404 protein-coding genes, 10 tRNA genes and 1 pseudogene (1 of these 415 cut by a window edge) are annotated in these 461373 nt (G+C 42.0%); 158 read left to right on the top strand and 257 right to left on the bottom strand.

Annotation, left to right across the window (positions count from 1 at the left end; all coding sequences use genetic code 11):
- The 3 genes from HH214_RS14375 to miaA all read left to right on the top strand — a co-directional run.
- Positions 1-1189: the 3' portion of a CCA tRNA nucleotidyltransferase gene (locus tag HH214_RS14375; RefSeq protein ID WP_169608750.1), read on the top strand. 224 nt of this gene lie to the left of the window's left edge; 1189 of the gene's 1413 nt are visible here — the last part of the coding sequence; its start codon lies off the left edge, out of view; it ends in the stop codon at positions 1187-1189.
- Positions 1190-1228: 39 nt separating this feature from the next.
- Entirely contained in the window at positions 1229-1876 is a 648-nt protein-coding gene (locus HH214_RS14370; protein WP_169608748.1) for an IS1096 element passenger TnpR family protein, read from the top strand.
- Positions 1877-1948: 72 nt separating this feature from the next.
- Positions 1949-2866, top strand: coding sequence for a tRNA (adenosine(37)-N6)-dimethylallyltransferase MiaA (gene miaA / locus HH214_RS14365; protein ID WP_169608746.1), 918 nt, complete (start codon positions 1949-1951; stop codon positions 2864-2866).
- Here miaA and rfbD read toward each other — a convergent pair.
- Both rfbD and HH214_RS14355 read right to left on the bottom strand, forming a co-directional pair.
- The gene (gene rfbD / locus HH214_RS14360; RefSeq protein ID WP_169608744.1) at positions 2844-3707 is read right to left on the bottom strand and encodes a dTDP-4-dehydrorhamnose reductase; all 864 of its coding nucleotides are present in this window, start codon (positions 3705-3707) and stop codon (positions 2844-2846) included. The two genes, miaA and rfbD, sit on opposite strands and share 23 nt — an antisense overlap.
- A gap of 27 nt (positions 3708-3734) precedes the next feature.
- Positions 3735-4328 carry a D-sedoheptulose-7-phosphate isomerase gene (locus HH214_RS14355; protein ID WP_169608742.1) on the bottom strand — a complete coding sequence of 198 codons (594 nt, stop codon included), beginning with the start codon at positions 4326-4328 and terminating at the stop codon, positions 3735-3737.
- 596 nt (positions 4329-4924) lie between these two features.
- Here HH214_RS14355 and porK point away from each other — a divergent pair.
- The 3 genes from porK (at position 4925) to HH214_RS14340 (ending at position 8708) form a co-directional block, all read left to right on the top strand.
- Complete coding sequence (porK, locus tag HH214_RS14350; RefSeq protein WP_169608740.1) at positions 4925-6319, top strand: T9SS ring complex lipoprotein PorK/GldK; 1395 nt, start codon at positions 4925-4927, stop codon at positions 6317-6319.
- Between the two features lie 68 nt (positions 6320-6387).
- Entirely contained in the window at positions 6388-7557 is a 1170-nt protein-coding gene (gene porN / locus HH214_RS14345; protein WP_169608738.1) for a type IX secretion system ring subunit PorN/GldN, read from the top strand.
- Between the two features lie 272 nt (positions 7558-7829).
- Positions 7830-8708: a class I SAM-dependent methyltransferase gene (locus HH214_RS14340; RefSeq protein ID WP_169608736.1), complete on the top strand. Its 879-nt coding sequence runs from the start codon at positions 7830-7832 to the stop codon at positions 8706-8708.
- Between the two features lie 83 nt (positions 8709-8791).
- Here the strand turns inward: HH214_RS14340 and HH214_RS14335 are convergent, their stop codons facing one another.
- From HH214_RS14335 to HH214_RS14140, 40 genes are all read right to left on the bottom strand, one after another.
- Positions 8792-9772 (bottom strand): UDP-glucuronic acid decarboxylase family protein, encoded by a 981-nt coding sequence (locus HH214_RS14335; RefSeq protein WP_169611029.1) that lies wholly within the window; start codon positions 9770-9772, stop codon positions 8792-8794.
- Between the two features lie 212 nt (positions 9773-9984).
- The gene (locus tag HH214_RS14330) at positions 9985-11331 is read right to left on the bottom strand and encodes a UDP-glucose dehydrogenase family protein (protein ID WP_169606032.1); all 1347 of its coding nucleotides are present in this window, start codon (positions 11329-11331) and stop codon (positions 9985-9987) included.
- A gap of 34 nt (positions 11332-11365) precedes the next feature.
- A complete protein-coding gene (gene fcl, locus HH214_RS14325) occupies positions 11366-12322 on the bottom strand; it encodes a GDP-L-fucose synthase (RefSeq protein ID WP_169608734.1) in 957 nt (318 codons plus the stop codon).
- A gap of 55 nt (positions 12323-12377) precedes the next feature.
- Positions 12378-13490, bottom strand: a complete 1113-nt coding sequence (gene gmd / locus HH214_RS14320) for a GDP-mannose 4,6-dehydratase (RefSeq protein ID WP_169605436.1) — start codon at positions 13488-13490, stop codon at positions 12378-12380.
- A 61-nt stretch (positions 13491-13551) separates the two neighbouring features.
- The gene (locus tag HH214_RS14315; RefSeq protein WP_169608732.1) at positions 13552-14829 is read right to left on the bottom strand and encodes a WcaI family glycosyltransferase; all 1278 of its coding nucleotides are present in this window, start codon (positions 14827-14829) and stop codon (positions 13552-13554) included.
- Between the two features lie 182 nt (positions 14830-15011).
- Positions 15012-15584: a WcaF family extracellular polysaccharide biosynthesis acetyltransferase gene (locus tag HH214_RS14310; protein ID WP_169608730.1), complete on the bottom strand. Its 573-nt coding sequence runs from the start codon at positions 15582-15584 to the stop codon at positions 15012-15014.
- Positions 15585-15593: 9 nt separating this feature from the next.
- Positions 15594-16382 (bottom strand): glycosyltransferase family 2 protein, encoded by a 789-nt coding sequence (locus tag HH214_RS14305; RefSeq protein ID WP_169608728.1) that lies wholly within the window; start codon positions 16380-16382, stop codon positions 15594-15596.
- A gap of 63 nt (positions 16383-16445) precedes the next feature.
- Positions 16446-17573, bottom strand: a complete 1128-nt coding sequence (locus HH214_RS14300) for an XrtY-associated glycosyltransferase XYAG1 (RefSeq protein WP_169608726.1) — start codon at positions 17571-17573, stop codon at positions 16446-16448.
- Positions 17574-17603: 30 nt separating this feature from the next.
- Positions 17604-18773 (bottom strand): glycosyltransferase, encoded by a 1170-nt coding sequence (locus tag HH214_RS14295; protein ID WP_169608724.1) that lies wholly within the window; start codon positions 18771-18773, stop codon positions 17604-17606.
- A gap of 28 nt (positions 18774-18801) precedes the next feature.
- Positions 18802-20187, bottom strand: a complete 1386-nt coding sequence (locus HH214_RS14290) for a hypothetical protein (RefSeq protein WP_169608722.1) — start codon at positions 20185-20187, stop codon at positions 18802-18804.
- 41 nt (positions 20188-20228) lie between these two features.
- On the bottom strand, positions 20229-21494 hold the full coding sequence (locus tag HH214_RS14285; protein ID WP_169608721.1) for a glycosyltransferase family 4 protein: 1266 nt from the start codon (positions 21492-21494) through the stop codon (positions 20229-20231).
- A gap of 4 nt (positions 21495-21498) precedes the next feature.
- Complete coding sequence (locus HH214_RS14280) at positions 21499-22524, bottom strand: glycosyltransferase family 4 protein (protein ID WP_211166231.1); 1026 nt, start codon at positions 22522-22524, stop codon at positions 21499-21501.
- Positions 22521-23366, bottom strand: coding sequence for a hypothetical protein (locus tag HH214_RS14275; protein ID WP_169608719.1), 846 nt, complete (start codon positions 23364-23366; stop codon positions 22521-22523). Before HH214_RS14275 ends, HH214_RS14280 begins: the two co-directional genes overlap by 4 nt.
- Positions 23367-23372: 6 nt before the next feature.
- The gene (locus tag HH214_RS14270; RefSeq protein WP_169608718.1) at positions 23373-24485 is read right to left on the bottom strand and encodes a glycosyltransferase; all 1113 of its coding nucleotides are present in this window, start codon (positions 24483-24485) and stop codon (positions 23373-23375) included.
- Positions 24486-24535: 50 nt separating this feature from the next.
- Positions 24536-25504 (bottom strand): hypothetical protein, encoded by a 969-nt coding sequence (locus HH214_RS14265; RefSeq protein WP_169608716.1) that lies wholly within the window; start codon positions 25502-25504, stop codon positions 24536-24538.
- Positions 25504-26676 carry a glycosyltransferase family 4 protein gene (locus tag HH214_RS14260; RefSeq protein WP_169608714.1) on the bottom strand — a complete coding sequence of 391 codons (1173 nt, stop codon included), beginning with the start codon at positions 26674-26676 and terminating at the stop codon, positions 25504-25506. Before HH214_RS14260 ends, HH214_RS14265 begins: the two co-directional genes overlap by 1 nt.
- Positions 26677-26693: 17 nt before the next feature.
- Positions 26694-27614 carry a glycosyltransferase gene (locus tag HH214_RS14255; protein ID WP_169608712.1) on the bottom strand — a complete coding sequence of 307 codons (921 nt, stop codon included), beginning with the start codon at positions 27612-27614 and terminating at the stop codon, positions 26694-26696.
- Positions 27615-27808: 194 nt separating this feature from the next.
- A complete protein-coding gene (locus HH214_RS14250; RefSeq protein WP_169608710.1) occupies positions 27809-30130 on the bottom strand; it encodes a GumC family protein in 2322 nt (773 codons plus the stop codon).
- A gap of 27 nt (positions 30131-30157) precedes the next feature.
- Positions 30158-30958: a polysaccharide biosynthesis/export family protein gene (locus HH214_RS14245; RefSeq protein WP_169608708.1), complete on the bottom strand. Its 801-nt coding sequence runs from the start codon at positions 30956-30958 to the stop codon at positions 30158-30160.
- Positions 30959-31162: 204 nt separating this feature from the next.
- A complete protein-coding gene (locus HH214_RS14240; RefSeq protein ID WP_169608706.1) occupies positions 31163-31474 on the bottom strand; it encodes a DUF3467 domain-containing protein in 312 nt (103 codons plus the stop codon).
- A 360-nt stretch (positions 31475-31834) separates the two neighbouring features.
- Positions 31835-36124 carry a DNA-directed RNA polymerase subunit beta' gene (rpoC, locus tag HH214_RS14235; RefSeq protein ID WP_169608705.1) on the bottom strand — a complete coding sequence of 1430 codons (4290 nt, stop codon included), beginning with the start codon at positions 36122-36124 and terminating at the stop codon, positions 31835-31837.
- Between the two features lie 117 nt (positions 36125-36241).
- A complete protein-coding gene (rpoB, locus tag HH214_RS14230) occupies positions 36242-40045 on the bottom strand; it encodes a DNA-directed RNA polymerase subunit beta (protein ID WP_169608703.1) in 3804 nt (1267 codons plus the stop codon).
- A 150-nt stretch (positions 40046-40195) separates the two neighbouring features.
- Entirely contained in the window at positions 40196-40579 is a 384-nt protein-coding gene (gene rplL, locus HH214_RS14225) for a 50S ribosomal protein L7/L12 (RefSeq protein ID WP_169608701.1), read from the bottom strand.
- 55 nt (positions 40580-40634) lie between these two features.
- Positions 40635-41156, bottom strand: coding sequence for a 50S ribosomal protein L10 (gene rplJ, locus HH214_RS14220; protein WP_169608699.1), 522 nt, complete (start codon positions 41154-41156; stop codon positions 40635-40637).
- Between the two features lie 3 nt (positions 41157-41159).
- The gene (gene rplA / locus HH214_RS14215) at positions 41160-41858 is read right to left on the bottom strand and encodes a 50S ribosomal protein L1 (RefSeq protein WP_169608697.1); all 699 of its coding nucleotides are present in this window, start codon (positions 41856-41858) and stop codon (positions 41160-41162) included.
- Between the two features lie 25 nt (positions 41859-41883).
- Positions 41884-42327, bottom strand: coding sequence for a 50S ribosomal protein L11 (rplK, locus tag HH214_RS14210; protein ID WP_169608695.1), 444 nt, complete (start codon positions 42325-42327; stop codon positions 41884-41886).
- 127 nt (positions 42328-42454) lie between these two features.
- Positions 42455-42997 (bottom strand): transcription termination/antitermination protein NusG, encoded by a 543-nt coding sequence (nusG, locus tag HH214_RS14205; RefSeq protein WP_169608693.1) that lies wholly within the window; start codon positions 42995-42997, stop codon positions 42455-42457.
- Positions 42998-43014: 17 nt separating this feature from the next.
- Positions 43015-43209, bottom strand: coding sequence for a preprotein translocase subunit SecE (gene secE / locus HH214_RS14200; protein WP_169608691.1), 195 nt, complete (start codon positions 43207-43209; stop codon positions 43015-43017).
- Positions 43210-43232: 23 nt separating this feature from the next.
- Positions 43233-43303 (bottom strand) — tRNA-Trp (locus HH214_RS14195).
- A 98-nt stretch (positions 43304-43401) separates the two neighbouring features.
- A complete protein-coding gene (tuf, locus tag HH214_RS14190; RefSeq protein WP_158824927.1) occupies positions 43402-44589 on the bottom strand; it encodes an elongation factor Tu in 1188 nt (395 codons plus the stop codon).
- 60 nt (positions 44590-44649) lie between these two features.
- Positions 44650-44721, bottom strand: a tRNA-Thr gene (locus HH214_RS14185).
- Positions 44722-44829: 108 nt separating this feature from the next.
- Positions 44830-44902, bottom strand: a tRNA-Gly gene (locus HH214_RS14180).
- Positions 44903-44977: 75 nt separating this feature from the next.
- Positions 44978-45058, bottom strand: a tRNA-Tyr gene (locus HH214_RS14175).
- A gap of 74 nt (positions 45059-45132) precedes the next feature.
- Positions 45133-45205, bottom strand: a tRNA-Thr gene (locus HH214_RS14170).
- A 159-nt stretch (positions 45206-45364) separates the two neighbouring features.
- Positions 45365-45715, bottom strand: a complete 351-nt coding sequence (hpf, locus tag HH214_RS14165) for a ribosome hibernation-promoting factor, HPF/YfiA family (RefSeq protein ID WP_169608689.1) — start codon at positions 45713-45715, stop codon at positions 45365-45367.
- 12 nt (positions 45716-45727) lie between these two features.
- The gene (locus tag HH214_RS14160; protein ID WP_169608687.1) at positions 45728-46615 is read right to left on the bottom strand and encodes a tyrosine-type recombinase/integrase; all 888 of its coding nucleotides are present in this window, start codon (positions 46613-46615) and stop codon (positions 45728-45730) included.
- Between the two features lie 72 nt (positions 46616-46687).
- Positions 46688-46882, bottom strand: coding sequence for a 30S ribosomal protein S21 (rpsU, locus tag HH214_RS14155; protein WP_169608685.1), 195 nt, complete (start codon positions 46880-46882; stop codon positions 46688-46690).
- A 122-nt stretch (positions 46883-47004) separates the two neighbouring features.
- Positions 47005-48171, bottom strand: a complete 1167-nt coding sequence (locus HH214_RS14150; protein WP_169608683.1) for a hypothetical protein — start codon at positions 48169-48171, stop codon at positions 47005-47007.
- A gap of 35 nt (positions 48172-48206) precedes the next feature.
- Positions 48207-51776 (bottom strand): ABC transporter permease/M1 family aminopeptidase, encoded by a 3570-nt coding sequence (locus HH214_RS14145; RefSeq protein ID WP_169608681.1) that lies wholly within the window; start codon positions 51774-51776, stop codon positions 48207-48209.
- 12 nt (positions 51777-51788) lie between these two features.
- Positions 51789-52679 carry an ABC transporter ATP-binding protein gene (locus HH214_RS14140; RefSeq protein ID WP_169608679.1) on the bottom strand — a complete coding sequence of 297 codons (891 nt, stop codon included), beginning with the start codon at positions 52677-52679 and terminating at the stop codon, positions 51789-51791.
- A 370-nt stretch (positions 52680-53049) separates the two neighbouring features.
- On the opposite strand from HH214_RS14140, the gene HH214_RS14135 reads away from it, so the two are divergent.
- Complete coding sequence (locus tag HH214_RS14135; RefSeq protein WP_169608677.1) at positions 53050-53607, top strand: hypothetical protein; 558 nt, start codon at positions 53050-53052, stop codon at positions 53605-53607.
- Between the two features lie 32 nt (positions 53608-53639).
- On the opposite strand, the gene HH214_RS14130 is transcribed toward HH214_RS14135, so the two are convergent.
- From HH214_RS14130 to gap, 5 genes are all read right to left on the bottom strand, one after another.
- Complete coding sequence (locus HH214_RS14130) at positions 53640-54638, bottom strand: glycoside hydrolase family 43 protein (protein WP_211166230.1); 999 nt, start codon at positions 54636-54638, stop codon at positions 53640-53642.
- Between the two features lie 177 nt (positions 54639-54815).
- A complete protein-coding gene (locus tag HH214_RS14125; RefSeq protein WP_169608675.1) occupies positions 54816-56681 on the bottom strand; it encodes a CocE/NonD family hydrolase in 1866 nt (621 codons plus the stop codon).
- Between the two features lie 191 nt (positions 56682-56872).
- Positions 56873-58063, bottom strand: coding sequence for a phosphoglycerate kinase (locus HH214_RS14120; protein WP_169608673.1), 1191 nt, complete (start codon positions 58061-58063; stop codon positions 56873-56875).
- Positions 58064-58188: 125 nt separating this feature from the next.
- Entirely contained in the window at positions 58189-58623 is a 435-nt protein-coding gene (locus HH214_RS14115; RefSeq protein ID WP_169608671.1) for a GNAT family N-acetyltransferase, read from the bottom strand.
- 114 nt (positions 58624-58737) lie between these two features.
- A complete protein-coding gene (gap, locus tag HH214_RS14110; RefSeq protein WP_169608670.1) occupies positions 58738-59733 on the bottom strand; it encodes a type I glyceraldehyde-3-phosphate dehydrogenase in 996 nt (331 codons plus the stop codon).
- A 139-nt stretch (positions 59734-59872) separates the two neighbouring features.
- On the opposite strand from gap, the gene HH214_RS14105 reads away from it, so the two are divergent.
- Positions 59873-61447 (top strand): hypothetical protein, encoded by a 1575-nt coding sequence (locus HH214_RS14105; protein ID WP_169608668.1) that lies wholly within the window; start codon positions 59873-59875, stop codon positions 61445-61447.
- A 565-nt stretch (positions 61448-62012) separates the two neighbouring features.
- Here the strand turns inward: HH214_RS14105 and HH214_RS14100 are convergent.
- From HH214_RS14100 to HH214_RS14075, 6 genes are all read right to left on the bottom strand, one after another.
- Positions 62013-62948 (bottom strand): carbon-nitrogen hydrolase family protein, encoded by a 936-nt coding sequence (locus tag HH214_RS14100; RefSeq protein ID WP_169608667.1) that lies wholly within the window; start codon positions 62946-62948, stop codon positions 62013-62015.
- 65 nt (positions 62949-63013) lie between these two features.
- Complete coding sequence (gene obgE, locus HH214_RS14095) at positions 63014-64012, bottom strand: GTPase ObgE (RefSeq protein WP_169608665.1); 999 nt, start codon at positions 64010-64012, stop codon at positions 63014-63016.
- Between the two features lie 92 nt (positions 64013-64104).
- Positions 64105-64458 carry a four helix bundle protein gene (locus tag HH214_RS14090; RefSeq protein ID WP_169608663.1) on the bottom strand — a complete coding sequence of 118 codons (354 nt, stop codon included), beginning with the start codon at positions 64456-64458 and terminating at the stop codon, positions 64105-64107.
- A gap of 60 nt (positions 64459-64518) precedes the next feature.
- Positions 64519-65091, bottom strand: a complete 573-nt coding sequence (locus HH214_RS14085) for an adenylate kinase (RefSeq protein WP_169608661.1) — start codon at positions 65089-65091, stop codon at positions 64519-64521.
- Between the two features lie 66 nt (positions 65092-65157).
- Positions 65158-65231 (bottom strand) — tRNA-Arg (locus tag HH214_RS14080).
- Positions 65232-65337: 106 nt separating this feature from the next.
- On the bottom strand, positions 65338-65799 hold the full coding sequence (locus tag HH214_RS14075) for a redoxin domain-containing protein (protein ID WP_169608659.1): 462 nt from the start codon (positions 65797-65799) through the stop codon (positions 65338-65340).
- Positions 65800-65884: 85 nt separating this feature from the next.
- On the opposite strand from HH214_RS14075, the gene HH214_RS14070 reads away from it, so the two are divergent.
- The gene (locus tag HH214_RS14070) at positions 65885-67069 is read left to right on the top strand and encodes a carboxypeptidase-like regulatory domain-containing protein (RefSeq protein ID WP_169608657.1); all 1185 of its coding nucleotides are present in this window, start codon (positions 65885-65887) and stop codon (positions 67067-67069) included.
- Between the two features lie 39 nt (positions 67070-67108).
- On the top strand, positions 67109-68089 hold the full coding sequence (locus HH214_RS14065) for an NAD(P)H-quinone oxidoreductase (RefSeq protein WP_169608655.1): 981 nt from the start codon (positions 67109-67111) through the stop codon (positions 68087-68089).
- Between the two features lie 106 nt (positions 68090-68195).
- Here HH214_RS14065 and HH214_RS14060 read toward each other — a convergent pair whose 3' ends face one another.
- Both HH214_RS14060 and HH214_RS14055 read right to left on the bottom strand, forming a co-directional pair.
- The gene (locus tag HH214_RS14060) at positions 68196-69545 is read right to left on the bottom strand and encodes an SGNH/GDSL hydrolase family protein (protein WP_169608652.1); all 1350 of its coding nucleotides are present in this window, start codon (positions 69543-69545) and stop codon (positions 68196-68198) included.
- A gap of 21 nt (positions 69546-69566) precedes the next feature.
- Positions 69567-70799 carry an OmpP1/FadL family transporter gene (locus HH214_RS14055; RefSeq protein ID WP_169608650.1) on the bottom strand — a complete coding sequence of 411 codons (1233 nt, stop codon included), beginning with the start codon at positions 70797-70799 and terminating at the stop codon, positions 69567-69569.
- Between the two features lie 211 nt (positions 70800-71010).
- Here HH214_RS14055 and atpD point away from each other — a divergent pair, with 211 nt between their 5' ends.
- The 13 genes from atpD to ilvA all read left to right on the top strand — a co-directional run bounded on the left by atpD (position 71011) and on the right by ilvA (position 85829).
- The gene (atpD, locus tag HH214_RS14050) at positions 71011-72516 is read left to right on the top strand and encodes a F0F1 ATP synthase subunit beta (protein ID WP_169608649.1); all 1506 of its coding nucleotides are present in this window, start codon (positions 71011-71013) and stop codon (positions 72514-72516) included.
- 86 nt (positions 72517-72602) lie between these two features.
- Positions 72603-72851: an ATP synthase F1 subunit epsilon gene (gene atpC / locus HH214_RS14045; RefSeq protein ID WP_169608647.1), complete on the top strand. Its 249-nt coding sequence runs from the start codon at positions 72603-72605 to the stop codon at positions 72849-72851.
- Positions 72852-73286: 435 nt separating this feature from the next.
- The gene (gene ilvD, locus HH214_RS14040) at positions 73287-74996 is read left to right on the top strand and encodes a dihydroxy-acid dehydratase (protein ID WP_169608646.1); all 1710 of its coding nucleotides are present in this window, start codon (positions 73287-73289) and stop codon (positions 74994-74996) included.
- 94 nt (positions 74997-75090) lie between these two features.
- A complete protein-coding gene (gene ilvB, locus HH214_RS14035) occupies positions 75091-76830 on the top strand; it encodes a biosynthetic-type acetolactate synthase large subunit (protein WP_169608645.1) in 1740 nt (579 codons plus the stop codon).
- Between the two features lie 41 nt (positions 76831-76871).
- Positions 76872-77486: an acetolactate synthase small subunit gene (gene ilvN, locus HH214_RS14030; protein WP_169608644.1), complete on the top strand. Its 615-nt coding sequence runs from the start codon at positions 76872-76874 to the stop codon at positions 77484-77486.
- A gap of 104 nt (positions 77487-77590) precedes the next feature.
- Complete coding sequence (ilvC, locus tag HH214_RS14025; protein WP_169608643.1) at positions 77591-78655, top strand: ketol-acid reductoisomerase; 1065 nt, start codon at positions 77591-77593, stop codon at positions 78653-78655.
- Positions 78656-78767: 112 nt separating this feature from the next.
- Positions 78768-80198, top strand: a complete 1431-nt coding sequence (leuC, locus tag HH214_RS14020) for a 3-isopropylmalate dehydratase large subunit (protein ID WP_169608642.1) — start codon at positions 78768-78770, stop codon at positions 80196-80198.
- A 71-nt stretch (positions 80199-80269) separates the two neighbouring features.
- Positions 80270-80641: a GxxExxY protein gene (locus tag HH214_RS14015; RefSeq protein WP_315853208.1), complete on the top strand. Its 372-nt coding sequence runs from the start codon at positions 80270-80272 to the stop codon at positions 80639-80641.
- Positions 80642-80653: 12 nt separating this feature from the next.
- Positions 80654-81244, top strand: coding sequence for a 3-isopropylmalate dehydratase small subunit (gene leuD / locus HH214_RS14010; RefSeq protein WP_169608641.1), 591 nt, complete (start codon positions 80654-80656; stop codon positions 81242-81244).
- Positions 81245-81360: 116 nt separating this feature from the next.
- Positions 81361-82449: a 3-isopropylmalate dehydrogenase gene (leuB, locus tag HH214_RS14005; RefSeq protein WP_169611158.1), complete on the top strand. Its 1089-nt coding sequence runs from the start codon at positions 81361-81363 to the stop codon at positions 82447-82449.
- A 100-nt stretch (positions 82450-82549) separates the two neighbouring features.
- The gene (locus HH214_RS14000; protein ID WP_169608639.1) at positions 82550-83308 is read left to right on the top strand and encodes a class I SAM-dependent methyltransferase; all 759 of its coding nucleotides are present in this window, start codon (positions 82550-82552) and stop codon (positions 83306-83308) included.
- Between the two features lie 97 nt (positions 83309-83405).
- Positions 83406-84572: a 2-isopropylmalate synthase gene (locus tag HH214_RS13995; protein WP_169608638.1), complete on the top strand. Its 1167-nt coding sequence runs from the start codon at positions 83406-83408 to the stop codon at positions 84570-84572.
- 6 nt (positions 84573-84578) lie between these two features.
- Entirely contained in the window at positions 84579-85829 is a 1251-nt protein-coding gene (gene ilvA / locus HH214_RS13990; RefSeq protein WP_169608636.1) for a threonine ammonia-lyase IlvA, read from the top strand.
- A gap of 77 nt (positions 85830-85906) precedes the next feature.
- On the opposite strand, the gene HH214_RS13985 is transcribed toward ilvA, so the two are convergent.
- From HH214_RS13985 to HH214_RS13970, 4 genes are all read right to left on the bottom strand, one after another.
- A complete protein-coding gene (locus HH214_RS13985) occupies positions 85907-86911 on the bottom strand; it encodes an ABC transporter ATP-binding protein (RefSeq protein WP_169608635.1) in 1005 nt (334 codons plus the stop codon).
- A gap of 61 nt (positions 86912-86972) precedes the next feature.
- Positions 86973-87836, bottom strand: coding sequence for an outer membrane beta-barrel protein (locus HH214_RS13980; RefSeq protein ID WP_169608633.1), 864 nt, complete (start codon positions 87834-87836; stop codon positions 86973-86975).
- A 27-nt stretch (positions 87837-87863) separates the two neighbouring features.
- Positions 87864-88640: a hypothetical protein gene (locus HH214_RS13975; protein WP_169608631.1), complete on the bottom strand. Its 777-nt coding sequence runs from the start codon at positions 88638-88640 to the stop codon at positions 87864-87866.
- Positions 88624-89196 (bottom strand): RNA polymerase sigma factor, encoded by a 573-nt coding sequence (locus HH214_RS13970; RefSeq protein ID WP_315853169.1) that lies wholly within the window; start codon positions 89194-89196, stop codon positions 88624-88626. Before HH214_RS13970 ends, HH214_RS13975 begins: the two co-directional genes overlap by 17 nt.
- A gap of 113 nt (positions 89197-89309) precedes the next feature.
- On the opposite strand from HH214_RS13970, the gene HH214_RS13965 reads away from it, so the two are divergent.
- Positions 89310-90584 (top strand): metal-dependent hydrolase family protein, encoded by a 1275-nt coding sequence (locus tag HH214_RS13965; RefSeq protein WP_169608629.1) that lies wholly within the window; start codon positions 89310-89312, stop codon positions 90582-90584.
- 63 nt (positions 90585-90647) lie between these two features.
- Here HH214_RS13965 and hemJ read toward each other — a convergent pair whose 3' ends face one another.
- The 9 genes from hemJ to hemA all read right to left on the bottom strand — a co-directional run bounded on the left by hemJ (position 90648) and on the right by hemA (position 100065).
- The gene (gene hemJ, locus HH214_RS13960) at positions 90648-91187 is read right to left on the bottom strand and encodes a protoporphyrinogen oxidase HemJ (RefSeq protein ID WP_169608627.1); all 540 of its coding nucleotides are present in this window, start codon (positions 91185-91187) and stop codon (positions 90648-90650) included.
- Between the two features lie 42 nt (positions 91188-91229).
- Positions 91230-92255 carry a uroporphyrinogen decarboxylase gene (gene hemE, locus HH214_RS13955; RefSeq protein ID WP_169608625.1) on the bottom strand — a complete coding sequence of 342 codons (1026 nt, stop codon included), beginning with the start codon at positions 92253-92255 and terminating at the stop codon, positions 91230-91232.
- A 34-nt stretch (positions 92256-92289) separates the two neighbouring features.
- Entirely contained in the window at positions 92290-92817 is a 528-nt protein-coding gene (locus HH214_RS13950) for a tetratricopeptide repeat protein (RefSeq protein WP_169608623.1), read from the bottom strand.
- Positions 92817-93521, bottom strand: a complete 705-nt coding sequence (locus tag HH214_RS13945; RefSeq protein ID WP_169608622.1) for a response regulator transcription factor — start codon at positions 93519-93521, stop codon at positions 92817-92819. The genes HH214_RS13950 and HH214_RS13945 overlap by 1 nt, the downstream gene beginning before the upstream one ends.
- A gap of 19 nt (positions 93522-93540) precedes the next feature.
- The gene (locus HH214_RS13940; RefSeq protein WP_169608620.1) at positions 93541-94410 is read right to left on the bottom strand and encodes a sensor histidine kinase; all 870 of its coding nucleotides are present in this window, start codon (positions 94408-94410) and stop codon (positions 93541-93543) included.
- Between the two features lie 33 nt (positions 94411-94443).
- A complete protein-coding gene (gene hemL / locus HH214_RS13935; protein ID WP_169608618.1) occupies positions 94444-95823 on the bottom strand; it encodes a glutamate-1-semialdehyde 2,1-aminomutase in 1380 nt (459 codons plus the stop codon).
- Between the two features lie 160 nt (positions 95824-95983).
- On the bottom strand, positions 95984-96955 hold the full coding sequence (hemB, locus tag HH214_RS13930; RefSeq protein WP_169608616.1) for a porphobilinogen synthase: 972 nt from the start codon (positions 96953-96955) through the stop codon (positions 95984-95986).
- A 106-nt stretch (positions 96956-97061) separates the two neighbouring features.
- The gene (gene hemC / locus HH214_RS13925; protein WP_169608614.1) at positions 97062-98636 is read right to left on the bottom strand and encodes a hydroxymethylbilane synthase; all 1575 of its coding nucleotides are present in this window, start codon (positions 98634-98636) and stop codon (positions 97062-97064) included.
- A 202-nt stretch (positions 98637-98838) separates the two neighbouring features.
- Positions 98839-100065, bottom strand: coding sequence for a glutamyl-tRNA reductase (hemA, locus tag HH214_RS13920; protein WP_169608613.1), 1227 nt, complete (start codon positions 100063-100065; stop codon positions 98839-98841).
- Between the two features lie 228 nt (positions 100066-100293).
- On the opposite strand from hemA, the gene HH214_RS13915 reads away from it, so the two are divergent.
- The 3 genes from HH214_RS13915 to HH214_RS13905 all read left to right on the top strand — a co-directional run bounded on the left by HH214_RS13915 (position 100294) and on the right by HH214_RS13905 (position 103112).
- Complete coding sequence (locus HH214_RS13915) at positions 100294-100707, top strand: GNAT family N-acetyltransferase (protein WP_248282100.1); 414 nt, start codon at positions 100294-100296, stop codon at positions 100705-100707.
- 307 nt (positions 100708-101014) lie between these two features.
- Complete coding sequence (locus HH214_RS13910) at positions 101015-102130, top strand: M42 family metallopeptidase (protein ID WP_169608611.1); 1116 nt, start codon at positions 101015-101017, stop codon at positions 102128-102130.
- Between the two features lie 82 nt (positions 102131-102212).
- A complete protein-coding gene (locus HH214_RS13905) occupies positions 102213-103112 on the top strand; it encodes a nucleotidyltransferase family protein (protein WP_169608609.1) in 900 nt (299 codons plus the stop codon).
- A 102-nt stretch (positions 103113-103214) separates the two neighbouring features.
- Here the strand turns inward: HH214_RS13905 and HH214_RS13900 are convergent, their stop codons facing one another.
- Positions 103215-105095, bottom strand: coding sequence for a gamma-glutamyltransferase family protein (locus HH214_RS13900; protein ID WP_169608608.1), 1881 nt, complete (start codon positions 105093-105095; stop codon positions 103215-103217).
- A 191-nt stretch (positions 105096-105286) separates the two neighbouring features.
- On the opposite strand from HH214_RS13900, the gene HH214_RS13895 reads away from it, so the two are divergent.
- Complete coding sequence (locus tag HH214_RS13895) at positions 105287-107548, top strand: glycoside hydrolase family 31 protein (RefSeq protein ID WP_169608606.1); 2262 nt, start codon at positions 105287-105289, stop codon at positions 107546-107548.
- Positions 107549-107629: 81 nt separating this feature from the next.
- Here HH214_RS13895 and dnaK read toward each other — a convergent pair whose 3' ends face one another.
- Together dnaK and HH214_RS13885 are read right to left on the bottom strand one after the other, a co-directional pair.
- Positions 107630-109564 (bottom strand): molecular chaperone DnaK, encoded by a 1935-nt coding sequence (gene dnaK / locus HH214_RS13890; protein WP_256367702.1) that lies wholly within the window; start codon positions 109562-109564, stop codon positions 107630-107632.
- Between the two features lie 211 nt (positions 109565-109775).
- Complete coding sequence (locus tag HH214_RS13885) at positions 109776-110861, bottom strand: GAF domain-containing protein (protein WP_169608603.1); 1086 nt, start codon at positions 110859-110861, stop codon at positions 109776-109778.
- A 167-nt stretch (positions 110862-111028) separates the two neighbouring features.
- Here HH214_RS13885 and HH214_RS13880 point away from each other — a divergent pair, with 167 nt between their 5' ends.
- Positions 111029-111586 carry a GNAT family N-acetyltransferase gene (locus tag HH214_RS13880; protein ID WP_169608601.1) on the top strand — a complete coding sequence of 186 codons (558 nt, stop codon included), beginning with the start codon at positions 111029-111031 and terminating at the stop codon, positions 111584-111586.
- Positions 111587-111617: 31 nt separating this feature from the next.
- On the opposite strand, the gene rplQ is transcribed toward HH214_RS13880, so the two are convergent.
- The 30 genes from rplQ to HH214_RS13730 form a co-directional block, all read right to left on the bottom strand.
- A complete protein-coding gene (rplQ, locus tag HH214_RS13875; protein ID WP_169608599.1) occupies positions 111618-112181 on the bottom strand; it encodes a 50S ribosomal protein L17 in 564 nt (187 codons plus the stop codon).
- Between the two features lie 80 nt (positions 112182-112261).
- Complete coding sequence (locus HH214_RS13870; RefSeq protein ID WP_169608598.1) at positions 112262-113254, bottom strand: DNA-directed RNA polymerase subunit alpha; 993 nt, start codon at positions 113252-113254, stop codon at positions 112262-112264.
- A 121-nt stretch (positions 113255-113375) separates the two neighbouring features.
- Complete coding sequence (rpsD, locus tag HH214_RS13865; RefSeq protein ID WP_169608596.1) at positions 113376-113984, bottom strand: 30S ribosomal protein S4; 609 nt, start codon at positions 113982-113984, stop codon at positions 113376-113378.
- 65 nt (positions 113985-114049) lie between these two features.
- On the bottom strand, positions 114050-114439 hold the full coding sequence (gene rpsK / locus HH214_RS13860; protein WP_169608594.1) for a 30S ribosomal protein S11: 390 nt from the start codon (positions 114437-114439) through the stop codon (positions 114050-114052).
- A 123-nt stretch (positions 114440-114562) separates the two neighbouring features.
- A complete protein-coding gene (gene rpsM / locus HH214_RS13855) occupies positions 114563-114940 on the bottom strand; it encodes a 30S ribosomal protein S13 (protein WP_169608593.1) in 378 nt (125 codons plus the stop codon).
- A 71-nt stretch (positions 114941-115011) separates the two neighbouring features.
- The gene (rpmJ, locus tag HH214_RS13850; protein WP_008506259.1) at positions 115012-115128 is read right to left on the bottom strand and encodes a 50S ribosomal protein L36; all 117 of its coding nucleotides are present in this window, start codon (positions 115126-115128) and stop codon (positions 115012-115014) included.
- Positions 115129-115135: 7 nt separating this feature from the next.
- Positions 115136-115354, bottom strand: a complete 219-nt coding sequence (gene infA / locus HH214_RS13845; protein WP_022833270.1) for a translation initiation factor IF-1 — start codon at positions 115352-115354, stop codon at positions 115136-115138.
- Positions 115355-115417: 63 nt separating this feature from the next.
- A complete protein-coding gene (gene map / locus HH214_RS13840) occupies positions 115418-116209 on the bottom strand; it encodes a type I methionyl aminopeptidase (RefSeq protein ID WP_169608592.1) in 792 nt (263 codons plus the stop codon).
- A gap of 8 nt (positions 116210-116217) precedes the next feature.
- Entirely contained in the window at positions 116218-117576 is a 1359-nt protein-coding gene (gene secY, locus HH214_RS13835) for a preprotein translocase subunit SecY (protein WP_169608591.1), read from the bottom strand.
- A 6-nt stretch (positions 117577-117582) separates the two neighbouring features.
- On the bottom strand, positions 117583-118029 hold the full coding sequence (rplO, locus tag HH214_RS13830; RefSeq protein ID WP_169608590.1) for a 50S ribosomal protein L15: 447 nt from the start codon (positions 118027-118029) through the stop codon (positions 117583-117585).
- Positions 118030-118033: 4 nt separating this feature from the next.
- The gene (gene rpmD / locus HH214_RS13825) at positions 118034-118213 is read right to left on the bottom strand and encodes a 50S ribosomal protein L30 (protein WP_169608589.1); all 180 of its coding nucleotides are present in this window, start codon (positions 118211-118213) and stop codon (positions 118034-118036) included.
- Positions 118214-118219: 6 nt separating this feature from the next.
- Positions 118220-118738, bottom strand: coding sequence for a 30S ribosomal protein S5 (gene rpsE, locus HH214_RS13820; RefSeq protein ID WP_169608588.1), 519 nt, complete (start codon positions 118736-118738; stop codon positions 118220-118222).
- Positions 118739-118750: 12 nt separating this feature from the next.
- Positions 118751-119101 (bottom strand): 50S ribosomal protein L18, encoded by a 351-nt coding sequence (rplR, locus tag HH214_RS13815; protein ID WP_169608586.1) that lies wholly within the window; start codon positions 119099-119101, stop codon positions 118751-118753.
- Positions 119102-119106: 5 nt separating this feature from the next.
- Complete coding sequence (rplF, locus tag HH214_RS13810) at positions 119107-119664, bottom strand: 50S ribosomal protein L6 (protein ID WP_169608584.1); 558 nt, start codon at positions 119662-119664, stop codon at positions 119107-119109.
- Positions 119665-119686: 22 nt separating this feature from the next.
- The gene (rpsH, locus tag HH214_RS13805; RefSeq protein WP_169608582.1) at positions 119687-120085 is read right to left on the bottom strand and encodes a 30S ribosomal protein S8; all 399 of its coding nucleotides are present in this window, start codon (positions 120083-120085) and stop codon (positions 119687-119689) included.
- A gap of 167 nt (positions 120086-120252) precedes the next feature.
- Positions 120253-120522, bottom strand: a complete 270-nt coding sequence (gene rpsN / locus HH214_RS13800) for a 30S ribosomal protein S14 (RefSeq protein ID WP_169608580.1) — start codon at positions 120520-120522, stop codon at positions 120253-120255.
- Positions 120522-121082, bottom strand: a complete 561-nt coding sequence (gene rplE / locus HH214_RS13795) for a 50S ribosomal protein L5 (protein WP_169608578.1) — start codon at positions 121080-121082, stop codon at positions 120522-120524. Before rplE ends, rpsN begins: the two co-directional genes overlap by 1 nt.
- Positions 121082-121414, bottom strand: a complete 333-nt coding sequence (gene rplX / locus HH214_RS13790; protein ID WP_169608576.1) for a 50S ribosomal protein L24 — start codon at positions 121412-121414, stop codon at positions 121082-121084. Before rplX ends, rplE begins: the two co-directional genes overlap by 1 nt.
- A gap of 1 nt (position 121415) precedes the next feature.
- Positions 121416-121784, bottom strand: a complete 369-nt coding sequence (gene rplN, locus HH214_RS13785; protein WP_169608574.1) for a 50S ribosomal protein L14 — start codon at positions 121782-121784, stop codon at positions 121416-121418.
- Position 121785: 1 nt separating this feature from the next.
- Complete coding sequence (rpsQ, locus tag HH214_RS13780; RefSeq protein WP_169608572.1) at positions 121786-122040, bottom strand: 30S ribosomal protein S17; 255 nt, start codon at positions 122038-122040, stop codon at positions 121786-121788.
- 17 nt (positions 122041-122057) lie between these two features.
- On the bottom strand, positions 122058-122267 hold the full coding sequence (gene rpmC, locus HH214_RS13775; RefSeq protein WP_169608570.1) for a 50S ribosomal protein L29: 210 nt from the start codon (positions 122265-122267) through the stop codon (positions 122058-122060).
- A 133-nt stretch (positions 122268-122400) separates the two neighbouring features.
- Positions 122401-122823 carry a 50S ribosomal protein L16 gene (gene rplP, locus HH214_RS13770; RefSeq protein WP_169608568.1) on the bottom strand — a complete coding sequence of 141 codons (423 nt, stop codon included), beginning with the start codon at positions 122821-122823 and terminating at the stop codon, positions 122401-122403.
- Positions 122824-122871: 48 nt separating this feature from the next.
- Positions 122872-123738, bottom strand: coding sequence for a 30S ribosomal protein S3 (gene rpsC, locus HH214_RS13765; protein ID WP_169608566.1), 867 nt, complete (start codon positions 123736-123738; stop codon positions 122872-122874).
- Positions 123739-123743: 5 nt separating this feature from the next.
- Positions 123744-124172, bottom strand: a complete 429-nt coding sequence (rplV, locus tag HH214_RS13760; protein WP_169608564.1) for a 50S ribosomal protein L22 — start codon at positions 124170-124172, stop codon at positions 123744-123746.
- 6 nt (positions 124173-124178) lie between these two features.
- On the bottom strand, positions 124179-124445 hold the full coding sequence (rpsS, locus tag HH214_RS13755; protein ID WP_169608555.1) for a 30S ribosomal protein S19: 267 nt from the start codon (positions 124443-124445) through the stop codon (positions 124179-124181).
- Entirely contained in the window at positions 124445-125269 is an 825-nt protein-coding gene (gene rplB / locus HH214_RS13750) for a 50S ribosomal protein L2 (protein ID WP_169608554.1), read from the bottom strand. Before rplB ends, rpsS begins: the two co-directional genes overlap by 1 nt.
- Before the next feature lie 8 nt (positions 125270-125277).
- The gene (rplW, locus tag HH214_RS13745; protein ID WP_169608552.1) at positions 125278-125568 is read right to left on the bottom strand and encodes a 50S ribosomal protein L23; all 291 of its coding nucleotides are present in this window, start codon (positions 125566-125568) and stop codon (positions 125278-125280) included.
- 2 nt (positions 125569-125570) lie between these two features.
- Positions 125571-126200 carry a 50S ribosomal protein L4 gene (gene rplD, locus HH214_RS13740; protein ID WP_169608550.1) on the bottom strand — a complete coding sequence of 210 codons (630 nt, stop codon included), beginning with the start codon at positions 126198-126200 and terminating at the stop codon, positions 125571-125573.
- Position 126201: 1 nt separating this feature from the next.
- Positions 126202-126819, bottom strand: coding sequence for a 50S ribosomal protein L3 (gene rplC, locus HH214_RS13735; RefSeq protein WP_169608548.1), 618 nt, complete (start codon positions 126817-126819; stop codon positions 126202-126204).
- 347 nt (positions 126820-127166) lie between these two features.
- Entirely contained in the window at positions 127167-127604 is a 438-nt protein-coding gene (locus HH214_RS13730) for a hypothetical protein (protein ID WP_169608546.1), read from the bottom strand.
- A 309-nt stretch (positions 127605-127913) separates the two neighbouring features.
- Here HH214_RS13730 and HH214_RS13725 point away from each other — a divergent pair, with 309 nt between their 5' ends.
- The 3 genes from HH214_RS13725 (at position 127914) to HH214_RS13715 (ending at position 129898) form a co-directional block, all read left to right on the top strand.
- Positions 127914-128621: a DUF421 domain-containing protein gene (locus HH214_RS13725; RefSeq protein WP_169608544.1), complete on the top strand. Its 708-nt coding sequence runs from the start codon at positions 127914-127916 to the stop codon at positions 128619-128621.
- A 6-nt stretch (positions 128622-128627) separates the two neighbouring features.
- Positions 128628-129317, top strand: coding sequence for a YetF domain-containing protein (locus HH214_RS13720; protein WP_169608542.1), 690 nt, complete (start codon positions 128628-128630; stop codon positions 129315-129317).
- A 110-nt stretch (positions 129318-129427) separates the two neighbouring features.
- Positions 129428-129898: an inorganic diphosphatase gene (locus tag HH214_RS13715; protein ID WP_169608540.1), complete on the top strand. Its 471-nt coding sequence runs from the start codon at positions 129428-129430 to the stop codon at positions 129896-129898.
- Positions 129899-129960: 62 nt separating this feature from the next.
- On the opposite strand, the gene HH214_RS13710 is transcribed toward HH214_RS13715, so the two are convergent.
- The 21 genes from HH214_RS13710 to HH214_RS13610 all read right to left on the bottom strand — a co-directional run bounded on the left by HH214_RS13710 (position 129961) and on the right by HH214_RS13610 (position 161436).
- Positions 129961-130815 (bottom strand): glycoside hydrolase family 16 protein, encoded by an 855-nt coding sequence (locus HH214_RS13710; RefSeq protein ID WP_169608537.1) that lies wholly within the window; start codon positions 130813-130815, stop codon positions 129961-129963.
- Positions 130816-130882: 67 nt separating this feature from the next.
- Positions 130883-132715 carry a glycoside hydrolase family 35 protein gene (locus HH214_RS13705; RefSeq protein ID WP_248282098.1) on the bottom strand — a complete coding sequence of 611 codons (1833 nt, stop codon included), beginning with the start codon at positions 132713-132715 and terminating at the stop codon, positions 130883-130885.
- Positions 132716-132726: 11 nt separating this feature from the next.
- Positions 132727-134574: a glycoside hydrolase family 2 protein gene (locus HH214_RS13700; protein WP_169608535.1), complete on the bottom strand. Its 1848-nt coding sequence runs from the start codon at positions 134572-134574 to the stop codon at positions 132727-132729.
- A 1-nt stretch (position 134575) separates the two neighbouring features.
- Entirely contained in the window at positions 134576-135721 is a 1146-nt protein-coding gene (locus HH214_RS13695; protein ID WP_169608533.1) for a glycoside hydrolase family 43 protein, read from the bottom strand.
- A gap of 18 nt (positions 135722-135739) precedes the next feature.
- Positions 135740-136972, bottom strand: a complete 1233-nt coding sequence (locus HH214_RS13690) for a DUF2264 domain-containing protein (RefSeq protein ID WP_169608531.1) — start codon at positions 136970-136972, stop codon at positions 135740-135742.
- A 23-nt stretch (positions 136973-136995) separates the two neighbouring features.
- The gene (locus tag HH214_RS13685) at positions 136996-138207 is read right to left on the bottom strand and encodes a glycoside hydrolase family 88 protein (RefSeq protein WP_169608530.1); all 1212 of its coding nucleotides are present in this window, start codon (positions 138205-138207) and stop codon (positions 136996-136998) included.
- A 6-nt stretch (positions 138208-138213) separates the two neighbouring features.
- A complete protein-coding gene (locus HH214_RS13680; protein ID WP_248282097.1) occupies positions 138214-139545 on the bottom strand; it encodes a BNR repeat-containing protein in 1332 nt (443 codons plus the stop codon).
- Between the two features lie 51 nt (positions 139546-139596).
- Positions 139597-141222: a RagB/SusD family nutrient uptake outer membrane protein gene (locus HH214_RS13675; protein ID WP_169608528.1), complete on the bottom strand. Its 1626-nt coding sequence runs from the start codon at positions 141220-141222 to the stop codon at positions 139597-139599.
- Between the two features lie 16 nt (positions 141223-141238).
- Positions 141239-144229 carry a SusC/RagA family TonB-linked outer membrane protein gene (locus HH214_RS13670; protein ID WP_169608526.1) on the bottom strand — a complete coding sequence of 997 codons (2991 nt, stop codon included), beginning with the start codon at positions 144227-144229 and terminating at the stop codon, positions 141239-141241.
- Between the two features lie 309 nt (positions 144230-144538).
- Positions 144539-148609, bottom strand: a complete 4071-nt coding sequence (locus HH214_RS13665; RefSeq protein ID WP_169608524.1) for a hybrid sensor histidine kinase/response regulator transcription factor — start codon at positions 148607-148609, stop codon at positions 144539-144541.
- 286 nt (positions 148610-148895) lie between these two features.
- The gene (locus HH214_RS13660; protein ID WP_169608522.1) at positions 148896-151016 is read right to left on the bottom strand and encodes a glycoside hydrolase domain-containing protein; all 2121 of its coding nucleotides are present in this window, start codon (positions 151014-151016) and stop codon (positions 148896-148898) included.
- Between the two features lie 55 nt (positions 151017-151071).
- The gene (locus tag HH214_RS13655; RefSeq protein ID WP_169608520.1) at positions 151072-151800 is read right to left on the bottom strand and encodes an esterase family protein; all 729 of its coding nucleotides are present in this window, start codon (positions 151798-151800) and stop codon (positions 151072-151074) included.
- 60 nt (positions 151801-151860) lie between these two features.
- The gene (locus tag HH214_RS13650) at positions 151861-152451 is read right to left on the bottom strand and encodes a GDSL-type esterase/lipase family protein (RefSeq protein ID WP_169608518.1); all 591 of its coding nucleotides are present in this window, start codon (positions 152449-152451) and stop codon (positions 151861-151863) included.
- Between the two features lie 109 nt (positions 152452-152560).
- The gene (locus HH214_RS13645; protein WP_169608516.1) at positions 152561-153652 is read right to left on the bottom strand and encodes a CgeB family protein; all 1092 of its coding nucleotides are present in this window, start codon (positions 153650-153652) and stop codon (positions 152561-152563) included.
- Positions 153649-154752, bottom strand: coding sequence for a CgeB family protein (locus HH214_RS13640; RefSeq protein WP_169608515.1), 1104 nt, complete (start codon positions 154750-154752; stop codon positions 153649-153651). Before HH214_RS13640 ends, HH214_RS13645 begins: the two co-directional genes overlap by 4 nt.
- Positions 154753-154774: 22 nt before the next feature.
- Positions 154775-155896, bottom strand: a complete 1122-nt coding sequence (locus HH214_RS13635; RefSeq protein ID WP_169608513.1) for a CgeB family protein — start codon at positions 155894-155896, stop codon at positions 154775-154777.
- Between the two features lie 103 nt (positions 155897-155999).
- Positions 156000-157121 (bottom strand): glycosyltransferase family 4 protein, encoded by a 1122-nt coding sequence (locus HH214_RS13630; RefSeq protein ID WP_169608511.1) that lies wholly within the window; start codon positions 157119-157121, stop codon positions 156000-156002.
- Positions 157122-157130: 9 nt separating this feature from the next.
- Complete coding sequence (locus HH214_RS13625) at positions 157131-158129, bottom strand: Gfo/Idh/MocA family protein (RefSeq protein WP_211166229.1); 999 nt, start codon at positions 158127-158129, stop codon at positions 157131-157133.
- A gap of 18 nt (positions 158130-158147) precedes the next feature.
- A complete protein-coding gene (locus HH214_RS13620) occupies positions 158148-159158 on the bottom strand; it encodes an MDR/zinc-dependent alcohol dehydrogenase-like family protein (protein ID WP_169608489.1) in 1011 nt (336 codons plus the stop codon).
- The gene (locus tag HH214_RS13615) at positions 159159-160235 is read right to left on the bottom strand and encodes a GDP-mannose 4,6-dehydratase (RefSeq protein WP_169608487.1); all 1077 of its coding nucleotides are present in this window, start codon (positions 160233-160235) and stop codon (positions 159159-159161) included.
- 85 nt (positions 160236-160320) lie between these two features.
- Complete coding sequence (locus HH214_RS13610) at positions 160321-161436, bottom strand: NAD-dependent epimerase/dehydratase family protein (protein ID WP_169608486.1); 1116 nt, start codon at positions 161434-161436, stop codon at positions 160321-160323.
- 831 nt (positions 161437-162267) lie between these two features.
- On the opposite strand from HH214_RS13610, the gene HH214_RS13605 reads away from it, so the two are divergent.
- From HH214_RS13605 to HH214_RS13595, 3 genes are all read left to right on the top strand, one after another.
- Complete coding sequence (locus HH214_RS13605; RefSeq protein ID WP_169608484.1) at positions 162268-163044, top strand: TIGR04290 family methyltransferase; 777 nt, start codon at positions 162268-162270, stop codon at positions 163042-163044.
- A 19-nt stretch (positions 163045-163063) separates the two neighbouring features.
- Positions 163064-163948, top strand: a complete 885-nt coding sequence (locus tag HH214_RS13600) for a glycosyl hydrolase (protein ID WP_169608482.1) — start codon at positions 163064-163066, stop codon at positions 163946-163948.
- A 192-nt stretch (positions 163949-164140) separates the two neighbouring features.
- On the top strand, positions 164141-165067 hold the full coding sequence (locus tag HH214_RS13595; RefSeq protein WP_169608480.1) for a glycosyltransferase family 9 protein: 927 nt from the start codon (positions 164141-164143) through the stop codon (positions 165065-165067).
- A 179-nt stretch (positions 165068-165246) separates the two neighbouring features.
- Here HH214_RS13595 and HH214_RS13590 read toward each other — a convergent pair whose 3' ends face one another.
- Both HH214_RS13590 and HH214_RS13585 read right to left on the bottom strand, forming a co-directional pair.
- Positions 165247-166638: a Coenzyme F420 hydrogenase/dehydrogenase, beta subunit C-terminal domain gene (locus tag HH214_RS13590; RefSeq protein WP_169608478.1), complete on the bottom strand. Its 1392-nt coding sequence runs from the start codon at positions 166636-166638 to the stop codon at positions 165247-165249.
- Complete coding sequence (locus HH214_RS13585; protein ID WP_169608476.1) at positions 166635-167741, bottom strand: polysaccharide pyruvyl transferase family protein; 1107 nt, start codon at positions 167739-167741, stop codon at positions 166635-166637. Before HH214_RS13585 ends, HH214_RS13590 begins: the two co-directional genes overlap by 4 nt.
- Positions 167742-167836: 95 nt before the next feature.
- Between HH214_RS13585 and HH214_RS13580 the strand changes: the two genes are divergently transcribed.
- Entirely contained in the window at positions 167837-168439 is a 603-nt protein-coding gene (locus HH214_RS13580) for a histidine phosphatase family protein (protein ID WP_169608474.1), read from the top strand.
- A 66-nt stretch (positions 168440-168505) separates the two neighbouring features.
- On the opposite strand, the gene HH214_RS13575 is transcribed toward HH214_RS13580, so the two are convergent.
- A complete protein-coding gene (locus HH214_RS13575; protein ID WP_169605381.1) occupies positions 168506-168727 on the bottom strand; it encodes a hypothetical protein in 222 nt (73 codons plus the stop codon).
- Positions 168728-169242: 515 nt separating this feature from the next.
- On the opposite strand from HH214_RS13575, the gene HH214_RS13570 reads away from it, so the two are divergent.
- The 4 genes from HH214_RS13570 (at position 169243) to HH214_RS13555 (ending at position 175936) form a co-directional block, all read left to right on the top strand.
- On the top strand, positions 169243-172959 hold the full coding sequence (locus HH214_RS13570) for an ATP-binding protein (RefSeq protein WP_169608473.1): 3717 nt from the start codon (positions 169243-169245) through the stop codon (positions 172957-172959).
- Positions 172960-173100: 141 nt separating this feature from the next.
- Positions 173101-173682, top strand: coding sequence for an HD domain-containing protein (locus HH214_RS13565; RefSeq protein ID WP_169608471.1), 582 nt, complete (start codon positions 173101-173103; stop codon positions 173680-173682).
- 44 nt (positions 173683-173726) lie between these two features.
- Complete coding sequence (locus HH214_RS13560; RefSeq protein ID WP_169608469.1) at positions 173727-174290, top strand: cysteine hydrolase family protein; 564 nt, start codon at positions 173727-173729, stop codon at positions 174288-174290.
- A gap of 80 nt (positions 174291-174370) precedes the next feature.
- Positions 174371-175936: a carboxylesterase/lipase family protein gene (locus tag HH214_RS13555; RefSeq protein WP_169608468.1), complete on the top strand. Its 1566-nt coding sequence runs from the start codon at positions 174371-174373 to the stop codon at positions 175934-175936.
- Positions 175937-175948: 12 nt separating this feature from the next.
- On the opposite strand, the gene HH214_RS13550 is transcribed toward HH214_RS13555, so the two are convergent.
- The 3 genes from HH214_RS13550 to HH214_RS13540 all read right to left on the bottom strand — a co-directional run bounded on the left by HH214_RS13550 (position 175949) and on the right by HH214_RS13540 (position 179519).
- Positions 175949-177799, bottom strand: coding sequence for a mechanosensitive ion channel family protein (locus tag HH214_RS13550; RefSeq protein WP_169608466.1), 1851 nt, complete (start codon positions 177797-177799; stop codon positions 175949-175951).
- Positions 177800-178032: 233 nt separating this feature from the next.
- Positions 178033-178557 carry a hypothetical protein gene (locus HH214_RS13545; protein WP_169608464.1) on the bottom strand — a complete coding sequence of 175 codons (525 nt, stop codon included), beginning with the start codon at positions 178555-178557 and terminating at the stop codon, positions 178033-178035.
- A complete protein-coding gene (locus HH214_RS13540; protein WP_169608462.1) occupies positions 178554-179519 on the bottom strand; it encodes a hypothetical protein in 966 nt (321 codons plus the stop codon). The genes HH214_RS13545 and HH214_RS13540 overlap by 4 nt, the downstream gene beginning before the upstream one ends.
- A gap of 530 nt (positions 179520-180049) precedes the next feature.
- On the opposite strand from HH214_RS13540, the gene HH214_RS13535 reads away from it, so the two are divergent.
- From HH214_RS13535 to HH214_RS13515, 5 genes are all read left to right on the top strand, one after another.
- Entirely contained in the window at positions 180050-180559 is a 510-nt protein-coding gene (locus HH214_RS13535; RefSeq protein WP_169608460.1) for a DUF892 family protein, read from the top strand.
- Between the two features lie 244 nt (positions 180560-180803).
- The gene (locus HH214_RS13530) at positions 180804-181163 is read left to right on the top strand and encodes a response regulator (RefSeq protein WP_169608458.1); all 360 of its coding nucleotides are present in this window, start codon (positions 180804-180806) and stop codon (positions 181161-181163) included.
- A gap of 42 nt (positions 181164-181205) precedes the next feature.
- Positions 181206-181703: a DUF892 family protein gene (locus tag HH214_RS13525; RefSeq protein WP_169608456.1), complete on the top strand. Its 498-nt coding sequence runs from the start codon at positions 181206-181208 to the stop codon at positions 181701-181703.
- 225 nt (positions 181704-181928) lie between these two features.
- Entirely contained in the window at positions 181929-184025 is a 2097-nt protein-coding gene (gene pta, locus HH214_RS13520) for a phosphate acetyltransferase (protein WP_169608454.1), read from the top strand.
- 135 nt (positions 184026-184160) lie between these two features.
- Complete coding sequence (locus tag HH214_RS13515) at positions 184161-185363, top strand: acetate/propionate family kinase (RefSeq protein WP_169608452.1); 1203 nt, start codon at positions 184161-184163, stop codon at positions 185361-185363.
- Between the two features lie 124 nt (positions 185364-185487).
- On the opposite strand, the gene serS is transcribed toward HH214_RS13515, so the two are convergent.
- Entirely contained in the window at positions 185488-186759 is a 1272-nt protein-coding gene (gene serS / locus HH214_RS13510) for a serine--tRNA ligase (protein ID WP_169608450.1), read from the bottom strand.
- A gap of 152 nt (positions 186760-186911) precedes the next feature.
- Between serS and rsmI the strand changes: the two genes are divergently transcribed.
- Entirely contained in the window at positions 186912-187586 is a 675-nt protein-coding gene (rsmI, locus tag HH214_RS13505; RefSeq protein ID WP_169608448.1) for a 16S rRNA (cytidine(1402)-2'-O)-methyltransferase, read from the top strand.
- 139 nt (positions 187587-187725) lie between these two features.
- Positions 187726-189324, top strand: coding sequence for an apolipoprotein N-acyltransferase (gene lnt / locus HH214_RS13500; RefSeq protein WP_169608446.1), 1599 nt, complete (start codon positions 187726-187728; stop codon positions 189322-189324).
- Positions 189325-189382: 58 nt separating this feature from the next.
- Here the strand turns inward: lnt and HH214_RS13495 are convergent, their stop codons facing one another.
- A complete protein-coding gene (locus tag HH214_RS13495) occupies positions 189383-190243 on the bottom strand; it encodes a menaquinone biosynthesis family protein (protein ID WP_169608444.1) in 861 nt (286 codons plus the stop codon).
- 90 nt (positions 190244-190333) lie between these two features.
- A complete protein-coding gene (gene mqnB, locus HH214_RS13490) occupies positions 190334-191029 on the bottom strand; it encodes a futalosine hydrolase (protein WP_169608442.1) in 696 nt (231 codons plus the stop codon).
- Between the two features lie 63 nt (positions 191030-191092).
- On the opposite strand from mqnB, the gene HH214_RS13485 reads away from it, so the two are divergent.
- From HH214_RS13485 to HH214_RS13460, 6 genes are all read left to right on the top strand, one after another.
- The gene (locus HH214_RS13485; RefSeq protein WP_169611153.1) at positions 191093-191509 is read left to right on the top strand and encodes a 6-pyruvoyl trahydropterin synthase family protein; all 417 of its coding nucleotides are present in this window, start codon (positions 191093-191095) and stop codon (positions 191507-191509) included.
- Between the two features lie 8 nt (positions 191510-191517).
- Positions 191518-192156, top strand: a complete 639-nt coding sequence (gene folE / locus HH214_RS13480; protein ID WP_169608440.1) for a GTP cyclohydrolase I FolE — start codon at positions 191518-191520, stop codon at positions 192154-192156.
- Between the two features lie 113 nt (positions 192157-192269).
- Positions 192270-193157 (top strand): ACP S-malonyltransferase, encoded by an 888-nt coding sequence (gene fabD, locus HH214_RS13475; protein ID WP_169608438.1) that lies wholly within the window; start codon positions 192270-192272, stop codon positions 193155-193157.
- Positions 193158-193232: 75 nt separating this feature from the next.
- Positions 193233-196970: a sensor histidine kinase gene (locus tag HH214_RS13470; RefSeq protein WP_169608436.1), complete on the top strand. Its 3738-nt coding sequence runs from the start codon at positions 193233-193235 to the stop codon at positions 196968-196970.
- 163 nt (positions 196971-197133) lie between these two features.
- On the top strand, positions 197134-198639 hold the full coding sequence (locus HH214_RS13465; protein WP_169608434.1) for an NAD(P)H-hydrate dehydratase: 1506 nt from the start codon (positions 197134-197136) through the stop codon (positions 198637-198639).
- A gap of 168 nt (positions 198640-198807) precedes the next feature.
- Positions 198808-199398 (top strand): PNPOx family protein, encoded by a 591-nt coding sequence (locus HH214_RS13460; protein WP_169608432.1) that lies wholly within the window; start codon positions 198808-198810, stop codon positions 199396-199398.
- Between the two features lie 3 nt (positions 199399-199401).
- On the opposite strand, the gene HH214_RS13455 is transcribed toward HH214_RS13460, so the two are convergent.
- The 6 genes from HH214_RS13455 to HH214_RS13430 form a co-directional block, all read right to left on the bottom strand.
- Positions 199402-200166, bottom strand: a complete 765-nt coding sequence (locus tag HH214_RS13455) for an anti-sigma factor (protein ID WP_211166228.1) — start codon at positions 200164-200166, stop codon at positions 199402-199404.
- Between the two features lie 62 nt (positions 200167-200228).
- The gene (locus HH214_RS13450; protein ID WP_169608428.1) at positions 200229-200780 is read right to left on the bottom strand and encodes an RNA polymerase sigma factor; all 552 of its coding nucleotides are present in this window, start codon (positions 200778-200780) and stop codon (positions 200229-200231) included.
- A gap of 33 nt (positions 200781-200813) precedes the next feature.
- Positions 200814-201692, bottom strand: a complete 879-nt coding sequence (gene lipA / locus HH214_RS13445; protein ID WP_169608426.1) for a lipoyl synthase — start codon at positions 201690-201692, stop codon at positions 200814-200816.
- 306 nt (positions 201693-201998) lie between these two features.
- Positions 201999-202325: a bacillithiol system redox-active protein YtxJ gene (gene ytxJ, locus HH214_RS13440; RefSeq protein WP_169608424.1), complete on the bottom strand. Its 327-nt coding sequence runs from the start codon at positions 202323-202325 to the stop codon at positions 201999-202001.
- A gap of 211 nt (positions 202326-202536) precedes the next feature.
- Positions 202537-203037, bottom strand: coding sequence for a 6,7-dimethyl-8-ribityllumazine synthase (ribH, locus tag HH214_RS13435; RefSeq protein WP_169608422.1), 501 nt, complete (start codon positions 203035-203037; stop codon positions 202537-202539).
- A gap of 203 nt (positions 203038-203240) precedes the next feature.
- Positions 203241-203924 (bottom strand): tetratricopeptide repeat protein, encoded by a 684-nt coding sequence (locus tag HH214_RS13430; protein WP_315853168.1) that lies wholly within the window; start codon positions 203922-203924, stop codon positions 203241-203243.
- Positions 203925-204186: 262 nt separating this feature from the next.
- Here HH214_RS13430 and recF point away from each other — a divergent pair, with 262 nt between their 5' ends.
- Both recF and HH214_RS13420 read left to right on the top strand, forming a co-directional pair.
- Positions 204187-205296 carry a DNA replication/repair protein RecF gene (recF, locus tag HH214_RS13425; RefSeq protein ID WP_169608421.1) on the top strand — a complete coding sequence of 370 codons (1110 nt, stop codon included), beginning with the start codon at positions 204187-204189 and terminating at the stop codon, positions 205294-205296.
- A 7-nt stretch (positions 205297-205303) separates the two neighbouring features.
- Positions 205304-205570 (top strand): DUF721 domain-containing protein, encoded by a 267-nt coding sequence (locus tag HH214_RS13420; protein WP_315853167.1) that lies wholly within the window; start codon positions 205304-205306, stop codon positions 205568-205570.
- Between the two features lie 5 nt (positions 205571-205575).
- On the opposite strand, the gene HH214_RS13415 is transcribed toward HH214_RS13420, so the two are convergent.
- Both HH214_RS13415 and HH214_RS13410 read right to left on the bottom strand, forming a co-directional pair.
- The gene (locus HH214_RS13415) at positions 205576-205800 is read right to left on the bottom strand and encodes a hypothetical protein (RefSeq protein WP_169608417.1); all 225 of its coding nucleotides are present in this window, start codon (positions 205798-205800) and stop codon (positions 205576-205578) included.
- Positions 205801-205975: 175 nt separating this feature from the next.
- Entirely contained in the window at positions 205976-206395 is a 420-nt protein-coding gene (locus tag HH214_RS13410; protein WP_169608415.1) for a nucleoside-diphosphate kinase, read from the bottom strand.
- Positions 206396-206511: 116 nt separating this feature from the next.
- Here HH214_RS13410 and HH214_RS13405 point away from each other — a divergent pair, with 116 nt between their 5' ends.
- The 5 genes from HH214_RS13405 to HH214_RS13385 are packed head-to-tail and all read left to right on the top strand — an operon-like array spanning position 206512 to position 211469.
- Positions 206512-207522 carry a DHH family phosphoesterase gene (locus HH214_RS13405; protein WP_169608413.1) on the top strand — a complete coding sequence of 337 codons (1011 nt, stop codon included), beginning with the start codon at positions 206512-206514 and terminating at the stop codon, positions 207520-207522.
- 2 nt (positions 207523-207524) lie between these two features.
- Entirely contained in the window at positions 207525-208502 is a 978-nt protein-coding gene (locus HH214_RS13400) for an FKBP-type peptidyl-prolyl cis-trans isomerase (protein WP_169608411.1), read from the top strand.
- A 60-nt stretch (positions 208503-208562) separates the two neighbouring features.
- Positions 208563-209579: an FKBP-type peptidyl-prolyl cis-trans isomerase gene (locus tag HH214_RS13395; RefSeq protein WP_169608409.1), complete on the top strand. Its 1017-nt coding sequence runs from the start codon at positions 208563-208565 to the stop codon at positions 209577-209579.
- A gap of 52 nt (positions 209580-209631) precedes the next feature.
- A complete protein-coding gene (locus HH214_RS13390) occupies positions 209632-210399 on the top strand; it encodes a TatD family hydrolase (RefSeq protein ID WP_169608407.1) in 768 nt (255 codons plus the stop codon).
- Positions 210400-210449: 50 nt separating this feature from the next.
- Complete coding sequence (locus HH214_RS13385) at positions 210450-211469, top strand: asparaginase (RefSeq protein ID WP_169608405.1); 1020 nt, start codon at positions 210450-210452, stop codon at positions 211467-211469.
- A 78-nt stretch (positions 211470-211547) separates the two neighbouring features.
- Here HH214_RS13385 and uxuA read toward each other — a convergent pair whose 3' ends face one another.
- Positions 211548-212744, bottom strand: a complete 1197-nt coding sequence (gene uxuA, locus HH214_RS13380; RefSeq protein WP_169608403.1) for a mannonate dehydratase — start codon at positions 212742-212744, stop codon at positions 211548-211550.
- 598 nt (positions 212745-213342) lie between these two features.
- On the opposite strand from uxuA, the gene HH214_RS13375 reads away from it, so the two are divergent.
- The 3 genes from HH214_RS13375 to HH214_RS13365 all read left to right on the top strand — a co-directional run bounded on the left by HH214_RS13375 (position 213343) and on the right by HH214_RS13365 (position 217777).
- A complete protein-coding gene (locus HH214_RS13375) occupies positions 213343-214374 on the top strand; it encodes a LacI family DNA-binding transcriptional regulator (RefSeq protein ID WP_169608401.1) in 1032 nt (343 codons plus the stop codon).
- Positions 214375-214398: 24 nt separating this feature from the next.
- The gene (locus HH214_RS13370) at positions 214399-216564 is read left to right on the top strand and encodes an alpha-glucuronidase family glycosyl hydrolase (protein ID WP_169608399.1); all 2166 of its coding nucleotides are present in this window, start codon (positions 214399-214401) and stop codon (positions 216562-216564) included.
- A 64-nt stretch (positions 216565-216628) separates the two neighbouring features.
- The gene (locus HH214_RS13365; RefSeq protein ID WP_169608397.1) at positions 216629-217777 is read left to right on the top strand and encodes an MFS transporter; all 1149 of its coding nucleotides are present in this window, start codon (positions 216629-216631) and stop codon (positions 217775-217777) included.
- Positions 217778-217949: 172 nt separating this feature from the next.
- Here HH214_RS13365 and HH214_RS13360 read toward each other — a convergent pair whose 3' ends face one another.
- From HH214_RS13360 to HH214_RS13340, 5 genes are all read right to left on the bottom strand, one after another.
- Positions 217950-219623: a sodium:solute symporter family transporter gene (locus HH214_RS13360; protein WP_169608395.1), complete on the bottom strand. Its 1674-nt coding sequence runs from the start codon at positions 219621-219623 to the stop codon at positions 217950-217952.
- Between the two features lie 50 nt (positions 219624-219673).
- Complete coding sequence (gene xylA / locus HH214_RS13355) at positions 219674-221005, bottom strand: xylose isomerase (RefSeq protein ID WP_169608393.1); 1332 nt, start codon at positions 221003-221005, stop codon at positions 219674-219676.
- A 33-nt stretch (positions 221006-221038) separates the two neighbouring features.
- A complete protein-coding gene (locus HH214_RS13350) occupies positions 221039-222544 on the bottom strand; it encodes a xylulokinase (protein WP_169608391.1) in 1506 nt (501 codons plus the stop codon).
- Positions 222545-223321: 777 nt separating this feature from the next.
- Positions 223322-224530: a threonine synthase gene (locus HH214_RS13345; protein ID WP_169608389.1), complete on the bottom strand. Its 1209-nt coding sequence runs from the start codon at positions 224528-224530 to the stop codon at positions 223322-223324.
- Between the two features lie 34 nt (positions 224531-224564).
- Complete coding sequence (locus tag HH214_RS13340; protein WP_169608387.1) at positions 224565-225461, bottom strand: cyanophycinase; 897 nt, start codon at positions 225459-225461, stop codon at positions 224565-224567.
- Positions 225462-225780: 319 nt separating this feature from the next.
- Here HH214_RS13340 and HH214_RS13335 point away from each other — a divergent pair, with 319 nt between their 5' ends.
- The 6 genes from HH214_RS13335 to HH214_RS13310 are packed head-to-tail and all read left to right on the top strand — an operon-like array spanning position 225781 to position 233017.
- Positions 225781-227892, top strand: coding sequence for a HEPN domain-containing protein (locus HH214_RS13335; protein WP_169608385.1), 2112 nt, complete (start codon positions 225781-225783; stop codon positions 227890-227892).
- Positions 227867-228649, top strand: a complete 783-nt coding sequence (gene cobA, locus HH214_RS13330; RefSeq protein WP_169608383.1) for a uroporphyrinogen-III C-methyltransferase — start codon at positions 227867-227869, stop codon at positions 228647-228649. Before HH214_RS13335 ends, cobA begins: the two co-directional genes overlap by 26 nt.
- Positions 228630-230138, top strand: a complete 1509-nt coding sequence (locus HH214_RS13325; protein ID WP_169608381.1) for a TSUP family transporter — start codon at positions 228630-228632, stop codon at positions 230136-230138. Before cobA ends, HH214_RS13325 begins: the two co-directional genes overlap by 20 nt.
- Positions 230139-230140: 2 nt before the next feature.
- Positions 230141-230866: a phosphoadenylyl-sulfate reductase gene (locus tag HH214_RS13320; RefSeq protein ID WP_169608379.1), complete on the top strand. Its 726-nt coding sequence runs from the start codon at positions 230141-230143 to the stop codon at positions 230864-230866.
- On the top strand, positions 230863-231765 hold the full coding sequence (gene cysD, locus HH214_RS13315) for a sulfate adenylyltransferase subunit CysD (RefSeq protein ID WP_211166227.1): 903 nt from the start codon (positions 230863-230865) through the stop codon (positions 231763-231765). The genes HH214_RS13320 and cysD overlap by 4 nt, the downstream gene beginning before the upstream one ends.
- Before the next feature lies 1 nt (position 231766).
- A complete protein-coding gene (locus HH214_RS13310) occupies positions 231767-233017 on the top strand; it encodes a sulfate adenylyltransferase subunit 1 (protein WP_169608377.1) in 1251 nt (416 codons plus the stop codon).
- An 87-nt stretch (positions 233018-233104) separates the two neighbouring features.
- On the opposite strand, the gene HH214_RS13305 is transcribed toward HH214_RS13310, so the two are convergent.
- The gene (locus HH214_RS13305) at positions 233105-234013 is read right to left on the bottom strand and encodes an SDR family NAD(P)-dependent oxidoreductase (RefSeq protein ID WP_169608375.1); all 909 of its coding nucleotides are present in this window, start codon (positions 234011-234013) and stop codon (positions 233105-233107) included.
- Between the two features lie 212 nt (positions 234014-234225).
- Between HH214_RS13305 and HH214_RS13300 the strand changes: the two genes are divergently transcribed.
- The 3 genes from HH214_RS13300 to HH214_RS13290 all read left to right on the top strand — a co-directional run bounded on the left by HH214_RS13300 (position 234226) and on the right by HH214_RS13290 (position 237781).
- Positions 234226-236508 carry an ATP-dependent helicase gene (locus HH214_RS13300; RefSeq protein WP_169608373.1) on the top strand — a complete coding sequence of 761 codons (2283 nt, stop codon included), beginning with the start codon at positions 234226-234228 and terminating at the stop codon, positions 236506-236508.
- Between the two features lie 371 nt (positions 236509-236879).
- Positions 236880-237248 (top strand): helix-turn-helix domain-containing protein, encoded by a 369-nt coding sequence (locus HH214_RS13295; protein ID WP_169608371.1) that lies wholly within the window; start codon positions 236880-236882, stop codon positions 237246-237248.
- Positions 237249-237511: 263 nt separating this feature from the next.
- The gene (locus HH214_RS13290; protein WP_169608369.1) at positions 237512-237781 is read left to right on the top strand and encodes a hypothetical protein; all 270 of its coding nucleotides are present in this window, start codon (positions 237512-237514) and stop codon (positions 237779-237781) included.
- Between the two features lie 19 nt (positions 237782-237800).
- Here the strand turns inward: HH214_RS13290 and HH214_RS13285 are convergent, their stop codons facing one another.
- Positions 237801-239222, bottom strand: coding sequence for a tetratricopeptide repeat protein (locus HH214_RS13285; RefSeq protein ID WP_169608367.1), 1422 nt, complete (start codon positions 239220-239222; stop codon positions 237801-237803).
- Between the two features lie 386 nt (positions 239223-239608).
- Here HH214_RS13285 and HH214_RS13280 point away from each other — a divergent pair, with 386 nt between their 5' ends.
- Together HH214_RS13280 and HH214_RS13275 are read left to right on the top strand one after the other, a co-directional pair.
- Complete coding sequence (locus tag HH214_RS13280) at positions 239609-239767, top strand: hypothetical protein (RefSeq protein ID WP_169605380.1); 159 nt, start codon at positions 239609-239611, stop codon at positions 239765-239767.
- Between the two features lie 259 nt (positions 239768-240026).
- Positions 240027-240185: a hypothetical protein gene (locus HH214_RS13275; protein WP_169605380.1), complete on the top strand. Its 159-nt coding sequence runs from the start codon at positions 240027-240029 to the stop codon at positions 240183-240185.
- A gap of 380 nt (positions 240186-240565) precedes the next feature.
- On the opposite strand, the gene HH214_RS13270 is transcribed toward HH214_RS13275, so the two are convergent.
- Complete coding sequence (locus tag HH214_RS13270) at positions 240566-241396, bottom strand: GDSL-type esterase/lipase family protein (protein WP_169608365.1); 831 nt, start codon at positions 241394-241396, stop codon at positions 240566-240568.
- A 308-nt stretch (positions 241397-241704) separates the two neighbouring features.
- Here HH214_RS13270 and HH214_RS13265 point away from each other — a divergent pair, with 308 nt between their 5' ends.
- Together HH214_RS13265 and HH214_RS13260 are read left to right on the top strand one after the other, a co-directional pair.
- Positions 241705-243072 (top strand): dipeptidase, encoded by a 1368-nt coding sequence (locus tag HH214_RS13265; RefSeq protein ID WP_169608363.1) that lies wholly within the window; start codon positions 241705-241707, stop codon positions 243070-243072.
- 129 nt (positions 243073-243201) lie between these two features.
- Positions 243202-244548 carry a deoxyguanosinetriphosphate triphosphohydrolase gene (locus tag HH214_RS13260; protein ID WP_211166391.1) on the top strand — a complete coding sequence of 449 codons (1347 nt, stop codon included), beginning with the start codon at positions 243202-243204 and terminating at the stop codon, positions 244546-244548.
- Between the two features lie 256 nt (positions 244549-244804).
- Here HH214_RS13260 and HH214_RS13255 read toward each other — a convergent pair whose 3' ends face one another.
- Together HH214_RS13255 and HH214_RS13250 are read right to left on the bottom strand one after the other, a co-directional pair.
- The gene (locus tag HH214_RS13255) at positions 244805-245362 is read right to left on the bottom strand and encodes a hypothetical protein (protein WP_169608360.1); all 558 of its coding nucleotides are present in this window, start codon (positions 245360-245362) and stop codon (positions 244805-244807) included.
- An 87-nt stretch (positions 245363-245449) separates the two neighbouring features.
- Positions 245450-245608 (bottom strand): hypothetical protein, encoded by a 159-nt coding sequence (locus HH214_RS13250; RefSeq protein WP_169608358.1) that lies wholly within the window; start codon positions 245606-245608, stop codon positions 245450-245452.
- On the opposite strand from HH214_RS13250, the gene HH214_RS13245 reads away from it, so the two are divergent.
- The gene (locus HH214_RS13245; protein WP_169608356.1) at positions 245607-245801 is read left to right on the top strand and encodes a hypothetical protein; all 195 of its coding nucleotides are present in this window, start codon (positions 245607-245609) and stop codon (positions 245799-245801) included. The two genes, HH214_RS13250 and HH214_RS13245, sit on opposite strands and share 2 nt — an antisense overlap.
- 153 nt (positions 245802-245954) lie before the next feature.
- Here HH214_RS13245 and HH214_RS13240 read toward each other — a convergent pair whose 3' ends face one another.
- Positions 245955-247010, bottom strand: a complete 1056-nt coding sequence (locus tag HH214_RS13240; RefSeq protein ID WP_169611150.1) for a mandelate racemase/muconate lactonizing enzyme family protein — start codon at positions 247008-247010, stop codon at positions 245955-245957.
- Between the two features lie 283 nt (positions 247011-247293).
- Between HH214_RS13240 and HH214_RS13235 the strand changes: the two genes are divergently transcribed.
- Complete coding sequence (locus tag HH214_RS13235) at positions 247294-248043, top strand: DUF4290 domain-containing protein (protein WP_248282096.1); 750 nt, start codon at positions 247294-247296, stop codon at positions 248041-248043.
- A 407-nt stretch (positions 248044-248450) separates the two neighbouring features.
- Entirely contained in the window at positions 248451-249212 is a 762-nt protein-coding gene (map, locus tag HH214_RS13230) for a type I methionyl aminopeptidase (protein WP_169608355.1), read from the top strand.
- A 3-nt stretch (positions 249213-249215) separates the two neighbouring features.
- Here the strand turns inward: map (HH214_RS13230) and HH214_RS13225 are convergent, their stop codons facing one another.
- Complete coding sequence (locus HH214_RS13225) at positions 249216-249932, bottom strand: hypothetical protein (protein ID WP_169608353.1); 717 nt, start codon at positions 249930-249932, stop codon at positions 249216-249218.
- A gap of 55 nt (positions 249933-249987) precedes the next feature.
- Here HH214_RS13225 and HH214_RS13220 point away from each other — a divergent pair, with 55 nt between their 5' ends.
- Positions 249988-250698: an SAM-dependent methyltransferase gene (locus HH214_RS13220; protein WP_169608352.1), complete on the top strand. Its 711-nt coding sequence runs from the start codon at positions 249988-249990 to the stop codon at positions 250696-250698.
- Positions 250699-250825: 127 nt separating this feature from the next.
- A complete protein-coding gene (locus HH214_RS13215; protein ID WP_169608350.1) occupies positions 250826-252430 on the top strand; it encodes an FAD-dependent monooxygenase in 1605 nt (534 codons plus the stop codon).
- Positions 252431-252523: 93 nt separating this feature from the next.
- Here HH214_RS13215 and HH214_RS13210 read toward each other — a convergent pair whose 3' ends face one another.
- Positions 252524-255715, bottom strand: coding sequence for a S41 family peptidase (locus HH214_RS13210; RefSeq protein ID WP_169608348.1), 3192 nt, complete (start codon positions 255713-255715; stop codon positions 252524-252526).
- 48 nt (positions 255716-255763) lie between these two features.
- Between HH214_RS13210 and HH214_RS13205 the strand changes: the two genes are divergently transcribed.
- From HH214_RS13205 to HH214_RS13185, 5 genes are all read left to right on the top strand, one after another.
- Positions 255764-257065 (top strand): glycosyltransferase, encoded by a 1302-nt coding sequence (locus HH214_RS13205; RefSeq protein ID WP_248282095.1) that lies wholly within the window; start codon positions 255764-255766, stop codon positions 257063-257065.
- Positions 257058-257810 carry a glycosyltransferase family 2 protein gene (locus HH214_RS13200; RefSeq protein ID WP_169608346.1) on the top strand — a complete coding sequence of 251 codons (753 nt, stop codon included), beginning with the start codon at positions 257058-257060 and terminating at the stop codon, positions 257808-257810. Before HH214_RS13205 ends, HH214_RS13200 begins: the two co-directional genes overlap by 8 nt.
- Before the next feature lie 220 nt (positions 257811-258030).
- Positions 258031-258726 carry a YjjG family noncanonical pyrimidine nucleotidase gene (locus HH214_RS13195; protein WP_169608344.1) on the top strand — a complete coding sequence of 232 codons (696 nt, stop codon included), beginning with the start codon at positions 258031-258033 and terminating at the stop codon, positions 258724-258726.
- The gene (locus HH214_RS13190; RefSeq protein WP_169608342.1) at positions 258723-259247 is read left to right on the top strand and encodes a DinB family protein; all 525 of its coding nucleotides are present in this window, start codon (positions 258723-258725) and stop codon (positions 259245-259247) included. Before HH214_RS13195 ends, HH214_RS13190 begins: the two co-directional genes overlap by 4 nt.
- A gap of 265 nt (positions 259248-259512) precedes the next feature.
- Positions 259513-260364: a UDP-2,3-diacylglucosamine diphosphatase gene (locus HH214_RS13185; protein ID WP_169608340.1), complete on the top strand. Its 852-nt coding sequence runs from the start codon at positions 259513-259515 to the stop codon at positions 260362-260364.
- A gap of 64 nt (positions 260365-260428) precedes the next feature.
- On the opposite strand, the gene HH214_RS21970 is transcribed toward HH214_RS13185, so the two are convergent.
- Positions 260429-261313: a hypothetical protein gene (locus tag HH214_RS21970; RefSeq protein ID WP_211166226.1), complete on the bottom strand. Its 885-nt coding sequence runs from the start codon at positions 261311-261313 to the stop codon at positions 260429-260431.
- Positions 261314-261443: 130 nt separating this feature from the next.
- Here HH214_RS21970 and HH214_RS13175 point away from each other — a divergent pair, with 130 nt between their 5' ends.
- Positions 261444-261725: an ATP-dependent Clp protease adaptor ClpS gene (locus HH214_RS13175; RefSeq protein WP_169608338.1), complete on the top strand. Its 282-nt coding sequence runs from the start codon at positions 261444-261446 to the stop codon at positions 261723-261725.
- A 128-nt stretch (positions 261726-261853) separates the two neighbouring features.
- On the opposite strand, the gene HH214_RS13170 is transcribed toward HH214_RS13175, so the two are convergent.
- Entirely contained in the window at positions 261854-263284 is a 1431-nt protein-coding gene (locus HH214_RS13170; protein ID WP_169608336.1) for an L-serine ammonia-lyase, read from the bottom strand.
- A gap of 98 nt (positions 263285-263382) precedes the next feature.
- Between HH214_RS13170 and HH214_RS13165 the strand changes: the two genes are divergently transcribed.
- Both HH214_RS13165 and HH214_RS13160 read left to right on the top strand, forming a co-directional pair.
- Positions 263383-263697, top strand: coding sequence for a CD225/dispanin family protein (locus tag HH214_RS13165; protein WP_211166225.1), 315 nt, complete (start codon positions 263383-263385; stop codon positions 263695-263697).
- Complete coding sequence (locus HH214_RS13160) at positions 263697-264086, top strand: DUF2752 domain-containing protein (protein WP_169608335.1); 390 nt, start codon at positions 263697-263699, stop codon at positions 264084-264086. Before HH214_RS13165 ends, HH214_RS13160 begins: the two co-directional genes overlap by 1 nt.
- On the opposite strand, the gene HH214_RS13155 is transcribed toward HH214_RS13160, so the two are convergent.
- Positions 264076-264831, bottom strand: a complete 756-nt coding sequence (locus HH214_RS13155) for an RDD family protein (RefSeq protein ID WP_169608333.1) — start codon at positions 264829-264831, stop codon at positions 264076-264078. The two genes, HH214_RS13160 and HH214_RS13155, sit on opposite strands and share 11 nt — an antisense overlap.
- 90 nt (positions 264832-264921) lie before the next feature.
- Between HH214_RS13155 and HH214_RS13150 the strand changes: the two genes are divergently transcribed.
- The 9 genes from HH214_RS13150 (at position 264922) to HH214_RS13110 (ending at position 274196) form a co-directional block, all read left to right on the top strand.
- On the top strand, positions 264922-265884 hold the full coding sequence (locus HH214_RS13150) for a stage II sporulation protein M (RefSeq protein ID WP_169608331.1): 963 nt from the start codon (positions 264922-264924) through the stop codon (positions 265882-265884).
- Positions 265868-266785: a hypothetical protein gene (locus HH214_RS13145; protein ID WP_169608329.1), complete on the top strand. Its 918-nt coding sequence runs from the start codon at positions 265868-265870 to the stop codon at positions 266783-266785. The genes HH214_RS13150 and HH214_RS13145 overlap by 17 nt, the downstream gene beginning before the upstream one ends.
- Before the next feature lie 37 nt (positions 266786-266822).
- Complete coding sequence (locus tag HH214_RS13140) at positions 266823-267533, top strand: DUF4129 domain-containing protein (RefSeq protein ID WP_169608327.1); 711 nt, start codon at positions 266823-266825, stop codon at positions 267531-267533.
- The gene (locus HH214_RS13135; RefSeq protein ID WP_169608326.1) at positions 267530-268720 is read left to right on the top strand and encodes a DUF4350 domain-containing protein; all 1191 of its coding nucleotides are present in this window, start codon (positions 267530-267532) and stop codon (positions 268718-268720) included. The genes HH214_RS13140 and HH214_RS13135 overlap by 4 nt, the downstream gene beginning before the upstream one ends.
- Positions 268701-269678, top strand: a complete 978-nt coding sequence (locus HH214_RS13130) for an AAA family ATPase (protein WP_169608324.1) — start codon at positions 268701-268703, stop codon at positions 269676-269678. The genes HH214_RS13135 and HH214_RS13130 overlap by 20 nt, the downstream gene beginning before the upstream one ends.
- Positions 269679-269688: 10 nt before the next feature.
- Positions 269689-271035, top strand: coding sequence for a DUF58 domain-containing protein (locus HH214_RS13125; protein WP_169608322.1), 1347 nt, complete (start codon positions 269689-269691; stop codon positions 271033-271035).
- Positions 271036-271155: 120 nt separating this feature from the next.
- A complete protein-coding gene (locus tag HH214_RS13120) occupies positions 271156-271935 on the top strand; it encodes an ABC transporter ATP-binding protein (protein ID WP_169608320.1) in 780 nt (259 codons plus the stop codon).
- 73 nt (positions 271936-272008) lie between these two features.
- A complete protein-coding gene (locus tag HH214_RS13115; protein WP_169608318.1) occupies positions 272009-272755 on the top strand; it encodes an ABC transporter permease in 747 nt (248 codons plus the stop codon).
- Positions 272756-272828: 73 nt separating this feature from the next.
- Complete coding sequence (locus HH214_RS13110) at positions 272829-274196, top strand: glycoside hydrolase family 27 protein (protein WP_169608316.1); 1368 nt, start codon at positions 272829-272831, stop codon at positions 274194-274196.
- Between the two features lie 49 nt (positions 274197-274245).
- On the opposite strand, the gene HH214_RS13105 is transcribed toward HH214_RS13110, so the two are convergent.
- From HH214_RS13105 to miaB, 9 genes are all read right to left on the bottom strand, one after another.
- Positions 274246-275031 (bottom strand): mechanosensitive ion channel family protein, encoded by a 786-nt coding sequence (locus tag HH214_RS13105; RefSeq protein WP_169608315.1) that lies wholly within the window; start codon positions 275029-275031, stop codon positions 274246-274248.
- Positions 275032-275575: 544 nt separating this feature from the next.
- A complete protein-coding gene (groL, locus tag HH214_RS13100; protein ID WP_169608313.1) occupies positions 275576-277210 on the bottom strand; it encodes a chaperonin GroEL in 1635 nt (544 codons plus the stop codon).
- A gap of 99 nt (positions 277211-277309) precedes the next feature.
- Positions 277310-277585, bottom strand: a complete 276-nt coding sequence (locus tag HH214_RS13095; protein ID WP_169608311.1) for a co-chaperone GroES — start codon at positions 277583-277585, stop codon at positions 277310-277312.
- Between the two features lie 239 nt (positions 277586-277824).
- Positions 277825-278181 (bottom strand): preprotein translocase subunit SecG, encoded by a 357-nt coding sequence (secG, locus tag HH214_RS13090; protein WP_169608309.1) that lies wholly within the window; start codon positions 278179-278181, stop codon positions 277825-277827.
- 6 nt (positions 278182-278187) lie between these two features.
- On the bottom strand, positions 278188-279342 hold the full coding sequence (locus HH214_RS13085; RefSeq protein WP_169608308.1) for a hypothetical protein: 1155 nt from the start codon (positions 279340-279342) through the stop codon (positions 278188-278190).
- Positions 279343-279375: 33 nt separating this feature from the next.
- Positions 279376-279891 (bottom strand): LptE family protein, encoded by a 516-nt coding sequence (locus tag HH214_RS13080; protein ID WP_169608307.1) that lies wholly within the window; start codon positions 279889-279891, stop codon positions 279376-279378.
- A 3-nt stretch (positions 279892-279894) separates the two neighbouring features.
- Positions 279895-281142: a sigma-54 interaction domain-containing protein gene (locus tag HH214_RS13075; protein WP_169608306.1), complete on the bottom strand. Its 1248-nt coding sequence runs from the start codon at positions 281140-281142 to the stop codon at positions 279895-279897.
- Between the two features lie 25 nt (positions 281143-281167).
- A complete protein-coding gene (locus HH214_RS22330) occupies positions 281168-281548 on the bottom strand; it encodes a four helix bundle protein (RefSeq protein ID WP_390622364.1) in 381 nt (126 codons plus the stop codon).
- Between the two features lie 46 nt (positions 281549-281594).
- Positions 281595-283037, bottom strand: a complete 1443-nt coding sequence (miaB, locus tag HH214_RS13065; protein ID WP_169608304.1) for a tRNA (N6-isopentenyl adenosine(37)-C2)-methylthiotransferase MiaB — start codon at positions 283035-283037, stop codon at positions 281595-281597.
- Positions 283038-283311: 274 nt separating this feature from the next.
- On the opposite strand from miaB, the gene HH214_RS13060 reads away from it, so the two are divergent.
- On the top strand, positions 283312-285108 hold the full coding sequence (locus HH214_RS13060) for a hypothetical protein (protein WP_169608303.1): 1797 nt from the start codon (positions 283312-283314) through the stop codon (positions 285106-285108).
- Positions 285109-285135: 27 nt separating this feature from the next.
- On the opposite strand, the gene bioA is transcribed toward HH214_RS13060, so the two are convergent.
- From bioA to HH214_RS12985, 15 genes are all read right to left on the bottom strand, one after another.
- Entirely contained in the window at positions 285136-286380 is a 1245-nt protein-coding gene (gene bioA, locus HH214_RS13055; protein ID WP_169608302.1) for an adenosylmethionine--8-amino-7-oxononanoate transaminase, read from the bottom strand.
- A gap of 134 nt (positions 286381-286514) precedes the next feature.
- A complete protein-coding gene (gene sov, locus HH214_RS13050; RefSeq protein ID WP_248282094.1) occupies positions 286515-293549 on the bottom strand; it encodes a T9SS outer membrane translocon Sov/SprA in 7035 nt (2344 codons plus the stop codon).
- A 26-nt stretch (positions 293550-293575) separates the two neighbouring features.
- Positions 293576-294160 (bottom strand): Holliday junction branch migration protein RuvA, encoded by a 585-nt coding sequence (gene ruvA, locus HH214_RS13045; protein WP_169611145.1) that lies wholly within the window; start codon positions 294158-294160, stop codon positions 293576-293578.
- A gap of 275 nt (positions 294161-294435) precedes the next feature.
- A complete protein-coding gene (locus HH214_RS13040) occupies positions 294436-296730 on the bottom strand; it encodes an NADP-dependent malic enzyme (RefSeq protein ID WP_169608301.1) in 2295 nt (764 codons plus the stop codon).
- A 170-nt stretch (positions 296731-296900) separates the two neighbouring features.
- On the bottom strand, positions 296901-298220 hold the full coding sequence (locus tag HH214_RS13035; RefSeq protein WP_169608299.1) for a lytic transglycosylase domain-containing protein: 1320 nt from the start codon (positions 298218-298220) through the stop codon (positions 296901-296903).
- A gap of 61 nt (positions 298221-298281) precedes the next feature.
- Entirely contained in the window at positions 298282-299721 is a 1440-nt protein-coding gene (gatA, locus tag HH214_RS13030) for an Asp-tRNA(Asn)/Glu-tRNA(Gln) amidotransferase subunit GatA (RefSeq protein WP_169608297.1), read from the bottom strand.
- Between the two features lie 94 nt (positions 299722-299815).
- Complete coding sequence (locus HH214_RS13025; RefSeq protein ID WP_169608296.1) at positions 299816-300013, bottom strand: Sec-independent protein translocase subunit TatA/TatB; 198 nt, start codon at positions 300011-300013, stop codon at positions 299816-299818.
- 22 nt (positions 300014-300035) lie between these two features.
- Positions 300036-300347: a Sec-independent protein translocase subunit TatA/TatB gene (locus tag HH214_RS13020; RefSeq protein ID WP_169608294.1), complete on the bottom strand. Its 312-nt coding sequence runs from the start codon at positions 300345-300347 to the stop codon at positions 300036-300038.
- Between the two features lie 54 nt (positions 300348-300401).
- The gene (locus HH214_RS13015; RefSeq protein ID WP_169608292.1) at positions 300402-301715 is read right to left on the bottom strand and encodes a murein hydrolase activator EnvC family protein; all 1314 of its coding nucleotides are present in this window, start codon (positions 301713-301715) and stop codon (positions 300402-300404) included.
- Between the two features lie 21 nt (positions 301716-301736).
- The gene (locus tag HH214_RS13010) at positions 301737-302528 is read right to left on the bottom strand and encodes a DUF4292 domain-containing protein (protein ID WP_169608290.1); all 792 of its coding nucleotides are present in this window, start codon (positions 302526-302528) and stop codon (positions 301737-301739) included.
- On the bottom strand, positions 302506-304233 hold the full coding sequence (locus HH214_RS13005) for a tetratricopeptide repeat protein (protein ID WP_169608288.1): 1728 nt from the start codon (positions 304231-304233) through the stop codon (positions 302506-302508). The genes HH214_RS13010 and HH214_RS13005 overlap by 23 nt, the downstream gene beginning before the upstream one ends.
- A 3-nt stretch (positions 304234-304236) precedes the next feature.
- On the bottom strand, positions 304237-304671 hold the full coding sequence (gene dut, locus HH214_RS13000; RefSeq protein ID WP_169608286.1) for a dUTP diphosphatase: 435 nt from the start codon (positions 304669-304671) through the stop codon (positions 304237-304239).
- Positions 304672-306210 (bottom strand): oligosaccharide flippase family protein, encoded by a 1539-nt coding sequence (locus HH214_RS12995; protein WP_169608284.1) that lies wholly within the window; start codon positions 306208-306210, stop codon positions 304672-304674.
- Between the two features lie 27 nt (positions 306211-306237).
- Positions 306238-306522: an acylphosphatase gene (locus HH214_RS12990; RefSeq protein WP_315853166.1), complete on the bottom strand. Its 285-nt coding sequence runs from the start codon at positions 306520-306522 to the stop codon at positions 306238-306240.
- A gap of 46 nt (positions 306523-306568) precedes the next feature.
- On the bottom strand, positions 306569-307732 hold the full coding sequence (locus tag HH214_RS12985) for an amidohydrolase family protein (RefSeq protein ID WP_169608282.1): 1164 nt from the start codon (positions 307730-307732) through the stop codon (positions 306569-306571).
- 169 nt (positions 307733-307901) lie between these two features.
- Between HH214_RS12985 and rlmN the strand changes: the two genes are divergently transcribed.
- Both rlmN and HH214_RS12975 read left to right on the top strand, forming a co-directional pair.
- Positions 307902-308957, top strand: a complete 1056-nt coding sequence (rlmN, locus tag HH214_RS12980; protein ID WP_169611143.1) for a 23S rRNA (adenine(2503)-C(2))-methyltransferase RlmN — start codon at positions 307902-307904, stop codon at positions 308955-308957.
- Positions 308958-309064: 107 nt separating this feature from the next.
- Positions 309065-309763: a ComF family protein gene (locus HH214_RS12975; protein ID WP_169608280.1), complete on the top strand. Its 699-nt coding sequence runs from the start codon at positions 309065-309067 to the stop codon at positions 309761-309763.
- A gap of 6 nt (positions 309764-309769) precedes the next feature.
- On the opposite strand, the gene HH214_RS12970 is transcribed toward HH214_RS12975, so the two are convergent.
- On the bottom strand, positions 309770-310345 hold the full coding sequence (locus tag HH214_RS12970; protein ID WP_169608278.1) for a hypothetical protein: 576 nt from the start codon (positions 310343-310345) through the stop codon (positions 309770-309772).
- A gap of 53 nt (positions 310346-310398) precedes the next feature.
- Between HH214_RS12970 and HH214_RS12965 the strand changes: the two genes are divergently transcribed.
- Both HH214_RS12965 and HH214_RS12960 read left to right on the top strand, forming a co-directional pair.
- Positions 310399-311256 (top strand): transglutaminase family protein, encoded by an 858-nt coding sequence (locus HH214_RS12965; RefSeq protein ID WP_211166223.1) that lies wholly within the window; start codon positions 310399-310401, stop codon positions 311254-311256.
- A 273-nt stretch (positions 311257-311529) separates the two neighbouring features.
- The gene (locus HH214_RS12960) at positions 311530-312474 is read left to right on the top strand and encodes a hypothetical protein (RefSeq protein WP_169608276.1); all 945 of its coding nucleotides are present in this window, start codon (positions 311530-311532) and stop codon (positions 312472-312474) included.
- 309 nt (positions 312475-312783) lie between these two features.
- Here the strand turns inward: HH214_RS12960 and HH214_RS12955 are convergent, their stop codons facing one another.
- From HH214_RS12955 to HH214_RS12940, 4 genes are all read right to left on the bottom strand, one after another.
- A complete protein-coding gene (locus HH214_RS12955; protein ID WP_169608274.1) occupies positions 312784-313695 on the bottom strand; it encodes an alpha/beta hydrolase in 912 nt (303 codons plus the stop codon).
- Between the two features lie 90 nt (positions 313696-313785).
- Positions 313786-314875, bottom strand: a protein-coding gene (prfB, locus tag HH214_RS12950; RefSeq protein ID WP_169608272.1) for a peptide chain release factor 2 whose coding sequence is annotated in 2 segments (ribosomal slippage) — positions 313786-314814 and positions 314816-314875 — 1089 coding nt in all. Because the reading frame shifts where the segments join, the coding sequence is not laid out codon by codon here.
- Positions 314876-314945: 70 nt separating this feature from the next.
- Positions 314946-316397, bottom strand: coding sequence for a porin (locus HH214_RS12945; protein WP_169608270.1), 1452 nt, complete (start codon positions 316395-316397; stop codon positions 314946-314948).
- Positions 316398-316438: 41 nt separating this feature from the next.
- Entirely contained in the window at positions 316439-317701 is a 1263-nt protein-coding gene (locus HH214_RS12940; RefSeq protein ID WP_169608268.1) for an MFS transporter, read from the bottom strand.
- 313 nt (positions 317702-318014) lie between these two features.
- On the opposite strand from HH214_RS12940, the gene HH214_RS12935 reads away from it, so the two are divergent.
- The 8 genes from HH214_RS12935 (at position 318015) to HH214_RS12900 (ending at position 326951) form a co-directional block, all read left to right on the top strand.
- Positions 318015-319754: a thiamine pyrophosphate-dependent enzyme gene (locus HH214_RS12935; protein ID WP_169608266.1), complete on the top strand. Its 1740-nt coding sequence runs from the start codon at positions 318015-318017 to the stop codon at positions 319752-319754.
- A gap of 62 nt (positions 319755-319816) precedes the next feature.
- Complete coding sequence (locus HH214_RS12930) at positions 319817-320692, top strand: SDR family oxidoreductase (RefSeq protein ID WP_169608265.1); 876 nt, start codon at positions 319817-319819, stop codon at positions 320690-320692.
- Positions 320693-321730: 1038 nt separating this feature from the next.
- On the top strand, positions 321731-322966 hold the full coding sequence (locus HH214_RS12925) for a peroxiredoxin family protein (RefSeq protein ID WP_169608263.1): 1236 nt from the start codon (positions 321731-321733) through the stop codon (positions 322964-322966).
- Between the two features lie 18 nt (positions 322967-322984).
- A complete protein-coding gene (locus HH214_RS12920; protein WP_169608261.1) occupies positions 322985-323518 on the top strand; it encodes an AAA family ATPase in 534 nt (177 codons plus the stop codon).
- A gap of 70 nt (positions 323519-323588) precedes the next feature.
- Positions 323589-324146, top strand: a complete 558-nt coding sequence (locus HH214_RS12915) for an RNA polymerase sigma factor (RefSeq protein ID WP_169608260.1) — start codon at positions 323589-323591, stop codon at positions 324144-324146.
- Complete coding sequence (locus HH214_RS12910; protein WP_169608258.1) at positions 324146-324706, top strand: anti-sigma factor; 561 nt, start codon at positions 324146-324148, stop codon at positions 324704-324706. The genes HH214_RS12915 and HH214_RS12910 overlap by 1 nt, the downstream gene beginning before the upstream one ends.
- Positions 324687-326102: a hypothetical protein gene (locus HH214_RS12905; RefSeq protein WP_169608256.1), complete on the top strand. Its 1416-nt coding sequence runs from the start codon at positions 324687-324689 to the stop codon at positions 326100-326102. The genes HH214_RS12910 and HH214_RS12905 overlap by 20 nt, the downstream gene beginning before the upstream one ends.
- An 81-nt stretch (positions 326103-326183) precedes the next feature.
- Complete coding sequence (locus HH214_RS12900; RefSeq protein WP_169608254.1) at positions 326184-326951, top strand: TerC family protein; 768 nt, start codon at positions 326184-326186, stop codon at positions 326949-326951.
- Positions 326952-326980: 29 nt separating this feature from the next.
- Here the strand turns inward: HH214_RS12900 and HH214_RS12895 are convergent, their stop codons facing one another.
- Positions 326981-327550 (bottom strand): thiamine pyrophosphokinase, encoded by a 570-nt coding sequence (locus HH214_RS12895; protein WP_169608252.1) that lies wholly within the window; start codon positions 327548-327550, stop codon positions 326981-326983.
- Positions 327551-327622: 72 nt separating this feature from the next.
- Here HH214_RS12895 and HH214_RS12890 point away from each other — a divergent pair, with 72 nt between their 5' ends.
- The 4 genes and pseudogenes from HH214_RS12890 to HH214_RS12875 form a co-directional block, all read left to right on the top strand.
- The gene (locus HH214_RS12890; RefSeq protein WP_248282093.1) at positions 327623-328507 is read left to right on the top strand and encodes a hypothetical protein; all 885 of its coding nucleotides are present in this window, start codon (positions 327623-327625) and stop codon (positions 328505-328507) included.
- 140 nt (positions 328508-328647) lie between these two features.
- Positions 328648-328824 (top strand): hypothetical protein, encoded by a 177-nt coding sequence (locus HH214_RS12885; protein WP_169608250.1) that lies wholly within the window; start codon positions 328648-328650, stop codon positions 328822-328824.
- A gap of 25 nt (positions 328825-328849) precedes the next feature.
- On the top strand, positions 328850-329053 hold the full coding sequence (locus tag HH214_RS12880; protein WP_169608248.1) for a hypothetical protein: 204 nt from the start codon (positions 328850-328852) through the stop codon (positions 329051-329053).
- A 38-nt stretch (positions 329054-329091) separates the two neighbouring features.
- A pseudogene (locus tag HH214_RS12875) lies at positions 329092-329871 on the top strand (IS3 family transposase); the annotation flags it as partial.
- Between the two features lie 56 nt (positions 329872-329927).
- Here the strand turns inward: HH214_RS12875 and pafA are convergent.
- Positions 329928-331577 (bottom strand): alkaline phosphatase PafA, encoded by a 1650-nt coding sequence (gene pafA, locus HH214_RS12870; RefSeq protein ID WP_169608246.1) that lies wholly within the window; start codon positions 331575-331577, stop codon positions 329928-329930.
- A 313-nt stretch (positions 331578-331890) separates the two neighbouring features.
- Between pafA and HH214_RS12865 the strand changes: the two genes are divergently transcribed.
- Positions 331891-333291: an NHL repeat-containing protein gene (locus HH214_RS12865; RefSeq protein WP_169608244.1), complete on the top strand. Its 1401-nt coding sequence runs from the start codon at positions 331891-331893 to the stop codon at positions 333289-333291.
- 90 nt (positions 333292-333381) lie between these two features.
- Here HH214_RS12865 and radA read toward each other — a convergent pair whose 3' ends face one another.
- From radA to HH214_RS12845, 4 genes are all read right to left on the bottom strand, one after another.
- Positions 333382-334875, bottom strand: coding sequence for a DNA repair protein RadA (gene radA, locus HH214_RS12860; RefSeq protein WP_169608242.1), 1494 nt, complete (start codon positions 334873-334875; stop codon positions 333382-333384).
- Positions 334876-335038: 163 nt separating this feature from the next.
- On the bottom strand, positions 335039-336589 hold the full coding sequence (locus HH214_RS12855; RefSeq protein ID WP_169608240.1) for an Rne/Rng family ribonuclease: 1551 nt from the start codon (positions 336587-336589) through the stop codon (positions 335039-335041).
- A 242-nt stretch (positions 336590-336831) separates the two neighbouring features.
- Complete coding sequence (locus tag HH214_RS12850; RefSeq protein WP_169608238.1) at positions 336832-337710, bottom strand: tetratricopeptide repeat protein; 879 nt, start codon at positions 337708-337710, stop codon at positions 336832-336834.
- A 5-nt stretch (positions 337711-337715) separates the two neighbouring features.
- Positions 337716-338015, bottom strand: coding sequence for an HU family DNA-binding protein (locus tag HH214_RS12845; RefSeq protein ID WP_169608236.1), 300 nt, complete (start codon positions 338013-338015; stop codon positions 337716-337718).
- A gap of 177 nt (positions 338016-338192) precedes the next feature.
- Here HH214_RS12845 and mutY point away from each other — a divergent pair, with 177 nt between their 5' ends.
- Positions 338193-339263 carry an A/G-specific adenine glycosylase gene (gene mutY / locus HH214_RS12840; protein ID WP_169608234.1) on the top strand — a complete coding sequence of 357 codons (1071 nt, stop codon included), beginning with the start codon at positions 338193-338195 and terminating at the stop codon, positions 339261-339263.
- A gap of 3 nt (positions 339264-339266) precedes the next feature.
- Positions 339267-339698 carry a single-stranded DNA-binding protein gene (locus HH214_RS12835; protein WP_248282092.1) on the top strand — a complete coding sequence of 144 codons (432 nt, stop codon included), beginning with the start codon at positions 339267-339269 and terminating at the stop codon, positions 339696-339698.
- A 216-nt stretch (positions 339699-339914) separates the two neighbouring features.
- Here the strand turns inward: HH214_RS12835 and HH214_RS12830 are convergent, their stop codons facing one another.
- On the bottom strand, positions 339915-340064 hold the full coding sequence (locus tag HH214_RS12830; RefSeq protein ID WP_169608232.1) for a hypothetical protein: 150 nt from the start codon (positions 340062-340064) through the stop codon (positions 339915-339917).
- A 533-nt stretch (positions 340065-340597) separates the two neighbouring features.
- Between HH214_RS12830 and HH214_RS12825 the strand changes: the two genes are divergently transcribed.
- From HH214_RS12825 to HH214_RS12810, 4 genes are all read left to right on the top strand, one after another.
- Positions 340598-342112 carry a serine hydrolase gene (locus tag HH214_RS12825; RefSeq protein ID WP_169608230.1) on the top strand — a complete coding sequence of 505 codons (1515 nt, stop codon included), beginning with the start codon at positions 340598-340600 and terminating at the stop codon, positions 342110-342112.
- Between the two features lie 170 nt (positions 342113-342282).
- Positions 342283-343596 (top strand): sensor histidine kinase, encoded by a 1314-nt coding sequence (locus HH214_RS12820; protein ID WP_169608228.1) that lies wholly within the window; start codon positions 342283-342285, stop codon positions 343594-343596.
- Between the two features lie 35 nt (positions 343597-343631).
- Positions 343632-344012, top strand: coding sequence for a response regulator (locus HH214_RS12815; protein ID WP_169608226.1), 381 nt, complete (start codon positions 343632-343634; stop codon positions 344010-344012).
- Positions 344012-345058 (top strand): adenylate/guanylate cyclase domain-containing protein, encoded by a 1047-nt coding sequence (locus tag HH214_RS12810; protein WP_211166222.1) that lies wholly within the window; start codon positions 344012-344014, stop codon positions 345056-345058. Before HH214_RS12815 ends, HH214_RS12810 begins: the two co-directional genes overlap by 1 nt.
- Positions 345059-345133: 75 nt before the next feature.
- Here HH214_RS12810 and ssb read toward each other — a convergent pair whose 3' ends face one another.
- From ssb to HH214_RS12775, 7 genes are all read right to left on the bottom strand, one after another.
- On the bottom strand, positions 345134-345490 hold the full coding sequence (gene ssb, locus HH214_RS12805) for a single-stranded DNA-binding protein (protein ID WP_169608224.1): 357 nt from the start codon (positions 345488-345490) through the stop codon (positions 345134-345136).
- Positions 345491-345500: 10 nt separating this feature from the next.
- Positions 345501-345881, bottom strand: coding sequence for a response regulator (locus HH214_RS12800; RefSeq protein ID WP_169608222.1), 381 nt, complete (start codon positions 345879-345881; stop codon positions 345501-345503).
- Positions 345882-345885: 4 nt separating this feature from the next.
- Complete coding sequence (locus tag HH214_RS12795) at positions 345886-346182, bottom strand: hypothetical protein (protein WP_169608221.1); 297 nt, start codon at positions 346180-346182, stop codon at positions 345886-345888.
- A 127-nt stretch (positions 346183-346309) separates the two neighbouring features.
- On the bottom strand, positions 346310-346960 hold the full coding sequence (locus HH214_RS12790) for a response regulator transcription factor (RefSeq protein ID WP_169608220.1): 651 nt from the start codon (positions 346958-346960) through the stop codon (positions 346310-346312).
- A 78-nt stretch (positions 346961-347038) separates the two neighbouring features.
- On the bottom strand, positions 347039-348055 hold the full coding sequence (locus HH214_RS12785) for a chemotaxis protein CheB (RefSeq protein ID WP_169608219.1): 1017 nt from the start codon (positions 348053-348055) through the stop codon (positions 347039-347041).
- Positions 348056-348086: 31 nt separating this feature from the next.
- Positions 348087-349679, bottom strand: a complete 1593-nt coding sequence (locus HH214_RS12780) for a PAS domain-containing sensor histidine kinase (protein ID WP_169608218.1) — start codon at positions 349677-349679, stop codon at positions 348087-348089.
- A gap of 11 nt (positions 349680-349690) precedes the next feature.
- Positions 349691-352675: a CheR family methyltransferase gene (locus HH214_RS12775; protein WP_169608217.1), complete on the bottom strand. Its 2985-nt coding sequence runs from the start codon at positions 352673-352675 to the stop codon at positions 349691-349693.
- A gap of 561 nt (positions 352676-353236) precedes the next feature.
- Here HH214_RS12775 and HH214_RS12770 point away from each other — a divergent pair.
- The 3 genes from HH214_RS12770 to HH214_RS12760 all read left to right on the top strand — a co-directional run bounded on the left by HH214_RS12770 (position 353237) and on the right by HH214_RS12760 (position 359354).
- Positions 353237-356191, top strand: a complete 2955-nt coding sequence (locus HH214_RS12770) for a SusC/RagA family TonB-linked outer membrane protein (protein ID WP_169608216.1) — start codon at positions 353237-353239, stop codon at positions 356189-356191.
- 19 nt (positions 356192-356210) lie between these two features.
- On the top strand, positions 356211-357716 hold the full coding sequence (locus HH214_RS12765) for a RagB/SusD family nutrient uptake outer membrane protein (RefSeq protein WP_169608215.1): 1506 nt from the start codon (positions 356211-356213) through the stop codon (positions 357714-357716).
- A gap of 249 nt (positions 357717-357965) precedes the next feature.
- Positions 357966-359354 (top strand): MFS transporter, encoded by a 1389-nt coding sequence (locus HH214_RS12760; protein ID WP_211166221.1) that lies wholly within the window; start codon positions 357966-357968, stop codon positions 359352-359354.
- Positions 359355-359733: 379 nt separating this feature from the next.
- Here HH214_RS12760 and HH214_RS12755 read toward each other — a convergent pair.
- The 3 genes from HH214_RS12755 to HH214_RS12745 all read right to left on the bottom strand — a co-directional run bounded on the left by HH214_RS12755 (position 359734) and on the right by HH214_RS12745 (position 359971).
- Positions 359734-359804: transfer RNA gene (locus tag HH214_RS12755), tRNA-Gln, on the bottom strand.
- A 6-nt stretch (positions 359805-359810) separates the two neighbouring features.
- Positions 359811-359883, bottom strand: a tRNA-Ile gene (locus tag HH214_RS12750).
- A gap of 14 nt (positions 359884-359897) precedes the next feature.
- A tRNA-Pro gene (locus HH214_RS12745) sits at positions 359898-359971 on the bottom strand.
- A gap of 240 nt (positions 359972-360211) precedes the next feature.
- Here HH214_RS12745 and HH214_RS12740 point away from each other — a divergent pair.
- The gene (locus tag HH214_RS12740; protein ID WP_169608213.1) at positions 360212-360553 is read left to right on the top strand and encodes a HopJ type III effector protein; all 342 of its coding nucleotides are present in this window, start codon (positions 360212-360214) and stop codon (positions 360551-360553) included.
- 372 nt (positions 360554-360925) lie between these two features.
- The gene (locus tag HH214_RS12735; protein WP_169608211.1) at positions 360926-362344 is read left to right on the top strand and encodes a redoxin domain-containing protein; all 1419 of its coding nucleotides are present in this window, start codon (positions 360926-360928) and stop codon (positions 362342-362344) included.
- 81 nt (positions 362345-362425) lie between these two features.
- On the opposite strand, the gene HH214_RS12730 is transcribed toward HH214_RS12735, so the two are convergent.
- On the bottom strand, positions 362426-363991 hold the full coding sequence (locus HH214_RS12730) for an ATP-binding protein (protein ID WP_169608209.1): 1566 nt from the start codon (positions 363989-363991) through the stop codon (positions 362426-362428).
- 186 nt (positions 363992-364177) lie between these two features.
- Between HH214_RS12730 and HH214_RS12725 the strand changes: the two genes are divergently transcribed.
- The 6 genes from HH214_RS12725 (at position 364178) to HH214_RS12700 (ending at position 369771) form a co-directional block, all read left to right on the top strand.
- Complete coding sequence (locus HH214_RS12725; RefSeq protein ID WP_169608208.1) at positions 364178-365668, top strand: serine hydrolase domain-containing protein; 1491 nt, start codon at positions 364178-364180, stop codon at positions 365666-365668.
- Positions 365669-365820: 152 nt separating this feature from the next.
- Positions 365821-366174, top strand: a complete 354-nt coding sequence (locus HH214_RS12720) for a nuclear transport factor 2 family protein (RefSeq protein ID WP_169608206.1) — start codon at positions 365821-365823, stop codon at positions 366172-366174.
- 87 nt (positions 366175-366261) lie between these two features.
- On the top strand, positions 366262-366840 hold the full coding sequence (locus HH214_RS12715) for a TetR/AcrR family transcriptional regulator (RefSeq protein WP_169608204.1): 579 nt from the start codon (positions 366262-366264) through the stop codon (positions 366838-366840).
- Positions 366841-366947: 107 nt separating this feature from the next.
- Positions 366948-367742: an SDR family oxidoreductase gene (locus HH214_RS12710; protein WP_169608202.1), complete on the top strand. Its 795-nt coding sequence runs from the start codon at positions 366948-366950 to the stop codon at positions 367740-367742.
- Between the two features lie 132 nt (positions 367743-367874).
- A complete protein-coding gene (locus tag HH214_RS12705) occupies positions 367875-368849 on the top strand; it encodes an NADP-dependent oxidoreductase (RefSeq protein ID WP_169608201.1) in 975 nt (324 codons plus the stop codon).
- 4 nt (positions 368850-368853) lie between these two features.
- On the top strand, positions 368854-369771 hold the full coding sequence (locus tag HH214_RS12700) for a helix-turn-helix domain-containing protein (RefSeq protein ID WP_248282091.1): 918 nt from the start codon (positions 368854-368856) through the stop codon (positions 369769-369771).
- Between the two features lie 267 nt (positions 369772-370038).
- Here the strand turns inward: HH214_RS12700 and HH214_RS12695 are convergent, their stop codons facing one another.
- The 13 genes from HH214_RS12695 to HH214_RS12635 all read right to left on the bottom strand — a co-directional run bounded on the left by HH214_RS12695 (position 370039) and on the right by HH214_RS12635 (position 394083).
- The gene (locus tag HH214_RS12695; RefSeq protein ID WP_169608199.1) at positions 370039-372039 is read right to left on the bottom strand and encodes an alpha-L-arabinofuranosidase C-terminal domain-containing protein; all 2001 of its coding nucleotides are present in this window, start codon (positions 372037-372039) and stop codon (positions 370039-370041) included.
- Between the two features lie 91 nt (positions 372040-372130).
- The gene (locus HH214_RS12690; protein WP_211166220.1) at positions 372131-375334 is read right to left on the bottom strand and encodes a glycoside hydrolase family 2 TIM barrel-domain containing protein; all 3204 of its coding nucleotides are present in this window, start codon (positions 375332-375334) and stop codon (positions 372131-372133) included.
- A 12-nt stretch (positions 375335-375346) separates the two neighbouring features.
- Positions 375347-377638, bottom strand: coding sequence for a GH92 family glycosyl hydrolase (locus HH214_RS12685; protein WP_169608197.1), 2292 nt, complete (start codon positions 377636-377638; stop codon positions 375347-375349).
- A 66-nt stretch (positions 377639-377704) separates the two neighbouring features.
- A complete protein-coding gene (locus HH214_RS12680; RefSeq protein ID WP_169608195.1) occupies positions 377705-378679 on the bottom strand; it encodes a purple acid phosphatase family protein in 975 nt (324 codons plus the stop codon).
- Positions 378680-378681: 2 nt separating this feature from the next.
- The gene (locus HH214_RS12675; protein WP_169608193.1) at positions 378682-379248 is read right to left on the bottom strand and encodes a hypothetical protein; all 567 of its coding nucleotides are present in this window, start codon (positions 379246-379248) and stop codon (positions 378682-378684) included.
- A 3-nt stretch (positions 379249-379251) separates the two neighbouring features.
- Entirely contained in the window at positions 379252-381504 is a 2253-nt protein-coding gene (locus HH214_RS12670) for a GH92 family glycosyl hydrolase (protein ID WP_390622361.1), read from the bottom strand.
- Between the two features lie 96 nt (positions 381505-381600).
- The gene (locus HH214_RS12665; protein WP_169608189.1) at positions 381601-382755 is read right to left on the bottom strand and encodes an acyltransferase family protein; all 1155 of its coding nucleotides are present in this window, start codon (positions 382753-382755) and stop codon (positions 381601-381603) included.
- Positions 382752-384950, bottom strand: a complete 2199-nt coding sequence (locus tag HH214_RS12660) for an alpha-N-acetylglucosaminidase (RefSeq protein ID WP_169608188.1) — start codon at positions 384948-384950, stop codon at positions 382752-382754. The genes HH214_RS12665 and HH214_RS12660 overlap by 4 nt, the downstream gene beginning before the upstream one ends.
- A gap of 47 nt (positions 384951-384997) precedes the next feature.
- Complete coding sequence (locus HH214_RS12655) at positions 384998-386551, bottom strand: glycoside hydrolase family 28 protein (RefSeq protein WP_169608186.1); 1554 nt, start codon at positions 386549-386551, stop codon at positions 384998-385000.
- A 77-nt stretch (positions 386552-386628) separates the two neighbouring features.
- The gene (locus tag HH214_RS12650; protein ID WP_169608184.1) at positions 386629-388260 is read right to left on the bottom strand and encodes a sodium:solute symporter family transporter; all 1632 of its coding nucleotides are present in this window, start codon (positions 388258-388260) and stop codon (positions 386629-386631) included.
- 165 nt (positions 388261-388425) lie between these two features.
- Entirely contained in the window at positions 388426-390099 is a 1674-nt protein-coding gene (locus HH214_RS12645) for a RagB/SusD family nutrient uptake outer membrane protein (RefSeq protein ID WP_169608182.1), read from the bottom strand.
- Positions 390100-390117: 18 nt separating this feature from the next.
- Positions 390118-393159: a SusC/RagA family TonB-linked outer membrane protein gene (locus tag HH214_RS12640; protein WP_169608180.1), complete on the bottom strand. Its 3042-nt coding sequence runs from the start codon at positions 393157-393159 to the stop codon at positions 390118-390120.
- A 45-nt stretch (positions 393160-393204) separates the two neighbouring features.
- Positions 393205-394083 carry an inositol oxygenase family protein gene (locus HH214_RS12635; protein WP_169608179.1) on the bottom strand — a complete coding sequence of 293 codons (879 nt, stop codon included), beginning with the start codon at positions 394081-394083 and terminating at the stop codon, positions 393205-393207.
- Between the two features lie 175 nt (positions 394084-394258).
- Here HH214_RS12635 and HH214_RS12630 point away from each other — a divergent pair, with 175 nt between their 5' ends.
- Both HH214_RS12630 and HH214_RS12625 read left to right on the top strand, forming a co-directional pair.
- A complete protein-coding gene (locus HH214_RS12630) occupies positions 394259-395263 on the top strand; it encodes a LacI family DNA-binding transcriptional regulator (protein WP_169608177.1) in 1005 nt (334 codons plus the stop codon).
- A gap of 269 nt (positions 395264-395532) precedes the next feature.
- On the top strand, positions 395533-395943 hold the full coding sequence (locus HH214_RS12625; protein WP_169608175.1) for a VOC family protein: 411 nt from the start codon (positions 395533-395535) through the stop codon (positions 395941-395943).
- A gap of 145 nt (positions 395944-396088) precedes the next feature.
- On the opposite strand, the gene HH214_RS12620 is transcribed toward HH214_RS12625, so the two are convergent.
- On the bottom strand, positions 396089-396895 hold the full coding sequence (locus HH214_RS12620) for a hypothetical protein (RefSeq protein ID WP_169608173.1): 807 nt from the start codon (positions 396893-396895) through the stop codon (positions 396089-396091).
- A 230-nt stretch (positions 396896-397125) separates the two neighbouring features.
- Between HH214_RS12620 and HH214_RS12615 the strand changes: the two genes are divergently transcribed.
- From HH214_RS12615 to HH214_RS12605, 3 genes are read left to right on the top strand one after another with little or no spacing between them, the layout of a single operon-like run.
- On the top strand, positions 397126-397968 hold the full coding sequence (locus tag HH214_RS12615) for an SDR family oxidoreductase (RefSeq protein ID WP_169608172.1): 843 nt from the start codon (positions 397126-397128) through the stop codon (positions 397966-397968).
- Positions 397968-398228 (top strand): Atu4866 domain-containing protein, encoded by a 261-nt coding sequence (locus HH214_RS12610; RefSeq protein WP_169608170.1) that lies wholly within the window; start codon positions 397968-397970, stop codon positions 398226-398228. The genes HH214_RS12615 and HH214_RS12610 overlap by 1 nt, the downstream gene beginning before the upstream one ends.
- 9 nt (positions 398229-398237) lie before the next feature.
- The gene (locus tag HH214_RS12605; RefSeq protein ID WP_169608168.1) at positions 398238-399152 is read left to right on the top strand and encodes a helix-turn-helix domain-containing protein; all 915 of its coding nucleotides are present in this window, start codon (positions 398238-398240) and stop codon (positions 399150-399152) included.
- 199 nt (positions 399153-399351) lie between these two features.
- Here HH214_RS12605 and HH214_RS12600 read toward each other — a convergent pair whose 3' ends face one another.
- Both HH214_RS12600 and HH214_RS12595 read right to left on the bottom strand, forming a co-directional pair.
- On the bottom strand, positions 399352-399930 hold the full coding sequence (locus tag HH214_RS12600; RefSeq protein ID WP_169608166.1) for a TetR/AcrR family transcriptional regulator: 579 nt from the start codon (positions 399928-399930) through the stop codon (positions 399352-399354).
- Positions 399931-400023: 93 nt separating this feature from the next.
- Positions 400024-400788, bottom strand: a complete 765-nt coding sequence (locus HH214_RS12595; RefSeq protein ID WP_248282089.1) for an SDR family NAD(P)-dependent oxidoreductase — start codon at positions 400786-400788, stop codon at positions 400024-400026.
- A 156-nt stretch (positions 400789-400944) separates the two neighbouring features.
- On the opposite strand from HH214_RS12595, the gene HH214_RS21965 reads away from it, so the two are divergent.
- Together HH214_RS21965 and HH214_RS21960 are read left to right on the top strand one after the other, a co-directional pair.
- Positions 400945-401178, top strand: a complete 234-nt coding sequence (locus tag HH214_RS21965) for an SDR family NAD(P)-dependent oxidoreductase (protein WP_211166219.1) — start codon at positions 400945-400947, stop codon at positions 401176-401178.
- On the top strand, positions 401171-401443 hold the full coding sequence (locus tag HH214_RS21960; protein ID WP_211166218.1) for an SDR family NAD(P)-dependent oxidoreductase: 273 nt from the start codon (positions 401171-401173) through the stop codon (positions 401441-401443). The genes HH214_RS21965 and HH214_RS21960 overlap by 8 nt, the downstream gene beginning before the upstream one ends.
- 92 nt (positions 401444-401535) lie before the next feature.
- Here HH214_RS21960 and HH214_RS12585 read toward each other — a convergent pair whose 3' ends face one another.
- Both HH214_RS12585 and HH214_RS12580 read right to left on the bottom strand, forming a co-directional pair.
- On the bottom strand, positions 401536-402069 hold the full coding sequence (locus HH214_RS12585) for a hypothetical protein (protein ID WP_169608164.1): 534 nt from the start codon (positions 402067-402069) through the stop codon (positions 401536-401538).
- A gap of 728 nt (positions 402070-402797) precedes the next feature.
- Positions 402798-403151, bottom strand: a complete 354-nt coding sequence (locus HH214_RS12580) for a winged helix-turn-helix transcriptional regulator (RefSeq protein ID WP_169608162.1) — start codon at positions 403149-403151, stop codon at positions 402798-402800.
- Between the two features lie 96 nt (positions 403152-403247).
- Between HH214_RS12580 and HH214_RS12575 the strand changes: the two genes are divergently transcribed.
- On the top strand, positions 403248-404279 hold the full coding sequence (locus HH214_RS12575; protein ID WP_211166217.1) for a zinc-dependent alcohol dehydrogenase family protein: 1032 nt from the start codon (positions 403248-403250) through the stop codon (positions 404277-404279).
- Between the two features lie 323 nt (positions 404280-404602).
- Positions 404603-404932 carry a ribonuclease inhibitor gene (locus HH214_RS12570; RefSeq protein WP_248282088.1) on the top strand — a complete coding sequence of 110 codons (330 nt, stop codon included), beginning with the start codon at positions 404603-404605 and terminating at the stop codon, positions 404930-404932.
- A gap of 168 nt (positions 404933-405100) precedes the next feature.
- On the opposite strand, the gene HH214_RS12565 is transcribed toward HH214_RS12570, so the two are convergent.
- Positions 405101-405472, bottom strand: coding sequence for a winged helix-turn-helix transcriptional regulator (locus tag HH214_RS12565; RefSeq protein WP_169608161.1), 372 nt, complete (start codon positions 405470-405472; stop codon positions 405101-405103).
- Between the two features lie 84 nt (positions 405473-405556).
- On the opposite strand from HH214_RS12565, the gene HH214_RS12560 reads away from it, so the two are divergent.
- Positions 405557-406132, top strand: a complete 576-nt coding sequence (locus HH214_RS12560) for an NAD(P)H-dependent oxidoreductase (RefSeq protein WP_169608160.1) — start codon at positions 405557-405559, stop codon at positions 406130-406132.
- Positions 406133-406625: 493 nt separating this feature from the next.
- Here the strand turns inward: HH214_RS12560 and HH214_RS12555 are convergent, their stop codons facing one another.
- The 13 genes from HH214_RS12555 to HH214_RS12495 all read right to left on the bottom strand — a co-directional run bounded on the left by HH214_RS12555 (position 406626) and on the right by HH214_RS12495 (position 422111).
- Positions 406626-409316, bottom strand: coding sequence for a M14 family zinc carboxypeptidase (locus HH214_RS12555; RefSeq protein WP_169608159.1), 2691 nt, complete (start codon positions 409314-409316; stop codon positions 406626-406628).
- Positions 409317-409337: 21 nt separating this feature from the next.
- Positions 409338-410675: a RagB/SusD family nutrient uptake outer membrane protein gene (locus tag HH214_RS12550; protein ID WP_169608158.1), complete on the bottom strand. Its 1338-nt coding sequence runs from the start codon at positions 410673-410675 to the stop codon at positions 409338-409340.
- 12 nt (positions 410676-410687) lie between these two features.
- Positions 410688-411743, bottom strand: coding sequence for a SusC/RagA family TonB-linked outer membrane protein (locus tag HH214_RS22235; protein WP_390622359.1), 1056 nt, complete (start codon positions 411741-411743; stop codon positions 410688-410690).
- A gap of 56 nt (positions 411744-411799) precedes the next feature.
- Positions 411800-413773 carry a SusC/RagA family TonB-linked outer membrane protein gene (locus tag HH214_RS22230; RefSeq protein WP_169608157.1) on the bottom strand — a complete coding sequence of 658 codons (1974 nt, stop codon included), beginning with the start codon at positions 413771-413773 and terminating at the stop codon, positions 411800-411802.
- Positions 413774-414302: 529 nt separating this feature from the next.
- The gene (locus HH214_RS12535) at positions 414303-415052 is read right to left on the bottom strand and encodes an IS3 family transposase (protein ID WP_169608155.1); all 750 of its coding nucleotides are present in this window, start codon (positions 415050-415052) and stop codon (positions 414303-414305) included.
- A gap of 121 nt (positions 415053-415173) precedes the next feature.
- Positions 415174-415398 carry a transposase gene (locus HH214_RS12530; protein ID WP_169611132.1) on the bottom strand — a complete coding sequence of 75 codons (225 nt, stop codon included), beginning with the start codon at positions 415396-415398 and terminating at the stop codon, positions 415174-415176.
- A gap of 340 nt (positions 415399-415738) precedes the next feature.
- The gene (locus HH214_RS12525; protein ID WP_169608153.1) at positions 415739-416056 is read right to left on the bottom strand and encodes a hypothetical protein; all 318 of its coding nucleotides are present in this window, start codon (positions 416054-416056) and stop codon (positions 415739-415741) included.
- 207 nt (positions 416057-416263) lie between these two features.
- Positions 416264-418957, bottom strand: a complete 2694-nt coding sequence (locus HH214_RS12520; RefSeq protein WP_169608151.1) for a TonB-dependent receptor — start codon at positions 418955-418957, stop codon at positions 416264-416266.
- Between the two features lie 3 nt (positions 418958-418960).
- The gene (locus HH214_RS12515) at positions 418961-419722 is read right to left on the bottom strand and encodes a GLPGLI family protein (protein ID WP_169608150.1); all 762 of its coding nucleotides are present in this window, start codon (positions 419720-419722) and stop codon (positions 418961-418963) included.
- Positions 419723-420736: 1014 nt separating this feature from the next.
- Positions 420737-420961, bottom strand: coding sequence for a hypothetical protein (locus tag HH214_RS12510; protein ID WP_169608148.1), 225 nt, complete (start codon positions 420959-420961; stop codon positions 420737-420739).
- Positions 420962-420964: 3 nt separating this feature from the next.
- Positions 420965-421240 (bottom strand): helix-turn-helix domain-containing protein, encoded by a 276-nt coding sequence (locus HH214_RS12505; RefSeq protein WP_169608146.1) that lies wholly within the window; start codon positions 421238-421240, stop codon positions 420965-420967.
- Positions 421241-421345: 105 nt separating this feature from the next.
- On the bottom strand, positions 421346-421699 hold the full coding sequence (locus tag HH214_RS12500) for a beta/gamma crystallin domain-containing protein (protein WP_169608145.1): 354 nt from the start codon (positions 421697-421699) through the stop codon (positions 421346-421348).
- A gap of 339 nt (positions 421700-422038) precedes the next feature.
- A tRNA-Met gene (locus HH214_RS12495) sits at positions 422039-422111 on the bottom strand.
- A gap of 77 nt (positions 422112-422188) precedes the next feature.
- Here HH214_RS12495 and era point away from each other — a divergent pair.
- The 4 genes from era to HH214_RS12475 all read left to right on the top strand — a co-directional run bounded on the left by era (position 422189) and on the right by HH214_RS12475 (position 428204).
- Positions 422189-423067, top strand: a complete 879-nt coding sequence (gene era / locus HH214_RS12490; protein ID WP_169608143.1) for a GTPase Era — start codon at positions 422189-422191, stop codon at positions 423065-423067.
- A 122-nt stretch (positions 423068-423189) separates the two neighbouring features.
- Positions 423190-424491, top strand: a complete 1302-nt coding sequence (gene der / locus HH214_RS12485) for a ribosome biogenesis GTPase Der (RefSeq protein ID WP_169608141.1) — start codon at positions 423190-423192, stop codon at positions 424489-424491.
- Positions 424492-424668: 177 nt separating this feature from the next.
- Entirely contained in the window at positions 424669-426810 is a 2142-nt protein-coding gene (locus HH214_RS12480) for a S9 family peptidase (protein WP_169608139.1), read from the top strand.
- Between the two features lie 47 nt (positions 426811-426857).
- On the top strand, positions 426858-428204 hold the full coding sequence (locus tag HH214_RS12475; protein WP_169608138.1) for a MutS-related protein: 1347 nt from the start codon (positions 426858-426860) through the stop codon (positions 428202-428204).
- Between the two features lie 103 nt (positions 428205-428307).
- On the opposite strand, the gene HH214_RS12470 is transcribed toward HH214_RS12475, so the two are convergent.
- The 13 genes from HH214_RS12470 to HH214_RS12410 form a co-directional block, all read right to left on the bottom strand.
- Entirely contained in the window at positions 428308-429339 is a 1032-nt protein-coding gene (locus HH214_RS12470) for a PorP/SprF family type IX secretion system membrane protein (protein ID WP_248282086.1), read from the bottom strand.
- A gap of 11 nt (positions 429340-429350) precedes the next feature.
- Complete coding sequence (locus HH214_RS12465) at positions 429351-430241, bottom strand: T9SS type B sorting domain-containing protein (protein ID WP_211166216.1); 891 nt, start codon at positions 430239-430241, stop codon at positions 429351-429353.
- 113 nt (positions 430242-430354) lie between these two features.
- On the bottom strand, positions 430355-431065 hold the full coding sequence (locus tag HH214_RS12460; protein ID WP_169608134.1) for an Ig-like domain-containing protein: 711 nt from the start codon (positions 431063-431065) through the stop codon (positions 430355-430357).
- A 24-nt stretch (positions 431066-431089) separates the two neighbouring features.
- The gene (locus HH214_RS12455) at positions 431090-431896 is read right to left on the bottom strand and encodes a hypothetical protein (RefSeq protein WP_169608132.1); all 807 of its coding nucleotides are present in this window, start codon (positions 431894-431896) and stop codon (positions 431090-431092) included.
- A gap of 493 nt (positions 431897-432389) precedes the next feature.
- Complete coding sequence (locus HH214_RS12450) at positions 432390-433487, bottom strand: catalase family protein (RefSeq protein WP_169608130.1); 1098 nt, start codon at positions 433485-433487, stop codon at positions 432390-432392.
- Between the two features lie 301 nt (positions 433488-433788).
- Complete coding sequence (locus tag HH214_RS12445; RefSeq protein ID WP_169608128.1) at positions 433789-434142, bottom strand: hypothetical protein; 354 nt, start codon at positions 434140-434142, stop codon at positions 433789-433791.
- 1028 nt (positions 434143-435170) lie between these two features.
- Positions 435171-436838 carry a glutamine--tRNA ligase/YqeY domain fusion protein gene (locus HH214_RS12440; protein WP_211166215.1) on the bottom strand — a complete coding sequence of 556 codons (1668 nt, stop codon included), beginning with the start codon at positions 436836-436838 and terminating at the stop codon, positions 435171-435173.
- Positions 436839-436959: 121 nt separating this feature from the next.
- Positions 436960-437409, bottom strand: a complete 450-nt coding sequence (locus HH214_RS12435) for a hypothetical protein (RefSeq protein WP_169608126.1) — start codon at positions 437407-437409, stop codon at positions 436960-436962.
- 2 nt (positions 437410-437411) lie between these two features.
- Positions 437412-437798 carry a phage holin family protein gene (locus HH214_RS12430; protein ID WP_169608124.1) on the bottom strand — a complete coding sequence of 129 codons (387 nt, stop codon included), beginning with the start codon at positions 437796-437798 and terminating at the stop codon, positions 437412-437414.
- Between the two features lie 25 nt (positions 437799-437823).
- Positions 437824-438153 (bottom strand): YtxH domain-containing protein, encoded by a 330-nt coding sequence (locus tag HH214_RS12425; protein WP_169608122.1) that lies wholly within the window; start codon positions 438151-438153, stop codon positions 437824-437826.
- Between the two features lie 82 nt (positions 438154-438235).
- On the bottom strand, positions 438236-439282 hold the full coding sequence (locus HH214_RS12420) for an AI-2E family transporter (protein WP_169608120.1): 1047 nt from the start codon (positions 439280-439282) through the stop codon (positions 438236-438238).
- Between the two features lie 86 nt (positions 439283-439368).
- Entirely contained in the window at positions 439369-439578 is a 210-nt protein-coding gene (locus tag HH214_RS12415) for a hypothetical protein (RefSeq protein ID WP_169608118.1), read from the bottom strand.
- Position 439579: 1 nt separating this feature from the next.
- Positions 439580-441010, bottom strand: a complete 1431-nt coding sequence (locus HH214_RS12410) for a sigma-54-dependent transcriptional regulator (RefSeq protein ID WP_169608116.1) — start codon at positions 441008-441010, stop codon at positions 439580-439582.
- Between the two features lie 243 nt (positions 441011-441253).
- Here HH214_RS12410 and trmB point away from each other — a divergent pair, with 243 nt between their 5' ends.
- The 7 genes from trmB (at position 441254) to polA (ending at position 448145) form a co-directional block, all read left to right on the top strand.
- Positions 441254-441904 carry a tRNA (guanosine(46)-N7)-methyltransferase TrmB gene (gene trmB, locus HH214_RS12405; RefSeq protein WP_169608115.1) on the top strand — a complete coding sequence of 217 codons (651 nt, stop codon included), beginning with the start codon at positions 441254-441256 and terminating at the stop codon, positions 441902-441904.
- Positions 441905-441909: 5 nt separating this feature from the next.
- Complete coding sequence (locus HH214_RS12400; protein ID WP_169608113.1) at positions 441910-442251, top strand: MGMT family protein; 342 nt, start codon at positions 441910-441912, stop codon at positions 442249-442251.
- A 135-nt stretch (positions 442252-442386) separates the two neighbouring features.
- Positions 442387-442737 carry a carboxymuconolactone decarboxylase family protein gene (locus HH214_RS12395; protein ID WP_169608112.1) on the top strand — a complete coding sequence of 117 codons (351 nt, stop codon included), beginning with the start codon at positions 442387-442389 and terminating at the stop codon, positions 442735-442737.
- A 54-nt stretch (positions 442738-442791) separates the two neighbouring features.
- Positions 442792-443700 carry an AraC family transcriptional regulator gene (locus HH214_RS12390; protein WP_169608110.1) on the top strand — a complete coding sequence of 303 codons (909 nt, stop codon included), beginning with the start codon at positions 442792-442794 and terminating at the stop codon, positions 443698-443700.
- A 66-nt stretch (positions 443701-443766) separates the two neighbouring features.
- Positions 443767-444504: an SDR family oxidoreductase gene (locus tag HH214_RS12385; RefSeq protein ID WP_169608109.1), complete on the top strand. Its 738-nt coding sequence runs from the start codon at positions 443767-443769 to the stop codon at positions 444502-444504.
- Between the two features lie 116 nt (positions 444505-444620).
- Positions 444621-445193: a DNA-3-methyladenine glycosylase I gene (locus HH214_RS12380; RefSeq protein WP_169608107.1), complete on the top strand. Its 573-nt coding sequence runs from the start codon at positions 444621-444623 to the stop codon at positions 445191-445193.
- 144 nt (positions 445194-445337) lie between these two features.
- Entirely contained in the window at positions 445338-448145 is a 2808-nt protein-coding gene (polA, locus tag HH214_RS12375; protein ID WP_169608105.1) for a DNA polymerase I, read from the top strand.
- Positions 448146-448169: 24 nt separating this feature from the next.
- Here polA and bla read toward each other — a convergent pair whose 3' ends face one another.
- Positions 448170-449048, bottom strand: a complete 879-nt coding sequence (bla, locus tag HH214_RS12370) for a subclass B3 metallo-beta-lactamase (protein WP_169608104.1) — start codon at positions 449046-449048, stop codon at positions 448170-448172.
- Between the two features lie 229 nt (positions 449049-449277).
- On the opposite strand from bla, the gene HH214_RS12365 reads away from it, so the two are divergent.
- From HH214_RS12365 to HH214_RS12355, 3 genes are all read left to right on the top strand, one after another.
- Entirely contained in the window at positions 449278-450705 is a 1428-nt protein-coding gene (locus HH214_RS12365) for a glycogen synthase (RefSeq protein ID WP_169608102.1), read from the top strand.
- Positions 450702-451964 carry a glucose-1-phosphate adenylyltransferase gene (locus HH214_RS12360; protein ID WP_169608100.1) on the top strand — a complete coding sequence of 421 codons (1263 nt, stop codon included), beginning with the start codon at positions 450702-450704 and terminating at the stop codon, positions 451962-451964. Before HH214_RS12365 ends, HH214_RS12360 begins: the two co-directional genes overlap by 4 nt.
- 84 nt (positions 451965-452048) lie before the next feature.
- Positions 452049-452231, top strand: a complete 183-nt coding sequence (locus HH214_RS12355; RefSeq protein WP_169608098.1) for a hypothetical protein — start codon at positions 452049-452051, stop codon at positions 452229-452231.
- 84 nt (positions 452232-452315) lie between these two features.
- On the opposite strand, the gene HH214_RS12350 is transcribed toward HH214_RS12355, so the two are convergent.
- From HH214_RS12350 to HH214_RS12325, 6 genes are all read right to left on the bottom strand, one after another.
- Complete coding sequence (locus tag HH214_RS12350) at positions 452316-452993, bottom strand: metal-dependent hydrolase (RefSeq protein ID WP_169608096.1); 678 nt, start codon at positions 452991-452993, stop codon at positions 452316-452318.
- Positions 452994-453149: 156 nt separating this feature from the next.
- Positions 453150-453464, bottom strand: coding sequence for a YbaB/EbfC family nucleoid-associated protein (locus HH214_RS12345; protein ID WP_169608094.1), 315 nt, complete (start codon positions 453462-453464; stop codon positions 453150-453152).
- Between the two features lie 121 nt (positions 453465-453585).
- Positions 453586-454794, bottom strand: a complete 1209-nt coding sequence (locus HH214_RS12340) for a serine hydrolase domain-containing protein (protein ID WP_169608092.1) — start codon at positions 454792-454794, stop codon at positions 453586-453588.
- Positions 454795-455005: 211 nt separating this feature from the next.
- Entirely contained in the window at positions 455006-455803 is a 798-nt protein-coding gene (locus HH214_RS12335; protein WP_248282085.1) for a succinate dehydrogenase/fumarate reductase iron-sulfur subunit, read from the bottom strand.
- A gap of 84 nt (positions 455804-455887) precedes the next feature.
- A complete protein-coding gene (locus HH214_RS12330) occupies positions 455888-457822 on the bottom strand; it encodes a fumarate reductase/succinate dehydrogenase flavoprotein subunit (protein ID WP_169608090.1) in 1935 nt (644 codons plus the stop codon).
- A gap of 102 nt (positions 457823-457924) precedes the next feature.
- A complete protein-coding gene (locus HH214_RS12325) occupies positions 457925-458710 on the bottom strand; it encodes a succinate dehydrogenase cytochrome b subunit (RefSeq protein WP_169608088.1) in 786 nt (261 codons plus the stop codon).
- A gap of 171 nt (positions 458711-458881) precedes the next feature.
- On the opposite strand from HH214_RS12325, the gene HH214_RS12320 reads away from it, so the two are divergent.
- On the top strand, positions 458882-460021 hold the full coding sequence (locus tag HH214_RS12320) for a hypothetical protein (RefSeq protein WP_169608086.1): 1140 nt from the start codon (positions 458882-458884) through the stop codon (positions 460019-460021).
- Here the strand turns inward: HH214_RS12320 and pdeM are convergent, their stop codons facing one another.
- Together pdeM and HH214_RS12310 are read right to left on the bottom strand one after the other, a co-directional pair.
- Positions 460022-460678 (bottom strand): ligase-associated DNA damage response endonuclease PdeM, encoded by a 657-nt coding sequence (pdeM, locus tag HH214_RS12315; protein WP_169608084.1) that lies wholly within the window; start codon positions 460676-460678, stop codon positions 460022-460024. It lies immediately after the preceding gene.
- Between the two features lie 142 nt (positions 460679-460820).
- Entirely contained in the window at positions 460821-461369 is a 549-nt protein-coding gene (locus tag HH214_RS12310; protein ID WP_169608082.1) for a YciE/YciF ferroxidase family protein, read from the bottom strand.
- Between the last annotated feature and the right edge of the window lie 4 nt (positions 461370-461373).

Genomic DNA, 461373 nt, shown 5'->3' with positions numbered 1-461373 from the left:
CATGCTACGCTATCATGATGCCGAAATTGAGTTTGTAGGTGCCCGTCGTGAATCATACCGGTCACAATCGCGTAAGCCCATTGTAGAAAACGGAACCTTGGAGGATGATCAGAAACGTCGGGATTTTACCATTAATGCACTAGCCATTGCCCTGCACCCCGATCAGTATGGCGAATTGATTGATCCGTTTAACGGCATGACTGATTTGCATAACAAACTAATCCGTACGCCACTGAACCCGGAAGAAACTTTTTCTGACGATCCATTGCGCATGATGCGGGCCATACGGTTTGCCGCACAACTAGGCTTTATCATTGATGAAAAAGCAGTTGAGGCCATACAGCTTAATAAAGAACGTATCCGTATTGTATCGCAAGAGCGGATTACTGATGAACTCAATAAAATTATCTTGTCACCCCTGCCTTCAGTTGGCTTCAAGTATTTATTTGATACCGGCTTGTTGAAAGTTATCTTCCCGCAAATGGCAGCTTTGCACGGGGTAGAATATGTGAATGGCCGCGGGCATAAAGACAATTTTTATCACACTTTGCAGGTGCTAGATAATATTTCGAGCACAACTACCGACCTCTGGTTGCGCTGGGCTGCTATACTACATGACATTGCCAAACCGGCCACCAAACGCTTTGAAGCCGGACACGGCTGGACCTTTCATGGACACGAGGATCGCGGTGCCCGCATGGTACCTAAAATTTTTGGTCAATTAAAGCTACCACTAAATGAACGGATGAAGTTTGTACAGAAGCTGGTTTTATTGCACATGCGCCCTATTGTACTTACTCAAGAAATTGTAACTGATTCAGCCGTACGCCGTTTGCTGTTTGAAGCTGGCGATGATATTGAAAGCTTAATGCTGTTATGCAAAGCTGATATTACTACTAAAAACGAGTATAAGATTAAGAAATACCGACAAAATTTTGAACTGGTACAGCAAAAGTTAAAAGACGTTGAAGAACGCGACCGCGTCCGCAATTGGCAACCGCCAATAACCGGCCATGATATTATGCAGCTTTTCGGTTTGCAAGAAGGTCGGGAAGTAGGCATTATCAAAAATCAGATACGAGAAGCCATCTTAGAAGGCGAAATATCAAACACATATGAAGCAGCATTGACTTTCACGCTTAAAAAAGGGGAAGAAATTGGCTTAAAAGTTGCTGCAACCACAAATTAAATTGAAATATAATATTAACAACACAACCAACCTATAAAAATGGCACTATACCGTTTTAGAGTTACTTTTGAGGATTACGATGATGTAAGCCGGGAAATAGACATTAAATCCACCCAAACCTTTGCTGATTTACATCAAGCTATTCATCAAGCTGTGGGCTATAATCCTGACTACTCTTCTTCTTTCTACATTAGCAACGACCAATGGACTAAAGGAGAAGAAATAGCTTATAAACCTAGCGAACGTAAAGTTAACCGGGGCGTAGTGCTAATGGAAAACGCTAAGCTGAGCAACTATATTGATGACCCACACCAAAAATTTTATTATACCTCCAATTTTGATCGTCCTTTCGACTTTCATGTAGAGTTGGTAAAAATACTGGATGAAACACCAGGCACTGCTTATCCAGCCACTGCGAAAAGCGTAGGTGAGGCTCCTAAACAGTTTGGAAATGTATATAATCCAACGGTTATTCCACCAACCAACGAAGATTTTGATTTTCTAAACGAGATGGAATACAACCCTGAAGAAACTGAAGACTTTGAAGAAGTACCAGGTTCAGGTGATGCCGGGCACGATGAAGAGGAAAGCCATGATGAAGAGGATGAATTTGGCAATGAGTTTTCAGACAATGAAAGTTTTGACGAAGACGAACCTCGCAGCAAAGGCGGCCATGATGATTATTAATCTATAATACTTTTATTTATAGGGCTTTCTGTTCAGGATGTATTAACTAACAGAAAGCCCTTTTTATTTTTTATGAGCCGTAAATACTTAATAGTTATAGCCGGACCAACTGCTATAGGTAAAACTGCCGCCGCAATCACCTTAGCACAGCATTACCATACGGCTATCTTATCAGCTGATTCCAGGCAGTTTTATCGCGAAATGACTATCGGCACTGCCAAGCCTTCACCAGATGAATTGGCAGCAGCCCAGCACTATTTTATCAATTCGCATTCGGTAACCGACACCTTTACCGTTGCTGATTTTGAACAACAGGCTCTTCAGGTACTTAAGCAGGTATTTACACAATATAACTTAGCTATTATAGCTGGAGGTTCGGGCTTGTATGTAAAAGCTGTAGAAGAAGGCTTTGATGAACTACCCAATGTAAAAGCCGGCGTTCGCGACAATTTGAATGAAGCTTTTGCGCAATGCGGCATCAGCTATCTGCAGGATAGATTGAAAATTGCCGATCCGGGATACTACCAGCAGGTTGATTTAAACAATCCACAGCGCCTTATACGTGCTTTAGAAGTATTTGAGAGTACCGGCACTCCCTACTCTGCGTTTCGTACAGGCAATAAACAACAACGGCCCTTTCAGATTATTAAAGTAGGCTTAGATATGCCGCGTGAAGCTTTATACCAGCGCATCAATCAACGCGTTGATATGATGCTTGCACAAGGCTTAGTGGCCGAAGTGGAACAACTTTTACATTTTCGCCACCTTAATGCGTTAAATACGGTAGGCTATATAGAAATTTTTGATTACTTGGACGGCAAAACCAGTTTACCCCAGGCTGTTGAACTTATTAAGCAAAATACCCGACGTTTTGCCAAGCGCCAGCTTACCTGGTTCAGGAAAGACCAACAGATCACCTGGTTTGCACCTGATGATCTAACTGGCATTATCCGGTATATTGATAGTATTATTGCTGCTTCTGCAGCTTAGTTATACAAATATTCAAGCTTTCGCGCCAATACGGAACTTCTATCCCCAGCATGGTTTTAATTTTAGTTTTATCCATCACTGAATAAGCTGGCCGTATGGCTTTGGTTATGTATTCGCTGGTACGTACAGGTAATACTCGTATTTGCACGCCGCTTATATCAAAAACAGCTTTGGCAAAATCATACCAAGAAGTTACCCCCTCATTACTATAATGGTAAACACCATACTGGTGCTTATCGTTTAAAATAAGGTGCACAATACAACGAGCTAAATCAATAGCGTAAGTTGGTGTGCCTATTTGGTCAGCAATAATTTTGAGTTCATCTTTCTCCTTGCCTAATCGCAACATGGTTTTCACAAAATTATTGGCATGTTCTGAATACAACCAGCTGGTTCTGATAATATAATGCTGCGGTAAAGTAGCAGCAATAGCCTGCTCACCTTCCAGTTTGGTTAAACCGTAAACATTAATCGGGTTAGTGGCGTCAGTTTCTACCTGCGGGTATGGCGCAGTTCCTTCAAACACAAAATCGGTAGAAACATGAATAAGTGTAGATTGATAGGTTTTACAAAGTTGGGCCAGGTTAGCGGCACCATCTTTGTTAACCTTGCGGGCTATTTCAATTTCGTCTTCAGCCTTGTCAACTGCTGTATAAGCAGCACAGTTAATACAGTAAGCGGGGTGTTCATTTTTAAAAATTTCATCCAGTACATCCATGTTCAAGACGTTACCTTCAGTTCCAGAAAAAAAGTGTACATCAGTTATCTGCTGCTCTGCTACTACTTGCTTAAGGCATTGACCTAACTGCCCTGATGCCCCAAAAACAATAATTTTACTCATGTATATAAATAGATAGATGTAATATAATCACTTTACGTTACGATACTGTCCAAACAACTCATCCTCTACCAAATGGCACATAATATGGCCGATGAGAATATGTGACTCCTGAATACGAGGGGTTTGCACCGATGGTACTTTGATACAATAATCACACAATGCGGCCATGTTACCTCCGCTTTCACCAGTTAAACCTATGGATATTACTCCCTTTGTTTGGCAGGTTTCAAGCGCCTTAATAATGTTTGGGGAGTTACCGGAAGTTGATATAGCGATAAAAACATCACCCACATTGCCATGTGCTTCAATTTGCCGGGCAAACAAACGCTCATAACCATAATCATTACCTATACCGGTTAATATAGAAGTATCGGTTGATAAAGCAATAGATGGAATAGCAGGACGGTCAAAGTTAAAACGACTCACAAACTCGCCTGAAATATGTTGTGCATCAGCCGCACTGCCTCCGTTACCAGCCAATAAAGTTTTTTTGCCATTTCGGTACGCATCCGCAATAACACGTGCCGACTTTTCAATTAAGTTCAGGATGGCTTTATCGGCCAAGATAGCCTGTTTTACCTGTATAGAAGATTGAATATGCGATTGAATTGTAGAAAGCATCTTGCTTATTGTAGGCTGTAAAATTAGAATTTTAAATAGCAATATACTGATTAAACATTCAATCAAACATGAAGTATATGAAATAGCGGGCAATAATACTCACAAAACTTCCGTCATATATAGATTAAATTTTATAACAAGATTTTTAATTGGTCGTTTAAGCTACTTAATAAACATCTATCATAATTAAAACCATGTTAGTGCAATGAAGCAAATTAGCTTAATAGTTTATTATTGTTATAGCATTGATAGTTATTTAATCGGCAATTAACAAGCATTAAACTTAAGGTACATTTAAAAAAATAGCATGTTACTTTATAAACATTTATTATTAGTATTGTAATGAAATAATTGAAATATTAAAGAATTATATATTATTGAGCAAATATTGTATATAATTTCACACTAGTGGGTATGCTTACTATATTGGGTTAATCTTAACTATTTTAAACATAATTCATTGGCATAGCAATCAACTATCGTAACATATCAAATTACTATCAAATCAATATTCAGCTAAACAAAAGGTTTTTAACTTCTTTTAATAGCAAGTATTTAAAGTTGATTTATCACCAGAAACGTAACTTCATCTCGCAATGAAAATAACTTTTTCCCGTATTGCAATTTCCCTTTCCGCCATTCTAGCCCTATCAGCCTGTAACCATAATAAACGTTTAGCAGACCTGTACACTATCCCGAACGTCAGAACTAGCGTACCAACATTAAACGCCATGGCGCCTCCGGGTATGATTTACGTTCCGGCCGGAACCATTATTGATAAACCTTCAATAACAGATACAGCCATTGCTGGCGATACATCTCAGAAAAGAGTAACAGTAAGCGCCTTTTTTATGGACAAAACAGAAGTTACCAACAAGCAATACCGCACGTTTGTAGATTGGGTAGCTGATTCGGTAGCAATAACCGATTATTTAAAAGATCCGAAATACTTTGTAAAAGTTGATAAGCCTAAAGCAGTAAAATCAGGTGGCAAAAAAGGCAGTCCTGCTATTCCGGAAGCGCCTATTGATACCAACAAAAGAATTAACTGGAATCAGATTGATGGCCGGGAGCCTTTGTGGAAAAGCACCAGCCCCGAAATACGTAACCGCCTGATTAATCAAATGGTATACATGGAAAATGGGGAACTGAAGCTTAACGAGGAGAAAGTAAAATATTCATTCACCCATTTGGTTACTAATCGTCAGGGTGTAAGTAAATATGCTACAGAATACATTCCAGTTTTGCCTGATACCAAAGTTTGGACTGAAGATTTTCCAAATGCACAGATGGAAATGATGGATAATAACTACTATACCAATTTAGGTTATAATGATTATCCGGTAGTTGGTGTAACCTGGAAACAGGCCCGGTGCTACATTAACTGGAGAAGTAAAATATTTTTAAGACAAGTAGGTCCCAACTCTATTGTCAGAACATTTAATCTGGTGTTCAATCTGCCTACCGAAGCACAATGGGAGTACGCTGCTTCTTATGGTATGCGCGATACAGATATGAACAAGCTAGCTGCTATTCATACCACCGTTCGTGACCAGCAAAATAGAAAAAAGAAAAAAGATGTAGATGAACTGATTGTTAACTTCAAACAGCGTGAAGGTGATTATGCACAAGATGGGGCTACCACAACAATGCCCGTAAAATCTTATGCTCCTAACAAGTTAGGATTATACAATATGTTGGGTAACGTTTCCGAATGGACACTGGATGCCTTCAGCCCATCATATAAAGAATTTATTCATGATTTGAACCCGGTACTACTATACGATGCCAATGACAACGATAGTGAAATTTTAAGACGCAAAGTAGTAAGAGGCGGATCATGGAAAGATAACGGCAGTATGCTGAGCCCGATCAACCGGAGCTATGAACTGCAAAATGTATCTCACTCTTATATTGGTTTCAGATGTGTAATGCCTGCACCGGATATTACTCCAGATCAGGTTAAAACCCGCAAAATCGCTAAACTTTAATCGAGAATATCAAATTAGATACAAAGCTGTATCAAGTAACCACTTAATACAGCTTAAACAATTCAAGAATGAAAAATATAACGCATAAAATTTACGTTTCTGCTGTGTGCCTGCTCAGTTTGATATTGGTGTGCAACGTAGCAGAAGCGCAAAAAAGTAAATCACGTAGAAGCACCGCCCGTACTACCAAGTCACGAAGTGCCAGAACAACTAAACGCACTACAACCAGAACTACCGCACCTACTACTGAGCCTGCTTTTACTAGAACACCCGAACACGCATCAGTAGCGCCAGTAACTGCCCAAGCCGTACCCGACACTGCCGATATGCCGATTGATACTATTGTGCCTATGGATGGTTACTATAAAAACACCTTATATACGCGCGCAAAATCATTTGCTTACCCTGCAGTTAACAGCAATGATGTTAGATTTTACAAACGTGTTTGGCGAGACATTGACCTGAAAGACCCCAAAAATATGTTACTGAACACTCCTGGTTCAACCTTGGCTTCTGTTGTATTGGAAGGGGTAAAATTACGCCGTATAACGGCATATCAGCCCAGCATTACTAATAGCGACAGTACATTTGCCAAACCTTTAAGAGTAAGCCATGCTATGGGTTTGTTACAGGATAGTGCCATGGTTGATCAATTTGATGCTAACGGCAACAAAGTAGGATCTAAAATGGTATTAAATGATTTTAACCCGGAGCGCATTACCAAATTCAGGATTAAGGAAGATATTTACTTTGATAAAAAACGCTCGCTGGTAGTAAGTCGTATTATAGGCATAGCTCCTTTAAAAAGTATTCAGGCTGGTGGTCAGGAAATTGGCGAAGCGCCTGTATTCTGGTTATATTTCCCACAATGCCGTGATTATTTTGCCACCAAAGATCTTTCAGATCCTGAACGAAAATTATATGATACCAGTCTGGACGATATTTTTCTTCAGAAAAAATACAGCAGCGTAATTGTAAGATCTACCGGAACAACCAACAATGGGCAAGCCGGCGCCTCTGATCCTGCTTTGCAATTAACCGCAGCACAATTAAGTGCAACCAACGCTAACCAAAATACACAAGCCAGCTCTGAAGCTGTTGAAGCTAAAATACAAAACTTTAAAAACGAAACTTGGGATTATAAAGTACAGCAAAAACCAGTTTCTGCTAAAAGTGCTAAAAAAGAAAAACCAGCTAAAGCAGTAAAACCAGTTAAAACTGATAAAGCCAGTAAATAAGCACGCATCAAACCATATCTAAAAGCGGATAGCCTCAAGCTATCCGCTTTTTTTATGATTAACTTATTATTAAATCTTCTATGCTTTAACTTTAAACTATTTAATATTAATCCACTTTCATCGTTAAGTTATTACCCGTTATCAAACCTGATATTATCTACTGATAATAAGCTATTTACCTATATAGTAAGTAACAAGTTTTTGTTAACAGCCGTAAAAGTTAAACAGATGCCTAGATACTTCTTATTCTTAACTAATAGGTAGCGAACATTATGAAAGCAGAGATACAGCAGTTTTTAAAAGAAGAGGCAAAATTTACAGATCAGGGTAATTACTTTGAGTTTCCCATCCACAGACGTTCCCAATCTTTAGATGCCAATGTGTATTACTTCAATCATCCTGAATGGGCTGAAGAATATCTTACTTATTGTCATCGCAGCGATACTTTCAAGAGCCGATGGCAAGCTGCTACAGGCGATTGGACTAACAAGGTAGTGATTGATATAGGTTGTGGGCCGGGTAATATATTTGCAACATTGCAAGGTAAGCCCAAGCATTTAATTGGGGTGGATGTTGCGCCAAAATCATTAGAGTTAGCTGGTAATCTGGGCTACACTCCGGTATTAGCTGATGCTAATAATCTTCCCTTTAAATCAGAAATTGCAGATATTGTTGTACTGAATGCTGCCTTACACCATTCTGAAAACATGGATTCTGTTTTAAAAGAGGCTGCTCGTTTAGTAAAACCTGGTGGCGTACTGGTTACCGATCATGATCCGCAACATTCGGCCTGGAATTATAAAGGCGTAGGTATGTTGTTATGGCAAGCCCGTTTGTTGTATTATAGGCTTACTGGTTACAGCTTTCATAAATCGGCTGAACAGCAAAAATGGGCTTTAGCGTGTGAAACACATCATAAACCTGGGCATGGCGTAAAACGCGAATTATTTGAAAGTGTACTGGAACCCCATGGCTTTGATGTAAAAGTATATCCGCACAACCATGATTTAGGCGAAGAAGTATTACAGGGTAACATTGGCAATCCTGAAATGAAATACAAAATTGGCAATATTCTATCAGGTAGGAATCCTTCTCTACCTAGCAGCGCATTGTCGCTAATGTGTGTAGCTAAAAGAAAGTTGGCCTATTGAACACCAACACAGTCAGATAAACAACAAAGCCCTTAAGTATATACCTAAGGGCTTTGTTGTTTATTATAGATTCTATAAAAGAATTACTTAATGAACTGTGTAAATTCTTTATGTTGAATTTCGTGTTCAGGCAGCGAGCGGAAGTACTCGTAGGTAATCTTGAGCCCTTCTTGCCGGCTTACCTTGGGCTGCCAGCCCAGCAGCGCCTTGGCTTTGGTGATGTCCGGCCTTCTTTGCTTAGGGTCATCGGTGGGCAGCGGCTTACTGATGAGCTGCTGATCGGTGCCGGTGAGCCTGATGATCTCCTCGCCAAACTCCCGGATGGTAATCTCATCGGGGTTGCCCACGTTCATAGGCTGCACGTAATCGCTCAGCAGCAGCCGGTAAATGCCCTCCACCAGATCATCCACGTAGCAAAACGAGCGCGTCTGACTACCGTCTCCAAACATGGTAAGCGGCTCACCGCGCAGCGCCTGACCAATGAAAGCTGGCAGCACCCGTCCGTCATTCAGCCGCATTCTAGGGCCATACGTGTTAAAGATGCGCACGATGCGCGTTTCGAGCCCGTGAAAGGTGTGGTAAGCCATAGTGATGGCTTCCTGAAAGCGCTTAGCCTCATCATACACGCCTCTGGGGCCTACCGGGTTCACGTTGCCCCAGTACTCCTCAGGCTGCGGGTTTACCGAAGGGTCGCCATACACCTCCGAGGTGGAAGCCACCAGGATGCGCGCGCCTTTGGCCCGGGCCAGTCCCAACAGGTTATGCGTGCCTAAGGAACCTACCTTGAGTGTTTGGATCGGGATCTTTAAGTAGTCGATGGGAGATGCCGGTGAGGCAAAATGCAGAATGTAGTCCAGCTCGCCCGGTACGTGCACGAACTTGGATACGTCATGGTTATAAAACTCGAACTGCTCGAGCTTAAACAAATGCTCGATGTTGCGCAGATCGCCGGTAATGAGGTTATCCATACCCACCACCCGGCAGCCTTCCTTAATAAAGCGGTCCGAGAGGTGCGAGCCCAGAAAACCGGCTGCACCCGTGATGAGTACTCTTTTACCTTGCAGGTTAGTCATAATGGTAATGCTATTGAATAGTTGAATGCGTTATGAAATCGGATCAGTGCGCTAAAGCTATCTACTAAAAGGGTAAACCCAGCAAGCCTAAAGAACTTTTCTCCGCTGGCTTACCCTTTCTTTTTTTATGAGGGTCTTTCGTTTAAGAGTATACGGTAGAAGGGTTACTGGTTACTGGTTACTTTCTATTTTTTACTCAATACTTAAGCCTTACTACTTTCTACAACTTGTTCCCGGCCCACCACCTTGCGGCCGATGGAGTTGTAGTAAAAGCCGCAGTCAATCATCTTTTGAATGTCGTACAAATTACGCCCATCAAAGATGACCTTGGCTTTCAGCAGCGAGCCTACGCGCTCAAAGTCCGGCGTACGGAACAGCTGCCACTCGGTAACAATCAGCAGTGCATCGGCGCCTTCCAGCGCTGCATACGGGTTCTCGGCAAAGGTAATCTTCTCGCCCAGCAGCGCTTTGACATTGTTCATGCCTTCCGGGTCAAAGGCCGACACCGTAGCGCCTGCCGAAAGCAGCGCATCAATAATCTCCAGTGCCGGGGCTTCACGGATGTCATCCGTTTCCGGCTTAAAGGCCAGTCCCCACAAGGCAAAGTGCTTGCCGCTCAGATCGCCCTGGTAGTAGTTGCTTACTTTTTCTACCAGCATGCGCTTTTGGGTTTGGTTGACGTCCATCACCGCATCCAGGATCTTGAAGTCGTAGTGGTTTTCCTCGGCTGATTTGGCCAGCGCCTGTACGTCTTTCGGAAAGCAGCTGCCGCCATAACCAATGCCGGCAAACAAGAACCTTCTGCCGATGCGCTCATCTGCGCCGATGCCCTTGCGCACCATGTCCACGTCGGCGCCTACGCGCTCGCACAGGTTGGCAATCTCGTTCATAAAGGAGATCTTGGTAGCTAAAAAGGAGTTGGCCGCATACTTGGTCAGTTCCGAAGAGCGCTCATCCATAAAGATGATGGGGTTACCCTGGCGTACATAAGGGCCGTACAGCTCGGCCATCAGCTTGCGGGCCCGCTCATCGGAGGTACCCACCACTACGCGGTCCGGCTTCATGAAGTCTTCTACGGCTACGCCCTCGCGCAAAAACTCGGGGTTAGACACTACGGCATAGCTCACCCCTTCACGAATGTGCTGCTGCATGATAGCAGTCACCTTATCGGCTGTGCCTACCGGAACGGTAGACTTGGTCACAATCACTTTATAGCTGGTCAAAAGCCCGGCAATATCAGCTGCGGCACCCAGTACGTAACTCAGGTCTGCGGCGCCATTGCCGCCCGGCGGGGTAGGCAGGGCTAAAAAGATGATCTTGGCCTCTTCGATGCCCTCCGAGAGCGAGGTGGTAAAACGTAGGCGGCCCTGGGCAATGTTGCGGTGAAAGAGCTGCTCCAGCCCCGGCTCATAGATGGGCAGCTGCCCTTGTTGCATCATCTCTACTTTCTTCTGGTTGATGTCTACACACACCACCTCGTTGCCCGTCTCCGCTAAACACGTGCCGGTAACCAGACCCACATACCCCGTCCCCACGACTGCTATTCTCATATCTTCTTTCCTTTTACTTGTTGAATTGTATACTTTAAACTAAAACTGTTGTATTTGATCCTTCCCTTTGTTTAAGGAGGAAGTCCTGGTAAGCGAGTTGGATGCCTTGCGGCAGTTCAATGGTGTGGTGCCAGCCCCATTCATGCAGCTTAGACACGTCCATGAGCTTACGCGGGGCACCATCAGGCTTGCTGGTATCCAAACTGATCGAGCCCTCATAGCCCACCACCTGACTCACTAACTCGGCCAGCTCCCGAATGCTGATATCCTCGCCCGTGCCGATGTTTACCAGTCCCGGCTCATTGTAGTGCTCCATCAGGTAATAACAAGCAGCTGCCAGATCATCGGCAAACAAAAACTCTCTGCGCGGTGTACCCGTACCCCAAATTACCACTTCTTGCAGCCCCTGCTCTTTGGCTTCATGAAACCTTCTGATCATCGCCGGCAGTACATGCGAGTTCTGCGGATGGTAGTTGTCATTATAGCCATACAAGTTGGTGGGCATCACTGAGATGTAGTTACACCCGTACTGTGCCCGGTAAGCATCGCACAGCTTAATGCCGGCAATCTTGGCAATGGCATACGGCTCGTTGGTTTCCTCCAACAGGCCCGTCAGCAGATACGCTTCTTTGAGCGGCTGCGGGGCTAACTTGGGGTAAATGCAGCTCGAACCTAAAAACATCAGCTTTTTGACGCCTTGCAGATACGAGGCATGAATGATGTTGTTTTGAATCTGCAAGTTGTCATACAAGAACTCGCCCCGGTAGGTGTTGTTGGCCACAATGCCGCCCACCTTGGCCGCAGCCAAAAACACGTACTCGGGCTGCTCGCGGGCAAAAAAGTCCTGCACCTGCTGCTGGTTTCTTAAGTCCAGCTCTGAGGAGGTGCGTGTAATAAGGTGTTGGTAGCCCTCGGCCTGCAGCTTGCGCACAATAGCCGAGCCGACCATGCCGCGATGTCCGGCAATGTATATCTTTGCTCCTTTTTCCATAGCTTGGTATCTAACGCTTTAACGTGAGTGGAATAGTGACTAAAAAAAGGATAGCTTATTCGTACTGGTTTTTGATCTTGTAGCCGGAATCCTTCAGCAGCTTTTCTTTCTGGAACAGCTCCACATCGGCATCTACCATCTCGCTTACCAACGCTTGCAGGTCATACTTTGGCTTCCAGCCCAGCTGGGTTTGGGATTTGGTCGGATCACCAATCAGCAAATCCACTTCGGTTGGGCGGAAGTACTTAGGATCTACCGCAACCACTTCGGTGCCTTCTTCTATCTGGTAGTCCGGGTTAGTGCAGCTTACTACATAGCCTTTCTCGCTCGCACCTTCGCCGCGGAAGGTCACCTCGATGCCAACGCGCTCAAAAGCTAGGCGGACAAACTCCCGTACACGGGTGGTCACACCGGTGGCAATCACGAAGTCTTCGGGTTTCTCTTGTTGCAGGATCAGATACATGGCCTCTACATAGTCTTTGGCATGTCCCCAGTCGCGCTGTGCATCCAAGTTGCCCAAGTATAGCTTATCTTGTAAGCCCATAGCAATCTTCGCTACCGCACGGGTGATCTTACGGGTCACGAAGGTTTCGCCACGCAGCGGGCTTTCGTGGTTAAACAAAATACCATTGCAAGCATACATGTTGTAAGCTTCCCGATAATTCACAGTAATCCAGTAGCCGTACAGCTTAGCTACGGCATAAGGCGAACGCGGGTAGAACGGCGTAGTTTCGGATTGTGGCACGGCCTGCACCAGTCCGTATAGCTCCGAGGTAGAAGCCTGATAGATGCGGGTCTTTTCCGTTAAGCCCAATAGGCGTACCGCTTCCAGGATGCGCAGCGTACCGATACCATCGGCATTGGCGGTGTACTCCGGCGTATCAAAGCTTACCTTCACGTGCGACATGGCACCCAGGTTATAGATCTCATCGGGTTGTACCTGCTGAATAATGCGGATCAGATTGGTCGAGTCGGACAGATCCCCAAAGTGCAGCACCATGCGCGGGTTACCCTCATGCGGATCCTGGTACAAGTGGTCAATGCGGTCGGTGTTGAACAAAGAAGACCTACGCTTGATGCCATGCACCTCATAGCCCTTTTCCAATAACAACTCCGTTAAGTAGGCCCCATCCTGACCCGTGATCCCGGTAACTATCGCTTTTTTCATCGTCTAATATCGTGCGTGTAATTTGAAGTGAACCTTTTAAAAATGTTCTTATTTGATTTAGTTAATGTAATTGAAAAGCAGCAGATTCTACTTTTTTGAAAACATCTCCTGCAAAAGTATTCATTATATTATCTATATTCAGGTAGTTTATAGCGTACTTTCTGGCATTTTCACGCTTTGCTTCAATCGTAGCCTGATCCGCTATAATTTCTAAAATACTATCAGCCAGTAACTGATAATTTTCCGGTTCAACAATATAACCTAAATCATACTTATTTACTACGTTGTAAAGTGTAGTATCGGGCGAACTAGTAACAATACTTGCTCCTCCTACTGCCAAAATTGTAGTAAGCTTAGAAGGCATAACTAAATCACCCGCATTTGCTTTTTGCAAAATCAAATGAAAATCGGCCATGTTTAAGAAAGCATTAAATTTACCTTTATCCTGAACAGGCAAGAAAGCTACGTTAGTCAACTGCTTTTCATCAGCTTGTTCTATTAGTTTTTGCTTGAATGGTCCTGAACCACAAATGATAAATTTAATATCACGATGTTGCTTTAAAAGTTCAGCGGCATGCAGTATACCTTCCAAGCCTTGCTTTTCGCCAATTGCTCCCGAATATAAAAATACGATGTCGTTTGGAGCATACTTCCATTGAGATTTCAGCTGGTGGCGTTCAGCTAACGGGCAAAAGAATGAAGTATCAACCCAATTGGGAAAGAACAGTACATCACGGTCAACTTTGGCTTTGATTTTTGCAATCATGCCATCTGATATACTACTAACAAAATCGGCACTTTCTAGTATTTTCTTTTCTATTTTATACAAACGTTCAAACAGCTTTTCATTAGAAAGCATATTCAAATCTTGTGCAGCCTCAATCTGTAAATCCTGAATGTGATATAGTACCTTTCCCCCATTCCGCTTTTTTAACATTAACCCTAAAAAGCCTAAATGAAAAGAGGGTGCTACGGTTAATATTAAATCAAAAACTTTAGAGGAAAGCATCAGCTTTAATACCACCCAGAATTTAAATATCCAAAAAGACAAATCCTGAAGCATACGCTTTTTACCTGTAGGGTTTGCAGGGATGTACGCAGGACAACGGTATATTACAATTTCACCTCCTTCAGGATACGATATTACTTCCTTTTTATATCCTCTGTTTTTGTATGGAGCTTGTACCTTCCAGTAAGGATAATAAGGATAAGTGGTGATTACCGTACATTTATGCCCATGAGCAGCCAACCAATCTATCATTTCACCATTATATTTGCCTATGCCAGTGGGCTCAGGCGCAAAGTTCTGGCTTATCAAAAGAATGTTTTTATTACTCATCAACTAAATATTCAGGGTAGCTTACTAAAAATAGGGAACACGAGAAAACAACGCTGACTAAGAGAATGCTAATTCTACAATCAGCAAGAGAACTGTTTAGATATTTTAAATAAATTAAAATATATGACTTTTATACGTAGAAATACTTAGTAGAGTTATCAAATATATTAAAATACTTAAATTCAGTTTACCCATCTGGGTTTGATAAAGACTGCTGGGTTCCCTCGGTAAATACTGTTGGCTTGTACATTTTGTGTTACTACGCTGCCAGCTGTAATTACACTATCAATATCTATAGTTATATTAGGTGCTATAAAGCAACCAGCACCAATCCATACACCTTGACATAATGTAATGGGCCCATTGCGGTAAGGCATAGCCGGATCACGAAAATCATGATTGCCACCACAAAGAAATGCACGTTGAGATAGGCAGGCATGGTCGCCAATAGTTACTTTCTCAAAGTTTAAAATAAATGCTTCTTCCCCTATCCATACATGGTTACCGATTTCCAGTTTCCAAGGAAAATGAATATTTACACGGGGTTTGATGATAACTCCAGCACCCACTTTTGCGCCAAACCACTTTAAAATACTTATTTTGAAACCGTTTGGGAAAGGCATAGCTGTCAGAAAAAACAGCATTTTACAAAAGTACCAAGTAACCTCTTTAAATTTACTTGCTCCACGGTTAAAACCTGCTGGGTTGAATTCGTCAAGCCGGACCCGTGAGCTTCGTGATAAGGTATTGTTCATGTTGATTAACTACTTACCTTTTAAGTTTTCTTCTTCAATAAGCCGTAAGGCAAATAAAATTTCAACCATGGTGCGCTGCAAAGTATAGTACCAGCCTGCCCAGCCGCTTAAAAATAAGCCACGCACAAACAAGCAATAGAAAAACACAAAGAAAGGTGCCAGTACTTTAGTACATCGGATACGGTTTAATATAGAGTTAGCATCAGGGTTACTGCTATCTAGTAACTTGTTACACTCCCGAATAGAATAACCATCTTGGTTGCTGATCCAGCGGCTAAGCGATTTTTGATCGTCATGTAAAATCTTCGAGTGGTAAAAGCCTTCTGCCCCATCAATCTTAAGGCGATGAGCATGCCCATCATCAAAATAAGAACCTGCATTACGTTTAAATAATACTGGCCGCGGAGTCGTATTATTATTAATTAGTTGTTTACCGAAAATCAGAAATTCAAACTTGGTAAGATAGGCTACCTTATCGTTTTTTGTTGCGATAAACGAGCGAGTTTCTTCAATAAAGCCATCTGTTAAAACATAGTCGGCATCTAGGCTCAGCACCCATTCGCTGTTTAGTAAAGTAAGGCCATAATTACATTGTTGAGCAAACGTATCAAACTTGCGATAAACCACCTCCACATTGGAATAGGCTTGCATAATCGTGAGCGTGTTATCCGTACTGCCACTATCTACAACTACCACTTTCTGCAACCAGGTAAGCTTATCCAGTACGCGCTTAATGTTTGGCTCTTCGTTTTTAGTTAAAATAAGGGCTTGTAACAGTTCCGGCTTAACAATCTCCATAAATCAATATCAAATATCTATTGTCTATCTCGTGACTTCTTTTAAAATGTAGCTTATACTTGTTCAGTTCAAATTTTTATAGGCTGATACATACTGGCTAATCAACTGCTTTTCCGAAAAGTGTTTTTCAATTATTGCACGGCCATGCTGCCGTATATACTCCCGTTTGGGAACGTTATTTATAGCAGCAGTTAACTGCTTCCTGATGGATTCAACATCCAATTGGCTTACCCAGCCAGTTTCAGTTTTGGCTACAAACTCCGATAAGGCTACATCTTTAGATAATAACACAGCTGTTCCCATGTGCAAAGCTTCAACAACCACATTAGCAAAGTTTTCATTCAAGGATACCAACGCGAATAGATCAGCATCCATCAACTCAGTAAACTTTTCATCGCGGTTCTTCCAGCCTAACCATTCTATTTGGTTGCTGATATTTAATTGCTTTGATAACTGCTTCAATTGTTGAATGTAATCTTCATCACCCGTGCCGGCAATTCTTAACACAACTGGTTGATGCAATCCGCTAATGGCTTCAAACAAGAGTTCTAATCCTTTTTTAGGATGAACCCGCGATAAAAACACAATAGTAAATACACGATTAGGTTGATGCTGAACAGGTGTGGCTGGCAGGGCAATAATGTTGGGTAGTTCAAACCCTTTCCAGCCGGGTATCAGTTGTTCGCATTCCCGGTATTCGGCCCCGGAAGTAGCATGAAAATAACATTGCGCTAAAATACTTTTGCCAAAAGCTTTATGCATCAACTTTTTGGCTTTACTGTTACCTGAGTTAAAAATGTATTGGCTAAGCATACCACGCGGAGCAACTACTACTTTAGTATTTTTGGATAAGCTTATTTTAGCAGCTACCATAACTAGTATATTCCACCAGGAATGAATGTGAATTACATCATATGCTGCTACGGTTTGATACAGCTGCTTCCATAAAGCCGGAGAAACATGGGTAGGATCTTTAGTAATGCGCGGAAAATAAGTTACCTGTACGCCATCCACATTAACCGGCTTACCAGCGGGCACCTCCAGTTCGGTTTTACCGTTGGCTGTAGTGGTGTACACCTGTACCTCATGGCCATCGGCTACCAGTCCTTCACATAGCCGGGCCACCGACTCGATAGGTCCGCCATAAATGTAAGCTGGTTTGTAAGAGGGTACGATATGGAGTATCTTCATGCTTTAACAATACACTTGTTTGGTACAGCGTTACAAAGCTGCTTGTAAAATATCCTGGTAAATGTGCTCTAGTCGATTCAACGTTCCATCAGCATTAAATCTGGCTGCATTAATTAAACCTTTAGCAACCTGCTGCTCCCGATCGGCAGCAGGAAAAGCCAGAATGCGGCTTACCTGAGTTGCGGCATCTTGTGCCCATGCTTGTACTTCTGCTCCTGTTTGCGGGCGCCGGGGTATGTAGAAGGCCACCTCACCGCCTACTTCGGTCATGGGCGCTTCGCCTGTGGTAATTACCGGGCATCCTGAAGCCATTGCTTCTGCTATTGGCCATCCAAAACCTTCGGCCAGTGATGGAAAAAGAAATACAGCAGCTCCTTGATAGGCGAGTTTAACTACATCGTCACTTTTACCACTTACCAGGTGGATATCTTCTTTATACGGAGAACTTTCGTATTGTGTTGTTAATTTAGCATCGGGTACGGCTCCTATCATGAGCAGCGGTAAAGACTGGGCTGCTGTTTTGCGCCATTCATTATAAATTTCAATTACCCCAGTACGGTTTTTGTACCATTGGTTCCCACCAACATGTAGCAAGTAACCATTATTTAAATCAAGGCTTAATTGGGCACTCAAGTTTTTTCTAGCTGATAAGGTGTTGCCTGCTATAAATTTTTGATTTAAGCCATTATAAACCATTAATGATTTAGGCGGTATCTGACCTAAAAATTGGTGTAAATCCTGCTGTGTTTTATGAGATACGGAGATAAAGTTTTTACCTTGCTGGTAACCGGAACGAATGTAAGCCTGGTACTGTTGCCCACTACGGCTGGTTGGATTTTCAGAAATTTGTCCCAAAGCGGATTGCTGTGCTAAAAAATCATGGCAATGAATTACATGTGGTCGTTTAGCTACCAGGGGTACCCAGGGGCCTAAAGCCTGATCGGTAAAAACGAACAAGGTATTGTTGCCATACTGCGCCATTCGTTTGCGTACCTGTGCCGGAAAAACCAAATATTGATCGATATAGCCCATCCATTTTTTAAACATTTGCGGAACGGGTAAAAGATAAAACTTAGCTTCAGGCGTCCATACCTCAGTTTCATGTCCACGATTTTGCATACCTTCTGCCAACATCCGGGCAAACCTGGGCATGCTTTGCGAACCCAGAAAAGGAGGATGAGTAAAAAAGATAATGCGCATATGTGTAAGTGAAATCTTAAGGTTGTTATTAAGCGATAGTTACGGGCTTTCTTTTATATCGTTTTTTACAAGCTGCCAGCGCTAGCCCGACACCAAACACACTAAAACCTAATGAGGTAGGTTGTGCCCAATTACACTGAGGCCCCTGTAATACAGCAAAACTGAGTAATGCCCAAGGTAGTAGGTCGCCGGCTTTTAGCTTCTGGTACGACTTTTTGATTATATCGATCAAAATACCGGTTCTGGCAATAATGATAATTATCCCCATTACTAACCCTAACTCAGACATCAATCTGGCAAACTCCCCTTCTGATATTCCGGATACAACTTTACCCGATAATAGCTTAGACCCTACCGATGTTAACATACCTGAGCCATACCCTAAAAAGGGCATATCGCCTATATGCCTGAAAGGCACAGTAATACCTCCCAGATACCGGTCAACTATAGAGCTTTGTAAATCGCCACCCTCTGATTGTTCGTTTGCGGTTTCAATACGTGCGGTAAGTGCCCGCATAGCTGTATTAAAGAATTCAGTTTGACTGAGCGCCATAATAACAATGACTAACCCCACACTGGCACCCATCATTTTACCAATATATTTGGGCTTTCGGGCAATAGCTAATACAATAAATACTACAGTAACCCCTACTGAAAACATTAAGGTACGACTGATAGAAAGTGGTATAGAAGCCAGCAATGCTCCTGTAGAAGCCAGCAACAACCATCTGTTTACGCTATCAGGATTGAGCCAGAAATAAAGCACATAGCCACTTAAAAAGCTATAAAAAAGCGTAGTTCCATTGGTGAATGAAAAAGTACCTGGTGGGCGTTGGTAGCCTAAAGCACCACTAAACCCGGCACCCGCTTCATCTCCACCTACTCCACGATTCACCCATGCACTTTGCGGACTGTAAAATTGCAAAGCAATTAATACCGTCATCATAATGGATAACCATAGAGTTACTTTGCCTATCTTGATTATATCTTCCCGTACTAAAATCCGCTCCATAATAAACATGAATGGCACATAGAATAAGAAGGGTCTGGCTCCATAGAAAGCTACCAGTATATTTCCATGACCTGTAGCAACTGCTGTAAAAATGCTGATTACACCCACTGTAACTATTACAGGTATGTAATTATTGCGCGGGAATATCTTCAGACTTGATGCCTTATACATAGCCCACATAGCAATTGGGTCTCTAACTAATAAAAGTGGTGTTGCCAATGCTGGTAAAAACCACTTACGCAAAGCTCCTTCAAAAATCAGCAATAAAAAATATATCCATATCGCGTTTTTAAGTGATTGATGCGGATCTTTCTTCTTAACAATTTTACGCGCGGGCTTTTTTTTATTGCGTATAGGGCTTAGTTCATAGCCTGTGGAGTTGTCAATACTGGCTGCGGTCATATTTACAGGTGAACTGTTTGCAATTTAACGTATAGTTTCACTTATAAGTTACCCGTTATGGTACCTTTTGATATAGCTTCGATGCGGGCAGCTAACTCCTGGCCGTAAACAGACCAAGGTCTTTGCCGGGCTCTTTCCATAGCAGCCCTACCTGCATCGGCAATCAAGTTTCGGTTTAGCAGCAGCTGTTCTATAGCTTGCTGTAACGCTTCAGTTGAGCCGGCTTCTACCAGCCAGCCATCTTCGGCATGAGTAATTACATCAGGCCCGGCAGTACGATCGGTAGTAATAACGGGCGTACCTTGAGACATGGCTTCGGTTATCACCAGCCCGAAACCTTCAAATAAGGATGGAAAAACAAATACATCCTGCGTTTGCATCAGCTTTAATATTTCGGCATGGGGCAAACTGGGTATCCACCGGTGCTGGGCTAATGCTTCATCTAAGGCTGCACAGTTGTTACTGGCTTTACGGCCCACTACGGTTAGTTCCACATGTGTACCAAATGCTTTTACCGCCTCAAATAAGTTAGCTATGCCTTTGCGTTGCGATAACCCACCAACAAACAATAGGCGCAAAGGCCCATGCTGACTGGCGTATTCTCGTTTTTCACATACCGGCGGAAAGCCGTAAGGCACTACAGTTATCGGAGCTAATTTGCCAGGAAAATCTTGCAGGGTTTTTGCGGTAAAGCTACTGGCTACAAAAATGTGATCGGCCAGATGTAGTTCTTCATCTTTATAGCCCAGCTTAGTTGCTGAATCTTTAAAGCCGGTTAAGGTAGATGTCCAATCGGGCCATTTTTCTATTTCGGCTTGCAACAAGCGTCTGGCTGCACGCCAGTAGCCAATGGGCAAATCATAATAACAAGGTATATTCAATTGCTTTGCTTTCTGAAAAGAAAAACGGGCACCATCTTCATAAGCATATACTGCCGTATTTTCGGCTTTGCCAGTAAAGCTCTTTAACTTGGAAGCCACCCATTGATCATGATGCTGGTAAACACTATCTACAGAAAATACGCCGGTTTCATGCTGAACCAAGCTTTTCATTTTCAACTTCAAAGCTAAAAGTCGGCTTAGTTCATACCATGGTGAATATCGCGTAAGCGATTTTATCTCTGGACTGTACTGACGACGTTTAACTTCACCCAACCCAGGTAAGCCACTTAATTTATCCAGCCAATCGCCCGGGAATGAAGCTATAGCAGTAAAAAACTGTTCAAGCAGATGGGCATTGTGCAAGCCGTAAGCCGTAGCACGAACGTTGGCGTTCCCGGTAGGATGTAATAAAACTACTTTCGTCATCAATTTATGATTTAGTACTGGCTTGCTCAATTACCTTTAAATACTGCGCTGCTACATTTTGTGGATGATGCATGACCAAATGAGGATCAGATGCTTGGCGAAACTGTTGTTCCAGTTCTGGATGATCCAATATATTTTGTATGCCGGCCGCCAATGCGACTACATTATTGCGGGATATCACTAGCCCAGCTTTACCTACTGCATCGGGCAAGCCCCCGCCATCAGACACGATAGGCAGACAGCCGCATGCCATGCCTTCCAGAGCTACGTTACCGAAAGGCTCCTCCCAAGTAGAGGGTACCAGCAGAAACCGATGGCGGTTTAAACACGCTACTAAATCCTCACCGCTCAAAGCGCCGGTAAAGGTAACCTGGTTACTAAGCCCCAGCTTATCAACCAGGTTTTCCAGCTTAGATAAATCAGGTCCGCTGCCTACAATAGTCAGCGTTAGTAGCCGGTTTGGCTCAGTTGTTTTTAATTTGTGCAAGGCTTTAATGGCTATATCGGCTCCTTTATCAGATACCAAACGCCCCATAAACACAAAATCTTTATCTCGAATAGCACTTGGCAATTTCCGGAACAGTTGGTTACGGTAAGGATTACCAATAACAGTTGCATTTGCCCAGCAACGTTTACGTACCGCTTCACTTACGGCAATAATGGCTGTAGCTCTTTTCAACCAAAATAGCTTGAGCTTATCTTGCCAGCCCATGCGGCCATCCATACGGTTAATCCAGGTACGTAAGGCAATAACATGAGGTTTGTTGAAGAATAGTGCTGGCCACGAGAGCTGTAAAGCTGGATTATTTTCATAAACTAAATCTGCCCGGCGGTGCTCCTGCCACAATACCGTTTTGCTGGGCTGCCTAATTACGGTAAACGGAAAGGTTTTAGTACCTGTACTGCTAGTCCAGGTCAGCATCCTGACTTCATGTCCAGCTTGGTGAAAAGCTAAAGCCAGAATTTCTGAGTTAACTTCAATACCACCAATATCCGGATAAAACTTATGGGTAATGAAAAGTATCTTCATTTGATGGGTAAAAATCTTCGGGCAGATTTTTGTGCCCAATCTATCACATTAACATTTCTTGACAGGTTGAATCGTGGCTGAGCCGAATTGCCACTAACTTCATAATGCTCTGCCGACCAATCATGCAGTTTGCCTTTTAGCTTACCGATTAAGTGTATAGCCCGTGTTTCCGGCTGCGGACTGATTAAGTTTTCGCGACAGACAAACTGTGTTTCATCAGGGCTGTAAGACGGACCTGATTTGCCAAACATTAGTGCCCAGCAGGTTTGCTCATGCACCCACTTATTGTTCCGCACATCGGGCCGAGTTACAAAGTATTCTATAACATCCAGATCGTACTTTTGGGTATCATAACTAAAATATCCTGAGTTAAACTTATAAGGTATAGGCCACCGATATTTGAAAAACACGTTTGATAACTTAACTGATAATTTTATAGCATCCGTTCGCAGGTAAGTATTTTGTTGTTGCCCGAAGTAGGCTTCACAATTTTTAATGTAAATAATGTCTGAATCAGTATAGGTAAACCTCGGGCTGGCTGTACGAGCCAGCAAAGGAATATCAATCAGCTTTAACGCCGGGCCGTACTCATCACGATACTTGCGGCAACCCGGATACTGGCTAATCATATCCAACACCTGTTCCTCCCTTTCTTTACGCTTGATTACCTGTATAGCCGGCGATAACTGCAACAACATTTCTGTGCCTTTATCGGTTATTGATCCATCATCAATAATCACCAGCGGCTGATTGGGTTGCAAGAAGCGCAAAATTTTAGGCAGCGTTACCGTTGCCATAGGTACATCGCGCTCGCAAAGCAAAGTGTAAACAGTTTGCGGCATATACAATTATCTATTATTTAGTTGAGTTATAAACTTTTCGGCAATTTCAGGTAACAAAGGCTGATATTCGGACTGTGCCGGATAGGCATTTGCTTCTTGTAACTCCGAGAATATTAAATGAGAACGAAAGTGATAATCAGCAGGTGCTTTGCCATCCCACTTAGGCAGCCATAGTGGAGTTCCGTGTTCCAGCATAGCAATAGCAGCACCACTTTTACCTATTAAGTAAGGTTCGGAACGTACCACACCTACTGTACAGTTGCTTAATACGGTACTCAACTCATTAGGTTCTAAAAAACCGCAATCAATTACCGCTGCGCCATATAATCCTAATCTTTTATTCAGCGTTTCGATAAACTGTTGCTTCTCGGCCGAGCCTTCCCGCACAATTACGATACTTACTTTACCCAAATGGCTTTTACAAAATTGTTCTAAGCCATCAAGCACCTGCCGCAAAAAAGTGCCTCGAGGTGGTCCACCGAAGTAAAGTACTTTTTCGGAATACGCAGCTGCTTTACTAAAGCAAGCCGGCAATTGTTCAGTAGAACTTTTATCAATGTTACCAAACAAGCCTGATATTTCAGCCTGAATGCCTATAGCCTGTAAACGTGCCTGATTGTAGGGTAGCGTTACTGTTACTAGTTTTGGTTTTAACTGCGCTAAACCCATATAAATAATCAGCTTCTGCGCATGCATCACCAACTGCTGTGCCGCACGTTCCGGCTTATCCAACCAAATTTCGTGAAACATAACATGCCACTTTGCCTGAGTAGCCACTGCTTTCAACTTTCGAAAAAAGCCAAATGGCAGACCTTTAGGATGAAAAGAATATGGCACAAACTGGAGACTCACCCACTCTGGATTAAATGCCTGCAACCAAGCTTTTACCAAATTTAAAGCTTTGGGTAATGGTGTATGCCCAGGCACACGCCGAACTTGCAGCATTGTACCATCAGCATCCTGAACTCCATTGAATTCAGCAGCAATATATTTATCGTTGAGGGAAATGAGAATAAGTTCATGACCGTTTCTGGCGAGTTCGCCAGCCAGCCTGCGGGTATAATCTCCTACCCCATCACGCCCTGGCTCTAAAGCTCCACAAAGAAAAGCGATTCTCATCGTTACCTTCTTTCTCCTGTTTTGTTAAGCAATTATTTTATTTAATCGCTTTAAGCTCTTTTATAAAAACGCCCAATCAGTGCAGCTATGCTGATGCTAAACTTTTTGTAGACTATGGTTCGGTTAGAATACAAGTTAATTGGGCCTTGGGCAGATTCCCAGTATTTACGTTCCATAATTCTTGGCGGCCTGCCGCTGAACGCTCTGGAAAGAGGCTTCCAATCCCAAGGTTTGGGGCTCCCCAAAGCATGTGGCATTATAGCCCCACCTGGTATAAATGCCATCGCTTCTTTACCAATTAAACTTACAGATCCATCCCAGGCTTCCATAGCAGCGTTTAGAGCATCTTGGTCGGTTCGGCCAAAAGGCGCAAACGGTCCTTGTGCATCGGGCGCCAATGCCGCATAAGATTTGAATATAGATCGGTTTAACCCACCAATATGCTCGCCCATTGCTTCCTGTACCGCTTTCCAAACGTTCAAGAAAGCAAAGTCCCGTTTGCATAAACCTAGATAGCCACCGTTAGCATAAAAAGCCTCTTTAAAATTTAAATAAATGCCAGCATCCTTAAAAGTTTTACGCCAAGCTACCCGGTGTGGATGATGCTGCGGCAATGGAGAATTAACATCTTCACATACAGCTACACCACCTTCCGCCCAGCGTTCAATAAATTTCCAGGGCGCAATAACGGTTATATCAGGATCAAAATAGTATAAGCAATTTGCCTGTTTTGCTGGCCCATCAAGCAAACTCAACATAAAATCAGGTTTATAATTAGTTAAATGATAATCGGTAGTTAAAGGTAAAAAGTGCAACTGTAAACTTTCGGTCACCTTTAAAGTACGGCTACCGATCCAGCTACTGTTTACTTCCTGCGCAGCTTTTGCCCAGGCTGGTAAATCACCTTTGTAACCAGCATATATATCACCCCGAAAGCCTTGCTTGTATAAAGAATTAATTAAAGCAGCAACTCCATAGTGATACCGGTTTTCAAACAGAGTACAAATTACAGAACTCATTACTTAAATGATGTAGTTGATACTAAAGATTGAACACTATTAATTACGGTTTCCAATTGGTCGCAAAAAACATCGTAATTCAAACGATTGTCGAATTCTGCACGTGCAGAAAGAGATATATTTTGATAAGCTTCTTTACTGCGCCATATAGCTACCCATCTGGAGGCTAGGCTTTGTGGTGTTTCGCCAACCTGCATTAATAAGCCATTCACACCATCTTTGATGATTTCCGGTATGCCTCCGGTATCACGGCCTATAGCGGGCGTACCATAAGCATTGGCCTCGCAGTATACGCAACCATAACATTCGGCAACTGAGGGCAGCAGCAAAGCGTGAGATTGTTGGAATAAATTGTTCAGCTTTTCGGCTTCGGCAGGTACATCCTTTCGCAGAAAACCGGCTTGAATTACATACTGCTGGTATTCTGCCGGCACATCAGCCTTGCATCCTACTACGGTTAAATTGCTCTTTATGCCTAATCGATTTAATTCGGCAACAAACTTTACGGCATCTGGTCCGCCTTTACGTTCCCAAACTACACCCAGAAATAAAAAACGGCATATTTCATCATCTGCCCGGCGGTTAATCCACGCTTGTACATCCTGCATAGCAGGTGCATGGTCCAGATTGGCACCTAATGGAATGGTATGTATTTTTGAAGCCCGAACCTGGTAATCGTTCAAAGCACTATTGGACGCCCAGGTAGCCGAAAAGACAGCAGCATCTACTTTATTTAATGCTTTTTGGTACATATCATTCCCAGCCTTAATACTACGCCTGGTGAGGCTGCTAAAATCTTTATAATATCCTAAAAGCGATGCAAAGGTAGTGTCGTGTATAGAAACAGATGGCTGTTTAAAGGTCGTGTAAGCCAAAAAATCAGCATGGATAGCTAGTACAACGTCAGGGTTGGCTTGGTTTACCTCTTGGTCGAATTGCTGACCGATGGCCTGCAAAACTTTTTTTTCAACAAATGCCATGAACCACTTTTTTTGCGTGTTGTAATAATAACGCCTTAACCAATTATAGTACCAGGGTTCAGCAGGTTTACGCAGAGAGATAGCAACGATTTGATGACCTCGATTTTCAAGGGCTTTAATAATATGAGCCGGGATTCCAGACCAGGTTTTCACCGAGCGCGGATCCCCTAAGCTAGCAACAGCAATTTTCATCTTTTAAAATTTGTTGTTTAATTGACAGCTTTACTCCAAGCCAAGCGTGCATCTTCTACTGCTTTATATTCTGCTATGTATATCTTTTTAGCAAGACCCTGCATTCTTTTCAGTTTGCTTAAGTAGCGTAATCTTTTTAGAATAGCATTTTGCTTGTAATCTTTATTATATCCCCACATTTTGCCCAACAGATAATGAGAGTAAGCGTGACCTGCTGCTATTCTTAACAGGTAATCGGTTTCAAGCCGAGACTGGGGTATGATATGAATTAACTCCAGTTCAGGTAAAACAGCCGATAAGTAGCCACTCTGACAAACCTGCAAGGCCATATCCACATCCTCTCCCGATAATAAAGCATTGCCGGTACGCCCTAAAGCAGCAGCCATAGGATGGTTACGGCAAGCTTCTACATATTTTAATGCCAGGTTGCGCCGAATGGCCGTGCCGGCACCATAAGGTATAGCGCTACTAAACTTAAGTTCATTAGAGTAATAAGCTCTAGATTCATTACGAAGCGCCAGCATATTGGTATGCACCATTACTTCTGCCGATGGTTGCACTTCAAACTCTGGTATAATTTTACCAGCGCCCAAAATGCCGATTAGTTTATTTTCCTGAAACTGTTTAGCTATAACTTCCAGGTAATTACTTTTTAGCAAATTATCATCATCAACAAAAATGAGCAGCTCCGCTTTAGCTTCTTCAATACCTCTAATTCGTGCTGGGGTTAACCCTAACTTATCTTCGCGAACAATCCGGCTAGATGGATGCCAGCTTAAATCAAAAACTTCTGTTAACTGTTGCTTGCTGCCATTATCAACCAGTAACAATTCCCACTGCTGTAAAGCCAATGTTTGTTTTCTAAGCGCTTCAAACACCCGGTTCAGGTATTCTAAACGAGGGTTGTGTGTACATATAATTACGGATAGCTGCAACATAAACGAATGAAAGAATCAATTAACGCAGGTTATGATTTAAGTGCTTTACTAATTATTGAACAGGCTAATCAGCCATGTTTTCAGATTACAGATTAACTTCTATTGTCATCATTTCTGGGTACTATTCACCCATTTATAAGGTGTTTTAAAACATATAATTGAAGCATTTATACCCGTTGTCAATAAGTTTCTAACTATTTATTGAAAATACTGGATAGGAATCCTTTTTTTGCAGCTTCTTCTCCGTAATACGAATAATCATAATTGTAATAACCCAAGCTCGAATTGTCTATAGAATTGAATATAATGTTCAACCTTTTAAATATCTTTTTCCTGTATAGCTCGTTAATTAGCTTGATGTGAGTTTTAGCAGTATAGTTAAAACGAACTAAAAAGAAAGTAGCATCTACATACCGGCTCATGATTTGAGCATCAGTAACCAAACCAATTGGTGGCGCATCAATTACTATATAATCGTATTCTTTTTTCAGGCTATTGATTAATTCACCCAAACGCCTATTCATTAATAATTCAGCAGGATTAGGCGGCGTAGTTCCACTCTCTATCAAGTAAAAGTTTTCCTGCTGGGTTACAGGCCTGATAATATCATGATAATCAATCTTCCCTATTAGATAATCGGATAGACCTTCTTTTCTTTCCAAGCCAAGCGTACTCAACAGCTTAGGTTTCCTTAAATCAAGTTCAAGAATAATTACCTTTTTATTGGTGCTGGCTAAGCTTGCCCCCAGGTTTAATGAAATGAATGATTTACCCTCACCACTGATACTTGAGGTAAACAAAATTACTTTGCTGTCTTCGTCAGGTAACAGGAATTGCAAGTTGGTACGTAAACCTCTAACCTGTTCGGCCACCATGGAGCGGGGTTTAGCTGACACGATTAAAGGTTCTGATTCCTGCGCATGAGCAATTTGCGCCAACACAGGTACTCTGGTGATCTCATCAATATCTGACTTGCGCCTAACGGTATTGTTAAAGAAATCTTTGGCAAAAATTATCCCCAACGGCAAAGCCAAACCTAAGGCAAAGAAGATAGCATACAAGGTTGACTTTACCGGACGTATAGGTGCGCCGGTACCAAAAGCTTTATTAATAATCCGGCTATCGGCTGTAGTAGCAGCCAAAGCCAGTCCTGTTTCTTCATGTTTTTGCAGCAGAAAGCTGAATAAAGTGCTTTTAATATCCTGCTGCCGCATCACATCTAATAAGCCACGTTCTTTAACCGGCACCTTTTTGATGTCAGCTTCATTTGATCTGTTTTGCGATTGCAGCTGGCGCTTACTTTGCAACAACACCTGCCTAACTGTAGGTATAGTTTTGTTTATGCTTTGCTTTAAAGCAATAATCTGATCATTAATCTGACCTACTAATGGGTTACTTTCAGGTATAGTTCTGAGTAAACCTTCTCTTTGTAAAAGTAATTGCCCCAGTTGTGGTACCAAAGTATTCAGCGTAGGATCATCCAACCCTAGCATAGATGGTATAGTCACTTCGGTACTCTTCGGATTACTGATAAAGCTTTCTACACTTTTCAGCACCTCTAATTGTAAATCTATTTTCTGGATGCCATCATCAACGGTGCTAAGCTTATTCAAAACCAAAGAAGCCTGGGTGCTTACATCAATAATACCGTTGCTTGACTTGAACTGCTGAACGTTATTTTCGCTTTTACCTAGTTCATCTGCTAAAAGCCCTAAACGTTCATTAATAAATCTGAGAGTATTGGAGATAGTCTGGTTTTTATCATCAATAGAAGCGTTATTGAATTCATCAATAAGCTTATTCAAATAATCCTGACCTTTTTGAGGCACTTCATTAACGGAAGTTAAGATCAGCATATTACTGGTTTTATTAGCTGGAGTTACACCTAAGCCTTTTAAGTACTGATTGGCGGCAGCATCTAGTGTACTGAAAACCGCATAAAAAGCTTGCTTGTTAAAAAAGCTCAGATTAGGTGTTACTTTAATGATACCCGCTTCAGTTTTTACAGGCTGATTTACCGGTATTCTTTTACCTGCAAACAATACTTCATTGGCATTTACAAATTGAACTCGCCATTCGCCAGTATAAGTTTCAACCGAGGGTTGAAGTACATCAACATTGGCTGGGGTATTTTTATATAAATAACGTTTGCTTAAATGCCCTTTAACATAGTAAGATGTTTGTAGCCCTAAATCTTTTACTACCTTTTTGGTAAGACTGCTTGATTTTAAAATTAACAGTTCGTTATCCAGGTTAATAGCTGGCTGGGCCAGATTCAGCTGCTGCAAAACGCTTTGATTAGGAATCTGGTTATTATCTTTAATCAGAATATCGGCTTCAATCTGGTATTGAGGAACCTGTGATTTTACATAAAAGTATCCGATGGTCATGAAAACCACCAGTGATAATACAAACCAAGGCCAATGCTTTAAATACCGGAATAAGATATCCCCAAAGCCGGACTCACTTCCACTGTTTTCCTGAAACTCATCGTATAATTCGTTTTCTGAATCCATATTTAAACAATATTCCTCCAGCCGAAACTACAGCCGAGATTTAAGTACGATAATTAAACTGACTAAACTTGCTACGAATGTTTCTATACGAAATGTTGGATCCATTTGCAAAGCACGAGCCTTTACCGCTCTGGCATATACCACATCGTTAGAATGCAGGTAGTAATAAGGTGAGCTATACACCTCTCTGCTGTTCAAATTAACGTGACCAAATTCTTTTTTGCCATTATTGTCTCGTACAATGAGGATATCGCTCCTGTTAGCAAAGTTGGTTAAATCGCCAGCCATACTTAATGCTTCAGGTAAGGTTACCTGTTCGTTAGGTATAACATATACTGATGGCTTAGCCACTTCGCCCAGCATCGATATTTTATAATTCAGTACCCGTACGGTTACGGTAGGCTCCATTAAATACTTTTTAAGCCGTTGTTTGATAGTATCCCGGGCCTCAGTAGTAGTTAGGCTACTCACTTTTATAGTACCGGCAAGAGGTATCTCGATTTCTCCGGATGGATCAACCAAATAGCCTGGTGTTGTAGATGCATTAACACCACCTGAAGCTGAACTACCATTAGCACTTTGAGCAGACCCAACAGTAGTATAAGGATTGAAAAAGCTACTGGCTTGTGGGCTTAAAGAGCTTACAAAAACAGAAATAATATCGCCTGGCTGTATTTTAGATATAAAAGGTTTAGCTACCGCTATCGTATCTGATTGTGCAGAATTAGTCTTTTGAAAATAGGTAAGCCTTTTTACACTAAAACACGACGAAAATAAACAAGCACATAAAAGAATGATTATTAATTTCAGGTAAGTATCTATTTTCATTGAAGAGTATATGATATTAAACAATATCTCTATATGGATTAAATGCTCTACTAAAGTAATTCTGTTAATTTTTGAATGCAGAAGTTCTTACAACTGTCTGCATTCAACCAGGCAAATTCTTTTATTTAATCAGTACATTAAATAAGAATTGACTGTTAAGTTATTTGTGACCATGTGCATACTGTTTAAAGTATGCATCGATTATTAGGCCTCACCTATTGCTCCGCCAAAGTTTATTGGGAAACTTGGATTCTCTTGCTGAACCTTAATACGCCCGTTTACGGATTCAAACTTGTTAATGTTATCTTCTAAAGCAATTAGTAATCGCTTGGCATGTTCGGGCGATAATATTATGCGCGATTTTACCTTAGCTTTAGGTGTACCTGGCATAACTCGTATAAAATCAATTACAAACTCAGCACTGGAGTGTGTAATTACAGCCAAATTAGAGTATATGCCTTCGGCAACATCTTCTGTTAATTCAATATTTAATTGGTTTTCGGTATTATTTTCCATTTTAATAAAAGTTTAAAAACGCTGTTTTTGTTACTGATTAGTTCCAGAATGATTATATAAAAGTGTCAACAATATGATTGTAGAACTAAGTGAAACACTAAAATCATCTGCAAGAAACTAGTATGAACACGCGTAAACTATTTTAAACCTGTTTACGCTGTTTGCAACAAAAGTAGCCATCTCACATTAATACACAACCTACTTGCATAAACTATACATTATTTCACACCAACATACATTATCTTACAATATGGGGGCTTAATTAACTACTTTATAGAAAGTGGGTATAATAAAAAAATCCTTGCCAGTTTTACCTGACAAGGATTTTATGTTATGCTTTAAATAACTGTGAAGTTATAATTACGCGTTTACATCTTCGGTTTTAGAAGCCATCAAGCGATCAAATTCTTCTTGTGAACCTACGCGAATATTGTCATAATCGCGCAAACCGGTTCCTGACGGAATTAAGTGACCAACAATTACGTTTTCTTTCAAACCTAACATCATATCACGCTTACCAGCGATAGCAGCTTCGTTCAGAACCTTGGTAGTTTCCTGGAAGGATGCTGCCGAGATAAACGATTTGGTGCCTAATGATGCACGGGTAATACCTTGCAATACTGGGCTTGAAGTAGCCGCGATAGCGTCACGAACTTCTACTAGTTTCATATCCTTACGTTTTAACACAGAGTTTTCATCGCGCAAGCGGCGTAAAGACACAATCTGACCAGCTTTCAAAGTGTTAGAATCTCCCGGATCAACAACTACCTTCTTATCAAAGATTTCGTCATTCTCCATCGAGAAATCCCAGCTATCTACTGCTTCTCTTTCCAAGAAGCGGGTATCACCTGGATCTTCGATAGATACTTTTTGCATCATCTGGTGTACAATTACCTCAAAGTGCTTATCGTTGATTTTCACACCTTGCAAACGGTAAACTTCCTGAATACCGTTAACCAAGTATTCTTGTACAGCAGCTGGGCCTTTAATAGCCAAAATATCAGCTGGAGATATAGAACCGTCAGACAGTGGCATACCAGCTTTCACAAAGTCATTATCCTGTACCAGGATGTGTTTTGACAATGGAACCAGGTACTTTTTAATCTGACCATCTCTCGACTCGATAGTGATTTCGCGGTTACCACGTTTAACACCACCTAAGCTTACCACACCATCAATCTCGGTTACAACAGCCGGGTTAGATGGGTTACGAGCCTCAAACAACTCAGTTACACGTGGCAGACCACCGGTGATATCTCGGGTTTTACCAGTTGAACGTGGAATTTTAGCAATTACCTGACCAGTTTGTACTCTTTCACCTTCATCAACAGCAATGTGAGCACCTACCGGAATGTTGTAACCTTTAATAACACCTTCACCTCTTTCAGTAATTTGGATTACCGGGTTCTTGGTTTTATCGCGGGTATCGATAATTACTTTTTCACGGTGACCGGTTTGCTCGTCAGACTCCTCACGGAAAGTGATACCTTCTAATACGGCGTCAAACTGAACAACCCCTGCAAACTCTGATATAATTACAGCATTGTAAGGATCCCATGAACAGATACGCTCACCTTTGGTAATTTTGCTGCCATCTTTGATGTACAGGTATGAACCATAAGGGATGTTATTGGTCATGATTACTTTATTGCTGCTTGGCTCAATAATGCGGAACTCGCCTGAACGACCCAGAACCACATCAACAGTGCCGTCTTCAGGAGTTTCAAACTCAACGGTACGAACGTTTTCAAACTCAATGATACCATCATAACGAGCATTGATTTGTGATTCTGCCGCGATGTTTGATGCAGTACCACCCACGTGGAAGGTACGCAGGGTTAACTGAGTACCCGGCTCACCAATGGATTGTGCAGCAATTACACCTACAGCCTCACCTTTCTGTACTCGTTTACCACTAGCCAGGTTACGGCCATAGCATAAAGCACATACGCCTCGCTTGCTTTCGCAGGTTAATACCGAGCGAATTTCGATGCCTTCCAACGGAGAGTTTTCGATTTTTTTAGCAATATCTTCATCAATGTCCTGACCTGCAGCTACCAGTTGTTCATTGGTAAGTGGGTCAAACACATCATGTAATGAAGTACGGCCTAAAATACGGTCATATAATGGCTCTACAATATCTTCATTGTCTTTCAATGCTGTAGTGAAGATACCACGTAATGTACCGCAATCAGTTTCACCTACAATCATATCTTGAGCAACGTCATGCAAACGACGGGTCAAGTAACCAGCATCGGCTGTTTTCAAAGCTGTATCCGCCAAACCTTTACGAGCACCGTGAGTTGAAATGAAGTACTCCAATACTGACAAACCTTCTTTAAAGTTTGACAAGATTGGGTTTTCAATAATTTCACCACCTGAACCTGATTTTTGAGGTTTAGCCATCAAACCACGCATACCTGCCAGCTGACGAATTTGCTCTTTAGAACCACGAGCACCTGAATCCAGCATCATGTAAACAGAGTTGAAGCCCTGATTATCGGTTGACAGGATTTCCATTACGTTTGCTGTCAAACGGTTGTTGATACGGGTCCAGATATCGATAATTTGGTTGTAACGCTCGTTGTTGGTAATGAAACCCATATTATAGTTACTCATTACCTCTTCCACTTCTTTCGAAGCTTGCTCAATCAAATCAACTTTTTGTGCCGGAATGTTTACGTCCTGCAAGTTGAATGATAAGCCACCACGGAAGGCCATCTGGAATCCTAATTCCTTGATATCATCCAGGAACTGGGCAGCACGGGCCATACCGGTATTTTTAACTACATCACCGATGATATCACGTAGTGATTTTTTAGTCAGCAATTCATTGATATAACCTACTTCTTCAGGTACATGCTGGTTGAACAGCACGCGACCTACAGTAGTTTCAATCAGCTTGTTTACTATGCTACCATCACGTTCTTTAACATTAGCTTTTACTTTAATGAAAGCATGCAGGTCAACTTTCTTCTCGTTGTAAGCAATTATTACTTCTTCAGCCGAGTAGAAAGATAAGCCTTGGCCTTTAACTACACGTTTTTCATCAGTTTTGCGGCCTTTAGTAATATAATACAGACCCAAAACCATGTCCTGAGAAGGTACAGTAATTGGTGTACCGTTAGCAGGGTTCAGAATGTTGTGTGAAGCCAACATCAAAATTTGGGCTTCCAGAATAGCAGCATTACCTAGTGGTACGTGCACAGCCATTTGGTCACCGTCAAAGTCGGCGTTGAACGCGGTACAGGTTAGTGGGTGCAGCTGGATCGCTTTACCTTCAACCAGTTTTGGCTGGAAAGCCTGGATACCTAAACGGTGCAGCGTAGGTGCACGGTTCAGTAACACTGGGTGACCTTTTAATACGTTTTCCAGAATATCCCAAACTAATGGGTCTTTACGGTCAACAATCTTTTTAGCTGATTTTACTGTTTTAACCACACCACGCTCAATCATTTTGCGGATGATAAACGGTTTAAACAACTCGGCAGCCATATCTTTTGGTAAACCGCATTCGTGTAATTTCAGGTTAGGACCTACAACAATTACTGAACGGGCAGAGTAATCCACACGTTTACCTAATAAGTTTTGACGGAAACGGCCTTGTTTACCTTTCAAAATATCTGAAAGTGATTTTAGGGCACGATTACCTTCGGTTTTAACCGCATTAACTTTACGTGAGTTATCGAACAACGAATCTACCGCTTCTTGCAGCATACGTTTTTCGTTACGTAAAATTACTTCCGGTGCTTTAATCTCGATCAAACGTTTTAAACGGTTGTTACGGATGATAACACGACGGTATAAATCGTTCAAATCGGAAGTAGCGAAACGACCACCTTCCAATGGTACTAACGGGCGCAACTCTGGTGGAATAACCGGAACAATTTTAACAATCATCCATTCCGGATTATTGTCAATACGGTTTTTAGCATCACGGAAAGCCTCAACTACTTGTAAGCGTTTTAAAGCTTCATTTTTACGTTGTTGAGAAGTTTCGTTAGCAGCCTGGTGGCGTAAATCGTATGATAACTGATCCAGGTCAATACGGCGCAGTAATTCTTCCAGTGCCTCAGCACCCATTTTAGCTACGAATTTCTGCGGATCTTTATCGTCCAAGTATTGGTTTTCTTTTGGTAAAGTATCCAATACGTCCAGATATTCTTCTTCAGTTAAGAAATCCATTTTAGAAATTCCGTCACCTTCTTTAATACCTGGCTGAATTACTACATAACGTTCGTAGTAAATAATTAAGTCAAGTTTTTTGGTTGGCAAGCCCAGCAGGTAACCAATTTTGTTTGGTAACGAGCGGAAATACCAAATGTGCGCAACTGGAACCACCAAGTTAATGTGGCCCATACGCTCACGACGAACTTTCTTTTCCGTTACTTCTACACCACAACGATCACACACGATGCCTTTGTAACGGATACGTTTGTATTTACCGCAATGGCATTCGTAATCTTTAACCGGACCAAAAATCCGTTCGCAGAATAAACCATCACGCTCGGGTTTGTAAGTCCGATAGTTGATGGTTTCTGGTTTTAAAACTTCACCGCTTGAACGCTCCAGTATAGACTCTGGTGAGGCCAAACTGATGGTGATGGTGGTGAAGTTGCTTTTTATTTTATTATCCTTTTTGTAAGACATATATCTTTTTAATGATTTAGTGAATAAGTAACTGATGTTTTATCAATCACTTTCCTTGCACATAAAAGTTAACAAAGGATTGAATGAACAATCATTCAATCCTTCACTAATCAATTTTTATTCTAACGTGATGTCCAGACCCAAACCTCTTAACTCGTGAACCAATACGTTGAATGATTCCGGTACAGATGGTGTTGGCAGGTTTTCACCCTTAACAATGGCTTCATAAGTTTTAGCACGGCCAATTACATCATCCGACTTCACAGTCAGGATTTCTTGCAAAATGTTGGCTGCACCGAATGCTTCCAGGGCCCAAACCTCCATCTCACCAAAACGCTGACCACCAAACTGAGCTTTACCACCCAATGGTTGTTGTGTAATTAATGAGTATGGTCCGATTGAACGGGCGTGCATCTTATCGTCAACCATGTGACCCAGTTTCAGCATGTAAATAATACCTACTGTAGTTGGCTGGTCAAAACGCTCGCCAGTTAAACCATTGTGCAGGTAAGTACGGCCTGTAGCTGGTAAGCCGGCTTTAGCAATCCACTCTTCTACCTCTGCATAGCTTGCACCATCAAAAATAGGAGTAGCAAATTTTACGCCCAGCTCTTTACCTGCCCAACCTAACACGGTCTCATAAATCTGACCCAAGTTCATACGCGAAGGTACACCCAACGGGTTCAGTACAATATCAACTGGTGTTCCGTCTTCCAGGAATGGCATATCCTCATCGCGAACGATGCGGGCAACAATACCTTTGTTACCGTGACGACCGGCCATTTTATCACCTACTTTAAGCTTACGCTTTTTAGCGATGTAAACTTTGGCCATTTGCACAATACCTGAAGGTAGCTCGTCACCTACACTGATCGCAAATTTATCACGACGGTAAGCACCCAGCTCTTCATTTACCTTAATACCGTAGTTGTGCAGTAACAACTTAATCTGATCGTTTTTATCATCATCAGTTGTCCACTTAGTTGGGTTGATATTTTCATAGTTCAACTCAACCAGTGTTTTTTGGGTGAACTTAACACCTTTTGGCACTAACAGTTCTTTGTAAACATTGTAAATACCTTGTGAAGTTTTACCATTCACAATTTCAAATAATTTGTCAACCAAACGATTTTTCAAATCTTTGATGGCTTTATCATGTTTAACATCCAGTTTTTCTAACTGTGCTTTTTCTTCAGATTTTGAAGTTTTCTTAGCACGTGAGAACAGCTTAGTATCAATTACCACACCACTGATAGACGGTGGAGTTTTTAATGAAGCATCTTTAACATCACCTGCTTTATCACCGAAGATAGCACGTAACAGTTTCTCTTCCGGAGATGGATCAGATTCACCTTTAGGAGTGATTTTACCTATCAGGATGTCGCCTTCTTTTACTTCGGCACCCACACGGATAATACCATCTTCATCCAGATCTTTTGTAGCTTCTTCTGATACGTTAGGGATATCTGGTGTTAACTCTTCCTCACCACGTTTAGTATCACGAACTTCCAGCTCGAACTCTTCTACGTGAATAGAGGTAAAGATATCTTGAGATACTACACGCTCAGAAATTACAATCGCATCCTCAAAGTTGTAACCTTGCCAAGGCATGAAAGCCACTTTCATATTACGACCTAAAGCCAGCTCGCCATCTTGAGTAGCATAACCTTCACAAAGTACCTGACCTTTTTCAACTCGTTGCCCTTTGGTTACAATAGGCTTCAAGTTCATGGTGGTGCTCTGGTTGGTTTTCTGGAATTTGATTAAGCGATATGATTTGATATCGTCATCAAATGAAACCAAACGATCATCTTCGTTACGGTCGTATTTAATGCGGATTTCATTAGCATCCACATAATCTACTTCACCATTACCTTCAGCGTTAATCAGGGTACGTGAATCTTTCGCTACACGACCTTCCAAACCTGTACCTACAATTGGCGCTTCTGGGCGCAACAGTGGCACAGCTTGGCGTTGCATGTTCGAACCCATCAATGCACGGTTAGCGTCATCATGCTCCAAGAATGGAATTAGTGATGCTGCTATTGAGGTAATCTGGTTAGGCGCAATATCCATGTAATCCAAACGCTCAGGCTCAATTACCGGGAAGTCACCCTCGAAACGTGCTTTTACACGTGGGGTAGCAAAATTACCTTGGTCATCATATACCGCATTAGCTTGACCGATAGTTTTACCATCTTCATCCTCTGCTGACAAATAAATTACAGGCTCTTGAACTGCTACTTTACCGTTATCCACACGTTTGTATGGTGTTTCGATAAAGCCTAAGTTGTTGATTTTAGCGTGAACGCACAATGAAGAAATCAAACCAATGTTTGGTCCTTCTGGTGTTTCAATGGTACACAAACGGCCATAGTGCGTATAGTGAACGTCACGCACCTCGAAACCGGCACGCTCACGTGACAAACCACCTGGACCAAGCGCCGATAAACGGCGTTTGTGTGTGATCTCGGCCAATGGATTGGTTTGATCCATAAACTGAGATAACTGGTTGGTACCAAAGAACGAATTAATTACTGATGATAAAGTACGTGCGTTGATCAAATCGGTTGGTGTGAACACCTCGTTGTCACGAATGTTCATACGCTCACGAATGGTACGAGCCATACGGGCTAAACCTACACCGAATTGTGCGTACAACTGCTCACCTACCGTACGTACACGACGGTTTGATAAGTGGTCAATATCATCCACCTCAGCTTTAGAGTTAATCAGCTTAATCAGGTACTTAACGATAGCAATAATATCTTGCTTGGTTAATACTTTGATTTCATCTGAAGTATCCAGCTTCAGTTTACGGTTGATGCGGTAGCGGCCCACATCACCCAAGTCATATCTTTTATCAGAAAAGAACAAACGATCGATGATACCACGTGCAGTTTCTTCATCTGGTGGTTCAGCGTTACGTAATTGACGGTAGATGTGCTCAACCGCTTCTTTTTCTGAGTTGGAAGTATCTTTTTGTAGTGTATTATAGATAATGGTATAATCACCGCTGGTAGCTGCATCCTCTTTGTTCAGGATAACAGATTTCACACCAGCATCAATGATCATATCAATGTTGTCGTCATCCAATACGGTTTCACGCTCCAGGATAATTTCATTACGGTCGATAGATACAACTTCACCTGTATCTTCGTCCACGAAGTCTTCTACCCATTTTTTAAGCACCCTTGCAGCCAGTTTACGACCTACATATTTTTTAAGGCCTGATTTGCTAACTTTTACTTCATCAGCTAACTCAAATAATTCCAGAATGTCTTTATCTGAATCATAACCGATAGCACGCAGCAGGGTTGTAACCGGGAATTTCTTTTTACGGTCGATGTAAGCATACATTACGTTGTTTACGTCGGTAGCAAACTCAATCCATGAACCTTTGAAAGGAATTACACGGGCAGAGTAAAGCTTAGTACCGTTGGTGTGGCGGCTTTGGCCGAAGAACACACCTGGTGAGCGGTGCAGCTGTGATACAATTACACGCTCAGCGCCATTAATAACAAATGTACCTTTTGGAGTCATGTAAGGGATAGTACCCAAGTACACGTCCTGTACAATGGTTTCAAAATCCTCGTGCTCCTCATCATTACATGAAAGGCGCAGTTTGGCTTTTAATGGCACACTGTAAGTTAAACCACGGTCGATACACTCTTGAATATCGTAGCGTGGCGGATCAATAAAATAGTCTAAAAATTCCAGCACAAAAATGTTTCTGGAATCAGAGATAGGAAAGTTTTCGGCAAACACTTTAAACAAACCTTCTTTATGACGGTTGTCGGAAGTGGTTTCCAATTGAAAAAATTCCTGGAAAGATTTCAACTGCACATCCAGAAAGTCAGGGTAGTCAATAACATGCCTGCTGGTTGCAAAGTTCACTCTTTGGTTATTTTTGTTTGCCAAGGGATTATATATTTAATATGAATTAAACTCTTAGTGGTTTATTTAAAGTTGTTCCTGAACTTCAAACAAAAATGAAAACGTTATAAACGGCAATAGACCCCGACCAAATACAGGTCGGAGTCTGTTGCATAAGGGCTTTATTGAGTTAGATTACTTAATCTCAACTACAGCTCCGGCTTCTTCCAAAGATTTTTTCAAAGATTCAGCTTCGTCTTTAGTAACACCAGTTTTTAATTCTTTAGGTGCACCGTCAACTAAATCTTTAGCTTCTTTCAAACCTAAGCCAGTTAAGTCTTTTACTAATTTTACAACTTGCAATTTAGCACCGCCAGCTTCTTTCAAGATTACGTCGAATGAAGTTTTTTCTTCAGCAGCAGGGGCAGCATCACCACCACCAGCAGCAGGAGCAGCAACAGCAACAGCTGCAGCAGCAGGCTCAATACCATACTCGTCTTTCAAGATTTGAGCTAACTCGTTAACTTCTTTTACTGTTAAGTTTACTAACTGTTCAGCAAACGCTTTTAAATCTGCCATTTTATTTTAATTTTCTTTTAATACTTGTGTGTAAATTTCGAACTTAAGGTGTTCGTTAACCTTCTCTTTCTTGTAATGTTTTAACTAAGCCTGCAATAGTAGTTCCGCCTGATTGTAAAGCAGAAAGTACATTTTTAGCAGGTGATTGCAATAAGCCGATGATTTCGCCAACCAATTCTTCTTTTGATTTTAAGGTTAGCAGAGCATCAAGCTGATTGTCACCTACAAATGAGGCTGAATATACGTATGCACCTTTTAAAACAGGTTTATCACCTTGCTTTCTTAAGTCTTTAATCAGCTTGGCAGGAGCTTTAACTGATTTAGAGAATAAGATAGTTGATGTACCTTTCAGTGCATCAAACAAAGGAGCAAAATCGCCGCCTGCAGCTTCCATAGCTTTTTTAATCAAGCTATTTTTAGCTACCTGCATGGTAATGTCGTTTTCAAAACATTTGCGGCGGATGTCGTTAATCTTAGCTACGGTTAAGTCAGCAGTATCAGTAATATAGAAATTACCATACTCTTTGATTTGCTCGGTAAGAGCATTAACCAGTTCGTATTTTTCTTCTTTATTCATGATTTAGATCCCCGCTACTGTTTTGGTTTCAACTTCAATTCCTGGCGACATAGTTGAAGAGAGGTGAATACTCTTGAAATAGGTGCCTTTGGCTGCTGATGGTTTTAGTTTAGAAATGGTTTGAATTACTTCCAACGCATTTTCATAAATCTTTTCAGCAGGGAAAGATACTTTTCCGATGGAGGCGTGAATGATACCGGTTTTGTCAACCTTAAAGTCAATCTTACCAGCTTTCACCTCAGTTACAGCTTTACCTACTTCGGTAGTTACTGTACCTGATTTAGGGTTAGGCATCAGGTTACGTGGACCCAAAATACGGCCCAAACGACCAACCTTAGCCATAACGCTTGGCATAGTGATGATAATGTCAACATCAGTCCATCCGCCTTCTATTTTAGCAATATAGTCATCCAAACCTACGTAATCTGCACCTGCGTCTTTAGCTTCTTGCTCCTTATCAGGAGTACAAAGCACCAGTACACGTACAGTTTTACCGGTTCCATGAGGTAAGGTAGCTATACCACGTACCATTTGATTGGCTTTACGTGGGTCAACACCTAAACGTACATCAATATCAACAGATGCATCAAACTTTGTAGTGGTGATTTCTTTCACCAGGCTTGTTGCATCCTGTAAAGTGTAAGCTTTGTTAGCCTCAATTTTGGATAGTACTGCTTTTTGATTTTTTGTTAATCTAGCCACTGTCTTAAACTGATTTGTGTGTTAATTATTGATTCCAGGGCGCTGTACCAGATACAGTGATACCCATGCTGCGAGCAGTACCAGCCACCATTTTCATGGCTGATTCAACGGTAAACGCGTTCAAGTCAGGCATTTTATCTTTAGCAATAGACTCAACCTGTTCCCAATTTACATTGGCAACCTTTTTACGGTTAGGCTCAGCAGAACCACCTTTTAAGCCTGAAGCTTCCAATAATTGGATTGCCACAGGAGGAGTTTTGATGATAAAATCGAATGACTTGTCAGTGTACACCGTAATAACTACCGGAAGCACTTTACCAGCTTTATCCTGAGTACGTGCATTAAATTGCTTGCAAAACTCCATGATGTTCACACCCTTAGCACCTAAAGCAGGACCAATGGGAGGTGATGGGTTTGCAGCGCCACCTTTAACTTGTAGTTTTACTAACGCACCGACTTCTTTTGCCATCTTGTAATTAATTAATTGTACTTAATGTTAGTAAATGTTGGAAGCAATGTAACATTTAAGCGCTGAACATAAAAAATTCAGCCCGCAAAGATAAGAACTTTACGGGCTGAATCAAAGTATTATTTTATTATTCTTTTTCTACTTGCATGTAGTTTAATTCAAGCGGCGTTCGGCGCCCGAATATCTTTACCATTACCTTTAACTTCTTCTTTTCTTCGTTCACTTCTTCAATCACGCCGCTAAAGCCGTTAAAAGGACCATCCATTACTTTTACGTTTTCGCCTACGTAATAAGGCACATTCATGGTTTCGGTTTGTGCCGCCATCTCATCAACCGTACCTAAAATGCGGTTTACTTCTGACTGGCGCAAAGGGATAGCATTACCGGCTTTATCACCTAAAAAACCTATAACGCTATTGATATTTTTAATTACGTGCTCCAGCTCACCATCTAGTGCAGCTTCCATTAACACATAACCTGGAAAGAAGTTACGCTCTTTGGCAATTTTCTTGCCATCGCGCATCTGATAATATTTTTCGGTTGGAATTAAAACTTGTGGTACTAAATGCGAAATACCTAAGCGGTTAATTTCGGCATCTATATATTGTTTAACTTTTTTTTCTTTGCCGCTAACGGCTCTTACCACATACCACTTTAACTGATCGCTCATTTGCTGTTACTTGATTATTAGGTAAGTGAACCATAAAATAGCCTGAGCAGATAACCAATAATCTGGTCCATACCAAATATAACCAGCGCAATAATGATAGCTGCTACCAGCACCAGTACAGCACTGCTTTGCAGCTCGCGCCAAGTAGGCCAGGTTACCTTTTCGGTTAACTCGATATATGACTCCTTGATGTATTCGGCTACTGAAGACATTTATTTAAACTTATTAAGAGGAGCACGGGAACAAGGATTCGAACCCTGATCAAAGGTTTTGGAGACCTCTATTCTACCGTTGAACTATTCCCGTGTATTTTAAAACAAAGTACTTAGTATGAACCAAGTACTTTGTTTTTATAAATTAACCTAACCTTGTCATCTCCTTTTGTGGAGCTGGGGGCTGGGTTATTATTTTAAGATTTCAGTTACCTGACCAGCACCTACTGTACGGCCACCTTCGCGGATAGCGAAACGTAAACCTTTTTCCATTGCGATAGCGTTGATTAACGATACAGTGATAGTAACGTTATCACCAGGCATAACCATTTCTACACCTTCTGCTAATGCAATTTCGCCAGTTACGTCAGTGGTACGGAAGTAGAACTGAGGACGGTATTTGTTGAAGAATGGAGTATGACGACCACCTTCAGCTTTTGATAATACGTAAACTTCGGCTTTGAAATCGGTGTGAGGAGTTACTGAACCTGGTTTACAGATAACCATACCACGACGAATATCAGTTTTCTCAATACCACGTAACAATAAACCTACGTTGTCACCAGCTTCACCCCTGTCCAGGATTTTGCGGAACATTTCCACACCTGTAACAGTTGATTTTAAGTTTTCAGCACCCATACCCAGGATATCAACTGGATCACCAGAGTTGATAACACCACGCTCGATACGGCCAGTAGCTACAGTACCACGACCAGTGATTGAGAATACGTCCTCAACCGGCATCAGGAATGGAAGGTCAGTCAGACGTGGAGGAATTGGAATGTAAGCATCAACTGCATCCATTAATTCCATAATTTTGTCAACCCATTTAGGTTCTGCGTTCAGACCACCTAAAGCTGAACCCTGGATAACTGGAATATCATCACCTGGGAAATCATAGAATGATAATAATTCACGGATTTCCATTTCAACTAATTCTAATAGTTCCGGATCATCAACCATGTCAACTTTGTTCATGAAAACAGTCAAAGCAGGTACACCTACCTGACGAGCTAACAGGATGTGCTCACGAGTTTGTGGCATTGGACCATCGGTAGCAGCAACTACCAGGATAGCACCGTCCATTTGAGCAGCACCAGTAACCATGTTTTTTACATAGTCAGCGTGACCTGGACAGTCAACGTGTGCGTAGTGACGGTTTGCAGTTGAGTATTCAACGTGCGCAGTATTGATGGTAATACCACGTTCTTTTTCTTCAGGAGCAGAGTCGATTGAATCGAAAGAACGAGCCTCAGATAAACCTTTATCAGCTAAAACTTTAGTGATAGCTGCGGTTAAGGTTGTTTTACCGTGGTCAACGTGACCGATAGTACCGATGTTTAAGTGCGGCTTACTGCGGTCAAACTTTTCTTTTGCCATGATTTATAAAATATTTGTAGGTTAATTTTACTAATTTAATTTAACGCATTACATGCATCGAGCCAACGAAGGGATTTGAACCCTTGGCCTCTTCCTTACCAAGGAAGTGCTCTACCCCTGAGCTACGTCGGCTTATTACTCTTTACTTTCCGGTTATTGAGTTATCTTGTTTTAAGTTATTCAGTTAACCTTTACAGCAACCCAACAACTCAGCAATCCGATCACTTAATAACCATCCTGAGCGGAAGACGAGGTTCGAACTCGCGACCTATAGCTTGGAAGGCTATCGCTCTACCAACTGAGCTACTTCCGCATACAAGTTGGCAGTTTCCAATAAACAGCTAGCAACTAATGCAAACTGAGAATTGACAACTGCCGACCTGTAAAGTGGGGAGAGAAGGATTCGAACCTTCGTAGCCGAAGCAACGGATTTACAGTCCGTCCCATTTGACCGCTCTGGTATCTCCCCAGTTCCTTGATTTCAAAATTTTAACATTTGACTTTAAAAATCAAATACTCCAATATCTGAAATTTCAAAACCTGAGCCTCCTATCGGGATCGAACCAATGACCTACTGATTACAAGTCAGTTGCTCTACCAGCTGAGCTAAGGAGGCTTATTTTTTATTAGTTTAAAGAACCGTTCCCCTTATAGTGAGTACCTCTCTGAAAGGGAATGCAAATCTACACATATTTTCGCCTGTGCAAAATATTTTTCAAAAAAAAATCAGCAGGTTTTTTGCCTGCTGATTTTTTGTTTTCTATGTATCTGATTTTCAGTATTCATCTTCATCAACCGATAGCAAACTATTTTTTATAGTACCATCAGCTACAGCTGATTGCTTCTGTTTTTGCTTTTGTATTTGCTTGCGCAGGCTCTCAACAGCCAAGTCAATACACTCCTCAAAGGTTTTACATTGATGACGGGCAAACAATTGATGGCCGGGCATCTGGATTTTGATCTCTCCTACTTTGTTCGCTTCGTTTTCCGTATTTTCCAGTTTCAAATACACTTCGCCACTAACAATATTATCACTATATAAATCTAGCTTATCGGCTTTTTTTTGAATAAAATCCAGTAGTTTTTTGTCAGCGCTAAAATGAATAGCTTGAACGGTAATTTTCATGTTTCCTCCTTGTTATGCCTTTGGATGGGCTTGTTTATAAATAGATTTTAATCGCTCTACAGAGTTATGAGTATATACTTGAGTGGCACTTAAACTTGCATGGCCCAGCAAATCTTTTATTGCATTCAGGTCAGCACCCTTGTTTAATAAGGTAGTGGCAAAACTATGCCGCAGTACGTGCGGGCTTTTTTTATTCTGAGTAGATATGTAGTTTAAATATTTATGCACAGTCAAATAAATCATCTTGGCGTAAGCATCAGCTCCTGTATTGGTAACGATTAATTTTAACGAATTGTTAGCAAATATTTCACTTTTTTTTAACACCAAATAGGTTTGCAATAGTTGTTGCAACTCTTTATTCAAAGGCACAATACGTTGCTTATTGCGCTTACCCAATACTTTAATGGTAGCTTCATAGGTATTGATATCGCCTTCGGTAAGGCCTGTTAATTCAGAGAGTCGAATACCTGTTCCGAACAGCAATTCAATGATCAACTTATCACGTACACCTTTAAAATCATCTGTAAACAAGGTATCGCTATCCAGCAATTGCATCATCTTCTGGTCTTCAACCACTACCGGCAGTTGCTTGGCAGTTTTTAGCGCCTGCACTTTAGCAGTAGGTACAGTAGTAATATGTGCCTCGCTCAGCAAAAACTTAAAGTATTTGCGTAGGGTAGCAATTTTACGATTAATGGTACGGGCTGATTGATCATTCATCAGCGTTACCATCCAGTTACGGATATGATGATGGGTTATATCGGAAGGATGCTGAACCACTGGATCAGACTGGTTCAAAAAAGCCATAAATTGAGTCAGATCCGACTCATAGGCCGTTACGGTATGCGGCGAGTACCGCTTTTCGTAAGTAATATATTGGATAAACTGGCTTAAAAACATAAAAACTATTTGTACTATAGCCTGGCAGGCAAAGTACAAATAGTTTCAATATATCAAAACAGGAAGTTTAACTTATACAGTAGTTTCCTGATTCATGCCTTGTTTATAGATGGCGTGTTTAACCACATTTCTGCGGGCAACTGATTTCTTTTCAAAAGCTTGGCGGCTGCGCAGTTCGCGTAAAACACCAGTTTTTTCAAATTTCTTTTTGAAACGTTTCAGCGCTTTATCTAATGATTCGCCGTCTTTTACATTGATAATAATCATACCTTCTTATACCTCCTTTCGGGATGGCAAAAGTAGCTATAAAGTTTTAAATATTAACAGCGTTCTAGTAATAAAAATCAGCAAACCTTGAAATGATCTATACTTTTATAAAAATCAGCAAATCAAGCCTCTCCCCTGTACTTCATTTTGAAGAGCTGATTAGGTTTAAGATAGATCTGATCGTGTTTAAAGTCTAATATGATATTGAATCTTTTCAAAAGATCATTACCTAAGTAATTCACCTCAGACGTAGATCGGTTTAACCCCTCCACCATCAATGTTGGAATATTTATCAATGGATAACCAGCCAGCTTTAGTAAAGGCGATTGTACTATTTTGGTTTCGTACTTTTTACCCTGCGGATCATGAAGCACTGTTGATTTTATGAGCTTTAAATTTTTAGGATATTTTTGCTTTTCAATCCAGTCATTATTTAAAATAACTGCTTGTTCTGACCCGGTATCCATAGCAAAATAGCTATTATACTTTTTATGATTCACCTCGAAAGTTCCTTTAATACAAGCTTGTGAGTGTACAAAATCTATAGGTGCTTGATGATAGCCTTTTAAATGTTTTGGCATTTTAGAATGAACTATTAAAAGATGTCGATTATAATTGATCTCAACTATTTTCCCTTCAAATACATCCCATCCTATTCTGCCATCCATTTCGTGTGCTGTTATGTTAGTAGGTAGTATTTCTGGATTGTACCAAACCAGATTACCCATTTGAAACTTAGACACCCTGCTTAGCTTATTAAAGTTTGGTTTAGCTTTACCCGCCAGTGCATCGGGCTGATTAGCTAACAGCTTTGTTTTTTTAAGTATAGCCTCTTGCGTGATGTGAAAACCAAAAGAGCTAACATCAAAATGAAAATTCAAGGTATCTGTGCTGTTGACAACCACTTTCACCCCAATAGCATTATAAGTTGTTAATGTGAATGGAATAGTATCATGTGTAGCTGTAAGCTGCTTAGTCTCTGCTTCGGGTGGTATGGCACTGGCTATCTGTGTATAGCAGGAGTCTTTACCATTGAGTAGTATTACAAAATTAAACCGTGTTCCGGGTTTTACTTTTACACGAACAGAGTCTATATTGGTATAAAAGGTAACCCACTTTGTTTTTCGCGTTCGGTCGGCGGTGTAGGTATCAGGCCTAATTTTAGGTGAGAGCGTCCAACCATTTTTATTTAAGTAGCCTCCATCATTAATGGTAACTTTAGAAGATGTGGCTTTAATAACCGGCAATGTAGTTTGTGCAACAGCATACTGCATGCAAAAAGATGCCATCAGAAAGGTTGTTAGTTTTCTCACCATCCTATTCACTATTTAATTTCTACTAGCGCAGTATTATCATCCGTATTACGGTCAATCATTTTATAAACCGGATCGATGCCAGCACGCACAGGCTTATCTTTTACTTTAATAGTTAAGGTTGTTTTTTCCTGCGTGAACTTTTGCCGTTGCAAGTAAGTTAATTTTTCTTTACCGTTTTGTTTAGTAAACACACCAATATCGATGTAGTCTTTGATAGGCGCACGCTTTTCGTTACCAGAACGATCAGCATAATATTTTACTGTTTGTAGCGGTAAGGTCACTTCATAACCATCTTTAACTTTCTTGGCTATTGGGTTTACCACGCGGTTTTCAAATAAGGTAATCCGGCTAAACAAATCATCTACTACATACTTCAAACTATCGGGTGTTACTTCTTTCAGATAACCGGTTAGTACATTTGATGTAGGATAGTTATCCTGATTACCATAGTTGGCAATTAGTTTGCGCAAGGCTTGATTTACTTTATCTTCCCCTATATAATCCTGCAAGGCAAAGTAAGCCAGTGATGCTTTTTGATAATGAATGTAAGCTTGTTGATCGGTTTGATCGAGCGGATTTTCATTCTTTCGTTCGGATGACCGGCCTTGCAGATAACCATCTAATTCGTATTTCAGGTATCGGCGTAATTCATCCACATTCAACGAATGTTTCAGTAGCATCAGGGCACTGTACTGCGCCAAACCTTCCGAATACATTTGCCCGCCTACGGTATTTGCCTCACAAACCTGGTGCCCCCACCATTGATGACCAAGTTCATGTGCCGTAACATAATAAGTCATATCCAGCTTTTCAGGCCGCTTATGAAACAAGAAGCCTATTCCCTCTGAGAACGGAATGGTATTAGGGAAAGATTGAGCAAAACCCCGGTATTTGGGGAATTCAATAATACGTGCTTGCTGAAATAAAAACGGACTGAAGTTCTGACTATCATAACTCAAGCCACGTTTTAAAGTATTCAGCATACCCTCCACATTATAGCCGTGCGGCTGATGATAGTACACTTCCAGGTTTACATTATTCCATTTTGCCCGCTTCACCGTGTACCGGCCCGATATAATATTAAAGAAGTTGAATACGGGTTTATCCATCTGGTATTCAAAATAAGCACGCCCATTCTGTTTCCATTGTTTTTTCAGATAGCCAGGGGTAATAGCAATCTGGTCAGGTGCAGTGCTCACTACCAAATCCAACCCAGTACGCCCACGCTGACCAAAAAGATTTAATTGCCTGTTAAGTGTATCGGTACGTGGCGGTAATCCTTTTTGCTCTTTAAGTCCGCGTTTCTTACGATCATCTGTATCCGAAAGCTCGTAACCACTATTATATCCTAATGATGGGAATATATCCGTATTGTTAATGAAAGTTCCGTTTTCTACATAATTGTATTCTGGTCTATCATTAGTAAAGCCCTTTTTAGTGCGCTTACCTATTAGTTCCATTTGCAACGAGTCTCCGGGTTTAAGCGGAGTTGACAGTTGGTACACAGTAAACCGAAATAATGGATAAGCTTTCTTCTTGACAGTCGGTATACTAAAGCGTAGTGTACTATAATGTAAATCTTGGTCGGCAGGTTCTTGCACCAGCAACTCAGAAATGGGTGCACGCATTAGGTTTTTATAAGTAACCGTACCTTGTAACTCCAGATTACCATTTTCAGGATGCAGGTTTATGGTTCCTTTTACATTAACTACACTAGGTTGCAGGGTGCGCTCATACGTTTTCTTTAACTGCTTTTCATAATTAGCCTGCAAATCCATTTCCTGCTCAGGATTGTGATACTTATTCCAAACATTTGCATTAATGTAGTAATAAACACCTGCCGCTAAAGCTATAATCATGACCAATATAGCAAATACAGCTTGGGGCTTGCCAAAACGCTGGCGCAGATTATGCAAACGAGCTTTAAAGCTGTTATCAGTTCCGCGTTGATATAGTAATACGGCCAGTAAGAGTACCAATCCACCGATAGCAGCCCAATAGGTTTTTAGCACCAAAAATTTATTGATGTCTGCCGCAAAGCCGTTCATGTCCGAATATGTACCTACACCACCACTATTAGGAATCAGCAGATTATAGAATATCTTCAGTTGCGATGTCATGATTACATACAGGTAGAACAAGATTGACACCGCATAACCGATAAACTTATTATTGAATAAGCTTTGAATAAAGAAAGTAAAAGCTACATAAATTAGGATAGGGATATACACATTAAATAACAGTATTTTGATATACACACCCAGCTCAATATGCGTAAAGCCTTTAGCCAATTGCGTGAATACGCCAACTGGTATCATGAACAATAGATACACCAGCAGCATACCGGCCAAAGCCAAATACTTAGCCACAATAGGCACAGCATAACTCACAGGCAAGGCATCAAATATCTGGTTGAAACGTACTTCTTTTTCTCGCCAGATGATTTCGCCGGCGTAGAATAGTACCATGATATTGATAATTAGAAATATCTGACTGGCTATAAACCCGGCTACTGATGAAGATACGGGGTACAACTCCTGCCCGTGAAACGAAGTAGCGTATTCGGCATTGATGCCAATTAGTACAATCCCTACAATACCAATACCCCAAAAAGGCACAGAACGAATAATCTCTTTAAAGTATAATCGCGAAAGCACATTCACCTGGCTCAACCAAGTACCAGCCGAATAAGTAGGCTGCACAAAAGGTACCGGTAAGGTATCAGCCGCTGCCACTTTGTTTGATTGAAAAACTTTCTTTTTAAACAACCCAGTATAAACAGCTCTGAACTTAAATACGGAAAAGGTGATAGCAAAAAAAACCAGCCCTAAACCCGACCACAGCAAACGGTTAACTAACAACAAGCCACTAAAAGGCACTTGTAATGCGTTTTGTTCGGCTACCGTCCAGTAGCGGGTTAAAGCTTGCAGAGTGTAATAGCCAAATGGATCCCACAGGGCAGCGCGATGCATGTTTTCTACATCGCCTATCAGTTCGCTCACCATGGCATAAAAGCCCAGCAACACAATAGCCTGCAGGTAAACGAACAGCATTTTACGGCTTAGAGCTCCGCTGGCAAAAAATATGCACGAGTAAACGAACATATTAAACACAATCATGATAAACCACGGCCTGATAAACTGCGCGAGGCTGATGGGTAGAAACTTACTATGATCGTTCCAAGGCATATGAGCACCCAACCAACCTCCCCAGATAAAACCGGAACTAATCAGCAATAAAATCAGGAACGAACCTAAAAAGCGACCTACCAGATAGCTAGTTTTGTTGATATTAGTGGTAAAAATAAGCGACTCCATCTTGTGCTCAAAATCGCGCAGAATGGGTACGCCCATAACGGCTGATGACACAAACAAGCCAACAGCCAGGCTTAACGTACCCGCAATGTTGAACAGTACAATAGAGGCGTTTTGCTTCACCTTCCCAATGTCTCCCCCTACATGAATGCCGTTCCAGCACATTACAGCATATGCCAGTAAAAACCAGATGAGAAAATAAATGTAAGTAGCCGGCCGGTTAAGGCGATATTTCACCTCAAACTTGATAACTTCCCAAAGCATGTGATCGGTTGATTAAAGGGTGGATAACTGCGGTTGACGACCAAAGATGTAAGAGAAGTAAACATCTTCCAGATCAGGTTGCACTTGTTCGAAACCGGGTTCAGGTTGTGCAGGCGCATAAACGTGTAAGGTAGGCTTACCAGCTACCAGCTTATCAGAAATAACGTTAAAGCGGCTTTTATAACTTTCAGTTTCTCCCTTATCTACCCGCTTGCTCCAAATTTTCCCTTGCAGTTCCTGTAAGGCTTTTAGCGGACTACCTTGCATCAACACCTCCCCTTTGTTGATAATGGCCATATCGGTACATAACTCTTTTACATCTTCCACAATGTGAGTAGAAAGAATAACGATAGTTTCTTCCCCCAATTCTCCTAACAGGTTCAAGAAACGGTTACGCTCAGCTGGGTCAAGGCCCGCTGTTGGTTCATCTACAATAATAAGCTTTGGATTGGATAATAAAGCTTGGGCAATGCCAAAGCGCTGCTTCATCCCACCTGAGTAGCCTGATAAATGCTTTTTACGATCGTTATACAAGTTGGTTTTATGTAGCAGCGAGGTAACCAAATCCTTACGTTCGCGACTGTTGCTGATACCTTTAAGTACAGCCAGGTGGCTTAACAAATCTTCGGCAGATATTTTAGGATATACACCAAACTCTTGCGGCAGGTAACCCAGCGTTTTGCGTACAGCTTCTTTTTGACTTAGTACATCAATGGTGCCCAAAGTAATACTGCCCGCATCCGGCTCTTGTAGAGTAGCAATGGTACGCATCAAACTGGATTTGCCAGCACCATTGGGCCCCAGCAAACCGAACATGCCCGAATTGATAGTCAGGTTGATATTTTTTAGCGCTTGTACACCATTACTATAGGTTTTGGAGAGCGATTGAATGATTAATTGCATAATGTCAGGTGGTTTGTTGCGTAATTTACTGAATGAAACTTAAATCAACAGCACTTTGACGCATAAAACACTGAGTAGTTACATCAATTTCGTAACGCTCATCTCATTAATACACATTATTCGGAAATCACAGATTTATCTCCTTCATTAACATTTTCTGTAAATTCGTAACGCTCATCTCATTAATACACATTATTCGGAAATCACAGATTTATCTCCTTCATTAACATTTTCTGTAAAAAAGCCCGCAGTTCAACAAAGTTTAAATTCTTAGCAACTACTTTCTCTTCACTATTATAGCTTTGTGATTTGAACAGGATAAACATTGGCAGCTTAATGCAGCTAAATACGTGGCAGAGGATACACCGTGATGAATGATTTAAATTTACTTTATGCCTCTATAAACCCGAAGTTTATTAAAAGAACCAGCAAGCTGTTCAAACAACTTGTAACTTTTAATCCGGCAGAGGTATATGCCAGAATTAATATTGAGAAGTTTAAGCGCCGGCAAAAGTTAGACATTAAAGAGCTTTTTCCGAATACTACTACTGGCTATTGTGCCTGCGGTTGCGGTATGAAATTATTAGGCCGACAATCGCGATGGGCTTCTAGGAAATGCTCAGATTTCCCCAGACATGTGCAACTGATTTTGTGTGGAGATAGTCAGCTTATCAAAAAAATCATGATGTGCTATCTGCCTTATGAATGTTGTAAATGCCACTGCAAAAATTATATAATTTCCACGGCAAAATCTAAGGTAGATGGCATTCAGGTAGATCATGTGATTGCCGTAAAAAATGGCGGTGGTGGCTGCTGGTTAGGTAACTATCAGTTTATTTGCCACACTTGCCACGCCAAAAAGACGGTTATAGATAACCAAATAAGGAGTATGCAATCTGCTATGCCTGTTTCTATAGCTTTCGATTGAACTTTTTGCTAAAGCAAGTTTATTAAAGCTCATCAAGGCATATAAGGTTGCCCCACTATCAACTTATCGCCCGATAAATCCACTTCGAACAAATGAGGAACGCGCAGGTAATGGCCGTTGATGCTTTTATGGCTATGTACAGCCATCAACCATTTGCCTTGCAGAGTTTGAAACAGCATACCATGACCATAATCGGGTGGGGTAATCGGATTGGATTCCTGCATCCAAGGGCCGTCCAGTTTGCCGCTTTTAGAGTAAGCTACACCTTGCGTGTAAACGCTATACACCCAACTGGTCCAGATCATGCCCAATCGGCCGGTTTTGGTGCGGAATACGTAAGGCCCGTCAGTTACTTTGTTGGGCACAATTTTACCATCCTGCTTTTCCTTACTCCATGGCGATTCACTAGCTCGAAACAGCACTTTACCTTCACCGATTGTACCACTTAAATCAGGTTTTAGCTGTATCTTCTCAACAGTACCGTTCCAGTTCAGCAGCCATTCGCCACAATAGATCATGTAAGGCTTTTTATCTTCTATCCAGAAAGTGGCATCCAACGTAGGTTTGTTGGCAGGCAGATAGATCGGGTCAGCCATAGGTACAAAAGGGCCATCGGGTTTATCACTCACCAAAATGTGGCAGGCCCGGCGTTCCAGTACATTCCCCCTAACCGTATCTATTTTTACATCCCGGTTGGTAAAAGTGGCAAAATAGTAGTATTTACCTTGGTACTCGTGCAATTCAGCTGCCCAAATCATAGGGTTCTTTCCCATCCAAGAGTTTGGGTCAGGCTTAGCTACCCGGTAAGGGCCTGTCCACAATTTCAGGTCTTTGCTTTTCCACAACAAGCCACCTGTTCCCGTCATGTAATACATGTTGGTGGCTTTATCAGCAATAATGAAAGGATCGCTTAAGCGGATGGAATCTAAAGGTATGTTTTCTTTGACTACAAGTTCACGGTTTTGAGAGAAAACGGTAGTTACACCTAGTGTAATTAAGGTTAGTAGATAAAGCAGTTTTTTTGCCATCATGATAGCATTTTGTTGGTTACTATGGGGTTTACAGTATCAGCAGAGTCTCTCGATAGAAGGCATTACAGTATTAGTTGAGCCAGTACTGGTCCTCTGTCGAGAGGCCCTGCGGAAACAAAAGCATTGATGCTTGTTTATTAAATTAACCTTATGAACTGCATCTGCACGTTCCACACCTTACATCACCCGCACCTTCAAAAAGCTTGGATGTGCCTTAGAAATGTACACCCGGTGGGTAGCCTTCTTGAAATCTGTGTCTTTGGCTTTCATAATATCTTGGAACTGCTGGGTGTTGCGGTCGATAAGCGGGAACCAGGTGCTTTGCACCTGCACCATAATACGGTGACCTTTTTTGAAGGTGTGCAGTATATCCTGCAACTCAAAATTAACCGGGCTTACCTGACCGGGTACAAAAGCGGTTGGTTTGTCAAAGCCGGTACGATACTTCCCGCGCACGGCTTCGCTTCGTACCATTTGCTCGTAACCAGCCATTTGCACGCCTTCACCAGTAAACTTGTTATTTTTGGCTGTATCCGGGTACACATCCAATACCTTAACTACGAAGTCGGCATCAGTACCAGTGGTAGATACCTTAAGGTTCGCCCAGATGTTGCCGGCCAGGGTCACATCATGATCCAGCACGTCGGTTTGGTAAGTTAACACACCCGGATTTTTTTGAGCGAAACGCTGATCGGCGGTCATGTACTCGCGATCCATATCCATACTTTTATGGTTCAGAAAAGGTACTGGGTTATTTGGGTCAGATACAAACTCGTTGTAGGTGTCTTTACCAGCAGCAGGTGCTGTGAACGACAATTTGCCACCGGGTAAAAAGTACAGGTTCCTTTCTTGAGCAGGAGAAGGCGGCCAAGTGTTGTATGTTTTCCACTGATTAGCGCCGGTTTCAAAGGTTGAAACCTTAGGTAAATCCAACGGTGTACCTTTCAGATAATGGCTAAAAAAGGCAAACTCAATTTTCTCCCGGTAAAACGGACCAGTTGCACCGCCAAAATCCACATCGCCCAGATGGTCGCCGGTACCACGTGCCCAGCCGCCATGTACCCAAGGGCCCATGGCAAAGTAAACCGGGGTGTTTGGATTCAGTTTTACCAAGGTTTTGTAGGTGTTGATAGCGCCATATAAATCCTCGGCATCGTACCAGCCGCCGGTTACCAGGGTGGCTGTTTTAATATCGTGCAGGTGTGGCAGTACATTACGGTCTTTCCAATGCTGATCGTAATCAGGATGGTTCATCATTTCGTTCCACAAGCGGATGGTATCTTTAAAATATTTATCGTTGGTGTTCTTCATAGAACCCATCTTCATAAAAAAGTCGTAACCATCTTCCGTACCTGCATTAAATTCTTTGCCCCGGCGCTGGGTAGGTTTATCATCCTGCCGATTGGTGAAACCAGGGTAAAAGCCAAAGTTAGCTACCAGCATAAACGCGCCATTGTGCCAGCCATCATCACGCCATAAATCGGCAATGGGTGCTTGTGGCGAAGCTGCCACCAAAGCTGGGTGACGGCTCAGCAGCGAGGTAGTGGTATAAAAGCCGGGGTACGATATGCCCCACACCCCTACTTTGCCATTGTTGTTTGGTATGTTCTTAATCAGCCAATCAATGGTATCATATGTATCGGTGCCTTCATCTATATCATTAGTGGTTTTATGGTTTTCCAGCTCAGGAGTCATTTCCTCATAAATACCCTCGCTCATCCAACGACCACGTACATCCTGATACACGAAAATAAAACCATCATGCAAAAACTGTGGTGAAGGGCCTAAACTTGGTTTATACTGATCGGTACCATAAGGTGCTACGCTGTAGCAGGTACGGTCCATCATGATGGGGTACTTTTTCGATTGGTCTTTGGGCACGTACACTGAGGTGAACAGCTTTTTGCCATCACGCATAGGTATCTGGTACTCGTACTTGGTATAGTTTTCTTTAACGTAAGCCGCATCCGGGCCACCACCGCCCCGCTGTGCCAAAGCAGATAGCGTGAACAAGGAAAGGAGAAGGAAGGTTATTTTTTTCATGAGAGTTACGATAAATCGTCATTGCGAGCGATAGCGTGGCAATCGCTGAACTTTGCAAGAGTAATTACTTTTCCATGCAGAGATTGCTTCGTTCCTCGCAATGACGAAAATTTTTTTTTGCGTATAAATATAATTGTTTGTAAATAAAAAAGGCAAGCTACTGCTTGCCTTTACGTTATCCTTTTATTCAATTACTCATTAATAGCCTTTACACCGGGCAACTCTTTGCCTTCCATGTATTCGAGCAAAGCGCCGCCGCCGGTAGATACGTAGCTTACACCATCTACCAGATTAAATTTGGCTACTGCTGCGGCCGAATCACCACCGCCAATTAATGAGAAAGCACCATTTTGAGTTGCTTTTACTACAGCCTCAGCTACGGCTTTAGTTCCTTTTTCAAATTTTTCCATTTCGAAAACACCCATTGGGCCGTTCCACAAAATGGTTTTAGAACCTTCTACCACTTCGGTAAAAGCTTTAATAGAGTCCGGGCCAATATCTAAGCCCATCCACCCTTCTTTAATATCACTGTTGGATGCGGTATCGGTTTGGGCATCGTTCGAGAAAGCGTCGGCAATGATAGAATCAGTTGGCAATAGCAAATTCACACCTTTATCTTTGGCTTTCTGAATCAGGCTTAATGCTAAGTCCAGCTTATCATCCTCTACTAATGATTTACCGATGTTACCACCTTGCGCTTTGGCAAAGGTATAAGCCATACCACCGCCAATAATCAAGTTATCTACTTTTTCTAACATGTTTTCAATCAGCAGCAACTTGTCAGATACTTTTGCGCCACCCATAATGGCGGTGAAAGGTTTAGCAGCGCCGTTCAGTACCTTTTCAGCATTGGCTAGCTCGGCACCCATCAGGTAGCCAAAGTATTTATCGTTGGGGAAGAATTGGGCAATTACTGCTGTAGAGGCATGTGCACGGTGCGCAGTACCAAAGGCATCGTTCACATATACATCGCCCAATTTAGATAATTTTTCGGCAAAATCTTTATCACCTTTTTCTTCTTCTTTATATAAACGCAGGTTTTCCAGCAACAATACCTGACCAGGCTGCAAAGCTTCGGCTTTTTCAGTAGCCTGGTCGCCAATGCAATCATCAGCAAATTGTACTTCTACACCTAATAGTTCAGACAGATGTGGGATGATATGCTTTAATGAATATTTCTCGGTTGGTCCTTCTTTCGGTCGGCCCAAGTGCGACATCAGGATTACCGAGCCACCGTCTGCCAGAATTTTTTTGATGGTTGGCAATGCAGCCGTAATACGGTTATCATCTGTAATGTTATATTCTTTATCCAGTGGCACGTTAAAGTCAACCCGGATAAGTGCTTTTTTGCCGGCAAAGCTAACCTGATCTATAGTTTTCATATGGCTTGTGTCAATTAATGATCAATGCGGTGCCAAATTCAGAAATAAATTACTAAAGCGCAATGTAAATACAAAAAAGTGTGTTTAAAATACACGAACTCCCTATTGGCTTTATAACGAACACCTTACTGTATTTTCAGATACACTACATAATGCGGACCGATATTAAGGATTTCAAACTCATCAGAAATAATTTCAAAACCTAAATTCTGGTAAAAACGTGCAGCCACTTTACGGGCATTACACCACAGGTAATTTACTTTTTGCCCCCGCAGGTAAACTGCTGCAAAGTTAACCAGTTGCGTACCCAAACCTTTGCCCTGATAAACGGCTAAAGTAGCCATGCCCCGTAACTGATAAGCCACACCAGCATACTCTTGATAAGACTGCGGATGGAAAGAGGCTATACATACCAACTGCTCATCAGCATAGTAGCCTAAATGAAAGCTGCCTGGTAACTCATCACCCGGAAAGCGGCACTGTTCAGGTGTGAGCTTGCCATTCCGCAATATTTCGTTTCGGATAGGCAGCACATCTGTAGTTGAAATAAATTTTACCATGAGTTAATTATTTACGTTTTTTCCCAACGCGTGTAGGGATATACAATTTATTTTACTCTGAATTAACTGTAGTTAAAGCTAATGTGACTTATGTAGCAACACCCTAATTTTATATCAAGACAGCTGCTGTATGCGTTGCACTAAATCGGCCAAGCGGCTACTATACCCCATTTCATTATCATACCAACCTACTACTTTAACCAGGTTACCTACAATAGAAGTTAGCTGGGCATCAAAAATGCAGCTGTGCGGATTATCCAGAATATCGGTAGATACAATCGGATCTTCAGTATATTCCAGAACGTTCTTCATTGCACCTTCAGCTTGCTGCCGAAAAGCGGCATTAATTTCAGCCACTGTGGTATTTTTTTGCAGCTGACAGGTGAAATCGGTTAATGAGCCATTTAATACGGGTACACGAATACCCGCGCCCCCTAGTTTACCTTCCAGATGCGGGAAAATAGAAGTAATTGCTTTAGCTGCCCCCGTAGTAGTCGGAATAATAGAGGCTGAAGCTGCACGGGCCCGGCGTAAATCTTTATGCGGAGCATCATGTAAATTTTGGTCGCCGGTCATGGAGTGGACTGTTGTAATATATCCCTCAGTAATGCCCCAGTTATCCTCCAGTACCTTTACCATAGCCGCCACGTTGTTGGTAGTACAGGATGCGTTAGATAAAATAGGCGAACGCAAATCAATCTTCTCGTCATTCACACCTAACACTACAGTAGGTACTCCTTTACTGCTGGACGGTGCTGATAAAATAACCTGCTTGGCTCCGGCAGCCAAATGTTGCTGCCCACCCTCTAATGATGCAAACTTACCGGTACTCTCAATTACCAGATCAATACCTAAAGCAGCCCAAGGCAATTTAGCCGGTTCGCGCTCGGATAGTACCTGTATAGTATGGCCGTTTACCACCAAATGATTATCGTCAAAACTGGCGGTTCCCTTAAAGCCCCGATGCACTGAATCGTACTTAAACAAGTGGGCCAGGGTTGTAGTATCGGTAATATCATTGATAGCCACTACCTCAATGCCGGGTGTGGCTATTATATTTCGTAGAAAGATGCGGCCAATACGACCGAATCCATTGATAGCAATTTTCATGTAGCAATGTACTTTTGGTATTGCAAAGCTATAAATATTCAGCTTTGCTAATGCCCTTAAGTTCTGTACCATCATCCGTGTAGAGGTACAATGGTATAATTGCGTATTTTAGTGCCCTATTCGCAGCCTATAACTCTACATGAAAAGTAAATTAAACGCCTACTTTATTCTATCTATTGCTTTCGTAATTACCTTGCTAATGGGCATACTCTGCTACATAGCGCCACCTGCTGTGTTTCCCGACCCAGGATGGGGTTTTCAGGCGCTACGTTCTATGGAACATGGCGGCGGCTTTAATTCAATCATTAATCCCAGTCAAGATGATGTAGCTAAAAATACTTCCTTGTTTCTAACCTGGTGGTCGCCGGGGCAATACTTGGTTCCATACTTTTTTAAAAATCTGCTGCACATTAATACGGCACGCGCTTCTGTTATTACCACTGTGTTTTGCTATTTACTGGCTTTGTCTGGCTTATTCGCCTTTTTCAGAAAAGTGGGTTTTACCTCGCTTATTGCTGCCCTAAGTATTGTTTTTATTGCCAGCCAACAGTTTTATTATACGCCCTTTATATTTTACAATGGTGGCGAGGTCACCCAAATGGCTTTTATGGGTTGGTTCCTATATGGCTGCTTTTATTTTCGTAAACTAGATGTAAAGCTTTGGCTGTTTATTTTACTATCGGGCTGGGTAGGTTTTTTCTGCAAGTCCGCTATGATGTGGATATATGCTGCCGGTTTGCTTTGTGTGTGGATTAATTTATCACAATCCCAAAAGTTCGGTTTAACCTGGGTAAAAAAAGGCTTCTGGCTAGCTGTACCTGCCATCATCTCCATAGCAGGCATCTACATTTTCTTTTTACGCAAAGGTGCCAATCCAGCAGCATCTCATAATCCTGGTTGGCGTGTAGCTTCAGAAACTTTTAGCTGGCCTTTAGCTTCCCCTATGCTGGCGGGCTTTTCGGTTGATGATTTAACTAATGGGCTCCTTTTTCACCCGGATGGGCCAATGTTTAGTTTAACCTGGTCGCTTATTATGGTGTGGCTGATGGCGATAATCAGCGTTATTATGGTCATTGCTATTCTGCGCCGTGTGCCTTACACTGATTATAAACTGGTCTTGACTGTATTTTACATCGTATCTATCTTGTTTTTCAGCTATGCGTATGTAAGGCAGGCTGCAATTTCATACGAAGGCCGGCATTACCGGATCGTAGGTTTGCTGATAGCACCAGGAATTATTTACTTGTTTAGCCGTTTACAATGGCAGTATCGCACCTTGTTTGGCTTGGTGTGGATTTTTATCGCTTACATTAGTTACGAACGTACTGCGCGAGAACATCACTATGAAACGCATAAAGGCGAAGTGCGTGGTCATACCGGGTTTATCCAGCAGTTTGCCGACCAGCCCTCGCTTAATTACCTGATGCAGTTGGATGAGCAGCACAAAGATGCTATTTTCGTTTTTACTAGTAATGACTTAGGTTTAGAAATAGAGCATAATCGCATTATTAACATTGAACCTGTTGAAGAAGGTACTCACCCCAATTCTGAGGATTACGAATACGATGGTCATGCTGGCCCATTATATCTTTTTTTGCCAATTACCTACGCCCACGATGGTCGAGATAGGTTTTTGATGAAATGCTTTCCAGGTTATCCAAACTTTACCATAAAAAAACTAAGTAAGAATTATGTATTGTATTCGGCTGAGTAACTTTGGTTGGACTTGTGCTATATTAATGTTAGTCTGCTCATAGCCGCAGAGGCCTAGTTACTTTTATCTTAGTCACAAAAGTAACTCAAAAGACAAGGCAGAAAAAAGCTTCTGCGCTCATGGCTCACGCCAACCCTACGCTCTTGATTTTTATATTATGCGAGGGTGGTTTGATAGCTTTAATTTGTCTATTAATTCTGCTACTTAAAAATCTTAATTCCTGATTATATACTCTTAACTCTTAAAAACGTCTTCTTCCAGCTTCGGGTGAAAGGAAGGCAGCACAAGCGGGATGGTGCGGTTGGAAAAGGCCTCTTATTCTTTGCATGAAGCGGTGGTACGTGCGCGGCGTAAGCTGAGCAAAGGATAAACAGCCTGCGGTGCTGCCAGCCTTTGCAGGATTGGGCCTTGTGCGGCGAAGAAGCTTAGAAAGAGACTTGATTTTTGGTTCTTTGTATCAAGACAAAGAACATAATAGATCTACTAAGACAAAGGTAACTAAGCCCCTTCTGCTATAGCAGACTAACTTTCATTAAAGCACAAATCTCGTATAAAAAGCGTATAGCTATAACTTCACTTTAATACTTTCCGGCTGTTTATTAACACTATATTCAAATACATCCGGACGTGCATAATGACCTACGCAATCAAAGTCCAATTTACTTTTAGCTAAGATAGAGAAATCCAGCTCTGCGGTAAGTAGCCCCTCTTCGTTCCATAAAGGACCAGCCAATACTTCACCCATCGGCGAAATAATTACACTACCACCCGGACTCATGATATCGGGTTCATTAACCAATTCTTCCTGGTACCGTTCGGGGTAATCAGATTTTTGTACAAATTGGTTACTAGCCAGCACAAAGCAACGACCTTCCAGCGCGATATGTTGCATAGTAGCTTGCCAACTAGGGCGCGAATCGGCTGTTGGAGCTAAGTAAATTTCTACTCCTTTGCTGTACATGGCCATACGAGCTAGCGGCATATAGTTTTCCCAGCAAATTAGTCCGCCTATTTTGCCTAGGTTGGTATCTAACGTCGTTAAGGTTGCACCATCACTTTCCCCCCAAATGTAGCGTTCCAAACCTGTAGGTTTCAGCTTACGATGCCTGCCTAACAAAGTACCATCAGGCCCAAAGTACAGCAAACTGCAATGCAACGAGCCGCCTATACTTTCTTTTTCGGTTACACCTAAAGCCACGATTATACCCGCTTTACGAACAGCCTCACTAATCATGTTCAAATAATTGGAAGATACTTCCAGGCTGTTGACCCAGTAATCAAGCCACACTTCGCGGCTGCGATCGGTACGCCGCCCTACAATGGCTTCAAAACTTAAGCCACGCGGATAACAGGGAATAAACGATTCAGGAAACAACAACAATTCACAACCTTGTTGTGCGCCTTTTTCAATCCAAGCACAAACTAAATCAACCGTCTTGGCGATATCAAACAAAATCGGCGTAGCTTGCACCACGCCGACTTTAACTTTTTTAAAGTTCATTAAATAAAGATATATTTTATCAGTGATAACCCGAACAAGTCGGAGACACAACCTAATAAACCATATTAGCGATTAATCTCTTTCCACAATAAATCTTTCAAAGCATCTATACCTTGCTGGGCTACTGCTGAGATGAACACAGCGGGTATGCCTGCTGGTAGTTCCGCCTTCATTTCTTGTTTCAGTTCCTCATCCAGCAAATCTGACTTGGTAATAGCCAATATACGAGGTTTATGTACCAGTTCAGGATTATATTCTTCCAGTTCGTGCAGTAAAATCCTATATTCCTCTGTAATACTGCGGTTCGTATCAGCCGGAACCATAAACAGCAATACGGAGTTACGCTCAATGTGCCTTAAAAAGCGAAAGCCCAAACCTTTACCCTGTGAAGCCCCTTCAATAATACCCGGAATGTCAGCCATCACGAAAGATTTACTGTCACGATATGCTACAATACCCAAGTTAGGCACGATGGTAGTAAATGCATAATCCGCAATTTCGGGCTTAGCTGCCGATACTACTGATAATAAGGTGGATTTACCCGCATTCGGGAAGCCTACCAGACCTACATCGGCCAATAATTTGAGTTCCAGTATATTCCATTCTTCCTGGCCAGGTTCCCCGGGCTGAGCAAAACGTGGCGTTTGCTGGGTAGATGATTTAAAGTGCCAGTTACCTAAGCCACCACGACCACCATCGGTCAAGATTTTGGTTTCACCATCCTGTGTGATTTCAAACAACACTTCACCGGTATCTGCATTTTTGGCAATAGTACCCAACGGAACTTCCAAAATTTCATCCCGACCGGTTTTACCGGTACACAAAGCGCTACCGCCACGGTCACCATCGCCGGCTATAACGTGCTTGCGGTACTTCAAATGTAGTAAAGTCCACAATTGTGCGTTACCTTTTACGATTACGTGGCCGCCACGTCCGCCATCTCCACCATCAGGACCGCCTTTTGCCGTATGCTTATCACGATGCAAATGCGCCGATCCTGCTCCGCCTTTACCCGAACGGCAGCAGATTTTTACATAATCAACAAAATTAGAGCCTTGAGACATGAGATTGTAATGAGTTAGGAAGTCCGTGAGTCGGGTGAGTCCGCGAGTCAGGAAGTTCGTGAGTTACTAAATTAAGTAAATATTCTTTATAGTTATTTTAATGAATGTCTTAAAGAGTTAATCATGAGCAAAATCTCTTTACATTGATTGTATATCTTGTCAAAATCCTGTTGAACGATTAACTTTCTCTTTTGAGCTAAATATATACAACTTACCACTTCTATATTAGAGCGTAATGCATAGCTCAAAAATTTATTGAACTCCGCATTAGTTTGCCCTGTTGAGCCTTCTGCTATGTTTAAAGCAACAGAATCTGCCGCTCTTTTTATCTGACTTGTTAAAACGTAAAGCTCATCTTTCGGAAAGGATTTAGTTAAGTTGTGGATATCGGCAGATAAGTCTATGGCCTTCTGCCATACCAAAAGCTGCTCAAACTTAAAACTCATCTCTGTGATAAACTTAGTACTTTCGGTCTTTCGGTCTTATGGACTAACGGACTTTCTAAACTACAGCTGATCAATCACTATACATAAGTTCCCGAAGATTTCCTCGATAGAGCCGATGCCATAAATGCTTTTAAATTTACTTTGCTGTTTGTAGTATTCGGCTACCGGAGCGGTTTTTTCATTATACTCGCGAATACGCTTTTGAATTACTTCCGGGTTAGCATCATCCGGTCGACCTGAATCTTTACCGCGCAATAACAAGCGCTGTTCTAACTCGGCATCTTCTACTTCTAAAGCAATCATACCTGATATACTGGTTTGCTTGCCTTGCAGTAAGGTATCTAACGCTGTAGCTTGTGCTACTGTACGCGGAAAGCCATCAAAAATAAAACCTTTAGCATTAGGGTTACTATCCAGTTTATTGCTAATCATGCCAATTACCACTTCATCAGGTACTAATATCCCCTGGTCCATCAACTGTTTGGCTTGTATACCTAAAACAGTACCTTGGGCAATTTCGTAACGCAGCAAATCACCGGTAGATAGGTGGATGAGGTTGTATTTATCAATTAGTTTTTGTGATTGTGTACCCTTACCGGCCCCGGGCGGGCCAAATAATACTAAGTTGAGCATCCCTAATGGTGTTAAATTTAAAAAGCCTTTCTGCAATAATACGGAAAGGCTTTATAATTAAAAAAGTGGACTTGAAGGGAGTCGAACCCCTAACCTTCTGATCCGTAGTCAGATGCTCTATCCAATTAAGCTACAAGTCCGGTAAGACACCTCGGAAAAACTTTCAACTTATTTCGTTTACTTTTCCTCCGAAATGGAATGCAAAAGTATCATTATTCTGCATTCCATTCAAATATTTTTTCAAATTTATTTTACTTTTTCCTGAATAGCCTCAAAATCAGGCAAATCACCTGCCGAGTCCAAAACCTCAGCGTAAATTATCTGCTGGTCTTCATCAATTACAAAGGCCGCACGTTTAGATACACCTTTCAAACCAAACTTAAACTCATCGTATAGTGCACCAAAGCTGGCTGAAACCGTTTTATTAAAATCAGACAGTAATGGAAATTGATACTGATTTTCTTCTTTAAACTTTGCCAACACGAACGGAGAATCTACTGATATACCCAATATTTGTGCGTTTAAGCCTTCATAAAAGCCAAAGCTATCGCGCATGGTGCAAAGCTGGGTAGTGCATACGCCGGTAAAAGCCAGCGGAAAAAAATGAATAATTACTTTTTTACCTTTAAAATCAGCTAATGATACTTCTTTCAGATCGGAAGCTACTAAAGTAAACTGAGGAGCCGGCTGGCCTACTTGTACAGACATTGTATTTTTTTTGGTGGCAAAAATAATGCATAGCCCTAGATACTTTGTTTGTCTATTGTCTTATTTTTACTGCAAACCCCTAATTATGAAAAACCTTATTACCTGCTTAATACTGCTTTTAAGTTTTACCTTAAGCCATGCACAACACGTTATACAAGGCACTGTAAAAGATGCCAGCACCGGCCAACCTGTAGCGTTTGTATCGGTAGGCGTTAAAGGAACGGCACAAGGCACTGTCACAAACGAACAAGGGAGCTTTTCGATCAATGCAGCAACTTTGCCTGCTACAGTAACCGTCAGCCATATCAGCTACAAAGGCGCTGAAGCTACCATAAATAGTGAAGAACCTGTAAGTATAACCTTACAACCCCTCAGCGTACAGTTACAGGAAGTAACCGTAGGCAACCCGGCACTCACTATCATGAAAGCAGTAGCAGCACGCGCCAAAAAAGATGCGACACATAGCTATTACCTAAAAACTTTTTTCAGGCAACTGATTAATGAAGGTGGTGATCCTGTATTCTTTTCAGAAAGCTTCATGGATGCACAATGGCAAAATTGGTCGTTAACGCAGTATAATATCACCAACTCCCGTTATCTAGAAGGTGATTACTCGGTCACCTTTAACAACATGGCCCCATTAAGCTTAGCCTGTAACGGCTATGTAAGTAATAGCCTGATTACCTATCCGGTAAATCGTAAGCCAGACTCCTTATATAAATTCAAACTAAAAGGCACCCTTAAAGCCAACAACCGCGAGATAGCTATTATTAGTTGCGAATTAAAAGACAACGGCTATCAGCACACCGCATTTGTAGGTGATTACTATGTAGATACTGAAAGCTATGCTGTATTAAAAACAGATGGTTCATTAGTAAACTTTAAAATGACGACATCAGGCCCTTTCAATATCAAGGTAAAAGACGTAAAAATAACCTCACAATATAAGTTGGATGCCGATAGCAACAGCGTGCTCGATTATGAGACATTCAACTTGAAATCTAGCTTGAAAGCTGGCTTTATAGGCTTAAGACAACTTAACTATACTTCCAAACTGTTTGCAATAGCTCAAGATGCCACTATCAACAGGCAAACGTTACAACCGGTAACCATTAATCACCTGCAAACCGACCGCGACCGTTTTATGAAGGCGAACTACGATGCTGCATTCTGGAAAAAGAATGCCGTAATACAACGAACCAATGAAGAAACTAATGCCGTTAGCCACTTGGAACAGTTTAAATCTGCGAAAGGTAATCTGAACCAATAAATAGCAAACACAAGTAACAGCCAAGGGTTATTGTTAGTCATGAAAGCCATTGTAATAACCCAGCCCGGCGGTCCCGAAGTTTTGCAGCTTCAGGAACATCCCCAACCTGTACCCCGTCCTCATGAGGTACTTATTAAAGTGGAAGCTGCCGGTGTTAACCGACCCGATGTAGCTCAGCGTAAAGGAGTGTATCCGCCTCCACCGGGTGCACCTCAAGACATACCCGGATTGGAGGTAGCCGGCGTGGTTGAAGCTATTGGTAGCAGTGTGACCTTGTGGAAGCCGGGCGACCGGGTTTGCGCATTAATTAGTGGTGGCGGCTATGCTGAGTACTGCACGGCACCCGAAGGACAATGCCTGCCCATACCTGGTAATTTGACCATGGCTGAAGCAGCATCGCTCCCAGAAACCTTTTTTACAGTTTGGAGCAACGTATTTCAACGCGGCCACTTACAACCCGGTGAAAGCTTGCTGGTACATGGTGGCAGTAGCGGCATTGGAGTAACTGCTATACAACTGGCAAAAGCGTTAGGCAGCCCGGTGTACGTAACCGCCGGCAGCGATAAAAAATGTCGTTTTTGCGAACAGCTAGGTGCCGATAAGGCGATCAACTATAAACAAGAAAACTTTGCAGAAGTTATTGAACAGCTTACTCAAGGTAAAGGTGTCAATGTTATATTGGATATGATTGGCGGCGATTACATGTCGGGTAACATCAACTCATTAGCCGAAGATGGCCGCTTAGTAATGATTAACACCATGAAAGGTAAAGATGTGCAGCTTGATTTATCGGTAGTAATGCGCAAGCGTTTGGTAATTACCGGCTCTACCTTACGTGCACGCCATGTAGCTTTTAAAGCAGATATAGCAACTGCTTTACGAAAACAGGTGTGGCCCTTATTGCAAAATGGGCGGATAAAACCGGTTATTCACCAGGTTTTTCCCGCCCATCAGGCTGCCCAGGCTCATCAGCTTATGGAAAGCAGCGAGCACATGGGAAAAATTGTATTGGAGTTTTAGTCCGGTAGTTTGAATACAGGTTAAACAGTTTTGTTTTAAACTATTCTCGTAAACCTAATAACTTACGGACCTATCAACTTCCTAACTAACGGACTTTACTTATTCATCATGGAAATTTAACCGCGCGGTATTGCGACACACTCACCTTAGGTATAGTAGAACCATACTGCGTATTGATCGCTTTAATGAATTCGTTAGCTACCACTGCATAGCCACGTGGCGTTAAGTGAACACCATCCAACGAAAACAAACCACCGGTAATATAACCGGCATTCAAGAAAATACCATCTTCAGTTAAACCATTCTTCTTGATACTATTAAAGAAGCTATAAATATCACACACTGCTAAGCTTTTAGATGCCGCCACAGTTTTAATAGTAGTATTATAGGCGTTAACATAATCCTGTGTCATAGCTACTTCATTCTGGTCAAGCACATATTGGTTATCAATAGGTGTGTACTTCGTTAAACCGTAAGGTAAATTACCATAAGGTGTTGATACCAGCGTACCTAACTTTGCGGTCGGGAATGTCAGTACCATATAATCGCTATTGGTTAATTCTCTAACCGCATAAGTAGTACTGGTTGCATCGGCACTGCTTTTTGCATTTACAAAAAGCGAGGTAACCGTAGGTGCCGATTTTTGTACACCTGCCAGCAAAGCCGCTGGCGTCACCGCATTAAAGTAAGGAATAGCAGTTACATCGGGTATAGTAGCTACTACACCTTTGGCACCAGTAGCTGTAAGCTTTGCTATAGCCTGATTATACAATGTAGCAAAAGTATTCTTGTCGGTTAACACATCGCCCACACCACCATTGGTAGCATAGCTTAAAGCGTCATTGTTACCCAAGAAGTTAGAAAAGAAGGTAAATGGCTTAGCGGTAACAAAATCAATATACGCTGTACTGTTGCTAGCACTAGGTGCCTCACCAGGCAACATGCGTTCATAATACCCATTCAAGTTACCATAGCCTGCCAAAAACGCTGTAGTTAATTTAATACCGGGTACACCATAGTTGTTAATATCACCCGTGTACTTGGTGTAAGTAGTGACCTTAATGGCGGTTGTAGCATTGGTAGGTACAGAAACTATACCCCTAATGGCTAGTTTATCTTTTACGGTGTCTAATATGGGCAAGCCACTGCTATTAAAGCCAGTAAGCTTCAGATAACCCGAACCATTAGATTGCCCTTCGGTAAACAAAGGCTGCACAAAAGCGCCGCCACCTACCTGTTGCATTTGCTGGGCAATAATGGAAGGAAATGAGTTTAACTGCCCTTCCAGGTATAAGCCACCATCAGCATAGCCTGAGGTTAAAGAGTTACCTACAGCAATGTACCGGGTAAAATCGGCCGAGCCCCTGCTAACTGCCGGAGTTTTAATTTCAGGCTTACAGGCTGCCAGCCCGGCTATACCGGCTGTTAGTATTAGTATATGTTTAAGCTTGTTCATACGCGTAAGTTTTTTGAAATACTACCAGTGATAGGCTAAGGATATACCGGGTATATAAACGTTTGATTTAAAAGTACCCGAAAGATTGGATTCCATGTTGGTTTGGGTGCGCGAGAATAAATGCTCGTATTCAAAAGAAAAATCAATATCCAGGTGGCTGGCCGCTTTATATCCTAAGCCGGCGGTTAAATAGTAGCGTTTGGCATCAGGCACTTCTGGGGTTACATAGCCAGCTTGTGCTGCTGCCGAAGTGTAGCCACCGCCTGCACGAATAGCCCATTTACTTAAGTTATTAATTCCTTTATATTCGGCACCACCCCGCAGGCTTACTGCATTTTTATAATCGCGTGGTGAATGGGTATCAGCCAGTACAGAGGTATTGTTAGCGTAATCAAAATCCAATGATTTATATACACTCCAGTTCACAAAGCTAGCATCTGCCGCAATAGTCCACTGCTTGTTCGGATAATAACCTAAACCCACAGAGGTAGTTGCCGGTAGCGGAATGCTGGCATAAAAAGTATTTGGTTGCGGAAACATAGCTTGCAAAGAAGATGGTATTGTAAATATAGCATCACCTTTGCTGATGGTAGTAGTTACCTTTGAACGGTAAGATACCCCTATGCTCAGCTTTTCCAAAGGTTTTAAAAAGATACCGGCATTCCAGCCATAGCCATGGCCACTACCGCTCAGTTTAGCCTGCCCGTCTTGTCCATTAGCGTCAGCCAGCGGGATAGCACGTTTTAGGTCAACAATACCGCGGTCGTAAACAAAGCCGGCTCCGATACTCAAATAATTAGTTATTTTATAGCTGAGCGTAGGCTGAAAGTAAATAGATTTCAGGTTCAGGCTCTCCAATACATACTTACCCTGCCAGTTGCTACCCCAATCCGTTAACCCACCGAAGGGTGTATAAACGCCCAAACCTACCTTCCAAGGAGCTGATTTAGGCCCGTACACGGCATAACCTTCAAACGGCGTAGCTATCTTGTTGGCTGTACGATACTCATTCGTAGTACCTGTACCGTTAAATACAGATTTAAATAACAGCGGACTAGTGCCAGCCTGCACATAATTTTGCGGCAGCATAGCTACAGCACCAGGGTTGAAAAAAACAGCAGCTCCGTCTTGCACCAGCCCGGTTCCGGTATGGCCCATACCAATTTGCTTTTGCCCGGCCAGGTTAACCTGAAACCCCTGAGCAGAAACCATAAATGGCGAAGCCATGAATAATAGCAGTAAAAGTTTTCTCATAAAATACAGCTTTAATACGATGTTAGGTTATAAAAAAGTTTGCGAAGATAGTAAATTCATCAGGCGCACAGATATTTGGCTTAGTTAAATTTCTTGTAATTAAGCAATTAAATATTCGTAATAAAACGTAAATTTGCAGTCCGAAATCTTATCATAAGCCAATTTGATCTGATTTTTAATCGAAACATATTAAATATTACGTAAGGTATATATGCCAAACATTGGAAAAATCTCACAAATCATTGGTCCGGTAGTTGACGTAAACTTTAGTGATGATGCACATCTACCCAGAATTTATGATGCGCTGGAAATTACAAAAAGTAACGGACAGAAAGTTGTTTTAGAAGTTCAACAGCACTTAGGTGAAGATCGCGTACGTGCTATCGCTATGGACTCAACTGACGGATTACTGCGCGGCATGCCAGTTATCGATCTGCAATCTCCTATCCGTATGCCTATCGGCGATGACATCAAAGGTCGGGTATTTAACGTGGTAGGTCAGGCTATTGACGGTATTGCGCCTTTAGATACCACTACTGGTCGTCCGATTCACGCCAACCCTCCAAGATTTGAAGATTTATCTACTGAAACCGAAGTATTATTTACCGGTATTAAAGTAATTGACCTGTTAGAGCCTTATGCTAAAGGTGGTAAAATCGGTTTGTTTGGTGGTGCCGGTGTAGGCAAAACCGTATTAATTCAAGAACTGATTAACAACATCGCTAAAGCATATTCTGGTTTATCAGTATTTGCCGGTGTTGGTGAACGTACCCGTGAAGGTAATGACCTATTGCGCGAGATGCTGGAATCAGGCATTATCAAATATGGCGATAAATTCATGCACTCTATGGAAGAAGGTGGCTGGGATTTATCTGCTGTAGATAAAGAAGAACTGAGAGATTCTAAAGCAACCTTTGTGTTCGGTCAGATGAACGAGCCGCCAGGTGCCCGTGCCCGTGTAGCCCTGTCAGGTCTAACTATTGCTGAATATTTCCGTGATGGTGATGCTGAAGGCAAAGGCCGCGATATCCTGTTCTTTATTGATAACATTTTCCGCTTTACTCAAGCTGGTTCTGAAGTATCAGCGCTGTTAGGCCGTATGCCATCAGCCGTGGGTTACCAGCCAACTTTAGCTACCGAGATGGGTGTGATGCAAGAGCGTATTACTTCAACCAAACGCGGTTCCATTACTTCTGTACAAGCAGTATATGTACCTGCCGATGACTTGACTGACCCTGCGCCAGCAACTACCTTCGCTCACTTAGATGCTACTACCGTATTATCCCGTAAAATTGCGGAGTTAGGTATCTACCCTGCGGTTGACCCTCTGGATTCTACTTCACGTATTTTGAGCCCAACTATTTTGGGTGATGAGCACTATAACACTGCACAACGTGTAAAAGAAATTTTGCAACGTTATAAAGAGTTACAGGATATCATTGCTATTTTAGGTATGGATGAGTTATCTGAAGAAGATAAATTAACGGTATCTCGTGCACGTCGTGTACAACGTTTCTTATCGCAACCATTCCACGTAGCCGAACAATTTACCGGATTAAAAGGTGTACTGGTTGACATCAAAGCTACTATCAAAGGTTTTAACATGATTATGGATGGCGAAGTGGATGAATATCCTGAAGCTGCCTTTAACCTGGTAGGTAACATTGAAGACGCTATTGAAAAAGGCAAGAAAATTTTAGCCGAAGCAAACGCATAAAAACATTGCGGGTTATGTGTTGCGAGTTACCAGTTATTTAAAAGGCTGATAGCCCGCAACACGCTACTCAAAACTCCTAACCCACTATGACTTTAGAAATTCTTACTCCCGACAAAAAAGTGTACGAAGGTGAAGTAAACTCTATTACCTTGCCCGGCACCATGGGATCATTCGAGATTTTGAACAACCACGCCGCCATTATTTCAACTTTGGAAGATGGTAAACTTACCGTTCGTGGTAATGGTAAAGATGAGGTGTTCTTGATTAAAGGTGGCGTAGTAGAAGCCAACAACAATAAGGTTATTGTATTAGCCGAAGGCATCACTCACCGTTAATCATCATTACTTAATTTTATATAAACGCTCGGCAGCTTGCCGGGCGTTTTTTGTTGTTACTTATTGCTCGTAACCTGTTTTCAGGCAGAAAAGCAGCAACAATGCTATGCATGCATAGCTTACATACTGAATACCAATTTAAACTTTGGTATAAGCATGTTAAAATTTTATGCTTTATATTTTATTTATTTTAGAATATAATTTTAAAATTATAATGATTTTAAAATTATATTCTTTTTACAACTATTAGCTTTTTCTTATTGTGTTTTCACGGGTATCTCTCTACCTTACAAATATCGAATTGCAAGCCTAAGCCTTTCCGCTATATCAATAGTTTTCTGCTCCAGTTTTTATACTATCAGGCATATGCCAGCAGCAAAATTTATTGACACTGATACAAATTAGAATTTTAACAAACAGGCTGATACTTAAACAATGAGTTATACACCCGACACCACTGAAGCTGTAGAATTAAACCGGTATAGTAAAACCCTGACTGCCGACCCTACCCAACCGGCAGCACAAGCTATGTTGTACGGCATAGGCTTTACCGACGAGGACATGAAAAAAGCACAGGTAGGTATTGCCAGTATGGGTTATGATGGCAACCCTTGCAACATGCACCTGAATGATTTAGCTAAGGTAGTAAAACAAGGCGTGTGGGATGAAGGCTTGGTAGGCTTGATATTTAATACTATTGGCGTAAGCGATGGCATGAGCAATGGTACTGATGGTATGCGTTACTCATTAGTAAGTCGTGATGTAATTGCCGACTCGATAGAAGCGGTATGTGGTGCACAATATTATGATGGCCTGATTACCTTGCCTGGTTGCGATAAAAATATGCCTGGTTCGCTTATTGCGATGGGCCGTTTAAATCGCCCGGCTATTATGGTGTATGGTGGTACTATTAAACCCGGCCATTATAAAGGCGAAGACCTGAACATTGTATCAGCATTTGAAGCTCTGGGTAAAAAGATTGCTGGGCAGATAGACGAAATTGACTTTAAAGAGATTGTTAAAAATGCGTGCCCGGGTGCAGGCGCTTGTGGGGGTACTTATACAGCCAACACTATGGCAGCCGCTATTGAGGCTATGGGCATGAGTTTGCCTTACTCCTCTTCTAACCCGGCCCTGAGCGAAGACAAACAGGCAGAATGCAGAGCTGCCGGCAAAGCTATATTGAAGTTGCTGGAAAAAGATATCAAACCTTCCGACATTATGACCCGTGAGGCTTTTGAAAATGCCATTGTAACCATTATGGTTCTGGGTGGTTCAACCAATGCGGTACTGCACTTAATTGCTATTGCTAAAAGCATAAACGTGCCTTTAACCGTAGATGATTTTCAGGCAGTAAGTAATCGCATTCCGCTATTGGCCAATATGAAACCAAGCGGCAAGTACATGATGGAGGATTTACATAAAGTTGGTGGCGTTCCAGCTGTAATGAAATACCTGCTGAAACAAGGTTGGCTGCATGGCGACTGTTTAACGGTAACCGGTAAAACATTAGCTGAGAACCTGGCCGATGTTCCTGATCTGAATTTTGATGCGCAAAAGGTTATCCTTCCAGTTGAGAAAGCCATTAAAGCAACCGGACACTTACAAATATTATATGGCAACTTGGCCGAACGTGGCAGTGTAGCCAAAATTACCGGCAAAGAAGGAGAGCGATTTGAAGGCCCAGCCCGCGTGTTTGAAGGCGAGCATAGTTTAATAGCTGGCATCCAAAGTGGTCGCGTGCGTCCTGGTGATGTCGTTGTAATTACCCATGTAGGTCCTAAAGGTGCTCCTGGTATGCCTGAAATGCTAAAACCTACTTCGGCCATATTTGGCGCTGGTTTGGGCAGTTCGGTAGCATTAATTACCGACGGTCGCTTTTCGGGTGGTACCCACGGCTTTGTGGTAGGCCATATCACGCCCGAAGCTTGGGAAGGCGGCAATTTAGCACTGGTAAAAGATGATGACCTGATTGTTATTGACGCGGTTAATAACACTATGGATTTAAAAATCAGCGATGAAGAACTTGCCCAGCGTCGTAGCGAATGGCAACAGCCTCAGCCGCCGGTAACTAAAGGTCTTTTATATAAATATTTCAAAAGCGTAAAAGATGCCAGCGAAGGCTGCGTTACTGATGAAGATTAACATAGTGAATAAACAATGGTGATTGGTGAATGAATTCACATTACCAAACATTTAGATTATCCATTCCAACTAACTACTGACAACTCTAAATAATATGGAAGCCACCCAACAAGAAGTACTAACTGCCCCTGAAGAACAACAGGCTATTGAGCTTTCAGGTTCGGCCGCTTTATTAGAAGCACTGATTATTGAAGGTGTGAGCACTATATTCGGTTATCCGGGCGGTGCCATTATGCCTATTTATGATGCTTTGTATGATTATAAAGAAAAGCTGAACCACATACTGGTACGTCATGAGCAAGGCGGTATTCACGCTGGTCAGGGTTATGCCCGTTCATCAGGCAAAGTAGGTGTTGTGTTTGCTACCAGTGGTCCTGGTGCTACCAACTTGGTAACTGGCCTAGCCGATGCACAAATTGACAGTACACCACTAGTATGTATTACCGGCCAAGTGTTTGCGCACTTGTTGGGTACGGATGCTTTCCAGGAAACCGATGTAATTAACATTACCACACCAGTAACTAAGTGGAACTATCAAATAACTGATGCTACCGAAATACCTGAGGTAATTGCCAAAGCTTTTTATATTGCCCGTAGCGGTCGCCCAGGTCCTGTGCTGATCGATATTACTAAAAATGCTCAGATACAAAAATTTGCCTTCAAAGGTTATACACCTTGCCATCATATTCGCAGCTATCGGCCTAAACCTATTATACGGCCCAAGTTTATTGAACAAGCGGCTCAGGTAATTAACGAAGCTAAAAAACCGTTCATTTTATGGGGTCAGGGCGTAATTTTAGGTAAAGCCGAAAAAGAGTTTACGGCTTTTCTGAAAAAGAGTGGCATTCCGGCTGCCTGGACTATTATGGGTGTAGGCGCCATTCCTACCGATCATCCACAAAACGTAGGTATGCTGGGCATGCACGGTAACTACGGCCCTAACGTTTTAACCAACGAGTGTGATGTGCTGATTGCCATCGGTATGCGTTTTGACGACCGCGTAACTGGCCGCTTAGATAAATACGCCAAGCAGGCTAAAGTGATTCACCTGGATATTGACCCGGCCGAGATTGACAAAAACGTACAAACCCATGTAGCAGTTTGGGGTGATTGTAAAGAAACCCTGCCGCTGCTTACCCAACTGATTGAAGAAAAACAGCATACCGAATGGCTGGAAAAATTCAATGATTATGCCCGCCAGGAGAATGAAGCCTTGATTGATGCTGAATTGCACCCGCAAACCGGCGAGATGACTATGGGCGAAGTAATTGACCAGCTAAATCAGTTAACCGATGGCGATGCTATTGTAGTAACCGATGTGGGCCAACACCAAATGGTGGGTTGCCGTTATGCTAAATTCAACCATACCCGCAGCAATATTACCAGTGGTGGTTTAGGTACTATGGGTTTTGCCCTGCCGGCTGCCATAGGCGCCAAATTTGGCGCACAGCAACGCACCGTAGTAGCCGTAATTGGCGATGGTGGTTTCCAGATGACCATACAAGAACTAGGCACCATTATGCAAAGCGGCGTTGATGTGAAAATACTTATCCTGAACAACCGCTTTTTAGGCATGGTTCGGCAATGGCAAGAGTTATTTAACGAACGCCGGTACTCGTTTGTAGATATTCAAAGTCCTGATTTTGTACAGGTAGCTAAAGGTTATGGTATTGCAGGTAAAACTGTTACCGAGCGTGAAGATTTGCAAAGCTCCTTAAAAGAAATGTTGAGCAATCCCGGCTCCTTCCTGCTGGAAGTAATGGTAACCAAAGAGAACAACGTTTTCCCAATGGTACCACAAGGATGCAGTGTTAGCGAAATTAGATTAAAATAAGCTTCATTTTTTTATAAAGAAGATTTAACCAACAGAACACCATGAGCAGTCAGGATATATTACCGGAAGGTAAGCAGGAATTCACGATTACAGTTTATACCGAAAACCAAATTGGTTTACTGAATAGAATTGCTATTATCTTTACCCGGCGTAAAATTAATATTGATAGCCTTAACACCTCGCCTTCCGAAATTGATAGCATACATAGGTTTACCATCGTTATCAACGAAACAGAAGATGTAGTGCGCAAGCTGGCCCGCCAAATTGAAAAGCAGGTGGAGGTCTTGAAAGTGTATTTCCATACCAATACTGACATTATCTGGCAGGAAATGGCTTTGTACAAAGTACCTGCAGATATGATTGCTGAAAAAGCCCCGGTTGAACGCTTACTGCGTGAAAATGGCGCCCGTGCCGTAGTAATTCGTAAAGATTACATCGTGTTTGAAACCACTGGTCACCGTGAAGAAACCGAAAATCTGATTAAGGTTTTACAGCCTTATGGCCTGATTGAATTTGTACGCAGTGCTCGCATAGCGATTATCAAAGACAGCGAAGGCTTCAATGCCAAACTACGCGAGTTTGAACAACGCGAACCCGGCGAAGAGGTAAGTGAAAACGAATACCTCAACCAGCGTGACAAGGTATTTACCATGTAAATTAAGTAAAAGAGCAAGCTGATATACCAACTGCCTACCTAACGGGGCTGGGGTTTATCAGACTAAATGAAACAACTAATAACTAAATAATCAACCATAAAGAAATGGCACAACTAAATTTTGGCGGCACAGAAGAGAATGTAGTAACCCGCGACGAGTTTCCGTTATCTAAAGCACAAGAAGTATTAAAGGACGAAGTAGTAGCAGTAATTGGCTACGGTGTACAAGGCCCAGGTCAGGCGCTAAACCAGAAAGACAATGGTATTAATGTAATTGTAGGTCAGCGTAAAAACTCTAAAACTTGGGATAAAGCCATAAGTGATGGTTTTGTACCCGGTGAAACTTTATTCGAGATTGAAGAAGCGTTAGAAAAAGGAACTATTATTTGCTACCTGCTTAGTGATGCCGCTCAAATTGAATTGTGGCCAACTGTACAAAAACATTTAACTCCGGGCAAAGCCCTGTACTTTTCACACGGTTTCGGTATCACCTTTAATGAGCAAACCGGCATTGTTCCGCCTCAAGATGTGGACGTGTTTTTAGTTGCACCAAAAGGTTCAGGTACTTCACTGCGTCGTATGTTTTTACAAGGCCGTGGCTTAAACTCCAGCTTTGCTATCTTCCAGGATGCAACTGGCAAAGCATGGGATCGGGTAATTGCTTTAGGCATTGCAGTAGGTAGCGGTTACCTGTTTGAAACTGATTTCAAAAAAGAAGTATATAGCGACTTAACCGGCGAACGCGGTACCCTGATGGGCTGTATTCAAGGTATTTTTGCCGCACAGTACGATGTATTGCGCAGCAAAGGTCATACCCCATCTGAGGCGTTTAATGAAACGGTAGAAGAGTTAACGCAATCATTAATGCCACTGGTTGCCGAAAACGGTATGGATTGGATGTACGCCAATTGTTCAACCACAGCACAACGCGGTGCATTGGATTGGTGGAAAAAATTCCGTGATGCGACCAAACCTGTATTTGAAGAATTATACGAAAGTGTAGCTAACGGTAAAGAATCACAACGTTCTATTGATAGCAACAGCCAGCCTGATTACCGCGAAAAATTGAATGCCGAACTGAAAGAACTTCGTGAAAGCGAACTATGGCAAGCCGGTAAAACTGTACGTAGCCTACGTCCGGAAAACCAGGAAGTAGAAACATTTAGCTAAAGTTAGCACTGAGGTTTGAGTTGCGGGAAGCGAGTGCTTAGCACTTGATAAATCATTAAAGATTTTACAATATTTCCCGCAACTCAACACCCGAAACACGCAACTAAAAATCATGGGAAAAACACTGTTTGATAAGATTTGGGATGCTCACGTAGTGAGCAGCAAGGAAGGCTTTCCTGACATTTTATATATTGATACACACTTTATTCACGAGGTAACCAGTCCGCAGGCTTTTGATGGTTTGCGTGAACGCGGGTTGCCTGTTTTTCGTCCGCAGCAAACCGTAGCTACGGCCGATCATAATGTACCTACCTGGGATCAGCACTTACCCATCCGCGAAGAGCTTTCACGCTATCAGGTAGATATGTTAACCAAAAACTGTGCAGAGTTTGGTATTGAACTATTTGGCTTAGGCCATCAATACCAAGGCATTGTACACGTTATTGGCCCCGAGCTGGGTATTACCCGTCCGGGTTGTACTTATGTTTGTGGCGATAGCCATACTTCTACACACGGGGCTTTTGGCGCTATTGCATTTGGTATAGGTACTTCGCAGGTAGAACAAGTACTGGCTACCCAATGCTTACTACAGCAACGCCCTAAACGCATGAAAATTGAGGTAAACGGTAAGTTGCAAAAAGGCGTAGGTGCTAAGGATATCATCTTATACATCATTTCACAAATCTCTGCAGCTGGTGGTACCGGCTACTTTGTGGAATATGCCGGCGATACCATTCGTTCTCTGAGCATGGAAGGCCGCATGACTATCTGTAACATGAGCATTGAAATGGGTGCTCGTGGTGGTTTAATTGCTCCTGATGAAACTACGTTCAACTACGTAAAAGACCGCCGATTTGCCCCTAAAGGCGAAGAGTGGAACAAAGCCTTGGCTTACTGGAAAACACTGTACTCTGATGAAGATGCTGAGTTTGACCAAGTACTAAACTTTAAGGCCGAAGATATTGAACCGATGATTACCTATGGTACCAACCCAGGTATGGGCATCGGCATTACACAACATGTACCCGAAACCAGCAGCTTTGATTTTAAAGAGCAAGCATCTTACAGCAAAGCCTTAAACTACATGGGACTGCATGATGATGAAAGCTTATTAGGTAAACCTATTGACTATGTATTCATCGGCAGTTGCACCAACTCACGTATTGAAGATTTACGCCAGGTGGCTGATTTTATCAAAGGCAAACACAAGGCCGATAATGTAACCGTATGGGTAGTTCCTGGTTCTAAACAAGTACAGTTGCAGGCTATAGCCGAAGGTTTAGACAAAGTATTTGAAGCCGCCGGCTTTCCACTGCGTGAACCGGGTTGCAGCGCCTGTTTAGGTATGAATGAAGATAAAATACCAGCCGGTAAATACTGTGTATCTACCTCCAACCGAAATTTTGAAGGACGTCAAGGCCCTAACTCACGCACATTCCTAACTAGTCCACTTACTGCCGCTGCGGCAGCCATTACGGGGAGAGTTACGGATGTGAGAGAACTATTAATTTCTGAATCTGAATTTGCTGAATTAGGTAATTAACAGAATATCAAATTCATTTACAAAGGAAAACCTGATTTGGAAAGGGATGAGCTAACATATAGTATAATAGGCTGCGCCATGAAAGTACATACACTTTAGGAAATGGCTTTCAGGAAGTAATCTATCAAAGATGTTTAGCTATTGAATTAACTAAGGCAGGTATAACATATTTAAGAGAGCAAGAACAAACTATATTTTATGCTGGCATAGCAGTAGGAACGCGAAGAGCCGATTTTGTGATTGACAACAGATTGATTATAGAATTGAAAGCATTGATTAACTTGGAAGATGTACACTTGGCACAAGCTAAAAACTATACCGTAGCTTATGATTATCCAGCTGGCTTATTAATCAATTTTGGCGGTCAAAGCTTACAATACAAACTTGTATTTAATCCTAAATATTATTTTAATATAAATTCAGCTCATTCTAAAATTCAGTAAATTCTGATCACCATGGCAACCAAAATATTTAAACACTTACAAACTTCGGTAGTACCCCTGCCGATTGAAAATATTGATACCGACCAGATTATTCCGGCGCGGTTTTTAAAAGCCACTACCCGCGAGGGTTTTGGCAACAACTTGTTTCGCGATTGGCGTTTTGACGAAAACGATAATCCGAAACCTGATTTTGTACTGAATCATCCTACCTATTCCGGTAAATTACTGGTAGCTGGTAAAAACTTTGGCTGTGGTAGCAGTCGCGAGCACGCTGCTTGGGCTATTTCCGATTACGGCTTTGATGCTGTAGTCAGTAGTTTTTTTGCTGATATTTTTAAAGGCAACGCTTTAAACAACGGTTTGCTGCCCATACAGGTAAGCGACGAGTTTTTAAAGAAAATATTTGATACCGTTTACCAGGATACGCACGCTCAAGTAGAGGTGGACTTGGAAAACCAATTTATCAAAATTGTAAGTACTGGCGAACAGGAAAGCTTTGAAATTAATCCTTACAAAAAAGCTTGCCTCATTAACGGGTATGATGATATTGATTATATCCTGAGCAACCGTGAGCAGGTAGAAGAGTTTGAACACAGTAGATAACCAAACGCGTCATTGCGAGGAACGAAGCAATCTCTGCGGTAATAGGCTAACGTTTATGCTTCCGCAGAGATTGCCACACTATCGCTCGCAATGATGGGATTTATTTTAAAATGGCTATAAAAAAACACATATTAGTAATTCCGGGAGATGGCATTGGCCCCGAGGTAACCACCTGGGGCAAAGCTGTGCTGGAACAAATAGGTACCGAGTACGGACATAAGTTCACCTTTGATGAAGCTTTAATGGGCCACGTGGCTATTGAAGCTACCGGCAATCCACTACCTGATGAAACGCTGACCAAAGCCAAAGCTTGCGATGCTATCTTGTTTGGTGCGGTAGGACATGCAAAGTATGACAATGATCCATCAGCTAAAGTACGACCGGAACAGGGTTTGCTAAAAATCCGTAAAGAACTAGGCTTATATGCCAATTTGCGGCCTATCATGCTGTTTGATGAACTGCTGGATGCTTCGAGCTTGAAACCTGAAGTATTGCGTGGCACCGACATTCTGTTTTTCCGCGAGCTGACCGGTGATGTATATTTCGGTGAAAAGAAACGCAGCGATGATCGTAATACCGCATCCGACCTGATGATTTATCATCGTTATGAGGTAGAACGTATCGCGACCAAAGCTTTTGAAGCTGCCCGCTCCCGTAACAAACGCCTTTGCTCGGTAGATAAAGCCAACGTGCTGGAAGCTTCCCGCTTATGGCGCGAAGTGGTACAGGAACTAGCCCAACAATACCCTGATGTAGAAACCGAACATATGTTCATCGACAATGCCGCTATGCAGCTGGTTAAAAACCCGAAAAAGTTTGATGTGGTATTAACTGCCAACTTATTTGGTGATATTTTAACTGACGAAGCTTCACAAATTGCAGGTTCTATGGGGATGCTGGCTTCTGCTTCTATAGGTGATGGTACCGGCTTTTTTGAGCCTATTCATGGCTCGGCACATGATATTGCCGGACAGAATAAGGCAAACCCATTGGCTTCTATCTTATCTGTGGCATTAATGCTGGAAATCAGCTTTGGCTTGAAAGAAGAGGCGCAACGCATTACTTCAGCTATCGACCAAACGTTGAAAGATGGTTACCGTACCGGCGACATTGCAGATATCCATACGGAGAAAAGCAAAATACTAGGCACTGATGCTATGGGGCAGAAAGTACTGGAGTATTTGTCTAAATCAGCAAAGAATTAAACGCATAATTGTCTGTGAATAAGCAGGCAATGGCGATGAAATTAAATTAGCACAGTAAGTAATCAGCACAATCAACCCCAAACATATAAAACCATAATAAATGAAATGGAACGCAGAACTTTATGATGATAAGCATGCCTTCGTTTTCCAATTTGGAGAAAATGTGCTGGAACTGCTGAATGCCAAACCTGGTGAACGCATACTGGATATTGGTTGCGGTACAGGTTATTTAACACAGCAAATTCAAAGCCAGGGTGCTGAAGTTCAGGGTACTGATTACTCGCCCGAAATGATTGCACAAGCTAAAGCTAATTACCCCAATGTAGATTTTGCGGTAACAGATGCCAGCAACTTTAAGGTAGACGAACCTTTTAATGCCATTTTTTCGAACGCGGCCCTGCATTGGATTCATAACCAAGATGGTTTAATGCAATCTGTTTACCAAGCCTTGAAGCCAGGAGGTCGCTTTGTGGCCGAAATGGGTGGTAAGGGCAACGTACAACAACTTATTACAGCCACACAACAGGTACTGCAACAACATGGCTATGCAGAACAGGTTAAAACACAAATTTGGTACTTTCCTTCTTTGGGTGAATATACCAGCCGCCTGGAGCAACACGGTTTCCGTGTAACCTTTGCTGCACACTTTGACCGCAAAACGCCTTTACAAGACGGCAACCAGGGTGTAGCTAAATGGATTAAGATGTTCGGTTCGCAATATTTTAGCGGCATTCCAGAACAAGAGCAGCAGCAAATGCTGCAAGAAATTACCAGCCTACTAGAACCCGCTTACAACGAAAACGGACAATGGTACGCTGATTATAAAAGATTAAGATTTATAGCAATAAAGGAGTTGTAAGTTATTGGTTGCGGGTTGCGAGTAAAATAACACAATTTACTATCAATTACTCTTCTCCCGCAACCCGCAACACACACCCGTAACTCATATAAGAACTATGTTACACGATCCAAACCGGGTTTATGTATTTGACACTACACTGCGCGATGGTGAGCAGGTACCGGGCTGCCAACTAACCACGCCTGAAAAAATAGAAATTGCACGCGAGCTGGAAGGGCTGGGTGTTGATATTATTGAAGCCGGATTTCCGGTTTCCAGTCCCGGTGATTTTCAAAGTGTGGTAGAAATAGCGAAGGCTGTAAATAACCCAACGGTTTGTGCACTTACCCGCGCCAATAAAGGGGATATTGATGCCGCTGCCGAAGCTTTAAAGTATGCTAAGCGCCCGCGCATTCATACCGGCATTGGTGCATCAGATATGCACATCAAGCATAAATTTAACAGCACACGCGAAGAAATACTGGAACGTGCTACTGAGGCCGTAAAGTATGCTAAACGGTTTGTTGAAGATGTTGAGTTTTATGCAGAAGATGCTGGCCGTGCAGATATTGAATATCTGGCTAAAATGGTGGAGGCAGTTATTGCCGCCGGGGCAACTGTAGTAAACATACCCGACACCAACGGCTACTGCCTGCCCGACCAATACGGCAGCAAAATACGTTTCTTGAAAGAAAATGTTAAAAACATTGACCAAGCCATTATATCGGTACACTGCCATAATGACCTGGGCTTGGCAACAGCCAATTCTATTGCAGGCTTACAAAACGGTGCCCGCCAAATTGAAGGCACCATTAATGGCATTGGCGAACGTGCAGGCAATACTTCAATTGAAGAAGTAGTGATGATTCTGAAAACGCATCAGAGCATGGGTTTATACACCAACATTAATACGAAAAGCTTTTATGAACTAAGCCGTACCATCAGTACCCAGATGCGTATGCCGGTGCAGCCTAATAAAGCTATTGTCGGTAGCAATGCTTTTGCTCATAGTTCAGGCATCCACCAGGATGGCTTTTTGAAGAACCGTGAGAACTATGAGATTATTCGTCCGGAAGATGTAGGCTTCCCAAGCGCCAGCATTGTGCTTACCGCACGTAGCGGTCGCCACGCTTTGAAATACCATTTAGATCGTTTAGGCCATCAGTTAGGTAAAGACGAACTGGCTACTGTGTATCAGCAGTTCCTGATTCTGGCCGATAGCAAATTAAATATTAATGACGATGACCTGCTGGGTTTAGTAGCTTACCGCTTGGTTAAAGAATAATTACTGATGGATAGCTCAACCAAAACCCAGCTCGATTTTGCATCAGCCTATGAACGCCTGAAACCCATAGTGCGCCGTACACCACTGGAATTTAACCAGGGTCTTTCAGATAAATACAACTGCGAGGTTTACCTGAAGCGTGAAGATTTGCAGGTAGTACGCTCCTACAAGCTGCGCGGTGCCTACAACATGATTAGCCAGCTTAGTAGTGAACAACTGGCCAAAGGTGTGGTATGTGCCAGTGCAGGCAACCATGCCCAAGGCGTTGCCTTTTCGTGCAGGCGGCTGAATATTAAAGGTGTAATTTTTATGCCTGAAATTACGCCTAAGCAAAAGGTAAAGCAGACTGAAATGTTCGGTAATGGTAATGTAGAAATTGTTTTAACCGGCGATACCTTTGATGATTGTTTGCAGGAAGCTTTGGCTTATACCGAAGCTAACGAAATGACCTTCATCCCGCCGTTTGATGATTACCGCATTATGGAAGGTCAGGGTACCGTAGGTATTGAAATACTGGAAGACCTGCCGGATGCCGAAGTGGTAATTATGCCCGTAGGCGGCGGTGGTTTGGCAGCCGGTACAGGCAGCTATTTTAAGCAGCAAAACCCACAAGTGAAGCTTATTGGCGTAGAGCCTGAAGGTGCCCCATCTATGATTGAAGCCATACGCCGAGGGCAGCCTTACACTCTTTCGCAAATTAATCGGTTTGTAGATGGAGCTGCCGTAAAACGGGTTGGCCATCTTACTTATCAGATTTGTTGCGAGGTGCTAGACAATATGCTTTTAGTGCCCGAAGGCAAAGTATGCTCCACCATTTTAAAACTTTACAACGAAGATGCTATTGTAGTTGAACCTGCAGGTGCGCTATCAGTAGCGGCTTTAGATTTATGTAAAGGGCAAATTCGGGGTAAAAAAGTAGTTTGTGTAATTAGCGGCGGCAATAATGATATCGACCGCATGGGCGAAATCAAGGAGCAATCGCTATTGTACGAAGGATTGAAGCATTACTTCATCGTTCGTTTCCCGCAACGCCCAGGTGCGCTGAAATTATTTGTGAATAACGTTTTAGGCCCGCATGATGATATTACCCGTTTCGAGTTCATCAAAAAAACCGAACGTGAACGCGGACCTGCTTTGGTAGGTATCGAACTCAAATCGGCCGATGATTACCCGGCTTTGCGCCAGCGCATGGAAGCTCACCGCTTCGATGTGATTGAAGTAAACCGCGATCAAACCTTGTTTGAGTACCTGGTATAAGAATATATAGAATCAAGAGTATAGACTTTATTAAAACCTGTTTTACAAAGTCTATACTCTTGATTCTAAGTTCTACTTTAATCAAACTCTAAATACTGGCGTACATTCACATGTACATGGCTGTAATGGTCGTATTTCCCTGGATCGTAATTATATACATGCAACTCGACAGGGCCATATTCTAAATGAACATCTTCATAAGCGCCTTTGAACAAAATTTCTTTAACAGCCCAGTCAATATTTTGGCCGCTGCTTGATGGTTCTGCCCATTCAGGATAAATCACAATCTGCTCTTTCTGTGCTTTAATCCCTAACACACGTGCTTCTTCGCGATGTAGTACATTGCAGCTAGTGAGCAGACGGGCCGTGTACAAGTTTTGTGGTTTCTGGTACAATACTTTAGGCATACCAGCCTCTAAAATTTCGCCATCCTTTAACACCACCAATTCATCGGCCATTGATAATACCTCGGCTGGGTCATGTGATACAATAATAACGGTTAAGCCTGTTTGCTTTACAATATGCCTAATGTCCTGCTGTAAACCATCTCGAAAGGTAGTATCAACTTGGTTGAAGGGTTCATCCAGCAATAATACTTCTGGTTGAGTAACCAAGGCACGTGCAATAGCTACACGTTGCTTCTCACCGCCACTTAAATCAGCCACACGCTTGTTGGCCAAGTGAAACATATTCAATTGACGCAATACCTGCTCTGTTTTTTCCTGCTTTCCTTTTATGTTGGTGTTGGGCAGCAACACGGCTACGTTATCCCAAACTTTAGCATATGGGTTCAGGTCGTCGGTATGCTGAGTTACCATTTTCATGGCATCATGGCCGGGTATCAGCTTTTCTTCAGGCCCCCAAATGCGTTCGCCTTTAAATAACACTTGCCCTTCATCAGGGCTTAGTAAACCATACAGCAGGCGTAACAAGGTACTTTTGCCACTGCCGCTTTGACCTATAATAGCTGTAATTTTACCAGCTTGTACGTTTAAATAAGCTTTTTTAACACCGGATTGCTGTGCACCCGGGTAGATTTTACTTACCGCTTTAACTTGCAAAAATGAATTAGAACTTGGCATTGCTGCAAAGATACATAAAAGCACAAAGGCTGCCTTTGTGGTATAACACTAGGTAAACAGTTTAAAAGCCAAAGGTTAAGCCAAACGAAAGGTTTTTTAAACCTTTTTGCGCCGGGCTATCCTGAAACACATCATTAAAATAGTATTTGGCAAACAGACCGGTAAAACCATAGCCTACCCGGGCAAATACGCCATAACGTAGTTTGGTAAAATGGTAATCATCATTAAACTTCTCTTTGCCGTTTTCATCACTAACCTGCTTAACCCGGCCATTGTACAGAATGCCAATATCAGCTCCACCATCAATGTGATAGCGCCTGCCGCTGTTATCATCATGGCTGCGCCAGTCGAAGGTTAATGGAATACGGATATAGCTTGAGGTAAACCGGTTTTTGCTGTAGTTGATATTGTCTTGCCGGTAAGTCAGCACAGGCTGATCTTCCAGTATGGTAATGTTTTCACGCAAACGGATGTGTGTCCAATCTAAACCACCTGATAAATAAATGCGGAAGGCGCTGTTGAAACGGTAGCCTACCTGTATCAAATCAAACCCTACATTGCTGGATTTCCAAGAACGGTAACGCAGAAAGTTATTTTGTGGCGATAAATTAAAGCTGCCATTGTCAATCAAGGTAGTCAACCCCAAATCAAACCGGGCAAAGGTTAACCCCCAGGAAAAGCCGGGCGCTTTTGATACTTCTTTAATCTTTGTAGTATCATGGCGGTTTGCTGCTATTTTACGGGCTTCATCACCTGTGGCAAAGGTAAACTTAAACCCTTTTCTTTTAGTTTTAACAATTACCGTATCCGTGCTCGATTTCACCACCGTATCTGTTCTGGTCTTCAATGTATCAGTACGTGTATTTTGTGCAAACACGCCGGTAGCCGTTGCCCATACCAGGGCAGTAAGTAAGTATCTTTTCATATCAGGATTGTATTTAGAGAAGTATATTTATTTTTCTTTTTTTACTTTAATAATGCCGAGATTGATTCCGGTAATATCGGCATGGTCATCGTCCGTATCGGTAAACTCGATGATCTTGTCTTCACGTTTATCAACTTGTGATACCAGCACGTTAATAACATCACCCAGGCTGCGGATGCTATGCTTATGCACTTTCTTTTCAGACTGGTGTACCATTGCTGGTCCGGTAACTGTTACATCAACCGGCTTAAATACCGGTGCCTCTTCGGTTATAGTTTTAGCAACCAGCGGCGCTTCGGGTAAAACAGGAGTAATAATAACTACTGGTTTTTCAGCTGCTATATAGTTAGCTGCTAATAACTCTGCTGGTTGACTTTCCTTTACTGCTGTTAATGGCTTAACTACGGTAATCACCTTTTTACCCATTAATTGCTTTAAATACTTTTTATGGTTTACAGCTAATTTATTAGCGGCTATAATTAGTGGTTGTTTAACGCCTTTGGCCACCGAATGCAACGGTGATAAAACCGAACTACCTGTGTTTGTTGCAGCTTTAGGTTGTGCCGCATAATGCCTGTTTACCTGATTTTGTTGTGAGTTGGGCTGTTTTACCACAAACCATATACCAGCGGTAAGCACCACCAATATACTGGCGGCTATATTTAACCAAGGCATCCCTTGCTTTTTGTGCTGACCATCAAGTTTGGTACTAATATTTTGCCAAACCTTGGCTGAGGGCTCTACCTGCATTCCCGTTAGTCCCGAACGGAACAGCTCATCTAATTCATCATCCTGCATATTCATAAGGCTTGCCCTCCTGTTGTTCAATTTTTTGTTTTAACATAGTCCGTGCTCTGGATAATTGTGATTTTGATGCACCTTCAGTAATCCCTGCTATTTCGGCAATCTCCCGATGCGAATAGCCTTCAATAGCATACAGGTTAAATACCATACGGTAACCATCAGGTAATTGCTGTATTAACAGCAATAAATCTTTAGCTTCCAGATTAGCCGCCGCTATAGGGTTAACAGATTGTTCATATCCACTTTCTTCTATATCCACTATCTGCATATTTTTATGATACTTACGATAGTGTTCAATAGACGTATGTACCATAATGCGGCGCATCCAGCCTTCAAAACTGCCTTCTCCTCTATAATGTTCCAGCTTTTGAAAAACTTTAATAAAACCTACCTGCAACATATCTTCCGCTTCTGCCCTGTGAGCGGTGTAACGCATGCAAACTGCCAGCATTTTAGCCGCAAATTGCTTGTACAACAGTTCCTGCGCCTTACGGTCGGCTGCTTTACAACGCTCAATCAGGGTTTCGGTTGAATATGTATGCTTAAAAAACATCATTTAACAGGTAGATGATACATCTTCGTAAATGGTTGCACGGGTTTATAAAAAAATTTTGTGACAGATAAAGATAATGGTTTAGTATGCGTACTGATGCTTTATATTTAGGCACGATGAAAAAACCTGTACTCCTTTTTGCCTTAACCTTATTTACCCTAACTACCCTTTTCGCTCAACAGCAATCAACTGATACTTATATTTTATTAAAACCCGACCGTGTTTTTGATGGCCATGAAATGCACAATGGCTGGTGGGTGCTGGTACATGGCAACCGTATTCAGGCAGTTGGGCCAAGTATTGAGATACAAGCCCCATCTACCGCCAAAGTTATGGAACTGAAAGGCACCACTTTGATGCCAGGGATGATTGAAGGGCACTCGCACCTGTTTCTACACCCTTACAATGAAACCAGCTGGAACGACCAAGTATTAACCGAAAGCCGTGCCGAACGTACTGCCCGAGCTGTGGTACACGCCCGCAAAACCCTGATTGCAGGCTTTACCACCGTACGTGATTTAGGTACTGAAGGCGCTGCTTATGATGATGTGGGTTTGAAAATAGCTATTAATAAAGGAATTGTACCCGGCCCGCGTATTATGGCAGCTACCCGCGCTATTGTGGCTACAGGCAGCTATGGCCCCAAAAGTACAGTAGCCGAAATGGTACTGCCACAAGGAGCCGAAGAAGCCGACGGGATAGATGGATTAACACATGCTATCCGCTCGCAAATTGGCCATGGGGCTGATGTAGTAAAATTATATGCCGATTACCGTTGGGGAGCTAACGGTACTGCCGCTCCTACTTTTACTTTAGATGAATTAAAACTAGCCGTACAAGTAGCAAGCAGTAGTGGCCGTATTGTAGCGGTACACTCCAGCACAGCCGAAGGTATGCGTCGGGCAACCTTAGCTGGTGTAACCACTATTGAACATGGTGACAGCGGTACGCCCGAAGTATTTAAGCTGATGAAAGAACACCATGTAGCCTTATGCCCTACCCTAGCTGCTGGCGAAGCTACCAGCATGTATGCCGGTTATAAAAAAGGCATCGACCCTGAGCCCGAACGCTTAAAAAACAAACGTATCAGTTTTGCTAATGCGCTTAAAGCCGGCGTAACTATTTGTATGGGTGGTGATGTGGGCGTATTCCCGCATGGTGATAACGCGCGCGAAATGCTGTTGATGGTAGATTATGGGATGAAACCAATAGATGTACTGCAATCAGCTACAGCTATTAATGCTGAAGTATTTGGTTTAAAGAACTTGGGTAGCATCAAAGCGAATTACCTGGCCGACTTAATAGCAGTAGAAGGAAACCCCGCAGAAGATATTAAAGCTGTAAAAGCTGTGAAAGTAGTAATGAAAGATGGCGTTGTAGTAAAAGAGTAAAACTATTGAATATATAGGGTATAAATCAGCACCTAAGCACGGAATTGATTTATACCCTATATATTAAGCTTCGTTACGCACTCTGTATCGCTTATAAATTTTTACTATCATCATGATGATAACAGAGAAAGCGACTAATCCTACTAGCCCATAAATCCAGTCGATAGCGTTTTTTAGTACTGCTAAAAAAACGATAGCGAACAGAAATATAGTAGCTACTTCGTTCCACAAACGCAGTTGGGTAGAGCTCCAGGTATAAACACCTTTACGCATTTGCTCCATTTTACTCTGGCAAATGGAATGGTAAGCCACCAAGCCCACTACAAAGCAAAGCTTTACCATCAACCAGCTTTGCTGTAACCAATAAGGAGCTATCCACACCATACCTATACCAGCCAGCAAGGTAAGCACCATAGCCGGCGTAGTAATGATATTCATGAGCTTACGCTCCATGATCTCAAATTGAGCCGAAAGTATTTTACGTTCCGCTTCAGGTTTTTCCTGCGCTTCAGTGTGGTAAATAAATAAGCGTACTAAATAAAACAGCCCCGCCATCCAGCTGACTACAAAAATGATGTGTATGGCTTTTATATAGTTATACATCCTATTTGAATCCTGTTGTTGCGAGGCGAGTCTTTGTTCTTATTAGTATTTAAATTCTTTAATTACGTCTATCGCGTACTTCACGTTATCAAATGGAATATCAGGCATAATACCGTGACCTAGGTTAAAGATAAAACCGGCCTCATCCTTCATACGATCAAACAGGCGATAAATGCGATCTTTAATCACCCGCTTATCAGTGTACAATATATGCGGATCTAAGTTACCTTGTACGGCTATACCTTGCGGCAAGCGTTTTTTCATATCCAGTAAATCCACGTTCCAGTCGATCGAGATGACGTCAGGTTCGGCTTCGGCCATCATCGGTGCAAATACCGAACTGCCTTTACAAAATGAAATTACCGGAATATCTTTACGATTCAGGTTACTAATAATTTCGGCAATGTAGCGGTGTGAGAACTCCCGGTAATCATCCCATGATAAAGCTTGTGCCCAGCTATCAAAAATCTGAACAGCGTTTACACCAGCCGCTATTTGCAGGTTGAGGTAATCGGCTGTTACTTTAGCAATTTTAGCCAGCAGCTGATGTGCCATTTCAGGCTCATTGTGCAGCATGAGCTTAGTTAACTTAAAATCGCGCGAAGAGCCACCTTCAACCAAATAACTCATTACAGTAAATGGTGCACCGGCAAAACCAATTAGCGGAATTTTACCATTCAGGCGTTGCTGGATTACTTTAATAGCATCAGCTACATATTGTAACCGGTCAGCGACATCCGTTTCCAGAGCGTCAATGTCAGCTTGGCTACGTACCGGGTTGGCAAACTTAGGGCCTACACCCTGGGTAAAGCTTAAATCGCCTCCCATAGCTTCACCAGTTACCAAAATATCTGAAAATAAAATGGCAGCATCAATGTCCAGCAAATCAACCGGCAACATAGTTACATCGGCAGCTATCTCCGGTGTTTTGCACATTTCCAAAAAAGAGTACTTGTTTTTAATTTCCCAGTACTGCGGCATAAAGCGGCCTGCCTGACGCATCATCCATACAGGTGGGCGTTCAGTCTTCTGTGAAAATGCGGCTTTTAAAAATAAATCGTTGTTCATTATGTAAGGGGCATAGCTTCGCAGCCTGCCTTGTTTATGATTTGTGTGTATTCAGTTCATCCTGCAAACGGCTAATAATAGTTTTCATTTTAGCGGTTGCTTTTGCTTCATTTTGTAAGGCCCGTTGCAAATACTGCTCAGCCTTGGTATGGTTACCTAAACGAATATTCAAGTTCACGATATGTACCAAAGCCGCTACATGATCATTACCTGAACGCAATGGGTATTCGGCAGCCAGTTCATAATGATGTTCGGCTTGCTCAAACTCCTGCTTTTGCAGATAGATGCCGCCCAGCATAAACTCATAAAAGCCACGGCGGCTTTTACTTAGCCATTCTGGCTTTTTTATTTGCCGTAATAACTCTTCAGCCTTTATGTAGTTTTTAATATGAAACTGCTTTGCAGCCAAAATAATGGGACCTTCTTTGAAATAACCCCAAAGCAATACGCCGGCAAATAAAGCGGTTACGGCAGCTAGTTCATACGTTTGCTGGTACACGAAAAACAGCAACAGTAACACAAACAGACCTACAACAATTAACCGGACTTTATTGGTAAACATTAATGCTGATTATCAGTAAACTTATAACCTACCCCACGAATGGAATGAAAGTACACTGGGTTTTTAGGATCAGGCTCAAAGTATTTGCGGAAAGTCAGAATAAAATTATCAATAGTACGGGTTGAGGGATAAACGTCATAATTCCAAACGGTTTCTAAAATCTGCTCGCGCGATACAGCCTCGTTACGGCGTTCAATTAACAGCTTCAGCAGCATAGTTTCTTTTTTGGTAAGCGGCGTAACGGTACCATCATCCTGTATCACTTCAAACGAGTTAAAGTGAATAGTTTTATCGCCTATTTTATAGCTGTTAAACTCTTTCAGGTCGTCGCCTTTCAAACCGCGTTTTACCAGATTGTTAACACGCAATATCAGCTCTTCCAAGTTGAAAGGTTTAGTCAAATAATCATCAGCACCTTTTTTCAAGCCCTGAATTTTATCCTCGTTAGTGTTTTTAGCGGTCAGGAACATGATTGGCACGTCCGAATTTTCCAGACGAATAGTTTCGGCCACCACAAAGCCATCTACCTCAGGCATCATTACGTCCAGTATAATGAGGTTAAAGCGCTCTTCTTTAAAAATCTGTAACGCTTTTTTACCATTGTTGGCCGTGGTTACTTTGTAACCTTCCAGCTCCAGGTTAAGTTTGATGGCTTCGAGTAGATGTTCTTCATCTTCAGCCAATAAAATCCGTTTTTTTGACATATAGGTTTGTTGAAACAGGTTAACCAAAAATCACTTCGAATACACTACCTGTTGGCCTGTTATCACGTACATTGATAATAGCCTGGTGTGCATCCAAAACTTGTTTTACAATGTATAAACCTAAACCGGTGCCTTTTGTGTTACGGGTTTCTTCACTTCCTACACGGTAAAACCGCTCAAAAATACGGCTTTTTTCATCATCCGCTATACCAATGCCATGATCGGCCACCTGCAAGTACACTTTATCGCCTTTGGCAAATAGCTTTACATCTACCGTTTCGCAGGGTTTGGAATACTTAACGGCATTCTCAATCAGGTTAGTTACTACCGAAGTTAAAGCGAACTTATCGCCGGTTACCTCAATCTTGGGTTCAATTTCGGCGTTAATGAGTTGCTGGTTTAAATCGCACTTGTTGATCTGTAAACGATTCACTACACTATCCACCAGCACTGATAAGCAAAATTCTTGTTTGGGGAAAGTATAGGACTGGTTTTCAATTTTAGAAGCCAGCAACATGTTTTCTACCATATCGTTCAGCCGGTCAACATCCAGTAACATTTTGCCTACAAAATTCATGGTCTGTGCCCGGTTCAGCTCCCTTTTCTGAATAGTTTCCAGGTAAAGCTTGATAGAAGCCAATGGCGATTTCAATTCATGAGTAACCGAAAGCAAAAAGTTTTTCTTTTGGTTTTGCAACCGCCTTTCTTTATTCAGGGCACGATGAAACAGGTAAGCGCCACCTAATAATACGAATATGAAAATGGAGCCTTCGCCCATAATCATCCCGGTACGGTCGGGCTGTAGCCTTACCAGCATATACCCCCACCAAACTAGTTCGGTGAGTGCATACGTGATTAGCGCATAGAAAATAACAAATGGTTTTTTCATAACCGCTGCTGTATCTTAAAAAGAGTGTTTCCTTTATTCTCTAAAATCGTTTTCAGGCACTACGCTGTTTTGCGGAGTAGCCTTGAATGATGCAAATACGACATCTAAACTATCCAATATAGCTTGCTTAGCTTTATCTAACACAGCTGGCGTATGCGTAGCTGATACAAAGCCCACCTCATAGCCCGATGGCCCAACGTACACACCACGGTTCAGTAGTTCTTGGTGCATCAGTTTAAACTTGTCCATACTTTGCGGATCAATTTCATCAGCCCGGCGAATGGCTTGCTGCTCGGTAAAGGCAAACCAAAAGATGGAACCAATTTGAAATACCTGAACTGGGTAGCTTCGGTCAGCTATAAACTGTTTAATATCGTTTACAAACGTTGCTGTTTTTTGATTGAGCTCGGTATAAAAATCAGGCTTTAATAATTCTGATAGTTGAGCTATACCAGCTGCCATAGCCACCGGATTGCCCGAAAGCGTACCTGCTTGGTAAACGGGCCCTTCGGGCGAAATGTTACCCATAATTTCGGCTGAAGCACCATAAGCACCTACTGGCAAGCCACCACCAATAATTTTACCATAGGTAATAATGTCGGGCTTAATTTGGTAGTGCCCGGCTGCTCCGGTAAAGCTTACCCGGAAGCCGGATATTACTTCATCAAAAATAAGCAGGGTACCGTTTTCTGTACAAATATCACGCAGATATTGTAAAAACTCAGGCTGTTGAAGCAGCAAGCCATTGTTGGCAGGTACCGGTTCAATAATAATAGCGGCAATCTGATCTTTAAATTCTTCAAAAGCTTTAGCTACCGCTTCTTTATCGTTCAATGATACGACTATAGTCTCGTCAGCAAAAGCTTTGGGTACACCGGCTGATGATGTTTCGCCAAAGGTAACCAAACCGGAACCGGCTTTTACCAACAAAGCATCCACATGGCCATGATAGCAACCTTCAAACTTCAATATTTTATCGCGTTTGGTATAACCACGAGCCAACCGTATAGCCGACATTACCGCTTCGGTACCCGAGCTAACAAAACGTATTTTCTCGATAAACGGATTGTTTGATAAAATCAGTTCTGCCAGTTCATTTTCTAGAGCAGTTGGCGCACCGAACGACATGCCATTTTGCATGACTTCAGTTACCTTTTCCCGAATATGCGGATGGTTGTGACCTAAAATAAGTGGCCCCCACGAGCAGCAAAAATCAATAAACTGGTTATTATCAGCATCCCACAAGTATGGGCCATCACCTTTTTGAATAAATAGTGGTGTACCGTAAACCGATTTAAATGCCCTTACCGGCGAGTTTACCCCACCCGGAAAAAAGGTTTTAGCTTTCGCATACAATTCGGCTGATTTTGCCCTGCTGATATCTGGTTTAGTATCTTGATTTTTTTCTGACATTTTTGTTTGAGTTTCACTTACTTCAATGTATCATCAATATAAATTTCTATCTAAATAGAAACATTCGATATTTGAATGTGCAAAGATTGCTTCGTTCCTCGCAATGACGTGTTATATTGCTTATATTATCTTTATTCTATACTCTTGATTCCTGACTCTGCTATAGCCATTTGTTTAACAATACCTCTTTGGCATGGTAAGTTAAAATAGCGGTAGCACCAGCCCTACGAATACTGGTAAGCACTTCAGTAATGGCGCGCTGCTCATTTAACCAGCCTTTTTGTATAGCCGCTTTAATCATAGCATATTCGCCGCTTACGTTATAGGCGGCAATAGGTAGCTCCGTATTATCTTTGAGTAGTTTGATCACATCCAGGTAAGGTAACGCTGGCTTCACCATCAAGAAATCTGCGCCTTCCTGCTCATCCAAATCAGCTTCTATTAAAGCTTCACGTTGGTTGGCCGGGTTCATCTGGTATGTTTTTTTATCACCAAACTTAGGTGCTGAGTTCAGTGCATCACGGAACGGGCCGTAAAAGGCACTGGCATATTTGGCAGAATATGACATGATAGATACCCCACTATAACCATGATCGTCCAGTACCTGCCGGATGTAGCCTACCCGACCATCCATCATATCTGATGGGGCAATAATATCGGCACCAGCACGAGCGTGAGCTAATGCCATTTTGCCTAATACATCTAAGGTAGCATCATTCAGGATTTCGCCGTTTTCTACAATCCCGTCATGGCCTTCACTGCTGTAAGGGTCCATTGCTACGTCGGTAATCACGCAAGCTTCCGGAAACTCTTTTTTCACCTCACGTATAGCCCGTAAATACAAGCTTTCTTCTCGGTAACTTTCGGTAGCGTATTTATCTTTTAATGATTCGTCAATATTCGGGAACAAATCGAACGATTTTAACCCTAAATTCATACAGCTTTCCACCTCACGCAGCAAGTTATCAACAGAGTAACGATAAATGCCGGGCATAGAAGAAACTTCACTTTTCTGATTTTCACCATCTACTATAAATAATGGAAAAATCAGGTTGGCTGCACTCACATAGGTTTCCTGCACCATTTGCCGGATTACCTCACTCTTTCTGTTTCTTCTGGGTCGTTGTAACATTTTTATAAACGGTAGTCCCATAGTCGGTAGTCGAAAGGCTATGGGGAGCTATACAATAAAAAAGCCTATGGCCTATCGACTACAGACCACAGGCTTCCAAAAGTTATTACAGGCCAAACACGGCCTCTGCCAGCCCTACTTCGTCGGGCGAGAAAGGCAGTGTATATTCTATATTTAATTCATCCAGCTTTTTACCGGTTGATTTACCTATAGCAATTACTTTTTGATGATTATCCTGCAAGTTATCATTGAAATAAGCCTCGGCATTTGACGGACTGGTAAACACCAGCACATCAGCCGCTGTGCCTGAAGCACACTCTTCGCGCATAGTTGAGTAAACCGGCAGGTCTATAATTTTAGTATCAGCCGATAAAGCTTTGTGAATGCTTCGCATCGGGCTTTCAGCTCCAGGAAATAAAATGGTTGAACCATTGGCAATACCAGCAAACTCGCGGGCTACATCGGCAGTATCCACGCTTTCGCCCACAAACTGTGGAAAATGGCCATGTCGGCGCAACATATCTTCCGAACCAGAACCCATTACACCAAACTTGACTGGTTTGATAAATTGCGGCTTCAACTCAAAAAAGTACTCTACAGCGTTTTTACTGGTAAAAAATACCCAATCCACATCCTGCAAAATGTAAGGGTTCAGGATGGTCATAATAGGAACGGTACGAATCAGCGAACGGGCTTCAACTTCAATACTATGTTTTTGTACCGCACGTCTGAAATAGCTATTAGCTGGTAAATCACGGGAGATAAATACTTTAGCAGGATATTTACGCTCGGGGCTAAAACGAGCCACTATGGCCTCAGCCAAGCCTTCGGTGGTAGCGGCGCTAGTAAACAAGCGGTCAGGCATATCTTCATCAGTGTCGGCCTTTGAGGTAAACACTTGATAAACGCCTTCGTATTTACGGCAATAACAGCCCAATGGCATGTGGCAACCACCACCAAACATTTTCAATACATTACGCTCCACCTTTAAGGCTTCCGCTACTTCAGGGTGATGTAGTTGCTGTAATATATTAAAAAGCTGCGTATCTTTTTCGCGTATTTGTATAGCCAGTACACCTTGAGCCGGTGCCGGAACAAACTCGGTAGGCTTTAATTCTTCTACATGAAAATCATCCAGGTTTAAGCCTAAGCGAGATACACCGGCTTTAGCCAGCATAATAGCATCATAATTTTCACTACGCAGCTTACCTACACGGGTGGGTACGTTGCCGCGCAAATCATGCAACTCTAAATCTGGGCGTAAAGATAATAGCTGAGCCTTACGGCGATTTGAGGAAGTACCTACAATACCTCCAAATTTCACAGATAATTTTTGACGAACATCCACACAGTCCTTCAAAATCAACAACAGTTCAGACGGATCTTCCCGCTCTGAAACTGCTGCGATAATGAGTCCCGGCGGATGCTCGGTAGGCAAGTCTTTATGAGAGTGAACGGCTAAATCTATGGTACCTGCCAATAATTCTTCTTCCAGCTCCTTGGTAAAAAAACCTTTGCCTTCCAATTTGTCCAGGCTCAGGTTCAGAATACGGTCGCCCTGAGTTTTAATAATTTTTAATTCAGCAGTTACGCCAATATCAGCTAAGCTGTCTTTTACGAAATTAGCCTGCCATAAGGCCAATTCACTGCCACGGGTTCCGATAATAACTTTTCTGTCCAAGGGTGCTTATTATTTGCACCACAAATTTAGCTTTTAAGCTGTGGTTTACAGAATTTTTATGTGAATGTGATGATTACTTGACGTTTCCGGCCTCAGCATTATAAAACCTTGTTTTTTAATGCTGTTTGCCTGCTTTGTAAATAAAAAGAGACACCTTATACAGATGTCTCTTTTATAAATATTATCAATCAACTTCAGCTTTTTAATTACTATTAATTAAAATCTCTTTAGCCATTATCATAGGTACGCTAATGTATTTTTTCTCCATATAGTTGATTACTTTTTCCAGAATCAAGCGTGATTGCTCATCCATACTGTTTACCTCATCGGCAAAAACAGAATTAAGCGCTGTATTTTTGATTTCCTTAATTTTTTCAGGAACCTGGCGCATAGCTACTTCAATTCGGCGCTGTTTCAACATTGGCAAAAACTCGTCGGTATTTTGAGCTATAATTTTTTCAGCGTGCGACAACTCATGGTAACGTTCTTGCAAATTCTTTTTAGCTACTTCGTTTAATGAATTTACTTCAATGTAATTTACCGGAAACTGCTCTAGTATCTCGGCAGCCGTATCATTTGGAACTGCTAAATCCACAATGGTTTTGCGGCTGGTTTCGCCATTCAATAAAGTTTTATAAATCTCAGTTGTAATAATGGGCTGTGTAGCTGATGTACAAGTAATAATTACATCAAAACCTTTGTTGTAAGTTTTCAAAGCTTCCAAATCATACGCTTCGCCGTTCAGATCGGCAGCCAGTGTTTCGGCATTAGCGAGTGTACGGTTAAACACGGCAAAGTTTGAATACTTATGTTTTTGCAGGTATTTAGAAATATTGCGGTTGGTTTCGCCAGCACCAATAATTAATACCCGTGAGTTAGAGCATTGCTTTAAATCTTTCAGCTTGCGGTAAGCTAAAGATACTACCGATATTGGGTGACGGGAAATATTGGTATGTGTATAAACTTCTTTAGCTGTTTTCACTACGCAACTCATTACCATACGCAGATAATCGCCGGTAAGGCCAGCTTCACGGCAGCCTTCGTAGGCTTTACGTACCTGGGCCAAAATCTCCTTTTCTCCCACTACTAAACTTTCCAACGAGCAGGAAATACGTAGTAAGTGGTTTAAAGCATCCTGGTTTTCGTATATAGAAGCGGCATCGATAAAGGTATTCATGTAGTAAGGGCACAAGCCAATACCTAATGCATTTAAAAACTCCTGCGCAAAAGCTTTATCAACCTTTTCTGAAGTAGCCATTACAAATTCTACCCGGTTACAAGTAGCCAGATAAAACATTTCAGGTATTTGAAATCTTTTCTTGACATGCTCAAGTATAGGCGTAATATGCTCCTGGCAGATAACCAACTTCCCTAAATCTTTCAGTTCAACCTGTTTGTGCGTAAAAGCAATGACCTTTAGATACTTCAAAGCGAATTTATTTTTAACAAAACTTTATCTCACAAAATTAACGGCAATGGGAAATTGCACTGTCAAGGCTTTGTCAAACACAGCAATTTAGAATGGTTATAAATTACCTGTTTGCAGATTATATATGTTTCATTTACAGGTATAAACCAAATTTTATATTAAGGCAGTGATTAGCATAGTGCCTATAAATCTGTTTACTTTGGTAAAGTATTTTACTATTTAAAGCCCTTGGAAAACTTAATAATTGAACAAATACGTCCCGAACTTACCTGGCGTTTGCGCCGCGAAGTACTTTACCCCAACGAGCCACTATATGCTATGGAGATGGAAGAAGATAACTATGGTTTACATTTTGGAGCCTTTTACCAGGATGATTTGGTTGGGGTAATTTCTTTATTTCAGCAGGGTACTGATTACCAGTTTCGCAAGTTTGCGGTTTCACCTTCTATGCAAAACCAGGGTGTTGGTACAGCTATATTACAACACATTAGCGATTTTGCCAAAAGCCAGGGTGGTACCCGCCTGTGGTGCAATGCACGCAGCACGGCCACTAATTTTTATTACAAGCATGGCTTTCAGGAAAATGGTGAAACGTTTACCCGTAAAGGAATTAATTACCTGATTTTAGAGAAAGATTTATAAAGCTTTCTATTTGACATCTTCAGCAACAATCCTAAAAAGTGTTACAGGTGTTACATGTTTCAGTGTGTAACACCCTGTAACACTGACAAACCATTGTCAGTGGTGGCACTATTTTGTCAGTACTTGTTTTTCAATAACTCACCTGCATCAATATTTACCAGCTAAACAAACAATTTTACATTTGTAAAGCTTATATTATCCTAGTAATAAATTTTCACACAAATACAGGCTAACCTTGGCTTTATAAGCCGCTTTATTATATTTGCTCAGGCTTCCGGCCTGCATTTGTCTATTTTTAACATTCTTTATGGCTGAACAAGAAACCAACCAGCCACAGCATACGCCTGTGGTAACGGATACTTCCCTTGCTTTTTTTGAAAAATATATCAATAATCCATCTCCCACTGGTTTTGAGTGGGAAGGCCAGAAATTATGGCTGGAATATATTAAACCTTATATCGACAACTTTTATGTAGATAACTACGGTACAGCAGTAGGCGTTATCAACCCTGAGGCAGAGTACAAAGTAGTTATTGAGGCCCATGCCGATGAAATATCCTGGTTTGTAAATTATATCACCAGCGATGGTTTGATTTACGTTATCCGCAACGGCGGTTCCGACCACCAGATTGCGCCATCTAAACGGGTAAACATTCATACCGATAATGGCATAGTTAAAGCAGTATTTGGCTGGCCGGCTATACATACCCGTACCGGCGGTGAAAAAGAAGAAGCCCCTACCCTGAAAAATATTTTTCTGGATTGCGGCTGCACCTCAAAAGAAGAAGTAGAAAAAATGGGCATTCATGTAGGTTGCGTTATTACCTATGAGGATGAATTTATCACCTTAAACAACCGCTACTACGTAGGCCGCGCGTTAGATAACCGCGCTGGCGGCTTCATGATTGCTGAAGTAGCCCGTTTATTGAAAGAAAACAACAAAACCCTGCCTTTCGGTTTGTACATCGTGAACGCCGTACAGGAAGAAATTGGTTTACGTGGTGCTGAAATGATTGCGCATCGCATTAAGCCTAACGTGGCTATTGTTACTGACGTAACGCATGATACCCAAACCCCGATGATTAATAAGATTGTACAGGGAGATTTGGCTTGTGGTCGCGGACCAGTAATCTCTTATGCTCCGGCAGTACAAAACAACTTGAACAAACTGTTAATTGAATCGGCACAAAAAGCAAATATTCCGTTTCAGCGCCAGGCGTCTTCACGCTCTACCGGTACAGATACCGATGCTTTTGCTTATTCTAACGATGGTGTGCCATCTGCTTTGATTTCATTACCGTTGCGCTATATGCACACTACGGTAGAAATGATTCATAAAGAAGATGTGGACAACGTGATTAGGCTGATTTATGAAACTTTATTAAATATTGAAGCCGGACAAGATTTCCGGTATATAAAATAAGCTGACTGTGTAAATTACACATTCATTGTCACAGCGAAACTTTATAGGTTATTAACCGTATATGTAAAATTATTAGAAATTTATGAAACCTACCCTACTCATATTGGCTGCCGGTATGGCCAGCCGCTATGGCAGCATGAAACAAGTTGATGGCTTTGGTCCCAACGGTGAAACGATTATTGATTACTCAATATATGATGCCATTAAAGCAGGCTTTGGCAAAATAAGCTTTATCATTCGTGAAGAATTTGCTGAAGCTTTCAAAGCTAAATTTGAACCTAAATTGCAAGGCCGTGTTGAAACTGATTATGTGTTTCAAAGCTACGACCTGAAACCTTTTGGTATAGATAAAGAAGTTGAGCGTTCAAAACCATGGGGTACTGCCCATGCCGTATTGGCTGCCCGTAACCAAATTAATGAGCCTTTCTGCGTAATTAACGCCGACGACTTTTATGGTTATGATGCCTTCAAAAAAATGGCCGATTTTTTAACCAGCGAAGTATCTGATGAACAATATTCATTGATTGGTTACCAAATCGACAAAACCTTGTCTGATTACGGTTCTGTATCTCGCGGTGTATGTAAAGTAGACGAAAAAGGTAACATGGTTGAAATCAACGAGCGTACCGAAGTTTACTTTAAAGATGGGGATGTATTTTACAAAGATGCTACTGGCGAAAACCAATTAGCGCCTGATACCCGCGTATCCATGAACTTCTGGGGCTTTACACCTGCTGTGTTTAAACAAAGCGAACCCATGTTCAAAAAATTTGTGGAGGCTAATGAAACCAATCCGAAAGCAGAGTTCTTCATCCCGTTGGTAGCTGATGAGCTGATTAAAAATGGTACTGCCAGCTTCAAAGTTATCCCAACTGCTAATAAATGGTTTGGTGTAACTTACAAAGAAGATAAACCAATTGTACAAGCCAGCATTTCTGAACTGGTACAAAATGGTACTTACCCAGAAAATCTTTGGGCATAAATATAAAAGGGTTTACCAACCTGATTATAAATAAAAAACGAAAGTCCTGCCACATGGCAGGACTTTCGTTTTTTATCAACTTTTATTAGTAGCATGTACGTACTACCATCCTATACCATAATCTTCACCATGATTACTGGAACCGCCCCATAAGCTGCCATGCTTCCAATCGAAATATACGGCATTAATGGGGCCGCTGGTACGTTCGGTAAAGCTTAGGGTGTAACCCATTTTCTTGAGTTCATCACGTATAACAGCAGGGGTATTGCTGTTTAGTAATATCTGACCTGGCTTAGGTTCACGGTCGGTAGTTTTAGTACCACCTAATGATAGCCAAAGCTGATTGGTATTGAAGTTAGGTGCTTCGGTGGCGCGCTGCACCGTCATGCCAAATTCGGCTACATCTAAAAAGAATTGCAGCAGGTTCTGGTCTTGCGTATCACCACCTTGTACCGCTGCGGATAAAAAAGGCTTACCATCTTTCAGGAAAAGCGAAGGGGAAAGCGTTACCCTTGGGCGTTTACCGGGTGTTACCACATTGAATGGATTCAGGGTTGAATCCAGCACAAAGCTTTGCATACGCTGACTCATGCCTACGCCTGTATTACCAGCAATGCAAGCCGGTAGCCAACCACCGCTAGGCGTTACTGATACTACCCATCCTTCTTTATCGGCCGCTTCAATAGAGGTAGTGCCACGCCATAACCGATCCTGATATAAATCCTTAGGTGTATTGTTTCCTAAATCGTGCTTAGGGGCAAAATTGCGTCTGGTCGTGTCCATTTCAAAGCCACGAGATTTCAGCAGGTTGATGTAAGGGTTCGCCTTTCCTTCAAACGGGTATGGGTCACCAGGGCCAATCCTGGCATCATTCTTATCAAAGTTAATGAGCGCAGCCCGTTGCTTCGCATAAGCCTTGCTTAATAAGCCCTTCATGGGTTGATCTTTACTATACTGAGGATCGCCGTAATAAAAATCACGGTCGGCAAATGATAGGTTCATGGCTTGGTAAACCGTATGGATATACTTGGGGCTGTTATAACCCATGCTCTTCAAATCAAAGTTTTCCAGAATATTCAAGGCTTGCAGCAGCATGGGGCCTTGTGTCCATTGCTGTAGCTTGTAAACATCAATACCTTTGTAGTTTACCATTAAAGGTTCTTCTTGCACCGGCTTCCAGTTGGCTAAATCTTGTAAAGTAATTAAGCCTCCTTGCTCCTGGCAGCCTCGTACAAACTCGCGGGCAATGTCTCCTTTGTAAAAACGATCGTAGGCGGCCATCAAAGCTTCCTTACGGCTTTTGCCTTTTTTCAACGCATCAGTTTCGGCAGCTATCATTTTAGTTAAAGTTTGCAGCAAATCCTGCTGAATAAATATTTCGCCGGGTTCAGGTGCTTCACGTTTTTCGCCGGCATGAGTTAAGAATACTTTTTTACTGTATGGCCATTGTTTCAGCATATCTTTATCACGCTCAATCGTATTAGCCGCTTGTGCTTCTATGGCGTAACCAGCAGCCATGTGCATGGCTGGTGCCAGTACCTGTTTCAGGCTCATGGTACCATAATTCATCAGCATAAAAATTAAACCACCGGGTGTACCGGGCGTTGTGGCAGCCAATGGTCCATACTCGGGCGGGAAATTGTAGCCTTTGCTTTTAAAGTAGTTGACTGTTGCGCCGGTAGGTGCTACCCCCATTGCATTAATGGCAATTACTTTATGCGTTTTTGGGTCATAAATCAGGGCCTGAGTTTCACCACCCCAGCTCAGGGTATCCCACATGGTGCAGGTAGCTGCCAGCATGGCACAGGCAGCATCAACGGCATTGCCTCCCTGTTGGAAAATCATAGAGCCTGCCGTTGCCGCCATGGGTTTGCCGGTAACCGCCATCCAACTGCTGCCATACAGCATTGGCTTTTGCGTTTGTTGTGCTGATAAAGAAATACTGAATAAAACAAGCAGCAATAAAGCGGAAAGGTGTTTCATAACACCTAATGTAAATATAAATCAGGTATAATTTTACTTAAGGCATGCTTTGGTTAAACAACCTTTATCAATTTGTTACATTATCCTCTAATTCCACATAATTTTCATCCTGGCAAACTATCATCTGTCAGTTACTGTTCATTAATCGTTCTGAAACTTAGTTTACCATCATAAACTCCCCCTTTATCCTTATGGATTATAAAGTATTAGGAAATACCCAGCAGGTTATCAGCCATTCTCACCAGCTTATTATTCAGACACCCGAAGCCGAAGCTCAGGTTAGCATCTATAGCCCCACTATTATTCGTGTCAATATCACCCGCAAGCCCGAACAGCAGGATGCATCGTTTGCTGTGATTCAGGACCCTTTGCAGGAGATTGCGTATCAGGAGACCGAACAGGAGATTACCGTACATACCTCAGCTTTACAGCTACGTATTAGTAAGTCGCCTTTACGCTTTGCCTTCTACACTACAGATGGTAAACTACTAAGCCAGGATGATGAACGCTTTGGTACCAGCTGGCAAAACAGCAGGGTGACTAACTACCGGAAAGTACATGCTGATGAAAATTTTTTAGGCTTGGGCGAAAAAGTAGGTAACCTGAACCGGCGGGGCAGTTCTTACATTAACTGGAACACTGATGCACCCGATCATAATTCATTAACCGACCCGTTGTATGAGAGTTTTCCATTTTACATCGGTGTACATAGCGGCCTTACTTATGGTTTATTTTTAGATAATCCGCAAAAAAGCTACTTTGATTTTGCTGCCTCAAGCGATAACCAGTTCATGTGGCTGGGCGCTGATGATGGTGATTTAAACTATTACTTTTTTGGTGCACAAACCGTTGCCGGCATTATTGAAGATTATACCTGGCTAACCGGCCGTATGGAAATGCCGCCTTTGTGGACTTTAGGTTATCAGCAATGCCGCTGGAGCTATATGAGTGCCCAGGAAGTGCTGGAGATTGCCGAAGGTTTCCGTCAGCGGCAAATACCGGCCGATGTGATGTACTGCGATATTGATTACATGGAGGGCTTCAAAATATTCACTTGGAATAAGGAAACGTTTGCCAAGCCTAAAGAATTAATTGACCGGCTGAAAGCCATGAACTTTAAACTGGTTACGATTGTAGATCCGGGAATCAAGATTGAAGAAGGTTATCAGCAATATGAAGAAGGTTTGGAACGCGACTACTTTGCTACCTACCCTAATGGAGAAAACTATATAGGCGAGGTATGGCCGGGCCGATGCCACTTTCCAGACTTCTTTCGGGAAGATGTGCGCGAGTGGTGGGGAGCTGCTTTTACAGCTTTGACGGAGCCTGGTGTTTCCGGTTTCTGGAACGATATGAATGAGCCAGCCGTTTGGAACCAGAACATCCCTCCGAATGTGATGTTTGGTGACAAATTTATGCCCGAAGTACGCAACGTTTATGGCATGCAAATGGCGCGTGCTACTTATGATGGTACCCGTAAGCTATTGGGTAACCAACGCCCTTTTGTATTGACTCGGGCGGCGTATTGCGGCACCCAACGCTATTCGGCGGTGTGGACAGGCGATAATACCGCCAGTGATGAGCATTTGCTGTTAGGCCAGCGCTTGGTAAATAGCTTGGGGCTTACCGGTATGGCAATGGTGGGTGTTGATATAGGCGGCTTTAGCGGTAACCCTACGCCCGAGCTAATGGTGCGCTGGAACTCATTAGGTACTTATACGCCTATATTCCGTAACCATGCTATTCAAGGTGCCGATATGCGCGAGCCCTGGCGTTATGGCAGCGAGAACGAAACTATTATTAAACAAGCTATTGAACAGCGGTACCGCTTGCTGCCCTACTTATACGCTAGTTTTTACCAAGCTACCCAAACTGGTATGCCAGTAAGCCGTACACTGGCTATCGACTACACCCATGATGAATACGTGTACTGGACCGAATACCAGAATCAGTTCTTATTTGGTGATGCTTTAATGATAGCGCCTGTTGTCAGTACACATCATACTGCTCAGGTTTACCTGCCTGCTGGCGAGTGGTACCGTTTAAGCTCCGGTGAAAAGTTTGCAGGCGGCCAGCAATATGTAGTAGATGCTCCCTTAACTGATTTGCCGGTATTTGTTAAAGCCGGAGGCATTATACCTATGCAAAACGTAATACAAAGCACCAGCGAACCGGGTGATGGTATTTTGCAATTGCATATTTGGAATGGCCCAGAGTCGACCAGCTTTGTTTACTACGAGGATGATGGCAATACGTACAATTACGAGCGAGGAGAATACTACAAACGCACCATCAGCTTCAACCCACATAACCGTGAAATTAAGTTGTCGGTAGTTGAGGGTTCATTTACTTCTAAATACCAGCAGTTGCAAGTAATGCTGCATGGGTTTGATAGAACAGAACATTTAACGAATGTTGCACTATCTTCCGAAGAGATGTATATCAACTATTAACAGTATAACCACTATCTGCATAAAAAAGAAAGCCCCGGTTAGTAACTAACCGGGGCTTCTTTATTTATACAAAACTATTACTTATTTTACTTCTTCAAAGTCAACATCTGTTACAGCGTCGCCATTGTTTTGAGGACCTTCACCAGCACCAGCGTTATCCGCACCTGGCTGACCGCCTTGCTGAGCATCAGCAGCGGCTTTGTACATTTCTTCTGAAGCTGCATTCCAAGCATTGTTCAACTCAGTTTGAGCAGATTCAATCTCGGTCAGGTCTTTAGAAGAGTAAGCAGTTTTCAGTTTAGTTAAAGCAGACTCAATAGGTGCTTTTTTGTCAGCAGATATTTTGTCGCCATACTCTTTCAATTGCTTTTCAGTTGAGAAGATCAGGGCATCAGCGCTGTTCAGTTTTTCAACTTCTTCTTTTGCTCTTTTGTCAGCATCTGCATTAGCTTCAGCTTCCTGTTTCATTTTCTGAATTTCAGCATCAGTTAAGCCAGATGAAGCTTCAATACGGATTTTTTGCTCTTTACCGGTAGCTTTATCTTTAGCTGATACGTTCAGGATACCGTTAGCATCAATATCGAAAGTTACTTCAATTTGAGGCACACCACGTGGCGCAGCCGGAATGCTGTCTAAGTGGAAACGGCCTAAAGTACGGTTTTGTGCTGCCATTGGACGCTCACCTTGCAAAATGTGAATTTCTACTGAAGGCTGGTTATCAGAAGCAGTAGAGAAAGTTTCTGACTTCTTGCTTGGAATAGTTGTGTTAGATTCGATCAGGCGAGTCATTACACCACCCATAGTTTCAATACCTAAAGAAAGTGGGGTAACATCTAATAGTAACACATCTTTCACTTCACCGGTTAATACACCACCTTGAATTGCAGCACCAATAGCGACTACCTCATCAGGGTTAACACCTTTAGATGGTGATTTACCGAAGAATTTTTGTACCGCTTCCTGAATAGCAGGGATACGGGTTGAACCACCTACCAGAATAATCTCATCTATATCTGATGTGCTGTAACCTGCATTTTTCAAAGCAGTACGGCATGGCTCAATAGTACGTTGAATTAAGCTATCAGCCAGTTGCTCAAATTTAGCACGGGTTAATGATTTAACCAAGTGCTTAGGCATACCATCAGCAGCAGTGATGTATGGTAAGTTGATTTCAGTTTGGTTAGAGCTTGATAACTCAATTTTAGCTTTTTCAGCAGCTTCTTTCAAGCGTTGCAAAGCCATTGGGTCACGACGTAAATCAACGCCTTCTTCGCTCTTGAACTCCTCAGCTAACCAGTCGATAATTACTTGGTCAAAGTCATCACCACCTAAGTGAGTATCACCATCAGTAGCTTTTACTTCAAACACACCATCACCTAATTCCAGTACAGATACGTCATGAGTACCACCACCACAGTCAAACACCACAATTTTCATGTCTTTGTGGGCTTTATCTAAGCCATAAGCCAAGGCAGCAGCAGTAGGTTCGTTGATAATACGGCGTACTTTTAAACCAGCAATTTCACCAGCTTCTTTAGTAGCCTGACGTTGCGCATCGTTAAAGTAAGCAGGTACCGTAATTACGGCTTCAGTTACTTCAGTTCCTAAGAAATCTTCAGCAGTTTTCTTCATTTTTTGAAGAATCATGGCAGAAATTTCTTGTGGAGTATATTTACGGTCGTCTATTTCTACACGTGGGGTGTTGTTATCACCTTTAACCACGGTATAAGGTACACGGTCAGCTTCTTTGGTTACCTCGTTAAATTGGTTACCCATAAAGCGTTTGATAGAATATATTGTTTTTTTAGGGTTGGTAATAGATTGACGTTTGGCCGGATCACCCACTTTACGCTCACCATTATCCACAAAAGCTACTACAGAAGGTGTAGTGCGTTTACCTTCACTGTTGGCAATAACAACAGGCTCGTTACCTTCCATTACAGCCACGCAGGAGTTTGTTGTTCCTAAGTCAATTCCAATGATTTTAGACATATGATTGTTTTTCCTTTGATTAATACTTTGATTAACGATCTATATTTAACAAGGCTTATGCCAACGTACAAATGGCAGAAAATATTATTTCAAATCAGACACAAACTATAGTTTCGTCAGTACAATAATACATTCCAATGACAGCTTGGCAGAATTAAGTTGGCTACTCTGTAGATGAGATACCATATCCACTTCGTAGTGGTTAATTATGGCTGAAATAGTTACCAGTAATTACTTAATCAGTATAGTTAACAATAGTTTTGATTTTACTATCCAGCTCTTCGGCAGCTTTTTCCAGCACCTGTAGTTCTTCCTGGCTGGCTTGATAATTTTCCGCTTTAAACAAGTTCACTAGCCCTAATATAGAAGCTACTGGTTTACGCATTTCGTGCGATTGTATATAAGCAATTTGCTTGAGCGATTCATTTTGCTGCATTACTTTACTTTCATGCACCATCCGTTGAGTAATATCAATAGCATTGTAAGAAACGCCAATAATTTCACCATCTGGATTGCGGGCAGGCTCATAAGTGATAGCCCACCATATAACTTCTTTGGCATAGGCAAAGCATTTCTCTATTTTAACTGCTTCGCCGCTTAAAGCTTGCTGGCAGTTGTCAATAAAATCCGGTATATGTTCTGAATACATATAATCCTTTACATTCATGCCGGTACTCAGCTTAACATGATAAGTGAGCCATACAAAACTGCTGGTTGCTTTATTAAAGGCCAGAACATCCAACTCTTTATTCAGCAATAAATGGCAGGCGCTGGTACTCTCAAAGTATGATCTTAATTTGATTTCCGCATCCTTTGCCTTGATGAACTGCGCTTTCATAATGCCTAGGCTGGCATCAAACTCTAGTAATTGAATTACCTGCTTGGCCAAGAACTGTAGGGTTTGCTGCTGTGCCAGAGTTAAATTTCTGGGTTGTTGGTCAATAACACACAACCCACCTAAACTGTAACCATCTGTAGTAATAATTGGAGTACCTGCATAAAACCTTATGTTTGAACTGCCCGTAACCAACTTATTGCCCCAAAAGCGTTCGTCCTGATGGGTATCGGGCACTATCATAACTTCTTTTTGATATAGTAAATGTTTACAAAAAGCTTCTTCCCGTGTAGTAGTGGTATGCTCAAAACCAACTTCAAATTTTATGTATTGGCTATCTTGGTCAATTAAAGTAATTAGCGCTGTTGGCGTACCACATACTAAGGCAGCCAATCTGACAATTTCTTGAAGCTCTTTATCTTTGCTAATTTCCAGCTTTAAAAATCTGTTTACGGCTTGTAGCCGCTCGAGTTCTCTTTGAGGCATATGAACAACATAAGGTAGATAGATCCGGTTGATTGTATAATAAGGGAGGCCGCAAAATATCTTATACTGGGTATGCAAATAAAAAGTTAGACTTTTACAGCAACATCCTATTCTTAATTAGAGTAAATTGATAACACCATTGCCAAAAGCTACCCATCCAATACTTCATGTTGTTCATTGAATCCAGCCGATTAAAACTAATCCCATTGAACCATCAACAGTTGCTTCAATGCCATCACAACCGTTCAGCGTTTGAAAAATCATTGGGCTTGCAGGTATCCGACATGATTATTCACCCAGATTTCAGACAGGAAATGAGCGAGGCCATGCAAAACTGCTGGTTGCCAAATACACTAGCTTACCCTGAACTATACCAGTGGTACACTAACTGGGAAATTGTATTGAAAGATAATTATACGGCAATTGGAGGTATAGCCTTTGGCGGTTACCCAGATGATTATGGTGAAACCAGCATAGGCTATGTGGTAGACCAACAGCATTGGGGCAAAAGTTATGCTACCGAAGCTGTACTGACCTTGTGTACATGGGGATTTAGCTTTAGTACACTAAAAGCTATTGGTGCCGATACAGCAGTTGGCAACTATGCATCGCAAAAGGTGTTACTGAAAGCGGGCTTTCGAAAAATGCAAACAGTAAATAGCCGAACTTATTTTAAGCTAAGCAAGCGCCAACATACTACAACAAAAAAAGCCCTGTTTGAATAAACAGGGCTTTTTTTATTATCTGATAAAATGATTATTCGCCCTTTTCAGCGTTTTCTTCATTTTGAGCTGGTGCCTCAGGAACTTCAGTAGCAGCTTCTGGTTCAGCAGTTACAGTTTCATCAACCGGAGTAACTTCGGCAGTAGCAGCAGATGCAGCCTGACCTTTGCCTGAACCACCACGACGACGTGAACGACGAGTTGCTGTAGTTGCAGCAGCAGCTTCTTTACCGTAAACAGTATTGTAATCCACTAATTCAATCATGGCCATTTCAGCGTTGTCACCCAAACGGTTTTCTAATTTAATGATACGAGTATAACCACCTGGGCGGTTAGCTACTTTTTCAGCTATTTCACGGAACAGGATAGTTACCGCTTCTTTGTTTTGCAGATAGCTGAATACGGTACGGCGAGAATGCGTAGTATCGTTTTTTGATTTAGTTACCAAAGGCTCAACATACACACGCAATGCTTTTGCTTTTGCCAATGTTGTAGTAATACGCTTGTGCAGGATAAGCGATGAAGCCATGTTACCCATCATCGCTTTACGATGACTGTCGGTACGGCCTAAGTGATTGTGTTTTTTACCGTGTCTCATTTTTGTTTTTGTTGTGCGGCACGTGCATACCGTTGGGCGGCGTTACCGTCAAGCCCTCGGAATTATGCGCTCGCTTATGATTATTCTTCGTCTAATTTGTATTTAGCCAGGTTCATACCGAATGATAAACCTTTTGATTTTACCAGATCCTGGATTTCAGTTAATGATTTCTTACCGAAGTTTCTGAATTTCAACATATCGGCAACATCATAAGAAACCAGATCAGCCAGGCTACGTATGTCAGCTGCTTTTAAGCAATTCAATGCACGTACAGACAGATCAAGATCAACCAGTTCAGTTTTCAGAATTTTACGCATGTGTAAAATTTCTTCATCAACTTCTTTTGTTTCTTCTTTAGCCTGTGCTTCCAGCATCATGTTTTCATCAGAGAACAACATGAAGTGCTGAATTAAGATTTTAGCAGCTTCTTTTAACGCTTCTTCCGGGTGGATTGAACCATCGGTAGCAATATCCAGTACTAATTTTTCATAGTCGGTTTTTTGCTCTACACGGTAGTTTTCAATCGTGTACTTAACATTTTTAATCGGGGTGTAAATAGAGTCAATTGCAATTACACCTAAAGTAGCATCAGGGTTTTTGTTTTCTTCGCTTGGAATATAACCACGACCTTTGCCCACGGTAAGTTCTACCTCCAAGTTCACTGAAGGATCCATGTTACAAAGCAGCAACTCCGGATTTAATACGGTAAAGTTGTTAGAGAACTTAGTGATATCGCCAGCTTTGAATGTGCTTTGATTACTGATTACTACAAAGATTTTTTCTGTGTCACCAGTTTCACCTGTTTTTTTCAACCTGATTTGTTTCAGGTTCAGGATGATTTCAGTAACATCTTCCACAACGCCTTTAACAGTTGAAAACTCATGAGTTACACCTGAAATACGAACAGAAGTAACAGCATAGCCTTCTAGCGATGAAAGTAAAATACGACGTAAAGCATTACCAATGGTTACACCGAAGCCTGGTTCTAACGGACGGAATTCAAACGTACCTTCAAAGTCAGTTGACTTCTGCATGATAACCTTATCAGGTTTTTGAAATGCTAAAATTGCCATTTATATGCTTTGTTTTAATGTGTTTACAAAATGAAATATGAGATGTAAGATATACAACATGAGACAGGAATGGTTGCCCACTCTGTCTCACATCGCTAATCTCATATCTCAAATCTAAATATTATTTAGAGTATAACTCGACGATTAAGTTTTCCTTGATGTTTTCAGGAATTTCATCGCGGTTAGGATAGTTTAGCAGTTTGCCACTCAGGTTGGCAGCATCCCACTCAAACCAGCTATATTTGTTCACTTTGCGGCCAGCTACTGAGTTAGTGATGGCTTCTAGTGTTTTTGATTTTTCGCGTACGGCAATAACATCACCAGCTTTCAAAGCGTATGAAGCAATGTTTACTACTTCACCATTTACAGTGATGTGTTTGTGGCCTACTAACTGACGGGCACCTGAACGGGTAGGTGCAATACCTAAACGGTAAACGGCATTGTCTAAACGAGCTTCTAATAATTGCAGCAAGTTAGTACCGGTAATACCTTCACGTGATGAAGCACGGTGAAATAAGTTTTCAAACTGACGTTCTAATACACCGTAAGTATATTTAACTTTTTGTTTTTCCTGCAGCTGTACGGCATACTCTGATTGTTTACCGCGACGTTTAGAAACGCCATGCATGCCTGGAGGATAATTTTTTCTTTCCAGAACTTTATCTGGACCAAAAATAGGTTCGCGGAATTTACGCGCAATTTTGGATTTAGGACCTGTATATCTAGCCATTGTATTGTTTTTAAAGTATCATGCAACCTGAAGTTGCAGAATCTTAGCTTTAAAAAATCGATTAATTAAACTCTTCTTCTTTTAGCAGGACGGCAACCGTTGTGTGGAAGCGGGGTAATATCCTTAATAGTAGTTACCTCAATACCTGAAGTTTGTAAAGTACGGATAGCTGACTCACGACCAGCACCTGGGCCTTTTACAAATACTTCAACTTTGCGTAAGCCTAAATCATAAGCTACTTTACCGCAATCAGCAGCTGCTTGTGAAGCTGCATATGGAGTATTCTTTTTTGAACCTTTGAAACCCATTTTACCAGCTGATGACCATGAGATAGCCTGACCGGTAGTGTTTGTTAAGGTAACAATGATATTGTTGAAAGTAGCGTTAATGTGGGCTTGGCCAACTGGCTCAACCACTACAAGGCGCTTTTTGGTTACTTTTTTAGCTTTAGCCATTTTGTTTAATTATAAAGTTAATGGATTACTGGATTAGCGAATAAACCGGACCCATTAACAATTTGATAATTTTAATATTCCTAACGCTATTGAAAGATGTTCAATAGCATTAATCAAGATTTATTACTTAGTTACTTTTTTCTTGTTAGCAACTGTTTTACGTTTACCTTTACGGGTACGAGAGTTGTTTTTAGTACGCTGACCACGTAATGGTAAACCTTTACGGTGACGGGTACCACGGTAGCAACCAATATCCATTAAACGTTTGATGTTCAATTGAACTTCAGAACGCAATGCACCTTCAACTTTAATTTGATCGTTGATGATACCGCGTATAGCAGCTAATTGCTCATCGGTCCATTCTTGTACTTTGGTATCATAAGAAATACCAGCCTGATCTAAAATGCTTTGTGCAGTAGAACGACCGATACCATAAATGTAGGTAAGGCCAATCTCGCCTCTTTTGTTTCTTGGTAAATCAATACCTGAAATACGTGCCATATTTGTAAGTTGTGTTTTAAGTGAATGACCGAACGGCGGCTACCGTTGTACAATCATTCCAATATCTGTAATTAACCCTGACGTTGTTTGTATTTAGGGTTCTTTTTGTTGATTACGTAAAGTTTACCCTTACGGCGGATGATTTTGCAATCAGCACTACGTTTTTTGATGGATGCTCTAACTTTCATCTCTGTGTTATTTATATCTGTAGGTTATTCTGCCTTTGGTTAAATCGTATGGGCTCATTTCTAATTTCACCCGGTCGCCAGGCAAAATTTTGATATAGTGCATACGCATTTTGCCGGATATATGTGCAATAATCTCATGACCATTTTCCAGTTCTACCCTGAACATAGCATTTGATAATGCCTCTCTGATAGTACCGTCTTGTTCAATCGAGGATTGTTTCGCCATATTTTACTGATTATTACTTGTTTATACCGACCGAAATCGGGTTGCAAAAATATAAAAAATATTTTAACTATTGTTATTTTTTTCTAAAACTTCTTCTATATACGAAAACGTAGAAAGAATATCAGGTTGCCCCTTGCTAACTGCCACTGTGTGCTCGTAATGAGCAGATGGTTGGCCATCAACGGTAGATACGGTCCAGCCATCTTTCCAGAACTTAACACCAGCTTTACCTGCGTTAATCATAGGTTCAATAGCGATCACCATACCCTCTTCCAGTTTCACGCCTGAGCCACGTTTACCATAGTTAGGTACATCTGGCTTTTCGTGCAGCTTTAAGCCTACACCGTGGCCAATCAGTTCCTTTACTACACCAAACCCATTTTTCTCAGCATGTTCCTGAACAGCATAGCCTACATCACCCACACGCATACCGGTTATGGCTTTAGCTACACCCAGCTTTAAACATTCTTGCGTTACCCGCATTAAGGTTTTAGCAGTTTCACTCATTTCACCTACACCAAAGGTGTATGCTGAATCGCCATAATATTTGTTCAGTATTACGCCGCAATCTACCGATAATAAATCACCTTCCTTTAGCTCATGTGAGCCTGGAAAGCCATGCACTACCTGATCGTTCATGGAAATGCAAAGTGAGAATGGGAAACCGTGATAATTTAAAAAAGCAGGCTCGCCACCATGATCACGAATGAAGGTTTCGGCGAGCCTATTTAGTTCGATGGTTTTAACACCGGGCTTGATAACCTTAGCTACCTCGCCCAGTGTTTTAGAAACCAGTAAAGAACTTTGTCGGATGAGTTCTATATCTTCGGCAGTCTTATAATGTATTTTTGCCATTACTGATCTTAAATAGCCGGAGGAACGGTACCAGCAGCTGTTGGAACTGTAGTACGGCCTTTTACCCTGCCTGTTTTCATTAAGCCATCATAATGGCGCATTAACAGGTGGCTTTCAATTTGCTGCAAAGTATCTAACACTACACCTACCAGAATGATTAGGGAAGTACCACCAAAAAAGCGGGCGAAAGTGCTATTGATATGAACCATATTGGCAATAGCCGGTATAATAGCGATGATAGCCAAGAATATTGCACCTGGCAAAGTAATTTTCGAAATTACATCATCAATAAAATTGCTGGTAGCATCGCCAGGCGTTACCCCAGGGATAAAACCGCCATTACGTTTCATATCATCTGACATCTGTTTTGGGTTAACGGTGATAGCCGTATAGAAGTAAGTAAACAGAATAATCAAGATTGCAAACAATAAGTTATGCTGCCAAGAAGTATAGGTTGATAAGGCAATCATCACGCTATTCGAAGCAACGCTCGGGAAGAACGATGATATGGTAGTTGGGATGAACATTAATGCCTGAGCAAAAATGATAGGCATTACACCTGCAGCATTTACCTTTAACGGTATATACTGACGAACGCCACCATATTGTTTATTACCGACAATACGTTTAGCATATTGTACAGCAACTTTACGTGTACCCTGTACTACTAGTATAGTAAACATTACTACAGCAATCAGTGCAACCATTTCTACAATGAACAATAATGGGCCACCACCATTCGGGCTTATTACTTTAGAGTTAAACTCATCAACAATAGCAGCAGGTAGTTGGGCAATAATACCCACCATAATAATCAGAGAGATACCGTTACCAATACCTTTATCAGTAATTTTTTCACCTAGCCACATCACAAACAATGTACCGGCAGTTAATACGAATACCGAAGTAATAGTAAACAGGCCCTGACCCATAACCGGGCTAATGGCTGATTGTACAATTTGAGAACGTACATAACCGATAGCCTGCAAAGCAGTAATAGCAATGGTCAGGTAGCGGGTCCATTGGTTTAATTTGTTCCGGCCGCTTTCTCCTTCTTTTTGCAGCTTAGCAAAATAAGGCACTGCAATACCCAGTAACTGCACCACGATGGAAGCAGAAATGTATGGCATTACACCTAAGGCAAATATGGAAGCTCTGGCGAATGAACCACCGGCAAACATATTTAATAAGCCTAGCAAACCTTCTTTAGCAGTTTGTGAATGCTGCAAAGAAGCAGGATCAACACCCGGTAAAATTACGTATGAACCTACACGGTATATTAAAAGAAATAAGAGTGTGTTAATAATACGCACTCTTAAATCTTCAATTTTCCAAATATTGGATAATGTGGTGAAAAAATTTTTCATCGAAAATTACAACTTTACAATTGAACCGCCGGCTGCTTCGATTGCTTTTTGTGCAGTAGCAGAAAACGCATGTGCCTGAACATCCAGCTTAGTGCTTACTGTACCACGACCTAAAATTTTCACTAAGTCGTTTTTAGAAGCTAAGCCATGCTCTCTTAATGTTTCAAAGTTAATAGTTGAAACTGAATATTTATCAGCTAATTGCTGTAAAGCATCTAAATTGATACTTACATATTCAACACGGTTAGGGTTTTTGAAGCCAACTTTAGGCAAACGACGTTGCAATGGCATCTGACCTCCCTCGAAACCAACTTTTGTAGTTGTACCTGAACGTGAACCAGCGCCTTTATGACCACGGGTTGAAGTTCCGCCACGGCCTGAACCAGTACCACGGCCTATTCTTTTTCTATTTTTAGTAGAACCTTCTGCAGGTTTAAGATTACTTAAATTCATAACATTAAATGTTTTCTACTGCTACCAAATGATTAACTTTTCTAATCATGCCGATGATAGCATCATTAGCTTCCACTTCTACGCTATGGTTAATTTTCTTTAAACCTAAAGCTTCAATGGTTTTTTTCTGGCGCTCACTTCTATCGATCACGCTTTTAATCTGAGTTATTTTGATTTTCGCCATGACTGATTATCCGTTAAATACTTTACCTAAATTAACGCCACGGTGCTGAGCTACGGTATAAGCATCACGCAATTGCGCTAATGCTGCTACAGTGGCTTTAACCACGTTGTGCGGGTTTGATGAACCTTTTGATTTAGCTAATACGTTATGTACACCAGCTGACTCCAGAACGGCACGCATCGCACCACCAGCAATTACACCAGTACCGTTTGCGGCTGGCTTAATGAATACGAAGCCACCTGAAAATTTACCAATTTGCTCATGAGGTACAGTACCATTGATGATAGGCACTTTTACCAGGTTCTTTTTAGCATCATCGATACCTTTAGCAATTGCTTCAGTAACCTCTTTTGCTTTGCCTAAGCCATAACCTACTACACCGTTTTCATCACCAACCACAACAATGGCTGAAAAGCTGAAAGTACGGCCACCTTTGGTTACCTTGGCAACACGTTGTATGCTTACCAAGCGATCTTTTAATTCAATCTCGCTGGTTTTAACTCTCTTTATATTTAATGTTGACATTACTTGTTTCGGTTAAAAGTTTAATCCACCTTCACGTGCACCTTCGGCCAGTTGTTTAACACGGCCATGATACAAGTATCCATTTCTGTCAAAAACTACGGAAGTGATACCGGCAGCTTTTGCTTTTTCAGCAATCAGTTTACCAACGGCTACTGATTGTTCGCCTTTAGTACCTTCAGCTTGAAAATCTTTTGAAGCTGAAGATGCTGAAACGATAGTTTTACCAGCAACATCGTCAATAATTTGTGCATAGATGCCTTTGTTGCTTCTGTACACTGACAAGCGCGGACGTTCTGCAGAACCTGAAATACGTTTTCTGATTCCTTTTTTAATTCTGTCTCTTCTTGATAATTTACCTGTCATGACGATTATTTTTTAGATGCTGATTTACCTGCTTTTCTTCTTAATACCTCGCCAACAAACTTGATACCTTTACCTTTGTAAGGCTCTGGAGCACGCAGTGAACGGATTTTGGCAGCAACCTGGCCGATCAGTTGTTTGTCGATTGACTCTAGAATGATGGTTGGGTTTTTACCTTTTTCAGCAGTAGTGGATACTTTAATTTCATTTGGCAACTCGAATACATAGTGGTGAGAATAACCCAACACTAAATCTAGCGTATTACCGGTATTGGTAGCACGGTAACCTACACCAACCAACTCTTGTTCCAGTTTGTAACCAGTAGTTACACCAGTAACCATGTTGTTGATTAATGCACGGTACAAACCATGTAATGCTTTATGACGTTTTTGATCTGTTGGACGGCTCAGCGTCAATACGCCGTCTTCTTGTGATACAGTGATATCACCGTCTACCACCTGCTCTAATTGACCTTTAGGGCCTTTTACGGTTACTACATTGCCATCATTTACAGCAATAGTAACGCCGGCAGGGATAGTAATGGGGGCTTTTCCTACTCTTGACATTTCTTTAATTTCCTCCTTGCAATTAATAAACGAAGCATAATACTTCGCCACCGATGTTTTGCTGACGGGCTTCTTTATCAGTCATTACTCCTTTTGAAGTTGACACGATAGCGATACCCAAACCATTTAATACTCTTGGCATAGTGTCCATGCCTGCATACTTTCTCAAACCTGGTTTGCTCACACGGGTTAATGTGCGGATGGCGGATACTTTGGTTACGGGGTGATACTTTAACGCTACTTTGATGTTTCCTTGAGGACCGTTGTCTTCAAACTTGTAGTTAGCGATGTAACCTTTGTCGAAAAGCACTTTAGTGATTTCCTTTTTCAGATTTGATGCAGGAATTTCAACAACCCTTTGGTTGGCCTTAATAGCATTCCTTACTCTGGTAAGATAATCTGCGATTGGATCTGTATTCATTATTGTTAAAATTTGATGGTGGTTTCCTTCGCCTCCCGACGACGACCTTCCATCGGTTAAAAATTCTTTTCTGCAATTACAGGTATATATATGCTGCAAATTGCCGGCCGCAAAGGTAAGAAATTAATTCTCAACCTGCAACCGGCAATTTGATACCTGTATTTGAGTTACCAGCTAGCTTTTTTAACCCCTGGTATTTTACCTGCTAAGGCCATTTCACGGAATGTAACACGTGAAATACCAAACTGGCGCATATAACCACGAGGACGACCGGTAAGCTTGCAACGATTGTGCAATTTTACTGGTGATGATGCTTTTGGTAATTTATCTAAAGCTTCATAATCACCGGCGGCTTTCAGTGCTGCTCTTTTCTCAGCATATCTGGCCACTAATTGAGCACGTTTGCGTTCACGTGCTTTGATACCTTCTTTAGCCATTATTGATTATTTTGATTTTTAAATGGTAAACCAAATTGTTTCAGCAATTCCAGAGCTTCAACATCGTTAGTTGCTGAAGTTACAAAGGTAATATCCATACCTTGAATTTTATTGATTTTGTCAATATTAATCTCAGGGAAGATAATTTGCTCTGTAATACCTAAAGTGTAATTGCCTTTACCGTCGAAACCTTTATCGTTGATACCTTTGAAGTCACGAATACGTGGCAATGCTACGGCAATCAAACGATCTAAAAACTCGTACATGTTGTTATCACGTAAAGTTACCCGTACACCTACTGGCATGTTTTTACGTAATTTGAAGTTCGAGATATCTTTTTTAGATTTTGATGCTACTGCTTTCTGACCAGTTATGGTGCTTAGCTCAGCAATAGTAGTATCAATCAGTTTTTTATCAGTGGTTGCAGCACCAACACCTTGGTTGATAGCAATTTTCTCCAGCTTCGGAACCTGCATTACGCTTTTGTACTGAAATTTATCTTTCAGTGCGGTGCGGATCTCGTCTTTGTATTTAGATTTTAATCTTGGAACGTAAGCCATTATTTAATTTCCTCCCCTGATTTTTTTGATATTCTAACTAATTTGCCAGCATCACTTTTCTTACGGCCAACGCGGGTAGTTTCTCCTGTTTTAGGATCAACCAACGCTAGGTTTGAAATGTGAATAGGAGCTTCTTTTTTTACAATACCACCGTTAGGGTTAGCTGCATTAGGCTTAGTATGTTTTGAAATCATGTTGATGCCTTCAACCACTGCGCGGTTGTTAGCTACAATAATTTCAGTTACTTTACCTTGCTGACCTTTAGAGTCGCCGGCAATAACTTTAACTGTGTCGCCTTTTTTTATTTTGATCTTGAACTTTTTGTTTTCCATTTTACAATACCTCCGGTGCTAATGATACAATTTTCATGAATTGTTTTTCACGAAGCTCTCTTGCCACCGGACCGAAGATACGTGTACCTCTGGGCTCATCCTGGTTGTTTAACAAAACAGCTGCGTTATCGTCGAAACGAATGTAAGAACCGTCTTTACGACGAATTTCTTTTTTGGTTCTTACCACTACGGCTTTAGATACAGTACCTTTTTTCACGTTGCCTGAAGGCAGGGCGCTTTTTACAGTAACTACAATCTTATCGCCAACAGAAGCATAGCGTTTGGCAGTACCACCTAATACGCGGATTACCAACACTTCTTTAGCGCCGCTGTTATCGGCTACGGTTAATCTTGATTCCTGTTGTACCATCTTATTTAGCCCTTTCTAAAATTTGAACTAATCTCCAGTTTTTATTTTTGCTCAGCGGACGGGTTTCCATAATCAATACGGTATCGCCAATGCCACAAGTGTTAGTTTCGTCATGAGCCATGAACTTGGCAGTTTTGTTTACGAACTTGCCATAGATCGGGTGTTTCACCTTCCGCTGTACTGCAACAACAATAGATTTATCCATTTTATTGCTAACTACCAGACCGGTACGTGTTTTTCTTAAATTTCTTTCCATTGTTTCGACGCTTAAAATTATTGCTGTTCAGAAGCTGACGCCGCTTTGCGCTTGGTTAATTCAGTAGTTAAACGAGCTACTTCACGACGCTGCGTTTTGATGCGCTGAGGGTTTTCAATAGCCGAAACTGCATGAGCAAATTTCAGTTTAGTTAAACTGTTTTTTTCCTCGCTAATTTTAGCAACCAACTCTTCAGTTGACAGCGCTGATATTTCTGAGCTTTTCATTATTTTGTGAGTTGTGGGTTTCGAGAGGTAAGTTGGATGCTTACGTCGAACACCTCTATATTATACTTAATTATTTATCAGGTTACAGGTTGTAAGCTTACAGGCAACTCACAACTTACAACCTGTAACGTCTTTATGCTTCGGCGTAATCTCTACGCATTACAAATTTAGTTTGTACAGGCAGTTTCTGAGCGGCCAGGCGAAGCGCTTCTTTAGCAACTTCTAATGGCACACCTTCTGCTTCGAAGATTATCCGGCCGGGGCGTACTACCGCTACCCAGTATTCAGGAGCACCTTTACCTTTACCCATACGTACCTCTGCTGGCTTTTTAGTTACTGGTTTGTCAGGGAAAATTCTGATCCAAACCTGACCTTCACGTTTCATAAAACGTGTTACAGCAATACGGGCAGCCTCGATCTGGCGGCTGGTAATCCAGGCCGGCTCGAGTGATTTTATACCGAAAGATCCGAATGAAAGCTCAGCTCCGCGAGAAGCTACTCCTTTCATTCTGCCTTTTTGCATCTTTCTGAACTTCGTTCTTTTTGGCTGTAGCATTTTATTAGCTTTTTATATCTAAACGATGTCTGTCTCGACTTTGATTAATTATCTGTTTCCGCCTGGACGGTTACCACCACCCTGACGATTGCCGCCTGGACGGTTTTGGCCACCTGGACGATTGTTGCCGCCACCACGTTGGTTGTTGTTACCGCCTCTGCGATCACCACCACGGTCGTTACGACGATCACCGCCACGCTCATTGTTACCGAATGATGCTGCGCCTTCTGGACGACCACCTCTACCGCTTGAGCTGCTAGTTGAACCAATGTTCGGGCTCAAATCACGTTTACCGTAAACTTCGCCTTTGCAGATCCATACTTTAACACCTATTTTACCATAAGTAGTTAAAGCTTCGCCTAAAGCGTAATCAATATCGGCACGGAAAGTATGCAGAGGAATTCTGCCTTCTTTGTATTGTTCGGTACGGGCCATTTCAGCACCGCCTAAACGACCTGAACACATAATCTTGATACCTTCAGCTCCCATACGCATGGTTGATGCAATAGAAGTTTTCATGGCACGACGGAAAGAGATACGAGCTTCTAATTGCTTAGCAATACCTTCAGCTACTAATTGAGCATCCAGTTCCGGACGTTTAATTTCAAAAATGTTGATTTGAACGTCTTTCTTAGTCAGCTTCTTTAACTCTTCTTTGATTTTATCAACTTCCTGACCACCTTTACCAATAACGATACCCGGACGGGCAGTGTGGATGGTAACAGTGATACGTTTTAAAGTACGCTCAATAACTACTTTAGATACGCCGCCTTTTGCAATACGTACAGAAAGATATTTGCGGATTTTTTCATCCTCAACTAATTTATCGGAGTAGTTGTTGCCACCGAACCAATTAGAATCCCAACCTCTGATGATTCCTAAACGGTTACCTATTGGATGTGCTTTTTGTCCCATCTTAATTAGTTGATTGATGTTTTACTGTCCACAATTAAAGTAACGTGGTTAGAGCGTTTACGGATACGGTATCCGCGGCCCTGAGGAGCCGGACGCAGTCTTTTCAACTGACGACCACCACCCACTGAAACTTCTTTCACATATAAGTTGCTCTCTTCAACACGTTGACCTTCGTTTTTAGCTTCCCAGTTTTTGATAGCGGAAAGCAACAGTTTTTCAACGCGGATAGCTGCTTCTTTATTTGTATATTTTAAAATGTACAAAGCTTTTTCTACATTCTCGCCGCGGATCAAATCCACAACCAAACGCATTTTGCGTGGTGAGGTAGGGCAGTTTTGTAACTTGGCAGCAGAAGCTCCTCCTTGCTGAGCTTTCTCCTGCTCTTTGCGTTGTCTGATAGCTACAGACTTCTTAATTTTTGTTCTTGCTTCCATTGCCTGTTATTTTTTCTTTTCTGCGTGACCACGGAATGTACGGGTTGGGGCAAACTCTCCCAGCTTGTGACCCACCATGTTTTCAGTTACATACACTGGTATAAACTTGTTACCGTTGTGTACTGCAAAGGTATGACCAACGAAATCAGGAGAAATCATGGAACGACGAGACCATGTTTTTACCACTGACTTTTTATTAGATTGATTCAATACGCCAACTTTACGGTCAAGGTTATGATCAATGTATGGTCCTTTTTTAATTGAACGTGCCATTATTTCTTCCTCCTTTCTATGATATAACGATCAGATGTTTTCTTGGTATCGCGAGTTTTGTAGCCTTTAGCCAGTAAACCTTTGCGTGAACGTGGGTGACCACCTGATGCACGGCCTTCGCCACCACCCATAGGGTGATCTACCGGGTTCATAGCTACACCACGAACGCGTGGACGACGACCTAACCAGCGCTTGCGGCCAGCTTTACCTAACACTTCATTCGCTTTCTCAGCGTTTGATACAGTACCGATGGTTGCCAAGCAAGTTGACAGGATCATGCGGGTTTCGCCTGAAGGCAACTTAATGATAGCGTATTTGCCATCACGAGCTGACAGTTGTGCGTAAGTACCTGCTGAGCGGGCGATAGTACCGCCTTGACCTGGGTTTAATTCAATGTTGTGAATGATTGAACCCAGTGGAATGCTCTTTAATGGTAATGTATTGCCAACCTCTGGCGGTACAGCTGCACCTGATAATACAGTTTGACCTACTGTCAAACCTTCTGGTGCAATCATGTAACGTTTTTCGCCATCTACATAATGTAACAGGGCGATACGGGCTGAACGGTTTGGATCGTACTCAATAGTCGCAACCTTTGCGGGGATGTCAAACTTGTCACGTTTAAAGTCGATCAATCGGTATGATTTCTTATGTCCCCCACCGATATAACGCATGGTCATTTTACCGGAATTGTTACGTCCGCCTGATTTTTTGTGTGATACTACTAATGTTTTTTCAGGAACATTGGTTGTCACATCAGAGTAATCGGCGCCCACTCTGAAGCGGGTACCCGGAGTAACCGGTTTAAATCTTTTAACTGCCATTTCTCTTTTTATAATGTGCTATAAAAATCTATTGTTTCACCATCTTTCAAAGTGATGATCGCTTTTTTATAAGCAGCCGGGCGTCCGGTTACAGTACCTGCTTTAGTGTAGCGGCTCTTCAATTTTCCAGAGTATTTCATGGTGTTTACGGCTTCAACGTTTACACCATACATTGCTTCGATAGCTGCCTTAATTTGAATTTTATTCGCTTTAGGGTCAACTTTAAAAGCATAACGATTCAGTTTCTCTGTCAGCAGAGATACTTTCTCAGTAAGTAAAGGCTTTTTTAATACTTCCATAATTACTTAGCGAATGCCTCCTCCAGCGTTTTAACAGAACCTGTAGTTAATAAAAGCTTACCAGCATTTAACACATCATAAGTGTTTAACTGATCGGCAGTAATTACCTTAACTTTTTTCAGGTTTCTGCTTGATAAATAAATATTGTTATTAGCTGCAGGCAACACCAATAATGTTTTTTCATTACTGAAGTTTAAGTCAGCTACCAGCTTAGCATAGTTTTTAGTTTTGATAGAATCAAAATTGAAGTCTTCTAAAACTACAATGCTGTTATCCTGAGCTTTGTAAGTCAGGGCTGATTTACGAGCCAATGCTTTCAGCTTTTTGTTCAGCTTGAAGCTATAATCGCGCGGTTGCGGACCGAACACACGGCCACCACCATTAAACAATGGCGATTTGATGCTACCGGCACGGGCACCACCTGTACCTTTTTGTTTATGTAATTTGCGGGTTGAACCAGCAATTTCGTTACGTTGTTTTGCTTTGTGAGTACCTTGACGCTGGTTAGCTAAATATAGCTTAACATCAAGATAAACTGCATGCTCGCTAGGCTCAATACCGAAAACCGAATCAGGAAGTTGCACCTTGGCACCTGTTTGTTGACCTGATACATTTAATACGTTAACTTCCATCTTACTTATCCACGATTACGAATGAACCTTTAGCTCCAGGGATGGAACCTTTAACTACCAGCAAGTTTTGCTCAGCAAATACTTTAACCACTTCAAGGTTTTGCACCTTTACACGAGCATTACCAGTTTGGCCGGCCATACGCATACCTTTAAATACGCGAGAAGGCCATGATGAAGCACCCAGTGAACCTGGAGCGCGTAAACGGTTGTGCTGACCGTGAGTTTGCATACCCACACCGCCAAAACCATGACGCTTTACTACACCCTGAAAACCTTTACCTTTTGAGGTACCAACCACATCCACAAAATCTCCAGCAGCAAAAATCTCCACGGTAACAGTGTCACCTAGAGTTTTTTGACCCTCGAAAGTTGTGAATTCAACCAGCTTACGTTTTGGCGTAGTGCCGGCTTTCTGGAAATGGCCTTTTAAAGGAGCAGGGGTGTTTTTTTCTTTTTGCTCATCATATGCCAGCTGAATAGCTGCATATCCGTCCGTGTCAACAGACTTAACGTGAGTTACCACGCAAGGGCCAGCTTCGATTACTGTACAAGGAATATTTTTCCCTGCCTCGTCGAAAATGCTGGTCATTCCTACTTTTTTACCAATAATTCCTGACATTTTTTTGTTTCTTTTGTTTTGCCCATCGAAGCAGTAGGGCTTCGTTCAAGGCATTTTCCCGGTTTAAGGGAGGGCAAAGATAGAAAGTTTTAATTAGTTTTCAAACAGTTACGGAATTATTTTAAAAAGTTTTTGGAACTGAATTACAGGTAGTTTTAATTTGCGAATTTGCCTAATCTAATCAACAACGCTTTTTGGTTTTATACTGCTTCTTGTTTTTGCAGTTCTACTCACATTTTTTCAATTGTTGTTGTTGTTGTTGTGCCATTACGTACTATGAGGAGGCACTATTAAAATGCTTTGCTCCTATCGAGCTAACGTTTTTACTTGCACAACATCATACATTCTTAAACATCAGCCTTAAAAACTAAAGCAACCGAGCTGCCAAAAACAACATGGGCTAACACCAACTGCTTATAAAAATTTTTCAGATCGACACCGGGTGGATTAGGGTGCATTTTAAAAACCATTTTCCATACCCATGCCCCTCCTAAGCCGCTTAATGCACCAAAAACAGCACCATTAGTTATGGTAGGGTGCTTGCCAGCTTTTTTTAGATACTGTGCATATAATGTTGCAAAAATAACACCTACCAGGTAATGAGAAGACCAACCCAACCATCTGGCTTGCTGTTTGGTTAAAGGAGTTAAGCGGTTTAATAATTCACTCAGAATTTCGGCCTCATTAAACTGCTTGCCACTTTTTTCAGATACCAAATGACTAAACAAGGTCATAAATGAAGTGCCTACAATGCTACCAGCTACGATTTTAGATACGCTCGTCATACTTAATTTTTCTTATAAATGTGCAATAGCTGTGGCTGGCGTTTAAGAAAGTATAGTAGAAGCACAGCAACGGTAAATAATAAGCCACGCCGTTAAAACTTGTTATTAGTTATAGTTAGCAACCTTCAATTATTATGAAATGTTTGTATGTGCTGATGAATGGCCCCTACACCTCCCCTATGCAATAATTTATTAACTATTAAGAAACACCAGGTAAGTTCTCGTGTTTACCCATTGAGTATTTCATTTCTGCACCTGATATAAATTTGCTAAACACCTCATACTCCTTAACTCATTTACGTTAAAATAATGAAAAAAGAAGAAATTCATTTAGAGGATTTCAAGCGCATCTTGTTTGGCCAGGCACCACCTGAATTTTTATTAGAAACTTTCATCCGTACGCTGATTATCTATATCGTTCTACTGTTTATTGTACGCTGGCTGGGTAAGCGTATGATCGGTCAGTTAACTATTATGGAATTAGCAGTGATGCTAACACTGGGTGCCATAGTTTCTGTACCCATGCAGGTGCCCGACAGGGGCTTACTGCAAGGTGCCTTATTGCTGGTTTGTGCAGTGTTTTTTCAGCGGGGTATCAGCTTGATTGGCTTTCGCAGAGGTAAGTTTGAAGACATAGCTCAGGGCAAAACCAGTTTATTGGTTAAAGATGGTGTATTGCAACTGGAACAAATGGAAAAAGACCGCATATCGCGCCAGCAAATTTATGCGGAGTTAAGACAACAGAAAATTTTCAATTTAGGAATGGTTGACCGACTGTATGCAGAAGCTGAAGGTGTTTTCAGTGTTTTTAAATCTAATCAGCCCAAATCCGGATTACCTATTTTACCGCCCGATGATCAGGAAATCATGCAAATACAGCATCAGGCATCAACCCAACCGCCACAGTCTATCCAATTGATGGTCTGTGTAAGCTGTGGATTGATAAAACCGCAGAGCCAGCAAGACACAGCATGCAACCACTGCGGACATGATGAGTGGGTAAACGCTATTAACTAAAAACTTATGCAAACAGAAGATGTTAAGTTAACCGACTGGGCCAGAATACTGGTTGGTGATGTACCATATAGCTTTTATATAGAACTAATTATCCGGGCGGCATTTGTTTACCTGTTGCTCATAGTATCTATGCGCTTAATTGGTAAGCGTATGTCATCGCAAATAGGCCGTACTGAAATGGCGGCTTTAGTATCGTTAGCTGCAGCCATTGGTGTGCCTTTGCAAGCGCCAGACCGTGGTTTACTGCCTGCTGTAGCTATTGCTATTGTAGTAGTATTTACCGAACGGTGGATTGCTGCCAGAGCTTACAAAAGCCAGAACTTTGAAAAATTTATACAAGGCAACATTGATGTGCTGGTGAAAGATTCGGTTATGGACTTGAAAAATATGAAAAAAGTGCGTTTAACCCGCGAAAGACTGGTATCACAGCTCCGCTCAAACGGTATAAAACAGTTGGGAGAAGTAAAGCGCTTTTATATGGAAGCTAATGGTTCATTCACCCTAATACAAGAAGAAACGCCAAAGCCTGGCTTGTCAATCATACCACACTGGGATGAGGATTTTAATAATCGCTTTAAAAAAACCGGTGAAAAAATGGTATGCCAGACCTGTGGTCTCACCCAGAAAAAATCTGATGACGATAAACAGCAATGCCCTCAATGTGGTGATTGTAAATGGACGGACGCGGTTGAGTAAACTTATCACTCACCATAATGTTATGACACCAACACCTAACCCAACAGCAGAATTATGAACTGTGATATGCTATCGGGCATATCCATTATTCAACCTAAAAAATATTTAGCATGAAAATAGTAAACGTAATAGTAGAAAGCCCTAAGGGTAGTGGCCACAAGTATGATTATGAACCGGAAACCAAATGTTTCAAATTGATGAAAGTACTACCGGCCGGCTTAGTATTTCCGTTCGATTTTGGCTTTATTCCGGGCACCAAAGGCGAAGATGGCGATCCGTTAGACATGATTATTATTTCTGAAATCAACAGCTTTCCGGGTTGCTGTATGGATTGCCGTATCATTGGCTCCATTAAGGCGCAGCAAACCGAACGCAATGGTAAAACTATGCGTAACGACCGCTTTTTAGGCGTACCTGAAGTATCGCAGTTGTTTAAGGATGTAAAAGATCTTGAACATCTGCCTGAAGGTATCATCAGCCAGATAGAATACTTCTTTCAAAATTATAATGAGCAGGCGGGCAAAAAATTTGAGGTTTTAGAAAGGCTTGATGCTGAAGCAGCCTCTAAAGAAATTCAATAAGGACTATCTTCGAATAAAACGGGCTCTTTATTGTATTATCAATACAGCAAAGAGCCCGTTTTTTATTGTTGTTGATATACCCGTACGTAATCTACCTCAAATCGTTTCGGAAGGTGGGTAGCTGATACATCACCGCCATTATCACCGCCCAACGTCAGGTTAAGCAAGATGTAATGCGGCTGGTTGAACGGGTTAAAACCGGTACTATCTTGATTTACCAAATTTTTTAATTCTACCCTGTTTAGCAGCAAATCATCTACATAAAGACTGATGGCGGTTTTATCCCAATCCATACGCCATACATGAAACTTTTTGCTCCACTTAGGGTCGTTAAATTCTGGCAGTGGTTTGGCCGTGCTGTACCACTTGGCTTTTGAAGGCGTAGCCGTACCACAGGCAATATTAGCCAGCAGTTTGCCACGGTAATACTCCATAATATCAATTTCACCATTTGAGGGCCAGGGTTGTGTAACACCTAAAGTCCAGAAGGCAGGCCACAAACCGGCATCCGTATCAATACGACCTCGCATTACCATTCGGCCATATTGCCATTGGTGCAGGTTGCGCGTATTCATGCTGGATGAAGTGTATTCAATAAACTGACGGTTGGTTTTCCAGTTGGTACTTTGCGCCACATAATTAGGGTTAGGCTGATGAACCTTTTGCGCTTCAATAACCAGCATACCCTTATGGCATCTGGCATTTTCTGGCTGATACCATTGCAGTTCATGGTTACGTACAAAGCCTTGCTCATACTGCCAGTTGCTGACATCAGGCACGCCTTCGGTGTTAAACTCATCAGCCCATACTAATTTATAGCCTCCTGCTGTATCAGCAGTTAGTGTTTGCCCTTTTGCAGCCTGATAAAAGCCTATACTTAGGCAAAATAAACCGATGCTATACTTTATGAACTTCATAGTATTATTGGTATTTATTTATCCTGACAGGTACTACAATTAAAAGGATTATTTATGGCAAACGTTGTTACTGCACCTGATCCAATATAGGATGGTCTAAAGCTTTCAATTGTGTTTGCTGAGGCTTGAGCTGTTCGAACACCACCACTTCGTTACGGCCAGATTTAAGCCACTCACCTGGTACATATAATGTTTGTTGTGGACCAACACGCCAATACCGGCCCAGGTTATGACCGTTAATCCATACCACCCCCTTGCCCCAGGCACTCATATCCAAATACGTATCGGCTACCTTGGTAAGGTTGAAGCTGCCTTTGCGAATAACAGGAACCTGCGCGTTTGCAGCAGTAGTGCCACCGTAACGGACAGTACTCACATCGGCCAGTGGCAAGCTGTACATTTGCCAGTGCTGCACCTCATTATCGCCAAACAGCACTTTTTCGGTAATTCCTTTTTTGTTTTGCAGCAGGTATTTGCCAAAGTTGATGCGGCCCAGGTTCTCCACCAGTATATCTAACGTTACTTTACCCTGAGGTAACTCCAATTGCAAGCTATCTTGCTTAAGCCTACGGTCCAGCGTACCTATAGTTTTGCCATTTACCATTACTAAGGCATAATCCCGCAGTTCTTTCAGCTTTAGTAACCCGCTTTTACCGCCTTGCAGGGTAGTACGGTAAAGTACAAAACCATAATCCTGGTGCAGGTCTTCAAATGTAAGCGGGGTTAGATTAGACTTGGGTGCCGGCAGGTTGCTCAACAGGCTGGCAGATTGGCTCAATGTAATTTGCGGAATGCTGATTACCGGCTTAGATGCAGGTACCGCCGGCAATGTTTGCCCTTTCGGTAGATGCTTTTCAATTACGCTGCGAAAAGCCATAAACTTGGGCGTAGCATTTCCTGCCTCATCCAAAGGTGCATCATAATCGTAGCTGCTTACCTGTGGCTCAAAAGGCGTATTGTCTTTATAATTGGCACCGTTCATGAAACCACGAGTAGTACCGCCATGAAACATGTACATATTGATGGATATACCTGCGGCCAACACACCATCCAGTTTGCTGGTATATTCTTTGGCAGCTACAGTATGGTGTTTAGTACCCCACCAATCAAACCAGGCCGGGTACCATTCGGCAATGTAGTACGGGCCTTTACCACCATGATTCTCGTTAACTAAAGCCCTTACTTTAACCGGATCATCAATTCCATTAATGCCAGGCAGCAAGCCAGGCAAATGTCCTTTAGCCACATCAGCTCCGGGATCACAGGTATATAACAGACCATCGAACCCTGCCTCTTTAAACATTCTCTGGTTGATGGCTAAGTATTCTTTATCGCTGCCGTATGAGCCATATTCATTCTCAATCTGCACCATCAGAATATTACCGCCATGATTGATTTGCAGCGGAGCCAAACGCTTACCTACTTCTTTAATGTAAGTTTCGTATTCTTTCAAATATTGCGGGTCTTTACTGCGTACTACCAAACCTTTTTCGTTTTGCAACCAATAAGGGTAGCCGCCAAATTCCCACTCGGCACATACATAAGGACTAGGGCGCAATATCACCCACAAGCCTTCCTGCTGGGCAATTTTAACAAATTCCACAATATCGTTATTACCAGTAAAATCGAACTTGCCTTTTTGCGGCTCATGCACATTCCAGAACACGTAAGTACCTATCGTATTCAACCCCATAGCTTTGGCCATTTTCATACGTGCACGCCAAGCTTCGCGCGGCACACGCGGATAATGCATTTCGCCGCTTATCATCTGAAATGGTTTGCTATCCAGCAAAAAGGATTCATCTCCAAAGCCAAACGTATGCTTAGCCTGGGCATAAATTCCTGGAGAAGAAGTAAGCATAACGCTGCCTGCAAGTAGCGCCAATAATGTATTTTTCAAACCCATAAAAGTTATTTAATCGTTTTCTTTTTCATTTCATTATAATAGGCCTGCATAATGTAAAAGGCTTTCTTTTTGTTGCCTTTATCATCATACAACCCTTTGCGGTTCCAACCTTCCTGATAAATAGGGTTGTTACGTTTAGGCGACCTGAAATCATTCAACACCCAAGGCGACAGGCCCACAAAGTTAACCGGCATACGTTTCAGCATGGCTATTTGCTCTTTGTAATACCACTCCTGAAATTCTTCGCTAAAGCGCGTTAATGAATCGGCATGAAAGCCACCTTTAGCACCGGCTCCGGTTTCGCTGATAAATAATGGTTTATTATATGGCGTACTCCAGTTGGTAGTACGGCATTTATCGGGCAAGCCACCATACCAGCCCAGGTATTCATTAAAAGCAACCAAATCCACAAACTGCCCCAATGGATCATTTACCTCATTGATATCTTTAAGCGCACTATAATTCACTTCTAATGCAGCTGATATCATGCGGGTAGAATCTAATCGCTTAGCTTCAGTAATCAGGCTATGCATAAAATCAGTTCGGGTTTGACTAACCGGCGTTTCATTACCTACCGACCAGATAATGATACTAGCCCGATTATGATCGCGGGTAATCATTTCCTTTAACTGTGCCTTGGCTTTGTTCAAAACTTCCTGGCTACCAAAGTTGATAGTCCAGTACACGGGTATTTCCGACCATACCAATATACCTAATGAATCGGCCAAACGGGTCATGGCTTCATCGTGTGGGTAATGGGCCAGCCTTACCATATTGCAGCCTAACTCACGTGCCTGCCCCAGCAGTTGCTTAGCATCTTCCGGCCCCACAGCCCTACGTACTTCCTGAGGAATTTCGCCATGAATGCTGATACCTCGCATAAAAATAGGCTTGCCATTCAGCAGCACCTGCTTGCCATAAGCTTCCACAGTACGAAAGCCTATTTTATCCTCTACCCTATCATTGGAGGTAGCTACGATTACCTGATATAGTTTCGGGTGTTCGGGCGACCATAACTGAAGCTTAGGTAACTTGAAGCTAACCGGCGTGATTGCACCAATAACGGCTACTTGCTTCTTAAGCTTCAACTCAGGTATAGTAATGGTGATGTTTCCGCCGGATTGAGCCTGATTCAGCCTGATCCAACCAGTAACTTCGGGCATTGCAGCAGGTGCTTTTCCCGGCAATGGCTTTTTCAATTGAATTACATAATCTTGAATAAAGCTTTGCGGTACTTCTACCAGCTTTACATCACGGGTGATGCCGCCATAGTTCCACCAATCGGTATTCAGGGTAGGTACTTCATCGGCATAACGCTTATTATCTACCTTAACTACCAAAAAATTGCCCGTAGCTTTCAGTAAAGATACAGGCACCTCAAAGTTAAAAGGTGTAAACCCACCTTTGTGCATACCCATTTTTTTACCATTCAGGTAAACATCGGCCCGGTAATTTACCGCACCGAAATACAAGAAGTAACGAGTTGCGGATTCAGCAGGATGAAAATCAAAAGATTTTTTATACCAGACTGTTCCTTCATAATAAACAAACTCAGGTTTTTGATGATTCCAATCGCCGGGTACCTGTAAAGTATATTTAGCTATATAGCCATGTTCCTTTTTATCAGTTTTATTCGCGGGCACATCGGTGTTCCAGTAAGCATCACCGTTTTTTTCATTTAGTTCATGGTAGCGGTAATCATAAAACCCGGTTTCGTAAGGGTCAACAATGTATTGCCAGCTACCATTTAAGGAAAGTGCTTTACGTGAACCAATATTCGTAATCAGGCTATCCTGGGCGTAAACCCTGGTTAAAGAAGTTACGATGAATAAAAGGAGTATGAGTTTCTTCATCTTACTTTTTAAAAGCGCTTAAATCCCACTTGTCTAACCAATCAATTTCTATATCATTGCCTTTGAAAACAATAGGCAACCATAAATAACGGCCATCAATGGCATCTTTAGGCGTCCACTTATCAGCCATAAAAATGAAAGCATCCTTTTTACCGACTACCGGGAGTACATAAGTACTTTGACCGCCAAATGTAATTTCAGAACCAGTGCCTACACATGGGTTACCATGATACGTCCACGGTCCCCAAATAGAAGGTGCCGAGAACCAGCGTGCCGGATTAGGAGCCCAACCCGTGGTACCCGAACCGATTAAGTAGTAAGTACCATTATGCTTAAAAATAGCAGGTGCTTCGGTTTGATGACCGGCATATACCCGGGTAAACTTGCCGGTATGGCCAGTATAATCATCATTCAGCTCGGCAATATCCAGCGTAAAGTTTTCTTCGGCCGAAAAGATGTGGTAGGCTTTACCGTCATCATCTACAAACACATTCATATCACGGGCCATCTGGCCGCCGGGTACATCGCGGCAAAAAAAGCCTTCACTCTTATTTTTAGGATTAGCACAATCTACCTTCTCATTATCGGGTGTGCCTGGCGGATAAATCGGCATGAAACCGGCATTAGGGCGATAACTTTTTACAAAGGTGTAAGGCCCTGTTGCTTTATCACTAATGGCTAAACCAGCACGTGCAGCTTTATACCCCTGCCCCAGCAGTTCCAGGTGGAACCACATGACGTACTTTTTAGTCTTCTTATTGTACACTACCTTAGGGCGCTCCAGTATGCAACCTTTGGCAATATCACTGGTAGTATCGGGCGAGACAGCCAAAGCAATACCCTCGTCCTTCCAGTTGTACAAGTCTTTCGAGGAATAGCAATGCACGCCCACCATAGCCCGGTTACCGGCACCGCCTGCAATTTTATGCTCGCCAAACCAGTAATAAGTACCTTTTTGATACAGCATTCCACCGCCATGCGCATTGATATGTACGCCTTTATTATCCGGCCAGATAGTGCCCGGCGTAAATTGAGTTAGTTTAGCCGCTTTGCTAGTAACCGTTTCTTGCGCATGAGCAGCAAACGAAATAGCGAGTAAGCCAGCTACCAAGAGCTTAGTGCCGAAAAATATTTTATTGAAATTCATAGTTAGGTTCGTATTAACTTATCTTCTGATATCCAGAGCATGATCGGCTTGTACATCTTGGCCATTCCAAATTTTTACGGAAGTCCAGGGTTGCGGCGGTGCGCTCCAGAACTCATCGGTTTCAGGCAGGCCCAAAGGCAGAAATACATTGCTGCAGATATATAAGCTACCCGTAGTGGTATAAAAATCAGCCAGGCCGGGTTGCTTACCATATAAGCCAATGTTAAGCCAACCTTCTTTAGTAAAAGTTTCGGGTGCACCCAACGTTTTTTTGATAACGGCAGTTAACGCTTCACGTACCTGAGCCGGCTTTAAGGATTCTGGTAATTGTTTTTTGTAAGCCACGTTGGCCAGATGATGAAATACACCGCTTCGATACACGATAGAACGCCCGGTTGCAGGATAGCTACCATCGGTATTAACCAGCCGTTCTAATATCTGAGCGTAACGCTGACCAATCTGTTTCACAAACTCCCGTTCTCGCGGATAACTTTTGTACTTATCATTTGTCACATCCAGCATGGTGCTTAGGTTGGGGTAGATCACGATACTGCTGTAATAATCGTAATGAAACTGCATCCCATCAGAAAACATTCCATCACCCACATACCAGTGCTGGGTAAACTCACGTACACCATATTCTACCCGAACCGGGTCATAACCTAAATCATACTTGCAGAAAAATGCTTCAATAACACCGCTAAACAGTATCCAATTGGTATAAACGGGTACGGTATTACGGGTAATTTTCAAGGCATCCACCACTTGCTTTTGCACATTTTGATCCAGATGTTCCCAAAGCCAAGGCGAACGGATTAAAGCTAAAGCTACATACGAGGCATCTACCAGCGGTTGCCCACCGTTCCATTGCAAATAATCTTTTGCCTGAGGGTTCACGGCATTAGCTATACCTTGCAGTGCCCAAGTACGATATTGATTTCGCAATTGTACTTCGGTAGCATTGCCGCCTTCCAATTGCAGCCAGGGTGCAATACCACTTAGGGTACGGGCAAAGGCTTCCAAGTAGGCAACTTTGCTACGGCTTTCCCGGTTATCAATCCGGTCTGATAGCTGTACCGGCATGTTGGCTTTCAGCTTATTTTGTGCTATGTTTTCTATTACAGGCCGGGCTACTTTATCCATATAGGTCAGCCATACTTGCCGAGTATTTTCCGCTTTAGCAGCCTTTTTCTGTGCAATGCCAGTTAGGCAGTAAGGTATGATGAAGAAAGTAAGAAGTAGTTTTTTCATAGGATGATTTATGAGGCGGATGTTTATCTGCCCATGTTTTTGTATCTGATTAGCGCTTCAACAAAGTAATAATCGGCATAAGTGAGCGGTACATCCACTTCGGTATGGTTAGGCATGTGCCCTACGCTATGTTGCAAGATGAAGCCGCCGTTGGTTCCGGCAGTTGCCAGGTAAGGTGGTTTAGATAAATTTCTTAAAAGTGTTTGTGCTACCGTAAAGTATTTCTCGCCACTAGGCTTATCGGTATAATGGCACAATTCTAATAAGGCAGATGCCATTACTGCACCGGCTGATGCATCGCGTAACGCATTAGGAATGTTAGGCGCATTGAAGTCCCAATAAGGCACTTTATCAGCCGGCAGGTTATCATTGTTCAGGATGAACGCCGCAATATGGTTAGCCTGATCCAAATATTTCTTATCATGCGTTTCACGGTACATCACGGTGTAACCATACAAGCCCCAGGCCTGTCCGCGAGCCCAAGCTGATTCATCGGCATACCCTTGCGCCGTACGGCGTTGCTGTACTGCGCCGGTTTCAGGATTATAGTTTACAACATGGTAAGAACTGTAATCGGGCCGGAAATGATTTTTCATGGTAGTATTGGCATGTGTAACAGCTATTTTGTAAAAGCTGGAATCGCCAGTAGCCCGGGTAGCCCAGAACAGCAGTTCCAGATTCATCATATTATCAATGATTACCAGGTACTCGTTCTTTTTTGAATCCCATGATTTGATACAGCCCACCTTCGGGTCGAAACGGCTGGCTAATGACTTGGCACTGTTAATCAGAATTTCTTTATACGCTGGCTTAGGTGCTATTTTTAGTGCATTACCAAAGCTGCAATACATCATAAAACCTAAATCGTGTGTGGTTCTATTGTATTGTTCGGGAGCCAGCAGGGTTAAGGCCCTGTTAGCTTCTGTCAGCAATGCGGCATCTTTAGTTTGCTGATATAGATACAGCAGTGTACCGGGGTAAAAACCGCTGCACCACCAGCCTGATCCGCTGGTTTCTAAACTATTTTTAGCAGCATAATAAGTTTTAGGAAATCGGCCTGCCGGCAGTTCTTTCATTAATACTTTATATTGCTGATCGGCATCTTTAAAGTCGGTTAATAAGGTTTGCAATAGTGCCTTATCGGTTTTGAATGCACGGCTTTGCTGAGCCTTAGCAAGGCCAGTAGCTAACAAGCAAACCGCTCCGGTAATCAGTATATTTTTTTTGAATGACATAGCTATTTATTTCTTCTTGCTACCGGGCTTCCACTCCAGTACTTGTATCGGTTGCAGTTGTGCTTTGGCGTTACCTTCTCCATCTACCTGGGTTACTTTTTGTATAAAGAGGTTCAGGATGCCTTTATCTTTCCACAGTTCGGTATCTAACGTAGGTTCCCATGAGCCTACCGGCTGGTTGTATAAGGTTTGCACCTCCCACTTGCTATTGCTGATATTACTGGCAATTGCCATAGATACGTTATCACCCAACTCCTCATCTCTGAAAATTAAACCAGCTGCTATCGAAGCACCATTTTTCCAGGCTATGAGTTGTGGCCTTGATACCGGAACACGCTTTGTACCTGTACCACTTAAACTAAAAGGTGTTTTCCGGAAGCCCAAGTTACTTACCTGCCACTTATTGCCGGTATGGTAAATAATATGGTATTGCGGAACGGTTTGATCTGCCTCTCGGTAGTAAGTGGCAATAAAGGGTTGCCCTTGTGCATCGGCAAACATAGAAGTTTGATTAATCAATTCACTGTTTTGCGGTATTTTGCAGGCGTACTCGGCATTAGCTGCCCTAATAGGCAAATTGTACTTTTCTCCGGTTGATTTTTGCCAGGTTTTGCCGCCATCTTTTGAGCAAGCATAAGCCATATCATGATTGCTGGCTACATCAGGCGTTTCGCGCCATACCCATGATAGGTGAATAGTTCCGGTTACATCAGTAGCTACCTGCCAGTAAGCGCTGCGCTGACCTTCGCCATCTACCAAGTTATCTTGCAGGCGTGTCCATTGCTGTGTTTTATAATTATAGTAGTTCATAATTAAACTACCATTTCCTGAGCCGCCATCACGATAAAAAAACAACAGGTTTCCGTCAGCTAGTTTATAAAATTCAGGATAGCTTAACTTATTTTCTTTCTGTCCGGTCATGCCCAGCTTTGCGGTTAAGGTTAACGAACCCGGATTTACGCTTCTGGCATAATTAAGCGGATTATTATGCTGACCCCAAGCCACATGCAAATAACCGGCACCATCAACCATAACACTGATCGACTTATGTGCATCGGTAGCATCACCCTGATAAGGAGTTCGGCTAACTTTCCAGGTTATACTGCCACTTGTACGCTGTGCCAGTACTACATACCGGGCACTATCATAATAAGCGGCGTACTGCATGTTTTTATAGGTAGCTAACGAGTTTTTACGGAAAATCACCGTGTTCACCGAATTGCTGGCCCAGCCATTAGTTGCTATGGTACTTAGCTTGATGGTTTGCGCATTTGCTGCCAGTAAGCTGACCAGCAACAAGCACATCCATAAGTTATATTTTATATAGGTAGAAATCATGTCATTAAAGTAAGTGGCAATATTAAATTGCCACTTACAGTTTTTATATTATCAATAACCAGGGTTTTGCTCCAACACAGCATCTTTATTCAGCTGAATTTCAGTTAGCGGAATAGGCAGTAATAGGTTTTTAGACGTTAAACCTGTAGTAGGATGCACGGCATCATTACTGTTCAGGCGTGTAGCACGGTCTACCAAAGTACCGGTACGCATTAGGGTTTCTCTGCGGTTTTCTTCAGCTACCAGTTCGCGGGCACGCTCATCCAGTACAAAATCTAATGTCATTTGTGCAGCGGTTACTTGCGGTGCTTTAGCCCGGGTTCGTAATGCGTTGATTGAAGCAGCAGCATCGGCCGTTTTACCCTGTTTTACTTGTGCTTCAGCCTGTAGTAAATAAGTTTCGCCCAAGCGCATCATGATAAAATCCTTGATCATGGCGTAACCAAAAGTATCATTAGGGTCAAACGCACCCCATTTTAAAGTACTTGGGCAAGTTCTGAACAAAGTATCTGCTCCGGTAAATGGTACCGCTTTACCATATAAAGCTGGATAAGCCGGGTCATTATAATAATAACGACGTTTAATGCTGTATTGCGAGTTACGCATATCTCCGGCAGGATATAATCCATAAAGAACCCAATTACTCAACCGTAATCTTGCAATACCACGACCACCCAATGAATCACAAGGTAACATACCAGGTATAGCATAATAGGCTGCACCAAAAACACGGCGTTGCTGTGCATTATCAACATTTCCTCCTACAACTGCCGTTGGGTTTTCTTGTTCCAGCACCCATATAGCTTCACTGTTTCCTTGCCAGCGGCGTTGATTGCCGTATACAAACATATCTGAGTAGTAATCGCCAGAGCCGCTAGCTCTTACTCCATAGCGGGCAGAAACCAAATTGAATTTGCCGCTATTGATGATGGCTTTGGTTTGCGCTTCAGCCAAATCGTTTTTACCCATACGCAGGTAAGCTTCAGCCAATAACTGCATAGCCATGTATTTGTTAGCCCGGCTAACAGGCTTATTCTGCGTATTGGTTCTGCCACTGCCCGCATTTAGATCGGCCAGGTAGGTGATGGCATAAGTTAAATCACTTACGATTAAATTATTTACATCATCTAATGAAGAACGTGTATAATCAGTTTTGGGTGTGGTAATAGAATGAATAGTAATTGGAACACGGCCGAAAAGAGTAGCCAAATGATGATATGCATAAGCCCTGAAAAACTTAGCTTCTGCCTCTACCTGTCTTTTACCTACTGTACCCAGTTTAGTATTGGAACCATCTTCTGCATTATCAATCAAAGTATTAGCATTATTGATAACCGCATAATATCTTCCCCAAATGTATGATGCGGCTCCATCAGTTGAGGTAAGCTGTGCATAGTTGTAGTAAGGTACTTCAATACCTTGTTGCTGGGCCGTAGCATTGGCCACATCAGTACCTACCTGCCATACACTTGGCCAGCCTTGTGCACTTGAATAAGTTAAAATACTAGTAGTTAAATTGTATAACCCTATAGCTGAAGCTTCAAAGCCTAAAGAGTCGGTAACAGTTAACGGCGTGTAGGATGAGTACGGTTTTTCGTTCAGATAACCTTTTTTACAAGAGGTAAATGAAGCTATCAGTACCGCTGCCGAAATAAATATAATTGAATATTTTTTCATGTCTTTACGTCTGTATTTATTTTAAAGAAATATTGGCGCCCAAAACAATGGTACGTGTTTGCGGATAGTTGTTGGTCCAGTCGCCTGAGCCACGAGTCGAATAATTATTCTCAGGATCCCATCCTATCCAAGGCGTCCAGGTTTTCAAGTTGCGTCCGCTAGCATAAATAGTTAAGGCAGCTATATGAGCTTTATCTAAAAAGCGTTGTGGTACTACATAACTCAAAGTAATATCTTTTAAGCGAGTGTAATTAGCTTTATGCGGATAACCATAGCCACGTGTATTGGTGTAAGATAATGATTGGAATTCCTGATTACCATTAGATGGAGTCCAGTAACCTATATCAGCAGGAGTGTTTCTTCTGCCTGCTTCATCGGCATAGTTATAATCCGGATTGTTTTTCAACATGCCCTGCGCGGTTTGAATAAAAACATTCAGGTTGAAATTTTTGTAGTGAAAGGTATTGGTAAAGCCACCTGTCCATTTAGGTGCGGTTTGGCCAAGAATAACACGGTCATCAGCAGTAATCTTTCCGTCACCGTTAGTATCTGCAAACTTTAAGTCGCCAGGTTTAGCACCAGGGTCTTGTTTAGATGCGTCTTCACCAGTTTGCCATACACCAGTCATTTTGTAATCGTAAATTACACTAATCGGTTTGCCTATAAACCAACGGTTGCCCAAGTCACTTTGCCCATTACCATACAGGTCTATAATTCTGTTCTTATTAGCAGCAAATACAATGGTGCTTTCCCATCTAAAGCTTTTTGTATCAATGTTACGTGTATTTAGTGTTACTTCAACTCCCCGGTTACCTACCTTACCTATGTTGTCAATGATTGACCCATAACCAGTAATAGCCGGCAAGCTTCGGCTTAACAACAAACCGTGGGTACGAGAATCATAATATTCAACTGTACCGCTGATACGGCTATTTAGTAAAGTAAAGTCAGTAGCAAAATTTGCCTGTTGTGTAGTTTCCCAATGCAGGTTACCGTTACCCAGGTTACTAGCTAAAAAGCCTACGTAACTTGAACCGTTAAATGGAGACCTTACCGTTCCATCTGTTGTAATAGTTCGGTATACAGAAATAGCTTCATTACCAATCCGGCCGTAAGACGCCCTAAGCTTTAAGCTATTAATAGCTTTTACATTTTTTAAGAATTCCTCATTACTAATGTTCCAGCCAATAGCAGCTGAAGGGAACCAGCCATGCTTATCCGTATTAGCACCAAAAACAGATGAACCATCACGGCGAACAGTAAGTGTTAACAAATAACGGCTATCGTAAGAATAGTTCAGACGAGCCATTTGTGAGTTTAATGCATACCGGTCAGAGTATGATGAAACTGTTGGCGTGGAACCAGCACCTAGATTATTGAATGTTAGTTCATCATTCACAAAGTTGGTAGCTCCTGCAGTTGAAGTAAAATATCGGCGTTGTTGAGAACTATACAAACCAGTAAAATCAACATGATGCTTACCAAAATCACGAACGTAGTACAACAGATTATCAAGAGTATAACTGTTTGTTTCAGAGCTTGCCGCTGAACCTGAACCCAACAACGTATTAGCCGCCCTGCCACTGTAACTATCCACACGGGTTGGAATATAGTTATAACCAGCATTTAAGCGGTATTTTAAACCTTTCAATACACCACCGAACTTAATTTCGGCATAACCATTACCACTAATGTTGACACTGCGATTGATCTGGCTGGTTGTTAACCCTAACAGTGGGTTAACATACAACTGTTCTGGTGATTGTGGGTAAATAGTGTAGGTACCATCAGCATTGTATTCGTTACCATACGGGCTCATGGCTGTAGCTAAAAGCAGGTTGGCCCGTCCGCCATCATAATTATTGTTGGCAAAATATATGTTCGTTCCCACACTCAGGAAGCTGGTTATATTCATGTCCAAATTGGAACGGAAACTAATGCGCTTATATTGATAGCCTTTAATTACCCCTTTCTGATCCAGGTAATCACCCGATACAAAGTATTTAACATCTGGTGTACCACCGCTCACGCTCAAGTTATGATCTTGCATGAATCCTTGTTGTGTAACTTCTTTAACCCAATCAATGGTACGGCCTGCCGCATAATTAGCACGTTCGGCATTGTTATACACAGGTTCAGTAAATTGTTGTTTTAGGTTGTTCTGTGATAAATAATCCAGATACTTTTGCGTAAATGATGCTGGATCTCTGGGTGTTAAAATATGCCCCAGGTTTTCCCAGCCTGCATAACCATTATAGCGTATAACTGGTTTACCTGTTGTACCGCGTTTGGTAGTTACCAACAATACGCCTTGTGAACCATTAGCACCATAGATAGCCGCAGCTGATGCATCTTTTAACACTTCTATAGAAGCAATATCATTCGGGTTGATATCGTTTAATGAACCACCACTTTTAGTTAATGGAATACCATCAACTACAACAAAAGGCCCTGAACTAGCTGTGATGGAATTTTGTCCTCTAACACCTACTGATGGCTGAGAGCCTGGTATAGATGAACCAGTAGTTACGTTAACGCCAGCTACTGCACCTTCAATAGCTTGTAAAACGTTAGTAACTGGTAGCTGCTCTAGCCTTGATTTAGGAACTGAAGCTACTGAACCTGTAACGTCCGAACGCTTTTGGGTACCGTAACCTACCACCACTACGTCGCTCAATTGGCGCCCATTTTCACTTAATGTAACATCAATGGTTTTGTTGGCACTAGTTACATTAACTGTTTTGGTAACATAGCTAACAAATGATACGGTTATAGTAGCCGGCCCGGTTAAGCTTAACGTGAATGCACCGCTTACATCAGCAGTGATACCTTGGCTGGTACCATTTACCTTTACTGAAGCGCCAGGCAGTGGGTTGCCTTTTTCATCAAGCACCCGGCCTTTTAAGGTATATGATGCCGTTTGCGCATAAGCAGCCGGATTAGTACCGAATATTATACTACAGCATAAAAAGGTTAAGTAAATTAATTGGGTAAGTTTTTTTGTCATAATTGTTTATGGTTTTTTAATTGGCAATTGGTTTGTACTAGCTGACACAGTTTGCTACCCCGACCACAAGGGCAATGCAAAGCCAACCTTAGCACAATAGCTAAGCACACTTTTCATTAATAATTATTTTTCAGTTTAATTGGTTAGATAGCCATATTGGATTTGCTATCTGCATTTGTTCAAAACGAAGTAAGGGTAAAATTGAACAAAGCGGAGGGGGTAAAACTATAAATTATAGGGGGTGAAATCATTTTTTTATCATTTTACCCCCTCTTAATGGTCCAAATCCTATAAAAGGAGGCAGATAGACTAATCCTTTACAGTTTGATGCATGTGGTAAGATATTTGAAAATTGGCTCTATGCTTTTTAATAAACTCAGATGGGTTTACACCAAACTGCTTATTAAAGTGTTCGCGAAAATATTTCAAGTCATTAAAACCTACCTGAAAAGCGGCTTCGTTCACGTTGCAATTGGTATGTATTAAAAGCTCAGCAGCTTTGCGTAGACGTACAAAGCGTACAAAGTTATTTACAGATTGCCCTGTAATGGCTTTTACTCTTTTAAACAACGTTGGATAGCTCATGCCCATTTTGCGCGCTAAGGTATCAACCTCAAAATGAACATTGGTCAGGTTACTTTCAACAATGTTTATGCAGTTGTATAAGAAATCCTTATGCTCTTCAGATATATTGCGGGTACTATTTTTTAAGGTAATCTCTTTATAGAAGTAATTTTGCAGTTCAGTTTTACTTCTCAACACACTTTTTACCCGCGCAATCAACAATTCTTTTTCAAAAGGTTTACGTAAGAAATCTACAGCTCCTTCTTCTATGCTTTTCAGCATCATATCAGGCGTAGCATCTCCTGTAAGTAGTATGATGGGAATATGATTGATGGCTGAATCCTGCTTAATTATTCTGCATAGTTCCAGCCCACTGATTTCGTCCATGACTACATCACTGATAATCAGATCAGGTAAATGCTTTTTGGTTAATTCAATCCCGGTTTTACCGTTATCTGCTTCTAAAACGGTATAATCATGAATGAACAGCTTTTTGATATAACTTCTGATCTGGTCATTATCGTCAATAACCAGTATAGATTGCCGGTTAGAAATTAGTAGTTCCAGATTGTTGGTTTCTTCTTCTTTTACTACAGCTTCCTTGTTATTATAATCTACCAGTTCATGAACATGGTTTAAATCAAACTCCAGGTTTTCAAATAACTGGTCGGCAGTAAAATGCTGCTTGCCTTTAGGCAGACTCAGCACAAAGGTAGTTCCGCCTTTAGGATTATTATGGTAACTAATTTTGCCTCTATGATTTTCAATAAAAACCTTTACCAGGTATAAACCGATACCGAAGCCGGTTTTAAAGTAATTTTTATCTTTTGCCTGATAAAATTTATCAAACAGCTTATCACCTACATCTGTGCTGATACCTATACCATTATCCGTGATTTTAAAATATACGCTTCCCTGATCCTCCTCAACCAGTATATTGATATTGCCACCATCGGGGGTAAACTTAATTGCATTAGATATTAGGTTGAATAGTGCAATCTCGATTTTTTCACAATCGGCATAAACCTCCATGTTCTCACTGCTGCACTCCAGGTTGTAGCTTAACTTTTTAATTTTAACCTGCTGCGAAAAGCACATAAACACTTCTTTACACAGATTAACAAAGTTGATTTTGCTCACCTTCATCTGGGTATTTTCACTTTCCGCTTTTCTAAATAACAGTAAGTGATCAACTAACCCAAGCAAGCGTCGGGCATTGCGGTAAATTACATTAAGCTCTTCTGCATTGCCTTTATTTTGGTTAAGCAGATCTTTAATAGGATTGATAATTAAGGTTAAAGGTGTTCTGAATTCATGTGATACGTTAGTGAAAAAGGAGAGTTTTTTCTCGTTAAGCTCTTTTTCCCGTTCTACCCGTAAATTGGCAATTTCAATCTCGAACTTTAGTTTCTCTTGTCGGGTACGATACAGCCATATCCAGTAAACTATGCCAGAGGCCACACTCAAATACAATAAATAAGCCCACCAGGTACGATACCAGGGCGGCAGTATCGTAATGGCAACTACCAGTTGTGCATTGCTCCAGTTACCTTTGGTATCAGTTGCCTTAATTCTGAGCAGGTATTTGCCCTCATTGAGCCGGGTATAATAGGCAGTTTTTAGTTTCCCTACATAATTCCAGCCATGATCCCAGCCTTCCAAGTAATAGGCATAATTAATCTTATCAGGAAAAGAGTATTCAAGCGCTGTATAATCAACAGCTAAAGTTGCCTGATTATAGGGTAAAGTAATTTCTTTTAAACTTACTAACGGTTGCTGGTGCGTATAAGAACTGCTTTGTTCGGCAACAACATTATTTATTTTTAAACTGCTTATTCTTAATTGTGGCTGATGAGCAATTAACTTGATGCTGTCCGGATTAAAAAGATTAAAGCCATTAATACCGCCAAAAAGCATTTTACCAGATTGCAGCTTTAATGCTGCATTATAATTGAACTGGTTGCTCTGCAAACCATCAGATGCATTATAGTTGATAAACTTACCGGTTTGCTTGACTAGTTCGGTTAAACCATTATAGGTACTGCACCATAAATTATTATGGTTATCTACCAGCACATTCAATATTGTATTGCTGGGTAAGCCATTGGCTTGCGTGTATCTTTTATAGGTGCGGTTACCAACATTGTATAACAGCAATCCGCCACCTTCTGTACCCAGCCACAGGCTATTCGCTTTACTCTGTGCAATGGTACGGATAGCATAGCCTATGTTTAAATACAGATGTTTTTTGTTCCGGGTATCAATCCGAACCAGCTGCGTGTAATTTGCCCCCCAAAGGGTTCCGGCTTTATCTTCATACAAAGCATGGATATTGGTTAAGTTGGCATCAAACAGCTCAAACCTATCCTGCTGCCTATTGTACCGGTACAATGCTCCGCCTCTGGTGGTACCGGCCCAGAGGTTATGCTGTGAGTCTTCATACAGCTTCCATAAGTTCCTATCATCCGTTTTAGTAACGGAGTTGTAGCAGGTATAATGTTTAAACCGTTGTGTGGCCTGATCGAAAGCATCAATACCTCCGCTAAAAGTAGCTACCCAAATTTGGTGGTTAAAGTCTTTCAATACGCTCACCACAAAATTACTGCTTAGAGAGCCAAGATCGGCCGAATGCGTGTAATGTGTATATTGATTGACTTTTGTATTCCAGTAGCTTAACCCTCCCCCATCGGTACCTATCCAGATATTATGTTGTTCATCCTCACAGAACGACAAAATAAAGTTGTTGACCACACTGTTAGGATTGAAAGGATCATGCGCGAAAAAGCTAAAAGCTTGACTTTTATCATCAATAATATTTACCCCCCCACGCAGAGTAGCAATCCATTTTCTTGATTCGTTATCTTCATATATACCGCTTATAGCACCACTATGCAGCGTTCCTTGCTCACGGCCGGGTACAATGTAGTTGAGCTGATGCGTTTTAGCGTCTAAAATATTGATGCCGCCACCGTTAGTCGCAATCCATAGTTTGCCTGCCTGGTCAAACTTCAAATCAACAATATTATTGCTGGTTAGCTTACCATAGCTTTCATCAAATCTGGTAACGAGGTTACTAGTTGGATTATAAATGTATAAACCACTTTCTGTACCTACCCAAATATTGTGCGCGGCATCTTCCAGCAAGCAACTGGCTAATTGCAGCTGGTGGTTTACTACATTTGATTGGTTCTTTTGAGCATCAAACCAGCAAAGACCAACATTTTTTATAAATAGCCATAGGCGATTATCATGATCGAGCGTTAACGCTTGTACGTTATAGGCTGTACTACTTTTATTTAAGGCTACCTGGTGGCAGCTTTTATCACGATTGTTATAAACCAGTAGCCCCAGATAATCGGCTGCGATGTAAACTTTACCTGCTTTGTCAGTAACTAGCGCATTGATGTTAGCACTTATTTTTTGCCGCTGCTGTTTATGCCCTGGCTGATAAGATAAAGCATAGAAGCTGGCACTGGAATAATCGTAATATTCTAAACCTTTCTGTGTGCCAATAAATATTTTATCTGCTGTTCCGGCAAGCGTATTAACGTGGTTGTTAATTAACGATTTCGCATCTCCCCATACATTTCTGAAAATTTTGAATTTTTCGCCGTCATAACGGTTTAAGCCGTCATAAGTACCAATCCACATAAAACCATAGGCATCTTTAAACAGGCAGGTAACGGCGTTGTTAGATAAGCCCTGCTCTATACCCAAATACTTAACTGGTTGCAAGCCGTAACTTTCTTTGCTGCATAGCAGAACGCTACCCAATATAAATACAAAGGCATATTTGAGTAGTAAAACTCTTTTCATGAAGCAGGTTTTATAGGTACAATTGGTGTGTTTAACAAAGCTAATCATTTGCACCTATTATCAAAATAATACCTAAAGTACATGCAAACAAGAAGGGTTCTGGTATGCACCAGAACCCTTCTTGTTTTATTCTTCATTAAATATATTAAAGTGGTAACACGTTCATTATTTTAAAAAACAGCTCACTACTGAAGTAACAGCTTAATGCAGCATGAAGCAACTTCTTTAAGCAATGATTGCGCATCACAACAAAACAGATATTGAATGTATTTACTCTTCCCCTAAATTAACGCTTATTAATATCGGTGATCCACTGGTTAACGGTTCCCCAGGTTTTATCAGGCTGATCACTTGCTGTAATGGTTAGTGTTCCGCCTTGCATAATTTCCTGATGTGTAATCCAGTTACGGTTTAATGGTTTACCATTTAAAGTGGCTGATTGTATATACCGGCCATGATCGGTATAGTTATTAACCCGAACAATGAAATGTTTATTTGCCGGTAAATTAATGCTTACCTCTTTAAAAAGAGGCGCATTTAAATAGTAAACCGGCCAGCCTACACAAGCAGGCGAAAACCCGCAAGCTGCAAACACATACCAGGCCGACATAGCTCCGGCATCATCGTCCATCGTGCGAATATAAGTATCAGGCTGGTTTTTATAGATGACATCCACAAAAGGGTCAATGCCCCGGCTGTTATCGTTAAAGTAATACTGCACTACGGTATCTACCGCATACTTATGCATTAATGCTTGCGATTGCCATGGGTGTGAGGTAAAGTTGTACATCAATGGAGCTTGTATATCAGGCTCATTGGCGTGGTTGTAATAATCATTATCAAAAAACTGGTTTAGTTGCTGCAAGTAGGCCTGTTCGCCTCCTATCAATGCTATCAATCCCTTAGCATCAAAAGGCACAAACCATCGGTACTGCCATATAGTTCCCTGGTACAAGCCCCGGGCTGAAACCTGATCTACATCCCGCTTGGTTAAATCTTTAAAATCCTTGTTCCAATAATCTTTGTAAGCCGATGCCTTTTGCAAGTACTGTTTACTTAAAGCTGACTTGCCTGTTATTCTTAATATTTGCGACAATGCCCAAGTATCATAACTTGACTCTAAAGCTTTATCGGGGTGCGAGAAATCTAACCGGTTTACATCGGCTACTAACGAGTCTGTTATTTTATTCCAATCAACCGGGTAGCCTTTGCGGTAAGCATCCAGTAATACCACAATGGCATGTTCGGTACGCACGGTATTGGAGGGTTCGTGCTGAGTGGCATAATCTTTTTTACCGAAATGGTACAAATCTGCTATCGAGTTGGTCATAGCTTTGTACCTTTCAGGATATAGTATGGAAAGTAACGGTAACTGCGTTCGATAATTATCCCAAATGGCCCAGCCGTTGTACGCAGCAGCTGTGGTATGCTGCAAACTACCATCGGTAGCCCGGTAACTGCCATCAGGCTCAGATATTACGTAAGGCGATTGTACCGTGCGATAAAGCAAAGAATAAAACAGCTTTTCACGTTCTGAATTGCCTTTTACCTGTACTCGGTTTAACACCTGATTCCACCCTTGCTGGCTTTGAGCTTTCAACTGCTCATAACTACGGGTAGATAAAGCGGCTTCGGCATGGGCTACATCAACCGATGATAAAGCGATACGAATTTGTGCTTGCTGCACCTGCTGAGGGAACGTAACAGTTAAAATATGTTCGGCCGATGGGGTAAACTGCACCGGCTGATCAAACTTCAAACTATAGTATATACGGTAAGTACCTACATTGCAAGTAGTGCGCGAATCAATCCAGCCACATAGTTCATTACCTTTAAGCTGATGTTCTTCAGCCACAAAGCGGTTAGCTAAGGTATGGCTTAGGTTGATTAGGAAACCTGGTTTATGCCCTGCCGGGAAACTATACTGCTCAATACCCGCATTCTGACAAACAGCGATGTTTACTTTAATACCATTGCTAAAGCCTACCTGATAATACCCCGGTGCTGCGCTTTCTGTACTTTTAGTAAGTGCCGAAGCAAGGGAATCATCAACCAGGAATGGTTTAATTAAAATATTACCGCCACTACCCTGGCAACCTACGCCTTCAAAACGGTTGTGGGTAAAACCCAAGAAAGTTTTGGCTTTGTGCTCATACCCCATGTGCAGGTTGGGATAAGTTTGCGGCCCAATGCTCAGCATACTAAAAGGGTATGAAGCCGCCGGCGACATCTGCCCATGATCGCCCGATGAACCCAGAAACACATTGACCTCATCCGCCAGTTCATTACCACTGGATCGAACCAGTTGTTGCGCCCATGAAAAGCTACAAATTGAAACTAAAAACAGGAAGATAGCCGTACAGCAGTAATAAGAACGGGTAAGAGTAGAGTTGTAATAATGTTTCATCAATATAAATTCACCGCCTTGCTTAACAAAAAGAAGCAACGCAGTAGTTACTGTATTATAAATATAACCTCACCATTTGCCGCCAGTAACGTGGCTTATGAGCTTCACCTTCCCAAATGTATAATTGGTTAGGTACGGCTTTGTGCCAGAGTTCCTCGCTTAGCTTTTGATTATGGTTCAAAAAAGTATCTTGACTACCTATAGCCATTATGATTTCCATGTGCCGCATGGTATTCAAAAAGTATTCATCCCTTAAATTAGGCACGTACTCTAGTGGCATATTGAAATAAATATCTGGGCTGTGGTAACCATCGAATATATCTTTAAAATGCCAAAAAGCATGGGTTAGGTCATATCGGCCGCTCATGCCTACAGCTTTCTTAAACAACCACGGATATTTGAATGCCAGATTGATCGCGTGATAAGCTCCCATACTACAGCCGGCTACTTCCAGATAGCCACTGCTGTTTTTAGCATAAATTAAAGGCAATACTTCATGAAGAATGTACTGCTCGTACTGCAAATGCCGATGTATACGCGTTGCCGGATGTACACCAGCATTATAAAAGCTTTCGGTATCGATGCTATCTACACAAAAAACCTGTAATTCGCCGTTGTTAATGCGATCATACAGTGCATGGATAATACCCCAGTTTTCATAATCATAAAACCGCCCCATGCGAGGAGGAAAGAACAGCACAGCTTTGCCACTATGCCCGAATATTAATAATTCCATATGGCGCTGTAACCGATGGCTGTACCAATTATGATATTCTCTGTGCATGTGGCATTTGGTTGTAAATATCCGGAACGATTGTTAACTAAATATTACCCCTAACATCTTTTATAAAATAGCTTTACCAATAACGCTTTTCCATATCTCATATCCCTGTGCGCTCAGGTGCAATCCATCATCGGCATACAAAGCTTTATCGGGTTGGCTAGCTCCATTCAGCATTGGTTTAAATATATCAATAAACTGCCAGTGGTTTTGGTTTCGGGCAATTTCATCCTGAATAAGCTGATTCGTGTACACAAACTGATCAGCCAGATTCCAGCGGCTTATACTAGGCTTAAGTGAAATAAAATAGCAAGGCAAATGAATACCAAAGCGTTCACGTATTTGTACCACCAGCTGCTTAAAAAAAATAAACACCTCTTCAGGGTGCCGGTCATCACCTAAGTCGTTATCGCCTGCATAAACTACTAACCGTTGTGGCTGGTAAGGTTTCATAATTCGATCAAAAAACCATACGCAAGCAGCCAGCGTAGAGCCGCCAAAACCCAGATTAACCGGCTTTAACGTGGCAAAATCTTGATAAAGGTTTTCCCATAAACGCAGGGTCGAACTGCCATAAAAAAGAGTTTCGGGTTCGTAGTTTAACTTAAGCCTGTTTTGTTCCAGTTGTTTTACATCATCTTCATACCAGTTCATGGTGTGTTGCTTTAATTATAGAATCGGAATTGCTTATAAAAAATAAACCCTGATGAATAATGTTTGATCACCAGGGTTTACCTATTCAGTTTATTTATTAACAATTTATTCAGATGTTAATAGAACTGCCTTTTACTTCGTGCATATACTGCACCAGTTCCTGCGCCCGATGCTTGGCCGTATGTGCCTCCAGTATTTTGGTACGGGCCCGTTCACCAATACGAATACGTTCTTCTTCATCTATGTCTTTCAGAAAGGCTAAGGTTTCAGCACCTGAGTAGGATACCAATATTTCTTTGCCGAATTCAAAAACAGTATCTAAACCTTCCCAGTAATCGCTGATGATAGGCACGCCACAGGCGGCCGCTTCAAATAGCCTTACACTGGGCGAATAACCGGCTTTAATCATGTCGGCACGGGTAATATTCAAGGTGAAACGCTGCGCGTTGTAAAACTCCCGGTGCTCGGCTGGCGGCAGGTGATGAATGTGATGAACATTGGCAGGCCATTGTATGGTATCCGGGTACTGCGGGCCCGCTACAGTAAACCGGCCTTCCGGCCATTGCTGGGCAGCATCAAACAACAAACGCTCTAAAGGTGGCTGACGATCATCACTGTAAGTACCTAAATAACCCAAGTCATATTTTTTTTCTATAGCCTCCGGATAGTACAAGGCCGGGTCAACCGAACAGTACAGCGCACGGGCACAAGGTGAACCATATTTTTCTTCCAGTAACTGAAGTGTTGGTCCGCCGGTGAATGATAAATACAAATCGTAAGCCGGTATTAACTCAGGCGCTAAATACTCGTAATCTTTACGCTCCAACTTAGCCAGGGTTACTGGGGTATCTATATCATAAAAGGCTTTAATGCCCTGAGCTTCTTTACAAACCCATTTGCCTACTTCAACACCTTCGGGTACGTAAGATCCGACAATCACCATATCTGCCGATTGAACCGGTTCGGCATATTGCTGCTTTAATTCATTTAAATCCTTATACAAAATCAGCTTGCAAAAATTGGGATTAGGCAAATCACGGTTGGAAGAATACCAGGGCACATCCCTTTCCAGAAAAGTTACCTGATGGCCGGCTTTGTTCAATTCATTAACAATAGCCCTGAAGGTAGTGGCATGCCCATTACCCCATGACGAAGTGATGGACAAGCCCAGTATGGTAATGTTTAAAGATTCTTTACTCATACTGCACTGGTGTTGGTGAATTGAAAATGCGCTTGAAATAATTGATCGGCTTCTTGGGCTCTGTGTGCATAAGTATGATGTTCCAGCACTCGTTTCTGAGCAGCCTCACCTATGGCTTTGGCTTCTTCTACTGAAAGCTGACTCAATATTTGGGCTACTTCATCACCACTACCCGCTACCAAAATTTCTTTCCCTGGTTCAAAAAAGAAATCGATACCTAGCCAGTAATCGGTAATGATGCAGGCACCTGCACCCGCTGCTTCAAACACGCGGGTAGCCGGCGAAAAGCCCATTTTAGCCATACTATCACGACTAATATTTAAAACTGCTTTTGGCGTACAGTTAAAAGCGTTATGATCTTTCGTGTACACGTGGCCAATATATTCTACATTAGTCGGCATTTGCTTATCACCCCAGCCGCTACCCCCAATTTTAAAAGTTTGTTCCGGAAGCTGTGCAGCCGCTTTCAGAAAGAACTCTTCCACACGAGCTTCGCGGTCGGGCAGGCGGTTACCCAAAAAGGCTAAGTCGCACTTAAACTTTTCTTCTTCCGGCACTGAAAAGTGGGTTTCCGGGTCGAGCGCATTATAGATAGGGATACAACGTTTGGCGCCGAATGTTGCATAAGCATCAATTACCGGCTGACCGCCACCATACGTTAAAATCATATCGTATTGTGGTACCAGGTTCCGGAACGGATCTTCCGGGTTCAGCGTCATGCGTTCCAGTGTAGCCGGGGCATCTACATCCCAAAAAATTATTAATTGATTTTCTTTTCTCAGCTTTAAAACTTGCTCTTCCAGCAACTCGTCAAAAACACCTACGCCACTGGCTTTGACTACCACATCAGCTTTAGCAGCTTCGGCCAGTACTTTGAAAGCACTTTCTTCATTATTATCGTAAACAACTACTGTTGCCCACTCCGGGTCGGGAATATCACGGTGCTGCTGGCGCTCGTAAGCATCAGGTTCGTAAAAAGTAATATCGTGGCCTAAACGGCTTAATTCTTTAATAATGCCCCGATAGTAAGTAGCAGCGCCGTTCCAGTAAGCTGAAACCAGGCTTGAACCATAAAAGGCAATTTTTAATTTATTTTTCATAAAGTATCAGGTATGTACTTGATTATTCAGCCGTGTTTACAGCCGAAGAAGGTTCTAATTCCAGTGAATCTACAATCTGTAGCAGTTCATTTACCCGGTGTGTGCAGGTATGTTTAGCTAAAATGGTTTTCAACCCGTTTTCAGCCAGTGTTTTTGCAGTAGTAGCATCATTCAATATTTTTGAAAGCTGTGCTTTCATGCTTTCTTTACTATCAGCTACTAAAAAGTCGGTACCGGGGGTAAACAGGTGTTCCGCATCATTCCAGGGCGAGCATACCAGCGGAATACCGCAAGCCATAGCCTCAAACGGGCGAATGGTAGGGATACCGGGTAATGATTCTACATAAGGACGGCGAGGCACATGAACAGTCACTCTATATTTGGCAAATACCTCAGGCGCTTTGTAATTAGGCAACCAGTTGGCATACTCAATGCCCGCATCAGCCAAAGCTTTTAGTGCCGTATCTGGGTAACGTACACCATATATTTTAGCTTTCAGGCCCAGTTCTTTAACCGGATCAATTAAATAGGTTTGCAGTTCCTGCGTACGTTCGTTATCACCCCAGTTACCTACCCAAACCAAATCCCCTTCTTTTTCAGCGCTTTCAATTGGATGAAATATGCGGGTATCGGCCGCTTCATGCCAGGTCCAGGCATTTTTTGTCCAGCCTTCTTTTAAATAGATATCGCGGATTACATTACCAAATGCCAACACGCCATCATAATGGCGTAAGTCATACTGTTCCATGCTGGCCTTTTCGGTTACAGCCCGATGGTGCGTATCATGAAACAGTAGTTTAAACCCACCCACTTGTGCCCGGTATTCACCGATGGCTTTTACCAGTTGATGTTCGTTCCACTCATGCACAATTACCAAATCCTGATCTTTCAAAAGCTCAGATAGATTGATCTGATCAGCTTCGTAAAAGATAGATTTCAGTTGCGGGTAAGTTTGCTGAAACTCTTGTATAAAAGATTCACCATGACCTTGAATCAGGTTGGTTAAGCTCCAGTTATCTTTAGGTTCATACACTTTTACATCATGGCCCCGGCTTAACAGATCGGCCACTACACCGCGCAAAAAATGAGCGTTGCCGTGGTTCCAGTCAGACAGCAGCGAATGGTAAAACATGCTTATTTTCATATTCCTGAGTTTTTATGTGATAAAGCCCTTGTAATTGGGCTGATGTGTTCGGCTACAAAGCTTCATGATGGTGCTAAGCCGCCAAACAACTTATATATTGTATTTAATTAATAACTTTTGTAAGTGCAGCCTTTTGCACCATGTTTTGATACAGGGTCAGATAATTGTTCACCATTGTATCTAACGAGAACATCTGTGCCCTTACTTTAGCACATTGCGTTAAATGTTGATATTGCTGCCAGTTTTGTGTTACCTCATTCAACAACGCATCTAATTCATCGGGCTGATCTGGGTTGAAGTACAAAGCGGTATCCTGCCATAATTCTTTCAGGGTAGGAATGTCAGCCAGTAGTAATAAGCAATCCGATAAAGCAGCTTCCAATACCGATAAACCAAAAGGCTCATATTTGGCCGGAAGAATATAAATAGCTGATGCAGCTAACTGCTCCCGTACCTCGGCCGGACTTAAAGTACCCAACATGTGTACGTTGGGGATAGATACCAGCTCACCATTATCCGGATGGCGATTGTTGCCGGCTACCAAGATGGGAAGCTGCGCTTGGTTGTTTAGTTTGCCTAGCAGAGAAAGATTTTTGGCCTCATCCCATATGCGCCCCATAGCAAAGGCCTGAAGCTTTTTATCAGCAGTATAAAACAGGCTAGTATCACGGCCATTATAGATAACCTTGATATCATTACCGCAACTATATAACTGCTCTAATTGTTGAGCATAAGTATGAGATATGGCTACAACTACATCAGCAGCTTTTAGGCCTTGGGTTATACAATGCTTATAATTATCCCACTCTGCCGGAACTCGGCCACCAATTACGCCCTGCCACCAGGATAGCACACATGAATGGGCTACTACCACTACAGGTGCATGCCAGCTTAAAGCCGCATGTGCATAACCGTTTAAATGGATGATATCCGGTTCTATCTCTTTTTCCAGACTTAGCAGCCATTCGCCGGCGTGTTTCACATCCTCCCAAGGGTTATCCATCCACTCCAGCTTGTAGTGGCTTTCGCGGACATCCAAATTTGGTATTTGATTGGCTTCTGCTTGTTGACTAACGGCTAAGGGTGCACCCATCGTAGCTAAACATACTTGGATGCCCCGGTTATGATAAGCACGGCATAAATCAAGCGCATAAGTCCACACACCGCCAACGGTATCGGCAGTCATGAGTACTTTTTTTATGGCTTGCTGCTCATCCAGAATCATAAGTGCCTATTACTTTCTATTATAGATTTTATCTAAAATTTCGGCAGCTTTAACATATTGATGGGCTTCCGGGTTAAACTGGTTACCTTTAGCGGCCAGTTCTTCGGCCCAATTGATGGCAGCTTTGCCGCCCCAGGCATCACCCGGTGTGCTGATGGCTTGGCGCGAAGTACCGTAAAAACGCTCGGTAACGAAATCGTAAAAAGAACCGTTGATGTTTTTGAAAGAAACGCCGCCGTTGGTACCATAAAAGCTGGCTTCAATTACCGCATCAACCCCAGCCGGCAAATTCCATGAACAGGCGAATTGCACAGCAATACTGCTATTAATCAGCATTTGCGCTACGGCATAATCCTCTACCTGTTCCTCAACATTGGTAATTGGTTTGCCTTTTGAAAAAAGCTGACTGTTTACCTCGTTTACCTCGGGGTTGTTAAACAACCATACCAATAGATCAACCAAATGCACGCCTAAATCCATCACGCAACCGCCACCAGCCAGTTTAGGGTCGAAGTACCAAGGTTTGTCGGGCCCGTAGGCATTATGAAAAACTAAGTTAACACCGTAAATAGTCCCGAGTTCGCCTGAATCCAGCACCTGTTTCAGGGCTTGAATACCTTGGGTAAAGCGGTAAGAAAAATCTACACCCAGCAGCACATTTTTATCCTGAGCAGCCTGCACTACGTTTCTCACCTCTTCCGCATTGCGGCCTAAAGGTTTTTGGCAAAAAACTGCCTTACCCTCATGAATAGCTTCGATAGATTGTGAGGCGTGCAAGGCACTTGGCGTGGCGATAATCACGCCATCCAGATCAGACGTAATCATTTCCTGCAAGGAAGGCATCACCTCAGCTTGCGGAGCCAACAGCAACGCTTCTTCTGCAAATTGCTGGTTCGGGTCAGAGATGACCTTGATGTTGGCTATATTTTCATTTGCAATGGCTTGTAAGCGGTTTCTTCCAATCCAGCCCACACCAATAAACCCTAACTTGGGTTTATTTTCTACCATAGTGCCGTTCATTAAATATTAGTCGTTAAAAGTTATTAATGCTTTCATAAACCCTTCCGGGTTCTGATCATGTATTTCAAATGCTTTTTGCAGGTCTTTAGCCGGAAAAATATGAGTAAACAATCTTTCAGGACTTAACCGTCCTTCTTGCACGGCTTCAACTGCGTTACGCATGCCCTTTAAGTATTCTTTCGGGTCGCGTTCGTGAGCGTTGATCACGTCCAACCCGCGCCAATTCCAAAGCTGCATGTTCACCTGGCGCAAGCCATCCTGATGGTAGCCAGCAATAATGAGTTTACCACGAATGGCGGTTAACTCGGCGGCTAAATCAAGCGGCCATTGCTTGCCGGTAGCTTCAATAACCCGCTCGCAAAAATTGCCGTTGGTTAGTTGTTTTACTTTTTCAATAATCTGCCAATGGTCATCCAGTGGGATAATTTCATCTGCACCCAACTGTTGAGCTAGTTCTATCGCCGAATGTTTACGGGTTAAAGCAATTACTTTAGCACCGGCCTGATGGGCCAGTTGTACCAGCATAGCGCCTAAAAAGCCAATGCCAATAATAGCTACCGTTTGCCCGGCCTGAATATCACTACGATTAAAGATATTCATGGCGCAGCCCAAAGGCTCGCCAGGAAATGGAATACCATCTAATTCAGATGGCAGCTTAATCAGGTTACTGGCTTGGGTAATATCGTACTCAGCAAAAGCATTGAAGGTGATAGCAGCTACGCGATCACCTTTGGCGAAGCCGGTTACATCTTTTCCTACCGCATCAATACGGCCCCAGCCTTCATGACCGGGCTTGCCGGCTTCAACCGGGTAGGTAAACCATTCACGGCCTTCCCACATGGGCAGATTAGAAGCACACAGGCCACAACCTTCCATTTTTATCCGCACCTCATCGGGTGCGGGTTCAGGTAAGGGAACCTGCTTTACCGTAACTGTTTTGGGAGCGGTAATTTCCATAGCATCCATTACGGATGCTGGAGATGGTGTAGGTATTTTTTCGTCGATTGCAGATTCCATTTAGATTGATTGGCCGGAATAAACTTTTTTAGCTACCGGAATATTTCTAAACTCTGCCAGCCAATGGTACAATTTTTCAACGCCTTGGTATGCAGATACCTCAGGTGCCCAATGGCCTTCCTGCATAAACTTTTTGATGTCTGATACATAGTAACGCTGATCGCCAGGGCGCCAGTCGCCAAAATCAACATCAATCGGCTCGCCGTGCAGGTCTTCAATAATTTTAATCAGCTCTAACAAGCTCACTGTATTTTCAACACCGCCACCAATATTGAAAGCCTGACCGGTTAAAGAATCCATATTTTCCTGAGCAGTTTTCATGGCCCGGATCAAATCTTTAACATACAGCACATCACGTACCTGCTTGCCATCACCATAAATAGTCAGTGGCTTACCTTCTAAAGCACTAATCAGGAAGTGAGCTACCCAGCCTTGGTCTTCAGTACCAAATTGGTGAGGACCATAAATGCAGCTCATTCTAAACACTACAGCTTTCAAGCCGAAGGTTCTGGCGTAATCTAATATATAAGCATCAGCGGCTCCTTTTGAGCAACCATATGGGCTATGAAAATCAATACCTCGTTCTTCCGAGATACCATTATCAGCAATTTTGGAGTTTTCAGGCTCGTAGCGATCGCCTTTCAAAATCACCTTCAAGTCTTCTAAACCACCATATACTTTGTTGGTAGAAGTAAACACCAAAGGTGGCTGCTTTTCTGACAATCGAATAGCTTCCAGCAGGTTTAAAGTACCACGGGCGTTTACCTCAAAATCCATAATCGGGTTAACACAGCTAGTGGTTACCGCAACCTGTGCAGCGAAATGATAAACGGCATCAGCTGCATTTACAGCTTCTTTCAATGCCTGCTCATCCCGGATATCAGCAATTTCTATTCTTAAATTTTCTGGATATTTCTCTTGCAACCAGCGCAAGTTTTTCTCTACCCCATCGCGGGAGAGATTATCATAAATGATAACAGATTTACCTTCTGATAAAAGAGCATCGGCCAAATTGGTGCCAACAAAACCGGCTCCCCCTGTAATAAGCGTAGTATGCGGTTGACTGTTATTTGTCATAGTATGTTGTGGGTCAGTTAAGGCAGAAGTATCTGTATGGTTAAGTAGTGTGCTATCCATAATAGCGTTAATATATTTTTCCTTATTAAACAGTTAATCCTCTGGCAGCTAATTCTTCTTTAGCCTGCTCCACATTATCTACAGCAACCTGTTCTTCCAGCCATACAGCCAGTTCTTGTAACCCATCTTCCATTTGTACTTCAGGTTCAAAGCCCAGTATGCGTTTAGCTTTGCTGATATCACCAAAGCAATGGCGAATGTCGCCCACGCGGTACTCGCCTGTTGCAACAGGTTGTATGTGCTGCACACCCATGGTACTGCTCAACTTACGGGCAATTTCGCTTACCGTGTAGCTGTTACCACTACCAATATTAAATACTTCGTAAGCCGCTTCTTCTACTTCTAAAGCTAAACGACAAGCTTTAGCTACATCTTTTACATGTACAAAATCACGTTTTTGTTCGCCATCTTCAAAAATAATAGGCGCTTTATTGTTTAAGTAGCGTGAAGCAAAAATAGCTAGCACACCAGTATACGGGTTTGATAAAGCCTGACGGGTACCATACACGTTAAAGAAACGCAAAGCAACGGTTGGAATGTTGTAAGCTTTACCGCAAATCAGGCTCATTACTTCCTGATCGTATTTTGATAAGGCATATACAGAAGCCAGAGAAGGCTTTTTAGTTTCAGGAGTTGGAATAGGGTTTAACGCTACACCATCGGCAGTTTGCAACTCCCAGTGTGCGCTTTTTAACTGCTCTAAGGGGCGTGTAGCATCTTCTACAACATCACCAGCCTCAGTAGTATATACACCTTCACCATAAATGCTCATGCTGGAAGCTACCACTAATCTTTTTACCGGTTTTTGTATCAGCGCTTCTAATAAAACAGCTGTACCACGGTTATTTACATCGGTGTACTCGTTTACTTCGTACATGCTTTGGCCTACGCCTACACGTGCTGCAAAATGGTAAACGGCATCAATTCCCTCTAAGGCCTGTAAAACAATGTTTTTATCTCTAACATCACCCACTACCAATTCCGCTTCCGGATTTAAGTATTCGGGACGTGTAGCATCAGCGCCATGTACTTGCGCCAGCAAATTATCTAGAACTCTAACAGAATAACCCTGACTAATTAATTCGTCGCATAAGTGGGAGCCAATAAAGCCGGCTCCGCCAGTAATTAAGATATTTTTCATAGTTAAAAATATTACGTTGGCTAGGTTGTACATAGCAGGATGCTTCTTCTACAATGCAGCAAACTTTCACCCGTATAAAATACATACATGGTTATTATCCTTAGGGCCGATAGCTTCCTGCCGGATAACTTTACAGATTCCACATCTGTAAACTAAAATAGGCTTTATCCAATCCCACTTAACCTGGTCAAACAATGGCTTTTTTTCCATTCTTCCACCCCAGCTTCAAACCTCAACACTTAAGCCATGACAGGCACAATTACTATATAAGTGTACATATCACAGCACCAAGATATGGTTTTCTGTATATACAGAAGAAATAAAGGCGATAATATTAACAGAAAACCCTATTTGTAGGGTTAAAACCGACCTTTTACGTCCGCTCATGTGCTGTTTAATCTGTATTTTCTCCTTTTCAGAGCTATGCACCTTATAAAAAGGAACACTCACTTACTCAGTTGCTATAACAACCTTTTCTACCCCAATTCCTGCTTCAAAAAACTTACTTGTTATGCTCCTTCAATTACTAAACTTCTGCGGCTTATTAACAATTTTATTTGTTTAGACCGATAGTTTAATGATGGTTATGGATCATCTATGTTCGTTAACTCTTGTTGATAGGAAAAGTTTTTTAGCCCGTTAACATTTTGTTAAACAAAGTCCACCTTGTACCGCAAGAAATAGAAAGCGTAAAACAATAAAGCACCAAAATCTGTTCGGAAACAGATGGTAATTTAGCAGCACATTCAGAATTACATCAAGAGCAGGCAATTTGCCACACGGCTCACCGATTAACTAAAGCTTCAATAACCAACTTAAATTTCGGTTAACATGAACAACCAAACTACCTCACCAAACGAGTTTACAACAGAACAAATACAACAAGACCTGCAAAAGCTGGGCAAATGGTTTCATAACATTGATTTAAAAGGTGTAAAAACCGCGCCCGACCACTTTTTGGGAGATTACCCTAACGTGAAGTTTCAAAGCTTTGCCAGCGCCATTCCGCAAGATTTAACCGGCAAATCGGTACTGGATATTGGCTGCAACGGCGGCTTTTACTCTATTGAAATGAAACGCCGTGGTGCAGCACGCGTGCTGGGTATTGACTCAGACGACCGCTATTTGGAACAAGCTCGTTATGCCGCTAAAGTGTCAGGTTTTGATATTGAATTCAGAAACTTGTCGGTTTATGATGTAGGTTCGCTAGGCGAAAAGTTTGATGTGGTAATTTTTATGGGCGTATTGTACCACCTGCGCCATCCGCTGTTAGCGCTTGATTTACTATATGACAACGTAGTTAATGATCTGTTCATATTCCAATCCATGCAACGCGGCAGCGACCAGGTTGAGCCTGTGAAAGAAGATTATGATTTTTGGGATATGGATATTTTTAAAAGCCCGGATTTTCCGCAGATGTACTTTATAGAGCACCGCTACTCACAAGACCCTACCAATTGGTGGATTCCGAACCGGTCTGGTATGGAGGCTATGCTACGAAGCTCGGGTTTTGAAATTATTGAACATCCTGAATTAGAAGTTTATATTTGCCGCCGTGCTGGGCTTATAGACGATCAGCCACGTGCCGTTTACCCAGCTAAGAAATAAGAAAAATACTTAAATATTTATGATTGAAGCAGTCAAGTTCTGGAACGAACCCAACAACAAGTCTCATTGGGATTTTGAAGTCGATCCAGGATGGCACAAATTTGCCGAAATGGTGAAAATAGCAGCACAAGCTGCCAAAGCCGAAAACCCCGGAATTTTACGCGTACTGGGAGGTATGTCTCCTATCGACCCATCTTTTCTTCAGGGCTTACAAAAAGCAGGAGCTTTAGATGATTTAAACGCTGTTGCCGTACATGGTTTCCCGCTAGATTGGAACCTTTGGGAAATTAACGAATGGCCGAATAAAATAGCCGAGATTGAAGCGGTAACTAACTTACCGGTTTGGGTAACCGAAGTAGGCGTATCTACCTTTGGTGCTGAAGAAGTGCAGGAATTTGGCTTTCGCCGCACGGCCGAATTACTATCCGGCCGTGTAGACCGGGTGCATTGGTACAGCCTTTTTGATTTGCCACAATCATGGGGAGCTACTACCCGCCACCGCGAGGCTGAAGGCTCATCTTACTATCGCCACTTCTATATGGGTTTGCTGCGCGAAGATGGCACACCTAAACTGGCCTTAAAACATTTTTCTGATTATACGCCTGAATTTGGCCTTTGCCAGTGGTTTCACTTTGAAGACCCTCGGCTGGAGTCGGCTGTTGAATGGCTGCGTCGCTTAGGCGTAAAACGCCTGCGTACCGGCTTAAGCTGGGCCGATTACCTGCGCCCTAACGCCGAACAATGGTTTGACCGGATGATGAAAGCATTAGAAGAGTTTGATTTAACCATCACCTTCTGCTTTACGCCAGAAGAAAAAGGGATTCAGCCACATCATACCAGCGCACCTAAAAACCTGGAAGAATATGCAGAGTTTTGCGTAAAAATGATGCGCCGGTACGCTTAAATTAGGTTAACAGTCGTTAAAAAAAGCATCATTGCTAGGAACGAAGCAATCTTTGCAAGAGTTAATCAGACGATTACTCATCAATGTAGAGATTGCTTCGTTCCTAGCAATAATGCTATAGTATCTTTTGCAATTAGTATTGTAGCAGTCTGTAAAATCTAAAAAAACTGATAGCAAGTTTGGTAAATAGCAATGAGCGAAACAGACTCCCCTCAAGCCTTTGGCACCTGGATGGAATGCATGCGCAATGGCGCATTTGAAGAAGCCTGGAAATTTAGTGATGTAGCATTAGCTACCGGTACCAACCGCAACTACACCTTGCCACGCCACCAGCAAGGTATTTGGGATGGCCGATCCTTACAAGACAAACGAGTACTGGTACGCTGCTATCATGGTTTAGGTGATACTATTCAATTTATCCGCTTTGCGCCGCTGCTTAAACAAATAGCTCGTCAGGTGATAGTTTGGGCACAACCCGCACTTATTGACCTGTTAAAAACTGTAAATGGCATTGACGAGCTTTTATCCTTACACGATGGCACGCCTGACGTAGCTTACGATGTGGATGTAGAAGTCATGGAGCTACCTTATATTTTCAGGACTACGCTTGCGACCCTACCCAAGCAGATGCCTTACCTGCATGCAGAGCCACTGCCATTGCCGCAACAAAACGCTGAAAAACTTTCGGTAGGTTTAGTTTGGCAGGCTGGTGATTGGGACAAATCCCGCTGCATTCCGTTTTCATTACTAGAGCCACTAGCTCAAATGGAAGGCATTAACCTTTACATTCTTCAGGCTAATGTAACTTCAGCAAGCTGGCAGGAAGGTTTTGGCATTCACCCAGGCGAGTTTAGTTTGTATGATTATGGACGTGTTATTGCCGGGCTTGATCTACTAATTACGGTCGACTCGATGCCTGCCCATTTGGCTGGGGCCCTTAATATACCCGTTTGGACTTTACTGCACGCCCAGGCCGATTGGCGCTGGATGGATAACCGGCTGGATAGCCCGTGGTACCCGTCAATGAAATTATACAGGCAGGAACATCAAGGCAATTGGCAACCCGTAATTGAACAGGTGGCTACCGGTTTAAGAAGCTTAGTCAATTCTGTACTATAAGCTTTATACACATTGATGCACAAGAAACAATTTGTATCTCATTGCAGTACAGATTACTGCAAACACAACACAGCCGGTAAACTACTGACAGAACAGTGCCACCACTGCCAATGGCTTGTCAGTGTTACAGGGTGTTACACACTGAAACATGTAACACCTGTAACACTATACCTATAAGTTTACGCCTTTAAATCAACGTATCGCTTTTTCATCTCTTTCCAGTCGCCCTGATGGTAGGCTAACCCGTGGTATACGGCAATAGCAAAACGCGCCCAGGATAAATATACCCGCGGACTGTTCAGCTTGCGGGCCAGCCAAAACATACGACCACACCATTTAGAGATCCAATAACGCATCCGGTAAATACGTTTACGCTCTTTAGAAGGTCTGTTTGCATCCGGTGCTACCCGCTTTATGGGCTGTACGCCATCGGTTGCCCAGGTAAGCCGGTAAGCTAAACCCTCACGACGCTGGCGAAAGCCAGCAGCCTGCGTTTGCTCAATAAAAGCACCATCTACTTCTTTCAGTTGCAAACGCCCGTCTTGTATAGCGGCACTTACCATGTTCTCGACAACTGGCGAACGCACTACGATCACGTTGGTACCTTTTCCATCCGACGAATAAGGTTCTACCCAGGCATCACCAAAGGATATGTCGGCCGTTTCGGCTACTACATCGTCACAAAAGTTGCAAGCCGAATTCATGAAAAAGCCTGCGCCCCAATCGCCATCTACCAAATGCCACCAATCGCGGTTTACCACACGCCCATCATTCAGGGTCAGCATGGCATTATACCAGTTGGCAGGTCGGTTCGGGTCTTTATAACGAAACTCCACTTTATTTACCTCCTGAATAGGAACTTTCAATTGCCAGGCAAAGCTTTCTACAAAACGGGCGCTCTTCATGTGCCCGCAAAAAAGCCCTAAGGTAAACGCAATACGTTCCTGATAAATAGGGTCTTGCTGCCGCAGTAATTGCACCGCTTTAATCATGCACGGAATAGCAATTATGGCATAGCGGCCAGGCACCTCCCGAATAATTTTTAACACCGCCGATAACTCTACCGGATAATATCTTGACTTAGCGCCCTCCCGAACTTCCTGCTCGGTACGTGATATACGATATTTGAAATACCTACCCTCTGTTTGCGGATCTTGTGTGGCAATTACATGCGCTACACCATCAATCAGTCCCTGGCGCATCAATTCGGTAGCTACCCAGGTTACTAAGCCACCCGAACTGCCTTGCATACGAAAATCTTCTTCAGCCACATGCCCTACATAACCACTTTGAAAACGACCAACCCCAGCATTGTGCTGTGCAGCATCCGGAAAAAGCCGAACTGATAAATCATCTTCGTTTTTGGCCTTAGGCGAGAACGGGCACGTTTGCGTAAAGCTTTCCGATTCTTTTCTGAACCAGGTAGTGGGGCCTTGTGGTTTAAGCTGCCCTTGTGCATCAAAATCCACCAAAGCATCTACGCCATGCGTATCCGCCTGCGCAACACAACTGCCACAGCCAATGCACAAACCGGAACTCACAATATCTTTCGGGCTGTACTGCTGCTTCATGATAGTTGCATTGGTTTAGGTGCCAGCGCCGCATCCAGATAAGCATTGGAACTTTGCCGTAATTCAGCAATTTTCTGTTGAATCTTTTCATCTACCGGCTCTGATAAACGGGCATGGTATATTTCGGCAGGCGTACCTTCTGTAATTAAATGTTTTTCGCCACCTACCTTCGTCATCAAGCCAATGAGTTTATTACTACGGTAAGGCGTAGTTTCGCAAACAAATGGCTTAGAATTAATCAAGGCAAAAACACATCCATGAAAAAAGTTGGTAACTACAGCTTCCGATTTGGCCATGAAATTTGCAAAATCGTGTGGGTCAGCAGTTAACCAATTCTCATCTGCCCAATCATTCCGGTAACCAATACTTACCAGTGGCAGGTTCCTCTGGTTAGCCCATGCTCTAATCTCGCGAATAAAAAATTCTGTGAAATTATGCCCGTACAAAGCGACGTAAGGCTTTGGCAAGTGGCTTAAATCCCGCTCGTCAGGGTGAATAGCGAATTGCAAACAAGGGTCAAGCACCATTTCGGGTTCAAACCCCAATGCATTTTTTATAATTGTGCGTGAGTTTTCGTCACGTACCGAAATACTTTCAAAGTTCAGCAGCTTTTTAGCCCAATCAGGGTTCAGTCCCCAGGTGGCATCATAATTACCAAAGCTGGCTGCGTATGAAATTAAGTGTTTCGCTTTAATACCATCGCCATAAAACAGTGGGCAGTACCCGTACCAGGGGTGAGATAAATTCCATACTTCATCACTACCTACTACTACTACATCATATTCTTCCATCTGTGATGGATCATCCAGTTCAAAAGCTGGAGATAGTGGCAACGTTTCAAATAAGCTAAAGAATTTTTCCATCTTCTTCCGGTAAATCGCATGATCGGATTTCGGAACGTGGGTAGGCAGCACCGGTTGCAGGGCACATTTCCATTCAGCAAAGTTTACTCTTCGGGAGTAATGATCAAGCAATACGACTTCATGACCACGGCTTTGCAGCCCTTCAACTAAACCACGCGCCTGCCAGTAACTACCATAATTAATACAACGATGAAATGTTAAAACGCCTATTTTCAGGCCGCGAGTATCTGTATCTTTCAATTCAATAAGTTTAATTTTTTCTAAACAAAGCGATTATGCTTTATTCGGCAAATTGATTGCTTGAAACAAACATACACTTATTAAGTTTAGAACGCATGACTAAATTTGTACTCATCCGCCATGCCACTACCAATTCGGTAGGTTACCGTTTGTCGGGCAGAACCCCGGGTATATCACTGAATGAAGAAGGTAAAGCGCAGGCCCAAACGCTGGCCGAACGGCTAACTCACCTACCCCTATCGGCTATTTACAGCAGCCCACTGGAACGTGCTGTAGAAACGGCGGAGCCTATTGCTGCCTCACATCAGCTCACGAGTACAATCTGTGAAGATTTTCTGGAGATTGATTTTGGCCAATGGACTAACAAAACTTTTAAGGAGCTGGAAAGCGAGTTAACCTTTAAGCTTTTCAACTCTTTCAGAAGCTATACGCGCATTCCGGGAGGAGAAACCATGACGGAAGCCCAACTGCGAATTATTAATGGATTTGAAAAGTTACGCAGCCAGCATGAGCAGGAAACAATAGCAATTGTAAGCCATGTCGACCTGATTAAAGCTGCTATTACCTATTATGCCGGTATTCCGCTAGATTTGTTTCAACGTATCGAGATAAGCCCGGCATCAGTAAGTATTATCGAGCTTTATGAAGAAACTGCCCGCATTACTTTACTGAACCATACCGGCGATATTAAGGGGTGATAGCCAATAAAAAGGCTTATCAAATTTACTTTGATAAGCCTTTTATTAGCGCATTTAGCACTAAATTTATTGATGCTTTAGCACCATTGTTTGATGAGCCTGCACAGAAGCTGGCTTTGTAATTTGTTGCGCTTTTACGGGAACAAATTTAACAGCAGCTCTTGAATTTTGATTGCATTTACCCAATAATGTATAAATGATAATAAATATAATAATGGTGGAAAAGCAACCGCCACCTAACTTTTTGGCACCCCATGCCGCAATTAAAGCTCTGAAAAATTTGTTCATGGTTTTGTCGAAATAATTAAACAGCTAACACCTATTTGCCACAATAGTTTTAACTATGAGGCACTATGCTATACACTCATATAGGATACAGGCTATCATTAGCCATTAATACAGCAGCTTATAAACAACAAAAGAGCGGCTTGCCCGCTCTTCCAAACTATTTAACTGATTTACATCAAAAACTTAGTACAAAGCTGGCAAGACAATATGTTGTTTGTATGAATTGTATGTTAAGCTTTAGCATTGTTAATAGGTATATCCAATCAATAATTTCAAAAAAGCATAAATCTCTTATGAATCCGGCGCAATCCACTAAGTTCTTTTCGATGTAGCCCACAATTAACTATTAGCTATACAATAACACGTTTTGCGAAACAAAAAGCTTGTGTAATGACTTAAAAGTTAGTATTGAATGTCCTGACTAAGTTGCTTTAATTTCAACTAAATACTTATTTTTACTAACGCATTAATTTATTATCAGGTATAGCACCCCTACACAGGGCAATGCATTAATTATGAATACAATACAGGCTAAAAGTACCGAACAATTTTTATCCAGTGGCGGTGAAATGGGTAAGCTGATACGATCAATGGACTGGTCGAAAACAGCGTTAGGACCAATTGAGGGATGGCCACAAAGCTTACGTACTTCAGTAAGCCTTTGCCTTTCTTCCACCTTCCCGATTTTGATTGCCTGGGGTGCCGAAACCATACAGATTTACAACGATAGTTACCGCCCTATATGCGGTGCTAAACACCCCGAAGCTATGGGGCAGAATTTCAAAATTTGCTGGGAAACCGCATTACCTGTAGTAGGTGATGCCTTTGATCGTGGCCAGCAAGGCGAAGGTACCTACATTCAGGATCAACGCATGTTTCTGGACCGCTACGGCTATCTGGAAGAAGCTTTCATGACGTTCTCTTTTGCGCCGATCCGGGATGAATCGGGCGGTGTGGGCGGTATTTTTCACCCTATTACCGAAACTACCGAAAAGATGCTGAGCGGCCGCCGCACACAAGCCTTGCGAGAGTTAGGTGCAGCTATCGGCAAAGCCAAATCAGTACAGGAAATTGGTGAAGTTACCTCGTCCAAATACCAGGATTATGTTTTAGACTTACCTTTCATACTACTATACCAACTGGACTCCAGTACAGGAAAAGCACACCTGGTAAGTAGCGCAGGCTTGCCTGCTAGTACAGCGTTTACACCGCAAGAAATTGATTTAAATAGCCCTAACCCTACTTCTTCTTGGCCATTATTCAAGGTACAAGAATCGGGCTTGATGGAAGAAGTAGATAACCTCACTGCACGTTTCGGCAACTTTACTTGCGAGCCTTACCCTGAAGCGCCACAATCAGCCATGATTTTGCCGGTACGCATTAGCGGCCAAGCCGAGCTGTTTGGCTTTATCGTAGCCGGGGTAAGTGCCCGGCGTGCTATCGACCAGGAATATCTTAACTTTTACGACCTGCTAGCCAACACTTACAACACAGCCGTTTCTAACGTTTATGCATACGAGCAGGAACAAAAACGGGCTGAGGCTTTAGCTGAAATTGACCGTTCAAAAACAGCTTTTTTCAGTAATGTAAGTCATGAGTTTCGTACGCCGCTTACTTTAATGCTGGGACCGCTGGAAGATTTGCTAAGCCGGCAATCATTAACTGCCGAGTTGCAAGAGCCTATTGAAGCCACTCACCGTAATGCTTTACGATTATTAAAACTCGTTAATAATTTACTGGATTATAGCCGTGTAGAGGCAGGGCGTGTTCAGGCTGCCTACCAGCCTTTGAATTTAAGCGAACTCACTACCGATTTAGCCAGCAGTTTCCGTTCTATTATTGAAAAAGCCGGCATGGAACTTCGGGTAAACTGCCCGGTATTAACTGAGGCTACCTACATTGACCGGCAGATGTGGGAAAAAATTGTGCTTAACTTGCTTTCTAACGCTTTTAAATATACGCTGGAAGGCTTTATTCAGGTTACATTAAGCCAGCAAGGCAATTTTGCAGTACTTCAAGTGCAGGATAGTGGCGTAGGTATTCCAGAAAAAGAATTGCCCCACATGTTTGAGCGCTTTCACCGGGTCGAAAACTCGGCTGGCCGCACACACGAAGGCTCGGGCATAGGCTTATCATTAGTACATGAATTGGTACACCTGCATAATGGAGAAATAACTGTTGAAAGTACCGAAGGAGTTGGTAGCACGTTTACCGTGAAAATACCCTTAGGCAAAGTGCACCTGCCACAAGCCCAAGTGCTGGAAACTGAAAAGACGATTGACTCTAGCACGTTAAAAGGCGCGTTCATCCGGGAAGCCATTAGCTTGCTGCAACCTGAAAAAACATCCGACACTAACGCATCGGTTAAGATAGATAGCAGCTTGGTGCAACAACAAAATATTAACCTTGAAGAGGAAGAAATTAATATTTTGATTGTGGACGATAACTCAGATATGCGGGCTTACCTAAGCAGACTGCTGGAACCTTATTTTACTGTAACTACAGCGGTAAACGGTGAAGATGCCGTCATACAGCTCCAGACATCAATGCCTGATTTGGTATTGAGCGATATGATGATGCCTGTGATGGATGGTAAAACCATGTTGCAGCACATCCGTACCAGTGCCCGAACAACCAGCTTGCCGGTTATCTTCTTATCGGCACGTGCGGGCGAAGAAGCTCGTATTGATGGCCTACAAGTCGGTGCCGACGATTATTTGGTTAAACCTTTTTCGGCAGCTGAATTGCTTACTAAAATCAGGGCGCAAATTAAAATATCAAAAGCCCGTAGCTATGCCGAACAGCAACTGCGTAACCTGCTTACAGATGCCCCCGCAGCTATTGCCATTTACCGCGGCCCTAACCATGTTATAGAACTGGCTAACGACCGTATGCTGCAGTACTGGGGCCGCACCGCTGATGAAACTTTCCAGAAACCTTTGTTTGAAGCCATACCCGAATTGGAAAACCAGGGTTTTGACCTCATTATGGAAAATGTTTACCAAACCGGAGAACGCTTTATATCGGGCGATATTCCGGTAAATTTAATTCGGTTCGGTAATCCGGAAACTAAATACGTTAACCTTACGGTTGAGCCCATACGCGAAGAAAACCAACTTATATCGGGCATGATGGCAGTTGCTGTGGATGTATCTGACCAAGTAGCATCGCGCAAAGAGCTGGAAAAGGCTACCGATACCTTAAAGCTAGCCATGGATGCTGCCGGTATGGGTACCTGGAAAACTGATTGGGGTACAGATAATCTGATCGTATCAGCAACCGCAAGAAAAATTCATGGTATACCGTTAGATGAAAAATTATCATTCGAAAAAACATTGGAGGTGGTAGTTCCTGAACATCGGGAAAGGTTTTTGAACGCAATATTGCAAGCCGTACAAACCAAAGGTCGGTTTAGCGAAGATTACCAGATACAACCTTTTGATGGTGGTAAAAGAAAATGGCTAAACTCGATGGGTAAAGTGGAATTAAACGAGCATGGAGAAGTGATAGCCATTATAGGTACTATTTTGGATATTACAGAATCTAAAGAAGACGAGTTGCGCAAAAACGATTTTATCGGCATGGTTAGCCATGAGCTTAAAACGCCACTTACTTCATTAAGCGGTTATGCACAGTTGTTACAGGTTAAAGCCCAGCGTACGGAGGATAAATTCACAGCAAACACTCTGGAAAAGGTGATTACCCAAATCAGGAAAATGAATACGCTGATTAGCGGCTTCCTGAATGTTTCACGTTTAGAATCGGGTAAAATACTGTTAAATAAACAAAACTTTAATTTGAACCAGCTTATTGAAGAGGTAATAGATGAAGCACGGTTACATACCAGCAGTCATACTATCAGCTTTAATTCTGAGTTTCATTCCCCTCTACATGCCGACCAGGATAAAATTGGTTCAGTTTTATCTAACCTAGTTAGCAACGCTATTAAATACTCGCCCAAAAACACGGCTATTACCATTAACTGCTCAGCAACAAGCACAGGGGTTAAAGTAACGGTTACGGATGAAGGTATGGGTATTAAACCCCATGATGCCGAACGGCTTTTTGACCGGTACTACCGGGTAGATAGCCAACATATGCAAAATATATCGGGCTTTGGCATTGGCCTGTATTTAAGTGCCGAAATTATACAAAGGCACCAAGGCCAAATTGGTGTAGAAAGCGAACTGGGCAAAGGCAGTACCTTTTGGTTTATCTTACCGCTTAACTAAGCTATCACAAGGTAACTTTTATAGTCCAACTACAGTAATAATGATTAAGCCGGATAGTGTTTGATTATTATTACTGTAACTATTTGACTTGAAACCTGTAAATATCATTACTTTAGTTAAGCCTCATTGCCCCTACTCAATATGCAGTTTGAACAAGCCGGAAACTTCATCATGAACAAGCTTAGGCAGGAACTTCCTAATCATCTATACTATCATAGTATTGAGCATGTGCAGGATGTATATGAAGCGGCTGAGATGCTGGCTAAACAGGAGGGCCTATCTGCTTACGAAACACAATTGCTGCTAACCGCAGCCCGGTATCATGACGCTGGTTTTCTAAAAGGATCACAAGATCATGAAGAAGAATCCTGCCGTATTGCACAGGAAAATTTGCCGACTTACGGCTACAACGAGGAAGAAATCAGCCGCATTTGCGGCATCATTATGGCCACCCGGCTTCCGCAAACACCTAAAAATCATCTGGAAGAAATACTGGCTGACGCAGATTTAGATTACCTGGGCCGAGACGACTTTTTCGCTGTTGGCTATAAACTCTTTCAGGAACTATTGAGCTTTGGCGTTCTTTCTACCGAGGAGGAGTGGAATAAACTGCAAGTACGTTTTCTGGAAAGTCACCACTATTTTACCTCAACAGCCATTCAGCTTCGGCAAGAAAAAAAGCAGGTACACCTGGCACTGATTAAAGAAAAACTTAAGCTGTAAGAACAACATCAAGACTTTGGTATTGTCTCAGTTTGTTTATTGATATGGCTGCCGGTATTTATTTGCTAGTTTTGTGTATGGTTAACGATAATAATGATGTACTACTTGTAATTATCGACCCGCAAAACGATTTCACTCACCTTGACGGAGCTTACGCAAAGAAAAACTACGGTTTACAGCAAATATCGCGGGCAAAAACTAACATTATTAAACTAATGGAAGAGAAAGGCCATATACCAGTTGTAATTGTCCAGTCGGATTATAGACCACATCAGTTCGAAGAAGGCTTATCCATGGGTATTCCCGGTACATTTGGTCACCAAATTGACATTCCACTTGACGAGGCGGTAACTGTAATCATTAAAACGGCACATAGTGCTTTTACCTCACAATCTTTTACTGATCATCTTAAAACACAAGGCTATAGAAAACTCTTTATTGCTGGTTTTTTAGCTGAATATTGCGTCAAAGAAACAGCAGAAGACGCGCTAAAAAATGGCTTTGAAGTTATTTTAATCAACGACTGTATTGGTACTGGTGATTCTAAACAACAAGTTAAAATAGAAGTACTTGAAGAACTGAAGCTACAAGGAGCCAAAGTTCGTTAACAATCCAATTCGGACATTACCAAATCTTTCAATATCTCGCAAAAGCCATTACTTTTATTGTTTACCAAAAACAGCTCCCTATGAAAAAGTTAATGATGGCTATGGGCAGTATAATCTGTTTGGCCGTTTTATTAAGCTTTATAACTATCCGGCATGCTAATCAGCCCACTCCTACTGTTCATATTACCACTGGCTATATATCGGGCGTAAAAAGCTTAACCAGTAACATTGTAGCTTATAAGGGTATCCCATATGCACAACCACCTGTTGGTCAACTACGGTGGACAGCTCCAAAACTAGCAACACCCTGGACCGGCGTACGCGCTTGTACCCAGTTTGGCCCCAGCCCATACCAAGGTACACCAGTACCCTTTAGCATGTGGTCGGAAGAGTTTCTAATCCCTAAAGCACCCGTTAGCGAAGATTGTCTTTACCTGAATGTTTGGGCGGAAGCACCACCAGTCCGCAAGAAAAAACCGGTACTGGTTTGGATTTATGGAGGTGGCTTTAATTCGGGTGGCAGCGCTGTGCCTATTTACGATGGCGAGGCTATGGCTCGCAAAGGTATTGTATTTGTAAGTTTTAACTACCGGGTCGGCGTATTCGGTTTTTTTGCGCATCCTGAACTTACACGGGAGTCGGCGCATCATAGCTCTGGCAATTACGGATTGTTAGACCAGGTAGCCGCGCTGCAATGGGTCCATCAAAACATAGCTGCTTTTGGTGGGGACCCGAATAACGTAACTATTGCTGGGCAATCGGCCGGGTCAATGAGTGTAAACTGTTTAATGGCTTCGCCACTTACTAAAAACCTGTTCCAGAAAGCCATTGCCGAAAGCGGCGCTATGGTAGCCGGTACCGAGCGCAACGAAAACACACTACAACACGAAGAACAACATGGCTTGGAACTAGCTCAACAACTACATGCTACTACTATTACTGACCTACGGAACCTACCGGCTGAGCAATTACAAAATACCGCCAAAGGCTATAATAAAGTAATTGTAGATGGCTATGTTTTACCCGAATCAGTACATGATTGTTTTGCAGCCGGGCGGCAACATCAAGTACCATTGCTTACGGGTTGGAACGAAAACGAAGGCTTTTTATACGGCTCGTTGCAAAACGCCGCGGGTTTTAAGAACCTAGCGCAAACCCTGTTCAGCAATCAGGCTTCTGTCTTCCTAAAGTTTTATCCGGCTGATGATGAAGCACAGGCTAAACAATCCCAATATAACTTTGGTCGCGATCAGCATTTTGGTATGCAAAATTACTTGTTAGCCAATCAGCAATCAACCAGTGGACAGCAGCAGATATATGTTTACCGTTTTACCCGCAAACTGCCTGCAACAGGCGCTTATGTAGGCTATGGCGCTTTTCATACCGGTGAGGTACCTTACGTGTACGATAACCTAAAATTTGTGAACCGCCCTTGGGAACCGGTAGATCATAAACTAGCGCATACACTATCTGCCTACTGGGCTAATTTTGTTAAGACTGGTAATCCCAACAGCAATGGCCTGCCATCTTGGCCAGCTTACAATACTCAAAACCATCAAACCATGATATTAAGCGAGCAGCCACATGCACAACAGATGCCCGACAAAGAAGCACTAGATCTTTTACTGCGAAAATGGAATAAATAATGTTGCTTCCTTTTAAGATTGTTTGGGTTGAGCAGGTGAAGTCATCTCATTTTCGGGCGGATATTCGGACGGCATAGCGGGTATGCTACCATCGCGAACGGCCCTGTAATGAGGCGACATGATTTCGATACCAGCTTCATTAAACTTATCTTGTATATTTTGATGCAATGCAGAATATATAACAGCTTGCTTATTAGGTTGCTTTACAAATGCATTGATGCGATAGCTTACATAATAATCATCCAAACTGGTTTGCAGTACATAAGGCGTAGGCTCCGGCTCAATTATAGGTGTAGCCAAGGCCGCTTCAATCAATAATTGATGCACCTGCCGCCACGGTACATCATAGCCAATGGTAACTGTGGTATTGATGATCAACCCATTAGTAGATGCTTCGCTACTGTAGTTAACGGTATAGCTACCCATCACCATAGAGTTCGGGATGGATATAATTTCGTTTTGTATGGTGCGTATGCGAGTTACCAACAAGGTCTTTTCAACAATATCTCCGGTTACCTCATTAATTTTCACCCGGTCGCCCAGTTTAAAAGCACGCATATAGGTTAATACCAAGCCAGCTACTAAATTATTGAGAGCACCGGCAGAACCGAAAGTAAACAGCACACCCACAAATACCGAAACCCCCTTAAATATCGGCGTATCAGAACCCGGCAAATATGGGAAAATCACAATCAGCATAAAAGCAAAAATCAGCACCCGCAGTATCTGGTAAGTCGGGTTGGCCCAATCAGGATAAAAGCCGGGAATGGTGAGCCGTCCTTTTGCAATTTCGACTTTGATGTAATTGAAAAATCGCAGTACGTACCTGAAGATAACTACAATTACCAATATGGTTATTAAATCAGGAATGTAGCTCCATACAGCCAAACCTATTCGCTTTAAAGGCAATGCAATATAACCGAGCAGTGCAACAGAAATATCTTTGGTAAATGGAAATATACTGAAAATTGTAAACAGGGCTAAGGAGATGATTAACAGGTTAACGGTCCATCTAATCAATTTAAGTATGTTATCTACAATTTGAAACTGCTGCTCTGTGTTCAGCAGTTCATAGCTCTTTATATGAATGCCCTTTATCAGCCCCCTAGTATTGAGCCTCAGTTTAGCAAGCAGCCATTTAAACAAGCGGTTAACACCATATATCAGCACTATAACCAGTGCAATAATTAATAAAGCTTTTAGCCCTTCTGCCAGCAAAGTTTGCCACCGGGTTTCCTGCTGATATTTCTTAATAGCATTGCGGATAGCATCACGATATTGAATTGCCAGCTTTTCACGTGTCAGGTTTTGCCATAACGCATCTTGTTCTGATACGGAAATCAGCAATCGGTCTTTATACTGGATATCTGTAGTTTGCTCAGCCGCAATCAGTATTAATGAGTCAGGTTGAAAGGTATAATCATCAGCTATCTTGTCAATACGGTTTTGCACAGCCTGTGCCCGGTCTGAGGCGGTAAAGCTGCCCTGACGAGTGAAAACCTGAAATAAGGTTTGATGAAAAAGCTTTACTGGAAAGCCTTTAACAAAGTGTTTTAATGAATCTACCTGATGCTGTTGCCGAATACGTTGCAGTGAATCACGCTGCTTGAGACTGATCAGTTCTTTTAATAAAGCCGATTTTCTGATATTATCGGCACTGGATAACTGGGCTGCCTGCCTTTGCAAATCTTCCCGCTTTAATGAGTCGGCCAAACGTTCGGCAGATAATTGCCTGATGCGGTTCAGTTGATGATCGAGCCGGGTATCAACCACGGAATCTTCTTTATGCAGAAGACTATCTTGCTGGGCAAAAGCAGCACAGGTGCTAAATATAAATGTAAATAGTATTACAAAAATCCTCATAATTATCAGGTAAGCGCAATTACCTTATGCTTATCATACTTACAATAATAGTGGTTAATATTTTTAATTAAGCCTAACAACTTAAACTACGTTACGGATTACATTTTGTGATATTTACCTAAAAGGTAATGGCGCATCAAAACTGCAATTTACTTTGCATACTTGAAGCAGCCAACTACAAAAAAGCCTGCTAACGTTACATTGGCAGGCTTTGTCATCTATAATGGAGGGAGTTATTTTAAACTTACGTTTAATCCCTGTTTGGAAGTACGAAGCGGCGGTTTTACTTCCCATACCTCACCCGTGTAAGTATCTACACTAATGGTGGGTTTGGTTACTGTTTTTAAAAATGCTTCCCGTTCTTTTAACTTTTGTTCTATCTCGGCTTTCGCATCATGCAGTTCGTTCCAGATGGCATCATTACACATGCTGTAATCATAACTTACGCCGGTTTCTTTTTCTATAATCTCGGTATCGTACAAGCGTAATTTATCATGCTTAGGCACTCGGGCCTGCTCTTCGGCATACGGTCTTACTTTTTTCTCTAAACTGTTAAACAGCTCCTGCCCTTTTTTAGCTAATACCAACATGCGCACACTGTCTAAATCGCCATCGGAAATTTGTTGTTCAGTATCATGCACAATTTTGGCAATGGTAGCCCGGTCTAACTTAATCAGACTTTCGGGCTCCATATCAAAGCCGGTAAACAAGGTTACGGCTTCACAGGCAGGCAACTGCATGGCTAACGGTTTCCTCATGCGGCTATTCCTTTTCTTAATTCTGCTTTTTTGCTGGATAGCAACTTAATAAATTGCTCATCCTGTTGTAGTTCAACGTTGGCTTTATGTATCAGGTACAGGGTAGCTACATCTGGAGCCTGCTCAATGGCCATGCGAGTTTCACCCGATATGGGAGATACTTCAGGTTCGGCCTTAGCTACCTCTTTAACTTGTGCCTTAGTTGCTTTTTTAGGTTGTTCAGCTACCGGAGCAGCAATACTGTTTTTATTTTCACGTGGCTGTGCAGGTCGCATAGGCTGTGATGGTGCAGTTGCCGGTGCTTTCACTTCCTCTTTAGGCTTAGCGGCAGCTTTCACCTCATTTTCAATCACGGTAGCTTCCACATCAATAAAGCCCATATCTTCCACATCCTGGGTAAAGAACTCACTTGCATTAGTAGCCAGTAGAATAGCACCTACAAAGGCACGTTTCTGGGCCATCTTTTGCAGCGTATTCTGTAAACCAACCAGGTCGGGGTTTTCGGTACGTTCAACCCAAATCCAGCCACTGCTTGATTTACGAAACTTGCCCATACCTTCAGCCTTCAGCTGATCTTGCACGGCTTGGCTGGGTTTAGCCTTTTCCATCCAGATGTAGCGGTACTTAGGCTCATAACTATTTACGGAACCCTCGCACTGAGTTACAATACGGCCGTCTTTGTTACGGGCGGTGGCTTTATAAGTATAGGCGATAAATTTGGATTGTATATCCAGCACCTTATCTGTACAATCAAACTCAACCGACATACCAAACAGGTTCATCAGTTTTTCAGCACCAGGTTTCAGCAGGGTTGGTTTTTGCACGCCTGGCACTACGCCGTAGTCCTGCTCCTTAACCAGCACCTCTTTGGTAAATGCAATCAGCGCATTGCGCATTTGCGCCATGTGAGTAATGGACGATTGCATCTCATCAGTAATTGTTGTCAACTCAAGTGTTTCCATCTAATTAATCTAAATTTATCGGTTTCAAAATTTGCCCGGCTGTACATCAGCCGTTGTAAAACGGACAAGGTTTTGTCTGAAATACAAGCTTGTTTTACAAGCCCTTTTTACAGCAATTAACTGGTTGATTTTCAATCGCTATACATAGATAAGCAAAGCTTGTGCCCCACTTGTTTTTACGCTAAAAAGGCAGCTTTTTAAGTCAGTATGTCATGCCTTATTTACGCCTTTAAAAACAATTTAAATTTAGCTAATATTTTTAGCATTTACAAATACTGTTGCAAAGTTTTGTATCATTGAATTATCATTAAATCAGAAGCTTAATAGGTACTGGATACGAAGCCAGCAGTTAAAAAATATCACTCCCATATAGTTGATAGTTATTGACCACTTATTCGTAGCCTATGATGTTTACCATGATAAACTATTAGGTATTTGCTAAAACAAACTACTATCGTTTTTAATTACACCTATACTCCGTTTTGCTCTTCCTCTTTCAGTATGCCGTTTCTGCTTAACTTAAAGCGATTATGTCAAATGATTTATTTGAGCAATTAGTTCATGATTATAGTAAATCCAGAAACCTGTTTATAGTTACAGCTTCCGAACTATTTTATTCAAAATATAACCTTCGAGAACTGTTACCCTCCATGCTGAATGAAACGGAGGATACAGGGTTGAAAGAGTTAATTTATGAGACCTTAACAAATCTGGATATACAAATGCTGCGCATTAAAACCATGATGCTGCTACTGCACGCTGAAGTGTTAGAACAACCCAAAGGCGCCTTTTCCAGATTGAACCAACATGATTATTTAATTTGCAATGGTTCTGATGAAAATGACTTTCATAAAGATTGGGTGCTAATTAATCAACTACTGCTTATTGAAGCGATGGAATATCAAGCATTCAACATTCTTTTTCTGGTAACTCAGAAACTGGAGGATAAACAATTGTGCTTGCTAATTATGCAAACCCTACGTGAATCAAAGCAGAGCACTAAAACTCTTCAACAAGCATTAAGAGACAGACTCACCTAGAACTATATGTTGAAAATCTTCTGAAACTCTTATTTCATGGTACGAAGTGTTACTGTAAATAGGCTACGTGATCATGAAAAGTGGCTTGTTTCTGGATAAGTTAAAATACAGCCCGTCTGATAAGCATAATAACACCATGTATTAATACGTGAAATTTTGTATTAATACGTGAAACAACAGTATAAAGCTTTGTTTATACGCTATGGCTAACTGTTTGCACTGTCTCGCTTCCTAAATAAAGGATATGGCCAAACGATTGTTTATTATTGATGATGACGAGGATATACTAGAAATATTAAGCATCGTTTTTGAAGATGAAGGGTATAATGTAGTTACCGCCAATAACAGCGATGCTGCAAATTATATCCTGGAGCTCTCCCCTGATTTAATTTTACTTGATGTTCGTATTGCCGGCTCTCCTAAGTCTGGATTGCAGATATGCCAGGAACTCAAATCTCGACAAACTACCTGTAACATTCCAATCATATTAATTTCAGCAGAACATAACCTAGCCTTGTTGGCAAGCAATTGCCACGCAGACAGTTACGTTAACAAACCATTTGAGATTACTGACTTGCTGCAAACAGTAGCTCAGTACGTATAAACAACATCGTAAACTTGGTTCACTACAATCCAATCAAACATAATGTCAACTATTCATGATTCTGATAATGTGAACCTCACAAGCTTTTTTGTTCACCATATCAATCGATTGTATTTTGCTAAGGAACACTTGTTAAATAAAGTTCCAGAGCTACAAAGAATCAGTAATTTTAAAAAGCTAAATCTTGTACTGGATGAGATGGTTGAAGATTTACAGCAGCAGCTTAATCGAATTGAGTTGATGCTCAATTTGCTTGATAAAAATTTAGATTTTGAAGCAGCTCGTTCTATGAACAATGTTGTAGATTGTGCTTACCACGATATACGCACTGGAAGCGATAATCAGCCTACCGATCTTTCATTATTGTATTACTTGGAAATAATGGAAGGTATTGAAATGTCGTGCTTTAAAATGCTGCGAATGGCTGCCGTGAAAATCGGCAACCGGCAGGTAAACCAACTACTGCGTGAAAACTACGACGATGCCAAAGACATGCGAACCCTTTTGCTATTGATTGCTACAGAACTTATAGCCAAGTGATATTGCCATAATTATTAAGAATGTTCACGAGCATTTATTTTGCCGATGAACGTTCACAAGCTCATAAAACAAACACCTCTTTTAGCTTACGAGTTTCTCCCTGGTTTTAACCTGCATAAACCCATTGGGGTAAGTTAATAAACTTTGCAGCGAACTATTCGCGTCCTATATTTGTCATTAAACAATCCGTACAGCTGGTTGTCGGCATGTACCAACATTTACTACATGATAAAAACTGTTTTTATTACCAGTACCGAGCCCTACAGTGGTAAATCCATTGTATCTTTAGGCTTAATCAATATGCTGTTAGGCAAAGCGCAAAAAATCGGTTTTTTCAAGCCCATTGTTAGTCGCAGTGCTTCCGAACGCAAAAGCGACCACATACAAACTATTTTGAAGTACTTCGACCTGCCCATCAGCTACGAAGATGCCAGTGCCTTTAGCTGGGAAGAAGCTATGCACCAGTCGGAAACGGAAAGCCAGGGCGAACTGATTGATACCATTATCCGCAAGTACAAGCAACTGGAAGATAAATATGATTTTACGGTAGTAGAAGGCACCGATTACCAAAGTGAGAGCACCGCTTTTGAGTTTGAGGTAAACGCCTCAATAGCAAAGAACCTGGGCGCTCCGGTTATTGCGGTAATATCTGGCGAAAATAAAACCACAGCCCAGATTGTAAATGCCGCCATTACGGTAATGCGCAATTTTGAATCGCGCGAGATACAGGTATTGGCCTTGGTAGCCAACAAAGTTAGTTCCGAGCAGATTAATGACGTTAACGAATTGCTGACGGCACAATTACCAGAGCATGTTATACTGGCTATTATTCCGGCTACTACAGGTTTACAAGCCCCTACCATGCAGGAAATTTATGATGAACTAACCGACTGTAAACTCCTGTTTGGTAAAGAACATTTAAGTAACCAGGTAGATAATTTTGTAACCGGGGCCATGCAGGTGCCTAACTTCCTGAACTACATTAAAGAGAATGTACTGATTACCACTCCTGGCGACCGCGGTGATATTATTATTGCAGCCCTACAGGCTAACCTTTCAACCAGCTACCCCAGAATAGCGGGCATTGTACTTACAGCAGGTGCCGAGCCTGAAGAACCTATTTTGCGGCTGATTGAGGGTCTGCAAACGGTAGTACCTATTCTGGCGGTAAAAACAGGCACATTCCAGACCACTACGCAAATTGGCAACATACGGTCGAGAATTACATCTGATAATACTAAGAAAATACAGCTAGCTATTGATGCCTTTAACAAATACGTGGATGTACCTAAGCTGGACGAGCGTATGGTTACCTTTAAGTATGCCGGTGGCATAACGCCACGCATGTTCCAGTACCAGCTTACCAACTGGGCCAAAAAGCAGAAAAAGCATATTGTGCTGCCCGAAGGTAACGATGAACGTATTTTACGTGCCGCTGCCCGCCTCATCAGCCAGGAAATTGTCACCTTAACCTTGTTAGGCAACCCGGATGATATTATGGCCAACATTAAACGTATTGGCCTGAACCTGGATGTTAACAAAATAAACATTGTTAACCCTGCCGCTTCAGACAATTACCAGGATTACGTAAATACCTTGTACGAACTACGTAAAAACAAAAACGTAAACCTGGAAATGGCTACTGATATGATGACCGACGTATCTTATTATGGTACTATGATGGTCTATAAAGGCCATGCTGATGGCATGGTATCGGGCGCGGTGCATACCACGCAGCATACCATACGACCGGCATTGCAATTTGTGAAAACCAAACCGGGCATTTCGGTAGTATCTTCTGTATTCTTCATGTGCCTGCCTGACCGGGTATCGGTTTTTGGCGATTGTGCCGTAAACCCGAACCCTACTGCTGAACAACTGGCCGAAATTGCTATTTCTTCAGCCGAAAGCAGCAGCCGGTTTGGTATTGAGCCTCGTATTGCCATGCTCTCTTACTCGTCGGGTACCTCGGGCGAGGGTGAGGATGTAGAGAAAGTGCGCCGGGCTACCGAGATTGTGAAAGCTAAACGCCCCGACCTGAAAGTGGAAGGGCCTATTCAGTATGATGCTGCCGTTGACCCGATTGTGGGTAAAAGCAAGCTACCAGGTTCGGAAGTTGCCGGACAGGCCAGCGTACTCATCTTCCCGGACTTAAACACAGGTAACAACACCTACAAGGCCGTACAGCGTGAAACGGGTGCATTGGCTATTGGCCCTATGCTGCAAGGCTTAAACAAGCCCGTAAACGATTTAAGTCGTGGCTGTACTGTAGATGATATTTTTAACACCGTAATTATTACCGCTATACAGGCGCAAGAGTAGTGTAATCAGTTTAATTAGAAACAAACCACGTCATTGCGAGGAACGAAGCAATCACTACGCTGATCAGCAAAACGTTCATGATTCTGCAGAGATTGCCACGCTACGCTCGCAATGACGTTTCATAATAAAATACTCATGAACATTTTTGTCGTTAACTCGGGCAGTAGCTCTATCAAATATCAATTATTTAAAATGCCGGCAAAAGATCCGGTTTGTACCGGGCTGGTAGAGCGTATCGGACTCGAAAAATCAACCATCACCCATAAAGTATTTTTAAATGGTGAAGAGAAAGTAATTAAGCTTACTCCTGAAGGGGGCTTACCCGACCATGAAGCAGGTTTGCAACAGGTCAACACTTTACTTACTACCGGCGTGCTTGCCGTAATCCAAAACCCACAAGATATTCAAGTAGTAGGTCACCGCATTGTACATGGTGGCGAAACCTTTACCACGACCACTGTTATTGATGCGAAGGTAAAAGAAGACTTAAAACAAACCTTCCAGTTGGCACCCCTGCATAATCCGGCCAGCTATTTGGGCATTGAGGTAGCCGAAAAGATATTTACCCAAGCTACACAGATTGGGGTTTTTGACACGGCATTTCACCAAACTTTGCCACCTAAGGCTTACCGCTTTGCCATTCCAAACCAGTACTATACGGACTTTAACATTCGTACCTATGGGTTTCATGGTACCAGCCATAAATATGTAACAGAACAAGCTGCTGCTTATTTAAATAAACCGGAAAATAAATTCATCAGCATTCACCTGGGTAATGGTTGCAGTATGGCAGCCGTGAATAATGGTCAATCAATAGATACCAGTATGGGCTTTGGCCCGTTAAGCGGCCTGATTATGGGTACCCGTTCGGGAGATATTGATGCAACTGTTGTTTTTTATCTGGTCAACCAATTAGGCTATGATATTGACCAGGTAAGCAATTTATTGAACAAACGTAGCGGTATGCTGGGATTAACCGGTCAGAGCGATATGCGGGATATTACCCAAGCCATTGAAAGTGGCGATGAAAACGCCAAATTGGCTTACGATATGTATGCTTACCGCATTAAAAAATACATCGGTTCTTATGCCGCTGTACTCAATGGCCTGGATGCTATAATTTTTACGGCCGGCGTAGGTGAAAATGATGCTCTGGTAAGAGAGCTGGTTTGTACTGATCTGGAATACTTAGGTATCCGTTTAAATAAAGAAGAAAACCAGATACGCTCTAAACAAATACATGATATCAGCGCCGCTGATTCGACCGTAAAGATTTTGGTAGTGCCAACCAACGAGGAGTTGGAAATTGCACGTCAGTGCTATGATTTAGTACAATAATTTATTTTATCATTTACAAAGTCACGTCATTGCGAATGGTAGTGTGACAATCTTTATACAACCGTTTGCCGGTCGGTGTAGAGATTGCTTCGTTCCTCGCAATGACGTGTTGTAATCCTATAAATTAGCTAATCCACTCAAACTTAGTATAAGGTACCAGCACTTCGGGCACTTTAATACCTTGTTCGGTTTGATTATTTTCCAGCAAAGTAGCCACAATACGAGGTAAAGCCAAAGCGCTGCCATTCAGCGTATGAGCTAATTGAGTTTTGCCTTCCGCATTACGGAAACGCAGCTTCAAGCGGTTACTCTGGAAAGTTTCAAAATTAGATACGGATGATACTTCCAGCCAACGTTGCTGTGCAGCACTCCAGGTTTCCATATCATAAGTTAAAGCAGCGGTAAAGCTCATATCGCCACCACATAAACGCAGTACACGGTAAGGCAAACCTAACTTTTGCAACAAGCCTTGCACATGAGCGCTCATTTGCTCTAAAACGTTATATGAAGTTTCTGGATGCACAACTTGTACTAATTCTACTTTATCAAATTGGTGCAAACGGTTTAAACCACGCACGTGCGCACCGTATGAACCTGCCTCCCGACGGAAACATGGCGTGTAGCCGCAATTCATTACCGGCAGCTCATCGGCTTTCAATATCACATCACGGTACAAATTGGTAATCGGCACTTCGGCAGTCGGAATCAGGTATAAATTATCCTGACCTACAAAGTACATCTGCCCTTCTTTATCTGGCAACTGCCCGGTACCAAAACCTGAAGCTTCATTCACCATCAATGGCAGCATCATTTCCCGGTAACCGGCTTTCTCAGCTTCATCTAAAAAAAAACTGATTAAAGCCCGTTGTAACTTGGCTCCTTTACCTTTATAAACCGGGAAACCGGCACCAGTGATTTTCACACCCAACTCAAAATCAATCAGGTCGTATTTAGCGGCTAGCTCCCAATGTGGCAGGGCACCGGTAGGCAAGGCTGGCTTTTCGCCATTTTCCAGCACTATTTCGTTCTCTTCGGGGCTTACGCCTTTAGGTACGGAACTATGTGGCAGGTTAGGTAACAGTACAATTTTTTGTTGTAGTTCCTGCTCTACCGTATTTAACTGTTCGTTCAGTTGTTTAATTTCCTCTTTCCAGGCGCTGGTTTGTGATTTTAGTTGCTCGGCTTCCGCTTTCTGGCCGGTACGCATCAATTCACCAATACGCTTGGCAGCAGCATTAGCTTCAGCAGATGTATTATCCAATCGGTTTTGCGATTGCCGACGATTCTCGTCCAGCTTAATAATTTCATCAATTAGTTCGGGCTGTTTGAAATTTTTCACAGCCAAACGCTCTAAAACCTGTTCCCGGTTGTCACGGATATAACTAACTTGCAGCATTATTGTCGTATTTTCGCAGCAAAGATATATAAATCAGTGGTCTGTTTTCGGTTACGGGTTGCGAGTTTTTGTCAGGCTATTCTTCATGACGAACAACTGAACACCCAATACACAATCCCCGCAACAGCAAACAGGCAACCCGCAATTGAATTATGACCGGCAAACTTTATTTAGTACCCACGCCCATCGGCAACCTGGAAGATATGACCTACCGGGCTATCCGCGTTTTGAAGGAAGCCGACCTGATCCTGGCAGAAGATACACGCACTTCGGCCCCAATGCTTAAACATTTTGGCATTCAGCAAAAAGTGTTTGCCCACCATCAGCATAATGAACATCAATCGAGCACCGAGATTGTGCGCTTTTTAAAAGAAGGCAAAACAATAGCTTTAATATCTGATGCAGGTACACCGGCTATATCTGATCCTGGCTTTTATCTAGTCCGCGAAGCTTTAAAAAATGATTTGCCGGTTGAATGCCTGCCTGGTGCGACGGCCTTTGTACCGGCTTTGGTCAACTCTGGTTTCCCAACAGACCGCTTTTGTTTTGAAGGTTTTTTGCCGTTAAAAAAAGGCAGGCAAACCCGCTATAAGTTTTTGGCTGAAGAAGAACGAACTGTTATTCTGTACGAATCGCCTCACCGCTTATTGAAAACCTTAGATGAAATGGCCTTGTATTTTGGTGCGGAACGCTTGATTTCCGTATCGCGCGAATTGACTAAGCTGTATGAAGAAACGGTACGTGGCACCGTAGCTGAGGTAAAAACTCACTTTGAAACGCACCCGGTAAAAGGCGAGTTTGTAATTTGTATAGCTGGGAAAGTATAACCAGTAAACAATTATGTCATTGCGGGGAGAGATATAGACGAAGTGATTCCTAAGTGTTTTAATCAAGCTACGAGATGGCCACGCTATCGCTCGCAATAACATAATTGTGTAGTTTTGCTTATATTCATTATTCCAATTCATGAGAAAAAATCTTCTCCTCGCTATATTTTCAGGTCTTTTGTTGTGGATAGCCTGGCCCCCTACTGCTTATACTAGCTTTTTATTATTTGTTGGTTTGGTGCCGATGCTTATGGCTATCGAAAATATCATTCAATCTCCTGTTAAGCAAAAAGGCCGGCTCATATTCGCTACTAGTTTTATTGGCTTCTTTGCGTGGAATAGCCTATCTATTTACTGGGTGTACAATGCGTTGAAAGAAGTAGGCAATTTAATAGCTATTCCAATAGCCCTAATCCCTTACTCGTTAGGGCCGCTGTTGATGGCTTCAGCTTGCTGGTTGTATTACAGATTCAGGCTGGCAACATCACGAGGTATAGGTTTAATCGGACTGGTTTGCTTTTGGATGACTTACGAGTATCTGCATCAAAGCTGGGATCTGGCTTTCCCGTGGATGACCTTGGGCAACGGTTTTGCCGTAAGTCATAAATGGATACAATGGTATGAATACACTGGCGTATATGGGGGTACTATCTGGATATGGGCCATCAATATCTTACTATTTTTACTCTACACCAGTTTGCGTGAAGCTCAGCCTAAAGCTTACCGGCAAAAGCTGGTAACTGCTTTTGTTTTAGTGCTGGTACTGCCGTTAGGCTTTTCCCTATATCGCTACTATAGCTTTCAGGAACAACCCGATCCATCTAACGTAGTGGTGGTACAACCTAACGTTAACCCGAATGCTAAATTCGGCACACCTAATCAGTTGGAAATTGATACGCTTACCCATTTGTCAGATTCCTTAGCACAGCCCAATACCGAATATTTTATTTGGCCGGAAACAGCTTTGGCTGAAGATATTGATGAAGACCAAATGCGAACCAATAGCGCCTATGCACAGGTTAAGCATTTTTTGGGACGGTATAAAAACGGCAATGTCATAACCGGTGTATCTTCTTCAAAAACCTATGAAGACCAGCGTACCATAACTGCCAGTACTATGCCGGGTGGCTTGTTTAAAGATTATTACAACGCAGCGGTTAATATTGAAAATTCCGAAAATATCCAGTTTTACCATAAATCTAAATTGGTGCCTGGCGCCGAGATGATTCCGTTCAGCAGCTTATCTTTTTTGCGGCCCGCTTTTGAACATTTAGGTGGGGCAGCCGGCAGCTTTGGCAGCCAGAAAGATGTAGGGGTATTTTATTCGCAAAGCGGCATTGGTGCCGATCCGGTAATTTGTTATGAGTCGATCTGGGGAGATTGGGTAGCCCGATCTGTACGTAAAGGCGCGCAGTTTATTGCCATTATTACCAACGATGGTTGGTGGGAAAATACGGCTGGCAAAGATCAGCATCTAGCTTATGCCAAATTGCGTGCTATTGAAAACCGCCGTTGGATTTGCCGTTCAGCCAATACCGGCATTTCTGCCTTTATCAATGAACGTGGCGATATTGTGCAGCATAGCGCATGGTGGGTCAGAACCGCTTTAAAGCAGGATATTAACTTAAATTCTGACTTTACCTTTTACACCCTGCATGGTGATTATCTGCCTAAAATAGCGATGTGGTTGTCGTTATTAGGTGCCATTTGGATTGTGTACAAGCGGGTGAGAAGATAATTATAATGAGAACGATGTCATTGCTTCACTATCGTTTGCAATGACATCGTTCTTACAACTACACTACCAAAGGTGTTAAAAACAACTCTTCCTGAATTTCAGGAATAATGCCTTTTTCTTTGGCGGTGTCAAACATCAGCTGAATAGCTTTACGGCCTTCGGTGCCTAAATCAAGCGAATACTGGTTTACATACAAATCAATGTGTTTGTACATCACCTCTTCGCTCATTTCCTGGGCGTGCGAACGAATAAACTCTAGTCCAGACTTCGGATTGGCAAAAGCGAACTCTACCGAACGGCGCAACACGCGGTTGATTTTTAATTGTACTTCCTCCGGTAAACGACGATTGGCGACGATACCTCCTAACGGTATGGCACAACCTGTACGTTTTTCCCAGTAATCGCCCAGGTCAATAATTTTGTGCAAACCTTTATCCTGGTAGGTAAACCGGTTTTCGTGAATAATCAGCCCGATATCAATCTTCGCTTCCAGCAAAGCATCTTCAATTTCCGAAAATACAATTTCCTGTTTGTTCATAGCTTCCGGAAAAGCCAGACTCAATAAAAAATTAGCAGTGGTGTATTTACCAGGAATACCGATTCTAAGTTGCGAATTTTGAATTTCAAGTTGGGTTTGTAATTCATCAGGGTTACGCTTACATATTAGCAATGGTCCAACACCAAAGCCCAAAGCGCTACCGGCATCCAGCAATACATACTGGTTAGCTACATAAGCGAAAGCATGATAGCTTAATTTAGTTATATCCAATTCGCCACGGAAAGCTTTTTGGTTGAGCGTTTCCACATCATCGTAAAACACTTCAAAGTCCAAGCCTTCGGTATCAATTTTATGATGAATGAGCGCATCAAAAATAAAAGTATCATTAGGGCATGGCGAAAAGCCGAGCGTTAATTTCATAGCGGTATTAATTACAGGTTGTCAGTAATGAGTTGCGGGTTCTGATTGGTGAGTTAGAGAAACAGCTATTATTAACTATTTTTCAACTCGCTACCGGCTGCTAACCACTCGCAACAAATCGCCAGCAAAGGTATTCAGATTTTTAACGGCTAAACCTATTTTCCAAGCTTCGCGGTTACGTTTTTCTACGTAATTTGACACAGCCCTGATTTGTAAAGCAGGTACACCAGCTTGTGCACAGGCATAGAAAAAGGCAGCCCCTTCCATGCTTTCCAACTGCGGGTTAATGCGCTGCTGCATTTTAGCTATAGATTGTTCATTACCATGTACTGTATTTACGGTAATAGCAAATACCTGCCGGACGGTTGGCTCCCTGTAATAATCATTCAACCGGGTAGTTGTGGTATAAGCTGTTTGTCCAAAGCCCATGCTATCCAAAGTCAAGAAGTTTTCGTCATCTTCAGCACCCAGCTCTGCAAAGTTATCGTGCGTAATTTCCACCACCTCTCCTAAGGCAATATCACGATCGAAACTACCGGCTATCCCTAAGTTAATAGCCAAATCGTAAGAGTGTGAAGCCAACTGCCGCCCCAATGCGAAAGCTGTAGCCACCATACCTACACCAGTAATGAGGAAGTCGGTAGTCGTAGAAAACGAATCAGAAATTGCTTGATTAGTCTTTTGTCCATTGCCATCTATGCTTGGGGTCTCCGCTCCGCGCTCTTTACTTCCACTCATTAAAGGTTCAATCTCGGGCCGGGTGGCAGCTACTACCAGTATTTTCATGCAGGCTAAGATAAAACAACTGACCCGTTTATGTTTTGTATATTTGCACCAACAATTGTTATGATGATATATATTACGCGCAGAGAGCATTTTAATGCCGCACACCGCATGTATCGCGAAGAGTGGAGCGCAGAAAAAAACGTAGAAGTATTTGGTAAATGCGCTAACCCGAACTGGCACGGACATAACTATAATTTGTTTGTAACAGTAAAAGGTGAAATCAGTTATGAAACCGGGTATTTGATTGACCTGAAAGATCTGAAAAAAATCATTAACGAGCGCGTTATAGAAAAGCTGGACCATAGTAACCTGAATATGGATGTTGATTTCATGAAAGGCAAAATGGCATCAACCGAAATTTTGTGTATCGAGATATTTAATCAGCTGAAAGGGCCTATTGAAGCGTACGAGGGTGTATTTTTACATTCCGTTAAATTAGCAGAAACTGAAAATAATTCTGCCGAATACTTCGGCAACTAATCAATGTAATGGACAACGATAACAACATTCCCGACCGGGACGAAGGTATAAACGGCTACCACAAAATAGACCGTTATAACCCGGACCTGATTCAAAGCTTATCCACCCACTATAAAGATGTGCTGGAACAAATAGGCGAAGACCCTAACCGCGAAGGCCTGCTGAAAACGCCTGAACGAGTGGCTAAGGCATTGCTTTACCTTACGCATGGTTATGATTTAAACGCTAAAGAAATCTTGACCTCGGCTATGTTTAAAGAAGATTATAGCCAAATGGTAGTGGTGAAAGATATTGAGGTGTACTCGATGTGCGAGCACCACATGCTGCCTTTTTTCGGTAAAGCCCATGTAGCCTACATACCTAATGGTTATGTAGTGGGTTTAAGCAAGATCCCCCGCATTGTGGATGTGTTTGCCCGCCGCTTGCAGGTACAGGAACGCCTGACTAATGAGATACGCGACTGCATACAGGAAACCCTGCAGCCTTTAGGTGTGGGCGTAGTTATTGAATGTCGCCATTTGTGCATGAGTATGCGCGGTGTGCAAAAGCAAAATTCAGTAACCACTACATCGGCCTTTACCGGCGAGTTTTTGAAAGAAAAAACCAGAACAGAGTTTTTAAATTTGATAAGCTCGAAACTGTCATAGGTCAGAATCAGAATTTACAGAATTTATTGAGAGCATTCTGCAAATTTTAATATTCTGTAAATTCTGATTCAAACAACTTAATAAATCAATTATCTAACCAACCAATAACCCTCTTGAAAGCATATATATTTCCAGGACAGGGCGCCCAATTTGTAGGTATGGGCCGCGACCTGTATGAGCAGCATGAAGCAGCCAAACAACTGTTTGAACAAGCTAATGACATTTTAGGATTTCGTATTACCGATATTATGTTCAACGGTACCGACGAGGACTTAAAACAAACTAAAGTTACCCAGCCAGCTATATTTTTACATTCGGTTATTCTGGCTAAAATAGCTGGCGACACGTTTAAACCAGATGTGGTAGCAGGCCACTCGCTGGGTGAATTTTCAGCTTTGGTAGCAGCAGGTGCTTTATCATTTGAAGATGGCTTACGCTTGGTAGCTGCCCGTGCAAATGCTATGCAAAAAGCTTGCGAAATTCAACCTTCAACCATGGCTGCCGTTCTGGGTTTGGAAGATGCTGTTGTAGAAAATATTTGCCAGCAAATTGATGAAGTGGTGGTACCTGCTAACTATAACTGTCCTGGTCAGTTGGTTATTTCAGGCACCATTGCCGGCGTTGAGCAAGCTTGTGAAAAATTGAAAGCTGCCGGTGCTAAACGTGCGCTGGTATTAAATGTAGGTGGGGCATTCCATTCGCCATTAATGGAAGCTGCACGGGTTGAACTGGAACATGCTATTGTGAATACCAATATTCAAGCACCAGTTTGCCCTATTTATCAGAATATTGATGCTAAGCCGCATACCGATGCATCTGAAATTAAACAAAGTTTGATTGCACAACTTACCGGACCTGTACGCTGGACCCAAACCGTATTGCACATGCTTGCAGATGGTGCTACCTCATTTACCGAAGTTGGCCCGGGCAATGTTTTACAAGGCTTGGTTAAAAAGGCCGATCGTACGGCTGTGACGAGTAGCCTGAACATAACCGCATAAAAAACAAAAGCCACAAACCAAAGTGGCTTTTGTTTTTTATAATATATTTGGGATTGATAACCATCCGCTACTACCTTGACAACATTTGCAAAAATACGTGTACTGCTGGCATTGCTTTTTTCCAGCTTGCTGCTTACAGCTATTATTGTACACAATAATCATACTCCAGAGCATGACTTTGTTAACTCGGCCCGCTTGCTGGAAAAGAACCTGCATGAAAAAGAAGCCGTAGCTTACAAGCTGCTCAATGGTACTAAACTTCAGGATATAAAAAACACCCATGCTACCGAGCATGAAAAGCTAAAGTTTATAGACCAGTACACTGCCAAAGAAAACCATATTTGGATTACGATATTTAAAAATGGGCAGTTATATTTCTGGAGTGGCATCAAGGTACTGCCTGAAGATGAAAAGCAAATTCATGAAGGTTGTTCATTCATCAAACAGCCTAATGGCTACTATGAGGCCCTTAAAAAAACGGACGGTAATTTTTCAACAATCATTCTAATTCCGATACACGAAGACTACCGCATACAAAACCAGTACCTGCGCAATACCTTTCATACTGATCTGCTTGATAAAGGGAATACCCTGGCCATTGCTGAATTTACAGATAAAGACGTTTACCATATTCATGACCGAAATCAAAAATATTTGTTTTCGGTAAAAGCTTCGCCCCGCATTAACCATAGGGAAATTTCAGGCTTCGAAATTACTTTGTGGGTACTCAGCTTACTTGCTTTGTGTCTGCTCATCAGCAACATCTGCAATTACCTGGCACTTAAAAGAAAACTTTTATGGGCTTGTTTATTTTTGGGTGGCTCTTTAGTACTCATCCGCTTCATCAACCTGTACTTTCACTTCCCTGATCTGGCCGAGAATGTAAAGCTGTTTAGCCCGACTATATTTACACTCAATGGCCTATTTCCATCATTAGGTGATTTATGTATTAATCTCTTATTTATATGCTGGTTGGTTGGCTTTATTTACCAGTATCGGCACCGCCTGTTCAAGCAGCAACTTAGTGTACAAACAGGCTATATCGTATTTACAAGCAGCATTATTTTCTTACTGGCTTCGGCTACAGGCTTTTTGTATCTATTCAATCGTTTGGTCATTAATTCCAACATTAGCTTTGATGTCAACAACGTACTCAACCTGTCGGCTTACAGTCTACTGGGTGTATTAATGGCCTGTTTCTGCTTTTTGATTTTCTACTTAATGGCAGATATTTTTCTGACTATTAATACCTGCATCAACATTCGTAAAAAAGCTAAACTGATTATTTTTCTAGCTGCTGTTGTTTTAGCCACAGTTATATACGCTTACTTTTATGAGTTTACCGCTTTTTATCTGTTGTTGGCACTATTAATCATTATCAGAGCACATGCTACACTACACTATCAGGGTAATTTAAGTGTACTGGCCTATATTTCAATTATTATTATTTGTTCGCTAATTGCATCTATCAAACTTAATGATTTTGAAACCATTAAAGAGCAGGAAACCCGTATAAGCCTGATCCATCAACTGGAAGATGGTAATGATATAGATATCAGACCGGTGTTAAAAAACATTGAAAAGCAAATCCTTCACGATTCTTTTTTGCCTCAATATTTTCAATCTCCCAATCACACTCCGGGCTACTTAGAATATTATTTCCGCAAAATCTACTTTGATGGATTCTTGTCTGATTACAACTTTAAAGTGCATGAGTTTGATAGCTCAGGTAAACCTATTTTAACAGACAAAGATTTCGCACTTGATGATTTCAAGGAAATGGTAGCCATGAGCTCATTCAAGGTATCTAATTACTTCTACCGTGAAAATGATGCTTTTGGCTTTCGGAGTTACTTTGCTATTCTACCCATTCAGACTAGAGACCGGAATTTAGGAACTGTTATTGTTGAGTTAAAATCAAAACCCTTTGCAGACAATAATTCATTCCCTACTCTGCTGGCCGCTAACGAGGTAAAGTACAATACGGCATTTAAAGATTACTCTTACGCTTTTTACAGCGACAACCATTTATTAAGCCAAAACGGAAGCTATGATTATAGTATGGTAAATAATGAGTTTCAGGGGAAGTTAAAGCAGTATGTATTTACCTCCTCCTACGAAGGAACTGCATCATGGCTGCATATTCTAGGTAAATACAGTCACTTAATTTACAAGCCTAGTCAGCGTAAAACTATTGTGGTAAGCCGGCAGGCTAACAATACCATCAACAATCTGGCTTCTTTCACTTTCTTCTTTGTAGTATTACTAGCCTTTAGTGCTGTTATCATCATAGCACAATGGCTATGGAAACGGGTGACTATCGTTAAGGTTACCCGCCAAACCATGTACTGGAACTTTCAATTCGATTTAAATAACATTTTATACAAAACCCGCATTCAGTTCTCCATGATATTTGCGGTAGGGCTTACCCTGGTTCTGGTAGGTGGTATTTCGTTTTTAGCTATACGCGATCAATTTAAACAGCAGCAGGATGACCTAATCAGCAACAAGGTTGTTCAGATAGCAGCCAAACTGGGTAACAATTCTTTAAATGACATTCTGCACATTGACCAGCAAAGCGAAATTAAGTTTGATAACATCGCCAATGATTACTCGACCGATCTAACCTTGTTTAATCGTGATGGAACACCCATGCTATCTACCCAGCCCAAAATTTATGATTATGGTTTGCTGGCGCGGCGCATGAATGCAAAAGCTTATATTCAGTTAAGCCACATGCAAAAATCAGTAATTGTAAATGCCGAAAAGATAGGCACCTTAAACTATACAGCAGCCTATGCGCCTATTCGAGATGGTAAAAACGCAACGGTAGCTTTTTTACAATTGCCTTATTTTGCTAATGAAATGAAGGCCAACGAACGTATTGGCTCGTTACTGAATGCCATGATTAACATTTATGCCTTAATTTTCGTGGCGATTGGCTTTTTTTCAGTAATAATTGCCAGGCAAATTACCACTCCGCTCAGCGTTATACAATACAGCTTAAGCCGTACTATTTACGGTAAAAAGAATGAGCCTATTCAATGGAAACGCAATGATGAAATTGGGGCACTGGTAAAAGAATACAATAAAATGATTGCCGCACTGGAAGAAAGTGCCACCCGGCTGGCTCAATCGGAACGTGAAACTGCCTGGCGCGAAATGGCTAAACAGGTAGCTCATGAAATTAAAAATCCGCTTACGCCACTTAAGTTAGGTTTGCAACTGCTTGAAAAATCATGGAAGGATAAGGATCCGAAATTTGACACCAAGTTTGAACGATTCAGTAAATCCTTTGTCGAACAAATTGAGAGTCTTTCTTCTATTGCCTCCGAGTTTTCGGCTTTTGCTAAAATGCCAGATACCCGTATGGAACGCTTGAATTTATTTGAGTCGTTAGGTCAGGCAGTCATCATTTTTAAGCAGATGGATAATATTACCATCAATTATCAAACGCCGGAAACTCCGTTTATGATTAGAGCCGACCGCGACCAAATGTTACGCTGCTTCAATAACCTACTAAAAAATGCTATTGAAGCCATGCCGCCCGAACGTTTGGGAATAATTGATGTTGCCTATACCGTTAGCCGTAACAGTATTGTTTTGAACATTAAAGATAATGGCAATGGTATTCCTGAAAACTTACGTAACAAGATATTTGAGCCCAACTTTACGACTAAAAGTTCAGGTACCGGTTTAGGGCTGGCTTTCGTCAAGAACTCTATTGAGAATGCCGGCGGCAAAATATCCTTTGAAACCGAAGCCGGTAAAGGCACTATATTCCATTTAAGCTTTCCGGAATCAAAGCTGTAAAGCAGTTAAAGATTATATAAATAAACGACGCCGTCTACATTCAATGGAATGCAGCTGGCGTTCGTTTTTCTAGCCTGATTGGAATTGGTAAGCTGTAAGCAATGTTTATCACATTTGTTTCTGCCACTTCAAACAAAAGGACTTTTGTTTTCCTTTAAAAAGCATGTTACCTCTACTCACTGCCCAGCAAATTCATGAAGCGGATGCTTATACTATTAGCCATGAACCAGTAACCTCTGTTAATTTGATGGAACGAGCATCTAAGGCCTTTGTAAGCCGCTTTATGCAGCACTTTCCAGATAAAGCACAAACTATATCTGCTTACTGCGGTAGCGGCAATAATGGCGGCGATGGTTTAGCCATTGCCCGCATGCTAAATGAACATGGTTATAGGCAGCTTAATGTTAAAGTAGTGCGCTTCTCTGATAAAGCAACTGATGATTTTAATACGAATCTGCACCGCTTCCAGCACTTGTCTGTTCCTTTGCTAGAGATTGAAAAGGGAGGTAACTTTCCACCTGAAGATAGTGCCATAATAATTGATGCCTTACTCGGTAGTGGTTTAAATAAACCGTTGAGCGGCGATTACGAACAACTGGTAAAACACCTAAATCAGCTTGAAAAAACCGTGGTAGCAGTTGATGTACCTACAGGCTTGCCTACTGAAGGTGCAGTTAGTAAAGAAGCCACTATTTTAAAAGCCAAGCTGGTTATTACCTTCCAACAACCTAAAATCAACTTTTTACTACCTGAATCAGGCCCGCATATGGAAAGCTGGGAGGCCGTAGATATTGGATTGGATGATACCTATCTGCAATCACTTAACTCTCCTTACCAATTGATAGAAAAAGGAGATATAAAAACCATACTAAAACCCCGTCATAAGTTTAGCAACAAAGGCACTTACGGGCATGCACTGCTTGTAGCCGGACAAGCTAAAACTATGGGTGCCGCACTGCTATGTTCGTCCGCTTGTGTGTATGCAGGTGCAGGCTTAACCACGGTTTGTATTCCGGAAAGCGGATTAACAGCCCTGAACAGTTACCAGGCTGAGGTAATGGCTATTATTCGTGAACAAGATCAATTGCCAGAAATTGAATGGGATAAATTCAGCGTTATAGGTGTAGGACCAGGCTTAGGAAAAGATGATAATGCATTGGCTTTATTAAAGAACATTCTAGCCAACTACCACAAGCCTATGATAATAGATGCCGATGCACTTAATCTATTAGCCACTCACCAGGAACTACTGCAACAACTCCCTAAAGGAAGTATTGTAACACCACACATGAAAGAGTTTGACCGCTTATTTGGCGAGCATGACACTTGGTGGAACAGGTTACAAACCTTAAAACAAAAAGCGCAGGAACTACAGATAAATATTGTATTGAAAAATGATTACACCATTACGGGTACACCTGATGGAAAGCTGTATTTTAATTCAACCAGCAACGCTGCTATGGCCAGCGGCGGTATGGGCGACATTTTAACGGGCATTATTACAGCACTAGTAGCTCAAAAGTACACACCTGAACAAGCTTGCTTAGCGGGTGTTTACCTGCATGGTAAAGCCGGCGATGTGTTAGCTTTACCCAACCAACTACATGTGGTACTCCCCGGACAGGTAGCGGCTAAAATACCTGCTGTTATAGCTCAGCTAACTGCATAAAAAAACGGTTGTAAGTATTCGAACAACCGCTTTACTATTAACTGACCTTATAAAGAACGTGTAATACTTAGTAGTACTAATAAGATGCGTGAAAGACACTAAATGTTACACGGAAAAACAACTTTTTAAAACTTACTTGAATTAGCGATCATCATACAACAAATAAATATGCAAAGCGCCTTAAAAAATATATTTGATGATTGCTGGCAGAAACTTACAGAAGCCGGCCAGCAACCTCAATCCGGCTTTCGCAATATTACTGTAGCCAATTTAGCAGATGATGGCATTAATTCCTACACGGTAGTGTTAAGAAAGGCATCAGCAGATACTTCTACCCTCACCTTTCATACCGATTGGCGTTCACCTAAAGTAAATCAAATACAGCAAAACAGCCGTATTACTATACTAACCTACAACAGCCAGGAAAAGGTACAATTGCTATTGAAAGGCACTGCTGTAATTTATTACCAAGATGAGGTTTCGTTACAAGCCTGGCAACAACAGGGCTACAAAAGCCGAAAATCTTATTTGGCACAACCAGCCCCATCTACGCCTGTTGATGAAGCTGTAGACGGATTAAGTTATTTAAGTGGACAATTATTCGAGAGTGACGATCCGGATGGGTATGAAAACTTTGGTGTAGTAGAAATTAAGGTTGATTTTTTAGAATGGGTAAAGCTAAGCCACGAAGGTAACAGGCGCGCGAGCTTTACACGTAATGAAAATAAAGCGTGGCAGCACAGCTGGCTTATTCCTTAAACGTTATAAAGTTCCCATGGCTACCATTTGGTTCATGGTAGGCTCTGTGCTTCCACCGCGCGGTTCAACAGTAACAGCAAAGGCATCCGCAAGCAAAATAGGCTTCATAAACTTCATCTGCAATGAATCTGATGGTGTGGCATCAAAAACGCCCAAATCAACCGGCTTACCGCTGGCGATAGCCCACAATTGGTACTGATGCTTTTGATCAATATTAGGCATCTGGGCATGATGCATATCAATCATTACCTGCTTTTTACCAGGGTTCCAGGCTACCATTAATGAAGAAGAAGGAGAATGTGGCGTTCCTTTCAACTTTACAACACGGTAAGAAGAATCATGAAAAACCGATAGTTCATCGTCCATCAACTTTACCTGATGAGCAAACTGCTGCTCATGCACCTGCATACTGTATAATTGCTGATTGGATTGCTGCAAGCGCTTGTACACCAAGCCTAATGCTGCCATGCTAATACAAAGCAGCAGCAAACAAGCTGCAAATGCATACTTATAGAATATACTCGTAGTTGGCTTTATAGGTACTACACGTGCTTCAGGCTGATTGAATTTGCCTCGGGTAAAAGTACGGTCATCGCCTAAATTGGTTAGTAAACTGTTTAATACCCGGTTACGAAGTGCATCGGCTGGGTCAATGCTATGGGCATCAGCATAACTCATTACGGATTGTTCAATCTCATTAAGTTCTGCTCTGATTGCAGAATGAGCCTTGGCCATTGTTTCTACTTCTGCTCTCTCTTCTGCGCTCATATCACCCAGAACATAAAGCTCCAACTTCCCTGATTCAATATATGCCTTAACTTCTTCCACCTTTAATTAAAATATTTCCTAAGCTGCTGTATAGCGGTACGCAATCGGGTTTTGATTGTTCCTAACGGAATACCAAGTTCTTCGGCAGCTTCGGTGTGGGTGTAACCTTTAAAGTATATTAAATCCAGTATAGATTTTTGCTCGGGTTTCAGCTTCTCTACTAAATCTTTTACGCCCAACAATTCAGGCTTGTACGCCGTACTGCTTTGCGTATCAATCACAATTACGTTATTTTCCAGCTCCTGGTTTTTAAATTGATTTTTAAAGTCTTTTGACCGTATTTTATCAATAGCCAAGTTACGGGCGATGTTCATCATCCAGGTAAACAGCCGGCCTTTATCGGCACTATAGCTATTTGATGAGCGCCATATTTTCACAAAGGTTTCCTGCACTATATCTTCGGCGGTAGTTTCATCATTTACAATTCTGAAAATAACACCGTACAGTGCGGGCGAGTACATATCATACAAAGCTTCAGCCGCCACTTTTTCATGACGCTGCAATGCTTGTACAAGTTCTTCTTCGGAAAGGTTTATTTTATGTTTCTTGGCCAAAACGCTGTAAATATATAATTATATATGCTTAAATTATATATCAAACAGGTGTTTTTCAGCATGGTAAGATGATCGTACCAGCGGACCGCTTTCTACATATTTAAAGCCCTTGCTCAGGCCAACTTCTTTGTAGTACTTAAACTGATCTGGGGTAATCCAGTCAACAACCGGATGGTGGTTGCGGGTAGGTTGCAGGTATTGGCCCAGTGTTAAAATATGTACACCGGCTTCCAGCAAATCATCCATCGCCTGCAATACATCTTCTTCCTGCTCACCCAAACCCAGCATAATGCCTGATTTGGTACGCAAGCCAGCTTCTGATATCTGCTTCAGACACTCTAAACTACGATCATATTTAGCTTGGATACGTACTTCACGTGTTAAACGGCGCACGGTTTCCAAGTTATGAGATACTACTTCAGGACGTACAGCTAATACACGTGCCAGATTATCCCAGTTGCCTTTAAAATCAGGCAGTAAAGTTTCTAATGTAGTTTCCGGGCTTTCACGACGAATAGCTAAAATGGTTTCCGCCCAAATAGTAGAACCACCATCTTTCAAGTCATCACGGTCAACCGAGGTAATTACGCAATGTTTTACTTGCATCAGCTTTACCGATGTGGCTACACGATTGGGTTCATCCATATCAACAGCCAAAGGCCGACCGGTGGCTACTGCACAAAACGAACATGAGCGGGTACAAATATTACCTAAAATCATGAAGGTAGCCGTACCGGCTCCCCAGCATTCACCCATGTTAGGGCAATTGCCGCTTTCGCAAATAGTGTGCAGTTTATGCGTATCAACCAGGCTACGCACGTGGGCATATTCTTTACCTACAGGAAGCTTTACACGCAACCAATCGGGTTTACGTTGTACCTTGTTGGCAGGGATTACCGGCAAATCAATCATAATACAAAAATAGTTTATTTAACGTAAAGAATATAACGTCAAGAGTCATGATTTAGTAAGGCTTATACCGTTATATTATTCTTGATGTCTCTTTGAAATGAAAGTTTTACAGGAACAATCAACTTAACAAACCTCAATCTAATTTACCTTGACCGCTATCTGCGTTAACACGAAGATATGGATAGCTTCCTAAGACAGCAATGCACTTACAGGTAAGAATGAATAGCTCATTAAAAAAATAGCCGTTGATAGGATATATAACGGCTATAAAATTCAAATCTATAAATCTTGATTCTTGGCTACTACCTACAGTACCGATAAAGCTTCCTCAACCGAGATGGCACCATGAGATTGGTCAAGAATACATTCGCCATCTTTAATCAACAGCATTTGCGGTGATTCATGATGAACGTGAAACTCTTGCGCTATCTGGTTAGATAAATCACGGTTTTTGATTAAATCCAAAAAATAAAGAGGCAAATCAGCAGGTAGCTTGTCCCAATCCAATTCAAAACGGCGTTTAGCCATCATGCTGATGGAGCAACGGGTACTATGCTTAAAGATAATGCTGTATCCGGTTTGTTGTTTAATGCCATCTAATTGATTTGCCGAGTTCAACGCAATCCAGTTCATATAAAATCAAATATTTGTACTTTTCAAAAGTACAGTTAAGGTATGGTATTGGTTTACGACAAAATGTAAAATGACAATATCATGTTAGCGTGAACGGTGTGGATAAGAAGAATAAGCCGGGCACAAGCGATTAGAGCAAGAAGCTAAACCGGTTAACAGCGTAGCGGCTAGTAAAGCCAAACAAGCTACTTTTTTCATACTACAATTAGTTTTAAATTATTGGTTTTAATTGGTTTGCTAAATCAACCATCTTGATAGCAGTTATTGCAGCCTCGTCGCCTTTGTTGCCATGCTTACCGCCGGCTCTATCAAAAGCTTGTTGCTCATTATCAGTGGTTAATACACCAAATATAACAGGTTTTTCGTGTTTCAAAGCAACATTACTTAAACCTGTAGCTACTGCCTGGCAAATAAAATCAAAATGCCGTGTTTCACCTTGAATTACGCATCCCAAACAAATTACTGTATCAATATTGTTACTTTTCAATAAAATGTCTGCTCCTGAAATCAATTCGAAACTTCCTGGAACAGAATACGTATAGATTTGGCTTTCCTGAGCGCCATGCTTAATTAAACTCTGATAAGCTCCTTCATACAGGGCACCTGTAATTTTAGCATTCCATTCGGCTACAACAATACCATAGCGGTAAGGCGCAGCATTAGGCACTGTAGTATGTGAAAAGTCAGACAAGTTTTTAAGCTGGGTTGCCATGTTTATTTAAAATAAAAAAGTAGATAGTTATAAAAGTGGTTTGTTCATTCCTAAATACATCTACATTATTTATCAATATAAATTATTACTTGCTCTACCCTTACGGTTTAAGGTGCGCTTAAGTTATACTGAATGTAGATATTTAAGAGAAAGTTCTGTATAAGATAAAAAGAGAAATGCCCTTAAAAAGCAAAAGCCAGCTTTTATAGCTTGGCTTCTGCTCTTGCAATGTATGCATCAATATTTTGGGCCTCCCCGCTGTCCGGATAATCGCTCTTAATTTTTTTGTAAGCATCAACAGCTGACTTGTTATCTTTTTCAGTCTCGTACACTAAACCTAGTTTTTTCAGGTAAAAAGGAGACAGGAACTTATTTTTAGCTTTATCAGCCGCTTTCTGGAAGTAAGTTTCCGCTTTGCTATAGTCTTTCAGTTCTACGTAAGCATCACCAGTGCTACCTAAAGCCTCGGCTGATACCATGCTGTCATCACCATGATAGCTGGTTAAATTGTCAATAGCTTTACGGTATTCACCTTTGTTCAGGTACGCAATACCCGCATAAAAATAAGCTTGGTTAGCCGCTTTAGTGCTACCGTAATCGTTAATAATCTTTTCGAAACCAGGATAGCCAGCATCACCTTTTAAAGCTTTGTCCCACTCTTTTTTAGCCCAGTAATCCTGCGCTACGTGCATCTGGTCGGCAGCTTCTGCTTCGTGCGGAGCCAGGTATAATTTCTGATAAGCAATATAAACAACAATAAGCGCTACAATAGCCGCGCCGATAAATGATAAGCTTTTTTGGTTTTCTCTTACAAATCCGCCTGTTTGCCCAAAATTCTTTTGCTCGGCTGCCACATTTGTATTTACTTCTGCCTTTGACATTTCCATCCTAAAATTAAGTTTGCAAAAATACATTTTTCAGTGTTTTTGACAAGATGTATTCTGCTAAATATTTCAATATCATTTTACATTATAACTGGTTATCCATATACGGCATTAATATTTTACTCAGCTAATTAGCAACTCCCCTCTTAAAACTGAACATTGCTGTCATATAAGCTATTAACATCGCGTGTTGAAAAAGAAGTAAACATAGTAGTACAATACTTTGCATGGGCTGATTATTTGTAATTACCTTTGAAGCCACCGTATGTATTTGCAACAACTATCGCTTATCAACTTTAAGAATTACACTGGTGCTGAACTCAGCTTTAGTGAGGGAGTGAATGCATTTACCGGCAATAATGGCGCAGGCAAAACCAACCTATTGGATGCCATACATTATCTATCCTTATGTAAGAGCTATTTTAATACGATAGATAGCCAGCAAATTAAACAAGGTACCGACTTTTTCATTATCAACGGCACTTTCGATAAAAACGACATTCCGGAAAGAATTGCCTGTTCGGTAAAGCGTAATCAGAAGAAAGTTTTCAAACGCAATAAAAAGGAGTATCCCAGGTTAGCCGATCATATTGGCCAATTTCCGTTAGTGATGGTATCACCTTACGATGCCAGCATTATTATGGAAGGTAGCGAAGAACGCCGCAAGTTCATGGATAACGTTATTTCGCAAACTGACCATCAGTACCTGGACGAGTTGATTACTTACAATCGTATCTTATTAAATCGTAATGCCCTGCTTAAAACCATTGCTGAAACCGGACGCTTTGATCCAGGCTTACTGGAAGTGCTGGATGAGCAATTGGTATCATCAGGTAATCGGATATTTGAAAAGCGCCGAGCTTTTATGGAAAGCTTTACCGGCATATTTAACACCTATTATCAGTTTTTAACCGAAGATGTTGAAAAGGTAGAGCTGGTATATGAATCGCAGTTACTGCAAAACAATTTTGCCGCCCTACTTATTAAAGCTACCGAAAAAGACCGGGTACTGGAACGCACCACCATGGGCATTCATCGTGATGATCTGCAATTCAGCATTCACCAGATGCCGCTAAAAAAATTTGGCTCACAAGGGCAGCAAAAATCCTTTTTAATCGCGTTAAAGCTGGCGCAATACAATTATCTACAACAGCAAAAAGGCTTTAAACCTTTACTATTGCTGGATGATATTTTCGATAAACTGGATGAAAACCGTATTACCAAGCTTATGCAGCTAGTATCTCAACACGAGTTTGGGCAGGTATTTATTACGGATGCCAGTGCCGGCCGTGTAAACCGCATATTTGATGCAATTAGTGTGGATGTGAAATTATTTACCGTAAACCAAGGAGAAGTGTATGCGCAAGGCGAATGATAAAACTATGAAAGAAGCGATTGAACAAATGCTGAACGTTTATAAAATCAAACGCCGCTTTGATGAAACCGCTATCATTGCCCATTGGCCTGATATTGTAGGCAAGCCTGTGGCCAACCGCACCAGTGAAATTTTTATCAGCAACAAGAAATTATTCCTGCGCATTGAATCATCAGTAGTAAAAAACGAAATGGTAATGATGCGCAGCCAAATTATGGAAAAAATAAATGCCGAGGCTGGCGAACAGCTGATTGAAGAAATTATCTTTTTATAATATTACTATCGCTTAGCTTTTAGCGCCCGTAGCTCCCGTAAACTGCTTAAATGATGAGGTTTGGCAAACAAATCATCATAAATAACAGCATAGATAATAAGAGCTACAGCCGGGATGTAGAAAGCAAACTGCACTTCGGGATGAGCCTTAACCAACATAAGGCTACCCACAATAAACAGCACAACGGTTAATGCATAAATCAGATATTTTAACCCTACTTTTACTTTCATAAAACGAATATATATAATTACATTAACTGAAATAAACACATCATGTGTATTTGCAACATAAACAGCATTATTTATCTGCAAAGAAAATTCCAGTTTACCATAAAGCAATAAAAGCGTTATGGATAAGGTTTACTCTTATCCATAACGCTTTTATTTACAATAATTATTTAAGCTCTTAGAATTTTTCTAAGCCAGAGAAGAAGAAGCTACCTTCGATAGCGGCATTCTCGTCAGAGTCAGAACCGTGTACAGCGTTAGCTTCAATTGACTTAGCAAACAGTTTACGGATAGTACCTTCATCTGCCTTAGTCGGATCGGTAGCACCAATCAATGTACGGAAATCAGCAACAGCATTGTCTTTTTCCAGTATAGCAGCTACAATCGGTCCTGATGACATGAAGCTCACCAAATCATTGTAAAAAGGACGACCTTGATGCACGGCATAAAATTCGCCTGCTTTTTGCGCAGTCAGGTAAGTGTACTTCATAGCTTTAATAGTAAAGCCTGCTTTGATAATCTGATCCAGTATAGCACCGATATGGCCGGCAGCAACAGCATCAGGCTTAATCATCGTAAAAGTTTTGTTCGTTTCCATTGTTTTTAAAATTGCCGCAAAAGTAGCGTTTTACCGCTAAAACATAAAGCTTTAAAAATAAATTACATAGCGGCATTATCATATAATTATATAAATTTGCAGCTTGTTTTTAATGGATGTTAGATATTGCTTCGCTTAGCCAGCTTTTAAACCAGCCCCAAAAAATTGTTATCACCACCCATCACAAACCCGATGGAGATGCAATGGGCTCATCTTTAGGTTTATATAATTACCTGATACAGCAGGGGCATCATGCTAAAGTAATTACCCCTACTGATTATCCTGAGTTTTTGAACTGGATGCCCGGCAACGAAGAAGTCATCATCTATACCGAAAATACTGAATTATCAGCACAACTGGTAGCCGATGCCGATCTGGTATTCTGCCTGGATTTTAATACTCTAACCCGTATTAATGCACTGGGCGAACTGGTACGCAGCAGTACTGCCATTAAAGTGATGATTGATCATCATTTGGAGCCTGAGGATTTTGATGATTACCGCCACTGGGACATTAAAGCCTGTGCTACTGCACAACTAGTATACACTTTTATAGTAAACGAGCTGCAACGCCCTGATTTAATTAGCGCCGATGTTGCCACCTGCCTATACACCGGCATCATGACCGATTCAGCCTCATTCAGGTTACCGAACACTACAGCTGCCGTACACCGCATTACTGCCGATTTGATTGATGCTGGTGCGGTAAACTGGCGCATACATGAACTGGTTTATAATAGTTCATCCGAAATGCGGTTGCGCTTTTTAGGCCATTGCCTGCGTAATAAACTGGAAGTTTTGTATGAGTACAACACAGCTATTATTACCATAACTCGGCAGGAACTTAAAGAATTTGAGGTTATCACCGGCGATACGGAAGGCATAGTTAACTACGCGCTCAGCATTGCTGGCATTCGCTTGGCTGCGCTTATGGTTGAACGGGCAGATCGTGTTAAATTATCTTTACGTTCTAAAGGTGAATTTCCGGCTAACGAAATTTGTAAAAAATATTTTAACGGCGGCGGTCACCGTAATGCTGCCGGAGGACATTCTGAACTTACACTTGAACAGGTTACTCAGCAGTTCAAACAATTATTACCCGAATACAAAACATTATTAATACAGTAAAAATGAAGAAAAGTATCTTGTTTTTAGCTGCGGCAGCTATTGGCTTGGCCAGTTGCAACAGCGGATTTAAAAAAGGCGAAGGTGGTATGGTATATAATATCCATGAAGATAAAGATGGCCCTACCATACAAGCCGGCGACTTTGCTGCCATTAACCTGGTAGTTAAAAATGATGCCGATTCTGTTTTATTCAACTCTTACGATAATGGTCAGCCGCAACCTGTACTGGCACAAAAGCCACAGTACAAAGGTGATATGTTTGCAGCCTTAGGCTTATTAAGCGAAGGTGATAGTGCTACCGTTAAAGTAAATGCCGACTCATTATTTAAAGCTAGCGGTCAGCGTCCGCCGAACTTTAAAGGCAAGTCTATTATTTACGATATCAAAATTGTGAAAGTAATTCAGAAAGGTAAACTGAACGATATGATGTTCCAAAACCGAGTTGCTGATTACTTTAAAAAGCAAGCAGACGTTTTTAAAGCTGCTGAGCCAGGCAAAATCCAGAAATACATTGCTGATAAAGACCTGAAAGTTAACAAAACTGCATCAGGCTTATACTACCAGGTTACTAAACCGGGATCTGGCCCTAACGTTGCTAAAGGTGATACTGCTGTAGTTAACTATACCGGTTCATTATTAAGCGGTAATGTTTTCGATACCAGCATAAAAGACGTTGCTCAGAAAAACAAGAAAATCTTTAACCCTATGCGCAACTATACGCCTATTAAAATTGCAGTAGGTGGCGGTATGGTTATTCCAGGTTGGGATGAAGGTTTACAATTGTTAAACAAAGGCGCTAAAATTACCTTGATTATTCCATCAAAACTTGCTTACGGCGAACGCGGTATGCAACCTATTGGTCCATACACACCTATCGCTTTTGATATTGAGCTGGTAAACATTATTCACGCTGACCCAAATGCACCTAAACCTGCTATGCCGCAAATGATGCCTCAGGCACAGCAGCCACAAGCTAAATAATAAATACGTGATAAAACTTTTAGCCTCCTGTACCTATACAGGAGGCTTTTTAATGTGATTATGAAAAAGCTTTTTGTTTATTTACTGTTGTCTGCCGCCTTTATTTACCAGGCTGCGGCACAGGCTACTTTCAGCACCACGCCTAAAGGTGCCCGTTATCGTATCATTACGCATGGTAATGGCCAGCGCATTAAACGTGGTGATGTGGTTGCGTTCAACTTTATACAAAAAACCAGTAAAGATTCGGTATTAGGTAGTTCCTACCAACGCGGGCAGCTGGCCCGGGTTCAGGTCGATTCATCTAAAAACGTATCAGACCTGATGGAGGTGTTCCCACTACTGAGTGTGAATGATAGTGCGGAGGTGCAAATACCTACCGATTCGATATTTGCTAAGTTTGAAAATCAGCGCCCGCCCTTTTTACCAAAAGGCAGCTATATGATTTTTGATTTAAAGATTGTAAAAGTACAATCGCTGGATGAAGCCATGACCGAGTACCGGGCTACGGTTGAAAAATCACGCGCCGAGCAAGCAACTGCCAATGCCAAGTTGCAAGCAGCTGAAGTACCGGCCGTAAACCAGTATTTAACTGCGCATAAGCTGATGCCTAAAACCACCGCATCAGGATTAAAATACGTAATTACTAAAGCAGGAACCGGCCCTAAACCATTAGCTGGCGATACCTTACTGGTAAATTATACTGGCCGTACACTAGATGGTAAGGTATTTGATTCCAGCGTGGAAACTATAGCTAAAGCCTCTGGCTTAGATCAGCCAGGCCGCCCTTACGAGCCATTCAAATTTACTGTAGGCAACCACGATGTAATATCTGGCTGGGATGAAGGCTTGTTACTCATGAACGAAGGTTCAAAAGCTACGTTCATTATCCCATCAGCTCTAGCTTATGGTGAGCGGGGTGCCGGTAACGATATCAAACCTTTTAGTCCATTGGCATTTGACATCGAACTAGTTAAAGTAACCAGAGGTGTACACAAGCCAGCGCCTGTGGCACAAAAGTCCACTAAAAAGCCGATAAGTAGAAAACTGCCGGTTAGGAAAAAAGTCAGCCACAAATAATTTTATCAAAAAGCCTTCTGCTAACTGCAGAAGGCTTTTTATTTTAGCCGCCATGGTATTAACCGACACTCATACCCACCAGTACTACGAAACCGATACAGATAAAAAAGCAGCCCTGATGCAACGTTGCCTTGATCAAGGTATCAGCCGTTTGTTTCTGCCCAATGTTGATTCGGCTTCGATCCCCCTGGTGATGGATATGGTAAGCACTTTTCCACAGTACTGCTATCCTATGCTGGGTTTGCACCCTTGTGATGTAAAAGCCAATTGGCAGCAGGAACTGCAAACCATACATGCAGCTTTGCAACAAACCCGGGTATATGCCATTGGCGAAATTGGTATTGACCTGTATTGGGATAAAACCTACCTGGTCGAACAGCAGGAAGCTTTTAAACAGCAGATTAGCTGGGCTAAAGCTGCCGATTTACCGATTGTTATCCATTGCCGCAATGCTTTTGATGAAGTATATGCCATTTTACAGGAAGAACATGACGAAAAGCTGCGGGGGATATTCCACTGCTTTTCAGGTACGGTAGAGCAAGCCAAATTGATTACCGACTTAGGTTTTATGCTAGGCATTGGCGGTGTAGTAACTTATAAAAACGCAGGTTTGGATAAGGTTGTTCAACAAATTGATTTACAACATATCGTTTTAGAAACCGATTCTCCGTACCTTACGCCGGTGCCATACCGGGGCAAACCTAACGAAAGTGCATACCTGATTTATGTGGCCCAAAAAGTAGCCGACCTGCATCAGGTAAGTTTGGAAACGGTAGCCCAAATCACCACCGATAACTCGGTTAAAGTTTTTGGCATATAGCTCATGTTTTATAATTTGATTTTTTTATTTTTAGCATACAACCAATTACCATGTGCCAGATACTAATCATCTATACCGGCGGGACAATCGGTATGATGAGCGATCCGCGGACGAAAACGCTCGTACCTATTAATTTTGAGCAGATAATGGAAAACGTTCCCGAATTGGAGCGTTTGAATTGTCGCATCAAGGTACACTCTTTTGATGAGGTAATTGATTCCTCAAACATGAACCCGGCTATATGGAGCCGCTTGGCTGCACTCATACAGAGCAACTATGACGATGTGGATGGCTTTGTAATTTTGCACGGCTCAGATACGATGGCTTATTCAGCCTCAGCCTTAAGCTTCATGTTAGAGAACCTTTCTAAACCAGTTATCTTTACAGGCTCGCAGCTACCCATTAGTGCTATACGTACCGATGCTAAAGAAAACTTGATGACGGCCATCGAAATTGCTAAAGCCAAAAAGAACGACCGCGTACGGGTACCTGAAGTTTGTATTTACTTTGACTATAAACTATTCAGAGGTAACCGGGCCTTTAAATACAATTCTTCTAAGTTTGAAGCATTCCGGTCGCCTAATTATCCGGTACTGGCCGAGTCTGGCGTGCATTTGCGTTTTAGCATTAATGACATACGTCCGGCTGCACAAGAAGAGCTTATTGTACACCAAAATTTAGTAAGTGATGTAGCTGTACTGAAGCTTTACCCTGGCATTAGCCCGAAAGTAATTGAAACAATCGTTAACTCGGATGTGCGCGGCATTGTGATGGAAACTTATGGTGCCGGCAATACCACTACCGACCCTTGGTTTGTAGATTTACTAAAAACTGCTATTGACAACAATAAGGTAATTGTTAACATTTCGCAGTGTAAGGTAGGTACCGTTGAGCTGGGCCGTTACGAAACCAGCAAGCAGTTAAAAGATATTGGGGTAGCTAATGGTTACGACATGACCTTTGAGGCTGCCATTACCAAAACCATGTACCTATTAAGCCAGTTTGATGATGCAAAAGGGGTGAAACAATGGATAGAGACCGATATACGCGGTGAGTTAACCGTATCGTAACCTCTTAAGTAAGTTTGTAAAAATACAGCAGGTGTTTATTATCAATAATAAACACCTGCTGTATTTTATGTTTATAGGTTATTCTTCAAACAAGGTACGTTTAATGCCCATTTCCAAACCACGTAGTTCGGCTAAGCCTTTTAAACGACCGATTATAGAATAGCCCGGATAAGTTTTATAATTAAAATCATCCAGCAATTTATGGCCATGATCGGGGCGCATCGGAATAGCAACATCAGCACGTCCACCATCAACCCGCTTTTTTTGCTCTAAAATAAGGTTCTTCATGATAGCAAACATATCCGAACTGCCGGCTAGGTGATCGGCCTCGTAGAAGCTGCCATCAGGTTCGCGCTTTACATTACGCAAGTGTAAAAAGTGAAAATGCTGCCCTAATCGGCTTACAATACCAGGTAAATCATTAGCCGGGTTAGCACCTAATGAACCTGTACAGAAAGTTAAGCCATTGCTTGACGATGGACAGGCATTCACCACATCATTTAAATCCTGCTCGGTTGAAACAATACGAGGCAAGCCCAAGATAGAAAACGGTGGATCGTCGGGGTGTACGCACATCTTTATACCCAACTTTTCAGCATCGGGTATAATAGCCTGTAAAAAGTACGCCATATTAGCTTTCAATGTAGTAGCGTTAATATGCTCGTATTTTTTCAAATGCGTCTTAAACTCCTCAATGGTGTAAACATCATCTGTACCTGGCAAACCAGCCATAATAATATTGGTCAGCTTTTGCTTCTCCTCGTCGCTTAAGCTATCAAAGTAAGCTTTGGCTTTTTGCTGCTGCTCGGGTGTAAACTCGTTGTAAGCTCCGGGACGTTGCAGTATGTACAAGTCAAAGGCAGCCAGCGCCGGTGCATCATAGCGTAGTGCCGAAGCATCATTAGCCAAACGGTAATCCAGATTGGTACGGGTCCAATCTAATACCGGCATAAAGTTGTAGCAAACTACACTCAGGCCAGCTTCCGAAAGATTTTTAAGTGTTTTAATGTATTTCTCAATATATGCATCACGTTCAGGACTGGCTATCCGGATACTTTCGTGAATGTTCACACTCTCCACTACCGACCAACGCAGACCGGCAGCCTCAATCATGGCTTTGCGTTTTTGTATTTCTTCCAGGCTCCACTCCTCGCCTGCCGGAATATGGTGTAGAGCATTTACAATGCCGGTAGCACCGGTTTGCGTAATAGCACTTAACGTAACCGGATCAGAAGGACCGAACCAACGGAAGGTCTGTTCTAAATTAGCAATCATACTTAGCGTTATATTAGTTGTTATTGGTTATTGGTTATTGGTTATAATGACTTTACTGTTTGTTGTTTTGCTGAACTAAAAATTAGCTGCTGTTAACTTCCGTTACAAATCAACCCTCATTTATGATGCATCAAATTTACCGTTACAAGGTAAACATCATTTTGACGCATCAAAAATGTTTTTTAAGCAAACTTAATGTGCTAATCGTCTAGGTTATAATAGTTTTATCAATAAATGAATAGTATTTGATAAAATAGGTCAACATTCATATAACAAAAATTAACTTAATTGTTGAGTGCCTAAATAGCTCATTGGCAACTAACTTTATGGTTATAGTTATTATCATAGCCTATTGTTGCATAACTTTTTAGGTATAATTCTTATGATGTACGACTGAAGGTATATACTCACAAGCACAATCGATTACATTATTTTAATATATTAGCCATTCATCAAATCTATATATCAAATCACGTTTATGAAACGTTGAGTACATTTTAACAGGGTATTGTTAGTGATTTACTCAAGCTGAGTATCTAACTTTTGATTACCTTACTTCGTATTTACTGATACATTGATTATTGAGGGCATACAGACTATGAATATTTTAGAGAAAGAGATTACGATATATGATATTGCCAGGAAGCTGAACATATCTGCGGCTACTGTAAGCCGGGGTTTGATGAACCATCCATCGGTAAACGTTAATACCAAACAAAGAATTGTAGAAACGGCCGATCAGATGGGCTATCGTTCTAATCATTTGGCTAGTAACCTGCGCAAAAAGCGCAGCAATATTATCGGCATTATTGTAGGTAACCTGAACAGCAGTTTCATGTCGAACATTATATCGGGCGTGGATAGCGTGCTGAGCAAAGCCAATTACAACTTGATTATCAGTCAATCATTAGATAATATTGATAAAGAAGTTAACATTGCTCAAGCCATGTACAACAACCGGGTTGATGGCTTGCTGGTATCGTTAGCTTATGATACCGAAAATGCCGAACACTTCGAAAGCTTTGTTAAACGCGGCATTCCGCTGGTTTATTTCGACCGTACCTTTCCGCATGAGCAATGCCCAGGTGTGGCTATTGATAATGTGAAAGCAGCTTATGATGTTACACAGCACCTGATTGAGCAGGGCTGTAAACGAATTGTTCATGTTACGGCTTACCGGCTAAGTGCTGTAGCCCTCGATCGTTTTAATGGTTACAAACAAGCTTTACTGGATAACAACATTCCTTTTGATGAAAGCCTGATTATTTATACGCATTTAGGCATGCAAGATGGTGAGAAGGCCGCACATCAAATACTTAACATGCCTGAACGGCCTGATGCTGTTTTTGCTATTAATGATGCATGTGCAGTAGGCTGCCTGTTGGAGTTAAAAAAACACGGTATCAACATACCTGAAGATATAGCCGTTGCCGGTTTCAATAATGACAGGGAAGCCAGCATAGTTGAGCCAAACTTAACCACTGTGAATTATAAAGGCTACGAGATGGGCGAAGTAGCTGCACAAATTTTAGTGGACAGGCTGAACAATGTAACCGATACGGTGACCGACAATAAATTGATCCTGAAATCGGATCTTATTATCCGGGAGTCGTCTTTAAGAAAAAAATGATGCCCGCTATTATCTGCCTTAATTATGAGAAAAAGTATCTGTTTTATTGCGGCGGTTTTGCTGCTGTTCAGTACCCTGCATGCCTGGGCCGAAGATAATTATCGCTTATGGCTCAGGTATGAACGCGTTACTGAACCCGCGTTGTACAATAACTACCGGCAATCGGTAAAACAGCTGATATTTCCGGCTGGTTCGCCTACACTTAAGGTTGCCAAAACAGAACTACAAAACGCATTAGGGCAGATGCTTAGTTTGCAGCCAGCCGAGGCCAATACAGTTACGGCTAATGGTACATTGGTGATAGGCACTCCACAAACATCAACACTCATAGCGCAGCACCGTCAAGAACTTAATACTATCAGGCGGGAAGGCTACTTCATTAAGAATACGCAGCAAAATGGCAAGGTCACTATAACTATAGGCGCAAATACCGATGTAGGTGTTTTATATGGCGTATTCAACTTTTTAAAGCTTTTACAAACCCATAGCAGTCTGAATCATTTAGCCCTAATTGATCAGCCTAAAATCCAATGTCGTATCCTGAATCACTGGGATAATCTGGACCGTACAGTTGAGCGCGGCTATGCCGGTTCATCTTTATGGAAATGGCATAAACTGCCGGGTTACATTGACCGGCGTTATATTGATTATGCTCGCGCGAATGCCTCTATTGGTATCAACGCCACGGTAGTAAACAATGTAAATGCTAATGCATTATCACTCACTACTGATTATATTACCAAAGCTGCAGCATTAGCTAAAGCTTTCCGGCCGTATGGTATTAAACTGTTCTTGTCTATCCGCTTTAGCGCACCGGTTGAAATTGGTGGCTTGAAAACGGCCGATCCGCTGGATGCCGGCGTACAAAAATGGTGGAAAGATAAAGCCGATGAAATTTACCGCTATATTCCTGATTTTGGTGGCTTTCTGGTGAAAGCCAACTCTGAAGGTCAGCCAGGGCCGCAAACTTACGGCCGCAACCACGCCGAAGGTGCCAACATGCTGGCCGATGCCTTAAAACCTCATGGCGGCATTGTGATGTGGCGTGCTTTTGTATATGATGATAAAGTACCCGACGATCGTGCCAAACAAGCTTACAACGAGTTTAAACCATTAGATGGGCAATTTCACAGTAACGTGATTGTGCAAGTAAAGAATGGTGCTATTGATTTTCAACCACGCGAACCTTTCCATCCATTGTTTGGGGCGATGCCTAAAACGCCAGTGATGATGGAGTTCCAGATTACGCAGGAGTACCTGGGCTTCTCTACTCACCTGGTTTATTTGGGTCAACTATTTAAAGAGACGCTAGCGTCTGATACTTATGCGCATGGGAAAGGCTCTACTGTAGCTAAGGTGATTGATGGGCAGTTAGACCATCAACCGCTTACCGGAATGGCTGGCGTGGCTAACATTGGCTCGGATGTGAACTGGTGCGGGCATCCGTTTGCACAGGCCAACTGGTATGCCTTTGGTAGATTGGCCTGGAACCCGGAACAAAGCCCCAATACTATTGCTGACGATTGGCTACGTATGACTTTTACCAACGATGCTGCCTTTGTGAACCCGGTCAAACAAATGATGATGGATTCGCGCGAGATTACTGTTAATTACATGACGCCGCTCGGGTTACATCACATTATGGGACGCGATGCGCATTATGGACCCGGCCCGTGGGTTGCTCAAGCCGGTAGGCCCGACTGGACAGCGGTTTATTACCACAAAGCTGATTCGGCAGGTGTAGGTTTTGAGCGTAGTTCCAGAGGAAGTAACGCCGTAGCACAATACTTTCCAGAAGTACGCAACCAACTGGAAAATGTACAAACTACGCCTGAAAAATTTCTGCTGTGGTTCCATCACGTAAGCTGGAACTATGCCATGCCTTCAGGTCGCAACTTGTGGCAGGAAATGGTACATCGTTATTACAGCGGTGTTGATTCAGTCAGAAACATGCAGAAGACCTGGAGTTTGATGCAAGGCAAAATTGATAATGAACGTTTTGCGGAAGTAAAAGATTTATTAGCCATACAAGAACAGGAAGCCGAGTGGTGGCGCAATAGCTGCGTGTTGTATTTTCAACATTTTTCGAAAATGCCTATCCCTGCCGGGTACGAAAAGCCGGATCATGATTTGGCTTACTATGAAAATCAGAAATTCTATTTTATCCCAGGTACCAGAGGTGTGCAATAAAATGAGTCTGTTCTAAACAAATCCTGAAAGTAACCTACAGGCATTATCTTACTTTTGCCATTCCATGACAGAGGTTAAGAATAAATCATTACGAGAGTTAAGAATTGGCTGTGCCGTTTTCTTTTTCATTTCAGGCTTTGGCTATGCCTCATGGGCATCTCGAATACTTACGTTGCAACAACAGTTGCACTTAAACGAGGCACAATTAGGTAACGTGCTATTTGCCTTACCCATAGGCCTCATGATAACTTTACCTGTCACAGGCCGTTTACTGAGCCAATATACCAGTAAAAGCATTCTACTTTTTGGTGCCTTATTTTTTAATGTAATGCTGGGTTTGCTGGGCTTTACCACACAAGTATGGCAGCTGGTATTTATCCTGTTTTGCTTTGGCTCAGCACGCAACCTGCTGAATTTATCTGTAAATGCACAATCGGTAGGTGTTCAATCACTATATAACAAATCCATCATCACTACCTTTCACGGTATCTGGAGCTTGGCAGGGTTTGCAGGAGCGGGTGTTGGCTATATTATGGTAAGCGCCAGTATTGCACCGGCTTACCATTTACCCATAGCTGGCGTGTTGCTTATTCTGTTATCGTTGTACTTTTATCCTTCAACCCTGTATCAAAAACCGATACCTACCCAACGCAAGCCACTGCTTACTTTACCTGATAAACCCATGCTAAAGTTTGCCATTATCTGCTTTGCCAGCATGGCTTGTGAAAACGTGATGTATGATTGGAGTACCATTTATTTTAAGAACGCTATCCATGCTACCAAAGCTGTTTCCACCGCCGCCTTTGTAGCCTACATGATCGCCATGACTACCGGACGCTTTGCTGGCGATAAAGTAGTACACAAAATCGGCATTAAAAATCTACTTAACTATAGTGGCTGGTTCATCTTCGGTGGGCTAATGGTAGCTGTGCTCCTGCCCTATCCATTAACTGCTACCCTTGGCTTTATGCTGGTGGGCTTGGGGGTATCGTGCGTGGTACCATTAGTATTTAGTATTGCTGGCAAATCGGCTACGTTGAACAGTGGTACTGCTATTGCCTCTATATCTACCATTGGGTACTTCGGCTTTTTGATTGTACCTCCCTTTGTAGGCCATGCCGCACAACAGGTCGGCTTCCGCTGGTCGTTCGGGATTATCGCTTTGTTAGGCTTATTGATGGTGTGGATGGTAGATAAAATTGAAGAATCATAATTCTTGAGTTTAATGGTTCCATGAAGTTTAAGCTTAAAAAAAACGTACGTTACCAATAACTGCGGCTAACGTTATTAACATTAACACGCTTTTAAACAGCACAAACAACAAAAAAGGCGGCCAGATTTAATATCTGCCGCCTTGAATATGAATAAGCTATACTAAATTTTTATTACCAGAATAGGGTATATAAAGCTACCAGGATACCACACACAATTAATGAACCTACCGCAAATGAATTTGAGGTTTTAAACATGTTAGTATCTACATCCAAACCATTGGTTTCTTTACCCTTTGCCGCATCAGCCAAACTAATGATAATCATACCAACAATACACAGGATGAACACAAAGCCCATACGATCTAGGAACGGTATTTCCCACAAGCCACTGTCTTTGCTTTTCACCGCAAAACCAACTGGATACAGGAAAGACAAATCCATAAACTTAGGCATGAACTTGAATATTACTGATAGGATAAAACCGCCAATAGTGGCAAACAAGGCTGCATTAGATGATGCTTTTTTCCAGAAGAAGCCCAAGATGAACATGGCAAAGATACCTGGTGATACAAAGCCGGTATACTCCTGAATAAAGGTAAAACCACCTTTTTTATCGATGCCCAGGAAAGGAGATATAATTACCCCTAAAATCATGGCTACAATAACGGAAATCTTACCTACGTTCACCAGCTTATAATCTGGTGCACTTGGGTTGATTTTCTTTTTGTAAATATCCAGTGTAAAGATGGTGGCAATACTATTGGCCTTACCTGCTAACGAAGCTACCACAGCTGCTGTTAATGCCGCAAAAGATAAACCTTTGAAGCCAGCAGGCAACAAGTTTAACAATACCGGATAAGCTTTATCATGATTATCAGTTAAGCTCTTCATCTCGTCGCCGCCAAATACGCTTTGCTTGTACAACACGAAAGCGGCAATACCAGGCAACACTACAATCAGCGGCATCATCAGCTTCAAAAAAGCAGCAAATAACAAACCACCACGAGCTGTTTTCAGGTTAGCACCCAAAGCCCGTTGGGTAATGTATTGGTTACAGCCCCAGTAGTTCAGGTTCACAATCCACAAACCACCCAGCAATACTGTTAAGCCCGGCAAATCAATAAAGTTGGGATTATCCTTCTTGATAATCATGTGGAAGTGATCATTAAACTGATGGTACATCAGTGATAAACCATTACCAAAACCGGTAGTGCCATAATGTTGAGCTACCTGACCTACGGCAATATAGGTAGTGACCAAACCGCCCAGAATCAGGAAGAATACCTGTATCACGTCGGTAAAGCCAATCACCTTCATACCACCCAGCGTGATAATTACCGCAAAGCCGGCCAAAGCAATCAAGCACACGTTGAAGTTGATACCCGATATACCATTCACCGCAATAGCGCCTAAGTATAGAATAGAGGTTAAGTTAACAATGATATACAACAACAACCAGAATACGGCCATAATCATCGCTACCGTATCATTGTACCGCTGACTGAGAAACTGGGGCATGGTGAAAATTTTATTCTTAAGGTAAACCGGAATAAAAAATGTAGCCACAATAACCAGCGTCAGGGCCGCCATCCACTCATATGCTGAGATAGCCAGACCCATGGTGAAACCATTACCCGCCATAGCCACAAACTGCTCGGCCGAAATGTTAGAAGCAATTAAGGAAGCTCCAATGGCCCACCAAGTGAGTGATCCTTCAGCTAAAAAGTAATCTTTAGAGGTCGCATCGGCGTTTCTTTTACGCCGGTACACCCATAGGCCATACGCAGCCACAATAATAAAGTAGATGACAAATACGGTATAGTCACCTGCGGTTAGTTGTCTCATTGTAATCTATACTTAGGAGTTTTTTGGTTTATACTGGTAACAAGTATAGATTAAATATAGCGGTTTACCAAATTTTCCAGATATTCCTGCTTGCCGCTAATCACTGCTGGTTCGCCAGCTTCAATGGCGTAAGCACGCAAGTCTTCTAAAGTTAATTTGCCTTCTTCAAACTCTTTGCCTTTACCGCTATCGTATGATGCATAACGCTCTGCACGGATTTTTTTGTAATCTGATTTCTGCAGAATGTTATCCGCAATAATCAAAGCACGGGCAAATACGTCGGCACCACCAATGTGAGCATAGAACAAATCAGCCGGATCGGTTGAGTTACGACGGATTTTAGCATCAAAGTTAACACCACCACCTTGTAAGCCGCCAGATTGTAACAGTACCAACATGTACTCCGTAACTTCATTAATATCGTTCGGGAACTGGTCGGTATCCCAGCCGTTTTGCGCATCACCACGGTTAGCATCCAGTGAACCTAACAAACCGTTATCAGCAGCTACCTGCATTTCATGTTGGAAAGTATGACCAGCTAAGGTAGCATGGTTTACTTCCAGGTTTAGTTTAAAATCGTTCATCAAATCATATTTCTGCAAGAAACCTAATACAGTAGCTGCATCATAATCATACTGGTGCTTGGTGGGCTCGCATGGTTTAGGCTCAATAAAGAAGTTACCTTTAAAGCCTTGTTTGCGTGCATAATCTTTAGCCGCATGTAAAAATTTAGCAAAATGCTCAATTTCACGATGCATATCGGTATTCAACAGGCTCATGTAACCTTCACGCCCCCCCCAGAATACATAGTTTTCGCCACCTAAAGCAATAGTAGCATCCAATGCTGATTTCACTTGTGCAGCACCATGAGCCAACACATGAAAATCAGGGTTGGTTGAAGCACCGTTCATGTAACGTTTGTGCGAAAACAGATTAGCCGTACCCCACAGCAATTTGATGCCGCTGGCAGCTTGTTTTTCTTTAGCATACTCCACTAAAGCCTGTAAACGGCGGTCGTTTTCGTTGATGTCATTACCATAGTCAACTACGTCAACATCATGAAAACAGTAGTAAGGGAAACCTATTTTGGTAAAAAACTCAAATGCAGCATCCATTTTATCTTTGGCACGCTCAATTACATCTGATTTTTCATCCCAAGGAAAAACGTGCGTCTGGCCGCCAAACGGATCGGCACCGCTACCTACAAAAGAGTGCCAGTAGGCAGTTGCAAATTTCAGGTGCTCTTTCAGCGTTTTACCCGCTACCACTCTGTTTTCATCATACCAGCGGTAAGCTAATGGGTTATCGCTTTCCGGTCCTTCGTATTTTATCTGGCCAACGCCTTTAAAATACTCTTTGTCTCCTGTTAAAATACTTGCCATATAAATTATTATTTAATTGCTTTTATAAATAAATTAGTTAGTTGCTTCTTCAATTTGTTGTTCGGCAATCAGTTGTTTATCCAACAGCACTTTCCATTCCTGATAAACACTTTCAAAATCAGTTTGAGCAGGTTCTATTACCTGAACCTTTTCCATTCCTCTAAACGCCTCAGCAGGCGAACTGAAGATACCAGCACCAATGCCCGCACCTAAAGCGGCACCTACACTGCCATAATTTTTGTACAACTCAACCGGCACGCCAATTACGTTTACAAAAGTTTCAGCAAACAGGTCGCTTAAAAACAGGTTGGCTTTACCGGCACGTATTACCGTCGGGTTCATGCCGTTACTGCGCATAATATCCAGACCGTAACGGAATGCACAAGCAATACCCTCTTGCACCGCACGGAAAATGTGCGATTGGGTATGCATGTTCAAATCAATATGATGAAAATGTACACCTATCAGTTTGTTGCACAACATACGTTCGGCACCGTTGCCAAAAGGCAATACATGCAAACCGTTGCTACCGGCAGGTACCTGCTTGGCCTGCTCATTCATTTGTGCATAGCTGATGTTGGTGCCAAATAAACTCTTAGTCCAGCGGTTTAAGCTGCCGGTACCATTGATGCATAGCAAAATGCCCAAACGCTTTTGCTCGTCTGTATAGTTTACGTGCGCGAAGGTGTTCACACGCGATTGCGGATCATAAGCCAGCTGATCGCTCACGCCGTAAATCACGCCCGATGTTCCGGCAGTAGCGGCTACTTCACCAGGATTCAGAACGTTTAACGATAAGGCATTATTGGGTTGGTCGCCGGCTTTATAGGCTACCGGGATACCCGCTTTCAGCTTTAACTTTTCGGCAACAGTAGGTAATAAAGTACCATGTGCTGAAAACACTGGATTGATAGTCGGAATTAGTTCTTCGCTAAAGCCAAAGAAGTTCATTACATCTTCAGATAAGCCATTTCCTTTAAAATCAAAGAAAATCCCTTCTGACAAGGCCGAAACGGAAGTAGTTACTTCACCGGTAAGCTTCATACCAATAAAATCGCCAGGGAGCATAATCTTGTCAATCTGTGCATATACTTTTGGTTCATTCTCTTTTACCCAAGCCAGCTTAGCGGCGGTAAAGTTGCCAGGAGAGTTCAGCAGATGCGATAAGCTTCTTTCTTCACCAATAGCTGCAAATGCACGATCACCATACTCTACAGCCCGGCTATCACACCAAATAATGCTATTGCGCAACACTTCTTGGTTTTTATCCACCAGTACCAGGCCGTGCATTTGGTAAGCAATACCAATAGCGGCAATATCTTGCGGATTATAAGCGCCTGAATTATGACAAAGCTGCAACGCTTGCTGGGTTTGATCCCACCACATATCCGGCGATTGCTCAGCCCATCCCAATTGCAAGGAAATAATAGGCGATTCCGTATCAGGATACTGTGCTGAAGCCAATGCTTTTTGCGATTCGGCATCCACCACCGATACTTTAACCGATGATGTTCCGATATCAATACCAAGTAATAACATGTGTTTTATATATGTGTTGGTTAGTTTACCAATTGGTTAAAGCACCAAAGTTAATGGTTATTTTAGCTTATGCAATCGATTGTCAAAGATAATCGGAAATAATCACCAACCAATAGTTAGTGTAAAAAAAACACTATCTATTTTTAATGAGTAAAAATGGCTGTATTGATTGAAATTTTATAAAGGTGAGCTTTAACTAGTTCTTCGTGAGGATAAGTAAAGTAAGTTATTTACGTTAGCGGATGTACTTTCTTTTTTATACAAAAAAGAAAGATACTAAAGAGAAAACTTGGGCTACATTATATTGCTTTGTAAGATAGTGCTTGGGCTACCCGATGCTATCCGCAACATTCCTGATTCCGCAGAAGAAAGGGTATTTGTGGTTATATAGTTCAAAGTGAGTGGCCCAACAAAGCGTCATTGCGAGGTACGAAGCAATCTTTGCATAGGCATAAACGCAGTTCTGTCAATTACAAAAACGTCATGCGTTCAGTTAAAGTAATGAATCAATCAAAACGGGCGTAGGGCTGGCAGAAAAGCGGACCAGAGCGGGGCATGAGCGTAGAAGCTTTTTTCTGCCTTGTCTTTTGGGTTACTTTTGTGACTAAGACAAAAGTAACTAGGCCCCTGCGGCCATGAGCAGACCAACTCTCATAAAGCACTAACGTCATCACAACCTTTTGGCCGTTCCAATGCCGTTCAATCAATAAACATTAAGAGGACTGCTTTTTCATTAGCAATCCCCTTACATTAAAATATTCTAAGCTCAATAAAAGCTTAAAATGTAATATTCTCCATGTACTTATAACCGCTACCGGTATTCAGCATTACTACCTTTTCCTGTGGCTTGACCCAACCCAAAGCTTTCAGTTGTTTGAAGGCCTGCCACAAAGCTCCCCCCTCGGGCGCTATTAATAAACCTTCATGACGAGCAATTTCCAGCACACCCTCGTTCATCAACGCATCAGGTACACTAACAGCCGTACCGTTGCTTTTACGTAGTATCTGTAATATAATTTTATCTCCGTAAGATTTAGGTACCCGCAAGCCATTGGCAATAGTAAAACCGCCATCAGTAAACTCAGCGGTAGTTTGATTGCCTTGAATAGCTTTTACCAAGCCGTTGCAGCTTTCAGATTGCACGGCTACCATACGCGGACGCTTACTGCCAATCCAGCCCAAGGCTTCCAGTTCATCAAAGGCTTTCCAAATACCAATTAGGCCGGTACCGCCTCCGGTTGGGTACATTACCACGTCAGGCAATTCCCAATTCAGCTGCTCGGCTATTTCGTAGCCCATGGTTTTTTTGCCTTCTACGCGGTATGGTTCACGTAGGGTAGCAATTTGAAACCAACCTTCTACCTGCGCCTGCTCAGTTGATATACGACCACAATCAGCAATGCTGCCATCTATTTCGTGCAGTTCGGCACCATACAGGCGGCATTCGTTTTTAAATAAATCTGGTGTTAACTTAGGCATATAAACAATAGCCTTTACACCAGCCCGCGCTGCATAGGCCGATAGCGCTCCACCTGCATTACCGGCGGTAGGGATAACAATAGCTTTTACACCCAACTCTTTCGCCCTGGATACAGCCATACTAATACCGCGAGCCTTGAAAGAGCCCGTTGGGTTATTAGCTTCATTTTTAATGAATACTTCGTTATCTCCAGCTACCTGCTGTAAGTTTTGTAGGGGCAGCATGGGTGAAAAGCCTTCGCCCATGGTTATCATGTTTGCCGCATCCATAACCGGTAAAAACTCTTTATAGCGCCACATGTTGGCTGGCCGGCCTTTCAAAATATCTTTGGTTAAACCACCACTCAAATCATACTGTGCAAACAGGGTTGATTTATCTTCATTGGTGCAAGTATTGTGTAAACTTGAGGTATCATACGTTGCGCCACATTCAGGGCATTGCAGGTGGGTAAACAAGGAGCCGGTTGGCTGCTGTACGTCTATCGTATCAGTATCTTTTTCAAGCATAAGTTTTTGTATTTGGTATCACAAAAACGGGCATTTAATTGCCTGTATTATTAGCGCGTGCAATATCACGCTTTATGCGGCGTGTTTGCAAATCTAAAACCTGTCCTTTTTGTAAAAAAAAGAATGGTCCATTAGCATAAGGGTTCTTCTCCTTACCACTAATAATATTGTAATCGTTGATGCAAACATACGAGATGCCGATTACTTCCAGCCGATTGCCTTGTACTACGATGCCTGTACTCTCGTCAATGCCAATCCCCAACAAATCGGGGTGAGTTTTAATAAACTCAGCCATATCAAACTGGCGGTTTCGTTTCAAAATATGCTGATCAATAGCCGTGTTGTGCATAAAACCTAAGCCTTGCACATGATCGCCCACAATAATATTGTTCCCTTTAGTATCTCCCCTGAACAAAAACGAACCTTGTATGCTGGCCCCGGCCGATGTACCACCAATTACGCCACCTCGGTTCAGCAAAGCATTAAACTCCTGCTGTGTACGGGTATTTAAGTAGGAATCGGCCAATCGCCATTGACGGCCACCTTCAAACCAGACACCTGTAGCTGTTTTAATCGGGGCTACAAAAGCTTCAGTATTGGCTACCTTCGGGTCGCGGGTATGCAGTACAACAACTTCCTGCGCACCAGCCTGCTTTAAGCTTCTAATTTCACGGTCGCTTTTCAACATTGAATCTTCCTGCGCTGTGGGTACATAAATAATGCGCGCTTTAGTACCACCAGCCAGTTGGATAAACCTGGCCCAGATATCAGCCCCTACATTACCGCCGCCTACAATAACCAGCGCACCTTTTTCAGGTCCTACAGTGTTTGCCGTGCCGGATTGTGCCCGAACACTAAAAAAAGACAGTATAAATAAACTGCTAAAAAGTAGTGTAACTCTCTTTTTGTTGAAAAGTAAAGCTATAATCATATTACAGGTCTGCTGTTTTAGTACATGATGCAGATACCTTAAATATATTGGCTTCTGACGTGGATTAGCTTTTTGAAAGATAATTGTTACAATACAAACACAAGATTTTATTCAAAAAGGCACAAACTTTAAATTAAGTGTACCTATATTTGACTTTATGAAAACCCTGTTTATGGCTGAAAATTGTTATGCTGCTACAATCTGTTGCGGTATGTTCGCTGCTATTCGGCTGTAAAGGGTAATTTTAAAGATATTTTGGAAGCCTCTGCAGCACTTATAGCTACAGAGGCTTTTTTATTTGGCAAATAATAAATTAAACATGCATAGTTTCAGAACGGAACTGGAAAACCCGGTAGTAGAGAAGGATATTGTTGATCTGGAGAAAAGAATCAGGGCTTTTCGTGAAGGTACAATACATGAAGAAAAATTCAGAAGTCTGCGTTTAGCCCGCGGGATATATGGCCAGCGGCAGCCGGGTGTACAAATGGTGCGCATTAAACTACCGTTTGGTAAAGTAACTTTTAAACAAGTACTGCGCATTGCCGACATTGCCGATGAGTACGGCAGCGGCAACCTGCATTTAACCACCCGTCAGGACATCCAGATCCATTACGTGAGCCTGGATCGCACCCCAGAACTATGGGCTAAGCTGGAGCAGGATGATATTACGCTACGTGAAGCCTGCGGCAATACGGTACGTAATGTAACCACGTCACCATCAGCTGGTATTGACCCACAAGAGCCTTTTGATGTATCGCCTTATGCACAGGCCGTATTTGAATATTTGCTGCGAAACCCTATTTGCCAAGAAATGGGCCGGAAGTTTAAAATAACTTTTTCATCCAGCGATGCTGATACTGCTTTCAGCTACATTCATGATTTAGGTTTCATCCCCAAACTGCAAAATGGTGATGAGCGCGGCTTTAAAGTAATGTTGGGCGGTGGCTTGGGTGCACAGCCAGCCTTAGCCCATCCGGTACATGAATTTTTGCCTGAAGATGAACTGATACCTTTTATCGAATCCATTATCCGGGTATTTGACCGTTATGGTGAACGCAGTAACCGCAGTAAGGCCCGCATGAAGTTTTTGGTACAAAAAATGGGGTTGGATGAATTACTGCGATTGGCCGAAGGTGAAAAGACAGCCAACAAGGTACAATCATTTAAAATCAACCGCGATACCGTACCTGCTCCTGCCCTGCCGCAAACTCAAGCTTACCCGGAAGTAACAGTTAGCAATCAGCGGCAGTATGAGCAATGGTTGGCTACCAACGTGTTTGAACAAAAGCAACCTGGCTTTTATGGCGTATGGGTAAAAGTTCCGGTAGGTGATATCCATACTCCCGAAGTACGACAACTCATAGCCGGCATACAAAATTTAGTGGCCGATGAAATACGGGTTACCCAGAACCAAGGCTTACTACTGAAATACGTAAGCAAAGAAGCTTTACCTGCTTTGTTTAATGCTTTGGCAACAGTAAGCTTAGCGGCACCTGGCTTTGACAGTGTAGCCGACGTAACCACCTGCCCAGGTACTGATACCTGCAACTTGGGCATTTCTAACAGCATGACCCTATCGCGCGTGCTGGAAGAAGTAATTTACGATGAATACGAAGACTTGATTTACAATCAGGATATTAAAATAAAAATAAGCGGTTGCATGAATTCTTGTGGGCAACATGGGCTGGCTCATATCGGATTTCATGGTAGCTCATTAAAAGCGGGCACACGCGTTTTACCATCGGTACAAGTTTTACTAGGTGGTGGCACCGTAGGCAATGGCGTTGGCCGCGCTGCTGATAAAGTTATTAAGGTACCAGCTAAACGTGCTACTCATGCCTTACGCTATGTGCTGGATGACTATCGCCCGCAAGCCGAGCAGTACGGTAACTTCCACGCCTATTATGATGCTAAAGGCAAAGACTATTTTTACCAGTTACTGAAACCATTGGCTGACCTGACTAACCTGACCGAGGAAGAGTTTGTAGACTGGGGCCATGAAGAAACCTTTGCTACAGCCATTGGTGTAGGGGAATGCGCCGGGGTAATGATTGACCTAGTAGCCACCTTATTATACGAAGCCGACGAAAAAATAGGCTGGGCTAAAGAAGCTTACCAGCAAAGCCGCTGGGCAGATGCCATTTATCATAGCTACAATACCTTCATCAGTGCGGCTAAAGCTTTACTGTTGGATAAGAACGTGAACAGCAGTACGCAGATTGGTATCATGAAAGAGTTTGATACGCATTTCATAGCTACCGGTCTGGTGCACCTGCCTGATACTTTTAACAACTGGGTAACCCGCCTGAACCAAAATGAACCATCAGAAGCTTTTGCTACGGCTTATATGCAGGATGCTGAAGGTTTTTTAATAGAAATGAAAGCTAAACGTGAGGAATTTAAAAATGACATCATCCCATCCAACTTATAAGCAACCCCGCATTACCTTAGTAGGTGCCGGTCCCGGCGATGCGGAACTGATTACTTTAAAAGGGCTTAAAGCTTTGCAAGCTGCCGATGTAGTATTATACGATGCCTTAGTGAGCGAGGAACTGCTAGCATTTGCACCCGAACAAGCTATTAAAGTTTATGTAGGTAAACGCTCGGGCGAACACTCGCAAAAGCAAGAAGCTATTAATCAGCTTATGGTGGACTATGCCTTAAACTACGGTCACGTAGTTCGCCTGAAAGGCGGCGATCCCTTTGTGTTTGGCCGGGGTTATGAAGAACTGGAGTTTGCAGCAGCACATCACATTCCGGCTACTGTTATTCCAGGTATATCCAGCTCTATCTCGGTGCCAGGTCTGCAACAAATACCCGTTACGCATCGAGGCCTGAGCGAAAGTTTCTGGGTAGTAACCGGTACTACAGCCAGTGGTCAACTCTCGGCAGATTTATACCAAGCCGTACGCAGCAATGCTACTATTGTGGTACTGATGGGTTTACACAAATTAGCTGAAATTACGGCTCTTTTCAAAGCCGAAGGCAAACACCATTTACCCGCCGCTATTATTCAAAATGGCTCGATGCCTGATGAAAAGGTGGTAATTGGTACGGTTGATACTTTGGTTGATTTAGCCTTCGAGCACCATATTAAAGCCCCTGCCATCCTGGTATTTGGTCAGGTAGTATCGCTACATCCTCAATTTCGAACCATTCACGAATTGCATGATTATACAACCAGGTAATAACGCAGCAACGGCTAAGCCTGCACCTATACAAGGCGACAATCAACTCTTTCCGGTTTTTCTGAAACTGAATGAGTTGCATGTGGTATTGATTGGTGCGGGTAACATTGGGTTGGAAAAACTGACTGCACTTTTGCATAACAGTCCGCAAACCCGTGTTACTATCATAGCCGAACGCGTTTTATCTGAAGTACAACAATTAGTTGCTTCTTATCCGCAAATCAGCATCAGGCAGAAAACCTTTGAAGCCGATGATTTGAATGAAGCTGATTTAGTAGTGGCCGCAACAGGCGACAATGAATTGAATGCGCATATACGCAGGGCCGCCCATCAGCGTAAATTGTTGATCAACGTAGCAGACAAACCTGATCTGTGCGATTTCTATTTAGGCTCCATCATAAAAAAAGGCGATTTAAAAATTGCCATTTCTACCAACGGTAAATCACCTACTATAGCCAAACGGCTTAAACAGGTATTAAGCGAAGCGTTGCCCGATGATTTGGACACCACTTTGCAGCAGATGAATGCCTTGCGCCTGCAATTAAAAGGTAATTTCGCTGATAAAGTAAAAGCACTTAATGAGGCTACAGCCATGTTGGTTGAGCAAAAGCCTGCTCAAAAGCACCACCTCAAATGGTTGATCTGGATTACTACTGTACTCGCATTGGGTTTAAGCCTTACCACTTTGTGGTTTAACCAACCTGGGTTTAAAATTTATGTACAACATATAAACCCGGCGTTTTATTACTTTTTAGGTGCAGGCTTTGTATTTGCGCTGATTGATGGGGCTATCGGTATGTCGTACGGCGTTACTTCTACTACATTTTCCTTATCTATGGGTATACCGCCAGCATCGGCCAGCATGGGCGTGCACCTATCGGAAATCATGAGCAACGGCATAGCCGGCTGGATGCACTACCGCATGGGCAACGTGAACTGGAAATTATTTAAAATGCTCCTGATTCCTGGCATAATAGGTTCGGTAGCCGGGGCTTACCTGCTATCCTCACTAGAACATTATAGTCAATACACAAAGCCTGTAGTATCTGTTTATACCTTAATACTGGGCCTTGTTATTTTCTCAAAAGCTTTTAAACCCAAGCGTATCAAATCGGCCGATAAAGTTAAGCGCATATCGCTGTTGGGTTTAGGCGGCGGTTTTATTGATGCCGTTGGCGGTGGTGGCTGGGGCTCTATTGTTTTATCAACACTTATTGCTGGGGGGCGTAGTCCGAGGTTCTCCTTAGGCACGGTTAAGTTATCACGCTTTTTTATTGCCTTAATGGGTTCGCTAACTTTTATTACCATGCTGAATGGTGCCCATTGGTATGCCGTAGCTGGCTTGGTTTTAGGTAGTGCGCTGGCATCGCCCATTGCCGCACGTATATCCAATAAAATCTCTACCAAGGTTATTATGGTTTCGGTAGCTGTTATTGTAATACTGGTGAGTTTGAAAAGTATTTACGCCTTTGCTGCTAAATTTTTATAAGCATGAATTCTAAGTTAATTGAAGATATAAAACAACATACTACTGGCCGGGCTCCGGGTAGTGCCTTAGCCTGGCTGGCAGAGACGTTTCCGAACCAGATTGTATTCTCAACCAGTTTTGGTTGGGAAGATCAGGTTATTACCCACCTAATTTTCAGCAACCATCTGCCAATTAAAGTATTTACTTTAGAAACCGGCCGTTTGTTCCCTGAAACCTACTATGTCTGGAACCGCACCATAGAAATGTATGGTCAGCCTATTTATGCCTATTACCCCAATCATGCAGCTTTAGAGCAAATGGTAAATGCTAAAGGCCCTAATAGCTTTTATGAATCGGTAGATAACCGAAAAGAATGTTGCGGCATCCGTAAAATAGAGCCACTGCAACGAGCCTTAGCTAGCAACCAGTGCTGGATTACCGGCATTCGGGCCGAACAATCAGCCAACCGGCAGTTTATGGATAATGTGGAATGGGACGAAGGCAACCGCCTAATTAAGTATCACCCCATATACCACTGGACATTGGACGAGGTAAAAAACTACATCAAAACTAATAACATTCCTTACAATACACTACATGACAGAGGCTTTCCAAGCATTGGTTGTGCCCCCTGTACGCGGGCAGTACAACCCGGCGAAGATTTCAGAGCCGGCCGCTGGTGGTGGGAAGATCAGTCAAAAAAAGAATGCGGCTTGCATTCAGTTAAGGAAATTATCACTGAAAAATGAGTAAACAACTGGACTATTTAGATGAGCTGGAAGCCGAAGCCATCTATATTTTACGAGAGGTAGCCGGGCAATTTGAGCGCCCAGCCCTGCTATTTTCGGGCGGTAAAGATTCGATAACACTGGTAAGGCTGGCAGAAAAGGCATTCCGCCCTGGTAGGTTTCCCTTTCCGTTGGTACATATTGATACCGGACATAACTTTCCGGAAACCATACAGTACCGCGATGAAATGATAGCCCGCTTGGGTGAAAAGCTGATTGTAGGTTACGTACAGAATTCGATTAACGAAGGCAAAGCGGTAGAACAGAAAGGCAAAAATGCCAGCCGCAATGCACTACAAACGGTTACTTTGCTGGATACCATAGCCCATTACGAATTTGATGCCTGCATAGGCGGTGCCCGCCGTGATGAGGAAAAGGCCCGCGCCAAGGAACGCATATTTTCGGTACGTGATGAGTTTGGCCAATGGGATCCTAAACGTCAACGCCCGGAGTTATGGAATATTTACAACGGCAAAATTCACAAAGGTGAAAATGTACGCATATTCCCGATCAGTAACTGGACCGAGCTGGATGTTTGGAACTACATCCGTCGTGAAAACATTGCCCTGCCCAGCATTTACTTTGCACATCAGCGCGATTGTATTACCCGCAACGGACAACTCATGGCGGCTGCCGAGTTTCTGAATATGGATGAACAAGACGTTGTTCAAAATAAAACCGTACGCTTCCGTACTGTAGGCGACATGACCTGTACAGCTGCTGTAGAATCAGAAGCTTTTTTGATTGACGATATTATTGATGAGATCAGCGCTTCAAGAATAAGTGAACGTGGTGCCCGTATGGACGACAAGGTATCGGAAGCCGCTATGGAAGACCGCAAGAAAGGAGGTTACTTTTAATATGGATATACTTAAATTTATTACTGCCGGTAGTGTTGATGATGGCAAAAGCACCCTGATTGGCCGTTTGCTGTATGATAGCGGTGTTATTCTGGCTGACCAATTGGAAGCCTTACATCGTTCAAACCGCAAAAATGATGATGGTACTATTGACCTCGCTATTTTAACGGATGGCCTGAAGGCTGAGCGCGAACAGGGTATTACCATTGATGTAGCTTATAAATACTTCCAAACCGATAAACGAAAGTTTATTATAGCCGATGCTCCCGGTCATATTCAGTACACCCGCAATATGGTTACCGGCGCCTCCAATGCCCATTTGGCCATTATCATGATTGATGCTCGTAAGGGTGTTATTGAGCAAACCATCCGGCATTCGTTTTTGGTATCTTTATTGGGTATTACGCAAGTGGTGGTATGCGTGAACAAAATGGATATGGTAGGTTATGATGAAACTGCTTTTAACCAAATTGTTAGCCATTACCAGCAACTGGCCACTAAGGTGAACCTGCAAAACATTACCTATATTCCGGTAAGTGCCTTAAAAGGTGATAACATTGTTAACACTTCAGCAAACATGCCTTGGCACACCGGGAAATGCTTGTTGGATTATCTGGAAACAGTAGAAATAACCATTGATAAAAGCGTGGCACACGCCCGTTTGCCGGTACAATGGGTAGTACGTCCGCAAACCGACGAATTGCATGATTATCGCGGCTATGCCGGTCGGGTTATCAGCGGCTCATTCAAAGTGAATGATTCTATTACAGTTTTACCATCGGGCTTTCATTCTACCATTACAAAAATTGAATTATTAGATCAGGATTTTGAAGAGGCAACCGCTGGCATGTCGGTGATTGTGCATTTGAAAGACCACATTGATATCAGCCGTGGCGACACGCTAGTGAACAGCACTACCCAGCCAGAGTTATCAAGATTAATCGAAACAGATTTATGCTGGATGGATACCCGCGCACTGGATACCTCGCACACCTATTTTATTCAGCATAACAGTAAGTTAACTCGCTGCCGCATACAAGAAGTGCTTTATAAAGTTAATATTAATACACTTGAAAAAGTATATGATGAAGATTTTAAATTGAACGACATCGGCCGCATCATAATTAAAACAGCCGAACCACTTGCCTTTGATACCTATCAAGACAATAAAACAAATGGTGGCGCTATCCTGATTGACAGTCGCACCAATGTAACTGTTGGTGCTTTAATGTTCAGAGCCAATGTGGAGTAACAAATAATATTAAACGTTACTCCGCTGTAATTAAAAAGCCGTACTGCTTTATGCAATACGGCTTTTTAATTTATATATACATCACACTTAATCTTCATGCACATGGCCCTCGTGCGAATTGTAATCGCCTTGGGTACCACCAGTTTTGTTGTTAATGGCAGCTCGCTCTTCGGCTGAAGCAGTATGTTCTGTATACTGCTTGCCGCTTTCACTATGGGCTGTCATCATATTGGTCATGGCAGCTACGGCTTTATCCGGCAAAAGATCATTCGTTACCATATTTATTTTATTAATTATGCCAGGTACTACTTTATCTGTACCGGCCTGTAAGCCCTCGTAAGCAGCTTCGGCCACTTCCTGCGGGCTGTAGAAAGTCAGCTTTTTATAAGCCATACTATCTAAAGCTTTGGCCTTATGGAAGAAGTCGGTGTCAGTAGCATTCGGCATCAGTGCGGTTAAGGTAACATTGGTATCTTTTACCTCTTGTATCAATGCCTCGGTAAATGATAGCACAAAAGCTTTAGAGGCGGCATACACTGCCATCATCGGCGTTGGTGCTTTTGATAATGATGAAGCCAGGTTCAATATCTTACCTTCATTACGAGCCACCATTTCTTTCAAATAAAACTTAGTTAAGCTCATTAATGCAATCACATCCAGATGCACCAAATCAATATCCCGATCTAAATCCGTATCCACAAACTTACCGAACTCAGCTTGACCAGCATTGTTCACCAGTGCATTAATGGTAATGCCCCATTGAGCAGTTTGCTCGTGTACCTCTTTAGCAGCACCTGGCTTAAACAAATCTTTAGCAATAGTTTTTACTTCAATGTTAAACATCTGCTCAAACTCTCGCGCTACCTCTTCCAATCGCTCATCGCTACGGCTAACAATAACTAAACTATATCCATCGCGGGCAAATACTTTTGCCAGTTCGTATCCTATGCCACTGGTACCTCCGGTAATCAGTGCATATTTATTAATGTTGCTCATTTGATTAACTTTTAATTAATTACTAAGAACTTACAACCGCAATTAGTTTTATTAGGGCTAGCATTATTTACTCATATTTTGTTTAAACTACATCAATCAATGATGAATCCTTCACGATACACCTAAAATTTTTAGCACGCTGTTTCACCTTTGCTCTTTTGGCTTTCATCACAAACCCCTAATTTTGCACGTTCAGAAAAGAGGAGAAGATTTTGGATTATTTACAGGGATTAAATCCGCAGCAGCGGGGCGCAGTTGAGCAAACAAAAGGGCCGGTGATGATTATTGCCGGTGCTGGCTCGGGCAAAACCAGGGTAATTACGTACCGGGTAGCCCACCTCATTCGGAGCGGTGTGGATGCCTTTAACATACTGGTGCTTACGTTTACCAACAAAGCGGCCAAAGAAATGCGCAACCGGATTACCGATGTGGTAGGTCTGGAAGCCAAAAATATCTGGATGGGTACCTTTCACTCCGTATTTGCTAAAATACTACGGGTAGAGGCTGAAAAGCTGGGTTATCCGAGCAACTTTACGATTTACGATACAGACGATAGCAAAAGCGTGCTAAAAGCAGTATTGAAAGAGCTGAACCTTGATGATAAGCTATACAATCCAAACTTTGTATATAATCGTATATCAGCAGCTAAAAACAACCTGGTAGCGTGGCAAGAGTATCAGCAGAATGACCAGATACAAGCCGATGATTTTCAGAGTGGTCGCGGCCAGATTGGTAAGGTTTATGAAATGTATGTGCAGCGCTGCTACCGTGCTGGCGCAATGGATTTTGACGATTTATTGTTCAAAACCAACGAATTATTGAAGCTATACCCTGATGTACTTTATAAATACCAGAACAAGTTTAAATACCTGATGGTGGATGAGTATCAGGATACTAACTTTTCGCAGTACCTGATAGTAAAAAAGCTGGCTTCCATCAATGAAAATATCTGTGTTGTAGGTGATGATGCACAAAGTATTTATGCCTTCCGTGGTGCTAACATTCAGAACATTTTAAACTTCGAAAAAGATTATCCAGATCTGCACGTATTTAAACTGGAGCAGAACTACCGCTCTACCCAAAACATTGTTAATGTTGCGAACAGCATCATCTCTAATAACAAAGAGCAGCTGAAAAAGAACGTCTTTTCAGAAAAAGATCATGGTGATAAAATCAAAGTAAACCGGGCATTCAGCGATAACGAGGAAGGCAAAACAGTAGCCGAGTCCATTATGCAGGAACGTACCACCAGCGGACTGAAGTGGAACGATTTTGCCATTTTATATCGCACCAATGCCCAATCGCGTTCGATGGAGGAAGCTTTACGGAAGCTGAACATTCCTTATAAAATTTATGGAGGACTTTCGTTCTATCAACGTAAGGAGATAAAGGATTTAATTGCTTATTTTCGACTTACTTTCAACCCCAATGATGAAGAAGCACTGAAAAGGGTAATTAACTATCCGCGCCGAGGCATTGGCGACACTACGGTTGATCGCGTTATCCTAAGCGCAGGCCAAAACAATATTACCTTATGGGAAGTAATTCTGGAACCTGCCAAATATTTAGATGGTCGTAGTGCGGGCAGTGTAGGGGTTTTCTCAACACTTATTCAAAGCTTTCAGGTAATTACCAAAACTTTATCTGCTTATGATGCAGCATTGCACATTGCGCAGCATTCCGGCTTGTTGAAAGATTTATATGAAGATAAATCAGTAGAAGGCTTAAACCGGTATGAGAACATTCAGGAGTTGTTAAACGGTATTAAAGAGTTTTCGGAGCGGGAAGATATTGAAGAGAGAGGCTTGGATATTTTTATGCAGGATGTAGCTTTGCTGACCAATGACGATAATGATAAAAACCCAAATGCCGATACAGTTTCGCTCATGACGATACACTCTTCGAAGGGATTAGAGTTTCCGCAGGTGTATGTAGTGGGTTTGGAAGAAAATCTGTTCCCGTCGCAAATGTCGCTTAACTCACGCAGCGATTTGGAAGAAGAGCGCCGCTTGTTTTACGTAGCCGTAACCCGAGCCGAGTATAAATTGAATATCAGCTACGCAACTTCACGCTTTAAATTCGGAACGCTGATTAACTGTGAGCCCAGCCGTTTTCTGGACGAGATTGACCCACAATACTTGGAACTGGATTTCAAAGCCAAACAGAAAAATGACAATCCATTTTTTAATGACGAGCGTACTGCCTGGAGCCGTAACAGCAATAATGGCAACAATGATACTTTTTCAAAGCCTAAGCCACCGGCAGCAGTTAAAACCACTTCGTTGCTGGCTAAAGCTCACGTACCCTCGGCAGGCTTTGCTCCATCAGATACCAACAACCTGCAGGTAGGCATGGAAGTAGAACACGAACGCTTTGGCTTTGGTAAAGTCATTAACTTAGAAGGCAAAAAGCCTGATGTGAAGGCAACAATATTTTTTAAAGAAATTGGCCAAAAACAATTATTATTAAAGTTTGCCAAACTACGCATTGTATAATGCTACTGGCTTATACAAATCACATAAAGGGTTTTACATTTTTATAAGAAGGTAAAACCCTTTACTATAACATTGGTTATCCTATTAACTTTACTGATAGTTATTATTAGTGTACCTTTTCCTACTTAGGCTTACATAAGTTAAACTCTCAGGCAACATCGCCATTAACTATCAGGCATTATTTCCCCAATATGGGCAACGTGTAACACGTTTGTTACCCAACAACTGTAGAATATTTTCAACAATAAACTTAACTAATAGCTACAAAACCAAGCTTTTAGGCTCACAAAGGCTATTATTAGTTAATGGCATAAGCTTTGAATTAATCTTTGCACGCCCTTTCCCCTAAAAATTGTGCGTTTTAACCCTTTATGAGCGATTCAATCAATAACAAAGCAGTAAATTCAGTTGGTACAAATATCCGTACGCTTCGCCATCAGCGCGGTTGGAGCCAGGAGTATATGGCAAACCGATTAGGCATATCCATTCCAGCTTTTTCAAAAATCGAAACCGGCATTACCGATGTCAATTTATCGCGCCTGGAGCAGATTGCCACTATTTTTGAAATTAGTGTAGTGCAGCTATTAGGCCTAGGCTTAACCGAAACTGAAAAGCAATATTCAAGCATGAATAAAGCCCAACAAAAGCTGATTGACCGTGAGGCCGAAATCACCAATCTGCAACGTAAAGTAATTGAACTGTACGAGGAATTACATAGTCGCCATTATATTGCAGTGTAAGCAACAAGCTAGTTGTTTACAAAAACTGACACTTGTGAATGAATTTGACTCATGTGAATTAGACAAATATTCAAACGCATTTCAATATTAAACAGTGGGTTAAATATTTTCCCTATAGATTAACAACACTTTTATTGCCTGCGCTATAACTATATTTTTTGCCAATATTTTGTAGGGATTAACCTTTTTTGGAGTAATAATTGTAATCAGGACTATACACTTTTGTATAGGCCACGATGACTAACTATCTATTATCTATATCTATGAATGATGCTGTTAAAAACAGCACCATTCATGATCCGCAAACCAAATTAAAGGTAACAGTTTGCGATATGCTAAAATCAAAGTTTAAGCCACGTAAAGGTGAAGTGCGCTATTTTGTAACAGCAGGTCAGGAAACTTTAGCTTTCGAAACTCAAGGCTATAAACGCCACCGCAAGCTGCTTATATTACATATGGTGGCTTGGTACTGCATGTACCTGGGGTTAATGGAAGCACAGATACATTCCAGCTTGCCACTCAATTTTAAGTAAAATATTACAAGGCGAATATTTACATACCAGCCCGCTCAGGGTTATGTAACATATCGCTCATATCTACAATTTTATCGTCAATTTCATTAACGCATTTCACCATCATATTAATGCACTCTTCCTGTCCTACTAAACCTTCACGTTCCAGGTTGAGCAACCCTTTAAGCGTAGCAATAGGTCCACGTATTTGGTGAGACAAATAAGAAGAATACTCGGATAGCTTTTTATTCTTGATCTGTAAATCTTTGGTACGCTCATCTATAATTTCTTCCAAGTGGTGATTAATCCTGTCCAGGTTATCCTTTTGTACCGAAATCTCGTTGTTAAGCCCAGTTAAACGCTTGTTAGTTTCCGCTTTGCGTTTTACATTACCTACTAAAAGTACAATAATAAGCCCTAACAATACGGCCAAAATAATATTATACTTCTGCCTCTGGGTAAGGCGTTCTTTTTCCAATTCAAGCTGCCCCTGGTTAAATTTTACTTGGTATATACTTAATGCTGCCGAACTATTGGAATTAAACTTGGTACTATCCTGCTTATAGATATTTTGCAAATAATATAAAGCCCGTTCAAAATTTTTACGTTTAGTTTCTAGTTTATAGCGGGTGGCTAAATAATAACGGGTTAATTTATCACTTTTTACCAGGGTAGAATAGCCATAACCTTCATTCAATACTTTCTCGGCATCACCATAGTTATCTTCTGATAGGTATACATCAGCCAGGTTCAAATCAATTTCGGCTACCAGTTGGTTCAAGTCTAAATCTTTGGCCTGTACACTTGCCCTTTTGTAATAGGATATCGCCCGCTCCTTATCACCCAACTCATAATAGATACTGCCTTTATTCTCCAGCACCATCGTTTTCATCTCTTCATTATTGGCGTGCGATGCAAGTTCATAAATCTTATCATAGCTGCGCAAGGCATTGGTAAAACTTTTTTCTCGTATATAAACGTTACCAAAGTTCATGTAAATAGAGGCCAATACATCACTTTGCTTTAACTTCTTCGATTGGTATAACTCCAGCGCATTGTTCAAATACTCAATACACTTATCATAATCAATATCTTGGTACAGCGATGAGATATTGATATTTACCTCTACCTGCCCGATATAGCTTTTTATATCCTGAAACTTGGTTAAGGCATTTAAATAATCATCAATGGCGTCTTCACTATGCCCTAAATAAAACTGCCCTATACCTCTTACACGATAAGATTCAGCTACTCCTCTTTTGAAATCAAGTTGTTTAGCAAGCTCCAGTGCACGGTCTGCATATTTTACCGTCTGCATGGCATCAGTAAGGCGCACATCAAAAGCATGATTATACAAATTTTCTACCTCGTTAGTGTCTTGCTTTATGCTGTTTTCTATGATACTAGCATATACACTTACTGTAAACAGCAGCAGTATAACACAGGTAAAAATTCTCTTCATCAAAGGGGTATTACGTTTACTAACCTTAAATGTTTTAAATATAGAAATAATATGCTTCAACCGCCTCGGAAAAAAATTTTTATTTTTTTTTCTAAATATTATAAAACTTATTTAAATTTGTAATGTTGAAAGATAATAAGCTATAAAACAAAGATTTAATGTCAATCAAATGATATTATACTTTATATAATTATGCTGTTTTAATAATATTATTACGCAACAATATTGTTTTTGAAAACGTAATAACAAAGAGAGCTTTGGAAGAATTTTATAGCTCGAATGAATATTAAAGATGCATTTAGGCTTATTAGCCAGTGTAAAAAGTTGAAGTGATTTTATAATAAGTACATATAAATAATAAGTAACAACAATAATTAATAAGAACCATGAAAAAGATTTTTGTAATTGCAGCCCTATTCTTAGCTACTGGTGTAGTATCTTCTTGCACTAAAGAAAACAGCGTAAAACCCTCTACCCAGAGCAATGATGTAATTTTAAGTACTGGTGATGCTCGTCCATCAAGCGGCGGTCATGGCAATGGTTGATTTTTAAAAGCCAGTTATTGCTTCCATGCCTAATCATATTGTCGAAAAAAAGCATTTGTAATTGCAGCATTGCTTACAGCTATCAGTGTAGTGTCTTCTTTTACACTAAAGAAAATAGTGTAAACCCATCTACCTAAAGCAACGACGTAATTTTAAGCATTAAGGCAGGCAAGACAAGCCTTGAACAATCAACATTATAGTACACAACTTTATTAAGTTTTATACATTTTTTCACCCCCCAACATTCAATATTATAGTCATGAAAAAGATTTTTGTAATTGCAGCCCTATTCTTAGCTACTGGTGTAGTATCTTCTTGCACTAAAGAAAACAGCGTAAAACCCTCTACCCAGAGCAATGATGTAATTTTAAGTACTGGTGATGCTCGTCCATCAAGCGGCGGTCATGGCAATGGTTGATTTTTAATCACCTACTGTACACTATTACCGTAAAAGGTTTATATCTTTTTTAGTGCTTACTTTAAACCATAGCGCTACTATAACATAGGATTTAACGTAAACTATAGAAACTAGTTACGTTAGCCGTAAAGCAGAGATTAAAGCTGAAAGCATTGCAAGCGAGCAATAAAAAATTCAGGCAAGAATATTCTGCAATTGCTGATGATGATCATTGATAAACATCGGCTTTATTACAAGAACTGTTACATTTATATATAGAGAGTAACAAAGCCGGGGCCTGTATAAGTATAAACAAGCCCCGGCAGGAACTCTGGTAAAAACACCAGTGTTGGTAGCTTGCCTAAAGCTATAAAGAATATGATTTAGCCCATATAGTATGGCTACTTCATAATCAACAGCTTTTTACTGAGTTGCCTGCCACCTACCTCCATTACATAAATGTACATGCCCGCGTTTAGCCCGGTTAAATTGGTGCTGATAATATGATACCCTGAGCTTTCATACTCATCAATAATGCTTTTAACAGCTGCACCATTCATATTGTACAACTTGATTTGTACCCGGCCTGCTTGCGACAAACTAAAACCGATTTGTGTATCACCATGTACCGGATTAGGATAGTTTTGATTTAAACCGATAAGCAGGAGCTTATCTTCAATAGCTTTGTTAATGGCGTCAAACCAAACATAGCTAATCAGTTTATACCCCTCATCATTAGGGTGTATATTGTCTTGGTACAAGCTGCTGTTTCGGCCTATAGCTGTATTAATATCGGCTATATAAACTTTGTATTCTTTAGCTAGCTGCCGGTACAGCCGGTTGATGGCAATTACATAAAAATTAGCATTTTTAAAGAATTGATTGCCTTTATCATTAAAAAACTGCAGCGTACCAATTATCGGTACTAGCTTGTATTTCAATGATTCTTCAATGAAATAACGCATGTTCGCTTCTGTTTCACTGAGCGTCATTTTTTTGTTCACTATGGCTTGTGCATCATTCGTTCCCATCAAAATGAGCACAAACCCAGTACGCCCTTGTATGGCCTGATCAAATCTTTCCCGACCTTGCGTAGTAGTTTCTCCACCAATGCCATTATTCGTCATAGTTACTGTTCGGCCTGTGTAGCATAATGCAATATTTTGTTGCAGGTAATGCTGAAAAGATACCCCGCCTATTCCTTGCACTGTACTGGCTCCAAAGGTGGTCACGTTAATACTATCTTTACTGTAAAACTGAGATGCCGCACTACAACTGGGTGCCTGTGCCCGAACTAGAACACTCCACAAAACAAAAAGCATTAAGCATGTTACTTTCTGATAGCGCATCTGTAATGAGTTAAAAGCTTTATCAGCAGCATGTTGAAAATTTAAATATATTTTTGTACAGCAATTATCTGCCTTTTTATTGAAAATTCAACTACCCAATTAGTATTCAGCAACCGTAACCAGTTTAATTCAAGTTACTTCGTTAATAATAGTACATACCTCTATATTTGCTTTTTACCTCATTGTAAATTATGCAAGTCATTAAGCAATATATTGAAGAGCACAAGCAGCGCATGTTAGATGAGTTGTTTGAATTATTGCGCTTCCCCTCAGTAAGCGCCGATCCTAAATACAAGGCAGATGTACTGAAAACGGCCGAATATACCGCTGCCAAGCTGCGCGAAGCCAGTGCCGATAATGTAGAAGTTTGTCCTACTGCCGGCTACCCTATTGTGTATGGCGAAAAAATTATTGACCCAGCCAAGCCTACGGTATTGATGTATGGGCATTACGATGTTCAACCAGCCGATCCATTGGAACTATGGAAAACACCGCCGTTTGAACCTACCGTACGCGATGGTAAGATTTATGCCCGTGGTGCTTGTGATGACAAAGGCCAGTTTTACATGCACGTAAAAGCTTTTGAGCTGATGATGCAAACCAACACCCTACCCTGCAATATCAAATTCATGATTGAGGGTGAGGAAGAAGTAGGCTCATCCAATTTGGGCATATTTGTGAAAGCGAACACAGAACGCCTGAAAGCTGATGTGGTATTGATTTCAGATACTTCTATGCTGAGCATGGAAACCCCATCACTAGAAACCGGTTTGCGTGGCTTATCTTACCTGGAAGTAGAAGTAACCGGACCGAACCGCGATTTGCACTCTGGTGTTTATGGTGGTGCAGTAGCTAACCCAGCTACCATACTGGCTAAAATGATTGCTTCTTTGCATGATGAGAACAACCACATTGCCATCCCGGGCTTTTATGATGAGGTAGTGCAACTGAGCGATGCAGAGCGCAACGCGTTAAACAGCGCACCTTACAACGAAGAAGAATACAAGAAAGATCTGGATATTGACGAAGTATGGGGCGAAAAGGGGTATAGCACTTTAGAACGTACCGGCACACGCCCAACGTTGGAAGTAAACGGTATTTGGGGTGGCTACATTGGCGAAGGGGCTAAAACCGTGTTACCATCCAAAGCGAATGCTAAAATATCCATGCGTTTGGTGCCAAACCAGAGCTCCGAAAAGATTACCGAATTGTTTACACAGCATTTTCTGAACATTGCTCCGCCTTATGTGAAGGTAAAAGTTACGCCGCATCATGGTGGCGAGCCGGTAGTAACACCTACCGATAGCGTAGCCTACCAAGCCGCTCAAAAAGCCATAACTGAATCGTTCGGTAAAGAACCAATCCCTACCCGGGGTGGCGGTAGCATACCGATTGTAGCTTTGTTTGAAGCCGAGCTGGGTATTAAAACCGTGCTGATGGGTTTTGGATTAGACAGTGATGCGTTGCATTCCCCTAACGAGAAATACGACATTTACAATTATTATAAGGGTATTGAAACTATCCCTTTATTCTATAAGTACTTTGCTGAATTAAGCTAATATTAACTACTTTCATCAACAAGCCGGTAAACTCAAATTTATCGGCTTGTTTGTTTGCAGACTAATACAGTAGCTTAACCATCAGCACACTACATTTTTCGACATAAATTGTAAATTGCCCGTATTATGATGCAATGGGAAAACCTTATTTCGGCCAAGCGCTGGGGTGTTGAAAGCAATGATTTGCAGGATCAGGATAAAGCCCGGTCACAGTTTCAGCGCGATTACGACCGGCTGATATTTTCCTCGCCATTCCGCAGGTTACAGAATAAAACCCAAGTATTTCCACTACCGGGTAGTGTTTTTGTACATAACCGACTTACTCACAGTTTAGAAGTAGCCAGCGTAGGCCGATCATTAGGTACCATATTTTACAACAATCTTAAAAAGCAGGAGCCTAATTTAGATCAGCGCCTTCCGCTAATCAGCGAAACCGGCAACATTGTAGCCGCCGCTTGCTTAGCGCATGATATGGGCAATCCAGCGTTTGGCCATTCGGGCGAATCGGCATTGTCGCGCTATTTTACCGACGGTGATGGCAGGCAGTACCGTCAGCATTTAACCGATGAGCAATGGCATGATCTTATTCATTTTGAAGGTAATGCCAATGCGCTGCGCATCCTTACTCATCCGTTTACCGGTAAGGGGAATGGCGCGTTTGCGTTAACTTACACTACGCTGGCCGCTATTGTAAAATACCCATGCGCTGCTATAGCAGGACATGTCAAAGGCAACATTCATCAAAAGAAATACGGATTTTTCCAATCAGAACAGGCTAGCTTTCAAAAAATAGCCGAAGAGTTGCAGTTGATTAAAACGCAGGATAGTCCACTAATTTACAAACGGCACCCACTGGTTTATTTGGTGGAAGCTGCCGATGATATTTGCTACAGCATCATCGACCTGGAAGATGCCCACCGGTTGAAAATATTATCGTACGAAAAGATAGAAGAGCTTTTATTGCCCATTTGCAACAGCAGCCGATTAGCTGGCTGGCTGAACAGCGAGTTTGAGGATGAAGATGCCAAAGTAGGCTTGTTACGGGCCAAAGCCATTAATAACTTAATTACTGCCTGTTCGCAGATATTTTTGGAAAACCAGGAAGCTATTCTGAGTGGCAACTTCAATCAAAGTTTGACCGACGTTTTACCCGAGCCTTTCGGCGCACCGTGGCAAGCGATTACCGAAATTTCCCGGCAGAAGATTTACAATTATCAGTCGGTTGTGCAAATTGAAGTGGCCGGTTACCAGGTGATGGGCGGTTTGCTGGAAGAGTTTATTCTTGCGTTGCTACATAATGACAACCATTATTATAAAAAGTTAGTGGCTATGATCCCCAAACAGTTTATCAGCAAAAACCCGGGCTTGTACTACCAAATTCAAAGCGTACTTGATTTCGTGTCGGGTATGACGGATTTATACGCGGTAGAACTTTACCGGAACATCAAAGGCATCTCGTTTCCGGCTATTCATTAAGTGTTACAGGTGTTACATGTTTCAGTGTGTAACACCCTGTAACACTGACAAACCATTGGCAGTGGTGGCACTGTTTTGTCAGCGCCTTTTTCCTTTAAGCCGTTGTTGGTGTTCATGCAACTAACCTTTATCTTTTGTAATTTAAGCAAGAAGGTCTGTGAGGACACAGACCTTGGCGGTAAAAAACACTACCGTGATTAGGATAGCTAAAGTAAGTTTCCGCTTATTAACTTTTGTTTGCATATCCATAAGGAGCTTAACTTAACCTGTTACCATCAAAGTCAAACTTGTATTTGCAGTATCCCCAATCGGTAGCCAAGATATAATCTTTCGTAAGTATAAAATCATTTTTGCCTTCTGCAGTTGTAAAGATATCAGCACCACTTTGTTGCCACATAATCTTACCATCTTTATCAATCCGGCTAATATCAATCTCGCCATGTACAATATAATCTTCCATGTACTTGAATATTTCAAAGCAGACCGCCCAATCAGCTTTCGTCTTCCACAATAAATCAAGTTCAGGAAGGGAAAGGCAAAATACCATATCACAGCAACATATAACCATCCGGTCCTGTTCTATAACTTGTGAGCTTCTATGAATACCTATACCACTACCCAAAGCACCTATTAAGACATTCTTTATAAGTTTACCATCTTGATAAAGCTTTATGATATACAACGATGTTGGTTTATAATGGTCTTCATTCAAGTACACCGCATCATACTGTTCTAAGTTATCAGCAGTACCTTCATCGTAAAGAACTGAATTAGCTATCTCAAGGTGATGCAATCCGATGGTAAAGGTTAGCATGGTGCAATCAGTGATGTTCTCAGTAAATATATACTTTCTAAAGCTTTTCAGAAACATAATCGCTGTTCGTAGTTTCTAACTACGAAACTATATGCCCGCAGACTCTAAGCTGCCGAACCCATCAGCTTTTTTCGGTAGTCTGGAGACTACAGGCATAAGCGTACGCAGTCTGGATACTTTGCGCAACGGCGGGAAGTATAGTAATCTTTCCTTACCTTCATGACATGAAGCATCTGCCTTTTGCATGAAAACTACAGTTAAAATTTTATTAGCGTTTGTTGCACTTATGTTAAGTGGCTACCTATGTGAACTAGGCTATGGCGATCCTAGCAATCCAAGATGGCTAGGAATGCTTGAATTTTTTGGTGGAATCCTGTTAGGTATGGCTATCATTGGATATGTATTAGTAAAATTTGTTGATGCAGTCAGACGCTTGTGATATCTGATATCTTATTACGTAGAGTATATCCTATGCCAGCGTATATACAAAAAATACGTTTAGTATAAAATAGTAACATAATCACTACTGCCTTAAAAAGAACCGAGTTTAATCATTCTCCATTTTACCACTTCTTAACCTCTAGCTTTACGCTCACACCCGCCAGTGTTCACATTTCTTTAAAAATTCGGGTTTGACATCAGCACCAATGCCGGGGGTATCATCAATGTTCAGGGAATAGCCGTTGTAAGTAACACCTCCAGTGCAGGGGTCTTCCAGGTGGCCCAGCATACAGGTGTCCATATCAAAAAACTGGATATTAGGACTAGCGTACACCAAATGCAGTTTGGCACTTAAAGCAATGCGGCTTTCCAGCATTCCACCCATCATACAGGGAATGTTGTAATCTTCAGCCAGATCATGAATCTGCAAAGCTTCATAAATACCACCCGATTTGGCCAGTTTAATGTTGATATAATCGCACGAGTCACTTTGTATTTGCTTGCGGGCATCATGGTGATTGTACACGCTTTCATCTGCCATAATTTTCACCGGCGACTGGCGCATCAGTTCGGGCAGCAAATCATCGTACCAGGTGCGCATAGGTTGTTCACAAAAAGCTATGTTCATATCGGCCATGCCCTGCAAAGCCAGTATGGCATCCTCAAAGCTCCACCCCTGGTTGGCATCAATGCGTATCTGCATATCTTCTCCTACCGCTTCCCTGATCTGCCGGATGCGCTCCACATCCTGACGGGCATCTTTACCTAATTTAACTTTCAATATTTTGGCTCCACTTTGCTGAAACTTCCGGGCTTTATCGGCCATTACTTCAGGTTCGGCTATGCCAATGGTTATATCAGTTTCTACCTCCCGGCGGCTACCTTTTAAAAATTGGTATAACGGCAAGCCTGCGCTTTTGGCAGCAATATCATACAGCGCCATATCGAAAGCGCTTTTAATGGTGGTATTACCGGCCGTAAAATCATGCAGTTGTTGCAGGCGCAAGGCTATTTCAAGCGCGTTGGTTCCTTTCCATAAGCGGGCAAATTCGCGTGCCATCACCAAGCAGGTATCCTGCGTTTCGCCGGTAATCATCGGGAAAGCTGAACATTCGCCTACGCCATCAAAACCTGCATCGGTATGAATACGTACAAGCACATTCTGTGCATAGTTCATAGTTCCGGTTGCAATGGTAAACGGCTCCATGGCAATACTGAAGCGGTAAATGTCAATATACTTGATATAAACTTGTTCTTGTACCAATATTAAAATGCTTTATAGATTAAAAACTAAACAATTTGCATTGTTTTTCAATAAAAATAACTCATTTACCCGATTATAGGTTTTAGCAATAACACAAAACCTGTATATTTGCGTTACCCTGATACACTTTTATAGATAGCAATACTTATCATTCCGGCTTAAGCTTTAGAAAGTACAACCTACAAACAGAAGCTCGCCGATAAATTAAACTTATTTAAAAAACTACATGGCACCAAAAGCAATGCCTGCTCCGTTTGATTATAACTCAACCCGTAGTAAACTTTTATTATCTGAATATGGCCGCAATGTACAGAACATGGTGAAGTACATTGTAAACCTGCCTACTAAAGAAGAACGCAACCGTTACGCCAACGTGGTGATTGAACTGATGGGCTTTTTAAACCCGCACCTGCGTGACGTGGCCGATTTTAAACATAAACTGTGGGATCACCTGCATATTATATCTGACTATAAGATTGATGTAGATTCGCCTTACCCTGTGCCCGAGCCCGAAGCTTTGCACATTAAGCCAGATCCATTAACCTACCCGCATCAGCGCATTAAATACAAGCACTATGGCAAAACTATTGAGCTGATGATTAACAAAGCCAAAAGTATTGAAGAACCTGCTCGCCGCCAGCACATGGTACAGGCTATTGCCAACTTCATGAAAATGGCTTATGTACAATGGAACAAAGATTCGGTATCGGATGAAAGCATTCTGGCCGACTTGCGCGAACTATCAAACGGCGAACTGCAACTGGAAGATAACGTAAACCTGAACCGGGTTGAATACCGTACGCCTGTACAAAACACCCGCGGCAATAATCAGCAACGTACCAATAACCAGAACCGGAACAACAATAACAACCAAAACCGGAACAACAACAACAATAATCAAAACCGGAACAACCAGCAGCAGCGCAACAACAATAACAACAACCGCAGCAACAACGGCGGAGCGCGTAAATATTAATAGTGTACAATCAAAAGCTACACTGTTAATTTTAAAAGCAAGCTCCTTGCTTTTGCTATATCCCTGCAAGGTTTTTATAAGATGATAAATCAGTAGAGATAGATAGGTAATGTTTACCTCTTATCTCTACTGATAAGTTTATTTAATTATTTTCCCTATTTAGTATATACGTATTATCTATTAGGTCGTCATAACAATAGTTGTGGTTACGGCATAGTACTCTCCTATTCTCTATTTTCAATACCTTCTTTCCATAGCTGATTAAGCCGTATGAACAGCCATTGTCATAAAGAAAGAATAGTCCTTCGTGTCAACCGGATTCGAATAGTAAACTGCTTTGACCTGTAATTAACGAAGTTTAACTACTTTTGGCTGATCAATTGATCTGACCCATAATACAGATAAACATGTCTATTACCACCAACGAAGAGTTAGCAGGAATGAAAGCAGTAAGTGAACTGGTAGCACTTACATTAAGGCAAATGATTGATTATGCCAAGCCGGGAATGACCGCAAAGGAGTTGGATGATTTTGGCGGTTTAATTTTAGAAAAACATGGCGCAACTTCTGCTCCTATAAAAACCTACAACTTTCCGGGCCATACTTGTATTAGCATTAATAAACAAATTGCCCATGGTATCCCTACGGCAGAAACCATATTAAAAGAGGGCGATCTGATAAACATTGATGTTTCGGCTGAACTCAACGATTACTGGGCCGACAATGGGTGTTCTTTTGTTTTAGGTAAAGATGAACATGGTCATCAAGCCCTCGTTGATGCTTCGAAAGAGATATTGCGCAAAGCCATCAGCAACATTAAAGGTGGTGTACGCGTGTCTGACATTGGTCTGATTATCGAAACAGAAGCGAAAAAGCGCGGATATACCGTTATAAAGAATTTAACCGGGCATGGCGTGGGCCGGAGTTTACATGAAGCGCCTCACGAAATTGCTAATTATCGTGATCGTTTTAACCTGCAACGTTTCAAGAAAAACTCAGTAGTAGCTGTAGAAACCTTCATTTCAACCGCATCTACTATTGCAGAAACGCAGCAGGACGGATGGACGCTGGTTGGGAACAAGGGCGGCTACGTAGCACAACACGAGCATACTATTCTAATTACCAGTGGCGAACCCATTATCTTAACTGAAAATAACGGCGTTTGGTAGGTATTAGGCAGCTGCAGATATATACTTAACCAAACTACGTTTAGCTATGGGCAGCAAAGTTTGCTCTAGCGGAAAAGTCATATCGCTTTTTACATAATACATGGCGGGATTAGGCAAGTGCTTGTGTTGCTTGATCAGGTTTTGCTTTACACTTTCTGGGGTATTTACCAAGCTTTGCTCATAGGTATCTATTAGCTTAATGTTGATGCCGCGGTAGTTATCGTCTTTACCTTCAAATAAGGTTACTTGGTATTCATAAACCCAGTTAGTAGTTTCTTTACCGTTGCGCAGGGTAAAGTAGCCACTACAAGGTTGTAACGGCACTAGCCCTATGGTGTCTATATCTAAACGGCTCTCTACAAAATCATATAACTCCCGCCCGTTTTTCAAGGTAGGGTCCATTTTGCGCAAGGCATAGGTAATAATTTGCTCTATCTCCTGCATGGTATAATCATCCTGCACTATTTTCTGGTACGTGAGTTTTACCGCATCTATATCTGCTTTGCTTAACCGTTGCGAAAAGTTTTGCTGCAACAACGTTTTATGCTTTTTAAAATCGAGCAGGTTGTTGTAGTGCAGTACCAAGTCAGATAAATTAGGGTATAACTGGTTGCTGCTGAAGTAGCGGTTAATTTCCTGCAAGTAATCCAGCAGTACGTACTTTTTATATTCAAAATCTACCCGACCTTCAATAAACCAATTAGTGCTTAATGATTTCATGCGTAAACCCCTTCTTGAATGTGTAATTTAAAAATAAAAACGTCACTTTTGCAACATGCCTGCCGGAACGTTATATCTTATCCCGGTTCCGCTTGCTGATGATGCCGCGGTCCAATCCTTCACCCCTTACCTGGTACAAACCATTAACCAGTTGACCGAATATATTGTTGAGAATGAAAAAACAGCCCGCAAGTTTTTAAAACAAGCCGGCCTTACCATTCCGCAAAGTCAGCTGATTATACATGACTACGGCAAACATCAGCGTGATAATGATATCAATAGTTTTTTTACCGGTTTGACTGCCGGCCGCGATGCAGGTTTAATGAGCGAAGCGGGTTGCCCTGGTGTGGCCGACCCTGGTGCCGATATTGTAGCCGAAGCGCACCGCAGAGGTATTAAGGTAGTGCCATTGGTTGGTCCCAGTTCTATTTTGCTGGCACTGATGGCATCCGGTTTTAACGGACAAAGTTTCACCTTTCATGGCTATCTGCCTATTGATAAAGTGCAGCGCAGCAAACGCCTGAAAGAACTGGAAGGCCAAGCCGAACGCTGGAGTCAAACACAGCTGTTTATTGAAACCCCTTTCCGTAACAACCCATTGCTGGAAGAAATACTAAAAACCTGCAAACCAACTACCCGCTTGTGTATTGCTTGTAACCTTACCGCTTCTGATGAAATGGTACAAACACGTACCGTTAGTGAGTGGAAAAAGCATACGCCTGATTTACACAAGCGGCCTACCATATTTTTATTGTACAAAGCTTAAATATCAATTGAGTTATAGGATAATTTTGCAAAAGGCTTGATGAAGCTTAAGCTGTAAAACATTTTTTTACAACTATAGTGGAACTTGTAAGTTAATAGGTACATTCCCATAGTAAAGATACACGCTTATGAAACCCGCTTTACAAGGCCCTGCTCCGGTGCTCATTGTAGGTGCTGGCCCATCCGGCCTGATGATGGCAGCCCAGCTTTTACGCTACGGCATACAACCCATTATTATTGATAATCGGCCTGGCCCTACCCAGCACTCTAAAGCGTTGGCAGTGCAAGCCCGTTCATTGGAAATTTACCGGCAATTGGGTATTGCAGATGCCGTAATTCCTAACGGAAAGCCTGCGCAGGGTTTGCATTTTAATGTAGGTGGCAAACCTAAAGCCACGTTTCCGCTGCATGATATTGGTGAGGGCTATACGCCTTATCCATTCATTCACATTTATCAGCAGCACAAGAATGAACGTGCGTTGGTTGATTATCTTACGCAAAACAACTGCCCGGTTTACTGGAACACTACGCTTACTACTTTACAACAAGGTACCGGTGTAGTAAGCGCCACTTTAAAGCTGGCAGAAGAAGAATATCACCTTACCTGCAACTGGCTTATTGGCGCTGATGGCGCACATAGTACCGTAAGAAAGCAATTACAAATACCTTTTACCGGCGATACTTATACCCACCAATTTTACCTGGCCGATGTAGTGCTGGATGAGGTTGATGACTTTGTAAACCTATATTTATCAAGCAGAGGATTTACTGCATTTTTCCCGATGCCGGAAGCCGGAGCTTACCGTGTTTTAGGCAACCTGCCAGATCAATTAGCCCAGAAGGTTGATTTAGCCTTAAATGATGTACTGCCCCGAATACAACGAATTACCAGAAAGCCATTGCAAGTACAACAGGTAAACTGGTTTACAACTTACCGCCTGCACCACCGCATGGCCGATGAGTTTCAGCAAGGGCGCTGTTTTTTGATTGGCGATGCCGCGCACATTCATTCGCCGGTAGGTGGGCAAGGCATGAACACCGGCTTGCAGGATGCTTATAACTTGGCCTGGAAGCTAGCCGGCGTTATCCGGAAGCAATTACCCTCTACCATACTCAGCAGCTACCAAGCAGAACGAATGCCTATAGCCGAACAACTGCTTAAAACAACTGATCGGGCTTTTACACTCGTGATGTCTCGCCATTGGTGGGCTCGCGTATTTAAAAGATGGATACTCCCACTACTATTAAAACGAGCATGGAAAAGCCCCAAGCTACGTTTTACTTTTTTTAAGCAGATATCACAAACCGGCATCAGCTATGTACATAGTCCGCTTAGCTTACACCTCAGCCATTTGCAAGATATTAAGGCTGGCGATCGTTTGCCTTACTTTACCATTTATGATGACAAGAACCAGCAGGAAACTGATTTGCATGCCTGGTGCAATACGCCCGGTTTTACCTTAATTACCCTAGGCCAGGTACAGGAACAACCAATGCTCAACCTTACCCAATGGCTTACACAAAACTATCCGGATAGACTGCACTATCATCACCTGTCGCCCTCGGTTAAAAATCAACAAGCGTTTAATGCTTTCGAAATAAGCCCAGGTCAAGCTAAGGCTGTTATTGTAAGACCCGATTTGTACATCGGCCTGTTATCAGATACCTTAGATGTTGAGATATTAGACAACTACCTGCGTAATGTAGTCGGCTTGGTTAGCCTAAAAAGCTAGTTACAGGCGTTTAGCCGTTTTACCATAAACAACAAAAGCCGCACTGATGAGTGCGGCTCTTGTTGTTAGGTTAGCGTATTAGCGTCACGCTGCTTACTTTAACTGTTTCATAATTTCAGCAACAGCTCTATCCAACTGCGGGTCTTGGTTATTCAGCCTATCCACAAAGCCGGTTTTTACATAGATGTCCGGTTTTACACCCTCATGCTCAATGTCTTTACCATCCAACGTGAAACAGCCCCAGGCCGGCAGGCGCACGCTTGAGCCATCTACCAAACCGTGGGCGCTGGTAAAGATAATCCAACGGTAAGTTTCTGTACCGATGACTTTACCCAAGTTCAGGGCCTTAAAGCCAGTGGCGGTCATTTCACCATCACTTAAGGTTTGCTCATTAATCAGCAAGATGATCGGTTTAGCTGCCGGAGCAAAGTTAGGCTGCTGCGTACGTTGCCCGCCACGATACTGCCACTGCAGATAAGGCTTTTGCGACAAAAAGTTCAGCACCGCATCATGCACATTACCGCCGGTATTGTAGCGCAAATCCAATATTAATGCATCTTTTTGGTAAGCATCATCTACCATATCTTCCAGAAAGCTAGTTAAAGCACCGCCACTCATATCTTTCATGCAGGCATAAGCTATGCGGCTGTTGCTTTTCTGGTTTACCTGGTGGCGGTTATTATCAATCCATTCATCATACAAGTTATCTTTAAACTCTGCCGAAGTTTCCGGATGCACTTTCACGGTAACAGGTTTACCGGCACGCTCAAAAGTCAGTTCCAGTTCATCATCTAACGATGGTTTGGTAAAGTAAGCATTACGGTCTTGCTGCTCGTTTACAGTCATACCGTTTACGGCAGTAAGTCTATCGCCAGGTTGTACCGCTACGTTTTTGTAATCGGCATGGCTGCGTTTTAACACTTCAGCTACGGTGTAAGGATGCTCATTGCTAAACACGATACCAGTTTCCATAGTGCGGTAGCGTAAATTGGTACGCTCCTCAGTACCTATAGAGTTAAAGCCTTGATGCGATGAATTTAGTTCACCCAGCATATCATTCAACAGCAGGCGCAAGTCGGCACGATTGGTTACGTAAGGTAAAAAAGCTTTATAACGGTCGTGCATGGCCGCCCAATCTACATGGTGAAAGTTGGGGTCGTAATAGTTTTCATCTAACACAGCCCAAGCTTCATCAAATATTTGTGAAAACTCACCAGCCAGGTTACGGTCGAACGTGTAGCTGGCATCCAGTTTATCTACCTTGTTTTGGTCGAGGCTCAGCTTATAAATATTACCATTGGCCAGCATGTAGTAGCGGTCGCCACTAGGTACGATGGCAAAATCCCGAACATCGGCACCAGCTACTTTCTCGGTTTTATTTTTCTCGAAAGGCTCAATGGTAGTACGGTAAACAGCAGGACGACCTTCGGCATGGTTAGACAAGTAGTACACCATAGTTTTAGCGCCTTTTTGTATCACATAAGGCGAACCCTGCTGACCAAACCACGGACTGATTTGCTCCAGCCTTTTCATTAGCTCATCGGTATCAATAGCAATGCTGGCCGGCGCTTTAGGTACTGGGCGCTCGGACACAGGCTTGGCTGGTGCTTCCGGTTTTTTCTTATTGTTGTTGGCTGGCGTGGTTGGTGTCTCCTCTTTCTTTTCTTCCTTAAACAAATCGCGGAACTTGTTCAGTTTAAAATCTTCATCCAGCTTTTGCAGCGCTACCCGGTAAATGTGCTCATCACCAGCACCCAACGGATATTCAGGTTTTGTGCGCGATGAAGCAAAGTAAATGTACTTTCCATCAGGCGACCAAAACGGTTCGGCTTCCGTAACTCCTGTATTGGTTAGGTTGGTAGTTTTACCAGTGTTAATGTTATACACAAAAACATCCTGCTCAAAATTGCGGTGAGCTGTGTAAAGCACATATTCGCCATTCGGTGAAAAATACGGCTGTGAATCTTCAAAGCCCCATATTTCATCTTTAACAATCGTTTTACTGGCTAACGTTTTCAGGTCAATTGTCCGCACTTCATCGCGCCCGCTTAAGTAAACACCTTGGGTATGGGCTTTATTTACTTCCAGTTTTCGGTTGCTTCGCTTATCGCTGGTAATTTGCTTTTCTTTACCGCTACCATCAGCAGCAATGGTGTACCAATTTACATAACCATCTAACGTCTGGCTAAATATCAATCCGCGGTTATCCGGCAGCCATTTCACTTCCGTAACCCGCTCGCTATTACTGCGCTCAATATGTTCAATAAATTTACCTTCAATATCGCTCACGAACAATTCACCACGCGATACGAAAGCTATTTTCTTGCCATCTGGCGAGGCATCCATCGCTTCAATATGCCCGGCAATATCAAACTCCTGCGCTTTAGGCAATACATCATTACGGAACAATGAAAAATTCAGCTTACGGGTTTGCTTCGAGGCTACATCATACACATATAACTGGTAATCTTTTTCAAATACCACCCGGTTGCCGCTGGCACTTACAAAAGGTCGCTTGATAGAAGAATTAAAATGCGTTAAAGGCGTTTTTTTACCATTGATGAAAGTGTACAGGTTATACTCTTCATTGTTTTCGTCAGATACAAAGTAGATATTGCCTTTACCATCAACCGTAGTCCAAAAATCTTTACCTATCCAGTTGGTGTATTGTTTGTAAGCTTTGGTTTTAGGGTTGTAAGATTGTATGTCCGGATTGTAATCGCCTTTGTAATGCTTACGTTGCGAAAAGTTGTAGCTTTCCCACGTGTTACTGAAAAACAACTCGCCGGTTTGTGGATGCTCTACCACGTCATGTATGGTATTAAAGTAATTACCAAACAAACGCAGCGGCGTACCCCCAGTACGGCTTACACTATAAGCACCGAAACGGTTGTACCGGCTTGAGGTAAAATAAACAGTTTTTGAATCCCAGCTCCAGGAGTCCACTTCATCACTGGCTTCATGGTAGGTTAATTGTTTGATAGCACCACCAGCTAAAGGCATTACATAAACATCATTATTACCAAACTGGTTGGATGAAAAAGCCAGCCATTGCCCGTCGGGCGATACCCGCGGGTTGGTTTCCTGCCCCTGCATAGCGGTTAAGCGTACCGCAGCCTGACTGTTCACATCGGCTTTCCACAAATCACCTTCATAACTGAAGATCACCGTATTGCCATCGGGCGTTAATGTAGGATAAGAAGTAAAGTAAACTTCCTGGCTTTGGGCCTTTACCGTATAGGCCGAGCATAGGGCAGCTAGAAATAACAAGTAGCGTTTTTTCATGTTAAGGATTTAATTAGGGGTGTGCCTGAATATATGTATTTTTGAAACATGCTGAAAATAGTGCATTTAAACACGTATGATGGTAACGGAGGTGCAGGCCGTGCCTGCTTACGTCTTAGCAAAGCATTGTCCGACCAAAATATTAATTCTAAGGTGATTGTGCACTATAAATTTGGTAAAAATCCGCTTATAGGCACCTTTAACAATACGCTGCTGCAAAAAACCTATACCGCTGCCACCATTGTGTTTGAGCGCATATTGGCTAAGCGCTTGCTTAAGCCCATGAAACGCACGCCTTTTTCATTTACCTGGTTCGGGCGCTCGGTAATACACCACCCTGATGTAAAAGCGGCTGATGTGGTACACCTGCATTGGGTAAACCATAGTTTTTTAAACCCGGCACATTTAACGGAGCTTAAAAAGCTGAACAAACCCATTGTGTGGACTTTTCATGACAGCAATGCTTTTACCGGCGGCTGCCACGTACGTTACACCTGCGACCACTTTGTGCGCCAGTGCGGCTATTGCCCACTGCTTAAAAAAGCTGATGCTGACGATGCCTCTCACCAAATTTGGGAACAAAAGCATGAAGCCTATCAGCAATTAAATTTTAACATTGTAGCGCCTAGTGCCTGGATGCTAAGTTCGGTATTGCTGAGCAGCCTGATGAAAGACAAACCTGTTTTGCAAATACCGAACACGCTGGAAACGGACGTTTTTAAACCTTCAGACAAAGCAGCCGCTAAGAAGAATTTAGGACTACCTGAAGATAAATTCATTTTTCTGACCGGCTTTATGCCCTCGCGCAAGGATTTGCATAAGGGCACCAGCTATCTGCTGGAAAGCTTGGAGCTGCTTAAAGAAAAGCTGGGTGTAAAAGCGACCGATGTAGAGCTGGTAGTATTTGGCAACCGCGATGCTAAAGACATACCTGATTTTGCTATTAAAACCAGCTTTTTAGGTACCATCAGTAATGATGAAAAACTGGCTTTATGCTACGCTGCTGCCGATGCTTTTTTAATTCCATCGTTGGAAGATAATTTGCCATATACTGTAATGGAAAGCCTGGCTTGCGGCACGCCTGTTGTGGCTTTTACCACCGGGGGCATACCCGACATGGTGCAACATCAGCAAAATGGTTATCTGGCTGAATATCGATCTTCAAAAAGCTTTGCTGATGGTATGGAATGGATCATTAACCATACCGACCAACCAGCCTTACAACAACAAGCCCGCGAGGCGGTCATGAATAAATATGCCGAAAACCTGATTGCCGAAAAGCATATCGGTTTATATCAACAAGTATTGCAGCAACACGGACAACCTATTACAGGAGGCCCGCATGTTTAAGCCTCGGTTAAGTGTGATTACAGTAGTGTACAACAACGTTCAGGATATTGAGCGTACGGTAAAATCGGTTATTCACCAAACATATGACAATATAGAATACATTGTGGTGGATGGCCAATCAACCGATGGTACGCTGGATGTATTGTACCGTTATCAAATAGTTTTTAGTCAGTTTATCAGCGAAAAGGATGCAGGTATTTATGATGCCATGAACAAAGGTTTGGCTTTAGCTACCGGCGATTATGTGATTTTCATGAACTCGGGCGATGAGTTTTATGCCACTGACACGGTAGCCCGCGTTTTTGCCACCGAACTCAACGCTGATATTTACTATGGCGAAACAGAAATGATAGATGCCAATGGCAATAGCTTAGGTCAACGCCGCCACCAAGCACCCCAACAATTTACCTGGCGCAGTTTTAAATACGGCATGAGCATTAGCCATCAGGCTATCTACATTCGTCGGGCGTTAACGCAGCCATATAACCGGCAATATGCTTTAAGTGCAGATATTGATTGGATATTGCAAGCCGCAAAACAAGCCCGCAAAATTGTGAACGTGCATGCCTACGTCGCCAAATATCTGGTAGGCGGCATGTCGAAAAAGAAACATCGCCAAAGCTTGCTGGAACGTTTTGCTATTATGCGCCAGCATTATGGGCTGCTACCAACCCTCTTCAACCATGCGGTAATTGCTTTTAATTTAGGCTGGTACTGGTTGCTGCACCGGAGAACCAATGATTAATCAGAATTTACAGGATTGGTGAATTAGCAGAATGAACGACTTTGAATTTACGCCGTTGTCTGTGTCCTCACAGGCAACAGTATATAGTAACCAGCAACTAGTTGTCTGTGAGGACGCAGGCAACGGTGGTCAATTATATATTATTGATAAAACGGCCATTCATTCTGAAAATTCAAACCATTCTGTAAATTCTGATTCAGACAATTACAACAATCTTTAAATGAAACAGTATACCCACATCTTCTTCGACCTTGACCATACCATTTGGGATTTTGACCGCAACGCCGAAGAAGCTTTACAGGAGTTATATATATTGCACCAACTGGAGGCGTTAGGCTTAAGCTCGCCTCAACAGTTTATTGAAACTTACACCCGCAATAACCATCAGCTATGGGCCGAGTACCATTTAGGAAAAATTAGTAAGGAAACGTTGCGGTTGTTGCGGTTTAATAAAACATTTACTGATCTAGGCTTGCATCCAGATGCTATTCCGGCAGGTTTTGAAGATGCTTACGTACAGCTCTGCCCTACTAAAACCAACCTGTTTCCGCATGCACATGAAACCTTGAGTTACTTGCAAAGTAAATACACGTTGCACCTGATCTCGAACGGCTTTCGTGAATCAACCGAACGTAAAGTAAGCGGCACAGGATTGGCACGCTATTTTCAACATATTATTATTTCGGAAATAGTAGGTGTAAACAAACCGGATAAAGCGATATTTGAACATGCCCTGAACTTGGCCGGAGCTGCGAAAGAAGAAAGCTTAATGATAGGCGATAGTCTGGAGGCTGATATATACGGTGCTTTAAATTTTGGCATAGATGCCATTTATTTCAACCCGTTGCAAGTACCCAAACCGGCCGATGTACCAATGCAGATACACAGTTTAGACGAGTTAACCCGATTGCTATGAATTTAGCCGACGAATACAAAGCCATTAAAATTGCGCTAGACAATTACCGCAGCCGACTGGATGAAGTTACCGAAGAACAGTTTACGGAAACTCCGCCCATAGGTGGATGGTCGTTGGCTGAAGTGTACTCACATATTTTACAGGCTGATTTGGGTTCAACCATTGCAGCAGAAAAGTGCTGCCTGAAAACTGGGGTGCATACCCGTAAAGGCTTAAACTGGAAAGGAAAACTGGTATTTCTATTAAACCGATTTCCGCCGGGGAAGCGTAAAGCCCCCGCTGCTATAGCAAATCTTACCCAGAAAATTTCGAAAGAAGAAGCCCGGAACCTGATTGTGCGCCTGCGCAAACGGGTGGATAGCATTATGCCCATGTTGCACAATGCCCCTCAGGATGTAAAAATTAGTCACCCTGGCTTGGGGATGCTGGATGCCCGGCAATGGCTTAAGTTTTTGCGCATCCATACCGAGCACCACATTAAACAATTAGACAGGATAGAAAAAAGTTTAAAACAGGAGTAACCTTTTAACTTTAACGTAGTCTTAACGTAGAAGTAATTTAAATACCTGACTTTTATCCTGTTATTACCATGAACGTTGAGTACCCTTATCTGATTGTTACCGGATTGCTGCTATTACTGGCTGCTTTTTACGTAAGCCCTTATGAGCTGAGCGTACAAGATGACGAAGACGACGAGTAACTAACGGTCAGGTTCTGTTTGCTTTATACCTCGTAGCCATACTGAACGCAGGTGGTAATAACACTTAACGTTTGTGAGTTACCCTTATGGCTAAGCGCGAAATTGATATTCTGGTTATTTCAGATGTGCATCTGGGCACTTATGGTTGCCACGCTAAAGAGCTGCTGAACTATCTAAAAAGCATTCGCCCGAAAAAAGTAATCCTGAACGGCGATATTATTGACATCTGGCAGTTCAGTAAATCTTACTGGCCCGAATCGCACATGAAAGTGGTGCGCAGGTTGCTTAAGTTCGTAACCGATGGTGTTCCGGTTTATTACCTCACCGGCAACCATGATGAAATGCTCCGCAAGTTTACCGACCTCAAACTGGGTAAGTTTCAGTTGCTGAACAAACTGCTGTTAAATGTTGATGGTAAGAAAGCGTGGATATTTCACGGGGATGTATTTGACGTTACCATGCAGCATTCCAAATGGCTGGCCAAATTAGGAGCCATTGGCTACGATACGCTGATTATTTTAAATAGCATGGTCAACTGGTGTCTCACAGCACTGGGTCGCTCTAAAATGAGCTTTTCTCAACGGATAAAAGGCCGCGTTAAAGAGGCTGTAAAGTTTATCAACCACTTTGAACAAACCGCTGCCGACTTGGCGGTAGATAAGAAGTATGATTACGTAATTTGCGGCCACATCCACCATGCCGAAATACGGCACATTCAGGCACAACATAAAACTTCCTCGGTACTCTATCTTAACTCAGGCGATTGGGTGGAAAGTTTAACTGCATTGGAATATGTAAATGGAAATTGGCGTATTTACCAGTATAATCCGACTGAGTTTACTACAATCGCTGATGAAGATCATACCGACGATGAAGATCTAGAAGCCAAGCTGGATGTAAACCATCTGCTGGAACAATTCAAGCAGAAAGTACAATAATAGCAAACAGCCTTTATAATTACTCAATAACTACAAAGGCTGTTAATTATAATTTTATAACGAGTTATTGCTTGGATAGATAATATTTCGTCCAGAAATCTTCCGATTTAGAAAGCACACTATGGTCAATACCGGCATTCATGCCACCTCTGCCCATACCACCACGACCGCCTCCCATACCGCCGCGCCCCATGCCGCCGCCCATACCTCCACGGCCACCACTCATGCCGCCTCTGCCCATTCCACCTTCAGGACCCATACCGCCGCCATCTAGTCCGTTTGAAGGCCGGGTCACGCCATTAATTTTAATATTAAAGGCCCATTCGCTACTCGCTAAATCAGCAGCATCAAAAAACTTTAACGGGATAGCAGCTTCATACACCAGGTTCCCGTCGGCATCATAATCCAGCGCGGTTTTGAAACCGTAGGTGTTGGAAGTGGTAATCATATCATTCTCTACATCTTTAAAACCAGTAACCTTTATATTTCGGAGCTTAGTTAACCGGGCACGACGCATCTCTTCCCGATCAGCGGGACCAGGGCCATTGTCCATTTGGTCTTGCATTTCGCTCACACGTTTTTTCATGTCTTCCGCATTGTTTGCATCAGCTACGGGGAAAGTAACGCTGTACGTATCTTTCTTCTTCCCTTTGGTATTAATGCCCAAAGTAAGGCCAGCCCGCACAATACGTTCCTGCTCGGTACGATCATTAAAGCGGATAGCTAAGTATAAGTTCTCTTGGTCGTTGGCTAAGGTATAGTATAGTTTTTTGTCTTCGTTGTAATATCGTAAACTATCGCCCCAGTCTTTGAGGTTACCATCAATTATTATCTGAGCAGGTGGCCTGTTCAGTTTACCGATACCTGATGCCGATTGTGCTTTTGCAGTACCTATTACACCTAATGCAGCCAGCCCTAACAAGCCGGAACGAAGAGCAACTTTTAACATAATTTCTGTAATACTTTTTTGATCCGTAAGCCTTCTACTAGGCAGAAACGCCTGCTTAATTTGCAAAATTAAACTGCATTTATCCCGTTTTATTATGGCTTTTAAGTAACTTTGCCGTGATAATATTTTTATGCCGACCGAAGTACAGGAAGAAACGCTTACGCTTGACGAGATACTGGCGAGCCTGAAAGAAATGCACCGTCTGATATTGTGGAATGACGATGTAAACACATTCGATCATGTAATTCATTGCATGATGAAATATCTGGATTACTCAGAATCGCAATCTGAAAAAATTGCCTGGAAGGTGCACAACGAAGGTAAATGCGCCGTGTTGGAAGGTTCATTCACCGAAATGGAAGTTTACCGGAAAATATTACAGCAAGAAGGCTTAACCGTTTCGGTTGATTAAAACCGCTTATCTTTAAGCTATCCATCGCAAGCTACGAAGCCATTTCTACATAGGCATGTACTTGTTCCTGTTATTTATACAGAGATGGTCACGTTATAGCTCGCAATGGCGATTTATAATATATCCTTTTAGCATTCGGGTAAACTGATGGGAATATTGATAGCCAATCCGCCATCTGAGGTTTCTTTATACTTGGAGTTCATATCCAGTGCGGTTTGCCACATGGTTTTCACGACAGCATCTAAACTTACCTTAGCCTGATCGGGATTACTTTGCAAAGCCAGTTGGGCTGCTGTAATGGCTTTGATAGCCCCCATGGTATTCCTTTCGATGCAAGGTACCTGTACTAAGCCGCCTATAGGGTCGCAGGTAAGGCCGAGGTGGTGTTCCATAGCAATTTCGGCAGCCATGAGTACCTGCCGTTGCGAACCGCCCAAACATTCTGTTAAAGCCGCAGCCGCCATAGCAGAGGATACCCCAATTTCAGCCTGACAACCACCCATAGCAGCTGATATGGTAGCTCCTTTTTTGAAAATACTACCAATTTCAGAAGCTGTAAGTAACAATTGAATAATACGATCTTCACGGTAGCCATCGCAAAACACAATAAAATACATCAGTACAGCCGGTATAACCCCAGCAGCGCCATTGGTTGGTGCCGTAACTACACGGCCAAACGATGCATTTTCTTCATTTACGGCGAGTGCAAAGCAGCTTACCCAATCCAATATATTCTGGAAGCCTTGCCCGGTTTGGCGAATCACATTCACCCATTCATCAAAACTTTGATAAGGCCGGTCGCCGGTAAGTCTGCGGTTTAAAGCAGCAGCACGTCGGGCTACATTCAAGCCGCCAGGCAAAAAGCCTTTGGCATGGCAGCCTCGGTAAATACATTCTTTAATCACTTTGAAAATTTGCAGCATACCCTGGCGCGTTTCACCTTCTGAACGCCAAGCCAGCTCATTTTCCATAACCACTTCCGATATTTTAAGCCCGGTTTTGCGACACCAGTGCAATAATTCGGCAGCAGTATCAATCGGGAATGGCAGATCCACTTCAGCTAAGCCGCCATTTTGCGGCCCGCCCTCGCGCACCACAAAGCCACCACCTATCGAGTAATAAGTTTCAGACACTGCCTTTCCGGTACTTAAAAAAGCCTGAAAGGTTACGGCATTGGGGTGATAAGGCAAACTCTGCGTAAATAAAAACAGCAAATCATCTTCACTAAAAAAGCTGATTCGATGCTGACCACCTAACAATAACTGGTGAGTAGTTTTAATTTCTTCAATACGGGTGTTAAGCTGCTCCACCTCGAAAGTAACGGGATCATGCCCGCTTAAGCCTAGCAAAATAGCAACATCGGTACCATGGCCTTTACCTGTTTTAGCCAGTGAGCCATAAAGTAATATTTTAATTTGTACGACCTGGCTTAATCCACCGTTTTGCTCCAGTACTTGCACAAACTGCTGTGCTGCCCGCCAAGGACCTAAAGTGTGTGAACTGGACGGACCAACGCCTATCTTAAATATATCGAATACTGAAATTTGCTCTTTTTGCATCTGTTACAAAGTTATTACATAGCAAGCTTTGCAAGGCTATTTGAAAAGTAAAATTATATGAATAATTTGAGCCAGTTAAGCAATTTAAAACCAAACACATGGAACCATTTCAACAACCTTTTTCACAACCACCTATGCCACGTCCTAAAAACTGGCTGGTAGAATCAATTTTAGTAACTATTTTTTGCTGCTTGCCTTTTGGTATTGCCGGCATTGTTAATGCAGCCAGTGTAAACAGCAGATTTGACAGTGGTGATTACGAAGGCGCCTTAAGAGCATCACAACAAGCCGGTAAATGGACAAAAATTGGCTTTGGGATTGGCATAGCCGTTATTGTACTTTATGCTATTTTTATTTTTACTGTAGGTAAAAACATGATGCAAAGCCCTTACCGCACTTCGTACGGACAGTAATGAAATCTAAAAAGCTATATTTTGCAGTACCTGTGTTGGGTATGTTGTTGTATGTGTACTATCGGTTCAATCCGGCAAAGTATAGCTTTTTTCCAAAATGCCCGTTTCATTACCTTACTGGTTTAGATTGCCCAGGCTGCGGCTCGCAGCGGGCGGTTAACTGTTTACTTCACTTAGATATTATAGGAGCCTTACACCAGAACTTGTTGCTGGTAATGAGTCTGCCGTTTTTAGCCATTCATTTTGGTTATCGGCTGGCGGGCTTTATTAAACAAAAAGATTACCGCTGGTCGGTTATTTATCATCCGGCTACGCCTATCATAACCGGCATTATTGCGGTTACGTTCTGGATTATACGTAACTTACCGTATTACCCATTTAAGCATTAAGCGTAGCATCATTAGCAGCTACCATATGGTTATAATCTTTTACTATAGTTTGCAGAAATTGTAAATCATCCATCTGTTGCATTTGGGTTAAGGTAATACCCAAGTGTTCCTTAATGCGTGCAGCCATCTGGTAAACTACATCCTGGTTTCCGGTTTGCATGTAGGTACCAATTACTTCATGAATTAACGCCACCTCTTTATCAATAAGCTGTACAGCCTGCGTAAACACCGGTTCATAATTCAAATCGGTAACGGGCAGGTGAGCTACATGCTCCATCGTGGTGCGGGGTGAGGTTTTGATAAGTGTGGTTCCGGCTACTAAATCACCAATGCGCTGGTGCTTATCAGATACGGCGGCGGCTATCAGGGCTACCATTCCGCCGCCTATACCAAAATCAACAACTCGAAAAAGCCAGCGTAACAAGTATTGCCCGATAGTTGGCTGAGCACCATCCAGGCTTACTACTTTAATTTTCATGAGCCGTTTGCCTACACTCTGGCCGTTCATAAATATTTCGCAAACCAAATCGTAGAAGATATAAAGACCAAAGTAAACAAGAAATACAAACCCGATGGCTGCATTACTGACTACACGGCTGGTTGATAAAGTAATAATTACGCCTAAAATTAAAATAGCTATAAAAATACCGTAGTCAATTAACCGGGCTAGTATACGTTCGCCTATCCCGGCCATTTCGTAATCAATCGCTATATTTTGTGAAGTATTTATCGTGATGGTTTGCATGTTAACAAATATATAAGCCTAAAGAAACTTTTAGTTGAAAACTTTTAATTTTCTGTTTACTTTAAGCCGGTAAATAAATAGGCCTAAACCATGCGCGAACCCTTATTTGTAAAACAGAATGCCGGTAAATGGAAACGCTTTGAGGAAGATGCATTACGCAGCCCCGATGAGCTGGCCGACAACTTTATACAAATAACAGATGATTTGGCTTATGCCAAAACTTTCTACCCTAAATCAAAAACTACGGCTTACCTGAACGGCCTGGCAGCCCGCCTGCATCAATCTATTTACAAAAACAAGAGTGTAAAAAGCAACCGCTTTGTTTTGTTCTGGAAATATGAATTGCCTGAACTATTCAAAATTTATGAGAAACAGTTGCTCTACTCATTTTTACTGCTCATTGTTTTTTGCCTGATCGGTATTTTATCAGCCAAGTATGACAATCAGTTTTTACAAGTAATTTTAGGGCCACAGTACGTGAACATGACTAATGAAAACATTGCCAAAGGAGATCCTTTCGGTGTCTACAAGCAGCAAAATGAATTTATTATGTTTTTTGAAATTGCCGGCAACAACCTGTATGTATCGTTCTTGTTTTTCTTGAGCGGCATATTCTGTTCGGTATTTACCGTGTTCCTGATTTTTAAAAATGCGATCATGCTAGGTTCATTTGAGTATTACTTTTTCAGTAAAGGATTAGGCTGGAAATCTATCCTGGTAATCTGGATACATGGCACACTCGAAATATCAGCTTTTGTGGTAGCCGGCGCAGCCGGGTTAATTTTAGGCAGCAGCATTCTTTTTCCAAAAACTTACACCCGCCTGCAATCCGTTAAGCGTGGTGCCAAAGATGGATTAAAGATTGTAATTGGGTTGGTACCCATTATTACCACCGCTGCTTTTTTTGAAAGCTTTGTAACCCGCCATACCGAAATGCCGGCATGGTTAAGCTTAACTATTTTAGGCACATCACTGGCCTTCATGATATGGTACGTAATTATTTATCCTAATCGCTTATACAAAAACAACACCCGTTATGGAACAGAATATTGAACTAGCTAAAACACGTGATTTTGGTGAAATTATTAACGATACGTTCGTTTTCATCAAACAAAACCTAAAACCGCTGCTAAAAAGTTTTTTTACTATATGCGGTTTGCTTCTGCTGGCTTTAGCCATTGTACAATCCTTACAGATGATAAAGGTGTATGATTTACAACGGCAAATATATACCGCTGCTTCAGGCTCTGGTACAAGCTACAATGCCGGCTATCGGTTTGGTTACCAGTACGGGCAAATGGCCGGGCAGTACTTACTAAGCTTTGCTGTTATGATTTTATTTTATACGGTGATGCTGATTACAATTTTATCATACATTGCCCTGTATAAAGAAAAAGGAAACATTGCACCTACCACCGAAGAAGTTTGGGTGTATGTGAAATATTACTTTTTGCGTGTATTGGGTAGTAGCATTTTATTGGGCCTTTTACTGATGCTGGGCATGGTGCTGTGTCTTATACCGGGCATTTGGCTGTACCCTATTACAGGTTTAATACTAGCTGTTATAGTTTTAGAAAATGCTCCTTTTGGCTATGCTTTCAATCGTGGTTTTAAACTGATTAGTAACAATTGGTGGCTTACCTTTGGCTGCCTGTTTGTGGCCGGTCTTATTGCTGGCTTAGGCGCTATGGTGTTTACTGTGCCTAACTATATTATCATGTTTTACAATTTGCTGGTGCATACCCGAGCTTCGGCAACCAGTTCAGTGCCGCTGGTTTTTATTACCACTACTATACAAATACTGGGGCAAACGCTGCTGATTATTCCACTGGTTACCTTGGCATTGTGCTACTTTAACTTAACCGAAAACAAAGAAGGAACCGGCCTGCTTAATCGCATTAATCAGTTTGGTACCACCAAACCCCATACCGATTTACCTGCCGAAGAATATTAGCATGTACCGATTATACCTGTTATTCCTTTTGTTAGTTTTGGCACCTTGCAGTTATGCAGCAAACACCAAAACCAATAAAACTAAACCCAATGCACCAGCACACTTGCGTACAGATAGCAGCACGCTGGTACAGCAACGCAGCTTTGATAATGCCTATTTGAATCAGCTTAAACAACAGCCGGATTTTCAATACCACGAAACACAAAGCAGCCCATCATTATGGACCCGTTTTTGGCGTTGGTTCTGGAGTTTGTTTGATGACTGGAAAGTTAGCCGGAGTACAGGTCCGTTAATGGTAAATGTATTTAAATATTTATTTATTTTAATAGGGGCGTCTGCATTAACGTTCCTGATTTTGCGGATAGCCGGGGTAGATCTGTTAAAGATACTAAAACGCAAACCGGCTGATGCGACCCTGCCTTATGCTGAAACGCTGGAAAACATACACGAAATTGATTTTGATACCGGTTTGGAGCAGGCTATTAGTCAGCGTAACTACCGTTTAGCGGTTCGCTTGTTATACCTGAAAGCGCTAAAGCAATTGAGCGATCAACATTTGATACATTGGCAAATCAATAAAACCAACAGCGCCTATGTAGATGAACTCAAAAACTTGGAACAGCGCGAAACCTTTACCATACTTACCCGTCAGTTCGAATATGTATGGTACGGCGAATTTGCGATTAACGAGCAGGCTTTTCAGAACATTAGTATCCTGTTTACCAACTTTAAGCAAACCCTGGCATGAAAGATTTAAAAATTCTGCTATCTGTAGGCTTTGCTTTATTATTGATATATGCCATAGCCGAATATAACCGCCCCAAACCGGTTAACTGGCGCTCCAGCATGTATTATCTGGATAAAATACCATTTGGCACGTATGCTTTATACCAGCAATTAGCGCATATCTATCCAGGTAGCCAGATTACTAAAACCAACCAGCCTATTTACAATGCTTTACACCATACTGGTGTGCAAGGCAATTATTTTGTACTATCTAATTCCATATCGTTAGGTAAGGCCGATTATCATGCCCTGGTTGATTATTTAAAAGCTGGCAACAATGTATTTATTGCGGCTTACAGTTGGGAAGGAACGCTGGCCGATACTTTAAACCTGGATGTTCAGGCAGGTTTTGCCAAAGGTAACTTGGGTTTAAACTTTACTAACCTTAAGCTTAAACAAGCTAAACCTTACCATTTTGAGCATGATATCAGCAACTCTTATTTCAGCAGTTTTGATACGGCTCATGCAGTAGTACTAAGTCGCAATACCGCAGGTAAAAGTAACTACCTGCGGTTTAGTTTTGGCAAAGGCAACCTTTATTTGTGTGCAAACCCGCACCTGTTTACCAACTATAGCTTACTTACGCCACAAGGGGCTGATTATGCTGCCAAAGCACTATCCTACTTGCCTACTACGGCTAACCTGTACTGGGATGAGTACCAGAACCATGACATACCTGAAGATGATTCGCCTTTGCGGGTACTATTCAGCCATGAGAGCCTGAAATGGGCTTACTACATCAGCCTGCTGACTACCCTGATTTTTGTTGTATTTGAAATTAAGCGCCGGCAGCGGGTTATACCCATTGCTGACCCATTACAAAATACCACGCTTGATTTTGTGCGCGTAGTAGGCCAGGTATATTATGAAAGCCGGGATAACAGCAACATTGCCCGCAAAAAAATAACCTACCTGCTAGAACATTGGCGCACTTGGTATAACCTGAAAACACAAGCCCTCAACCGAGAGTTTACCGACCTGCTGGCTCAAAAAGCCGGGTTAGCACCCGATTTTGCTTTAGAGCTGGTAACTTATATTAACTACATTCATCCGTTGCAGCGGGTTACCGATGCTGAACTGATTGAATTGAACCAACTGATAGAAAAATATTATACCCTGACCGGATTACATGGAAAACGAACTGTTTGAACAACGAACTGACCTAAGCCGCTTAAACCAAGCGGTTGAAAAAATTAAAGCCACCATCAGCCAGATTATTGTAGGGCAACAGGAAACTATTGACCTGCTGATTGCCGGCATACTGGCCGATGGACACTTATTAATTGAAGGCGTACCAGGTGTAGCCAAAACTTTAACCGCCAAACTAATTGCCAAGGCCATTGATGCGCAATATACCCGTATTCAATTCACGCCCGACCTGATGCCCTCAGACGTGATTGGCACTTCGGTATTTAACCCTAAAACTACCGATTTTGAATTTAAGCATGGCCCGGTATTCGGCAATATTGTACTGATTGATGAAATTAACCGGGCACCAGCCAAAACCCAATCGGCTTTGTTTGAGGTGATGGAAGAGCGCCAGATTACGGTAGATGGACAGCTGTACAAAATGGCGGAACCTTTTGTGATTCTGGCTACCCAAAACCCGGTAGAACAAGAAGGTACCTACCGTTTGCCTGAAGCCCAACTTGACCGCTTTTTGTTTAAGGTAGAAGTAAAATACCCTACGCTGGAAGATGAAATTGCTATTCTAACCCGCCAGCACCAGCATAAAACAGCCGATCAGCTAGCTGACATTCAGCCTGTGCTATCCGCTCAAGATATTATAGCCGTACGCCAGCAGGTGCGTGAACTGTTTGTGGAGCCTAAACTACTGGAGTTTGCCGCCCGTATTGTATTTGAAACCCGGCAGAATAAATCGTTATACCTGGGTGGTTCGCCACGGGCTTCTCTAGCCATCATCAGCAGCGCTAAAGCCTTAGCTGCCATGAAAGGGCGCGATTTTGTAACACCTGAAGACATTATCTGGGTAGCACCGGCAGTACTGCGCCACCGCATTATGCTATCGCCAGATAAGGAAATGGAAGGCGCTACGGCGGATGAAATAGTAGCACAAATCATCCAGAAAATAGAAATACCACGCTAAGCTATTACAAGTGAAAAACTTTTTCAACCTGTTTTATAAAAACCTCTTTTTAACACGCCGCTTGCTGTTCGGACTTATAGCGGCTGTGGTATTTTTTATATTCAGGTTCTTTTTTTCGTGGTTGGGCTGGCTGCCTAATCTGTACGTTGGAGCTTTAGTACTGCTGGCAATTATTGATGGCGTATTACTCTATCGTACCCGCAACGGTTTATTTGCCCGCCGACAAGCTCCCGAACGGCTGAGCAATGGCGATGATAATGAACTGGGCATCTACATCGAAAACTTCTATCCTTTTCCAGTTAGGCTGGGTATTATTGACGAAATACCTTTTCAATTTCAAAAGCGCGACATCTGGTTTAAAACCAGTCTGGCACCTCATCAGCATAAATTACTTACCTACTTATTAAAGCCACTTAAGCGCGGCGAATACGAGTTTGGATTAATCAGAGTATTTACTCAATCGCCATTGGGTTTACTGATGCGCCGGTACAATTTTGAAGAAAGCGAAGTGTTACCAGTGTATCCATCGTTTTTACAAATGCGGCAGTATGAATTGATGGCGATTTCCAATCGCTTGAGCGAACTAGGTGTGAAGAAAATCAGGCGGCTGGGTAACAGTATGGAGTTTGAGCAAATTAAAACTTACGTTCCCGGCGATGACTACCGCAACATTAATTGGAAAGCTTCGGCAAGGCATGGCACGTTAATGAGCAACTCCTACACGGATGAAAAATCGCAGCAGGTGTATTGCATCATTGATAAATCGCGCTCCATGAAAATGCCTTTTGAAGGTTTAAGCTTGCTGGATTATGCCATTAACGCCAGTCTGGTATTATCCAACGTAGCTTTACTGAAAGAGGATAAAGCTGGGTTAATAACCATTAGTGAAAAAGTGGGTGCTATTGTTCCAGCCGAAAAGAAACCAGCGCACCTGAACAAAATACTAGAGGTACTGTATAAGGAAAAAACACGCTATCTGGAAACCAATATGGAGTTGCTCTATTCTACCGTACGGCGGGTAATTAAACAACGTAGCCTGGTTGTATTTTTTACTAACTACGAAAGCATGCCGGCTTTGCAACGCCATTTACCTTTTTTAAAGCGCATAGCCAGCTTTCACCTGTTGTTGGTTGTATTTTTTGAAAACACCGAATTAAAAATGTTAGGTCAGGCACCTGCTGCTAACTTGGAAGATATTTATATTAAAACCATTGCTGAAAAGTTTGCTTACGATAAAAAACTGATGGTAAAAGAGTTAAACAAATACGGCATTCTATCTATATTAACTTCGCCGCAAAGCTTAACCATCAATACTGTAAACCGGTATCTGGAACTGAAAGCCCAGCAAAAAATATAGTTTTAGGATTGAAGCTGAGTGTGTAGATTTAGCAACTAAGCAGAAGCAAACAGAAAAGTTTCCCGCTTATAAACTGTAACAACCACGTTCCATCTTCATCTTAAAAACAAACCCATTCTGATGATTACTGACGACCCTTATATTTTAAAAGTAGAAGGACTGCATATTAATTACGGCAATTTCAAAGCGGTGCAAAACGTAGGCTTTGATGTTTTACCCGGTGAAATATTTGGTTTATTAGGGCCTAACGGTGCCGGTAAAACCAGCACGTTAAGCGCTATTGAAGGCTTAATCAAATTCCAGTCGGGAACTATCATTGTTGATGGGCAGGATGCGCTTGAAAAACCACTACATGCCCGCGCGGCCATGGGCGTACAGTTACAATCTACCAGCTTTCAGCCGGAGTTGAATGTGGAGCAGATTTTACAGCTATTCGCTGGCATTTATGGCGTTCCGCTAAGTAAAGAAAAACTGCGTGGCATTCTGCAAGATATTCAGTTGGAAGATGCCGCTCATAAAAAGTTCGGACAGTTATCGGGCGGGCAGCAACAACGTGTATCGCTGGTAATAGCTACTATTCACAACCCGCGCTTGGTATTACTGGATGAGCCGACTACCGGTCTCGACCCGCAATCGCGTCGACAGCTTTGGGAACGCATGGAAGCCATTCGGGAAAAAGGCCATTCTGTATTACTAACCACCCACTCGATGGAAGAAGCCGAAGCCGTTTGCGACCGCATGGCTATTATCGACCATGGCCAAGTCATTGCTATTGATACGCCACAAGCGCTGATAGATAAACACCGTCATGATCCGGAAGTGATAGCTGTTTCGCGACGGGGCAAAATTACGTTAGAAGACGTATTTATTGCCTTGACCGGCCGTGCTGTACGGGCATAAAACCAGAGATTACATAAATAGAGTCAACGAATACAGTTCTCCATACTTTAAGTTGCAATAACCACGATCAATCATGACCACCATACCTAAAACTTCAACAGCACTAGCCGCTTTAATACGGGCCGACTTTGCGACTTTAAAAAGCAACCGTCGTTCAGCAATGCTTTCATTGCTGGTACCTGTTATTATTTTAATCTCCTGGAAAAGCCTGATTGATAAAATGGGTGGTGCTTATGCCTTATCTTCAGCCATTACGTTTGGACTAATGGCTATTGGCTTGATGGGGTATGCCATTACCATCTCTCGTGACCGGGATAAAGGTGTGTTTCAACGCTTGCGGGTAGCCCCCGTACCACGCTGGACGATTATGGTTAGCCGGCTCATTATACAACTGGCTATGATTATCCTTTTAACGCTTGTTGTTTTTTATGTAGGCTACAGTTTTGATAAGATCACCTTATCACCTTTAGGTTATGTACTCACCCTATTTACAGCTATTGTGGGTGGCGCTGTTTATTTAAGTTTGGGCCAGTTAATGGTAGGGCTCATCAAAAACCCGGAAACAGTCAATGCCACTACCCGCATCGTTTATTCCGCTTTTATACTGGTAGGTATGTTTGGCGAAAGCGGTTTACTGGGCGAGCAAACCAAGCACCTGGTACAATGGTCGCCTTATGGTTCGGTTAAACTGATGCTGGCTGCCAGTATGAACCCTGCTCAATGGACATCTGATACCACCTTTGCTTTATTAGCCTCGGTAGCTTATATAGTAGTTTTTGCAGCCATCGGTATTCAGAAGTTTAAGTGGAATACCAAATAAAAGATAAGGTATTTTATCTCTTTTACTATATTTAGTACTTCATTACCTCTACACCTAAATTACATTTCTTGCTATGAAGTACTACCTGGGCTTGCTTACGGCTGCTTTATGCCTGAGTTTACGTTTATGCGCTACGGCTCAAACCGTAGTTTTAACGCCTCCTATGGGCTGGAACAGCTATAATTGCTATGGTTCTGCCGTACATGAAGATGAAGTAAAAGCCAATGCCGATTACTTGGCTAAGTTTTTAAAACCCTACGGCTGGCAATATGTGGTGGTCGATTTTTTATGGTCGTATGATAATCCGCCGGGCAGCCATATTGGTAATCCTTTTCAAAAACAACTAGGTGATGGCTCTTATATACCTTGGCTAACTATGGATCAGTGGGGCCGTTTAACGCCGCAGCCTACTAAATTCCCCTCTGCATTTGGCAACAAGGGCTTTAAGCCTTTAGCTGATTATGTACACGCCTTAGGATTAAAATTTGGCATTCACATTATGCGAGGCATACCGAGGCAAGCAGTGTGGGCTAAAACGCCTATACTGGGTACTCATGGCATTACGGCTAACCAAATTGCAGATACCACCTCTACCTGCACTTGGATGAACCACATGTACGGTATTGACATGACTAAACCTGGTGCGCAGGAATATCTGAATTCTATATTAAAGCTGTATGCCTCATGGGGTGTAGATTTCATTAAGGTAGATGATATATCGCGACCTTACCATAAGGCTGAGATTGAAGGCTATCAGAAAGCCATTAAACAATGCGGCAGACCTATGGTATTGAGCATTTCTCCGGGTGAAACTCCATTAAGTGAAAAACAGCATGTACAACAACAAGCCAACATGTGGCGCATGGCCGATGATTTTTGGGATAGCTGGAAAGAATTGGTTCAAATGTTTAAGTACGCCAAATCGTGGGAAGGTGTAAGTGGTGCGGGACATTGGCCAGATTGCGATATGCTGCAAATAGGGAAGCTATCTAAACGCGGTCCGGTAGGTCCTGAACGTTATAGCCGGTTTTCGGAAGATGAGCTTTATACGCACATGACTTTCTGGTGCATTTATCAGTCGCCATTAATGATGGGCGGTAACCTACCTGAAAACAGACCGCTAGAGTTAAAGCTTTTAAATAACCCCGAAGTACTGGCAGTTAACCAGCATGGCGAACATCCACAACAATTGTACTTTAAAGAAGGTGACAGTATGGTTTGGTATTCTAATGTTCCAGGTTCCAAAGACCGCTATGTGGCTATGTTTAACCTGTCTGATCATCCGCAAAAAGTAAAAGTAGATTTAAACGAACTAGGCTTGAAAGGTCAGATCAAAGTACGCGATTTATGGAAGCGTAGTGCTGTGGGTGAGTACGAACATGAATATGCAACTCAAATTAATTCACATGGAGCTGTGTTAATCAAACTAACATCACGTTAAACTTAAGTATAGTAAGAAAACTGAGATATAGCTTATCTTGCTTTTATTATCACGTTCCGGGGAGTTTAACACCCGCTATTTTCAAGTCTTTAATAATACGTTCCTGTAAACTCAGTTTAGCTTTCAAGAAATTAGCGGGCTGTACCCAAACCCGTACGGTAAAGTGAATACCATCCGGATCAATTTGCGATATACCTATATATTTAGACGGGTTGGTTAGAATATTTTCAGTAGCAGAAGTAGATTTATCCAGTAGGCTGATAATCTGATCGGGGTCAACAATAAAACCTAACTTCAGATCAATATCCAACCGACGGCTACCTTCGCGAGATACATTTACAATGACCTCGTTAAACAACTTACCATTAGGAATAATAACAGTTTTATTATCAAAGGTAAGCACCACAGTGTAAAACACCTGTATAGAGGTAACTACCCCATCTTGCCCTTGGGCTATGATATTATCGTTTATTTCAAAAGGCTTAAGCAGCAGAATCATTACGCCACCGGCAAAATTTTGTAAGGTACCCGATAAGGCTAAACCAGCTGCCACACCAAATGCACCAACTACAGCAGTAAAAATGGTTACCGGCAATCCTACAATCTGCATTACTGCAATAATCAGTAATACATTCAGTGATGTAATGGTTAAACTAAGAAAGAAGGGTTGTAATGACGAATGTACCGCTTTTTGGCTCATCCGTTTGCGCATCCAGCGCTTTAACATATTGATAAGCCATAAGCCTATCAGGAGTACTATTAGACCGATAACTAACTTCGGTCCTTCATTAACTATATAATCATAAGCTTTGTCATAAAATGGCTTAATTCTCATTCAGCAATATTACGACATTAAACTTGCAAATATTTCAGGAGCGTTAAGGTTTACCCACTCGATAATCCTGCTCTGCAATTTTCTATTTTGGGTAATGTGTTTCATAGTACTTGTAGATTATCAAATGATATGCCCTACAATGCCGTTTATTATTTTTTGTACAAAAATAAGTTTGTTCCCCTTAATAATTGTCATTAATCAATCATTTGATTAATTTTTATTCAAGTTTATGCCTTATATAACCTACTTATCTTGTACATATATATAAACGTTGTTTACAAAATCGTACAAAAACTTCTACAATACCCCAAAATAGCTTGTACCCCTACCACACTTAATTGTTTGTACAAAATACGCTACAGTGGAAAACTTTTAGTACAGTGTATATTAAAACAGATAGCTTGCTTAAACTATAATGTACACCAAACTATCAATTAATCATTTACTTATAACATGCACTCGTCTATTTAGCATTAAAACACAAAGCCCCGGCTAAAAATAGCCAGGGCTTTGGTAAATATATTATTGTGCTTGTAAGCAGCTATTACATCATGCCGCCCATGCCGCCCATTGGAGGAGCACCAGCACCAGCTTTTTCTTCTTCCGGATCATCAGCTAACACACACTCGGTGGTTAATAACATTGATGAAATAGAAGCAGCGTTTTCTAAAGCTACGCGTGATACCTTAGTTGGGTCGATTACACCGGCGCCAATTAAGTTTTCGTATTTATCGCTACGTGCATTGTAACCAAAATCGGCAGTACCCTCTTTAACTTTTTGTACTACGATTGAACCTTCAATACCTGCGTTTTCGCAAATTTGACGTAAAGGCTCTTCAATAGCACGTTTAATAATTTGGATACCGGTCTTTTCATCTTCATTTGCACCTTGCAATTCATTTAAAGAAGCAACGGCACGGATGAAGGCTACACCACCACCAGCTACGATACCTTCTTCAACAGCAGCGCGGGTTGCGTGTAAAGCATCGTCAACACGATCTTTTTTCTCTTTCATTTCAACTTCGGTAGCTGCACCTACATATAATACAGCCACACCACCTGATAACTTAGCTAAACGCTCTTGCAGTTTTTCTTTATCGTAATCAGAGGTAGTAGTTTCAATTTGAGCTTTGATTTGGTTGATACGAGCTTTAATTTGCTCAGCATCACCAAAACCGTTAATTACAGTAGTATTGTCTTTGTCAATTACTACTTTTTCAGCAGTACCTAAGTAACTCAGGTCAGCGTTTTCCAGTTTGTAACCGCGCTCTTCTGAAATTACAGTACCACCAGTCAGGATAGCAATATCTTCCAGCATAGCTTTACGACGGTCGCCAAAACCAGGAGCTTTAACAGCAGCTACTTTCAGTGAACCACGAATTTTGTTAACTACTAATGTAGCTAAAGCTTCGCCATCCAGGTCTTCAGAAATAATAACCAGTGGTTTACCGGTTTGTACTTGTTTTTCCAGGATAGGCAATAATTCCTTCATAGAAGAAATTTTCTTATCGTAAATCAAAATGTAAGGAGCATCCAGCTCAGCTTCCATTTTATCAGCATTGGTTACGAAGTATGGAGAAAGGTAACCACGGTCAAACTGCATACCTTCTACAGTTTTCACTTCAGTTTCGGTACCTTTTGCTTCTTCAACAGTAATAACACCATCTTTACCTACTTTGCCCATTGCATCGGCAATCAAGGTACCAATAACTTCATCGTTATTAGCTGAAATGGTAGCTACTTGTTTAATTTTATTATTGTCTTCACCAACAGTTTGTGATTGCTCTTTCAAGTTAGCCACAACTGCAGCAACAGCTTTGTCAATACCGCGTTTCAAATCCATTGGGTTAGCACCAGCAGCTACGTTTTTGATACCAGCAGTAACAATAGCTTGCGCTAAAACGGTAGCTGTAGTAGTACCATCACCTGCAATATCAGCAGTTTTAGAAGCTACTTCTTTCACCATTTGTGCACCCATGTTTTCTAAAGAATCTTTTAGTTCGATTTCTTTAGCTACAGTAACACCATCTTTAGTGATAGCTGGTGAACCGAATTTCTTGTCAATAATTACGTTACGACCTTTAGGGCCTAAGGTTACTTTAACCGCATTAGCCAAAATATCCACACCGCGTTTCAGAGCGTCGCGTGCTTCAACATTGTATTTAACTTGTTTTGCCATGTCTTTTTTAAATGATTGATTATTGATTTGTTGAATGATTGATTTTGAAAAAAGGATATATTATTCAGTCCTTCAATTTCTCAGTCCTTCAATCTTTACTTATAAAATTCCGTAGATGTCGCTTTCACGCATCATTAAATATTCTTTACCATCAATGGTGATTTCAGTGCCACCATATTTGCTGTATAAAACGTTATCACCTACTTTAACGGTCATAGGCTCATCTTTTTTGCCGTCACCTACAGCAACTACAGTTCCTTGTTGAGGTTTTTCTTTGGCGGTATCTGGAATGAAGATACCCGATGCAGTCTTTTCTTCGGCAGGAGCAGCTTCTACCACTACTCTGTCGCCAATAGGTTTAATGTTTAATGACATAATTGTATAGAGTATAATTATTAAATTATAGTTTTCGATTGCTTTTCAACATCAATTATGCCAATGCATGTTTAAGCCGCTATTTGACAGATATTAGCTGTTTTATTGTCAGCTTTATATAATTAGCGTTAAGAAGTTATAACAATAGCCAGCTATGCCTTGTCAGTATGGCAGACTGCCACAAAATAAAAAAGGCTTTAGCATTTAGCTAAAGCCTTTTTTATTTATATAAATAGTAATTATTTCTTGGCAGTATCGGCCGGTTTGGTAGCACTTGGCAGGCTTAGTGGCCCGGTACTAACAGCGCCGCTAGGCTTAGATGCTTTTTGTATCTGCTCGCGATATTCTGAGCTACCAGTAGCGCTGGCAGTTCCGCTTTTTACAGCTACATTAATAGCTAATGATAATACCATTAATGCAATAGCCAATACCCAGGTTCCTTTTTCCAGAATGTCGCCGGTTTTTTGTACACCCAGCATTTGTGATGAACTGGAAAAGTTGGAAGACAAACCACCACCTTTAGGATTTTGCACTAGAACGATAATGGCTAACAGCACGCATACCAGAATAGCCACAATTAATAATACGATATACATATATGTTTAAATTTTCTTTGAAAGCATTTCAATTTGGCTGGCAAAGTAACGGCTTTTTTCCGGATTTTTCAACATTAAAATTTTATAAGCCGCTATTGCTTTGGAATATAGGGTTTGGTCGATATAAATGCGGGCCAGCGTTTCGGTTATCAACTCATCTTGGTCTTCAGAACTGCGACGGGCTTTATTTTCATTATCCAGCTTATCACTGCTAGGCGGTTTTATTTGAGGCTCTTCCTGTATAAAACGGTCAATAATGGCTTCTTCACGTTCACGTTGCTGCAATACTTCTTTAACTGCGATACTTACCTGTCCACCAGGTACTGGCTGGTTAGGTTGCGGTGCAGACTGCTGAGGTGCAGTATAAGGCTGGTAAACACCAGCATGTTCACGCCGGGTTTTATCAAGCCACCACAAAAAGCTGTACGGCATACCGGCATCATTATATGGGGTTACCTTACCCTCTTCTGCATGTGGCTGAGGTTTGATTTCAACAGCCTGATCATTTTTCGGCTGCTTATCCTGTGCTTCTTCCGATGGTACCATATTCGGGTTGCGCTCGGTAAAAGCTTGGTCAAACACGAAATAATTACTGGATGCTATGTTTTCAATAATGAGTTTTTGCGTTTCTTCCAGCTTCTCGGCTGGTAGCTTAGGCAGCATCTGCTCTACAGGTTCCGGCTTACTGGTTTCAGGTTCAGCAACAGGAACTGCTGTTTTTGGTTCAGCAGGTACAGGTGGTACTAAGGTTACTTCTTCAGCCTCTACTACTTCATAATAGTGATCAGGCGCTTCTGCTGGTGGTATTACGGGTAACTCAACCGTAGCTGAAGCAATGGGTTCCTCAATAGCTGCTGGTTCAGCAATTACCGGCTCCGGCTTAGGTGCTGACACTGGTTTTCTATCCAGCTTAATAACACGGCTATCAGTTACGGCACGCAAACTGCCCGGCGAGCTAATCACTCTATCTAATGATGAACCACCATACCAAACTGCCGCCGCTTTAATATGCTGTTCGTTCCCGGTAGTAGCCAGCAATGCCCTTAACAGCCCGCTTTGTGGAAAGCCGTTAATCAGCAGCTGCAAATCGTCTATACGTTTACTGCTATGATCGGTCGGGTTAATTAATAGCTGCCGTAACAAAGCGGCAGGATTTTGCATTGAAGGTTCCACGTGGTTGAAGCTACAAATTGATTACCAATTGGCAAAAGCCTTATTAAAAATATCCTCAGTGAGCTGCTGTACAACAATAGCAATCAGTGCTTGCTCCTGCGAGTTAATATCACCTGTAAAATCGGTGTACCGGCTAAAATCCTGCTCATAACTATCCTTTTTATCTTGCGGATAATTATATTTTACATGCACAGTAATCGTAAGCCGTGTAGCTGTAGCCCTTGGCGCTGTGTTACTATTAGTAGCCTGTATAGCTACCGGCGCATAACTAAACCCCGTTATAGCACCTTCCATCGTAGCATTAGCCTCGCCCTGTACCACGTGTAAACGGGTTTGCGAACGAATACGGTTTTTTAAAGCCTCTGTAAAAGTCTGGCTCAAGTTACCAACTACCAGGGGTGCTGTATTTTCAAAATATTGCACATTAATAGTTTTCAGTTCGGCTGGTATGGATGCACCGTTTAAGGTAATACTGCAAGAGGTGCAAACGGCTATAGCTATAAAGGCCAGCCAGCAAAAAGCAATCTTTTTAATCAACGTTTATAAATTTAATTCTTTTATTTTCCGGTACAGGGTACGTTCTGATATGCCTAACTCATGAGCAGCCAATTTACGTTTGCCTTTGTGCTTTTTTAAAGCCTTACGTATCAGATCTGATTCTTTTTCTATTAATGACAACGACTCTTCTACCTCTTGCGCATCATGCGTAATTACCGGTTCATTATGGTTGTTGTTATTATTCGCATTACTGATAACGGGCTGCTGAATGGTAAATTGTGTTTCAGGCCGTGCAGGCAGTTCCAGATCATGATACAAATGATTCAAGGTTTGCGGATTGCCGGTATAGCCACCACTTACACCACCATGCTCAATAATATCGGCCACCAGCTTTTTTAGCTCTACCATATCGCGCTTCATATCAAAAAGCACCTTGTATAAAATATCGCGTTCTGAAAAATCCTCACGTGGCTGATTTTCTACTCGCATAGGCAAATTGCTGCGCCCAGCTTCATGCGGAATATAATTCAGCAGGGTGGCTGCCGTAATAGTACGGTCGCGTTCAAGCACAGCTAATTGTTCTGCTATATTTTTCAGCTGCCTTACGTTACCTGGCCATGAATAGTTGGTTAGTACCTGTTGAGCACTTTCATCCAGCTGTAATGCCGGTGTGCGATATTTCGCTGTAAAATCGGCTGAAAACTTACGGAACAACAGATAAACATCTTCTTTACGATCACGCAACGGCGGTATGCGCAAGGGTACGGTGTTTAAACGGTAGTATAAATCCTCACGAAACTTACCGGCTTTTACGGCTTCATATACATCTACGTTAGTAGCTGCAATTACCCGCACATTGGTTTTTTCTACTTTAGAAGAGCCTACACGAATAAACTGCCCCGATTCCAACACGCGCAACAAACGCGCCTGCGTGCCCAGTGGCATCTCACCTATTTCATCCAGAAATATGGTACCGCCGTTTACGGTTTCAAAATACCCTTTACGTTCGCCTACAGCACCAGTGTAAGCACCTTTTTCGTGCCCGAATAGTTCCGAATCAATAGTACCTTCGGGTATGGCGCCGCAGTTTACGGCAATGAAAGGTCCGTGCTTACGCCCACTCAGCTGATGAATAATGTGCGAGAAAGCTTCTTTACCACTCCCGCTCTCGCCGGTAACCAGAACCGAAATATCAGTAGGCGCTACCTGGTTAGCTATATCGATCGCCCGGTTCAGCAAGGGTGAGTTGCCGATAATACCGAAGCGTTGTTTAATTTCTTGTACGTCCATAGGTCTTAGAATATAGAGTATAGAATCAGGAGTCAAGACGAATACTCGTATCACTCAATATATACTCTCTGAATGAGAATAACATTTTCTGAATCTCCTCTACTAACATTAAACAGTTATTTAACATTTCAGTGTTGCCATACCTTCTTCTCTGGCAAATTAATAGTTGCGTTTGCAATTCGTATGAAGAAGATATAGCAGTTGATAAAAACTCAGCAAAATGCAAATGTGTTCTTTTTCCTGACCCTTCAGCAATGTTAGAAGGAATGGAACAAGAACATCTGTTTATCTGATCAATTAAATTATAGCGTTCATTAGAAGGCAACTGTTTACAAAAATCAAAAGCTAAGTCTGTCAAATCCATTGATCGCTGCCAAACCTTTAAGTTTTTGAAATTATGCCTCATTACTCAGCAGCGCTCTTGATTCTTGACTCTATATTCTTGATTCTGCTTAAATTACTCTTCCTATCAAAGTCGCTGTTGTGCAGCGGTCAACCAGTACATTTACGTATTGGCCGGGTTTGTAACTTTCCTGTACCGGAAATACCACCATGGCATTATGGTCGCTCCGACCGCAATAATCCAGGTTCGATTTTTTGGAGAAGCCTTCAATCAGTACCTTTTGTATTTTGCCTACCTGATCCTGCAAACGCAAGTGTGAATGCTGTTGCTGTTTAATAACTATCTCTTTCAACCGGCGGCTTTTTACAGTGTCAGGTATATCATCGGCATAACGTTTAGCTGCCAGCGTACCCGGACGTTCTGAATACATGAACATGTAGGCATAATCATACTGCACAAAATCCATCATGCTTAAGGTCTCTTGGTGTTCTTCTTCGGTTTCAGTACAAAAACCAGCAATCACGTCGGTTGAAATGGCACAACCCGGAATAATACGACGGATAGCATTTACACGATCCATGTACCATTCGCGGTCGTAAGTACGATTCATGATATCCAGCACCCGGCTGTTGCCTGACTGTACCGGCAAATGGATGTATTTGCAGATATTATCGTACTTAGCCATGGTGTACAGTACTTCATCCGTAATATCTTTCGGGTGCGAGGTAGAAAAACGTACCCGCAACTCCGGACTAATCAGAGCCACCATTTCCAGCAGTTGTGCAAAATTGGTTCCTTTAATATCGCTAATAGATACGCTTTCCGCATCGGTGGTTTCTGCTTTCCATTTATAAGAATCCACATTCTGACCCAGCAAAGTCACCTCGCGATAACCTTGATTATGCAAAGCGACACACTCCTTGATGATTGACTGTGGATCGCGACTGCGTTCTCGGCCACGGGTAAAAGGCACCACGCAGAACGAACACATATTATCGCACCCGCGCATAATAGATACAAAGGCATTGATACCATTACTATTTAACCGAACCGGATTTATATCGGCGTAGGTTTCTTCGCGCGATAGTAAAACGTTTACGGCACGCTGCCCATCATCTACCTGATCAATCAAATTAGGTAAATCACGATAAGCATCCGGACCGACTACCACATCCACCAACTTTTCTTCTTCCAGAAACTTTGATTTCAAGCGCTCGGCCATACAGCCCAGCACACCCACAATCATACCCGGATTTTTTACTTTGGCTACTGTAAATTCTTTCAGGCGGTTGCGTACACGTTGTTCGGCATTTTCACGAATAGAACAGGTATTAATAAATACCACATCGGCATTGTTATAATCTTTGGTGGTTTCAAACCCTCTATCCAGCAGTATGGAAGCTACAATCTCGCTGTCTGAAAAATTCATGGCGCAGCCATAACTTTCAATGTACAGCTTCCGACCATTATATTTCCCAACGGTTTGCTCCAGCATTAATGCCTCACCCTGCCTGCTTTCATCATGTACTTTATCCGGAATAAGCAAATCCATCTTTAATCAAAATTTAGTTTGCAAAATTAAGCAAATTTTCATCAATAACGTGACAGCTTGTCAGCTATTCATAAAATTACGCTGGCCTTTTTTATAAAGTAAACTTCATTTTAGGGTAGATACATGCATATGCCTCTTCTAATTTCGGCTATACTATTGCTTCAAGAAAATACAAAATGCAGGATTAAAAAATTTAGAATGATTCAGGTGGAAAGACACAAACCCATCATAATTATTTAAATTGCGAGTCACTAACCGAATTGAGGATTAAATAATGACGCCAAAATTTTTAAAATGCAGATGGCAAAAAATTACCGCTGCGGTTTTATCAATTTTTGTTATCATCATTTCTATTATCGCGTTTTTCATCAACCAGTACTGGTCGCCTATTCTAGCGCGCGAAGTAAAAAGCACGGTTTTAAACAGTACCGACAGCTTATATGTAGCCGATTTTAAAGATGCCCGCTTGAATGTGCTACAGGGTAAAATTGTACTTTATGATATTACCATAAAGCCTAACATGCCGGTGTACAACCGCCGGCTTAAAATAGGTTTAGCGCCTAATAACCTTTACACTTTAAAGGTTAAGCGCATTGTATTTCAACGTATTCACCCATTGCGCTTGTACCGCAAAAACCAGCTCAATATTAACAAGATTATTATTAGCGAGCCTGAGCTTAAAGTTACTTACCACCTGGTACATACACGCGATACGCTGACTTTCGGCAAACTGAATGCCTGGCAGCGCATTAAATCTATCTTGAAATCGATACACGTTAACCAAGTTTTATTAAATGATGTAAAGTTCAGGTATGAAGATTATACCGGTGCAAAACTAGACGTATCCGAGCTGAAGGAAATGAACTTGACGGGTAATAACCTCCAGATTGATTCGGCTACGCAAAATGATACGTCCCGTTTTTTATACTTTAAAGAGGTACAAATTGAACTGAACAATTTCATTCAGCCCTCCAACAATGGTTTATATACCTATCGCATTAAACAACTTAATTTTTCTACCCTCACCTCACAACTCAATGCTTTTGGCCTGAGCCTGATACCGGCCAGCGAACAGGTATTTGCCAGCAAAAAGTCACGCATCCGCTTTGCTTGCTATCTGGATACGGTGCAAATCAATCATTTTGATTTTGCCACGTACAATAAATATCATTTGTTCAACAGCTCCCATGTGGTTTTAACGCGCGGCAACTTCAGTATAGCGGTTAACCCTATGGCACAGGCCCGGAAAACCGACCGGCTGATTACCTTCCCAAACGTAGCTATTCATCAGCTCGGAAGCCAGTTCAGGTTGGATACGGTAGATTTACAAAGCATTAATATTGCTTATAAGGGTTATGGCAAAAAATCGCACAAGCCCGGGCAAATTAATTTTAATAACACCAGCGGAAGCCTGTATAATGTAAGCAACCAAGCTTCTGCCCTAGCCCTTAACCCGGTTTGCAGTTTACAGCTTAGCAGCTATTTAATGAACCAAGGGCTACTGAACACAACCGTTACTTTTAACCTAACCGACTCTGCCAAAACATACGCCTACAAAGGCACGCTCGGCTCCATGAAACTGGATAAGCTGAACCCAGTAACCATACCTTTCGGCTTACTCAAAATAACATCAGGCAATTTAACACGGCTTGATTTTGATGTTAAAGGCAATCGTAACGTAGCCACCGGTACTGTAGGTTTTCAGTACAGCAATTTGAAAGTGAAGCTGTTTAAAATGGATACAGCTACAGCCCGGTACAAGCGCATGACGATTGTTTCGTTATTAGCCAACAATCTGGTTATTAAACGTAATAATCCCGACCAGCCCGGGCAGATAGCCAGGTTAGCCCAAGTGACTTACGTTCGACAACCGGATACGCCTTTTTTTAAAACAGTATGGAAAACCTTATCCAGAGGTATTAAGGCTTGCGCAGGTTATGATGCTGCTATGGAAAAACATGTTAAGCAGCAAATTGCTCAACATGCTATTGACAAAAAGAAGCGTAAAATCAGGAAGGCCCAGCGTGATCGGCGTAAAATAGAGAAAGGACGCAAAAAAAGACGGCATTAACTTAATTAGCTTGTTGCTATACTACGTTTAGCGTTCCAGCCACTTTCTCATAACATCAATAATAGTCAACAGTTCCTGTTCTGAAATAATGTACGGCGGCATCAGGTAAAGTATATTACCTATGGGCCTCAACCAAACGCCATGATCCATAGCAAAAGTTTTAAAGCCTGTTAATAGCGATGCATCTTCAAGTTCCAGAGCCCCAATAGCACCAATTACTCTTTTATCAATAATAGATGCTGATGTTAAAGTAGAAAACTTTTCCCGAATGATGGTATTAATACGCGCTATCTTTTCTAAGTAATGCTCTTCCTCTATTAATTGAATACCCCGTAAAGCTACAGCACAGGCGAGCGGGTTGGCCATAAAGGTTGGCCCGTGCATTAATGCTTTTTCATAGTTTTCTCCAAGGAAGCTATCATAAATTGCAGCAATAGCCAGTGTAGCGGCATGCCCCATGTAACCAGCGGTAAGCGCTTTTCCTACAATCATGATGTCGGGCGTAACAGCCGCATATTCTGCCGCAAATAGTTTTCCAGTACGCCCAAAGCCTGTAGCTACTTCATCAAACACCAGCAGCACATTATACTTAGTACAAAGCTCACGGGCAGCCTGCAGGTAAAGTGGCGAGTAAATGTGAAAACCGCCAGCACATTGAACAATAGGTTCTACAATAAAGGCAGCAATTTGATCATGATGTTGTTTCAGCAAATCTTCTAGCTGGTTAATAGCGGGCTGAATGGTATCTAAAGCAGCATCAAACCCGCCGGCAGGTATTTCGACCACAAACCCGCGGTGCAGTACATCAGAGTAGGAACGGGTAAAGTCCGAATCATCGCTCACCTCCATTGCTTTAAAAGTATCACCATGATAACCATTTTTCAAAGAAACGATACGTGTCTTACCCTGATGGCCTATGTTTTTCCAGTACTGTATAGCCATCTTCAAACCCACTTCTACCCCGATAGAACCACTATCGGAAAAGAACACATGGTTTAATCCGGCAGGTGTAATCCTGACCAGTGCAGCGGCCAGATCCAGCGCCGGACTATGCGTCATGCCGCCGAGCATAACGTGCGCAAACTTACCGGCCTGTTCGGCCAGCGCAGCATTTAATGCCGGATGATTATAGCCATGTATAACAGACCACCAGGAAGAAATACCATCAATGAGCGAACGGCCATCTTCCAGGTGCATAATTGCTCCTTCACCGGAGACCATTTTGGGAAGCTCGTTAACGTGCTTCATCTGTGTATAAGGATACCACAACATGATTTTTCAGAATTGGCAGCAAAGATACAGCAATCGGAACAATAAGCTACCTTAAGCCAATACGGGTACAAAACGCTATCGGCCCTGTTTAGAATCAAACAAGGCCGATAACAATATTGATGAAAGCTGCCTAATTACTGCAGTAACAGCTTCAAATTGATACCAAAGTTGGTATAAGCTGTATTGAAGGTTTGCGAAGTATAAGGCCGGGTAATGTTGGAATCATAGAAGATATTAAAATTAAACCGCTGATTGATGACGTAATCAATAGACGGGCGAACCGTAATATTTTGCGCACCTGATGACACCTCGGCTGCTGATACATCCGCACGGTAAATCAATATCTTGTTATCCCGTAAGGCAAAATCCAGCTTGAAGTTGATGTCGTTATTCAACTTGCGTCCTCTAAACAAACCAAACGGAAAAGCCAGATTACGGGTATGATAGCCAAAGCCAAATACCGCAATATTTTCGGTTTGCTGTGCCAGCTGACTGTTCAGCAAGCTTAGGCTTAAAGTGCGGCTCTTGCGGTACTCGGCACTTACGGTCATGCTGTTTTTGAAACGAATATCCATACCCAATAAAGGCACAAACTGCTCAAACAAGGTTACCTGCATAAACTGGTAAAAAGGCAAGAAATCGCTATTAGCATCGCGCACACTCACCGCACCATTGGTTTCCTGGTAACGGATTAATGAACTATAGCTGCTTACCGTATAAGTTGAGCGGTAACCATGGCGTAAATCCAAAGCATCAAACAAATCACTGATAAGTGGCCAGCGGCTTAATCCGTTATAGGTAATTTGCCAGTTAGGAATGGGAATTTGCGGGAAACTGTTCAGGCTGGACTTGTTAGGATTTTTACCCGCATAAGCAGCCAGGAACGAATTTACCAATACATCCTGCTGGTTAGCACTGTAGCCATCACTATACCCGCCTGTGGTACCAGTTGAATTCGAGTTCTGCTGCCCTAAACGTTGCGAGATAATGCTACGATCAGCCAGCATGGTTTGGAAAGCTTTAGAGCTATTGTCAATCCCCTTCGGTTTATCAAAAGCGGTGGCTAGTGACAGGTATGAAACACTGTAAGTACCCGATGTAACCGGACTTAAACTTTGGAATGCACCGGTGTTAGGATCATACTTAAAGTTAGTTTGATAATTACGATTTTGCGTACGTAAGGCGGTTAGTTCAATACGTAAATCACGTATCGGCTCAATTACACTACGCAAACGTAAATCTTCATTCAAGGTAGTGCTATACAATTGGTTTTGCAGGGTATCAGTACTTAACCAGCCATTGCGAGCTGCTTTATAACGTATATCAGCCTGGCTACCCAACAAGAAACCAATACCAGGGGCATTGTAATTCAAGTCTTGCCCACCCAAACCGCTTTGCGGCAGATAGCCCGGCAGGTAAGTACCTTCACTGCGCGTATAAGTACCGCTTACATTTTTAATACTGGTTAGTAAGCCCACTACAAAACCAGCTGGCCCACCTGATGAATTTCTGTCAGAACCGTTGTACTTTTTAATAAAATTGAACTTATTGTACAGCGTAGTTAAGTTCATGGTAGGGTTCAACTGTATAGAACGTGAGTTCTGAATGGTGTTACCTACGTTGTAGGTTGGATCGTTCAGGGCAAAAGTGGGCTGAGTTTGCCAGTTAAAGTTGGTGCTATACCGTGCCACAGCAGTAATCCAGTTCAGGCCCGGAATTTTACTGAATGGCACATTGTAGTTAAAGTTCAGCGTATGGTTATAATTGGTAGTACGCCCTAACTTTTTCAGGTTTTCCCACAAGGTATCGCGCTTTAAACCGTTCACACGGCCAGCCGGTTCATCAACCACTGCCAGGTTGGTGGCATCAATATCCATCTGTAACGATTTGGTCAGGTTCCAGCCAATACCATATACGCGGGTAATGTTGAAGTTTTTGTTGAAGGTGGTAGTCGGTACCGGGATAAAGTTATTCGGGTCGTTATCACGCAGGGTATTTTCAGAGTAGAAACGATCGAAGCTAATCTGGAAATTCAGCCTGGATGGTAACAAGCTAAAGTTAACATCCCGAAGTAACGCCAGCATATTACTTTTAATTACCTTATCGAGCGGGCTATAATATCTAGGCTGATTGACATAGTTGTAAGCCAATGCCAGCCTGTAAGTTTTCTGATAATCATTTTGGGTGATATAGTCATGGTGCTCATACTCGGTATAAGCGTAGGTACCGGTTAGGTTCTCTACATCCCACAAGTGTGCAGGCTGCCCCGGGTTTACCCGAGCTTTGTGCACATTGGTAAAATTGATGCTTTTGCGACGGGTATAATCCTCAGATACCTGTTTGATAGAATCACGTTGCTTGCTGCTGGTAGCGGCTTTCAGGGTTTCTTTTAGTTCAATATCCGGATTGGCCGGGTCATACTGCGGCATGGCTACCTGCTGTGATACGTTTACATACATCGGGATGTGTATGCCGCTTTTTTCCGGAAAGAATTTGCCCAATTCGGCACTGGCTGCTATATCATAAGTTTGATTGTCACTACGGCTACGCTCACTTACACTCTGGTCGATAGAGCCGAAACCAATAGTAGTTTTACTACCAGCTACAGTAACATCAGCAAAATCGGCCAGTTTAGCATTGAAACGGCCGGTAGCAGCCCAGCCGCCACGCTGGTCAAAATCCGTCAGTCGCAATTCATCAAACCAAACCGTGGCTGTGCGATCAACACCGTTATTGGCTTGGTACGGGTTACGTACCCCCAGCATAATAGCCCGCAATCGGCTTAAATCGGGCGTACCTTTAATAGTTATTTTGTTGCTGCCATTACTAATGGTATAAGGCACCGTTAACGGCCAGGGCTGGCCGTTCAGCTTGGCATTGTTACGGCTTACTTTGGCCTGGGTAAGCAAGGCTAATTCCAAATCCAGCTCATTGGCAGAAGGCCATATCCCTTCGGCTGATGTAGTACCTGGTCGGGTAACTTTCAGGGGTATTTCATACTCGTAATAGTTATCCTGATAATCAACGCCTAAACGCACGAAGGCACTTACATTGTTATCACTTAACTGATCGCCTTCAGCGTGGATAAACATATTGATATGTTTATAAGTACGCAAATCGTTATAAAAAGTACGGTAAGCGGCCCGCGAGTAACCATTACGCAAGTTGGTTACCTTCAACTCCAGTGATTGCTCATTCAGACGGGTATCGGTACGCAGGTTATTATAGTCGCGCTGGCGCTCAATGCCTGGAGGCAATACGTACGGGATAGGCGAACGGTTACCATTGGCCTCTACGTTTACGGCTTGCACATCCAGTGTGGAATTATCCAGCGGCGGATTGGTAATAGATGGATCGGCAATTACCTTTACGGTGCTGTTTTCAGCATTATAACTACGCCACTCGCCACGTACCAATTGCAGGGTTGCCATACGTAACACTGCTGTATCGGCAAAGTTGGTCATGAACGTACGGATGTAACGTATCGATTTAAAATCTTCAATGTTGCCGGTTTTCGAAGTATAATCAACAATAGGCACCCGGAACTGATACCAGTTTACGGTTTGTGATGTACCATCAGACAGTTTTACGGTAGAAGTTACTTTATCGGTCACATAGTTTTGACCTACCACCAAATCTTGCGGACGGACAGACACTTTGTACTGAAAGTACTCATCGGCCTGGCTCATAGAGTTATCACGATTTAAATCTTCCCCATCGGGCAGTGAAGTTGAAGCCGATGTAGATAAACCCAGTTCAGACTGCGACTGCTCGGTGGTTTTAGAGTTACCCTCAGTACCATTATACCGGCTGTAGCGTTGCAGAATACCGGTACGGTTCTGATCTAACGTAGGGCCGCGATAGTACTGATAGTTATCTGATGAAGGGTCGGCAGCAATAGCGTTGGCAGCATTAGTGCTTAACTTTGATTTCAGTTGTTGCACAAAATCACCAAACTTTTTCACCTCATCGGCATCATTCAAACCATCCAGACCTACGTCCTGCAAACGGCGAGAATCAGGGTTGCTATCAAAAGCATTGATTACAGGTTGTAGTTTAGGTACGCGGCCCCAAATGGTTTCATCTACCTTGGTCAGGTCACCATCAACCGGCAAACCATTCTCGATAGATTTACGGCCATCCTTTAAAATATCTTCAGATACGCTACCCAGGTTGAAATATAAATCACCGCCTTTAGAGTTGGGCTTGTAAATAAAGGGGTCCATCATCCAAAACTCAATATACTGTACGTTCAGCGATTCGAAATCATTGGTTTCCAACTTACGGAACATACCGCCCCAACGAGTAGTTGGGTTTTGCAAAGTACCATCGCTGTTAATATTGTTAGTGGCATAGTTATATTGCCCGCGCACGTTAGGATAAAAGGCCAAATCTAAGGTAGGCAGTATCAATGGTTGCCCGGTTACGGACTGGCGGTATGGGAACACCTCAGTTTCGAGTACCTGACGCACATAGTGGTTAGATAAATCGGTACGGTTAATACTTACATCACTAGTAGAAGTATAAAACAACGGGTCAATATTGTAAAAAGCCAGTCGGGCACGGTTATAACCGTAGCTTAAATCAGTAGCAGTATATTCAGGAAACAATTGCGGCGTACCTGATATTTGCCAGTTCAAGGCACTTTTCAGGTCAATAACCGATTGGCTACTTTCAAAATCGTCCAGGTAAGAGGTTCCTTTTTTAGAGCCGGCAAAGTTTAAAGCACTCGGCGAACCTGGCAGCAGTTTGGCTACCTCACCCGAAAAGGTGATGGTTGATGGTGCTTTCGTGTTGATAAAAGGCAGCCTATCTACCAAACGGGTTAACAATCTTGAATTAGAACTGTAATTAGCATCCAACCCTACAATGGTATTGGAAACCGATTCTTCGCCAATAATTTCTTTTTGGGTAAGCGGCTGTTCGGTAAGGTGCATTACGGTACCGCCTAATTGCAGCTTAGGGCTGGCATGATAATCAAACCTCGACCCATACAATGTTTTTTGCTGCACGCCGAACAATTCGTTATTCTCAATATTCACAGTAATTGGCTGACCTGATGATAGCAGCGCCTGGTTAAGAATACGAATACGGCCGATATTATAATCAATAGTATAATCTGAACCTTCAGTAAGCTTTAAACTACCAGCCACTACAGCTACCGACCCTTGCGGAATATTAACCGCATTCAACTGAAACTCGGAGCCCGATTGCGATGAATAGGTACCTTTAATAATATAGCGGTTCAGTTGCGGGAAGTATTGCTGGGCAATGGTACGGGTAGAATCATACAGTGGTTGATAAACATAACGGTTAACCAAATCCTGCTCGCCGCTGGTAAACTGCTTGGCTAAATCACTACCAAAAGGCTCAATAACCGGGAACATAATGCGCCCGTTTTGTGAATCGATAGTGATACCTTCCAGAAAATCGAAGTATCCGTCGGGCTGTTTATCACTTTGCTGGTTCAGGTTATCCAAACCGGTTAGCTGCAACCACAACTTGCCTTTGGTACGGGCACCTTCGTTCATGCTGGCCATTTCAATGCTGCTTTTATCATCCAATCGGGTAATGTACATCCTGAAATTGACCGGACTTACCTGATAGGCACCCAACGAGTAGATGTTTTTCATCATCAAATCCCATGTAGGCAGGCGGGTTTTCAGCGTTTCATTTTTAAGCAGCTTTACGTAAAGTGATTTGGGGGTGGTAGCATCTACCGGCAAATCATCCGAGAACTCCCCTACTTGGTATTCTACACCATTGTAGGTGTAACGGTAAGCTACAGCCAGCACCTCATCATTATTCAACGGGTAGTTTAAGGAGATATAACCCAGTTGCGGATGCAAAGTAAACTCTTTAGAAGTCAGCTTACGGGCATACGGCAGCTTAACATAGTTATCGGTAGCGCCCGACGATTGGAAATAAGTAGCTAGATCATTAGAGTTGGTCAGCCGTGCAGTAGCCGGCAAATTACGCAGCAATGAGTTAGATTGTTGGGTATAACCCGGCCCCTGAAAGCCGGCCGGCAAACCCGAAAATCCAGAACCACCTTGTATCAAAGCAGTATTGTAAGGCTTGTTCTCGCCCAAATCTAACAAACCTATAATATCGCGTGAGTCAGTAGTGGTATTGGTACGGTTGGTGGTCCATACCTCAACGCGGGTAATGGTAACATTAGAGTTAATGATTGGAATATTAGCCAGCGCCTTGTTGTAATTATCTCTGAAATACTGGGCCAGAAAATAGTGGCGGTTAGCCTCATAGTCAGTAGGCGACAGGTTGAAATTACCTTGCTGAGAGCCATTGGTAATGGTGATAGTTTTGGATTGTGAACGCTGTTGCGAAAAAATGCTGGTTACGTCCATTTTACCAAACTTTAACTTGGTTTTTAAACCAAATAACGCCTGGCTGCCTTTAATTAAGGTAGTATTGAGCGGCATGCTTACCGTACCCGCTTCTATTTTTTGGATAATTTCATCAGGATGGCCGGTATAATCCAGCTTTACCTGGTTTTCAAACTGAAACTGAGCATCGGTGTTGTAATTGGTAGCTACCCGTAGTTTATCACCAATCATACCGGTCAGGTTCATTTGTATGCGCTGATCGAAGTTGAAATTAAACTGCTTGCGCTGCTTGGTATTAAAAAGCGGGTTTTGGTTACTGTTTACCTGCCCGGCAAATACCAGCTGAGCCGAACCTTGTGGCCGGATATCAATAGTGGAGCTGCCAAAAATCTGCTCGAACGTTTGGCTGCGCACCTGTATTTGTGGAATAAAGCCAGGCTGTTGCGATTGATAAGCATAATTATCGGCCAATTGCTTGAAATACTCACGGCTGTTTTGGTGTTCAACCAATTGCAGGTACTCGCCAAAGGTTAAATATACAGGCGGCCGGTACAGCAGGTTGCCCACTTTTTCAATAAGAATATAACGATTGCTGGCGGCATCGTACTGTATGGTACGCACCAAGTTTGGCGGATCGGGCGTGAGAATACCCTGCCTGAGCTGAAAATTTCTGGACTGCTGATTACGATAAGGCGTACTGATTGTTAATGAATCTTTACGCCCTAAAGTGGGTTTATTTTGTGCAAATAGCGCTTGAGTTCCGCAAAAAACAGAACATACCAAGAGCCACATCACTACCTGTGCAGTAAAAATCTTAATCAATCGTACAGTTTAATTAGGGTTTAAAACTATAAGCTTTTTAACGCAGACTTTATCAGTTGCTCTACGGTTAAGGTATCGTCAGTTTTTTTAATTTCCTGATCAATCACCTTCTCGGCTGCATTACGGGCAAAGCCCAGCATAACCAATGCCGATAGTGCTTCATCTCTGGCCGTATCACTAGCCGGCAACGAAATCAGCGTATCCGGGCCTTCCTTGCGTAGCTTATCCTGCAACTCCAAAATCACCCGTTGGGCTGATTTTGGCCCAATACCTTTAATGCGTTGTATCTGGCTAACATTGCCTTTTACAATAGCTGTTTGTATTTCTTCGGGCGTGATGGATGAAAGCATCATGCGGGCGGTATTCGGGCCAATTCCTGACACTGATATCAAGTGCAGAAAAAGGCGTTTTTCACCCTCGCCGGCAAAGCCATACAAGGTGTGGGCATCTTCCTTTACGTGCAGCCACACATACAATCGGCAATGCTCGGCACTACCCAATTGCGAAAATGTATTGAGTGAAATATTAATCTGGTAGCCAATGCCGCCAGCTTCAATAATCACATAGGCAGGGCTTTTAAAAACCAGTTTGCCATCAATGTAAGCGTACATCTTTATTCTATAACTTACTTTTAATTTATTGTTAAACCTGTTATTCTCATGCAAACCTTCTGCACCTGAACAGGTAACAGGATAAGCACACTGTACAACTCTGCTTCCCTGCATATTGCTAAAGGGAGTTGGTAGCTTTAGTGTTGTACCATCACCAAAGGGCCAGTATGGGTTGGTACTCAAAAATTCCGACAGCAGCATATCCTTCAATCAGGTACTTATACTGCAAATCAGGTCAACAAGTTGCAGTTTAAAACTGCAACTTGTTGTATTTTTTATAAATAATCTGCGGTGTTTTGCGCCTGCTCTTTTTGCTGCGCATCAACCACGGCAATGGTTACCATGTTTACAATTTCGCGTACAGAACTGCCTAATTGTAAAACGTGTACCGGCTTTTTCATACCCAGCAAAATTGGGCCAACCGCTTCGGCACCACCTACTTCCTGTAATAACTTATAAGCAATATTGCCAGATTCCAAATTAGGGAAAATCAGCGTATTCGCGGCTTTACCATTCAAGTTTGAGAATGGGAAATTATCCTTCAGCAAATCACTGTTCATGGCAAAGTTGGCCTGCATTTCACCATCTACCACCATATCTGGGTACTGCTGGTGCAAAATACTTACAGCTTCACGGGTTTTTTCAGGTACTTCGCCATCATTAGAACCAAAATTGGAATATGATAAAACAGCTACTCTTGGCGTTACATTAAACTGCTTTACGGTACGCTCTACCAACACGGTAATATCAACCAAATCCTGCGTGGTTGGGTTAACATTTACGGTAGTGTCAGCAAAAAACAATGGCCCTTTGCGGGTAATCATCATATACATACCAGCCACTTTGCTTACGCCCGGCTCGGTACCAATAATTTGCAGGGCAGGCTTTACGGTACTTACATAGTTTTTAGTTAAGCCCGAAATCAGAGCATCAGCTTCGCCAAACTGTACCATACAAGCACCATAATAGTTACGATCGCGCAATAGTTTTTTAGCCTCATACGGCGTAATACCCCGGCGTTGCCGTTTTTCATACAGATACTGTGCATATTCCTCCAAATGTGGCGGATCTATCAGCGTGCTGATCATTTGCACATTGCCCAGTTCCAGATTGTTTTCCTGAATAATTTCCTTGATCTTTTCTACATTACCCAGCAGAATAGGTATAGCAATACCTTCATCCTTTACAATTTGTGCAGCGCGTAATATTTTATAGTTATCTGCTTCGGCAAATACCACACGTTTAGGCGCTTGCTTGGCTTTGTCAGACAGGTTACGCATCAGCTTATCATTAGCACCTATGCGTGTTCTTAACTCCTCTACGTAAGCATCCCAATTGGTAATTTGCTTACGGGCCACACCCGATTCCATAGCCGCTTTCGCTACTGCCATAGATACTTCGGTGATCAGCCGCTGATCCATCGGCTTCGGGATAATATAATCATGACCGAACTTCAGATTCTTGGCATTGTAGGCTAAGTTTACAGCTTCGGGCACCGGCTTTTTAGCCAGCTCGGCTATAGCGTGAGTAGCCGCCAATTTCATTTCTTCGTTTATAGCCGTAGCCCGCACATCAAGCGCCCCACGGAATATATAAGGGAAGCCCAATACGTTATTTACCTGGTTCGGGTAATCGGACCGGCCAGTAGCCATAATAATATCCTGACGGGCTTCAATGGCTACATCGTACGCCACTTCCGGCTCCGGGTTGGCCATGGCAAATACAATAGGATTAGGTGCCATGCTGCGCAGCATATCCTGGTTAACCAAATTACCAGCTGATAAGCCGATAAACACATCAGCACCTTTCATGGCATCGGCTAGGGTAGTAATATCTTTACGTTGGGTAGCAAACTCCAGACGTATATCGTCTAGGTCAATACGTTCAGGGGTGATGAGCCCACCAATATCAAACATGACCAGGTTTTCTTTTTTCACGCCCAGCAGCAGGTACATTTTGGTACAAGATACAGCAGCGGCGCCAGCACCATTAATTACCAATTTGATTTCGCTCAGCTTTTTACCTTGCAACTCGCAGGCATTCATCAGGGCTGCGCCCGAAATAATAGCCGTACCGTGCTGGTCATCGTGCATTACTGGAATATTCATTTCAGCCTTTAACCGACGCTCAATTTCAAAGCAGGTAGGGGCCGATATATCTTCCAGGTTGATACCTCCAAAAGTAGGCTCCAACGCTTTTACAATCTTCACAAAATCATCTACGTTATTGGCATCCAGCTCTAGGTCAAAAACATCAATATCGGCGTAAATTTTGAATAGCAAACCTTTACCTTCCATTACTGGCTTACTGGCTTCCGGGCCAATGTTCCCTAAGCCCAGTACTGCTGTACCGTTACTAATTACAGCCACCAGATTGCCTTTGGCCGTGTACTTATACACATCATCGGTATTCTTAGCAATTTCGCGGCAAGGTTCGGCCACACCTGGCGAGTAGGCCATGGTAAGGTCGCGCTGCGAATTGGTTGGCTTGGTAGGAATTACCTGTATTTTGCCGGGGCGGCCTTTAGCATGGTAATTCAGTGCTTCCTGTTTACGATTGGTTGTACTCATATTTTCTCGGTTCAAGCGCCAAAATTACAATTCATTTTCTAAACTGGCTGAGACAGCACTGATTATAAATGAGGTAAGCGCCATAGGTATAAATAAAAATGCGTTACCTGATTTACCTTTAACAGTAACCCAGATAACGCATCAGTTAATTTTTATTAAATTATATTTAATTAATTGGCCATAGCCATACTAGCTCCTACCGAACCAGTTTGGTTGTAAGTAACATAATTTTTGTTACGTGGCGATGCAGTTTTCCCTACCGATAAATCGCCAGTGCTGATTTGCAGGCGCTGACCAGGAACGGCTTTGCTGCCATGTAAATGGTTCCAGTTTTTAAGTTCCTGCAACTCGATACCATAGCGATCGGCAATGCCGGATAAGGTTTCGCCTTTTTTCACTTTATGGAACGATGGCAGTTTAGGAGCTGGTAAAGCAGCAACATCTGGCAGAGCAGCCGTAGCTGGTTGTGCAGAAGCCATTAAGGTTTCGCCATTCAGGGTATCATACAACACGCTGAATTTAGCTTTATCCATTTGCGGAATAATCATGCGGCGTGGCACTTTAGCTGTACCGTTAACTATACGCTGGGTGTAAGCCGGGTTTAGCAGAGCTAATTGGTTTACATCTATATTCAGCACGCGGGCTACATTGTTTAATGATACAAACTTGTTTACCATTACTGTATCATTCTTCATATTCATGTTGCAAGCCTGTGGCATGATACCGTGTTGATTGTAGAAATTCATGACATAAGCTGTAGCAATAAAAGCCGGTACATAGTTGCGGGTTTCGGCTGGCAGGTACTGGCGAACCGACCAGTAATCCATAGCATCGGCTTGCTCCATAGCACGCTCTACAGCGTTTTTACCGCAGTTGTAGGAAGCAATGGCCAGCAACCAATCGCCAAACTCCTGGTAAGCATCTTTTAAGTAAGCTGCTGCAGCATAGCTGGCCTGGATAGGATCACGACGTTCATCAATGTAGTTATTCATGCTTAACCCATAGATTTTAGCAGTAGAGGACATAAACTGCCACGGACCAGTAGCGCCTACTCTTGATACGGCATTAGGGTTTAAAGCAGATTCTACAATAGACAAGAATTTGATTTCTTCCGGAACGCCAGCATCACGGAAAGCTTTTTCGTAAATAGGAAAGTAATATTTAGCTAAACCCATAATGCGGCCCATCTCGTCACGACGACCGGGTGCAGTGTATTGGTTGATGTAGCTTTGTACATACTCGTTGTAGTCTAAAGGAATATCTTTCTGTACAGAATCTAATCGGATTTTAAATACAGAGTTTTCATATAACCCCTGTTTAACTGCTGAAGAAACTAAATTGCTTTTTTGTTTAAAATTTTGCAGATAGTTAAAGTTTTGGCCTGAGTTTTGTTCTGTAAAGCTAGTATCAGAATCTGTAGCCTGAGCAAAGGCTGATGTGCTGGTATTGACCAAAAACAAGCAAACAATAATCGTAAATAGTTTCTCCATTATTTAGGGATTAAAGGATTTTATACGCAGTTTATTGCGCTTTTGTTCAACTACTAAATTATTAACTTTTAAGTAAGTTCAAAAAATATTTCGAAAATTCTAATAATTCAGCTTCAGCGAACGCTTTTGTTATGAATTGTAAACCTAACGGTAATCCTGCACTATTATTTTGCACAGGTAAAGAAATAGCCGGTACGCCTGCCAATGAAGCTTGTACTGTAAAAATATCTTCCAGATAAGTTACTACCGGATCTTTCTCCTGCCGTCCTATTTTAAAGGCAGGTTCGGGCGCTGTTGGGCTTAGTATAAAATTATAGTGTTGTAATATCTCATCGGTACGCTCTTTAATCAATCGTCTTACCTTTTGAGCTTTTGCGTAGTAAGCATCATAATAACCGGCACTTAACACGAATGTGCCCAGCATAATACGGCGTTTTACCTCCTTGCCAAAACCTTCAGAACGGGAACGTTTATAGGTGGTCACTAAATCTACCGCGTTCGGGCTACGGTAACCATAATGTACACCATCATAACGGGCCAGGTTGGATGAAGCTTCGGCCATGGTTAGCACATAATAGGTGGGCACTACATAATCCAGGTATTCGAATGAAACAGGTTCTACCGTATGCCCGGCAGCTTTTAGTTGGTCGATGGCTTTGCGTAAAGTTTCTTTAACCTCAGCATCTACACCCTCGCTTTCCAAAGCTTCTTTTAAATACGCTATTTTTTGTGGGGCAACTTGGGTATTCAATTCTTGACTATATGCCGGAACTGATACTTGCGCCAGCGTGCCATCATAATCATCAGGCCCGGCCATAACTTCCAGCAGTAAGGCAGCATCTTCTACCGATTGGGTAACCGGCCCCACCTGATCGAACGAAGAAGCGTAAGCAATAATACCATGCCTTGATACACGGCCATAAGTAGGCTTTAAGCCAATAACCCCACAAAAAGAAGCTGGCTGCCTTACCGAACCACCCGTATCCGTACCGATAGTGGCATGACACATGCCTGCCTGTACAGCCACCGCCGAACCGCCAGATGAACCGCCCGCTACCCTACTTTCATCTGCCTGATTTTTCACCGCGCCATAATAAGAACTCTCGTTAGAGGCGCCCATAGCAAACTCATCGCAATTACATCGGCCAATGATAATAACATCTTCGGCCAGCAAACGCTCTACTATGGTAGCTGAGTAGATAGAAGTAAACCCGTCCAGTATTTTACTGGAGGCAGTTACCTGATGCCCTTTGTAACAAATATTATCTTTAATGCCAATAACCAAACCGGCCAGCCTGCCTGTAGGTTCGCCTGCTTGCATGCGGTTATCCAATTGCTCGGCTAAGCCCAAGGCTTCCTGTCCAAATACTTCATTAAAAGCATTTAGGTGAGCATACTTTTCAATTTGCTGCAGGTAGTGCTGCACCAGTTCTTTAACCGAGGTTTGCCCACTTCGCAAATCATCCTGTATGCGGGTTAAAGTGGTGTATTGTTTTAGCATAGGTCGCTAAAATAAAAAAACTTATCTGTTGATAACAATAAGATGTTACCTGCAGATAAGTTTAGCAGAAAAATATGGCTAACGTAATGCCTAATTATGGGCGTACGTTGGTATGTCTTTCGTCAGTTGTAGTCGTAGTGGTGGTGGTATTATCTTTGCTATTGTTTGATGCGTCTTTAAATTCTTTTACGCCTTGGCCCAAACCTTTCATAAGTTCAGGAATTTTACGTCCGCCAAACAGAATTAAAATTGCAATGATAATCAGAATGATTTCTGGTGCGCCTAATCCCATGATTGTTTTAATTTAATATATTTTAATACTCTTTATTTACTGGTGAAGCCGGATCATTTGCCGGCACTTCTGTATCAGCAATTTCGGTACGGGTTTCGGTTACAGGTAAGTTACGAACTTCAGAAGGTTCCGGTTTGGTATCAAAATTATTTATTTGATTATGAATCTCCCGCTTTACACCTTCAGAGGCATCTTTAAAGTCACGAATACCTTTGCCTAATCCGCGTGCTAATTCGGGCAGTTTTTCGCCGCCAAACAACAGCAGGGCCACAAAAAGTATCAATATCAACTCCGGTGTGCCAATATTCAGAAACAGAAAAACTGCGCTTAACATAGTTGCTTATTTAAAGGTACAAATATATACAATTAATACGCTATATAGTTTAAACTATTGTGCAGCTAACCAACTTTTTGGGTTCACGGCCGCTTTGCCTTTATGCAACTCAAAACCGATAGAAGTTTCGCCGGTAGAAGGGTCAGTACCTGCTGTACCTACGGTTTGGCGCGTACTTACTTTTTGCCCGCGTGCAACACTAACCGATTGCAGGTTTGAGTACACCGTAAAGTACTCCCCATGTTCAATAATTAACAAATAACTACCGCTAATGTTGGCCACTTTACGCACCTCGCCATCAAATACAGCCCGTACAGATGCTCCGCTTCCGGTTTTGATATCAATCCCTTGGTTATCCATCTGGATGCCTTCCATATAGTAGGTGCCAAAGTTTTGCGTAACAATACCATTGGCAACCGGCCAGGGCAAACGTCCTCTGTTACCCAAAAAATCATTCGATAATTTGGCAGCCTCTGGCGTTGCAGTTAATACTTCCGAATCTGATTTTCGTTCAACCGGCTTAGGTTTGGCTGCTGCGGCAACTGTTGCTGCCGGCCTGTTTTCGGCCTTAGCTCTCTCCGCAGCTAAAGCAGCCTGCCGGGCAGCCTCGGCACGCGCTCTGGCTTCTGCTTCACGACGGGCATTTTCAATTTCCTGCCTGATGGTAGCTGCAATCTGCCGGTCTAAACGCCGGCGTTGCGCCAAAGCTTCACGCTGCTGCTGTTTAAGCTGGCCTTGTTGCTTTGATAAATCGTTCACTACAGCTACTTGCTCGTTCTGCTGTTTGCCTAAAGTTTCTTTTTCATTTTCTTCTTCATGCAGTAAACTGCTTTTTTCGTTTTTGGTACGATCAAGCTGGTTTATCTTAACGTGCAGGTCTTTTTGCGTGCCTTGTATAGATTCGGCCTGGCGCTGGCGGTAATCACCGAATTGTTGTAAATACTTTAGCCGCTTATAAGCCTGGTTAAAGTCTTTAGAAGCGAAAACAAACATCAGCTTATTATAAGCGCTTTGGTTATGGTAGGCAAACACAATCATGGCTGCATACTGCTGTTTAAGCTGCTCTAGCTGGCCTTGTAAACTATGTACCGTATTGGTGTTTTGCGAAATCTGGTTATCCAGCAAACGCACTTCAGAGTTAATGGTAGTAATTTTATTTTCCCGAAGCGTAATCTGCTCTTTCAGCAAATTCAGTTGCTTTAAAGAAGCGCGTTTGTTTTGTACGGTAGCTTGATATTCCCGGTTCAAATCATCCAGCTCGCTGTTTAATTTAGCACGCTGGCGTTTTAACTCGGCACTGCTTTGTGCATGTACAGCTAAAGCGCCGCACACCATTACCAATAATAATACAACTTTTACCAGTTTCATCCGCCCCAAAAATATTGAAAATTAATGGGCTGGCGAATAACCATCGGGAATATTGAACGGATATTCAAGCGTTTGGTCAAAGTCGGCACGGCTGTAATGTAAATCAGCTTGTATATTATTACGGCCCACTGTAGATTTAATACCTATTTGCGATGGCATAACCCGGTCGGTAACTTGTATAAACTCACTGTTGCTTACCTGTAATGATTGATTAGCCGCCTGGTTAGCCAAACTGGTTTGATTAACCTTTAAATCAGAACCTAACATTAAGCTGTACAATAACCCTTGCAAGTTACCTTTAATAGTTAGCCCACCGTTGGCTGTAGGCTCTAAACTTGCATTAGCGTTTAATAGTTCGGGAATAGCATTACCTACCAGTAATGATTCTACCGTATTGAAATTTACCTGACGGCTGGCATAAGTATAAATATAGCTGAAAGGCTTTTTCAGATACACGCTTTGCAAACGGTTTACCACCTGAATGCTATCTGGCGTAATTACTGCCCGCGCTACCTCAATACCGATTAACGCGGTAATTGACACCCATATTTTTTGCCCATGCTGTATGCGGATGTTCAGGGTTACATCATTGCTTTTACCATCAATATTCAGCTTGGTTTTAGCCTTACCCGAAAAGGTATTGTAGCTTACCTGCCTTGAACGAATGGCATTAATTTTAGCCACTTTACTATTTTCGGCAGTGGTTACCGGCGCTGCTGCCGGACGGCTTACCAATTGCTTTTTAGCTTTACATCCCCACATTCCAACTACGCAAGCCGCAATCAGCAGCTTATTCAATATATTTCTTTTCATTAATTTTTCGGTCTAACAATGGCGACGTACCGCCATACTCTTTTGCTTTCTTCCAGTTTTGTACGGCGTTATCTACATCGCCCAAGTAAAACAATATATCGCCGTAATGTTCGGTTTGCGTAGCACTTTTATCTTTACCATGCGCCAGGGCTTTTTCAATCCACAGCTTGGCATCCGTATATTTTTTTTGTTTAAACAATATCCAGGCGTAAGTATCTTCGAATGATGGCGTATTGGGCTGCAACTCATTGCTATGCTTTGACATTTGCGCCGCTTTATCCAATTGCTCGTTCCTGACTGATAAATAGTAAGCGTAATTGTTTAGCGTGTAAGCATTATCGGGCCCATAAGTTAATGCCTTATCATACGCCTGGTCTGATTTGGCGTTGTCTCTCAGTTCATGATAAGTATCGCCCAGAACCGCATAGCTCTGCGCCATGAGTTCTTTATCCTGCATATCTAACGATGCTGCATTTTTCAGGTAACCTACTGCTTTGGTCGGGTTCTTTTTTTGCAGCCATGCTACGCCTACCAAGTAGTTCATCCATGCCTGGTTCGGGAACAGCGATAAAGCATTTTCACCATCTTTGATAGCTTCATCTAATTCATTATCGCCTAACTCCAGCCTTACCAGTTGTTCCTGCACCGCATAAATGTCGGTATTCAGCTGCACTGCTTTTTTATAAGCGGCTTTAGCTTCTTTAAACTGATTGTTTTGTCCCAGCATATCACCGTACAACGCCCAAGCTTTGGCATCAGTTGGGTGTGTAGTAATTAATATTTTGCTTAAAGCTAAGGCGCTAGCTTTAGCATTCGGGTCGGATAATTTGGGCAGATAGCCCATCACAATGCGAACTTTTTGCTCCACATCCAAATCAGGGGCTGCAAAAGCTTTTTCAATTTCGTTAAAGCTGCTTTCTGTATCTTTTTTGGTGCGATAGGTATCTGCCAAAGCTAAATGCACTAAACCATTATCCGGACTTATCTTTTCAGCTTTCTGCAATACCTTTAATGCTTTATCTGTAAAGTTATTGGCATTATACAGTTCAGCCAAAGTCAGGTAATAGCGCACGTCCGACGGATTGTTTTCTATCATCTGCTCTAATTGACTGGCGGCTAAATCTACCTTACCTTGTTTCAAATACACGCGCTGCCGGTTGGCAATAATATCATCCGTAAGGCCGGTTTTTTGTTCTAACCGGCTATAAATGGCTAAAGCTTCATCATACCGCTTTTCCAAGTATAAAACATTAGCTTTGTTAAAGTAATATTCGGGCTTGTCGGCATTTAGGCGTAGCAGTTCGTCAAACACATGGTCCAGCTTGGGTATGTCGTTGGTTTTCTCGTAGCTATCGGCCAGCGCCTGCCAGTACCATTCATTGTTAGGTTTTAGGGCTACAGCCCGTTCCAGCAGTTGCTGTACGTCGGCAGTTTTATTTTGCTGCTTTTGTATCGAAGCCAATTCGTACATAGCGGCATCGTTACCAGCATCACTTTGCAACACACGGTTAAACAAATCAGTAGCTAACGGTAGGTTTTCCACCATTTTTTCGCGCAACGCCGAATAGTACAATTGCTGCATCGCAATGCTATCGGCATTGGTTACCGGATGGCGGCCCATAGCTTTATCAGCATTGCTTTTAGTTTGCGCCAATGCCGCAGCCGGAAGCCACAATAACCCTATGCTGATGTGTTTTAATTTCATGGTTTAGCCAATGCCTGTATGTCCATAACCACCCATACCGCGCGATGTTTCGCTCAGTTGAGTTACCTGCTCCCACTCTACTTTCTCGTGCTTAGCCACCACCATCTGAGCAATGCGGTCGCCCGATTTTATTTCAAAAACCTCGTTAGATAAATTAACCAGCAGCACTTTTATTTCGCCCCGATAATCTGCATCAACCGTGCCCGGCGAGTTCACGATACCAATACCATGCTTAAATGCCAAACCACTACGAGGCCGTATTTGCGCTTCATAACCTTCGGGCAGTTCAATGTGCAAACCAGTTGGAATCAGTTTACGTTCCAGCGGTTGCAGGGTCACCGGCTCTTCCAGGTTGGCACGTAAATCCATACCGGCGGCATGTAGCGTTTCATAAGCCGGCAATGTATTTTCAGAATGATTGATTATGCGGATAAGCATTTACTTTTTAAATATAGCGATTAATTGTTTTCGTTCGGTAAATAGAGCCACAGCAGCAAAAGCGATGAATAGTGCATTCCCTATCCAAATATTACGGTTAAATATACTGAATGATAAATAAACGATAATAACAGAGCTTATGATATAAGCCATGTTCTTTTTGAGATTGTACGGGATAGGATAATTTTTTTGCCCCAGAATATAAGAAAGCACCATCATGGTAGCATACGCGATCAGCGAGGTCCAGGCGGCGGCCATATAGCTGTATTTCGGAATAAAAATCACATTCAGAATAATAGTTATAATAGCACCTATACCTGAAATATACAACCCGTACTTGGTTTGATCAGACAACTTGTACCAGATAGACAAATTCATGTAGATACCTAAACTTACATAGCCGAACACCAGCGGCGGTACCACCGGTAAGCCCGTCCAATACAAAGCCGTTTGCCGTGCATCAGGGCCTTTAATGAAGTACTTCAGGATTTCGATGTTGGCGATGAGCGCTACAAATATTAAGCAAACCGTAATCACGAAGTAATCCATAATGCGGGCATAGGTTTGGCCGGCATTTTTATTTTTTGCATGATTAAAGAAAAACGGTTCGGCTCCCAATCGGAAAGCATTAACAAATATGCTCAGGAAAATAGATATTTTACGGCACCCCCCATAAATAGCTACATCCCGTAAACTATCGGCCGGTAAAAGTTTACCTAATAATACGTTATCAATATTTTCATTAACCAGGTACGATAAATTAGCGATGAGTATAGGCCAGCTGTAGCTAAACATATTCAACAGCATTTTACCATTGATGCTAAACCTAATTTTCAGCAGTTCTGGCAGCAGCAACAGCAATGTAATAATGCTGGAGGTTAGCTCTGATACAAAAACATAGCCTACCCAGCCCGGTATATACCATTGCGCAAGCCAGTTTGTGCCGGCTAGTTGGTGGTTGATCCAGAACGGTACTACGTAGATAAACGTCAGGTTGAACGCCACAAAAACCAGTACGCTGGCTAGTTTAATCATGCCATAACGAGATGGTTTTCCGTCGGCGCGTATTTTTACGAACGGAATGGCGCACCAGGCATCAACAATTACGGTGGCTAAAAAGAGGTAAGTGTATTTTAAAAAGTCAGCGTGCGTAGTACCCACTACTGCATGAGCAGTTGTATGGCCTACCTTTTTGGCATGACTGATATCCACAAAATCGGCAATGTGGCCAGCGAAAGGAATACTACAGAGTAAAAAGATAATAGTAACCGTGAGTACCGAGGCAAATGCATTGTTGTACACCTGCTGCTTATTGTCCGGATACTTGTTCAGGTACCTGAAAAAAGTGGTTTCCATACCAAACGTCAGCATGGCATTCAGCATGGATACATAGCTATACATGGTGGTAATAATACCGTAGGCACCCAAGGGGTATGCGCGGGTATAAACCGGCGTCAGGAAAAAGGTAAGTACTCGGCTGGCTATCGTACTAATACCATATACAGCCGTTTGGCCGGCAAATTTTTTAGCGGTCGACAATGCTTTTTACGGTTTTAATATACAGTGTTAGGCTATTTTCTTTTTTACTATCTCGAAATTACGATAGTCTTTCACGTCACCTTCTTCGGTATGCACGGCAGTTACCCTAGCCCTTTCCGGACCTTCGTTGCACCACTCTATAAACATATCCATCAGGGTAGATTCGGCTTCGGCTTCAATATATACGCCACCATCTTCGGTGTTTTTCACAAAGCCCCGCACCCCCAGTTGGTCGGCAACGGCTTTGGTAGTGGCTCGGTAAGAAACCCCTTGCACTTTGCCTTGCACCGTAATATTTAAATGCTTTATCATCAGTTACAAAAGTACCAAGATACCGCCAATGCAGCAAGGCTTGTTTTTATACGATGCGCGTTACTTGGGTTTCGGGGGTAATTTTTAGCCCGTCCAAGTTGGTTAACAAGTTCAGTCCTGGCGTTTTACCCGGCTCTAGCGTACCTAAACTATCATCTACTCCCAAATATTGTGCTCCGTTTAAGGTAGCCCATTCCAGCAGGCGGTTCAGCGTTAATGACGGAAAATTGGTACACAGTGTACGCATTTCATCTAATATAGAAAGCCGGCTATTGGAGGCCAAGCTATCGGTGCCTAAAGTGAGGTTAAAGCCTTCATCTAAAAACAAGCCCATTTTGGGTAGCTTACCTTCAATATACAAATTAGCATTCGGGCAAAAACACCAGTTTACTTTACGATCAAAACGTTTAACAAAATAAATATCTTTCAGGTTGGTGCAGGTATTATGCACCAGCAGTACGTTAGGCTTATTGCTTAACAACGGAACTACTGTTTGTATAGAATTGCGGGCTTGTGGTTTAAAGCTGGAAATATCCATACCAAAGCTCTCGTACAAACCTAAAAAGTCGCCTAGCTTGTAACGGTAAAACTTGTTCTCTTCTTCAGATTCCTGATTATGAATAGTTAATAAGTTATCATTAGTATCACTGTAATTTTTAATCAGCCGGAACAGCTCTTTAGAAACCGAGTATGGCGCATGGGGCGTAATGGAGCACGATAAAGGCTTAAATTGCTTATGCAGTTCCAGCGCATTTTGAAATACAGCTTCAGCGCGTTCGGGCAAAAAGCTGAATACTTCAATAAAAGTATGGTAGTATATTTTGCTGTTGGTTTTGATGGGGATAGTAAGCGCACTGTTGGAAATATCACCAACGGCAACAATGCCCTCATCATACATTTCCTGGTCGGCCTTTAATGCGGCTTCGGTAGCCTCGGCAGGGTCAACGTTCCGGAACTGCTGTACAGCTTTGATGAAATCAACCAGCCCGGTTTGCTGCTGTATTTTGTTATGAAGATGCGAAAGTTCAAGATGACAATGGGTATTGATAAACCCCGGGCATAAAACGCCGTTTAACTGCTCAACCTGAACCCCAGGCTTTGCATAACTGTCAACTGATATAATCTTGCCGTAATCATCAACGGTAATAATTCCATTCTTTATCGGATCGGCACTAATAGGAAAAACGTAATCGGCTCTAAAACTTTTCATTTAATGAAATTAATCAATACTCTATCCCATCTTAAATTACCCCATAACTATTTTAATGTAGAACGCATTAAATACAATTAACTTTTAGTTGTTGTTTTTTAATTTTACAATTCAAAAACGCAACCTGAAATCGTAGCAAGTATAAATTACTTACCTTTGTAAGGTGAGTATAAATCAAGGTAAAACAGACATCCGCAGCCTGAGCCTGGAAGCTTTGCAACAACGCTTTGTTAGCCTGGGCGAGAAAAGCTTCAGAGCTAAGCAAGTGTATGAATGGCTTTGGAAAAAATCATGTGTATCGTTTGATGACATGAGTAACATATCTAAAGAACTTCGTCACAAACTGGATGAGCATTTCACCATTAATGCTGTTAAAATCCACAACTCACAGTTCAGCGCCGATAAAACTATAAAAAATTCCTTTAAGTTGCACGATACGCACTTAATTGAAGGCGTTTTAATTCCAACCCCAGAGCGGATGACGGCCTGCGTATCATCGCAGGTTGGGTGCAGTCTTACCTGTAAGTTTTGTGCTACCGGCTACATGGATCGTAAACGCAACCTGAATGCCGATGAAATTTACGACCAGGTAGTATTAATTAGTCAGCAGGCACAACAAAATTATAATCTCCCTTTAACCAATATTGTGTACATGGGGATGGGCGAACCTTTGCTGAACTATGCCAATGTACTAAAATCAGTTGAGCGCATTACTGCCGAAGATGGCTTAGGCATGGCGGCTAAGCGTATTACGGTATCTACCGCAGGTATTGCCAAGATGATTAAAAAACTGGGCGACGATCAGGTAAAATTTAACCTGGCTTTGTCACTCCATGCTGCTAATGATGAGAAGCGTAACCAGATTATGCCAATTAATGAGCAAAACTCGTTGAAGGCATTGGCTGAAGCTTTGAAATACTACTATAACAAAACCAAAAACCCCGTTACTTACGAATACATCGTGTTTCATAACTTTAATGATGGCTTACAGGATGCCATGGAACTGGCTCGCTTTTGCAAGCATCTGCCTTGCAAGGTAAACATCATTGAATACAATCCGATCTCGTTTGCTGATTTCCTGAATGCCGGCGAAGACAAGATTGATGCTTTTGCGACTTACCTGCGTAAACAAGGCATCATCACCAACGTACGCCGCAGCCGGGGCAAAGACATTGACGCTGCTTGCGGACAATTAGCCGTAAAAGAACAAGCGGCTGTTGTATAGAGCTGAGAATGCAGTGTTAGAAAGTTAAGTTAGCTAAGTTTCGGCTTTAACTATTTGATTTTACAAGCTATATTTTTTATTCTTGGTGCTGTATTCACCTTTGCACCATGAACCTGCGCAACAGCTACCTGGCCGATTTTATTAGCCTGATTTATCCGCGGCTTTGCCAGGCTTGCAACAGCACTTTACTGGGCACCGAGAGCTTAATTTGTACCGATTGCTTGTACAACCTGCCTTACACGCAGTTTCATCAACAACCTGATAATATTGTAGCGCAACAGTTTTGGGGTAAATTACAAGTGCAGGCCGCTTATGCCTTATTGTATTTTGAAAAAGGCAGCAAGGTACAACACCTCATGCACCAGTTTAAATATCAGGATATGCCAGCCATTGGCAACCGCCTGGGCCAGATAGCCGGCGCACAGTTGATGCAAAACCCCACTTTTGCTTCGGTGGATGTAATTATACCTGTACCCTTGCATATAAAACGTTTCCGCAAGCGGGGCTATAACCAAAGTACTTGCTTTGCCGACGGACTAGCCGCCAAACTGAATGCCCAGGTTGAGGAGCATAACCTGATACGCACCATAAATACTGCTACACAAACCCAAAAATCAAGGTTTGCACGATTTGAGAACATGCAGGAGGTTTTCGCCATTAAAAACCCGGCAGCACTTATGAACAAGCACATTTTATTGGTTGATGATATTGTAACCACCGGCTCCACACTGGAAGCCTGCGGATTAGCTTTGCTGCAAGTGCCCGGCTTAACTTTGAGCATAGCTACTATTGCTTATGCCGTGTAGGGATTTTCAAAATCGAATTAAAAAATCTTCCCGCACCTGCCCTGTTCTGAAATAGACTAAGCCCAGCCAAAATAAATCAACCGTTACGGTTACCTGTGGGTTAGCTTTGATTGCCTGCCAAGCTTGTTCGGTTTGCGCATTACGATGAACATTTTTAATCAGCATACAGGTTTGCGCTTGTACGTGCGTTAAGCTTTGTTCAAAATACAGCCACAAACGTTCGGGATGCTGGTGGGCATCAATCCAAATCAGGTCGGCCGGGGTTGGTTGTTCAGGCTTGAGCCAGGTAGCTTGAGGTGCGGCTGTTTGCATTATTAGCTGGTCAGCTGGGGTTGGTTCAGTTAACGTGTATAAATGCCGGGGATGGGCATCACTTACCAAACGGTACAGCAGTTTGTCAACGCGGTTTAATTTATGCACATCGGCCAGGCTGTTTTGCATATCGGCATATACTTTTTTGGGCGAAAAATCGTAAATTACCTCATCAACCAACCGGTAAACAAACGGCGAATGCAAGCCATGCCGGGTAATGGCTTTAAAGCGGTGCAAAATATGCTTTGCTGCAAACTTTAGGTTAAACACGGTTGTAAAAGTAGATAAAGCTTTAGTATTTTTTAGCAGAGAGGATGGAGTGCATGATTAATGAGACCGAAATAAAATCATTGATACAATTACTAGACGACCCAGACCGGGAAATTTTTGAACATGTACATGACAAGTTATTATCATACGGTCCTATAGCTGTAGAGTACTTGGAATCAGCTTGGGAACAGGCTTTTGACCCGGTACAGCAGGAACGTATTGCCAACCTGGTACATGAAATTCAGTTCAGTTTGGTTAAAAATGAATTGGAACTATGGCACCAGGGCGGTTCTTTTGATTTGCTGCGTGGCGTGCTCATCATCAACAAATACCAATACCCTGATTTAGACGAGCAGAAAATTATTAACCAGATTGAAGCCATTAAACGCGACATCTGGATGCAAATGATGTTTGAGGGCAGCCCGTCAGACCAGGTGAAACTGATTAACCATGTGTTGTACAATATTCATGGTTTTAGCGGCAATACCACCAATCACCAGAATCCGCAAAACAGCTACCTGAACCAGGTGCTGGAAACTAAAAAGGGAAACCAGATTTCGCTGGCAATCATCTATTCGGTGATTGCCCAAAAGCTGGACATTCCCATTTATGGGGTTAACCTGCCGCAATACTTCATACTGGCTTATATGGATGAAGCCTACAAAAATGAGTATGAAGGTGGTGTGCTATTTTACATCAATGCCTTTAACAAGGGCTTTATTTTTGGCCGTCGTGATGTAGATTCGTTTTTGAAGCAGCTGAACTTGAAAGTAGAAAAACAATACTATGAACCCTGCTCGAACGACGATATTGTACGCCGTGTTTTGCGCAACCTGATTAGTTCGTACGAGCAGCTAGGCTCTATGGATAAAGTGCGTGAGTTAACTGAATTGCTGGGGATATTAGGGTAACTTACAAATAGATTATTGCAAGATACATAGAGCGTTACTACCAAGCTACTAACAAGTTTTTGCCAGTGTTATACTTTGTGACACTGGCTTTTTATATTTAAGTATTATTGAAAAGGAACTTTGGCAGAGCTAATTGGATCCCAGTTTATCAACTGAACCTACCTCTTATTTTGTTCATGCTCCTCTCATGCACATACTACTAGCTTATTTTTTCTTCACTTTGCTTTTTAACAACTTAGTTAGTAAGTTGCATTCAACTTAACCTATTCCTTCATGAAATATCGAATTATTTTTAAGCTAGCATTTCTAAGCGCCCTGATTTCCCTGAAATCTATTGCACAAGAAAGTACGTTGAAAATTAGCTATAAAGTTAATGATAACAGAAGTGTTGATTTCACTTATAACAAAACCGACCTAGGTACCTTTACAGTAGTGCTTAATTTCAGCAACCTGAGCAACACTTTAACAAGTTCCGGAGAACAGACCCTAAATGTTAAAGGATATTCCGGTAATCTTTTCACCCTGACTCCATCAAATAAAGACCAAGGTATCGGCTTTTCATACAACTATTCTTATATACGTGGTAAACTAAAGCCCAAATACGATACAGACTTCATTTACCTGCTCCCTTTTAAAGGGGGTACCCACGTACAAGCCTTTGAATCAAACTTTGTTAATGCCATGTATTTTGGTAATACTACACCCGATGATTGGAAATTTTACCGCTTTAATACCAACCATGAAGATACTGTAACCGCAGTACGCAAAGGTATGGTGGTTAGTGTAAAAGATATTTATGAAAGCAACGAAAAGGTAGATTTAGCCTATAAAAGTACACTTAACGAAGTAGTAATTGAACATGCCGATGGTACGCTAGCTACCTACCAAGGGTTTAAAAAAGGGAGTATTGTAGTTCGGGAAGGCCAAATTGTTTATCCGGGAACGCTTCTGGGTATAGACAGCAAATATAGTGTAAATGGCCAATACAATATTGCGCTTTGCATTACGTACCTGAAATCAGCAGATTTTGAAAGCAACCGGAACAAAACCTTACAAACAACCAAAAGCCTTTACGGCTTTGTAACACCCAAGTTCTACACTAACGAAAACGCCAACTTAGTGCTTGTACCCCAACAATACTACACAGCTGGCAGTACGCCTGAGATTTTAAAGAAAGAATTGACGAAGAAAGAGTTAAAAATAGCAAATGTCAAGTAATTATTAGTTGCTTAAAAGACACAAGTCACCTCTGGCGCAAGTATGTCGGGTGGGGAATTGTAGTGGCTACTTGTGCCTGTATACGTTACACGACTAATCTGCTATCCACAAGCTTCAATCAGTTAATTTCGTCGCCATCATCAAAAAACCACAAAAGAATCCCAAAATCACTGACAAAACAGTGCCACCACTGCCAATGGTTTGTCAGTGTTACAAGGTGTTAAACACTGAAACATGTAACACCTGTAACACTTTTCTTCATGGAGCTTTATGCCACCTGCATCAACTTTAAAAACTAAGCTAAAAATCTTACTTCGCTAACCAGCCATTCGCCAGCATCCAGTTGGTGCAGCGTTCAAACCACTGGTCTTTGGTGGTGGCATTGTTCAGGCCGAAGCCGTGTCCGCCGGCAGGATAAATGTGCATTTCGGCTTTAACGCCAGCTTTGGTCAGGGCTTCGTAAAACAGCAGACTGTTTTGTACAGGTACGGTTTTATCATCTTGCGCCTGCACTAAAAAGGCAGGTGGCGTTTGGGTGCTTACCTGCTTCTCGTTCGAATATAAATCTACCTGCTCGGTGGTTGGCGTTTTACCTATCAGGTTTTCGCGCGAGCCTTTGTGAGCAAACTCGCCGAAAGTAATTACCGGGTATAGCAACACCATAAAATCAGGCCGTACACTGATGTTGCTGGCATTGTCAATTACCGCTTTATTAAAATGCGTACCAGCTGTAGATGCCAGATGCCCACCAGCCGAAAAGCCGACAATCCCTATCTTGCCAGGATTAAGTTGCCATTCGGTAGCGCGTTGCCTAACCAACTGAATAGCCCGTTGTGCATCCTGCAATGGGCCAACGCTTTTGTCGGCCATAATTACATCACTCGGCAAACGGTATTTCAGCACAAATGCTGTTACGCCTATCTCATTAAACTTACGAGCTACCGCATACCCCTCATGCTCAATAGCCAGCCGGGAATAGCCACCACCAGGGCAAATAATTACAGCCGTTCCATTAGCTTTATCTTTAGCCGGAAAGAAAGGAGTGAGTGATGGGCTAGTCACCATACTTACCCGGTCGTTTTCTGTTTTTTCAGCATAAGTAGCCGGGGCAGTTTTACTACCGGGTACACCGTTGGGGTAAAGCGGTATTGCCTGGTTGTTTTGCGCATAACTAATGTTCACCATACATAAGAAAACGGCGAAATGAAGAAGAGTTTTCATAAAGGTTGATAATGGGTTAATAGCAGCCATAAAAAAACCGCCACTGCAAGATACAAAGCAGTGGCGGTTCATTCCGTTAAGTAGTTGACTTTATTTAGATCCGCCAAACTCCATGAGGTAGGCTTTTAAAAAGTCGTTCAGGTCGCCATCCAGTACGGCTTGGGCGTTGCTGGTTTCATGGTCGGTACGCAAATCTTTCACCAGCTTGTACGGGTGCAACACATAGTTGCGAATTTGTGAGCCCCACTCTATTTTCTTTTTGTTACCCTCAATCGCATTGGTAGTTTCCATGCGCTTACGCATCTCAATTTCATACAATTGCGATTTCAATAAGCGGATAGCATTTTCCTTGTTCTGTAACTGCGAACGCGATTCCTGGTTTTTAATAATAATACCTGAAGGTTTGTGGTACAAACGTACAGCAGTTTCTACCTTGTTCACGTTCTGCCCACCGGCACCACCCGAACGAAAAGTTTCAAACTCAATATCAGCCGGGTTTACCTCAATTTCAATGGTATCATCCACCAACGGGTACACATATACGGAGGCAAAAGAGGTATGGCGCTTGGCATTGGCATCAAACGGTGATACGCGCACCAAACGGTGTACGCCATTTTCACCCTTCAGATAACCGTAAGCAAAATCGCCTTCAAATTGCAGGGTAACGGTTTTGATACCGGCCACATCACCTTCCTGATGATCTTGCTCAGATACTTTATAACCGTTTTTTTCGCCCCACATAATGTACATACGCATCAGCATGCTGGCCCAATCGCAGCTTTCAGTACCACCAGCACCGGCAGTAATCTGCAATACGGCGTTCAGTTGGTCTTCCTCGGCCGATAGCATGTTTTTGAACTCCAGCTCTTCTACCGCTTTCAGCGTAGTATCAAACTGCTCCTGCATTTCAGTTTCGGTAGCATCGCCACCCTGGTAAAATTCAAATAGTACGCCGGCATCATCCACCATCGATACTACTTTTTGGTAAGCATCAGTCCATATTTTCTTAGCCTTAATAGAAGCCAATACTTTTTCAGCTTCTTTTGGTGCATTCCAAAAATCCGGACCAACCGTTATTTCCTGTTCCTTACTTAGTTCTTCCAGCTTATGATCGATGTCAAAGATGCCTCCTCAGGGAAGCTGTTCTATCCCTTAAATCCTGAATTTGTTCTTTAGTCATAAAGACAAAGATAGTTAATCCGCCCGTTCCGACCGACACAAAAATCAGCAGCCTTAAAAATGGCAATCTGCTACAAATACACTTGGGTAGCTATAATAAAAGTACCTTTTGATGCATCCTGCCTATTGTCCACTACGATAGGCCGGGTTTGGTATTTAAAGGAAATACGGGCATGGTGCCCATCCAGGTAGATATTGCCACCGGCACTCCAGTACGTAAATTTAGCGCTGCCATACCGGTCAAACTGCTGCAGGCTGTATTCGCCAAAAGCCTGCAAACGGGTGCGCGAGTTCAGCAACGTTTTAGGCAGCAGCAACCCGGCTTGGGTAAACCACGATTCACCCGTACCAATCAGCGGAGCCAGATTACCATAACCCGCCTGCGATACATTACCCATATACCCGGCATCAGCACTTACATTAGCATTCATGATGGAACCGGTACGCAAATAGTTCGGGCCAAAGTTGTAGTGATAATATACTGTATAGCCCGTAAAGGCCCAGTTCTGTCGGGTACCGCCGAACGGCAAATCAGCAAAAGCATCGACAGCCCAAAGCGTAATACTATGCCGTATTAGTGGCGATGTAGCCGTATTGTTAGCCTGCGTTACGGTGCCCTCGGGTGTGGCATAATAGCCTGCACCAATATTAAACACCCGCATGGTACCAATATAGGTACCTGTAGTATAAGGCAGCAAATAATTCTCTTTATCCAGAAACTGCCAAGCTGCGTAGCCGGTAGTAGATAGTTTGCCGGTAGCATTATTATCTACCGCATAGCTGCTATCAGGCGCACCTTTCGGGTAGGCTGTAGGCGTAGAAAGCACCGTAAAAGGTTTATTAACAGCCCATCGATAAGCAACAGGGCCGATGTTCCCTTTAACATATACACCTAGCTGCCGGGCAAACTGGTCGGAGAGGTCAACCAGTGGCCAGTTGTACAACGGCACATCCAACGCTAGGTAACTGGCCGAGCTTGAGCTGGTCATGCGGCTAATGCCCATCCAGTAATGCAAGCCTGTTCCAATATATAAAGAGGCAAAATTTGCTTTTTGGGTCGCTCGGTCTTTGTCGGGCACTACGGCGTATTCATTCCATAAATCATGCAAATAGATGCCCGGCTTTTTACCCAAGGTGCCACCATAGGTAGCGCCTCCATTACCTGTACTCCCACCACCTGGAGTACCTCCCGAAGAAAAAGTCTGGTTATCAATACCAATATCAGCCAGTACCAGATAGCGGTCGGATAGTTGGCTGTAAGTTAGAAACCGAAACTGTCGCAAACTGAAATCATTCCAGCCTTTTTGCGGGATGCCGTTAATAGCCGTACCAGGGTTAGCATCGGTATGCCGTCCCCAAAAGGTAGCCCAGGTTAAAAATTTAATATACTTGGTCGTATCCCTAAACTTAATAGCCACACCTGATTTATATTCGGGTGGGGTACCCTGGCCCCTACTAGCAGAGCTAATGTGCAATAGGATGGCTAACAAGAGCAATACTTGCCCTAGTAAACGTTTATTCATAAGCCGAAGTTTATTGGCATAATGTTTATTACAGAATGGTATTAGCTTAATTTTTCGGCGGCACGCGCATGGCCACCGGTCTCTTTGATGATAAAGCCTACAACAATAGCCAAGGCTGTAATAATCAGCCAGAAGTTACCGGATGCTTTAAAATGCGCTAAATGATCGGTAGTAGTGGTTAAATCTTTACCGTAGCTTTTGGCAAAAACGGGTCCTAGCAAAGCTGTTACTCCAAAGGTTAAAAAGTTGATGGCACCGGTAGCGCTGCCTTTTACATTATCTGGGTTGGCTTCTTTGATAATACTATATGGAATCATGGCAGCTCCTGAAGCTATGCCAAAAATCAGCATAGATACAAAGGCTGGCAGCAAGCTTGGCAAATACAACAGTTGCGCAAAGCTGAGCATCATGAGCAACCCACCGCCTATAATGGCCGGCTTACGGGCTTTAATCCGATCAGATATCCAACCGAGCAGCGGGCAACCAACTACCCAGCCCAACGGCACCATAGCACAAGTTAAAACAGCCGAGTTATAATTAAACTGTTTATCCTGCTGAAAAAACGCAATACCCCAGGTCATGGCAAAAATAGTAGTAGGCGCAAACAGCAACCCAGATATAATGCCGCTTAAATAAGATTGTGGGTTGGCAAACACAACTTTATAAGGTTCTATGATATTAGCCCATGGGCTGCCACCTTCATTATTCAGCTTTTCGCGTGGGGTAATAATAAACAGCCCCAGGCACACCAGTGCACAAAGCACGCCTATAGCAATCCAGATAGCTTGTATAGATACTCCGTTATGAACTAACGGGCCTACTACAAACTGCCCGGCCGAACCACCCAGCATACCTACACATTGAGTAAAGCCAATAGCTGTGGCAATATACTTGGCCGGAAAACCGTGTGAAGCCAGGTACACACATCCGGTAAAGGCAAATGCCGAACCGGCTCCTTGCAATAAACGTCCGGTATTGCCAGCCACAACGCTGGGTACTGCAAAAAGCAAACAGCCAATACACAAAATACCAATGCCGATAGTTATGGGGTAACGGGCACCTGCATGATCTAAAGCTACGCCGGCTATTAAACTGGTGGCAGAATAGGTATAATAGTACATACCCAATACGGCACTAACGCCTACAGCGGTTATCTTAAAAGTATCAGATAATTGCGGAATCATGACTGCCGGCGATGAACGCGCCGCGTATTCCAGAAAGTAAAACATACATCCGAAAGCCCAGGCAATAATAAAGGGTCTCTGGTAAGATTGCATTGATGCCTCGTTAATTGAATCAGCCATAAATATGAATTAAACCTTATATGATGTTAGCAGGTGCAGCATTACACCTTTTTATTTTCGTATTCAGCTATACGTCGGCTAATATTTATTGGGGAGCGGGAATGGTAGGACTAAAAACGCTTTTTTTTCCAGGCACAATCCGGTATGCTGTATAGCTACTCTACTAAACACCCAAAAAATCAAGCGAATTCACTCACTTAACAGGCACTCAATCCAAATTGTTGTTTATTTTTTAGTTAATGTTTTTCTGAATTAAATAAAACCAGACTTCTGGTTGAAAGTTATTCCTGTAAATCAAACAACCAGAAAGAGTATGGCCAAGAATGTAGCAGAACAATTGGTAGAAATGCTGATTGCAGCCGGTATTAAAAGAATTTATGCCGTAACAGGTGACAGCTTAAATGAAGTAAATGATGCTGTACGCCGCAGCGACAATCAAATTCAGTGGATACACGTACGCCACGAAGAAGCCGGCGCCTATGCCGCCGCTGCCGAAGCCGAATTACTTGGCATTGCCTGTTGTGCAGGTAGTAGCGGGCCAGGCCACGTGCATTTGGTAAATGGCTTGTATGATGCACACCGTTCGGGCGCACCAGTTATTGCCATTGCATCTACCTGTGCTACCCACGAGTTTGGTACTGAGTACTTCCAGGAAACCAACACCATTAAGCTGTTTGATGATTGCAGTTATTATAATCAGATAGCCTGTACCCCGGCACAGTTGCCACGTATGCTACAAGCTGGTATTCAATATGCATTAAGTAAAAAAGGAGTGTCGGTAATTGGCCTGCCAGGTGATTTAACCAAGTTAGACGCCGAGGAAATCACGACTTCCATCCGCAACTATCCGGCTGAACCTATTATTCGCCCATCCGATCCTGACCTGCATACTTTAGCCTCCCTGATTAATGAAAGTGAGAAGATCACTATTTACTGCGGTATAGGCTGTGCCAATGCTCACGATGAGGTAGTTGAACTTTCCAAACGCATCAATGCGCCAGTAGGTTATTCGTTCCGTGGCAAGATGTATGTGCAGCATGATAATCCTAACGAAATAGGCATGACCGGCCTGCTAGGCTTACCATCGGCCTACCATAGCATGCACGAATCGGATTTATTGATATTACTGGGCACAGATTTTCCATACGAACAATTTATACCTACAGATTGCAAAATTGTACAGATTGATACCAAGGCTGAGCGCATTGGCCGACGTGCCCGCGTAGATTTGGGCTTGTGCGGCAAAGTGGAGGATACCTTACAAGCCTTGTTGCCATTAATTCCGCAAAAAACTGACGACAACTTCTTGCAAGTGCAGCTTAAATTATATGCACACGTAAAAGATAACCTGCAAACTTATGTAAACGATCGTGGTACTCCAGGTAATATCCACCCTGAATTTGTAGCTAATACATTAGACCAACTGGCCGACCATAATGCTATTTTTACGGTAGATACCGGTATGTGCTGCGTTTGGGGTGCACGTTATATTCATGGTACTGGCCAACGCAGAATGATTGGTTCCTTTAATCATGGCTCTATGGCTAATGCTATGCCACAGGCTATTGGTGCCGCATTGGCCTGCCCCGACCGGCAGGTAATTGCCTTAGCCGGCGATGGTGGCATATCTATGCTGCTGGGCGATTTAGCTACCATTGCTCAGTATAAACTACCTATTAAAATTATCGTATTTAACAATCGATCATTAGGTATGGTGAAGTTGGAAATGGAAGTTATGGGCTTACCTGACTGGCAAACTGATATGCATAATCCTGACTTTGCATTGGTAGCTCAGGCGATGGGCATCAGAGGCATTAAAGTTAATGACCCCGATCAGGTAGAACAAGCCTTGCGTGATGCCTTACTGTACAACGGTCCCGTACTGCTGGATGTAATGACCGACCCTAATGCTTTGGCTATGCCGCCTAAGGTAGAGTTTCAGCAAATGAAAGGCATGTCATTAGCCATGAGCAAGCTTATTTTGAACGGGCAAATGGGTGAGGTATGGGATACCATTAAATCAAACTACAAACACATTAAAGAAGTACTGTAACCCACCACCACTATAAAAGAAAACTATAATATAACTTAAAAGTATAGCCAAAGATACCTCCTATGGAAAATCAAGATCCAACCCAGAAATATGAAAGCAATCCGTTCCCGGAGCAGAGCCAGGAAGTACCGGGTACTGAACAGGATATGCAGCCAAAAGCTGACCACGGCGAAACTTCGTACAAAGGTTCAGGAAAATTAACCGGCCGTAAAGCTATTATTACCGGTGGCGATTCAGGTATTGGCAGGGCTGTAGCTATTGCTTATGCCCGTGAAGGAGCCGATGTACTGATTGCCTACCTGAACGAAGATGAGGATGCCCGTGAAACAGCCCGACTGGTAGAAGAAGCCGGCCGCAAAGCTGTTTTGGTTGCTGGCGATATTCGTGAGGAAGAACATTGTCAGCTCATCATTGATAAAGCCATACTGGAATTTGGTCGAATTGATATTTTGGTTAACAATGCAGCATTCCAAATGTCTAGAAAGTCATTACAGGAAGTATCCAGCGAAGAGTGGGACCGGACCTTCAAAACTAATATTTACCCGATGTTTTACCTGTGCAAAAAAGCAGAAGAGTACCTGAAGCCTGGCAGCACAGTTATTAATACCACTTCGGTAAATGCTTACAAACCACGGCCAACTTTAATAGCTTACGCGGCTACTAAAGGTGCTATTCAAAACTTCACCTCCAGCATGGGGCAGCTTTGGGCCGAAAAAGGTATAAGGGTAAATTGTGTAGCTCCTGGGCCGATATGGACACCTCATATTCCAGCAACCATGTCACCTGAAGAAGTTCAATCATTCGGGCAAGATGTTCCCTTAAAACGTGCTGGTCAGCCAGCTGAATTAGCTGCGGCTTATGTGTATCTGGCTTGCGAAGATTCCAGCTATGTAACGGGTTCAACCATTCAGGTAACTGGTGGCTCACCAACTATCTAATCCTCCTCACTACTCGGTAAGTTAGTGCAACATCAAGCTAAGTAAAAATCCATATGATAGATTAGGAATTAAGCTCATAAATTTTTAATATATAATATTGATCTTGTAATTATATTTCTACATTCCTAATAGATATAAGAAGCTATGCTCCTATACAGCATAGCTTCTTCTTTTTTAATCTTACTTGCATAAATAGTTTTAGCACACTGTTCTATATATACCAGCCACTTTTACACCTTTTTGTGCAATTTAATATACAATAATTTAGAGTGTATGTATTTTTAAATAGAATTGTACTCAATACACTACAACCCTTATTCTATATTACAATTATATTTATTAGCTTTTTTGAAAATTTCACTGCCTTAATTAAAAAAATTCAAGCCGTATTAAACACATTCTTTTAGTTAAAAAATTATACGACACAAGAAAAATCAAACTTCTTTAAAGTAAAGCATAGTAAGTTAATAAGCTATTATTAATACAAAACGATAAATATTAAAGCACTTATTATCAATAATTTATATATAAAAAAAGCATCCTATCTCTATTATTAAAAGACAATAGACCATCATAGTTCCTGTAAGGCTCATTTGATACCAGTACATGATTAATTTGGCTAAAAGCCACTGCTTAGTCAGGAGCAAACCAACAATAAAGCAATTATGGCTTTACTTTTGTATATACCCTTACGACTCTGCATCTAACTAAAAGAAATAAAAACGTTTACATCTACCTATGCTAAAACGTTAAAAGTTAAAAAAGAGAATTCTCAGGCACCCAAGCTGAGATGATTTTGTTCTTTGTTTTGGGTTTAATCAATAGTTTAAATTAATTAGGGGAAAGGGAGCTTCAAAAGAGCTCTCTTTTTTTATGCCTGAATTTTCGCTTTCAATAGTACTACTCATTACTAATTATTTGATAGTTAAGCTGAAGTTTAGCTTAATTCAATCCATTGTCAAATCTGTTTTACAAATAAACTTTACGGCTATTTTTAACTTAATTTGTTAGGTATCGTTTACGCGTTATACATAAACCATGAAAAGATTTACTTTAATTACCAGTATATTTCTGTTAAGCCTATATAGCACTTTTGCACAAAGCAAGTTGCCTACAGGCATTTGGCGCGGAGCACTTAAGCTGGCATCCGGCAATGAATTACCTTTTAACTTTGAAGTAAAAGACACAGCCGGTCGCCAGCAAATGGCTATTATAAATGGTAAGGAACGTTTTAAAGTAACAGATATAAAAACCAAAGGTGATTCGGTATTCATCCATATGCCTTTGTTTGATTCTGAATTCAGGCTGAAGCTGCAAGGCAGTGCATTAAGCGGTAACTGGATTAAACATTTGGGCGAGCGTGATGCCAGCACTCCTTTTTCAGCTCAACAAGGCGTAAACTGGCGCTTTTTCAAAACACCCGAAAAAGCAACTTATCCGGTAGCCGGGCGCTGGTCGTCCATATTTGGTGAAAATGCCGCCGATCGAGATACTACCATTGGCGAATTTCAGCAAAATGGCAATAAGGTAACCGGCACATTTTTAACCACCACCGGAGATTATCGGTATCTGGAAGGCACAATAAATGGCAACCAGCTTTACCTCTCATGCTTTGATGGGGGGCATGCCTTTTTATTTACCGCTAACCTGAAAGATGCCCAAACCTTAACTGATGGTGTATTTTACTCCGGTTACTCGGGTAAAACTCCATGGTCGGCTATAAAAAACCCGAATGCTAAACTGCCCGATCCTTATTCCTTAACTGCGTTAAAACCGGGTTATAAAAAAATTGAATTTTCTTTTCCGGATGCAGTTACCCGCAAGCCGGTATCTTTATCTGATAGCCGATTTAAAAACAAAGTAGTCATTATGCAATTTATGGGTTCCTGGTGCCCTAATTGTATGGACGAAACTGCTTTCCTAGTAAACTATTATAAAAAATACCACCCACGTGGTGTTGAAATTGTAGGCTTAGCTTACGAACGCACTAATGATTTTGCCAAATCCCAAAAAGCGGTACTGCAGGAAAAAAGCCACTTTAACATCCCCTACCCGTTGCTGATTACCGGCGCTACGTTGAACAAGCAGGAAACCGCCAAAAGCATACCTATGCTGGCTAATTTTGTGGCATTCCCAACTACGGTAATTATTGATAAAAAAGGAGATGTACGTAAAATATATACCGGCTACAGTGGCCCGGGTACCGGCAATTACTATCTGGAATTCGTGAATGAGTTTGAAAAGCTGACTGAAGATTTATTGGCTGAGAAGTAACCTTTTTATATCATCGTCATGAATACGCAGCCTGTACTTAAAATAGCCGTTGTAGGTCCTGAATCTACCGGTAAATCAACCATGTCGGCCTATCTGGCGCAACATTATCAAACTATCTGGGTACCTGAGTATGCCCGTGGCTACTGCGAAGGACTGCAAGGCGATTATACCTGGCAAGATGAGATCAATATGTTTCATGGGCAACTGGCGTTGGAAAATGAACTGCTGCCCCAGGCTAACCGCCTAATCATCTGCGACACTACTTTTATCACCGTTAAAATATGGAGCGACCAGTTATTTGGCCGGTCGCCGCAAGAAGTATTGGATGAGCTTTCCCATCATCAGTACGATTTTTACTTGTTATTGAACATTGACCTGCCCTGGCAAGACGATCCACTGCGCGATTTCCCCAACCTTCGCGAACACTTTATGGACGTATGGCACCGCGAACTGCAAGCACTGAATGCCCAGTATACCGTTGTATCGGGTGCCGGGCAGCAGCGCTATGATGCAGCTGTGGCTGCCGTTGACACCTTTTTGAAAAATATTTAATATTTTTTGTGATTAGATGCAACGCCTTAAAAACTACGGCGTCTGTTACTCTTGAAAGCTAATCACAATCTTGGAAACCCCATTCATCGATAAACATTACAAGCTGGTTACCGAGTGCAAACAAGGCAGTAAAAAAGCCTGCTTTGAACTTTACCGGTTGTATGCGAAAGCTATGCTGAACGTAGCCTTTCGGATATTGAATGATATGAATGAAGCCGAAGATGTTTTGCAGGAGGCATTTGTAGATGCTTTCAATAAACTGAAAGATTTTCGGCAGGAAACCACCTTTGGGCTTTGGCTGAAACAAATTGTGATCAACAAATCTATTAACCTGTTGCGCAAACGCCGGCTGGAATGGGTAGAGCTGGAAAACGATCAACTGGAAAATATCGCAGAAGCTGAAGAGAATGATGACGAGGATATACAATATCGTGTGGTTCAGGTAAAAGAAGCTATGCAACAATTGCCTGAAGGTTACCGGGTGGTATTATCCCTTTATTTGCTGGAGGGTTATGATCATGAAGAAATAGCCCAAATATTAAGCATTAGTGAAAATACCTCAAGAACCCAGTTTTTGAGAGCTAAAAGAAAATTAAACGAAGTGTTAAAAATAAAAGGAGTAGCCTGATGAGTAAGCGATTGGAAGATTTTATTCAAGCAAATCGTGAAGCGTTTGATGATTTAGAACCCCGGCCCGACTTGTGGAGCCGCATAGAGCAACAACTACCTGCCGAACCAGAGCCAATGCCAAAGCGAGAAGCTAAAACATTCACTTTAGGCTTTGTGCTACGGGTAGCAGCCATTATAATTATCGTGATGGGTATAGGTTTCACTATTTATTTGCGTACCCAAACTACAAAAGGCGTTGATTTGGCAGCGATCAATCCAGAATATGCCAAACAGCAGGTACAATATGCCTCGCTGGTACAGGCCAAGCGTACCGAGCTGCGCGTATTAGCACAAAATGATCCGCAGTTATATCAGGAGTTCAGCCACGATATAGCCAAAATGGATTCTGCTTATAGAAAACTAAACCATGATTTAGCTACCAGTCCTAACCAGGAACGTGTTTTACGTGCAATGATCCGGAACTTGCAAATACAAACCGAGGTACTCAATCAACAACTACAAGCTATTGAACAGTTTAACCAGTTTAAAAATCAGCAAAATGAAACTAAAAATATTTAACCTGACTTTGTACATGATGTGCGCCTTTATGCTCCTATCGCTACCAAGTTTTGCCCAAACCAATTCAGCTAAAGATACTACCGATTACCGTCAGCAAATGCACCAGCTACGCGAACAGATGCGCACCCTGCAACACCAAATGAGCCGGCTGCAAATGCAAGAACTACGCAAGCAGACCCAAGTGCTGCGTAAACAAAGCCAAAGCTTATATATAGTGCCCGGCCAGCAGTTTGATTTAGGCACCCTGAACAGTTTAAAGCTAAACAGCCAAAAGCTAACTGACAGCATAATTAACACTCTTAAACTGAACGATAGCTCGCTCAATCTTAAAAGTTTAACCAGCACGCTCAACAACCGTATATATGCACGGATAGCCCCAATGTCGCGCTTATCTGGCACTATGAACATGGGGCATAACGAATCGGAGGCAGAGTTAAGAAAGCAGGTACAAAGTGGCGATGTAAAAGAAAAAATTAAAACTTACAGCAAAAGCTACCCGGTAAGTAATAATGATACCATACAAATTAAAAATTCGTACGGTAAGGTAAGCGTTAATACCTGGAACAAAAGCGAGGTGAAGGTAGAGGTAGAAATAAAAGCCTATGCCAATGAAGAAGCCGACGCACAAAACTTATTGAACAATATTATCATTAACGACAGCAAAAAAAATGCAGTTGTTGCTTTTAAAACTGATATTGATATTCCAAAATCAGTAAATAAAAACGGCAACATACTCGGTACCTGGTTTAACTCGGGTAAACGATACACCCGCAAAATGATTATCAATTACACCGTTTATATGCCGGCCAAAAGCCACCTGAACATTAACAATACGTTTGGTAGCATTGTATTACCAGAATTACTAGGCAAAGTGAACATCATATTGAGTAATGGTAGCTTAATTTCGCAACCCTTAGTGAATCCTGAGAACCGATACAACATCAGTTTTAGTGATGGGAATATAGCTGCTGTTAACGGCGGTAAACTCAATGTAAGTTACAGCCGGGTAAATGTTGGTACGGCTGATAAACTGAAAGCCACCTCCAACTTTTCGACTTTGAATGTTGATAAATTGAAATCGTGGGGAGATGTGGCCGTACGTTATGGTGAGGGGTTCAAAGTGAATGAGCTGGATAAAAACCTGAAGAATCTAAATGTTAATGCAGCTTTTACCAAGCTGGCTATTACCCCCGGCGATAATGTAGATTTTGATATTACCACCCACTTAGGCAATTTTAACTATGATACTACCGATGTTAAACTGACTAGTGGATTGCCTACCAGTAATGAACGGGGATCGTTAAGTACCAGAACCTACAAAGGCAAAATTGGTAAGGGCAATATTAACAAAGTAATCAACATTAAGTCTTCATTCACCAACGTTAAGTTTAATTAATCACATCAGGTGGCGAGCACTTGGCAAACCTCTGCTACACAGCAGAGGTTTTGTTATTTTTATATATTCTATATTTGCAATATGGAGGAATTACTAACCGATGCCGAGGCATGGATATCATTAGCCACTTTAACTATACTTGAAATTGTATTGGGGATAGATAATATCATCTTTATTTCTATTCAGGCTGATAAGTTACCCGCTCAGGAACAAAGTAAAGGTCGGAAGTTAGGCTTGGCCATGGCGATGATTACCCGGATACTGCTACTCCTATCACTCACATGGATGATGAAGCTTACTACTTCTTTATTCAATTTGGCCCACATATTCCACATCACTAATGAAGGCTGGATAGAAAAGCTGGCTATATCAGGTCGTGATTTAATCTTGTTATTAGGTGGTTTATTCCTGATTTACAAGAGCAGTACCGAAATTCATGAAAAGATAGATCATGAAGAAGAATCGGAAGATACGGGCAAAGCACGTTCGTTTTGGGGTACCATTGTGCAGATTATGATCCTAGATATTGTATTCTCACTCGATTCAGTAATCACCGCTGTTGGCATGGCCAAGCATCTGGCTGTTATGATTGCAGCCGTAGTGCTGGCAGTTGGTGTTATGATGTGGGCCTCTACCCCTATTGCCAATTTTGTAAACCGACATGCTACAGTAAAAATGCTGGCTTTATCTTTCTTATTGCTTATCGGTGTTTCACTGGTGGCTGAATCATTAGATCAGGAAATACCGAAAGGCTACATTTACTTTTCTATGGCCTTTGCCATGCTGGTTGAAGTTTTCAATTTACGCATGCGAGCGAAGCGCAAAGCCAAGCAAACTGCTAATAGTTGATAACCGCTGAGCACCGGCTATAATACAATTTAATAATCTTCGGCAATAAAAACTTGCGGCTCATTAAACTGTAAACTCAAAAAGCCGTCCTGTAAAGTTTGGTATTGCTGGGGACCAACCAAAGTTAGTCCAGTAGTTTGTAAGTTCGTGACAGGTGTAAGTAATGTAATTTTCTCACCTTTCGGTTTCCACTTCCAAAAACCAGAGTTTACAGCGTATATCTTTTGGCCTTGATAAAATACAACCAGGTTGATGCGTGGCACATAAGCTTCATAAACAGACCAATTTAACTCATCTGTTAGCATGTTTACCGCTGGGTAGCCTTGCTCAACTAAAAAGTTTAAGGCGGCTTCTAATTCATTTTGGCCAGCTAAAGCAATAGCTTTCACATGTGCCTGCCCCAGCATCGGGCTATTATCACCTATTACATAATCTACCTTAATGCCATATACCGCTAATTGCTCGGCTGTACTGCCTGTGGTGAGTATTGTAGGGCTCCATTCTAATAATTGACCTAATTCTTCATCACTAAAATGAGCCAAGCTAAATACAAGTAATGCCGGTTCCTGCTTTTCGCGTATGATATGGTGAGATGACATGAATAGCGCTTTATATTTTTTACAATTCGTTTAACAGGCAAACACTATGTTTGTGCCTGATTATCTGATTTAATGCCTGCTGACCGCAAAGGTACAATGAATATACCGCACACTCAACAGCCCTCTGTAGCCCTGCTGGTACACACCTGCGATCGTTACCAGTTTCTATATCCTGGGTTTAGTTACTTTTTTAACCAGTACTGGGATTTCAATACGCAAGTCAAATACTATTTCGCTACGGAAGAAGCTGACGTTGATATCCCACATTTTACTACGATTAAATCTGGCAAAGGCGAGTGGGCCGACCGGTTACGCTATCTATTACAACATCAAATTCAGGAGCCATATGTATTGTACTTTCAGGAAGATATGTGGCTGAACAAACCGGTAAGCAGTCGCTTTTTCAATCAACTGTTTGCCTTAACCCTGCAAAACCATTGGCAACAGGTAAAGTTAACCAGTGCTGATGTTTATAAAACCAACGCTACCCCGCAGTATATTGAAGGTTATAATATTAGCAAGCTGGATAATGCCACATCAGGCTATCTGATGTCGCACCAGGTAACTTTGTGGGAGAAAGAGTTTTTGATACAACAATTGCACAAAGGCGAACACCCCTGGCGCAACGAACGTAAAGGCACCAAACGTCTTAAAAAACTGAACCCAGACATTTATCATGTCGACTATTTTTCGGAGAACGGTCAGTCAGCCAACAACAACAATCAGCCCCAAGCTATACCAAGCGAGTACCATACGGTATCAGTAAATAGTATGCTAGGCTCAACAGTACAGCCTTACATTACCGCTTTACAACAAGGCAATAAAGAGCAACAGGCTTATGCCATGCAGCTGCAAAACCATTATCAAAACCACCTTACCCATGATGGCTCAGAGAAGCCCCGCAAAGAAGATGTGTTTAAGAAATTAAAAAACTGGTTTAAAAAACTAGTAAAGTAAGGTTTGAAGATATAGTTTAAAACCAGATGAGGATACGTTATTGAAACAACTAAAAAAGGCTAAAAGTACAGGTACTTTTAGCCTTTTTTTTACTTATAATGTAAGGTTCTGAAATAAGTTGACACAATAAGTGTTAACAAATGCAAGAACAAGAAGTTAAGAGTTATCAAAGGAAGACTCAAAAAGATTACAGTTTAGCTTTTAAACTGGAGATCGTAGATGCGGTAGAAAAAGGCGAGCTTACTTACAAACAGGCCCAACTGCGTTATGGCATAAGGAAGAAGTACCGTTTTGGTTTGGTTGCGAAAACATGGTAGATTAGATTGGAAAGAATCGGAAACCATGAAAAGAGATACGTCCAGTAAAAAGATCAGGGAACTGGAGAAGAAGCTAAAGCGCCTGGAGGAAGAGAAAGAAATACTGAACCGGGCGATCGATATAGCCGATAGTCAGTTGCATACAGATATCAGAAAAAAGTATTTGAGCCTGTTGTCAGAAGCTACAGAACAGGCTCAAAGCAAGAACGGCGAACCGTTGGATCAGTAGCTAAAGTTTTAGGATACAGCCGACAGTATTTCTATAAACACTGTAAAGAGCAGGCACACAGAGCAGCGCATGAATTACAGGTAAAACAACTTGTCGACAAAGAGCGCAAGGTCTTATCCCGCTTAGGCGGCAGAAAGCTTCACCACCAGATCAGAGATAGTCTACAGGCACAGCAGATCAAGTTCGGTCGGGACAAACTGTTTGCATTGCTGCGAAAGCACAGTATGCTTATTCTGCCCAAGCGTCGGTATGTACAGACAACGATGTCAAAGCATTGGTTAAGAAAATACCCTAACCTGATCAAAGGCATTGTTGCCGGACGACCTGACGAAGTTTGGGTAAGTGATATCACCTATCTTAAAACTGACGAGGGGAACTGTTACCTGAATATGGTTACCGATGCCTACAGCAGGAAGATAATGGGCTATGCTATAGCTGACAATATGGAAGCAGCCCAAATGAAGCAGGCTTTTCAGATGGCTGTTAAGAACAGACAAAATAAACAATATCCGTTGATTCATCATTCAGACCGGGGCCTGCAATATTGCAGCGCAGAATATGTAAGTATAGCTGATCAGCACGAAATAAAAATGAGTATGACAGAGAATGGTGACCCTTATGAAAATGCATTAGCGGAACGAATGAACAGGACCTTGAAAGAAGAGTTTGGCCTTGGTAATGTTATGAGATCAAAACTACATGCAAAATTATTGACTGAAGAGGCCATTGATCTATACAATAATCGAAGGCCACACTTATCTTTGATAATGAAAACACCGCAAAGTGTTTATAAACAAAAATCCCAGCTACTCTCGTAACTGGGACTATCGTAAAATCTGTCAACCTATTTCAGGACGATTCATAAAGTTAAGTACTACTTCTTCAACGCTTCCTGAACCGGAATACCTATAGAGCCACTCGGCGCCTGAATATGCAACAGGGCTGCTACCGTAGCCGTAATGTCAGTCATGTGGGTAGGGCGCACCAAGCTGCCATGCTGAATGCCCCAGCCCATTAGTACAAACGGAATATGGGTATCATAAGGCGCACTTACCCCGTGGCTGGCTCCACTTTTACTACGACCAGCGTACCATCCTGGTTTTAAAATAACTTGTATAGCGCCACTATGAGCGGCATTGTAACCATTTACAATATGTTCGCGCAACTCGGCTGGTATGCTGGCTGCTTGCACATTTTGCATATCTACGGCATACATTACGCCGGGTTGCATAGCCAGCCAGTTTATACAATCCTGCTTAATGGCGTAGGTGCTTACATTGCTTTTCGTAATCTCCCGATTGTTAAAGTTTACCTGATAATTTTCAACGCTTAAAATGGCCTGTTTAATTTTGTATTTATCTTCCAACATTTTATTCAGCTCACGTGCGGCAGCAGTACCATCCCATAAACCAGCAGGCAGGTTGTGGCTTAAGGCAAAGGTTGCATTATGGGCCGCACCATGATCGGCAGTTAGGAAAGCCACATAATTGCCCCTACCCACTTTAGCATCCAGATAGGTAAACAACGACGACAATTCATTATCTAAACGCAGGTACACATCTTCTGCCTCTATAGAATTGGGCCCATACTGATGCCCTACATAATCGGTTGAAGAAAAGCTAATCGCTAGAAAATCGGTTGCTGTATTGCTACCTAAGTGCTCGGCATCTATAGCCGCTTTAGCAAAATCAGCCGTTAAGGTGTTCCCAAAAGGCGTGGCACGAATGGTTCCATAATCAGTATGGGCAGTAAAGCTGTGCGGAAATACAGGAGCATTATCACCGCGCGAAACAACTTCAAAAAGCATATTATCAGCCGTGCTTTGCGTGTAAGTATCTATTGGGTATAAAGTATTCCAAGTTTTCGATAAATAAGATTCAGGTAGCTTTTTACTGTTAAACTGCTTTACCCATGCCGGCAAGTCAGTCATGTAATAGCTGCTGGTAATAAAATTCCCACTAGCATCATCAAACCAATAAGCACCATTAGGCGTATGGCCAGCCGGCAAAATACTGGCGCGATCTTTCAGGGCAATGCCAATTACTTTAGAATGGAAATTAGTAGCCAAACGTAGCTCATCCGTAATAGTACTAGCCAGCAAATTACGCGGCGACATTACCCCGGCTTTTGAGCTGGTGCCTACGCTTTGTACAGTGGTATCTTCGGTACAATACCAGTAACGACCAGTTTGCTGATCGTAGAAGTTATTAGCGGCAATACCATGTATAGCCGGTACCGAACCGGTGTAAATACAACTATGGCCAGGTGCTGTTTCGGTAGGCAGGTAATCAATATTTGTATTTTCGCAGGTAAAGCCTTCGTTCAGCATACGCTTAAAACCACCGGCCTGGTAACGGTCATAATATCGGTACAGGTAATCCCAACGCATTTGATCCACTACAATACCCACTACCAGCTTGGGGCGGGCCAGCGTAGTTTGTGCAACACCTATAGGCTTCTTTTGAGCGCGCAGCAATTGCGGCATAACAGCTAACGCAGTAATAAGCAAATATTTTAATTTCATTTATTGGAGGTTAATCGGCCAAATATCTGCAATGCTTGTAAAATTTAGTGTGATATTTTTGTTATTAAAATTACATGAGTGTTTCACCAAACTTCATCACTGGTATTTCATGCACTATTGTTAGCTTTGCAGGTATTAACAATTTTTAACATTTAAGCAGTTCTAAAAAGATTTAATTGTGCTTAATTCGCAAATATTTTAATTGCGTGATACTGAATGAAATCTGTAAGGTTTTATTATCACAAATTAGTTACCTGCACCATCACAGTTAAATAATAGTTAGCGTAGTTTACTTAATTAATTTTTTCCTGTTTTGAAAAAAATATACTCTTTGAAAAGTTTCCTGTTAATGGGTTTGTTAGCCCTAACATTAATTGAAAACGGATGTAAAAAATCAAGTGATGACAGCAAAGTTCTGCCTGTTATATTTACCATGTCGGCCATAGCTAACGTAACCTCTACTACAGCTCAAAGTGGCGGTGAAATATATGATTATGGTACCGCAGCATCTATCACTTCTGATGGCGTATGCTGGAGCTCTTCTTCACAAACCCCGACTACATCAGACTCACATACCAGTGATACGACAACCACTTACAGCTATACCAGTAATTTAACGGGTCTTACCGCTGGTACTACCTACTATGTAAGGGCTTACGCCATTAGCTCAGCAGGTACATCATATGGCAGTGTAGTTAAATTTACTACACCAACTGCCAATGCTTCTACTATAGCCACCGTAACCACCTTTGCCGGTAATGGCACAGCAGGCTTTGTAAATAGCACTGGTACCAATGCCCAGTTTGACCATCCGCAAGGTATAGCGGCCGATGCACAAGGCAACTTATATGTAGCCGATGCTTACAATCACGTTATCCGTAAAATAACGCCTGCTGGTGTAGTTAGCACCTTTGCAGGCGATGGTAATTTAGGTTATGCCACTGGCGCAGCTGCTACTGCTGAGTTTTACAATCCACAAGGTTTAGCTGTTGATGCCTCAGGTACGGTTTATGTGTCTGATCCGGGCAATAACGTCATTTACAAGATTGCTAATGGAGTAGTTTCTTTATTAGCTGGTAAAGCAGGTTATAGTGGCGCTACAGCCGGTACAGGTAATACAGCTCTATTTAACTCACCACAAGGTATTACTGTTGATGGCTCAGGTAACGTCTATGTTGCCGATCGTAACAACAACCGTATCCGTAAAATTACAACTGCCGGCGTGGTAACTACCATTTCGGGCATTACTCCTAACGGATATATTGAGGGTTATACTACTACCGAATCTACCACAGGTCCTTACGCCGAACTTAATAGCCCATCAAGTGTAGCTGTTGATGCCTCTGGAGTAGTTTATGTAGCCGATTACGATAATCATGCTATCCGTAAAATCAGCACCGACCATTTCACCAGCCAATTTATTGGTAACCCGATACAAAAAACGTTCGTAACACGTCCGGTAGATATCAAGCAGGATGCTTCCGGCAATTTCTTTATCGTGAACAGTAATGGCACTATTCAGGAAGTTACTACAGGCAACATCCTGAAAACAATAGCGGGCACTGCCGATGTTTATGGCTTTGCCGATGGTACTAACACTGGTGCTAAATTCAATTCACCGTATGCCGTAACCACAGATGCCTCAGGCAATATTTACATTGCCGATCAGCTAAATAATCGCATTCGGAAAATTACTTTGAAAGTAACCCCTTAATATTTGCAGCATCAAGCTGCATTAGAAAAAGAAAAGTCCTGCTGAACTAAATTCAGCAGGACTTTTCTTTTTAACTCTTTTTTGCGCTCGTTATCCAAATAGTAATCCGAATACTTCTTCAATACGGCTTACGGCCTTAATCTCGATATTGTAGCGAGATAAGTCCAACTGATTTTTATCTTTTTTACCCGATGGCAAATTGTATTTGGAAATAAATATCTGTTCGAAACCCAGTTTCTGTGCATCGGCAATACGCTGCTCAATACGGTTTACGGCTCTCACTTCGCCTGATAAGCCCAATTCGCCGGCAAAGCATATTTTAGAGGAGATAGGAATATCTTCATGCGAGGATATGATAGCAGCAGCCAACCCCAGGTCAATAGCAGGGTCTTCAACCCGAATACCGCCTGTAATGTTCAGGAAAACATCTTTGGTGCCCATCCGGAAACCACAACGCTTTTCCAGCACGGCCAGCAGCATATTCATACGACGCGTATCAAAGCCTGTAGCCGAACGTTGCGGTGTACCGTAAGCTGATGGGCTCACTAAAGCTTGTGTTTCAATCATCATCGGCCGCATACCTTCCAGCGTGGCGCTGATGGTAATGCCGCTTAAAGCTTCATCACGCTGCGATAGTAAAATTTCGGACGGGTTAGATACTTGCCGCAAGCCAGCCCCCAACATTTCATATATACCCAACTCAGATGCAGAGCCAAAACGGTTTTTAATAGCGCGTAAAATGCGGTAAACATGGTGCCGGTCGCCTTCAAACTGCAACACGGTATCTACCATATGCTCTAAAATTTTAGGCCCGGCTATCATACCATCTTTCGTAATATGACCGATTAGAAATACCGGCGTAGAGCTTTCTTTAGCAAAACGCAACAGCTCGGCCGTACACTCGCGTACCTGTGATACACTGCCCGGCGTTGATTCAATATGCGCCGAATACAAGGTTTGTATGGAGTCCACAATAACCAGATCGGGCTGTAACTGTTCAATCTGCTTAAATATATTCTGGGTAGAAGTTTCAGTCAGGATAAAACAGCCCGCTTGTTGGCTGGTGCCTGATGGCTGCGTGTTAGTTATGGAAACCTCTGCATCTAGCCTTTGCCCTCTGATTTCCGGTTTCTGCCCTCCTACTGTACTGATCCTTTCCGCACGCATTTTTATTTGGCGGTCACTTTCCTCACCTGATACATACAGCACCTTCGCCACAGGCATGCTTAGAGCTATTTGCAGCATCAAGGTTGATTTACCAATACCCGGTTCACCGCCAATCAGCACCAGTGAGCCTGCTACAATGCCACCGCCCAATACACGGTTTAGTTCTTTATCAGGAGTTAAAATGCGGTGTTCTTCGGCAAACGTAATATCAGCTACAGGCACTGCCTTGTTGGCCCGCTGTAATGAGGTAGAGCTTTTATTACCTGCTGCTTTCCAGTCTGGAATGGCAGCATTTACTTTCTCTACTACTTCTTCCACAAAAGTATTCCATTGCCCACAAGAAGGGCATTTGCCCAACCACTTTGGTGATTCAAAACCGCAGCTCTGGCAAAAATAGGAGGTTTTAGTTTTAGCCAAGTATTTGTATTATTTCGAGTTTATCTGTTTAATCTTGGTGTTTGCAGCCATACCACTTACCCAAAATCAACTATAAATATACTACAAAGGGCTGATAGTTACTATCAGCCCTTTGTCATGGTTTGCTTTGAAAACTGCAAATTCGAACTTCCGAAATCTGAAATCAAAGCTTAATTTCTTCTTCTTTCGAGTTAAAAAAGTGAAACTCGGTAAGTTGGTAAGCCGAATTGGCTTTTACCTTAATCCACTGCCCATACTTAAAGTACCATTTCATTTGCCGGGTGAAAATACCTTTCTTAATATAAGCCTCAACATACGGGTGCACTGTTAAAGTAATGTGCTTTTCGTTTTGTTCAGTTAAAATATAGTTAAAGTTATTTTCAATATCATCCAGCAGCAAAATACTTGACCGTATAGTACCTGTACCATGGCAGGTAGGGCATACTTCGCTGGTTACAATGTTCATTTCCGGGCGCACGCGCTGGCGGGTAATTTGTACTAATCCAAACTTGCTTGGAGGCAGTATGGTGTGTTTAGCCCTGTCGTGTGCCATTTCCTCACGCAAATAGTCAAACAGGTCCTTACGGTTCTGCGGCTTATGCATGTCAATAAAATCAATTACCACAATACCGCCCATATCGCGCAGGCGCAGCTGGCGGGCAATTTCCCGGGCAGCTTCTTTGTTTACCTGCAAGGCATTCTCTTCCTGGTTTTCTTTGTTAGCCGTACGGTTACCACTGTTTACGTCAATAACGTGCAGGGCTTCGGTATGCTCAATTACTAGGTAAGCGCCACCAGCTAGGTTTACAGTTTTACCAAAAGCCGATTTAATCTGCTTTTCAATACCGTAATGCTCAAATATCGGATCGCGGTGTTTGTGCAAACGCACAATACTTTCTAAATCGGGCGATATATCATGCACATACGAACGTACTTCTTCAAAAATTGAATTGTCGTTTACGTATATATGCTGAAAATCAGGATTCAGTAAATCACGCAGCAAAGTTGAGGTACGATCAATTTCGCCTAATATCTTTTTGGCAGGCTCAGTTGATGGTAGCCTAGTCATGAAAACTTCCCACTTGGATATCAGATCCAGCAGGTCTTTCTGCATTTCAATAACCCCTTTACCCTCCGATACCGTACGGATAATTACGCCGAAATGCTCAGGCTTAATGCCTTCTACAATTTTGCGCAACCGGGTACGTTCGGTATTGCTCTTGATTTTTTTAGAGATGGAAATAGTTTCGGAAAACGGAACCAGCACTACATACCGGCCGGCAATAGATAAATCTGAACTCAGGCGTGGGCCTTTAGTGGAGATGGGTTCTTTAGCTATTTGTACAGGTATCAGCTGGTTTTTAGTTAACACCTCCGATATTTTACCAGATTTGTTAATATCGGCTTCCAGCTTTAAGCTATCAAGCAATTTTGACTGGTAGCTTCCCCCACGCACCTGTTTAGTTAGCTTGAGCAGGCTTTGTACCTGCGGGCCCAGATCCAGATAATGCAAAAATGCATCTTTCTCATAGCCAACATCAATAAAGGCAGCATTAAGCCCGGGCATAATTTTTTTAACCCTGCCCAGGTAAATATCCCCAACAGTATAATTATTGGAAATCTGCTCTTTATGAAGTTCTACGAGTTGTTTATCCTGTAACAGGGCAATAGTAGCCCCGTTAGGGGATGAATCGATAATTAATTCTTTTATCAATTGCTACTCCATTTCTTCAAACGGCATGTGCCGCACATATTAATAAGAGGGTCAAAAACAAAAATAAAAAGTTTGCCTGCCGATATTACATCCGCAGGCAACTGTATCAGCTTAAGCAAGCCGTTTATTTCTTTTTATGTCTGTTTTTTCTTAAACGTTTTTTACGTTTATGAGTAGCCATTTTATGTCTTTTACGTTTTTTACCACTTGGCATAATTTTTTAGTTTTTAAGGGTGATTAATTTAATTTTTTAATTCTTTGATATACTCATTAATACGCTGCTGAAAAACCTGATCGGGCATTAAATCCTTACATTTTTCGTAAGCATCTATAGCTTCGGCTTTCATACCTAACTGTTTGTAACTTTCAGCCAGGTAAAAATAAGGTTCTAATTCAGGTTTTTGGGCAATCATCTTTTTAAAACGATCAACCGCTTTCTGGTACTGGCCCGATTTCATGGCAAACTGCCCCAGGTTCAGGTTGGCATTACGGTTACTTGGGTCTTTACCTACCACATCCAGCAGCAACTGGATACCCTGCATCGGCGATCCGCCTTCAGGGTCAGGCATGCCTAAACTGGTTTGGTTTACATAAGCAATACCTAAACCGCTTTCCGCATCCATGTTCTTTTCATCTAACGCACGTGCTTTTTTAAAGGCTTGTATGGCATTTACCACAAAGGCTGGCTGTACGGTAGTATCCTGGCTAAATTTGAAAGCATCATTAAAGCGATTGCCAGCACTCAGCCAATCATTAAAGGTGTTACTGCTTTGAGCTACTTCCTGGTAATAGAAAGCTGCCGGAGCTGGTTGATTTACAGCATCCCATTGCTGAGCCAGTTGCTTTTGCAAGTCCAGCTTAGCCTGGGCTGATGATGCTTTTTTAAGCTGCGCTTCCAGCTCGTTAATTTTAACTGACAAACCTCCGCCTATAGCGGCTTTGGCGGGTTCAGAAACGGCCTGAACGGTAACTTTAGCAATCGGGCGCGCTTCAGCTACCTGAGCAGCGCCTGCACTTGCTCTGCCCTCAGGAGGTTTGATTAAACCTTTAACCGGCTGCATATACAAATAGCCCATAACGACCATTACGGATCCTACTGCAACTATTTGTTTCCAATTCATTTTACTTAAGCTTTGCTTTTAGTTTTGTTACCTGTTCTTACTTTCTCAACAAAAGTTTTAGCGGGTTTAAAGCTAGGTACAAAATGTTCGGGGATAATGATAGCGGTATTTTTTGAGATATTCCGGGCTGTTTTTTTAGCTCTCTTTTTTACAACAAAACTTCCAAAACCTCGCACATATACGTTTTCGCCACCCACCATTGAGGTTTTGATCACTTTGAAGAAAGCCTCAACTGTTTCCTGCACATCAACTTTCTCTATTCCTGTTTTAGTCGAGATTTCGGCTATGATATCCGCCTTAGTCATATCTGTTTTCCTTGATTATTTTATGTAAATACTTAACTGTTTTGGGGTTGCAAAAGTATGCGTTTAAACGTAAACTGTAAAATAAAAGATGGTTTTTTTTAACGCAGAGCCTATTTCCTTGCAAACATTACACCCGTTTAACAGTTTACGCCCCACTAAAAGTTAAATTTGTAGTACATGAATTTTGCTAACGAACTGCTGCACTGGTATCAGCAGAATAAGCGTGATTTGCCCTGGCGGCATACTACTGACGCTTACATTATATGGCTTTCTGAAATTATTTTACAACAAACCCGGGTTGAACAGGGCATGCCCTATTTTAATCGGTTTTTAGAAACCTACCCCGATATTAACGCCTTTGCCAATGCCAGCGAAGATGATATTTTAAAGCTTTGGCAAGGCTTAGGTTACTACTCGCGCGGCCGTAACATGCTTAAAACTGCTCAATTAATTCAGCAGCAATTTGGTGGCCGTTTCCCTACAGCTTACCAGGATTTAATTAAGCTGAAAGGCATTGGCGAGTACACAGCGGCGGCTATATCATCTTTTTCTGTTAATGAGGCCCGTGCTGTAGTTGATGGTAATGTATACCGGGTACTGGCACGCTATTTTGGCATTAGTGAGCCTATCAACAGCACCAAAGGAAAAAAGCTATTTCAGCAATTGGCCGATGAGGTATTGAATAAAGAACAACCCGGCCTGCACAACCAAGCCATGATGGAATTTGGCGCCATGCTGTGCAAACCTAAAAATCCGGCTTGTGGTATTTGCCCTGTGCGTACCGGCTGTGAAGCCTTTAAGCACAATGCCATTAATCAACTACCAGTTAAACTGAAAACGGTTAAAATTAAAGAACGATTTTTTAACTACTTTTTGGTTGTACACAATAACCACATTTTAATGCACAAACGTACCGGCAATGATATATGGACCGGCCTGTACGACCTACCTTTAATTGAAACCCCAACATTGCTGCCTGCGTATGAAGTAATTAAGCTGCCCGAAGCACAACAGTACTTTGGTGATGACATACACATCAAAGAAACTTTTGGCTTACAGCATTTTGCGCTAACCCACCAGCGCCTTACAGTTCGGTTTATACAAGTAGAGAATACGCCAGTACAAATGAAAGATAGCTGGTTTTTTACTGATGTAACAAGTTTGCAGAAATTAGCTTTACCTAAAATCATCTTTTTATTTTTAACTAATTTTTTTAAATTTGAAAACAATTCTCTATTTTCTAACTAAAACATGTCTGGAATAAACAAAGTAATTTTAGTGGGCCACTTGGGTAAAGACCCTGAAGTGCGTCATCTGGAAGGCGGCGTATCAGTAGCTAGTTTTCCATTGGCTACTTCGGAAAGTTTTAATAAAGACGGCCGTAAAATTGAACAAACTGAATGGCATAACATTGTAATGTGGCGTGGCTTAGCCGATGTTGCTGCCAAATACCTGCAAAAGGGTAAACTCGTGTATATTGAAGGCAAACTTCGAACCCGTTCTTTTGAAGACAAAGGCGGTGTAAAAAAATTCACTACTGAAGTAGTAGCTGAAAACTTTACTATGCTGGGTCGTAAAAGTGATTTTGAACTGGAAGGTGTAGCCTCTCGTCAGGCTTCTAAACACGATGAAAGTACTGACAGTTATGATACCATGACTGATGCCGACGATCTCCCATTCTAAATACTGCCCGTCTCTCCAGCTTTATAACATAAAAAGCCCTGACATATATGCCAGGGCTTTTTTGATTTTTAGCATTCAAGTACTCCGTTAATCTATAACCCGGTACAAATGCCTTTGTGCATCCTAGGTAGCTTTTATATTATAATAGTTAATTTACCTGCAGGGCAACTTGCCATACGCTATAGAAGCTAAAGCTTCATACAACCTGTGGTTAAACTAACGCAAAACAGATGATAAAATATCATCGTAATAGGCTGATAAAAATAGCAATACAGCCATTAGCCATAAAGCTAGTAAATAATAAGCGCCTTGCTTATCTTTAGGATGCAAATCATTAGAACTAATGTTATTGGATAGTGCACTCATAAGCTTTAGTTTGAAAATGATAAATGATGCATGTTAATTAGTTGCAATTTACCTAATTGACAAATGCAAAAAGTATCAATTTACTAAATCATAGTATTACCAGCATATCTACTATATTACGTTACAAATCAATTACTTAAAAATAAAAATCACGATATTATAATATTAAAGTATGAAATTTTTCTACAAAAAATTTCATACTGTGAAATAATGATTTTCGCAAAATCAAGCTATCACCTTTTAAATATAATTAAACGAACCTTTAACTCTACTACCATTTACATTATTTCTACAGCATTATAATTACCAACGCACCTTAGCGCCATAATTATTAAGTATATAAAAATACTTATTATTTAATCATCTTATTACAAAGCACTATCAACCTATCACCCATCAGAAAACACTTAAAACCCAGGCGTAAATTTTCATGTTCATAGTAGGTAATTTTTATGCTACTTATTTTAATAATGTGCTTTTAAAAATTACGTTAAACAAGTACGTTGCATTAATTTTCCTGGTTACCTGATGCTATGAAAAAAATATACCTTTTTGCCCTTTATTGCTGTGTTACTCTATCTGTATCTGCTCAAAACGTTAACAGAAACCGCTTTATAACGGATAGTCTTGATAATTATATTAACCGGGCCCTTACCAACTGGCGCGTTCCGGGTGCGGCGGTGTGCGTAGTTAAAGATGGGCGCATTATACTGCGTAAAGGCTATGGCATTAAAGAGCTGGGGCTGGCTAATAAAACCGACGAGAATACTTTGTTCATGATTGGCAGTAACACCAAAGCTTTTACAGCAACGGCTTTGGCTATGCTGCAAAATGAGCACAAACTATCGTTAGATGATAAGGTAAATAAATACCTGCCTGATTTTAAGCTGAACGATAAAACAGCCGGTGAGTTGACCACCATCCGCGATTTGCTAAGTCATCGTATTGGCTTTGCTACTTTTCAAGGCGATTTTGCCTTTTACAATACTGATTTATCCCGGCAGGATATTATAGAAAAGATGGGACACGTGAAAGCCGCTTATCCTTTCCGCACCAAATGGGGTTATACTAATTCGGCATACCTGACCGCCGGATTAGTACTGGAAAAAGCCGCCGGGCAACCTTGGGAAGCTTACCTGAAAAGCAACCTGTTTGCACCTTTAGGTATGAGCAGCACCGTAGCCTTATCAAAAGATTTGGCTACCTCTTTTAACAAATCAGCAGCACATACTTTGGTAGATGGCCGGCTGATTGCTATTCCATATGCACAGTTAGATAACCTGGCGCCTGCCGGTGCTATTAGTTCATCTATTAGTGATATGAGCAAATGGGTAATGGCACTGTTAGATAATGGTAAAGTAGCCGGACGGCAGGTAATACCGGCAGCTGCCATACAAGCCCCCCGCCAAGCCCAGCAACTGGTAGGCAGTGATGTAGAAAGCGGGTATCGGGCTTACGGTTTAGGCTGGTTTTTACAAGGCTATCGCAACCACCGCATGATTATGCACACAGGTGGTGTAAACGGCTTTGTATCATCAGTAACCTTAATGCCAGATGAAAACCTGGGCATTGTTATTTTAACCAACAATGACCAAAACGAACTCATTAATACGCTGAACCTGGAAATTATAGATGCTTACCTGAAGTTGCCTTATCGTGATTATACCGATGCCGCCCTGAACCAAGCCAAAAGCCGGCAGGCACGTGAGCAGCAACGCGATAAGCAACTGCGTGATTCAGTGATGCTGAATTTAAAACCCACCCTATCGCTTGATGATTATACCGGCAAATATAGCAATGAACTTTATGGCAATCTCACCATCAGCAAAGGTGAGGCTAATGATTTAGATGTACGCTTTGAACATCACCCGCGTATGTTTGCCCGCCTGCAACCGTTGGGTGGTAATCGCTTTTATGCTGTATTTTCTGATCCTGAATTTGGCCGCACCGTTTTCCCGTTCACGGTGCAGAACAACAAAGTTCAGAGCGTGCAGGTAAAAGTATCGGACTTTGTGGAATACACACCTTATGAGTTTAGAAAGAAGTAGTATAATAGAAAATTGAATTACGCACTTTAGAATATTACTAAAATTTGATTGTTAAGTAGCCCTTTACAGATACAATTTCAAACTTACTGCTGCAAATTGCTGAGTTATTCTTAAAATTGTTAAGGTATACTTGCCTACCTTTAATTTCAACTTAAGATTATCGCAGCAGCATGCAAATTTTTTCTTTCATAGCAGCATTTTTGCTGATACGGGACATACAAAAAAGCTTTAAAAAGGATCCTTTACTCTATATTAAGTGGAATAACCTGCTCCGGGTTGGCTTGTGGACCACGGCTATATTAGCCTTAGGGCTTAATACGATGTTGCATGGTTGGTTTAGCGATTTTATAGCCGGACTAACGTTACTGGGTATGGTTTCATTTATCAAGAATGAACCCGACCTAACACGTTTTCGGCCTTTTGCTTATGCGCATCTTCCGTTAGTTGCCACAACTTTATTATATGGATTTGCCGATTTAATATTAGGAAACAGTGAGAGGTGGGATTCATGGAACGATTACTTGCAGATTGCTGTAGTAGGTGCATTCATCTGGATATTTGCCCGTTCGGCTTTTTTTAAAAAGCAGCAGAAAGAACTGGAAATTGTATCTGAACAAAAAAACGAACTAGAAGTGTTGGTAGCCGAACGCACCTCCGAGCTCACCCTGCAAAAAAACGAGCTGCTAGAAACATTGAAAGAGCTGAAAGCTACACAGGCCCAATTGATACACCAGGAAAAGCTGGCCTCATTGGGTGAGCTAACGGCGGGTATTGCACACGAAATACAAAACCCTTTGAATTTCGTCAACAACTTTTCGGAAGTAAGTATGGAACTGTTGGATGAAATGGAAGCCGAACTGGCCAAAGGCGATATCGAAGAAGTTGAAGCCATTGCTGCTGATATTAAACAGAACCTGCAAAAAATCATCCACCATGGTAAACGTGCGGATAGTATTGTGAAAGGCATGTTGCAGCACAGCCGTACCAGTACCGGCCAAAAAGAGCCTACCAACATTAATACGCTGGCCGATGAGTACTTAAGATTGGCTTATCATGGCTTAAGGGCTAAGGACAAATTATTTAATGCGACGCTGGTATCGCACCTGGCACCTGACTTGCCGCCGGTTAATGCCGTAGCGCAAGATGTAGGTCGCGTGTTGCTCAACCTGTTTACCAATGCTTTTTATGCCGTGCAGCAAAAGCAAAAAACAGGTTTGGCCAATTACCAGCCTACAGTTTCGGTAACTACCACCCAGCAGGGCAGCCAAATATTAATTTCAGTTAAAGATAACGGCACAGGCATACCGGAAGAAGTTCGGGATAAAATTATGCAGCCTTTTTTCACTACCAAACCTACGGGCGAAGGTACCGGCTTAGGCTTATCACTGAGTTATGATATTATTGTGAAAGGGCATGGCGGCAAAATAGACATTCAAACACAGGAAAGCGAATACACCGAATTTTTAATTACCCTCCCGGTTTAAAGCCTTTAACTATTGATATATTTGTAGGAAGCTATATGAAAATACTGGTTGTTGATGACGAGGCCGATGTACAGCCCCTTTTTTTACAGCGGTTCCGGAAAGAAATACGCAGCGGCGAGTTGCAATTTACCTTTGCCCTATCGGGCGAACAGGCGCTGGATTTTTTGAAAGAAAAACCTTCTGAAGTCGTACTGATTCTGTCTGACATTAACATGCCTGGCATGAGCGGGCTGGAACTGTTAAACCATATCCGACATGACTATAATGCGCCACCGCCGCCTGTGGTCATGATGGTAACGGCTTATGGCGACGAGGAAACTCATCAGCAAGCGTTGCAAAACGGGGCTAATGATTTTCTAACCAAGCCGCTTGATTTTAACCTCTTAAAAGAAAAACTTAAAATTTTTGTTGCATAATGGCCAAAATACTGGTAGTGGACGATGAGGAAGACCTGGAAATACTGGTGAGGCAAAAGTTTCGCCGAAAAATAAGGGAGAATGTGTATGAGTTTGTGTTTGCCCGCAATGGTGCCGAAGCGCTGGAGCAGGTACAGGCCCACCCGGATCTGGACATTATTCTGTCGGACATTAATATGCCGGTAATGGATGGGCTTACGTTGCTGAGCCGCCTGCCCGAAGCTAATCCGGTACTAAAGGCAGTAGTGGTATCAGCCTATGGTGATATGCAGAACATACGTACTGCCATGAACCGCGGCGCTTTTGATTTTGTATGCAAGCCGGTTGATTTTGAAGACCTCGACCGTACCATGCAAAAAACCATCGACCATGTAAAGCAACTGCAGCAAACCATCAGAGCCATACAGGAAAACAACATACTGAAAATGTATGTAGATGAGCATGTGCTCAACTTCATGACGCATAAAGAATTTGAGCAAAGCCTGATGAAAAGCGAACTGCTGGATGCTACGGTAATGTTTGTGGATGTATGCGGCTTTACGGCTATTACCGAGCGGGTACCGGCAGGCACCGTTGTTAACCTGCTCAACAGCTTATTTGATGATATTGTAAAAGAAATCATTGCCCAAGGCGGCCATGTAGATAAATTTATAGGCGATGCCGTAATGGCCGTATTTAGGGGTGATTACCATTTGGACCGGGCCATAGAGGTAGGCTTATCTATTAAAAAGCAGCTGGACAACGTACAGCCCATTACCATTGGCGATAACCAAGCCCACCAGCCGCAAATCTCTATCGGTATCAACTCTGGCGAGATGGTATCGGGCAATATTGGGTCGGTATCGCTGAAACGGCTAGATTATACCGTTATAGGCGATGTGGTTAATTCTGCACAACGCCTGCAGGCTGCTGCCAAACCAGGCCAAATTGTAATTAACGAAGAAACTTATCTGAAGGTTAAAGGCAACTTCAGCTGCGAAAAAATTGGCGAGGTTACGCTTAAAAACAAAGCCCAACCTGTAGTTATTTATGAGGTAGTGGCCTGATGGCCGCAAGCAAAACCCCGCTTCCGTTTATTCATACAACACGGTGCTTTAAAACATTCCACGCCAGTGCCCGGCTTAATAGGTAGGCACAGGAGTGGTTGTTAATACTTCCAGTTGCAACACCAATATTTCGGTTTTGTAACGTTTTACCTTTAGGTCATCTACCCACATTTTGGTTTGTATTTTGCCGGCAACGTGCAGCAGCTGACCTTTGGTAAGCGTTACATTACTCATGCACGAATGAGTTACCGGTACTTTAACCGAATGCAGCTCAATGTGCTCTATGTAATCATTCCCTTTTTTTATCTGTTCGGTGGTAGCCAGCGTAAAATAGAGCTCATCTTCTTTATCCTGATTTTTGTGTAAACGGGGTTCTTTTTCAATTTGCCCTACCAAAAACACTTTGTTGATGCCTGTATTATTTAGTAACATGATTTGTAGCTTAAATAGTAATAGAATAAGATGATGTATTAATAAGATTTGTAATAGTGCTGGTGAGTTCGTCCAGATCAAAAGGCTTGGGCATAAAGGCATTGCAGCCGTAATAACCTAATGATTTGAAAACTTTGGGGTAGGCTGATACAATAATAACCGGCAACTGGCGGGTATGCTGGTCGGCTTTTACCTGATGGCAAAGCTCGCCGCCGTTAATGCCGTTTAAAATGTAATCAACCATCAGCAAATCGGGCTGATGCTTGTTCAGTAATGAAAAGATATTATCAGTACCTGATGCTACCGCCACTTCAAACCCTTCGTACTGCAAGGCTTCCTGCATCACATCCAGTATATCTGCATCATCGTCCAGAATTAAAATCTTCCTCATTGTATTAGTTAATATTATTTCTGAAATAGCCAATGTAATCTCTCAACTCCAGCGGATGTATATCCACCATAACCAAGGTATCCATCAGGCCCTCGGCCATTTGGCGGGGTTCCTGGTTTAATGAGAAGTAAGTGTCAAAGCCCAGCGGCAGGTGCCGGGTAGCGGGCCGGTATTTTACCGGCTTCAGGGTAATTAGGGTTTCAAAATCATGAGCCTCAACACATTGCGTTTTGGAGAGGCAAAAGCTATAACCCTGAGTAATTAGAAAATTCAGTAAAATGGGGGTTAGCAAAGTACTCATAGCTATTGGTTGTAATTTATAGCTAAGGTACCTGCTTGTATTTTTCTACTCTATACGTAAAAACACCAGAAAGGCATACGGGAAATACCTAATTTTAAATTAATAGTTAAATTTAATATGTATAAGCCTAACTAATCATACCATTCAGGAGAGCAAGTTTAATAAGGGCGGGGGTATTACGAGCTCCCGTTTTATCAATAAGGGCTTGGCGGTGCCCTTCAACGGTGCGCTTGCTGGTAAACAGTGTATCGGCTATTTCCTGATTGGTATAGCCATCGGCAATCAATTGCAACACCTCTATCTCACGGCTGGTAAACTGGGCATCCGCAGCCATCTCCAAAGGAACTGGCTCAGGCATGGCCATCATGCGCTCCAAAAAGCGCATGGTAAGCTCCGAGCAAATGTACTTACCATTAGCTTGTACATGCTTAATGGCAAAATGCAACTCTTCGGTGCTTACGCTTTTCAGCAGGTAAGCGGCTGCTCCCGCTTTAAAAACCTGCATTACATATTTTTCATGATCAAGTGCACTTAAAACTACCACGCTAACAGAAGCATAACTTTGAGTAACCTTTTCGGTTAGCTCCAGGCCGCCCATTACAGGCATGGTCATATCGGTAAGCAGAATATCAGCCTGGCCGCCGCTTTCCAGAAAATCAATCACTTCTTTACCGTTGCGGGCTTCCGCTACAATAGCAAAATCTTGCCCATCATGCAGTACCGACTTCAAGCCGTCTCTGACAATGTTATGATCTTCGGCCAGGATAATATTAATCATAAGCTTATATTCATTAAAATTGCAGGCAGGCAGAATGGGTTTTTGACTAACTCTACCAGCAGAGGTTTAATCAGATATTTACAAATATCCTTCATCCGTAGTTGAAGCATTGTTATGTACAGAAATCAGTAATTCTTTTAGCCGTTCAATATGGATACGTAACTCCTCAGCTTTTGTTATCAGATCTTTCTGAATATTATTATCCTTGCCATTTTGTTGCGAGGCCATGTTTAATTGCAGGTTACGGCGTTCTTCCATCATCCGTATTGAAACCCACAACGATTCCTCGAGCGATTCATTTTGCTTTTCCAGCAGCAAGTTTGCGGTATATACGTGGCCGGTATAGCAACGGTAACGCAAACCGTTTTCATTTTTAATTTGCCAGAGCCCTCCCCCACAATCCGGGCATACGTAATTGCTGTGCGTACCGATTTTTTCCAGGTCAGTTATATTACTGGTCATACGTTCTGTTATTTCTGATTCTATCCTAATATCTTCAGGTACCGGAGCGGGCGATGCCGCAGGTTTAGAAAAAATATCGGCTAAAACATAACCCATTTCGGCTACAGGTACCCGGTAATCTACATCTACATTGTTTAATACGCTAACCGGCATGTCTGGAAATTCTGCATCAACCGGTTCCTGCACCATACAAATACCGCCGCTGCGCTTAACAGCCTGCATGCCCGAAGTACCATCATCCAATAGGCCGGTTAATATAATACCGATAGCCCGTGCATTAAAGGCTACCGCAGCCGACCGGAAAAGCACATCAATAGATGGGCGCCAACGGTTTTCGTGCGGCGCGTTAATCAAGCGTATTTGTTCAGGCTTTATCAGCATGTGCACATCAGGTGGTGCAAAATAAATAGTTCCTTCCCGTATGGTTTCCCCGTCTTCCGGAATACAAAAGTTATAAGAAGTATGTTTTTCGAGTATCGTTTTTATAATTTGAGGCGATGATACTTTCGCCACATGCATTACAATGAATATAGCTACGGGCATATTTTCGGGCACTATAGCCAACAGCTCTTTAATAGCTGCTAAACCGCCCGCCGATGCTCCTATAACAATAATATTTTTTAAATCACTCATATAATGGTAATGGTAATGGTAATGGTAAAAATCAAACCACCAGTTTGATTTTTACCATAGTTCCTTGTTCCGGAACCGAGTCTATCTGCATAGTACCATTATATAAACTGAGTCTATTTTTAATACTGCTTAAACCTGCTCCACGGGGTTGCCTCTCCTGTTCTTTTACATTGAACCCCGTATCATTATCTTTTACAATAATGTTAATGTGCTTGTTTTTCCTTACTTCAATATAAACCAGGTCGGCACCGGAGTGTTTCATGCAATTGTTTACCAGCTCTTGTATAATGCGGAAAATGCTGGTTTCTAATAGTAAATCAAACCGCCGGTTAAAGCCAACTGTTAAGTGCTGTATTTTTAAACCTGATGATGATAATCTTTTAGTCAATTCTTCGATAGTAGCAGGCAAGCCAAAATCATTTAGAATAGCAGGGGCCAGCTCGAATGATATATTTCGTGTTTCCTGTATAGCTACATTCAGTAAATCATTAATACGATTATAAATTGCAGGCGGCGTTTGCGTATTATTTAACTCATTCATCTGAATTTTAATACCGTACAACAACTGGCTTACACTATCATGCAGGGCATCGCTAATGCGCTTGCGTTCGTTCTCTTCAGCATGCAGGGTAGCAATGGTAATATCGCGCTGTTGCCGCTGTTTCGAGGCAGCCGCTTCTTCTTCCATATGCTTTTTATCCGTAATATCTACCATGATGCCGATAAAGCCTTTTTTATCGTTCGGCTTAATAGCAATATGCCCCCTGATGTTGGCAAAACACACTTGCCCTTCATCATGCAGAAACCGACACACCAGGTCAACTTCGCTATCGTGAATCAAAGCCGTCCGGAAATGCTGATCAACCATCAACTGATCTTCAGGATGTACCAATTGAATAAAAGCCTGGTAGGTGTTACCAAACTGATCTTCTTTTACGTGGCATAAGCGGCAATTGGCTTCATCCAGGCTAAAATGCATTGTATTTACGTCTAGCTCCCAGGTACCGGCTGCCGAAGCTGCTAGAGCCAGTTCTAAACGTTCTTTGGTTTCCGAAAGGTTTTGTTCGCTCTCTATCCTTTCGGTAATATCAACAATAGCAACATAGCATTTGGATAATGCTTTAACACCAATGCCTTCTACCTGGGCATGAAATACAGAACCATTTGTTGCCACAAACATCAGCTGGCAGCTCTGCCGTATATTAGCTGATTGTATTTTATGAAAAAAACGATAGTATATATCATAAAACTCGGACGCAACAAAGCTTTGCAACCTTTTACCTTTTAAAGTGCCTTTACCCTGAGTATTTAACAATGCCATACCCGCATTATTCACCTCTTCAATAATGCCGCTACGGTCCAGAACGAAGTAACCTACCGGCGCCAAATCATACATGCCGATAAGTTTCATTTGCTCTAACTCGAGGTTTTCGTTGGCAATGCGCATTTCATCATTCTGCATTTCCAACTCAATCTGGTGTACCTGCAACTCCTGAAAAAGCAGCTTAATATCTTTCCCTTCTAAGCCAATATCCTCAAAGTTGCCTGAATTAAGCACCAGTTCGGCTTTAGTCCTCAACTTGTTAAAAGCTGTTTGTCCGTCGTTTTTATGTTCACTTTCCACTGCTGAACAATTTATAGTTCATGAATAATAATCAGTATCAAAAGCAAGAGCGGTTCATTAACATTTTCATTTATAAATGGTCGAGCCGTAAGCTCAAAATTTTCACCAGGCAAGTACTCTACTTTAAAAGAGGTAGTTGTGCTGGTTTCGGCATTTCGGCATTGCTGCAGTAGTTTATCCAGCTCGATGGTTTTCCAGTGTTCATGCACAAAGCGGTCAAATAAATAGCCTTTAATTTCGCGCTCTTTTACTTTAAACACCGACATAAACCGTTGGTTTACATTTACTACCTGCAAATCTTTATCTAACTGTAAAGCCGGTTCCTGCAATACATTAATAATATCGGCCGAGTAGTTTTGCAGAGCGTTAAGCCTGTATTCCATTTGCTTGTAATTGGTAATAAGCGTAAACGTAAGTACCGCGCCCGATATAAAATTATCGAGCGTTCGGTAAGGCAGAATACGTACGTTGTACCAATCGTTATTTTGAGTTTTTAACTCAACCTCTTTAATAGCCAGCCGCTCTATCACTTCTTTTACGTTTTCCTCAATCAGCCGATAATCAAACGCCGATACAATGTGCGATAAAGGCCGGCCAACATCACTCGGTATAATACTGAACAGCTTGCGTATAGGTGGTGTATAGCGCAACACCTCCATATTGTTGTTTAAAAATATAGTGCCGATTTCGGTAGAATCGAGCAGGTTTTTCATGTCATTGTTCAGCATGGCCAGCTCTTCTGCTTTGGCTTGGTACTGCACGTTAATGGTCATGAGCTCCTCATTCAATGATTGCATTTCCTCCTTGGTAGTTAATGATTCCTCGTTGGTGCTTTGCAGTTCCTCATTGGTGCTTTGCAGTTCCTCATTGGTGCTTTGCAGTTCTTCGTTGGTTGATTTAAGCTCTTCCAATGAAGTTTCCATTTGTTCAATGGTGTTACTCAGCTGCTCTTTAGTGTACACCAGCTCTTTTTCCAGCTCTTCAATGGCCTTATCATGGCCTGCTTCGCCTTTGGTTGGCTGTCGGGTTGGCTTTTTAAACAAGCCTTTATCTTCAAACACAATCAGCAACAACCCTTCCAAAGCCTTTTCCATCAGCAAGCTGGCTTTCAGGTTAATAGTCCTGACTTGATCGCCTTCTTTTAACTTGATATCATTAATGGTAACCAGCGCCTTTTGCGAACGCGCCTGATGAATAACGTTGCCCAATACATACCGAAGCTCTTCGCGTATCATTTTGTAAATATTCATCATCGCTTCGCCCGAAGGCAGCTCCAGAAATTTACCGGTACGCCCGTTCGAATACAAAATATCGCCTTTATCATTAATCAGCACCGAGGTTGGCGTAAAGTTTTCGAGCATGATTTTGTTAAACGTATCCGCTATGGAAACTTTAGGCACAATCTTTTCACCCTCTTCTATTCTCAATATTGCATTGGGCTGCTTGGCTACATGAAATGGAAAATCAATCATCCGGTTAATAGCCGCGCTACCTTCTTTGCGTTCAAAAATTTTCCACTTGGGATCAACCGCCACAAACATTTCCGTAAAGCCGCCAATAGTTTCGGCAGGCCCCATAAACATGATGGCTTTAGGGTTAAGCGAATAATGAAATACCGGGATAATCTTTTTTTGCAGCTCGGCGGTCAGGTAAATCATTACGTTGCGGCAGCACAGCAAATCAAGCCGGGTAAAAGGCGCATCTTTAATGAGGTTGTGCTGGGCAAACACAATCATTTCGCGTAACTCTTTTTTTACAGTATAGTTAGCTTCATTTTTGATAAAAAAGCGCGTAATACGTTCGGGCGATACATCGGCAACAATATTGGTGTTATATACGCCTGCACGGGCATGCTCAATAGCCTCTGCATCCAAATCGGTAGCAAAAATCTGTATTTTGGGCAGCTTGGCTTTTTTGGGTACATCCAGGCATTCAATCAGCAGCATAGCTATGGAGTAAGCTTCTTCGCCGGTTGAACAACCAGCTATCCATACCCGAACAGGTTCATTAGTGCTTTTTTGCTGTATAATGGGTTGCAGTTTATTCTTGAGTGATTCGAAAGCAGCCGCATCCCTGAAAAACTTGGTTACGCCAATCAGCAATTCATTAAACAGTACATCTACTTCCTGCGGGTTTTCACGCAGGTAATTAACGTAATGCACATAATCGGGCAGTTGATGGTAGGCTACCCTGCGGTCGATACGGCGCACAATAGTGCTTTTTTTATACAATGAAAAATCATGCCCGGTATGTGAACGCAACAGCATCAGTACTTTTTGCACCGAGGTACTATTCCTGATTTCCATTCGCGCCTGTTCAGAAGGCTCTTCAGATAGCACCGGGTGGTTCAGGTACTGAATCAGGCACATCGGCATTTCTTCTGGCGATAATACATAATCAACCAAATTAGTACCAATGGCTGCAATGGGCATGCTGCTATAAGGAGCCGTTTCAGGATCTTGCACCATAACCATACCCAGCTTTTCCTTAACCATGCGCACCCCGGTTTCCCCATCAGAACCCATACCCGAAAAGATAATCCCTACCGATTTGTTCCATTGGTCGTCGGCCAGGCTTTGCAAAAAATAATCAATGGGCTGCCGGTAACCGTTAGGCTTCTGCACATTCAGCAGCAACAGCTTACGGTTATGTATGCCCATATCTTTATTAGGCGGTATAATGTAAATATGGTCAGCCTCTACCGGCATACCGTCTATCGCTTCTAACACCGGCATAGGTGAATACTTCCGGATTAATTCGCTAACCTGACCTTTATGGTTGGGGTCCAGGTGCATAATAATCACGAAGGCCATACCACTATCGGCCGGCATGTGCGTAAAAAACTTTTCGAAAGCCTGAAATGAACCTGCCGAGCCGCCAATACCCACGATAGGGAATGCAGTTTTTTTCGACTGCTTTTTGCTGCCACTGGATTTATTAACCGAACTTTTTAGATCGGCTAATTTCTTTTCAGGTTTTTCAGTGTTATCTGACATTGTATAAACAAATATGTGTTCAACCTTAAATGGTAGAAGTACTTAGTATATGAAAATATTACGGCTTTTGCAATACTCTTGTTCTGCCTGTTTAACTACTAAACTGACTTAAAGTATTTTATACAGAAATAATATCAGGGGAACGGCTAAGTGAGAAATAGTCAGTTCACTTCATTTTTGAAAGTACATACTCCAGTTGCATAAACAGCAACTACAGCCCGTACAAAAATGCTGACTAACTTCAAAGGTAGTAAAACTATTAAGGGCAAGCTTTTTAATTCATACTTTTTTATCCCCGGTTATTATGGTGCTTTCCCTTATTAATCAAAACCTTCAACCTGTACAAGCTTGTACTGCCTGATGCACTTTACCTAGGCTACATAAAAGCCAACCCTACCATTATGAAAATTTAATTATTTAACATGGTTTATTCTCAATAAGGTAATACTTTTGCACAATTTTTAAAGGATACTCCAAAGCAGAATAAACAACAGCCCTCCCTCTCTCCACGCATTAAGCACAGCAAAAGCCCCTAATAATTTATATTTAATAACCCCTTCTATGACGAAAAATCTACTCATTTTTTTATTCACCTTGCTTTACTCCATTGCCACTTTCGGGCAAAACCGAAGCGTTAACGGTAAAGTAACTGCACAAAACGATGGCTCGCCGCTGCCGGGCGTGAGCGTTAGTGTGAAAGGCACTTCCAGTGGTACACAAACTGATTCACAGGGCAACTTTACGTTAAATGTAAGCCCAGGCGCTAAAGTTTTGGTATTTACCTACATTGGCTTTAAGCAAAAGGAAGTAGTAATAACCGGTGGTACTATTGGCGTAGTATTACAGGAAGACCAGCAATCATTAAACGAGGTAATTGTAACCGGTTATAACACGCAAAACAAGCGTGAAGTATCTGGCTCAGTAACCACCATTCGCGGCGATCAGGTAAGCCAAGTACCTCTGGCATCGTTTGACCAAGCCCTGCAAGGCCGGGCAGCAGGTGTTTTAGTAGAGTCAAATTCTGGTCAGCCAGGCGCACCTGCTTACATTACCATCAGGGGTCGGGGTTCGGTACTGGGTGGCACAACGCCGCTATACATTCTGGATGGTATAGAAATTACCGCCCGCGATTTTGCCAGCTTAAACCCGAATGATTTTGCCTCATTCAACATTTTGAAAGATGCGGTTGCTACGGCTCAGTACGGTTCCAGAGGATCGAACGGCGTTGTAGTTATTACTTCGAAACAAGGCCAGTCAGGCCGCCCCGTTATCCGGTATGATTTGCAGTTGGGCCGCTCTAAAGCTCCTGAAAACAAATTGCGCGTAATGAACACCGACGAGAAGCTGGATTATGAGCTTGTTAACGGCAACCCAAACGGCTGGACCGATGCGGAGATTGCAGCTTTCAGAAAAATTCATACCGACTGGGAAAAAATATTTTTTCAAACCGGTACTACCAAAAGCCACAACCTGAGCATTTCGGGTGGCAGCGACCGTACTAAATACCTGATTTCGGGTAATATATTCGACCAAACCGGTACCGTACCTACTACCGGTTTAAAACGTTATACCGGCCGGGTTAACGTATCCAGTGGTACCAAAGATTGGGATTTTGGCCTGAACTCTACATTAGGTTATTCAGACTTAAAGGCTACAGCCGAAGCCAACACCACAGTTTCAGCACCTTTAAATGCTATACGCTGGTCAAACCCCTACCTAGCGCCTTATAACGCAGATGGCACCTACACACAAAACCCTACCGGCCAGCCCAACCCACTGCCTGAGCTGCTGGAGAATAAAAACCTGAGCGGCGAAATGAAGCTGGTAGGCAATGTTTATGCGGTCTATCGCGTGCCGGTTATACCCGGTTTATTTGCCAAGGTAAACGGCGGTGCCGATTATACATCAACCGAAACTTCGGTGTATTATAGTCCGCTTACTAATGAAGGTATAGGCTCAACTGGTGGAAAAGGTGCTTTATCGCGCGGGTATGATAAGTTTGTACGATATACGCTTACTTCCTCTATCGGTTACAATAGGAAATTCGGAACCGACCATAACTTATCGGCCACGTTATTTAATGAGGTAGTAAAAGGTACCGATTCAAACTTCGGTTTTACCGGTTACGGTTTAGGCGGCGCTTTTGAAAACGAAGCAGGTATTACGCCAGGTAATGCAACCAACAACTTTATCCCTACCGTACGCGGCAGCGGAACCGAAAACGCGTTGTTATCATACTTCGCTATCATCAACTATTCTTACAAAGATCGCTACTTTCTGCAACTGAATGGCCGCCGCGATGGTTCATCACGTTTTGGTGCCAACTACCGCTATGCCAACTTCGGTTCGGCAGGTTTAAGCTGGGTTGTTTCCAACGAATCGTTTTTTGAGCCAGTTAAAAATATTTTCAGCGATTTTAAATTTAAGGTTAGCTATGGTTCTGCTGGTAATCAATCCGGTTTAGGAGATTTCCAATCGTTGGAGCTTTACTCCAGAACCGTATATAATGGCGTAAGCGGTTTATCACAAACCCAGCTGGCCAGCCCTAACCTAACCTGGGAACAAAGAAAAACCTTTAACACCGGCATTGAATTTACCGCTTTTAAAGGCAGAATTGGCGGAACGCTGGAATACTACAATGCTTTAACCGACAAACTATTGCTTAACCAGCAACTGTCCAGAACTACCGGCTATACCAGCATTACCAGCAACCTGGGCGCCATGCGCAACAGCGGTATAGAAGCATCGTTAAACGTTGATGTGCTGAAAACTCGGCGCATTCGCTGGAACCTGTACGGTAACTTCACTTACAATAAAAACCGTGTAACCAAATTATATGCAGGGCAGAATGAAATTACTGATGATATCAGTATAATTCGTCCGGGTACATCATTTAATAGCTTGTACCTGGTAAGGTATGCTGGCGTTGATCCGGCTAATGGCAACTCCATCTACCTGGATAAAAACGGCAACCCTACTGAAACTTACAACGCGAACGACCGCGTTTTGGTAGGCTCAACCGAAATTCCGTACTTCGGTGGCTTTGGTACGGTAGTCAGCTACAAGGGGCTGGAACTTAATACCCTGTTCAGCTTTGTTAAAGGCAATAAAATTTATAATAACGACCGGGCAAACGTTGAAAATCCTGATTTATCATTTGATAACATCAGTGCTGATTTATCAAGAGAATGGCGCACACCCGGCCAAATTACTGACATACCAAGGGCCACCCAAACCCTGGTATCCGGAACCACCCGCTTTGTGGAAGACGGCAGCTTTTTAAGATTACGCAATGTAACCCTATCGTATGATTTGCCTAAAAAGCTAATATCAGCCATTAAAATCAGCTCGCTTCGCTTTTTTGTACAAGGCCAAAACTTAGCTACCTGGAGCAAATTCAGAGGCTTTGACCCTGAGGTAACCTCATCTACAGCCAATGGTTCGGCAGGCACATTAACGGGTTCGCAGTATCCGGCTTTACGCACCATAACTGCGGGTTTAAGTGTTGGCTTATAATTTAAAATACGACAAAAACATGAAATTCAACAAATACATATTAGGCGTTAGCTTATGTTCAATGCTGGTTGTCGCATCCTCATCGTGCAAAAAAGTGCTTGATGTGACGCCTACCTATACTAAAGATGGTTCGCAGATTTTTACTTCCATAACCGACTATGAATATGCCCTTACCGGCGCTTATTCCTTGTTCCGGCAAACGGGTTATTATGGCAACAGTGCTAATACTACCGGCGCGTGGTCAACCCTGCCCGATATGATGGGAGAAGATTTACTGCAAACTACCGAAGACTTGACCAACAGTGCCAACTTAACTAATTATACTTTCAACACACTGGAGAATGATATTTTAACCATCTGGACAGCCGCTTACCGGGTAGTTAACCAAGCCAACATTGTACTGCGCAACATTGACCAATTTAATACCACACAGCCTAAAGCGGTTAACCGTATTAAGGGCCAAGCTCTCGCTATACGCGCCTTTGCGCATTTTGATTTGCTGCGCTACTGGGGTGCTGATTTCGACCGGAACTCTACAGGTTTAGGCGTACCCTACGTTACAGTGGTTGACCAAACTTACAAACCATCACGCCCAACTGTGAAAGAAGATTATGATCAGATTCTAGCTAATTTAACCGCAGCCGAGACGCTGTTGCAGAATGTGGATGCTACCATTAATACTTCATCTTCTGCCCGTACCTTAATTGATGTTACAGTAGTACGCGCTATGCTGGCCCGTGTTTATCTGTACACTAAAAATTATACACTGGCTGAAAGCTATGCCACCCAGGTGATAACCGCTATTCCGCTGGCTACCGCTGATAACTTTCCAAATGTTTGGAAAGACTCTTACACCACTACTGAAGTAATCTGGTCGGTGGCTTATAACTCCGGCGATGGTAGCCCATCATTTAATTTAAATACGAGCAGTACTAACCGTAATTCCTACAAGCCTACGTCAACCATCATCAATTTATTCGACAACAAAACAGCCGATATACGCTTTAGCAGCTACATAGCCAGCAGAACTACCGGCACTGGCACAGCTATTATTACTGACCCGGCCAGTACCATTACCCGCAAAATTGTAAACAAATACGTGGGTAAAGGCAGCAACGTGGATAACGTTGTGAATTGGAAGGTACTCAGAACCGGCGAAATGTACCTGATCAGGGCTGAAGCACGGGCTATGCAAACCGGAAAAGAATCACTAGCCTTAGCCGATTTAAATACCTTACGTGCAGCACGTATAACGGGTTACAGCAATACTACTTTGACCGGCCAAGCACTGATAGATGCCATATTTACAGAAAGAAGAAAAGAGCTGTTTGCTGAAGGGCACCGCTGGTTTGACTTGAAACGTACCACCCGCACCATACAACGAACTGATTTAAGCGGCGGCGCACAATCGGTAAAAGATGCGACCAGCTTACCTTCTAGCTCCAAAGTATGGGTATTCCCGATTCCGCAAAGTGAATTGGATGCTAATGCAAATATCCGAAACCAGCAATCAACAGGCTGGTAGTTGATTGCTGCTCAAATTAAAAACCAAGAAAGCCCGGCTATACTACCGGGCTTTCTTGGTTTTTTAGCTTACTGAAGCTGTAAAACATTTTGAATCAGCAAATAAACACTTCTGCTTGCTCATGAAGTAATTGTTTGTTGCTGATAATATTTTTCAATAATTATAAATTTCATAAAAGGCAATAATTTAAATAGATAAGCAAACAAATAGATATACTAACTGCTTGAACTCATACTAACCCCCACTGGTATGAACAAAAGCAATACAGAAAAAGAACCTGCTAAAAAGCCGAGTATGAGTTTTGGGCAGATACTGAATATGAGTATTGGCTTTTTGGGCATACAAATGGGCTTTGCCCTGCAAACCGGTAATGCCAGCCGAATATTGCAAACCTTTGGTGCCGATGTGGATAAACTAACCTGGTTTTGGTTAGCAGCTCCTTTAACCGGCATGATTATTCAGCCTATTATTGTGCATTATAGTGATAACACCTGGACCCGGTTGGGACGCCGGCGACCGTACTTTTTAACCGGAGCTTTACTGTCTGCATTAGCTTTGTTTTTTATGCCCCATGCTCCCTGGCTAAAGGCCCTTATAGCACCGGTTATTGTGGGTGCAGGCACCCTCATGATTATGGATGCCTCCTTCAACGTAGCAATGGAACCCTTTCGGGCACTTATAGCGGATGACTTACCGGAAGAACAGCACAACCAAGGCTTTTCTGTTCAAACAGCCTTAATTGGTGTAGGGGCTATTATAGGCTCGCTATTGCCTTATGTTTTACCTGCTTGGTTTGGTGTAGCGAAAACAGCCCCTAAAGGCACAGTACCCCCCAACGTATTATACTCTTTTATGGCAGGTGCCGTAGTATTGGTGGCAACCGTTTTGTGGACGGTATTTACCACAAAAGAGTATTCTCCGGAGGAGCAAGCCAGCTTTCAGGCCGATAAACAGGAAGAAAGCAAAGACGATCAAGAAGATAAAAATCAAAGCGCCATTGCCGAAGTTTTTTCCAATCTGGTGCACATGCCTACAACCATGAAACAGCTGGCTGTGGTACAGTTCTTCACCTGGTATGCGCTTTTTTCTATGTGGGTATTTACCACACCTGCCTTGGCAGAACATGTTTTTCATATTAAGGCAGGCGATACTTCATCCGAAGGTTATAACAATGCCGCTAACTGGGTTGATATTCTGTTTGGCGTTTACAATGCGGTTTCGGCCATCTATGCGCTACTGCTACCTAAAATCCTTACTAAAATCAGCCGGAAAAAGATACACTCCTTTTCCCTCATCATGGGCGGCTTAGGGCTGATCTCCTTATTTCTAATTAAAAATCAATATCTGCTTATTGTACCCATGGTGGGCATCGGTTTGGCTTGGGGCAGTGCTTTGGCTATCCCTTATGCTATACTATCGAACTCCATACCGCCTCAAAAAATTGGAGTTTATATGGGTATATTCAATTTTACCATTACCATTCCACAAATTTTGAATGGGATTGTAGGTGGCTTATTGGTAAAGCACATTTTCAACAATCAGCCTATTTATGCCTTAGTGATGGCAGGCGTATTCCTGTTTATTGCCGCCTTGTCGGTACGCTGGCTACAGGATGATCCGGAGAAGCAAAGTGCTTAATTTTTTGTCTAAAGGCTAACATACTACTCATGTTATATGCTTTATAGACCTTAGTCTTAGGGGCATATCATCCATCGGTTCAGTGCTTTACTGATTAATCATCTTGGTTTGTAAACTTTCTAAGGATTGATTTTCATAATCAGCATTATTCAACTATTAAATTTTACCCCATCTTAACCCTTACTTGCGCAGCTTACATTCTACATTTCTGCTATATCATGCAAATAAATTCCTAATATTTTCACTAGGTCAAAATAGACGTATCTGATTCACAACAATGAAAGTAAAGATATTTCTTTACCAAACGTAACATCCCTTACCCACCTACTAGCAGTATCCCAATAAATAAACAACCAAGTTTATCAGTAAAATATGTCAGTTTTCCTGCATGGATTCGAACCACGATCTTCTGAACCAAAATCAGACGTGCTACCGTTGCACCACAGGAAACTATTGTAGAACGTAAAGGACTTGAACCTTCAACCATCACCGTATAAGGGTGCCGCTCTTACCATTGAGCTAACGTTCTAACCTATAAATCAGTAGGGTAGTCCGGATTCGAACCGGAAGCCTCCACATCCCAAATGTGGTAATCTAACCAATTGATATACTACCCTGTAAATGCCCTGAAAACAAAAAATCCCCTTAGGTATATCTAAGAGGATTCTGAATATTTTGCTATGTTATTTTAATACATACCCATTCACCTCTGATAAATCAGTTGCGGCAATTGTATCTGTATTAATTGTGTTTTCATGCTGCAAGTATACAACTATTATTTTAATAAAGAAAATTCTTTAAATATTTTTTAAATAATTTTTAGAATATCATTAAGTGCCTTCTAATTTTGCCAAACCATGAGAGAACAATTAACTACTTTGCTGGCAGGTTTAAAAAATCATTCCGTGTTGTTTGCTGACGTAATTCAGTTTATAGAGACCTACTATCAGCACCAGCCTACCGCATTTAAAAATGGCGAGGCATACAACGAAGCAACCCAGAACCAAGGCAGTGCCAAGATTTTTGCTTTTGCGCAACTCAACAACCTGAGCGCAGAAGATACCTTGTTACTATTTGCAGAACATTACCAATCCGTATTGAATCATCCTACCGGAACCGACCACCAGAACATTCGGCAATTTATGGCTCAGGGCTGGTTAGGCGTTGTTTTTGAAGGTCAGGCTTTGCAACCTAAATAATGCTATCCGCATAGTTTTGGCGCATGTGTTCCGCGTGCGCCAAAATCAATCTTCACCTCATCTTTTAACTATTGCCCAAGGTTTACAACGCCGAATGAATAGTTTGCAAGCTTTAGCCAACCATCTACACATTCTTAAAAGTAGGTAATTGTGCTCACCGCAACTGTTCATGATGAGGTCAGACAAGTTAAATCTAACTAAAGCACAATACTTATTCACCTGTAAATAATTACATTAGCATTGTGTGTTAACTGGTGCTTATAATCCATCTAACCTTATATAACGATGAAAAGTAATTTGAAACTTGTAGTATATGCAGTTTTGCTTATCGTTTGTTCCGCCGTGCAGGTCTTTGCTCAAAGACCTGTTCGAATGGGACCTGCATCAGAAAGTGAAATTAAAGCAGCTCGGTCAACACTAGAATCAAACTTTAACGATGCAAAAGCCCATAGAAACTATATCTACGTAATGGGGTTGAACAATCCACTTCTTATTGCGCAGTATAGGATATGGATGAAGAAATACCCACAAAATGTAAACTTCCCTTTGGCCATCGGCACCTTTTATCATAATGCCGAAATGCCACAAGCAAAAGAGTTTTTGCTCAAAGCCGCCGAACTGGAACCCCAAAATGCCGACATATGGTCTATGCTTGCTAATGATGCAGGCAGGTGGGGACAAGATGACCTCTCTACAGCGTATTTAAGAAAAGCCATGTTAGCCGACACTGCAAATGCTACTTACGCAGCCTCCTACTTATTTGCTTTAAAAAATGGCGATCCTGATTACAGGCAAAAGGTGTTTGATTTTGTAAAACGGTTCCCAGCAAGTGAACAAGGTGCTCAAGCCTTGTATTGGTTAGCCGATCGTGATACCAGCCTTAATGACAGGATTCAGGATTATGAGCAATTGCGCCAAACCTATCCCCCACAAAAATTCAGATGGTCATCATCCGGAATGATCGGGTTAGCCGATGCGTACCTGCAAACCAATCCCGAAAAAGCTCTGACACTCAGCAACGAAATGGGTGAGGAAAAGGAATGGCAAATCAGAAAACAGCTAGCTGAATCATTAATCCAGATTAATCAACTAGAACAAAGCCAAAGCTATAAAGAGGCTGCCAGCAAAGCAGACCAAATTAAACTGCCTTCATTTAATTACCTCAACGACTTTGTAGCACTCAAAAAAGCTGATTTGCTAGCCAAAGCCGGAGATGTTAAAGCGGCTTACGATAGCCTGGCTACAAAATATGCAAAACTTCCTACTTATCCACTTTATACAGCACTAACAGGTTATGCCCAATCATTAGGCAAAAACAAAAAGCAGATGTTGAAGGATGTTGAAACCATTAGACATCACACAGCAGTTTCGGCTTATCCATTTGAGCTAGATCTTTATACCAGTAAGGGTAAGCTAAATTTACATGACCTGAAAGGTAAAGTTGTATTGCTTACCTTCTGGTTTCCGGGCTGCAGCCCTTGCCGCGCCGAGTTTCCGCACTTTCAATCGGTAATCAATAAATTTAAAGGTAAAGATGTAGTGTATGTAGGCATTAATGTAGATCCTGAACAAGACCCTTACGTACTGCCTTTATTGAAAAATAGCAATTATTCATTTATCCCGTTACGGGGCAGCTCAGAATTTGCTCGTAAAAACTATGGCGTACAAGGTGAACCTGAAAACTTCCTGATAGATCAAGACGGAAAAATCATTTTCAAAGATTTCAGGATTGACAACAGTAACCATCGTACGCTGGAACTCATGATCTCTTCCCTATTGCAAAAAGGCTAGTACAGCAATTGGTATTACAACGCGGACAAAGAGCCATTTCATAATAGTAAGAAGTTAATGAAAGAGGAATAAAAGCGTTCGCTAAACAGGCAAGAAAAGCGTAAAGGTAGTACCTGCACCTTCCTGGCTTTTCACCTCTATAGTTCCGCCTTTAATACCAATCAATTGTTGAACCAGGTACAACCCTACCCCGGTACCTTCTACATGCTGATGAAAACGACGGTATTTGTGGAACAGGTCTGGTAAATCTTTCTGAGGTATGCCTAGTCCATTATCCGTTATGGCAATTTGCACACCATCTTTTGTGGGGCTTGCCTGTATATGCACAATAGGTGCCCGGTCGGGGTGCCTGAACTTTATAGCATTGGTAATTAAATTCTGCAGAATACTTCTTAAATGAACTCGCTTGTAAAATATTTGGCAATCATCAACTTGAGTTGTAATGCGACCTCCGGTACTTTGCAGTGTTTCCGACAGTTCTGCACGGATATCATCCACCAAAGCACACAAATCAACCTCTTCAGCGCCCTCGGCATTTAACTTTTGCGATTTAATAATCTGGCCCAAATGTTCAATTGTATTCCTTAGCCTTTTAATGGATTTACCCGGAATGGTGAATAGCTGCCTGTCTTTATCTTCAACCTTGTTTTCAAGGCGACGGTGCAACAACTCAAGAGAACCCTCTAGGCTCATCAACGGTGTCCGGAGGTCATGGCTAACAATATGGAGCAAGCTATCAAGTTCCTGATTAACAAAAGTGAGTTCCTGGTTTTTTTCATTCAGTTTTTTACGACTTTTTTGCAACTCTTCAATCAAACTATGCAGTCGGTCATCCGACCTGTTTAGTTTTCTCAATATCAGAAAGGCCCAGGGCAAGGTTAAAACGGCAGCTCCCAGCATCAGTACCACCATAGCATACTCAGGAGTAACTGTGGTGTGCTTAAGTATCCATATAAACCCGGCTATAATAATGGGCAATAAGATCAGGAAATACAAAACCGCAAAGCGTACGGGAACAGATGCTGAATGCCTGGAAAAGGCTTCGCTAAGCCAGCCTTGATATTTACTGGTGTACAGCAAGCCTAAAGTAGCACTCAGTAATCCTAAAGTTGTTGGAAAAGCAATAGCCGAATACTGGCCAAACTGAAACAAACCGCTAATATTAAGTAGCAAACCTATTGATGCGCTATATACCAGTAAAAAGCAAAGCGTAAGTATGCTTTGCGCTGCCGATGGTTTTTTGGAAGCAAATAGTTCCATACCAAAGCTTACCAGTAAAAAGCAAGTTGCCGTAAAAGCCGACATTCTTCCCGGAGGCGCCTGCTGCGTATTGGTGAATTGGTCTCCTACTACCCATTGGTCAATATTCAGGTCGATGGAAAAAACATATCCTGATAAGATTGACAGGCTAAACAGGAGAACGATTGAACCTAATATCCGCGAACTTTGTTTGTAACCTAACTGATAACAAAGCGTGGCTACCCCCAACAGTAAGGTAACTAAAGCCGTGTTAAACTTCATAGACGCACTTTTGGACAAAAACCCATACAGTACCGGCAAATCCAGCAACCAGCCGGCAAGCCCGCATACACCCAATAAAATGGTTAATACAGATAAGTAAGTACCCGCTGGTTTAAGTTCTTTCACAAAAGCAGCTATTAAACATGGTTATCCTGCAATGATGAAGCCAGAAAACACACATCTGTTAAATTTAGTGTAATAAAAGAAACCCTACTATAAGGCTACTCAATACAATAGATGATAAAATCATGAGTACGTGTAACCACGGTATATCATGTAGCGTCTCACGTCCTATCCATCATTTATTATTTCATGAAACTTAAAACTTTTACGCTGCTATTGCTTGTTCAACTTGGCCTATTGGCTACCTCTGCTAAAGCGCAACAACTTTCCACTTCTGATAGTATAGATGCTTTTGTAAAAGCAAAAATGCAGCAGCGCCATATTCCAGCTTTACAGTTAGCTGTGGTGCGTGGAGGTAAAATTGTTAAGGATACCACCTTTGGCACAGCTAACCTGGAATATAATATCAAAGCAACCCACCAGACCATATTTTCTGTTAACTCTATCACCAAGGCTTTTGTAGGCATTGCCGTAATGCAATTAGCAGAAGAGCAGAAATTGAAAGTTACAGACCCACTATCCCGCTACCTGGATAGCCTGCCTGATACCTGGAAAAATATTACCCTGCAACAGGTACTCACTCATACCTCGGGCCTACCAGATTTGATAGATGCTGAAGAACAAGTAATAGGCCATAACGATGAGCAGGAAGCCATGCAAAAAGTAAAAGCGCTGCCTATAGAATTTAAACCCGGTGAAAAGTTTCGTTACAACCAAACGGGTTATGTGCTGCTAGGGCAAATTATTATTAAACTGAGTGGTATGCATTTTACCCGTTTTATTGAAGAACGGCAGTTTAAAGTAGCAGACATGAAGCTAACCCGCTTTGGCGATTCTTATGATGTAATACCTAACTATGCAGGCGCTTACACCCTAACCAAGCAGGTAGGCGACCACTTTGTGCGAAACAGTACACCGGGTCAGGCTTATATGCAATTCCCTGTATTTTTCAGAACGGCAGCAGGTATCCAATCTACCGCCACTGATTTGGCTAACTGGATAATTGCATTAAAAAGCGGAAAGCTGCTCAAGCAGCCATCCAGCCTGGATAAGCTATGGGCACCGGCTATTCTTAACAATGGTAAAATTGGCGGCTTCAATCGGTTAACGAACGGCTATGCACTTGGCTGGCCAACCATAACCCGTGAGGAACACCCTGCAGTAGGCCCCGTGGGAGGTGGCAGATCAGCCCTGTTTGTATATTTAAAAGATGATCTTTCCATTATTGTGCTGACCAATTTACTGCAAGGCAACCCAGACCAGTTTATCGACGAGATTGCGGGTTATTACATCCCTGAAATGCATGAAGCTAATGGTTTTGGCTTGCCTAAAAACTTAAAAGAATTAAGAGTTGCGTTATTGAAACAGGGCTTTGATCAGGCTATAACAGTAGCAGCACGATTAAGAAAGAATGATCCTTCTTTTAACCTGAACGAAAACGAACTTAACGGCTGGGGTTATCAGCTTTTGGCTCAAAAGAATTTACCAGCAGCATTAGCTATCTTCAAACTGACTGTTTCATTATATCCGCAAAGCGCAAACGCGTATGATAGCTTGGCAGAAATGCTGGAAGTTGTGGATAGCCACACAGAAGCACTTGTTAATTATAAGAAGTCGTTGGCACTGGATCCGCAAAATAAGCATGCGGCTAACCGGATACAAGCACTTACAACCAGATAATCTTATCATTAGGCAAGCCTGACCACCATAGCATCAAAGTTCTTGAGTGATGCTCTATATTTTATAAATGTTGATGTGTTATTACACCTTTAACGAAATTCTTCAAATCAATAAATACGTTACATTTACTGCATTGAATTAGATAACTTCTTATGGAATCACAATACTGGCCTATGATCAAAAAGGCTTACAGCGGATTTAATAATAGAGATATTGACAGCGTATTCTCGGTTATGGATGCTCATGTACATTGGCCAAAAGCTTTTGAAGGAGGTTATGTAATCGGTTATGATGCGGTAAGAGCATATTGGACAAGACAATGGAGTGAGATAAACCCTAAGGTTGAGCCAAGATCTATTACGGAACGTCCAGACGGGAAAGTTGAAGTTCTGGTTGATCAACTTGTAAAAGACTTAGATGGCAATATCGTATTTGACGGAACAACAAAGCACGTATATTCTTTCATCAACAACCTCATTGTCAGTATGGATATTGAAGCGAGCTAATATCATGTAGCTTTGCTCCTGTAAAATGACTTTATTATGAAACGCCTGTTCCAGAATAAATCTATGTTTGACCTGTAGAAAATAGTTATGGCAAGAAACGTCGAGTTTAATGAAGAAGAAGCCATCCAAAAAGCAATGGAAGTTTTTTGGGAGAAAGGCTATAATGGAGCTTCTCTTCGCGACTTGACTGATGCCATGAAAATTAACAACAGCAGCTTGTATAATACGATTGGTGATAAACAAGAACTGTTTGTAAGGTGTGTTCAGCACTATACTGAGATCAGGAAAAAAGACATGCAGAAACGGTTGGCAGTTCAAAAATCACCTTTTTGTATTTTGGTTGATTACATCCATGACGCGGTTACGACCATCATCAGTGAGGTTCATAGTTGCATGGCTGTAAAAACGGCTTTTGAAGTAGCTACTAACGACCAAAGAGTAAAGGACATTTTAAAAGCCGACAGCGACTATGCCTACCATTTCCTATACTCCCTAATTAAAAGTGCTATGGAGCAAGGTGAAATTTCATCTGACGAAGATCCGGAGCTTTTAGCCGACTATTTTATCAGTACCTGGACGGGATGGTATGAATCTTATATTCTACACAGAGATCCAGTGAAGATTAAGAAAATGGCCCAATATTTTATCAAACAACTAACTAAATAAAAATTTTTTAGCCTTTTCTGGAACAAACACTTCAGAATATCTCAACAACGTTTATAGCAATTAGCAACAATTCTGGAACAAACAGTTCAAAATAATTAAGTAATAACATGAACAACAAACAAAATCAAACAACAGATCTTACCGGCAAGAGAGCGCTGGTAACCGGCGGCACCAAAGGTATTGGCAAAGCCATTGCAGACGAGTTAGCACGAGCTGGTGCACAAGTCATTGTTTCGGCCAGAAACCATCCTGGAGATGGCAATACAGAGCATTATTTTATAGCTGCAGATTTAACTAAGCCCGAACAGGTTACTAAAATGGGGCAGGAAATCATGGAGCAATTTCAGGGCATTGATATTTTGATTAATAATGTGGGTGGCTTAACTACCCCTCCGGGCGGCTTCAGTACCTTAACCGACGAACATTGGGAAAGCGAACTACAACTGAACCTGCTATCTGCTATCAGATTAGACAAAATATTACTTCCACAAATGATTGAACAGCAAAGCGGTGTTATTATTCACATTTCTTCTGTATCAGGCAGGCAGCCTTTATGGAATCTGAATATGGCTTATGCGGTTTCCAAAGCTGCTTTGAATAGTTATAGCAAGGCATTAGCAACTGAGCTGGCCACTAAAGGCATACGTGTGCTAACTGTATCGCCCGGAGCAACTAAAACCCCGCCTATGGAAAAATTCATTCAGGATTATGCAACTTCAACCGGAATTAATATTGAAGAAGCATTTAAGCAATTACTTGCGCAAACTGGCGGCATCCCTATGGGCAGAATGGCAGAGCCGGAAGAAGTTGCTTCTTTGGTTCATTTCTTGGTATCTCCATCAGCAGCTTACCTGACCGGAACAAACTATGCCATTGATGGTGGTTCTTTGCCTGTCGTATAAAGTATTCTTCTACTGTGTAAACAAGCTTTTGAAGATAAAAACACTTCATCATTTTGGCTAAACTAAAGCGCCATTCGGCTAAATTGGTTTGTGAACTCTTATTGACTTTTGTATATCAAAAGAATAAGAGATATGAAAGCAATAAGAGTTCATGAATTTGGTGGTCCGGAAGTAATGAAACTGGATGAAGTGGAACGCCCTGTTCCGGCAACCGATGAAATCCTGATAAAAATGTATGCGACTAGTGTTAATCCTGCTGATTACATTATCCGCCAGGGCGGCAACGAGGTTTTACGATCTTACTTGAAGTTACCTTTGGGCTTAGGTTTGGATGCGGCAGGTGTAGTGGAGGAAAGCGGCAGTGAAATAATTAATTTTAAAAAAGGCGACAAAGTATATGGAGTTCCAAACTTTCCGGGCGATGGAAGTTATGCTGAATATATTGCAGCAAAGGCCAGCCAGTTTTCTTTAATGCCACACCATATCACTTTTAACGAGGCAGGTGCACTTCCTTCATGTGCGCTTATTGCCTGGAATGGTATAGTAGATTTGGGTAAGGTACAACCGGAACAGCGTGTGCTGATTCATGGTGCGGCTGGTGGCGTAGGCAACCTGGCAGTACAGTTTGCTAAAGCTATGGGTGCGTATGTGATAGGAACAGCATCAGCTTACAACTTTGATTTTTTGAAAGAGTTAGGTGCTGACGAGGTAATTGATTACAACAAACAGCATTTTGAAGAACTACTGCATGATATAGATGTAATATTTAACGCTTCGCCCGTTCGGGATAATAACGTTAGATTAAAGTCGGTTAACGTAATGAAAGAAGGTGGTATTTTTGTATGTACTCATCTGGATCAGCCCCTTACAGATGATTTTTTGAATGCACTTGCCCAAAAGAACGCTACCGGAACTTTAGTTGGCGGAGGTAACGTAACTACTTACACTTCCTCACTAAGTGGTACTACTCAATTCATTAACGAGGGTAAAGTAAAAGCCGTAGTGAGCAAAGTGTACCCGTTGGAACAAGTGGCAGATGCCCACCGCGAAAGCGAAACAAAACACGTGCGTGGCAAAATTGTATTGGAAATAAGAAAGGAAAATTAACCCCGTGAAACGTTTTAAAACTATCAGCGAGTTTCTGCAGTTCAGGCAGATGCCCAAACCTGAGCATCCTTTAATTAGTGTGCTTAAGATAGAGTCTGTTGAAAGTTTAAAACTGAGTGAGCCTACGTCCTGGTGTTATGATTTTTATTGCATTGCCCTGAAAAGAGTAGCAAATGCTAACGAAGTCAAATTGAAATACAGTCAGCAAACGTATGACTATAATGAAGGCATTCTGTCGTTTGTATCGCCTAACCAAGTACTAAGCCTTTCTATTGACAAAAACACTGTACAACTTAAACAATCAGGATGGCTGCTACTCATCCATCCTGATTTTCTTTGGCATACCCCGTTAGCCCAAACCATTAAACAATATGATTTCTGGAACTACTCGGTAAACGAAGCTCTATTCCTATCCGATAAAGAAGAGGCCTTGCTTGTTAATCTTATTAAAAACATGGAGCAGGAGTACCATTCCAACATCGATAAGTTCAGCAAAAGCATTATCATTTCACATCTGGAAACCCTGCTTAACTATGCCGATCGGTTTTATCACCGGCAATTTATTACCCGGGAAAAATCTAGTCATCAAATACTGGAACGTTTGGAAAATTTATTAATTGATTATTTTGATAGTGATGATTTAACTTTAAAAGGCTTACCTACCGTTGGGCATATTGCACAATCTTTAAATTTATCACCCAAATACTTAAGCAGTTTGCTAAAAGTATTAACCGGACAAAATACCCAGCAGCACATTCACGAAAAGCTGATTGAAAAAGCTAAAGAGAAATTGTCAACCACCAATTTGTCTATAAGTGAAATTGCTTATGAATTAGGGTTCGAACACCTGCAATCGTTCAGTAAGCTGTTTAAAACCAAAACAGAAATATCACCGCTGGAGTTCAGGCAGTCTTTTAACTAGAACTCATCTTATAAATAGCCAAGTAGTAATTTTATGATGTGAGTGAGTTAGATGATAAACCATAGGAAAAGAACTACTACCTAGTACTGGATTGTTTATTTCAATCCAACTTTATTTGCTTACTCTAAATAACTTGTTTCACTCCTAGCATCCATAAAATAACTAATACTTCTTTAAAAAAGAACACAAAAGCGAAGCTATATGCGCATTCTTTTTTAAAGAAAAGATACAATGAATACTTTACAATAAAGCTTTAGTGAACCTATTCTAAAATTTCCCACCAGCTACAATAAACACATTAACTGATAGCCCATCCAGTTTAACCATCTTCTCCTTACCTACCCAAGTGATATTCTGGCTAACAGGTTTAACTTGATCAGGTTGTTCCAAACTATTAAAAACCATTTTATCAGGATTGCTTATCTGTAACCATTGTACCTGTTTACCTAACCGTGACTTACTTTGTATGTTAATGTTAACCATGCGAGGCTGTACAGAAGTATTTACAATTTTAATTACAACCTGCCGGTTAGCCGTATCAATGGTAGCACTGCTATACAGGCTATCATGGCCAGCTAATATCTTATTACCAGCTAATACAGGCACTACCCGGTTCCCTTTGTGCGTAGAAAAAGCCTGTTGTACATAATAGTTGGGGGTAGCTACGGAACGTAGATTGTCAAACCAAATCAGGTCGGGCCGCCATTGCCAGGCATCTACGTGGGCTAGCAAAGGAGCGTAAGAAGACATGTGCACTACATCGGCATTACGCTCCAACCCGGTCATGAAAGCGGCTTCTGATAAAGCTGCCCACCAAGTGTTATGACTTTCGGCACGTGTATCTTTTTGCGTTTCATTCGGGATATGTGCTGCATATTCACCGGCAAACACTTTAGTACCTTTACGATCGTACTCATCATATCGTGAAGCGTTTTTTAGAAACCACTCCGGTGTGCGGTAATAATGCTCATCAATCAAACTGGCTTTTTCAGCTCGCATTGCTTTAGTCAGGTAATCAAAACGTTCACCATCCGGATCTGGTCCTGCACTAGTTACCATTTTCAGGCTAGGATATGCTTTTTTTATAGCAGCGGCAAAAATTTTGTAGCGTTCCAGGTACTGCTCGCCCCATTGCTCATTACCTACTCCAATCATCTTTAAATTAAATGGAGCCGGATGCCCCATAGATGCCCGCAAGCCACCCCATTTAGTATTAGTGCTGCCATTAGCAAACTCGATTAAGTCCAGCGCATCTTGTATGTATGGGTCAATCTGGTTAAGTGATGCCACTTCGGCGCTGTTGTACTGGCAAGCCATGCCGCAGTTCAGGATAGGCAACGGTGAAGCGCCAATATCCTCACACAACTGGAAGTACTCAAAAAAACCCAGCCCAAATGATTGAAAATAATCTGGCGTGGATCGATAGCTAAATTCTGTATTCCATCGGTTCATGATCAGTTGCCGATCGGCTATATCACCTACCGTTTTTTTCCACTGATACCGATTAGCCAGATCACGCCCCTCCACAATGCAACCTCCCGGAAAACGCATAAAGCCCGGATGCAAGTCGGCTAGTTTCTGCACTAAATCAGCACGCAGGCCATTAGTTCGATTTTTCCACGTATTTGCAGGAAACAGCGAAATCATATCTACTTGTACTGTACCCTGCCCTTCAAATGTCACATTCAGTTTAGCTTTAGGTGATGTTTTCAGACAGGTAAGCTGCGTTTTGTATGCTTGCCAATCACCCTGTACCTGACTCAATGTAGCACGGCCAATAGTTTCACCAGTTTCATTAATGGCTTCAATGCTAATTTTTACATCACCATCAACTGCGTGCGCCAACATGGAAAAGTTATAGATTTCACCTTTAACCAACCCCATACCTCGAAAGCCATCATTGGTTAATACGAATGAACCTTTGTTATTTTTAATAGCTATGTTGACATAACGCGGATTGTTGGCATTTACGCTATTACGATTAACAACCAGTAAAGAGGCATCTGCTCCGCCTACCCGGTTTTGCTTCCACCCCATTAATGGTGTAGTAAATTCAAATGAACGGTTTTTTACTAATTCAGCATACAATCCGCCATCTGCCGAAAAGTTAATATCTTCAAAGAAAATACCCCACATAGTAGGCTGTATTCTAGCCTGCGGCTTATCAACTAAAACTGAAATTTTAACAGGTGCCTGAGCAGCACAGAGCAGAGTTTGAGTGATAGCGATAAACGTTATAAGATGCCGCAACCGGTTCTTCTTATTCATATACATGCTTTTTAATTAACTTCTATTTATTATGTTAAGACAACAAGATCAAATATGTAGCTACCTGCAACTTGATAACCATGCTTTCTCATTAAGGCATTAACTTAATGAAATAGGTAAATGATGTAGGCTTTGCTGTAACTGTATATTGTGGCAGAGGTGTTGGCCCGCATGAGTTAGAACCTACGCCTAACGTTTTATAGCTAATCGTCAAAACGGTTGAGGTACTCTGCGGTAAATCTATCCGGTACTCGGTACGTGACATTTGCTCATCACTGTAAGGCAGTGCAGAGATTTGTAATAAGGAGCTATCTGCCATAACCTCCAGTCCGCGCCCAGCATTATCAGCAACTGTTGCCCAACGTACATCTTCATGATTGCCACATTCCATAGGTTTTTCATAGGGAGTTAACTGCTGCGCTACGTCACTGTGATAAACGCCTATATCCGAACCTGTTTTACGGTCAGCATAATTTTCCATGGGGCCTCTACCGAAGTATTTAAATTGCTGATAGTTTTTATTTAAAAACATACGCACACCCATACGTGCAATTACCAAGCTTGTATCGCTTGATTTTACCTGATTGTCAACCTTCACTGTTCCATCTCCCCTTATGGTATAAATAACCTGATGATTAACTGAAAAATTATTTTTACCGGAACCTAACAGGTTAACAGCAACCTGCACTGCTGATGGCGATAACTGTTTAACTGTTACACTTGAGGTTTTCCAATTGAGTTGCTTCAGCCCTACCTGTTCCCAGCCATTATCAGCATATATATCATCCTGCTGGTGCGGTGCCCGCCACAAGTGTAACATTGGGCCACTACTGCTTATCAGGTTGGTACCATTTACCAGTATATGGGAAAAGGTTCCTTGCTGCTTGTCTAGTATCAAACTAAAACCTTTACCGTTTACCGTTAAAGTATGGTTATCTTCCTGATAAGTTACTTTATCCGCCGCCACTATCGGCCATACTACATTTGGTGAATTTACTGGCAATTCTAATTGTTCAGAAGCTACTTCATATCCTTTTTTCGCCCATAATTCATCATGGTTCTGTACAAAGGAAAGTCTTAGATAATAAACTGCGCCCGGAGTGAATGATGATAGTTGATAAGGGATTTGTACTACTCTTTCTGTTTGCGGTAAAATATCATCAATATCAACTTCTCCTGAAGATTCAACTACGCCATTTTTACTGATCGTATAGCTTGCCTTCAATCCATTTAAACTAATGAACTGATACTTATTTCTAATTTTAATGGTACCCTTTTGCAAATCTTCCGGTTTAACATCAATCCATTGAAATACATGCTTCATTTCCGGGAAGTGCGGCTTAGGTGATCTATCTGAAGCGACTACACCTTTATGGATAAAGTAATGATCGTTCGGAAACTCACCGAAACCACCACCGAATGCTAATATAGGATGCTTCGGATTGCGCCTGTTCCATATTCCTTGATCTTGAAATTCCCATATAGCGCCGCCCAAGATGGATGGATACTTATCAAATAAATCACCATACTCTTTCAACGAGCCCATTGAATTAAACATCGCATGAGCAAATTCACATAAATAAAAAGGCTTCGTTAAGGTAGCATCCGTTGCCGTTAACTCCACTGATGATAATAATTTCTTTTTAGGGTCTGACGAGTTGTAGGGCATAATTGGCGAATACATTTTACTATCCAAATCAGCCGGATTATTTGCACCAACGCCAAACCCTTCGTAATGCGTAGGCCGGGTATTATCAATAGCTTTAATGGTGTGAAGTGCAGCCAGAAAGTTAGATCCGCCAGTACCACTTTCGTTACCTAATGACCAAATAATAACCGAGGCATGATTTTTAAAGCTTTGCACATTAGCCACATTACGATCAATAATGGCCGCTTTCATGGTTGGCTCTTCATTAAACCTATTGCGAAGCCCATGACACTCTAAATTAGCTTCAGCAACCAGGTAAATGCCGTATTCATCACACAACTCATACCAACTAGGATCATCAGAATAGTGGCAGGTACGTACATGGTTGCAATTACCTTGCTTAATAATCTGGATATCACGTATCATTTGTTCCTTAGTAATAGCATGCCCCACATCCGGCCAGTTTTCATGACGGTTAACACCTTTAAGTTTAATAGGTACGCCATTAACCATAAATACCCTGCCTTTTATTTCAATTTTGCGAAAACCGGTACGAGATGAAAGAGTCTCTACCACCTTACCATCTTGCTGCAACTGAATAACTGTGGTGTATAGTTTGGGCGTTTCTGCCGTCCATTTTTCCGGGTGGTGCACTTGAAAATTCAAATCAACCGCAACTTCTTCTCCAGTGTGTAATGATTTTACTACAGCTTGGGTGGAGGTGACCAGTTTGTGTCCATCGTACAAAAAGGCGGTTAAGATTTGCGCTTGGCTTTGCTTAACGCTATAATTTTTAATTTTTGCAGATACCTGCTCTACTGCATCATTGTATTGTTTATCCAGATCTGTTTTTATGAAAAAGTCGCGAATGTGTTGCTTAGGGCTACGCCACAAAGTAACATTACGGAATATACCACTCAAACGCCACATATCCTGATCTTCCAGATAACTACCCGAAGTATATTGATACACTTCTACGGCAATCATATTCTTGCCAGGTTTTACATAACTGGTAATATCAAACTCAGCAGCATTACGGCTGTTGATGCTGTAGCCAACCTTATGACCGTTTACCCACAGGAAAAAGCCGGCATCTACACCATCAAACGTGATGAAGATTTCGCCGCCTTGCCAATTAGCCGGAACATCAAAATTGCGCCGATAACTTCCTACCTGATTACGTTCTTTATAGGCTGTATAGTTTGGCGGCGGAGTACTCATTACATGAGGAAAATCCATTTTAAAGGTGTAGCCAATGTTTCGGTAAAATGGTGTTCCATAGCCTTTAATCTGCCAGTTAGATGGTACCTGTATATCTTTCCATTGGCTTACATCGTAATTGGTTTTATAGAAATCAACTGGTCTGTTCTGAGGCCAGGTTACCCAGTTAAACTTCCAGTTACCGTTAAGGCTGCGGTAATAAGTTGAGGCATGGCGGTTAGCTGCTAAAGCCTCCTGTAAGTTACCATAAGGCATTAACGTAGCATGTGCCGGCAGTTTGTTAATCCCTATACATTCCGGATTCTCAATCTCTTTGGGTACCGGAGCTTTGCCTAATGAATCAGCAACAGTTTGCCCAATAACCATATTGGATAATAATACATTACAGAAAAGGTATAGAACTACTATGGGTAAATTTACTTTCATGCGGCGAAATGATTATTGAGTTAACCCTTTAGGTTGATTAGCTGCATTTACACCCCAGCTTTTACTGGGGGTGCTTTGCAGAAATAACTCCAGTTTGCCGCCTTGCATTATATCACTGTAACGAATGTAATTATGGCTAAACGGAGTGCCATTCCAGCGGGCTGATTGAATATATTGTGCTGATGCACTCTTCTTATAACATACAATCTCCAGCTTCTTACCATGAGGCAATGCGATGGTTGTTCGGTTAAAAAGCGGCGAAGTAAGCAGGTACTCGCCTGATACCGGATTTACCGGGTAAAACCCTATGGCTGCAAACACATACCAGGCCGACATTTGCCCGGCATCATCATTTCCACCTAAACCACCAGGCCCACTACTGTACTCCTCGGCAAGTATCTTGTGCACCTGGCGTTGTGTTTTCCAGGGTGATGCGGTATAATTATACATAAATGGAATTTGATGCCCCGGCTCGTTGCCATGCCAATATTCATTTTTATTGAACAAACTATCTAAAGCTTGCTCAAGCTTTGATGTACCGCCCATAAGCCTTGCTAATCCATTTACGTCATGCGGCACATAAAATGTGTACTGACGTGGCGTGCCTTCCGTTATGTAACTGATTTTCTTATCCGGATGGTAAGGCTTTATCCAGCTACCATCAGCATAGCGCCCACGTGCCATTTTAGTTGATGGGTCAAAAACATTCACATAATATTTAGCACGGTTCATCAACGCTTTATAATCATCAGTTTTTTTCAGCGCAACGGCAAACTGAGCTAAGGCATAATCATCATAGGCGTACTCTAAAGTTCGGCTTACCTGCTCTTGTTTATGAAAGGCATCTTTTACGCTATCTTCCAGTGGTATAAAGTGATATTTTAAATAACTATCCAACGCCCTGCGGCCTTTACCCTCCACATAATCATCATGGTTATTGGGTATATCAAAAGCATTTCGCCGTAACACCTGATAGGCCTCGTTAACATCATAATTTCGAATACCTTTTAAATACGCTGAGGCAATAACTGAAGTGGTATGATCGCCTATCATTTCAGAAGTATAACTATTCCAACAGGGGAATATGGGCATCCAGCCTCCTTGCTTTCCTTTCAGTATAAGAGATTGTACCAGATTATTAATTAAAGAGGGATTCAAAATTTCAAACAAGGGTAGCTGTGCCCGGTAGATATCCCACATGGAAAAATCATCATAGTAACTTCCCTGTGGTAATACTGCATTCTGATAATTTGAGGAAAACATTGGGTAAACGCCATCCTCATCGCTATACAATCTGGGGTGTTGCATAGCATGATACAAAGAAGTGTAAAAAATTTGCTTATCCTCTTTTTTATCCGTTTCTACCTTGATTTGCCCCAAAGCTTTTTCCCAAACTGATTTACCTTGTTGAACAGCGGCATCAAAATTAAAATTAAGTAGTTCAGCATTGAGGTTTTTACGTGCACCTGCCAAGCCGGTAAAAGAAGTACCTATCCGGATAGTCAGCTTTTCACCTTTACTTAGTTTCAGGCCAACATAAGCACCAACCCCAGCCTCATTGCGGAGACTATCCAATTTAAATAACTCCTTGTCATTAAAAGTTCCGCTAGTGGAAAAAGCTTTTTCGAATTTAATGATAAAGTATCCGCTAAAACCAGCCTGCTTTCCCCACCCCTGATAAATCCGATGAACAGGATTGTAACCATACACCTCACCTTTTGTTGCGTTGATTCTGATAAACCCTTCTTTATAATCACTATGAGGTCTGATTAGCAGGTAAAGGCTATCGGTTTTATGCATTTCAAACTGCATCATGCCGCATCGGCTCGTAGCTGTTACGGATGCACTCAGATGCGCATCCTTCAAATTTATACGATAGAGATAGGGTGTTGTCAGTTCATCAACATGTTTGAAGGGCACACCATAGCCAGATGTTTTGAGCTTTCCGGCTACGGGCATGATACTGAAGCTTCCATAATCTTGCGTACAAGAACCACTTAACCAATGCGATCCTCGAATACCATAAAAAACAGAATCTTTATAGTAGTAAGGTGCCATACATTTATTTTCCGTGGTTTGGGTTTGCGGTGTCCATTGTGTCATTGCAAACGGAACGGTTACCGCGGGTATGGTGTTAGCGTTAAGTTCCAGTCCGGTACCATGTTTTAAAGCAGCCTTAGTGGTTGCCGCTGCCGTACCAGCCATAGGCTGCACATATTGAACCAAGCTTTGTGCATGCGCATACCCAACCAACAACAAGGCAATACTACACAGAATGTACTTTTTATAGAATGTAGCGTTCATGAAAAAACTGGTTGTATTAAACCGTACGAAACCCATCATCTTCAAGCAGATTGCCTGGCAAAGGCATTATTTATTTAGCATAGTCTCATACAATACATCACCTTTATAGTTTATGGTCTTAACAGCCAACTTTTCAGGAGAAACTGAGAAGTACATAAAACCATTGTCAGACACCTGGTACTTGCTGTAAGCTATACCCGAAGTTACCGAAGTAAGCTCCGAGCCTGCTCCACTAATGAAGTAATTGGTAAAACCATCCGGTTTCAGGTGCTGCAAAGAGTGATCGTGCCCGGCTAGGTAAACATCTACCTTATGTTCTTCAAACATTTTAGTTAATGCTTTGCGTATAGCCAATGTATCATAGTTCTTTGCACGTGGACCTACGGTGTAACAAGGGTGGTGACCCACTACAATTTTCCACTTCACATCAGCTGATGCTTCAGCAAGCGTTTTATTGATCCATGCCAGTTGCTTTTCGGGCTGCTGATCTTTCAAATCGTAAATGATAGGTTGCGTATCTATCATTACCAACAAGGCCTTACCTTTATCAGCACCTAAAGAAAACTCCTTTGTATAATAACGTGCTGGCATATTCCAGCGCCTGCTGATTTTGCTATACCGTATCTGTGCCTCAGGTTCCGAAATGTAGTCATGATTACCTAGCACCGGGTACCAATCCGTTTGTAAAGAATGCGCTGTATAAATACTTTCAAAAGAGAAATGCCATTGTGGATCCAACTCGCTGGCTACCCCTCTCGGATAGATATTATCCCCTACTGAAACAATGAAATTGTTAGGATGCATTTTCCCCCAATCGCCCATCTGCTTGGCTACTTCTAACTGGTGGTACTCACCATTACGCCCCCAATCGCCAATAGCCATAAAGTTGAGCGGATAACCATTATCTAACCCTGCACTGAGAGAAAGATCATCACTTTCCAGATGAGTTACCGGTGAATCAGCTAACGATTCAAGTGGAGCAATTAAGGATGCTCCTAATGCTGTCAGGGTGGTGTTCTTTACAAAATCTCTACGTTTCATAGTTATTTGATCGTGTTTAATATCATGTCGATCCCTAAAGGATTACCTTTTATACGACATATCAATGGAAAGTCGGGATTGTTAAGAATCCATAACTCGGTTGTTTCATTTTGAGCAATTACATGCAACGTATTCCAAGCTTCGCTATTGGATAGATTTGTAGCTGGTAAATGCCTATTCGTATCCAATTGATATACCGTATTATCATAAACGAAATTTTTGTACTGAAGCATATGATTAAATGCCGATTTAGAGATCATGAAAAAAGTTTGATCGGAAGGTAAAACATAAACCCGATTGGCTTCAGGTTGTACAAAGTTCAGCTTATCAGCCTTTAGTAAGGCTTGGTGCAATATCACATAAGTTCCGCTGGTGGTGTTGCGCATTTTCCAATCAAGCACCAAGCTATCTTGCAGGTGTTTTACCTTGAGTTCAAACGCAACCTGCTGCCCATGCAGATAAAGCGTATAATTTAAGGTACTGCCCTTTTGTATCACCAACTGGCCTTTTTGTGCGTGAGCAGCAAAAGCGATGAATAACAGGAGCAATTTTAAGATAAACTTTCTCATTCATCAATTTTTAACGGGAGGTAAAACTTGCGTTCCCCAAGCTGATGGTTTATCCGCCATTTCAAAACTAAGATCACCTCCTTTTATTATATCAGCATGTTCAATCCAAGCCTGATTCAGAGCTTTGCCATTAAGCTTTGCTGATTGGATGTAAATGTTTTTTGCAGAAAGATGATGAGCAGTTATCTTGAAATTAGTCCCATTTTCCTGGTGCAAAGTAACCTGCTTGAGCATAGGTGAGTTAAGCAGGTAATAGGACTGACCCGCATTAGGATAAAAGCCCATCATTTGAAAGGCCAGCCATGATGACATAGCTCCTGAATCATCATTACCAGGCAATCCTGTTGCCGTGGTATTAAAGTTATCTAATACAATTTGCCTGATACGACGGCTACTTAAACCAGGCCGACCAATCCAGTGGTATAAACAGGGTGTGAGGAATGAAGGTTCGTTATCCACATTGTAAAACCTATTTTCAAACAAGGTATCCAGCCGTTGTTTAAACGCTTCCTTCCCGCCTGATTTTTCAATAAGTACAGGAACCTGATGCGGGATGCTCAATGAATACTCCCAAGAAGTTGCTTCATAAAAAAAGCCACACCAATGGCAAACATACCAAGGATATTCACGGCTTAAGGGCGTGTACTTGAAGGTTGGGTGCTGGTTATTGGCGGTGCCGTAAGGTATATCATCCAACCACTTTCCAGCCGAATCTTTCGGCATGATAAAGCCAGTAGCACCATGATCTTTATAATCATTGCGCCACAGGTTTTGCCAGTTATCTGCTTGTTTGATAAACCTGTTGTACACTTTAGTACGGTTTAGCCCTTTGGCCACCATAGCAATGCAATAATCTTCATAAGCGTAATCAGTTGTGCGGTTGCCCGCCCTTGGTATATGATAAGGAACATAGCCTAAGTGGTTATACTCTACTAATCCTCCTCGTCCTTCTTTCTCTTCAATTCCACCTGGGGGTACAGTTGCATCTTTAAGCATAGCTTCCAGTGCTAAATTATAATCAATGCCTGGTAAGCCTTTAGCATAAGCATCGGCTATAAGCACCTCGGCATTGGAGCCACCTTGTGTACGGCCATTATAGTTACCGCTTCGGGCATCAGGCATGTACCCATCATGCTGGTAAATGTTTAACAAGGCATTAACAATATTAATCTGACGTTTAGGAGATATCAGAGTAATAAGCGGGTTTGATGATCGGAAGGTATCCCAAATAGCATAAAAATCATCGTAATAAGGCGCATTACCATTCCACAAAGGGTTTTCGCCTGTCCGGTTAACCGGCATCAGCATGGTATGATAAAGACTGGTATAAAACATCTTTTTCTGCTCGATGGTTGCATCAGCGTTGATTTCAATACGGCTCAGCATTTCATCCCATTTATTTTCCACTTGTGCGCGTACGTTCTCAAAATTCCAGTGCGGAATTTCCTGAGCTATGTTTTCTTTAGCCTTGCCTGAACTGATAAATGATATACCGACTTTGACTTTCAAGGTATCAGAACTTCCATTTTTGAAACCCAGCAAAACACCTGTTTTTTCACCCGAATCAAACTGCTGCGACACGCCGGGGTAAAGCTTTTTATTTTTCCAGGAAGTCAGGTGATCTATAGGTGCATCAAACATGGCATCAAAATAAACCGTGTAAGCGGCACCGTTATTCCACCCCCCTCTAATACGACTATAGCCACGCACTTCGGTAGCAGATACAACTTCAATTTCAGAACCTACAAATTGTTGTGCTTCACGCGCATCAGGTATGGGTTGTTCACCCAAAAAGAACCCGGCATCAATAGCCAATGCTTTTGCAGCTTGTTTAGGAAAGGTAAAGCGATAAATTGCAGCTTTTTCGGCAGTGGTAATTTCCGTTTTAATTTGATGCTTTTTCAGCAACACACTATAGTATCCCAAAGCCATTTTTTCGTTTTGGCGCATTGACGAGTGGTCTATGCTATCCAGCTTGTCGCTAAAAGGCATTATCAGGATATTACCGTACTTAGGGCCACCACCTGTACCACTTACATGTACCTGCCCAAACCCAGTTATGGGAGCCGGCTCCGGCAACCAGCCACTATTGGATTTAACCGTACAATCAGGACTAGGTTTAATCATACCGAACGGACAAGACGGGCCAATAAAAACGCGCCCCTGACCTTCTGACCCTATACGTGGATCCACATATTTATGCGGTTTTACTTGCGCCAAAAGCTGTATAGGTGTTGTTAGTAGTATGAGTAACAAACACTTACTTAACCTACTAAGTAAATACTCCCAACTTGAGGCATAGCGTATTATTGTAAACCTGTGCATTCAGTTAAACCTAATAAAGCTATCAACTTAAATTTTTAGAAAAATTTTGTGCCGGTATAAAAAGTACAACAACATAAATTGTACAACAGTAACAGCAACAGCCTTACATACAGCCATCCAACCGGAGGATACAAATTGTATTAAGCCACCAAAAAGGTAATCTGCTATGTGTCCAAAATCAATCAACCCCTCAGAAGCCATATAAATTAGTATAGAATTAGCACCGATAATCACAAAAGGGAATGCCCATTTACGATAGCCAGCTACATCAATAATCAAATAAAATATGGCCAAAAACACCAAACTAAAACCGCCTACATATAGCACAAAAGAGCTGGTCCATAATCGCTTGTTGATGGGGAAGCTCAGATTCCATAAAGTGCCTAAAGCAATTAACAAAATGCCAGCCAGAAGCAGATATCCACCTTTCTTAAGCATAGACCAGTTAACTGAATCATATTTTAAAAATTGACCAGCGAACATACCAAGCAGTGCTGTGCCAATAGCCGGTATGGTGGATAATATTCCTTCAGGATCGTGTACTTCATCATGTAGCCTGCCTGGTAACAAGAGTCGGTCGATGTAGGATTCCAAGCTACCATCCATAGTTAAAACACCTGCCCCATAACCCGGAACAGGGATCAGCATCATAGCTGCCCAATACCCTAACAAAAGTACTGCAAACCACACGACCTGCCCTTTAACAGAGTTGTTCAAATAAATTAATCCGGCAAAAAACCAAGCTAAGCCAATGCGCCCCAATACACTTGCAAACCGGGTATGTTCGTATCCATTAAATTTAAGCAGTCCATTAACTACCATCCCCAGCAATACAAGCGTCAATGCACGCCTAAGCATATTCCTATAAATCTGCCTCTTAATTAATTTAGGTAGTTGAGAAGCGTTGCTCACGCCCAGCTGTGTTATTCTAGATTGCATAGAGTACGGCATGGCCGCCCCCGCAATGAACAGGAATAACGGAAATATCATATCATAAAAAGTAATACCGTTCCATTCTGTATGATGCAGCTGTCCTGACATCCATACCACAAGCGGCCAGTTAGTGGCTTTGGCTAAAGTATGCACAACCGTTTCGCCGCTCATAATCCAGAACATATCAAACCCTCGTAAGGCATCTAGTGATAGTAAGCGTTTGGGCTTTACCGTATCATTCACATTCATAAACTAGCCGTAATTAGTTCGTGATACTTTTTATGCAACTCCAATACAACCGCCACTGAATTACCTGTAGTATGTACCGGATACGGTTTATTGGTGTTAACCCACTCCCATTCCCATTCACTTATGGTTTTATCAAAGACCCTTACATCTACTGCTTCGTTTTGCGCCATTGATTTGGCGGTGAGGTCAAAAAACTTTTGCCATCGCACTTTATAAAAGTCATTCAACAATCCGCTCCACTGACGGCATGAATATTCATGTAACGGACTATTTTTATTCCCCCAAAGTGTAATCAGGTTGCGAGCATTGCGCTCATACAACGCTTTTTCGGCGGTAGTACTTCCGCAACTACGGGCATCTGCAATCCAAGTACCTAATAGGAAGTCTCGGCGGGTAGCCAACAGCCTGTCCATATCGGTAATCAACTGCAAGTATTCATTGCTATACTGTTTAAAATTCGCTTGATTTTTATCCTGGTAGGCCTGCACCCATTTACGTTGCAATGGTGCTGCATAGTTAGCTAGTATCTGCCGCGTAACATCCACCAAATCATAATTAAAACCGTCACTTTTCTGGCAAGTAGGTATGGCTTTAATCATTTCGTCCCAAGCTGGCAACAGCTCCCGGCGCGGATAATTCAAGTGTGTTTTAGTCCAAATGGTTGCAGTATCAAATGTTGGCCTACCTGTTATTATAGATTCAGCGCCATCCCGTATTTCCTTCCCGTTATAAGCTGTAGTTTTAAGTATTTGCCAGACATTTACCGCATGTGGGTTGAGGCTACCGTAACGATTCAAGATATAATCATTAAGCCAGCTATCAATCTGCACAGGTGAACGCTGCCAGGTATTTTGCATCATGAGTTCATACAATACCGGGTTTTGTTCAATAGCTTCCATAGTTAAGCCAATACCCTGCATCTTTCCAGATGCCGGATCATTTAATGCCGTGGCAGGGCCATTAGCCACGCCTTCCATACGACCGAACATAGATATATTACCACCAAAATTGTGCAACATGTTCCATATCCAGGGTTTACCGTAATAAGCTTCTGTACGTTTCCAAACAGGCTCAATCTCGGTGGCTAAATCAAGCAATAGCATGTGGTTATCAGGCACAGCTTGCAATAAAGCCTTAATTTGCGGAGTTTTCCAGAACTTGCGGTCGCTGTAAAACAGCCAGCCCTGCATTACCCAAACAGCCTGCGGATCTGACTTGCTCATAGCTTGGTAAACGCGCGAGCTTAAAGCCGACAGGTAAGCCGGATCATCGGTAGGTGGCTCATTTTCATTGAAAGTATCGGCCGAGTATAAGTGATTAGTTCCATAAAGCCGGGTTTGCACTTTTAAAAACCTGCTTCCTATTTCTTCAAACATCGGGTCTTCAGTATCCAGAATATAGGTATCCTCAAACCCATTGCCCCAGTTTGTTTTTTTAAGTTTTGATTTCGGAAAACGGGTATGAAAAGCTGCAGGTACATGCCCGGTAAATGATTGCAGAACCGGCTTCATGCCCAATGCTCTTTCTCGCTGTAAAATTTTCTGTTGCAAGTCGCGGTGGCTCGTCATCCAGCTTAGCGGAAGTGGTCCACCCCATCCATCCAGGTTACCCATCCAAAACCAGGAAAAGTAAGCCGGGCCACAAAAGAAGCTGCTTAAATCACGGTCAGAAAAGCCTAAGCTTTTGTATACTTCGTACCAAGTATATTCCTGACCGGTAAGCGCCAATGGCATATTAATGCCGTGCAAGGCCATCCAATCTATTTCTTTTTCCCATCGTTTCCAGTTCCACCAACTCATACTGTAATTGTAGGTACAGTAATTCAGGTAGTACCGGTAATTGTAGGGGGTATTTTTAACCACTTTGTGTGGTACAACCGGAGCAATTCTAGGCAATTTCAAATTGGTACCATTCCAGGTTATTTGGCAATGGCAGAAGTGAGTAAGATAATAGTACAAAGCCGAGGCAATGGCCACGCCATTATTGCCTCTTAATACAACCTTGCCCCCTTTGCTTTCAATTTCAAAACAATCTTTACTAGTTTTTGAATTTAGTTTTTGTGGGATAAACCAACCTGCCTTTTCCGGAACAACCCTTTTAACCAGTGCATAAGAAGCCTGTTCTAAATTCTGGGCTGATGCCACCAGGGTAGCCATGCACAACACAAAAGCAAACAGTAACTTGTATATTCTCATTGATATAAAGGATAAATTGGGGGAAGAAGAACTAGTGCTGATTCTATTTATTTGATGAGTATGCTTTGATCTTTAAAGCCCGCCACATCAACATTTTTAATAGCTTTGGTAGTTGATTGATGAATAATGATAGCCGGATTAACTTGCGCTTTATTAATACTTAATTCATTAATGTTGATGCCTTTTACATCATCAAATATGCAAGCTGTACGCAAATCATTTTTCAGGTAGCTAAGCTTTACGTTTTTAAGGGTGATACCATCCGCATGTCTTGCAAAAAAGCCCCAGGCAGGTAACTCACCAAACATAGAAAACTCAGGATAATCACTTACTACTTCCGGGATGCTCTTTAAACTATCTGTATTAAACTTGGCATAATCCTTTTTAGTAGTACCCTCATAAGCAATTTCAATATCTTCCAAAGTCACGTCTTCTACATTATGCTCAGGTATCCCCACGATGGAAGACGGGAATACATGATGCTTACTCCTTACTATAGGCCCTTCCATATGATAACCAGCATCAGGTTTACCTGCTGGTACCTGTACTTTAACCTGACCTATATAAACTCTACGTAGTTTACCCGGTGCAGCTTTTTGATTACGCTGCCCTAACCGAATAAAAATAGCATTACCTGTATTTTTTGCATTTACATTGCGGATATCTATATCTTCCACTAACGCGCCATCAACAGTTTCAATAGCTATAGCCGACCGATAAGTATCATAGATATCTAAGTTACGAACCTTAATCTTTTTAAAGCCACCAAAAGAAGCTGTTCCCATTTTGAATGCACTGGCGCTTGACCGGATACGGCAATTAGCTATTTCAATGTTTTCACATGCCCCGTTCGGGTCAGAAGATTTTAAACAAACCCCGTCATCAGCCACATTAAAAAAGCTGTTAGTCAGTTTCACATTTTTACAATCAACCAAATCGATTCCATCATTGTTCAGGAAGGTATTACTCTCTACCTTGATGTTATCTACCACCATGTCTTTACAACTTCTGTAATCCTGTATCCAGCATAAACCATTCTTTATGGTTATATTTGTTATAGTAACATCCTGGCAATTTTTAAAATCCATTAAATGTGGCCGGTTATCTTCAGCCGGGCGCATTTGGTGCCACGGGTTGTAGGTTTGCCACTCATTGTCTTTTAATGTACCGGCACGCAGCATTCGGTATATATCTTTTAACAAGAGCTCACCCCTACCGTCAATAATGCCATCACCTGTAATAGCTACGTGCTGTAAATCAGTAGCTACAATTAATGCGGATGCCTTTTGTGGTCCATAATCAATCCGATTGATAGTTGCCAGCAAAGCAGCCCCTTTTTCAAAATGCAAATCGATGTTAGATTTAAGATGAATAACACCCGTTACAAAGTTTCCGGCTGGTATTAACACTGTTCCGCCTCCATTCTCAAAAGCTACGTCAATAGTTTTTTGGATAGCTTTTGTATTATCAGTTTTGCCGTTAGGATTGGCTCCGTATTGAGTGATTGTATATGTTTTATTTTGAGCATATGTTGTATTAGCAACTAAAGCCAACAACGATACCATCAATCCAATATGCTTTTTATATGAATGTTTACGCATGTGAATAGTATTGATTTTCTCCATCGATAAAAGTTATAATTTTTAAATACACCATTGCTTTTTGTAATGGATTTGGTTTACCAGTAAACTGTATAAAGTGCCGTTAATATGCCCATTATAATAACTGCCATAATTAAAAAGGCTGGAGTTACCTTAAAATCATGACGTTGAGGTAAAATAATTGAAGATTTGTACTGCACCGGTTTAGCTAAGCTTATTATCACCATTAATACAACTACCAGAATAAAGGTAATCGTCATGCGATCCAGGAAAGGGTAATCCGGAAAGTAGCCATTCGTCCAATAAGGTAAAAACTTTAGTGTGGCAGATATTGGAATGGTGAGTATAGCGGCAGTCATGGCGGCTGCGGTTGTTGTACGCTTCCAGAAAAGCCCAAGCATAAATATTGCTAAAACACCAGGCGAGAAAAAGCCGACGTATTCTTGAATAAATTGATAAACCTGGTCAAGAGATTGCAAAGCCGGTGTGACCAACGCAGCAATAAACATGCATAGAATTACGGCCCAGCGCCCGGTTACTACCAACTTCTTTTCGGAAGCTGATTTATTAAAGTATTTCTGGTAAATATCCAGCGAAAATATAGTAGATATACTATTCGCTTTTCCGGCCAAGGAAGCAACGATGGCTGCTGTAAGTGCAGCAAAGGCCACACCTTTTAAGCCCGCGGGCAATAAATTCATTAAAGTGGGATAAGCCTGATCGGGTTTAACAACGCCTGTACTACCCAGCATTTCATGCTGAAACAAACCTTTATTATGCAGTACATACATAATTATACCGGGTAACACGGCAATAACAGGTACTAATAACTTTAAAAAAGCGGCAAATAAAATACCGGTACGAGCAGTTTTTAAATTAGCGCCCAACGCACGCTGAACAATATATTGATTACACCCCCAATAAGCCAGGTTGTTCACCAACATACCACCAATGATAACTGATGTACCGGGTAATTCCATATAGTGAGGACTGGATTTATCAAAAATCATGTGAAGATGATCTGAAGCTTGGCTACGTAGTACACCAAAACTTTTCATAATGTCACTGCCGAAGCCGTACTCACGAGCAAGGAGTGACAGTGCCAGGTAAGTAGTTATTAAACCGCCAGCTATGAGTACCAGCACCTGAATAACATCAGTATAGCCAATTACCTTCATGCCGCCCAACGTTACAACTATCGCGAACAGGCTTAATGCAAAAACACAAAAATTGAATGACAAACCAGAAATGGCAGAAACAGCCAGTGCACCCAAATAGATGATAGAAGTTAGATTAACAAACACATATACCAGTAACCAAAAAACTGCCATTATTGTACTTACCTGATCATTATACCTGCGGGCTAAAAATTGAGGCATGGTATAAATATGGTTTTTCAAATACAATGGAATAATAAACCAAGCCACTAAAATAAGTGTAGCTGCAGACATCCATTCGTAGCTGGATATAGCCAACCCCATGGCAAAACCCGAACCTGACATGCCAATAAAATGCTCGGCAGAGATGTTTGATGCAATAAGAGATGCACCTATAGCCCACCAGGTAAGAGAGCCTTCAGCCAGAAAAAAATCTTGCGGGTTATCAGACTTTTTCTTTTTCCGGTATATATAATATCCGTAGGTAGATACTATGAGAAAGTAAATAAAAAATACAATAACATCGGCTGTTTGCAAATGATTTTTGCTCATAATTAGGGTGTAGTTTGATATACTGCAATTAACACCTTAATTATACAGTATTTAATACCAATACAACAATGCTCTGTTGCGAATTAGCTAACGTCAAATAACAAAGTTTGAAATCAATTAACTCCGCTAATTGAGTTAACAGAGTTAATTGATTATCAGGAAAAATTAATATCCCGGATTTTGCACCAGTTTTGAATTGGTTTGGAAAGCCACAGTAGGTATCGGGAAAAGGCGACGATAAGTATCAGCGTTGGTTTTGCCTAAACCCCAGCTGTTTTCATATTTGCCAAATCGTATCATATCATTACGGTGCCAAGCCTCCCAAGCAAACTCTTTGCAACGTTCACTATAAATGCCGTCCAAGCTGATGCTGGTTAAAGCTGCAGATGTTGTACGGTTTGATTTGATTTGGTTCACTAAAGACAAGGCAGTTGCACCAGACGTAGGCGCACCACCACGTAAAATAGCTTCCGCTTTCATCAGGATAATATCAGAATAGCGGAACAAGGGCACATCATTATTTTGATTACGATTGATGGTGTTGGTATAATCCGGATAGAATTTAATATTACGGTAACCGGTGTTCCAGGCAATTTCATCATTACCCAAATCAAAATCAGAATTTGTCCCCGAACGAACTTTTGACCCAAGTGGGGTTAAATTCAATGCATAAACGTAAGAACCAGCAGCGTTAGATCCGGTATAAAACTGATCATAACCTTTATTCGTGGTGCTTACCATGAGCGGTTTACCATCTTGCCAATATTGTGCACCGGTTAACCATTGCTTGTTACGAACGTCATTCGGATCATCAAAATTAGCATAATATTCATTCGTGGTCATACGAGGTCCGCTTGGCATACTGTTAACCAAACCATTACCTGTATTTTGATTCATAATCGGATCAGTATACGAACCTGGGTTAGAACCTGCATATAAGTATCTGATGCCTTGGTTCCGGTTCAAATCATAACGGGCATAATACATATTACCGCTCGTAGTAGTTGCATCAAAAGGTATGGCGAAGATGAATTCTTTAGCACTTGGCCCATTAGTTGGATAAAACATTTGCAGGTAGCTTGACATAGGTTCTATACTATACAGCCCTGAACTGATAATCTGATCACAAGCAGCAATACAATCATCATAACGACCTGTACCAGTATATACAGCGGCATTCAGGTACATTTTAGCTAAGATTGAATAAGCCAAATATTTAGTAGGTAGCCCATAAGTACTTGTCCCCACTGTTGTTTTCAAGTACGGAATAGAAGTTTTAAGCTCGCTCTCTATATAATTGAATACCTGACTACGAGATGCATTAGCTTTTGTTTGAATACTACCATACAAAGTATCTAACGGCACACTTCCGTAATTATCCATCATCATGAAATAGGCCAGTGCCCGCATAGTTTTTAATTCTGCCATGCCTTGAGTTTTGGCAGTACCTGCCGGGGCTGACTGCAGTACGTAGATGGTTTGGTTGGCTGTACCAATTATGTTTGATAAGTAAGTCCAGGTTGAATTTATCCAGGCATTATCCTTAGTCCAGGTATGGCGGTGTAATTCTTGATATTTATATCCATCCAGCCAGTTTGACCCAAAAGTAGGTAATACGGATTCATCAGTTGAGGCACTTTGCGTAAAAAAGTAGCTTAACGCATAGTCGCCCCTTAAAGCAATGTATATCGGGCCCGATGCAGATGTATATTGAGCAGCAGTTGTTGGGTATTGATCAGCCAACAACTCTGAAGTAGGCTGCAGGTCAAGTTTATGACAGGATGATAGAATCGTTACTGCGCTGAGTAAGGAAACTATTCCAAATATTATTCTTTTCATAACGTTTAATTCTTTCAATTAAAATGATACGTTAACACCTAACAGGAACGTACGTGTTCTAGGATAGAAGTTGTTGTAATCAATGCCTGGTGATATACCACCTTGATTAATTTCAGGGTCAATACCTTTGTAACCGGTAATGGTAGCTATGTTGTTACCTGTTACATAAACCCTAATGTTGTTGATGTACTTAACTGATTTTACAATGTTGTACCCAAGTGTTGCATTATCTAGGCGCACATAAGAACCACTTTCAATATAGCGATCTGAATAAAAGGAATTCCGAACATCTGATATTTTATCATTTGCAGCGCTTACGAGTATGTTATTAGTAGTAGCAGCAGCTGTGTAAGATAAATCTGCACGGGTAGCATTAAATATTTTATTACCAAAAGTACCTCGCAAAAACACATTTAAATCAAAGTTCTTGTACCTAAAAGTATTATTCCAACCCATTATGACTTTAGGTTGAGCACTGCCGGTATAAAAATAATCGGTACCGATAATAGGCTGCGTAGTTGTGGTTCCATTCTTTTTATAAAAAAGCGAGTTACCATTGGCATCTTTACCGGCATACTTGAAGGTAAAAAACTGTCCAATTGGGTAGCCTGTTTTCAATATCTGCAAAGTAGCATTAGTTTGACCAGGCCCCTCCGGATCAGAATAGCGTGTAGAATCAACATTAGCATAAGGATTTTGCAAGCTAGTAATCTTGTTTTTGTTATAAGCGCCGTTAATGGTACTTGACCAGCTAAAGTTTTTAGTTGAAACAGGAGCAAAACTTAAGGTAACTTCTACCCCCTTATTACTGATACTACCACCGTTAGCGTTGATTCTGCCACCAGGTACTAATGCTGATGATACATTGTAGGTAAACAACATATTAGTAGTCTTTTTATCATAAACCTCAACTGAACCGGTAATTCTGTTTTTTAAGATAGCAAAGTCAACACCTAAGTTAGTAGTGGCTGTACGTTCCCATTTCAAATCAGGGTTGGTTCCTTGAGCGGGTGCATAAGCAGCGGCCTGCACACCATTGTTGTAATAGGTACCTGCTACAACGTAATAAGTTAATGCATTATAGGCTCCTATACCTTGAGAATTACCAGTTACACCATAACTTGCGCGAAGTTTCAAATCATTAAACATAGTTTGATTTTTCATAAAATCCTCTTGTAAAATGCGCCATGCCAAACTTACAGATGGGAAGTAGCCCCAGTGGTTGTTAGCTCCAAATGCCGAGCTTCCGTCCCTCCGAACTGACCCTTGGAAAATATATCTATCTTTATAAATATACCTTAGCCTGAAGAAGTCAGATATCATTCGTATATCACCATAAAGCAGGTCACTGCCATAATTTATGCGGTAGGTAGAAATAGCATAAGGATTACCCAAGGCTAAATTATAAAAGCTAGCATTATCACTTGGAAAATTAGTACTTGATGATTGCAGCCCATCACCATATACATAATCTTGGTAAGAGTAGCCTAAAACAGCATTAATGGAATGATCACCTAGCTGTCTATCCCAGGTCAAGAAAGTTTCTAAGGTTTTAGTAGTATTAGTATAACTAGATCTAAAAGCAGATCCATTAGCGCCAAACAACGATCCAATAAGTGTATGCCCTATACCAATACCAGGATCGGGATTATTATAAAAATTGGATGTTGGATATTTGCTGTAGTAGCTACCATAATACTCGCCATGTAAGGAGGTGGTTTTCTGGTATGAAAGATTAACGTTATAGGTTAATCCAAATGGCAATTTAGCTTCGGTGTTAAAACTACCCAGTAACACATTATACTTTGTGTTATCCTGTGCATTTTTAATAATAGCTACGGGGTTGAAGTATCCTGTTGTAGTAAAGTTTTCAAAGTAACTGCCATCTGTGTTATAAACCGGTGAGATAGGCAAGTGCTTGGCAGCCTGCAACAGCACAATATTTTGCAACGGCGTATTGTTGGAGTTGCTTACCGAATTTGATGCATTCAGGCTAAACTTAAGTTTATCGTTCAAAGCATATTGCTCTACATTTAAACGGCCTACTACACGTTCTAATGAACTTGATTGTAAAATACCGTTTTTCTTGAAGTAGTTTAAACTGGCACTATAAGTACCATGCTCTGAACCACCGCTTAAAGAGATATTATGATTTTGTGAAAACGCTGTTGAACGTTCAATAGCTTTCATCCAATCGGTGTTGGCCTTTAAATCATCATTGGGAGAAAATGATCCGTTATTAGCAGCCACATAACTCCGGAGTTGATCTGCATTCATCAGCTTCAATTGGCTGCTTACTTTTTCTGCACCAGCATAGCCGCTGTAAGTAACAGTAGCCTGGCCTTTTTTACCCCGTCGTGTAGTTACCATAATTACACCAGCAGAGGCATGATTACCGTAAATAGCAGCAGCAGCAGCATCTTTTAAAACATCCATTGATACAATGTCGCTCGGCGCTACAGCAGCTATATCAGCTCCAGGAACACCATCTATGACATAATATGGTCCGCCTGGACTGTTTATAGTAGAAGCACCACGCAGCACTACAGCAGCCGGCCGGTTAGGATCACCGCTGGCGGTGATGTTTAATCCGGGAACTTTACCCTGCAAAGCTTGCCCTACATCCGAAATAGCGCCTCGGTTTAAATCTTCCTGTTTAACGGTGCTAACAGCACTGGACAAGTTTCTGCGTGAACTGGTACCATAACCTACCACCACTATATCTTTTAGTGAGGTACTGGCATCCACTAAGTCAATCTTATAATAGGTTTCCGTACCTAACTTCACCTCTTTAGTGGTATATCCTACTGAGGTTAGCACCAGCACATCGCCGTTTTTAGCATTGATGTTGAATTTACCGTTCACATCGGTCTGTGTTGCTCTGGAAACACCTTTAACTGTTATGGTAACACCAGGCAATGTATTGCCTTTACTATCAATTACCAAACCGGTAATGGCGGTATTTGATTGAGCAAACGCATGAAGCTGCCCGAAAAATAAGGCAAAGAACAGCAACAAAGGCAGACAACTACCTTTAAAATAATTTAGGTTTAATCTCATAATTAGCGTAAAACTTGGTTCATAATTAGGGCTTAATGATTCTTGTTAAAATTTTAATGTTGGCGGCAAATATTTGGCGATAATACCCTCATAATAACTCCGAAGCTCTGGCCAGTTTGGTGGAACCGGGTTTTTAGAGTACAAATCATAAGGATTAAACAGTTTTACCCATTTCAGCATTTCCCGGTCATGATCGTCCAGCAAATAGCTGTATTCACCTTCACGATGCCATGCATAAAAGGAATGATAACGTAGCATATATAAGGCTGGCTCCGGTAAGTAATCTTTCATCATTTGATAAACATATTCATCATGCCCCCATGATATATGTACATTCCGTAAGCCACAGCCTTCGGTATAAACGCCAAGGCGTGTGTTGTATAAAGGATTGCTAAAATCAGGATTTGCTTTAAAAAATTCAGGATAAACAATTTTATCAGAATACGCACAACCCACAGGGAAAGTATCGCCCACTACAGCCCACTGCGGTTCGCCAAAAAGGCAAAGTACTTTTCCCATATCATGCATAAGTCCGGTAAGTACCATCCAATCTGGATGCCCATCAGCCCTGATGGCTTCAGAAGTTTGAAGCAGGTGCTGAAACTGATCCAAATCAGTATCAGGATCTGAATCATCTACTAACTGATTCAAAAAATCAAAAGCTTCCCATATTGACATTTCTTTGCGTTTAAAGCTAAGAAAATCTTGCCTTTTCTCTTGAACAAAATCAAAAGTTTGATAAGTATGATTCAAACGGTAAAACTCTTTAACAGTATCCCGCTTCGGATCGTCATACTGCCGATACTCTTCAGTGGTTTTGGATGTAGCAATCGATTCCGGGTCAGGATAACGATTTACAACATCATCTTCCCATACATCAAGGCTGCTAAGCGGATTGATTTCTTCCTCTTTTAAATTTTTCATACTTGTAAAAAAATAAGCAGGGTTATGAGAAGCCTGCGAGTTTATAATGGTATTGTTTTAAAAACAAAACTAAGATATTGCAGATTTTCATAGCATTTGCAAATATGAAATATTTATTTGCGAAAACGATTTCGGAAATTATCTCCTATATTTCACAACCAATTATATTTTTCTTATGTCAGCCGTTACTTTAAAAATGATTGCAGCAGAGCTCTCCTTATCTGTAGCCACGGTATCTAAAGCCTTGGCTGACAGTTATGAAATCAGTCAGGCTACTAAGAATACAGTATCTGAAGCTGCGCAGCGGCTGGGGTATGTTGCCAATCCGTATGCGAGTAGCTTACGTAAGCGCAGAAGCAAAACCATAGCTGTAGTATTGCCCGAAATAGCAGATAGCTTTTTTGCCCAAGCCATCAACGGCATTGAAACTATTACACAAGCATTTGGCTATCATGTACTTATTTATCTGAGTCACGAAAGCTTTTTAAGGGAGCAGGCCATTATGCAATATTTTAAAAGTGGTCGTGTGGATGGCATTTTAATGTCTGTATCAGAAGAAACCAGTGATACCAGCCACATTAAGGATGTTATAGATGATGATATCCCGGTTGTATTTTTTGATAGAGTTTGCGAAGATTTGCCTACCGCTCAAATAGTAACTAATGATTTTGAAAGCAGCTTTAACGCTACTCATCATCTGTTATCAAAATCATGCCATAAAATTGCGTTTATAGCCAATTCTGGGAGCTTATCCATCAATCGTAATCGTGTTTTAGGATATCAAAAAGCCTTACAATCTGTTGGAAATAGCAACGAACTGATTGTTAACTGCGGTAAGAACGACGAAGAAAATTACCAGCTTTTAACAAGCTTGTTTAATCAAGAAGAACGGCCTGATGGCGTGATATTAAGCGTTGAAAAACTTACGCCGTTAGTATATCAGGTTTGTAATGATTTGGGGGTTACAATACCGACACAAGTAAAAGTGCTAACATTTACCAACTTAGGTATAGCTAGTTTTATGAATCCTGCACTTACAACAGTTAATCAGCCTGCATTTGAAATGGGGCAAGCAGCTGCTAAAGCCCTCTTTAAAAAACTATCACAAAATATTGAAGTTTTAGATCCCGAACTTGTCATTCTGCCATCTAAACTCATTTGCAGAGAATCAACTCGCTAATTACGCAGGTAAAATCTTTTCTATTGCCACAAACTTGTTGTACAGAGCTTGGCAACATTTTTTCCAATAACGCGTCATCACTGTATAAGCTAGTAATTCAGTAATGTATCCTAGTGCTAGTCCGAATACCTCACTCACGTTAATTTAAACCGCGCTCATTTTTAGTTATAGAAACAGCAAAAAAATCTTGCTACTCCTGACATACCCTTGTCACAACACTAATTCATCTTTGCCTTAATAAAGAACGTTTATTAACAAAGAATAGAATTATGAATCTTATTTCAATTAGAATTATTACGACCGATGTAAAGAAGCTGGTGAAATTTTATGAGCAGGTTACTGGAATAGCAGCTATACAGTACACGGATGATTTTGCTGAACTACAAACCCCATCAGCAACGTTGGCTATTGGGAGTACCAAAACGTTGCAGTTTTTTGGTGGTGATGAGATTGCCAAAGCTGCTCAGAACCAAACTGCCATTATAGAATTTCTTGTAAAGGATGTTGATGATGAGTACTCTAGAATAGCTCAATCCATTCAACCTGATATGGTACAAAAGCCAACAACCATGCCTTGGGGTAATAAGTCATTTTTATTTCGCGACCCGGATGGCAACCTGGTGAACTTCTTTACGCCTGTTACACCAGAAGCAATTAAGAAATTTGCCAGCAATAGCTAAGTAAAACAGCAAAGAAGTAGCAGTTAAGCAAACGTTGTTTTACTTGGCTGTTACTTCTTTGCATTGGGGTTTATCATTTACGTATAAAAGAAAATTTGCTTAAAGCCAGTTCACGAGAGGCTATTCAACTTCTAACTTTCAAGAATTAAATCTTTTTGAAGCCGGCAATACGCAAATTACCAATTAAAACTTTAGCACCGTTGCTATATTGTGTTGGCGCACTTATGTACAGGTTTTTAGTATCTGTTGGTAAAAAGAATTCGGTATCAGCAATTTTTGCCTTATCTAAGTAAAGGGCAAACCGCTCACCATCAACCATCATTGAAACATGCATAGGGCGGTTATTATAGGGTGTTAAATCAAAATCAGTTGTCAAATACTTACCATGATTGTTAGAAACAGCTACTTTATCATTGTTATAATATTGAACCGTTACGTGACCGCCATCTTGTGAGATATAGCCCTTTGTACTGTTATCATTAGTAAACCCAAAAACTACAGGATAAACATCCCCAACTTTATCTGCAGCAACTACAATATCAAATTCTACCGTAAAGTGTTTTGGATAAAAACGTTGCTTGGTAAGGCGATAAGTTGCACTTTGTTCCATGAGCAACCACTTACCTGATTGGTCTTCCACTGTAGCTACCGTTGCAGCACCGTTTGTTTTTAATGATTTTACTGATGCGCCAACCGGCACTGTTGAGAAATCTTCCGCAAAGATCAAAGAATCACCTGATGTGAAATCAAAAACAGTAGTAACGGAATGTCTTCTATTTGAAGTCGTCGTCTCTGTTTTTGAGCTCTTCTTACCGTCCATCATTTCACCAGCTCTCTGGGCAACTTTGTCTTTCGCTCTTTGAAGTAAACCACCTAGTTGCGCATACGTATGAGAAGAACTTAGGATAGTTAAAGTTATAATTAAGGCGATTAATAAGCTTTGTTTTTTCATTGATAAGGCAATTGATCTCAACAAACTTAAAAAATTTACTTCAACTAAAAAGTACTCATAACAATTAGCTGACTTCTAGGCTGGTAGCTAAATGGTTATTTCGCTTTAATCAGCAAACGCTTTATCTACTCCATACTTCCTCATCTTAGATTCGATTACAACAATCTTAGAATTGGCTACAGCATACTAACAGCAGTAACTCATTTTTGCAGTACTAAAAGGATAAAAATATGGATACTAAAAAAGTATGGTTTATAACTGGTGCTTCTAAAGGTTTGGGCTTAAACTTTGTTCAGCAGTTACTGGCTGAGGGTTATCAAGTAGCTGCTACTTCAAGAAATCAGCAATCCCTTATTGATGCAGTTGGGGTACATGAAGGCTTTTTGCCGCTGAGCATGGACGTTACCAGTAACGAAGAGGTCAAGCAAACTATTGAGCAAGTGATTAACAAATTTGGCCGCATTGATATAATAGTCAATAATGCTGGCTATAGCCAGATCGGTACGCTGGAAGAGTTATCAGATGAAGAAGTAAAAAGGAATTTTGATGTCAACGTTTTTGGAGCACTTCATGTAATCCGCAATGTGGCACCCTATTTAAGGAAACAACACTCCGGACACATTTTTAACATCTCTTCGGTAGGTGGCTACATCGGAGACTTTGCTGGATTTGGCATTTACTGTTCAACAAAATTTGCCATGGCCGGATTTACAGAAGCATTGGCTGTAGAGATGCAACCTTTCGGCGTAAAAACCACGCTTATATATCCGGCTTACTTCCGGACCAACTTTCTGGAAAAAGATTCGGCTATGACTCCTGCCAATCCGATTGATGCTTACGCCAATGCACGCGAGGTAGAAGCCAGCCACTTGGACGAGATAAATGGAAATCAGCCCAATGATCCCCGCAAAGCGGCAAAGGTACTGATTGAACTAAGTAAACAAGATAATCCGCCGGTACATTTCTTTATGGGTGTAGGTGCTTACGAGCTTGCTCAAGCGAAAATTAAAGTTATAGAACAAGCATTGCAAAACAACAAAGAGCTGGCAGTCTCAACAGCAATAAAAGAATAATGAACACAACAATAGAAGATACTCAAGAATATATAGGCATGTGGGTAACTGCAGACGGCTACATACGACATGAACTTTTACCCGATGGTCGGTATGACGAGGCCCGCGGTAAACGACAGAACGCTTACCAAGGCAACTACCGGGTAAGCGGTAACCACATTGACTATAAAGATGATACTGGCTTTACCGCTGATGGTGAGTTTCGCGATGGTATACTGTATCATGCAGGAATGATATTATACAAAGAACAAATACCATAAATTTGACAGATGAGTCATACCTATCACTTTCGCTCGCTTCAGGATTTGCACAGATACTATGGTCTTCCACAACCGGAGCATCCGCTTATTAGTGTGATCGACTACAGTAAAGTAAAATATCCGGAAGACGTTTGTGAACTGAAGTGGATACAGGATTTTTACATTCTAGCACTGAAGCGAAATGTACAAGCCAAATTTAACTACGGGCAGCAACCTTACGATTTTGATTCCGGTGTGCTTTCTTTTTTTGCTCCCCAGCAATTGTTGCAGGTAGAAATAAATCCCGATACCCAAATAGAGCCGTCGGGTTGGCTGTTGCTGCTCCACCCCGATTTTTTATGGAATACGCCATTGGCTAAAACGATCAAGAGTTATAATTTCTTTCAGTATAAAGTCAATGAAGCCCTTTTCTTATCGGAGAAAGAGGAAAAGGTAATTACGGAAATATTGCAGCGTATTGAGAAAGAGTACCAATCCAATATGGATAAGTTCAGCCAGTCGCTGATCATTAACCAGTTAGAATACCTACTGATTTATGCTGACCGCTTTTATCAACGGCAGTTTCTAACACGCAAAATCACTAACCATCAAATATTAGCTAAACTGGAATTACTGCTGAACAACTATTTTGCAGATGAGAATTTGATAATCAAAGGGCTCCCTACCGTTCCATTCATCGCAAGTGAACTTAATATTTCGCCGAATTACCTCAGTAACCTACTGAAAGTCTTGACCGGACAAAGTACACAGCAGTTCATCCATGAAAAGCTAATTGAAAAAGCAAAAGAAAAGCTTTCTGCAACCTCGTTATCTGTTTCAGAAATTGCTTATGCTTTAGGTTTTGAGCACTCCCAATCTTTTAGTAAGTTATTCAAAGCCAAAACTCATCTGACGCCAATAGAGTTCCGGGCCGGACTTAATTAAGTTATTGTATACTCACCCAAGTGTATACTACAATTAACGATTGGAGAAGTATTATTGATAAAAAAGTATTTGCAAAATTACAGTCAAGGAAACTTTGATTTGCTTTCATAATTTAAGGTCATACTTATAGACTGCTATATGAAAAATTTAAGAGTATTAAAGTTTTTATTGTAGCTATACTAAAGAAAAAGGCTGGTTGTTAGTCGAGAACCGATAGGGTTGTTTTAACGATATCGTCAAAGAATTGCCGGTCATTCCTGAATTTTCCATAAACTCTCATTCCGGCTATTGCATTGCAAATGAAACGGGCAAGTGCTTTTGGGTTTTTAGATATACTGATTTCTCCATCAGCCTGGCCTTTTTTTATAGCATTATATAAGGCTTTTTCGATGATCAGATCATCTTCAGCAACCAATTTTTTAATCACTTCATCACTTGCAGCCATTTCTACCTCTGAATTTATTTTGAAGCATCCTTTGGGACAGGCATCAGTAAAGACATCATTGACAACTTGCTGCAACAAGTGAGTTACCGCCTCTTTTACTGAGAAAGCGTCATTTAATAGCGCCTGGATTTTTGCTGTGGCTTCCTGCTGATAGAGCTCCAGCGCTTGCAAAAATAAGTTATGCTTGTCGCCAAAAGCATGATAGATGCTGGAACGTCCGATCTCCAATCCATCAATGAGATCATGCAACGAAGTGGCATGATATCCCTTCTGCCAGAAGAGGGCGATGGCTTTTCTCAATATGTCGGTCTCGTTGAAATCTTTTGTTCTCATAACCAAAAAAGCTTTACCTGCAGCAGGCAAAGCTATTGATTTTATATAAGTATGCGAGCGAGATCAAATGCTGTTTTAAAGCATTTTCGGGTATTAGCGAAGACCGCCACTGGCTAGTATAATCTCGCCTGTTAACCAGCGTGACTCTTCCGACGAAAGGAAGGCCGCGATCAACGCAATATCCTCGGGTTCTCCAAGTCGGCGAAGTGGAGTATTATTTACCATAACATCAGCCATTTCACTGCCGATAAATCCTCCAGCTCTCGAGCCTTCTGTGTTCACTATTCCGGGATTGATTGAATTGACGCGGATATTTCTCGGGCCAAGCTCTTTGGAAAGTACCCGGGTAATAGAGTCGATCGCACTTTTGGTTGCCGTATAAAGGGCACTACCAGCCGGTTCCACGCTTGATACACCAGAACCGATGTTAATGATACTTCCTCCCTGATCTGAAAAATATTGTACGGCAGCTTTTGAGGCAAGCAGTGGCCCCAGTACATTAATGCCGAACTGATGATAAAATCCTTCCTCTGTCACATCTTCGATAGGTCCCCATTGATAAATGCCCGCATTGTTGACCAGAATATTAACTTTACCATACTGCTTTACCGTTTCGGTAAACAGACGATCGACATCATTAGCCTTTGACACATCAGCTTTCACTGCTATGGCTTGGCCGCCATTGTTTACAATTTCCGCTACAACGAGCTCGGCATCTTCTTGAGCAGATGCATAATTAACGATCACGGCGGCACCCTCAATAGCTAGTTGTTTAGCAATGGCAGCGCCAATACCTTTGGAAGCGCCGGTTACAACAGCGACTTTGTTTTCTAATTTCTTCATTTCTAATTGTACCATTTGATTTATAAATATAGTGACAAAATTAGACCAAATGGTACAATTAGAAATTTTGAACATACGATGACATAAATAGCATATGCGCTAATTACTATGCATAAGAAAAGTTAGTAAACTTTCATTATTAATTAAATTTAGATTTTTTTAGGTTTTGCAATGCTCGCTGTAAGGCATGCTGAAGGAGATTATGATATTTACCATAACTTCAACAAAGCATTCTTATTTATTACCCAAGCAGCTGTTGAAATTATGAAAACTAACGGAGGTGGTTCAATCGTGAACGTTGGTTCTATGTGGGCTAAACAGGCGATTAAAGCCACACCTTCTTCTGCTTATTCAATGGCAAAAGCAGGCTTGCACAGTTTAACACATCATTTAGCCATTGGCTAAATATGGCATTCGCGTAAATGCAATATCTCCGACTGTAGTGGCCACACCAATTTATAAATCCTTTATTGATAAAAGCAAAATTCAAGATTCATTACAAGAATTTAACTCTTTTCATCCAATAGGTCGGATTGGTACGGCAGAAGATATTGCTGCAACAATCACCTTCTTGTTATCAGACGAGGCAAGCTGGATTACCGGTGCGGTCTGGGATATAGATGGTGTGGCGTTATGGCTGGGAGAAATTAACCAGTACCAGGTAATATGATAGAAGAAGGGGAAGTAGCTACTATATAAATCTTGGTATTACAAAAAATGGGGCGTAACATCGCCCCATTTTTGCTTAATAAGCATGGCGTTTTAACTTTTGGCAGCTAGATCAAAGTCTAATTTTAAAAGAAGTTGTTTAGTAATTAAATGTTCCTTGCCAATTTTCCATTTCTTATTATCATAAAACTGAACCCCTGAAGAAAAGGCAATTTTAATTTTTTCACCAGCATTACTTTTATATTCCCATTCATCCGTTTTAGTTTCACCTATCCCTAAATTGAAGCCTGTAAGGTTCGTTGGGGATAATGTTCCCATATATCCCATCTGCAAACCATTCTTCACATCACCGACCGTTGTAGGTTTATCGTTTTTATCTACAATTAACCAATTTAAGCGAGCACCAACAATACGTTTTGATGAAGTATTTTTGTATTTAATCTTTACCGTTATATATCGCCCAAAATGTCCCTCATGATGTAAATTGTCTGCTGGCTGATCAACAGTATCAATTAATTTAGATGATATTTTTGCAGAAGTAATTTTTATTGGAGCTTGATTTAAGCCAGTTGTATCAAATAACGGTTCAGCTTTATCATTAGTGGAGTGCACCGCTATAGAATGCATCTGTTCATTGTTACTTTGCCCTTGTTGCTGACAGCTATTCAACAGGCCAATTGAGATAATTGTGATAATGTAAATTTATAATTCATTTGAACTTTAATTGATTTACTAACATATAATGTATTATAAATAAAGTTCTTAAAGAACTTTTAAGAGCACCTAACGCCTAATAACCAACCTATATTAACCATTAGTTCGAAAACAAAAATAGCCTCTCAGATTTCTCTAAGAGGCTATTTATTTTTTTGGGTAGAAGGAAGCGGACAAAAGTCGAACTTTTTGATTGATTTTCAGAAAGTTGAATCAAAATCGAAAAGATTGAAAAAAATGCTTCGCCTAAAAAGTGATATTTCATTATTTAGCTAATTTTGAATTTAATGGGATAGCTTTGGTTACCAAATTAGTAGTAACTAAAGTTAAAGAAAGTACACGTTATCTAACTTTGATTTCGAAACTGCATTTGTTTACCGTCACTTATAGCTATGATTCTGTTTATCCTATCTATAAAAAGCTGGTAACATATTAGAACGTTTTCGTTACTGTTTCCAAGACTCAAATTTTTGTTATGGTTGTTTGCCATCAGATAACTGGTTAATTTCAGCAGTAAGCCCACCTTTCATTTTAAACACATCACAAAATAAGATTCGGGATCGCTCCAACTTTCTTCACTGTCTGGACTTTACCTTCGGCTATGACCTATGCAACGAACATCGCTATAGAATACATGGGTATTATGAATTTACCAGTTTGCGCAATTCATTAAGGTTTTCTGTTCCCCACTTTCCCATTACATCAACCACAGTCATAAGCGACATGCCAAGGTCCGTCAAATGATATTCAACCCGCGGTACGTGTTCATCGTACACTAATTTAGAAATCAGCCCATGCCGAATTAATTCAGCTAATTGCGCATCAAGAACGCGACGGGTAGCCTGCGGAATGCTGCGGGCTAGTTCGCCCGGACGCACGATGCCCTTACGAATCCGCAGTAGCAGCGCTATCTTCCACCGGCCATGCAGAACCTGGCGTATATAATCATGTCCGCAATCCAGCATGGGTATTTTACGTTCGTATGCATTTGCCATATCACAAAAATAGATAAAACCACCCGGGCAATAACCATAGATAAATTTATCCATTCTTGACTGGACAGATCTGCGGGCGGAACTTTGCATAAAAATATGAATAAGATTCCTAAAATGATGAGAAGCTGGCAGATGTCTGCCATCGGCCGCGAACAGCTACACCTAAATGACGTTCCGGTGCCACAACCACCGCCTGGTCAAGTCCTTGTAAAAGTAAACGCTGTGGCATTAAATTATCGCGATAAAATGGTAATCGAGACTGGTCGGGGACTTCCGCTTGGCTTTCCTTTTACGCCTGGCTCTGACTTGTCAGGTGAGGTAATAAGTACCGGCGAAAATGTAAAGCATCTGTCAATTGGCGATCGTGTTATTTCGACTTTTACGCCGGATTGGACAGACGGACTCAGGCCGGGTACCGGACGCACCCCCGCTTATCGTACGCTAGGAGGCTTTTATCCGGGCGTACTGGCTGAATACGTGGCTATGCCGGAGAAATGGCTGGTTAAAGCGCCGAAAACATTAAACGATGCAGAAGCAAGTACGCTTCCGTGTGCAGGTGTTACCGCTTGGTTCGCCCTGGTCGAGAGGGCTCGTGTTCACGCGGGTAATACGGTACTTATTCCCAGCACAGGCGGCGTCGCGTTGTTCGGTCTACAAATTGCCAAGGCCAATGGTGCAGAGGTCATCATTTCCGGGCGACCTGAAAACGAGCAGCGGGCAATAGCACTAGGCGCCGATCATTTCATCGACAAAAAAAGAGAAGACTGGTTAGAAGCTGTTTATGAACTCACCGCTGATCGTGGTGCAAACCATGTACTGGAAGTAATCGGAGGTCCGCACCTGGCAAAGGCCGTGCAGGCGGTAGCTGTAGGCGGCCATATTTGCCAAATCGGTGCACTGGAAGGTTTCGAGCTCAGCGCGCCTGCAATGCCCCTGATGTTAAAAGATGTGACCATTCACGGGATCGGCACTGGTAGCCGCAAAGCACTGGAAAACTTAGTAAGGGCTGTGGATCGTAAAGCGATTAAGCCGGTTATTGATACAGTCTATGAGTTTATAGATCTGTTTTCAGCACTTGACCATCTGGATCGTGGACCGTTTGGAAAGATTGTTGTTAAAGTGGCATGATTCAACTGGAAATCATTAATTGCTTGTTCTGAGTATTGACGCCTTGTTGATTAATTAATTAAGGTACGAAATTTAGCAACGCCACAATGCGAAAGTCATCAATCAACACTGATGACTTTTGCTTAACATATCGCACTTTATAAGAAATGCGGTAGAGCATGCCGATGTTTATTCAACTATGGTACGCATCTGGATTATAAAAAGTAGATAGATCAGGCCAGGTTCAAAAGGTTTAATTGTAGTATAAGAAGAAACATCTGATTATTGAAGGAGACCATATAACTAACATCACCTCCTTTTATGAAGAAATCAACAGCGTGTTCATGCAGCATGAAAATTGGAAGATTGGACAAAGTCTTGATGCATTCAATGACCTGCTTTACGGTAATTATGGAGAGATCAAACAAAGGGAACCTGTTCAACCCTTGTGGCATAGCATTGAGAAGAGTAAATGCGCTTTAGATTTAGCTGCAACCAAGACTTATTATAAAGAGAAGCTGGCAAGCCCTTCTGGTTTTAATGTACGGTTAATACAGGATCAATTAGAGGCTTTGGAGAATGGCAATGGACCGACATTCTTTAAGATCATTATAGCTATCCTTGCAGACCATCCGAATATCGAATTCGCAGAAAATCAAATGTCAATCCGGTGACCGACCCTGTGACTAATATGCGGTTAGGCCATCCTTTATTTGTTAATGGTACAAGTTTTCACTCAGGTCAAGACATTTCGCCAATTTACTTAAGCATTTTTGACATCATGATATAGCAAGATGCCCCCAATTCAGGGTTTCAATGTTGAACTTTTCGTCAAGGTGTTTCTATGGCTCTGTGATCTGCAGGTCCCCTAAAATTTCACCCTTTTCTTTGACAAGTTGCTTTCCCCAATTGTTTACGGCAAGCAACACAGGAATAGTCGTTTTGCCAAGGTCGGTTAACTGATAAACCACCTTTACTGGTGGCTTATCACCATGTACCATTCGGGATATCAAGCCGTCCTGCTCCATTTGTCTGAGTTGCAGACTTAAGGTCATCTCCGTGATCGTTGTTATTTCCTTACGAAGTTCATTATATCTCTTCTCACCGTCTTTCAGGAAATATAGGATGACAGCCTTCCATTTTCCCCCTAACAGATCCATGGCCAGACTTACGCCACAAGGATATATCTTGTCATTCCATTTAAGGTAATTCATAAAATAAATCTTGACCTATCTAATTTGATAGTTATTGCAAATGTACTGAGCTCTAAATAGTTTTGCAACTATAATTTTTATAGTATGGCATTAATCATCTTAGCACACCCCCGTTTTAATAGCTCACTGGCTAATAAGACCATTATGGAAGAGCTGCAAAGCAGCAGCGAACATCACGAGATACGGAATATTCACAGTCTTTATCCGGATTACAAGATAGATGTACTGGCGGAACAAGAAGCACTGCTCCGGCATGGCATCATCTTGCTACAGTATCCTTTTTACTGGCTGAACTTACCGGCAATCCTGAAGCACTGGATCGATGAAGTCTTTGCTTACCAGTTCGCATATGGTTCTCAAGGCGATAAGCTGAAAGGCAAAAACCTGATTCCCAGTTTTACGGTTGGCGCCGCCGAAAAAGAATACCTCCTATCGGGTAAACATCATATGAGGATTTATGAATTTTGTAAGAGCCTCGAACATACAGCGTATTATGCCCAGATGAACTACATAGACCCCATCTGTTTCTTTGGCGCTTCATTGAACGTGGAAGCCTTTACCGAAGAAGAAGTCAAAAGGAACGCCCAACAGCATGCACAAAAGATCATTAAGATCCTAAAAGACCCTGAACCGGCACCGGTTGCCGTTCCTTTCGAGTAATTTGATAAATAGCTCATCGTTGTTTAACTAAAGTAGCATTGGAAACCATCACCGAATCCTATGGAGATCAGTTCCAGTGCTACTGTAGATCAGTCAGTCGCGCCTTCAATAATCCATGGTATCATGCTTTTCCTTAGAAACGTTCAAACTCCATCTGCCCCCGTTGATTATCCAGAAACCTGTACTTATTAGTTTGCATTCCCATCATACCTGTTTACATATTTCTGGAGTTTAGCTTTTTCCAGCTCGACTTGCTTTTCGGACTTCGGAATATATAAGGCTTATTTTATAAAGCTGCATACATGGACTTGCCGATTGTCTCTAAAACCGTCGAGGTTATATTATGCAGCAGTATAATGCAGGTATTACGTTTGGACATTAAAGATTTTGCAAACTCCTACGTAGCCGCTCGGTCACATCACTTGTTGGTTGGCTGTATTCAATAACACAGCCAACTTAAACACATATTTCATTATTTATTTAATTACAAGCCCTATTGGCTGTTTGCGCCTCCAACCATGTTTCCAAAAAAGATTGCATTCAAGAACAACCTGCTAGTACCTAACCAGTATCCTCTGTAAGTAGGGTCATCGGCAAACAAAATAACTTCGCCACTACCTACTGCATTGGCAATAATAGCAGCAGAATTGGCGACCTTACCAATATTTGCCTTAGAAGAATAGCCGTTCACAAAAGGTTTAGCAGTATATTGTGCAACGGTAGCGTACTTATTCACGCTGGGCACCAATATGGTAGGCCCATTCTTGTTAATATATAGCGTACGGCTGGTTACTCCAAACGCAATTGGATGAGAAACATCTAAATCTGATTGAAATATAGCGCCATTGATATGGCGTGCGCCTTCGGTATCTTCCTGCTGGGCATAGTTTAAGCGCACTTTATGAGCTGGACGGGTAGGTGCAATACCGGAAGGCACTGGGCCTGGTAAATTAATACTCCCGGCGTTTTGTTCGGGTGTAGCTGGGGCATTAACCGGGTTGGCAGGCGCAGGTGCGGCTGCATTTCCTCCTCTTACTGCAATATCAGATTCAACTAACTTTTCCTTAACTAATCCTTGCTGTATGGCCCATGCTGTAGCGGTTTGGAAGGTAATTAGTATTCCCCCATCGTTTACCCAAGCTCTGATTTTTTCAACTGTGGCATTGTCCCAAGCCGTGTAGTTGCCTCCGGGTAGTACTATGGTGGTATATCTTTTTAGAGATGCACGCAGAAAGCTAGTGAGATCAAGTTTGGCTACTGGCATATTGAGCTGCTGATTTAACAAAAACCATATCTGCCCCGCTTCCGAAGCCATGGTGCCCTGACCAAAAGCCATCGCCACTTCGGGCTTGCGTACCGCACGGATATTACTGCTGCCTAAATCAACGCCTTCGGTGCTAAAACCACTGGCTACAGGCAGCACATTGAGGTGGGTATCGGCTGCTACCTGCTGTAGGGTACGGTAAAGTGAATCCGGAGAAATAGTTTGTGCAGCCACCGGAATTACCAGTGAACCGTAACCGTATGAACGCTTGCCCACCATTGTGTTAGCGGTAAAGGTTTTAAAAGCGGTTTTTACCAGTATGTTTTTCAATAACAATTCATACAAAGCTTTGCTGGCGTTATAATCGCTATAATCAACCACATAGGCATAAGCCGATCTTCCGCCTTCCACTTCGCCTTTAGGCAGGTTTAAGGCTGTCACCTGGTTGCCTGCTGCTACCGGAGTAGCGATCTTGGCATACTTAAGACCATAGGCATGAATAATGCTCCAGCCGGTATTATCATAATAAACACTATCCTGCAGTATGTTTTCCTCAAAAATGGAATGTACAATTAAATAGTTGGGTTGCGCAGCTGGTACTACATAGGCGCTGCCCCTTTCAAACGTTTTTCCCTGCTGGGTAACGTTGCCGGTAAGTTCATATACTTTAATGCGATGCTGCAGCAGCACACTCAAAAACTGCTGGGTCAGGTTAACGTCCTTGCTGTCACCAAAAACATAGGTTTTGGTGGTACTCTTCTGACCCTGTGCTAAGGCATATTTGAAGAAGTCTTTCTGTACCTTAAACAGGTTAGTCTTTTCGGCAACTGCACCGCGGATGGTTGAAAAGCTGGTAGTTAAATGGTTACGGATGGTAAAAGCAAAGCTAACTGGCCCGTTGCTTGATTCCTGCAAAATACCGCGTGAGCTGGCCTGCTCATAGGTGGCTGCTACTGCACCGTAGAACTTAGGATAAGTAGAACCGTAAATGGGCGACAAATTATCATACCCTTCTTTGGTAAAGTAAAAAGAGCCGATATCATCCAAAGCTTTGGCGTTGTATCGGGCCAGTGTTATACCTTCCTCATACAAAAAAGACGGAATAATAGGGCTATAATGCCTTGTAGGGGTAGGTTCGAAGTAATAGGTAGCATTAGTGCCCTGCTCATGAAAATCAATCTGCACATTGGGGTACCATTTATGAAAAAACTCTACACGGTTACGGCTTTCTACCTGTACCAGGTTCAGCCAATCGCGGTTCAGGTCTGTAAAGTAGTGGTTGGTGCGCCCCATCGGCCAGCCTTCTACATGCTCTTTATCTAACGCATCTGCCACAGGCGGAAATGAATGATACTGGTTGTGCCAGTTAGCGGCACGGTCGCGCCCGTCAGGATTAAGGGAAGGATCAATAAATATCACGGCTTCGCTCAACCAGCGCTGCACTTCTGCATCTTGACTAGCAGCGAGGTAGTATCCGGCTAACAGACTGGCTTCGGTGCTGGAAGTTTCATTGCCATGCACGCCATAACCCAAGTCGATAATCAAAGGCGAATTGGTAGTCAGTGCTGGTTTAGCCGGATCAACCTGGCTCAAATGTTCCTGCCTGATCTGCTCTAGCCTGTTGTAGTTCGCAGGCGAAGTGATAGTAACAATGATCTGTTCACGCTGCTCATACGTTTTGCCGATGGTCTGCACATGCACACGGTCGCTCACCCGGGCCAGTTCTCTGAAATAGGCTACTACTTGTTCGTGTCGGGTATAATAGGAACCTATAGCATACCCCAGAAATTGTTCTGGCGTGGGTACGTGGCTGTCCAGCGCTGTAGCTTTGGGGAAATAATACTTGTTTTGAGCTGATGCCTGCGCAGCTATCAATAGCATTAAGGCAAGCAGTAACCTTTGGAACGGAGTTGTTTTCATGCTGATGAGTGGGTAGTTGTTTTAATATCCGGGGTTTTGTGTTACATCAGGATCAGACAATACATCAGAAAGCGGTATCGGGAACAACCAGTAGTTGGTATTGGTAAGCCCCAATACGGTACCTGCGCGCTTGGTTCGTACCAAATCAAACCAGCGGTGTGCCTCAAAGGCAAACTCTACGCTGTTTTCATTTTCTATCGCCTGTAATAAATCAGCTTGGGTGGTTGCAGTGGTAGGCTGCAGTCCGGCTCGGTTTCTGATAATGTTTAAATCAGCAGCAGCACCGGTCAGGTTGTTCTGCTCGGCTCTAGCCTCAGCCCTGATCAGGTATAGCTCTGCAATACGTATTAGATAAGATGGATCGGTACTGGTAGAAGTGGTGTTGTACAGTACACCATATACGTTACTGTTGGTTCCGGCTATTAATGTATTGCGAGAGCCTCCTATAGCTGCATTATTGAGCTTGGCTCCCAATGCATCAGAAGGTTTTAAGGTGTACTGTCCGCCAGCTGAGCTCGGGTACCATAAGTTCCAGAAAGTATTGCGGTCATTAGTAGAGTAAGCCAGCTCAAATACCGATTCGGTAGTTTGAAACGGTGTGGTAAAAAAGGTTTTATAAGGCTTAACAAGGCTGTACTTGGTATTGCTGATCACCTGCGATGCATAAGTTTCAGCATCGGCCCACTGGCTGCGGTATAGATGCAAGCGCGCACGCAGGGCACGGACAGTACTTTTCTGTGCACGGTTACGTGTGGTGTTATCTTCTGGGAGCAATTGCTCTGCCTGGGTTAAGTCAGCCAGTACCTGATCATAAGTTTGGTCAAGCGTGCTCCGTTTGATGCCTTTTATCGAGCTGATGTCGGTTGTTGGTTTGAGTTCGAGTTGTACTCCGCCCCAACCACGGCCCAAATCAAAATAGCATAGTGCGCGGATAAAATAACCCTCACCTAAAATCTGGTTCTTTTCTGTTGAAGTTAGCAGCGGGTCTGTTACTGATGGTACACGGGTTATAATATTATTGACGGCATTAATGGTTTTGTAAATACCCTGAAAGGCAGCTACGGTCATTACATTATCTGCGGGTATAGCATTTTGGTCCAGTTGCAGGTATTGGTTAAGCGTACCGTTAAAAACTACATTATCTGCCGGCATAATGCCCAAGGTGGTGTAATTGATGGCATAATAGTTCTGCACGCCATCGTAAGCGCCAATAATGGCAGCACGTGCGGTACCTACATCCACGATGGCATCTTCGGCCGCGATCTGGTTATTCGGTTTTTCGTCTAAATACTTCTTGCAGGAGGCCACCGAAAGTGCTACGGCAAGCAGCAATATATAATGGATATAAATTTGTTTCATGTACTTAAAAAATTAAAAGGTAACATTAGCGCCCACCTGTAAAGTGCGCGGTTGAGGAACTGTGGCCCAGTCGTAACCGGCGGTATTTTGGTTGTTGCTCTGTGAACTTACTTCCGGGTCCAAACCATCATACTTGGTCCAGGTAATCAGATTAGTGGCTTGGAAGTATATACGTGCCCGGGTGATGCTGGCACGTTTCAACCACGCTGGCGACAAGGTATAACCGATAGTGAGCGTCTTCAACCGGAGGAATGAACCATCCTGCAGATAGCGGGAGCTTAGGTTGGCCACATTACCGCCATAATTATTGGCCGGACTATCATTCGCTGCAGGATTGGCCGTACCCGTTGCTGGATCAATATTAGAAGTAGTCATCCTCGGAATATCAGTTATCTGCCCCGGGGTAATCCACCGCTGTAACTGTCTCGGTATAAATCCGATATTGGCCTGGGTACCGCCATGCACCAGGAAAAAGTCGTTCATGTTCATGATCTTGTTACCCACATTGAAATAGAAAAAGGCTGACAGGTCAAAATTCCGGTAGGTAAATGTGTTGGTGAAACCGCCGGTATACTTAGGCTGGGCATTGCCTACAATCTGGCGGTCGGCGGAGGTAATTTGCCCGTCCTTATTTACATCCTCATATATAGCATTACCTGTTTGAGGATCTACAGACAATTGCTTGTACAGATAAAAAGAATTTACCGGGTAACCCTGCCTCAGGATGGAGATGTTGCGGCCTGATGCTCCCTGGGTAATATCGGAAGCCAGTTTTTCAATACGGTTTTTGTTAAAGGAGATATTAAAATCAGCAGTCCACTTAAAATGCTCATTAGCAATATTCAGGCTATGGATGGCAAACTCTTCTCCTTTGTTGCGAACTGCACCATAGTTTTGCAGATAAGTAGTAAAGCCGGAACGGGATGGCACAGGTACATTCAACAATACGTTATAGGTATACTTATTATAATAATCAAAGCTGAAGGTAAGCCGGTTGTTTAATACAGAAAACTCTGTACCTAAGTCTACCTGCCGGGTACTTTCCCAAGTTAAATTGGGGTTAGCCAATTGTGAAGGCGTTATACCTGCTGATCCGAGGTAATTTGCACCCGAACCATACAGTCCTAAAGCTCCGTAAGGACTGATCCCCCTTGGTTACCTGCTACCCCGATACTCCCCCTAAACTTTAAATCATCAAAAACGTGCAGCTGCTTGATAAAATCTTCCTGACCTGCACGCCAGGCTGCGCCGGCTGAAGGGAAGTAGCCCCATCTTTTATCCGCACCAAATTTGGAGGAAGCATCAGCACGGATACTGGCATCAATAATGTACTTTTCGTCATAAGCGTAGCTTACCTTACTAAAAAAAGATACCAGTTTAGCTTCGTTTCTGAAAGAAGAACCAGTAGTTGTTCCGGCCGCGCTTATGGCAGTTATGCTGTTGGCAGGAAAATTGGTACCTGTTGCGCCTGTTCCCTGAGCAAGAGCTGTATTGAAGGTGTTACCAATCAAAGCATTGATGTTGCTTTTACCAAATGATTTGATATAGGTTAATACCTGCTCGTTGGTGTACACAATATTTTTGGTTTCATAAGATGAGGCAGAACCATTGGTAGAAATACCGGCGCTAATCAGCGTGTTAGCATAATTGTTTTCGTATTCGCTGCCGTTATCCAAACTCCAGCTGCTCCGTAATTTCAGGCCGGGTAAAAAGGTGTACTCTGCAAATACATTCCCTATGGTACGCCAGCCTGTAGCATTGTTATTCAGGTTGTTGATTAAAGCTATCGGATTATCAAAGCTGCCATACCGCGCGTAAGAACCATCAGCATTGTAGATAGGCAGGTACGAGCGTGTAAATAAAGCCGAGTTGATTACCCCCTGCGGATTATTATCATTACTGCTCAGGTTACGTACGGAACGGGTAACGTTAATGCTGGTACCTACTTTTAATTTATCGGTAAGATAGTTGTCATAATTCAACCGCCCAGTATACCGTTTGTAAGCCGAAGGCTTTACAACAGATTCCTGATTAAGGTAACCAAAAGCAATATAGTAATCGCTAGTGGCAGAGCCTCCCTGTGTGGAGATATCATAATTTTCGGTACGTGCCGTACGAAAGATGGCCCCGATACGGTCGTAAGTAGGCTGTGACTCCGGATTAGCAATTAAATCACTTGCAGCAACTACCTTACCGTTATCTTTAGCGGTGTTGGTTTTTGCTTCATTGGCCAGCAGTGCTGTGGTTGGCCCATCTGTTACTTTAAACTCTCTAATGGCATTTGACCACCCCTGGTAAGTGCTCAGATTGATTTTTGCTTTGGTATTGCGCTTACCCCGCTTGGTAGTTACCAGAACTACCCCATTAGCGCCTAATGAACCGTAAATGGCAGTTGCATTGGCATCCTTTAAAATCTGGATGTTTTCGATATCATCAGGGTTAATATCGGCAAGCGGGTTTGATTGCTCCTGGTTACCAATAGAGGTTTGCAAAGGTTCAGCAGTGCTTACAAATACGCCATCAATTACATACAAAGGGTCAACAGAGGTGTTGATAGAGTTATTACCCCTTACGCGAAAAGTGATACCGCCACCGGGTACACCTGAATTAGTAAGCACCTGCACACCGGTAGTTTTACCCTGCAACAGTTGATTAAAGCCGGCAGCAGGCTGATCCTGAATCACATCGCCGTTTACACTTGAAATAGAACTGGCTATATATTTACGTTCTTGGGTGCTATACCCCGTGATTACCACATCATTAAGCTGGCTATTGTTGGGCTGCAAAGCAATCTGCACCGGGCTACCTGCAACATTTAGTTCCTGGGGTGTATAACCTACAAACGTAATAATGAGAGTATAAGGGAAAGACTGGCCGGTTACAAAGCTAAACTTGCCATCGATATCTGTAGATACGGCATGAGTAGTGCCTTTAATTTTTATTACAGCCCCAGGTAAAGGCTGCTTGGTTACGCCATCAGTAACTGTACCCTGGAGCGTTGATTTGATGGTGGCTTGCGTATTTGTTTGTGCTGCTGCTATCTGTGTTAAAAGAACACAAATCAGCAGGGACACACTTATCGTGTATAGATGTTTCATGGTTGAAAAGAAGATTGGGAAATATTAAAGGCGAGGATAACAATAGCTGCAAATACAGCTATCGATCAAATTCTCCAAAAACACGTTGGGAAGCTACTACGAGATATTATAGCTTATAATTAGCGGCAGCTACAACACATACAGCACATGGGGGTAGCACAAGGGCGTGCAGCTGAAAGTGGGTGTAAAGTGCGAGGGTAAGCACTTTGTACGAGTAGGACCTGTGTTCGATGATATAGCTGTTTTTTCATATAATATATAATCTATAGATATAGTAGACAAATAAGCATAATAAATAGGCCACTTGCAAGATATATTTGTAAAAAGTTACAACTTCCTACATGTAGCTTATCCATTTCTAATTATATCTTAACATGCACATTTTAGCATTAGGCAAACATCACTAGCACATCAATAAAGCACAAGATTTATAAGATAATCAAGAACTCAGCAGCTTAGGCAATGTTAATTTGTAACCCTCCCTTAGTTCGGACTGGTATTTTATAGACTTATTGATTCAAAAGTATAATTATTGTTGTTTGAACTGTGGAGATGCCCCAGGAAACTCGGTAGAGTTTCTGGTATCTCCACAGTTTAGCCGCTTGTACAAGTCTGGCGTTATACCTCCCAGTGCCTCATGCGGCCTACTGTAATTGTAATCTTCCATCCATTCATCGGCTAAAACCTGTACCTGGTTGATGTCTTCAAATAAGTAAGCATCCAGTATATTTTCACGGAAGGTTCTATTGAACCGTTCGATATAGCAGTTCTGCATAGGCTTGCCCGGTTGGGTGAATTGTAATGTAACACCTTTGCTTTCACACCAATCCTTAAACTCCTTGCTATTAAACTCAGGTCCATTATCTACCCTGATGCAACTGGGTTTGCCCTGCTCATGAATGGCTCGTTCCAGTATCTGTGTTACCCTGGTTGCTGGCATTGTATGGGCAGCTTCAATCGCGATAACCTCTCTATTGTAATCATCGATAATGTTGAGCGTACGGAACCTTCTCTTGTTCATCAGCACATCGCACATAAAATCCATAGACCAGGTATCTCCAGCCTGCTCAGGCACTACTAACGGCACTTTAACCCTTGCCGGTACACGTCTGCGCACCTTGCGGCGCCTATTCATGCCCAGCAGCAGGTAAACACGTCTTACACGCTTGTAATTCCATAGCAAGCCCTGCTGCCGAATTCTGCTGTAATACAGATCCTGACCCTCGGTGGGGTGCTTTTCGGAGAGTTCCAGCAACTTATCTGGTGGTCTCTGAATCATCTCTGACGTTCTTATAATAATACATGGATTTGGGCAGCCTCACTACCCGGCAAGCCCTGCTAATACTTACCTGACGGAACTCCATCAAGTAACGGGGCCATGTCTTTACGCTGGCAGGGCTTCAGAACTTTTTTGAGAGTACGTCTTTTAGTAAACTATGATCTAAAGCCAGCTCTGCATACATATGCTTCAGTTTACGGTTCTCTTCCTCCAGCTCTTTCAGCCGCTTCAATTCCTGGCTGTCCATACCAGCATACTTTTTACGCCAGTTGTAAAAGGTGGATTTGTGCACGCCCAGTTCGCGGCATATGTCGTTTAGCTCACGGCCACCTTCATACTCTTTGATGGCCTTGCGGGGTCTGTGCTTCGGTAATGATCGAGTTCTTCATCGTTTGACTATTTAAAGTTAAGACTTTTCGTCCTCTAAGCAGTCCGACTTTTAGGAGGGGTTACAACATCCAAACACACTGCAAGATCGACTTTAAAATTAAATGATAGCTGATGCTTGGACAGATCATCGAACTTAACAATCTTCTTTTTAATTAAGGTCTCTAAAATGCGTTCAATATACAGGTGGCTTTTTAATATAAAAGCTAATTCTTTTGTATCGAATATTAAATATTGTACAGCTAAATTATCAAGTTCTTCGAAACTCAGGTTATCAAAATTCATTACTTGTCACCTCATTATACTCGTTCCACAAAAACACCGACCTGGCAATTATAATCGGTTGGCTCGGTGATCCCATACAAATTCACACCATATCCATCGCCCATTTCATAAAGCTCTTTATAAAGCTTAAAATTTACCTTCTTTATTTTAAACCGCTCTTCGTTGTAAGTAATTGCTTGTCCGACTTCTATAAATAAAGAACCATCATATTCTGACTTGTAAAGTCCTAAAAGTTCCAATGACTCCCGGTTATAGGCATAGCAAACTTCACTTCCGTTTTCGAAAGTCACGAGTATTCTCGCATACAATCTTTCTAAATTTTGCTCACTCATTATATTTTAAAGTTTTAATTGCGTTTATTCAATGGCAATGACCGAATTCGAATGTTTCTAATCAAGTCATTATTATAAACGTTTAAATTATAAAAATTAATCCAATGTCATCATGTTTATTATACTACTGAATAGGTAGAACTCGCAGAGATTTAATCAAACGGTTTTAATTTTTTCTCTTACTGCGTGTAGTATGCATAGTAGTGATTAAAATGTATAGCGAACAGAGGCATAAATACTACGTCCGATCAGTGGTATGGTGCTGAAACTTTGCACCAGTACTGAATTGTTATAGCTATAATAGTTTTTTTCGTTGAAAAGATTGTCCGCTTTGAGTGAAAGGTATAAGGGCGACTGCTTCCACTGGTAATTCCATTCCACATCCGCCATCAGGAAGTTAGCCCGGTTGGTGGTGAATAGATTATTTTGATAATAGTTGAAATTGGATACCAGGTTCATTTGCTTGTTAATGAGGAGCCGCTGATAAAAGTTATGTTTTAGGGAAGATATTTTACTTTCCGCTACATCAGTACTGCTAGGAAGGTGGTTGATATTTGTAGATAGAATAGTGCTTAGCCTGATGTAATATTTCCTGTTCCAATTCTTCTTAAGGGACAAAAATAAACTGTAGTAATCAAGAGAAGTGTTCCATATTTCACTGCCAGAGGAAATCAGAAAGCCGCTTTTTTGATACAAAGCATTGAAGTTAATCATGGCGTTGAGAAGCAATGAGGGCATACTCATTGAAAATGACACTGTTTTCCTGCTTGTACTTTTATTCAGTAGATAAGCATCAGCGAATCCAATAAAAGAATTATAAGTATTATAAGTGACAATCCCATTCGGCATAAATTCACCTGAAATTAAAAAAGCAAAGTAAGTCAGGTCATTAGGCAATCTGTATCCAACAACATAGGTTCCTTCGAGCTTTCGTAAGGGTAAAGCAAGATTGAGGGATCGCCTGAAGGATAAAATGGTGGAGGGATAATACCCGCTGTACAGATGTTCCGGTTCGAGTTGCCATTGAGATACGCCGCCACTAAACTTTCCTGTCAATCCTTCTGCTAAGGTATGATCTTGACTTAGCGTGCTCTTGAACAAAAAGGTACTGAAAGCTGAGACTGAATCTTTATTACCCGGAGAAAAATGAGCAACCCCCAACTCAGTTGTGAAGAAGAAAGGGTCTTTGAAAATGGCCCTAAACGACCGCATAAATGAAGAGGTAAACTTCGTCACACTATAATCAAACAGGTTACTCAACCCACTCTGCTCCACTAGGGATAAATTCCCGTTATGCTGATCAATGTTTAATCGCTGGTTCAGGCCTATGGCTTTGTGTTGTAAGGAAAGGCCAAAGTTGGTTAAATGATTCTTTTTGTCTCGTAATAGTAGTTTCCAACTTCCCTGAATATTTAAAAAGCTTGTCTGAATGCGGTTAGACATTTCGTTATACCCCGCAGGTAAGGAGAAAATACCGGCAATATCAGCCGATTCTCCGGATGCAGACTGTCCCAGATTCTGTTTGTTTACCAAAAAAGAAATAGTGCTCGCTTTACGCAGTGTTTGCCGTATGGTGTAATCACTGGAGAGTGTCAGGCTGGTCCATTGGTTCTGGGTAGCAACAGCCAAAGGCGAACCTATCCCAAAGCCCCTGAATATAGTGGTTTGCTGCCCAAGAGATCGGTCATCATACAAGTCGAATACAACTTTCAAGTCATGAACGGAGTCCGGCTGAATATTAAACGTTTGTTTGACTGATAATATGGCAGGTTTGTACAGGTTTGAATTTGAGTCGATCCGTTGCTCATAGCGGCCATTGTTCAGTAAAAAAGAGGTGTAATAGGCATGCTGCGGCTGCCGGTCGCGAATGTAGCTTATTTCGGTTTGGGAATGGATGGTCTTGCTTACCGGCGTATTGATCTGAAGGCGGTTATCCCATTGCCTGTTTTGAATATACCACCGCTGCTCAAAATTATTGATGTGATACAACGTATGGTTCGACATTAGTAGCTGCTGTGCATCCCGCTCCGGCAAACCACGGAGTTCGCCTTCCTGCTGTAGCCCAATGCCATTACCAATGCTATTGTAATTGCCGACAAAACCTGCCTTAATTTGGCTGTAGATGGAAAATGCAACCGGCGAAAGGTTATACCGGTCACGGTTTCCTACTCCGGCCTCCACCTCCCCAAAACCGGCACTCAAGCGATTTTTCTTATCAACTTGCAGGTTGATAAAAGTTTTATTTTCACCGGCGAGTCCCTTGAGCAATCGCTGGCTGCTTTGATTTTCGATAACCTGAATAGTATTCAGCACATGCACGGGAAAATTGCTGAGCAAAAGCTCAATTTTATCTGAGAATAGTTCTTCCCCGTCTATCGTGATTTTGTCTAACGGCTTATTTTTGTAAGTGATTTGGCCATCGGTTTCTAGCCTAAAGTCCGGCAGTTTCAAAAGCAGGTCTTTCAGCTTCTTCTCATCACCTTCCTTAAACTGGTTTGCTTTATAAAAAGTCGTATCTCCGCGCTTCCATATACGGGGAGGTGTTATGTTGACTTCCTTAAGATTTCGTACGGCCGAATGTAGAGTTGCTGATAACCGCAAGGTAGTTGTGCCGGGCACAACAGCATACACGCGCCGAAACGGCGTAAAAGCTAAATGATGGACCTCAACAACAAGTGAGTCATTACGTCCAAAGTCAATTTCTACTTTGAATGTGTTATTATTACCGATGTTAAAATGGCTGTAAATCAAACCATCGTTCGCCCCAAACAGAGTAACTGTACAATTCACTACACCTACGCCAGCAGTATCTGTCACATCCCCCAAGACTTTTAATAGTTTTTGTTGGGCAGTTGCTGATTGCAAGGCCAGCAGAAAGATGATGATAATCTTCCTGATCAAGTTTTATTGGTTGGTAAGGTCCGCTTGCTTTTGAATTTTGCTCTTGCCTACAGGCTGGATATTAGCCTTAAGCAGGGGCGGCATCTGGTCATAAGGCTCTTTCAGCTCTGCCAGATCAAACACCGAGGCTTTCAATGGAACAGACTCTGAAAACTCCAGCAAGGTATATTTGGTTCGTAGCGGGGAACACTCGGCCTCAACAACCAATCCCGGTACGCCTATGATTCCCTTCACTCCGCCTTGCATGAAAACTTTGGGCGTAAACCATATTATCCATTGAAGGAGATTTCTGATCGACATGGTAGCCTTTTGACATTTTAGCCCATTAATTACCTTAGTTTCAGGTAACATGACCCAGGTAAAGTAATCAGCCTCATAGTGTTGACGGTAGTTGATACCCGGGCCATGTTTACCTGTAACGGTAGGTCGGTAAATTCTGATGAGGCTATCGGTATTGGTGTAGGAGATATACTGTAGTGTATCCGTGCACAAACTAAAGTTATAATTTTGCGTAGCATCAACCTGAAGAGAGATATTTCCATCGGGGTACTTTTCCAAGTATCCTGGTTTTTCATAATATAAATACCGTCCTCCATTCTTGTATAAGTAACCGGTACTTTCTATGGTGGTCAGTTTTTTGTCCTGAAGTGGACCCGCACCAATAATGTCTTGGGTCACCATATAGCGAGCCGCCAAAGTTTGAGCTCCTGCTTCCTCTAACTTGAACAGAAAGAGAAAAATAGATAGTATAATGATTTTCTTCATATGGAAAAGAGCGGGAGCATAGCTCCCGCTAAAATGCTATCACGGACAAATATAATTTTTAGCCTTGATATTATTGCCTACTGTTTGACTTGCTACACTACTAGAATATATAGAAGCGATAGCATATGCTTCTTCGCAAGTACCGGCAGTTTCAGTATCTGTTGAGGTAGCGCTGATTGTGATAATAGTACCATCTGGACAGTCAACACTTGCCGAACTCGTGCTGGTTACAGTTCGCGTGCAGTCCCACCTAATCGAACGTTTAGGCAAGCTTTTTAACTTGTTTTTAGCATGCACATTGGAAACTGTAAGGCTGTAAAAGCCAAGAGAAAAAATGTTACTTTTTTCATGTTTGTGTGATTTTTGGTTAATATTAAGATTTAAATTTTGGCTAATCTGTTAAGTTGAACACATACACTTAAGCCCAAGCAAATTTTTTTTTGCAAAATATTTTACCATTCAGTTAGAATATGGATTTCTGAATAAGTCCTAAAGGGTAGGATTGCCAAGGAGAGTATGTTCCTAATGGACGTACTATAGTTGAATAAGGCGATAGGTTAAGACTATTTTCGTAAATCTAATTTTTTATTTTTTCTCTACAAAATTATTTTGAATAAAATTATATTTAGTCTTTTATAGGTATGCAATCATGTCTTGGTCAAAAACAAGCGGTTCATCTTTCTTGCTATTGCTTCTTATCACACTACTGTTTCTTGCTTTGCTGCTCCTAAACAATGCTGCTTGTCTTACTGTTTGCCCATATGCATATGTTTGTACAATTGTTATGCTCATTGGCCTCGGTAGTAATCTTTTCCGATATTTTAGGTGCATGTTTTGTAGCAAACAATATCCATTGAAGGCTTTGGCTGCTAGAAAAGCCCTTGTGTCCTAACATTTTCTATTGTGTATAGGACATATTTTTAGCAGAGTTGAATATTATTCAACAATATGAATTGAAGTATATTTTGGCAATGACCGGAGTAAATCTTTAAAGCTTAAAATGTTCTAATACAATCAAATCTCGCGCTCACGAGTTTGTTCATGTCCCTTTTGTGAAACTTCTCGGATGCGCTCCAATTCATATTGCCTTGCTCCGGCTGTCATGCCTTTAACACGGTCGCCCTCTGCTTTAGAAGATAGTACTTGCTGTGCTACTTCCGGCATTTCCTGTTTCAGCTTATACATCTGGTTAAAGCCTTTGATATATTCCGGTGATGGGTCTTGTTGTTCTTCTGCCATGATTTAAAATGTTTCGTAGGTAAAATCTTCAAGATAAGCGATGATTGAATCCCGGTCGTATAGCACGATTTTTTTCTCTGGCTGGGTAAAACGGATTTTTCCTTCATCACGTAATTTTTGTAAAGTGGTTTTACTTTTGATACGCAATATGTTCATGGCTTCCGTGCCTGAAACCCACTTATCGCCATGTGTTGGTTTTGGCTTTTTGCTGTCGATGTAGGCTTCCAGCTTATCAATCAGCGCATAAAAGGCGCGATCTTCAAAACAGATTACTTCCATTTTATATTAATTTTATTCCAAGTCTTGCAAACGTTGAAATTCTTTTACCAAAAAGATAGCCGTTATAAATTTGCTATAACGGCTATCAATGAATAAAAATCGGTATTATCTTTCAGGATTGTAACCAAAAATTTTCAATGAATCTACATCATCCCCTTTAGGAAGTTGTCTTATATTAGAACCTGGTCCAAAAGTATAACTATCATCTTTATAGTTTTCATCGTTATAAATACGCACCCATGCACTAGGTCCGGTCCTCAAGCTATCGAATTGATCTCCCCAATCTTCATTGTTACTATTTGGTAGATTATTAAGTTTGCTATATTCACACGGACCGTTTAGAGTGATTTGTTGATCTTTATAATCTTGAGATTCATAAAACGTAACCCAACAACCTCCTGATACAGCTAAAGCTTCATCACGATCTTTGGGAAATTTGATGTTTAATTTAATCGACATTGTTCTTGAGTTTAAGGTTTAACAATATTAATACAATATTATTGCGGCAATTTACTAATTCACTGATTTGTAAATATTTATTAAGTTAAAATTAATTGTAGAAATTTCCAAATTAAATTAATCGTGTCTATCCCGCTTCTAATTCAAAATTGGATTTAAAAAGCCAAAGAATTGGATATAGTTTCTGATAATCAGCAATTTGCGTATATTTGAGTATTGCCGCCGGGATTAGCGGCAAGTCGTTTATTAACTTCTTACGATGGCTGGTGTGTATGAACACTGTATGACCAGAAAAACAAAAGGCAGTTACATTTTACTGTAACTGCCTGATAATCAAGGTAGCGGGAGCAGGACTCGAACCTACGACCTTCGGGTTATGAGCCCGACGAGCTACCAACTGCTCCATCCCGCACTCTGTTTGTTTTATTTGGTCTGCAAAGATATAATTCGTTTCTTTGTACTCCAAATTTTATTTTAATTTTTTTTTCTATGAGTCACCGGGCAGGTTTTGTGAGTATTATTGGTAAGCCTAACGCAGGCAAATCCACCCTGATGAATGCCTTAGTGGGCGAAAAAATGTCCATCATTACCCCTAAGGCACAAACCACCCGGCATCGCATTCTGGGTATAGTTAACCATGAAGACTACCAGATTGTTTTTTCAGATACGCCTGGTGTTATTAAACCTAACTATTTATTACAAGAAAGCATGATGCACCAGGTAACGGGTTCTATTGTAGATGCCGACCTGATTTTGCTGGTAACGGATATTAACGAAACGCATGATGAGGGTGATGTATTAGAAAAGCTGCAAGGCTCATTGGCCCCGGTAGTGGTACTGATTAATAAAATTGACAAATCGGACGAAGAAACGGTAAAACAAAAAATTGACTTTTGGCAACAGAAGTTAAACCCGAAAGCCATTTTTGCGATATCGGCACTGCATGAGCATAACATCAAGGCTATTATGGATTTTATTCTAGAAAATCTGCCTGAGCATCCGGCTTATTATGAAAAGGATTTTCTGACAGACCGTAACGATCGCTTTTTTGCCTCCGAGATGATACGCGAGCAGGTATTCAAGCAGTATAAAAAAGAAATTCCGTACAGCACCGAAGTAATTATTACCGAGTTTAAAGAAAGCGATGATCTTTACCGCATTAGTGCTGAAATTATTGTAGAACGTGATTCGCAAAAAAATATCCTGATTGGTAAAAACGGCGAAATGCTGAAAATTGTAGGCACTTACGCTCGTCGCAGTATGGAAGATTTTTTTCAGCGTAAAATCTTTTTGCAGATGTTTGTTAAAGTAATCGGCGATTGGCGCAGCAAGAAAAACTATCTAAAGCAATTCGGATACGAGGATTGAGGATTTAGAATCAAGAATATAGATTCAAGACATATAATTAAATTAAACATACCAGGATTAAAAGGAAAGTAAGAGGGATTTATCTTGATTCTTGACTTTTGGTTCTTGACTCTGAAAATAGCATGAGCAATATAGTAGCCATTGTAGGGCGACCCAATGTGGGCAAATCAACTTTATATAACCGGCTTACCGAAACCCGCAAAGCCATTGTAGATGACTTTAGCGGCGTTACGCGCGATCGGCATTACGGCATCGCTGAGTGGGTGGGCCGGAGCTTTACTGTAATTGATACCGGTGGTTATGTAGCTAATTCGGAAGATGTATTTGAAACGGCTATACGCGAACAGGTAGTTATTGCCATTGAAGAAGCTACGGTTATTTTATTTATGGTAGATGTAACCACCGGCATCACCGACTTGGATGATGAAATTGCCACCCTGCTGCGCAAAGGTAAAAAGCCGGTTTTTATAGTGGTGAATAAGGTCGATAACCATGCCCTGCAATCCGATGCTACTTTGTTTTACAGTTTGGGTTTGGGTGAAATCTACAACATCTCTTCCATGACCGGCTCCGGCACAGGTGAGTTACTGGATGAAATGATCAAATGTTTTGATGATGAGCCTGCTGAAGAAAACACACTGCCTAAATATGCCATTGTAGGCCGACCTAACGTAGGTAAGTCATCTATCATCAATGCGTTAATTGGCCAAGAGCGTAACATTGTAACCCCTATAGCCGGCACCACGCGCGATTCCATTCACATTCACTACAACCGTTACGGGCATGAGTTTATGCTGATTGATACTGCCGGACTGCGTAAAAAAACCAAGGTTAAAGAAAATATTGAGTTTTACTCCGTGATGCGTACCATCAAGGCACTGGAAGAAGCCGATATCATCATCTTGATGATTGATGCCGTTGAAGGCTTGGAATCACAGGATATCAACATATTCCATCTGGCCGAAAAGAATAAGAAAGGCATTGTGCTGGTAGTGAACAAGTGGGATTTGATTGAGAAGAACAGCAAAACGGTTAAGGTTTTCGAAGAGCAGATCATGGAGAAGATAGCACCTTTTACGGATGTGCCTATCGTATTCACTTCAGTACTGGAAAAACAACGATTACTGAAAGTAATTGAAACCGCCGAACAGGTTTATGAAAACCGCAGCAAAAAAATATCTACTTCAAGACTGAACGATATTATGCTGCCTATTATTGAAAACTACCCACCACCGGCATTAAAAGGCAAGCACGTAAAAATTAAATACATTACCCAGATTAATGGTAATGCGCCTATGTTTGCGTTCTTCTGTAACCTGCCGCAATATATTAAAGAGCCTTACAAGCGGTTTATTGAAAATAAACTCCGAGAAAACTTCAACTTTTCAGGTGTTCCGATACAAATATTTTTCAGACAGAAATAAAAACCGACATATATTATGTAAAAGGCTATCCAAACTTAAGTTGGATAGCCTTTTTTATGTTTACTGACGCCTATTACAACTTCTTTATTCAAACCAATACTTTCTTATTAAGCATAAAGCTCAAAAATCAATATCCGGATAAGTATTTTACTATATTTAGCTGCAACAAGGCAGATTATGAAAAAAGCTTTCCTCCTACTCTTCCATTCCTTTCTTATCATCAGTGCAGCTTTAGCACAGCAAAATAGTACAATAGAAGTTACCGATTTGACTCGCATTAAACAAATCAGCGGGGTAGCGCTATCGCACGATGGTAAGAAAGTAGCTTTTACACTTACTTCCATCATCCCCGATCAAAAGAATAGCAAAGAGTACACCTACCAAAACCAAGTATGGCTAGCCTCTACCGATAACAGCTTTACCCCACACGCTTTGCTAGACAGCACAGCCAGTCAAGCCGCTTGGTCGACCGATGACCAGACGATTGCCGTAGTCAGTTCCATAAAAGGCCGAAGCCAGATTTTTCTGGTGCCTGCCAACGGCGGGCAGCCTGTACAACTTACGCATGCACAGTATGGCGCTTCATCGCCGCAGTGGTCGCCTAATGGTAAACGGATTTTATTCAGCGTTAACCTATCGCTAAATGAACTACTGAAAGATTCGGTACTGAACAGCCAGAAGCAAGTTCCTGCTTGGGCATCCGAAAAGCCGGGATATAGCCAGTTTCCAGGCTTACCAACCATTGTACCTAACCCCAATGGTAATTTTGCAGCTATTCGCAGCTATCTGGCACAGGATGAAGCCGATCATAAAGTTAAAGTATTTAATAAACTAAATTTTGAAGGCGAGGCAACTACCGAGCCAGACTTTCGCTTTACACATTATTTTATTATGAATGCCGAAGCTGGCGCTAAACCTCGTCCGCTTACCAATGGGTTCAACAGCTTCAGCAATGCACAGTTTATGCCCGATGGCAGGTCTATCATCATATCAGCCCCTGATTCAACGGCTAATCCTGATCGTGCTGTACAAGCTGCTATTTATTCTATCCCAGTGGCAGGTGGTAGTCGTAAGCTGGTTCTTGCCCAAGATAACGCGATGCTCAGCAACGCCGCTATTTCACCGTCAGGCCAGTATCTGGTCTATACCTCGGGTAAAAGCATGGTTATAGATATTCCCGAAATTAAAATTTTAGATTTGCAACATCCTACACAAATAATTACTATTCCGCTAGACCGTTCAGCTGCTAACTTCACCTGGTCGGCCGATAGCAAGTATTTGTATTTTACGGCACAATCCAACGGTGGTATTCCCATTTACCGGGTGAATGTAACTAACACTAAACCCGAACAGCTCAGCAGCTTTGAAGCGGGCTTAAGCGGACTGGATGTAGGTAAAAAATTGTTGGTGTATGTAAAAACCGAAGTTGCTAACCCTTTCGAGCTTTATGTAAGTGATCTCAGCAATAAATCACCCAAACGCCTTACCAGCTTCAATTACGAGTGGCTGAAAGATAAAAAGCTCAGCTACCCGGAAAAGAAGTATTATACCAACAGCAAAGGTTTGAAAGTAGAATATTGGGTCATGAAGCCAACCAACTTTCAAACTGGTAAAAAGTACCCTATCATGCTGCAAATACACGGCGGACCAACTGCTATGTGGGGCCCTGGCGAAAGTAGCATGTGGCACGAGTACCAATTTTTCTGCGCACATGGTTATGGTGTGGTTTACTCCAATCCGCGTGGTTCAGGTGGTTATGGTTTGGATTTTTTGAAAGCTAACTACCAGGATTGGGGTACTGGCCCAACCGAAGATGTGTTGGCTGCTCTGGATAGCACTTTAGCCGAAGGCTGGGGCGATCCGGCTAAAACCGTAGCTACAGGTGGCTCATACGCCGGTTACTTAACAGCTTGGTTAGCCAGCCATACCAAACGTTTTGCAGCTATTTCATCACAACGTGGCGTGTATGACCTGACTACCTTTTTTGGCGAGGGTAACGCTTGGCGCTTAGTACCCATGTACTTTGGTGGTTACCCTTGGGAACCGCAAATTAAGCCTATTCTAACTCGCGAATCGCCGTTTACCTATGTAAATCAGATTACCACGCCTTACCTCATGTTGCATGGCGAAACCGACCTACGTACCGGCATTGTACAAGGCGAAATGATGTACAAAGCTTTAAAAGTATTAAACCGCCCCGTAGAATACGTACAGCATCCCGGCGGCACGCACGAACTCTCCCGCTCGGGCAACGTACGCCAGCGCATTGACCAAATGTTACGGATTTATGAATTCTTTGGGCGGTATATTCAAGAATGAGAATTAAGAGTATAGAATCAGGAATATAGACAGTATTAGTGATTAACATGGCTTTTGATGTCGACCAACAAACCCGCAATGATTTGGCAATCACGGCAGCTTACGGGGATACGGCATCGATAATGAGCCTGTTTAAACCGCGTACCTTAGGCGGCAGACTAGTTCTGGCTGATTGGTTTGATGCTCCTTTACACGATGCAAATTTAATTAACGAGCGGCTGGAATTTATTCGCTATCTCCAGCAAACCGGTACCGAAGCTAGCTTTCATAAAGATGATTTAGACTTTATTGAGCATTACTTGAAGCAGGATAATTATCCTCAGAAGGTTTCTTCCTATCAGGCCGTTAAAAGCTATGCTCAACATTTACTCAAGCCATCAGCCGAATACTATGTTATTACACGCGGCATCCAGTTGCTACTAAATCTGATTAGCACTTTGAACCAATATTTTGCTACGTTTGAAGTTCAGCACCACAGCCCGGCTATAGGTTTACGCTATAAAACTTTCCTAAATGAAACTTTAAGCCAGCCCAATTTTGCAGCCATTATGCCGCTGTTAATACTTAAAAAGCTAAATGCCCTGCAAATACAGGAGTGTGATTATGTGTTTCGCTATCAAGGGCGTGAAGCAATAAAAACCTTACTGAATATGGTTTACCAGTTGGATGTATTCAGTGCAGTTGCCCACACAGCCGAGCAGCTCAATTTCAGCTATCCAATTATTAAATCTGATGCAGACTCCTGTTTAATCTTGAACGGACTATTTCATCCTTTAATCAAAAGCCCAATCAGGAATGATATTACATTTAATGCCGAACATAATGTTTGTTTTGTAACCGGCGCTAATATGGCAGGCAAATCCACCTTGTTAAAATCTATAGCTGTTTGTGTATTACTAGTACACATTGGTTTTCCCGTGCCGGCCACATCTATGCAAACCAGCGTTTTTAATGGGTTAATAACTACTATTAACCTGGCTGATAATTTAGTTCAGGGCTATAGCCATTTTTACAGCGAAGTAATTCGGGTAAAACAAGTAGCGCAAAAAATCAAACAGCGCGGCAAATTGGTAGTGGTGTTTGATGAGCTATTTCGTGGCACCAATGTAAAAGACGCTTATGATTCTTCCTTAGCCATTATACAAGCTTTTGCCAAAATCAGGAACTGCATTTTTATCATTTCCACCCACATTACCGAAGTAGCCTACGAACTAAAAAAGCTGAACAACATCAGCTTCCGCTATATGGAAACTAAGATGCAGGAAGGCGTGCCTACCTACAGCTACCAGCTTCAGAATGGCATCACCGACGAACGCTTGGGCTACTGGATAGTACAGAATGAAAAGATTATTGAAATTATTGAAAATAGTTCACCGCAAGATAAGACAGTATAATGTTGTAGAGAAACATAGCACAAGTGATAAGTTATATAGTATGTACAAGGCTTTGTCGTGATTTTAAATCTACCATCTTCAGTATTTGCTGCCACCCAATCTACTAGAAATAACACCGGTTACCGTTAGAATCCACATGGCTATGATTTAAGTAGATACCAATGGATAGTTCGTGCGAGCCGTAGCTGTAACTGCTGAGTGGCGTTAACGAATAATCAAAAGCATAACCTACTCGTAATTTGTCGGTGGCAAAAAGTTCAACCACACCTACTACAGCATTTGATTTTTGAAGACCATTTTGCAGCTGGGGCTTATTGTACAAGGAAACCGCAGTACGATAGGTAGCGCCTATCCAAATTCGCTCTCCTAAAAGGGTAAAAGCATTGATATCCAAACTGGTCGGACCATTTAAGTCATCTTTCAGCAAAATAGAGGGCTTAAACTTTACATCATCATTAATAGAGAACAAAGCGCCGGTTGTAAAATAAAAGTGAGGGACAGGCACAGGCGTTAAGATGGATTTATCCTTTAGCATCGACAATTTGCGGGCCAGCAGGTTATCTACCGAACCACCGATAAAGAACCGATCATTGGTATATAAAACACCTAACCGGGCGTCGGGCAACAAGGCACTCTGGTAACCAGTGGGGATGTAATTATCTCCTGTTTGTGTGGCGGTGAGCTTATTACCATCCAAACCATTCTGTACAAAGCCTGCCCCAATACCGAAAGCCAAGCGGCTGTTTTCATTATCACCAATTTGCAAACGGTAAGCATAGTTGCCGTACACGGCTAAGCTGCTTTGTGCACCAATACCATCGTGCGCCACCAGCAAACCTAAACCTACTTTAGTATCATGCACAGAGCCATCCACCGCCAATGAAAAGGTTTGCGGCGCACCTTCCAATCCTGTCCACTGCGAACGGTAAAATGCATTGGCATAAACATCTTGCTTGTAGCCCGCATAAGCCGGATTAATATACAACCCGTTAAATGTATATTGGCTGAATTGCGCATCCTGCTGTGCAAAGGCTGCCAAGCCCGTAATCAGCCCTATTAAGGTTAGCCAGAAAGCCTTTACACGTATATATCCTCTCATTTTCAAATAAGGTAACATGGCTTTAATTTTATCCATTCAGCAAATAATTATCTTGACCGAAGCAGGGTTACATAACCTTTGTACACTTCCCATGAACCTTGGCTATTTTTAACTTTCAGCACGTAGAAGTAAGTTCCTTCACTCAATCCATCGCCGGTCCAGTCATTTTGGTAATTCTTTTTTTCATATACACTGTTGCCCCAGCGGTTTACAATCATGATTTCATTTTCGGCATACTCGGTTAGTTCCGGAATCTCGAACGTATCGTTCTTTCCATCGCCATTTGGCGTAAATACATTCGGCACATGCAGCCCTAGTATCTGCTTGGTATCTGACGATTGATTATTGGCTGGATTCGTGTCTGTTTCAGCTGATTTTACCGTTGCTGAGTTAACCACTGTTCCAAACTGTATAGCTTTAACCAAGAGTTTCAATTCAGCCGAACCATGCAGTTGAATATCACCTATAGCCCAGGTCAGTACTTTAGCACTGGCATCATATTCAGGCTTACCTGCCGAAACACTTTTGATGTCCACATACTCCAACTCATTAGGCAAAGCATCTTTCAACTGTACATTGGTGGCCCCGCCCGGCCCGTTATTCACCACCGTAAGCAAATACTCAAATGGCTCACCGGCATGTACCTGCCTGCTTTCTGATTGTTTGGTAACAGCTAAATCTACCTGTACGGCAGCTGCCATAACTATTATCTCATCCGAAAGCGGCGACGCGCAAGACTCTTTATTAAAAGCACGTACGGTATATACGCCGGGCTGCGTAATGGTATAAGTAGCATTTACGGCACCGGCTATGGCTTGCCCGTCTTTATACCACTGGTAACCGGCCGCATCAACAGAACTGGGCGTATGCAAGGTTATGGATTGCCCTGAGATAATAGTTAACACATTTTTTTGCCCCAGCGCTTTACCGGGAAGCACAGTAAAGCCTGCTATAGCACAAAGCAATAGCAGGCATACCTGAAATGTATTATACTTCCGACTCAAACCCACATACCCCTTAATACGGTGGCTTATAAAGATTATCTGATGTATTAGTTTCCGAACGTAATAGTTGGCTTAGTCGGAACTGGAACTACCGTAACTGATTTATCCGGAGATGTTGCGGTACAGCTTGATTTCAGCGTGTAAGCAACATTTACAGCATACTTAACCGTTCCTGCAGTAGCCTCTTTAACCGTATAAGTAGCAGATGTACCGTCGGTAGTAATATTGCTACCGTTTCTGGTCCACTGGTAAGTATACGAGAATCTTGAATCCAGTCCGGCCACCTTTAAGTCCGTAGTAGACTGATTTTTTTCGCAGACACTGTTACCACCATCTACTGTTGGATTAAGTGCCGGCAGCACATACAATTTAAAAGGATCAGAAACATCTGATGTACAAGTGTTCGAATTTACCTTCACCAGATAGTAAATATAATAGCCGGCACCGGCTGCTGTTTCGGTATAACTATTGGTAGTACCCTCATAAACCAGGGTTTTTGTACCGCTGGAGTTTACTTTATACCACTGGTATTTACTTACGCTGGGGTCTGCATCGCCTTTTAAGGTGATGGTACTGCCAGCACATAAAACCTGACCTAAACCTGCATCCGTTGCTGTAGCGGGTGGTGCCGTAGTCGCATCACTAGGCCCTGCAAATGGTGAGGCTGACGATGTTGATGATTGTGCAAATGCACTCAGCGAAAATATAGTTAGCCAAAAAACAACGGCAACTTTAATCAGGGTAAATCTTTGTTTCATATGAATGAGGATATACATTTTATTTTATTGAGAAGTAATTGATGGTTTGGAAGGATTGGTGTATAGGTGAACATCAAAGTAGTTACGGCAAACCGGGGCAAAAACCAGATCATCCAACGCAAAGTCGTTCCCGGCTTGTGCTGTATTTTGATTTACTATACCAATATTGGCACTGGTTGAGCTTCCGGAACTCCACCTTACCGTAAAATTTTTCCAGTCGGGCGTACCTGCTGTAAGTTCGATAGGTGCACCCAACAAGGTATTATTGATAGAAAAGTTGAGCTTACCGGGATTTTTAGGATGTACTGACGTAAACCATACCGAAAAAATATAATCTGTATTGGGTTGTACGTTAATAGTTTCTTTCCATATGCTTACTCCTGCTACTACCGAACCGTTAACCACCATCATTTGACCACCACTATCTCCGGTATGGTCAGGAAATGAAGCAAAATCCGGATGCACATTATGCGGATTAGTAGTAACTGTGTATGCTCCTTCATCATATAAAGCAGTGGAGCTATTCGGAGATTTATAAGTATAATCGCTGGTAAAACCTGTATTACCGGCTGAAAAATTACCATTCACTACTTTATTAGTGGCTTGATCTATCGTTTCCCACCAATACAGGGCTGATGTAGTTACGGTGATACTGGAAGTTGTTGCTCCGGTACTCCACAAATAATTAGACTGCCCTGCCTCAGCATTCAAGGTTACACTGGCAGCACATTTGTTCACAACCGTAGTTTGCCCGCAAGTAGTTGGATAGTATATGGGCTGACTTCTAGTCGTCTGATGTTTGTTAGCAGCTGATTTTTTATGAACAATCATGCTTGCACAGGTTAGCCATACCAGTGCAACCCCCAATATCAGAAACACGAAGCCTAATCCATATGTCGATATACGTTTAGTGTAAAGCATAATGTAAATCTTTGCACACATCTTGGTGAAACAAAGAATTCAAATACACACTTATACGTAATAATGGCACACTTAGGTTGCTTTTTAATTTTAAAGCAAATAGTTAAAAGTAACCTAAGTGTTCATGGCTTCAGAAAGCCGTTTTTAAATGGAGGTTAAGTAGGATTCGGTATAGCTCATTATTCAAATTGAGCTTTTTTATCAGCCATTAAGAATTTAACCTTCTTAAGTACTTTGATTCTTCTTTACTCTGAACGTCTGCTTTAGTAAGCAGCTTTGCTACTTAGTAGCATTGCTAATAACATAGATTTTTAACAACAGTAGCTACAGTCTGAAACACAAAAGGCCAGACTGCGTAGCCTGGCCTTTTGATGCTTTTACTTAAGGTATGTCATTGACGCGTTTAAGCGGGCACTTCGTTAATAGAAACAGGTTCGGCCATAGGCTCATGGTTACCTTCCCGACGGATGCGTGACATGGTTGGGTAAGCCTGCAAGCGTACTCGCATAATAGAACCCAGCGGACGGAAGGCTGCTAAAGAATGCGCTGGCGAGAACGACAATGCCTCTACATATTTTTGACGTGCTTCGCTATAAGCTTCCTGCTTAGGCAAGCGGATGCGAGCTACCGTCAGGTATGGGCTATCCTCCTGCTTCCAATCTATATTGGCATTTTCTACCGGCATTTTTTCTAAATCGGTACACAATTGTATTTGTACATCAAACTCCGCATCGTTCTCTCTCAGGTAACCTACGGTTGCTGTACGTAAGGCATTCGAATCGTTATAGCTATCTACCTCTACATTCTTTTCAGCAAGTTCTTTTTGCTTGGCAGATACAGGTGTTACCGCCAGTTTAGCTATATAATTACCGTAACGCAAAGGTGCCTGACTAAAGTAAGCTTCGGCCAGCGGGTGGATACGTGAATCGCCAAAGAAATCAAGCTTGGCGCTATCCGCGCCCAATTTGTTCAGTGCCTCGTTAGTTACTCTTGATACGGCAGATACCGCTTCTTTCACCACAGTAGGTATTTGTGGGGCATGCTCAATCATGCGGTGTTGCATCAAAAATGCTTTAGCATCGGCCATCGGGAAGTAGCTGCCGGTATCCAGCACAAAATCTTGTGTAGTTTGACCTTCATGTCCGGCAATTTTCTCACCCTCAACACCTAATATTTTAAAGGCAAAACCACGCTGCGTATTTACGGCATCAGATACAATTTCACCGGGTACATTGGCCAGGCGTGCAATAATCGGGTAAGTAGCGCCACCATTAGCAAACAAGCTTTGTGCTAAATGTTCGGGCAAATTATCTGCTACCGTAAGTTCGCCTACAGCCAAACCATGACTTTTACCATGCGATACACGCACCTGATGACCATATTTTTCGTGTGTACGACCACTCAGCCGGGTCATGGAAGCGATGATGTCATCAATAATTTGTTGCTCGTCTTCCAGCAAGGTTTCCACCTCCGGCCGGTAAAGCACATACTGACTTGCCATAAAATAGATAGTTTTATAATAACTAACGTTACTATATATTACTTTAATCTAACCAATGACGTTTTTCAAAAAAGACGCCAATTGTAAAACCACTTCCAAATAATGCAATAAAAAAGCCGATTACAGCTATTTGTTCGACTAATTTTAAACTTTTAAACACCTTCCAAAGAATAGACAAGTTTACTCCTTCAAGTTGCCATATACTTTCAGAAAGTCTCTTTATTTCTAAATCTTTAAGTTTAGATTGTTTTTCTAAACCTTAAACTTCTTTTTTTGATTGCTCAACTATCAATAGAGATTTTTAAAGTTGTAATCGTAAAACGTCTACTTCTTCTTTTTTAGTTAAGGCTGCTCTATCATTAAAAGATTCTTGATTAGAGTTGCTTTTTGTCGAATTAGGAACAGGTGTTATTATGTGGTCATTAATGGTTTCTATATATCCTTCAAGTAATCGCTTTGCCTTTAGTTTACCATTAGGTTGATACAGCATTAAAAAACTTAAGTCTGTTACTTTTGAACCATATCCAAATATAACTTCAACATCAGTTTGTGCTTTCGATTTCCATGCCTCAGGTTCAAAATCAAAATGGTCTAACTCTCTGATTCGCTTTTCTAATAAGTAAATTGCTTTGTCTTTGGGCAAACCGATCTTCATTCAATTATTTATATCTAAAAATAATAAACAAAGCTCTAAGAAAAGAATGTACAGTAAAATGTTATTATTAATAGAAGAATGCAGATAACTTCATTTTAAAATTTATCTGATAATGAGGCCATTAAGAAAAAGTTGTCAACAAAACTACAGTAAACGAAAAAAAATCTCATTTACGTACTTTTGTATATAAGCGAAAAAGAGTACCAGCAAGTACTCTCTTAAGTTTTGTTTCTTAGCATTGAAACAGGTTTGTGGCAATAAACCTGGTAAAACAAAAACCAACATTATTCGTGCAAGAATAATGGAAATTTTATGCCTCTCAGGATTCGCGGTCTTGTGAGGCTTTTTTTTGTTTTACTTATGATACAAATGTATAAATTATAATTTACATTTTTATAAATTATAATTTATAAATAAAAAACAATTAAAAACTTAAATAATTGATTAACAATATCTTACAGAAAGATTCTAAATGAAAAAGTGTAAAAAAATGTAAATTTGGTTTTTGAATTATGCAAATTTAGTTTTCAATTTTTTAGTTAAAGTAATATATAGTCACGATAAATAATTTGTGGTAACAGCAGGATAGTAGCTATGTTTCACTACTGCCCCATCAACGCAAAACTTTTTGTTTTAAAGTTCTCTCCCCTTGAGCTTAGACTATTGCAAGAAGGTTTACTAACACTTTTACCCCGTTTTAAGTAAACAATTGGCAGATTTACTGGCCTCATTTGTGAAAAATCTTGATAAATAATGTCTAAATTATCAGTAAATCATTTTCAAGTACTGACAGAACAGTGCCACCACTGCCAATGGTTTGTCAGTGTTACAGGGTGTTACACACTGAAACATGTAACACCTGTAAGTATCTTAGGCATGATTAAGATACTTGTCTTTCGCAATTGTATGTAGTCACTCCTTCAATGCTTGATTCAGAATATGGCATAAAAAAACACTGACAGTATACTGTCAGTGTTCATGAACGTTCATTATCAAAAAGATGAACGTCTATCAAATAAGTTTTTAGCTTATCCTTTTTTTACTTCTTTAGCCCAGGCATCTTTCAAGGTTACGGTACGGTTAAACACCAGCTTGTCGGCTGTTGAATCTTTATCCAACGTAAAATAACCTTTCCGGATGAACTGGTAACCTTTGCCTAGCTGTGCACCGGCTAAGTCTTGTTCTACATAAGCGGTGATTACCTGCAAGCTGTTCGGGTTTAAATCGTCTTTAAAATCCCCTTCTTCAGCAGCCGGGTTTTCTGATTGGAACAGACGGTCGTACAAACGCACCTCGGCGGTTTTAGCATGAGGTATGCTTACCCAGTGTATAGTACCTTTCACGTTAATACCGCTGGTATCATGTCCTGACTTAGATTCGGGCAGATAGGTACAATGTATTTCGGTAATGTTGCCTTCGGCATCTTTCACAAAATCATCGCATTTGATAATGTAAGCATTTTTCAACCTCACCATTAAGCCCACACCCAGGCGGAAAAACTTTTTAGGCGGCACTTCCATAAAGTCTTCGCGCTCAATGTATAGTTCGCGGCTGAATGGAATTTCACGGCCACCTTCGCCACCTTCTACTTCGGGGTTATTTTCACCAAATAAGGTTTCGGTTTGCCCTTCCGGGTAGTTGGTGATAACAAGCTTCACTGGGTCTAGCACACCCATACGGCGCCAAGCGGTTTTATTCAAATCTTCACGGATGCAGAACTCGAGTAAGCTGACATCAATCAGGTTTTCACGTTTAGCTATCCCTATACGGTCGCAAAAATCGCGCACAGAAGCTGGCGTATACCCTCGGCGTCGCAAACCGCTAATGGTTGGCATACGTGGGTCATCCCAACCGCTTACGTGATTTTCATTAACCAGTTGCAATAACTTACGCTTGCTCATTACCGTGTAGGTCATATTCAAACGGGCAAACTCATACTGCCGTGACGGGAAGATGTCCAGTTTCTCGATGAACCACTCGTACAAAGCCCGGTGAGGTATAAACTCCAGTGTACAAAGCGAGTGGGTAATCTCTTCAATAGCATCCGATTGCCCATGTGCAAAATCATACATCGGGTAAATACACCATTTATCGCCAGTACGGTGATGATGCGCATGCTTAATACGGTACATAATAGGGTCGCGCATGTGCATGTTAGGTGATGCCATATCTACTTTAGCCCGTAACACCTTAGCACCATCCGGATATTTGCCGGCTTTCATTTCTTCAAACAGGTGTACGTTTTCTTCCATACTGCGGCTGCGGTATTGGTTAGCCGTACCTGGCTCAGTAGGTGTTCCTTTCTGAGCTGCTATTTCTTCAGGGGTGCTATCATCTACATAAGCCAGCCCCTGCTTGATCAGGTTCAGGGCAAAGGCATACAAAATATCAAAATAGTCGGATGCGTAGAGCTCATTGGCCCACTGGAAACCCAGCCAGCGCACATCATCTTTTATACTTTCTACATATTCGGTATCTTCTGTAACCGGGTTGGTATCGTCAAAACGCAGGTTGGTTTTACCATTATAGCGCTGGGCTAATCCAAAATTTAAGCAGATGGATTTGGCATGGCCAATATGCAGGTAACCATTAGGCTCCGGTGGAAAACGGGTATGTACACGGCCATTGTGTTTGCCGGTACTTAAATCGTCTTCTACTATCTCTTCAATAAAGTTCAGCGACTTTTCTTCACTCATAATCAAATAGTCAATGGAACAAAAATAGCAAAAAAATAGCCGCTTGAATAAGCGGCTGTATAAGTTAGTTCCCGTACTATACCGGGGTTACTTGTATTTGGGTTGCTAAACTAGCGTGTGGTTACCGTACTACCACTGTACTGGCCTTATCCGGGCTTACCTTGGCAGGCTTTATGGCCGTACCCGGCTTTTTAGTAAATAATGATTTTACCCTACCCCACACGGTAGTTACCGAATCTTCACTGATGTAGGTTGATGCCTTTTGTGACAAGATGCCTACCAGTGTCTTCACGATAAAGTTTGACTTTTTGAACAAGGTTTTGTTCAGCGTAAAAGGTAGTACCACACGTGATAATAAACCTAATACATCCTGCGAAAACAAGGTACTAGTAACACTTTCGCCCCTTTCGGCAGGATGTGACGACTTAGGGAATAAAGTTTTTAATGATGCAAATGCAGCCGACGGACTACTAAAGCGTTTTTTTAGCTCTATTTCCTGCTGCTGTCTTTGCCTCTCCAACCGTATAATCTCCGATTGAAGGTCGGTAATATTTTTAACAGGTATGTCCATGGCTATTTAAATATTTTATTGATCAGCAGGTTAATAATAGACTTCTGAATAACAGGCTTCATTTTGATAACCACAAAAGCAATAATCAAGTAAAGTAAAGTTACAATACCGAAGCCCTTCCATGCCGCACCCAATACTGAACCCAGCAGTAAGGCCAGCGTAATGAAAAAGAACAACAGAAATAATACGCCGCAAACGGCTGCCACCACATCAGTAACCAGACTGGCTGCTACCGATGAGCTTTTTTCAATTGCCTTATATTTTCCTAACTGAATACGCGTTTCCACATATTCTTTTAATTGATCCAGAACAGGCGGCTGTTGAGGTTGTTGCGGCTCTTTTTTCTCTTCCATATTCATTTTTGAGATGATGAATCCTGAAGCTTTCACAAGCTTCAGGATTGATTATTAGTTTTTAGGCATGTTCCAGATCGTCCTGGTATTCTTGTTCGGCACCGTTAATTTTGGTTTTAATGGTATCCACCACTTTACCTTTCAGGTCGGCCAAACGATCAAGTTCCGCTACAGCAGTTTCTTTGATAGTATCGCTCAGGTTACTTAACGATTCTGATAGTTTATCACGGGTTTCAGTACCTTTATCTGGTGCAAACAATATACCTAAAGCAGCACCTGCAGCTACACCGGCAGCTAAAGCAATAATAACTTTCACTGCATCAGTATCTGATTGGCTGGTTTTTAAACTGGGTATTTTTTTAGCTAGCTCTGATAAATCCTTTGTTTTCATACTTATGTGAATTTTAGTGTTGTAACAAGATGTATTAATTTAACCGTTAATGCGAAGCTTTGTTTATACCGGATGTTAAAAATTATAGTCCGTCGGGTGTAGCCCTTACCCTTTCCAACCTATCAGCGGCCAAGCGGTTGGTTTCATAAATTTCTATCATCAGTATAAAATACGATAATAGTACAGGTCCAAAAACTAAGCCCAAAATACCAAACAAAGGCAAACCGATAAAAACTCCTATAATCGAGATAACAGGATGGGTATTAGCTATACGCTTGTTAATGGTAAGGCGTAACACATGGTCTAGGTTGCCGATAAACAGTAAACCATAAATCATAATGCCGATGCCTTTCCAGGTATGGTCAAGCAGCATCAGGTATATACCAGCCGGAATAGAAAGTGTAGGAGCACCTACTACAGGCAAAAATGAAATAAAGGTAGCTACCACCCCCCAAAATATGGGATCGGGAATACCTACAATCCAGAACCCGTTAGCCAGCAGTATACCCTGTATTAATGATATAATGCCCTGGCCCAACACATTCGAATAGGTAGAATTGCGCAATGCCACCGCAAACTTAAGGGCATGCTGCTCACTAAAAGGTGCATACCTAAGTAAACCGGCTTCAAATTCGCGCAGTTGCACAAACATGAAAAACAGGATAAAGTACAGCACCAACAAGGTTAAAATAATATTTGCAGCACTACCTAATAACGATGGGAACAAATCGGTAGCATAAGCCCCCAACTTTTGCATGGTATTTTCGGCCAGATGGGGCTGATTTAAACTGGTACCCGCCATTGCATCAATTTTATTTACCCAGGTTTGTATAGGCAGGGCGCTGCTGCGTATGCTGATAATTTTATCAATCATCATAAAACTCAGCAGTAAAAACGGGATCACAATAACAATAAGCGATGAAAAAATAATCAGCAACGCTGATAAAGTCTGGTTCCAGCGGCGTTTTTCTGTGAGATACAAGTACAGTGGACGAAAAATAACAAACAGCACAATGGCTCCCAGTATAGAACTAAAAATAGTACTTAAGGCATATAGCAGAAAACAGCCTAGCACAATAATGCTGACCAGAATAATGGTATTACGCTGCTGGTAATTAAATACTGACATGAAGGCAGGGCTTACAGATACACCCAAATAAACAAAAAAGCGCCGAAATGTTCAGCGCTTTACATAAGTTATTGTTAAACCGGTATTTAACCAACATTTTTAATCAGGTTATTGATTCTAGAACAGCTTATGGCTATGGTATCCATGTAAAAAATACTGTCGGTAGTAGCATCAGGTAATTCATAACGCAGCTGCTCCAAAGCCAGATGAATGTTTGATAATTGATTTTTAATATCGTGCTTTAAGGTACGCAAAGCTTGCTCAGCGTTGTTATCAGCATCAGCTGGTTTTTCCATGTTATTTACTCAGGTTTATAGCCTTCATTTTATTGTACAACGTTTTGCGGTCTATTTTAAGCATTTCGGCAGCTTTGGTTTTATTAAAATTCACTTCACGCAATACTCTCAATATCGTATCGTACTCCGCTTCCAAAGCAGCATTCTTTAAATCATGGCGCGTTTCTTTAGGTGCTGCGGCTTCAGCAGGAGCTGCACTCTCGGTAACAGGCGGCTTACTATAGGCCAGCATCTCCAAAGGTAAAGCTTTCATTAATATTTCAGCACCTTCAGTAAGCAATGTTGCCCGGCGTATTACATTTTTAAGCTCCCGTATATTACCCTGCCATCTGTAACTCATCAAACAATCTACCACCTCGGGAGAAAACGAGGTTACATTACGGCCTAGTTCTTCGTTGGCACTTTTCAAAAAATGCTGAGCCAGCAACATGATATCGCCCCCTCTTTCTCTTAAAGGTGGCATGTAAATGCTGAACTCATTAAAGCGGTGGTATAAATCTTCCCGGAAACGGCCTTTATTGATGGCATCCTGTAAATTCTCGTTAGTAGCTACAATCAGCCGCACATCCAAATCAATTTCTTTGGTTGAGCCAATACGTTTCACCTTACGTTCTTGCACAGTACGCAATAGGGCTGCTTGTATATCGTATGATAGGTTGCCTACCTCATCTAAAAACAACGTGCCACCGTTAGCCATTTCAAAATGGCCAATTTTAGTGTACAATGCACCAGTAAAAGAACCCTTTTCATGACCAAAAAATTCGCTTTGCGCCAATTCTTTAGTAAGAGAGCCACAATCCATAGCGATAAAAGGCTGATTACGGCGCGGACTGTTCATGTGAATGCTTTTAGCTACCGATTCTTTACCTGTTCCGCTTTCACCCATAATAATCACACTGTAGTTGGTAGGCGCAACCAACTCTATCTGACGCAACAACTCTTTTGAAGCCCGGCTGGTGCCGGCTACAAACTCGTTGGTTAAAACCTGCTTGCGCAATTCTTTGGCATTGCTTTTTGCCGTACCCGAACCTACTGATTCTGTTTCCTGATCTGCCGCTTCCAGTAAAGCATGGTGCGTTTCAATGGCTTTGTTGATAGTGGTTAAAATCTCATCCGGGTACAGCGGCTTAGTAATGTAATCATACGCACCCATTTTAATCAGCTCAACGGCCATTTTAATATCCGAGTAGCCGGTAATAATGATTACCCCTGTTTTTGGATACTGAACTCTGATTACCTTCAATATTTCCCGTCCGTCAGTATCTTCCAACCGGTAATCACATAGCACTAAATTAAACTCATTATTGCGAAGATGTTCAAAAGCACTGGCACCATTAGAAGCTGTAACCACCTCAAAACCATTTCGGGTCAGAAACTTTGAAAGCAGTACCGCGGTATTCACTTCATCATCTACGATGAGTATTTTTTTCATATCAGCAAATATTCTTAAACGTTGTACTTAGATGGAATGTCAGGCTTATTTATAAAGGTATTATCGCAGGAGTAAAAAGAACATCCTGAAATTACATATAAATTAATAAAAACACAATACAACGCAATTAAAATCACTCTTGTTATTTTATAGTTAAACCTGGCATGTAGTACGTACAGTTTTTTGTAATGGTTGCAATCAAAGCTGTATGGAAACTTTATTTTTGCCTGATTAATTAAAAAAATGGGTAAAGATAAATTACGCCGTTTTGCCGAGATAGCTACTTTCAATAACGTAGTGCAGATGGAAGCTGGCCAGCCTTACCAGGGGCAATGGTCGGCACAGTTTTTCAAAAACAACAATCCGTTAGTTTTGGAACTGGCATGCGGCAAAGGCGAATATACGGTAAATCTGGCACAAATGTTTCCGGCCAAGAACTTTATAGGCATCGATTATAAAGGTAACAGGCTTTGGCGCGGCGCTAAAACTGCGGTAGAAGAAGGTATTAACAATGTGGGCTTTTTACGTATTCAGATTGAAAACCTGAGTAGCTATTTTGCCCCTGGCGAGGTGGATGAAATATGGATTACCTTTCCGGATCCGCAGCCTCAATTAAGCCGGGAAAAGAAACGCCTGACCTCTCCCCGGTTTTTGGAACAATACAAGCACTTATTAAAACCCGGTGGCTTTGTTAACCTGAAAACTGATAACGATGACCTGCATGCCTACACAGCCGAAAAGATTGCTGAACTGGGTTTAAAACTGCACGTTAAAACCGAAGATTTATACCACTCGCCTTATGCAGATGAGGTACTTAGCATTAAAACATATTACGAAAAGATGTATTTGAAAAATAATAAGAACATTAATTATCTTAAATTTTCGTTTGTGTAAGTATTATGCCCGAAGAAAACTTTTTTGAACGTGTGTTTGATGTAGTACGGCAAATTCCGGCTGGTCGGGTAACCTCATACGGTGCGGTGGCGCAATATCTAGGTTCCAAGGGCTCATCGCGCGTGGTAGGCTATGCTATGGGTGCTTCAGTTGATGCGTTCCCGCCGGTACCTGCACACCGTGTAGTAAACCGCAACGGCATTGTAACCGGCAACCTGCAACAAGGCAACTTTAAGCGTCGTAAACAAATGTTGGAAAGCGAAGGCATTATCATGGACGATGACGCACAAATACAAAACTTCAAAAAGTTGTTCTGGGATCCGTCAGTTGAACTAAAAGATTCCTGAACCTTGCCTATCAAGTAGCCGAAACAGCTTTTTAGTAAAACTTAGAAAACGCTGATAACGGTTTGCAAGAACACGCAAAACAAGTATTTACGACAAAGAAACAATTAACTATTTAACTACTCTCCATTACTAATTATGGGAAAACTTATTAACGACTTTAACGATTACCGTACTCGGATGAACGACCGGATCATGGAATCGGCCAATACCAATATTAAACGCTTTTTTGCCTTAGATACCACTACCTATGCCGATGGCGCATTGGACGTAAAAACCAAAGAAATGCTGGGCTTGGTAGCCAGCATGGTACTGCGTTGCGACGATTGCATTAAATATCACCTAGGCAAATGCCATGAGGCCGGCGTAAATCATGCCGAAATGAATGAAGTATTCATGATTGCTAACCTGGTTGGTGGTTCCATTGTTATTCCGCATTATCGCAGGGCTGTTGAGTACTGGGATGAGTTGAATGAAGCGGCTCAATAATTTATGCTTTAGCTCATGAATGATTAATAATTTTTACAGTTAGCCAGTACACTAATGAGCCACTTAAACTATCCTGTTACAGACACCATTATTCCTAACTATGCTTTTGAACAGGATGAGGCAACCAACAACCCGATGTTCCGCATTAATCGGAATGATAGTGTACTAAACTACCGGTGTGCTGACTTTTTAGTGCCACACCGTAAAAATTATTATTTCCTAGCCTTTGTAAGGCAGGGCAGCAGTCGCCACTGGATTGATATGATGCCTTGCACTCTTAAGCCCGACACTTTTTATTTTACTATTCCGCAACAGGTGCATCTAAAAGAAGATGCCAAACCCATAACGGGTATCAGCCTGGGCTTTACAGAAGATTTCCTGACCCTGGATGATAGTGGCTCACTTAAAAAGCTACCTATTATTCAAAACCCGGATAATGGACATGAGCTGCAGCTAAGCGAACCAGACCTGGTATTTATTGAAGATATTCTGGAGAAAATACTTACCGAGTATCACAGCAAAAATAGTTGGCAGCAAAACATGCTGCTGGCTTACATGAAAGTGCTACTTATCTATTTAAGCCGGCTGTACATGGAACAAATTAGTACCGCTGTAAAGCCTTTATCAAACAATAAGCAGGTACTTAAAAATTACCTGAACGCCGTTGAAGAACATTATCTGCAATTGCATGATGTAGCCGCTTACGCGGGCATACTAAATTTATCAGCCAATTATTTGAGCGAAGTAATAAAAGAGCAAAGTGGCAAGTCGGCCATTGCACATATTCATGACCGACTGATTGTAGAAGCCAAGCGCCTGCTTTTCCATACGGAGTATTCTATTAAGGAAATTTCTTTTCAACTGGGCTTTGAGGACGCTTCTTATTTTAACCGCTTTTTCAAACGGCTTACACAATATACGCCTATCAGTTATCGCAACTTCACCCGTAAAATGTACCATTGAAACCAGCAAGAGTGCAGTTTTAAATGATGTATGGCTACTACTTTTGTAGCGCAATATATCAACAATATGAAAACAGCACTTATTACAGGAGCCAATAAAAGTATTGGTTTTGAAACCGCTCGAATACTGGCTCAGAAAGGTTATTTTGTTTACATCGGCAGCCGCGATATTGGTAAAGGAGAAGAAGCCGTGAACCAGCTTAAAGCCGACGGTTTAACTACTTTACAAGCTATTCAGCTTGATGTAACCAACTTAGACTCGATTACGGCAGCACAACAATTTATTAATGATAAAGATGGCAAACTTGATGTGCTGATTAACAATGCAGGCATCAGCGGAGCTTTGCCGCAAAGTGCAGAATCGATTGATGTAGCCATTGTTCGCGAGGTATTTGATACTAACTTTTTCGGTGTTATCCAGGTTACACAAGCTTTTTTGCCATTGTTAAGAAAATCTGAAACCGCAGTAATCGTGAATGTGACTTCAGGTTTAGGTTCGCTTACCTTACATAGCGATCCATCATGGCCTTATTATAATTTCAAATCGGCAGCTTATGGTACATCCAAATCGGCCCTGAACTCTTACACCATTGTGCTGGCTTATGAATTGCGCGATACGCCTATTCGTGTAAACGCTGTTGACCCCGGTTACACCGCAACCGACTTCAATCATCACCAAGGCCCTTTAAAAGTTGAAGATTCGGCGGCCTTCGTAGCTCAATACGCTTTGATAGGCGCTGATGGCCCAACTGGTAAGTTTTTCAGTCATGATTACCAAAGCAACAATCATGAAAGCCCTTGGTAGGCCACAAGAAGCATCTATACTTCTGCAAAAGGCAATTCTTTTTAGAGTTGCCTTTTGCTTTTATTAAGGATATTAGCATTTTGCCAGCCAGTTGAATTCATCTTTTAGCATCAAACATGGCTGCATCACCTAGCTCCTCCTTTATACAACGCTGCACCTGGTGCGGCACCGACCCCTTATATATCAAGTACCATGACGAAGAATGGGGCAAGCCCGTGCATGATGATCATATCTTGTTTGAATTCTTAGTTTTAGAATCGGCACAAGCCGGCTTAAGCTGGATTACTATTTTACGCCGTCGAGAAAATTATCGCAAAGCCTTTGCCGGGTTTGATGTACAACAGGTAGCCGCTTTTAATTCAAACGATGTAGAGCGTTTAATGCAGGATGCGGGTATTATTCGTAATCGCCTTAAAATTGAAGCTACCATCAACAATGCCAAGCTATTTATTCAGGTGCAACAGGAGTTTGAATCTTTCAACCAGTATTTATACAGCTTTATGCCTGATGGGCAGCTTATTATCAATCAACCAGACAAATTACTACCTGCCCGTACTGAAATATCGGATGCGATTAGTAAAGATATGAAGAAGCGCGGCTTTAAATTTTTTGGCACTACTATTTGCTACGCTTATATGCAGGCAGTAGGGATGGTAAATGACCATGTGGTGGGTTGTTCCTTCAAGTAGGCAAAATAAAAGTTAATAGAAATTAAGATTAAGCAGAATTATTTACGGTAGTGGTTTCATTAGCTGCTAAATCTTACTTTTGCACTAACAGTTTTAGCATGTGCTTAAATTATGTTCATGCCTGAATACTGTAAATTCTGATCCATGAAGAAGCTATTTTTGTTAGATGGTATGGCCCTGATGTACCGGGCACACTTTGCGTTAAGTAAAAACCCACGCTTTACCTCAGGTGGTTTAAATACATCGGCCGTAATGGGCTTTACCAATACCATACTGGATGTATTACGCAAAGAAAAACCTACGCACATGGCCGTGGTGTTTGACACGGATGCGCCTACCGAACGCCACACTGACTTTACGGAATATAAAGCGCACCGCCAAGCTATGCCTGAAGATTTATCGCAGGCTATGCCTTATGTGTTTAAGCTAATTCATGGGTTTCAAATACCCCTGATTACTTCCGATGGTTACGAAGCTGATGACGTGATTGGCACCTTGGCCAAAAAAGCAGAGCAAGAAGGTTTTCAGGTGTATTGCATGACGCCTGATAAGGATTTTGCTCAACTGGTATCTGAAAACATCTGGGTTTATAAACCCTCGCGCATGGGCAGCGATATTGAAATTATGGGGGTTAAAGAAGTTTGCACTAAATGGGAGATACAGGATGTTTGCCAAGTAATTGATATTTTAGGTTTATGGGGTGATGCGGTAGATAACATCCCGGGCATACCCGGTATTGGCGAAAAAACAGCCAAGCAGTTGATTAAGCAATATGGCTCAATGGAAAATATTTTTGCCCATACCCATGAGCTTAAAGGCAAGCTTCGCGAGAACCTGGAAAACCATCAGGCGCAAGGGTTAATGTCGAAAAAGCTGGCTACTATATTATTGGATGCACCTGTTGAACTGCATGAAGAAAGTTTGAAAATATCTGAACCCAGCCGCGAACTACTAGAGCCCTTATTTGCCGAACTGGAGTTCAGAACCTTAGGTCGGCGGGTATTTGGCGAAGATTTTAGTGTAACTGAAATTAGAGCTACTTCCACTCAAGGCGATTTATTCAGCAGCCCACCATCAGGCAATGCACGTATTACGTCAATAGATATAAACGATATGGCTGATGCGCCCATAGCAGCGGCTAACCATATCGAAAACGTACCGCACGAGTACCACCTAGTTAATACGCCTGAACAACGGGCCGAACTGGTGCAATTGCTGTTACAGCAAACCGAAATCACTTTTGATACCGAAACCACTGGCATTGACGCTAACAACTGTGAACTGGTAGGCTTATCTTTCGCCATTAAACCTGGCGAGGCTTGGTACATTCCCGTGCCTGCTGATTATGAAGGAGCTAAGGCCATTGCCGATGAGTTTAAACCAGTATTGGAAAACGAATCTATTAACAAAGTTGGGCAAAATGTGAAGTACGATATTCTGGTGCTGAAATGGTATGGTATTCAGGTAAAGGGCAGCTTGTTTGATACCATGATGGCCCACTACATTCTGGACCCGGATACGCGGCACGGCATGGATATCTTGTCTGAAAATTACTTAGGCTACAAACCGGTTTCTATTACTTCCCTGATTGGCCCCAAAGGCAAAAATCAGCTCACTATGCGTGATGTGGATGTAGAAAAGGTAAAAGAGTATGCCGCCGAAGATGCTGACGTTACCTTACAGCTAAAAGCTGTTTTTGAACCCAAGTTACAAGCCGTTAAAGCCGAACAGCTGATTAACGAGATTGAACACCCGTTAATTTACGTACTGGCCGATATGGAGTTTGAAGGCGTAAAAATTGATCAGCCTGCTTTACAGGAATACTCAAAGCAACTGGACGCTGAAGTAAAACGCCTGGAACAAACCGTATATGAAAAAGCCGGCATGAAGTTCAATGTATCTTCCCCTAAGCAATTGGGCGAAGTACTGTTTGAAAAACTCATGCTGGACCCAAACGCCAAGAAAACCAAAACCGGCCAATACCAAACTGGCGAAGATGTTTTGCTGGCACTAGCCGCCAAAAGCGACATTGTACGTGATATTTTGGATTTCAGGCAGATGCTTAAGCTTAAATCTACCTATGTAGATGCTTTACCGCTGATGATTAATCCTAAAACTGGTCGTGTGCATACCTCATACAACCAGGCTATTGCCGCTACGGGCCGTTTAAGCTCTAACAACCCTAACCTGCAAAATATACCTATCCGTACAGAACGAGGCCGCGAGGTACGCCGTGCTTTTATTCCGCGTGATGCCAACCATATACTGCTCTCTGCCGACTACTCACAAATAGAACTACGTATTATTGCCGAAATCAGCAAAGATCCCAACATGCTGGATGCCTTTGCCAAAAACCTAGACATTCACACTGCTACAGCAGCCAACGTGTATGGCGTAGCTATAGAGGATGTCACCAGCGAGCAGCGCCGTAATGCTAAAGCCGTAAACTTTGGTATCATTTACGGGCAATCGTCTTTCGGATTATCGCAAAGCTTGGGCATACCGCGTAAGGAAGCTACAGAAATCATTGAACAATACTTTGTTCAGTTTGCCGGTATTAAAAGTTACATGACTGAAACCATGAATTTTGCTCGTGAAAATGGTTATGTACAAACCCTGAAGGGCCGTCGTCGTTATCTGCGCGATATTAACTCGGCCAACTCTACGGTACGTGGCTTTGCAGAGCGAAACGCGATTAATGCCCCTATTCAAGGCTCGGCTGCGGATATGATTAAGATAGCCATGATTAACATTCATCAGGAGCTAAAAAATCAAAAGCTGGATGCCCGCATGACCATGCAGGTGCATGATGAGTTGATTTTTGATGTGCCTCAAACCGAAATAGAAGCCGTAAAACCTATTGTGGAACATTTTATGAAAACGGCTATAGTAACCGAGGTACCTATTGTGGTAGAAATGGGCACTGGCGCCAACTGGTTGGAAGCACATTAAGCTGCTTACAAACTATAGTAAAGTTTATTGGGCTTGCAGTTTTTTGTCAAACTCGCTTTGTAAAACATGAATGGCTGCGTCATAACCTTTTTGATCAATGAAAGCCGATGGATTGTAAGGATCACCTGGATGGTGTTTGGTATGCAGCCCAAACTGGCTGGCGTGCGAAGAAAGCCAAACATCAAACGACAGGTTTTTCATGGCATGTAATGTATAGGCATAATCGCTTGCAATTTCAGGATAATCCGGTATGGCTGAAAATCTTTTTCCGGTAACTATAGTAGGCATATTGGCCAACAGTACCCGATATGCACTTTGCTCATCTTTCACCGTAAATAGAAAGCTGCAAGAGCCTTTGGTATGCCCCGGATGATGTAACATCGTAATCTTCATACCGCCTAACTTTACAATATCACCATTGTGCAGCAAGCGGTCGGCTTTTAATGGCATATAGGTACTGGTATCACCACCTAGTGCATAATCTGACCGACCGCCATCTTCCATCACCTCTACGTCTTTTTCGTCTACCATCATCCGGGCGTCTGTAAGCTTTTTTATAGCAGCCATTGCCCCCATGTGATCGTAATGAGCCTGCATGGTTAATAAAACTTTAGTGTTGGATAACTTAAAGCCTAATGCTTCAATGCTAGTTTGAATAAGCGGAAGCGAGCCTGCAAGCCCGGTATTGATTAAGATATTACCTTTAGGGGTGGTTATTAGATAACAGGCCAAATCATAAGTACCTACGTAATACAAGTTACCCACAATACGAAAAGGTGGATAAGATTTTGACCATTCTGAATTTACATCTCGAGGCTCCTTTACAGGTTGTGCAAACGCTGTATAGCAAACCTTTAATAAACCGATTATCAGCGCAACTCTTGTGAGTACATGTTTAAGCATAGGAACAATGATGACGAATATAGAATTTAGTTCATGTATTTCCCTATCTTCACTAAACTTTTTATACCCAAAACAGCCATTGAAGTTTTACTTAGATAGCTATTTTTTTAATTTTTTCATGGAGTTTTTCTTCAATAATTAACACTTTAGAAAAACACATTTTATTGGTTACAGGTTGTGCTTAAGTACGCAAAAAGATTGCTTACTTTGAGCCTATCTTACCTAATACATGAAAGTTTTTCACCTGAGTGCCGAATGTTATCCGGTGGCCAAAGTAGGCGGCCTAGCCGATGTTGTAGGAGCATTACCTAAATACCAGAACCTGGCAGGTATTCAGGCATCTGTAGTGCTACCCTACTACAACCGCAAATTTGTACAAGAAAGCGAGTTTGAAATAGTGTTTGAAGGTTCTACCCGTTTGGGTCGCAAACGTTATGATTTTCAAATCCAGAAAGAAACTACTGATAAGCTGGGCTTTCCATTATACCTGATTTATGTTCCGGGTTTACTGGACCGGCCTGAAGTTTACAGCTACCCGGATGAACGTGAACAGTTCATTATGTTTCAGCTGGCTTTTCTGGACTGGATTACCTGGTCGCAGCAAAAGCCTGACCTGATTCATTGTCACGATCATCATGTAGGCTTAATACCTTTTCTGCTACAGCATTCGGCCTTGTATAAGCGACTTGCTAAAACACCTACTGTATTTACCATTCATAATGGGCAATATCATGGTGCTTTTGGCTATGATAAATTTGATTACCTGCCCGAAGTAAATATGACTTATGCCGGCTTACTGGATTGGGCAGGCGGCATTAACCCATTAGCCAGCGCCGTAAAATGTTGTGATAAGTTTACAACAGTTTCCCCCAGCTATCTGGAAGAACTATCGTACAACTCTAACGGATTGGAATACCTGTTCTACCTGGAACGCGCTAAAGGCTTAGGCATCATTAATGGTATTGATACTGAGGTTTGGAATCCACAAACCGACCCAATGCTGCCAGCTCACATTGATGCTCAAAAGCCTGATACTGGCAAATTGAACAATAAAGCCGCTTTGTGCGAACGTTTCGGGCTACCGTTAGATAAACCGTTAGTATCTTTTATTGGCCGCCTGGTTGTTGAAAAAGGAGCAGATTTAATACCTGAAGCTATTAGCCGCAGCCTGGCCGAACATGCCGGGCAGGTGAGCTTTTTGATACTGGGTGCCGGTGATACTGTAACAGAAGAAGCCTTACAGGCGTTGCACACCATTAAAAATGCAGATTGTTATAAAACCTATATCGGTTACAACGAGCAATTAGCTCATCAAATTTATGCCGGATCCGACTTTTTGCTGATGCCATCACGCGTGGAGCCCTGCGGATTGAACCAGTTATATGCCTTGCGCTATGGTACAGTACCTATGGTACGTCGTACCGGTGGTCTGAAAGATACAGTACTTGACTTTGGCGATGAAGGTGGTTATGGCATTTGCTTTAACCAAGCTAGTGTGGATGACATTTGTTCATCAATAAGCCGGGCAATAACGCTTTATCAGAACAGGGAGCATTTAGATTTGTTACGTAAACGTATGATGGCGCTGAACTTCTCCTGGAACCAGTCGGCCCAGCAATACATCAACCTCTATGAAAGTTTAAAACCAATTATATGACCTCGAAAGTAATCAGCATCGTATTGGGTGGCGGACAGGGCACTAGGCTGTTCCCGCTCACTGCTACCCGCTCCAAACCAGCCGTTCCTATTGCCGGTAAATACAGGCTGGTTGATATACCTATATCCAACTGTTTACATGCAGGCTTTGAGCGTATTTTCGTGTTAACACAGTTTAACTCAGCTTCGCTTAATAAACATATTAAAAACACGTACCACTTCAGCAGCTTCAGTGATGCCTTTGTGGATATACTGGCTGCCGAACAAACCCCATCAAACGTGGGCTGGTTTCAAGGTACAGCCGATGCGGTAAGGCAAAGTTTGCATCACCTTTCGGTACATGATTTTGAATATGTACTCATTCTATCAGGCGACCAGCTTTACCAGATGGATTTTCGCGATATGGTAGATAAGCATATCGAAAGCAAAGCCGAAATTTCAATTGCTACCATACCGGTGCATGCCAATGATGTACCTGGCTTCGGTATTTTGAAAACTAATGAAGAAAGCTTGATTACCGACTTTATTGAAAAGCCGAAAAGCAATTTTGAAAGTTGGGCATCGGAGGTAAGTGATGATATGGCAGCCAAAGGCCGCTATTATTTGGCCTCTATGGGTATTTACATCTTTAACCGTAAAACGCTGTACGAGTTGCTGCAAGGCAATGATTATCCGGATTTTGGTAAAGAGATCATGCCACAATCTATTAAAACCCATCGGGTATTAAGCTATCAGTATGAAGGCTACTGGACCGATATTGGTACCATTCCATCTTTTTTTGAAGCTAACTTGGGCTTAACAGATGATATACCACAATTTAACCTGTTTGGTAAGCATCATATATTTACCCGTACCCGCATGCTGCCGCCATCAAAAATATCAGGTACACAGCTAACACAATCTATTGTGGCAGATGGGTGCATTGTTAATGCCAGTTGTATTAAGCGCTCCATTATCGGTGTACGTTCGCGCATTGGCTTTGATACCGAAATTGATAGCTGCTATGTAATGGGTAGTGATACTTACCAAACGCTGGAACAAATTGAAGATGCAAAAGCCAGCAACGCACCAGTTATGGGCATTGGCGATCGTTGTTGCATTAAGAATGCCATTATTGACAAGAATGCTTACATCGGTAACGACGTACGTATAAACTGCGAGGGCAATCTTGAAAATGGCGATTATGGTGCTTATACCGTTCAAGATGGTATTGTGGTAGTTAAAAAACGTGCTGTTATACCACACGGAACTGTGATATAAATATAATTTACAACAGCCGCAACAAAGTCAGAACCAAGTTGTTAAATTATTAAATCTATTTAAAAACTTAAAAGTTGTTTTGTTATGAAAAAATTATGTTGCATGGTTGCTTTAGCAGCAATCTCATTCGGTACTGTGTTCGCTCATGGTAACTTCACTGGTGTAAAATCAGCTACAATGCAGAGTGATACCACCAAAAAGAAAATGAAGAAAAAAATGCCAATGAAAAAGAAAAAGATGAAAAAAGACACTATGTCAAACATGTAATTCTCTTTCATTTTAAACAACAAAGCCCTGTACAATATGTACAGGGCTTTGTTGTTTAAATAGCTTATATAAAAATTAGCCGCCTTACAGTTCTACACTATCACCAATAGCCGGAAGCTTTAAATTTAAACCGGCTTTCAGGAACTTTTCTTGCGCTTCACTGGTATCAATTTTAATAACCGGGAATGTATCATAATGTACCCCGATGATATCTTTACAGTTAATAAAATCGGTAGCTTTAATGGCATCATCAATCCCCATGGTATAGTTATCACCAATAGGTAAAATGGCCCAATCCAGGTTTTCTTCAGCCAGCAACTTCATATCGTAAGTTAAGGCTGTATCACCAGCAAAATAAATCTTCTTGCCTTCTGCATGAATTACATAGCCAACCGGTGTACCGCCGTAGCTGCCATCAGGCATTGAGCTGGAGTGCAGCGCGTAAACCATTTTTACTTTACCGAAATCAAAGGTAAAGCTACCACCTATGTTCATGCCGTGGGTATTATCAATACCCTTGTTGCCTAGCCAGCCAGCAATTTCAGCAATACATATTACTTTGGCGCCGCTACTTTTTTGAATAGTTTCCAGATCGGCAATATGATCGCCATGTCCGTGCGAAACCAAGATGTAGTCGGGTTTCAGGCTGTTTACATCAATATGCGCAGCCAGTTGGTTAGGCGTAATAAATGGATCAAACAACAAGGTTTTACCAGCAACTTCAATCTGAACAGTTGAGTGCCCGAAATAAGTAAGTTTCATAAACAATGTTTAATGTAGTATTAATAAATATATGCCATGTAATAGCATAACAAGCCTCTTATAAATTATGCAAAGTAAACACTTATGCTTTACAGCAGTTCTTGCTACTATTTGAAATGACAATACATTAAGATATGCACAAGCGCCAGTATCAGCTTACTTGCCAAACATACCGCCTAAACCACCTAAATCGCCAAACATATCTTTAGTCATGGCGGCCATTTCGGTTTGGTTTACGCTATCAGCTTGTTCCAGTGCTTTATTAATAGCCACTACCAGCAATTCTTCTACTTCTTCGCGGTCAGCTTCAGCATAAAAAGACCCATCAATACTAATAGTTTGCAATACTTTATTGCCATTAGCAGTTACGGTAATTTTCCCACCTTCGGCAGTACCTGACACAGTAATACCATCCAGGCGCTTTTTCATTTCGCCGGCTTTTTGCTGAGCTTCAAATAATTTATCAAACATGGTTTTAGTTTTTGTTATGGAGTTATTAATTACTTAGATAAAGGCCGCTTAATATCTTTTTGTTGTATAAAAGTGCAGCTAAGAATTTTAATCAGGCTCGAATAGTAATTTTCTCTGCCTATTAATCTTCTGCGGCATCACCCGTGCCACTATAAGCTGTTTTACGAACAACAGGCATACCGGTTATTTTATACAGATCATCCAGATGCAGTAAGCTGCCATTTACCAAATTGCCTAACAATACAATGGTTACATCGTTTTTTAAATCGCGCAGGAATATATGCCGAAAACCATGCCACCAGCCGGTATGATATACCACTTGCTGACCGGGTTCGCAGAACAAGCGCCAGCCGTAGCCATAGCTAAAATGACCACGTATCATAGGGTCGTGCGGTGTATAAGCAGAGTCTTGAGTTGACTTCTTAATGAGACGTCCCGCTTTCAATGCCTGATCGAACAGGAACAAATCTTTTACCGTACTGTAAATACCTTTATCACCTACCGGGCCATCCAAAAAGTTTTGTGCTACTGAGTACCGCCAGCTATTACGATCATGCCCTACCACATCAACCGGTATTTTATCATACACTGCTTTTGAGTACACATCGGTATGCGCCATGCCAGCGGGCTTGAAAATGTTCTCTTTCATGTACTGAGCATAAGGCATACCAGCTACTTTTTCAATAATAGCTCCTAGCACCATAAAGTTAGAGTTGTTGTATAAAAAGCGTGCGTTAGGTTTGTTGAAAGGCGCAGGCTTGTTCTGGGCAATTAAATCCATTACCTGAGCATTCGTGATACCTTTACGCTGATCCAGATGCTGCTTGCGATATAAGCCATCTACAAAGTACACATAGTTCATCATGCCCGAACGGTGGGTAAGTAGTAGCCTGATAGTAATACCAGCGTACGGGAAATTAGGAAAGAAATCACGCACATCCTGATCCAGCTTAATTTTTCCACGTTCCCACAACTGCATAATAGCGGTTGAGGTCATGGTTTTTGATACAGATGCCAACTCAAAACGTGAGCCTATTTTCAAGCTATCACGTATCAGATAGTTAGCCCAGCCGAATGAACCTTCATAAACAATTTTGCCTTTTTCGGCCACCAGCACATTGCCATTGAAAGCGCTTTTTTTATGCAGCTGCTTCATAAAAGCATCAATACGAGGGTCAGCGTCTTTAGGATTGTAAGTCAAGAGCTTCGTGGTATCCAGCGCAGGTAATTTGGAAATATCAACCCCGCCTTGTTTTTTGGAATGAGAGCATGCTGTTAACAAACTTACCACTAGAACACTGCTCAAAATACATTTAAACACCAATCTCATACGCATAATTATACTTGCACTTAAACGACGGCGAAAATCAGAAATTATTTGCCAGCTAAAAAGTTGAAAACGAATTATTTTTACAAACAACAAAGCCTCAACTGCAGGTATCAAACTCCCGAGCCGAACCGTTGTACGAAGAATAAAAAAGGCTGGTTTTATAAACCAGCCTTTCTTTTAACTTTAATATATTTATTATCAGAGTGACTTATTAAGCACCGTGCTGAACTTCGTGCACCTCTTCTTCGCGGAATAACTTCGCGCTGAAGAAATCATAGTTCATGTGGGCAATGTTGGTCAATGTAATTTCTTTTGGACATTCAGCCTCACAAGCACCAGTGTTGGTACAGTTACCAAATCCTTCTTCATCCATTTTAGCTACCATGCTTTGTACACGGCGGTAACGCTCAGGCTGGCCTTGTGGCAACAGTGCTAACTGGTTAATTTTAGCCGATACGAACAGCATAGCTGAAGCATTTTTACAAGCAGCAACGCAAGCACCACAACCAATACAGGTAGCTGAATTGAAAGCTTCATCAGCAATTACTTTTGGGATGGCAATTTCGTTAGCATCAGGCACACCACCGGTATTTACCGAAATATAACCACCAGTTTGCTGAATACGATCAAACGCAGAACGATCAACCGCTAAGTCTTTGATTACCGGGAAAGCAGTAGCTCTCCAAGGCTCAATAGTGATGGTTTCACCATCACTAAAGCTGCGCATGTGCAACTGACAGGTAGTGATGGCTCTTTTCGGACCATGTGGACGGCCATTGATATATAATGAACACATACCGCAAATACCTTCGCGGCAATCATGATCAAAATGGATAGGGTCTTGCTTACCGTGAATTAAACTTTCGTTTACCACATCCAGCATTTCCAGAAAAGACATATCTGGTGATATGTTTTCGGCTTTATATGTCACAAACTTGCCAGCAGTTTGTGCATTAGGCTGACGCCAAACTTTCAGCGTCAGATTCATCGTTCCGTTTGCGTTACTCATGTTTTTTAGAGTTGCGAGTTACGGGTTTGTTGGTTGCGGGTTAAATAGCTACTTAAAGCTCGCAACATACAACCCGCAACACAATTACTTATAACTTCTTTGTGTTAACTTAACGTTTTCAAATACCAATTCTTCTTTGTTCAGCACTTCAGGTTGGTTTTCACCTTTAAACTCCCAAGCAGCTACAAAAGCATATTCATCATCATGGCGCAAGGCCTCCCCCTCTTCAGTTTGTGATTCGGTACGGAAGTGACCACCGCATGATTCTTTACGCATTAATGCGTCTTCTACCATCAGTGCACCTAACTCAATAAAGTCGGCTACGCGGCCAGCTTTTTCAAGTGCATCGTTCACCTCTTCATTAACACCTACCACAATCGCGTTTTTCCAGAAATCTTCTTTCAAAGCCTGAATTAAGCCGCGAGCTTTAGTTAAGCCTTCTGCGTTACGGGCCATACCGCAATATTCCCACATAATGTGGCCTAATTCACGGTGATATTCGGTAACGGTTTTAGTACCTTTTAACGACAGTAATTTTGCAATATTTGCTTCTACATCCTTCTTAGTTTGTGCAAAAGCAGGGTGTTTGCTATCAACTGGTTTCGGACCGATGGTAGCTAAATAATCACCTAAAGTATAAGGGATAACGAAGTAGCCATCAGCCAAGCCTTGCATCAATGCCGAAGCACCTAAACGGTTAGCACCGTGGTCAGAGAAGTTAGCCTCACCTAAAGCATACAAGCCCGGAATATTAGTACTTAAGTTATAATCAACCCACAAACCACCCATAGTATAGTGTACAGCAGGGTAAATACGCATAGGCTGTTTGTACGGGTTCTCATCGGTAATTTGATAGTACATATCAAACAAGTTACCATATTTTGCCCGTACGGCATCTTCACCCAAACGTTGTATAGCTTCAGCAAAATCCAGGAACACAGCAATACCTGAACCACCAACACCACGGCCTTCATCTACCATTTCTTTGGCATTACGTGAAGCTACGTCGCGAGGTACCAAGTTACCAAATGATGGATATTTACGTTCCAGGAAGTAATCGCGATCTTCTTCTCTAACGTTTTCTATTTTGATTTCACCTTTACGCAGCTTTTGTGCTACTTCCACCGTTTTAGGTGCCCAAACCCGACCATCGTTACGCAATGATTCAGACATCAGCGTAAGTTTTGACTGGTGTGTACCCGTTACTGGAATACAGGTTGGGTGAATTTGAGTATAACAAGGGTTAGCAAACAATGCACCGCGCTTGTGAGCACGCCAAGCTGCTGTTACGTTTGAACCGGCAGCATTGGTTGACAAGTAGAATACGTTGCTGTAACCACCAGTACACAATAATACAGCATGACCGGCATGTGTTTCAATAGCACCGGTTTTCAAGTTACGGGTAACAATACCTTGTGCTTTACCATCTACTACTACCACGTCCAGCATTTCGGTACGGGTGTACATTTTCACCTTACCTTCATGAATCTGGCGATTTAAAGCTGAGTAAGCACCCAACAATAATTGCTGTCCTGTTTGGCCACGGGCATAGAAGGTACGCGATACCTGCGCACCACCAAATGAACGGTTATCTAACAAACCGCCGTATTCGCGGGCGAAAGGTACACCCTGAGCCACACACTGGTCAATAATATTTACTGATACTTCGGCCAGGCGGTAAACGTTGCCTTCACGGGCACGGTAGTCACCACCTTTAATGGTATCATAAAACAAACGGTAAACGCTATCACCATCATTACGATAGTTTTTAGCGGCATTGATACCACCCTGTGCAGCAATAGAGTGTGCACGACGAGGGCTATCCTGAAAGCAAAATGCAGTTACATTGTAGCCCAGCTCGGCCAGCGAAGCTGCCGCCGAAGCACCAGCTAAACCAGTACCCACCACAATAACGTTGTATTTACGTTTGTTGGCCGGGTTAACCAGCTTTAAGTTAAATTTATGCTTGCTCCATTTTTCGGCTAATGGGCCTTGCGGAATTTTAGCATCTAAATTCATTTCTTTTATATTTATGTTAACTGGCTAGTTCGGTTAAGAGGCATTCTTTTTCGGAAAAACCTTTCAATAATATCAGCCAATTAACTATTCAACTCTTTTTAACTATTTACCTAAACTCTGTATGTAATAAACGATAGGCATGGCTGCAAAACCCAACGGGATAATTACAGAGAACAACCAAGTACCTATAAACTCATAAATAGGCTTGTATTTGCGGTGAACCCAGCCTACAGTATGGAATGCACTTTGGAAACCATGTTTTAAGTGAAACGATAAAGCTACCATAGCTATTACATAAATAGCCACATACCATAACATGCTAAAGCTGCTGGCTACACGGGCGTGCAAATCTTTAACGCGGGTAATTTCTGTATTACCTTCAAAAGTTTGAGAATGCTCAAAATCCGGTTTCTCAGGGGTAAATTCAGTAGCGGTTCTTTCGCCGGTTAGCAGGTTGGTACGGTATTCTTTATACCCTACAGTGTGGGTAAACTTGTACTTATACCAAAAATCGCCCATGTGAATAACGATGAATAAAAATATAATACTGCCCAGCAGTCCCATATTTTTAGACGAAAAAGACACCGGTGATTTGGTATGTACAGCATAGTCAACTGAGCGCGCTTTACGGTTAATGGTGGTAAGCACAATCGCATAGATAGTATGTACAATAATGCACAAGTACAAAATGTAAGCGATTACCTCAATCGGCGGGAAATGCGTCAGGAAGTTGGCATACATATTGAAACTGTACCCATTGTCGTTACTAAACAGCAGCAGGTTACCTGCCAAGTGTACAATTAGAAAAACGCTCAGAAACAAGCCTGTTAAAGCCATAATCAGCTTTTTTCCCAGTGAAGAGTTAAAGGTTTGTTTTAATTCACTCATTATAAGATATATTTTAATCCCGCAAAAATATTTATTAAAACTCAATTACTACCCATACTTTTCGGTTATTGTCAGGGAATTGTCTATTTAGAAACATTCTAAAAATTAGCCATTTCTAATTATAAAATGCATTGAAAGTATTACTTTTAGCCGAACAGCCTTTCAACGTATATGAAATATCACCAATTACTACTTCTGAGTGCCCTCATAGCTGCCGGATGCAAAAAACCTGCTGCACATATTACCATCAACGGCAATATAACTGGGCTTAACAATGCGGTATATTTATTGAAAGGTGAAGTCGGCGATACATTAGGTAATAACAATATCAGTAATGGAACTTTTAAGATTGATACACCCTTAAACAATCCGGGCTATGGCAATCTAACCTTAATACAAAACGGGGTAGAGCATAAAGAATCTTATGAGATTTACATGGAACCCGGCGAATACACTTTAAACAGCAATCTACAGCACTTATCTAATTACCCGAAAATTACTTCATCATCAAAAATACAGCAGGAGCTTTCTAATTACTACCAGTTGTATGACCAACTAGCTGCCGGTGCCCATGCCAAATCAGTTAAAGCAGAAGCGCAACTGAATAATAAAAAATCGCTTGCCCTTACAAAAGATGCTTATGTTGCCTTGATTAACAAAGTATCAGCAGCCGAGCAGGAAGAAAAGAAAGCACAGGTTAAAGCCTTACAAGCCTTTGTTGAGCAAAATCCGCAAAGTGTAGCTTCTGCCCACCTGATGGACAAGTTAAACCTGGAAGATAATGTACCGGCTTACAATGCACTTTTTAATAAACTGAGTGTGGCGGCCCGCAACAGCGAGGATGGTAAAAGAATAAGCGCCAAGCTCAGCATCCTGACTAAATTACAACCGGGTGTTAAAGCACCCGACATTAATGGCACTACGCCAGACGGAAAGAAGTTTGACGTAGCCAGCCTGGATAAAAAAGGTTACATTATTGATTTTTGGCGGGCAGGCAACGAAGCCAGCCGCGTAGTACATCAAGACATGATTCATGTTTTGCAAAAAGACAAGTACGGCCGGCAGTTCGGTATTATCAGTATATCATTAGATAGTAAGCGCGATTGGTGGACTAAAGCTATCGCCGACGATCACATGAGCTGGTCACAATATTCAGATTTAAAGGGTGATGACTCCCCCAATGCAGTTAACTGGGCTATAGGCACCATACCTACTTACTACTTGGTTGACAGCAAGTGGCGTATTATTGAACGCAATGTAGATCACAACCGTTTACTTTATGATATTACAGAATATCTGAGTAAGCATTAATTAAACTGCAAAAACTTTATTGGATACAATACCAAATACATGATCGGTTGCTTGGTGCCGCATAGCTACCTGGCCGGTAAACTTACCAAACGAAGGTAATATAGCTTGCTGGCTGCCAAAGGCAAAGCAAGGTAAGGTAACTGACTCCCGGCCTCGGCCTACCAGCTTTACGCCGGGATGAATATGCCCGCAAAGCACATAATGGCTTTGCTGCTGCAAACAAGCATCACTTTGCGGATGGTGCAACATCCGGAATGGGCCATAAACAAGTTCATGATGGGTAGAGATATTCAGTTGATGATAATGTTCTTCCTGAATGATATCGTGGTTACCTTTAACTAGCTGCATAGCTATGGAAGAAAACTGTTCGCGCCAGGCAGCAAAACTTTCCCAGTCGGCATTCATATCACTATGGAACAAATCGCCCAAAAAAAGAATTTTATCGGGTTGATGCTGGTGTATTAAACGAGTAAGGCATTTTAAATCATCCTGCGCCAGCGGGCGGGGTATAGCAATACCAGCCTTACGGAAATGCCCTACTTTTCCCAAATGCACATCTGCCAACATTAAGGCTTTTTCCTGCTTCCAGAAAATTGCCCGTTCAGGCAATAATAGTAAATCTTGTTCCTGTAATTTAAAATCCAACCCGGTACTCATTTTAATATGAGTACAAAGATACAGGTGTAAACACAAATTGCACGAACCCTTACAAATTTCACTAAATTAATTAGCAATTTATAAACACTCGTGCAATTTATGTATTGTTAAATTTACATCATTCGATGTAAATTCAGACTAATTACTCTTTTTCGCTTTTAGCTGAAGGATTAATTGTACTTTCAGCAATTTGAGTAAGCAGTTCATCAGTTTTCTTTTCTTCAGCCAAAGTTTCGTCCAGCAATTTGGCTGCGTCAGCATAGCCTAATGTATTAGCTAATGTACGCAAAGTGCCATATGAAGCAATTTCATAATGCTCTGATTTTTGCGCAGCTGAAATAATACCGGCATCACGGGTTAAGGTACCTTCTTCAGTATCTTCAATGATTTCTTCCGATTCTTTGATTAAGCCTTCCATAGCCTGGCACTTTTTAGCAGTGGCTTTTTCTTCAATAATTTCAAAAACCTGTTTCAAACGTTCAATTTGACCTTCGGTTTCTGTTTCATGTTGTTCCAAAGCCTGGCGCAGCTCATCAGATGTAGCTGATTTAGCCATTTTTTTCAGTGCTTTTGCTAAATGCTGTTCAGCCCAATAGATATCTTTCAGTTCATCAACAAATAATTCTTTCAATGCTGATTCTTCTGCTTCTTGGGTATGTTCTGTCTCTTTTTTTGCTTTTGAGGTTGCCATAGTT

It is taken from the genome of Mucilaginibacter robiniae (genome assembly GCF_012849215.1).
Classification (GTDB): domain Bacteria; phylum Bacteroidota; class Bacteroidia; order Sphingobacteriales; family Sphingobacteriaceae; genus Mucilaginibacter; species Mucilaginibacter robiniae.
Note: the sequence above shows the minus strand (reverse complement) of the source record. Positions and strands in the feature narration are given on the sequence as shown.

Excerpts from the sequence above, each read along its gene's own strand:
- HH214_RS14370 (WP_169608748.1), top strand. The coding sequence starts at position 1,229 with ATGGCACTATACCGTTTTAGAGTTACTTTTGAGGATTACGATGATGTA.
- miaA (WP_169608746.1), top strand. The coding sequence starts at position 1,949 with ATGAGCCGTAAATACTTAATAGTTATAGCCGGACCAACTGCTATAGGT.
- rfbD (WP_169608744.1), bottom strand. The coding sequence starts at position 3,707 with ATGAGTAAAATTATTGTTTTTGGGGCATCAGGGCAGTTAGGTCAATGC.
- HH214_RS14355 (WP_169608742.1), bottom strand. The coding sequence starts at position 4,328 with ATGCTTTCTACAATTCAATCGCATATTCAATCTTCTATACAGGTAAAA.
- porK (WP_169608740.1), top strand. The coding sequence starts at position 4,925 with ATGAAAATAACTTTTTCCCGTATTGCAATTTCCCTTTCCGCCATTCTA.
- porN (WP_169608738.1), top strand. The coding sequence starts at position 6,388 with ATGAAAAATATAACGCATAAAATTTACGTTTCTGCTGTGTGCCTGCTC.
- HH214_RS14340 (WP_169608736.1), top strand. The coding sequence starts at position 7,830 with ATGAAAGCAGAGATACAGCAGTTTTTAAAAGAAGAGGCAAAATTTACA.
- HH214_RS14330 (WP_169606032.1), bottom strand. The coding sequence starts at position 11,331 with ATGAGAATAGCAGTCGTGGGGACGGGGTATGTGGGTCTGGTTACCGGC.
- fcl (WP_169608734.1), bottom strand. The coding sequence starts at position 12,322 with ATGGAAAAAGGAGCAAAGATATACATTGCCGGACATCGCGGCATGGTC.
- gmd (WP_169605436.1), bottom strand. The coding sequence starts at position 13,490 with ATGAAAAAAGCGATAGTTACCGGGATCACGGGTCAGGATGGGGCCTAC.
- HH214_RS14315 (WP_169608732.1), bottom strand. The coding sequence starts at position 14,829 with ATGAGTAATAAAAACATTCTTTTGATAAGCCAGAACTTTGCGCCTGAG.
- HH214_RS14310 (WP_169608730.1), bottom strand. The coding sequence starts at position 15,584 with ATGAACAATACCTTATCACGAAGCTCACGGGTCCGGCTTGACGAATTC.
- HH214_RS14305 (WP_169608728.1), bottom strand. The coding sequence starts at position 16,382 with ATGGAGATTGTTAAGCCGGAACTGTTACAAGCCCTTATTTTAACTAAA.
- HH214_RS14300 (WP_169608726.1), bottom strand. The coding sequence starts at position 17,573 with ATGAAGATACTCCATATCGTACCCTCTTACAAACCAGCTTACATTTAT.
- HH214_RS14295 (WP_169608724.1), bottom strand. The coding sequence starts at position 18,773 with ATGCGCATTATCTTTTTTACTCATCCTCCTTTTCTGGGTTCGCAAAGC.
- HH214_RS14290 (WP_169608722.1), bottom strand. The coding sequence starts at position 20,187 with ATGACCGCAGCCAGTATTGACAACTCCACAGGCTATGAACTAAGCCCT.
- HH214_RS14285 (WP_169608721.1), bottom strand. The coding sequence starts at position 21,494 with ATGACGAAAGTAGTTTTATTACATCCTACCGGGAACGCCAACGTTCGT.
- HH214_RS14280 (WP_211166231.1), bottom strand. The coding sequence starts at position 22,524 with ATGAAGATACTTTTCATTACCCATAAGTTTTATCCGGATATTGGTGGT.
- HH214_RS14275 (WP_169608719.1), bottom strand. The coding sequence starts at position 23,366 with ATGCCGCAAACTGTTTACACTTTGCTTTGCGAGCGCGATGTACCTATG.
- HH214_RS14270 (WP_169608718.1), bottom strand. The coding sequence starts at position 24,485 with ATGAGAATCGCTTTTCTTTGTGGAGCTTTAGAGCCAGGGCGTGATGGG.
- HH214_RS14265 (WP_169608716.1), bottom strand. The coding sequence starts at position 25,504 with ATGAGTTCTGTAATTTGTACTCTGTTTGAAAACCGGTATCACTATGGA.
- HH214_RS14260 (WP_169608714.1), bottom strand. The coding sequence starts at position 26,676 with ATGAAAATTGCTGTTGCTAGCTTAGGGGATCCGCGCTCGGTGAAAACC.
- HH214_RS14255 (WP_169608712.1), bottom strand. The coding sequence starts at position 27,614 with ATGTTGCAGCTATCCGTAATTATATGTACACACAACCCTCGTTTAGAA.
- HH214_RS14250 (WP_169608710.1), bottom strand. The coding sequence starts at position 30,130 with ATGGATTCAGAAAACGAATTATACGATGAGTTTCAGGAAAACAGTGGA.
- HH214_RS14245 (WP_169608708.1), bottom strand. The coding sequence starts at position 30,958 with ATGAAAATAGATACTTACCTGAAATTAATAATCATTCTTTTATGTGCT.
- HH214_RS14240 (WP_169608706.1), bottom strand. The coding sequence starts at position 31,474 with ATGGAAAATAATACCGAAAACCAATTAAATATTGAATTAACAGAAGAT.
- rpoC (WP_169608705.1), bottom strand. The coding sequence starts at position 36,124 with ATGTCTTACAAAAAGGATAATAAAATAAAAAGCAACTTCACCACCATC.
- rplL (WP_169608701.1), bottom strand. The coding sequence starts at position 40,579 with ATGGCAGATTTAAAAGCGTTTGCTGAACAGTTAGTAAACTTAACAGTA.
- rplJ (WP_169608699.1), bottom strand. The coding sequence starts at position 41,156 with ATGAATAAAGAAGAAAAATACGAACTGGTTAATGCTCTTACCGAGCAA.
- rplK (WP_169608695.1), bottom strand. The coding sequence starts at position 42,327 with ATGGCAAAAGAAGTCGGTGCGTTAGTAAAACTACAAGTTAAAGGTGGC.
- nusG (WP_169608693.1), bottom strand. The coding sequence starts at position 42,997 with ATGAGCGATCAGTTAAAGTGGTATGTGGTAAGAGCCGTTAGCGGCAAA.
- secE (WP_169608691.1), bottom strand. The coding sequence starts at position 43,209 with ATGTCTTCAGTAGCCGAATACATCAAGGAGTCATATATCGAGTTAACC.
- tuf (WP_158824927.1), bottom strand. The coding sequence starts at position 44,589 with ATGGCAAAAGAAAAGTTTGACCGCAGTAAGCCGCACTTAAACATCGGT.
- hpf (WP_169608689.1), bottom strand. The coding sequence starts at position 45,715 with ATGAAAATTACCGTTCAAGCTATTCATTTTAGCGCTGACAAAAAACTA.
- HH214_RS14160 (WP_169608687.1), bottom strand. The coding sequence starts at position 46,615 with ATGTTTTTAAGCCAGTTTATCCAATATATTACTTACGAAAAGCGGTAC.
- rpsU (WP_169608685.1), bottom strand. The coding sequence starts at position 46,882 with ATGATTATTATCAATGTAAAAGACGGCGAATCATTAGATAAAGCGCTG.
- HH214_RS14150 (WP_169608683.1), bottom strand. The coding sequence starts at position 48,171 with ATGGCATCTTTTTGCATGCAGTATGCTGTTGCACAAACTACATTGCCG.
- HH214_RS14145 (WP_169608681.1), bottom strand. The coding sequence starts at position 51,776 with ATGCTTTGGGAAGTTATCAAGTTTGAGGTGAAATATCGCCTTAACCGG.
- HH214_RS14140 (WP_169608679.1), bottom strand. The coding sequence starts at position 52,679 with ATGCAATTAATCATTCAATCGCTCTCCAAAACCTATAGTAATGGTGTA.
- HH214_RS14135 (WP_169608677.1), top strand. The coding sequence starts at position 53,050 with ATGAATGATTTAAATTTACTTTATGCCTCTATAAACCCGAAGTTTATT.
- HH214_RS14130 (WP_211166230.1), bottom strand. The coding sequence starts at position 54,638 with ATGATGGCAAAAAAACTGCTTTATCTACTAACCTTAATTACACTAGGT.
- HH214_RS14125 (WP_169608675.1), bottom strand. The coding sequence starts at position 56,681 with ATGAAAAAAATAACCTTCCTTCTCCTTTCCTTGTTCACGCTATCTGCT.
- HH214_RS14120 (WP_169608673.1), bottom strand. The coding sequence starts at position 58,063 with ATGAAAACTATAGATCAGGTTAGCTTTGCCGGCAAAAAAGCACTTATC.
- HH214_RS14115 (WP_169608671.1), bottom strand. The coding sequence starts at position 58,623 with ATGGTAAAATTTATTTCAACTACAGATGTGCTGCCTATCCGAAACGAA.
- gap (WP_169608670.1), bottom strand. The coding sequence starts at position 59,733 with ATGAAAATTGCTATCAATGGATTCGGTCGTATTGGCCGCATCTTTCTA.
- HH214_RS14105 (WP_169608668.1), top strand. The coding sequence starts at position 59,873 with ATGAAAAGTAAATTAAACGCCTACTTTATTCTATCTATTGCTTTCGTA.
- HH214_RS14100 (WP_169608667.1), bottom strand. The coding sequence starts at position 62,948 with ATGAACTTTAAAAAAGTTAAAGTCGGCGTGGTGCAAGCTACGCCGATT.
- obgE (WP_169608665.1), bottom strand. The coding sequence starts at position 64,012 with ATGTCTCAAGGCTCTAATTTTGTTGATTATGTAAAAATCTGCTGCCGT.
- HH214_RS14090 (WP_169608663.1), bottom strand. The coding sequence starts at position 64,458 with ATGAGTTTTAAGTTTGAGCAGCTTTTGGTATGGCAGAAGGCCATAGAC.
- HH214_RS14085 (WP_169608661.1), bottom strand. The coding sequence starts at position 65,091 with ATGCTCAACTTAGTATTATTTGGCCCGCCCGGGGCCGGTAAGGGTACA.
- HH214_RS14075 (WP_169608659.1), bottom strand. The coding sequence starts at position 65,799 with ATGTCTGTACAAGTAGGCCAGCCGGCTCCTCAGTTTACTTTAGTAGCT.
- HH214_RS14070 (WP_169608657.1), top strand. The coding sequence starts at position 65,885 with ATGAAAAACCTTATTACCTGCTTAATACTGCTTTTAAGTTTTACCTTA.
- HH214_RS14065 (WP_169608655.1), top strand. The coding sequence starts at position 67,109 with ATGAAAGCCATTGTAATAACCCAGCCCGGCGGTCCCGAAGTTTTGCAG.
- HH214_RS14060 (WP_169608652.1), bottom strand. The coding sequence starts at position 69,545 with ATGAACAAGCTTAAACATATACTAATACTAACAGCCGGTATAGCCGGG.
- HH214_RS14055 (WP_169608650.1), bottom strand. The coding sequence starts at position 70,799 with ATGAGAAAACTTTTACTGCTATTATTCATGGCTTCGCCATTTATGGTT.
- atpD (WP_169608649.1), top strand. The coding sequence starts at position 71,011 with ATGCCAAACATTGGAAAAATCTCACAAATCATTGGTCCGGTAGTTGAC.
- atpC (WP_169608647.1), top strand. The coding sequence starts at position 72,603 with ATGACTTTAGAAATTCTTACTCCCGACAAAAAAGTGTACGAAGGTGAA.
- ilvD (WP_169608646.1), top strand. The coding sequence starts at position 73,287 with ATGAGTTATACACCCGACACCACTGAAGCTGTAGAATTAAACCGGTAT.
- ilvB (WP_169608645.1), top strand. The coding sequence starts at position 75,091 with ATGGAAGCCACCCAACAAGAAGTACTAACTGCCCCTGAAGAACAACAG.
- ilvN (WP_169608644.1), top strand. The coding sequence starts at position 76,872 with ATGAGCAGTCAGGATATATTACCGGAAGGTAAGCAGGAATTCACGATT.
- ilvC (WP_169608643.1), top strand. The coding sequence starts at position 77,591 with ATGGCACAACTAAATTTTGGCGGCACAGAAGAGAATGTAGTAACCCGC.
- leuC (WP_169608642.1), top strand. The coding sequence starts at position 78,768 with ATGGGAAAAACACTGTTTGATAAGATTTGGGATGCTCACGTAGTGAGC.
- leuD (WP_169608641.1), top strand. The coding sequence starts at position 80,654 with ATGGCAACCAAAATATTTAAACACTTACAAACTTCGGTAGTACCCCTG.
- HH214_RS14000 (WP_169608639.1), top strand. The coding sequence starts at position 82,550 with ATGAAATGGAACGCAGAACTTTATGATGATAAGCATGCCTTCGTTTTC.
- HH214_RS13995 (WP_169608638.1), top strand. The coding sequence starts at position 83,406 with ATGTTACACGATCCAAACCGGGTTTATGTATTTGACACTACACTGCGC.
- ilvA (WP_169608636.1), top strand. The coding sequence starts at position 84,579 with ATGGATAGCTCAACCAAAACCCAGCTCGATTTTGCATCAGCCTATGAA.
- HH214_RS13985 (WP_169608635.1), bottom strand. The coding sequence starts at position 86,911 with ATGCCAAGTTCTAATTCATTTTTGCAAGTTAAAGCGGTAAGTAAAATC.
- HH214_RS13980 (WP_169608633.1), bottom strand. The coding sequence starts at position 87,836 with ATGAAAAGATACTTACTTACTGCCCTGGTATGGGCAACGGCTACCGGC.
- HH214_RS13975 (WP_169608631.1), bottom strand. The coding sequence starts at position 88,640 with ATGAATATGCAGGATGATGAATTAGATGAGCTGTTCCGTTCGGGACTA.
- HH214_RS13970 (WP_315853169.1), bottom strand. The coding sequence starts at position 89,196 with ATGATGTTTTTTAAGCATACATATTCAACCGAAACCCTGATTGAGCGT.
- HH214_RS13965 (WP_169608629.1), top strand. The coding sequence starts at position 89,310 with ATGAAAAAACCTGTACTCCTTTTTGCCTTAACCTTATTTACCCTAACT.
- hemJ (WP_169608627.1), bottom strand. The coding sequence starts at position 91,187 with ATGTATAACTATATAAAAGCCATACACATCATTTTTGTAGTCAGCTGG.
- hemE (WP_169608625.1), bottom strand. The coding sequence starts at position 92,255 with ATGAACAACGATTTATTTTTAAAAGCCGCATTTTCACAGAAGACTGAA.
- HH214_RS13950 (WP_169608623.1), bottom strand. The coding sequence starts at position 92,817 with ATGTTTACCAATAAAGTCCGGTTAATTGTTGTAGGTCTGTTTGTGTTA.
- HH214_RS13945 (WP_169608622.1), bottom strand. The coding sequence starts at position 93,521 with ATGTCAAAAAAACGGATTTTATTGGCTGAAGATGAAGAACATCTACTC.
- HH214_RS13940 (WP_169608620.1), bottom strand. The coding sequence starts at position 94,410 with ATGAAAAAACCATTTGTTATTTTCTATGCGCTAATCACGTATGCACTC.
- hemL (WP_169608618.1), bottom strand. The coding sequence starts at position 95,823 with ATGTCAGAAAAAAATCAAGATACTAAACCAGATATCAGCAGGGCAAAA.
- hemB (WP_169608616.1), bottom strand. The coding sequence starts at position 96,955 with ATGTTACAACGACCCAGAAGAAACAGAAAGAGTGAGGTAATCCGGCAA.
- HH214_RS13910 (WP_169608611.1), top strand. The coding sequence starts at position 101,015 with ATGGCTGAACAAGAAACCAACCAGCCACAGCATACGCCTGTGGTAACG.
- HH214_RS13905 (WP_169608609.1), top strand. The coding sequence starts at position 102,213 with ATGAAACCTACCCTACTCATATTGGCTGCCGGTATGGCCAGCCGCTAT.
- HH214_RS13900 (WP_169608608.1), bottom strand. The coding sequence starts at position 105,095 with ATGAAACACCTTTCCGCTTTATTGCTGCTTGTTTTATTCAGTATTTCT.
- HH214_RS13895 (WP_169608606.1), top strand. The coding sequence starts at position 105,287 with ATGGATTATAAAGTATTAGGAAATACCCAGCAGGTTATCAGCCATTCT.
- HH214_RS13885 (WP_169608603.1), bottom strand. The coding sequence starts at position 110,861 with ATGCCTCAAAGAGAACTCGAGCGGCTACAAGCCGTAAACAGATTTTTA.
- HH214_RS13880 (WP_169608601.1), top strand. The coding sequence starts at position 111,029 with ATGTTGTTCATTGAATCCAGCCGATTAAAACTAATCCCATTGAACCAT.
- rplQ (WP_169608599.1), bottom strand. The coding sequence starts at position 112,181 with ATGAGACACGGTAAAAAACACAATCACTTAGGCCGTACCGACAGTCAT.
- HH214_RS13870 (WP_169608598.1), bottom strand. The coding sequence starts at position 113,254 with ATGGCAATTTTAGCATTTCAAAAACCTGATAAGGTTATCATGCAGAAG.
- rpsD (WP_169608596.1), bottom strand. The coding sequence starts at position 113,984 with ATGGCTAGATATACAGGTCCTAAATCCAAAATTGCGCGTAAATTCCGC.
- rpsK (WP_169608594.1), bottom strand. The coding sequence starts at position 114,439 with ATGGCTAAAGCTAAAAAAGTAACCAAAAAGCGCCTTGTAGTGGTTGAG.
- rpsM (WP_169608593.1), bottom strand. The coding sequence starts at position 114,940 with ATGGCACGTATTTCAGGTATTGATTTACCAAGAAACAAAAGAGGCGAG.
- rpmJ (WP_008506259.1), bottom strand. The coding sequence starts at position 115,128 with ATGAAAGTTAGAGCATCCATCAAAAAACGTAGTGCTGATTGCAAAATC.
- infA (WP_022833270.1), bottom strand. The coding sequence starts at position 115,354 with ATGGCGAAACAATCCTCGATTGAACAAGACGGTACTATCAGAGAGGCA.
- map (WP_169608592.1), bottom strand. The coding sequence starts at position 116,209 with ATGGCAAAAATACATTATAAGACTGCCGAAGATATAGAACTCATCCGA.
- secY (WP_169608591.1), bottom strand. The coding sequence starts at position 117,576 with ATGAAAAATTTTTTCACCACATTATCCAATATTTGGAAAATTGAAGAT.
- rplO (WP_169608590.1), bottom strand. The coding sequence starts at position 118,029 with ATGAATTTAAGTAATCTTAAACCTGCAGAAGGTTCTACTAAAAATAGA.
- rpmD (WP_169608589.1), bottom strand. The coding sequence starts at position 118,213 with ATGGCGAAAATCAAAATAACTCAGATTAAAAGCGTGATCGATAGAAGT.
- rpsE (WP_169608588.1), bottom strand. The coding sequence starts at position 118,738 with ATGTCAACATTAAATATAAAGAGAGTTAAAACCAGCGAGATTGAATTA.
- rplR (WP_169608586.1), bottom strand. The coding sequence starts at position 119,101 with ATGACAGGTAAATTATCAAGAAGAGACAGAATTAAAAAAGGAATCAGA.
- rplF (WP_169608584.1), bottom strand. The coding sequence starts at position 119,664 with ATGTCAAGAGTAGGAAAAGCCCCCATTACTATCCCTGCCGGCGTTACT.
- rpsH (WP_169608582.1), bottom strand. The coding sequence starts at position 120,085 with ATGAATACAGATCCAATCGCAGATTATCTTACCAGAGTAAGGAATGCT.
- rpsN (WP_169608580.1), bottom strand. The coding sequence starts at position 120,522 with ATGGCTAAAGAAGGTATCAAAGCACGTGAACGCAAACGTGCTCAATTA.
- rplE (WP_169608578.1), bottom strand. The coding sequence starts at position 121,082 with ATGGCTTACGTTCCAAGATTAAAATCTAAATACAAAGACGAGATCCGC.
- rplX (WP_169608576.1), bottom strand. The coding sequence starts at position 121,414 with ATGGAAAACAAAAAGTTCAAGATCAAAATAAAAAAAGGCGACACAGTT.
- rplN (WP_169608574.1), bottom strand. The coding sequence starts at position 121,784 with ATGGTACAACAGGAATCAAGATTAACCGTAGCCGATAACAGCGGCGCT.
- rpsQ (WP_169608572.1), bottom strand. The coding sequence starts at position 122,040 with ATGGAAAGAAATTTAAGAAAAACACGTACCGGTCTGGTAGTTAGCAAT.
- rpmC (WP_169608570.1), bottom strand. The coding sequence starts at position 122,267 with ATGAAAAGCTCAGAAATATCAGCGCTGTCAACTGAAGAGTTGGTTGCT.
- rplP (WP_169608568.1), bottom strand. The coding sequence starts at position 122,823 with ATGCTACAGCCAAAAAGAACGAAGTTCAGAAAGATGCAAAAAGGCAGA.
- rpsC (WP_169608566.1), bottom strand. The coding sequence starts at position 123,738 with ATGGGACAAAAAGCACATCCAATAGGTAACCGTTTAGGAATCATCAGA.
- rplV (WP_169608564.1), bottom strand. The coding sequence starts at position 124,172 with ATGGAAGCAAGAACAAAAATTAAGAAGTCTGTAGCTATCAGACAACGC.
- rpsS (WP_169608555.1), bottom strand. The coding sequence starts at position 124,445 with ATGGCACGTTCAATTAAAAAAGGACCATACATTGATCATAACCTTGAC.
- rplB (WP_169608554.1), bottom strand. The coding sequence starts at position 125,269 with ATGGCAGTTAAAAGATTTAAACCGGTTACTCCGGGTACCCGCTTCAGA.
- rplW (WP_169608552.1), bottom strand. The coding sequence starts at position 125,568 with ATGGAAGTATTAAAAAAGCCTTTACTTACTGAGAAAGTATCTCTGCTG.
- rplD (WP_169608550.1), bottom strand. The coding sequence starts at position 126,200 with ATGGAAGTTAACGTATTAAATGTATCAGGTCAACAAACAGGTGCCAAG.
- rplC (WP_169608548.1), bottom strand. The coding sequence starts at position 126,819 with ATGTCAGGAATTATTGGTAAAAAAGTAGGAATGACCAGCATTTTCGAC.
- HH214_RS13730 (WP_169608546.1), bottom strand. The coding sequence starts at position 127,604 with ATGACGAGCGTATCTAAAATCGTAGCTGGTAGCATTGTAGGCACTTCA.
- HH214_RS13725 (WP_169608544.1), top strand. The coding sequence starts at position 127,914 with ATGAAAAAAGAAGAAATTCATTTAGAGGATTTCAAGCGCATCTTGTTT.
- HH214_RS13720 (WP_169608542.1), top strand. The coding sequence starts at position 128,628 with ATGCAAACAGAAGATGTTAAGTTAACCGACTGGGCCAGAATACTGGTT.
- HH214_RS13715 (WP_169608540.1), top strand. The coding sequence starts at position 129,428 with ATGAAAATAGTAAACGTAATAGTAGAAAGCCCTAAGGGTAGTGGCCAC.
- HH214_RS13710 (WP_169608537.1), bottom strand. The coding sequence starts at position 130,815 with ATGAAGTTCATAAAGTATAGCATCGGTTTATTTTGCCTAAGTATAGGC.
- HH214_RS13700 (WP_169608535.1), bottom strand. The coding sequence starts at position 134,574 with ATGAAGAAACTCATACTCCTTTTATTCATCGTAACTTCTTTAACCAGG.
- HH214_RS13695 (WP_169608533.1), bottom strand. The coding sequence starts at position 135,721 with ATGAATTTCAATAAAATATTTTTCGGCACTAAGCTCTTGGTAGCTGGC.
- HH214_RS13690 (WP_169608531.1), bottom strand. The coding sequence starts at position 136,972 with ATGAAAAAACTACTTCTTACTTTCTTCATCATACCTTACTGCCTAACT.
- HH214_RS13685 (WP_169608530.1), bottom strand. The coding sequence starts at position 138,207 with ATGTCATTCAAAAAAAATATACTGATTACCGGAGCGGTTTGCTTGTTA.
- HH214_RS13680 (WP_248282097.1), bottom strand. The coding sequence starts at position 139,545 with ATGATTTCTACCTATATAAAATATAACTTATGGATGTGCTTGTTGCTG.
- HH214_RS13675 (WP_169608528.1), bottom strand. The coding sequence starts at position 141,222 with ATGAAAAAATATTCAATTATATTTATTTCGGCAGCGGTACTGATAGCT.
- HH214_RS13670 (WP_169608526.1), bottom strand. The coding sequence starts at position 144,229 with ATGACAAAAAAACTTACCCAATTAATTTACTTAACCTTTTTATGCTGT.
- HH214_RS13665 (WP_169608524.1), bottom strand. The coding sequence starts at position 148,609 with ATGAAAAGAGTTTTACTACTCAAATATGCCTTTGTATTTATATTGGGT.
- HH214_RS13660 (WP_169608522.1), bottom strand. The coding sequence starts at position 151,016 with ATGAAACATTATTACAACTCTACTCTTACCCGTTCTTATTACTGCTGT.
- HH214_RS13655 (WP_169608520.1), bottom strand. The coding sequence starts at position 151,800 with ATGCACAGAGAATATCATAATTGGTACAGCCATCGGTTACAGCGCCAT.
- HH214_RS13650 (WP_169608518.1), bottom strand. The coding sequence starts at position 152,451 with ATGAACTGGTATGAAGATGATGTAAAACAACTGGAACAAAACAGGCTT.
- HH214_RS13645 (WP_169608516.1), bottom strand. The coding sequence starts at position 153,652 with ATGAGTAAAGAATCTTTAAACATTACCATACTGGGCTTGTCCATCACT.
- HH214_RS13640 (WP_169608515.1), bottom strand. The coding sequence starts at position 154,752 with ATGAAAAATAAATTAAAAATTGCCTTTTATGGTTCAAGCCTGGTTTCA.
- HH214_RS13635 (WP_169608513.1), bottom strand. The coding sequence starts at position 155,896 with ATGAAAATAAGCATGTTTTACCATTCGCTGCTGTCTGACTGGAACCAC.
- HH214_RS13630 (WP_169608511.1), bottom strand. The coding sequence starts at position 157,121 with ATGATTCTGGATGAGCAGCAAGCCATAAAAAAAGTACTCATGACTGCC.
- HH214_RS13625 (WP_211166229.1), bottom strand. The coding sequence starts at position 158,129 with ATGGTAGAAAATAAACCCAAGTTAGGGTTTATTGGTGTGGGCTGGATT.
- HH214_RS13620 (WP_169608489.1), bottom strand. The coding sequence starts at position 159,158 with ATGGAATCTGCAATCGACGAAAAAATACCTACACCATCTCCAGCATCC.
- HH214_RS13615 (WP_169608487.1), bottom strand. The coding sequence starts at position 160,235 with ATGACAAATAACAGTCAACCGCATACTACGCTTATTACAGGGGGAGCC.
- HH214_RS13610 (WP_169608486.1), bottom strand. The coding sequence starts at position 161,436 with ATGAAAAATATCTTAATTACTGGCGGAGCCGGCTTTATTGGCTCCCAC.
- HH214_RS13605 (WP_169608484.1), top strand. The coding sequence starts at position 162,268 with ATGAACAACCAAACTACCTCACCAAACGAGTTTACAACAGAACAAATA.
- HH214_RS13600 (WP_169608482.1), top strand. The coding sequence starts at position 163,064 with ATGATTGAAGCAGTCAAGTTCTGGAACGAACCCAACAACAAGTCTCAT.
- HH214_RS13595 (WP_169608480.1), top strand. The coding sequence starts at position 164,141 with ATGAGCGAAACAGACTCCCCTCAAGCCTTTGGCACCTGGATGGAATGC.
- HH214_RS13590 (WP_169608478.1), bottom strand. The coding sequence starts at position 166,638 with ATGAAGCAGCAGTACAGCCCGAAAGATATTGTGAGTTCCGGTTTGTGC.
- HH214_RS13580 (WP_169608474.1), top strand. The coding sequence starts at position 167,837 with ATGACTAAATTTGTACTCATCCGCCATGCCACTACCAATTCGGTAGGT.
- HH214_RS13575 (WP_169605381.1), bottom strand. The coding sequence starts at position 168,727 with ATGAACAAATTTTTCAGAGCTTTAATTGCGGCATGGGGTGCCAAAAAG.
- HH214_RS13570 (WP_169608473.1), top strand. The coding sequence starts at position 169,243 with ATGAATACAATACAGGCTAAAAGTACCGAACAATTTTTATCCAGTGGC.
- HH214_RS13565 (WP_169608471.1), top strand. The coding sequence starts at position 173,101 with ATGCAGTTTGAACAAGCCGGAAACTTCATCATGAACAAGCTTAGGCAG.
- HH214_RS13560 (WP_169608469.1), top strand. The coding sequence starts at position 173,727 with ATGGCTGCCGGTATTTATTTGCTAGTTTTGTGTATGGTTAACGATAAT.
- HH214_RS13555 (WP_169608468.1), top strand. The coding sequence starts at position 174,371 with ATGAAAAAGTTAATGATGGCTATGGGCAGTATAATCTGTTTGGCCGTT.
- HH214_RS13550 (WP_169608466.1), bottom strand. The coding sequence starts at position 177,799 with ATGAGGATTTTTGTAATACTATTTACATTTATATTTAGCACCTGTGCT.
- HH214_RS13545 (WP_169608464.1), bottom strand. The coding sequence starts at position 178,557 with ATGAGGAAACCGTTAGCCATGCAGTTGCCTGCCTGTGAAGCCGTAACC.
- HH214_RS13540 (WP_169608462.1), bottom strand. The coding sequence starts at position 179,519 with ATGGAAACACTTGAGTTGACAACAATTACTGATGAGATGCAATCGTCC.
- HH214_RS13535 (WP_169608460.1), top strand. The coding sequence starts at position 180,050 with ATGTCAAATGATTTATTTGAGCAATTAGTTCATGATTATAGTAAATCC.
- HH214_RS13530 (WP_169608458.1), top strand. The coding sequence starts at position 180,804 with ATGGCCAAACGATTGTTTATTATTGATGATGACGAGGATATACTAGAA.
- HH214_RS13525 (WP_169608456.1), top strand. The coding sequence starts at position 181,206 with ATGTCAACTATTCATGATTCTGATAATGTGAACCTCACAAGCTTTTTT.
- pta (WP_169608454.1), top strand. The coding sequence starts at position 181,929 with ATGATAAAAACTGTTTTTATTACCAGTACCGAGCCCTACAGTGGTAAA.
- HH214_RS13515 (WP_169608452.1), top strand. The coding sequence starts at position 184,161 with ATGAACATTTTTGTCGTTAACTCGGGCAGTAGCTCTATCAAATATCAA.
- serS (WP_169608450.1), bottom strand. The coding sequence starts at position 186,759 with ATGCTGCAAGTTAGTTATATCCGTGACAACCGGGAACAGGTTTTAGAG.
- rsmI (WP_169608448.1), top strand. The coding sequence starts at position 186,912 with ATGACCGGCAAACTTTATTTAGTACCCACGCCCATCGGCAACCTGGAA.
- lnt (WP_169608446.1), top strand. The coding sequence starts at position 187,726 with ATGAGAAAAAATCTTCTCCTCGCTATATTTTCAGGTCTTTTGTTGTGG.
- HH214_RS13495 (WP_169608444.1), bottom strand. The coding sequence starts at position 190,243 with ATGAAATTAACGCTCGGCTTTTCGCCATGCCCTAATGATACTTTTATT.
- mqnB (WP_169608442.1), bottom strand. The coding sequence starts at position 191,029 with ATGAAAATACTGGTAGTAGCTGCCACCCGGCCCGAGATTGAACCTTTA.
- HH214_RS13485 (WP_169611153.1), top strand. The coding sequence starts at position 191,093 with ATGATATATATTACGCGCAGAGAGCATTTTAATGCCGCACACCGCATG.
- folE (WP_169608440.1), top strand. The coding sequence starts at position 191,518 with ATGGACAACGATAACAACATTCCCGACCGGGACGAAGGTATAAACGGC.
- HH214_RS13465 (WP_169608434.1), top strand. The coding sequence starts at position 197,134 with ATGTTACCTCTACTCACTGCCCAGCAAATTCATGAAGCGGATGCTTAT.
- HH214_RS13460 (WP_169608432.1), top strand. The coding sequence starts at position 198,808 with ATGCAAAGCGCCTTAAAAAATATATTTGATGATTGCTGGCAGAAACTT.
- HH214_RS13455 (WP_211166228.1), bottom strand. The coding sequence starts at position 200,166 with ATGAGCGCAGAAGAGAGAGCAGAAGTAGAAACAATGGCCAAGGCTCAT.
- lipA (WP_169608426.1), bottom strand. The coding sequence starts at position 201,692 with ATGATTGATTTGCCGGTAATCCCTGCCAACAAGGTACAACGTAAACCC.
- ytxJ (WP_169608424.1), bottom strand. The coding sequence starts at position 202,325 with ATGAACTGGATTGCGTTGAACTCGGCAAATCAATTAGATGGCATTAAA.
- ribH (WP_169608422.1), bottom strand. The coding sequence starts at position 203,037 with ATGGCAACCCAGCTTAAAAACTTGTCTGACTTTTCACATACTACAGTG.
- HH214_RS13430 (WP_315853168.1), bottom strand. The coding sequence starts at position 203,924 with ATGGAAATGTCAAAGGCAGAAGTAAATACAAATGTGGCAGCCGAGCAA.
- recF (WP_169608421.1), top strand. The coding sequence starts at position 204,187 with ATGTATTTGCAACAACTATCGCTTATCAACTTTAAGAATTACACTGGT.
- HH214_RS13420 (WP_315853167.1), top strand. The coding sequence starts at position 205,304 with ATGAAAGAAGCGATTGAACAAATGCTGAACGTTTATAAAATCAAACGC.
- HH214_RS13415 (WP_169608417.1), bottom strand. The coding sequence starts at position 205,800 with ATGAAAGTAAAAGTAGGGTTAAAATATCTGATTTATGCATTAACCGTT.
- HH214_RS13410 (WP_169608415.1), bottom strand. The coding sequence starts at position 206,395 with ATGGAAACGAACAAAACTTTTACGATGATTAAGCCTGATGCTGTTGCT.
- HH214_RS13405 (WP_169608413.1), top strand. The coding sequence starts at position 206,512 with ATGTTAGATATTGCTTCGCTTAGCCAGCTTTTAAACCAGCCCCAAAAA.
- HH214_RS13400 (WP_169608411.1), top strand. The coding sequence starts at position 207,525 with ATGAAGAAAAGTATCTTGTTTTTAGCTGCGGCAGCTATTGGCTTGGCC.
- HH214_RS13395 (WP_169608409.1), top strand. The coding sequence starts at position 208,563 with ATGAAAAAGCTTTTTGTTTATTTACTGTTGTCTGCCGCCTTTATTTAC.
- HH214_RS13390 (WP_169608407.1), top strand. The coding sequence starts at position 209,632 with ATGGTATTAACCGACACTCATACCCACCAGTACTACGAAACCGATACA.
- HH214_RS13385 (WP_169608405.1), top strand. The coding sequence starts at position 210,450 with ATGTGCCAGATACTAATCATCTATACCGGCGGGACAATCGGTATGATG.
- uxuA (WP_169608403.1), bottom strand. The coding sequence starts at position 212,744 with ATGATTGCTAATTTAGAACAGACCTTCCGTTGGTTCGGTCCTTCTGAT.
- HH214_RS13375 (WP_169608401.1), top strand. The coding sequence starts at position 213,343 with ATGAATATTTTAGAGAAAGAGATTACGATATATGATATTGCCAGGAAG.
- HH214_RS13370 (WP_169608399.1), top strand. The coding sequence starts at position 214,399 with ATGAGAAAAAGTATCTGTTTTATTGCGGCGGTTTTGCTGCTGTTCAGT.
- HH214_RS13365 (WP_169608397.1), top strand. The coding sequence starts at position 216,629 with ATGACAGAGGTTAAGAATAAATCATTACGAGAGTTAAGAATTGGCTGT.
- HH214_RS13360 (WP_169608395.1), bottom strand. The coding sequence starts at position 219,623 with ATGAGACAACTAACCGCAGGTGACTATACCGTATTTGTCATCTACTTT.
- xylA (WP_169608393.1), bottom strand. The coding sequence starts at position 221,005 with ATGGCAAGTATTTTAACAGGAGACAAAGAGTATTTTAAAGGCGTTGGC.
- HH214_RS13350 (WP_169608391.1), bottom strand. The coding sequence starts at position 222,544 with ATGTTATTACTTGGTATTGATATCGGAACATCATCGGTTAAAGTATCG.
- HH214_RS13345 (WP_169608389.1), bottom strand. The coding sequence starts at position 224,530 with ATGCTTGAAAAAGATACTGATACGATAGACGTACAGCAGCCAACCGGC.
- HH214_RS13340 (WP_169608387.1), bottom strand. The coding sequence starts at position 225,461 with ATGATTATAGCTTTACTTTTCAACAAAAAGAGAGTTACACTACTTTTT.
- HH214_RS13335 (WP_169608385.1), top strand. The coding sequence starts at position 225,781 with ATGCATAGTTTCAGAACGGAACTGGAAAACCCGGTAGTAGAGAAGGAT.
- cobA (WP_169608383.1), top strand. The coding sequence starts at position 227,867 with ATGACATCATCCCATCCAACTTATAAGCAACCCCGCATTACCTTAGTA.
- HH214_RS13325 (WP_169608381.1), top strand. The coding sequence starts at position 228,630 with ATGATTATACAACCAGGTAATAACGCAGCAACGGCTAAGCCTGCACCT.
- HH214_RS13320 (WP_169608379.1), top strand. The coding sequence starts at position 230,141 with ATGAATTCTAAGTTAATTGAAGATATAAAACAACATACTACTGGCCGG.
- cysD (WP_211166227.1), top strand. The coding sequence starts at position 230,863 with ATGAGTAAACAACTGGACTATTTAGATGAGCTGGAAGCCGAAGCCATC.
- HH214_RS13310 (WP_169608377.1), top strand. The coding sequence starts at position 231,767 with ATGGATATACTTAAATTTATTACTGCCGGTAGTGTTGATGATGGCAAA.
- HH214_RS13305 (WP_169608375.1), bottom strand. The coding sequence starts at position 234,013 with ATGAGCAACATTAATAAATATGCACTGATTACCGGAGGTACCAGTGGC.
- HH214_RS13295 (WP_169608371.1), top strand. The coding sequence starts at position 236,880 with ATGAGCGATTCAATCAATAACAAAGCAGTAAATTCAGTTGGTACAAAT.
- HH214_RS13290 (WP_169608369.1), top strand. The coding sequence starts at position 237,512 with ATGAATGATGCTGTTAAAAACAGCACCATTCATGATCCGCAAACCAAA.
- HH214_RS13285 (WP_169608367.1), bottom strand. The coding sequence starts at position 239,222 with ATGAAGAGAATTTTTACCTGTGTTATACTGCTGCTGTTTACAGTAAGT.
- HH214_RS13280 (WP_169605380.1), top strand. The coding sequence starts at position 239,609 with ATGAAAAAGATTTTTGTAATTGCAGCCCTATTCTTAGCTACTGGTGTA.
- HH214_RS13275 (WP_169605380.1), top strand. The coding sequence starts at position 240,027 with ATGAAAAAGATTTTTGTAATTGCAGCCCTATTCTTAGCTACTGGTGTA.
- HH214_RS13265 (WP_169608363.1), top strand. The coding sequence starts at position 241,705 with ATGCAAGTCATTAAGCAATATATTGAAGAGCACAAGCAGCGCATGTTA.
- HH214_RS13260 (WP_211166391.1), top strand. The coding sequence starts at position 243,202 with ATGCAATGGGAAAACCTTATTTCGGCCAAGCGCTGGGGTGTTGAAAGC.
- HH214_RS13255 (WP_169608360.1), bottom strand. The coding sequence starts at position 245,362 with ATGCTAACCTTTACCATCGGATTGCATCACCTTGAGATAGCTAATTCA.
- HH214_RS13245 (WP_169608356.1), top strand. The coding sequence starts at position 245,607 with ATGAAAACTACAGTTAAAATTTTATTAGCGTTTGTTGCACTTATGTTA.
- HH214_RS13250 (WP_169608358.1), bottom strand. The coding sequence starts at position 245,608 with ATGCAAAAGGCAGATGCTTCATGTCATGAAGGTAAGGAAAGATTACTA.
- HH214_RS13240 (WP_169611150.1), bottom strand. The coding sequence starts at position 247,010 with ATGGAGCCGTTTACCATTGCAACCGGAACTATGAACTATGCACAGAAT.
- HH214_RS13235 (WP_248282096.1), top strand. The coding sequence starts at position 247,294 with ATGGCACCAAAAGCAATGCCTGCTCCGTTTGATTATAACTCAACCCGT.
- map (WP_169608355.1), top strand. The coding sequence starts at position 248,451 with ATGTCTATTACCACCAACGAAGAGTTAGCAGGAATGAAAGCAGTAAGT.
- HH214_RS13225 (WP_169608353.1), bottom strand. The coding sequence starts at position 249,932 with ATGAAATCATTAAGCACTAATTGGTTTATTGAAGGTCGGGTAGATTTT.
- HH214_RS13220 (WP_169608352.1), top strand. The coding sequence starts at position 249,988 with ATGCCTGCCGGAACGTTATATCTTATCCCGGTTCCGCTTGCTGATGAT.
- HH214_RS13215 (WP_169608350.1), top strand. The coding sequence starts at position 250,826 with ATGAAACCCGCTTTACAAGGCCCTGCTCCGGTGCTCATTGTAGGTGCT.
- HH214_RS13210 (WP_169608348.1), bottom strand. The coding sequence starts at position 255,715 with ATGAAAAAACGCTACTTGTTATTTCTAGCTGCCCTATGCTCGGCCTAT.
- HH214_RS13205 (WP_248282095.1), top strand. The coding sequence starts at position 255,764 with ATGCTGAAAATAGTGCATTTAAACACGTATGATGGTAACGGAGGTGCA.
- HH214_RS13200 (WP_169608346.1), top strand. The coding sequence starts at position 257,058 with ATGTTTAAGCCTCGGTTAAGTGTGATTACAGTAGTGTACAACAACGTT.
- HH214_RS13195 (WP_169608344.1), top strand. The coding sequence starts at position 258,031 with ATGAAACAGTATACCCACATCTTCTTCGACCTTGACCATACCATTTGG.
- HH214_RS13190 (WP_169608342.1), top strand. The coding sequence starts at position 258,723 with ATGAATTTAGCCGACGAATACAAAGCCATTAAAATTGCGCTAGACAAT.
- HH214_RS13185 (WP_169608340.1), top strand. The coding sequence starts at position 259,513 with ATGGCTAAGCGCGAAATTGATATTCTGGTTATTTCAGATGTGCATCTG.
- HH214_RS21970 (WP_211166226.1), bottom strand. The coding sequence starts at position 261,313 with ATGTTAAAAGTTGCTCTTCGTTCCGGCTTGTTAGGGCTGGCTGCATTA.
- HH214_RS13175 (WP_169608338.1), top strand. The coding sequence starts at position 261,444 with ATGCCGACCGAAGTACAGGAAGAAACGCTTACGCTTGACGAGATACTG.
- HH214_RS13170 (WP_169608336.1), bottom strand. The coding sequence starts at position 263,284 with ATGCAAAAAGAGCAAATTTCAGTATTCGATATATTTAAGATAGGCGTT.
- HH214_RS13165 (WP_211166225.1), top strand. The coding sequence starts at position 263,383 with ATGGAACCATTTCAACAACCTTTTTCACAACCACCTATGCCACGTCCT.
- HH214_RS13160 (WP_169608335.1), top strand. The coding sequence starts at position 263,697 with ATGAAATCTAAAAAGCTATATTTTGCAGTACCTGTGTTGGGTATGTTG.
- HH214_RS13155 (WP_169608333.1), bottom strand. The coding sequence starts at position 264,831 with ATGCAAACCATCACGATAAATACTTCACAAAATATAGCGATTGATTAC.
- HH214_RS13150 (WP_169608331.1), top strand. The coding sequence starts at position 264,922 with ATGCGCGAACCCTTATTTGTAAAACAGAATGCCGGTAAATGGAAACGC.
- HH214_RS13145 (WP_169608329.1), top strand. The coding sequence starts at position 265,868 with ATGGAACAGAATATTGAACTAGCTAAAACACGTGATTTTGGTGAAATT.
- HH214_RS13135 (WP_169608326.1), top strand. The coding sequence starts at position 267,530 with ATGAAAGATTTAAAAATTCTGCTATCTGTAGGCTTTGCTTTATTATTG.
- HH214_RS13130 (WP_169608324.1), top strand. The coding sequence starts at position 268,701 with ATGGAAAACGAACTGTTTGAACAACGAACTGACCTAAGCCGCTTAAAC.
- HH214_RS13120 (WP_169608320.1), top strand. The coding sequence starts at position 271,156 with ATGATTACTGACGACCCTTATATTTTAAAAGTAGAAGGACTGCATATT.
- HH214_RS13115 (WP_169608318.1), top strand. The coding sequence starts at position 272,009 with ATGACCACCATACCTAAAACTTCAACAGCACTAGCCGCTTTAATACGG.
- HH214_RS13110 (WP_169608316.1), top strand. The coding sequence starts at position 272,829 with ATGAAGTACTACCTGGGCTTGCTTACGGCTGCTTTATGCCTGAGTTTA.
- HH214_RS13105 (WP_169608315.1), bottom strand. The coding sequence starts at position 275,031 with ATGAGAATTAAGCCATTTTATGACAAAGCTTATGATTATATAGTTAAT.
- groL (WP_169608313.1), bottom strand. The coding sequence starts at position 277,210 with ATGGCAAAACAAGTTAAATACAATGTTGAAGCACGCGACGCTCTGAAA.
- HH214_RS13095 (WP_169608311.1), bottom strand. The coding sequence starts at position 277,585 with ATGTCATTAAACATTAAACCTATTGGCGACAGAGTAGTGGTAGAAGCT.
- secG (WP_169608309.1), bottom strand. The coding sequence starts at position 278,181 with ATGTATATCGTATTATTAATTGTGGCTATTCTGGTATGCGTGCTGTTA.
- HH214_RS13085 (WP_169608308.1), bottom strand. The coding sequence starts at position 279,342 with ATGCAAAATCCTGCCGCTTTGTTACGGCAGCTATTAATTAACCCGACC.
- HH214_RS13075 (WP_169608306.1), bottom strand. The coding sequence starts at position 281,142 with ATGGACGTACAAGAAATTAAACAACGCTTCGGTATTATCGGCAACTCA.
- HH214_RS22330 (WP_390622364.1), bottom strand. The coding sequence starts at position 281,548 with ATGAGGCATAATTTCAAAAACTTAAAGGTTTGGCAGCGATCAATGGAT.
- miaB (WP_169608304.1), bottom strand. The coding sequence starts at position 283,037 with ATGGATTTGCTTATTCCGGATAAAGTACATGATGAAAGCAGGCAGGGT.
- HH214_RS13060 (WP_169608303.1), top strand. The coding sequence starts at position 283,312 with ATGACGCCAAAATTTTTAAAATGCAGATGGCAAAAAATTACCGCTGCG.
- bioA (WP_169608302.1), bottom strand. The coding sequence starts at position 286,380 with ATGTTGTGGTATCCTTATACACAGATGAAGCACGTTAACGAGCTTCCC.
- ruvA (WP_169611145.1), bottom strand. The coding sequence starts at position 294,160 with ATGTACGCTTACATTGATGGCAAACTGGTTTTTAAAAGCCCTGCCTAT.
- HH214_RS13040 (WP_169608301.1), bottom strand. The coding sequence starts at position 296,730 with ATGAGTACAACCAATCGTAAACAGGAAGCACTGAATTACCATGCTAAA.
- HH214_RS13035 (WP_169608299.1), bottom strand. The coding sequence starts at position 298,220 with ATGGAGAAACTATTTACGATTATTGTTTGCTTGTTTTTGGTCAATACC.
- gatA (WP_169608297.1), bottom strand. The coding sequence starts at position 299,721 with ATGCTAAAACAATACACCACTTTAACCCGCATACAGGATGATTTGCGA.
- HH214_RS13025 (WP_169608296.1), bottom strand. The coding sequence starts at position 300,013 with ATGGGATTAGGCGCACCAGAAATCATTCTGATTATCATTGCAATTTTA.
- HH214_RS13020 (WP_169608294.1), bottom strand. The coding sequence starts at position 300,347 with ATGTTAAGCGCAGTTTTTCTGTTTCTGAATATTGGCACACCGGAGTTG.
- HH214_RS13015 (WP_169608292.1), bottom strand. The coding sequence starts at position 301,715 with ATGAAACTGGTAAAAGTTGTATTATTATTGGTAATGGTGTGCGGCGCT.
- HH214_RS13010 (WP_169608290.1), bottom strand. The coding sequence starts at position 302,528 with ATGAAAAGAAATATATTGAATAAGCTGCTGATTGCGGCTTGCGTAGTT.
- HH214_RS13005 (WP_169608288.1), bottom strand. The coding sequence starts at position 304,233 with ATGAAATTAAAACACATCAGCATAGGGTTATTGTGGCTTCCGGCTGCG.
- dut (WP_169608286.1), bottom strand. The coding sequence starts at position 304,671 with ATGCTTATCCGCATAATCAATCATTCTGAAAATACATTGCCGGCTTAT.
- HH214_RS12990 (WP_315853166.1), bottom strand. The coding sequence starts at position 306,522 with ATGATAAAGCATTTAAATATTACGGTGCAAGGCAAAGTGCAAGGGGTT.
- HH214_RS12985 (WP_169608282.1), bottom strand. The coding sequence starts at position 307,732 with ATGAAAAGTTTTAGAGCCGATTACGTTTTTCCTATTAGTGCCGATCCG.
- HH214_RS12975 (WP_169608280.1), top strand. The coding sequence starts at position 309,065 with ATGAACCTGCGCAACAGCTACCTGGCCGATTTTATTAGCCTGATTTAT.
- HH214_RS12965 (WP_211166223.1), top strand. The coding sequence starts at position 310,399 with ATGATTAATGAGACCGAAATAAAATCATTGATACAATTACTAGACGAC.
- HH214_RS12960 (WP_169608276.1), top strand. The coding sequence starts at position 311,530 with ATGAAATATCGAATTATTTTTAAGCTAGCATTTCTAAGCGCCCTGATT.
- HH214_RS12955 (WP_169608274.1), bottom strand. The coding sequence starts at position 313,695 with ATGAAAACTCTTCTTCATTTCGCCGTTTTCTTATGTATGGTGAACATT.
- HH214_RS12945 (WP_169608270.1), bottom strand. The coding sequence starts at position 316,397 with ATGAATAAACGTTTACTAGGGCAAGTATTGCTCTTGTTAGCCATCCTA.
- HH214_RS12940 (WP_169608268.1), bottom strand. The coding sequence starts at position 317,701 with ATGGCTGATTCAATTAACGAGGCATCAATGCAATCTTACCAGAGACCC.
- HH214_RS12935 (WP_169608266.1), top strand. The coding sequence starts at position 318,015 with ATGGCCAAGAATGTAGCAGAACAATTGGTAGAAATGCTGATTGCAGCC.
- HH214_RS12930 (WP_169608265.1), top strand. The coding sequence starts at position 319,817 with ATGGAAAATCAAGATCCAACCCAGAAATATGAAAGCAATCCGTTCCCG.
- HH214_RS12925 (WP_169608263.1), top strand. The coding sequence starts at position 321,731 with ATGAAAAGATTTACTTTAATTACCAGTATATTTCTGTTAAGCCTATAT.
- HH214_RS12920 (WP_169608261.1), top strand. The coding sequence starts at position 322,985 with ATGAATACGCAGCCTGTACTTAAAATAGCCGTTGTAGGTCCTGAATCT.
- HH214_RS12910 (WP_169608258.1), top strand. The coding sequence starts at position 324,146 with ATGAGTAAGCGATTGGAAGATTTTATTCAAGCAAATCGTGAAGCGTTT.
- HH214_RS12905 (WP_169608256.1), top strand. The coding sequence starts at position 324,687 with ATGAAACTAAAAATATTTAACCTGACTTTGTACATGATGTGCGCCTTT.
- HH214_RS12900 (WP_169608254.1), top strand. The coding sequence starts at position 326,184 with ATGGAGGAATTACTAACCGATGCCGAGGCATGGATATCATTAGCCACT.
- HH214_RS12895 (WP_169608252.1), bottom strand. The coding sequence starts at position 327,550 with ATGTCATCTCACCATATCATACGCGAAAAGCAGGAACCGGCATTACTT.
- HH214_RS12890 (WP_248282093.1), top strand. The coding sequence starts at position 327,623 with ATGCCTGCTGACCGCAAAGGTACAATGAATATACCGCACACTCAACAG.
- HH214_RS12885 (WP_169608250.1), top strand. The coding sequence starts at position 328,648 with ATGCAAGAACAAGAAGTTAAGAGTTATCAAAGGAAGACTCAAAAAGAT.
- HH214_RS12880 (WP_169608248.1), top strand. The coding sequence starts at position 328,850 with ATGAAAAGAGATACGTCCAGTAAAAAGATCAGGGAACTGGAGAAGAAG.
- pafA (WP_169608246.1), bottom strand. The coding sequence starts at position 331,577 with ATGAAATTAAAATATTTGCTTATTACTGCGTTAGCTGTTATGCCGCAA.
- HH214_RS12850 (WP_169608238.1), bottom strand. The coding sequence starts at position 337,710 with ATGAATTGGAAACAAATAGTTGCAGTAGGATCCGTAATGGTCGTTATG.
- HH214_RS12845 (WP_169608236.1), bottom strand. The coding sequence starts at position 338,015 with ATGACTAAGGCGGATATCATAGCCGAAATCTCGACTAAAACAGGAATA.
- mutY (WP_169608234.1), top strand. The coding sequence starts at position 338,193 with ATGAATTTTGCTAACGAACTGCTGCACTGGTATCAGCAGAATAAGCGT.
- HH214_RS12835 (WP_248282092.1), top strand. The coding sequence starts at position 339,267 with ATGTCTGGAATAAACAAAGTAATTTTAGTGGGCCACTTGGGTAAAGAC.
- HH214_RS12830 (WP_169608232.1), bottom strand. The coding sequence starts at position 340,064 with ATGAGTGCACTATCCAATAACATTAGTTCTAATGATTTGCATCCTAAA.
- HH214_RS12825 (WP_169608230.1), top strand. The coding sequence starts at position 340,598 with ATGAAAAAAATATACCTTTTTGCCCTTTATTGCTGTGTTACTCTATCT.
- HH214_RS12820 (WP_169608228.1), top strand. The coding sequence starts at position 342,283 with ATGCAAATTTTTTCTTTCATAGCAGCATTTTTGCTGATACGGGACATA.
- HH214_RS12815 (WP_169608226.1), top strand. The coding sequence starts at position 343,632 with ATGAAAATACTGGTTGTTGATGACGAGGCCGATGTACAGCCCCTTTTT.
- HH214_RS12810 (WP_211166222.1), top strand. The coding sequence starts at position 344,012 with ATGGCCAAAATACTGGTAGTGGACGATGAGGAAGACCTGGAAATACTG.
- ssb (WP_169608224.1), bottom strand. The coding sequence starts at position 345,490 with ATGTTACTAAATAATACAGGCATCAACAAAGTGTTTTTGGTAGGGCAA.
- HH214_RS12800 (WP_169608222.1), bottom strand. The coding sequence starts at position 345,881 with ATGAGGAAGATTTTAATTCTGGACGATGATGCAGATATACTGGATGTG.
- HH214_RS12795 (WP_169608221.1), bottom strand. The coding sequence starts at position 346,182 with ATGAGTACTTTGCTAACCCCCATTTTACTGAATTTTCTAATTACTCAG.
- HH214_RS12790 (WP_169608220.1), bottom strand. The coding sequence starts at position 346,960 with ATGATTAATATTATCCTGGCCGAAGATCATAACATTGTCAGAGACGGC.
- HH214_RS12785 (WP_169608219.1), bottom strand. The coding sequence starts at position 348,055 with ATGAGTGATTTAAAAAATATTATTGTTATAGGAGCATCGGCGGGCGGT.
- HH214_RS12775 (WP_169608217.1), bottom strand. The coding sequence starts at position 352,675 with ATGTCAGATAACACTGAAAAACCTGAAAAGAAATTAGCCGATCTAAAA.
- HH214_RS12770 (WP_169608216.1), top strand. The coding sequence starts at position 353,237 with ATGACGAAAAATCTACTCATTTTTTTATTCACCTTGCTTTACTCCATT.
- HH214_RS12765 (WP_169608215.1), top strand. The coding sequence starts at position 356,211 with ATGAAATTCAACAAATACATATTAGGCGTTAGCTTATGTTCAATGCTG.
- HH214_RS12760 (WP_211166221.1), top strand. The coding sequence starts at position 357,966 with ATGAACAAAAGCAATACAGAAAAAGAACCTGCTAAAAAGCCGAGTATG.
- HH214_RS12740 (WP_169608213.1), top strand. The coding sequence starts at position 360,212 with ATGAGAGAACAATTAACTACTTTGCTGGCAGGTTTAAAAAATCATTCC.
- HH214_RS12735 (WP_169608211.1), top strand. The coding sequence starts at position 360,926 with ATGGGACCTGCATCAGAAAGTGAAATTAAAGCAGCTCGGTCAACACTA.
- HH214_RS12725 (WP_169608208.1), top strand. The coding sequence starts at position 364,178 with ATGAAACTTAAAACTTTTACGCTGCTATTGCTTGTTCAACTTGGCCTA.
- HH214_RS12720 (WP_169608206.1), top strand. The coding sequence starts at position 365,821 with ATGGAATCACAATACTGGCCTATGATCAAAAAGGCTTACAGCGGATTT.
- HH214_RS12715 (WP_169608204.1), top strand. The coding sequence starts at position 366,262 with ATGGCAAGAAACGTCGAGTTTAATGAAGAAGAAGCCATCCAAAAAGCA.
- HH214_RS12710 (WP_169608202.1), top strand. The coding sequence starts at position 366,948 with ATGAACAACAAACAAAATCAAACAACAGATCTTACCGGCAAGAGAGCG.
- HH214_RS12705 (WP_169608201.1), top strand. The coding sequence starts at position 367,875 with ATGAAAGCAATAAGAGTTCATGAATTTGGTGGTCCGGAAGTAATGAAA.
- HH214_RS12695 (WP_169608199.1), bottom strand. The coding sequence starts at position 372,039 with ATGAATAAGAAGAACCGGTTGCGGCATCTTATAACGTTTATCGCTATC.
- HH214_RS12690 (WP_211166220.1), bottom strand. The coding sequence starts at position 375,334 with ATGAAAGTAAATTTACCCATAGTAGTTCTATACCTTTTCTGTAATGTA.
- HH214_RS12685 (WP_169608197.1), bottom strand. The coding sequence starts at position 377,638 with ATGAACGCTACATTCTATAAAAAGTACATTCTGTGTAGTATTGCCTTG.
- HH214_RS12680 (WP_169608195.1), bottom strand. The coding sequence starts at position 378,679 with ATGAAACGTAGAGATTTTGTAAAGAACACCACCCTGACAGCATTAGGA.
- HH214_RS12675 (WP_169608193.1), bottom strand. The coding sequence starts at position 379,248 with ATGAGAAAGTTTATCTTAAAATTGCTCCTGTTATTCATCGCTTTTGCT.
- HH214_RS12665 (WP_169608189.1), bottom strand. The coding sequence starts at position 382,755 with ATGAATGTGAATGATACGGTAAAGCCCAAACGCTTACTATCACTAGAT.
- HH214_RS12660 (WP_169608188.1), bottom strand. The coding sequence starts at position 384,950 with ATGAGAATATACAAGTTACTGTTTGCTTTTGTGTTGTGCATGGCTACC.
- HH214_RS12655 (WP_169608186.1), bottom strand. The coding sequence starts at position 386,551 with ATGCGTAAACATTCATATAAAAAGCATATTGGATTGATGGTATCGTTG.
- HH214_RS12650 (WP_169608184.1), bottom strand. The coding sequence starts at position 388,260 with ATGAGCAAAAATCATTTGCAAACAGCCGATGTTATTGTATTTTTTATT.
- HH214_RS12645 (WP_169608182.1), bottom strand. The coding sequence starts at position 390,099 with ATGAAAAGAATAATATTTGGAATAGTTTCCTTACTCAGCGCAGTAACG.
- HH214_RS12640 (WP_169608180.1), bottom strand. The coding sequence starts at position 393,159 with ATGAGATTAAACCTAAATTATTTTAAAGGTAGTTGTCTGCCTTTGTTG.
- HH214_RS12635 (WP_169608179.1), bottom strand. The coding sequence starts at position 394,083 with ATGAAAAATTTAAAAGAGGAAGAAATCAATCCGCTTAGCAGCCTTGAT.
- HH214_RS12630 (WP_169608177.1), top strand. The coding sequence starts at position 394,259 with ATGTCAGCCGTTACTTTAAAAATGATTGCAGCAGAGCTCTCCTTATCT.
- HH214_RS12625 (WP_169608175.1), top strand. The coding sequence starts at position 395,533 with ATGAATCTTATTTCAATTAGAATTATTACGACCGATGTAAAGAAGCTG.
- HH214_RS12620 (WP_169608173.1), bottom strand. The coding sequence starts at position 396,895 with ATGAAAAAACAAAGCTTATTAATCGCCTTAATTATAACTTTAACTATC.
- HH214_RS12615 (WP_169608172.1), top strand. The coding sequence starts at position 397,126 with ATGGATACTAAAAAAGTATGGTTTATAACTGGTGCTTCTAAAGGTTTG.
- HH214_RS12610 (WP_169608170.1), top strand. The coding sequence starts at position 397,968 with ATGAACACAACAATAGAAGATACTCAAGAATATATAGGCATGTGGGTA.
- HH214_RS12605 (WP_169608168.1), top strand. The coding sequence starts at position 398,238 with ATGAGTCATACCTATCACTTTCGCTCGCTTCAGGATTTGCACAGATAC.
- HH214_RS12600 (WP_169608166.1), bottom strand. The coding sequence starts at position 399,930 with ATGAGAACAAAAGATTTCAACGAGACCGACATATTGAGAAAAGCCATC.
- HH214_RS12595 (WP_248282089.1), bottom strand. The coding sequence starts at position 400,788 with ATGGTACAATTAGAAATGAAGAAATTAGAAAACAAAGTCGCTGTTGTA.
- HH214_RS21965 (WP_211166219.1), top strand. The coding sequence starts at position 400,945 with ATGCTCGCTGTAAGGCATGCTGAAGGAGATTATGATATTTACCATAAC.
- HH214_RS12585 (WP_169608164.1), bottom strand. The coding sequence starts at position 402,069 with ATGCATTCTATAGCGGTGCACTCCACTAATGATAAAGCTGAACCGTTA.
- HH214_RS12580 (WP_169608162.1), bottom strand. The coding sequence starts at position 403,151 with ATGGCAAATGCATACGAACGTAAAATACCCATGCTGGATTGCGGACAT.
- HH214_RS12575 (WP_211166217.1), top strand. The coding sequence starts at position 403,248 with ATGAATAAGATTCCTAAAATGATGAGAAGCTGGCAGATGTCTGCCATC.
- HH214_RS12570 (WP_248282088.1), top strand. The coding sequence starts at position 404,603 with ATGCAGCATGAAAATTGGAAGATTGGACAAAGTCTTGATGCATTCAAT.
- HH214_RS12565 (WP_169608161.1), bottom strand. The coding sequence starts at position 405,472 with ATGAATTACCTTAAATGGAATGACAAGATATATCCTTGTGGCGTAAGT.
- HH214_RS12560 (WP_169608160.1), top strand. The coding sequence starts at position 405,557 with ATGGCATTAATCATCTTAGCACACCCCCGTTTTAATAGCTCACTGGCT.
- HH214_RS12555 (WP_169608159.1), bottom strand. The coding sequence starts at position 409,316 with ATGAAAACAACTCCGTTCCAAAGGTTACTGCTTGCCTTAATGCTATTG.
- HH214_RS12550 (WP_169608158.1), bottom strand. The coding sequence starts at position 410,675 with ATGAAACAAATTTATATCCATTATATATTGCTGCTTGCCGTAGCACTT.
- HH214_RS22230 (WP_169608157.1), bottom strand. The coding sequence starts at position 413,773 with ATGAAACATCTATACACGATAAGTGTGTCCCTGCTGATTTGTGTTCTT.
- HH214_RS12535 (WP_169608155.1), bottom strand. The coding sequence starts at position 415,052 with ATGATTCAGAGACCACCAGATAAGTTGCTGGAACTCTCCGAAAAGCAC.
- HH214_RS12525 (WP_169608153.1), bottom strand. The coding sequence starts at position 416,056 with ATGAGTGAGCAAAATTTAGAAAGATTGTATGCGAGAATACTCGTGACT.
- HH214_RS12515 (WP_169608150.1), bottom strand. The coding sequence starts at position 419,722 with ATGAAGAAAATCATTATACTATCTATTTTTCTCTTTCTGTTCAAGTTA.
- HH214_RS12510 (WP_169608148.1), bottom strand. The coding sequence starts at position 420,961 with ATGGCAGAAGAACAACAAGACCCATCACCGGAATATATCAAAGGCTTT.
- HH214_RS12505 (WP_169608146.1), bottom strand. The coding sequence starts at position 421,240 with ATGGAAGTAATCTGTTTTGAAGATCGCGCCTTTTATGCGCTGATTGAT.
- HH214_RS12500 (WP_169608145.1), bottom strand. The coding sequence starts at position 421,699 with ATGTCGATTAAATTAAACATCAAATTTCCCAAAGATCGTGATGAAGCT.
- era (WP_169608143.1), top strand. The coding sequence starts at position 422,189 with ATGAGTCACCGGGCAGGTTTTGTGAGTATTATTGGTAAGCCTAACGCA.
- der (WP_169608141.1), top strand. The coding sequence starts at position 423,190 with ATGAGCAATATAGTAGCCATTGTAGGGCGACCCAATGTGGGCAAATCA.
- HH214_RS12480 (WP_169608139.1), top strand. The coding sequence starts at position 424,669 with ATGAAAAAAGCTTTCCTCCTACTCTTCCATTCCTTTCTTATCATCAGT.
- HH214_RS12475 (WP_169608138.1), top strand. The coding sequence starts at position 426,858 with ATGGCTTTTGATGTCGACCAACAAACCCGCAATGATTTGGCAATCACG.
- HH214_RS12470 (WP_248282086.1), bottom strand. The coding sequence starts at position 429,339 with ATGGATAAAATTAAAGCCATGTTACCTTATTTGAAAATGAGAGGATAT.
- HH214_RS12460 (WP_169608134.1), bottom strand. The coding sequence starts at position 431,065 with ATGAAACAAAGATTTACCCTGATTAAAGTTGCCGTTGTTTTTTGGCTA.
- HH214_RS12455 (WP_169608132.1), bottom strand. The coding sequence starts at position 431,896 with ATGATTGTTCATAAAAAATCAGCTGCTAACAAACATCAGACGACTAGA.
- HH214_RS12450 (WP_169608130.1), bottom strand. The coding sequence starts at position 433,487 with ATGGCAAGTCAGTATGTGCTTTACCGGCCGGAGGTGGAAACCTTGCTG.
- HH214_RS12445 (WP_169608128.1), bottom strand. The coding sequence starts at position 434,142 with ATGAAGATCGGTTTGCCCAAAGACAAAGCAATTTACTTATTAGAAAAG.
- HH214_RS12440 (WP_211166215.1), bottom strand. The coding sequence starts at position 436,838 with ATGAGTGAAGAAAAGTCGCTGAACTTTATTGAAGAGATAGTAGAAGAC.
- HH214_RS12435 (WP_169608126.1), bottom strand. The coding sequence starts at position 437,409 with ATGGACATACCTGTTAAAAATATTACCGACCTTCAATCGGAGATTATA.
- HH214_RS12425 (WP_169608122.1), bottom strand. The coding sequence starts at position 438,153 with ATGAAAACAAAGGATTTATCAGAGCTAGCTAAAAAAATACCCAGTTTA.
- HH214_RS12420 (WP_169608120.1), bottom strand. The coding sequence starts at position 439,282 with ATGTCAGTATTTAATTACCAGCAGCGTAATACCATTATTCTGGTCAGC.
- HH214_RS12415 (WP_169608118.1), bottom strand. The coding sequence starts at position 439,578 with ATGGAAAAACCAGCTGATGCTGATAACAACGCTGAGCAAGCTTTGCGT.
- HH214_RS12410 (WP_169608116.1), bottom strand. The coding sequence starts at position 441,010 with ATGAAAAAAATACTCATCGTAGATGATGAAGTGAATACCGCGGTACTG.
- trmB (WP_169608115.1), top strand. The coding sequence starts at position 441,254 with ATGGGTAAAGATAAATTACGCCGTTTTGCCGAGATAGCTACTTTCAAT.
- HH214_RS12400 (WP_169608113.1), top strand. The coding sequence starts at position 441,910 with ATGCCCGAAGAAAACTTTTTTGAACGTGTGTTTGATGTAGTACGGCAA.
- HH214_RS12395 (WP_169608112.1), top strand. The coding sequence starts at position 442,387 with ATGGGAAAACTTATTAACGACTTTAACGATTACCGTACTCGGATGAAC.
- HH214_RS12390 (WP_169608110.1), top strand. The coding sequence starts at position 442,792 with ATGAGCCACTTAAACTATCCTGTTACAGACACCATTATTCCTAACTAT.
- HH214_RS12385 (WP_169608109.1), top strand. The coding sequence starts at position 443,767 with ATGAAAACAGCACTTATTACAGGAGCCAATAAAAGTATTGGTTTTGAA.
- HH214_RS12380 (WP_169608107.1), top strand. The coding sequence starts at position 444,621 with ATGGCTGCATCACCTAGCTCCTCCTTTATACAACGCTGCACCTGGTGC.
- polA (WP_169608105.1), top strand. The coding sequence starts at position 445,338 with ATGAAGAAGCTATTTTTGTTAGATGGTATGGCCCTGATGTACCGGGCA.
- bla (WP_169608104.1), bottom strand. The coding sequence starts at position 449,048 with ATGCTTAAACATGTACTCACAAGAGTTGCGCTGATAATCGGTTTATTA.
- HH214_RS12365 (WP_169608102.1), top strand. The coding sequence starts at position 449,278 with ATGAAAGTTTTTCACCTGAGTGCCGAATGTTATCCGGTGGCCAAAGTA.
- HH214_RS12360 (WP_169608100.1), top strand. The coding sequence starts at position 450,702 with ATGACCTCGAAAGTAATCAGCATCGTATTGGGTGGCGGACAGGGCACT.
- HH214_RS12355 (WP_169608098.1), top strand. The coding sequence starts at position 452,049 with ATGAAAAAATTATGTTGCATGGTTGCTTTAGCAGCAATCTCATTCGGT.
- HH214_RS12350 (WP_169608096.1), bottom strand. The coding sequence starts at position 452,993 with ATGAAACTTACTTATTTCGGGCACTCAACTGTTCAGATTGAAGTTGCT.
- HH214_RS12345 (WP_169608094.1), bottom strand. The coding sequence starts at position 453,464 with ATGTTTGATAAATTATTTGAAGCTCAGCAAAAAGCCGGCGAAATGAAA.
- HH214_RS12340 (WP_169608092.1), bottom strand. The coding sequence starts at position 454,794 with ATGAGATTGGTGTTTAAATGTATTTTGAGCAGTGTTCTAGTGGTAAGT.
- HH214_RS12335 (WP_248282085.1), bottom strand. The coding sequence starts at position 455,803 with ATGAGTAACGCAAACGGAACGATGAATCTGACGCTGAAAGTTTGGCGT.
- HH214_RS12330 (WP_169608090.1), bottom strand. The coding sequence starts at position 457,822 with ATGAATTTAGATGCTAAAATTCCGCAAGGCCCATTAGCCGAAAAATGG.
- HH214_RS12325 (WP_169608088.1), bottom strand. The coding sequence starts at position 458,710 with ATGAGTGAATTAAAACAAACCTTTAACTCTTCACTGGGAAAAAAGCTG.
- HH214_RS12320 (WP_169608086.1), top strand. The coding sequence starts at position 458,882 with ATGAAATATCACCAATTACTACTTCTGAGTGCCCTCATAGCTGCCGGA.
- pdeM (WP_169608084.1), bottom strand. The coding sequence starts at position 460,678 with ATGAGTACCGGGTTGGATTTTAAATTACAGGAACAAGATTTACTATTA.
- HH214_RS12310 (WP_169608082.1), bottom strand. The coding sequence starts at position 461,369 with ATGGCAACCTCAAAAGCAAAAAAAGAGACAGAACATACCCAAGAAGCA.